The sequence below is a fragment of the Herbaspirillum sp. Her2 genome, assembly GCF_057961375.1.
This window is the reverse complement of record NZ_CM176331.1, coordinates 854,572-1,315,944: the sequence shown is the minus strand read 5'-3', so window position 1 is coordinate 1,315,944 and position 461,373 is coordinate 854,572. Positions and strand designations below refer to the sequence as shown.

General features: G+C 61.8%; 394 protein-coding genes, 12 tRNA genes, 9 pseudogenes and 1 riboswitch (2 of these 416 cut by a window edge). Of the genes and pseudogenes, 162 read left to right on the top strand and 253 right to left on the bottom strand.

Going from position 1 to position 461,373, the window contains the following annotated elements; all coding sequences use genetic code 11:
• Nucleotides 1-17: the start of a hypothetical protein gene (locus ACWHXP_RS06015; RefSeq protein WP_489634239.1), read on the bottom strand. Its footprint begins 592 nt before the window's first position; 17 of the gene's 609 nt are visible here — the first part of the coding sequence; it begins with the start codon at nt 15-17; its stop codon lies beyond the left edge, outside the window.
• A gap of 382 nt (nt 18-399) precedes the next feature.
• Nucleotides 400-2,355 (bottom strand): PhoX family protein, encoded by a 1,956-nt coding sequence (locus tag ACWHXP_RS06010; protein WP_489634240.1) that lies wholly within the window; start codon nt 2,353-2,355, stop codon nt 400-402.
• A gap of 177 nt (nt 2,356-2,532) precedes the next feature.
• Between ACWHXP_RS06010 and prfB the strand changes: the two genes are divergently transcribed.
• The 6 genes from prfB (at nt 2,533) to ACWHXP_RS05980 (ending at nt 8,785) form a co-directional block, all read left to right on the top strand.
• A protein-coding gene (gene prfB / locus ACWHXP_RS06005) for a peptide chain release factor 2 (protein WP_121041699.1) occupies nt 2,533-3,637 on the top strand; the annotation gives its coding sequence in 2 pieces (ribosomal slippage) (nt 2,533-2,613 and nt 2,615-3,637; 1,104 coding nt in all).
• Between the two features lie 75 nt (nt 3,638-3,712).
• The gene (gene lysS / locus ACWHXP_RS06000; RefSeq protein ID WP_489634241.1) at nt 3,713-5,254 is read left to right on the top strand and encodes a lysine--tRNA ligase; all 1,542 of its coding nucleotides are present in this window, start codon (nt 3,713-3,715) and stop codon (nt 5,252-5,254) included.
• A gap of 298 nt (nt 5,255-5,552) precedes the next feature.
• Entirely contained in the window at nt 5,553-6,251 is a 699-nt protein-coding gene (locus ACWHXP_RS05995; protein ID WP_489634242.1) for a glycine zipper 2TM domain-containing protein, read from the top strand.
• Between the two features lie 429 nt (nt 6,252-6,680).
• Nucleotides 6,681-7,613 (top strand): alpha/beta hydrolase, encoded by a 933-nt coding sequence (locus ACWHXP_RS05990; RefSeq protein ID WP_489623093.1) that lies wholly within the window; start codon nt 6,681-6,683, stop codon nt 7,611-7,613.
• A gap of 108 nt (nt 7,614-7,721) precedes the next feature.
• Nucleotides 7,722-8,237 carry a DUF4118 domain-containing protein gene (locus tag ACWHXP_RS05985; RefSeq protein WP_209566801.1) on the top strand — a complete coding sequence of 172 codons (516 nt, stop codon included), beginning with the start codon at nt 7,722-7,724 and terminating at the stop codon, nt 8,235-8,237.
• Between the two features lie 113 nt (nt 8,238-8,350).
• Nucleotides 8,351-8,785, top strand: a complete 435-nt coding sequence (locus ACWHXP_RS05980; protein ID WP_489623094.1) for a response regulator — start codon at nt 8,351-8,353, stop codon at nt 8,783-8,785.
• Here the strand turns inward: ACWHXP_RS05980 and pdxR are convergent.
• Nucleotides 8,767-10,242 carry a MocR-like pyridoxine biosynthesis transcription factor PdxR gene (pdxR, locus tag ACWHXP_RS05975; protein WP_489634243.1) on the bottom strand — a complete coding sequence of 492 codons (1,476 nt, stop codon included), beginning with the start codon at nt 10,240-10,242 and terminating at the stop codon, nt 8,767-8,769. The genes ACWHXP_RS05980 and pdxR overlap by 19 nt on opposite strands.
• A 104-nt stretch (nt 10,243-10,346) precedes the next feature.
• Between pdxR and ACWHXP_RS05970 the strand changes: the two genes are divergently transcribed.
• The gene (locus tag ACWHXP_RS05970) at nt 10,347-11,090 is read left to right on the top strand and encodes a GNAT family N-acetyltransferase (protein ID WP_489623096.1); all 744 of its coding nucleotides are present in this window, start codon (nt 10,347-10,349) and stop codon (nt 11,088-11,090) included.
• Here the strand turns inward: ACWHXP_RS05970 and ACWHXP_RS05965 are convergent.
• Nucleotides 11,065-11,982: a LysR family transcriptional regulator gene (locus ACWHXP_RS05965; protein ID WP_489634244.1), complete on the bottom strand. Its 918-nt coding sequence runs from the start codon at nt 11,980-11,982 to the stop codon at nt 11,065-11,067. The two genes, ACWHXP_RS05970 and ACWHXP_RS05965, sit on opposite strands and share 26 nt — an antisense overlap.
• A gap of 164 nt (nt 11,983-12,146) precedes the next feature.
• Here ACWHXP_RS05965 and argC point away from each other — a divergent pair, with 164 nt between their 5' ends.
• Complete coding sequence (gene argC, locus ACWHXP_RS05960; RefSeq protein WP_489634245.1) at nt 12,147-13,079, top strand: N-acetyl-gamma-glutamyl-phosphate reductase; 933 nt, start codon at nt 12,147-12,149, stop codon at nt 13,077-13,079.
• Between the two features lie 227 nt (nt 13,080-13,306).
• A complete protein-coding gene (locus ACWHXP_RS05955) occupies nt 13,307-13,534 on the top strand; it encodes a hypothetical protein (protein ID WP_039785514.1) in 228 nt (75 codons plus the stop codon).
• Between the two features lie 82 nt (nt 13,535-13,616).
• Here ACWHXP_RS05955 and ACWHXP_RS05950 read toward each other — a convergent pair whose 3' ends face one another.
• The 6 genes from ACWHXP_RS05950 to ACWHXP_RS05925 form a co-directional block, all read right to left on the bottom strand.
• Nucleotides 13,617-14,642 (bottom strand): TRAP transporter substrate-binding protein, encoded by a 1,026-nt coding sequence (locus ACWHXP_RS05950; protein WP_489634246.1) that lies wholly within the window; start codon nt 14,640-14,642, stop codon nt 13,617-13,619.
• Between the two features lie 54 nt (nt 14,643-14,696).
• The gene (locus ACWHXP_RS05945) at nt 14,697-15,821 is read right to left on the bottom strand and encodes a zinc-dependent alcohol dehydrogenase family protein (RefSeq protein WP_489634247.1); all 1,125 of its coding nucleotides are present in this window, start codon (nt 15,819-15,821) and stop codon (nt 14,697-14,699) included.
• 76 nt (nt 15,822-15,897) lie between these two features.
• Complete coding sequence (locus ACWHXP_RS05940) at nt 15,898-16,737, bottom strand: HpcH/HpaI aldolase/citrate lyase family protein (protein ID WP_489634248.1); 840 nt, start codon at nt 16,735-16,737, stop codon at nt 15,898-15,900.
• A complete protein-coding gene (locus tag ACWHXP_RS05935; RefSeq protein WP_489634249.1) occupies nt 16,737-17,927 on the bottom strand; it encodes a CaiB/BaiF CoA transferase family protein in 1,191 nt (396 codons plus the stop codon). Before ACWHXP_RS05935 ends, ACWHXP_RS05940 begins: the two co-directional genes overlap by 1 nt.
• 24 nt (nt 17,928-17,951) lie before the next feature.
• Entirely contained in the window at nt 17,952-19,118 is a 1,167-nt protein-coding gene (locus ACWHXP_RS05930; protein ID WP_121041726.1) for an acyl-CoA dehydrogenase family protein, read from the bottom strand.
• A 43-nt stretch (nt 19,119-19,161) separates the two neighbouring features.
• A complete protein-coding gene (locus ACWHXP_RS05925) occupies nt 19,162-20,022 on the bottom strand; it encodes an HTD2 family dehydratase (protein ID WP_489634250.1) in 861 nt (286 codons plus the stop codon).
• Between the two features lie 295 nt (nt 20,023-20,317).
• On the opposite strand from ACWHXP_RS05925, the gene ACWHXP_RS05920 reads away from it, so the two are divergent.
• Nucleotides 20,318-21,256 (top strand): LysR family transcriptional regulator, encoded by a 939-nt coding sequence (locus tag ACWHXP_RS05920; RefSeq protein ID WP_489634251.1) that lies wholly within the window; start codon nt 20,318-20,320, stop codon nt 21,254-21,256.
• Nucleotides 21,257-21,276: 20 nt separating this feature from the next.
• Here the strand turns inward: ACWHXP_RS05920 and ACWHXP_RS05915 are convergent, their stop codons facing one another.
• Nucleotides 21,277-22,041 (bottom strand): sulfite exporter TauE/SafE family protein, encoded by a 765-nt coding sequence (locus tag ACWHXP_RS05915; RefSeq protein ID WP_121041732.1) that lies wholly within the window; start codon nt 22,039-22,041, stop codon nt 21,277-21,279.
• 12 nt (nt 22,042-22,053) lie between these two features.
• On the opposite strand from ACWHXP_RS05915, the gene ACWHXP_RS05910 reads away from it, so the two are divergent.
• From ACWHXP_RS05910 to ACWHXP_RS05900, 3 genes are all read left to right on the top strand, one after another.
• Nucleotides 22,054-22,200 carry a hypothetical protein gene (locus ACWHXP_RS05910; RefSeq protein ID WP_157845819.1) on the top strand — a complete coding sequence of 49 codons (147 nt, stop codon included), beginning with the start codon at nt 22,054-22,056 and terminating at the stop codon, nt 22,198-22,200.
• Nucleotides 22,201-22,296: 96 nt separating this feature from the next.
• Nucleotides 22,297-23,085, top strand: a complete 789-nt coding sequence (locus ACWHXP_RS05905) for an SDR family oxidoreductase (RefSeq protein ID WP_134135905.1) — start codon at nt 22,297-22,299, stop codon at nt 23,083-23,085.
• 123 nt (nt 23,086-23,208) lie between these two features.
• Nucleotides 23,209-23,298 (top strand) — tRNA-Ser (locus ACWHXP_RS05900).
• A 408-nt stretch (nt 23,299-23,706) separates the two neighbouring features.
• On the opposite strand, the gene ACWHXP_RS05895 is transcribed toward ACWHXP_RS05900, so the two are convergent.
• Nucleotides 23,707-24,817, bottom strand: a protein-coding gene (locus ACWHXP_RS05895; protein WP_489634252.1) for an IS3 family transposase whose coding sequence is annotated in 2 segments (ribosomal slippage) — nt 23,707-24,556 and nt 24,555-24,817 — 1,113 coding nt in all. Because the reading frame shifts where the segments join, the coding sequence is not laid out codon by codon here.
• Between the two features lie 129 nt (nt 24,818-24,946).
• A complete protein-coding gene (locus ACWHXP_RS05890; protein WP_489634253.1) occupies nt 24,947-25,471 on the bottom strand; it encodes a hypothetical protein in 525 nt (174 codons plus the stop codon).
• A 326-nt stretch (nt 25,472-25,797) separates the two neighbouring features.
• Between ACWHXP_RS05890 and ACWHXP_RS05885 the strand changes: the two genes are divergently transcribed.
• The gene (locus tag ACWHXP_RS05885) at nt 25,798-26,703 is read left to right on the top strand and encodes a toxin-antitoxin system YwqK family antitoxin (RefSeq protein ID WP_489634254.1); all 906 of its coding nucleotides are present in this window, start codon (nt 25,798-25,800) and stop codon (nt 26,701-26,703) included.
• 388 nt (nt 26,704-27,091) lie between these two features.
• Here the strand turns inward: ACWHXP_RS05885 and ACWHXP_RS05880 are convergent, their stop codons facing one another.
• On the bottom strand, nt 27,092-27,223 hold the full coding sequence (locus ACWHXP_RS05880; protein WP_489634255.1) for a hypothetical protein: 132 nt from the start codon (nt 27,221-27,223) through the stop codon (nt 27,092-27,094).
• A gap of 151 nt (nt 27,224-27,374) precedes the next feature.
• Between ACWHXP_RS05880 and ACWHXP_RS05875 the strand changes: the two genes are divergently transcribed.
• Nucleotides 27,375-27,752 (top strand): AraC family ligand binding domain-containing protein, encoded by a 378-nt coding sequence (locus ACWHXP_RS05875; protein ID WP_489634256.1) that lies wholly within the window; start codon nt 27,375-27,377, stop codon nt 27,750-27,752.
• On the opposite strand, the gene ACWHXP_RS05870 is transcribed toward ACWHXP_RS05875, so the two are convergent.
• From ACWHXP_RS05870 to ACWHXP_RS05860, 3 genes are read right to left on the bottom strand one after another with little or no spacing between them, the layout of a single operon-like run.
• Complete coding sequence (locus ACWHXP_RS05870) at nt 27,749-28,189, bottom strand: 4'-phosphopantetheinyl transferase family protein (protein WP_489634257.1); 441 nt, start codon at nt 28,187-28,189, stop codon at nt 27,749-27,751. The two genes, ACWHXP_RS05875 and ACWHXP_RS05870, sit on opposite strands and share 4 nt — an antisense overlap.
• Nucleotides 28,164-28,601 (bottom strand): 4'-phosphopantetheinyl transferase family protein, encoded by a 438-nt coding sequence (locus ACWHXP_RS05865; protein ID WP_489634258.1) that lies wholly within the window; start codon nt 28,599-28,601, stop codon nt 28,164-28,166. Before ACWHXP_RS05865 ends, ACWHXP_RS05870 begins: the two co-directional genes overlap by 26 nt.
• Nucleotides 28,598-29,527: a PepSY-associated TM helix domain-containing protein gene (locus ACWHXP_RS05860; RefSeq protein WP_489634259.1), complete on the bottom strand. Its 930-nt coding sequence runs from the start codon at nt 29,525-29,527 to the stop codon at nt 28,598-28,600. The genes ACWHXP_RS05865 and ACWHXP_RS05860 overlap by 4 nt, the downstream gene beginning before the upstream one ends.
• A 120-nt stretch (nt 29,528-29,647) precedes the next feature.
• On the opposite strand from ACWHXP_RS05860, the gene ACWHXP_RS05855 reads away from it, so the two are divergent.
• Nucleotides 29,648-29,773 carry a hypothetical protein gene (locus tag ACWHXP_RS05855; RefSeq protein ID WP_489634260.1) on the top strand — a complete coding sequence of 42 codons (126 nt, stop codon included), beginning with the start codon at nt 29,648-29,650 and terminating at the stop codon, nt 29,771-29,773.
• Between the two features lie 23 nt (nt 29,774-29,796).
• On the opposite strand, the gene ACWHXP_RS05850 is transcribed toward ACWHXP_RS05855, so the two are convergent.
• From ACWHXP_RS05850 to ACWHXP_RS05825, 6 genes are all read right to left on the bottom strand, one after another.
• Nucleotides 29,797-31,410 carry a PepSY-associated TM helix domain-containing protein gene (locus ACWHXP_RS05850; RefSeq protein ID WP_489634261.1) on the bottom strand — a complete coding sequence of 538 codons (1,614 nt, stop codon included), beginning with the start codon at nt 31,408-31,410 and terminating at the stop codon, nt 29,797-29,799.
• Between the two features lie 9 nt (nt 31,411-31,419).
• Nucleotides 31,420-31,698, bottom strand: a complete 279-nt coding sequence (locus tag ACWHXP_RS05845; protein WP_489634262.1) for a hypothetical protein — start codon at nt 31,696-31,698, stop codon at nt 31,420-31,422.
• A gap of 13 nt (nt 31,699-31,711) precedes the next feature.
• Nucleotides 31,712-31,984 (bottom strand): hypothetical protein, encoded by a 273-nt coding sequence (locus ACWHXP_RS05840; protein ID WP_489634263.1) that lies wholly within the window; start codon nt 31,982-31,984, stop codon nt 31,712-31,714.
• Between the two features lie 14 nt (nt 31,985-31,998).
• Nucleotides 31,999-32,934: an alpha/beta hydrolase gene (locus ACWHXP_RS05835; RefSeq protein ID WP_489634264.1), complete on the bottom strand. Its 936-nt coding sequence runs from the start codon at nt 32,932-32,934 to the stop codon at nt 31,999-32,001.
• Between the two features lie 14 nt (nt 32,935-32,948).
• Nucleotides 32,949-35,054, bottom strand: a complete 2,106-nt coding sequence (locus ACWHXP_RS05830) for a TonB-dependent receptor (RefSeq protein WP_489634265.1) — start codon at nt 35,052-35,054, stop codon at nt 32,949-32,951.
• A gap of 802 nt (nt 35,055-35,856) precedes the next feature.
• Complete coding sequence (locus ACWHXP_RS05825; RefSeq protein ID WP_489634266.1) at nt 35,857-36,069, bottom strand: hypothetical protein; 213 nt, start codon at nt 36,067-36,069, stop codon at nt 35,857-35,859.
• A 23-nt stretch (nt 36,070-36,092) separates the two neighbouring features.
• Between ACWHXP_RS05825 and ACWHXP_RS05820 the strand changes: the two are divergent.
• Nucleotides 36,093-38,828 (top strand): annotated as a pseudogene (locus ACWHXP_RS05820) (Tn3 family transposase); the annotation flags it as partial.
• 71 nt (nt 38,829-38,899) lie between these two features.
• Here the strand turns inward: ACWHXP_RS05820 and ACWHXP_RS05815 are convergent.
• Entirely contained in the window at nt 38,900-39,805 is a 906-nt protein-coding gene (locus ACWHXP_RS05815; RefSeq protein WP_489634267.1) for a group II intron reverse transcriptase, read from the bottom strand.
• 614 nt (nt 39,806-40,419) lie between these two features.
• Between ACWHXP_RS05815 and ACWHXP_RS05810 the strand changes: the two genes are divergently transcribed.
• On the top strand, nt 40,420-42,648 hold the full coding sequence (locus tag ACWHXP_RS05810; protein WP_489634268.1) for a TonB-dependent receptor: 2,229 nt from the start codon (nt 40,420-40,422) through the stop codon (nt 42,646-42,648).
• On the opposite strand, the gene ACWHXP_RS05805 is transcribed toward ACWHXP_RS05810, so the two are convergent.
• Nucleotides 42,645-42,938 (bottom strand): hypothetical protein, encoded by a 294-nt coding sequence (locus tag ACWHXP_RS05805; RefSeq protein ID WP_489634269.1) that lies wholly within the window; start codon nt 42,936-42,938, stop codon nt 42,645-42,647. The two genes, ACWHXP_RS05810 and ACWHXP_RS05805, sit on opposite strands and share 4 nt — an antisense overlap.
• Nucleotides 42,939-42,978: 40 nt before the next feature.
• Nucleotides 42,979-43,760, bottom strand: a pseudogene (locus ACWHXP_RS05800) (transposase family protein); the annotation flags it as partial.
• On the opposite strand from ACWHXP_RS05800, the gene ACWHXP_RS05795 reads away from it, so the two are divergent.
• From ACWHXP_RS05795 to ACWHXP_RS05785, 3 genes are all read left to right on the top strand, one after another.
• Nucleotides 43,652-44,056, top strand: coding sequence for a tyrosine-type recombinase/integrase (locus ACWHXP_RS05795; RefSeq protein ID WP_489622802.1), 405 nt, complete (start codon nt 43,652-43,654; stop codon nt 44,054-44,056). The pseudogene ACWHXP_RS05800 and the gene ACWHXP_RS05795 sit on opposite strands and share 109 nt — an antisense overlap.
• Before the next feature lie 427 nt (nt 44,057-44,483).
• Nucleotides 44,484-45,968 carry a SulP family inorganic anion transporter gene (locus ACWHXP_RS05790; RefSeq protein ID WP_489622801.1) on the top strand — a complete coding sequence of 495 codons (1,485 nt, stop codon included), beginning with the start codon at nt 44,484-44,486 and terminating at the stop codon, nt 45,966-45,968.
• A 131-nt stretch (nt 45,969-46,099) separates the two neighbouring features.
• A complete protein-coding gene (locus ACWHXP_RS05785) occupies nt 46,100-46,540 on the top strand; it encodes a sulfatase-like hydrolase/transferase (protein ID WP_489637764.1) in 441 nt (146 codons plus the stop codon).
• Nucleotides 46,541-46,618: 78 nt separating this feature from the next.
• On the opposite strand, the pseudogene ACWHXP_RS05780 reads toward ACWHXP_RS05785, so the two are convergent.
• Both ACWHXP_RS05780 and ACWHXP_RS05775 read right to left on the bottom strand, forming a co-directional pair.
• Nucleotides 46,619-46,954: pseudogene (locus ACWHXP_RS05780) on the bottom strand (NAD(P)H-dependent oxidoreductase); the annotation flags it as partial.
• Nucleotides 46,955-48,045: 1,091 nt separating this feature from the next.
• The gene (locus ACWHXP_RS05775) at nt 48,046-48,798 is read right to left on the bottom strand and encodes an EAL domain-containing protein (RefSeq protein WP_489622799.1); all 753 of its coding nucleotides are present in this window, start codon (nt 48,796-48,798) and stop codon (nt 48,046-48,048) included.
• 313 nt (nt 48,799-49,111) lie between these two features.
• Here ACWHXP_RS05775 and ACWHXP_RS05770 point away from each other — a divergent pair, with 313 nt between their 5' ends.
• Nucleotides 49,112-49,714: a recombinase family protein gene (locus tag ACWHXP_RS05770; protein WP_489622798.1), complete on the top strand. Its 603-nt coding sequence runs from the start codon at nt 49,112-49,114 to the stop codon at nt 49,712-49,714.
• 356 nt (nt 49,715-50,070) lie between these two features.
• Here the strand turns inward: ACWHXP_RS05770 and ACWHXP_RS05765 are convergent, their stop codons facing one another.
• A complete protein-coding gene (locus tag ACWHXP_RS05765; RefSeq protein ID WP_489622797.1) occupies nt 50,071-51,696 on the bottom strand; it encodes a methyl-accepting chemotaxis protein in 1,626 nt (541 codons plus the stop codon).
• 267 nt (nt 51,697-51,963) lie between these two features.
• Between ACWHXP_RS05765 and ACWHXP_RS05760 the strand changes: the two genes are divergently transcribed.
• Nucleotides 51,964-52,155 (top strand): hypothetical protein, encoded by a 192-nt coding sequence (locus tag ACWHXP_RS05760; RefSeq protein WP_489622796.1) that lies wholly within the window; start codon nt 51,964-51,966, stop codon nt 52,153-52,155.
• A 189-nt stretch (nt 52,156-52,344) separates the two neighbouring features.
• Nucleotides 52,345-52,821, top strand: coding sequence for a bacterioferritin (gene bfr, locus ACWHXP_RS05755; protein WP_489622795.1), 477 nt, complete (start codon nt 52,345-52,347; stop codon nt 52,819-52,821).
• A gap of 314 nt (nt 52,822-53,135) precedes the next feature.
• Here bfr and ACWHXP_RS05750 read toward each other — a convergent pair whose 3' ends face one another.
• The 4 genes from ACWHXP_RS05750 to ACWHXP_RS05735 all read right to left on the bottom strand — a co-directional run bounded on the left by ACWHXP_RS05750 (nt 53,136) and on the right by ACWHXP_RS05735 (nt 55,357).
• Complete coding sequence (locus ACWHXP_RS05750) at nt 53,136-53,513, bottom strand: hypothetical protein (RefSeq protein WP_489622793.1); 378 nt, start codon at nt 53,511-53,513, stop codon at nt 53,136-53,138.
• A gap of 419 nt (nt 53,514-53,932) precedes the next feature.
• Entirely contained in the window at nt 53,933-54,415 is a 483-nt protein-coding gene (locus ACWHXP_RS05745) for a 3'-5' exonuclease family protein (RefSeq protein WP_489622792.1), read from the bottom strand.
• Nucleotides 54,416-54,429: 14 nt separating this feature from the next.
• Nucleotides 54,430-55,038, bottom strand: a complete 609-nt coding sequence (locus ACWHXP_RS05740; RefSeq protein WP_489634271.1) for a 3'-5' exonuclease — start codon at nt 55,036-55,038, stop codon at nt 54,430-54,432.
• 100 nt (nt 55,039-55,138) lie between these two features.
• On the bottom strand, nt 55,139-55,357 hold the full coding sequence (locus ACWHXP_RS05735; RefSeq protein ID WP_489622790.1) for a hypothetical protein: 219 nt from the start codon (nt 55,355-55,357) through the stop codon (nt 55,139-55,141).
• Nucleotides 55,358-55,615: 258 nt separating this feature from the next.
• Here ACWHXP_RS05735 and ACWHXP_RS05730 point away from each other — a divergent pair.
• The 3 genes and pseudogenes from ACWHXP_RS05730 to ACWHXP_RS05720 form a co-directional block, all read left to right on the top strand.
• Nucleotides 55,616-55,951: pseudogene (locus ACWHXP_RS05730) on the top strand (DUF4158 domain-containing protein); the annotation flags it as partial.
• A 12-nt stretch (nt 55,952-55,963) separates the two neighbouring features.
• Nucleotides 55,964-56,880, top strand: a pseudogene (locus ACWHXP_RS05725) (IS3 family transposase); the annotation flags it as partial.
• On the top strand, nt 56,870-57,181 hold the full coding sequence (locus ACWHXP_RS05720; protein WP_489622789.1) for a Tn3 family transposase post-transcriptional regulator TnpC: 312 nt from the start codon (nt 56,870-56,872) through the stop codon (nt 57,179-57,181). The pseudogene ACWHXP_RS05725 and the gene ACWHXP_RS05720, both read left to right, overlap by 11 nt.
• Nucleotides 57,182-57,543: 362 nt before the next feature.
• Here ACWHXP_RS05720 and ACWHXP_RS05715 read toward each other — a convergent pair whose 3' ends face one another.
• The 3 genes from ACWHXP_RS05715 to ACWHXP_RS05705 are packed head-to-tail and all read right to left on the bottom strand — an operon-like array spanning nt 57,544 to nt 59,848.
• Nucleotides 57,544-57,909 (bottom strand): DUF3325 domain-containing protein, encoded by a 366-nt coding sequence (locus ACWHXP_RS05715; protein ID WP_489634273.1) that lies wholly within the window; start codon nt 57,907-57,909, stop codon nt 57,544-57,546.
• Nucleotides 57,906-59,555 (bottom strand): PepSY-associated TM helix domain-containing protein, encoded by a 1,650-nt coding sequence (locus tag ACWHXP_RS05710; protein WP_489634274.1) that lies wholly within the window; start codon nt 59,553-59,555, stop codon nt 57,906-57,908. Before ACWHXP_RS05710 ends, ACWHXP_RS05715 begins: the two co-directional genes overlap by 4 nt.
• Nucleotides 59,552-59,848 carry a DUF3649 domain-containing protein gene (locus ACWHXP_RS05705; protein ID WP_229297084.1) on the bottom strand — a complete coding sequence of 99 codons (297 nt, stop codon included), beginning with the start codon at nt 59,846-59,848 and terminating at the stop codon, nt 59,552-59,554. The genes ACWHXP_RS05710 and ACWHXP_RS05705 overlap by 4 nt, the downstream gene beginning before the upstream one ends.
• A gap of 232 nt (nt 59,849-60,080) precedes the next feature.
• On the opposite strand from ACWHXP_RS05705, the gene ACWHXP_RS05700 reads away from it, so the two are divergent.
• The gene (locus ACWHXP_RS05700; RefSeq protein WP_489634275.1) at nt 60,081-60,299 is read left to right on the top strand and encodes a glutaminase; all 219 of its coding nucleotides are present in this window, start codon (nt 60,081-60,083) and stop codon (nt 60,297-60,299) included.
• 267 nt (nt 60,300-60,566) lie between these two features.
• On the opposite strand, the gene ACWHXP_RS05695 is transcribed toward ACWHXP_RS05700, so the two are convergent.
• The gene (locus ACWHXP_RS05695) at nt 60,567-61,988 is read right to left on the bottom strand and encodes a tyrosine-type recombinase/integrase (RefSeq protein WP_489634276.1); all 1,422 of its coding nucleotides are present in this window, start codon (nt 61,986-61,988) and stop codon (nt 60,567-60,569) included.
• Between the two features lie 68 nt (nt 61,989-62,056).
• Entirely contained in the window at nt 62,057-63,010 is a 954-nt protein-coding gene (locus ACWHXP_RS05690; protein ID WP_489634277.1) for a DNA-binding protein, read from the bottom strand.
• A gap of 332 nt (nt 63,011-63,342) precedes the next feature.
• On the opposite strand from ACWHXP_RS05690, the gene ACWHXP_RS05685 reads away from it, so the two are divergent.
• The 5 genes from ACWHXP_RS05685 to ACWHXP_RS05665 all read left to right on the top strand — a co-directional run bounded on the left by ACWHXP_RS05685 (nt 63,343) and on the right by ACWHXP_RS05665 (nt 70,233).
• Complete coding sequence (locus tag ACWHXP_RS05685) at nt 63,343-63,582, top strand: hypothetical protein (RefSeq protein WP_489634278.1); 240 nt, start codon at nt 63,343-63,345, stop codon at nt 63,580-63,582.
• A gap of 253 nt (nt 63,583-63,835) precedes the next feature.
• On the top strand, nt 63,836-65,041 hold the full coding sequence (locus ACWHXP_RS05680) for a GIY-YIG nuclease family protein (protein ID WP_489634279.1): 1,206 nt from the start codon (nt 63,836-63,838) through the stop codon (nt 65,039-65,041).
• Between the two features lie 425 nt (nt 65,042-65,466).
• A complete protein-coding gene (locus ACWHXP_RS05675) occupies nt 65,467-67,137 on the top strand; it encodes a methyl-accepting chemotaxis protein (protein ID WP_489634280.1) in 1,671 nt (556 codons plus the stop codon).
• Between the two features lie 31 nt (nt 67,138-67,168).
• Nucleotides 67,169-68,794 carry a putative bifunctional diguanylate cyclase/phosphodiesterase gene (locus ACWHXP_RS05670; protein ID WP_489634281.1) on the top strand — a complete coding sequence of 542 codons (1,626 nt, stop codon included), beginning with the start codon at nt 67,169-67,171 and terminating at the stop codon, nt 68,792-68,794.
• Nucleotides 68,795-69,342: 548 nt separating this feature from the next.
• Nucleotides 69,343-70,233, top strand: coding sequence for a GIY-YIG nuclease family protein (locus tag ACWHXP_RS05665; RefSeq protein ID WP_489634282.1), 891 nt, complete (start codon nt 69,343-69,345; stop codon nt 70,231-70,233).
• Nucleotides 70,234-70,240: 7 nt separating this feature from the next.
• Here ACWHXP_RS05665 and ACWHXP_RS05660 read toward each other — a convergent pair whose 3' ends face one another.
• The gene (locus ACWHXP_RS05660; protein WP_489634283.1) at nt 70,241-71,224 is read right to left on the bottom strand and encodes a DNA-binding protein; all 984 of its coding nucleotides are present in this window, start codon (nt 71,222-71,224) and stop codon (nt 70,241-70,243) included.
• Between the two features lie 126 nt (nt 71,225-71,350).
• Here ACWHXP_RS05660 and ACWHXP_RS05655 point away from each other — a divergent pair, with 126 nt between their 5' ends.
• Nucleotides 71,351-72,400, top strand: coding sequence for a site-specific integrase (locus tag ACWHXP_RS05655; RefSeq protein ID WP_489634284.1), 1,050 nt, complete (start codon nt 71,351-71,353; stop codon nt 72,398-72,400).
• Between the two features lie 223 nt (nt 72,401-72,623).
• Here the strand turns inward: ACWHXP_RS05655 and ACWHXP_RS05650 are convergent, their stop codons facing one another.
• The 11 genes and pseudogenes from ACWHXP_RS05650 to ACWHXP_RS05600 form a co-directional block, all read right to left on the bottom strand.
• Complete coding sequence (locus ACWHXP_RS05650; RefSeq protein ID WP_489634285.1) at nt 72,624-73,832, bottom strand: GGDEF domain-containing protein; 1,209 nt, start codon at nt 73,830-73,832, stop codon at nt 72,624-72,626.
• A 55-nt stretch (nt 73,833-73,887) separates the two neighbouring features.
• On the bottom strand, nt 73,888-74,187 hold the full coding sequence (locus tag ACWHXP_RS05645; RefSeq protein WP_489634286.1) for a hypothetical protein: 300 nt from the start codon (nt 74,185-74,187) through the stop codon (nt 73,888-73,890).
• Nucleotides 74,188-74,224: 37 nt separating this feature from the next.
• Nucleotides 74,225-74,407, bottom strand: a complete 183-nt coding sequence (locus tag ACWHXP_RS05640) for a CopG family transcriptional regulator (RefSeq protein ID WP_489635874.1) — start codon at nt 74,405-74,407, stop codon at nt 74,225-74,227.
• Nucleotides 74,408-74,433: 26 nt separating this feature from the next.
• On the bottom strand, nt 74,434-75,207 hold the full coding sequence (locus tag ACWHXP_RS05635) for a fused MFS/spermidine synthase (RefSeq protein WP_489634287.1): 774 nt from the start codon (nt 75,205-75,207) through the stop codon (nt 74,434-74,436).
• A gap of 109 nt (nt 75,208-75,316) precedes the next feature.
• Entirely contained in the window at nt 75,317-76,063 is a 747-nt protein-coding gene (locus ACWHXP_RS05630; protein ID WP_489634288.1) for a YoaK family protein, read from the bottom strand.
• A 28-nt stretch (nt 76,064-76,091) separates the two neighbouring features.
• A pseudogene (locus tag ACWHXP_RS05625) lies at nt 76,092-76,371 on the bottom strand (PhnA domain-containing protein).
• Between the two features lie 237 nt (nt 76,372-76,608).
• A protein-coding gene (locus tag ACWHXP_RS05620) for an IS3 family transposase (RefSeq protein WP_489634019.1) occupies nt 76,609-77,708 on the bottom strand; the annotation gives its coding sequence in 2 pieces (ribosomal slippage) (nt 76,609-77,456 and nt 77,456-77,708; 1,101 coding nt in all).
• Between the two features lie 64 nt (nt 77,709-77,772).
• Nucleotides 77,773-78,789 (bottom strand): YagK/YfjJ domain-containing protein, encoded by a 1,017-nt coding sequence (locus tag ACWHXP_RS05615; RefSeq protein ID WP_489634289.1) that lies wholly within the window; start codon nt 78,787-78,789, stop codon nt 77,773-77,775.
• A 788-nt stretch (nt 78,790-79,577) separates the two neighbouring features.
• A complete protein-coding gene (locus ACWHXP_RS05610; RefSeq protein ID WP_489634290.1) occupies nt 79,578-79,808 on the bottom strand; it encodes an AlpA family phage regulatory protein in 231 nt (76 codons plus the stop codon).
• Between the two features lie 111 nt (nt 79,809-79,919).
• Entirely contained in the window at nt 79,920-80,987 is a 1,068-nt protein-coding gene (locus ACWHXP_RS05605; RefSeq protein WP_489634291.1) for a hypothetical protein, read from the bottom strand.
• A 158-nt stretch (nt 80,988-81,145) separates the two neighbouring features.
• Entirely contained in the window at nt 81,146-82,369 is a 1,224-nt protein-coding gene (locus tag ACWHXP_RS05600; protein WP_489634292.1) for a tyrosine-type recombinase/integrase, read from the bottom strand.
• A gap of 543 nt (nt 82,370-82,912) precedes the next feature.
• On the opposite strand from ACWHXP_RS05600, the gene ACWHXP_RS05595 reads away from it, so the two are divergent.
• Entirely contained in the window at nt 82,913-83,218 is a 306-nt protein-coding gene (locus ACWHXP_RS05595) for a hypothetical protein (RefSeq protein ID WP_489634293.1), read from the top strand.
• Here the strand turns inward: ACWHXP_RS05595 and ACWHXP_RS05590 are convergent.
• On the bottom strand, nt 83,213-83,488 hold the full coding sequence (locus tag ACWHXP_RS05590; RefSeq protein WP_489634294.1) for a hypothetical protein: 276 nt from the start codon (nt 83,486-83,488) through the stop codon (nt 83,213-83,215). The genes ACWHXP_RS05595 and ACWHXP_RS05590 overlap by 6 nt on opposite strands.
• A gap of 27 nt (nt 83,489-83,515) precedes the next feature.
• On the opposite strand from ACWHXP_RS05590, the gene ACWHXP_RS05585 reads away from it, so the two are divergent.
• The gene (locus tag ACWHXP_RS05585; RefSeq protein WP_489634295.1) at nt 83,516-84,088 is read left to right on the top strand and encodes a hypothetical protein; all 573 of its coding nucleotides are present in this window, start codon (nt 83,516-83,518) and stop codon (nt 84,086-84,088) included.
• 50 nt (nt 84,089-84,138) lie between these two features.
• On the opposite strand, the pseudogene ACWHXP_RS05580 reads toward ACWHXP_RS05585, so the two are convergent.
• Nucleotides 84,139-84,249, bottom strand: a pseudogene (locus ACWHXP_RS05580) (VOC family protein); the annotation flags it as partial.
• 123 nt (nt 84,250-84,372) lie between these two features.
• Nucleotides 84,373-86,946 carry an EAL domain-containing protein gene (locus ACWHXP_RS05575; RefSeq protein ID WP_489634296.1) on the bottom strand — a complete coding sequence of 858 codons (2,574 nt, stop codon included), beginning with the start codon at nt 86,944-86,946 and terminating at the stop codon, nt 84,373-84,375.
• A gap of 319 nt (nt 86,947-87,265) precedes the next feature.
• On the opposite strand from ACWHXP_RS05575, the gene ACWHXP_RS05570 reads away from it, so the two are divergent.
• Nucleotides 87,266-88,336: an MFS transporter gene (locus ACWHXP_RS05570; RefSeq protein ID WP_489634297.1), complete on the top strand. Its 1,071-nt coding sequence runs from the start codon at nt 87,266-87,268 to the stop codon at nt 88,334-88,336.
• Entirely contained in the window at nt 88,321-88,455 is a 135-nt protein-coding gene (locus ACWHXP_RS05565; RefSeq protein ID WP_489634298.1) for a hypothetical protein, read from the top strand. The genes ACWHXP_RS05570 and ACWHXP_RS05565 overlap by 16 nt, the downstream gene beginning before the upstream one ends.
• 27 nt (nt 88,456-88,482) lie before the next feature.
• Here ACWHXP_RS05565 and ACWHXP_RS05560 read toward each other — a convergent pair whose 3' ends face one another.
• From ACWHXP_RS05560 to ACWHXP_RS05540, 5 genes are all read right to left on the bottom strand, one after another.
• Entirely contained in the window at nt 88,483-89,937 is a 1,455-nt protein-coding gene (locus tag ACWHXP_RS05560) for a TolC family protein (RefSeq protein WP_489634299.1), read from the bottom strand.
• Complete coding sequence (locus ACWHXP_RS05555) at nt 89,927-91,270, bottom strand: HlyD family type I secretion periplasmic adaptor subunit (RefSeq protein ID WP_489634300.1); 1,344 nt, start codon at nt 91,268-91,270, stop codon at nt 89,927-89,929. Before ACWHXP_RS05555 ends, ACWHXP_RS05560 begins: the two co-directional genes overlap by 11 nt.
• Complete coding sequence (locus ACWHXP_RS05550; RefSeq protein WP_489634301.1) at nt 91,267-93,444, bottom strand: type I secretion system permease/ATPase; 2,178 nt, start codon at nt 93,442-93,444, stop codon at nt 91,267-91,269. The genes ACWHXP_RS05555 and ACWHXP_RS05550 overlap by 4 nt, the downstream gene beginning before the upstream one ends.
• A gap of 90 nt (nt 93,445-93,534) precedes the next feature.
• The gene (locus tag ACWHXP_RS05545; protein ID WP_489634302.1) at nt 93,535-97,146 is read right to left on the bottom strand and encodes a calcium-binding protein; all 3,612 of its coding nucleotides are present in this window, start codon (nt 97,144-97,146) and stop codon (nt 93,535-93,537) included.
• A 578-nt stretch (nt 97,147-97,724) separates the two neighbouring features.
• On the bottom strand, nt 97,725-98,846 hold the full coding sequence (locus ACWHXP_RS05540) for a porin (protein ID WP_489634303.1): 1,122 nt from the start codon (nt 98,844-98,846) through the stop codon (nt 97,725-97,727).
• Nucleotides 98,847-99,140: 294 nt separating this feature from the next.
• Here ACWHXP_RS05540 and ACWHXP_RS05535 point away from each other — a divergent pair, with 294 nt between their 5' ends.
• From ACWHXP_RS05535 to ACWHXP_RS05515, 5 genes are all read left to right on the top strand, one after another.
• Nucleotides 99,141-100,274, top strand: coding sequence for an MlaE family ABC transporter permease (locus tag ACWHXP_RS05535; protein ID WP_121041767.1), 1,134 nt, complete (start codon nt 99,141-99,143; stop codon nt 100,272-100,274).
• Nucleotides 100,268-101,098 carry an ABC transporter ATP-binding protein gene (locus ACWHXP_RS05530; RefSeq protein WP_034339621.1) on the top strand — a complete coding sequence of 277 codons (831 nt, stop codon included), beginning with the start codon at nt 100,268-100,270 and terminating at the stop codon, nt 101,096-101,098. The genes ACWHXP_RS05535 and ACWHXP_RS05530 overlap by 7 nt, the downstream gene beginning before the upstream one ends.
• Nucleotides 101,098-102,015, top strand: a complete 918-nt coding sequence (locus ACWHXP_RS05525) for an MlaD family protein (protein ID WP_039785481.1) — start codon at nt 101,098-101,100, stop codon at nt 102,013-102,015. The genes ACWHXP_RS05530 and ACWHXP_RS05525 overlap by 1 nt, the downstream gene beginning before the upstream one ends.
• Nucleotides 102,012-102,614: an ABC-type transport auxiliary lipoprotein family protein gene (locus ACWHXP_RS05520; RefSeq protein ID WP_489623116.1), complete on the top strand. Its 603-nt coding sequence runs from the start codon at nt 102,012-102,014 to the stop codon at nt 102,612-102,614. The genes ACWHXP_RS05525 and ACWHXP_RS05520 overlap by 4 nt, the downstream gene beginning before the upstream one ends.
• Nucleotides 102,615-102,714: 100 nt before the next feature.
• Nucleotides 102,715-103,632 carry a LysR family transcriptional regulator gene (locus tag ACWHXP_RS05515; RefSeq protein ID WP_121041773.1) on the top strand — a complete coding sequence of 306 codons (918 nt, stop codon included), beginning with the start codon at nt 102,715-102,717 and terminating at the stop codon, nt 103,630-103,632.
• Between the two features lie 22 nt (nt 103,633-103,654).
• Here ACWHXP_RS05515 and ACWHXP_RS05510 read toward each other — a convergent pair whose 3' ends face one another.
• The 4 genes from ACWHXP_RS05510 to ACWHXP_RS05495 all read right to left on the bottom strand — a co-directional run bounded on the left by ACWHXP_RS05510 (nt 103,655) and on the right by ACWHXP_RS05495 (nt 106,334).
• Nucleotides 103,655-104,395: an LrgB family protein gene (locus ACWHXP_RS05510; protein ID WP_121041775.1), complete on the bottom strand. Its 741-nt coding sequence runs from the start codon at nt 104,393-104,395 to the stop codon at nt 103,655-103,657.
• Complete coding sequence (locus tag ACWHXP_RS05505) at nt 104,395-104,775, bottom strand: CidA/LrgA family protein (RefSeq protein ID WP_489634304.1); 381 nt, start codon at nt 104,773-104,775, stop codon at nt 104,395-104,397. Before ACWHXP_RS05505 ends, ACWHXP_RS05510 begins: the two co-directional genes overlap by 1 nt.
• A 147-nt stretch (nt 104,776-104,922) precedes the next feature.
• A complete protein-coding gene (locus ACWHXP_RS05500) occupies nt 104,923-105,336 on the bottom strand; it encodes a hypothetical protein (RefSeq protein WP_209581385.1) in 414 nt (137 codons plus the stop codon).
• Between the two features lie 140 nt (nt 105,337-105,476).
• Entirely contained in the window at nt 105,477-106,334 is an 858-nt protein-coding gene (locus tag ACWHXP_RS05495) for a hypothetical protein (RefSeq protein WP_489634305.1), read from the bottom strand.
• 664 nt (nt 106,335-106,998) lie between these two features.
• Here ACWHXP_RS05495 and wecB point away from each other — a divergent pair.
• The 17 genes from wecB (at nt 106,999) to ACWHXP_RS05410 (ending at nt 129,644) form a co-directional block, all read left to right on the top strand.
• A complete protein-coding gene (gene wecB / locus ACWHXP_RS05490; protein WP_489623120.1) occupies nt 106,999-108,159 on the top strand; it encodes a non-hydrolyzing UDP-N-acetylglucosamine 2-epimerase in 1,161 nt (386 codons plus the stop codon).
• 503 nt (nt 108,160-108,662) lie between these two features.
• Complete coding sequence (locus ACWHXP_RS05485; RefSeq protein ID WP_489634306.1) at nt 108,663-110,963, top strand: hypothetical protein; 2,301 nt, start codon at nt 108,663-108,665, stop codon at nt 110,961-110,963.
• A gap of 9 nt (nt 110,964-110,972) precedes the next feature.
• The gene (locus ACWHXP_RS05480) at nt 110,973-113,141 is read left to right on the top strand and encodes a glycosyl transferase family protein (RefSeq protein ID WP_489634307.1); all 2,169 of its coding nucleotides are present in this window, start codon (nt 110,973-110,975) and stop codon (nt 113,139-113,141) included.
• 33 nt (nt 113,142-113,174) lie between these two features.
• Entirely contained in the window at nt 113,175-115,754 is a 2,580-nt protein-coding gene (locus tag ACWHXP_RS05475; protein ID WP_489634308.1) for an NfrA family protein, read from the top strand.
• Between the two features lie 25 nt (nt 115,755-115,779).
• Nucleotides 115,780-116,652, top strand: a complete 873-nt coding sequence (locus ACWHXP_RS05470) for an alpha-amylase family protein (protein ID WP_489634309.1) — start codon at nt 115,780-115,782, stop codon at nt 116,650-116,652.
• A gap of 51 nt (nt 116,653-116,703) precedes the next feature.
• Nucleotides 116,704-117,753, top strand: coding sequence for a hypothetical protein (locus ACWHXP_RS05465; RefSeq protein WP_489634310.1), 1,050 nt, complete (start codon nt 116,704-116,706; stop codon nt 117,751-117,753).
• A gap of 125 nt (nt 117,754-117,878) precedes the next feature.
• Nucleotides 117,879-118,433 (top strand): YbhB/YbcL family Raf kinase inhibitor-like protein, encoded by a 555-nt coding sequence (locus tag ACWHXP_RS05460; RefSeq protein WP_489634311.1) that lies wholly within the window; start codon nt 117,879-117,881, stop codon nt 118,431-118,433.
• Nucleotides 118,434-118,440: 7 nt separating this feature from the next.
• Nucleotides 118,441-119,262 carry a helix-turn-helix transcriptional regulator gene (locus tag ACWHXP_RS05455; protein WP_039785463.1) on the top strand — a complete coding sequence of 274 codons (822 nt, stop codon included), beginning with the start codon at nt 118,441-118,443 and terminating at the stop codon, nt 119,260-119,262.
• Nucleotides 119,263-119,461: 199 nt separating this feature from the next.
• Nucleotides 119,462-119,842: a hypothetical protein gene (locus tag ACWHXP_RS05450; protein ID WP_121041804.1), complete on the top strand. Its 381-nt coding sequence runs from the start codon at nt 119,462-119,464 to the stop codon at nt 119,840-119,842.
• Nucleotides 119,843-120,137: 295 nt separating this feature from the next.
• Complete coding sequence (locus tag ACWHXP_RS05445) at nt 120,138-120,629, top strand: MgtC/SapB family protein (RefSeq protein ID WP_039785458.1); 492 nt, start codon at nt 120,138-120,140, stop codon at nt 120,627-120,629.
• Nucleotides 120,630-121,002: 373 nt separating this feature from the next.
• On the top strand, nt 121,003-122,310 hold the full coding sequence (locus ACWHXP_RS05440) for an MFS transporter (RefSeq protein ID WP_121041806.1): 1,308 nt from the start codon (nt 121,003-121,005) through the stop codon (nt 122,308-122,310).
• Between the two features lie 11 nt (nt 122,311-122,321).
• Complete coding sequence (nirB, locus tag ACWHXP_RS05435) at nt 122,322-124,895, top strand: nitrite reductase large subunit NirB (protein WP_489634312.1); 2,574 nt, start codon at nt 122,322-122,324, stop codon at nt 124,893-124,895.
• A gap of 26 nt (nt 124,896-124,921) precedes the next feature.
• Nucleotides 124,922-125,284, top strand: a complete 363-nt coding sequence (nirD, locus tag ACWHXP_RS05430) for a nitrite reductase small subunit NirD (protein WP_489634313.1) — start codon at nt 124,922-124,924, stop codon at nt 125,282-125,284.
• Nucleotide 125,285: 1 nt separating this feature from the next.
• Complete coding sequence (locus ACWHXP_RS05425; protein WP_343743301.1) at nt 125,286-126,509, top strand: NAD(P)/FAD-dependent oxidoreductase; 1,224 nt, start codon at nt 125,286-125,288, stop codon at nt 126,507-126,509.
• A 40-nt stretch (nt 126,510-126,549) separates the two neighbouring features.
• Complete coding sequence (locus tag ACWHXP_RS05420; protein ID WP_489634314.1) at nt 126,550-129,327, top strand: molybdopterin-dependent oxidoreductase; 2,778 nt, start codon at nt 126,550-126,552, stop codon at nt 129,325-129,327.
• 68 nt (nt 129,328-129,395) lie between these two features.
• Nucleotides 129,396-129,472 (top strand) — tRNA-Pro (locus ACWHXP_RS05415).
• Between the two features lie 95 nt (nt 129,473-129,567).
• A tRNA-Arg gene (locus ACWHXP_RS05410) sits at nt 129,568-129,644 on the top strand.
• A gap of 201 nt (nt 129,645-129,845) precedes the next feature.
• Here the strand turns inward: ACWHXP_RS05410 and ACWHXP_RS05405 are convergent.
• Nucleotides 129,846-130,850 (bottom strand): hypothetical protein, encoded by a 1,005-nt coding sequence (locus tag ACWHXP_RS05405; RefSeq protein ID WP_489634315.1) that lies wholly within the window; start codon nt 130,848-130,850, stop codon nt 129,846-129,848.
• A 591-nt stretch (nt 130,851-131,441) separates the two neighbouring features.
• On the opposite strand from ACWHXP_RS05405, the gene ACWHXP_RS05400 reads away from it, so the two are divergent.
• Nucleotides 131,442-131,939 (top strand): SgcJ/EcaC family oxidoreductase, encoded by a 498-nt coding sequence (locus ACWHXP_RS05400; RefSeq protein ID WP_489634316.1) that lies wholly within the window; start codon nt 131,442-131,444, stop codon nt 131,937-131,939.
• Nucleotides 131,940-132,053: 114 nt separating this feature from the next.
• Here the strand turns inward: ACWHXP_RS05400 and ACWHXP_RS05395 are convergent, their stop codons facing one another.
• Nucleotides 132,054-133,673: a methyl-accepting chemotaxis protein gene (locus ACWHXP_RS05395; protein WP_489634317.1), complete on the bottom strand. Its 1,620-nt coding sequence runs from the start codon at nt 133,671-133,673 to the stop codon at nt 132,054-132,056.
• 226 nt (nt 133,674-133,899) lie between these two features.
• On the opposite strand from ACWHXP_RS05395, the gene yjjJ reads away from it, so the two are divergent.
• A complete protein-coding gene (gene yjjJ, locus ACWHXP_RS05390) occupies nt 133,900-135,264 on the top strand; it encodes a type II toxin-antitoxin system HipA family toxin YjjJ (protein ID WP_489634318.1) in 1,365 nt (454 codons plus the stop codon).
• A gap of 119 nt (nt 135,265-135,383) precedes the next feature.
• On the opposite strand, the gene ACWHXP_RS05385 is transcribed toward yjjJ, so the two are convergent.
• On the bottom strand, nt 135,384-137,003 hold the full coding sequence (locus tag ACWHXP_RS05385) for a methyl-accepting chemotaxis protein (protein ID WP_489634319.1): 1,620 nt from the start codon (nt 137,001-137,003) through the stop codon (nt 135,384-135,386).
• A gap of 417 nt (nt 137,004-137,420) precedes the next feature.
• Nucleotides 137,421-137,879, bottom strand: coding sequence for a GNAT family N-acetyltransferase (locus tag ACWHXP_RS05380; protein WP_034333342.1), 459 nt, complete (start codon nt 137,877-137,879; stop codon nt 137,421-137,423).
• 433 nt (nt 137,880-138,312) lie between these two features.
• Between ACWHXP_RS05380 and ACWHXP_RS05375 the strand changes: the two genes are divergently transcribed.
• From ACWHXP_RS05375 to ACWHXP_RS05365, 3 genes are all read left to right on the top strand, one after another.
• The gene (locus tag ACWHXP_RS05375) at nt 138,313-139,719 is read left to right on the top strand and encodes a DUF3300 domain-containing protein (RefSeq protein ID WP_489634320.1); all 1,407 of its coding nucleotides are present in this window, start codon (nt 138,313-138,315) and stop codon (nt 139,717-139,719) included.
• 15 nt (nt 139,720-139,734) lie between these two features.
• Complete coding sequence (locus ACWHXP_RS05370) at nt 139,735-139,896, top strand: hypothetical protein (RefSeq protein WP_489634321.1); 162 nt, start codon at nt 139,735-139,737, stop codon at nt 139,894-139,896.
• 248 nt (nt 139,897-140,144) lie between these two features.
• Complete coding sequence (locus ACWHXP_RS05365) at nt 140,145-141,845, top strand: peptide chain release factor 3 (protein WP_034333328.1); 1,701 nt, start codon at nt 140,145-140,147, stop codon at nt 141,843-141,845.
• A gap of 222 nt (nt 141,846-142,067) precedes the next feature.
• On the opposite strand, the gene ppa is transcribed toward ACWHXP_RS05365, so the two are convergent.
• The 5 genes from ppa to hemC form a co-directional block, all read right to left on the bottom strand.
• Nucleotides 142,068-142,601: an inorganic diphosphatase gene (gene ppa, locus ACWHXP_RS05360; RefSeq protein ID WP_006463345.1), complete on the bottom strand. Its 534-nt coding sequence runs from the start codon at nt 142,599-142,601 to the stop codon at nt 142,068-142,070.
• 277 nt (nt 142,602-142,878) lie between these two features.
• Nucleotides 142,879-144,078, bottom strand: coding sequence for a heme biosynthesis protein HemY (locus ACWHXP_RS05355; RefSeq protein ID WP_121041830.1), 1,200 nt, complete (start codon nt 144,076-144,078; stop codon nt 142,879-142,881).
• Nucleotides 144,079-144,098: 20 nt separating this feature from the next.
• Nucleotides 144,099-145,307 (bottom strand): uroporphyrinogen-III C-methyltransferase, encoded by a 1,209-nt coding sequence (locus tag ACWHXP_RS05350; protein ID WP_489623136.1) that lies wholly within the window; start codon nt 145,305-145,307, stop codon nt 144,099-144,101.
• A gap of 35 nt (nt 145,308-145,342) precedes the next feature.
• Complete coding sequence (locus ACWHXP_RS05345) at nt 145,343-146,140, bottom strand: uroporphyrinogen-III synthase (RefSeq protein WP_204726622.1); 798 nt, start codon at nt 146,138-146,140, stop codon at nt 145,343-145,345.
• Nucleotides 146,124-147,080 (bottom strand): hydroxymethylbilane synthase, encoded by a 957-nt coding sequence (hemC, locus tag ACWHXP_RS05340; RefSeq protein ID WP_489634322.1) that lies wholly within the window; start codon nt 147,078-147,080, stop codon nt 146,124-146,126. The genes ACWHXP_RS05345 and hemC overlap by 17 nt, the downstream gene beginning before the upstream one ends.
• Nucleotides 147,081-147,324: 244 nt before the next feature.
• Here hemC and ppc point away from each other — a divergent pair, with 244 nt between their 5' ends.
• On the top strand, nt 147,325-150,240 hold the full coding sequence (ppc, locus tag ACWHXP_RS05335) for a phosphoenolpyruvate carboxylase (RefSeq protein ID WP_489634323.1): 2,916 nt from the start codon (nt 147,325-147,327) through the stop codon (nt 150,238-150,240).
• A 125-nt stretch (nt 150,241-150,365) separates the two neighbouring features.
• Here the strand turns inward: ppc and ACWHXP_RS05330 are convergent, their stop codons facing one another.
• The gene (locus ACWHXP_RS05330) at nt 150,366-150,803 is read right to left on the bottom strand and encodes a YbaN family protein (protein ID WP_489634324.1); all 438 of its coding nucleotides are present in this window, start codon (nt 150,801-150,803) and stop codon (nt 150,366-150,368) included.
• Complete coding sequence (locus ACWHXP_RS05325; RefSeq protein ID WP_489634325.1) at nt 150,800-151,474, bottom strand: biliverdin-producing heme oxygenase; 675 nt, start codon at nt 151,472-151,474, stop codon at nt 150,800-150,802. Before ACWHXP_RS05325 ends, ACWHXP_RS05330 begins: the two co-directional genes overlap by 4 nt.
• Before the next feature lie 275 nt (nt 151,475-151,749).
• Here ACWHXP_RS05325 and ACWHXP_RS05320 point away from each other — a divergent pair, with 275 nt between their 5' ends.
• On the top strand, nt 151,750-154,026 hold the full coding sequence (locus ACWHXP_RS05320; RefSeq protein WP_489634326.1) for a TonB-dependent receptor domain-containing protein: 2,277 nt from the start codon (nt 151,750-151,752) through the stop codon (nt 154,024-154,026).
• Between the two features lie 438 nt (nt 154,027-154,464).
• Nucleotides 154,465-155,403, top strand: coding sequence for a dienelactone hydrolase family protein (locus ACWHXP_RS05315; RefSeq protein ID WP_489634327.1), 939 nt, complete (start codon nt 154,465-154,467; stop codon nt 155,401-155,403).
• 186 nt (nt 155,404-155,589) lie between these two features.
• Here ACWHXP_RS05315 and ACWHXP_RS05310 read toward each other — a convergent pair whose 3' ends face one another.
• Complete coding sequence (locus ACWHXP_RS05310) at nt 155,590-156,420, bottom strand: HDOD domain-containing protein (RefSeq protein ID WP_121041844.1); 831 nt, start codon at nt 156,418-156,420, stop codon at nt 155,590-155,592.
• Between the two features lie 473 nt (nt 156,421-156,893).
• Between ACWHXP_RS05310 and argH the strand changes: the two genes are divergently transcribed.
• The 8 genes from argH to ACWHXP_RS05270 all read left to right on the top strand — a co-directional run bounded on the left by argH (nt 156,894) and on the right by ACWHXP_RS05270 (nt 163,852).
• The gene (argH, locus tag ACWHXP_RS05305) at nt 156,894-158,288 is read left to right on the top strand and encodes an argininosuccinate lyase (RefSeq protein ID WP_489634328.1); all 1,395 of its coding nucleotides are present in this window, start codon (nt 156,894-156,896) and stop codon (nt 158,286-158,288) included.
• 311 nt (nt 158,289-158,599) lie between these two features.
• Nucleotides 158,600-159,757: an ABC transporter substrate-binding protein gene (locus ACWHXP_RS05300; protein WP_034335504.1), complete on the top strand. Its 1,158-nt coding sequence runs from the start codon at nt 158,600-158,602 to the stop codon at nt 159,755-159,757.
• A 281-nt stretch (nt 159,758-160,038) separates the two neighbouring features.
• Nucleotides 160,039-160,920, top strand: coding sequence for a branched-chain amino acid ABC transporter permease (locus ACWHXP_RS05295; protein ID WP_134222750.1), 882 nt, complete (start codon nt 160,039-160,041; stop codon nt 160,918-160,920).
• A gap of 1 nt (nt 160,921) precedes the next feature.
• Complete coding sequence (locus ACWHXP_RS05290) at nt 160,922-161,797, top strand: branched-chain amino acid ABC transporter permease (protein ID WP_034335500.1); 876 nt, start codon at nt 160,922-160,924, stop codon at nt 161,795-161,797.
• On the top strand, nt 161,797-162,558 hold the full coding sequence (locus tag ACWHXP_RS05285; protein WP_121041850.1) for an ABC transporter ATP-binding protein: 762 nt from the start codon (nt 161,797-161,799) through the stop codon (nt 162,556-162,558). Before ACWHXP_RS05290 ends, ACWHXP_RS05285 begins: the two co-directional genes overlap by 1 nt.
• The gene (locus ACWHXP_RS05280; RefSeq protein WP_088753394.1) at nt 162,555-163,286 is read left to right on the top strand and encodes an ABC transporter ATP-binding protein; all 732 of its coding nucleotides are present in this window, start codon (nt 162,555-162,557) and stop codon (nt 163,284-163,286) included. Before ACWHXP_RS05285 ends, ACWHXP_RS05280 begins: the two co-directional genes overlap by 4 nt.
• A 137-nt stretch (nt 163,287-163,423) precedes the next feature.
• Nucleotides 163,424-163,508 (top strand) — tRNA-Leu (locus tag ACWHXP_RS05275).
• Between the two features lie 259 nt (nt 163,509-163,767).
• Nucleotides 163,768-163,852 (top strand) — tRNA-Leu (locus ACWHXP_RS05270).
• A 211-nt stretch (nt 163,853-164,063) separates the two neighbouring features.
• Here the strand turns inward: ACWHXP_RS05270 and ACWHXP_RS05265 are convergent.
• The 8 genes and pseudogenes from ACWHXP_RS05265 to ACWHXP_RS05230 all read right to left on the bottom strand — a co-directional run bounded on the left by ACWHXP_RS05265 (nt 164,064) and on the right by ACWHXP_RS05230 (nt 171,669).
• On the bottom strand, nt 164,064-164,813 hold the full coding sequence (locus tag ACWHXP_RS05265; protein WP_489634329.1) for a putative type VI secretion system effector: 750 nt from the start codon (nt 164,811-164,813) through the stop codon (nt 164,064-164,066).
• Between the two features lie 20 nt (nt 164,814-164,833).
• Nucleotides 164,834-165,583 carry a putative type VI secretion system effector gene (locus ACWHXP_RS05260; RefSeq protein ID WP_489634330.1) on the bottom strand — a complete coding sequence of 250 codons (750 nt, stop codon included), beginning with the start codon at nt 165,581-165,583 and terminating at the stop codon, nt 164,834-164,836.
• Between the two features lie 20 nt (nt 165,584-165,603).
• Entirely contained in the window at nt 165,604-166,362 is a 759-nt protein-coding gene (locus ACWHXP_RS05255; RefSeq protein ID WP_489634331.1) for a putative type VI secretion system effector, read from the bottom strand.
• 11 nt (nt 166,363-166,373) lie between these two features.
• A pseudogene (locus ACWHXP_RS05250) lies at nt 166,374-166,823 on the bottom strand (putative type VI secretion system effector); the annotation flags it as partial.
• Nucleotides 166,824-166,838: 15 nt separating this feature from the next.
• A complete protein-coding gene (locus tag ACWHXP_RS05245; protein WP_489634332.1) occupies nt 166,839-167,132 on the bottom strand; it encodes a hypothetical protein in 294 nt (97 codons plus the stop codon).
• An 11-nt stretch (nt 167,133-167,143) separates the two neighbouring features.
• Nucleotides 167,144-167,881: a putative type VI secretion system effector gene (locus tag ACWHXP_RS05240; RefSeq protein WP_489637763.1), complete on the bottom strand. Its 738-nt coding sequence runs from the start codon at nt 167,879-167,881 to the stop codon at nt 167,144-167,146.
• Nucleotides 167,878-170,685: a T6SS effector BTH_I2691 family protein gene (locus ACWHXP_RS05235; protein WP_489634334.1), complete on the bottom strand. Its 2,808-nt coding sequence runs from the start codon at nt 170,683-170,685 to the stop codon at nt 167,878-167,880. Before ACWHXP_RS05235 ends, ACWHXP_RS05240 begins: the two co-directional genes overlap by 4 nt.
• Nucleotides 170,686-170,694: 9 nt before the next feature.
• Nucleotides 170,695-171,669, bottom strand: coding sequence for a DUF4123 domain-containing protein (locus ACWHXP_RS05230; protein ID WP_489623153.1), 975 nt, complete (start codon nt 171,667-171,669; stop codon nt 170,695-170,697).
• Nucleotides 171,670-172,198: 529 nt separating this feature from the next.
• On the opposite strand from ACWHXP_RS05230, the gene ACWHXP_RS05225 reads away from it, so the two are divergent.
• Complete coding sequence (locus tag ACWHXP_RS05225) at nt 172,199-174,418, top strand: alpha/beta hydrolase domain-containing protein (protein ID WP_489634335.1); 2,220 nt, start codon at nt 172,199-172,201, stop codon at nt 174,416-174,418.
• A gap of 83 nt (nt 174,419-174,501) precedes the next feature.
• Here ACWHXP_RS05225 and ACWHXP_RS05220 read toward each other — a convergent pair whose 3' ends face one another.
• Genes ACWHXP_RS05220 through speB form a run of 7 tightly spaced genes read right to left on the bottom strand, consistent with a single transcriptional unit; the run spans nt 174,502 to nt 181,559 of the window.
• Nucleotides 174,502-175,446 carry a 2-hydroxyacid dehydrogenase gene (locus ACWHXP_RS05220; protein WP_489634336.1) on the bottom strand — a complete coding sequence of 315 codons (945 nt, stop codon included), beginning with the start codon at nt 175,444-175,446 and terminating at the stop codon, nt 174,502-174,504.
• Between the two features lie 10 nt (nt 175,447-175,456).
• Nucleotides 175,457-176,206, bottom strand: a complete 750-nt coding sequence (locus tag ACWHXP_RS05215) for a class II aldolase/adducin family protein (protein ID WP_489634337.1) — start codon at nt 176,204-176,206, stop codon at nt 175,457-175,459.
• Nucleotides 176,207-176,213: 7 nt separating this feature from the next.
• Nucleotides 176,214-177,743: an amino acid ABC transporter permease/ATP-binding protein gene (locus ACWHXP_RS05210; protein WP_489634338.1), complete on the bottom strand. Its 1,530-nt coding sequence runs from the start codon at nt 177,741-177,743 to the stop codon at nt 176,214-176,216.
• Nucleotides 177,744-177,773: 30 nt separating this feature from the next.
• Entirely contained in the window at nt 177,774-178,586 is an 813-nt protein-coding gene (locus ACWHXP_RS05205; protein WP_489634339.1) for a transporter substrate-binding domain-containing protein, read from the bottom strand.
• 51 nt (nt 178,587-178,637) lie between these two features.
• A complete protein-coding gene (locus tag ACWHXP_RS05200; protein WP_489634340.1) occupies nt 178,638-179,702 on the bottom strand; it encodes an isopenicillin N synthase family dioxygenase in 1,065 nt (354 codons plus the stop codon).
• Nucleotides 179,703-179,704: 2 nt separating this feature from the next.
• The gene (locus ACWHXP_RS05195) at nt 179,705-180,598 is read right to left on the bottom strand and encodes a sugar phosphate isomerase/epimerase family protein (protein ID WP_489634341.1); all 894 of its coding nucleotides are present in this window, start codon (nt 180,596-180,598) and stop codon (nt 179,705-179,707) included.
• 10 nt (nt 180,599-180,608) lie between these two features.
• Nucleotides 180,609-181,559 carry an agmatinase gene (speB, locus tag ACWHXP_RS05190; RefSeq protein ID WP_489634342.1) on the bottom strand — a complete coding sequence of 317 codons (951 nt, stop codon included), beginning with the start codon at nt 181,557-181,559 and terminating at the stop codon, nt 180,609-180,611.
• Nucleotides 181,560-181,725: 166 nt separating this feature from the next.
• Between speB and ACWHXP_RS05185 the strand changes: the two genes are divergently transcribed.
• Nucleotides 181,726-182,622, top strand: coding sequence for a LysR family transcriptional regulator (locus ACWHXP_RS05185; RefSeq protein ID WP_489634343.1), 897 nt, complete (start codon nt 181,726-181,728; stop codon nt 182,620-182,622).
• Nucleotides 182,623-182,664: 42 nt separating this feature from the next.
• Here ACWHXP_RS05185 and pbpC read toward each other — a convergent pair whose 3' ends face one another.
• From pbpC to ACWHXP_RS05170, 3 genes are all read right to left on the bottom strand, one after another.
• On the bottom strand, nt 182,665-184,953 hold the full coding sequence (gene pbpC, locus ACWHXP_RS05180) for a penicillin-binding protein 1C (protein ID WP_489634344.1): 2,289 nt from the start codon (nt 184,951-184,953) through the stop codon (nt 182,665-182,667).
• Complete coding sequence (locus ACWHXP_RS05175) at nt 184,953-190,844, bottom strand: alpha-2-macroglobulin family protein (protein ID WP_489634345.1); 5,892 nt, start codon at nt 190,842-190,844, stop codon at nt 184,953-184,955. Before ACWHXP_RS05175 ends, pbpC begins: the two co-directional genes overlap by 1 nt.
• Before the next feature lie 104 nt (nt 190,845-190,948).
• Nucleotides 190,949-191,830, bottom strand: coding sequence for a LysR substrate-binding domain-containing protein (locus ACWHXP_RS05170; RefSeq protein WP_489634346.1), 882 nt, complete (start codon nt 191,828-191,830; stop codon nt 190,949-190,951).
• Between the two features lie 144 nt (nt 191,831-191,974).
• On the opposite strand from ACWHXP_RS05170, the gene ACWHXP_RS05165 reads away from it, so the two are divergent.
• Both ACWHXP_RS05165 and ACWHXP_RS05160 read left to right on the top strand, forming a co-directional pair.
• Nucleotides 191,975-193,156, top strand: coding sequence for an MFS transporter (locus tag ACWHXP_RS05165; protein WP_489634347.1), 1,182 nt, complete (start codon nt 191,975-191,977; stop codon nt 193,154-193,156).
• 15 nt (nt 193,157-193,171) lie between these two features.
• Nucleotides 193,172-194,269: an SDR family oxidoreductase gene (locus ACWHXP_RS05160; RefSeq protein WP_489634348.1), complete on the top strand. Its 1,098-nt coding sequence runs from the start codon at nt 193,172-193,174 to the stop codon at nt 194,267-194,269.
• Nucleotides 194,270-194,365: 96 nt separating this feature from the next.
• On the opposite strand, the gene ACWHXP_RS05155 is transcribed toward ACWHXP_RS05160, so the two are convergent.
• The 15 genes from ACWHXP_RS05155 to ndk all read right to left on the bottom strand — a co-directional run bounded on the left by ACWHXP_RS05155 (nt 194,366) and on the right by ndk (nt 210,834).
• A complete protein-coding gene (locus tag ACWHXP_RS05155; RefSeq protein WP_034332511.1) occupies nt 194,366-194,896 on the bottom strand; it encodes a phosphoribosyltransferase in 531 nt (176 codons plus the stop codon).
• A gap of 53 nt (nt 194,897-194,949) precedes the next feature.
• Nucleotides 194,950-196,263: an adenylosuccinate synthase gene (locus ACWHXP_RS05150; RefSeq protein ID WP_088753376.1), complete on the bottom strand. Its 1,314-nt coding sequence runs from the start codon at nt 196,261-196,263 to the stop codon at nt 194,950-194,952.
• 3 nt (nt 196,264-196,266) lie between these two features.
• Entirely contained in the window at nt 196,267-197,427 is a 1,161-nt protein-coding gene (locus ACWHXP_RS05145) for an ATP phosphoribosyltransferase regulatory subunit (RefSeq protein ID WP_489634349.1), read from the bottom strand.
• A gap of 271 nt (nt 197,428-197,698) precedes the next feature.
• A complete protein-coding gene (gene hflC / locus ACWHXP_RS05140; RefSeq protein ID WP_134222767.1) occupies nt 197,699-198,592 on the bottom strand; it encodes a protease modulator HflC in 894 nt (297 codons plus the stop codon).
• Nucleotides 198,592-199,950, bottom strand: a complete 1,359-nt coding sequence (gene hflK, locus ACWHXP_RS05135) for an FtsH protease activity modulator HflK (RefSeq protein WP_121041885.1) — start codon at nt 199,948-199,950, stop codon at nt 198,592-198,594. The genes hflC and hflK overlap by 1 nt, the downstream gene beginning before the upstream one ends.
• 89 nt (nt 199,951-200,039) lie before the next feature.
• Nucleotides 200,040-201,164, bottom strand: coding sequence for a GTPase HflX (gene hflX / locus ACWHXP_RS05130; protein WP_121041887.1), 1,125 nt, complete (start codon nt 201,162-201,164; stop codon nt 200,040-200,042).
• Between the two features lie 39 nt (nt 201,165-201,203).
• A complete protein-coding gene (hfq, locus tag ACWHXP_RS05125; RefSeq protein ID WP_006463311.1) occupies nt 201,204-201,443 on the bottom strand; it encodes an RNA chaperone Hfq in 240 nt (79 codons plus the stop codon).
• 139 nt (nt 201,444-201,582) lie between these two features.
• On the bottom strand, nt 201,583-202,926 hold the full coding sequence (gene der / locus ACWHXP_RS05120) for a ribosome biogenesis GTPase Der (protein WP_039785362.1): 1,344 nt from the start codon (nt 202,924-202,926) through the stop codon (nt 201,583-201,585).
• A 26-nt stretch (nt 202,927-202,952) separates the two neighbouring features.
• A complete protein-coding gene (gene bamB, locus ACWHXP_RS05115; RefSeq protein ID WP_489634350.1) occupies nt 202,953-204,152 on the bottom strand; it encodes an outer membrane protein assembly factor BamB in 1,200 nt (399 codons plus the stop codon).
• Nucleotides 204,153-204,292: 140 nt separating this feature from the next.
• On the bottom strand, nt 204,293-204,937 hold the full coding sequence (locus ACWHXP_RS05110) for a YfgM family protein (RefSeq protein WP_489623165.1): 645 nt from the start codon (nt 204,935-204,937) through the stop codon (nt 204,293-204,295).
• A gap of 45 nt (nt 204,938-204,982) precedes the next feature.
• Nucleotides 204,983-206,338, bottom strand: coding sequence for a histidine--tRNA ligase (gene hisS / locus ACWHXP_RS05105; RefSeq protein ID WP_039785359.1), 1,356 nt, complete (start codon nt 206,336-206,338; stop codon nt 204,983-204,985).
• A gap of 130 nt (nt 206,339-206,468) precedes the next feature.
• Nucleotides 206,469-207,731 (bottom strand): flavodoxin-dependent (E)-4-hydroxy-3-methylbut-2-enyl-diphosphate synthase, encoded by a 1,263-nt coding sequence (gene ispG, locus ACWHXP_RS05100; protein ID WP_204726644.1) that lies wholly within the window; start codon nt 207,729-207,731, stop codon nt 206,469-206,471.
• 13 nt (nt 207,732-207,744) lie between these two features.
• Nucleotides 207,745-208,839, bottom strand: a complete 1,095-nt coding sequence (locus ACWHXP_RS05095) for a RodZ domain-containing protein (RefSeq protein WP_489623166.1) — start codon at nt 208,837-208,839, stop codon at nt 207,745-207,747.
• Nucleotides 208,840-209,139: 300 nt separating this feature from the next.
• Nucleotides 209,140-210,312 (bottom strand): dual-specificity RNA methyltransferase RlmN, encoded by a 1,173-nt coding sequence (gene rlmN, locus ACWHXP_RS05090; RefSeq protein WP_121041897.1) that lies wholly within the window; start codon nt 210,310-210,312, stop codon nt 209,140-209,142.
• Between the two features lie 96 nt (nt 210,313-210,408).
• The gene (gene ndk, locus ACWHXP_RS05085) at nt 210,409-210,834 is read right to left on the bottom strand and encodes a nucleoside-diphosphate kinase (protein WP_034333977.1); all 426 of its coding nucleotides are present in this window, start codon (nt 210,832-210,834) and stop codon (nt 210,409-210,411) included.
• 268 nt (nt 210,835-211,102) lie between these two features.
• On the opposite strand from ndk, the gene ACWHXP_RS05080 reads away from it, so the two are divergent.
• Entirely contained in the window at nt 211,103-211,792 is a 690-nt protein-coding gene (locus ACWHXP_RS05080) for a Bax inhibitor-1/YccA family protein (protein WP_039785351.1), read from the top strand.
• 75 nt (nt 211,793-211,867) lie between these two features.
• On the opposite strand, the gene rlmD is transcribed toward ACWHXP_RS05080, so the two are convergent.
• The 20 genes from rlmD to ACWHXP_RS04980 all read right to left on the bottom strand — a co-directional run bounded on the left by rlmD (nt 211,868) and on the right by ACWHXP_RS04980 (nt 235,396).
• Entirely contained in the window at nt 211,868-213,229 is a 1,362-nt protein-coding gene (gene rlmD, locus ACWHXP_RS05075) for a 23S rRNA (uracil(1939)-C(5))-methyltransferase RlmD (RefSeq protein ID WP_489634351.1), read from the bottom strand.
• A gap of 141 nt (nt 213,230-213,370) precedes the next feature.
• Nucleotides 213,371-214,384: an RNA polymerase sigma factor RpoS gene (rpoS, locus tag ACWHXP_RS05070; protein WP_489634352.1), complete on the bottom strand. Its 1,014-nt coding sequence runs from the start codon at nt 214,382-214,384 to the stop codon at nt 213,371-213,373.
• A 3-nt stretch (nt 214,385-214,387) separates the two neighbouring features.
• Nucleotides 214,388-215,371, bottom strand: a complete 984-nt coding sequence (locus ACWHXP_RS05065; RefSeq protein ID WP_489634353.1) for a peptidoglycan DD-metalloendopeptidase family protein — start codon at nt 215,369-215,371, stop codon at nt 214,388-214,390.
• A 221-nt stretch (nt 215,372-215,592) separates the two neighbouring features.
• On the bottom strand, nt 215,593-216,558 hold the full coding sequence (locus tag ACWHXP_RS05060) for a protein-L-isoaspartate(D-aspartate) O-methyltransferase (RefSeq protein WP_134222775.1): 966 nt from the start codon (nt 216,556-216,558) through the stop codon (nt 215,593-215,595).
• A complete protein-coding gene (gene surE / locus ACWHXP_RS05055) occupies nt 216,555-217,292 on the bottom strand; it encodes a 5'/3'-nucleotidase SurE (protein WP_489634354.1) in 738 nt (245 codons plus the stop codon). The genes ACWHXP_RS05060 and surE overlap by 4 nt, the downstream gene beginning before the upstream one ends.
• A gap of 72 nt (nt 217,293-217,364) precedes the next feature.
• Nucleotides 217,365-218,312 carry a flagellar brake protein gene (locus tag ACWHXP_RS05050; RefSeq protein ID WP_489634355.1) on the bottom strand — a complete coding sequence of 316 codons (948 nt, stop codon included), beginning with the start codon at nt 218,310-218,312 and terminating at the stop codon, nt 217,365-217,367.
• Nucleotide 218,313: 1 nt separating this feature from the next.
• Complete coding sequence (gene yoaA, locus ACWHXP_RS05045; protein WP_489634356.1) at nt 218,314-220,527, bottom strand: DNA repair helicase YoaA; 2,214 nt, start codon at nt 220,525-220,527, stop codon at nt 218,314-218,316.
• Between the two features lie 150 nt (nt 220,528-220,677).
• Nucleotides 220,678-220,884, bottom strand: coding sequence for a YdcH family protein (locus ACWHXP_RS05040; RefSeq protein WP_006463294.1), 207 nt, complete (start codon nt 220,882-220,884; stop codon nt 220,678-220,680).
• Nucleotides 220,885-220,985: 101 nt separating this feature from the next.
• Complete coding sequence (locus tag ACWHXP_RS05035) at nt 220,986-221,918, bottom strand: hypothetical protein (protein WP_134222778.1); 933 nt, start codon at nt 221,916-221,918, stop codon at nt 220,986-220,988.
• Between the two features lie 11 nt (nt 221,919-221,929).
• Complete coding sequence (gene zapE / locus ACWHXP_RS05030) at nt 221,930-223,027, bottom strand: cell division protein ZapE (RefSeq protein WP_034333984.1); 1,098 nt, start codon at nt 223,025-223,027, stop codon at nt 221,930-221,932.
• A 146-nt stretch (nt 223,028-223,173) separates the two neighbouring features.
• Nucleotides 223,174-224,601 (bottom strand): dihydrolipoyl dehydrogenase, encoded by a 1,428-nt coding sequence (gene lpdA, locus ACWHXP_RS05025; RefSeq protein WP_489634357.1) that lies wholly within the window; start codon nt 224,599-224,601, stop codon nt 223,174-223,176.
• A gap of 121 nt (nt 224,602-224,722) precedes the next feature.
• Nucleotides 224,723-225,964 carry a 2-oxoglutarate dehydrogenase complex dihydrolipoyllysine-residue succinyltransferase gene (gene odhB / locus ACWHXP_RS05020; RefSeq protein WP_088753356.1) on the bottom strand — a complete coding sequence of 414 codons (1,242 nt, stop codon included), beginning with the start codon at nt 225,962-225,964 and terminating at the stop codon, nt 224,723-224,725.
• A gap of 88 nt (nt 225,965-226,052) precedes the next feature.
• Nucleotides 226,053-228,917 (bottom strand): 2-oxoglutarate dehydrogenase E1 component, encoded by a 2,865-nt coding sequence (locus tag ACWHXP_RS05015; protein ID WP_058896045.1) that lies wholly within the window; start codon nt 228,915-228,917, stop codon nt 226,053-226,055.
• A gap of 367 nt (nt 228,918-229,284) precedes the next feature.
• Nucleotides 229,285-230,586 (bottom strand): citrate synthase, encoded by a 1,302-nt coding sequence (gene gltA, locus ACWHXP_RS05010; protein WP_034333988.1) that lies wholly within the window; start codon nt 230,584-230,586, stop codon nt 229,285-229,287.
• Between the two features lie 159 nt (nt 230,587-230,745).
• Complete coding sequence (locus tag ACWHXP_RS05005) at nt 230,746-231,030, bottom strand: FAD assembly factor SdhE (protein ID WP_489634358.1); 285 nt, start codon at nt 231,028-231,030, stop codon at nt 230,746-230,748.
• Nucleotides 231,031-231,162: 132 nt separating this feature from the next.
• Complete coding sequence (locus ACWHXP_RS05000) at nt 231,163-231,873, bottom strand: succinate dehydrogenase iron-sulfur subunit (RefSeq protein WP_006463281.1); 711 nt, start codon at nt 231,871-231,873, stop codon at nt 231,163-231,165.
• Nucleotides 231,874-231,884: 11 nt separating this feature from the next.
• The gene (gene sdhA / locus ACWHXP_RS04995; RefSeq protein WP_034333989.1) at nt 231,885-233,663 is read right to left on the bottom strand and encodes a succinate dehydrogenase flavoprotein subunit; all 1,779 of its coding nucleotides are present in this window, start codon (nt 233,661-233,663) and stop codon (nt 231,885-231,887) included.
• 2 nt (nt 233,664-233,665) lie between these two features.
• A complete protein-coding gene (gene sdhD / locus ACWHXP_RS04990) occupies nt 233,666-234,031 on the bottom strand; it encodes a succinate dehydrogenase, hydrophobic membrane anchor protein (RefSeq protein ID WP_088753354.1) in 366 nt (121 codons plus the stop codon).
• Between the two features lie 2 nt (nt 234,032-234,033).
• A complete protein-coding gene (gene sdhC / locus ACWHXP_RS04985) occupies nt 234,034-234,444 on the bottom strand; it encodes a succinate dehydrogenase, cytochrome b556 subunit (protein ID WP_039785325.1) in 411 nt (136 codons plus the stop codon).
• Between the two features lie 166 nt (nt 234,445-234,610).
• Entirely contained in the window at nt 234,611-235,396 is a 786-nt protein-coding gene (locus ACWHXP_RS04980; protein ID WP_034333992.1) for a GntR family transcriptional regulator, read from the bottom strand.
• A gap of 466 nt (nt 235,397-235,862) precedes the next feature.
• Between ACWHXP_RS04980 and ACWHXP_RS04975 the strand changes: the two genes are divergently transcribed.
• From ACWHXP_RS04975 to ACWHXP_RS04955, 5 genes are all read left to right on the top strand, one after another.
• On the top strand, nt 235,863-236,852 hold the full coding sequence (locus ACWHXP_RS04975; RefSeq protein ID WP_034350453.1) for a malate dehydrogenase: 990 nt from the start codon (nt 235,863-235,865) through the stop codon (nt 236,850-236,852).
• A 117-nt stretch (nt 236,853-236,969) separates the two neighbouring features.
• Entirely contained in the window at nt 236,970-237,971 is a 1,002-nt protein-coding gene (locus tag ACWHXP_RS04970) for an HpcH/HpaI aldolase/citrate lyase family protein (RefSeq protein WP_489634359.1), read from the top strand.
• A gap of 20 nt (nt 237,972-237,991) precedes the next feature.
• Nucleotides 237,992-238,531, top strand: coding sequence for a hypothetical protein (locus ACWHXP_RS04965; protein ID WP_034333994.1), 540 nt, complete (start codon nt 237,992-237,994; stop codon nt 238,529-238,531).
• 142 nt (nt 238,532-238,673) lie between these two features.
• Nucleotides 238,674-241,385: an aconitate hydratase AcnA gene (gene acnA, locus ACWHXP_RS04960; protein WP_134136004.1), complete on the top strand. Its 2,712-nt coding sequence runs from the start codon at nt 238,674-238,676 to the stop codon at nt 241,383-241,385.
• A gap of 152 nt (nt 241,386-241,537) precedes the next feature.
• On the top strand, nt 241,538-242,785 hold the full coding sequence (locus ACWHXP_RS04955; protein WP_489634360.1) for a DUF2863 family protein: 1,248 nt from the start codon (nt 241,538-241,540) through the stop codon (nt 242,783-242,785).
• Between the two features lie 245 nt (nt 242,786-243,030).
• Here ACWHXP_RS04955 and ACWHXP_RS04950 read toward each other — a convergent pair whose 3' ends face one another.
• The 15 genes from ACWHXP_RS04950 to ACWHXP_RS04880 all read right to left on the bottom strand — a co-directional run bounded on the left by ACWHXP_RS04950 (nt 243,031) and on the right by ACWHXP_RS04880 (nt 258,773).
• The gene (locus tag ACWHXP_RS04950; protein ID WP_006463271.1) at nt 243,031-243,537 is read right to left on the bottom strand and encodes a chemotaxis protein CheW; all 507 of its coding nucleotides are present in this window, start codon (nt 243,535-243,537) and stop codon (nt 243,031-243,033) included.
• Nucleotides 243,538-243,555: 18 nt separating this feature from the next.
• Nucleotides 243,556-245,760 carry a chemotaxis protein CheA gene (cheA, locus tag ACWHXP_RS04945; protein ID WP_489634361.1) on the bottom strand — a complete coding sequence of 735 codons (2,205 nt, stop codon included), beginning with the start codon at nt 245,758-245,760 and terminating at the stop codon, nt 243,556-243,558.
• 54 nt (nt 245,761-245,814) lie between these two features.
• Entirely contained in the window at nt 245,815-246,180 is a 366-nt protein-coding gene (locus ACWHXP_RS04940) for a response regulator (RefSeq protein ID WP_006463269.1), read from the bottom strand.
• Between the two features lie 129 nt (nt 246,181-246,309).
• On the bottom strand, nt 246,310-246,864 hold the full coding sequence (locus tag ACWHXP_RS04935) for a hypothetical protein (RefSeq protein ID WP_039785309.1): 555 nt from the start codon (nt 246,862-246,864) through the stop codon (nt 246,310-246,312).
• Nucleotides 246,865-246,948: 84 nt separating this feature from the next.
• Nucleotides 246,949-247,887, bottom strand: a complete 939-nt coding sequence (gene motB / locus ACWHXP_RS04930) for a flagellar motor protein MotB (RefSeq protein ID WP_039785307.1) — start codon at nt 247,885-247,887, stop codon at nt 246,949-246,951.
• A gap of 79 nt (nt 247,888-247,966) precedes the next feature.
• On the bottom strand, nt 247,967-248,827 hold the full coding sequence (motA, locus tag ACWHXP_RS04925; RefSeq protein WP_088753345.1) for a flagellar motor stator protein MotA: 861 nt from the start codon (nt 248,825-248,827) through the stop codon (nt 247,967-247,969).
• A gap of 189 nt (nt 248,828-249,016) precedes the next feature.
• Entirely contained in the window at nt 249,017-249,811 is a 795-nt protein-coding gene (locus tag ACWHXP_RS04920; RefSeq protein ID WP_134136008.1) for a class I SAM-dependent methyltransferase, read from the bottom strand.
• Nucleotides 249,812-249,909: 98 nt separating this feature from the next.
• On the bottom strand, nt 249,910-250,524 hold the full coding sequence (flhC, locus tag ACWHXP_RS04915; protein ID WP_489634362.1) for a flagellar transcriptional regulator FlhC: 615 nt from the start codon (nt 250,522-250,524) through the stop codon (nt 249,910-249,912).
• Between the two features lie 177 nt (nt 250,525-250,701).
• Entirely contained in the window at nt 250,702-251,019 is a 318-nt protein-coding gene (gene flhD / locus ACWHXP_RS04910; RefSeq protein WP_034334003.1) for a flagellar transcriptional regulator FlhD, read from the bottom strand.
• Between the two features lie 672 nt (nt 251,020-251,691).
• The gene (locus tag ACWHXP_RS04905) at nt 251,692-252,888 is read right to left on the bottom strand and encodes a cystathionine beta-lyase (protein WP_489623176.1); all 1,197 of its coding nucleotides are present in this window, start codon (nt 252,886-252,888) and stop codon (nt 251,692-251,694) included.
• 193 nt (nt 252,889-253,081) lie between these two features.
• Complete coding sequence (locus ACWHXP_RS04900) at nt 253,082-253,492, bottom strand: hypothetical protein (RefSeq protein WP_489634363.1); 411 nt, start codon at nt 253,490-253,492, stop codon at nt 253,082-253,084.
• Nucleotides 253,492-254,868, bottom strand: a complete 1,377-nt coding sequence (rimO, locus tag ACWHXP_RS04895; RefSeq protein ID WP_121041935.1) for a 30S ribosomal protein S12 methylthiotransferase RimO — start codon at nt 254,866-254,868, stop codon at nt 253,492-253,494. The genes ACWHXP_RS04900 and rimO overlap by 1 nt, the downstream gene beginning before the upstream one ends.
• 194 nt (nt 254,869-255,062) lie before the next feature.
• A complete protein-coding gene (gene phaR / locus ACWHXP_RS04890; RefSeq protein ID WP_008329998.1) occupies nt 255,063-255,629 on the bottom strand; it encodes a polyhydroxyalkanoate synthesis repressor PhaR in 567 nt (188 codons plus the stop codon).
• Nucleotides 255,630-255,932: 303 nt separating this feature from the next.
• On the bottom strand, nt 255,933-256,673 hold the full coding sequence (locus ACWHXP_RS04885) for a 3-ketoacyl-ACP reductase (RefSeq protein WP_121041937.1): 741 nt from the start codon (nt 256,671-256,673) through the stop codon (nt 255,933-255,935).
• Nucleotides 256,674-256,922: 249 nt separating this feature from the next.
• Nucleotides 256,923-258,773: a PHA/PHB synthase family protein gene (locus ACWHXP_RS04880; RefSeq protein ID WP_489634364.1), complete on the bottom strand. Its 1,851-nt coding sequence runs from the start codon at nt 258,771-258,773 to the stop codon at nt 256,923-256,925.
• Between the two features lie 56 nt (nt 258,774-258,829).
• Here ACWHXP_RS04880 and ACWHXP_RS04875 point away from each other — a divergent pair, with 56 nt between their 5' ends.
• Nucleotides 258,830-259,099 (top strand): hypothetical protein, encoded by a 270-nt coding sequence (locus ACWHXP_RS04875; RefSeq protein WP_034329356.1) that lies wholly within the window; start codon nt 258,830-258,832, stop codon nt 259,097-259,099.
• A 155-nt stretch (nt 259,100-259,254) separates the two neighbouring features.
• On the opposite strand, the gene ACWHXP_RS04870 is transcribed toward ACWHXP_RS04875, so the two are convergent.
• Nucleotides 259,255-259,518, bottom strand: coding sequence for a hypothetical protein (locus tag ACWHXP_RS04870; RefSeq protein WP_039785286.1), 264 nt, complete (start codon nt 259,516-259,518; stop codon nt 259,255-259,257).
• A complete protein-coding gene (locus tag ACWHXP_RS04865; RefSeq protein WP_276838370.1) occupies nt 259,515-260,300 on the bottom strand; it encodes a sulfite exporter TauE/SafE family protein in 786 nt (261 codons plus the stop codon). Before ACWHXP_RS04865 ends, ACWHXP_RS04870 begins: the two co-directional genes overlap by 4 nt.
• 158 nt (nt 260,301-260,458) lie before the next feature.
• Here ACWHXP_RS04865 and ACWHXP_RS04860 point away from each other — a divergent pair, with 158 nt between their 5' ends.
• Complete coding sequence (locus ACWHXP_RS04860; RefSeq protein ID WP_121041943.1) at nt 260,459-261,352, top strand: LysR substrate-binding domain-containing protein; 894 nt, start codon at nt 260,459-260,461, stop codon at nt 261,350-261,352.
• A 39-nt stretch (nt 261,353-261,391) separates the two neighbouring features.
• Here ACWHXP_RS04860 and pgeF read toward each other — a convergent pair whose 3' ends face one another.
• Together pgeF and ACWHXP_RS04850 are read right to left on the bottom strand one after the other, a co-directional pair.
• Entirely contained in the window at nt 261,392-262,138 is a 747-nt protein-coding gene (pgeF, locus tag ACWHXP_RS04855; RefSeq protein WP_489634365.1) for a peptidoglycan editing factor PgeF, read from the bottom strand.
• Between the two features lie 12 nt (nt 262,139-262,150).
• The gene (locus ACWHXP_RS04850) at nt 262,151-263,269 is read right to left on the bottom strand and encodes an RluA family pseudouridine synthase (RefSeq protein WP_489634366.1); all 1,119 of its coding nucleotides are present in this window, start codon (nt 263,267-263,269) and stop codon (nt 262,151-262,153) included.
• 112 nt (nt 263,270-263,381) lie between these two features.
• Here ACWHXP_RS04850 and ACWHXP_RS04845 point away from each other — a divergent pair, with 112 nt between their 5' ends.
• The gene (locus tag ACWHXP_RS04845; RefSeq protein ID WP_039785278.1) at nt 263,382-264,182 is read left to right on the top strand and encodes an outer membrane protein assembly factor BamD; all 801 of its coding nucleotides are present in this window, start codon (nt 263,382-263,384) and stop codon (nt 264,180-264,182) included.
• 109 nt (nt 264,183-264,291) lie between these two features.
• Here ACWHXP_RS04845 and yaaA read toward each other — a convergent pair whose 3' ends face one another.
• Nucleotides 264,292-265,068 (bottom strand): peroxide stress protein YaaA, encoded by a 777-nt coding sequence (gene yaaA / locus ACWHXP_RS04840; RefSeq protein ID WP_121041951.1) that lies wholly within the window; start codon nt 265,066-265,068, stop codon nt 264,292-264,294.
• Nucleotides 265,069-265,335: 267 nt separating this feature from the next.
• Here yaaA and ACWHXP_RS04835 point away from each other — a divergent pair, with 267 nt between their 5' ends.
• The 5 genes from ACWHXP_RS04835 (at nt 265,336) to ACWHXP_RS04815 (ending at nt 270,121) form a co-directional block, all read left to right on the top strand.
• Entirely contained in the window at nt 265,336-267,081 is a 1,746-nt protein-coding gene (locus ACWHXP_RS04835) for a methyl-accepting chemotaxis protein (RefSeq protein ID WP_489634367.1), read from the top strand.
• A gap of 227 nt (nt 267,082-267,308) precedes the next feature.
• A complete protein-coding gene (locus ACWHXP_RS04830; RefSeq protein ID WP_034331521.1) occupies nt 267,309-267,593 on the top strand; it encodes a hypothetical protein in 285 nt (94 codons plus the stop codon).
• A gap of 11 nt (nt 267,594-267,604) precedes the next feature.
• Nucleotides 267,605-268,126 carry a putative toxin-antitoxin system toxin component, PIN family gene (locus ACWHXP_RS04825; RefSeq protein ID WP_252695168.1) on the top strand — a complete coding sequence of 174 codons (522 nt, stop codon included), beginning with the start codon at nt 267,605-267,607 and terminating at the stop codon, nt 268,124-268,126.
• Between the two features lie 63 nt (nt 268,127-268,189).
• Nucleotides 268,190-269,347 (top strand): pyridoxal phosphate-dependent aminotransferase, encoded by a 1,158-nt coding sequence (locus ACWHXP_RS04820; RefSeq protein WP_489623185.1) that lies wholly within the window; start codon nt 268,190-268,192, stop codon nt 269,345-269,347.
• 81 nt (nt 269,348-269,428) lie between these two features.
• The gene (locus ACWHXP_RS04815) at nt 269,429-270,121 is read left to right on the top strand and encodes a glutathione binding-like protein (protein ID WP_121041962.1); all 693 of its coding nucleotides are present in this window, start codon (nt 269,429-269,431) and stop codon (nt 270,119-270,121) included.
• 47 nt (nt 270,122-270,168) lie between these two features.
• On the opposite strand, the gene ACWHXP_RS04810 is transcribed toward ACWHXP_RS04815, so the two are convergent.
• The 12 genes and pseudogenes from ACWHXP_RS04810 to mfd all read right to left on the bottom strand — a co-directional run bounded on the left by ACWHXP_RS04810 (nt 270,169) and on the right by mfd (nt 286,203).
• Complete coding sequence (locus ACWHXP_RS04810; protein WP_489623186.1) at nt 270,169-272,007, bottom strand: sensor domain-containing diguanylate cyclase; 1,839 nt, start codon at nt 272,005-272,007, stop codon at nt 270,169-270,171.
• Nucleotides 272,008-272,208: 201 nt separating this feature from the next.
• Nucleotides 272,209-272,664 carry a MaoC family dehydratase gene (locus tag ACWHXP_RS04805; protein ID WP_034331529.1) on the bottom strand — a complete coding sequence of 152 codons (456 nt, stop codon included), beginning with the start codon at nt 272,662-272,664 and terminating at the stop codon, nt 272,209-272,211.
• A 75-nt stretch (nt 272,665-272,739) separates the two neighbouring features.
• Nucleotides 272,740-273,768 carry a GGDEF domain-containing response regulator gene (locus ACWHXP_RS04800; RefSeq protein ID WP_134224122.1) on the bottom strand — a complete coding sequence of 343 codons (1,029 nt, stop codon included), beginning with the start codon at nt 273,766-273,768 and terminating at the stop codon, nt 272,740-272,742.
• Nucleotides 273,769-273,793: 25 nt separating this feature from the next.
• Nucleotides 273,794-274,816: a chemotaxis response regulator protein-glutamate methylesterase gene (locus tag ACWHXP_RS04795; protein WP_489634368.1), complete on the bottom strand. Its 1,023-nt coding sequence runs from the start codon at nt 274,814-274,816 to the stop codon at nt 273,794-273,796.
• Entirely contained in the window at nt 274,813-277,125 is a 2,313-nt protein-coding gene (locus tag ACWHXP_RS04790; RefSeq protein ID WP_489634369.1) for a hybrid sensor histidine kinase/response regulator, read from the bottom strand. Before ACWHXP_RS04790 ends, ACWHXP_RS04795 begins: the two co-directional genes overlap by 4 nt.
• On the bottom strand, nt 277,122-277,790 hold the full coding sequence (locus ACWHXP_RS04785) for a chemotaxis protein CheW (protein ID WP_489634370.1): 669 nt from the start codon (nt 277,788-277,790) through the stop codon (nt 277,122-277,124). The genes ACWHXP_RS04790 and ACWHXP_RS04785 overlap by 4 nt, the downstream gene beginning before the upstream one ends.
• Nucleotides 277,783-279,064 (bottom strand): annotated as a pseudogene (locus ACWHXP_RS04780) (CheR family methyltransferase). Before ACWHXP_RS04780 ends, ACWHXP_RS04785 begins: the two are co-directional and overlap by 8 nt.
• On the bottom strand, nt 279,061-279,528 hold the full coding sequence (locus tag ACWHXP_RS04775) for a chemotaxis protein CheW (protein WP_489634372.1): 468 nt from the start codon (nt 279,526-279,528) through the stop codon (nt 279,061-279,063). Before ACWHXP_RS04775 ends, ACWHXP_RS04780 begins: the two are co-directional and overlap by 4 nt.
• Nucleotides 279,529-279,557: 29 nt before the next feature.
• On the bottom strand, nt 279,558-281,183 hold the full coding sequence (locus ACWHXP_RS04770; protein ID WP_121041977.1) for a methyl-accepting chemotaxis protein: 1,626 nt from the start codon (nt 281,181-281,183) through the stop codon (nt 279,558-279,560).
• Between the two features lie 257 nt (nt 281,184-281,440).
• The gene (locus ACWHXP_RS04765; RefSeq protein WP_034337781.1) at nt 281,441-281,803 is read right to left on the bottom strand and encodes a DUF4870 family protein; all 363 of its coding nucleotides are present in this window, start codon (nt 281,801-281,803) and stop codon (nt 281,441-281,443) included.
• A gap of 37 nt (nt 281,804-281,840) precedes the next feature.
• Complete coding sequence (gene serB, locus ACWHXP_RS04760) at nt 281,841-282,725, bottom strand: phosphoserine phosphatase SerB (protein ID WP_489634373.1); 885 nt, start codon at nt 282,723-282,725, stop codon at nt 281,841-281,843.
• 40 nt (nt 282,726-282,765) lie between these two features.
• Entirely contained in the window at nt 282,766-286,203 is a 3,438-nt protein-coding gene (gene mfd, locus ACWHXP_RS04755; protein ID WP_489634374.1) for a transcription-repair coupling factor, read from the bottom strand.
• A 197-nt stretch (nt 286,204-286,400) separates the two neighbouring features.
• Between mfd and ispD the strand changes: the two genes are divergently transcribed.
• The 3 genes from ispD (at nt 286,401) to ACWHXP_RS04740 (ending at nt 288,164) form a co-directional block, all read left to right on the top strand.
• On the top strand, nt 286,401-287,141 hold the full coding sequence (ispD, locus tag ACWHXP_RS04750) for a 2-C-methyl-D-erythritol 4-phosphate cytidylyltransferase (RefSeq protein WP_489634375.1): 741 nt from the start codon (nt 286,401-286,403) through the stop codon (nt 287,139-287,141).
• Entirely contained in the window at nt 287,138-287,641 is a 504-nt protein-coding gene (ispF, locus tag ACWHXP_RS04745; protein ID WP_489634376.1) for a 2-C-methyl-D-erythritol 2,4-cyclodiphosphate synthase, read from the top strand. Before ispD ends, ispF begins: the two co-directional genes overlap by 4 nt.
• A 316-nt stretch (nt 287,642-287,957) precedes the next feature.
• A complete protein-coding gene (locus tag ACWHXP_RS04740) occupies nt 287,958-288,164 on the top strand; it encodes a cold-shock protein (protein ID WP_006464465.1) in 207 nt (68 codons plus the stop codon).
• Nucleotides 288,165-288,307: 143 nt separating this feature from the next.
• Here ACWHXP_RS04740 and aceB read toward each other — a convergent pair whose 3' ends face one another.
• Nucleotides 288,308-289,894 carry a malate synthase A gene (gene aceB / locus ACWHXP_RS04735; protein ID WP_134222805.1) on the bottom strand — a complete coding sequence of 529 codons (1,587 nt, stop codon included), beginning with the start codon at nt 289,892-289,894 and terminating at the stop codon, nt 288,308-288,310.
• Between the two features lie 252 nt (nt 289,895-290,146).
• On the opposite strand from aceB, the gene ACWHXP_RS04730 reads away from it, so the two are divergent.
• Entirely contained in the window at nt 290,147-291,055 is a 909-nt protein-coding gene (locus ACWHXP_RS04730) for a LysR family transcriptional regulator (protein WP_121041985.1), read from the top strand.
• 11 nt (nt 291,056-291,066) lie between these two features.
• On the opposite strand, the gene ACWHXP_RS04725 is transcribed toward ACWHXP_RS04730, so the two are convergent.
• The 6 genes from ACWHXP_RS04725 to ACWHXP_RS04700 all read right to left on the bottom strand — a co-directional run bounded on the left by ACWHXP_RS04725 (nt 291,067) and on the right by ACWHXP_RS04700 (nt 295,744).
• The gene (locus ACWHXP_RS04725) at nt 291,067-292,068 is read right to left on the bottom strand and encodes a hypothetical protein (protein ID WP_489623193.1); all 1,002 of its coding nucleotides are present in this window, start codon (nt 292,066-292,068) and stop codon (nt 291,067-291,069) included.
• A 151-nt stretch (nt 292,069-292,219) separates the two neighbouring features.
• Nucleotides 292,220-292,606: an adenosylmethionine decarboxylase gene (gene speD, locus ACWHXP_RS04720; RefSeq protein WP_121041987.1), complete on the bottom strand. Its 387-nt coding sequence runs from the start codon at nt 292,604-292,606 to the stop codon at nt 292,220-292,222.
• Nucleotides 292,603-292,764, bottom strand: coding sequence for a hypothetical protein (locus ACWHXP_RS04715; protein ID WP_157845714.1), 162 nt, complete (start codon nt 292,762-292,764; stop codon nt 292,603-292,605). Before ACWHXP_RS04715 ends, speD begins: the two co-directional genes overlap by 4 nt.
• Complete coding sequence (locus ACWHXP_RS04710; protein WP_489634377.1) at nt 292,764-294,203, bottom strand: DUF4178 domain-containing protein; 1,440 nt, start codon at nt 294,201-294,203, stop codon at nt 292,764-292,766. Before ACWHXP_RS04710 ends, ACWHXP_RS04715 begins: the two co-directional genes overlap by 1 nt.
• A gap of 77 nt (nt 294,204-294,280) precedes the next feature.
• On the bottom strand, nt 294,281-295,318 hold the full coding sequence (locus tag ACWHXP_RS04705; protein WP_034335119.1) for an SPFH domain-containing protein: 1,038 nt from the start codon (nt 295,316-295,318) through the stop codon (nt 294,281-294,283).
• Between the two features lie 39 nt (nt 295,319-295,357).
• Entirely contained in the window at nt 295,358-295,744 is a 387-nt protein-coding gene (locus ACWHXP_RS04700) for a DUF350 domain-containing protein (protein WP_039785084.1), read from the bottom strand.
• Between the two features lie 54 nt (nt 295,745-295,798).
• Here ACWHXP_RS04700 and ACWHXP_RS04695 point away from each other — a divergent pair, with 54 nt between their 5' ends.
• Nucleotides 295,799-297,310 carry a polyamine aminopropyltransferase gene (locus ACWHXP_RS04695; protein WP_286869464.1) on the top strand — a complete coding sequence of 504 codons (1,512 nt, stop codon included), beginning with the start codon at nt 295,799-295,801 and terminating at the stop codon, nt 297,308-297,310.
• On the top strand, nt 297,310-298,941 hold the full coding sequence (locus ACWHXP_RS04690; RefSeq protein ID WP_489634378.1) for an FAD-dependent oxidoreductase: 1,632 nt from the start codon (nt 297,310-297,312) through the stop codon (nt 298,939-298,941). Before ACWHXP_RS04695 ends, ACWHXP_RS04690 begins: the two co-directional genes overlap by 1 nt.
• Before the next feature lie 66 nt (nt 298,942-299,007).
• Here the strand turns inward: ACWHXP_RS04690 and ACWHXP_RS04685 are convergent, their stop codons facing one another.
• Both ACWHXP_RS04685 and ACWHXP_RS04680 read right to left on the bottom strand, forming a co-directional pair.
• Entirely contained in the window at nt 299,008-300,618 is a 1,611-nt protein-coding gene (locus ACWHXP_RS04685) for a methyl-accepting chemotaxis protein (protein ID WP_489623196.1), read from the bottom strand.
• 215 nt (nt 300,619-300,833) lie between these two features.
• On the bottom strand, nt 300,834-302,225 hold the full coding sequence (locus ACWHXP_RS04680) for an aminotransferase-like domain-containing protein (protein WP_489634379.1): 1,392 nt from the start codon (nt 302,223-302,225) through the stop codon (nt 300,834-300,836).
• Between the two features lie 226 nt (nt 302,226-302,451).
• Between ACWHXP_RS04680 and ACWHXP_RS04675 the strand changes: the two genes are divergently transcribed.
• The gene (locus ACWHXP_RS04675) at nt 302,452-303,753 is read left to right on the top strand and encodes a hydroxymethylglutaryl-CoA reductase, degradative (RefSeq protein WP_489634380.1); all 1,302 of its coding nucleotides are present in this window, start codon (nt 302,452-302,454) and stop codon (nt 303,751-303,753) included.
• A gap of 40 nt (nt 303,754-303,793) precedes the next feature.
• Here ACWHXP_RS04675 and ACWHXP_RS04670 read toward each other — a convergent pair whose 3' ends face one another.
• The 10 genes from ACWHXP_RS04670 to msrP form a co-directional block, all read right to left on the bottom strand.
• Nucleotides 303,794-306,574: a hypothetical protein gene (locus ACWHXP_RS04670; protein ID WP_489634381.1), complete on the bottom strand. Its 2,781-nt coding sequence runs from the start codon at nt 306,572-306,574 to the stop codon at nt 303,794-303,796.
• Nucleotides 306,575-306,688: 114 nt separating this feature from the next.
• Nucleotides 306,689-308,320: a centriolin protein gene (locus tag ACWHXP_RS04665; protein WP_489634382.1), complete on the bottom strand. Its 1,632-nt coding sequence runs from the start codon at nt 308,318-308,320 to the stop codon at nt 306,689-306,691.
• Nucleotides 308,321-308,362: 42 nt separating this feature from the next.
• Entirely contained in the window at nt 308,363-309,523 is a 1,161-nt protein-coding gene (locus tag ACWHXP_RS04660) for a beta-barrel domain-containing protein (protein ID WP_489634383.1), read from the bottom strand.
• A gap of 26 nt (nt 309,524-309,549) precedes the next feature.
• Nucleotides 309,550-311,649, bottom strand: coding sequence for an ATP-binding cassette domain-containing protein (locus tag ACWHXP_RS04655; protein WP_489634384.1), 2,100 nt, complete (start codon nt 311,647-311,649; stop codon nt 309,550-309,552).
• 929 nt (nt 311,650-312,578) lie between these two features.
• On the bottom strand, nt 312,579-313,454 hold the full coding sequence (locus ACWHXP_RS04650; protein WP_489634385.1) for an EAL domain-containing protein: 876 nt from the start codon (nt 313,452-313,454) through the stop codon (nt 312,579-312,581).
• Between the two features lie 69 nt (nt 313,455-313,523).
• Nucleotides 313,524-314,849, bottom strand: a complete 1,326-nt coding sequence (locus ACWHXP_RS04645; protein ID WP_489634386.1) for a TolC family protein — start codon at nt 314,847-314,849, stop codon at nt 313,524-313,526.
• Between the two features lie 329 nt (nt 314,850-315,178).
• Complete coding sequence (locus ACWHXP_RS04640; protein WP_489634387.1) at nt 315,179-316,891, bottom strand: tetratricopeptide repeat protein; 1,713 nt, start codon at nt 316,889-316,891, stop codon at nt 315,179-315,181.
• Between the two features lie 55 nt (nt 316,892-316,946).
• Complete coding sequence (gene msrA / locus ACWHXP_RS04635) at nt 316,947-317,645, bottom strand: peptide-methionine (S)-S-oxide reductase MsrA (protein ID WP_121042007.1); 699 nt, start codon at nt 317,643-317,645, stop codon at nt 316,947-316,949.
• Nucleotides 317,646-317,722: 77 nt separating this feature from the next.
• Nucleotides 317,723-318,379, bottom strand: a complete 657-nt coding sequence (gene msrQ, locus ACWHXP_RS04630; RefSeq protein ID WP_209535345.1) for a protein-methionine-sulfoxide reductase heme-binding subunit MsrQ — start codon at nt 318,377-318,379, stop codon at nt 317,723-317,725.
• Between the two features lie 14 nt (nt 318,380-318,393).
• Nucleotides 318,394-319,362 (bottom strand): protein-methionine-sulfoxide reductase catalytic subunit MsrP, encoded by a 969-nt coding sequence (msrP, locus tag ACWHXP_RS04625; protein ID WP_209583801.1) that lies wholly within the window; start codon nt 319,360-319,362, stop codon nt 318,394-318,396.
• A 242-nt stretch (nt 319,363-319,604) separates the two neighbouring features.
• Here msrP and ACWHXP_RS04620 point away from each other — a divergent pair, with 242 nt between their 5' ends.
• Together ACWHXP_RS04620 and ACWHXP_RS04615 are read left to right on the top strand one after the other, a co-directional pair.
• Nucleotides 319,605-320,276 carry a heavy metal response regulator transcription factor gene (locus ACWHXP_RS04620; RefSeq protein ID WP_121042020.1) on the top strand — a complete coding sequence of 224 codons (672 nt, stop codon included), beginning with the start codon at nt 319,605-319,607 and terminating at the stop codon, nt 320,274-320,276.
• Entirely contained in the window at nt 320,273-321,739 is a 1,467-nt protein-coding gene (locus tag ACWHXP_RS04615; RefSeq protein ID WP_489634388.1) for a heavy metal sensor histidine kinase, read from the top strand. The genes ACWHXP_RS04620 and ACWHXP_RS04615 overlap by 4 nt, the downstream gene beginning before the upstream one ends.
• Here the strand turns inward: ACWHXP_RS04615 and ACWHXP_RS04610 are convergent.
• Nucleotides 321,669-322,832: an AI-2E family transporter gene (locus tag ACWHXP_RS04610; protein WP_134222818.1), complete on the bottom strand. Its 1,164-nt coding sequence runs from the start codon at nt 322,830-322,832 to the stop codon at nt 321,669-321,671. The two genes, ACWHXP_RS04615 and ACWHXP_RS04610, sit on opposite strands and share 71 nt — an antisense overlap.
• Nucleotides 322,833-323,383: 551 nt before the next feature.
• Between ACWHXP_RS04610 and ACWHXP_RS04605 the strand changes: the two genes are divergently transcribed.
• From ACWHXP_RS04605 to ACWHXP_RS04580, 6 genes are all read left to right on the top strand, one after another.
• Nucleotides 323,384-323,956: a GbsR/MarR family transcriptional regulator gene (locus ACWHXP_RS04605; RefSeq protein WP_489634389.1), complete on the top strand. Its 573-nt coding sequence runs from the start codon at nt 323,384-323,386 to the stop codon at nt 323,954-323,956.
• 5 nt (nt 323,957-323,961) lie between these two features.
• Complete coding sequence (gene cydP, locus ACWHXP_RS04600) at nt 323,962-324,237, top strand: cytochrome oxidase putative small subunit CydP (protein WP_121042026.1); 276 nt, start codon at nt 323,962-323,964, stop codon at nt 324,235-324,237.
• Nucleotides 324,238-324,243: 6 nt separating this feature from the next.
• Nucleotides 324,244-325,866 carry a cytochrome ubiquinol oxidase subunit I gene (locus ACWHXP_RS04595; protein WP_489634390.1) on the top strand — a complete coding sequence of 541 codons (1,623 nt, stop codon included), beginning with the start codon at nt 324,244-324,246 and terminating at the stop codon, nt 325,864-325,866.
• Between the two features lie 27 nt (nt 325,867-325,893).
• Nucleotides 325,894-327,033 (top strand): cytochrome d ubiquinol oxidase subunit II, encoded by a 1,140-nt coding sequence (gene cydB / locus ACWHXP_RS04590; RefSeq protein ID WP_121042030.1) that lies wholly within the window; start codon nt 325,894-325,896, stop codon nt 327,031-327,033.
• Nucleotides 327,034-327,069: 36 nt separating this feature from the next.
• Nucleotides 327,070-327,240 (top strand): cytochrome bd-I oxidase subunit CydX, encoded by a 171-nt coding sequence (gene cydX, locus ACWHXP_RS04585; RefSeq protein ID WP_008330178.1) that lies wholly within the window; start codon nt 327,070-327,072, stop codon nt 327,238-327,240.
• 104 nt (nt 327,241-327,344) lie between these two features.
• Nucleotides 327,345-327,866 carry a DUF2867 domain-containing protein gene (locus ACWHXP_RS04580; RefSeq protein WP_489634391.1) on the top strand — a complete coding sequence of 174 codons (522 nt, stop codon included), beginning with the start codon at nt 327,345-327,347 and terminating at the stop codon, nt 327,864-327,866.
• A 112-nt stretch (nt 327,867-327,978) separates the two neighbouring features.
• Here ACWHXP_RS04580 and ACWHXP_RS04575 read toward each other — a convergent pair whose 3' ends face one another.
• Complete coding sequence (locus tag ACWHXP_RS04575) at nt 327,979-328,413, bottom strand: organic hydroperoxide resistance protein (protein ID WP_489634392.1); 435 nt, start codon at nt 328,411-328,413, stop codon at nt 327,979-327,981.
• A gap of 239 nt (nt 328,414-328,652) precedes the next feature.
• Nucleotides 328,653-329,138: a MarR family winged helix-turn-helix transcriptional regulator gene (locus ACWHXP_RS04570; protein ID WP_034331832.1), complete on the bottom strand. Its 486-nt coding sequence runs from the start codon at nt 329,136-329,138 to the stop codon at nt 328,653-328,655.
• Between the two features lie 131 nt (nt 329,139-329,269).
• On the opposite strand from ACWHXP_RS04570, the gene earP reads away from it, so the two are divergent.
• Together earP and ACWHXP_RS04560 are read left to right on the top strand one after the other, a co-directional pair.
• Nucleotides 329,270-330,463 (top strand): elongation factor P maturation arginine rhamnosyltransferase EarP, encoded by a 1,194-nt coding sequence (earP, locus tag ACWHXP_RS04565; RefSeq protein ID WP_489634393.1) that lies wholly within the window; start codon nt 329,270-329,272, stop codon nt 330,461-330,463.
• 121 nt (nt 330,464-330,584) lie between these two features.
• A complete protein-coding gene (locus tag ACWHXP_RS04560) occupies nt 330,585-331,160 on the top strand; it encodes an elongation factor P (protein WP_017451702.1) in 576 nt (191 codons plus the stop codon).
• Between the two features lie 230 nt (nt 331,161-331,390).
• Here the strand turns inward: ACWHXP_RS04560 and ACWHXP_RS04555 are convergent, their stop codons facing one another.
• A complete protein-coding gene (locus ACWHXP_RS04555; protein ID WP_489634394.1) occupies nt 331,391-332,227 on the bottom strand; it encodes a FadR/GntR family transcriptional regulator in 837 nt (278 codons plus the stop codon).
• Nucleotides 332,228-332,368: 141 nt separating this feature from the next.
• Between ACWHXP_RS04555 and denD the strand changes: the two genes are divergently transcribed.
• Nucleotides 332,369-333,343, top strand: coding sequence for a D-erythronate dehydrogenase (gene denD, locus ACWHXP_RS04550; RefSeq protein ID WP_489634395.1), 975 nt, complete (start codon nt 332,369-332,371; stop codon nt 333,341-333,343).
• 78 nt (nt 333,344-333,421) lie between these two features.
• Here denD and mmsB read toward each other — a convergent pair whose 3' ends face one another.
• The 3 genes from mmsB to ACWHXP_RS04535 all read right to left on the bottom strand — a co-directional run bounded on the left by mmsB (nt 333,422) and on the right by ACWHXP_RS04535 (nt 337,147).
• A complete protein-coding gene (gene mmsB, locus ACWHXP_RS04545; RefSeq protein WP_489623214.1) occupies nt 333,422-334,315 on the bottom strand; it encodes a 3-hydroxyisobutyrate dehydrogenase in 894 nt (297 codons plus the stop codon).
• Between the two features lie 10 nt (nt 334,316-334,325).
• A complete protein-coding gene (locus ACWHXP_RS04540; protein WP_489634396.1) occupies nt 334,326-335,834 on the bottom strand; it encodes a CoA-acylating methylmalonate-semialdehyde dehydrogenase in 1,509 nt (502 codons plus the stop codon).
• Nucleotides 335,835-335,905: 71 nt separating this feature from the next.
• Nucleotides 335,906-337,147 carry an ABC transporter substrate-binding protein gene (locus tag ACWHXP_RS04535; protein ID WP_489634397.1) on the bottom strand — a complete coding sequence of 414 codons (1,242 nt, stop codon included), beginning with the start codon at nt 337,145-337,147 and terminating at the stop codon, nt 335,906-335,908.
• A gap of 213 nt (nt 337,148-337,360) precedes the next feature.
• Here ACWHXP_RS04535 and ACWHXP_RS04530 point away from each other — a divergent pair, with 213 nt between their 5' ends.
• The 4 genes from ACWHXP_RS04530 to ACWHXP_RS04515 all read left to right on the top strand — a co-directional run bounded on the left by ACWHXP_RS04530 (nt 337,361) and on the right by ACWHXP_RS04515 (nt 340,072).
• The gene (locus ACWHXP_RS04530) at nt 337,361-338,278 is read left to right on the top strand and encodes a LysR family transcriptional regulator (RefSeq protein WP_489634398.1); all 918 of its coding nucleotides are present in this window, start codon (nt 337,361-337,363) and stop codon (nt 338,276-338,278) included.
• A 91-nt stretch (nt 338,279-338,369) separates the two neighbouring features.
• Nucleotides 338,370-338,951 (top strand): DJ-1/PfpI family protein, encoded by a 582-nt coding sequence (locus ACWHXP_RS04525; protein ID WP_034329926.1) that lies wholly within the window; start codon nt 338,370-338,372, stop codon nt 338,949-338,951.
• 153 nt (nt 338,952-339,104) lie between these two features.
• A complete protein-coding gene (locus tag ACWHXP_RS04520) occupies nt 339,105-339,692 on the top strand; it encodes an RNA polymerase sigma factor (RefSeq protein ID WP_034329923.1) in 588 nt (195 codons plus the stop codon).
• Entirely contained in the window at nt 339,692-340,072 is a 381-nt protein-coding gene (locus tag ACWHXP_RS04515) for a hypothetical protein (protein ID WP_287027658.1), read from the top strand. Before ACWHXP_RS04520 ends, ACWHXP_RS04515 begins: the two co-directional genes overlap by 1 nt.
• Before the next feature lie 29 nt (nt 340,073-340,101).
• Here ACWHXP_RS04515 and ACWHXP_RS04510 read toward each other — a convergent pair whose 3' ends face one another.
• On the bottom strand, nt 340,102-341,355 hold the full coding sequence (locus ACWHXP_RS04510) for an FAD-dependent oxidoreductase (protein WP_489634399.1): 1,254 nt from the start codon (nt 341,353-341,355) through the stop codon (nt 340,102-340,104).
• Between the two features lie 2 nt (nt 341,356-341,357).
• Nucleotides 341,358-342,161 carry an enoyl-CoA hydratase-related protein gene (locus tag ACWHXP_RS04505; protein WP_489634400.1) on the bottom strand — a complete coding sequence of 268 codons (804 nt, stop codon included), beginning with the start codon at nt 342,159-342,161 and terminating at the stop codon, nt 341,358-341,360.
• A 240-nt stretch (nt 342,162-342,401) separates the two neighbouring features.
• Between ACWHXP_RS04505 and ACWHXP_RS04500 the strand changes: the two genes are divergently transcribed.
• Together ACWHXP_RS04500 and ACWHXP_RS04495 are read left to right on the top strand one after the other, a co-directional pair.
• Nucleotides 342,402-342,635 (top strand): hypothetical protein, encoded by a 234-nt coding sequence (locus ACWHXP_RS04500; RefSeq protein WP_489634401.1) that lies wholly within the window; start codon nt 342,402-342,404, stop codon nt 342,633-342,635.
• A gap of 16 nt (nt 342,636-342,651) precedes the next feature.
• Nucleotides 342,652-343,107, top strand: a complete 456-nt coding sequence (locus tag ACWHXP_RS04495; protein WP_489634402.1) for a hypothetical protein — start codon at nt 342,652-342,654, stop codon at nt 343,105-343,107.
• A gap of 343 nt (nt 343,108-343,450) precedes the next feature.
• On the opposite strand, the gene ACWHXP_RS04490 is transcribed toward ACWHXP_RS04495, so the two are convergent.
• The 7 genes from ACWHXP_RS04490 to apbC all read right to left on the bottom strand — a co-directional run bounded on the left by ACWHXP_RS04490 (nt 343,451) and on the right by apbC (nt 346,847).
• A tRNA-Glu gene (locus tag ACWHXP_RS04490) sits at nt 343,451-343,526 on the bottom strand.
• Between the two features lie 73 nt (nt 343,527-343,599).
• A tRNA-Ala gene (locus ACWHXP_RS04485) sits at nt 343,600-343,675 on the bottom strand.
• Between the two features lie 110 nt (nt 343,676-343,785).
• A tRNA-Glu gene (locus ACWHXP_RS04480) sits at nt 343,786-343,861 on the bottom strand.
• A gap of 56 nt (nt 343,862-343,917) precedes the next feature.
• Nucleotides 343,918-343,993: transfer RNA gene (locus ACWHXP_RS04475), tRNA-Glu, on the bottom strand.
• Nucleotides 343,994-344,073: 80 nt separating this feature from the next.
• Nucleotides 344,074-344,149 (bottom strand) — tRNA-Ala (locus ACWHXP_RS04470).
• A gap of 73 nt (nt 344,150-344,222) precedes the next feature.
• Nucleotides 344,223-345,623 carry a glutamate--tRNA ligase gene (gltX, locus tag ACWHXP_RS04465; RefSeq protein WP_489634403.1) on the bottom strand — a complete coding sequence of 467 codons (1,401 nt, stop codon included), beginning with the start codon at nt 345,621-345,623 and terminating at the stop codon, nt 344,223-344,225.
• 135 nt (nt 345,624-345,758) lie between these two features.
• On the bottom strand, nt 345,759-346,847 hold the full coding sequence (apbC, locus tag ACWHXP_RS04460; RefSeq protein WP_134136079.1) for an iron-sulfur cluster carrier protein ApbC: 1,089 nt from the start codon (nt 346,845-346,847) through the stop codon (nt 345,759-345,761).
• Nucleotides 346,848-347,077: 230 nt separating this feature from the next.
• Between apbC and metG the strand changes: the two genes are divergently transcribed.
• From metG to ACWHXP_RS04425, 7 genes are all read left to right on the top strand, one after another.
• Nucleotides 347,078-349,141: a methionine--tRNA ligase gene (gene metG, locus ACWHXP_RS04455; protein ID WP_489634404.1), complete on the top strand. Its 2,064-nt coding sequence runs from the start codon at nt 347,078-347,080 to the stop codon at nt 349,139-349,141.
• Nucleotides 349,142-349,182: 41 nt separating this feature from the next.
• Entirely contained in the window at nt 349,183-349,662 is a 480-nt protein-coding gene (locus tag ACWHXP_RS04450) for a GNAT family N-acetyltransferase (RefSeq protein ID WP_489634405.1), read from the top strand.
• Nucleotides 349,663-349,885: 223 nt separating this feature from the next.
• Nucleotides 349,886-350,866 (top strand): sugar-binding transcriptional regulator, encoded by a 981-nt coding sequence (locus tag ACWHXP_RS04445; RefSeq protein ID WP_489634406.1) that lies wholly within the window; start codon nt 349,886-349,888, stop codon nt 350,864-350,866.
• 24 nt (nt 350,867-350,890) lie between these two features.
• Complete coding sequence (locus tag ACWHXP_RS04440; RefSeq protein ID WP_121042062.1) at nt 350,891-351,940, top strand: ABC transporter ATP-binding protein; 1,050 nt, start codon at nt 350,891-350,893, stop codon at nt 351,938-351,940.
• Between the two features lie 54 nt (nt 351,941-351,994).
• Nucleotides 351,995-353,287 carry an ABC transporter substrate-binding protein gene (locus ACWHXP_RS04435; RefSeq protein ID WP_489634407.1) on the top strand — a complete coding sequence of 431 codons (1,293 nt, stop codon included), beginning with the start codon at nt 351,995-351,997 and terminating at the stop codon, nt 353,285-353,287.
• 27 nt (nt 353,288-353,314) lie between these two features.
• The gene (locus tag ACWHXP_RS04430; RefSeq protein ID WP_489623225.1) at nt 353,315-354,190 is read left to right on the top strand and encodes a carbohydrate ABC transporter permease; all 876 of its coding nucleotides are present in this window, start codon (nt 353,315-353,317) and stop codon (nt 354,188-354,190) included.
• Nucleotides 354,187-355,017: a carbohydrate ABC transporter permease gene (locus ACWHXP_RS04425; protein ID WP_209535709.1), complete on the top strand. Its 831-nt coding sequence runs from the start codon at nt 354,187-354,189 to the stop codon at nt 355,015-355,017. The genes ACWHXP_RS04430 and ACWHXP_RS04425 overlap by 4 nt, the downstream gene beginning before the upstream one ends.
• A gap of 12 nt (nt 355,018-355,029) precedes the next feature.
• Here ACWHXP_RS04425 and ACWHXP_RS04420 read toward each other — a convergent pair whose 3' ends face one another.
• Nucleotides 355,030-355,557 (bottom strand): outer membrane protein assembly factor BamE, encoded by a 528-nt coding sequence (locus tag ACWHXP_RS04420; protein ID WP_034337183.1) that lies wholly within the window; start codon nt 355,555-355,557, stop codon nt 355,030-355,032.
• A 71-nt stretch (nt 355,558-355,628) separates the two neighbouring features.
• Between ACWHXP_RS04420 and ACWHXP_RS04415 the strand changes: the two genes are divergently transcribed.
• The 4 genes from ACWHXP_RS04415 (at nt 355,629) to ACWHXP_RS04400 (ending at nt 358,561) form a co-directional block, all read left to right on the top strand.
• Nucleotides 355,629-355,832: a DUF3460 family protein gene (locus tag ACWHXP_RS04415; protein WP_034337181.1), complete on the top strand. Its 204-nt coding sequence runs from the start codon at nt 355,629-355,631 to the stop codon at nt 355,830-355,832.
• Between the two features lie 9 nt (nt 355,833-355,841).
• The gene (locus ACWHXP_RS04410) at nt 355,842-356,738 is read left to right on the top strand and encodes a segregation and condensation protein A (RefSeq protein WP_134222841.1); all 897 of its coding nucleotides are present in this window, start codon (nt 355,842-355,844) and stop codon (nt 356,736-356,738) included.
• 89 nt (nt 356,739-356,827) lie between these two features.
• Nucleotides 356,828-357,667, top strand: coding sequence for a pantoate--beta-alanine ligase (gene panC / locus ACWHXP_RS04405; protein ID WP_276842502.1), 840 nt, complete (start codon nt 356,828-356,830; stop codon nt 357,665-357,667).
• Between the two features lie 3 nt (nt 357,668-357,670).
• Nucleotides 357,671-358,561 (top strand): cobalamin-binding protein, encoded by an 891-nt coding sequence (locus tag ACWHXP_RS04400; protein ID WP_489634408.1) that lies wholly within the window; start codon nt 357,671-357,673, stop codon nt 358,559-358,561.
• A 46-nt stretch (nt 358,562-358,607) separates the two neighbouring features.
• On the opposite strand, the gene ACWHXP_RS04395 is transcribed toward ACWHXP_RS04400, so the two are convergent.
• From ACWHXP_RS04395 to ACWHXP_RS04375, 5 genes are all read right to left on the bottom strand, one after another.
• Nucleotides 358,608-359,237: an outer membrane protein gene (locus ACWHXP_RS04395; RefSeq protein WP_489634409.1), complete on the bottom strand. Its 630-nt coding sequence runs from the start codon at nt 359,235-359,237 to the stop codon at nt 358,608-358,610.
• 327 nt (nt 359,238-359,564) lie between these two features.
• A complete protein-coding gene (locus ACWHXP_RS04390) occupies nt 359,565-360,122 on the bottom strand; it encodes an outer membrane beta-barrel protein (RefSeq protein ID WP_489623229.1) in 558 nt (185 codons plus the stop codon).
• A gap of 208 nt (nt 360,123-360,330) precedes the next feature.
• Entirely contained in the window at nt 360,331-361,131 is an 801-nt protein-coding gene (locus ACWHXP_RS04385) for an ABC transporter ATP-binding protein (protein WP_489635875.1), read from the bottom strand.
• 5 nt (nt 361,132-361,136) lie between these two features.
• A complete protein-coding gene (locus ACWHXP_RS04380; protein ID WP_489634410.1) occupies nt 361,137-362,120 on the bottom strand; it encodes a FecCD family ABC transporter permease in 984 nt (327 codons plus the stop codon).
• Nucleotides 362,121-362,142: 22 nt separating this feature from the next.
• Nucleotides 362,143-364,119, bottom strand: coding sequence for a TonB-dependent receptor family protein (locus ACWHXP_RS04375; protein ID WP_489634411.1), 1,977 nt, complete (start codon nt 364,117-364,119; stop codon nt 362,143-362,145).
• A gap of 80 nt (nt 364,120-364,199) precedes the next feature.
• Nucleotides 364,200-364,476, bottom strand: a riboswitch (cobalamin riboswitch).
• Between the two features lie 499 nt (nt 364,477-364,975).
• Between ACWHXP_RS04375 and ACWHXP_RS04370 the strand changes: the two genes are divergently transcribed.
• Together ACWHXP_RS04370 and ACWHXP_RS04365 are read left to right on the top strand one after the other, a co-directional pair.
• Nucleotides 364,976-365,725 carry a protein phosphatase CheZ gene (locus tag ACWHXP_RS04370; protein WP_489623231.1) on the top strand — a complete coding sequence of 250 codons (750 nt, stop codon included), beginning with the start codon at nt 364,976-364,978 and terminating at the stop codon, nt 365,723-365,725.
• Entirely contained in the window at nt 365,725-367,647 is a 1,923-nt protein-coding gene (locus tag ACWHXP_RS04365; protein ID WP_489634412.1) for a chemotaxis protein CheA, read from the top strand. The genes ACWHXP_RS04370 and ACWHXP_RS04365 overlap by 1 nt, the downstream gene beginning before the upstream one ends.
• A gap of 99 nt (nt 367,648-367,746) precedes the next feature.
• On the opposite strand, the gene ACWHXP_RS04360 is transcribed toward ACWHXP_RS04365, so the two are convergent.
• Nucleotides 367,747-368,688: a CysB family HTH-type transcriptional regulator gene (locus tag ACWHXP_RS04360; RefSeq protein ID WP_034333711.1), complete on the bottom strand. Its 942-nt coding sequence runs from the start codon at nt 368,686-368,688 to the stop codon at nt 367,747-367,749.
• Nucleotides 368,689-368,874: 186 nt separating this feature from the next.
• Here ACWHXP_RS04360 and ACWHXP_RS04355 point away from each other — a divergent pair, with 186 nt between their 5' ends.
• The 8 genes from ACWHXP_RS04355 (at nt 368,875) to ACWHXP_RS04320 (ending at nt 376,183) form a co-directional block, all read left to right on the top strand.
• Nucleotides 368,875-369,648: a sulfite exporter TauE/SafE family protein gene (locus tag ACWHXP_RS04355; RefSeq protein WP_489634413.1), complete on the top strand. Its 774-nt coding sequence runs from the start codon at nt 368,875-368,877 to the stop codon at nt 369,646-369,648.
• 63 nt (nt 369,649-369,711) lie between these two features.
• A complete protein-coding gene (locus tag ACWHXP_RS04350) occupies nt 369,712-371,409 on the top strand; it encodes a nitrite/sulfite reductase (protein ID WP_489623233.1) in 1,698 nt (565 codons plus the stop codon).
• Nucleotides 371,402-371,929, top strand: a complete 528-nt coding sequence (locus ACWHXP_RS04345) for a DUF934 domain-containing protein (protein ID WP_489634414.1) — start codon at nt 371,402-371,404, stop codon at nt 371,927-371,929. The genes ACWHXP_RS04350 and ACWHXP_RS04345 overlap by 8 nt, the downstream gene beginning before the upstream one ends.
• A gap of 30 nt (nt 371,930-371,959) precedes the next feature.
• Nucleotides 371,960-372,691, top strand: a complete 732-nt coding sequence (locus ACWHXP_RS04340) for a phosphoadenylyl-sulfate reductase (RefSeq protein WP_489634415.1) — start codon at nt 371,960-371,962, stop codon at nt 372,689-372,691.
• 49 nt (nt 372,692-372,740) lie between these two features.
• A complete protein-coding gene (gene cysD / locus ACWHXP_RS04335) occupies nt 372,741-373,676 on the top strand; it encodes a sulfate adenylyltransferase subunit CysD (protein WP_034335061.1) in 936 nt (311 codons plus the stop codon).
• Nucleotides 373,676-375,007, top strand: a complete 1,332-nt coding sequence (locus tag ACWHXP_RS04330) for a sulfate adenylyltransferase subunit 1 (RefSeq protein ID WP_489634416.1) — start codon at nt 373,676-373,678, stop codon at nt 375,005-375,007. Before cysD ends, ACWHXP_RS04330 begins: the two co-directional genes overlap by 1 nt.
• A gap of 37 nt (nt 375,008-375,044) precedes the next feature.
• Nucleotides 375,045-375,806: a uroporphyrinogen-III C-methyltransferase gene (gene cobA, locus ACWHXP_RS04325; protein WP_121042094.1), complete on the top strand. Its 762-nt coding sequence runs from the start codon at nt 375,045-375,047 to the stop codon at nt 375,804-375,806.
• Between the two features lie 5 nt (nt 375,807-375,811).
• Nucleotides 375,812-376,183 carry a tRNA-binding protein gene (locus tag ACWHXP_RS04320; protein WP_121042096.1) on the top strand — a complete coding sequence of 124 codons (372 nt, stop codon included), beginning with the start codon at nt 375,812-375,814 and terminating at the stop codon, nt 376,181-376,183.
• 74 nt (nt 376,184-376,257) lie between these two features.
• Here ACWHXP_RS04320 and ACWHXP_RS04315 read toward each other — a convergent pair whose 3' ends face one another.
• Genes ACWHXP_RS04315 through lptF form a run of 3 tightly spaced genes read right to left on the bottom strand, consistent with a single transcriptional unit; the run spans nt 376,258 to nt 378,952 of the window.
• On the bottom strand, nt 376,258-376,641 hold the full coding sequence (locus ACWHXP_RS04315; RefSeq protein WP_034335076.1) for a sirohydrochlorin chelatase: 384 nt from the start codon (nt 376,639-376,641) through the stop codon (nt 376,258-376,260).
• 48 nt (nt 376,642-376,689) lie between these two features.
• Nucleotides 376,690-377,820: an LPS export ABC transporter permease LptG gene (gene lptG, locus ACWHXP_RS04310; RefSeq protein ID WP_489623237.1), complete on the bottom strand. Its 1,131-nt coding sequence runs from the start codon at nt 377,818-377,820 to the stop codon at nt 376,690-376,692.
• A gap of 1 nt (nt 377,821) precedes the next feature.
• The gene (gene lptF / locus ACWHXP_RS04305) at nt 377,822-378,952 is read right to left on the bottom strand and encodes an LPS export ABC transporter permease LptF (protein ID WP_489623238.1); all 1,131 of its coding nucleotides are present in this window, start codon (nt 378,950-378,952) and stop codon (nt 377,822-377,824) included.
• Between the two features lie 154 nt (nt 378,953-379,106).
• Here lptF and ACWHXP_RS04300 point away from each other — a divergent pair, with 154 nt between their 5' ends.
• The 6 genes from ACWHXP_RS04300 (at nt 379,107) to xth (ending at nt 386,117) form a co-directional block, all read left to right on the top strand.
• Nucleotides 379,107-380,627, top strand: a complete 1,521-nt coding sequence (locus ACWHXP_RS04300; protein WP_489634417.1) for a leucyl aminopeptidase — start codon at nt 379,107-379,109, stop codon at nt 380,625-380,627.
• 35 nt (nt 380,628-380,662) lie between these two features.
• A complete protein-coding gene (locus tag ACWHXP_RS04295) occupies nt 380,663-381,643 on the top strand; it encodes a dienelactone hydrolase family protein (protein WP_489634418.1) in 981 nt (326 codons plus the stop codon).
• 154 nt (nt 381,644-381,797) lie between these two features.
• A complete protein-coding gene (locus tag ACWHXP_RS04290; protein ID WP_489634419.1) occupies nt 381,798-382,910 on the top strand; it encodes an alkene reductase in 1,113 nt (370 codons plus the stop codon).
• A gap of 152 nt (nt 382,911-383,062) precedes the next feature.
• A complete protein-coding gene (locus ACWHXP_RS04285) occupies nt 383,063-383,830 on the top strand; it encodes a MipA/OmpV family protein (RefSeq protein WP_489634420.1) in 768 nt (255 codons plus the stop codon).
• A gap of 722 nt (nt 383,831-384,552) precedes the next feature.
• On the top strand, nt 384,553-385,125 hold the full coding sequence (locus ACWHXP_RS04280; protein WP_252695230.1) for an FxDxF family PEP-CTERM protein: 573 nt from the start codon (nt 384,553-384,555) through the stop codon (nt 385,123-385,125).
• A 224-nt stretch (nt 385,126-385,349) separates the two neighbouring features.
• Nucleotides 385,350-386,117 (top strand): exodeoxyribonuclease III, encoded by a 768-nt coding sequence (gene xth / locus ACWHXP_RS04275; protein WP_489634421.1) that lies wholly within the window; start codon nt 385,350-385,352, stop codon nt 386,115-386,117.
• An 82-nt stretch (nt 386,118-386,199) separates the two neighbouring features.
• Here xth and ACWHXP_RS04270 read toward each other — a convergent pair whose 3' ends face one another.
• From ACWHXP_RS04270 to prpB, 6 genes are all read right to left on the bottom strand, one after another.
• Nucleotides 386,200-386,487 carry a hypothetical protein gene (locus ACWHXP_RS04270; RefSeq protein ID WP_134224130.1) on the bottom strand — a complete coding sequence of 96 codons (288 nt, stop codon included), beginning with the start codon at nt 386,485-386,487 and terminating at the stop codon, nt 386,200-386,202.
• Nucleotides 386,487-386,990 carry an arsinothricin resistance N-acetyltransferase ArsN1 family B gene (locus ACWHXP_RS04265; protein ID WP_034330172.1) on the bottom strand — a complete coding sequence of 168 codons (504 nt, stop codon included), beginning with the start codon at nt 386,988-386,990 and terminating at the stop codon, nt 386,487-386,489. The genes ACWHXP_RS04270 and ACWHXP_RS04265 overlap by 1 nt, the downstream gene beginning before the upstream one ends.
• A 112-nt stretch (nt 386,991-387,102) precedes the next feature.
• Entirely contained in the window at nt 387,103-388,989 is a 1,887-nt protein-coding gene (locus ACWHXP_RS04260; protein ID WP_252695232.1) for a propionate--CoA ligase, read from the bottom strand.
• 320 nt (nt 388,990-389,309) lie between these two features.
• Complete coding sequence (locus tag ACWHXP_RS04255; RefSeq protein WP_489634422.1) at nt 389,310-389,747, bottom strand: hypothetical protein; 438 nt, start codon at nt 389,745-389,747, stop codon at nt 389,310-389,312.
• A gap of 263 nt (nt 389,748-390,010) precedes the next feature.
• The gene (prpC, locus tag ACWHXP_RS04250; RefSeq protein ID WP_039784877.1) at nt 390,011-391,165 is read right to left on the bottom strand and encodes a bifunctional 2-methylcitrate synthase/citrate synthase; all 1,155 of its coding nucleotides are present in this window, start codon (nt 391,163-391,165) and stop codon (nt 390,011-390,013) included.
• A 73-nt stretch (nt 391,166-391,238) separates the two neighbouring features.
• A complete protein-coding gene (prpB, locus tag ACWHXP_RS04245; RefSeq protein WP_134224131.1) occupies nt 391,239-392,129 on the bottom strand; it encodes a methylisocitrate lyase in 891 nt (296 codons plus the stop codon).
• Nucleotides 392,130-392,447: 318 nt separating this feature from the next.
• Here prpB and prpR point away from each other — a divergent pair, with 318 nt between their 5' ends.
• Nucleotides 392,448-394,121, top strand: coding sequence for a propionate catabolism operon regulatory protein PrpR (prpR, locus tag ACWHXP_RS04240; RefSeq protein WP_489634423.1), 1,674 nt, complete (start codon nt 392,448-392,450; stop codon nt 394,119-394,121).
• 242 nt (nt 394,122-394,363) lie between these two features.
• On the top strand, nt 394,364-395,647 hold the full coding sequence (locus tag ACWHXP_RS04235; RefSeq protein ID WP_121042112.1) for an MFS transporter: 1,284 nt from the start codon (nt 394,364-394,366) through the stop codon (nt 395,645-395,647).
• Nucleotides 395,648-395,870: 223 nt separating this feature from the next.
• Here ACWHXP_RS04235 and ACWHXP_RS04230 read toward each other — a convergent pair whose 3' ends face one another.
• Nucleotides 395,871-396,161: a hypothetical protein gene (locus tag ACWHXP_RS04230; protein ID WP_166675014.1), complete on the bottom strand. Its 291-nt coding sequence runs from the start codon at nt 396,159-396,161 to the stop codon at nt 395,871-395,873.
• Between ACWHXP_RS04230 and ACWHXP_RS04225 the strand changes: the two genes are divergently transcribed.
• Nucleotides 396,160-397,725, top strand: coding sequence for a methyl-accepting chemotaxis protein (locus ACWHXP_RS04225; protein ID WP_489634425.1), 1,566 nt, complete (start codon nt 396,160-396,162; stop codon nt 397,723-397,725). The two genes, ACWHXP_RS04230 and ACWHXP_RS04225, sit on opposite strands and share 2 nt — an antisense overlap.
• A 194-nt stretch (nt 397,726-397,919) precedes the next feature.
• Here the strand turns inward: ACWHXP_RS04225 and ntrC are convergent, their stop codons facing one another.
• The 3 genes from ntrC to glnA form a co-directional block, all read right to left on the bottom strand.
• Complete coding sequence (gene ntrC / locus ACWHXP_RS04220; RefSeq protein WP_121042117.1) at nt 397,920-399,419, bottom strand: nitrogen regulation protein NR(I); 1,500 nt, start codon at nt 399,417-399,419, stop codon at nt 397,920-397,922.
• Between the two features lie 137 nt (nt 399,420-399,556).
• The gene (gene glnL, locus ACWHXP_RS04215) at nt 399,557-400,630 is read right to left on the bottom strand and encodes a nitrogen regulation protein NR(II) (protein ID WP_034331333.1); all 1,074 of its coding nucleotides are present in this window, start codon (nt 400,628-400,630) and stop codon (nt 399,557-399,559) included.
• A gap of 196 nt (nt 400,631-400,826) precedes the next feature.
• Nucleotides 400,827-402,242 carry a type I glutamate--ammonia ligase gene (gene glnA / locus ACWHXP_RS04210; protein ID WP_034331334.1) on the bottom strand — a complete coding sequence of 472 codons (1,416 nt, stop codon included), beginning with the start codon at nt 402,240-402,242 and terminating at the stop codon, nt 400,827-400,829.
• A 508-nt stretch (nt 402,243-402,750) separates the two neighbouring features.
• On the opposite strand from glnA, the gene ACWHXP_RS04205 reads away from it, so the two are divergent.
• Nucleotides 402,751-403,212 carry a rhodanese-like domain-containing protein gene (locus ACWHXP_RS04205; RefSeq protein WP_489634426.1) on the top strand — a complete coding sequence of 154 codons (462 nt, stop codon included), beginning with the start codon at nt 402,751-402,753 and terminating at the stop codon, nt 403,210-403,212.
• A 15-nt stretch (nt 403,213-403,227) separates the two neighbouring features.
• Here ACWHXP_RS04205 and ACWHXP_RS04200 read toward each other — a convergent pair whose 3' ends face one another.
• On the bottom strand, nt 403,228-403,956 hold the full coding sequence (locus tag ACWHXP_RS04200) for a response regulator (protein WP_121042121.1): 729 nt from the start codon (nt 403,954-403,956) through the stop codon (nt 403,228-403,230).
• The gene (locus tag ACWHXP_RS04195; RefSeq protein WP_134136105.1) at nt 403,957-404,682 is read right to left on the bottom strand and encodes a response regulator transcription factor; all 726 of its coding nucleotides are present in this window, start codon (nt 404,680-404,682) and stop codon (nt 403,957-403,959) included.
• 378 nt (nt 404,683-405,060) lie between these two features.
• On the opposite strand from ACWHXP_RS04195, the gene ACWHXP_RS04190 reads away from it, so the two are divergent.
• Complete coding sequence (locus ACWHXP_RS04190) at nt 405,061-406,602, top strand: DUF1800 domain-containing protein (protein WP_489634427.1); 1,542 nt, start codon at nt 405,061-405,063, stop codon at nt 406,600-406,602.
• Nucleotides 406,603-406,617: 15 nt separating this feature from the next.
• Nucleotides 406,618-407,937 carry a DUF1501 domain-containing protein gene (locus tag ACWHXP_RS04185; RefSeq protein WP_489634428.1) on the top strand — a complete coding sequence of 440 codons (1,320 nt, stop codon included), beginning with the start codon at nt 406,618-406,620 and terminating at the stop codon, nt 407,935-407,937.
• A gap of 86 nt (nt 407,938-408,023) precedes the next feature.
• Here the strand turns inward: ACWHXP_RS04185 and iscX are convergent, their stop codons facing one another.
• From iscX to iscR, 9 genes are all read right to left on the bottom strand, one after another.
• Entirely contained in the window at nt 408,024-408,218 is a 195-nt protein-coding gene (gene iscX, locus ACWHXP_RS04180) for a Fe-S cluster assembly protein IscX (RefSeq protein WP_034331339.1), read from the bottom strand.
• 45 nt (nt 408,219-408,263) lie between these two features.
• Entirely contained in the window at nt 408,264-408,602 is a 339-nt protein-coding gene (gene fdx, locus ACWHXP_RS04175; protein WP_088756995.1) for an ISC system 2Fe-2S type ferredoxin, read from the bottom strand.
• 55 nt (nt 408,603-408,657) lie between these two features.
• The gene (hscA, locus tag ACWHXP_RS04170) at nt 408,658-410,523 is read right to left on the bottom strand and encodes a Fe-S protein assembly chaperone HscA (protein ID WP_489634429.1); all 1,866 of its coding nucleotides are present in this window, start codon (nt 410,521-410,523) and stop codon (nt 408,658-408,660) included.
• A 45-nt stretch (nt 410,524-410,568) separates the two neighbouring features.
• Nucleotides 410,569-411,195 (bottom strand): LysE family translocator, encoded by a 627-nt coding sequence (locus ACWHXP_RS04165; protein WP_489635876.1) that lies wholly within the window; start codon nt 411,193-411,195, stop codon nt 410,569-410,571.
• Nucleotides 411,196-411,208: 13 nt separating this feature from the next.
• A complete protein-coding gene (hscB, locus tag ACWHXP_RS04160) occupies nt 411,209-411,724 on the bottom strand; it encodes a Fe-S protein assembly co-chaperone HscB (protein WP_134136110.1) in 516 nt (171 codons plus the stop codon).
• A gap of 190 nt (nt 411,725-411,914) precedes the next feature.
• Entirely contained in the window at nt 411,915-412,238 is a 324-nt protein-coding gene (gene iscA, locus ACWHXP_RS04155) for an iron-sulfur cluster assembly protein IscA (protein WP_006712826.1), read from the bottom strand.
• A gap of 54 nt (nt 412,239-412,292) precedes the next feature.
• Nucleotides 412,293-412,691: a Fe-S cluster assembly scaffold IscU gene (gene iscU / locus ACWHXP_RS04150; protein WP_489634430.1), complete on the bottom strand. Its 399-nt coding sequence runs from the start codon at nt 412,689-412,691 to the stop codon at nt 412,293-412,295.
• 81 nt (nt 412,692-412,772) lie between these two features.
• Nucleotides 412,773-414,026: an IscS subfamily cysteine desulfurase gene (locus tag ACWHXP_RS04145; RefSeq protein WP_034331343.1), complete on the bottom strand. Its 1,254-nt coding sequence runs from the start codon at nt 414,024-414,026 to the stop codon at nt 412,773-412,775.
• A 17-nt stretch (nt 414,027-414,043) separates the two neighbouring features.
• Complete coding sequence (iscR, locus tag ACWHXP_RS04140) at nt 414,044-414,538, bottom strand: Fe-S cluster assembly transcriptional regulator IscR (protein ID WP_034331344.1); 495 nt, start codon at nt 414,536-414,538, stop codon at nt 414,044-414,046.
• A gap of 338 nt (nt 414,539-414,876) precedes the next feature.
• Between iscR and ACWHXP_RS04135 the strand changes: the two genes are divergently transcribed.
• Nucleotides 414,877-415,644, top strand: coding sequence for a FadR/GntR family transcriptional regulator (locus ACWHXP_RS04135; protein WP_121042135.1), 768 nt, complete (start codon nt 414,877-414,879; stop codon nt 415,642-415,644).
• A gap of 276 nt (nt 415,645-415,920) precedes the next feature.
• Complete coding sequence (kdgD, locus tag ACWHXP_RS04130) at nt 415,921-416,841, top strand: 5-dehydro-4-deoxyglucarate dehydratase (protein WP_088757000.1); 921 nt, start codon at nt 415,921-415,923, stop codon at nt 416,839-416,841.
• 157 nt (nt 416,842-416,998) lie between these two features.
• Here kdgD and ACWHXP_RS04125 read toward each other — a convergent pair whose 3' ends face one another.
• The 4 genes from ACWHXP_RS04125 to ACWHXP_RS04110 all read right to left on the bottom strand — a co-directional run bounded on the left by ACWHXP_RS04125 (nt 416,999) and on the right by ACWHXP_RS04110 (nt 423,248).
• Nucleotides 416,999-418,768 carry a methyl-accepting chemotaxis protein gene (locus tag ACWHXP_RS04125; protein ID WP_489634431.1) on the bottom strand — a complete coding sequence of 590 codons (1,770 nt, stop codon included), beginning with the start codon at nt 418,766-418,768 and terminating at the stop codon, nt 416,999-417,001.
• 304 nt (nt 418,769-419,072) lie between these two features.
• Nucleotides 419,073-420,182, bottom strand: coding sequence for a lactonase family protein (locus ACWHXP_RS04120; RefSeq protein WP_489634432.1), 1,110 nt, complete (start codon nt 420,180-420,182; stop codon nt 419,073-419,075).
• Nucleotides 420,183-420,262: 80 nt separating this feature from the next.
• On the bottom strand, nt 420,263-421,831 hold the full coding sequence (gene garD, locus ACWHXP_RS04115) for a galactarate dehydratase (protein ID WP_121042141.1): 1,569 nt from the start codon (nt 421,829-421,831) through the stop codon (nt 420,263-420,265).
• Nucleotides 421,832-421,907: 76 nt separating this feature from the next.
• The gene (locus ACWHXP_RS04110; protein ID WP_489634433.1) at nt 421,908-423,248 is read right to left on the bottom strand and encodes an MFS transporter; all 1,341 of its coding nucleotides are present in this window, start codon (nt 423,246-423,248) and stop codon (nt 421,908-421,910) included.
• 344 nt (nt 423,249-423,592) lie between these two features.
• Here ACWHXP_RS04110 and ACWHXP_RS04105 point away from each other — a divergent pair, with 344 nt between their 5' ends.
• Complete coding sequence (locus tag ACWHXP_RS04105) at nt 423,593-424,651, top strand: permease (RefSeq protein ID WP_489634434.1); 1,059 nt, start codon at nt 423,593-423,595, stop codon at nt 424,649-424,651.
• Nucleotides 424,652-424,657: 6 nt separating this feature from the next.
• Here ACWHXP_RS04105 and mnmH read toward each other — a convergent pair whose 3' ends face one another.
• The 6 genes from mnmH to ACWHXP_RS04075 form a co-directional block, all read right to left on the bottom strand.
• The gene (mnmH, locus tag ACWHXP_RS04100) at nt 424,658-425,749 is read right to left on the bottom strand and encodes a tRNA 2-selenouridine(34) synthase MnmH (RefSeq protein WP_489634435.1); all 1,092 of its coding nucleotides are present in this window, start codon (nt 425,747-425,749) and stop codon (nt 424,658-424,660) included.
• Nucleotides 425,749-426,783, bottom strand: a complete 1,035-nt coding sequence (selD, locus tag ACWHXP_RS04095; protein WP_420105454.1) for a selenide, water dikinase SelD — start codon at nt 426,781-426,783, stop codon at nt 425,749-425,751. The genes mnmH and selD overlap by 1 nt, the downstream gene beginning before the upstream one ends.
• A gap of 223 nt (nt 426,784-427,006) precedes the next feature.
• A complete protein-coding gene (locus ACWHXP_RS04090; RefSeq protein WP_489634436.1) occupies nt 427,007-427,567 on the bottom strand; it encodes a nucleotidyltransferase domain-containing protein in 561 nt (186 codons plus the stop codon).
• A 115-nt stretch (nt 427,568-427,682) separates the two neighbouring features.
• Nucleotides 427,683-427,758 (bottom strand) — tRNA-Asn (locus ACWHXP_RS04085).
• A 180-nt stretch (nt 427,759-427,938) separates the two neighbouring features.
• Nucleotides 427,939-428,014 (bottom strand) — tRNA-Asn (locus ACWHXP_RS04080).
• A gap of 128 nt (nt 428,015-428,142) precedes the next feature.
• Complete coding sequence (locus ACWHXP_RS04075) at nt 428,143-429,360, bottom strand: amino acid aminotransferase (protein WP_489623257.1); 1,218 nt, start codon at nt 429,358-429,360, stop codon at nt 428,143-428,145.
• A 433-nt stretch (nt 429,361-429,793) separates the two neighbouring features.
• Here ACWHXP_RS04075 and uvrB point away from each other — a divergent pair, with 433 nt between their 5' ends.
• Both uvrB and ACWHXP_RS04065 read left to right on the top strand, forming a co-directional pair.
• Nucleotides 429,794-431,875 carry an excinuclease ABC subunit UvrB gene (gene uvrB / locus ACWHXP_RS04070; protein WP_489623258.1) on the top strand — a complete coding sequence of 694 codons (2,082 nt, stop codon included), beginning with the start codon at nt 429,794-429,796 and terminating at the stop codon, nt 431,873-431,875.
• Between the two features lie 76 nt (nt 431,876-431,951).
• A complete protein-coding gene (locus ACWHXP_RS04065) occupies nt 431,952-432,749 on the top strand; it encodes a uracil-DNA glycosylase family protein (RefSeq protein WP_489634437.1) in 798 nt (265 codons plus the stop codon).
• Nucleotides 432,750-432,773: 24 nt separating this feature from the next.
• On the opposite strand, the gene ACWHXP_RS04060 is transcribed toward ACWHXP_RS04065, so the two are convergent.
• Together ACWHXP_RS04060 and ACWHXP_RS04055 are read right to left on the bottom strand one after the other, a co-directional pair.
• Complete coding sequence (locus ACWHXP_RS04060; protein ID WP_489634438.1) at nt 432,774-434,789, bottom strand: methyl-accepting chemotaxis protein; 2,016 nt, start codon at nt 434,787-434,789, stop codon at nt 432,774-432,776.
• Between the two features lie 462 nt (nt 434,790-435,251).
• The gene (locus ACWHXP_RS04055; RefSeq protein WP_039785006.1) at nt 435,252-435,506 is read right to left on the bottom strand and encodes a hypothetical protein; all 255 of its coding nucleotides are present in this window, start codon (nt 435,504-435,506) and stop codon (nt 435,252-435,254) included.
• 103 nt (nt 435,507-435,609) lie between these two features.
• On the opposite strand from ACWHXP_RS04055, the gene ACWHXP_RS04050 reads away from it, so the two are divergent.
• Nucleotides 435,610-436,548: a LysR substrate-binding domain-containing protein gene (locus ACWHXP_RS04050; protein WP_034335739.1), complete on the top strand. Its 939-nt coding sequence runs from the start codon at nt 435,610-435,612 to the stop codon at nt 436,546-436,548.
• Nucleotides 436,549-436,593: 45 nt separating this feature from the next.
• On the opposite strand, the gene ACWHXP_RS04045 is transcribed toward ACWHXP_RS04050, so the two are convergent.
• The 5 genes from ACWHXP_RS04045 to ACWHXP_RS04025 form a co-directional block, all read right to left on the bottom strand.
• A complete protein-coding gene (locus ACWHXP_RS04045) occupies nt 436,594-436,911 on the bottom strand; it encodes a putative quinol monooxygenase (protein WP_039784852.1) in 318 nt (105 codons plus the stop codon).
• Between the two features lie 80 nt (nt 436,912-436,991).
• Nucleotides 436,992-437,924 (bottom strand): metal ABC transporter substrate-binding protein, encoded by a 933-nt coding sequence (locus ACWHXP_RS04040; protein WP_288067317.1) that lies wholly within the window; start codon nt 437,922-437,924, stop codon nt 436,992-436,994.
• Nucleotides 437,925-437,983: 59 nt separating this feature from the next.
• The gene (locus ACWHXP_RS04035; protein ID WP_039784850.1) at nt 437,984-438,871 is read right to left on the bottom strand and encodes a metal ABC transporter permease; all 888 of its coding nucleotides are present in this window, start codon (nt 438,869-438,871) and stop codon (nt 437,984-437,986) included.
• Nucleotides 438,868-439,704 (bottom strand): zinc ABC transporter ATP-binding protein AztA, encoded by an 837-nt coding sequence (aztA, locus tag ACWHXP_RS04030; protein ID WP_489634439.1) that lies wholly within the window; start codon nt 439,702-439,704, stop codon nt 438,868-438,870. Before aztA ends, ACWHXP_RS04035 begins: the two co-directional genes overlap by 4 nt.
• Before the next feature lies 1 nt (nt 439,705).
• Nucleotides 439,706-439,837 (bottom strand): hypothetical protein, encoded by a 132-nt coding sequence (locus tag ACWHXP_RS04025; RefSeq protein ID WP_256497406.1) that lies wholly within the window; start codon nt 439,835-439,837, stop codon nt 439,706-439,708.
• A 290-nt stretch (nt 439,838-440,127) separates the two neighbouring features.
• Here ACWHXP_RS04025 and ACWHXP_RS04020 point away from each other — a divergent pair, with 290 nt between their 5' ends.
• From ACWHXP_RS04020 to ACWHXP_RS04005, 4 genes are all read left to right on the top strand, one after another.
• A complete protein-coding gene (locus tag ACWHXP_RS04020; RefSeq protein WP_134222888.1) occupies nt 440,128-440,721 on the top strand; it encodes a DUF2796 domain-containing protein in 594 nt (197 codons plus the stop codon).
• A 119-nt stretch (nt 440,722-440,840) separates the two neighbouring features.
• Nucleotides 440,841-441,575, top strand: a complete 735-nt coding sequence (locus tag ACWHXP_RS04015; RefSeq protein ID WP_489634440.1) for an ABC transporter ATP-binding protein — start codon at nt 440,841-440,843, stop codon at nt 441,573-441,575.
• Nucleotides 441,572-442,840 carry an ABC transporter permease gene (locus ACWHXP_RS04010; protein WP_489634441.1) on the top strand — a complete coding sequence of 423 codons (1,269 nt, stop codon included), beginning with the start codon at nt 441,572-441,574 and terminating at the stop codon, nt 442,838-442,840. Before ACWHXP_RS04015 ends, ACWHXP_RS04010 begins: the two co-directional genes overlap by 4 nt.
• Nucleotides 442,841-442,855: 15 nt before the next feature.
• Entirely contained in the window at nt 442,856-443,629 is a 774-nt protein-coding gene (locus tag ACWHXP_RS04005; RefSeq protein WP_489634442.1) for a DUF3299 domain-containing protein, read from the top strand.
• Nucleotides 443,630-445,165: 1,536 nt separating this feature from the next.
• Here ACWHXP_RS04005 and ACWHXP_RS04000 read toward each other — a convergent pair.
• The 9 genes from ACWHXP_RS04000 to ACWHXP_RS03960 all read right to left on the bottom strand — a co-directional run bounded on the left by ACWHXP_RS04000 (nt 445,166) and on the right by ACWHXP_RS03960 (nt 454,961).
• A complete protein-coding gene (locus ACWHXP_RS04000) occupies nt 445,166-445,834 on the bottom strand; it encodes a DUF2026 family protein (RefSeq protein WP_134222890.1) in 669 nt (222 codons plus the stop codon).
• A 384-nt stretch (nt 445,835-446,218) separates the two neighbouring features.
• Nucleotides 446,219-446,530 (bottom strand): hypothetical protein, encoded by a 312-nt coding sequence (locus ACWHXP_RS03995; protein ID WP_121042171.1) that lies wholly within the window; start codon nt 446,528-446,530, stop codon nt 446,219-446,221.
• Between the two features lie 435 nt (nt 446,531-446,965).
• Complete coding sequence (locus ACWHXP_RS03990) at nt 446,966-448,165, bottom strand: M20 aminoacylase family protein (RefSeq protein ID WP_489634443.1); 1,200 nt, start codon at nt 448,163-448,165, stop codon at nt 446,966-446,968.
• On the bottom strand, nt 448,162-449,583 hold the full coding sequence (locus ACWHXP_RS03985; RefSeq protein ID WP_209583719.1) for a M20 family metallopeptidase: 1,422 nt from the start codon (nt 449,581-449,583) through the stop codon (nt 448,162-448,164). The genes ACWHXP_RS03990 and ACWHXP_RS03985 overlap by 4 nt, the downstream gene beginning before the upstream one ends.
• 39 nt (nt 449,584-449,622) lie before the next feature.
• Complete coding sequence (locus ACWHXP_RS03980; RefSeq protein WP_489634444.1) at nt 449,623-450,468, bottom strand: ATP-binding cassette domain-containing protein; 846 nt, start codon at nt 450,466-450,468, stop codon at nt 449,623-449,625.
• Nucleotides 450,465-451,469, bottom strand: coding sequence for an ABC transporter ATP-binding protein (locus ACWHXP_RS03975; protein WP_489634445.1), 1,005 nt, complete (start codon nt 451,467-451,469; stop codon nt 450,465-450,467). The genes ACWHXP_RS03980 and ACWHXP_RS03975 overlap by 4 nt, the downstream gene beginning before the upstream one ends.
• A 26-nt stretch (nt 451,470-451,495) precedes the next feature.
• On the bottom strand, nt 451,496-452,416 hold the full coding sequence (locus ACWHXP_RS03970) for an ABC transporter permease (RefSeq protein ID WP_489634446.1): 921 nt from the start codon (nt 452,414-452,416) through the stop codon (nt 451,496-451,498).
• A 17-nt stretch (nt 452,417-452,433) separates the two neighbouring features.
• Nucleotides 452,434-453,351, bottom strand: coding sequence for an ABC transporter permease (locus tag ACWHXP_RS03965; RefSeq protein WP_121042182.1), 918 nt, complete (start codon nt 453,349-453,351; stop codon nt 452,434-452,436).
• Between the two features lie 71 nt (nt 453,352-453,422).
• On the bottom strand, nt 453,423-454,961 hold the full coding sequence (locus ACWHXP_RS03960) for an ABC transporter substrate-binding protein (RefSeq protein ID WP_489634447.1): 1,539 nt from the start codon (nt 454,959-454,961) through the stop codon (nt 453,423-453,425).
• Nucleotides 454,962-455,296: 335 nt separating this feature from the next.
• On the opposite strand from ACWHXP_RS03960, the gene ACWHXP_RS03955 reads away from it, so the two are divergent.
• Nucleotides 455,297-456,208 carry a LysR family transcriptional regulator gene (locus ACWHXP_RS03955; RefSeq protein WP_489623273.1) on the top strand — a complete coding sequence of 304 codons (912 nt, stop codon included), beginning with the start codon at nt 455,297-455,299 and terminating at the stop codon, nt 456,206-456,208.
• 80 nt (nt 456,209-456,288) lie between these two features.
• Here the strand turns inward: ACWHXP_RS03955 and ACWHXP_RS03950 are convergent, their stop codons facing one another.
• Both ACWHXP_RS03950 and ACWHXP_RS03945 read right to left on the bottom strand, forming a co-directional pair.
• A complete protein-coding gene (locus ACWHXP_RS03950) occupies nt 456,289-460,506 on the bottom strand; it encodes a S8 family serine peptidase (protein ID WP_489634448.1) in 4,218 nt (1,405 codons plus the stop codon).
• Nucleotides 460,507-460,973: 467 nt separating this feature from the next.
• On the bottom strand, nt 460,974-461,373 hold the final stretch of the coding sequence (locus ACWHXP_RS03945) for an efflux transporter outer membrane subunit (RefSeq protein WP_489634449.1). The gene runs 1,079 nt beyond the window's last position; 400 of the gene's 1,479 nt are visible here — the last part of the coding sequence; the start codon falls outside the window, past its right edge; it ends in the stop codon at nt 460,974-460,976.

The window sequence follows — 461,373 nt, the reverse complement described above, 5'->3', positions numbered from 1 at the left end:
CTGTCGGATTGTCCCATCTCGCGTGAACTGGCCTCGGCGCCCTTGACTTCACCATGCGGCGCGGGGGGGCGAGGCGCAGCCGCCCAACAGGGTGGCGCACAGCAAGGACAGAGGCAGAAGGGAGAACAGCTTTCTGGTCATCGGCGGGCGGGACGAAACGAGCGAAGGGCCTGTTCACACTTAATCTGCGACCTCTCCCGGAGGGTTGCCCCCCAGAAGGCGCGCTGGCCGCGTTGCACGTCAGGGCTGGTGGCACCACCACCAGCCCTGACGCGCGCCTTGCCACCCCGCCTTCTGGGGGCAACGCATCTCGCAGATTAAGTGTGAACAGGCCCTAAGACTGATCCTAGCAGAATGCGTTCCGTCCGCCCCCTTCAGACTGAAGCCTTTTACTTCACCTCAGGCCTTGCCGGTCTGCGGCAAACCGGTCAGGTAGCCTACCGTGGCACCGAAGCGGTCCTTGAAGTTGGCGCGCACGAGAGGATCGAGGGTGTCCTTGACCTTGTCGTGCAAGCCTTTCTCCCAATCGCCGGCGTGCTGGAAGTTGCTCATCACGTAGGTCCAGCCGTTGATCTCGTCCACCGCATGCAGGCCGGTCGATTCAGCGCCCGCCGGGCAGGACAGCACGCGGGTGAGCGCCTTGGTATCGACGTTGTAGGCCCACAGGAAGTTGTTGACGTGCATGCCGCTGTCTTCACCGATGAACAAGGTGCGCAGCTTTTCGGAGAACTTGATGTTGTCCGGATTGGCGATGTGTTCCTGGTCGGCCAGGTTGCCCAAGGCATCCGGGGTCTTCAGGTCCACGCCCACCAGGGCGGCCGGCGGGGCCATGTCGATGGCCACCCATTCACTGTCGATGGCATTGCCACCGGCATCGCGCTGGCCACCGCGCAGGTTCAGGGCATACACGGCGCCAGCCTTGGGGCCTTCGACCTTGATGTGGCCGGAGCCGTTGAGCATCGAGGTCTGCACATAGGACATGGCCGAATAGGCGATCTTGTCGCGAGCATTGACGGTGGTGCCTTCCATCTTGGTGAAGCCCAGGCTGCCACCGGCCAGTGCCGCGTAGCGGTGGGTTTCCAGGAAGGCGGCGGCCTTCTGCATGCCGGGCTTGACGCGCACCCAGTTGAACTTGCCGTTGAACGGGATCTTGGAGAAGGAACCGTCAGCCGGATCGGTAGTGCGGATGTCCATGATGTCGGAGGACTTGTAGCGGTCCGCCATGGCCTTGATTTCGGCACTGGTGGCGCTGCCCAGGCGTACCCAGGACAGCTTGCCGGCCCCCGGACCAACGCCCGAGACCTGCTCCCAGCGCGCCACATAGAGCGTGCCCGCGGACAGGTCAGCGGCGCGGTCGGCGATGAACATGAACAGGCCGCCGTTGGTGGCATCGTCGCCCATCAGCACGGTACGCTGGTCCGGCATGACCTGTACCAGCTCGTGCGAGATGCGGCCCAGGCAATAGTGCTTCTTGATGGAACCGGTGCCGTCCGGGTTGACGGTCACTTCCGGCAGGTGGCCGTAGTGATAGGGATTGGCGCGGTTCTCGTCGCCATACAGGTTCTTGCTGAAGGCCTTGAATTGCGGATTGGAGGCGATGGCAGAGGCGTCCGGTTCATATTCTTCCGACGACAGGTGCGTATTCCAGGGCGACAGGCTGGCACCGCAAGTGATCCACAGGCCGTTGACCTGGGAGGTATCAACATTGTGGTACTGCACCAGCGAGAGCTTGCCCGACGAAGGATCCTGGTCCAGGGTCAGCACGGCGATGGGCGACGGCAGCTGGCCGTACATGGCCGCCTGCTTCTGGTCGCGCGTGGTGTATTCGAATTGCACCACGGCAAATACCGCATTGCCCTTCACGCCCGGCACCTTGGCACCGGCCACGGTCAGCAGCGAAGAGCCGTCCGGGCAGTCGGAATAGAACTGGCGCTCCCGGCCCGCAACCGAGCGGTCGATGATGGGCTGGTTGTTGATGTCCAGGTAGCCGCCGGCGAGGATGCTGCCGCCCTTGCCGTTCGGGACCATGTCGCCGGTCATGAAGAAAGGCTGATAGGCCAGCTTGTAGCTCTGCTTGCTGCCATCTGCAAAAGTCACTTCCAGGGCCGAGCCGACGGTGGTGGCGGCCATGGCGGCCGGGTTGTCCAGGGTCGGGGCCGGCATGCCGGTGAAACGCGCCGAGGCGAAGGGCTTGCCCGCACCCGGGGTGGCGCAGGCGGCCAGCAGGGCCGAGGCCGACAGGCCGCCCGCCAGCGGCAGCAGGGGCGCAGCGCCCAGGGCCTTGAGCAGGTTGCGGCGGCCGGCTTGCGGCTGGTCGGCGACGGCGGGAGTGGCGGTGGGGGCAGGCTGTCTCATCGAGGATTCTCCGGTAGTGGCTAGCAGATGTCGGGCAGCGGCGGACGCACCCGTCAGTATTTTGTCAGTCAAACAAGCGCGCCGATGGTAGCGGCGGAAAATGACAGGCGCGTGACGGGGGTGAAACTGCCCTCCTCCTCTTGTATAATTCGAGGTTTGATCGCAAAAGAAACCATCATGGAAGCAGAACGCCTCAATTCCCTCCAATCCTTGCTCGATGATCTGGCCACCCGTGCCACCGAGCTTCGGAGGTATCTTTGACTTCGATGTGAAGTCGGAGAAACTCGAACAAGTCAACGCCGAACTGGAAGACCCCAACGTCTGGAACGACCAGAAGCGGGCCCAGGACCTCGGCAAGGAAAAGAAATCGCTGGAAGCGATCGTCCACACCCTCATCAAGATCGACAGCGAGTTGGCGGATGCGCGCGACCTCTTCGAGATGGCCCGCGAGGAAAAGGACGAGGACACCATCGTCGCCATCGAAGCCGATGCCGAGACCCTGAAGAAGCTGGTCGAAGACATGGAATTCCGCCGCATGTTCAGCGGCCCCATGGACGCCAACAACTGCTTCATCGACATCCAGGCCGGTGCCGGCGGTACCGAAGCCCAGGACTGGGCTTCCATGCTGCTGCGCCAATACCTGCGCTACTGCGAGCGCAAGGGCTTCAAGGCCGAAATCCTGGAACAGTCCGACGGTGAAGTGGCCGGCATCAAGACCGCCACCATCAAGGTCGAGGGCGAATACGCCTATGGCTTCCTGCGCACCGAAACGGGTGTGCACCGCCTGGTGCGCAAGTCGCCGTTCGACTCGTCCAATGGCCGCCATACGTCCTTCTCGAGCCTGTTCGTCTACCCCGAAGTGGATGAATCCTTCGAGATCGAGATCAACCCGGCTGATGTGCGGGTGGACACCTACCGTGCCTCCGGCGCGGGTGGCCAGCACATCAACAAGACCGACTCCGCCGTGCGCCTGACGCACGCCCCGACGGGCATCGTCGTGCAATGCCAGAACGACCGCAGCCAGCACCGCAACCGGGCCGAGGCCTGGGACATGCTGCGCGCCAAGCTGTTCGAACTGGAACTGCGCAAGCGCATGAGCGAGCAGCAGAAGCTGGAAGACTCCAAGACCGACGTCGGCTGGGGCCACCAGATCCGCTCCTACGTGCTGGACCAGTCCCGCATCAAGGACCTGCGCACCAACTTCGAAACCGGCAATACCAAGGCCGTCCTCGATGGCGACATCGACGATTTCATCGCGGCCTCGCTGAAACAGGGCGTCTGATCCCGGTGGCCGCGCGGCCTTGCTGCGCGGCCTGCTCTGGCTGATCCGACCGTTCAACCTTCAAGAATTCCAACCATGACCACGCAAAACACCCCCGCCGCCCAGCCGGCAGCCGACGAGAACAGCATCATCGCCGAGCGCCGCGCCAAGCTGGCCGCCATCCGCGAGCAGGGCGTCGCCTTCCCCAACGATTTCCGCCCGGCCAACAATGCCGCCGACCTGCACGCCAAGTACGATGGCCTGGAGAATGAAGTGCTGGAAGCCGAACCGGTCCAGGTGACCGTGGCGGGCCGCATGATGTTGAAGCGTGTCATGGGCAAGGCGGCCTTCGCCACCCTGCAGGACGCCTCGGGCGCGCGCGCCGATGGCCGCATCCAGCTCTACGTGACCCGCGACGTCACCGGCGAAGAAGCCATGGCCGCCTTCAAGCACTATGACCTGGGCGATATCCTGGGCGCTGAAGGCACCCTCTTCAAGACCAAGACCGGCGAGCTGTCCATCAAGGTCACCAAGTTAAAGCTGATCACCAAGTCGCTGCGCCCTCTGCCGGACAAGTTCCACGGCCTGGCCGACCAGGAAATGAAGTACCGCCAGCGCTATGTCGACCTGATCATGAGCGAAGAGACGCGCCGCACCTTCAAGGCGCGTACTACAGCGATGTCGTCGATCCGCCGCTTCATGGAAACCAACGGTTTCATGGAAGTGGAAACCCCGATGCTGCACCCGATCCCGGGCGGCGCGGCGGCCAAGCCCTTCATCACCCACCACAATGCGCTGGACATGCAGATGTTCATGCGCATCGCCCCCGAGCTGTACCTGAAGCGCCTGGTGGTGGGCGGTTTCGAGCGCGTCTTCGAGGTCAACCGCAACTTCCGCAACGAAGGTGTCTCGCCGCGTCACAATCCCGAATTCACGATGATGGAGTTCTACGCTGCCTACGTGGATTACCAGTGGCTGATGGGCTTCACCGAACAGGTGATCCGCCAGGCCGCCATCGACGCCCACGGCACCGCCGTGCTGACCTATCAGGGCCGCGAGCTGGACCTGTCCAAGCCCTTCGACCGCCTGACCATCACCGGCGCGATCCTGAAGTACGCTCCGAACTACACCGAAGCGCAACTGGCCGACATCGACTTCCTGCGCACTGAACTCAAGAAGTTCGGCGTCAAGACCGACCAAGCCCCGCTGGCCGGTGCCGGCATCGGCGCGCTGCAACTGGCGCTGTTCGAAGAAACGGCCGAATCGCAGCTGTGGAACCCGACCTACATCATCGATTACCCGGTCGAGGTCTCGCCGCTGGCGCGCGCTTCCGACACGGTCGCCGGCATCACCGAGCGCTTCGAGCTGTTCATCACCGGCCGCGAGATCGCCAACGGCTTCTCCGAGTTGAATGATGCAGAGGACCAGGCCGCCCGCTTCCAGGCGCAAGTGGCCGCCAAGGACGCTGGCGATGAGGAAGCCATGTACTACGACGCCGACTACATCCGTGCCCTGGAATACGGCATGCCGCCGGCCGGTGGCTGCGGCATCGGCATCGACCGTCTCATGATGCTGATCACCGACTCGCCCAACATCCGCGACGTGATCCTGTTCCCGCACCTGCGCCGCGAAGACTGATCGTCGTACGCGGGACGGCGCTGCCGCTCCCGTGTTGGCGCATCCAGCCTTGCTGCCTCCGCATCCCGCCCGGGATGCGGAACCCCATCCTCCCTGCACGACCTTCCCTTCCCGCCTGACACGCCCTTCGATTGCTGCAGAGCAGCGTTGTCTTGCCGCAAACCCGTGTCCAGCCCGTCTGTTGCAGGATTACAAGTCCTTACAACTGACACAGAATCGGGATTTTTTTTGGCCCATGACCACTCCATAATCCAGTCATCCACTCATCAACGACAACAGAACAACTAGAGAGGTCATCATGGAAACCAATGCCAATACCAATACCCCGCAAAACCTGAACGCAAGCAACAACGCCGTGAGCCAGCCTTCCGCACCTGCTTCGTCGGGCCGGATTCATCCGCTGGTCGCCGGTGCCTCGGTGGCCGTGATTCTGGTCAGCCTGATCGGCGTGGCCGCGATGACGGGTCTGCTGCCCAGCTCCAAGAGCGCCAATTCGCCGCAGCAGGTCGCGGCCATGGAGCAAGCCGGCCAGCCGGGCCAAGCCGCCCAGGGCCAGCAACCGCTGGTGCAGCAACAAGCTCCGCAATCCACCTCTTACCAGCCGCAACAGGGCGCCTACCCGGCCCAGGCAGCAGCACCCGTGGCCCAGCGCGCCTCGGCCGTCTGCAGCAGCTGCGGTGAAGTGATCGGCGTGCGTACCGTGCGCCACAGCGTCCCGACCAGCGGTGTGGGTATTGCTGGCGGCGCGGTGGTCGGCGGCCTGCTGGGCAACCAGATCGGTGGTGGTACCGGCCGTACACTGGCCACCATTGCCGGTGCCGTCGGCGGCGGTTACGCCGGCAACGAAGTGGAAAAGAACGTGCGCTCCACCACCAGCTACGTCGTCGACGTGCGCATGGACAACGGCAAGACCCGCAGCTTCCCGCAAACCAGCGAAAACTGGCGTGTCGGCGACCAGGTGCGCGTGGTCAATGGCCGCCTGGAAGGCCGCGGCTAAGTCCGACAGCCCCTTCGCCCGGTCTCCGGGCGCGGATATCAAGCCCTTCGAGCCGCCTCGAAGGGCTTTTTCTTTGTTGTCGTCTTTGTTGTCGTTTAACCGCCCGGTATTTGTCTTTTGGTGCTGGATATGAAGATTTGTGCACCAATTGCGTCTTTACAACGTTATCCTGACATCAGATTGTCATTTTCCTGCCGGATGGCATGCCAGGCCACCGTCACCCGGCGTTTCCGGGAAGGCAATTGATAAACGCTGGCAACATTTCAACGAGGCAGTTAGACTTTCGCGAAAAGTCATCCGCCTGGACGGCAGCGGAGTTGGTAGTCGGGAAACAGAACGCTGAAGCGTCGACCCGCTTACTCGTACTGAACGGGGGGCGAAGAATTCGCCGGGCGGCGCCCACGGGGCGCGAAAAGCGTTTGAAGATTTATGGACTCACTGTCATCCACCGATACCAGCAGCCCGGCCAGCACAGCGGCCGAGCCTGTCGAGCAACCTCAGCCTGAAGAGCGACACGGCGGCCCGCACAAGGAGCATGCGGTCATCCTCCTGCACGGCCTGTGCGGTTCGCAGCTGGAAATGGGGTCCATCCCCAAGCAGCTGAAGAAGGCTGGCTGTACCGTCATCCCGCTCAACATCGACAACTATTCCGCTGCCCTGACCAATCCGCGCGTCTCGCCCAATTGGGAAGACTGGTGCGCCGTGGTCGAAAGCCGGGTGGCGCGCCTGAAGGAAGAATTCCGTACCGTCTCGTTGTGCGGCCTGTCCATGGGCGCGACGCTGGCGCTGGCCGTGGCGGCGCGCAGCAAGGAACTGCTGTCGGTGGTGCTGCTCTCGCCGGTGCTGCAATACGATGGCTGGTCAGTGCCCTGGTACTGGAAAATGCTGACCGTGGTCTATGACATGGGCGTGCGCAACTGGTCCTACAAGGAAAGCGAACCCTACGGCATCAAGAATTACGAGATGCGCCGCCGTGTGGCCGCCGCACTGGAAAAGGATGGCGTGGCCGCCGTCGGTGCCGCTGCCATCCCGGCACGCCACCTGCGCGCCGCCCTGCGCATGATCGCTTTCGTGCGCAAATCCCTGCCCCTGGTCCGCACCGATACCCTGATCATTCACTCCATCGACGATGAAACCGCATCGCCGCGCAATGCCGAGCTGATCCTGCAACAGATCAACGCCGAGGTACGCAAGGTGATCTGGCTGGGCGACTGTTATCACATCATCACCGTCGACAATGAACGTGAAATCGTCACCAACGAAACCGTGATGTTCATCAAGCGCAGCATCGAGATCCACGGCAACGAGATGAAGCGCAAGTATCTCGCCCATGCCTCGCCGCTGAAGGACAGACGGCACTGACTTGATGTGAAGATACAACGCAGCCCGGCAATTTGGCCGCCAGTAAGTCTTTTGACAGACAGCATTCTTAACATGAGCCCATTGCACCACCGTGCAATGTGAACCAAGATGGATACGACGCGCCCCCACTCCAAGACCATCATGAGCCTGATCCGACTCAAGAACGCCAAAAGCTGGCGCCCGCAGGGCTTCAGGCCGTTGTACGTCAGTACGTTCGGCTTCGTCGCCGCCTTCGGGCTGCGCTATGCGCTGGCGCCTTTTGTCGAGGAATCGCTGTCGATGCTGTTTTTTGCCGTCAATTGCATCGTGATGAGCTATCTGTTCGGCTATCTGTATTCCCTGGGCCTGCTGGCCATCAGCATCCCCACGGCCATGTTCTTCTTCCGCAAGCCGTATTACACGATGGACGGGCTCAACGACAAGGACATCTTCCTGATCCTGGTCTACATGGTCATCGTCGCCACCGCCTCGATCATCATTGAGTGGCTGCAGCGCGAGCGCTATGCCGCGGTGCTGCAGCAGCGCGTATCGGAAACCCGCTATCGCCTGCTGATCGAATCGGACCAGGCGCGCCGTGCCGAATACGCCAGGCAATTCGAAAGCAGCGCCCGCGAAAGCGCCTGATTTCGATCCGCACCGGGGCTGCCGGCAACACCTGCGCAGCCCATCAGGAAGCCCCTGATACCCTGCCCGCAGCCTCTCCCCTAAGATGCCTCCATACCAGCAAGGAGGCTGCCATGTCCCTGACCCATCACCTGCCCAGCGTACTCGTCGTCGATGCCGACCTGGACGCCATCGAAACCGCCCGCTTCGCCGTCTGGCGCAGCCAGTTGCCCTGCCAGTTCGAATGGTTCGACGATGCCGAACTGGCCAATTCTTCGCTGCTGACCAAGGCGCTGTGCCGCAGCAAGGAGCTGCCGGCCCTGATCCTGCTGGATCCGCGCAGCTTTACCGGCACCGAAGGGTATGAATTGCTGCGCACCCTGTGCATCTACCAGCAACTGGCGCATATCCCGCTGGTGCTGTTCACGGCCGCGCCGATGTCCGCCGATTTCGCCCAGGAACAAGACAGCCGCATCTGGTATGCCGCCAAGCCGGCCCGCGCGGCCGATTACATGGACCTGGTCACGCGCTGCGTGAAGCAGCGCCTGCATCAGCCGGCCACGCTCTGATCACGCCGCACGCGCCTGACGATGCCCGCCAGGCGCCTGATCAGCGCTGCATATTGCTCGTGTGACGTATTGCCGTAACCGATCACCAGCCCGTTGTTGCCAGCCTGCGCCGGCCCAGCCGAAAACGACGACAGCGCCCCGACGTTCATGCCCGCCGCCCGCGCCGCCGTACTCACGGCGGTATCCGGACAATCCGGCGGCAGCCGCAAGGTCAAATGCAAGCCGCTGTCGCCCCCTGAAACGCCGAACTCCGGCAACTGCGCCTGCAAGGCCGCCCGCAGAGCCTGCTGGCGCTCCCGATAGAGCCGTTTCATCCGTCCCAGATGGCGCGCGAACTGGCCGCCGGCCATGAACTCCGCCAACGCCAGTTGCTCCAGCCGGTGCCCGCCGCGCAACAACTCGGACAGCGCGCGCCCCGCCCCCTCTCCCACGGAAGACGGCAGTACCAGAAAACCGATGCGCAAGCCCGGGAACAGGGTCTTGCTGAAGGTGCCCACGTACAGCACCGGCGCATCCGGCACCAGTCCCTGCATGGCCGGGATGGGATGGCCGTGATGGCGGAAGTCGCTGTCGTAATCGTCCTCGATGATCCAGCAGCCGTGTTCACGGGCCCGCGCGATGAGCGCCAGCCGCCGCGCCAGCGACAGTACCGCGCCGGTCGGATATTGGTGCGAAGGCGTCACATGGATCAGCCGGGGCGGCGAGCGCCAGGCCCGCTCGGCAATCAGGATGCCCTCCTCGTCGACCGGCATGGAACGAATCTTCATATCGCCTGCATGGAAGGCGGCACGCACCCCGCCATAGCCGGGATCCTCCAGCCAGGCGCGCTCGCCCGGATTGGCAAAGAGCCGCACGCACAGCGACAGCGCCCCTTGTGAGCCCTCGGTCACCACCACCTGTCCCGCTTCGCAACGCACGCCGCGAGCCACCCGCAGATATTGCGCGATGGCCTCGCGCAAGGCTGGCTCGCCCAGCGGATCGCCATAGGCCAGCGCCATCGGGCCGGCCCGTTTCAGCGCGCGCTCCTGCGCGCGCAGCCAGGCATTGAGCGGAAAGCGATTGAGCGCCGGCATCCCCGGCGTGAGGGCCAGCCCGCGGTCACCGGCATCGCGCGTGGGCTGCATGGTGCTGACCCGGCGCGATGGGCGTGCGTGGCCGGTGCGTGACGGAGAGGACACGGCATGCAGCCTTGCCGGCGCTGCCAGCAGGGTCGCCACGCGCGTCCCCTGCCGATCCGCTACGGCATAGCCCTCGGCCACCAGTTGTTCATAGACAGCCAGCACGGTATTGCGCGCTACCTGCAACTGCTCGCACAGGCTGCGGGTGGAAGGCAGGCGACTGCCGGGCGGCAACTGGCCACCGAGGATGGCGCGCTTGAAGCGCGCCAGCAATTGCTGCTGGCGCGAAGCAGCGCCGGGCCGTACATCGAGCGGGGAAGACAGCAAGGAAAGTGGCATGGCAAGCAGGTTTTCGTGGCTCCATCAAATCATCGTCTTGTGGCACTTTTGATGATGCCACGAAAACGCTATCGTGCCAGCTCTCCCTCGCCATGAAAGCCACCATGACCGATCTCGTCCGCAGCAACGATTACCAGCAACCCATCGGCCCTGCCCTGCCGGACTGGCAGCCGCGTGCGCGTCCCGATGGACGCACCCTGCAAGGCCGCAGCTGCCGGCTGGAGCGGCTGGATGCCGATCGCCACGCCGCGCAACTGCACGCCGCCTTCGCCACCGCCCCGGATGGACGCGACTGGACCTACATGATGAGCGGCCCCTTCCCCGACGCCGCCAGCTACCGTCAGCAGGCCATGCAGATGCAGGCCACGCAGGATCCGCTGCACCATGCCGTGATCGACCTGCGCACGGGGGACGCCATCGGCACCCTGGCCCTCATGCGCATCGAACCGGCGCACGGCGTGATCGAGGTCGGGCACATCGCACTCTCGCCGCTGCTCAAGCGCAGCCGCATGGCCACCGAAGCGCACTACCTGCTGATGCGCCACGTCTTCGAGGATCTCGGCTATCGCCGCTACGAATGGAAGTGCGACAGCCTCAATGCGCCCTCGCGCGCTGCCGCGCAGCGCCTGGGGTTCAGCTTCGAGGGCATCTTCCGCCAGGCCATCGTCTATCGTGGCCGCAGCCGGGATACGGCGTGGTTCTCCATCATCGACAGCGAATGGCCGGCACTACGCGCAGCCTTTGAACGATGGCTGGACGACGGCAATTTCGATGCAGCGGGCCAACAGCGCCAGTCACTTTCCGTCCTGACACGCGCCGCGCTTACGCAGGCGAACGCGGTGTCTTGAGCTGCTTGAGTTCCCACAGCGCTTCCAGCACATGGCGCGTCGCCGGTTCCAGCTGGCTGGCGCGATGGGCGATACCGAGGGGCCGCCACAGCGCTGGCCGCAAGGGCCGCATGACGATGCGCGGATCCAGCGGCACCGGCCGCCCTTGCGCGCTGGCCTCATGCGGCAGCAGCGTGGCACCGTAACCGGCGGCCACCAGACTCTTGATGGCATCGTTGAAATTGAGCTGGATGCGCGCCTCCGGTTGTTCACCGGCCCCCGCGAACCATTCGCTGGTGAGACGCGAGAGCCGCGTCTCGGGCGCATTGAGGATCAGCGGCTGCGCGGCCAGCCAGCCCGGCGTGACCAGCCGGGGCGCGTGCCAGGCCGCCGGCAGGAAGGCCATCACCGGATCACGCCGCCACGGCCGGACCGTCAGGCCGCTCACGGGAGACTGTGGCAAGGCGACCAGGCCGATGTCCAGCAGCCCTTCGTTCAACTGCGACAGTGTCTCCTGCGAGGTCAGGATGTGGATCTGCACGTCGATATCGGGATGGCGCTGCCCCAGCCGTTCGAGCACCTGCGGCAGCAACGTGGCAATGGCCCCGGTGGAGGCACCCAGCCTGACGCGCCCGGCCAGCCCCAGCACTTGCCGGCCGACTTCTTCCAGTGCCTGGTCGGCCGCCGCCAGCAATTGCCGTGCGCGGGCGATCAGGGTGGCACCGATGCCGGAAGGCCGCACCTGGCTGCGCTGGCGCAACAGCAGCGGCTCACCGATGCGCTCTTCCAGTTCGCTGATGTGCAGGCTCACCGTGGGTGGAGCCAGGTGCAGTTCGCGCGCGGCGGCGGCAAAGGAACCCAGGTCGGCAATGGCCACCAGGGTACGCAGACGGTCCAGGCTCAATTCACGCATTGCATGACTCCCATGGAAAAGACCACGTTCAGGAAAACTGAACGAACTCTTTGTGATATTCAACTTTTCCAATTATACGATCCGGTTCACCATGCAGGTCTTCGGCAAGCGCCAGCCGACCTGTTTCGGCGCACATCCCTGTCTTCCCTGCATTGGAGCAACCCGTGAGCACACTTCCCCTGATCTTCATCGATGGCGACCAAGGCACCACCGGCCTGCAGATCCATGAGCGTCTGCGCGACCGCAAGGACCTGCGCATCCTGACCCTGCCGGCCGCCGAACGCAAGGACGCAGCCCGCCGCGCCGAGGCCATCAACAGCGCCGACATCGCCCTGCTGTGCCTGCCGGATGCCGCTGCCCGCGAAGCCATCACGCTGATCGAGAATCCCAAGGTGCGCGTGATCGATGCCAGCTCGGCCCATCGCACCAGCCCCGGCTGGGTCTATGGCTTCCCCGAACTGTCGGCGCAACAGCCGCAGGCGATTGCCCATGCACAGCGCGTGACCAATCCCGGCTGCTATCCAACCGGTGCCATTGCCCTGCTGCGTCCACTGGTCCAGGCCGGCCTGGTGCCCGCCGATTATCCGCTGACCATCCATGCGGTCTCCGGCTATTCCGGTGGCGGCCGCGCCCAGGTCGAGCAATACGAAGGGGCGGAGGCCGCGCAAGCCGCGCCCTTCGTGCTATACGGACTGGGACTGGCGCACAAGCATCCGCCGGAGATGCAGTTGCACGCCGGCTTGTCGCAGCGCCCGGTATTCGTGCCCAGCTATGGCGCCTTCCGCCAGGGCATCGTGCTGTCCATCGCCTTGCAGGCCCGCCTGCTGCCGCCGAACGCCACGCTGGAGAGCCTGCGGGCCGCCCTGCAGGCGCATTACGCCGGTGCGCGCCACGTCACCGTGCTGGATGCGGAACAAAGCGCGGCCACGGCCCAGCTCGATCCGACCCGCCACAACAACAGCAACGACATGACGCTGGGCGTCTTCGGCAATGCCGCCGAAGGACACCTCCTGCTGTGCGCCGTGTTCGACAACCTGGGCAAGGGCGCCTCCGGTGCCGCCGTGCAGAACCTGGACCTGATGCTGGGCGCCCACTGACTCGTGTATCAGGGTCAAGCTCATCAGCATGCATCCATTGACTGGCGGGCGAGACCCACAAGGCCGCGTCCGCCGTCAAGCGTCTTGCTCGTAAATTGTGGTAAAGGACTGAAATAGCGCAAGGCAGGAAAGCGCAGGCTGTGGCATGATGGCACCTCGATTTGCCACCCAACCTGCAGGTGCCGGCCCTCCCCCTCAGCAGTGACCGCCGCCCGCTTCGAAGCAAGATGTCCACCACCTTAGGCGCTATCGCGTGCAAGTATTTTGACGCGACCATCAAATTGACTCCCGTATTGCGTACCGATGGCAAGTGGACGGCGTTCGTCCATATCGACTTCCCGGACCGCACCACGCATGAATTCGGCGATTTCAAGCCGGGCAATTCCAAGATGGAAGCCCTGCAGAATGCCGTCACGGCGGCCGAGCAATACGTCCGCGAGCGCAAGAAAAAGTAAGTTTTTTCTTCCCTCCTCTGCCGCATGAAAAAACGGCCTGCATCGCTGCAGGCCGCGCTTTCGGCTGTTGCGGGCTGTGCGCTCAATTCATCTTCACGCCTGCCGCCTCGCTTTCCTTATAGATTGCATCGATGAGATCCTGCCCCACACGTGAGGCCATGCTCTTGTGCACCGGCAGCAGTGCGCGCCGCCATTCGGCTTTCTCTTCCTCGCTCAAGGTATAGACCTTGGTCTTGCCGCTGGCCTTGATGGCGGCCAAGGCATCATCATTTTCCTTCTGGGCGATGGTATTGGCATACACCGTCGCCTCCTTCATGGCCCCTTCCAGCTGGCTGCGCACGTCCGCCGGCAGGGCTTCCCAGAACTTCTTGTTCACGATCACCGCATAGCCGATGTAGCCGTGGTCCGACACCGTCAGGTTGGACTGCACCTCGTGCATCTTCTGCGTATAGACATTGGACGGGGTGTTCTCGCTGCCATCCACCACGCCGGTCTGCATGGCCTGATACACCTCGGAAAACGCCAGCACCTGCGGATTGGCCTTGAGCGCGCGGAACTGTTCATCGAGTACCTTGGAGGACTGGATGCGCATCTTCAGTGCCCGGAAGTCCGCCACCTTGTGCAGCGGTCGGTTGGCCGTCATCACCTTCATGCCGTTATCCCAGTAGGCCAGGCCCTTGATGCCCTTGCTCTCCAGCTTCTGGAACAGCCCCTGCCCGATCGGCCCTTCGGTCACGCGTTTCAGCACGGTCTTGTTGGGGAAGATGTAGGGCAGATCGAAGACCTCGAACTCCTTGGCGCCCAGCGGGCCGAACTTGGCCAGCGAAGGAGCGAGCATCTGCACCGAGCCCAGTTGCAGGGCTTCCAGTTCTTCCTTGTCCTTGTAGAGCGTGCTGTTGGGATAGACCTCGACCTTGACGCGGCCATGAGTGGCCTTCTCGGCCAGCTCCTTGAAACGTTCCGCGCCCTTGCCCTTGGGCGTGTCATTGGCCACCACGTGGCTGAACTTGATGACGATGGTCTGCTGGGCCAGCGCTGCCGTGGCCGACAGGCTCAGCGTGGCGAAGGCGCAGGCGATCAGTGCCGCCCGCTTTGTGATGATGGTCATGGATGTCTCCTCCGGGGGTGAAGCCGGCAGGCCGATGACCTCGGCCTTCCGGCGTTAGAACACGATCAGGTCACGCAGGCCCTCCCCGCTGTGCAGGCGGTCGAAGCCGCGATTGATATCGGCCAGCGCCAGGCGCTTACCCATGAGCTTGTCCACCGGCAGCTTGCCGGCCTGGTACAGGCCGATGTAACGCGGGATATCGCGCACCGGCACGCAGGAGCCGATGTAGCTGCCCTTGACGGTCCGTTCCTCGGCCACCAGGCTGACCTGCTGCAAGGGCCAGTTCTGGTTCGGTGCCGGCAGGCCGGCGGTGACCGTCATGCCACCGCGCCGGGTCATGCGATAGGCGGCCTCCATGGCCTGCACGGACCCCGCCATCTCGAAGGCGTAATCGACGCCGCCCTTGGTCAGCGCCTTGACCTTCTCCACCGCATCCGGATCACGGGCATTGACGGTGGCCGTAGCGCCCAAGGCGCGCGCCACTTCCAGCTTGCTGTCATGCAGATCGACGGCAATCACTTCGCGGGCACCGGAGGCCAGCGCGCCCAGCATGGTGCACAGGCCCACGCCGCCCAATCCCAGCACGGCCGCCGTGGTCCCGGCCTTGACCTCGGCCGTATTGACCGCCGCACCCACACCGGTCAGCACGGCGCAGCCGAACAGGGCCGCCTGTACCGGATCGATGTCCGCCTCGATCTTCACGCAGGAGCGGCGCGACACCACCGCATGATCGGCAAAGGCCGATACGCCCAGGTGATGGTGTACATGCTGCGCGCGGTCATGCAGCCGGCGCTGGCCGGAGAGCAATTCCCCTACCGCGTTGGTTGCCGCACCCGGCTCGCACAGCGCAGGACGTCCTTCCATGCACGGCAGGCAATGACCGCAGCTCGGCACGAAGACCAGCACCACCAGGTCACCCGCACGCAGATCGCTCACGCCGCTGCCGACCTCGACCACTTCGGCCGATGCCTCGTGCCCCAGCGCCATGGGCACCGGACGCGGACGCACACCGGTGATGACCGACAGGTCCGAGTGGCACAGGCCCGCTGCCTTCATCTTGACCAGCACTTCACCGGGGCCCGGCGGATCGAGATCGAGTTCCTCGATCTTCAGCGGCTGGCTCACCGCAAAGGGGTAAGCCTCGGTCATTTCACGCAATACGGCGGCCTGGATTTTCATGGTGTCGTCTCCCTGCTAGTTGGAAAACGCCTAGATTACACGAGCGCTGCCCGGCGCAACGCGGGTCAAGCTGCGCTCAGTCCACCAGACGTCCGGCCTGATGCAGGAATTTCTCCGCCTGCAGGATCACCGGTTTGTCGATCATTTTTCCCTTGAGCGAAATCGCACCGCCATCGCTGGCACGCACGGCCGCCATCACTTCCTCGGCCCACGCCAGCTCCTGCTCGCCGGGCATGAAGCCACGCCGCACGCCCTCCACCTGCTTCGGATGGATGCACAGCTTCGCGCCAAAGCCCATGCGCCTGGCCCGCTGCACCATGCGGGCGAGGAAGGCATCGTCATTGAAGTCCGTGGTCACGCCATCGATGGGCGGCGCGATGCCCGCCAGGCGCGATGCCATCACCATTTCCATGCGGAAGTGCATCAGCTCTTCTTCCTCCGGGCCGCATTGCATGCCCAGATCGACCTGCGCATCGATGGACCCGAAGGCCAGCCGCTGCACCCCCGGCACGGCGGCGATCTCGCGCATCGCGGCCAGACCGGCGGCACTTTCGATCAGCGCAATCAGACCACGCCCAGGCCCCAGCCGACGCGCGATGGAAGACAGGGTCTTGGCCTCCTCTGCCTTCGGCAGAACAATGCCCGCCATCGATAGTGCAGAAAACGTCAACAGGTCATCACCGTGCCAGACGCTGTCGGCCGCGTTGATGCGCACCCACAGGCGCGGCTGCGGACCATTGCCGCGCAGCCAGCGGGCCAATGTGGCGCGCGCTTCCTCCTTCTGCGGCAGGGCGACTGCATCTTCCAGGTCAACGATGACGGCGTCCGCCCCGCTCTCCAGCGCCTTGACGTAGCGCTCGGGACGATTGGCCGGCACGAACAGGTAGCTGCTGGCCGTGGTGATGTGCGGTGCCATTACACGGCCCCCCGTTCGCGCAGCGCAGTGATGGCAGCTGCGTCATAGCCCAGTCTGGCGAGGATGGCCTCGGTGTGCTGACCCAAGGCAGGAATGGCTTCCATGCGGTAATCGAAACTGTCATTGGCACCCGGCGGCAGCAGCGCCGCCACCTTGCCGGCCGGCGTATCCACTTCGGTCCAGCGTTCGCGCGCGGCCAGTTGCGGGTGCTGCCACAGTTCCTGCATGGTATTCACGCGCGCATTGGCGATCTGCGCCTGGTCCAGGCGCGCCACCACCTGCTCCGCACTCATGTCGGCGAACATGCCCAGGATCAGCTGGCGCAGCGCTTCGCGATGTTCATGGCGGCGCGCATTGCTGGAAAAGCGTTCATCGGTGGCCAGCGCGGCGTCCTGCAAGACCACTTCGCAGAAGACTCTCCATTCGCGCTCGTTCTGCAAGCCCAGCATGACAGTCTTGCCATCACCGGCCTTGAATGGTCCATAGGGATAGATGGTGGCGTGCTCCGCGCCCGAACGGCCCGGCGCGCTGGCCCCCTGGTAGGCGTAATACAGCGGAAAGCTCATCCACTCCGTCAATGCCTCCAGCATCGACAGATCGATATGGCTGCCGCGTCCATCACGTCCGCGCTTGATGAGGGCGGCCAGAATGTTGGAATACGCGTACATGCCGGCGGCGATATCGGCAATTGAGCATCCGGCCTTGACCACTTCATCCGGCGTCCCGGTGACCGACAGAAAACCGGCTTCACTCTGGATCAGCAGGTCATAGGCTTTCTTGTCGCGATAGGGACCATCCTCGCCATAGCCGGAGATGTCACACACGATCAGTCCCGGATGCTTCTCGTGCAGCGCCTTGGCCGACAGGCCGAGCCCGGCGGCGGCACCCGGTGCGAGGTTCTGCACCAGCACATCGGCCTCGCCCAGAAGCTGGTCGATGATGCGCTTGCCCTCTTCATCCTTGAGGTTGAGGGTCAGACTTTCCTTGGAACGATTGGTCCAGACGAAGTGCGAGGACAAGCCGTTGACGCGCGTATCGTAGCCGCGCGCAAAATCCCCGACACCGGGCCGCTCGATCTTGATGACACGGGCCCCCAGGTCTGCCAGCTGGCGCGTACAGAACGGCGCGGCGATGGCGTGTTCCAGACTGATGACGGTGATGCCCTCCAGCGGGCGATTGGCGTGCGACATGGAGACTCCCTTGGGCGGCCTGATTCAGAAGGAACGGGGCAGACCGAGAATGTGCTCGGCCACGTAGGAAAAAATCAGGTTGGTCGAAATCGGCGCCACCTGATACAGCCGTGTCTCGCGGAACTTGCGCTCGACGTCGTATTCGCAGGCAAAGCCAAACCCGCCATGCGTCTGCAGGCAGACATTGGCCGCCTCCCAAGAGGCCTTGGCCGCCAGATACTTGGCCATGTTGGCCTGGGCACCGCAGTTCTGATGGGCATCAAAGAGCGCACAGGCCTGGTAGCGCATCAGGTTGGCGGCCTCGATCTCGATGTAGGCATCGGCAATCGGGAACTGCACGCCCTGGTTCATGCCGATGGGGCGATCGAACACCACGCGTTCTTTGGCATAAGCGCTCGCCTTGTCGATGAACCAGTAGCCATCGCCGATGCACTCGGCGGCGATCAGGGTGCGCTCGGCGTTGAGGCCGTCGAGGATGTACCTGAAGCCGCGCCCCTCCTCGCCGATCAGGTTCTCGGCGGGGATTTCCAGATTGTCGAAGAAAAGTTCATTGGTCTCATGATTGACCATATTCAGAATGGGCCGCACCTCCAGCCCCTTGCCGATGGCTTCCCTCAGATCGACCAGGAAGATCGACATGCCCTCGGACTTTTTCTTCACTTGATCCAAAGGCGTGGTCCTGGCGAGCAGGATCATCAGGTCGGAATGCTGTACCCGCGAGATCCAGACCTTCTGGCCATTGACCACGTAACGATCGCCCTTCTTCACCGCCACCGTCTTGATGCGCGTGGTATCGGTACCGGTCGTGGGCTCGGTCACGCCCATCGATTGCAGGCGCAGTTCACCGCTGGCGATCTTGGGCAGGTATTGCTGCTTCTGCCGTTCCGAGCCGTGGCGCAGCAGCGTACCCATGTTGTACATCTGGCCGTGACAGGCCCCGGAATTCCCGCCGGTGCGATTGATCTCTTCCATGATGACCGAAGCTTCGGTCAGCCCCAGTCCCGAGCCGCCGTATTCCTGCGGAATCAGGGCCGCCATCCAGCCGGCTTTGGTAAGCGCATCGACGAATTGCTCGGGATAGCCGCGCGCTTCGTCGACCTTGCGCCAGTACTCCGGCGGGAAGGTCTGGCACAGGTCACGCACGGCGTCGCGCAGGTCGGTGTAGGCATCAGGGACGGCTTGATACGACATGAGGGGGCTCCGGCTCTATATTCTTTAAATGATTTATTTCGTTTCAGTCCAGCAGGGCTTCGGCCTGCATCGCCAGCTCGCCACGTTCGTTCTGCGCCCACAGCGCCACGCTCTTGCCATCGGCAGCAGGATTGCCGCACAGCGTGAAGGGCTCGGTATCGAACAAGGTTCCCACCGAGCGGAAGTTGAACTCGCGCATCACCGCCTGCGGCATTTCACGCGCTACCAGGTCGGCCAGCAAGGTGGCGATCAGGGGGCCGTGGACGATGAGGCCGGGATAGCCCTCCACCTCGGTGACATAGCTGCGGTCGTAATGGATGCGATGACCGTTGAAGGTCAGCGCCGAATAACGGAACAGCAGCACCGGGTCCGGCTCCACGCGCCGCGACCAGCGCGCATCGGTGGGCGCGCTCTTCGGCACCACCACCGGGGCGCCCGGCTGCGGCAGATCGCGATAGACGATGTCATGCTCTTCGGTCAGGCACAGCTGGCCCTGATGATGGATGGTGTGCTGCACGGTCACGAAAGCGAGCGCGCCGGTGCGGCCCTGCTTCACGTCCACGCTGGCGATGCGCGAGACCTTCTCGGCCTCTTCGCCGACGGGCAGCGGAGCCGCAAACCGCAGTCTTCCCCCAGCCCACATGCGGCGCGGCAGCGGCACCGGCGGCAGGAAACCACCGCGCTGCGGATGGCCATCCGCGCCCACTTCGGACTGGCGGCACACGCTCCAGAAATAGATCCAGTGCCACAGCGGCGGCAGCGCGTCGCCGACCTGCGGCTGGCGCGGACCGTCCAGCGTGGCCGCCAGCGCTGCCGCGAAGGCCGGGCTGATCTGGTCGTGGCGCGTTTCGGTCTTGTCCAGCCACTGCCGCAGCAGGGCGAGATCGAGGTCGGGGTGCGACATGGCTCCTCGCATCGTGGTTGTTGGTTGGGCATGAGTCTGCGGTGTCCACCCGCCGGGGACAATCTGTATTTTTGGAAGGGGGGCTTACGCAGAATTGAAGTCACGCGCAGCACAGGGATGCGGCATCGCGTCACAACTCGTCCGTATTTCACGCCATGCAGCGACGCGATTCGGCGTACCATGGGCAGCCACCGAGAACACGCGTGCACCGATGGCGGAAGCGTGCCGCAATACAGGATGGCCAGGCTTGCCGCAGTGCAGGCGCCATCCTCACCGACTCTTTCCGGGAGACATCATGCTTTTCGATCTGACCGACCTGCGCCTCTTCATCCTCATCGCCGAACTCAACAGCCTCACCCGCAGCGCCGAACGCATGAATCTCTCGCTGGCCGCCACCAGCAATCGCATCAAGGAACTGGAAACGCGCTTCGGTACCCGCCTGCTCTATCGCGAGAGCAAGGGCGTGCAGCTCACGCCAGCCGGGCATACCCTGCTGCATCACGCACAGCTCTTCATGCAGCAGGTGGAACACCTCAAGAGCGACATGCAGCAGTACAACAACGGCATCAAGGGCTATATCCGCATTTTCGCCAACACCACGGCGGTGACCGAATTCATGCCCGAGATCCTGGGCAAGTTCCTGGCCAGACATCCGCAGGTCAACGTCTCACTGGAAGAGCGCCTGAACCATGACATCCTGCGCGGCATCCAGGAAGGCACGGCCGATATCGGCATCGTGGCCGGTCCGGTGCAGGGGGATGGACTGCAGGTACTCAACTTCTCGACCGACAGGCTGGTGCTGGCCACTGCGCTGGAACACCCGCTGGCGGGCGCCGGCAGCGTTCCCTTCCAGGACACGCTGGAGTACGAACACATCGGCCTGCACGAAGGCAGCACCCTGCACCACTTCCTCAACAAGATCGTTTCCGAACAGGGGCAGCGTCTCAAGCTGCGGATTCAGGTGCGCAGCTTCGAAGCCATGTGCCGCATGATCGAGACCAATGTCGGCATCGGTATCGTGCCGCGTTCAGCGGCGCAGCGGCATCAGCAGACCATGCAGTTGGCGGTGGTGGAGTTGAACGATCCGTGGAGCGTGCGCGAGCGCAGCTTGGTGTTCCAGAACATGGATACGCTGTCGCCGCATGCACGCAATCTGGTGGATTTCATCCGCGAGCAGATGGCGCGGGAGAGCGACGAAGACAAGCTCGCCGCACGAGCAAGAAAGACCGCCTGAGCGGCGGAGATGGCCGGCCCTCAGCCGGCGATCATCATCCAGACCGACAGCAACAGCAATGCGGCGCAGAAGAGAATGCGCAGGCGTCGCTCCGGCAGATGGTGTGCCAGCGCCACGCCCCAGGAGATGCTGAGCACGCCGCCCAGCGCCATCGGAATCCCCACTGACCAGTCCACGTGCCCCGCCTGGGCGTAGGTCCACAGCGCCACCAGCGTACCGGGCGTGACCATGGCCAGCCCCAGTCCTTGCGCGGCGGTCTGCGTCACACCGAACAAGGCCGTCAGCAAGGGCACGGCGACGATGGCGCCGCCCACGCTGAAGAAACCGGCCGAGGCGCCGGCAGCCATCCCCACCAGCGGAATGTAGCGACGCGAGAGGATCACGGACGATTCCACGCTGCGTTTGTTGCGCATCAGCGTCCACAGGTAGTACAGCGCCAGCAGGCCCATGAAGGCGGCGAAGCAGACATGCAGGCTGCGCGCCGCCATGGCCGTGGCGATGCGGGCCGAGACATAGGTGGTGAAGACAGCCGGCACGCACATCATGGCGGCGGTACTCCATTGGATGTGATTGCGCTGCTTGTAGCGCCAGAAGGCGATGACGACGTTGGGCACGATCATCACGAGTGCCGTGCCTTGGGCCAGTTGCTGGTCCATGCCGTAGAGGTAGCCCAGCACGGGGATGGCGATGAGACCGCCGCCGATCCCGAAGAGACCGCCCATGGCGCCCAGCAGGCCGCCGAGCAGGAAGTTGACTACGCCGGAGAAAAACAAGGAAGCCGTCATCGGTGTACAGTGATGCCTCTGCTGGCCGGCTGCAAGGTGCAGTGGCCGCATCGAAGGATAAAAAAGGAGACTGACATGAGCGGCGTCATCGTGTTTGCGCTGGAGATGGGCGTGGTCGCCCTCATTGCGCTGGCCATCTACATGGTGATGAAGAAATAGCGCCGCCGATCAGGCCCGACAGTGTAGCGCAGGCGGACCGGGCTGTCCCGGCGGCTGTGCTTTCCCGCCATCCCCCCTCAAGCAAAGGAAGACAGAATGGATCTCGGCATCAAAGGTAAAACCGCCCTCGTCTGCGCATCGAGCAAGGGCCTCGGCCGCGCGTGCGCACTCTCGCTGGCGCGCGAAGGCGTGCACGTCACTCTGCTGGCGCGCGGTGCGGAGGCACTGGAAGCAACGGCCCAGGCCATCCGCACGGAGACCGCCGCCACCGGTGCCATCATCACCACGGTTGCGTGCGACATCACCACCCCGGAAGGACGCGCCCTGGCGCTGGCTGCCTGCCCTGCCCCGGACATTCTGGTGACCAATGCCGGCGGACCCAAGCCGGGCGATTTTCGTGAGTGGACGCGGGATGACTGGATCGCGGCGGTCGACGCCAACATGCTGACGCCCATTGAGCTCATCAAGGCGACGGTGGATGGGATGATCGCGCGCGGCTTCGGGCGCATCGTCAACATCACGTCGAGTGCGGTGCGGGCACCGATTGATATCCTGGGGCTCTCCAATGGCGCGCGCTCGGGGCTGACGGGTTTTGTGGCGGGGCTGGCGCGCAAGACGGTGGCGCACAACGTGACCATCAACAATCTCCTGCCGGGGCCGTTCGAGACGGATCGCCTGCGTTCCACTGCGACGGGGGCGGCAAAGGAGAGCGGGCGCACGGTGGACGAGGTGCTGGCGGACCGGCGCAAGCTCAATCCGGCGGGACGCTTTGGCGATCCGGCCGAGTTCGGGGATGCCTGCGCTTATCTGTGCAGTGCGCAGGCGGGGTTCATCACGGGGCAGAATCTGCTGATGGATGGGGGGGCTTATCCGGGGACATTCTGAGCGGGATGCCGGGTCGTCTGGTGGGCGGATGCCTTGCATGCCGGAAAGGGTGGATGCAAAGCAAGTGATGTGATGTATAATGCGGCCCTCGTGCGACGGGCAACATGCCCGGCTGCCACGCAAGGAGGTTTGGGTGAGCGGTTTAAACCAGCAGTCTTGAAAACTGCCGACGGGGTGACCCGTCCGTGAGTTCGAATCTCACAGCCTCCGCCAAAAATTTCAAAGAAGCCCTTGATTCTAAAGGGATTTTTCTTTTTCCGCTCAAAACAGTATGCCATTGGGTATGCCATGGCGATTTGGCTCTGATGGGCTTGCGTTGGCCGCATGTGGGACCTCGACTGGTTCACAACAGTCGTCAACCAACTCAAAGGCTTCCCACTAGGGTAAAACGAAGAATTTACATTTTTTCAACACATACTCCTCATGTGTGAGATTGGCTGGATAAGCAGCCAAGACTCTCGTTCTCACTCACAAAAGGAACCGGAATGTTTATTCTTCGAGCTGTCTGTTGAATTGCACTGAAAACTGACCCACTTTTGGAGTGAACCCCTCGGGCTGGACCAAGGTTGATCGAGAAACTAAGCCGCTTTGACCTGCCCTCGGAAGTTGGACAGTTTAGAACTAGAAAGGAGCTGCTTCTTTGGGTTTCACTGACCACTTTTGGACGAACTCACTTGGGGTCAGATGGCCAAGCGAGCCGTGGTGACGATGATGGTTGTAGTCGTACTGCCAAGCCTGCATCTTTTCTCGAAGGTCATAGAGTGTGATGAATTCGTGCTCGTTAAGGAATTCATCACGCAGCCGGTCATTGAATGACTCGATGAGGCCATTATCGGTCGGTTTACCAGGTCGCGTGTAGTCGAGTTTCACGCCGTGCCGGTATGCCCAGTCGTCCAAGGCGCGGGAGGTGAACTCGGTCCCATTATCCACGGTGATGGATTTGGGCCATCCGCGAAGGGCCGCAGAACGGTCCAACGCCTGGCCAACTGCACGGCCGCTCTGCTGGAAGTTGGCCTCTAGGCATACACTCTCGCGACTCCATTGATCGATGACGGTCAGGATGCGAAAGCGGCGGCCATCAAGCATTTGATCATGAACGAAATCCATGCTCCAGTGCTGATTCGGTCCGGTGGGTACTGGCGGCTTTCCGCGCAGCAGGGCGATGCGTTTGCGGCGTTTGACCTTCATCCGTAGCTGCAGTCCCTCCAGGCTATAGAGTCGATAGACGCGTTTCTTACCCACTTCCCAGCCTTCGCGACGCAGCATGACCAGCACTCGTCGGTAGCCAAATCGCGGACGGCTCATGGCAATATCTCGGATGCGCTGGCGTAGCGCGCTTTGATCTCGTGCGTGGCTCTTCTCGTACCATGTTGAACGCTGCAGCAACGCCAGCGCGCAGGAACGCCGTACACTTATCTGGAAACGCTCTTGCATCCAGGCCGCCAGCTCGCGCCGTTTGGCAGCCTTCAGACTTTTTTCGCACCACTTCTTGCAGGATCTGCTTATCCAGCGTCAAGTCGGCGACGATACGTCGCAGGCGCGCATTCTCGTCTTCGAGTTGCTTGAGCTTGCGCAGCTCGCTTACGCCAAAATCGGCGTACTTCTTCTTCCATGTGTAGAAGGTTGCTTCCGACACCCCAAGCTGCCGACTGACATCGACCACCGGCGTGCCACTCTCAGCTAATCGCAACGCATAGGCAATTTGCTCTTCGCTAAATCTCGATCGTTTCATGGCTACTCCTTGCCCGCTTCGGGGCGCTGAGAAGCAACCTTACCTCTAGTTTTGACCTGTACGGATATTCCGGGGGCAGGTCAAAGCCGGAAATTTCTACTTTAGACCGGTACTAATTCTGGGGTACGGTCAAACATCGCTCAGCGATTCAATGGTGCCGGCATTGCCGCCACCGCCATTGAACGTAGCGTTTCTTTCGGCGTGTATCGTCGCTCCGGCCAGATTGCTGATTGCGCCGTTCACCACCACATCCCTACCGGCCACGATCGCACCCGCGTTGGCGATGACGCCAGTCGAAGCCAGGGAAAGATCTCCCGATGTCCGGATGACTCCCAGGTTGCCGATGCCGTTGCGACCGGATAGAGAAACGGAGGAGCCGCTCGCCAACCAGGAACCGGTATTAATAAGCGTTCCTGCACTGATGGACAGGCGACTTTCTCGTTCGGCATCATGCGCTTGTGTGATATCGGCGGAGAAGATTCCTGGGAGGTCACCACATTGTCCAACGGAAGCGTAGTCAAAGATCATCGCAAACAGCCTTTTGGCACCCAAGGGTATGTCATTCATCGCGATGCGGCTCGCATCTTGGTCGCCCACGCACGGAAGATTGTCTATGCGGTCGACGATCTGCTCAACCGCAATTGGGAGCATCACGTGAGAACGCTATCGGTGACGCCTGCTGTTCTCGTTCATCGCCACGACATCCTCGGCACAACCATTGGTCGGAAGAAAACGAAGCGCACCCTACTCCAAAAGCTCAAACGAGAGCTTTACATGGGGCGGGATAGCTTGAACCGTCGGCTATATGCCTGGACCCGACGACGAAATGATTTCAGAAATTCGTAGGCATCGCGGACCTATCTCATTGCATAGGCCAGTTCTTCAACCATCTTTTTTGTGATTCCATCATGCTTACAAAACACCTTTCCCTATTTCTTTTGCCTCTCTTGCTTAGCTTGGCTGGGTGCCAGCCAAGCACGTTGGACTTCCGTAACGCCCAGATCTCCAATGGCAAGATCTATTCAGGTTCGTCCAATTCACCATTCAGTGGCCTGGTAACCAACGTCCCTGCTGAGAAGTTCATGGGATCGCATGCCGGTTTTGGTAAGGTACTCAGCACATTCAACCAAGTCACCGGCGGCTACACCTCGTATTTTGGCCGTCTCTGTGATATCCACGTCTCCGATGGTGTTCTGGATGGGACTGTCGTCTGCAAACGTCCAGGAGAGGAAAATGCAGAGATCGAAGCGGCCTTCAAGAACAATCACCTTGCCTACCAATTGAAACTGGTCGGACAAAGTCAACGCGGAGAACGTTTCAGAACGGAAGTCAACATGGAGGATGGACAACCGGATGGTACCCAGCGTAGTTATAGCGTTGACAGCGACATACTGGTCCATACGGCACAGTGGCAACACGGCACCTTGTTTGGACCTGAAGAGATATTTGACCAGAAGACCGGCAAACGTCTGCGTGAAGCCAACATCATGGGTGGCAAGTACGATGGAGAGATGACCAGTTATGATCTAGACGGGAAAGTGATTCGTCGCACTACTTTTAGCAACGGAGTACAGCAACGGGATGAGTCATTTGATCCAGATACGGGGAAAATGACCGGACAAGTTCCCTATCACTACGACAACGAGCATGGTCTCGTCGTGCACGGTATAGTCAAAGGGTGGGATGCGAACGGCACGCTAATTTCAGAAAAGACCTACAAATTTGGCAAGGAGGTCACTTCCGCGCCAACCACTGGTGATCCGAATCAATGTGTGGACGACTGGATCATTGCGTTCCGCCAGGACCAAGGTGCCGATGCCATCGTCTCCCATGATCAGCTCGCCGAGTGGGAGTCTTGGTGCAAGTCGGGGAAACACCCTAATTGACCTGAAATGCCCCGCAGGAATACTTCTTGCGGGGCAAGGTGCCACTAAGCGATATATCTCGAAGTATTACCACGAGACTGGTGAGTTCTTTTTCGTCCCCCCTAAAGGTCACTAGGTGGCACAGGAATTTGATAAGTGTCCTTTGCGAGCAGCCCCTGCCCAGAGCGCGCCCGAACTGGGCGTCGAGTTTCCCGCTTTTAAATCTGCAGATCACGAGGAGAAACAGACCTCGGCCGCTTGCGTGAGTATTCTCCGCAAAGGTGCCACCCTGGCGATTTAAGCGGTGCCAGCAATTTTCCGAGTATGGTGCCACCTTGCCGATGTAACTGGTGCAACCAAATGTCTTTAAATGGCACCACCCGTTATTTATAAGTGGAGTTAGCCTTACTCACGGCGTTTCAATATCTCTTTGCTGCATCAGCGCCTTTTGTTCTGTGGGCGGCTCCACGTCCAGATCCGGAATCATCATCTGCACGGTGCCTTTGCCTCCACGCTCCAGCGTTGCGTCGACCGCAGCCATGATGTAATACTCGGCGGATCACTCGTAGCCAGTCGCCAGTGCTTTTACGAAGCAGGAATTTTTGCTGTCTAATGCCAAGGTTTGCTAAAGTCCTCAATGGAGAACTAAAATAAATTTTCTCTTTCCACTTTGATGCACATGAGAGGCCTTCTTGCAGGAAGCTCCATTCAGAATTCTGACGTACGCCAGACCAGGTATGCAGGTGGTGTTTGCGGACACTGATCAACATTTTGGCAAGCACACCCATGAGCAGTTCGGTGTAGGGCTCATCTTGCGGGGTGCACAGAAATCGGCAAGCCAGTGTGGAATGGTGAAAGCTATCGCTGGCGATATCATCACGGTCAACCCCGAAGAGGTGCATGACGGTACTCCCCTGGGGAATGAGGGGCGCTCATGGCAGATGCTTTATCTTTTAAATAATCAATTAAATCAATTGCTTAGATCAACTTCTGCAAAAATTTCCAGAATCCCGGCCAACCCTCATTTGATGCTTGGCCGATGGTGGGCTTACGGCAGCACACGGCGCTAGTAAGTTTCGGCAAAGTACCAATCAGACCGCATCAGATCCCCAACGCACACCTGCCCCACCCTCCCAACATGCTGTCCCACGTCCAACGCCACTGCCAATTCATGGCCTTGTTCGCCATCGCCGCGCAATTGCTGATGATGTAACCACCAGTTCCGTGCGACGAGTTGTGTGAGTTGCTGATGTTCCGGGATGCTGGCGGCGATACCCTTCCTCAACTGCAACGCAAGTTGCTGGTCGACATTAAAGCACAAGGCAATGTGAGCGGGGCTGATAGACAAGCCGGCACCAGTAGCCTTGAGCCAGGCCTCCTTGAGAGCCCAGGTGCGCAGAAAGGCGCTGGCCGCTTCCCCGGGAAATTCCCGTTCGTAGTGTTCGACATGACGGCGCTCCTGCGGTGCTAGCACCAGATCGCTACAGTTCGCGGCTTTGCTGCGCACTGAGCTTGCCCTGTAACTCGACGTCGACACCGACCGCACAATCTGCGTGGCTGAAGGCCAGCGCAATCATACCTTCCGTGTGGGATACATTGAATTGCAGCAGCGGCACGGTCAGAGCCGGTTTGCCATAGGCATTGTGTGTGAACTGCCAGACACCGGGGGCGATCTGCGGGTGATAGGCACTCAGCACTCTGCGCAGCAGGCCACGCGCGGCTAACGTCCGGCATTGGTCGTCGCGACGCTGCAAGGCATGCACGCGGCGGGTTTCCTCGGGAGCAAGAAAGACCGCCAGCGCGGCGGCCAATGGCGGGGCAATAGCCTCGGCCCCGGTAAACAGGAACAGGTCAACAGTGCCCGGTACCGGCATGCTTAGGCACTGGCCTCGGTAAAGCGTCTGGCCATTGTCGTTCAATCGCGCTGACCCGGCACCGCCTTGACGGACAGAGGCGGCTGCCCCGGCGGCGCCACGGCCTTACGTCGCAATATCCATAACACTAGGCCACTGACCAGCACAGCGATGGTGACCAGATCCAGCAACGCCCAGATAATCTTCAAGGGAATGCCGCCAAAGTCGCCGAAGTGCAATGGCCGTGAACTCAGCAAGACCGTCAGATACCAAGGCATCGGCAAGGTAGCGCTGAGCTGGCCGCTCTGGGCATCGACCAGAACCGGCGTGGCCAGTCGCGACGTCAGCGCCGTATCGCCCTTGGTCCAGATCAGGTAGTGGTGCGGACTGCCGAACTGGTCATCGGGGAATCGGATGCTGCGCACGCTCTTGCCCGGGGTGGCGCGCAAGGCGGTGTCATAGGCGGCCTGCAGCGAACTGAGCTGGTGCGGCATCGCATGGCCCTGATAAGGCTTCAGCAAAGTCTGCATCGCGGTGGCGCGCCAGATGTCGTAGAGCGGCGTAGACAACTGATTGATGATCCCGGTCACGCCAATCAGCAGCACCCAGACGAACGTGACGATGCCGAGCAGGTTGTGTAGGTCCAGCCAGTATAGCCGTGCAGCCCTGCCCCTACGCACCGTGCCGAAGGCCTGATTCTTGGTGTAGGGCGCGTACAGCACGACGCCTGACACCGTGGCGACCACGAACAGCAAGCCCATGACCGCCAGAAACATCTCACCGGGCAACCCGGCGAACCAATCCGTATGCAGTTTGAACATCAGCCCCACCCATAAGGGCGAGGTGTGTTCGCCCGACCGGGCCGCATGAATCAGTGTGCCGCTGCGGGCATCGAAGCGCACCACGTGGTCCTGGTTGCGCGGGGCGTCGTAGGAGGGACCCAGTCCCAGCCAGATTTGGCCGCTGTCTTCTTCAATAGAAAGCCAGCGCACCGTCCATAAGCTCCACAGCCACCCACCGCCATCAATTGACCAGAACTAAAGGCTCAGGTCCTATTGGGGCGACATGTGTTCTGACACGGGGGGAGGAGCCGAGGCAAGCAAGGACAGAACATGCCAAAAAAATCGAGCAAGCCCTTGACGCCGGAACAGCGCATCAAGGAACTGGAACGCCAGCTCAAGGAAGAGAAGCCGCAGTCAGCGCTGTTCGAGACGCATGATCAACATCATGCGCGATGAACACGGGCCACGGTACCCGCGCCTCACATCTGTACACTCCATACGCTGTCGGTCGGTGCCGCATTCAAGCGCCGTGCAGCACCGCGTGCCATCAGTATGAAGCCTCCTGCCATCAGAAACGCCGTCAGGTCGACCGCCCATTGGGCGGTACTGTCGTGATGCCAGAGACCCAGTGTCGGCACCAGCATGGCTAGTAGACTGGTGAGTGGCAGGGCTGCTGTCAGCGCTGCAGCGGCCCAGCATAGATGCACACCTGCACGCGCTGCTCCCTTGAGGAAGCCCCACGCCAGTGCGACAAAGAACATTGCATAGTAAAGTCCCAGCAGCCACGCCCCTAATTCTTCTACACGTCCGTAGAGCCACTTCGCACCCAGCATGCTAAGAGAAATGCCACATACGCATCCCAGGCAGACCCCGACGGTGGCGGCCGCCATGAGCCGCGTATCCATTCGCTGGACAGGTGGTTGATCGCTGCCTTTGGCGGCGCGGCGACGGCGCGATTCAATCCAGAGCAGGTTGCCGCTGTAGAACAGCCAGGCTCCCGCTAGACCCAGCAGGAAGTACATCCATTGCACCAAGCTGCCGCCGAATGCTGCCATGTGCAGAGCGAAGATACTGCTAATGATCAGGTTTGCTCCGCTCTGTTTGCCAGGCAGATAGTCGGTGTTGATTACCTTGCCATTGTAGGGATCGACTGCCATGAAGCCCCCTCTCGCCCTTGGCTGCACGGCGCGATCGTCCTTGCCCCAGATCCGTACCACCGCGCGCGGTGTGGTGACATGTTGGTACTGGAGCTGGTAAGGAACGAAATCTGGTGCTGTCTGGCGTGCGATGGCAAGCAACTCGGCTGGTGTGCGCATCTGTGCTGGGTCGCGCGTCATCTTAGCCTGTGGTGGCTGCTTAGGACGTTGGAATGCAGTAGCCCATTTTCCTCCGTGGATCAGCTTATCCTGTGCGTCATAGATCTGGTCATGAAAGGCAAATACCACCGCGGTGACCGCCATTATGATATGGAAGGGCAAGCTCACGATGCCCACCACGTTGTGTGCATCAAGCCACATGCGCTTGATGTTGCGTCCGATGCGCAGCGCGAAGAAGTCCTTGAGCAACGAAGGCAGCAATACCACGACGCCGGAGAACAGTGCCACTGCATATAGTGCTGAGACCACTCCCATGAACCAACGGTTGGGGTCAGTATCGAAAGGCAGGCCGACCACACGATGCAGGGTGTCGATGAGCCTACCCAGTGTGGAGGGGGTAATCTGTTCAACCACCGAACTACCCTGGGCATCTAGACTGGCGACGTAGTGGCGCGAGCCGGTATCGTCGTGATCGTCGGCCTGGGGGGCACGCACCTGCCACTGCAGATGAGAGGTAAGATCGGGAGCCTGTTCCAGACGGAGTGTAAATTCCGCCGCCACTGAAGGATGCTTCTCCAGTGTACGGGCAATCAATGTCGGTGCCTGTTCCAGTGCAATACGCTGCAACTGCGCCGGGGGCGATGCCCAAGCGACAATTGGGTCTTTGAAGACGGTCAGCGCGCCAGCATAGAAGGCAATGAACAAGGCCATGCCGCAGAGGATGCCGGTCCAGGTATGGACCGACTTGTAGATCCGGATGTAGTCACTTTTGATCATGGATAGGACTCACGCAATGCACAGGGCCAGGGCGGTAGCGCTGGTGCCCACAGTAGCCGCGCCCAGCCAAAGCCAGGCACGCATGCCGCTGGTGAAAAAGTAGACGCCACCTTGCGCGCTCAGCCAGACAGGTGCGACGATCCACATCGCTAATTGACCACGTATGGGAAGAGCGCGGCTGCTATCGATGGCGTTGTAGAGCGCGCTCAGTGCCATGCCTAGTGCCAGGCCTAGAATCAGGCCCGCAAGTGATTTACTGATCCAGTCGCGGTGAATCGGAGTACTCATATGCCTGTCCATTTCATTTCCCGTGGTTGTTCGCGCGCAAGGTGCCGAGGTAAGGGAACAGTGCAAGTGCCAGCATCACTAGCGTCAGCAGGACAAATATGGCAGTGAGCTTCTGCATGTCGCTGGCCAGCACCAATCCACTGGCCATCAACAGTACCAGTGCAGCTGTGCGTGCCGGGATTGCGGGCCACGGACGGGCGCACCAGCGCTGGTTGGCGGAGGATAGGTAGAGGCAGGCGCAGCCTAGCAGGCCCAGCGCTGCGCCAATCAGAGTGGAGAGATGCATGGTGTTTTTTCGTGTTACTGGGGTTCTTTGGTCAGGTTGTGCTTAGGTGCTTCACGTGGCGCCAGATCAGGTTGCTGCATAAACCAGTCCATGCCACGTGCCAGTGCGCTCAGCCACGCGGTACCGTGGTCTTCTCCCGCCATCTCGTGATAGCTCAAATTTTTATCCCACCCTGGCAGGGCAGCTAGGCGCGCTTTAAGTGAGCGTGCCTCGGGGATCATCGTTCGGGTGGCCAGTAGAGCGCGCAGGTGTTCGGGATAATTTGCCGGTGGAGGGTCGTCCTCGCGTGCTCCGACGCTAATCTGTACCCAAGGTAGCTGCGTCGATGTTCGGGCCGCCAGGCCTTCCACATTATCGAGAACCAGTCGGTTCTGCCACCAGATAGACGGACTGGAGGCGAGGTAAGTGGTGTAGTCCAGCGGTCGCGTCAGCAGCGCCCTCACCACCAGCAGGCCGCCGAAGGAGTGGCCGAACACCGCCTGTCTGCCTCTATCAAGCCGAAATTGGCTGGCCACTAGCGGCTTGACCTGGCGTTCGATGAAATCGAGGAAGGCATCAGCCTGTCCTGCATCGGCCAGCTTTTCACCCGGTGCGGCAATGGTGTAGTCGCGTGCGCGTGCCGACTGGTCATAGTCGGAATCACTAGGATAGCCGATGCCGACCACCACGGGCGCCACATGTCCTGTGACTTCGCTGCGAGCAGCCTGCCCTCGGGCCAGGAGGGCTGCTAGTGCGAAGCTGGCATTGCCATCCAGGACATAGAGCACCGGATAACCGCGCGCCGGAGCCGGCGTAGCCGCTTGCGAGAGGAATATACGATAGCTGTGGCCGCGCAGACTATCGCGGAAATCGATTTGACGCACCGCCGGTAGTTGCACCGACTCCCACTTCTCCTCTGCTAGCGCAAGCGGTGACTTGACGCTTGCAGCCAGTGCCAGCGCCATCAGCATCGTGCGCGTCATCGTTAGAACGACACGCTGACCGAGGCACTCACGGTGCGTGCCTGGCCAAGGGTGGCGATCGGAGTACTGTCGCTGAAGCTGCCAGAGTAGTAGTAGCGATTGAAGATGTTGGCTACGTTCAGGCGCCACACGGTGTTATGCGACGCGACCTTGGTAGTGTAGCGAGCCCCGACGTCGAATTGGGCCCAGCCCGGGATCTCTTGGGTATTGGCCGCGTTCAGGTACTGGCTAGAGGTGGCCTGCACGCGGCTCGAAAGCGTCAGGCCGGTCATCCAGGGCGCATCCCATTCCACACCGAGATTGCCCTGTAAGCGCGGTGCGCCGACGGCAGTGTTGCCGTTGTACTGGTTATATGCGGTTTTTGTCATCACACCATCGGCCAGTGTAGCACCACCCAGCAGGCGCACGCCGCGGGTTAGTTCGCCGAAGGTTTCCCATTCCAGTCCCCGTACGCGCTTCTCTCCCTCATCGCTGTAGGTCGGCGAGGTCGAGCTGCCAAGGGCGACCAGAGTCGGCTTGTCGATCTGGAACATACTCAAGGTATGGGCAAAGCTGCCGGCATTCCATTTCACTCCGACTTCGCGCTGTTCGGTCTTGTACGGAGCGAAGACCTTGCCGTAGTTGGAGGCCAGGGTATCGGTGACGCTATCACCCTTGCTCAAGCCCTGGACGTAGTTGGCATAGAAGGACAGTGAATCACTCCAGGGCTTGATCACGATGCCCACGGAGGGTGTGATCGCGCTTTTGTCGTAATTTGACGTCACTGCGCCTGCGGTAGAGAAATTCTTTGTCTTGATTTGTTGGTTGCGCAGACCTGCGATGACGTGCAGTCTGTCATCGAGCAGTGAGGTCGAATCCACCAGCGCCAAGCTGGAGAGAGTGGTTTCGCTGGTCTTGTAAGCTTTTGACGGCAACGCCGGCATGGTGGCGGTAACCGGGTTGTAGATGTTGGAGCTGAACGACGACATATTGGAGGCAGAGCCTTCCTCTAGTTCCAGATTGGTCGCCTGCAGGGTCAGCTCATGTCCCACTGAGCCCGTTTTGAAATTGCTACGTAGGCCGGCTTCGGCTGAGACCGTGGTTGTGTAGGCACGTTGCCCCACCATGTAGCCGGTGTAATTGCCAGACGCACTGATGCTGCGCGCATGAGTGCCATTGAGGAAGCCGAAGCTATCCGAGTGCAGCGTGCCAACTCCGGCGAATACGCTCAGATGGTCGTTGATGCGGTATTCTCCTTTGAGCTGCGCCGCATTATTCTCCATGGTGCCGTAGGCATTGCGGAATTGGTTTAGGCTGGGGCTGGGTGCTGCCAGTATTTTTGTGGTGGCGAACCAGTACATTGCGGCGGTACCGCCGGAAAATGATTCCTTGCTGTGATAGGCATCCAACGACAATTTGAGTCCGCCGTTGCGGTAATCCAGGCCGGTGGAAACGAATTCGCGTTTCTTCGTTTGGCCGTCCAGCTCGGTTCCACCATCGTTGAAGACACCGTTGATCCTGATGCCCCATTCCTTGTTCGCCCCGAAGCGGCGGCCGATATCCACTGCGGCACCTAGCTGTGATCCAGACTGGTAGCTCAGGTTGGCATCCGACACGGCGTCATTCCCAGCATGCTTGGTCACAAGGTTGATGGTACCTCCGACTGCGCCACTGGGCGCCATCCCACTGAAGAGGGCATTTGGACCCTTTAGCACTTCGACGCGGTCCAAGAATTCGACTGGTACATGACCCAACGGCGCCAGTCCATACATGCCATTTAAACCGATGTCGTTCTGGTTGACGTCGAAGCCACGGATCCGGAAGTTCTCGTACATGTGGCCGCTGGAAGTGGTGAAACGCACCGAAGGATCGTTGGCCAGCACATCTGCCAGCGTACGTGCTTGCTGGTTCCCGATCAGCTCGGATGTATAGCTAACAACGTTGAAAGGGATATCCATGATGTCCAGATTGCCCAGCAGGCCCAACTGTGCACCTTTGGCGACCTGACCACCCGCATAGCTTTCTGGAATATCGCCTTCACTGGTGACGACCACGATCGGGAGTGTAGATTGTGCGTTTGCCTGTTGGGCATTGGCGACCACCGGAGGAATGAACGCGCTGACGGTCATGCCAACCAAAACGCGCTGGATGGCGGCACTAAGGATGCGTAAGCGTAAGGCACGGCGGCTGTGCTTAGGAGTGGATGAGGTGGATCGGACTAACAAGATAACCCCTTTAAGTTTTATAAAAATAAATAAGAATTGTTATCATTATTATTCTATTTATTATTTGTTGCAACGGAAGGGGGGCGTATGGAAAACGGCTAGTTTTAAGTTTGTATCTCTAAGTAATTGATATAAAGGTCGAAATATTATTTTTGACTTGGTGAAAAAATGAGTAAATTCGGCAATTGAGGGAGCTTACCGCCGATAGGTAGTTTTTGATGTTGGTAATCAGAAATTATTCAAAGACGTGCAAGCGAGTCAAAATGCGTCGGTTTTGACTCCAATTGCGTCAAGCGCCAAGGCGGACCAGCCTTGCCCCGCGCCCCGTTCAATAGCCGTCAAATCTGACCTATTTAGCGGGCTGGCGCGCTAGGGCGAGAAGGATAGACAATGCATTTTTGGCAACATTTTCAAGATTACTTTTATTCCCTCAATCAAACCAATAAATCATTGGAGCGGCCAAAGCGACGTTCTCGTTAATTGAAAATGATTTTGTTGTCTCTCTTCAAAACGAGGACAACGGCGCATTCACCGTGCAGCATCGCTCACACTGTCCAGGAGATCATGAATCACCATTTCATTTTAGTTTGAGACAAGACAGCAATGACAACCACGTCATCAGGGTGAGTATTCTCTGCCAAGGAACCACTTCGGCGATTTAAGAGGCACGTACAGCATCGCTGACTTGAGTGCTCATCACTTCGTTTCATACGTCGATGACCTGATTCAGCTGCAGACCGTCCGCTGGCTGGAAGAGGCGATCAAGAATCCGGTAGTAGGGGTCTCTTTGATCTACGTGCAATGACCGACGGTAGATCGTTCCACTGTTTACGCGGGCTTCAGCGGTGTGCACTGCAACAATTCCTTTAAAATCAGGCACTTGCTGTTTGCCTTTTCCACCGCGTATGATGGTGCGCATTGTTCTCTTCAGAGAGTCAAACAATGGACCACTGGCACGCTCCCTACCTCGGCTTGCGCCATATCCCGCCCGAACTCACCGAGTTTGAGCTAAACACGTTCTTCACGTTTTCCCCCAAAGAACGCGCATTGATTGAAGCGAGGCGCAGCCTTCTTTATCGCCTGGCGCTCTCCCTCCACATTGGCTTTATTCGGATGACCGGCCGCACGCTTGATGCCTACAAGCAAATTCCGAAGGTTCTGTGGAGCCATCTCGGGGAGCAATTATCTATCGACCCGCCCGAGATCGGAACATTGCGCTCCCTGTATGAGACGCGGCCACGGACCTTAATCGACCACCAGCAGCTGGCACAACAGGCGCTGGGCTTTTCCTCGATGACCGAGCACCAGCGACGTTACCTGGTCCGCTGGCTTAAGGAGACCCTGGTCGGCCGACCGGATGCCTCTAGCCTGCTCATGCAAGTCAAGGTATGGCTATACCAGCATCAAATATTGGTTCCGCACGATAGGCTTCTCAGGCGCGTGATCGCCGAAGCGATACGCAGCCATGAGGCTGCCTTGGAGACTGCCCTGGTACGCTACCTCGGGGAGGCCAATATCCAGGGGTGGAGCCGGGACCTACCGGCACCGTATGAGGACAGGGGAAGCCTGCAACAGTGGCTATGGGCGGTCCCTGTGAAGCACTCGACAGTTCAGATGTCTGAATTGTTCGCAAAAATCGATCACCTCAAGGAGCTGCGTGTTCCCACGGACTGGCCTGCCGAAGTCAATGAGACGCTCGTGCGACATTACGCGCGTCGTTGCGCTAATCGCCCACCTTCCGTCAGCAAGCGTATTCAATCGCAGTCCCGCCGACTAGAGACAGCTTGCTTCATGCGCTACGCACTGTGCTCAGCTACAGACCAGCTGCTTGCGATGTTTCGACGGTGGGCGATTGACGTCACGACCGAAGCAGGTCGACAGGTCGATGCCGGGCGACCTGACCTCAAGAAGCAGCTTTGCGGCTTCGCAGAGGCAGTCAAGCTTCTTGCTCTGGAGACTGCTTCTCCAGCTGCGGAAACGCTGCTCAAGATCGTGGAACTGGCTGACCAGGTGCTGCAACAGCACGCCCCGAGTCGACGGAGCTTGATTCGTCTGCAGCTGATGGCAAAGAGTGCGCAGGCCCGCGCTTTGTTACACAAGCTGGTCGACTTGCCCTTTGAGTCGGAGTCGCAACATCCGGTTGTTGACGCCATTCACGTGCTTCGCGGTCTGTACGGCCCAGACGGTGGCAACGAATTACCATTTCACACCAATATCAAGATCGGCCGAGTCTGGCGTGAGATCATCCAGGGCGAGGATCGCGTTGCGGCACTGCGTGCGTTTGAGTGGGCCACTATTTCCGCTCTGAGAATGGCGTTGCGCAATGGATCGGTTTTCGTGAATCACAGCTTTTCATTCCGCAGCCGGGAAACCATGCTTATTTCCCGCGAGGAATGGAAGGCAAAGCGGCACCATCACTACGGCGACCTTGGAGTATCGGAAGACCCCAAAGTTTTCCTGAATAATGTCATTGAGCACCTGGACGAAGGCCTAGAACGGCTGAAGGATGCCTACCTGTCCGGTGACGTGCGCATCGAGGCTGGAAGCATTCGCAACGAGGCCTTGGTGGCCGAAGAGCGAGATCCCCACCTCGATGCGCTACGGCGGGCCATCTTCGAAGACCGCCCAGTCGGGCAACTTCCGACGATCATTCTCGACATCGATAGTGAAGTGCGATTTTCTTGGCTGCTGTTGGGGAGGGAACCGCGCTCACGCAGCGAACTGCTTCTCGTCTATGCCGCGGTGCTGGCCCACGGCACATCCCTGTCAGCAGCGGACATTTCACGCATGATCCCGGAGCTCAAAGCTTCGTCGATCCGGCAGATGATGAAACTGGTGGCAGACGAGCGCAAATTGCGAGAGGCTGCAGATGCAGTCCTGGCGTACATGCACCGACATCCCATCGCCGCGCATTGGGGAATTGGCGATCTGGCGTCGTCCGACATGATGAGCTTGGAGACCACACGCACGGTCTGGCAAGCGCGCGCCGACCCGCGTCGCCGCACGGCCTCAATCGGCATCTACACCCATGTGCGCGATCGCTGGGGTATTTTTTACGATCAGCCCATCCTCCTGAAGGAACGCCAGGTAGGTGCAGCCATCGAGGGCGTGGTTCGTCAAACCGCTACGGAAGATGTCGCTCAGCTCGCAGTAGATACCCACGGTTACACCGACTTCGGGATAGCCGTGGCAAAGGGTCTCAAGTTTGACCTTTGCCCTGTGCTTCAACACATGCGTGATCGATACCTCCATGTCCCCCGTGGCCACATGGTGCCGGATGAAATCCTGCCAGTGGTGGTCGGCGACGTTGACCTGGACGGGATCGAAGCAATTTACGATGAATTCGTCCGAGTGGTGGCATCCATCAAGAGCGGGCGCTGCACCGCTGTCCAAGCGCTGCAGCGTTTTGGATCGTCTGCCCGTGGCCAGGACGTGTACGACGGCGGCACGCAGCTTGGTAGGCTGCTCCGGTCGATCTTCTTGATCGACTACTTTACCAATTCGACCTTCCGCCGTGAACTTCGCCATGTGCTCAATCGCGGCGAGGCTGTGCATGCAATTCAGCGCGCTGTCCACACCGGCAAAATCCCCACCGAGTTGGCCAAGCGTCCGGATTCGTTGGCGGCAGTTTCGTCAAGTCTTTCCTTGCTGACCAATGTGCTCATGGCCTGGAATAGTCGGGTAGCAAAGGCACGTCGCCGTGCCTCCGCCCCCTAAGAACCGTACGTGCCAGTTTCCCGGCATACGGCTCAAGCCTCTTGAAGGCCCGTGAACCACGGACCCGGTTTCTGTAACTTGATACCTTGGCTGTGGACCTGCTTGTGGCAGGTGTCATGCAGAAGTACCTCATTGGATGCGATCTCCTTTCCACCATGGCACCGTTCGATGAGATGGTGGATATGAAGGTCGCCAATCTCCAGAAGTTGATCGCAGACCAGGCACTTGCCTTGCTGAGACATCCATAGATTGGCTAATTTCTTGCGACCTTGGGTCGAACCCTTCATTCGCCAGACAGAGCGATGTTCGAAGTATTCTTCCCAAGCCGGATCGTAAGGATTGGCATCGGATTTGATCTTCTGATGGCGCTTGATAGGGAGTTGTGCAGCGTATCGGAGGACGTAGTATCTGTCCTCGTCGGGCTGCGCCGAGGGTTCCGTCTTGACGGCGAATACCCAGCTACGGTCGCCAATTCGATGGAAGTACCGAGGTGCTATCCATTTGGCCACGCGCTTGGGGTGTCGCCGCTTGGCCCACCGCCATAAACACTCCCAGATCTGGCTGTCCACGTAAGAGAAGGTTTCCTTGGATACGACATGGTGGTGATATCGTGCCCATCCGCTGATCATCGGGTTGAGTTTCTCAATGACCCTTTGTTGCGGCACGGCAGCCAAACGTCGCACCATGGCGCGAATCTTCTGGAGAAACGCGTGCACGTTCTTTTTCGAGGGCTTGATCAACAATTTCTTGTTGTACCGTCGAACGTTCTGTCCCAAGAAGTCGTAGCCTTCTTCGATGTGGGTGATCTTCGTCTTCTCCGGCGAGAGGGATAGCCCTCGGACCGCGAGGAATGCCTCCACTGCTGGCTTGATTTTTTCATCCAACAGTTCTTTGCTAATGCCGGTGATAACGAAGTCGTCTGCGTAGCGGACTTCCATTCGAGCCAAGCCCAGCCATCCGCGCTATGCTCGCCGATGTCACCCGCCTCACGGCATGGCTTAGGTCTTACGACCGCGGTACTTTATCCTCAGAGCTCCGCACCCAGCCGTTACCAGCTACGCACGTCTAAGTAGGCTACTGCTGGCAGAACAGCAGGTTCCATCACCGATGTTTTGGTGTGGAACGGTTGAATCCGCGACTTTCAGGTCGCACCCCGTCATATACAGCGTACCGTTGACCGTTTTGAGGAATTCGGCGGCGAGCCTATCGCTCCAGAACTTCTGAGGCGGATCGCTCCTACTCACCTGGAAGGACTGAATCTGCGCGGCACCCTTGAGTTTCCCTTGGCGGAATACGCGATACGTATTCTGCCTAGCAGTGCGGTCACGAGTTTACCGGCCAGTCAGAAACAGATCCGATAGCATGGCGAGATTGGTGTCGACAAATTCAGGCCGCTAAGACCGCTGCAACCAGCTTAGCGCGCTTTCTTTCCCGTTTCTGAGACGATCCTCCATTACGGAAGTAAAGTTTTCATTAATTAATGTAAATGCGAACGATAATTACTTATAATCCGATAATTCGTTTTCCTGCCGCAACTTTTGAAAGTTTCTTCATGTCACTCTCGCACTTCCACCGCCTCACGCCGCTGGCCGCCGCGCTGGCACTGGCTTTCCTCAGCCCCCTGCCGGCCCTGGCGCAGAGCAGCGCCACCAGCACCAGCGACAGCACCGCCAGCAGCGACCAGAAAGACCAGCAACTGCCCACCATCACCGTCAATGCCTCGGCTGACGCCTCCGCCGATGGCCTGACCAAGGAATTCGCCGGTGGCCAGGTCGCGCGCGGCAGCCGCCTGGGCGTGCTGGGCAATGTCGACAATCTGGACAGCCCGGTGCGCTCGGTGGCCTACACCCAGCAACTGATTGCCGACCAGCAGGCGCATGGCGTGGGCGACGTACTCAAGAACGATCCGGTGGTGCGCACCACGCGCGGCTATGGCAACTTCCAGGAGTCGTACATGATCCGCGGCTTCATCGCCAACTCCGACGACCTGATGTACAACGGCCTGTTCGGCATCCTGCCGCGCCAGTATGTGGCCGCCGAAATGATCGAGCGCGTCGAGGTGCTGTACGGCGCCAGCGCCTTCCTCAACGGCGCCACACCGGGCGATGCCGGCCTGGGCGGCACCATCAACATCGTCCCCAAGCGCGCCGCCAATGAGCCGCTGACCGAGGTGACGATGGGCTACGAATCGGGCAACAGCAAATATGCCGCCATCGATTTCTCGCGCCGCCTCGGGCCGGAAGATCGCCTGGGCGTGCGCATCAACGCCGCCCGCCATGCCGGCGGCACCGGCGTGTCCAATGAAAAGCGCGAAACCAACCTGTTCTCGCTGGGTGTGGATTATCGCGGTAATGATTTCCGCCTCTCAGCCGATCTGGGCGTGCAGGAAAACAATCTCAACAACATGCGCTCCAGCGTCACGCTGGGCAGCGGGCTGACTTCGATGCCGGCGGCGCCGAGCGGCTCGGCCAACTATTCCCAGCCGTGGTCGTATTCCAATGAACGCGACATCTTCGGCACCGTCCGTGGCGAATGGGATCTGTCCGATCACACCACCGCCTGGGCGGCCTTCGGCGCCCGCCAGGGTACCGAAAACAATTCGCTGTCCGGCATCCGCGTCAACAACGCCAGCACCGGCGCCGCCTCCACCTACCGCTTCGACAATGCGCGCCAGGATGATGTGGCCACCGGGGAAGTGGGCATCCGCACCCAGATCAAGACCGGCGCGGTCTCACACAAGCTGGTGGCCGCCGCTTCGATGTACTCGCTGAACTCGCGCAATGCCTATGGCTATTCGTCCTTCTACGCGCTGGGCACCAATCTGTACAACCCGACGATGTACAGCCAGCCGGCACTGACCACGCTGGGCAACAGCCTCAGCGACCCGCAGACCACCACCCGCACCAACCTGGCCAGCGCGGTGGTCTCCGACACGCTGGGCTTCTATAACGATCGCCTGCTGGTTACCGTGGGCGTGCGTCAGCAGCAGCTCAAGTCCGACACCTATGCCTACAACACCCACCTCAACAGCGCGCACTACGACCAGAGCGCCACTTCGCCGATGGCCGGCGTGGTCTTCAAGGTGCAGAAGAACCTGTCCCTCTTTGCCAACTACATCGAGGGTCTGCAGCAAGGCAAGCAGATTACCGACACCACGGCGGCGAACTATGGCCAGGTGCTTGCCCCGTACAAGTCCAAGCAGAAGGAAGTGGGCGTGAAGTATGAACTGGGCGGCCTGGGTCTGGGGGCGGCCTTCTTCACCACCGACCGTCCGCTGTCCTACAAGGATGCGGTCACCAACATCGAAGCCACCAACGGTCTGCAGCGTAACCGCGGCGTCGAACTGACCGCCTATGGCGAGCTGAGCAAGAACCTGCGCCTGCTCTCGGGCATCACCTTCCTCGATGCCAAACAGCAGCAGACCAACGGCGGCACCAACAATGGGAACTACGCGATCGGCGTGCCCAGGCTGCAAGCCAATGCCGGTCTGGAGTACGACATCCCCGGCGTGCGCGGCCTGAGCATCAATGGCCGCGCCACCTACACCTCGACTCAGTACGTGGATGCCGCCAACAAGCTGGAAGTGCCGTCGTGGGTGCGCTATGACATCGGCGCGCGCTACCTGACAGACATCGGCGGACACGCCGTGACCTTCCGCGCCGCCATCGAGAATCTGGCCAACCGCAACTACTGGGAATCGGCCGGTGGCGCCTCCAACTCGGGCTATCTGGTCCTGGCCAACCCGCGCACCTTCAGCACCTCGGTGTCGGTGGCTTTCTAAGCCGCATCGCCAACCGGCCTGCGCGCTGCAGGCCGACAGCAAAACGCCTGCTGTGTCGACGAGGACAGCAGGCGTTGTCGCATGGGCGCCGGCACCGGGCGGCGCTGCCTCAGTCGAAGCGCGGCGTAGGCGATCAGCATTTCCTCGATGAACAGCTTTGGCGAGAGCGGATGGTCGGCAATGGCGGGACGTTCCCCCATGCCGCGGATGGCCGCCGAAATCTCTAGCGCATCGAGGCACTGGGCCAGACGCAGCAGTTCCTTGGCATGCCGCCGGTAGTAGCGCACCACGCCGGCCTAACGGTGTAACGCTTGTTACAGCGTTACGCCGGAAGTACCAGCGCCCGGCGACTTGGGTGGGCAGGAACTTCATGTCCCAGCACCACACCTGGCGCTGCGCGGTGGCGATGTGCGTGGTGGGCCGGCGACTCTTGCGCGGGGCCTTGGCGCGTCCGCGGTGACGCGCCTGTCCCTGGGTGCGCAGCACGCGCTGGAAGCTCGACTCACTGGCGATGTACACCCCCTGGTCGGCCAGCATGGGCACGATGCGTGCTGGCGGCATGTCCGCAAAGCGCGGCTCGTTGGCCACGCGCAGCAACTGCGCGCGCTCAACTTCGGTCAGTGCGTGGGCGGGCATGGGGCGCACAGCTTGCGGTCTCCTATCGCCCGTGTCGAGGCCCTGATGGGCTCTCCAGCGCTGCAGGGTACGAGCAGTGATGCCCGCGATCTCGCAGGCCTGGTGCAAACGCGCTCCCGCCTTGCAGGCGGCCTCGATGTTGCGGGCATGTTCCTGGCGATCTTGCAGGTCGATCATTCGTCCTCGTCCCGCAGGTTTCTTTGCAAGATCGCCTCGCATTTTTTTGAGAGTACCAGCAGCGCCGCCGTCTCCGTCAGGGCCTTGTCCTTGCGCCGGACCTCGCGTTCTAGTTCCTTGATGCGTCGCTGATCCTGTCTCGTCTGCGACGGGCTCGCGCGCGCCTCCTCGGGAACGGCCAGCGCCTGCGTTGCGTTTGACTTCCACTGCTGCAACTGCTGGGGATACCGGAACGTGCTGCCCTGCCACAGCGCTACGCACTTGGCTGGACGCGGCCAGCATTGAGGGCGGCGCGGTTTTCCGCTCGGTCAATAAGTGGGAAATGGTCGGTGAGCGGCCAATTCACCCCGCGAGCATCAATACGATCCTGGCAGATTGTGCAGCATTGACCGCTCTAGACTACATCCCCGATCTTTCAAGTCACAGCCTGCGGCGAGGCATGGCAACTAGCGCCTATCGCGCTGGCGCGGACTTCCGACAAATCAAGCGGCAAGGCGGCTGGCGACATGACGGCACCGTGCAGGGGTACATCGAGGAGGCTGGCCGTTTTGAGGAAAATGCCGCGCGACATTTACTCCGAAAGCCTCCTGCCTGATCCTATTATCTTTGAGTGTTGTGAGTGAGGTCCGTGGCAACTGCCGGGTGACTTTTAGCGCTATAAATGTTCAAGTAGACCGGCTATTTCGGAGAGCGAGACGCATTAGCTTCGAACAAACTTTTGCACATCTTTGTCGCATCGCTTAAACTCTCAACTCTAAATTCATCAATTAATCTCATCTCTCCACCCATGTAGTCCATTCGAACCTCCACTCTGTTAATAAAACAGCTTCCGCTGGGGGTTCGTTCGCGTGGGTTTTGCCTGAGCGTTCGTTTAGAACGTCATTTTTCCCATTCAAAATCTAAATGTATGCTTGGTTCGAAGCCGGCGTGTGTAACGCTTGCGGGCTCTCTGCGCGTGGCGTGTTGCCATGTGACGTAGATGCGTACAGCCATCTGCGTATCGCTCATTGAATTTGGAAACTATGAAGACTCGTACCTTTAAAGAAGAATGGTTATCTAACGTCCGGGGGGACGTCTTGGCAGGAATCGTAGTGGCATTAGCCCTCATTCCTGAAGCACTTGCTTTTTCAATCATCGCTGGAGTTGACCCAAAAGTTGGTCTCTATGCAGCTTTTATCATTGCAGTGGTGTCGGCAATTGCTGGGGGGAGGCCAGGCATGGTCTCGGCAGCGACAGGCGCAATTGCGTTGCTGGTAGTGTCTCTAGTAAAAAATCATGGTGTCGAATACCTATTCGCAGCGGGAATCATGGCAGGGATCCTACAAATAGCAGCGGGCTATTTGAAGCTGGGCGCTTTGATGCGGTTTGTCTCTCGATCTGTCATCACAGGATTTGTGAATGCACTCGCCATTCTCATCTTCCTTGCGCAACTGCCGGAGCTGCGCCATGGAGGAATGACTGTCTATGCCTTAGTTGCTGCGGGTCTCGCTATTATTTATCTGCTGCCAAGAGTGACGAAGGTTGTTCCCTCCCCCCTCATTTGCATAGTAGTTCTCACAGTCATATCGATCGTTATGGGCTTGCCTGTGCGCACGGTTGGCGACATGGGGGCCTTTCCGGACAGCCTGCCGTCGTTCCTTATTCCCAACATCCCGTTCAATATCGAGACACTGAAAATCATCTTGCCATATTCCTTGGCGATTGCCGTAGTGGCTCTGCTTGAGTCGCTGATGACTGCAGCGATCATTGATGATTTCACCGATACTCCCAGCGATAAAAATCGAGAATGCCGTGGGCAAGGACTGGCAAATATTGTTGCTGGTTTCATCGGAGGGATGCCTGGCTGCGCTATGATTGGCCAGTCGGTGATCAACGTGAAATCTGGTGGTAGCGGCCGGTTATCGACGTTTGTTGCTGGTATCGGTTTGCTTGTTCTCGTTGTTTTTCTGGGGCCTTGGGTAAAGCAGATCCCAATGGCTGCATTGGTGGCAGTAATGATCATGGTATCGATCAGCACCTTTAGCTGGCGTTCAGTTAAGAATCTCGCCAGACATCCAACGATGTCCTCAATCGTCATGGTTGCCACCGTTGTCGCAGTAGTCGCAACAGACAATTTGGCTATTGGTGTTGGCGTGGGCGTTTTATTGAGCGCGGTCTTTTTTGCATCCAAAGTGCAAAAAGTGACACTGGTTGAATCAATCGTTATCGAGACCGGAAAACAGAGGAAATACACCGTACGTGGGCAGATATTTTTTGCTTCTTCCGACGCATTGATTGGCGAATTTGACTTCAAAGAAGAAATTGAAAGCGTCGTGCTTGATTTAACCCATGCGCATTTCTGGGATATCACAGCAGTCGATGCTTTGGATCGTATCGTCCATAAATTCCGACGCAATGGTATCAACGTGACAGTCACGGGCTTGAACCGAGCGAGTGCCACCATGATCGAGAAATTTGCGACCCACGACAAAGCCGGCCATTCCAATCAAGCCAATATGGGTCACTAATCTCTTTCGCAGAGATTGACTGACTTTGCGCAGAGCACCGCACCACCAGGCGGTGGTGCATTACCCACGCCAAGACGATCACGGTCGTATGGCGTAGATAAAATCGCACCAAGAATTAAGGAGAACCTCGAGTGAGGCAAGTAGTTCACCGGCTCTGTATTGGGATCAGTGGCCTTGGCATTTTCTGGTTACTTGGCTTGATCAGCGCCAACGAATTGGAAGCGGGCCGCTCTTCGTGGGTAGTCGAGTCCAGAGGCGAATATGACAACGCGGTGGCTTACAGTGATTTCGTAGTTGCAAGCCTGATCAAAGAGGCAATGGCTGCGGGTGGTAACAATGCAAGCGTCATCTATAGCTCTGACCATGCACAAGAAGTTGGTCATACAAGAAACCACACTGGGCAATCATTATCAGATCGATCCGGTTATGAGATTCCACTTCTGGTATGGACGCGAGGCGAGAGCAACAACAAAAACAGTTCCGACCTGAACTTGCAAACCGATCCTATCAAACTGATCATTTGGACCATACTCTTGCCGGCTTGCTCAAGATCCGATCGATCTACTACGTAGAGTCAAAGGATCTTTTAAGTGAGAATTTCGTTAGACGCGCTCGTTTTATAAACGGAAGCCTATATTCACCTTGAGTTATCAGAGTGATGCCTGATTCAGCCGCAGGGACAACTTCTCGGCAGTTTCTCGGCGCTCGCTGTAGCGGTCAGTCAAAAATGGGGAAATATCGCGCGTCAACAACGTGAACTTGAATAATTCCTCCATCACGTCGACCACGCGTTCGTAGTATGGCGACGGCTTCATCCTGCCGACATCATCAAACTCCTGATAGGCTTTGGCCACCGACGACTGATTAGGAATGGTCAGCATACGCATCCAGCGGCCGACGATCCGCATTTGGTTCACGGCGTTGAAGGACTGCGAACCTCCAGATACCTCCATGACGGCCAACGTCTTGCCTTGAGAGGGACGAATGAACCATTCGTGAGAAAATGCGACCAGGCCCAGTCATTCAACGCTTTCGTTTCAAAATACCCAGGCGAGTTTTTTTAGCTTGTTCCTGTTTCAATCGTTTTCGTCTGCTACCGAGCGACGATAGGATAAGCAGTGCAACACCAAAACTAATGGCAGAAAATAAGACGATGATTTGCGATGCTAAGCGTGACATGACAATGCAGATGTTTTGAGCTCGGAAGAATTATTTGGATGGGAGCTGGTTGATAGGCGCATATCGCCTATAGCAACGTTGCTATTTCTCCGAAATGCTATTGTCGCATAAGAACTTAGGGCTTCTCTGCGGCCTTTCTTCAATTCCTAATTCGGCCAAATATTTAACTACTTCCACCTCACTCAACTCAACCGACGACACGCCAGTATGTTCTCTGAAGTCTCCACTTAGATGGCGGAGCGCTTTTAATGGAATTTTGGTTTTCTCGTGAACAGCAAGAAGAATCCATGACGCGACTTGTCGGCCATGCCTGATTCGACTCAGCGTAGGAGGAGCAATACTAAAACGTCGAGCGAGGTCCGCATCAGAGCTGTCCCGAAAGTGACTTCGCAAAAAGTCCAATAGCGAATGCTTGACTACATAGGCTCTTAAATTAGGCATCCTGGTGCTTTCATTGTCCGTGCAAAGGTCATTTTTTTACTCACGCCATTTACGTTCGTCATTATTGATCAGAATTACTCACCGAAGTATTTAACGTAGACTGACCATAGACAGAATGTTATCCATAGCTGAGCGCAGTGGCGACTGTGGCATTCATCGTTGCGGAATCGTAGCTTCGCTGGAAGCTGCTGTTTGTGAATATTTTTATTTTTTAGGATGTTCATAGCATTTTCTTTATCGAAACCAAATCAACACAAGCCTCTGATTTAACTTTCCAAATGATGAGATTCAGCGGGACGGGATTTTTCATAAAAAAAGACCACCAGTTTTTTTGCCGGGGGAAGCAGACTGGTGGCCAAACTGTGTCATGCCAGGGGGGGCTGGCAGTTACAGAGCCCAACTCAAAACGAGGGATTTTGAGTGCGCTTTGATTGTTGTCGTAATCTATGTCTCCACCTTATGCTCCTCGAAGGCGAATGGGAGGCGACTTACTCGCAGGACGGCTAATACCAAATCCCTGAAGCCATTTGATATCCAGTTGCTGGGCAATTTGAACATCGACCTCGTTTTCTACCCCCTCAATGACAACGGTAGGCGCAAGCGACTTGCTGAGTGTAGTTAGACACCACAGCTTTTCCATCCCCTTCTCCGATGCACGAGCTGCCCATAAGAAACTGGCATCAATCTTGACTACATCTGGACACAGTTTTCTTGCAAATTGCAGTCGACTCTTACTTGCATCAAAATCATCGATTGCAACTTGGCAGCCCATATCTTGAAGGACTCTTCCGCATCGCACAGCCGCCTCAACATCCAAAAATGAGGCGCTTTCTGTTATCTCTAGCGTCAATCTCGAGGCAATATCTGGGCGCTTTCTTAAAGGAAGAATCAACGCTTCCCAGTGTTTGTCTTCCCACAGACTGCATGCTGAAAGATTGCATCCTATGCGTAGATTTTGGTGATGCATCAACACCTCTAATGCCGCACCAACGACCAGATGATCCAACTCACGGATCATGCCACTCTGCTCCAAGGCACCAATGACAGCCCCAGTACTTGATGCCTCTAATCCCGATATGCGCATCAGACACTCTTCATATAGGACACGCTCGGCGCAGAGTCGATCAATAATTGTCTGAAAAAAGAGGATCACCCGCCCATCATTCAGGCCGCACTGAAAATCCGAAATCAACTTTTCGCGGGTGCACATCACGGTAGGGCCTCACGCCCGAACGCGGCTGGTTGTTTGCGAAATCCCATAGTCATCTCTTTACCCGATTTCGCCTCGCCGCATACCCATTCTCCCCACGTGCCGCGTAGCATATAAACGTTCCTTTATGTAACGATGCTTTTCATCGTTGTACATAGCCGCAAAGACGGCTCTAGATGCTTACCTTGGACAATAGTTCTTAATGGTCAAAAAGGAACTTTTTTGTCAATCGAAGGCGATAGAGAAAATTGGTGCTTCGACTGAATTTCTCACTCCGCATCGCCTTCTCGCTATCAAGTAGAAAGGTAGAACTATGATTATTGGATACGCACGAGTGTCAACAGAGGACCAGTGTCTTGATTTGCAGATTCAGGCGCTTACCCAGATAGGATGCGAGAGAATTTATAGAGACCATGGAATGTCTGGGGGAACGCAATCGCGTCCAGGATTAAATCGAGCCTTAAAATCTCTAAAAAAAGGAGATACATTGGTAGTGTGGCGCTTGGATCGCCTTGGCCGCTCTTTGGCCCATATGATTCGAATTTTGGAGCAGCTTGGAAAGAATCAGATTGCATTTCGCTCGATTACGGAATGTATAGACACTGATTCATCGGGCGGTCGGCTGATTTTTCATGTGATGGCTGCGCTCGCCGAATTCGAAAGAACATTAATTAGCGAGCGAACACGTGCTGGAATTGCGGCTGCCAAAGTCAGGGGAGCACGTTTTGGACGTCGGCCACTGCTAAGTGATGAACAGATTCGTACAGCCGGTGGAATGATGGCGAAAGAGAATTCCAGCCTGAAGGAACTGGCCGCATCTTTGGGTGTTCATCCGCGGACCTTACAAAGAGGTCTAACTCGTTTGACTGAAACTTCAGGAAGGAGTCGAGTTTTCGAAGAAGCCAAATTGACCTGACCTTAAAAAATGGTCCGGCTTGAAATTTCATATTGGCTGCGAAGAATATTCGTGTCTTATCGAACCGAATTTCCCCCACGACATTTTGCGTACCGTATTGCTTACTGGAGCCTGTCCGACGGAATACATTTCGAACATCGGAACTTTTCTGGATGAAACGCTCCTTGAGCTCGCTATCATGGCCGTAGAGGAGGCGGCTGATGATCCACAAACACACGCGCACAACTGAATTTGCAAGAAATTTTGTGTAACCAAATAAAAAAGCGCCAGCATAAGAGCTGGCGTTTTCCATTATTAAACGAATGTGATTCGTTCTCGCGATGAAGCATAGCATAAGGCGCGCTCGAACTTGCGGTTCAATTCCCCAGTAACGGCATCATAGGTCGTAACGTGAGATCGCTCTCCACGACATGGGGCAACGCCGCGGACTTGGTCTTGAAAACCGAGGCCGCATCACGTAGCCGGTCGGCCTGATGCGCCATCGATTGAGCTGCACTGGTAGCCTGTTCAACTAGGGCTGCATTCTGCTGAGTAACTTCATCCATCTGAGAAATGGCAATATTTATTTGGCCAATACCCGAACTCTGCTCGCTAGACGCCGCCGTAATTTCGCTCATCAAATCATTGACCTGTTTAATGGAGGCTACTAGCTGATCCATTGTGCTACCTGCCTCAATGACCAGCTTCTGTCCTGTCTCTACATGTTGTACCGAAGATTCGATGAGTGTGCGAATCTCCTTCGCTGCAACTGCGCTACGCTGTGCCAGCGAGCGCACTTCGGTGGCCACCACCGCAAAACCTCGGCCCTGTTCACCGGCACGGGCTGCTTCCACGGCTGCATTCAGAGCCAGAATGTTGGTCTGAAAAGCAATCCCTTCGACGGTGGCAATGATCTCGGTGATCTTGTAAGAGCTTGCGGAGATATCCTTCATTGTCGCCACTACACGTTCGACCACTTCACCGCCACGCTGCGCATTGAGCGCTGCTGATTGCGTAAGCTGGTTGCCTTGTGAGGCGTTCTGGGTATTTTGCTCTACGGTCGATGTGATCTCCTCCATGCTAGACGCAGTCTCTTCCAGAGACGCTGCTTGCTCTTCAGTACGACGAGAGAGATCGAGATTGCCCACAGCGATTTCATTGGCCGCAGTGGAAATCGATTCCGCCGATTGCTTAATGCCATCGACGATACCCATCAGTTGCGCGCGCATCGCTTCCAACGAAGCCATAAGACTGCTGCGATCGTGCTCCACCAGCGGAATGCTCACAGCCAAGTTGCCCTGTGCAATTTCCGCAGCCAATTCCTGCGCTTTCGCCGGTTCCCCACCGAGCTGGCGTAGCACACTGCGCACGATTATCAGAGCTGCAATTACCGACAGCATTACTGAGACGACGACTAGCGCTAGGATCGCAGTCAGGATGCCCTGCGCAGTGGTATTGGCTTCATCCCCCGCTTGCGCATTGAGCTCGTCCTCAAAGCTCCCCAATTCGTCGAGACGGTCGAGCCACTGGCTCTGCAACGGACGAATCTTTTCCACCAGCATAGTGACAAGTTCAGCCGTCTTATTTTCCTGCCCCAGCGCCACTGCCTGGTTCAGTAGCGGCTGGGTCTCGCCGGCATTCTTTGCAATCAGAGCGAAGAGTTCATTTTCCTTGTTCGTGGTACCCGGTAGTTCGAACAATTTGGCCAACTTGCTCTGCGCATCCTGATAGGCAACGTCCTGACGTTTGATGCGGTCAACTTCGCGGCTGATCAACGTCGGGTCCTGAAACAGCGCTATGTTGCGAATTGAAAGAGCACGGATGCGCACACTGTCGTTCATCACGTTGGCCAGCATGCCCTGTTGGTTGTTGACCAGGATATCCGACAAATTGCTACGGATCTTCAGAAGACCCCATATCCCGGCCGAGGAGATTGCCAATAGCAAAATTATGACGCCACCAAAACCTAATATAAGACGAGTAGATACTTTAATATTTTTCACGAATAGCCCTTTGGATCGAGGTAAACAGCGCTGAAGGTGGTAATGAAATGCCAGAAATACTCTTTGCAACTGAATAGCCAACAGCTAGCGAGCAAGATGCTGAGCTATCGCCAAAAAGACTCCGTTATGCGCATAGATTTCTCTCTCGCACTAAGGATATTTATAACGCCCCTCTATAGGCGGGCTCGCAACAAAAAAAGGGAGTATAGAGCGATGAGGACAAGTACCTCTGGCTCGCGCGCAGATCAAACTTTTTAAGTTGCCGACTTGACCAAACAAGTTGGCTTTATTTCGCTGATGGCGCGCAAGTTGCTGATTTTCCAATTCCACGCTGGCTTTGGACTCAACATTATTTTTACCGCATCATATCACAACCTCGCAAGGCGAATTGGCCCCTCATCCCTTAATAGTCAAGTTGCAAAAGCCAGGCAATGGGGCTTTAATCTTTTAGCGGCGTAAAGATCCCTCACAATTTCACTTTAAATAACTATTAAAGGGAAACATATTAATGTTAGGAATGATTCGTGCTAATTAATAATGAAGATATTTCTCACCTGCGCTATGATGCGCCCGCACAAAGTAAGCTAGGAGGACGCGCCCCATAGGTGCCTCCTACCTCGTTCCACTAACATTTTTAGAGAGGCCCATATGAAAGGCGATCCAGCAGTTATCAAACTCCTCAATGCACAGCTGACGAATGAACTTACGGCCATCAACCAATATTTTCTGCATGCCCGCATGTACAAACATTGGGGCTTAGAAAAAATCGGGCAAAAGGAGTATGCAGAATCCATTGGTGAAATGAAACATGCGGACAAACTGATTGATCGCATTCTGATGTTGGATGGTCTCCCAAACCTTCAGTCCCTACATAAACTGATGATTGGGGAAAATACGAAGGAAATGATTGAATGCGATTTGAAACTGGAAAAGGCGGCTCACCAGACTGTCAAAGAAGGCATCACCACTTCTGAAAAACATGGCGATTATGTATCACGCGATCTCTTCTTGCTAATCCAAGAGGACACCGAAGAACATATTGACTGGTTGGAAACGCAGCTGGATCTAATCGAGAAAGTCGGCATGCAAAACTACCTGCAAAGTCAGATGGTGCCTGGAGAATAGTTGTATTCCCCGATCATACTTCTGCAAAAGTCTCGATGGACAGCACTGCAATCTGGATAGACAAGCTAGACAATACCCCAGGTAGGTGCAGGTCACAGGAACATATGTTTCAGGTTTAGTACGTTCCGCCTGCATCTCGGAGATTACCTCTGCGCGTGTATTACTTTTTAACTGGCTGGGTTGGGCATTCGCATCGGCAAATGCTCGATGGTCTAGCCTGTATAGGACGTTGGAAGCTCACGAAAAGCGTAGCAGTTAGCCTTGGCATCATTGAGTGCGTGGTGCTCGGGTAGCTTATTCTTTCGGTGAAATTCTTACCGCAATAGCTCATTTATGCGATCGGCGACCAGTTGACGTCTGCACCAGGGCGGCACCCGTCCATCCAAGGCATCGTAGAAAAGATCCCAGTCCGTCTGATAGTCGTAGCAAGTAAAGACTTCTTGGCCCGTCGGCCGTACTAGCCTGAGCCAATTGGTCATCTGCAGGTAAAGGTCGTCCTTATTCATTTCCGCATGCGGTGCGTATTCCAAAAGCGGAAGGACCGCGGCCTTAACGAATTCGCTGCATTCACGCACCTCGTAGGGTAGCTCGGCATAAAACTCTTCGCCGGTTTGTGCTACCAGGCCGATGCTGATCAACTGCGGATCGAGAAAGTCGGTGAATTCGGTGTCGATGAAAACGTTGAATGACATCGTGTGGTCCTTCGTTAAACAACTGCACTCGCTTGGCCTGGAAGCATGGCATGTCCTAATACCCATGGTATCAGCTTGGCAATATTGACTGCATCGTCCAGCCCGCGATGATGCAGCCCCTCCAGGCTGATCCCGGCTAGCGCGCATGGCCCGAACCATGCCGACTCCCTTACCAATGCGCTGAGCCTTCGCAAACAGTCGCTTGGCATTCTTATGGGGCATCATCAAGGGCATATCAATGCCGTGGCGCTGGGCGGCGTAGCCTATGATTGTTGCTCTTAGTCCGGGGGAATTAGGGCGAGCAATCTGGGAAGTTTTTTGGCCACAGTTTCGTGCGCATCGCTCTCGATCTCCTGATAGATAGTCAGAACCTGTTCGCCCATCAACGCCAGTTTGGCTAAGGACCATACGGCAGTTAGCTAGTTAGCTTGCTGCTCGAGAGGGGGCTCTCGAAATGCATAGCAATTTGCACGAGCGTCGTTCAGTGCATGATGTTCCGGCAATTTGTTTTTCTTGTGGTATTCGTATCTCAGGAGCTCGTTGATGCGGTCTGCCACGAGCCGACGCTTGCACCAAGGGGGAACCCTGCCATCCAACGCGTCATAAAGTAGATCCCAGTCTGTCTGGTAGTCGTAGCAAATGAAGACGTCTTCGTTAGTGGGCCGAACGATACGAAGCCATTGCGTTATCTTCCCGTACAAATCTTCCATTGCCACTTCCGCATGCGGGGCGTATCCAAGCAACGGAAGTACGGCATCTTTCACAAATGCGCTACACGCCCTGATGTCGTAGGGGAGTTCAGCGTAGAACTCTTCCCCGGTCTCCGCCACGAGGCCGATGCTGATGAGCTGCGGATCGAGAAAATCGGTGAATTCGGTATCGATGAAAACATTGAACGCCATAGCAAAGTCCTAGCTTATAAAACCGGACCATTGGGAACGCCAAGATGGGCGCTTCCTAGGATCCAAGGCATCAATTTGGCGATGTTTACGGCATCGTCGAGTCCTCGGTGATGCTGCCCCTCCATTTCGATCTTAGCGAGCGCGCAGGCCTTTGCCATGCCCACCTCTTTCCCAATGCGCTGAGCCTTGGCAAACAATCGCTTGGCATTTTGGTGCGGCATGGTCAGCGGTGAAACAATACCATACCGCTCCGAGTCCCTTTGCATCTGCTTGAAGTCGTAAGCTCCCCAGCTAATCCAGACTGTATCTCTCGACACAGCCTCGCTGACAAAAGTCTGAAGCGCCTGCGCAGCAACAGGAAACAGCGGTGCCTGATCAACCTCGTCTTGGGTGATACCGATCAATTGCTTGCAAAATGGGGTAAGCACCGGCCGTACCAGCGGTTTCACCAGCTGCTGAAATCGCTCAAGCACCACGCCACCTTCGGCGACCCAGCAAGCACCGATTTCAATGATTTCCATCTCTTCCGGCGGGATGCTACCGTCGTCCGAACAGGTCGCTTCGAGGTCGACAACGAGAATTCTTGCCACATGATCCTCTTGATAATGGGGTTGGTCCGGCATGGAGGGTAATTTCGCATGCGAAATTACTGCCTTTAGTCACTAAAGGATCTGTTGCTTTCGCAACTTGAGCCGGCTCAACTTATAGGCTAGCCGGTAGCTATCAGCTAGCTGAGAAATGTTTGCTACTGAATTTGCGGCTGACGCGAGTGGAAAATATTCGCCCGTCCATTGAGCGCATCGGCCGGGTAGTCACTGCAATGGCACCATCCTTAATGGACAGGAAAACACGTTGGCCTATCTTCCAGTCGGTCAATGCCTTCGGCCACGAGACTTTGCCGCCGCGTTCGAGAATGGTGGAGTAGGTTTGACGTTTCTTCATGCAAGCTTGATTGTGCAGTTTTGATCAGAGACGATCACGTTTTGGGGCATTTCATTCCACAGTTTATAGCATCTCGTGGTCACAATTTAGTCATGTCGTGACTTGAGTCCGCACAACATACAAAGAATATCTGAGAGCGTGAAAACTTGCCATTGACAACGAACCTTCGGCTGATGCAATGTCCGTGGAGCCTGTTGATGTCACTCCGATTTCTCAACGATTTCGCCTTTGAGCGACCCTGCCAAGGATCCCATTACCATGGCCAGTATCGAACGGACTGCGTATCCTAGATTTCCACGTACGCTGACACTTAAAGATCTTCATGCGACCTTCACCCCGCGGCCTGAAGAAATAGAATGGGCCGCCGGGTTCGCCCGTTCCGCGCCGAGGTGCCTCGGATTACTGGTGAATCTGAAATGCTTTCAGTTTTTACGCTACTTTCCTGCCATTGAGGCAATTCCCCCGGAAGTTGTGGAGCATATTTCTGCGAGTCTTGGAATGCAGCCTGTCCACGCAATTTCGTACCCTGACTCGAACATATCCCCATATCGCCATCACAAGGCAATTCGCACGCTACTCGGGGTAACGCCATATGAGCACGTGAAGCTTTCGGATGCTGTCATCGATAACCAGATACTGCGCGAGGTCAGCCGGGGAAACTTCTGAGCCCGGCACGTCGCCGCCAGGCTGTGGCCCATGTCAGAATGAGCTTGGGTCACGCTGAACGGCGTATCTGCCGGGCGCTCCATCTCTCCCGTTCCTCGGTTCGTTATGCTGCCCAGCCGCGCGCGGATGAGGCGCCATTAACCGAAGCCATCATCGAACTGGCCAGCCAGTATGGCCGTTACGGCTATCGACGCATTCACGCCATGCTAGAAGCTCAAGGCTGGGAGCTGAGTCGCTCTCGGGTGGAGCGTATCTGGAAACTAGAGGGCTTGAAGGTGCCAGTGAAACAGCCAAAGAGAGGAAGGCTGTGGCTAGCCGACGGTAGCTGCATCCGAATGCGGCCGGAATATGCCAATCATGTCTGGAGCTGGGACTTCGTCATGGAGAGAACGCATGATGGACGTGTTCTGAAAATCCTGGTGCTCATCGATGAGTTCACCCGCCGCTGTCTCGCGCTGCACGTGGCCAGGCAAATTCGCAGTAATGACGTCATCGATATCCTGGCTGAGGCCATGGTGACCTACGGTGTTCCGGCCTATCTACGCTCTGACAATGGGCCGGAAATGGTCGCCAAGAATCTTCGGCGCTGGCTTGCATCGGTCGGTTCAAAGACGCTGTATATCGAGCCAGGAAGTCCATGGGAGAACGGATACTGCGAATCCTTCAACGGCAAATTCCGGGATGAACTGCTCAACGGAGAAATCTTCTACACCCTCCGAGAAGCTCAGGTCATCATTGAGCGATGGCGTCATCAGTACAATACCGTTCGACCGCACAGCTCACTGAAATACCGGCCGCCGGCACCGCAGGCTACACTGCCGGCAACAACCCCAGCACCACTGCGGCTTGCCGCTTAGACTAACTTTAAGTCTGGACCAGTTGTTTCAGGCCGGTCAGGCGTTACTAACCATCGTCGACGAACTTGATAGGGTCATAGATTTGCTGCGCGCAGAAGATGGATTGCGCGACGAATTGCTTCGCCTGCATGGAATGGCGCACACCGTCTTAAACGGCGCGGGTCTCTCTGTGCCGACAGGGGAGGACTCTTTACCAGAGACAGTATTTGACACAATCAGCTGTGTTCAACGCGTCGTAGGGATTATGCGCGGTTGGCAGCGCTCAATAGAGCCCCTTGAAGCACTCACACCAAAAGATTGATTCTATTATAAAGCCGCCGGTCTTTATTACTTTTAAGCTTATGTATGAACATTGGCCTTATCTCGGTTGCCCCCCCCTATTGGGGCGATAAGTATTCTGACACGGGGGGGGATGGGGACAATGCATCACCAACATAAGCTTGTCAACGGGAAAAAATCACTGCAAGATTTCGAGCGCCGAACCTGCGTCAGCTCGACGTGCAGCATGAAAAAAAGGGCTGCGACATATTGCCGCAGCCCGCAAATACAACAGAGAGGAAGTGTGATTGGCCCTGATTTCAGCGCTGCGCTTCTTAATCCAAATCAAACCGACGGCGCAGATCCGCTCGCTTTCTGCATGCCCGCACAACACATCGCCGGACATCAGAAAGGAGTGACTGCGCTCACCCACCACACCATCAGGGGCAGCGCGCCGAGCAGCAGCGCACGCCTTATCGCAGGCAGGCGAGCAGGCCAGTAGCTCACGGCCAGTACCAGCAACAGCGCAGCCAGCGTCAACATGCCCAGCCCAGCCACCAGGCCGACGCCCCAGCCCTGCATGTGTACGTTGAGGGCCAGGCTGGCCAGCAAGCCCAGCACGGCTGCGCCGCGCAAGCGCATGCGCAGCGGCGGCGCGGGTTCGACGCCGCGTCCGTGGATATCGGTGTAGTGGCGATCCATCGCCATGGCCAGCGCGCTCCATGCGCCGCCAGCCAGCACCAGCGCCAGCAGGAAGCCCGGGGCGCTCATGCGATTTTCTTCGCGACTGCAGGATGCGCTGCGCGCCGCACCGGCACCGATCGTTCCTGCGATGCACGCTGACGCCGTGCAAGCAGGTGTGCGGCCAGCGCCAATGCCGATCCCAGCGCCAGCAGCGTGAGATCGCATCCGGCTACCGCCCACGGCCCACGCCCCTGCAGCAGCGTCACGCCCAGGTGCGAATGTGTAGTGAACACATTAAGCACCGGCAAACCCAGGAACAGCGCTGCCCCTGCACCCAGCTGCAAGCGCCACATGCCCAGGCTGGGGCGGATCTGCGCCAGCACCGCCGCGATCGCCCAGGCGGCAAAAAATAGGTGGATCTCCATCTGCGCGCGCTCCGCCAGTTCCACCGGCAGCAGGCGATTGGCCCAGAAGTAGCTGGCGAAGGCGATCGGCAATCCGGCAATGGCACCGAGGTTGAGCGCCTCTACCAGCCGCGGGCCGAACCCGGCGCGGGCATCAGCGGCGATGGCCTTGGCTTGTTTCTGGCGCGTCTTGACGGCCCACAGCAAGGCACCGGTGGCCACCATCAGGTAGCCACACAGCCCGCACAGGAAGAACAGCATACGCAGCCAGGGATCGGCGAAATGTGCCAGGTGCAGTCCGACCAAAGCGCCGCGCGTGACCGCCGTGGCGCTGACTGCCTCACCGAGCGCCGCCACTTGACGTCCGCTGACGCCCTCGAAGAACAGCGCCGGTTGCAGTGACGAAAGTGTGGCCAGTTTCTGGCGCGTGACGACCACTGTCGCCTTGGCATCACCCGGGTTGTTGACCACCACCAGCGCCAGCGGTGCGCCTTGCCAGTGCTGCCGCGCGCGTTCGGCCAGGGCCTGCAGCGCGGTCAGCGGCGCCGCCACGCCCGCCGCCTTGACGCGTCCGGCGCCGCCCGGAAACACTTCCTCGAAGAAGGCCTTCTCGCCGCCCTGGTCGCGATAAGCGCTTTGCACGCCCCACGGCATGATCATGAACATCAGCGTGATCAGCCCGGTGTAGGTGATCATCAGGTGGAAAGGCAGCGCCAGCACTGCCGTGGCGTTGTGCGCATCAAGCCAGGAGCGCTGGCCCTTGTTGCGGCGGAAAGTGAAAAAATCGGCAAAGATGCGCCGGTGCGTAATCACGCCGCTGACGATGGCCACCAGCATGAAGAGCGCACACACGCTCACGATCCAGCGTGCCCACTGCACCGGCAGGTAATGCAGGTCGAAATGCAGGCGATAGAGGAACTCGCCGCCCCGCGTATCACGTACCCGCGCCAAGGGCTGGCCGGTGGCGGCATCGATACGCTCGCTCTTGAAGCGGCTGCGCGGGGAACTCGCTGCTTCCTTGCCGGCAGCAGCAGGCGGCGCGATCCAGCCGACCCGCATGGCCACGCTGCGTTCGTCCGGCAAGGTGATGAACCAACGCTCGGCCTGCGGCGCGCGTTGCTGCAGATAAGCGGCTGCACGTTCGATCGCTTGGGCCTGCGTTACCGGCGCGGCGGCGCTGGCGTGCAGCTCGGGCATCATCCACAGGCTGATCTCTTCCTTGAAGTAACTGGCACTGCCGCCGGCAAACACCAGCAGCAATACCCAGCACACCAGCAGCCCGCACCAGGTGTGCAACCAGGCCATGGACTGCCGCAATCCCTCCTTCATGGCAGCACCCGTCCGAACCAGGCCAGCAACGCCAGCGCCAGGGCCGGCAAGGCCAGCCCGCACCAGGCGCGCCAGGCACTGCGGGCCGCAAAGACCCAGATCACGGCACACGTGAAGACCGCAAAGGACAACATGGTCGCCGTCATCACAGCATCGGCCCGCCCCATGGGCAGGAAGCGCGCCGCCACCATCGTCGCCAGCGTGGTCAGCACGTAGCCGCCGCCCACGGCAGCCAGCGTGCGAGAGAGCACGGCCAACCGGTAGCGCAAGCCGGACGGGGCCGCAGAAGTCATTTTGTCAGGCACCATGAAAGTGAAAGCCGGAAGGCGGAGCCACGCTGCAGCCGGACTCGGGAGCAGGCAAGCCTCCAATTTATTTGATAATGATTATCAATTATATGGAGTCTACGGCGGCTGGACAAGTCCGCTTGCTGCACAAAGCGCTCTACCCGCATCACCAGGAGAACGCCGGTCATGCCTGGCCGCACTCATCTGGCCACCATCGCGCGCATGACGGTGTGCGCTCATGCTCACTACCGGCACCAATGAGTATTCCGGCATGACCGCCTTCGCCATTGGCCTGCCCACCAAGAGCGGCGTGGGTGGCGGCGTGCTGTCGGTGATCCCAGGGCGCGGCTGCATCTGCGCCTGGTCGCCGCGACTGGACCCGCGAGGTAATTCGGTGCGCGCAATGAAGGCGCTGGAACTGATGTCGAACACGGCCGGGCTATCGGTATTCGCCTGAAGTAAGGGCGCAAAAAAGTAGAAATCTCGCAGCATTGAAATACGTTGTGCTCTATCTCTCGCACCATCAGCGCAATCGACTACTAATTCAGCGAAGCCTTAATGAGTTATTGCGCTACGAGTTTCACAAGAAAAACAATATGCCCGAACACCATGCGCTCAATGATGCAAGAGCCAATTGCTACGCATTCCGGGAGCTGCCTGCTGAATCCAGTGGAGCTTCGTTTGCATAGAGCTAAAGGTGTAGGCAATAGAGCTGTTAGAAGTCTTACTTGCCACCGTTAGTAAAACTGGTCTCAACGAAATTACGCAACTGGGCCAAATCTGTCTTGGAATAGCCGGCAGTCGTTTGCACAGACGCATGGCCGAGTAAAGCTTGCGCAACTGGAAGTGGCACCTGGTGATCGACCACCAGTGCCTTTGCATACGCATGGCGTAACCAATGCGGTGAAGCGGCCTCTAGTAACGACGCCAGAGCGCCATCGTTCGGTCGAAGAGTGGTGGCGACTTCCTCAAAAATCGCCTTCACCTCACTGTACAAGCCGCTCTCCTGCAATGCGCCGCCTTTGAATCCATGGATTAGCGGTGCCACCTCGTGGGCGGCAGGCTGCGCAGTCAATCCGCGCGCAATGCGATAGGTCGTGAGGGCGTTTGCCGCGACATCCGGTAATGGAATGGCCCGATCCTTATTGCCTTTGCCATGGACGTAGAGCGTCCATTTGCCGTCATCCTCTACAGCGACACGCGGCAAGTTGGTGTCGACATGCCACGCCAGTTCTGCAAGGCGAATTCCGCCATAACGGTACAGAACCCAGATTGCACGCCTGCGCAGGAGTGCCAACTCAGTCTTTCCTTCGATTGGCGTATCTAGCCAGGCGTCGCAGGCATTGAGTGCGGTCGGGGAAAGAAATCGTTTTGGAGAAAACTCATTCCTGGCCTGCGTGCCGGTGACCAAGCCAGAGGCCGGGTTGGCGATGAGATAACCGGTATCGAACCAATATTGATAGAGACTAGCGACGACGGCCAGTGCTCGCGCCTGCGTGCGCTCACTAGGCACCACAACACGTTGCTGACCTTGGTCGGAGATGCTGATGCGGGCCACGCGTAACGAATCGCGGTAAGCCAGCAAATCGTTACGAGTAAGGTTGGAAAGCGGTCCTATCTGCCGATCCCGGCACCAGCTGATGAGGCGTCGTAGATCGGCGGCATATGCACGCAAAGTATGCCGGGAGCGACTTGCCCGGTCACGCAAAAACAGGGAGAGCGCTTGGCAGTCGTCAAAGGTCGCCAGCGTATTCGTGGAAGCTTCTTGGTTAACAAAGCGCCCGCTACGCGAAAGCCAGGCCACGAGCGTTCGGACATGCTGGGGATCGATAGCCGCGACCCATCTCTGGTGATCGCCAGAGTCTGATGCCTGCACCTGTATGGGTTCCCAATGCCGGAATCGTCGACGATACGTGCGAAGAAGTCGGTTCAATGTATCTTGCGGACTGGGTGCGTTATCCGTTGCAGCAGTGCGAAGGCGACCACTTTCCCACCACTCAACGACCTCGGTATGATCGAGCAATAGATCAAATACTGATCGCATCTCGACCTTCGCCGTCCCCAGCGAAGAAAAAGCACGCTTTATCTTGGCCAGCGTCCAGCGTTCATAGCAGGTGTGCCCGAGCACATGGGTGAGATATGCCAACGCCTCATCGGTGTCTTAAGGCAGTGGCGCTGGTGGAGCTACGCCGTGATCGAGCCAGCGTGCCATGATCAGCCGCCTTTGCGGCGGGGTGCTGGCTGCTTGCTGCCTGGGGGCTCGGCAGGTGCTGGCGAGCGCCGGTGCCGCGTTGTTGCAGCGTTGGCCAGAGTGGAGCGCATGATTTCTTCCAGTTGGGAACGCTGACTTGCGTTTACAGCCTTCAGTGCGGTGGCTTCACCCACGGCGGCCTGTCGCTTATCGCGTTCTGAAGCAGCGTCCGCTTCGGCATGAGAAATAGCTTCTTCTAGCGTCGAAATCCGTCGCTCTGCAAATTTTAGCTGTGAGCTCAGCCGGCTCTGTTCCTGTTGAAACTGCTGCCGCTGCAATGCCGTTTCTTGGAGCAGTTGCTTGGACAAGCCTTCATATCGCTGCTGTGCTGCCACCAGGCTTTCTTGATGAATCTGTGCGGCAGCGGCACTTTGCTCACGTGACTCATGCAGTGCGGCCTGGGTTGACTTCAAATCTAGCTGCATCGATGCCACGCTCGCATGTGCTGCCACCAACTCGGCGCGTGCTTGGGCCACCTCTTGGTCCCGCATAGAAAGAAGCGCGCGTATCGCATCCAATTCTTCACGCAACATATCCACCCGCATATTTGCCTCGGCCACGGTCTCTTGGGCGGTCTCGACCGATTGCTGGGCTTCGAGCTTGAGCTTTACGACATCATCGAGCTGCGAAGACACCGCCGCCTGCCAAAGCTGGCGCATGAGATCGGAAATATCTGCCGGTATATCTGGGAGAGCCATGTCGGCCAAGCCGGCGCTGATAATTTCCGATTCAATCGCGTTTATGGTCCGGCCGAGCGTCGCCGGATCGCCGCCGCCAAGCCGATCCTTCAACTTGCGTACCGAGACGATGCGGCGAAAGCGCTCGCGGGTCGGCGGGGATGAGTCATGGGCCTCGGCCAGCATCGACAGGATGGTCGAACGGATCTGATCGGGGGAGGCAATGGCGGGGCGGGACATAGAGAGGCTCCGTTGGCGGACGAATATCCTTATATTACATACATTCCTAACGTTATGTACGGTTAAAACGTTAGTTTTAATTTTTAAAATAAAAGATAACTCCTATTATCGTCTTAAAACAGGCCAATGAGGAGGCTAAATGCCAGCCTGCGGCCGGTCGCGCATGGGGAGTAGGTTGGATATGAGGGGAAAGGCACCAGTCAGCAAGCAACTGATTTAAAAGGGAAATTTCATTTTGGTCGCCCGGAAAGCCTCGTCAGTACTGGGGCCGCCTACCGTCGCAAAATGCACCGGAATCAAAGAGACCCCTAGTAACTTTTCATTCATCTAGCATGATCGCGCAGATGTTCGCTGCGACCGAGGGGGGCGGCATCGTTATGCTGCCGGCTTTCTCGGACGCCGAACGCTTTGGTCTACGGCCTATTCTCATGGATGCCATTGACGTCAAACGCACCGTCTGGATGACCGTGCACCGTGACCGCTGCTACATGCCGCGTATCAAGGCGGTGCAACGCTTTCTGAAAGAGACATTGCACCATGACTTCCCGCGGCCACCGGGGATTCGCAGCTAAACATGTTGCGCCATTGACCATGTAATAAATCCCGCTCTCGCTCGTCCATCACTTTCCTCCGCAAGTTTTTCAGCGGATGAGAGGTCTTTCGGCATCGCTCTTCTTTGCTGTCTTGCTTTGCATAGCAAGACTTTCCTATCTCATTCCACTCTGATGCGGAAGATATGATAACGAACGACAAGACGCCGGCCATCACATTCCCCCCTAAAATCGGATAGACTCAGCCCCCAATTATTTTTGTAGAGCTAATATCTTGCCGCCCAAGCGCACACTTTCCGAGTCCTTGCTGAGTAAGGTCACGCTCGCCCGCTTCCTAGAGCTCTCCAGTAAAACCTTCCTGCAGCAGGTTGCCGAACTGGAAGCATCCGAGGAATTCCTGGCCTTGCGCCCTTCGCTAGGCGTCGGGACGCTTCTCGGCAGCGAATGTGTTGACACTAATGCCCCAGTCCGCGCAACCTGCCAACTGCGTTGGATGTCGAACGCCGAGGATGCCGGTCTGCAATACCAGTCGCAATACTTCACCCGCCAATATGCCCTTTTGCCGGAAAGCCGCGCTAACGCGCTGCCACTGGAATGGTGGCCTGCTTCACAGCGCAAAATGTGGCAGCAGTTGCGCATGGTTAATACCCGCAACATCCTTAGCAACGCCCTCATCCGAGTGGTCGTGCGAGCCCAGCGTAACTATCTGCACAGCAACGATATCGCCGAGCTAGTGCAATATTCGCAACAGACGGCCGCCAGCGAGATGAGCCGACTAAACGAAACGCAAGGAATAGTCTGCGATGCCAGCCGCATCTCGCGGCTGGCCGGTCATCTTTGTCTACTCACTAGCGGGGGACGTGTGCTGTCGCTATCGCGCCTTTTCGTCAATTCACGACAGCGCAGCCAGTACCTGCTGGAAAGCCTGATCAAAGCCGAGGCCCTGAGCCTTTTCCAGGGTTACCGAGGCAAGCTGCTCACCGATGACGACCTAGCTGTGATACTTAACAGCGTGCACCAATTGGGTATCTCCCGTCGCTCCGTCACACATGCAAGGCATTCACTAGCCATTCCCGATCACCGAGAACGTCATAAGCACATGCCCTATGTAGCTGCCACGTCAGGATTCTCGCGACTCCGACCGCTACGTCTGGAAATGCTGGACTGTGACATTCCCGCTCGCGCCGGCGTCTATGAGATACGACTCAGCGAGACAACGCCAGGCAGCCAGTTGCTCTCGGCGCTACGTTCGCACAATCATATTATCTATATCGGCTCATCAACGAATCTGAAAAAGCGCCTGCGCGAACATCTCAGCGGCAACAGCAACAACAGTGAACTTCATGCGCAACTAGCCCTGGGCAACGCCGAGGTACGTTACAAGCTTTTCGAAATACCGCGCGTGGTAGAACGTACGCTCTACCGAACCTTCGTAGAAACTTTTGGAGCTAGTCCATCCTGCAACAGGATCAGCCCTTGAATGCAGGGGGCTGAATTCAGTTAAAATGCAATTACTTCACTTAACCGATGGTTAAATAACAATATTAGGTGAGTCACTCAAATGCCGCTGCTCTTTCGTACGGCACTCGTAAATGATCTTGGGGCGCAATACGAGGTTGAACGCGATGATCCTTCTACAAATGGAAAACTCCTTGCGCAAGCAAGCAAGCAAGCAAGCCGCGCGTCAATCGGCACCCTCTCGACCGTCTAAAAACCTCCATAAAAGTGGATGGCGTCGTTTACTCGCCATTCTCTGTCAATTCTCTCGGCCTCCTTAGCTGGGTGTCTTTGCGGCCTTGAGTCGCACCTGATCACAAGCAAGTCAATCCGGCTGGCACGACTTCGTGGGCGTCGCTGGTCCAGCTACATTTGATGCAAAGTAGTGCTTTCGTCTGAGGAAAAATAATGAATTGGTTCACGAATCTGAAAGTGAGCAGCAAGCTGGTGGGCGGGTTTCTAATTGTCGCTTTCATCGGTGCCGTAATCGGAGCCATAGGAGTACTTAAGGCTGGTCAAATCAATGACATGGCCACTCAGATGTATGAAAAGGAAGTGCTCGGCCTGCGACACTCCGCACAAGCCAGTATCGAATTATCCGCCGCCAGTCGTGCCATCCGCAGTGCCATTTTGTCGGAGAACATGAACGACCGAGAAGCCAGCCTACAGGATCTCGATATACGCCTGGCGAGGGCCGCGTCCTCTTTGGACGCCGCCGAAAAACTGTTTTATACCAGCGACGGTCAGCAATTGATCACTGCCACCCGCAAGGCCTTTCTCGACTACCAAACGGCTATCAAGGATACCGCCAGACAGCTTTACGCAGAACCGATCGGCGAGAAGCGAGAATCCACCGCGCAACTGTTCGGCACGGTGCGTCCGCTTGCCAATCTGTTGGATAAGCTTATGACGCAGATGATGGAAGTCAAAAAAAGCAACGCCGACGCCCTCAATGACGAAACCGATGCCATTTACGCAAACATCCGGCTTCTGCTCGTTGCCATGACGCTAGGGGGCGTGCTCATGGGGGTCCTGATCGGCCTGTTCATCTCACGCAACCTGACACGCCAGCTCGGTGGCGAACCGAAAGATGTCGCCGCCGTCGCAGTAGCCGTCTCCTCCGGCGACCTGAGCACCCATATCGATACTCGCAAGGCACGGAGCGGCAGCATCGTAAGCGCTATGCAACTGATGCAAACTTCCCTACGCAAGGTGGTGCAGACGGTCCGTACCAGCAGCGAGAGCATCGCCACGGGCTCGCGCCAGATCGCCACTGGAAATTTAGATCTGTCCTCGCGTACCGAGGAGCAGGCCAGTTCACTAGAAGAAACCGCTTCCTCGATGGAAGAACTGACCTCGACCGTCAAGCAGAATGTAGCGAATGCCCGACAGGCCAATGAGATGGCATCAGTCTCTTCCGCAGTGGCGCAGAAAGGTGGCGTTGTCGTAGCCGAAGTAGTCACTACGATGGGGGCCATCAATGAATCATCCCGCAAGATCGTCGAAATCATCAGCGTCATTGATGGCATTGCATTTCAGACGAACATCCTAGCACTGAACGCCGCCGTAGAAGCCGCCCGCGCAGGTGAGCAGGGACGCGGCTTCGCGGTGGTAGCCTCGGAAGTGCGCAGCCTCGCTCAGCGTTCGGCCGCTGCTGCCAAGGAAATCAAACTGCTCATCGAGGATTCTGTGGGCAAGGTCGAGGTTGGCACCCGCCTGGCCGATCAGGCGGGCGTGACGATGAGCGAGATCGTGCACAATGTCAGCGAGGTCACCAACATCATCGGAGAAATCAGCCTGGCCAGCCAGGAGCAGTCCTCTGGTATCGAGCAGATTAACCAGGCCATAATTCAAATGGATGATGTCACCCAGCAGAACGCAGCCCTCGTCGAGGAGGCAGCCGCTGCCTCGCGCTCGCTACAAGAGCAGGCGAGTGCATTGGCGCAGATTGTGAGCATTTTCAAGCTTGACGCAAATGACAGCCGAACTCGCATGGATGATGTGCTGCAGCCAGCCGCACTAGTGTCGGCCGTCCTCCCGGTTACTGCCACACACACACTACTTGTGAATAAGGAGTAGGAATGGGCAACGCTCTAGGCTTAGCTAAACCGTGCTGAAACGCAATGATACTGCTACCTGGCGGCACTGCTACCGCCACAAAGTCTATGCCGTCTTGGTTCTATTGATCGGCTCTGCCATCGTACTTTCACATGTAGTGTCTGATACAGCCGCAGCTATTCACCGGGCGATTCGACCGGTAGTCTCCTATGCACGTGCCGACGGAGCGTTGAAGGATGAGTCTGCGCTCGTCGAGCGGAACGTGCTGATCGGTCGCAACCTCGATCGCATTGTACGGCTGGTATACCTGTTCGATCTGCTGGCACTGGTAACGGCAGTTTTCCTGATATATCACGTACGAGCCCGATTTCGTGTCGAAGATACGCTGATAAAGCAGGCCGCCTGTGAACCACTAACTGGCCTGCCAAATCGACAAGCCCTTGAGCAGCGTCTAGCAAGTTTGGCTAGCGCCCCTCACTCGCTGCTGCTGATAGGCATGGAACGCGTCGAGCGGATTTCATCGGCCTATGGACATGATTTCCTCGACCATCTGATCTTAGTAATCGCTCAACGCTTGGTGGCAGTGGCTAAGCGATTCGAGGGTGAACTGTTTCGCTTGGAAAGCGGTGGATTCTTACTTTTATATCACCATGCACTCGATTCGGTGGGCTTCGAGGAAGTGGTGCATGCATTGCGTGAGAAAATGAGGGCTCCCTTTGTTTATCGAGCTCATGAAGTATTTCCACAACTGAGTCTCGGAGCCGCTGAGTATCCACGCCACGGCGCTACGCCAGCAGCGGTATTACGCAATACAGCGGCGGCTTCGCAGGTGGCGCGACGACTGGGTAATGGCCTGCTGGTGATCTATTCAAATGAGATCAATGCCGATGACGAGCGTCGCCTTGATCTAGAAACACAGATTGTGCATGCGCTAGAGCGTGATGAACTACTGCTGTATTTTCAGCCACAGCAGCGGCTCTCGGATGGCCAGTTGAACGGTTTCGAAGCACTGCTGCGCTGGCGCCGCGAAGGAAAACTGATTCCACCGCTAGAATTCATTCCGGCCGCCGAACATTCCGGGCAAATCGTCGCCATCGGGCACTGGGTATTGGAGGAAGCCTGCCGGCAGATTTTGCGCCTCCAAGAGGGCGGAACGCCGATACCCGTGGCAGTCAATATCTCGCCACGCCAGTTCCTGCACCCCGGCTTTGCCGCTAAAATCGAAGACTTACTGGCCAGGACCGGCATTGATCCTGGCATGTTGGAGCTGGAAATCACCGAGAGTGCCGTGATGGAACAGACAGGGAGCGCCATTGAATTGCTCAAGCACCTGCGCGGACTGGGACTGAAGCTGGCCATAGACGATTTCGGTACGGGATATTCTAGTCTCGGCTACCTGAAGTGCTTTCCAATCGACAAGCTCAAGATCGATCAATCCTTCATCCGTATGTTGGGGCATGGCACTCAGGATGCCGCCATCGTGCGTACCATGATCGAACTCGGACGCAACCTGCAGTTGTGCGTCACCGCCGAGGGCGTAGAGTCTTCAGCTCAGCGAGAGTGGCTGCAGCGGGCTGGATGTCACCAGATTCAGGGCTACCTTTACGGAAAACCGATGACGGCCGAGCAGGCTCTAATCTTTGTGCATACCCAGTCTATCGACTGCCTGGGCTCATAGCATTGAAAGATGCGAAGCCAGAGAAAGATAATATCCAGCTTCATAGCTAACCCGCCAGGTTCACTTTGAACAACGAAGATCATGCCGCTGTCAAAGCGGGAGTCTCACGCATACTGTTTCGAACTGAATGCTAAGGCGGTGCAGCACTAGTGGAAAAAGGAAATATCGTTCAGTTTAGCAATACACTTTTAGAAAGCTTTCCCGCAGAATTTATTCAAGTTAGTCCTCCTCCCTACGAAACCGACACGCCGTTTTCGAAGATCATCCAAGCATCGGCTGGATGATGCGTTTTTTGAGATTTTGGCATCAGCACAGGTACCTGAAACTCCGAAGCTGGCTGATTTATACCAACCCCAAAAAATGTAAAGTTAGCTCTCTCGTGAGTCTGCCAGGCAACCGCTACGCGCTAGATAATCGCTGTTTTACGCCTTCTCATTTGAATTAACACACTCTATTTTTACATTTTTGGGGTGTTGTTAAGCTTAGCCCGGCGCCTCTGTCCTAATCTGGGGTCGCCACAGAATTCGGAAAAATCGTACGCTAAGGCTTTGAGTGCAGATGAAGTCACTTTTAGTGTCATGTACGGAACGTCTGCGGCGCGATTTGTTGGAGAGAATATGCTTCGGCTTATTGAAATTGGATTTGAGCAAGTAGGTAGTTGGCGGCTGATCGATCAGCAATTGGCGCTAGAGCTAAACAGAATGAATGCTCAACGGAACGTCCTCTACGCCTTCATTCATACTGATTCAGTCTTGTATGTCGGCAAAACCACTGACTCGCTGGAGAATAGAATGGGCGGATATCTCCGTCCACATGCTTCGCAGCGGACAAACGTGCGCAATAACGCTGCATTGGTTCAATTGCTTCGACAAGGAAACGCAGTCGACATTTATGCTTGGGCGGACACGGGCCTACATCGTATCGGTGAATTCCATTTGAACTATGCTGCGGGATTGGAAGACAGCATTATCAGAACTGTCAGGCCACCATGGAACGGTGCCCGCTCGGCACCGCGGCGCGAAATCGAAGAACAGGGACTATCCGAGTTATCGGCAGACGAACAAAATTTTCCCGCAACAGATCAAGAATCCGAAGCGGCATCAGTGGCGGAGATAGAGGCGTTGGAGTCTGCCGGTATGCTTAAAGCTTCGCCAGTGTTTCAAGTTACGCTAGGTAAAACATATTTTCATAACGGTTTCTTTAACGTTCCGGTGAAGTTCTCCGAGCAGTTCCCAGCTCATGGTACGGAAATTTCGATCTACTGCGGAAATTCACGGACCTTGATCCACGCAATTGTTGACCGTAAAGCGAACCAGACAAATCACACTCCTCGCATTTATGGCAAGGGATCATTGGCCAACTGGTTTAGTCGCCACAAGCACCTTGATGCAGTTGCGACTATTCGCGTTGTAAGCTCCAATGAAATCGAGTTGATTTAACCTGGGCTTATGAGCGCCTTTTACCATTGACTGGTGGTTTGACCAACGCCGCTGCGCCCAAACGGTCTCGCAGCCTGGCCAGGTCCTGCTCCAGCGCGTGAATTCTGGCATCCCGCTGAACAAGCTCTTGTCCCGCGTCCTTGAAGCGTGCCTCCGCCACCTCAGCATTCATGTGTTCGGCGCTGGCCATCTCATTGGCGGACGCCAGCTGCTCTGCAAGGAGGGACGCCTGGGCCGCGCGGGCAGCGCCGGCGGCGATCGCCGCCTCATCGAGCCGCGCCTGCAGATGGACCTTCTCGGTCCGCAGCGAGGCCAGCGCCTCGCGTTGCTCCCCGAGGTAGCCCCGCGCCTCTGCCAGCTCACGCTCCAGGCTAGCGGTGCGAGCGTCGCTAGCCTGTTTGTCGCTCTCCCGCTGCTCGGCCGCCTTGTCCTGGAAGTGCTCGAATTGCTGCCGGGCGTGGGCCAACTGGTCGGCTAGCAGTTTTACTTCCGCCACACGGTCGGTCAGGCGCTGAGATAACCCATCCTGCTCGGCTCGCAACGCCGCGATGGTCACGGCCGCGTGCTGCCGCTCGTCGCGTTCCTGCGTCAGCGCCGCCTTCACCCGGGTCAGTTCGGCTGTCAGGGCGTCGCGCTCGGCGCGCAACTGGCGCCCTGCCACTCGTTCTGCCTCCAGTTGCTGGACGGCCGCCTGACGAACCTGTTCCTGCTCGGCGCGCAGTTGCTCGACCTGAACCTGGGCAGCGGCTTCCAGCCGCTGATGGACGGCCTGCACCGCCTCCAGAAGGTCGGCAGGCAGGCCGGTACTGGCGACCACCGCCTGGCTCTCATGCTCGGCCTTCCAGCGTTTTAATAGCGGTGCGATGGTGCTCTTGCTACCGGTGTCACCCAGCGCGGCGCGCACGGTGTCCACGGTGGGGTTGGTGCCGGCGGCGGCCAGTGCGGTGGCGGCCTTGGCCACATGGGAGTAGAGAATGCCTGCGCGTGCCATGGTGGGGTCTCCGTGAAATAAAGTAACATATTCCGTACTACGTAATGTAACGATATATTACATATTTGGTTCTGCCCGCCCAATCTAGATTTTATGTTTCGATAACATCACTTATCACGTGTTATATTGAAATCCTCGCTCTTTTCTCTTTCCTGCGCCGGTACATTAACCAAAATGCCCGATAAATTGCTTCGCCTTGATAATGACTCAACGGCGCTCGCTCTTGATCGCACTTCGATGGGCAGTACGCTTCCTGCGGCTGATTTGGAGTCCGCCCACCGTGACTTCCTTGCCGCAGCCACCTCGGAAAATACCCGCCGAACCTATCGCTCGGCCATTCGCCATTTTCTGGGATGGGGTGGTGTATTGCCCGCCGACGAAAAAGGGATCATTCGGTATTTGCTGGCGCATGCTGGAAGCCACAACGCCCGCACTCTCGCCTTGCGGTTGACTGCGCTGTCTCAGTGGCACATGTATCAAGGGTTCACTGATCCAGCCGGCACCGCCACCGTGCGAAAGACGCTCAAAGGTATCGGTCGGACTTATGGTCGCCCCAAAAAACAGGCCAAGGCCCTGCCTATCGAAGATCTTGAAAAAATCGTCTGTAAGCTGGCCAGCCTGAAAACCATCAAGGCAAAACGCGATAGCGCCTTGCTGCAACTGGGCTTTTTTGGCGGATATCGCCGCAGCGAGCTCGCCGCGCTGCGGTTCGCTGATCTAGCATGGGAGTCAGACGGTTTGCTCATCACTCTGCGGCGATCCAAGACAGATCAACAAGGACTAGGCATCATCAAGGCTATTCCTTACGGTGCTGGCACATGCTGCCCAGTCACGGCACTACGCACCTGGCTGGACGCGGCTGGCATTGACGGCGGAGCGGTTTCCGGCCGATCAATAAATGGGAAATGGTCGGCGAGCGAGCAATTCACCCGGCGAGCATCAATACGATCTTGGCCGACTGTGCAGTATTGGCCGGACTTCACTATGCTCCAGATCTTTCGAGTCACAGCCTGCGCCGAGGCATGGCTACTAGCGCCTATCGCGCTGGAGCTGACTTCAGAGACATTAAGCGGCAAGGCGGTTGGCGACATGACAGCACCGTGCAGGGGTACATTGAGGAGGCCGGCCTTTTTGAAGAGAATGCTGCGCGACACCTACTTCGATGAACATATCTGACTCGGTGCTTCGCTACCAAGCCAAAGGCGATAGCAATGAGGCGCAGACTGAGCGAATCACTGTGCTCGCTGACCAGCGCCGACGCTTTGACTATCGGTAGATGTATGTTCTTCGCTGCGGGAGGGCGCCTGAGCTATCCGCTGAAGCAGTCAACGATCGATGATGGGTGTGCGACCATGTGACTGCCCTTGGAAGGGAGCGGAGGGCGGGGCATTAGAGAGAGTCAATCCCGCGAGCAAATCAACAGCCTAGAAGATATGGATGCTGAAAGATCGCATGGTCTACAATTTAATTTCTCGTCTCCTCCTGCCGTTACTCTGTTTCGACCAGCCCCTTTCGCTTGGTATAGCAAAACATCGGCTTTTCCAAGAACTTCCATATAAGCTTGACCTGGACAGAATTCAATTAACCCAATACTGACCGTTCTCCCCGTTTTATATTTATTAAATGACCATTTAACGTCGGCGAATGACTGCCTCAATTGCTCACACCACAACGTCGCCCCTGTCCTATCGAGACCGGTCAAAATAACCGCGAATTCTTCTCCCCCTAATCGGCCCACCCTCCCTGTAAAAGTTATCGAATTCCTCAGCAGTCGCGCAAACTCAACTAGCACAAGATCACCCACATCATGTCCATGAGTATCATTTATCTGTTTGAAGTGATCCAGATCCATGAGCGCCAAAAAAAATGGAGCTGAGGCGCAATTTCTATGCAACTGAGCGTAGGCATCCTCGAATCCTCTTCGATTAAGCAAACCTGTCAGATGGTCTGTGTTCGCAATCCAATTTAGCCGATCTATCACATCCAGACAGATGCTCAATAAAATGGCAATCGTCAGGCCCAGCGCCACAGCGACTCCCGTAAGCTCAAAAACGAATCCCCAATTAGATCTTCGCCATGCGCCGACAATGGCTGGGGTATCATCTGCGATGAGATAGCCGATACACTGCACCGCCAACAAAAATATGACGCAGGTAAAAGTGAATCGAAGAACCCTATCTCCCCTGCCTAATGTTTGCTTTAAATAGACTTGGTGGAGACTGGTGCATAGCAAGAATACACATCCCATCTGGATCACAAAGGTCTCCAGGCGAACACTATGTTTGACGCACACGGCCCACCAAGCTCCAATAAGAGTCACCAGTATTACGAGAGCCTTCAGCTTCCAACGACGCCCCTCCGCGAAACGTCTGGAAAACGCATTTGCCATTGCTACCGCCCCCATCAAGAAAAATATATCCTCAATCAGCGCCTTGATTATCGAGTGTTCTTTGAACTGAAACGTAGTGATGGCGTATCCAGTTCCCAAGAGAAGAAACGCGAGCGCCCAACTTCGTGAATGGAAGCCCTTCCCGCTCAAAAAAAAGAAAAAACAACTGGCACCGTAAAAGCACAGGGGAATACTCCACGCTAATATAAGTGCTCTCATTTTTTTCTCACGTCACTCAATCCGAATCACGATTTACACATCAAATCGCTGCGTATCACTTCTTCTTTGAAATGGCGGCTGCCAAGGAGAGTCCCTTCTCAGTCAAATAGTATCCACTACCAAAATTCGTAATAATCCTCTCGTCGCGAAGCCTACGTACGATTCTTTCGACCGAAATCGAGGCCGACTCCCTCGTACGAAACTCATGACCAGGAAAAGCCAGGTTGGCGAGAAAATCAAGCTGGACGCCTGCTCGCGGATTTACCAGCATTCCTTGAGATGACAATCCCTTCAATATCGCATCTTTAATTGCTGCCCAATTGGGAATCGTGCTGCCATCCTTGTTCGCATTCATTGTTGCAGCACTCTCCTACTACGCCAGATCGCGTGGATCATTTTTTTGTTTTTGAATGGTTTCTTGCACCATATTCAACGCCGCGATGCGCCAGATAGTCCCGAATCAATTGGCGGACTACCTGCGACGGAGTGAGATCCTGCGTTGCACAAAGGTTCTCAAATTCGGCTTTCTTACCAGGGTCAATCAATACGGTCAGACGTGCTGTTTTATTTTCCACAAACGTGCTCTTCACTACGATTTTCGTCATTCAATAAATGGCAACTCACTACCGGCGACCAATTGAAAATCACCCAAGCTCTTGTCATATGCAGTATGGATGTTACGCATAGTCTCTTGCAGGCCGAGATCATAATTCAAGTCTATTCCCGCCCCAAGTTGCGTCAGCTCATATTGCTTGAGTACTGGCGCACCCTTCATCGAAAAAACCACCCGATTAAAATCAGTTGGCATATTTATCCACCACATTTTCTTTCCAAATACCGCATAGAGCGCCTGCATCTGCTGTAGCAGATCAGGCGTATCGGTCCAAAAGTTGGAGGCAATTAATCCATTCTCTGTCATTGCCGAATAGCACTGGCGATAGAAGGATTGAGTGACCAAAGACGTCGCTATGCCATCCATTCCAAATCCATCATGCAAAATGACATCGACGGGCTGGTCGAGAATCTTCATATGCTCGGTCGCATCCACATGAATTATCTGAAAGCGCTCGTCATCTTCTGGAATCTGAAACAGGGACCGCAGGCCGATTACATCGGCATCAATTTCCAAGACCGTGATACGCGCTTTTGGTAATCTTCGATAGCAAAACTTGGCTAATGAGCCGCCGCCCAAACCGATCATCACGATGTGACGAGGATCTCGGTTAAACATCAAGAATCCCATCATGCAACGGGTATAACTCAACAGCAGCCGATCAGGCTCCGAAATGCTCATTGCACTCTGAATATACCGACCATCAAAATGCAATGTCCGCATGTCCCCGTGGTCAAATGCAAATGGGCGACCGTTACTCATCCTCAGGATTTCCCCAAAATCTCCCGGGAGACTTACTCTCTCTTCCATGCCCTGCATTTATTCCCTCAACCTTATGACCCTCACGAGAACGTTACCAAACACAAAAAGCTCAGTTAATTCGATTCCGAGAAAAATTCGGCCTCATTGATTTCCACACCAGCATAAACAGCAATACAGCTAGCGGAGCCACAAACACAAAGCCAATTGACTTGAAGCCAGCTGCCCCGACTATTCCACCAATAATGAAGGCGACTAATAAGCCACCAGTTCGACGGACACGCCCCCAGTCAGCTCGCACTTTGGCATACCCAGAAACGACATGGTGATTCCAATAGAGCATCTTCCCGAACTCAATCCCAAGATCGGTCACGTTTCCCGTCATGTGCGTAGTACGAATACTGCCTCCAGACGACTTGGATCCCACGGCGTTTTGCAAGCCCATCATGTAACCCAAGAGAAATACGGTAGTCGGAATTGCCACCTGAGTATGCCAAGAGAGGATAAATTTCCCCATCATGCCGAACGGAAAAAGCAACAATGCCTCCAACAGCAACGGTAATGCGTAAATGCTGCGGAGGCGAACCCTTCGGGAATAATTCACAAGAATTGCAGTGGTCGCTGCACCACCCATGAAGGCAACGATAGCGCCAATCGCAACAAACACCATATAAACATCACCCAGCGCAATCCCATCCGCCACTTGTGAAGCAAAACCACTCATGTGCGATGTATAACGTTGCAGCACCAAAAATCCTCCGGCATTGACAGCGCCGGCGTTCAGCGCTAGCAATAAGCCCAGCATGTGGTTCGCGGAGGGAGTCCGGTGGCGAAGAGTTAAATAGCGAAATTGTCGCATTCTCAATTACTCTGAGTAAATCAGCCCTTTACCACCATTTGATCGGATAGCGCAAGTATCGTAAGGCCAACTCTATTTTCCGCGAACAAACGCACGGGCAACTGGTGCCGACAACCATCTTGCAATCGATGGCATGATCACGATCCACAAGCCTAATATCTTTTACCTTCGCCCCCCCATTTTCACGACGCCGCCAGATCCTTTTAATTTCAGATCTTTGACTACTGTAAGGTATCCTTATCGTTGAGTAAGTAGTCCGCAGCATCTCTGTAAACCCGCCGCACTTCACTGACAAAATGAGCCTCGATATTGGACGACCATTGCCGAGAATGGCTGACAGTCGCTCCACATCTAATCTATCAACGATAGCGTCGCAAGAAACGCCCCCCTAACTCTCCCTACCAAGATATGCAGTCACAGGGCGATCTGATGGGCCACTCAAATATGTTCATTGTATTATAATGTTATTATCTTTTAATTAAAATACAGTTAGTATTATGAATTACTCAATGCGGAGCTGACCTGCGTCGGTAATTTGTAGCCAGTCAGGCAGTGAGTCGGTTGTCGATCATATTCGATTCCAGCCAGGCTCGACGGACCGTAGCTGGAGGTTGGTACTGATGTGCGCTATGCGGCCTGCGCTCGTTGTAGAACTGACGCCATCTTTCAATCAGCACTTTTGCCTCTGCCCGGCTGCGGAACCACTCCCGGTTAAGCAGTTCGTCACGCAGTTTGCCATTGAAGCTTTCTACAAATCCGTTCTGCCATGGACTGCCTGGCGCAATGAAGGCTGGGCCAACGGAGGCATCCCGCAGCCAGCGCATGACCTTGGCCGCTGTGAACTCGGCTCCATTGTCCGACCGAACGTAGGCTGGCTTTCCATGTAACCGCATCAGTCGCGAGAGCGTCAGGATGACATCCTGGGAGCGCAAACTGGCAGCAACTTCGATGGCCAGGCATTCCCTGGTGTATTCATCGATCACGCACAGCATCTTCAATGAGCGTCCATCCACCATCTGGTCATGAACAAAGTCGTAGCTCCAGACCGAATTGGGCTTGGTTGCTCCAGGTAGCCGAATGTCGTTGCCGCATCGACGCCTGCGAGGGCGCTTTCGTGGAATGCCCAGTTTTAGCGCACTCCAGAGCCGTCGCACTCGGGACTCGCCCAATGCCAGCCAGGCAGACATACGCCGATAGCCGAATCGAGGGACCTCTTGCGATGCCGCGATCAGCTGCTGCGTCAGGCTCCGATCCTTTTCAGGTTGTAGCAACTGATAACCCGCTACCCGCCGGCTCAGTTCCAGATAACGACATGCCTTGCGTTGCGACAGCCCCCGACGAGTAAGGACTTCCAGCGCTTCGCGCCGGCCCGCGGAGGTCATCATTTTTTTCGGCTTAACTCCTTCAAGCCATCAATCACCAGCAACTGTTCCGCCACCATGCGTTTGAGCTTGTCATTCTCGGATTCAAGATCTCTGAGCCGCCGCGCGTCCGAGACATCCATACCGCCAAACTTGTTTCTCCAGCGGTAAAAGGTCTGCTCAGTAATGTTGTGGCGCTTGCACAGATCTACCGTCGCAATCTCCTTGCTCTCTGCTTCTCGCAAGATGCTGATGATCTGTTCGTCCGTAAATCGCTTCTTCATTGAGTTCTCCTTGGCGTTAGCATAAAGAACTCACTTAGCCGGTGGCTACAAAATTCGTCTCAGGTCAGTGGTCCACACGACCGATCCCCCAGTTACGATACTTACGAGGATCCTGGTTGCAGTTATGCGCAAACCCACGCCCTTCCGTTACGGCCACCCAGTGCTCACCGACGCCTTTGGCTAGCATGTAGTCGCTTTGCACTTCAGAGCCATCAAAGAAGAAGACGCAGTGATAGTGGTAACCTCCCCAGCGAGACCACTCCAGCTTCCAGATGTACCCCACCATCTCATCGAATACGGTGTTGCTGCGCATCTGGCGCAGAAACTGCTCCATATCAGCCTTTGCAGCCCCCACATCCACACGCGCTACCGTCTCCACAGGCGCGGCCATCTGGATGCCATGCAAGAAGTCCATCGCAGGGACATCAGCCTCTCTCACCAAGGCCACATGCGCCGCTTCCACAGCCGTCTCATCTGCAAGGGATGCTTCCCTATACAAACAATCCACCCGCACCACCACGAGCCTGCTATAGCGCTCAAACAAGGCGCTCAGATAGCTACGCAAGCGAGCCAGATTCTTGTTCGGATTACGAGACCAATCCGCCATCTTCTTGCGAGTCCCCTCCAGCTTGGCGTCCTTGCGCAGGCATTCGATGAAGTTGTTGAAGATATCGGCATCTAACTGGTCATCGCCGTACGACAAGCCAGGCCTATCAAAGCAACAGTCACGCACCGGATGAATAGCCAGACGCCTGAAGAACAAGGCCACATCCGGGCTGTATTCAACGTCCTCACAGTAGAGATCAAAGAAACTATGAAAGCCCCTGTAAAAGTCAGCGAGATTGGAGATCTTCCTGGCACTACATCGCCAAGTACGACGTCCAGTGATTTCAAATGCCAAGTCCTTGGTCTTCAAGACGAGCTCCATGAACTGCACGAGTCGCCATAACGACTCAGTGCGCTGACCTAACAGGGTGACCTTCCCGTATTCAGAGACGGCCGAGTTCAATTCCTGGTCCAGGGCGGTGGAACAGATGTCGGACATCGTCAATGGTTTGAACTGCTTGAACTCATCAGCCATGTGTTTCTCCTAATCGAAAATCGCAGGATGCAGCTCTCCCTGCCGGAAGACGCTCGTCCAGCTTTAATGCAAGATAAATGTGAAAGGGGCTAGCTGGCAGGCTAGCCCTGCGTGATCTGCGCATCTGCCGTGCGCAGTCATAGAGCTTTTTAAGTACAAAGCTCCGTCTACTTGGTTGTGCTGCTTAACGCGCCGTGTAGATACGGTGCTGATGCCATCGATAGCCAAGATAGCTACCAAGCTGGATACTCTGGTCCAAAGGATGCTTGTGATCTCCTCTCTGGTTCAAAGGTGAATTAGTCTTGGTAATAATTTTACAAAGGGTCCTTATTGGTGTGATGAATAGGTTGGCTATACACCGAATGGGTTAATAGTTATCTTTACTCTCTAATAACTTTATCCTTTAAATTCCTTTAAATCTCATTAAAAACCAGAATTACCCAAGAGTACAAAGTGCTCTCTACACGGGATTTAGAAAATCAAACCCTTCGGGAGATCGAGGGATTTCTGATCCATATAGGCATGCAAAGTTATGCCGACATTTGGACGTCCCCAATAGAGGAAAATCCACCCGTTGAAAGTGACGACGCACATGCGGAAGGCGTCAACAGGGGGCAGCCAACACCGGTCTAGTGCTCACCAGCAGGAGCCACAGCGCCAAGCTGGAAGCCCCGAAATAAGGGGTGAAGAACTAACTTCCAAGATCTGATGCACCAACTTCCAAGAGCCTGATGCACCAAGGTCCTGCACCTGCAGCACTCCTATGCACATCCGTGAACGACATATATTTAGGCGCGGCCCTGGCGCTCGTTGACACGAGCCAAGAGCCAGTCATTAATCTCAGATTCGAGCCAGCCGACGGCACCCGTGCCCAGGCCTACCTGGACCGGAAACGTTGCGTCATAACGGGGGGATTTTGGATTGAGCTTGTCGTAGATAGCCGAACGGGACAGACCCGTACGGGCTTCGACTTGCTTGCGGCGCAGGATGGTAAGAAGAAGTGAGACTGTTGTAGCCATGATTTGCCTCCTTTAGGCGGGTTGAGAACAGGAGGCGGATATTGACTTTTTTCGGGACAGGAAAACACCTGGGATGGTCGGATATAAAACTATCCGATAGTTCCGAAAGCCTTATTCAGACTGGGTTTTCTTATCCGACTTGCGAGATTTTGGACGACCACCTTTAGGAGCAAAATGCAGGCGCATGATGGACGCCGCCGTCTTCGCATGCTCCAAAGACATACCGTGAACTTCCTGCAACCAAGCACTGACTGTCGGATTTTTCGGGAACGTCGTCTTATCTGAGGGATCAATTCTCTCTCCCCAGAATTTGGCGGCTCCCTGAATCATCCAGCGCAACTCATCGGAAATATGATCGTGGGCAAAGCGGCGCGAAGTCAGCGCTTTCGGCTGTAGATTTACTTGTGCGGCGCCATTCTGCTCGCTGGACGGGGCTACCGCCTTATCGTCGGAACCCGCATTAGCCAAATAAGGCCAGGAATACTGTCCTTTGAGCAACGCGTCAAGGTCAAATGACAGCACGAAGACGGCCGCCGGCCCAATCTGTATAGAAGTCAGGCCCCCTGACGAAAAACAGCCCCATGCCGCCCCCATCCCACCGGCACCTGGATCCTGATGCTGAGGTATCCGTGAAACGGCATGTCCCGAGAAATCAATGGACCAACCATTAAAAAATCGGTCTTCCCAGGTACTGCCGTGCATTTCAATTCTGCGACAAGCCTGCGGACTCAATTGCAACAACTCGACATACATGTCGCGCTGCCCCCAGTAGTTCGTCCAAGAATCCCCAGCATGCAAAGCAATGCCCTGCGGCACCGACGTATGCAATCTGAGCTTACCTATGCCTGCATAATGCAATAAATCCGCTTCCGTGCATTTGGCAATGCGCGCTGCTTCCGAGAGGTTGTAAAACAATTTCGACGGCAGCGAACCTTCTACCAGCTTTGGAATTTCGGGCGAGCTAAAAAGACTGCGCTTACTCTCCCACAACGGCCAGCTCACATCGAGTTTCGTGTCACCCCAAGTAGGAGTGATGACCTCGGTCTCAGTGGAACCGTCAGAAGTCGCTTTACCCCTCTCATTCACCATCGCAAATAGCCCCCAATAATTATCAAATAAATAAAATGACTCATCCCAGCCAAAAGAGGCGCGTTCGGCATCGATCCTGGAATTATGCAAAATGGAAATTTTAATGGAGGCGCAAAATCCAGACTAGGCCTCTGCAAGTATGCCGAAGCACTACTAAGCTAAAAGGCTCACAACGTCAGGACGGGGATGGCTTCATCACGCAGCCCAACTGAACTCTTCGGCTTAGCAGATTTCATCATCGGTATTATTTACGACGCGGCAGGCTTATCCGCAGCTGTTTCTGGCATTGGGACGATGAAATTTGCCCACGCTTGCATCAGAGCACGTCGCTGTTCCAATAAATCTGTGCGGTGATAAGCGGCTTCTACCTTGTTTTTGACCAAGTGAGCTAAAGAGCGCTCGGCAAGATCGTGAGAGTAGCCTTGTTCACTACACCAATCTCTGAAACTGGAGCGAAAGCCATGAGCTGTAGCGACGCGGTCGGCAACGTCGCTTTTTGCCTTGATTCGGCGTAGTAAGCTAGTTAGCACCATATCTGACAGTTCAACCTGATCGCGAGACGATGGGAAGACCAACTCTGCGTGTTTCCCTTCTTGTTTCTTTAGGATCTCGATTGCCTGCTTAGAAAGGGGCACACGGTGCTGCATTTTGGCTTTCATACGGGTAGCCGGGATAGTCCAAGTCTTACTCGTGAAATCAACCTCAGACCAAACCATGCCGCGTACTTCGCCGGAGCGGCAAGCCGTCAGAATCAAAAACTCCAACATGGCCCGTGAGACATCCGGTCGATGACCATGAATATGCTCAGAAACAAAGGCAGGAATCTCCTTCCAGGGCATTGCCGGATGGTGTTTTGTGCGTAGCGCCTTATTGGCTTGTGTTGGCAACAGGTGATGGACTACATCGACTGGATTGGATTGGCAGTATTCATGTGCCCAGCCCCACGCCATTACCGCATGGATACGTTGTTTTAAGCGATCAGCAGTTTCTGATTTGTCGAGCCAAATGGGGCGTAAGACATCTGCAATGTGCCGAGGTTGAATTTGATTGAGGGGGAAGTCGCCAATATGCTCAAACGCATATTGAGACACGGTGTTAATCCATTGCTGCCCGTGTTTTGCATTTTTCCAGCTTGGCAGCAGTTCAGCGTGAAGTAGCTTGGCTGCTTGCTGAAAAGTCGGGATGGATACAGAGGCGCTGCTAGCCTTTTCAATAAGAGGGTCGACGCCGTTGCTGATTTGCTCGCGCATTTGCAGCCCCTTCTTGGCGGCTTCTGCCAGGCCGACTTCCGGGTAGCTACCCAATCCGGCGTTGCGGCGTTTGCCGGTAACAGGACTCACAAAACGCAGAACCCATTTACCTTGACCAGCTGACTGAGAGGGATGAAGGGTTAGACCAGTGACAGTTCCGTGTGGCAGCGCAGGGGAGTCAGGCTTGATGCTGCGAGCTTTTAATTCAGTTAGTTTGGCCATGGCGCATTACTTTTGCGTAAAATTTAGTATGCCATACAGTATGCCATCAACTCGGTGATTGGGGTGGTATGCATAGGCTTTATCAGGACAGTGAATAGCGCAATTCAGTGCCATCATTGATTATTTTGGCATTTAGAGGATTGTACAGGAATTATTTTTGGCGGACACAGCCTCCGCCAGGACATGATGGAAACGGGCCCGAATGGGCCCGTTTCCATTTATGCCGGCAAATTCATCCGAATTTCAAGACGTCTTAGTACTTAATACCGCGTTCATATCTCTAGAGCTCATTTCATATGCAGACGTGGGATGGGTCGCCTGCCGTTGTTGGAGATCGTCGCCGCAACAGCGCTACGACGCGTGGCCGCGCCTAGTCAGACCATGCCTGACCAGCTCTCGCTTTCGGAGACTGAATGTGAAAAGGCCATAGTTTTGATGCCACTCCCGATCCTGATATCGGGTAACGACAAGTGAACATCGGACTGCTACAGTTCAACCTGTCACCCACCGATCAGCGTCATCACACCCCCTTCTGCGCCCCCGATGTCACCAGCGAATTCATTAACAAGAAAAATCATCTGCCTGCTCTTCCTGTTGGCGTGTGCTGTGCCAGCATGGGCCGCATCGGCAGACAATCTTTGCGCGGCACTCACCCCGTATCTCAAAGACCCCCGGCATCCCACGCTGCCGAACCCGGCACGTGAACCCAATGCCGTGGAAAAAGCCCTCATCGATCGCTCTGACATTGATCTGCTCTCCTGGACCGACTATGACAACGGCGCTGCCCTTGTGGACGCGGACAATGACGGGGTTGATGAGTTGTACGTCTGGAACGTGAATGGATCATGACGCTTTGCCCTCATCCAGTTTTTTGAGCTCGGCAAGCAGGAGGACGGTCAATCGCAGCGCCTGATCGACAAGGGCAGCGTCAACAATGGCGTTCTGCTCTCGCCCTATTTCGTGCGCTTCGAAGGAATCAATTACCTCGTCTCCACCGTCAACGGTGACCACGAGGGGCTCAATATCCACCAGTTCGAGAAAGAGGCGAATGGCCGATATCGGATGCGTACCGTCTGCTCCATGAAGACCGTGATCACGACTGATCAGCGTTGTCGGCATCCCGCCTGCAAGGCCTTGCAAAAGCGGATGAGCAGCGAGGAGACAAATGACGCATTCGTCACGGCGGAATGGCCGCACAAGTATTTCTGGCCGGCCGGTCTGGCCGCATTTTTTGCCGACGCCGAGGGCGATATTGATAACACGGGAGAGTCGGCCTCGATATGGCGTCTCGGCAGGGAGGGCTATTACTTCGGATACATCTACTGGCATTTTCTGGCTATGGGCGACGAGCCACCCGCGCTGGACGCGTCGCTGCGCGGCGAAGCTGAATCGGGCGAAAATGGAAGGGCGGCACGACGTGTTCTGCCCGGACCGGCGCATGCGCGCCTGAGCAGGGTGCTGCGCAGCCAGAGTGCGCTGCTGACCAGAACGCTGCGTCAACCTGTGGAGCTTCCGAAGACCGGGCAGTTCTTCCTCTTCCAGGCGGAGAACGGCAAGACTTACTGGGCTTGGGATCTCGAGCCCAGGCCGTATGGCGAGGCCATTCACATCGTCTACACGAGGAACAAACGCTCGGATTACATCGGCCTGGTCAAGTCGGTGCGCACCTCTTTTCTGGAGCCTTGCCGGGCGGACTGTGTGTATCCGCTTGAACGATGATGCCGCATCAGCGTTGCCGGGCAAGATCGTTTCGAACTTCATCCATGCATCGCCCCCGTCCGCAACACCGGCCCCTCAATGATCGGCCAGCCCTTCTCCTGCAAACGCGCGATCACCTGCGCCAGCGGCACCGACGCCATGAAGCACAGATCCAGATCCCCCAGGAAGACATGACGAACCTTTGCCTGCCAAAAAAGCGGCCGCGTGTCATACGTCAGCCGCTACCCCCTGCCGCCAAAGATCGCTGAAATACTCCGGCAATCGATTCAACCGGATAACGGCGTTCACGCCCGGTCCCGACTACCTATCCACACCACCAGCGCCTGCGCCGCCATCGGCCGCGCAAACAGATAACCCTGCACGAACGCACAGCCCATGCCTCGCAGCAGCTCGGCCTGCTCCTCGGTCTCCACGCCTTCGGCCACGCACTCCATCTGCTGCGAGCGCGCGATGCCGATGATGGCCGGCAGCAGCGACGAGGCGCGCCCCTCTTCGCTCACGCGCAGGATGAAGGAGCGATCCAGTTTCACGCAGTTGAAATCAAAATTGTGCAGCGTCGACAAGGAGGAATAGCCAGTGCCGAAATCATCCAGGCACAGTCCGAACCCATACGTGCTCAACTGACGGAACTGCGCCTGCAGATGATGCGAGTCATCGATGAGCAGACTCTCGGTAAGCTCCAGCGTGATCATCGGCGGAGCCACGCCGGCATTGAGAACGATGTCGCGCACCTGCTCAAAGAAGTGCACGTTCATCGCCTGCCGCACCGAAACATTCACGTGCGCCGTGAATCCTTCCGGCAGGATGCCCAGCGCCTGCCACTGCGCCACATCGGCCGCCACCTTGCGGAAGGCCAGCGCACCCAGCTGCGAAATACGCTCGCTGCGTTCGGCCAGCGGAATGAATTCGGCTGGCGAGACCGCGCCGAAGGCCGGCGAGTGCCAGCGCATCAGTGCCTCCACGCCGTGCAGCGCACCGCTGCGCAGATCGCAGATGGGCTGGTAGACCATGCTGAACTCAGCCTCCAGCGTGGCGGCATCCATGGCCGCCAACAGCGCCTGCACCCGTTCTTCGCGCGCCAGCATGGCCGGCTGGAACACGCAGTAACCGCCACCGCCCGGCTGCTGCGCCTGGCGCAATGCAATGGCGGCATTGGCCAGGCTCTTTTCCATGGCGGCCTTGCTGCGCTGCTCGCAAACACTCACGCCAAAACTCAGGAACACGCGCACCTCTTCCGTCCCACCGGTCGACAGCACCAGTTCGGACTTGCTGCGCAGGCGCATGAGCATGTCTTCATGGTCGACAGGCGCACCCAGCATCACCACGGCGATGCGGCTTTCGCTGTAACGGCAGCGGACCAGCCGCTGGGCAGCAAAGTCACCCCACACAGGCGCCACCTGCTGGCACAGGCTCTGCCACAGGTGACGCAGCGCGACCTTGTTGAGCGTATCGGCCAGGACCACATAGTTGTTGATCTCCACCATGCAGACCGTGGCCTGTTCCCACGCGCTCTGCTCCAGCCGCTCGGCTGCGCCGATCAGGCTCAGGAGGCCGCTTTCCTGATCGCGGTCGACCTTGTCGCGCAGTTCGTGATACAGCCTGTAGAGATTGCCGGCCATGCGCTCGACGGCATCCTGCACCGAGACGATTTCCTCGATGGCCCAGCCTTTGGGATAGAGCAGATCGAAGCGATGCGTTCCACTGGCCTCGCGAAAAGCCACCTGCTCGGCCTGATGGCGCAGACGCATCAGCGGCGAAGTGATGCTGCCGCGATACAGGCGGATCAGGACCAGGCCGCCGACCAGCATGACCGCGAGTGCGACCCAACTGATCCAGAAGATGCCATCGAACACCGACAGCAGTTCGGAGCGGGACGAAATCACCAGCACCCGGTAACCGGCCAGTTCAGCGGGTGCGCCGTCGATCTTCGACAGCGGCTGCTGGTAAATCAGGAACTTGCCGTTGGCATCGGTCTTGAGATTGACCATGCGCGAACGGTCCGCCAGGCGCGCAATGGCCAGTTCGGTAAAACGCGCGCGGCTGCCAGGCGGCTGGTCGATCAGGAAGCGCTTGTCGGCGGCACTGAGGCGGTCCGATTGCAGCAGTACGCGTTCATTGTCATCGACGATGAAGACCCCCGCCACCAGCGACTGCTGGACTGCCGCATCCAGCAGATGCTGCAGCCGCGCCTGCGAGAGATCGACGGCAATCACGCCTTGATCTTCCGGCGAGCGATTGACGGGACAAGTCATGGACGCATTCCACTGCGCATCGGCTCCCATGCTGAAGTAGATCGCGGAGACCTGCGGACATTCGGCGGTGGCATTCACATACCAGGGACGCTGGCGGGCGTCGTAGTCGGGCGTGACGGACAACGGCGCAAGGTGCTCGCCGTCGGGGCGCTGGTCGAAGTGTTGCAGGCCGGGATGGGCGTCATCCTGCAGGTAGTAGTCGAGGCTGCCGTAGCCCTTGAGATTGACGGCAATCAGCTGGCCACGGTTGTTGCCGAACTGGATGTAGGAAAAGCGCGGCTCCTCGGCATTCTCGCGGCGCGCCAAGGACTCGATGAAGCGGGCCAGCGAACGCAGATCGCCATGCAGGGGGATTGACGATTCCAGCATGAGGCCCTGCATCTGCTTGATGAACACCCCGCCCGCCAGGTACTCGGAGCGGAAGCCCTCCAGCACGCGATTGAGTTCGCGCTCCAGCAGCGGCTGCACGATCTTCTCTTCCAGGTCATGCTGCAGCCAGAAAAAACCGGCCGCGCCGAACGCCGCCAGGCAGCCCAGGAAACAGATCAGCGCGCCCGCGATGAGCTGCCCGATCTTCCACTGGTGATGTTTGTTGAGAAATCGCATTTCCCCTTCCCCGCCGCTGTTGCGCGTGCTGTGGTGAGCCAAGCTCTCTGGCTGGTGCGCCCCGTCTTGCTTGATATCGCCTGATATTGCGTGGTGATGCGTGGCGATGGGGGTCCTCGCGCTCCGCTGCGGCCCTCTGCTGTCACTGCGTCCCGGCTTCAGGCTATCAGGCTTCCGCTATCCGACGCTATCAGGAAAAGCATGAACGCGTGTCTTTTCCTACAATCATGGTCTTGATGCCTGGCCGCAACGGATTTGCCGTGCGGGAAAGCGCAGGCATCCTTATTTTTCCGGCCAGTCCGGTAACGCGATTTTGTCCATGCATCCCTTCACCGCCCTGCTCCTGCTGACCGCCATCCAGATCGCCACCTCCTTTGCCGCGACCGCCGTGCTGACCATCTCGCCCCTGCTGGCCGAGACGCTGGGCATTTCCGTCCGCTGGGTCGGGGTCTACACGGCGGTGCTCTACGCGGCGGCGGCCTGCTCGTCGATCTGGTTCGGCAACCGCGTCCATCGGCTCGGCGCATTCCAGGTCAGCCGCTGGTGCCTGGCGCTCTGCGCCCTGGGGATGCTGCTCATCGCGACCACCCACGTGGCAGGGGTGCTGGCCGGCAGCGTACTCATGGGCATGGGCTACGGCGGCATCACGCCCGCCAGTTCCTACTTCCTCAGCCAGAGCGGCCCGCTGAAAAACCGCAGCCTGCTGTTCTCGATCCGGCAAAGCGGCGTCCCCGCCGGCGCTGCACTGGCGGCCTTGCTGGTGCCGGTCATGACGCAGCACGTCGGACTGCTGTGGGCCTTCGTGGCGCCGGGCCTGATCGGCCTGCTCGGTGCGATCGCCTTCAACAGCAAGTCGGCGCAAGACCTCGACCCGGCCCCGGCAGCCAGCAAAGGCGCGGCATCCGCAGAGAGCGTCTGGTCGCTGCTGCGCAGCCATCCGCCACTGCGCATCCTGACGCTGGTGGCCTTCCTGTTCTCGGGCTTGCAGGTCACTGCCATCGCCATGCTGCTGCCCTTCCTGCACGGCTTCCAGCAGATGTCGATCGAGCAGGCCGCCATGCTGCTGACGCTGTTCAATCTCGTGGGCGTGGTGTTCCGGCTGATCTGGGGCCGCTGCGTTGACCGCGGCGTGCCGGCGCTGCGCATGCTGGCCGTCTCCGGCCTGCTGGGCACGCTGGGCTTTGCCATTCTCGCATGGTCGGCCTTTGCGCCCACACCGGTGCTGATGTTCCATGCGGCCGCCGCCGCGCTCGGGGTGGCCGTGGTGGCCTGGAATGGCGTGCTGTTCTCGGAGATCGCCATCCTCGTGCCGCGCGCCCAAGTGGGCCGGGCCACCGGGCTGGCGTGTTTGCCGGATTCATCGGCGTGGTGCTCATGCCCACCGTACTGACCCTGGCCATCGAGCAGCGCACCGCCTCCGGATTGGTGTTCGCGCTGGGCGCAGCGCTGTCGATGCTGGTCGGCTGGCAGACCTGGCGCCGCGCAGCGCGCCCAGGCCAGGCAACCTGATTCGCCTGCGCCACCGGTCGCGCGCGCTCACCGGCGTGCGGCCTTGGTGAAGCTGACCCGCCCCATCTCGCCGGCATTGGCCAGCAGGCGCAATCGCGCCGAGCGCCACTCTCCCAGCGCACGGATGCGTTCCAATTCGGCATCGGCCAGGGCCGTCTGGGCGTTGAGCATCTCCACGATATCGGCCGCACCCGTGTCGTACTTGCGCCGCACCGACTCTACCGAGCGCTGCGCCGCTTCCAGCAGGCCGCGTGCAGAGGCCATGCTGCGCAAGGCGGTGGTCGCCTCTGCATAGGTAGTGGCGATGTCGCCCAGCACCTGCGCCTGTACTTCACGCAGCTCGGCCTCGCGCATCTCCAGTTGGGCCTGCGCGCCATCGACCTTGTAGCCGTTGGCAAAGCCATCGAAGATCGGGATGGTCAGGTTCAGTCCGACCACCGTATCGCGATCGCCGCGACTGCCGGGCTGGTTCGGACGGCCGTTGATGTAACGGCTGGCCGTCATGTCCAGCGTCGGCAGGCCGTCGGCCACGGCGACTCTCACCTTCTCGCGGGCGGCCTCCACCTGCCCGCGTGCAGCCAGGATCGCCGGGTGATACTGCCGGGCCGATTGCAGCCAGCCCGGCAGGTTCTGCTCCAGCCCGAGCGGATCCTCCTCCGTCTCCGAGGACAACGTGATGACCGGTACGTCGCCCGCCTCGTCCAGCAAACCCAGCCCCACGGCCAGCATCACCACGCTGCGCTTGTACTGGCCGATGGCGCGCGCCAGTTCCAGCTCGGCCCTGGCCACGAAGGTGCGTGCCTGCAAGGTCTCAGGCAGGGCACCCACGCCGCGCTGCTCGCGCTTGATGGCGGCCTCCAGGATCTGGCGTGCCAGCGCCAGGCTGCGCTCGCGCGACTGCTGTGCGGCGCGCGCGCTGTGGGCGTCGTAATACAGGCTGACGGCATTGCCCATGGCTTTCTGCAGGGTGGCGTCCTGGCTGGCCGAGGCCGCCTGCAGCAGCACATCGGCCGCGCGCTGGTTGGCACTGCGCCCGCCGAAGTCGAGCAGGCGCCAGGTCAGCGTCGCATACAGCGTGCCGATCGAGCGCTTGCTGCTGCCCTGGTCCGACGTGGCGCTCTCGCGGTACTGGCCGACACCCGCCCCGAGGGTGGGCAGGTAGGCTGCACGCGCCTCGCCCAGTTGCGACGACTGCAGCTTGATCGCGGCCCATGAGGCTTGTACCTGGGGCTGATGGCACAGCGCCAGGTCCACCGCATCGACCAGCGTGAGCACCTTGCCCGGCGTGAAGGGGCTGGTTGCGCAGCCCGTTGCCCGGTCGTCGCCGGGCAGTATTTTTCCCTTGTCCAGTTCGGGCGGGCGTGCCAGCAAGGGATCGAAGCGCGCAGGCGGGGCCGCACCAGCCGGTGCCGCAAGCAGCGAGACCATCAGGATCAGGGCCGTTACCGCATGGCGCGGTCGCAAAGAGTCATCAACGCTCATGCAAAGCCTCCTTCTGATGCCGCATCAACGGCGACAGCACATACTCGATCACGCGCCGGCTGCCGGTCCGGATACCCACATTGACGGCCAGCCCGGCCGACAGCGGCAAACTGCGACCATCGACATTCAAGCTGTTGCGGGCAAGCAGGATACGCGCGGAATAGACCAGGCCCTTCTTCTCATCCTGAATGGCATCGCGCGAGACATGCACCACACGCGCCGGGACGGTACCGTACTTGGTGTAGTCGAAGGCATCGATCTTGACCTCGACCTCCTGCCCGATGCGCACGAAGCCGACGTCCTTGTTCTCCAGCCAGGCCTCGATCTCGATGTCGCCCTCCTCCGGCACGATCTGCATCAGGGGCTGGGCCGCCGCCACCACACCGCCCACGGTATGCACGGCCAGTTGCTGTACGGTGCCGCTGACGGGGGCCATGAGCGTGAGCAGGCGGCTGCGCTCTTCGGCGCGGCGCTGGTCCTGCTGCGCGGACTCGATGATCTTTTCGGCCTCGATGCGGCTGTCGTGGGCTTCCTTCTGCGTCTGCGCCAGCAGCGCGGTGCGCTGGTTGCGGGCCTCGCTCAACTGGCCTTGCAGATCCACCCTCGCTTGCTCCTTCTCCAGCCATGCATGACGCGAGACAGTGTTGTCGGCCATCAGCTCCTTGTAATCAGCGGCTCGCGCGCTGGCCAACTGCAAGGCCGCTGCATAGCGCGTGATCTCGTCATCGATCCGGGCCAGCCGCGCCCGGAAGTCCTGGTACTGCCCCTGCAACTGGCGCTCGGCCGACTCCCGCTGCGCACGGCCTGCGCCGCCAACCTCCGTCAGCTGCGGCGCCTGCAGCTCCTGCACCGCCTGCATCATGGCCGCCGCGCGCGCCACCTGCAACCGCGCCTGGGCCACGGCATCGGCGGCCTTGTCGCGTTCGGCATCACTGCTGGTGGCATCCAGTTCCATGAGGATCTGGCCGACCCGCACGCGCTGTCCTTCCCTGACCAGGATGTCGCGCACGCTGGCCACCTCGATGGACGCGATGGTCTTGATCCGGGCCGAGGGAATGACCTTGCCGGTAGCGTTGACCACGATGTCGATGTGGCCCACCAGCGACCACAGCAGCGTGAGCAAGACCATCGCCATCAGCAGCCGCGCAGTCCAGCGCAGGCTGGCCGAATCGGGCGATTCCTGCAGCGACAGCGCGGCCGGCAGGAACTCGGCTTCCTGCTCGTTGTAGAAGCCGCTTTTGCGCGGATCGCGCTGGCGCCAGGCATGCCGCAGTACGCGCCCATAGCGCTGCCACAGCGCCAGCCAGGCCCGGGAACGATGATGCAGACTCATGGTGTCTCCCCTTGCAATGGCTTGCCGGCCTGCAGCGCACACAGATGCGCATAGATGCCGTCGGGCAGCATGAGCAATTCCTCATGGCTGCCGCTCTCGACGACGCTGCCGCGCTCCATGACCACGATGCGGTCGGCATCGCGCACGGCCGACAGGCGGTGCGCGATGATGAGCACAGTGCGCCCGGCACAGATCTGGCGCATGTTGTCCTGGATGATTTTTTCGGATTCGTAGTCCAGCGCGCTGGTGGCCTCGTCAAAGATGAGGATGCCGGGATTGCTGATGAGTGCGCGCGCAATGGCGATGCGCTGGCGCTGTCCGCCGGACAGTCCGCTGCCCTGCTCGCCGACCAGCGTGTCATAGCCCTCGGGCAGTTCGCAGATGAAGTCATGCGCTCCGGCCAGCTTGGCGGCGGCGATCACCTGCTCGATCGGCGCGGAAGAATCGACCAGGGCGATGTTGTCGCGGATGGAGCGCGAGAACAGCGTGTTCTCCTGCAGCACCACGCCGATCTGCTGGCGCAGCGAGGCGGTGTCGATGATGGCGATGTCCTGCCCATCGACGGTCACGCGTCCGCTCTCGCAGACGTAGAGCCGCTGCACCAGCTTGGCCAGCGTGCTCTTGCCGGACCCGGAGCGGCCGACGATGCCGATCACCTCGCCCGGCTGTATCTGCAGCGTCAGCCCGCGAATGACCTCCGGCGTCTCGGGGCGATAGCGAAAACTCACGCGCTCAAACGCAATCGCACCGGTCACGCGCGGCAGGCGGGTGCGCTGGCCCGCCACCTCGCTGCGCGCATCGAGCACATCGGCCAGCCGGCTCATGGAAATGCCGATCTGCTGGAAGTCGTTCCACAGCTGTGCCAGCCGCAAGATGGGCGCCGCCACCTGCCCGGCCAGCATGTTGAAGGCCACCAGCTCGCCCACGGTCAGGGTGTTGTCCACCACCTGCAGCGCGCCCATCCACATGATGCCCACGCTGACCAGCTTGCTCACCAGGTTCACGCCGCCATTGGCTACAAGACTGATATTGGTGGTGGTGAGACCGGCGGCGACATAACCGGCCAGCTGCTGGTCCCACTTGCGTTGCCAGTGCGGCTCCACGGCCAGGGCCTTGACGGTGTCCATGCCGGTCAGGGTCTCCACCAGGAAGGACTGGTTCTCGGCGCTCTTGTTGAACTTGTCGTTCAGGCGTGCGCGCAGCACCGGTGTGAAGATCAGGGACAACAGCAGGTAGACCGGGATGGAAGCCAGCACGATCAGCGTCAGCGGCACGCTGTACCAGAGCATCACCGCCAGGAAGATGAAGGAGAACATCAGGTCCAGCACCAGCGTCATGGCATTGCCGGTGAGGAAGCTGCGGATGTTTTCCAGCTCGCGCACGCGGGCAATCGAGTCACCCGCGCGGCGTACCTGGAAGTAGGCCAGCGGCAGGCTCAGCAGATGGGCGAACAGGCGCGCGCCCAGTTCCACGTCGATCTTGCTGCTGGCCTTGGCGAAGATGGCGGTACGAATCCCGGTCAACAGGGCTTCGAAAATGGTGGCGGCGATCAGGCCGACCGCAATCACGTTGAGCGTCATCATGGCGTGGTTGACCAGCACCTTGTCCATCACCACTTGGAAGAACAGGGGCGTCACCAGGCCGATGATCTGCAGCACCAGCGAGATCAGCAGCACCTCGGCCAGCACCTTGCGATACTTGACCACGGCCGGGATGAACCAGGTGAAATCGAAGCGCGAGGACTCGCCCGCATAGCTGGCCTGGCTGGTCATGAGGATCACCTGACCGGCCCAGAGCGCCATGAATTCGCTGCGCGTGAGCACCTGCGGTGCTTGGCCCGGCCGCTGGATCAGGATGCGCAGTGGCGCGCCCGCTGCCTCCTGCGGCGCGGCGTCGATCTTGGCCAGCACGAAGAAGTGTCCGGCGTGATCGACGCAAATGGCTGGTACCGGCGTGCGCTCCAGCCTGGCCGCTTGCTGGCGGATGGCGCGCGCCTTCATGCCCAGTGCGCGCGCGCCCAGCAGGATGGTCTGCACGTTGAAGGGCTGGCGGCCGAATCGGTGCTGCAATTGCCGGGCATCGGCTGCGATGCCGTGCAGCTTGGCCAGCATGATCAGGCACAGCAAGCCGCTGTCCGTCCCCGCCTGGCCGGGGTCGTGGTCCGTCTGGTTCATAGGATTTCCGAGAGGGTTGCTTCGAGGAGGGTGGGTCAAGGGCGGCCGCTGCCCTGCTGCAGGCCGCCTTGAAAGACCGTGGGTCCGGGCTCAGTGGGTCACGGTCAACAGCACCTGGTCCGCACTGGAATCGCCGCTGCGCCACTCGGTCTGGGTCGCCGCCGGCGGTGCGAAGCTGGCCATGGCTTGCACCAGTTTTTCCACATCGCTGTCGTAGAGGGTGTAACCCTCGGCGGTCCTGATGCGCTCGATGTGGTGGTCGCTGCCGCTTGCACCGCCGACGTACCAGTCCTTGACGGTGATCTGGTCCTGTCCGCCCAGGACGTCGATCTGCAAGTCATTGCCCACGTGCCGGAACCACAGGCTGGTCTGCCTGATGTCGGTGAACTGCAGCGTATCCAGGTTGCCCTTGGTGGCATCGTTGTCGGCCACCAGGTCCTGGCCATCCCCGCGGCTGAAGACGTAGGTGTCGTTGCCGGCCTGGCCTGCCAGCGTATCGTCGCCACGGCCGCCGGTGAGGATGTTGTTGCCGCGATTGCCGACCAGCTGGTTGTCCAGCGCATTGCCGCTGCCGTTGAGGCTGGCGTCGGTCATCTTGATCGGTGCCACCGTGATGAGCGCATTCGCGCCGTCGACATTGGCCGCGTAACGCAGCTGCTCCATGGTCAGGAAACGGCACATGTCGCTGGCATTGCCCTGGCCGGAATCGGTGATGTAGACGCCTTGCGCAACACCCGTGGCCTCATCGCAAACCATGCCGGTCAGCGTGATCACGTGATCGCTGCGTACCGGGCTGCCGTTGTCGCCATGCCCCCACAGCCGTGACGAGCACACGCCGATGATGGCACCTCGGCCTGCCTGCAGGGCATCCAGCAGCTTCTGCTCCTCATAGCTGGTGAACATCTGGTGGGCCATGTGATAGCTGTCCAGAATCTTGCTGCGTTCGTAAACATTCGTCCCGCCACCCATGCCGCTGGCATTCTTGGGCGTGCACCAGCCCATCTGGATCGCGCGGCGTACTACATCGGGCTCGCTGACGGACTGTCCGGCGATGGTCAGCAGGTTGGCGATGCTGGCCTCGCCACAGGTGCCGTCGTAACCCGCGATATCGCCGCCCTGGTCGTAGTCGAGGTGGTAGTCATGCGGCGCGCCATAGACCAGCACGGGCTTGCCGTCCATGCTGGCGCGCTGCGGTGTGCCCGCATCCAGCAGCACCAGATTCTCGACGTTCTCGCCGAGGGTAGTGCTGATGCGGGAGTAGACGGTATCGATGCCCTCGCCAGCCTGTTCCACCACCTTGTCGCCGGGGTTGTCGATGAAATAGCGGTCATTGCCCTTGCCCCCGATCATGGTATCGGCACCAGTAGCGCCGTCGATGACGTTGTCCTGGCTGTTGCCCACGATGAGGTTGTCCAGGCCATTGCCACCGGCGTTGTAGTTGCCACCGTCGAGCAGATGCAGTTCTTCCACGAACTCGGTCAGCGCATAGCTGCTGCCGGCCAGCACCGTATCGTAGCCGCCGTTGTCGCGCTCCAGCACCACATCGCCGGGACTGCTGACGACGTAGGTATCGTTGCCGCTGCCGCCTTCCATGTGATCGTTGCCGGCCCCGCCATCGAGATAGTCATCGCCTCCGGCGGTGATGAGGGTATCGTCGCCGCCGCCGCCATGGAGTTTGTCATTGCCCACCACGCTGGCCGGCAATGGTTCCAGCCAGTTGGCGCGGATGTCGCTGCCAACCAGGTAATCATTGCCGTCACCGCCGTAGAGGATGTCGTCACCATTGCCCCCGGTCAGCTGGTCGTTACCTTCTTCGCCATGGAGCTGGTCATTGCCGTCGCCGCCATAGAGCTTGTCGTTGCCGGTGCCGCCCCGGAGCTGGTCGTTGCCCGCATTGCCCATCAGGCTGTCATTGCCCGCTCCGCCGAAGATCACATCGTCGTCCGAGGGAAGGACCGTCAATCCGAACAGGGACGCGCTGCCGATATCGTTGCCCATGAGGGTGTCATCGCCATCGCCTCCATACAGCCGGTCATTGCCCCAGCCTCCGAACATGCTGTCATTGCCCGCACCGCCATCGATGAGATCGTCACCTTCGCCGCCGGAAAGCTGGTCATCGCCGTCTTCGCCATAGATCCGATCATTGCCGCCGAAGCCGTTGACGCTGTCGTTGCCATTGCCTGCCCAGAGGATGTCGGCCCCGTTGCGGCCAAAGACCTTGTCGTCGCCGTCACCGGCCAGCAGGGTGGTCAGCCGTGCCGGATCGATGCCCAGCGCGTAGTCCAGTCCGTTGTTGCCGGCGCTGAGCAGGTCGGCACCATCGGTGCCGATGAGAGTACCCGGCGCACTGCTGACGATCTTGAACTGGTTGACCCGGAAATTGATCACCCCGCCGCCGGGCAAAGACATGCTGTTGTCGTTGTCGCGCAGGGTGCGGTAGTTGCTGGGCGGGACTGGCGGATTCTCCTCGGGCGCACTGGCCTGCAAGCGCGCATTGCCGGCAGTGAAGATGCCGTAATCAGTGGCCCGCAGTGCATCGCGTTGCACTCGCTGCAGGGCATCGGCCAGCGCGCTGATCTCGCCGGGCTGGCCGATGCCGTCCTGGTTGGCATCGGACCAGGCCATGAGGCCGGAAAATTCCGCGCCACTGAGTTCTCCATCCCGGTTGCCGTCCAACGCTGCGAGCTGAGCCGCAGTCACGCCTTGCAGACGCGCATCGAGAATGCGCCAGCTGCGATCGCTCACCTCATTCCTGGAATCGGCCTCGCTCACGTGGCCTTCGGTGAAGGCCTGCTGCGGCAGGAAGCTGCCCGGATCGAAGCGGCCCGCCTTGCGATAAACGGCGGGCGCATTGGAAGAATCCTCCGGTGCGGACGCGGCGGCAGACGTTGAGGCCGATGCGCTGGCGGGTGCTGTCGTTCCGTCACGTGTGACGGTTGCGGGCAAGCTCGCCAGCGGCATCAGCACGGGGCAGTAGAGATCGATGGGACAGAGCATCACCTGGCCATCCAACAGAACCGGCACATACACCGGAACCGGCTGACCCGTCTGCACCGACACCGGGGCCGGCGCGACCGGACAGGCGGGTGCCAGCACCGCAGGGGACATGGCCGGGGGCCGCACGCTCCTGGGCGCAGGGGCTGCCGGCGACAGCGCCACCAGCGCCGCAAGGGATGGCGTGGAAGTGGCCGTGGCAGCGGCGGTGGCGGCCGGTGCGCCGGCCATCCCGGCAGCCGTGCCGCCGGCCGTCTGGGTAGATGCGACAGAGATCGCACCCGCTGTGAGCGCCGTCTTCTCGGGCAGCCCATGCGCCACTGCAGCCTCAGTGACCTCCACCGACGCAAGAGATGAAGGCGGCGGCGGCAGCGGTCTGGACTCGCCAGGCATCGGGCCAGGGCTCCTGCCCGCAGCCTTGCTCGCAGCAAGCGGCGCGGAAGTGCTGCCCGTGCTCGTCGTGGAAGATGCCTCCCACAGCAAGCTGCGCGATGGCAGGCCGGCGTTGTCCGAGCCCCTGACGGCAAACTCGGCCGGGCTCATCGCCACGGCTTCCGCCTTCTTCGGCACAGGCGTGCCGCCAGCTGCAACGCGGACCGCTGGCGCTGCCGCCCGCGTCTTGCCGGACAGGTGCGCCAGCAGCTTCTCGGGCGTCACCAGCGTGATGACAGGCAGGATATCCTTGCGGTGTTCGTTTATTGTTTTCATGTTGTTTTCCCTGAACGGAGTGCAGCCGATGCGTGGAGGCGGGGCAAAACGTCCGTCTTTCCTCCCTTCGTGGTCCGGGGTGCGCAGCGACCGGCGCGGCGACATGCCGCTGCTCTGTTGTCACTGCAAGCTTGCCCTCCCCAGGGCAGCTTCCGTCGGCGGACGACACATGGTGTCAACCCGGCCACTTTTGCTGAAAGACAAAACAGTTTTGCCCCGTGGCAATTCAACCCCGGCACAGCTTCCCCGTAAATCGCACCAAAGGGCCGCCATGCCGCTGAAAATGGCGGTCCCCGCCCCATGCGGCTTGCAGGCCAAATGAAAGTTTTTTCCGCGCCGCAGCGCGCAAAGCGCCACCCCATGCGACATGCAGCGCCGATCAAATAGATCAAGCGGAAACGATATGAAGATTTCTGTCCATGGACGGCTCGCACGAAACTTCACCTAGGTACAAAACGAAGCGAGCATATTTTCATTTTTGAGACATATCGCCGCGACCGCTCAAAAGCACAACAGCCCCCGCACTGCGGAGGCTGTTGTGCCGTTTCAGCCATCATCGGCCATGTTTTTCGGCGCTCTCAGAACTTGTGCCGCAGCCCGATACGCAGGACATTCTGGCTGCTGTCGTCCGCCGGTGCCGACGAATAGGCCGCGCTGATGACGCCGGGATTGAGCACGTCGCTGGCCGACTGGCGGCTGGCCATGGCATAGAGATCGGTGCGCTTGCTGAAGAAATAGTCGATGCCGACATTGAGCTGCGTGGTGTGTCCGCGCGTAGCACCACCGCTGGCACGGGACAGATCGGCACGATCATGGATGACGCTGCCCAGCAGGTGCAGCCTGGCATTCATTGCGTAATCCACGCCGACGTCGAACACATTGGCGCGGGTAGCGCTGGTGATGGCCACCAGTCCGCTCGCCGCCAGCGGCTGCTGGGTCGGGCGGCGCACCTGTGACCAGGCTGCGAACAGCTTGGCCGGACCGGCCTGATAGCTGGCCCCCAGGGTGAAGGTCTTGAGGTCGGTATCACCGGCACTGGACGGCGGCGTATCCGCCGCCAGCTTGCTTTGGTAGTAAGCGGCACCGATGCCCGCATTGCCCCGCCGATAGTTGGCCCCGACGCCGAAGGCTTGTCCCGCCGGCGTCTTGCCGGCGACCTCGCCGAAGCCGTAGAACAGGCTGCCGGTAAAGCCATCGATGTCGGCCGTATCGAAACGCAGCGAATTGCTGGTCCGCGCCCCGGTCAGGCGATCGAGGCTGTTGAAGTGACCGGCACGCACACCGCCACCACCGAAGATCTGGAAGGAACTGTATTGCAGGCCGATCTCTTCCAGATAGTCGGTCTGGCGGCCAATGGTCAGCGTACCGATAAGGCCACTCAGGCCGACCACCGACTTGCGGTCGAACAGGCTGCCCGGCGTGGCCATGGCACCGTCGTCAGCGGAGAATCCGTTTTCCAGCTGGAAGATGGCCGCCAGTCCGCCGCCCAGTTCCTCGCGGCCGCGAAAGCCGATGCGCGAAGCCATGGCGTCACCGGAGTCGACACTGACGCGGCTGTTGTTGCCGACACCGACCTTGCTGGCATAGACCAGGCTCATGTCGATGACGCCATAGACGGTGACGCCGGAAGTCTGGGCATGGGCACATTGGCTGGCGTTGAGCAGCCCCAGGGCGGAAAGAGTGAAGACGAGTTTTTTCATGAGAAGCGTGCCGCACGCGGCATGGTGCAGAAAACGTCAAATCATCCCGGGTGCTTTCTGCCGGGTGGAGGGAGGAGAATGGCACTGGCCGGGTCCAGGGAATGCACATGGTAGGAGCCCCTTCCCCCCCGCAGCAATTACCTCTTGGGATAGTGCCCGCGCGGGTCATTGCGGCTGGCGCGAAGCTGGTGCCCATGCCATACTTGCGGCGGCCCGCTGACGCTTTTTGCGCAGTGGCGCGCAAGTTCGGTACACTGCCCTCTTCCAACCTTGCCCTCGCTGGCCTGACCTGATTTGAACAACGCCGCCACCTTCCGCCTCGAACCGTCCAGCCCGCCTGTGCTGCACGTGGAAGGCGACTGGACCTTGCGCAACTACCGCGCGCTGTCGCACCAGATCGCACAGCAGCGGCCGGCGGTAGACGATCAGCTGGTGCTGACGTTTTCTGCACTGACCGCCTTTGACACCGTGGGCGCCAAGCTGCTGGTGGATCTGCTGGGCGTGCCCGCAGCCTTGCGCCAGACCGGCGAGGACAGCAATCTGCCGCGCGCCTGGCGCGGCCTGCTGGCCGCAGTTGCCGAGGCCAAGGCGATCGCCATGCCCAAGGCCGCCCCGCCGCCGCAGGCCTGGATTACCGACATGCTGGAACGGGCCGGCGTGGCCACCCTCAACCTGCGCGCCTGTTCGCGCGGCCTGCTGGGTTTTGCCGGACTGTGCCTGCAGACCTTGGCGGCCTCGTTCTGGCGTCCTTCGCGCTGGCGCTTTACGGGCGTAGTGGCCCAGGTGGAACAGACCGGGCTGGACGCGGTCCCCATCGTCTCCCTGCTGACCTTCATGGTGGGTGCCGTGGTCGCCTTCCTGGGGGCGACCGTGCTGGCCGATTTCGGCGCCAGCCTTTATACGGTGGACCTGGTGGCCTTCTCCTTCCTGCGCGAATTCGCGGTGCTGCTGACGGCCATCCTGATGGCCGGGCGCACCGCCAGTTCCTTTACGGCGCAGATCGGCTCAATGAAGGCCAACGAGGAAATCGATGCCATCCGCGCCCTTGGACTGGACCCGATCAACCTGCTGGTCCTGCCGCGCATCATCGCGCTGCTGATCTCCATGCCCCTGCTCACCTTCATCGCCATGATGTCGGGCCTCTTCGGCGGGGCCATGGTGTGTGCGCTGTCGCTGGACATCAGCCCGACCATGTTCCTCTCGCTGCTGCAGCAGGATGTGGGCATCCGCCACTTCGTGCTGGGCATGGTCAAGGCACCGCTGTTTGCCTTCGTGATTGCCATCATCGGTTGCAACGAAGGCTTCAAGGTCAGCGGCAGCGCCCAGTCGGTGGGCCAGCACACCACCTCCAGCGTGGTGCAGTCGATCTTCGTGGTGATTTTGCTGGATGCACTGGCGGCCCTGTTCTTCATGGAGATGGGATGGTGACCCCGGCGCACGACGATCAGGCCGTCGAAGCGATCATCGACGTGCGCGGTCTGCGCAACCAGTTCGGACCGCAAGTGGTCCATGACCAGCTGGACCTGCAGGTGCGGCGCGGTGAAATCCTGGGCGTAGTGGGCGGTTCCGGTACCGGCAAATCGGTCCTGCTGCGCAGTATCGTCGGCTTGCAACGTCCTGCGGCCGGACAGGTGAAAGTGTTCGGACAGGATCTGTCTGCACTGTCCACCGAAGCTCGTTCGCAGTATGAGCGTCGCTTCGGCGTGCTGTTCCAGCAGGGCGCATTGTTCTCTTCGCTGACCGTGCTGGAAAACATCGCCCTGCCCCTGACCGAATACGGCGGACTCGATGCCGATGAGGCGCGTGGGGTCTCGGCGATGAAGCTGGCGCTGGCCGGTCTGCCCATTGCCGCCGGTGACAAAACTCCGGCAGAACTCTCGGGCGGCATGATCAAGCGCGCCGCGCTGGCCCGAGCGCTGGCGCTGGATCCGGACATCCTGTTCCTGGACGAACCGACCGCCGGCCTCGACCCCATCAGCGCCGCCGCCTTCGACCGCCTGATCCTGACCCTGCGCGATGCGCTGGGTCTGACCGTGTTCCTGGTCACCCATGACCTGGACACCCTTTATGCCATCTGCGACCGTGTTGCCGTGCTCTCGGCCAAGCGCGTGCTGGTGGCCGACCGCATCGAGGCCGTGGCGGCCTTCGATGATCCGTGGATACGGCAATACTTCCAGGGCCCGCGCGGACGGGCCGCCAGCCAGGCCGCACTGCGTGCTTCGGCCACCCCAACGCATCAAGGAAACGCCTAATGGAAACGCGTGCCCATCACGTCCTCATCGGACTCTTCACCATCCTGGTCGCCCTGGCGGCACTGGTGTTCTGCCTGTGGCTGACCAAGGTCGGCCAGGACCGCGACGTCGACTACTACACGGTCATCTTCAACGAGGCGGTCAGCGGGCTCTCGCGCGGCAGCCCCGTGCAGTACAGTGGCATCAAGGTGGGCGACGTGGTCGGCCTGAGCCTGGACCCGGCCGACCCGCGCAAGGTGCGCGCCCGCATCCGTGTGACCGGCAAGGCGCCCATCAAGGAAGACACCGGCGCCAAGCTGGCCCTGGCCGGCATCACCGGCACCGCACTGATCCAGCTGACCAATGGCTCGCCCGAGAGTCCTCGGCTGGAGTCCAAGGATGGCAATGACCCGATCATCATCGCCTCGCCCTCGCCGCTGTCGGCGCTGCTCTCCAACGGCGAGGACCTGCTCTCCAACGTCAATGAAGTGCTGCTCAACGCCAAACAGTTCCTGGCGCCGGAAAACGCCCGCCGCCTGAACCAGACCCTGGCGCACCTGGAACAGCTGACCGATACCCTGGCCAACCAGCGCGGCAACGTCGGCACCGCCATGCAGGAACTGGCGGCAGCGGCGCGCCAGGCCAATCTGGCCATGCAGTCGGCCAACCAGTTGCTGGCCACACGCGGCAATGACGCCATGGGCAACCTGCAGCAAGCCATGCGTTCGCTGGCGGCCAGCAGCCAGCAGATCGAAAAGCTGATCCAGCAGAACCAGGCCGCCCTCAACAACGGTGCCCAGGGCGTGGCGGAGATCGGGCCGGCCATTACCGAACTGCGCAGTACCCTGGCCTCGGTGCGGGCCATCAGCCGCAAGCTGGAAAGCAATCCCGGTGCCTACCTGCTGGGCCAAGACAATCTTCAGGAATTCCAACCATGATGACCCCGCTCCTGCGCACCGCCCTGGTGACCGCCAGCCTGGCCCTGACCGCGTGTTCGATTCTTCCCAAGTCCGATCCGCTGGCGGTCTATCGCCTGCCGCCACTGGCTTCGACCCATGCGGCGAGCACCGGCACGCCCTATCGCGCGCTGCGCATCGCCACTCCGGCGGCCAGTCGCAGCATCGACAGCGAACGCATCCTGGTGCTGCCTGAAGGCGACGTGGTCAAGTCCTATGCCGGCGTGCGCTGGAGTGATCCGGCACCGCAGTTGCTGCGCGACCGCCTGCTGGATGCCTTCCAGGCCGACGGACGTTTCCCGCGCCTGTCCGGCGACAATGCCAACATCGCGGCCGAGGTCGAACTCGATGGCGCACTCAACGCCTTCCAGACGGAATATCGCAACGGCGCGCCCAGCGTGGTGATCGTCTATGACGCGCGACTGGTCGACACCGCCACGCGCCAGCAACTGGCGGCGCGGCGCTTTGCGGTGGTGGAAGCGGTGGCCGGCAGCAAGGTGCCGGAGGTGGTCAGCGCCTTTGGCAGCGCCTCGGCGCGGTTGGCGGGCGAAGTGGTGGCGTGGGCCGCCACGGTGCGATGAACGAATTTTCCGGACGCGCCATTATCCGAACGTAGCATGGGCAGGCGCACGCTGCTGTGGCAATCTGACCGGTATTTTTCTTGCGGATCGGAAGGCAGCCATGGACAAGTTGCAAGCGATGGAAACCTTTGTCGCCGTGGTCGAGAGCGGCAGCTTCGTGGCCGCCGTGGAGGTGACCGGCCAGTCCAAACCGGCGGTCTCGCGGCAGGTTTCGGAGCTGGAACAGTTCCTCGGCATCCGCCTGCTCCACCGCACCACGCGGCGACTCTCGCTGACCGATGAGGGCCGCGTCTACTTCTCGCGCTGCAAGGAATTGCTGGAATCCATCCAGGATGTGGAGAGCGAAGTCGGGCTCAATTCCGACCAGGCCTGCGGACGGCTGCGCATCGGCGCTCCGCAGGATTTCGGCGTGGAGCAACTGGCTCCGCTATGGGGCAAGTTCACCGAGCAAAATCCGCTGATCACGCTCAACATCACCTTGTCTGACCGCACCATCGACCTGCTTGAGGAAGGTTTCGACATGGCCATCCGCATCAGTACCCTCGGTGACAGCCGCATGGTGGCGCGGCCGCTGGCACCGGTGCGCATGATTGCCTGCGCCTCGCCGGCCTTCCTGCAGCGGCACGGTACGCCGGTGAGTCCGGCGGAACTGCGCGACTATCCCTTCATCTCCTACAGCTACCGCAACGGCGGCGATGAGTGGCATTTCAAGCATGAGCACGGCGACACCTGCACGGTGCGCGTGCGCTCCACCGTCTACGTCAACAATGGCGCTACCTGCCGTGCCATGGCCATGGCCGGCCAAGGAATCGCGATCCAGCCGGACTTCATCGTCAACGCGGCAATCCAGTCCGGTGAACTGGTGGAATTGTTTGAAGGCTGGAGCACCGGCGAGCAGCTGGTGGTGCATACGCTCTACCCGACCCGCACGCATCTGCCGCCCAAGGTGCAGCGCATGCGTGATTTTCTGGTGGAGCAGTTCAAGGTACCGCCATGGTGCCCGAAGCAAGTAACTTAAATTTAAATTATTTAGTTCATTCTCAATTTCCGGTCCAGCGCAGGAACAGCGGCATGAGCACCGGCACCAGCACGGCGGTGAAGACGCCATTGAGTCCCATGCCCAATCCGGCAAAGGCCCCCATCTCCGCACTGACCTGCAAAGCGCGCGCGGTACCGATGCCATGCGAGGCCACGCCCAGCGCGAAGCCGCGTACCGGATGGCTCTCGATGCGCAGGAAGTTGAGGACGTAGCGTGCCAGGACCGCGCCCAGGATGCCGGTGCAGATCACCAGCACGGCGGTCAGCGACGGCAGGCCGCCGAAACGTTCCGAGATGGCCATGGCAATCGGCGTGGTGGCCGACTTGGGTGCCATGGAAATGACGATGTCGCGCGAGGCCCCCATGGCGTAGGCGATCCCGACCGCCGAGACCACGGCCGTCACGGAACCAGCGGCCAGCCCCAGCATCAGCGGCAGCACTGCGCGGCGGAAATTGTGCCACTGCTTGTAGAGCGGCATGGCCAGCGCAACCGTGGCCGGTCCGAGCATGAAATGCACGAATTGCGCGCCTTCGAAATATGTCTTGTAGGGCGTATGCGTGATGCCCAGGATGCTGACCACGATGACGATGGCGATCAGCACGGGATTGGCCAGCGGGTGGTAACCCAGCCGCCGGTAGATCCACAGTGCCACGAGATAGGCCACCAGCGTGGTCGTCAGCCCCAGCAGCGGCGAGGCCGCCAGGTAGACCCAGACATCGGTCAGACGGGCCAGGCCGTGCATCAGTGCGGCTCCTCATCGTGATCCGGCTGGCGAGCCGCAGAGAAGCGCTTCATCGCCGCATTGGTCACCAGCGCGCCGACGCCGATGGCCAGGACCGTGCTCACCACCAGCGCCACCGCGATGGCCGGCAGATCGCCTTTGAGCTGGCCGGCAGCGGCAATCACGCCGACGCCGGCCGGCACGAACAGCAGCGACAGGTGCTGCAGGATGCCCCATGAGGTCGGCTCCATCAGCTGCGCCAGGCGTGAAGAAGAGAGAAAGGCGATCAGCAACAGCAGCATACCGATCACCGGACCGGGAATGGGCAGGCCCAGCAATTGCGCGGTGCCTTCGCCCAGGCATTGGAAGATCAGGAGGATGGCGAGGGGGGTGAGGTTCATGATGACTCGCTGAGAGTATGGAGGCGAGATCATTATAAAAGCTCGACTGCAAATCTTGCCCTTGCGGCAAAGTCCGAGGTCTTCGCCATCCCACCGATCGACAATCCTGCTCAACAAAGATCAGACAACTATTGGTCTGTAGCCGCCTCAAGCGGTTCCCACCTGATGACCTTGGCGGCGCTTGGAGACATTGGGGCCAACTATTGTCCCGGCCACGGGATCTTGGCCCCGCTTCAACAGGCTTTCCCAATATTTTTGGGCAGCGGCTGGGCCGCCACTTTTTTCGATGATCGAAAGTGGGGTATCGAGAGTCCATGTTGAGGGTAGCAAACCATTCTTTTCAAAGACGAAATTATGGAATTTCCACGCTTCTTTGTAACTTATCTCAGCATTGACCATACCGGCTGTTTTTGCCTTGTCTGCCAACAAGTCAAGATATGCATTGGCCATATGCTGCTTAATGCGACCTTCCTGCTCAGACGAAAGAGCACGCTCCTGCTTTGCTGCCTGCTTATCCATAAAGGTCAACGCAGCAACACCTGACAAGGTATCGCTATTCACGACGCCGCGAGCCAGTAAGGGATATAGATACCCCTTTCCGGCCAACCAAGTGTAGACCTCACTGGTCTTCCCTATGGAAACCAAATCCTTTAGTCGCGCTATCTGCGCTGAGTTTATAGGCTGCGGCATGATCTTTTGAGTTAATTATTTATCTTGCGTGACATTGGACAAGCCGGAGCCGTCTCTGAACATCCGACCACGAAGCGAAGAAGTAAACGCCTAGCTTCCTGCTCCAGACTTTCCCAATCTTTAAGCTTGGATGGCGAATAACTGATATCCCCCTCTATCAATGCATCCGGCCACATGGAAAAATAGTGTTGACAAAAAAATCTTCCAGTTGGCACCGGTGGCTTCCCTGCCCGGCAAACAATGAAAGTAACGATCCGAGAATCAATTCGCCGAGAATAATAGTGATAGTTGTTGGGGTCATATTGCGTTTCGTCGACCGGATACGTCTTCTCCATCGTGAGCCCGTAAACCTCATGTTCCTGCTTCTGAAATTGAATTCCCCGGCCAACGATGTATTTTCGGTTGACTGCGTGCCTGTTCAACATGCCCTCGCCGCCCCAGTCATACAACAACTCCGTATTACCTTCATACGAAAAATCAATCCATTCACTCTTATCCGACATGCGATCCCGCAGATCAAACTTCCAGCTTTTGAAATTTGCTTCCGTCAGCGGTTCGACATCAGGCAACCGAACATGAAAAGTCAAACTGATGATGGGCGATGCCAACGTACGCGGCTTTTCTGGCCCCTCACTTTCCTTCGGTGCCCAAGGACTATCGTCCTCGTACTGCACCATATACGGCCGACCACCTCTCATGAAGTTTGCCGGCACCCGTACTTGCACTCCGCTCAGGTGCCCTTCCACATAAGGGAATGGCGTCGTCAAATGCGCTGGCGCACTTTCCTCTACCACAGGCTGAGTCCAGCGCTTGGCGAACTGCACCAACTGCACAACCGCCAACAGCAGCATCGACAGAACGACAAGCACCAGATATATCCGCGTTTTATTCATCGTTTGAAAGATGGTTTCTCATACACCAAAGCAGGAAACGCCTTGCAGAGATTCATCTGGAGCACCCCAAGGGAAATATTGAATTCACTGGATGAGCAAATAGTCTTTCAAGTAATCAGAAAATCGACGTATTCGAGGATTTATTCCGACAGCTCTGCCACACCGCCAAGCTTGCGATACTCGTTGATTTACCCAGATTGAGGGAAGCCTTTTCGCGGCCAAATCCGAACTAAAGAAATTTCCTGCGATTTATTCGAAATTGGAATCGTCCGATTTCTATCGCGATGTCGAACATATCTTGTGCGGCATCAAAAGCCACGAAATTTCCCGAGATCACCGGCGGTCAATGGGGCTAAAGACTTTCTGCAATCTGCCGAACCGATTCGGATCCAGATCAGCGCGTGGAATGAAAGTCTTCCTCTGGACCGTAACAAGCGGGTTGGCAAAAGCTTGCCTCTGCAACGAACCAAATCCAGGGCAACCTTGTCTCAGCTCGCAGGCTGCCCGTCGCAACTCCGCAGCTTGCCGCAGCCCCTGCGCGGCGCTGACGCCAACAACAATTCAAACATGGCGCGTCGCCAGCGAGGACCTCCATCACGATTTGATACAGGCGCGCTCACGCAGCCTTTACTGGAGCATCATGGACCACGCCACGCCCAGCCGCCCTCTGCGGGTACTGTCGATTTTCGGTACCCGCCCCGAAGCCATCAAGATGGCACCGCTGGTCAAGGCCCTCGATGCCGAGCCCGCCATCGACTCCATCGTCTGCGCCACCGGCCAGCACAAGCAGATGCTGGCGCAGGTACTGGAGCTGTTCGCCATCGAGGCCGATCACAGCCTCGATGTGATGGTGCCGGACCAGACGCTCAACGGCCTCTCCGCGCGCCTCTTCGCCGGCATCGACCAGCTGCTGGAGCAGACCCGGCCCGACCGCGTGCTGGTCCACGGCGATACCACCACCGCCATGGTGGCGGCCATGGCGGCCTTTCACCGGCGCATCCCGGTCGGCCACGTGGAGGCCGGCCTGCGCACCCATGACATGCACCAGCCCTGGCCGGAAGAGATGAACCGGCGCACCATCGACGTGGTCAGCGACCTGATGTTCGCCCCCACCGCGCAGTCGCGCCGCAACCTCGAAGCAGAAAACCTGCAGGGAAAAATCGTGGTCACCGGCAACACCGTCATCGATGCCCTGCAGATGACAGTGGCCCGCATCGATGCCGATGCCGGGCTTCGCGCCCAGCTCGATGCCGCCCTGCCATCGCTGCTGCCCGAACGCCGCCTGCTGCTGGTCACCGGCCACCGGCGCGAGAACTTCGGTACCGGATTCCTGCAGATCTGCCGCGCACTGGCCCAGTTGGCGCAACGCGATGACCTGCAGATCGTCTACCCGGTGCACCTCAATCCCAACGTGCGCGGCCCCGTCATGCAGGAGCTGTCCGGCCTGCCTCACCTGCATCTGATCGAGCCGCTGGACTATCTGCAGTTCGTGCGGCTGATGCAGCGCACCCACGTGATCCTCACCGATTCCGGCGGCGTCCAGGAAGAAGCGCCGGCATTGGGCAAGCCAGTTCTGGTCATGCGCGACGTCACCGAACGCCCCGAGGCCGTGGCCGCAGGCACCGTGCAACTGGTCGGCACCGATACCGGCCGCATCATCGATACCGTGGCCACCCTGCTGAGCGAAGACCGGCTCTGGCGCAGCTTCGCACGCAAACAAAATCCCTATGGCGACGGACAGGCCTGTGCCCGCATCGTCGATGCCATTCTCGGACGCAACTTCCAGCCCTTCTCCGCCTGACTCATCCATTCGCAAGCCATGGGCGGCGAGACGTTGCGATTTGTGTCGTCGCCCCGTTTACTTAGTTTTTTATGGAAAGTTTTCCCGGCCAGAACCGAGTGAAATCAAACAATATAAAATATTTTTTACGTCCCCTGATGTAGGGAATTCTCACAAACATCCTTGTCAGTGTTGCGTTACCCCGCCTTTTCTCCTCAGGCGAAATCAGCCAGCAGCGCCCCTTTTCCCATGCGCCCCTCCGGGCGATGCCAGACGGCAATCGCCCTGAATACTTAGTTTTTCTGCCTCGCCATTTCAAGCAAAAAATCACGGAAAAATGGACACAAGGAAAGTGTCCGCGTGCTGCAAGGTGTAAAGAGTGATATCGAACATGCAACCAAATTGACCTCCCTCCGCTCCTACCGCACGCAACCGAGCCACGCAACCGAACAACAAACAATTCAACGAAACGCCACAAGGTCCGGACTACGCGGACCGATGGTCCCTCTTGCGACAGGAATCTGATGATTGCACGCCACCACCCCCAGCCAGCGGCTGCGCGCCGCCTGCGCTTGGCCGCGGGAACGCCGATGTTCATGACGCTGGCCGTCGCCGTGCTTGCCGCCGGCTTTTCGCCGGTCCTGCTGGCCGCCCCCACAGGCAACAACGCCGCCGCTGACGCTTTCCGCACCTTGACTGACGACACCTGGATCGAGCGCCGCGAGACCCTGGCCTCACTGGGCATTACCTCGCCGCTGGTGCTGGCGTCCAATGACAGCAGCCGCGAACTCTATCTGCCGGTGCCGTCCAATGTGCCGCTGGCGGATGCCAATCTGAAACTGGACGCAAAGTATCTGCGCGCCGACGGCGGCCGCACCACCATGGTCGTGGCCATCGATACCTATCCGGTCGCGGCGCGTGCGATGACGGCCGATCAGGGCGATGCCAGCCTGGCGCTGGGCATCGACGGCGCGCCTCGCGCCAATGGATTCGTGCGCATGGGCGTGAACTGGACCACCATGCTCTCCGGCCTGTCGCAATGCGCCGACCCGCGTACGCCCGGCAACGTGCTGCAGGTGAATCCCGATTCCTCCTTCAGCTACCGCTACGACAGCCGCGCCATCGGCGACCTGCGCACCGCCTGGGGGGCGCTGCCGGCCCTGACCTCCATCATGGTGGCGGGACGCCAGCTGGATGCACAGAGCTACGACAGCGCCTGGCGCATCGGTGTGGCGCTGGAACGCGCGGGCAAGCACAGTACGGTGACGGTGCTGCCGCGCGTGGGTGACGTGATCGACCTGAGCCGCCTCAACGTACCCGATGGGCTGCGCGGCATTGCCGCGTTTGCCGCGCTCAAGGGCAGCGGCCAACATGCCCTGAAGGATCCCGCCGAAGTCGGCGCCTTGCTGGCCCTGGGTCGCAACCAGGTGCGGGCCGACATCGTGGTGGCCGATGCAGCGCTGCTCTCCGGTATCGACAGCGCCATGAACGCCCTGCAGCAGCAGGTGCAGGCCAGCGCGCCCGAAGCCATGCCGGCCTTCAGCGCCTGGCGCGCCCGCGTGCAGCCGCAGTCCGCCAGCCTGCAGGCAGGTGAACTGCGGCTGTCGTCAGCCTTCGGCCATCCGGTGATCCTGGCGGGTGCGCAGTCCGGCCCCGCCTTTGCACAGATGTTCGACCGCTACTGGCGCAACATCAGCGGTGCCGCCTCGCTGGTGGCGCGCACGGCGCACAAGCCGGTGACGGGTGAAGACTTCATCCTGCTGAAAAACCTGGGCGGTGCGCCGGGTAGCATCGATGTGCTCAGCCGCGCCGACTGGAGTGCGTCCTTCGATATCGCCGAAGTCGCCAGCGACGGCCGCCTGCCGTCCGAACTGGTACTGGATGTCTCGGCCGCGCCGGGTGCCACGCGCACGCCGCCGGTGGCCTCGGTGTTCCTCAACGATGTGCTGCTGGGAGCGCGCAGCCTGCAGGCCGACGGCCAGCGCGAGCGCATCATCGCGCGCATCCCGCCGGGTGCGCTGGCTGCACAGAACCAGCTGCGCGTGTCCTTCGTGCGCCAGCCCTCCAGCGACAACTGCCGTGAAACGCCCCAGGCCTTCCCGGTGGCAGTGCTGGGATCCAGCCACCTGAAACTGGACAAGGCCCAGGACGAAGCCAACTTCACCGGCATGGTCCGCCGCTTCGCCGCCGGTGCGCAGTTGCTGGTGCCGCACAGCTATCTGGACGACGTGCCGGCCAGCCTGCAGCGCGTCATCATGGTCGCCTCCAGCGCCGGCCTGCCCGCCGACCGCACCCAAATGACCGTGGTGGACGACGGCAAGGAGGCCGCTCCTTCGGGCAGCTTCCTGGCGTTTGACCTGCCCTTCAAGGATGCCCAGGGCATCGTGCAGGTCAAGGGCAATACGCTGGTGATGAATGACAGCAGCGCCAAGCCCATGCTCGACGTCACCGGCTTCGACCGCCTCGGCATCCTGGAGGTCGCCAAGACCAACGGCCAGCAAGGCGTGGTCTGGCACAGCGTCGGCAAGGAACGGCCGCTGGTGGCCAAACCGTTTGCGCTGTCGTCCGGCAATGTGGCAGCCGTGTCCTCGACCGGCCTGCTGGCGGAGATCGACACCAATGACGCCAGTGGCCGCGATGCGGTGCAGGACTCCCCCTCGCTGACCATTCCGGACATCCTGTGGTGGGTGGTGCCGCTGACCATCATCGGCCTGTTCATTCTCCTGCTGATCCTGGCCAGCCGCACGCGCCGCCGTCGCATGGCCGAGCAGGAAGCCCAGCGCAAGCAAGCCCAGGCGACGCCGCGCGACGCCGGCCAGGACTGAGGACGGCGCATGTTCACCACAGCCAATGCCACGGCCCAGCTCAACTTCCTGTTCGCCAACTACTACGCGGCGCTGGAAATTGCGGCGGCCGTGGTGGCCCTGCTGATCCTGCTGTCGGCGCTGGACGACCTGTTCTTCGACCTCTGGTACTGGTCACGCCGCCTGTGGCGCCGATTCACCATCGAGCGCGTACGCACGCCATTGACGGTGGAACAGTTGCGGCAGCGCGATGAGCAGCCCATTGCCATCATGGTGCCGGCCTGGATGGAAGCGGACGTCATCGCGCAGATGATCGAGGACATGGTGGCCGTGCTGGACTACAGGCGCTATCACATCTTCGTCGGCACCTACGTCAACGACCGCGAGACCATCGACGAAGTGGAGCGCATGCGGGTGCGCTACAAGCAGCTGCACCGGGTGGAAGTGCCGCATGCCGGTCCGACCTGCAAGGCCGATTGCCTGAACTGGGTGGTCAAGACCATCTTTGCCAGCGAAGCCGGACTGGGCATGCAGTTCGCCGGTGTGGTCCTGCACGACAGCGAAGACGTGCTGCATCCGATGGAGCTGAAATTCTTCAACTACCTGCTGCCACGCAAGGACATGATCCAGCTGCCGGTCGCCTCGCTGGAGCGCGAATGGTTTGAACTGGTGGCCGGTACCTACATGGACGAATTCGCCGAAAGCCATGCCAAGGACATGATGGTGCGCGAAAGCGTGGCCGGACTGGTGCCCTCGGCGGGGGTCGGCACCTGCTTCTCGCGCAAGGCGCTGCATGGCCTGATGCAGGCCTCCGATGGGGAGCCCTTCAACGTGTCCAGCCTGACGGAAGACTACGAGGTCGGCACCAAGCTCTCGCAGATGGGCATGCAGACCATCTTTGCGCGCTTCCCCGTGAAGTTCAAGGTACGCCGCAAACCCTGGTTCTTCGGCAAGCGCGAGCAGGTGGCCGAGAGCACGCTGGAAATGCCGCTGGCGGTGCGCGAATATTTCCCCGACACCTTCACACAGGCCTATCGCCAGAAGGCACGCTGGGTCATCGGCATCGGCCTGCAGAGCTGGGAGCAGATGGAGTGGCGCGGCTCGCTGGCGGCACGCTATCTGCTGCTGCATGACCGCAAGGGCGTCGTCACGGCCTTCGTCAGCATGCTGGGCTATGTGCTGGCCTTGCAGTTCATCCTGTTTTCGGCGGCCACCACCTTCCAGTGGTGGGATGTGTTCTACCCTCCCCTGCTGGCCGGTGACGGCTGGTGGCGCACCGTGCTCACGCTCAATGCGTTGGCGATGCTCAATCGCGCCGTGCACCGTTTCTATTTCACCACCGAGCTGTACGGCTGGCGTCACGGCCTGATGGCCCTGCCGCGCATGGTGGTGGCCAACTTCGTCAACTTCATGGCCGTGGCGCGCGCGTGGCGGCTGTTCCTGCTGTACCTGTTCGCGGGCCGCGCACTGGCCTGGGACAAGACCATGCACGACTTCCCCACGGATGGCATCGCCAGCCGCGTGCGCCTGCGCCTGGGTGACCTGCTGCGGACCTGGCAGGCAGTCGACGAGGCCACGCTGTCGATGGCACTGGAGGAACAGCGCCGCACGCAATTGCCGCTGGGGACCGTCATGGTCAGCCATGGCTGGCTGGATGAAGAAACCCTGGCCGAAGCACTGGCCTATCAAGAAGGCCTGCCGCGCGTGAGCCTCACGCGGGAACGCGTGCAACGCCATGCGGGCGAACTGCCGGTGGAAATCTGCGCCCGCCTGCGCACGCTCTACCTCGGCCCCGGCAAGGAAGGCCGGCCCGACCAGGGCATGGCGCGGGTGGCCGTGGCCAGTGCGCTGACCGATGCCGCTCGGGCCGAGCTGGAAGCGGTCCTGGGCCGCGCCCCCTTCGCCATGGTGGCGCGCGAGTCCGAGATCGCTGCCGGCTTGCGCCTGCTGCGCGGGCAGGACAATGCCTTCGACCCGGCCCGCACCGAAGCACGCGTCCCGCTGCTGGGCGACCTGCTGATCGCCAGCGGCCTGCTGTCGCGCCCGATCTTCGATGCGGCCATGCAGCGCTATCGTCCCGACCTGCATGGCCGTATCGGCGACTACCTGGTCAATGAAGCCGTGATCTCGCGCGAGGCCATCGAAGAGGCGGTACGGCGTCAGCGCGACTGGCTGGCACAAGGCGGCCAGCCTGCCTGAGCCCCGCCCTCATCACCAAAACAAGAAGACACGATGAAGAACAAGACCTTGTCCCTGCTGCTCCTGCTGCTGGTCAGCGGTGCTGCTGCCACCACCGGCACGGCGCTGGCACAAACGGCGGTGGTGGAACTGCCGCTGTCCGGCCCGGCCTATCGCCTGGCCCAGCAGGCCTATGCCTCGGCGGCGCGCGGTGCGTTCGGGCAGGCGCAGGCGCAACTGCAGGAAGCGATACGCCTGCGCCCGGATTCCATGGCCTTGCGCCGTCAATTGCGCGAACTGCGCCAACAGCAGCACGCCGGAATGAGCGCCAGGCGTGGCACGGCGCGCGACCCCGGCTATGCGGCCGCAGCAGCTGCTTATCGCGCCTATGATGGCAAGCGCTACGAGCAGGCCGTCACGCTGGCACGCCAGGCTGTGGCAGCCGCCCCGCACAATACCGCCTACTGGCTGCTGCTGGGCAATGCGCTGATCGAGACCCATGACTACGACCGCGCCAGCGAAGTACTGGCCCAAGGCGCAGACAAGGTCACGGACCAACGCCCGCTGCTGCGCCGCCAGCTGGAACTGCAACGCGAACGGGCCGCCATGGCTGCGGCCGAAGTCTTCCGCGCACAGGCCGACAACCACGCAGAGGCCGAGCTGGACGCTGCCCGCCGGGCCGTGGCACTGGCACCGCAGGAAATGGAATATCGCCTGATGCTGGTGATAGCCCTGCTGCACAACGAGCAGATCGCGCAGGCCGATCGCTCCGCCGACGAAGCCCATGCCATGGACGAACGCCAGCCCGGCCCGCTGCTGCTGCGCGCCTATGCCCGCGTGCGTCTGGGCCAGGCCGATGCCGCCCGCGCCGACTTCGCGCAGGCACGCCGGTTGGCAACCAGCGACAGCAGCGCCGCTGAACAACTGGATGCAGGGATTCTGCAGGCCGATGCCGAACTGGCCATGCAACAACCGCAGGCGGCATTGGATGTGCTGAACGATCTTGATCCCGACACGCTCGCCCCCGCAATCGATGCACGCCAAGCTGCGCGCTTGCGCCTGACGCGCCAGCAGGCCACCCAGGCACTGGGACGCTATCGGCTGGCGGCGCTCGGTGCCGAACAGCGCAACCCGTCGGTATCGTCGCGCCAGTACCCCGTGCCGGCGCTGGATTGCAGCCGCGATGGTGCCGAAAACGTCAATCCCTGCCACGTGACGTTTGGCGCGCAAGCGCGCGATGCCGGCTTCGATGCCGCCACACGCGGCTACCAGGCGATGCAGCAGCAACAGTACGCGCAGGCGGCGCAAGCAGCTAACGAGGCCGTAGCCCTGTCACCGCAGAATGCCGAATACCGCCTGCTGCTGATCGATGCCTTGCAGGCTGGTGGACAGGATCAGCAAGCCGAGCAGGCCATCAGCGCCACCCTGCAGGCACAGGGTGCAGACGGCCCCTTGCTGGCAAGGCGCGCAGCCTTGCGCGCGCAACTGGGCGATGCGACGGCTGCCCGCGCCGACGATGAGGCGGCCTTGGCGCAAGGCGGCTTGCCGGTCGAGACCGAGATCGCGCTGCTGGCCCGCACCGGTCATCCACGCGAAGCCCGTGAACGCTTCCTCGCCGCACGCGACGGCGGCGCGCTGGATGGACTGGATGATCTGCAACTGGCCTACCTGGCCGCCCAGGCCGGGGATGCCGGCGCTGCGCGGGACGCTTTCGGTCGCGCCGATGCAGGCGGCACCCTGCCCGCCCGCGCGCTTTCCGATGCGGGGTATGCCGCCATCGATGCCGGTGACGATGACGCCGCGCTGGGCTGGTTCAAGCGCAGCGTAGACCGTGCCGACGATGGCAGCCTGCCGCAGACGCCGCAGCAGCGCTTCGATACCCGCCGCAGCATCTCCACCATCGATCGCAGCGGCGGCTTCATCGCCTCGCTCACGCACAACGGCGGCGGCCCCAGCGCCGGCAATGGCGGACGTCCCGGTGCCTCCGCCACCGACAGCACCCTGCAGGCCGGAGCAGAAGCCTACTGGCGGCCCTTCGGCTATCAGGGCGGCCGTCCGGTCGAACTGTTCGCACGCGTGTTCCAGACTCTGCAAGACCAGTCCGGCGGTGCGACTGGCACGCAGACTGCGCAAGCCACCGTAGGCGCGCGCTGGAAGCCGCTGGCCAGCCAGAACCTGGTGCTGTCGCTGGGACGGCTGATCCCGCTGGGAAGCCAGTCCGCCGCCGACTGGCTGGTGCAGCTGGCCTATTCCGATGGCATCGGTACCGACCTGCGAGTGGATCGTCCCGACTGGTGGACCACGCAATGGTATGGCGAGGTCGGCCGCTACCTGCGCAATCCGCAGACCTATGGTCTGGCCTCGGTCCAGACCGGACGCAGTTTCCGGCTCGACAGCGTGAGCGATCAGCTGGTGCTGTTCCCGCATCTGAGCCTGAACGCCGACTTCAATTCGCTCAATACCCATCGCACCGCCATCGGCATGGGTCCGGGGGTGAACCTGCGTTACTGGTTCCGGGGCGATCGCTATCATGCACCGCGCTCCTATGTGGACCTGTCGCTGCAATATCGCTGGCGCGTCGGCGGCGATGAACGGGCGCAGGGATTCTTCTTCAGTACCACGCTGTCCTACTGAGTCCTCGTGAACCGCAGGTCCTCCCATGAAGTACATGCCACCGGCACCCTTGCCCTCCCCGCTGCGCCGTAGCGCCCTGCTGGCCGCTGCCTCGGCGTGGCTGCTGGCCGCCTGCGCCGGCTGTGACCTGCGCGCGCAAGCGCAGGGCGAGATCGAGGGCATCGTCTGGCAGCCCGACAATGCCACCGTCGAACCACGCGGCCAGTGGCAAAAACTGGGAGCGCGAACGCTGCTGGTGCAATGGAGCGCAGTCGATGGCCAGGCCTTTGTTGCAGGCAGTGATTTGCCGACCGTGCCACGCCTGCCCGACTGGCAGCGCATTGCGCGCGAACCATGGGCACAGGAGGTGATCCTCGGACTGGCCGGCCGCTTCGATGAAGCAGCCGCCCGCACCGACCTGCCGCAGCTGATCGCGCAATCGGCCAGGCTGGCAAGATTGTCCACGCCGCTCAAGGTCAGCGGCTGGTACTTCCCGGTGGAGATCGATCCGACCTGGACCGAGGCAGCCCGCTTGGGTGAGCTGCTCGGGCAGTTGCCGCGACCGCTGTGGATCAGCGTCTACGACAGCGCCAATGTGGGGCCGGAAGCACTGGCCGCAGGTCTGCTGTCATGGCTGCCGCCCGATGTGGGCGTGTTCTTCCAGGATGGCGTCGGCGTCTATGCCCACGAGCCGCAGGTGGCGCTGCACTACGTACAGGTGCTGTCGCAGCGGCTGGGGCCGGCGCGGGTGCGGATCATCGCCGAGGCCTTCCGCCCGCAACCCGGAGGCGGATTTCGCAGTGCCACCGTGGAGGAGCTGACGCCGCAATTGCAGCACTATCGCGGGTATCGGGTCTGGCTCTTCGACGGGCCGCATTACGTGAACGATGCGCTGGTAGAGGCGCTGCGTCCACGCTGAAACCGAGCGCGCCTCTCGTTACATCCCGTTACGTTTGTGAAGCATCTTCCCATGGTGCAGCCAGGCCGAGGCGGCCATCATCCCGCCCTGGCCTCATCAGGCGCGCATTTCCGGCCGCGCCATTGCTCTTCCATGGACGTCGTCTACCTGCACAGCCCCATCACCTATTCCATCGCACGGCAATTGCAGCGCGAGGGAGAAGTGCGCGCGCCGCTGGTGGTCTGCGGACGTGGCATGCAATGGGAGGGGCCCTACGTCAGCGTCATCGACGACGGCATCTGGGATCCGGCACGCACCGTGGCGTTTCTGGAGGAGATGGTGGCGGCCCTGCCTGCCACCTTCACGCCCTTGCGCATCTTCGTGCCGCACACCGGCTTCCTGCTGGGCAAGCTGCTCAAGCTGGCGGCAGCGGTGCAGACCGTGTGCTACCTGGAAGAAGGCAACACCTCCTGCAATCCCCAGCTGGCCGCACCGGCGCAAAATACCGCCGTCGATGCCACCGCACTGCTGCACATGCTGCAAGCCAGGCCGATGCTGATGCAGCGCCTGGGGCTGACGCTGCAAGCCATCCTGCAGATCAATGCGATGGCCCCCATCTGGTTCGATGCCCGCAGTCCGAAGTATGGCGGCGCCTACCGGGTCTCGCCGCAAGCCTTTCCGGGCCTGCCGGGCGTACGCACGGTCAGCCTGGCACCGCAGGGCGGCTTGCGCGAGACGCAGCGCCACTGGCTGTGCTTCCTGCCCAACATCATCAACATGGTGGCGCGCTGCGGCCAGCACAGCGAAGAGGCCCAGCGCAACCTGCATGGCCTGATGAGTTCGCTGCGCACCATGCAGGCGCTGGTGGCCAGCCAGCATGCGCGGCTGGTCATGAAATTCCACCCGGTCGACGAGGCCAATCTCAATCCGCAGTTCAAGCAGCAGTTCTACAGCTTCGGCCTCAGCTACGCCAGCTTCGCGGCGCAGCAAGCCATCGACGCGCAGCTGGAACCGGCGCTGTTCGATTTCACCCGCTTCATCGTGATCAATGAATCGGCGGCCAGCCGCTATGTCGAACTGTTCCAGGGACTGGACTTCCTGATTTCGCTGAACCTGTTCTGACAAGGCGGCACGCAGGGCTCTGGGCGGGTTGACGCTTTCTGCACCGAGGCTGACGTTTTCTGCACCATGTCGCCGCTGCCGGCCCTCTACCATGGGCGCTCCTCAACCTTGACCGGAGCGCATTCATGTCCTTTTTCCGCTTTTCCGTGGCCACGCTGGCCCTGACGTTTTCTGCACTGTCGGCCCATGCTGCCGATTTCACCGTGACCAGCCGCGACATCCAGGATGGCAAGGCGCTGTCGAACGCGGAAGTCTTCAACGGCTTCGGCTGCAGCGGCCTGAACCGCTCGCCGCAGTTGTCCTGGTCCAACGCCCCGGCCGGCACCAAGAGCTTCGCCGTGACCGTGTATGACCCGGATGCCCCGACCGGCAGTGGCTGGTGGCACTGGACCGTGTTCAACCTGCCGGCCTCCACCACCAGCCTGCCGGCCGGCATCGATGCCCAGGGCCGCGGCCTGCCCGCGGGTGCCATCCAGGGCCGTACCGATTTCGGCAGCAGCGGCTACGGTGGTGCCTGCCCGCCAGCGGGTGTCAAGCCGCACCGCTATCAATTCGTGATTTGGGCACTGAACACCGAAAAATTGCCACTGGATGCGCAAGCCAGCGGTGCTATGCTCGGCTTCTTCCTCAACGGCGCGGCCCTCGGCCAGGCCCGCTTGACCGCCACCTACGGACGCTGATTCCCGCATGCAAAGTGACATCGCCATCCTGCCCTTCGCCCATGGCACCCGCCCCACGCTGACACGCATCCGCGCCCGGCACGAACAGCAGTTGCGCCAGGTCTTCATCGGCCTGGCCAGCATCTGCCACGTCCGCCAGGGCAAGAAGCGCATGCAATGGGGCCATCGCCATCTGCTGTGCGGGCAGGATGTGCTGGTGCTCATCGCCGCCGGTACCCAGGTCAATGTCGCCAACCTGCCCAAGGGTGGCGAATATGCGGCCGACATGGTGTCCCTGCCGCCGGCACTGATCGAGCGCTTTCGCCTGCACTATCCCGGCCAGGGCGTACAGGCGCGCGATGCCAGCGCGGTCAGCAGCGTGGCGCAGGATGCCGACATCCTGCGCGCCTGGCGCCATCTGCAAGACTGCATCCGCGAAGAAGCCGCCAGCGAACTGCAATGCCAGGCAGCCGAAGGCCTGCTGCTGGCCCTGAGCCTGCGCGGCGCCATCGGCGGCCTGCTGCGTGAACGTGGCGACGCCATCAGTCATCACATCGAACAGCACCTGCTGATGCTGGCCCCGGAAGAACGCAGCCTGGAACGCGTGGCCGAGGCTTTTCACTGCAGCGTGTCGACCCTGCGGCGGCGGCTGGCGCGCGAGCAGACCGGCTTCCGCGAATTGCTGGACAAGGTGCAGCTGGGACTGGCGCTGGACCAGTTGCAGGCCTCGTCCTTGCCCATCGCCGACATTGCCTCGGCCTGCGGATATGACTCGCCCTCGCGCTTTGCGATGCGCTTTCGGCAGCATTACGGGATCAGCCCCAGCGAGTTGCGGCAGACCCTGCCCTGAGGTCAAAGCCTCCCGAACCTTACCCCCAAACGGCGCGTTGACCTGCGTGGCTCAACAACAAGCGCCGTCATCCGGGTACGAAAGCACCGACACGCGATTGAAACAGCGTCCGACTGCCCGCATTCGGCGCAGGACCTAGTATGGCTCCAACGGCTCGCGATGGCGGGACGCCCCCCCACAACAACCTTAGGAGATCTCCATGTCCAAACCGACCCTGAAATTCCTCGGCACTGCCTTGGTAGTGGCTGCCTTCAGCACCGGCGCCTTCGCACAGAATGCCGGCGGTGCCAGCGGTGGTGCAGCCGGTTCCGGCGCGGCTGGCTCGGGCGCAGCAGGTGCCACCGGCGCACAGACCACGCCCAACAACAGCGCCACTGAGTCGGGCAGCTCCTCTTCCGGCAAGAGCATGCGCAGCCACAACAAGTCGGACAAGTCGATGGACAAGTCGATGAAGAGCGGCAGCCAGAATTCCCGCTCGGGCAACAACGCCAATACCACTGACTCGAAGAACGGCCCGCTGGGCACCTCGCCGGGCGGCAATGGCGGCGGCACCGGTGGCGCCGGCGGCTCGGGCTCCTGATCGCTTGCGCAGCAATGCGCAGATGACTCAGATACTCTGATGACCTTTTCCAGCTTTTGTTGTCTCCGTAGTTCCTGTTGTTTCGTTGTGTAGTTGTTTCTGTTGTCTCCGTAGTTTCCTGTTGTTTGATGCTTGAGCGCAGCATGGCGAAGTCTTCATGCCTCCCGCCATGCATGATTTGCCCCGCCGAAGCTGACGGGGCTTTTTTATGGCTGCAGCCAGCAGTCGTTCGACGGTGAAAACGCGCGTGGCGGGAGGGTACAATGTCGCCTTCGCTTACTGCCCGCGCCTGTCCATGACCGATCATCTGGAAATTTTTTACCGGCTCCTGTTCGCCATGCTCATCGGCTGCGTCATCGGCATCGACCGCAACCTGCGCGGCAAGCCGACCGGCATGAAGACCCTGGGCCTGGTGGCGCTGGGATCGGCATTGGTCACGATGGCCGCCATGGACTTCTCGCTGGAGTCCGATGTGCATAGCCGCGATGCGGTCAGCCGTGCCATCCAGGGTGTCATCACCGGCATTGGTTTCCTTGGCGCGGGCGTGATCATCCATGAACAGCGCAGCGAGAAGGTACGCGGCCTGACCACGGCGGCATCGATCTGGGTGACCGCTGCGGTGGGCATCGTCTGCGGCGCCGGCTGGTGGCGCGTGGCGCTGATGGCGACGGGTCTGATCCTGACCTTGTTCGTCGTAGGCCGTCCGCTGGAACACTTCCTGCACCGCCGATGGCTGCGCAAGACCGACGACGAACGCGCCGACATCAGCGCGCGCGAAGAAGACTGATGCCTTTCGGCAAGAGGGGAAAACCCAGGCCCCCAGTCACCCCTCATGCACTGCAACGATGCACTGCACCACGAACGCGCAGACTGCACTCGAATACATCATGCAATGATATATATCGGTGATCGGGCCCCGCGCCACTACCGCGCTTCATTTCCGCCTTCCTCTCCGCAAAACCGCGCCCGTGCTGCCTCCGTGCCAAATCCCTGCGGCTGGCACGGCCTTTGCTCAATGTCCATCAGGATCAAGGACGATCCACCACTTTGATGCCGATCTAACGATGGATCTGCAATGCATACGGACAATGGCGTCCGCTTGAAACGAGGCAAGGCCTCGGATTCGAGCGGGCGCCTTTTTGTTTTTACGGGACCCCGACATGAGCAAATCCAATCGTATCGCGCTGTTCTCCCTGGGCACGCCCCAGATGCGCGCCTTCCATCTCACCTGGATGGCCTTCTTCGTCTGCTTCTTCGCCTGGTTCGCCTGCGCGCCGCTGATGCCGGTCATCAAGGGGGAATTCCACCTCACCCCCGGCCAGATCGCCAACATCAACATCGCCGCCGTGGCCGTGACCATCCTGGTGCGCCTCATCATCGGCCCCATGTGCGACCGCTTCGGTCCGCGCAAGGCCTATACCGGGCTGCTGCTGGCCGGTGCCGTGCCGGTCATCGGCGTGGCCTTCGCGCAGAGCTACGAGAGCTTCCTGTTCTTCCGCCTGCTCATCGGTGCCGTCGGTGCCAGCTTCGTCATCACGCAGTACCACACCTCGGTCATGTTCGCTCCCAACGTGGTCGGCACGGCCAATGCGGCCACGGCCGGCTGGGGCAATGCGGGCGGCGGCGTGGCACAGGGCGTGATGCCCCTGCTGATGGCCGCCATGCTGATGCTGGGCGTCTCGCAAGGCTGGGGCTGGCGTGCGGCGCTGCTGGTGCCGGGCGTGCTGATGCTGGTGATGGCCGCGCTCTACTGGCGCTTTACCCAGGACTGCCCGGAAGGCAACTATGACGAACTGCGCGCCGCCGGCGTGACCATCGAAAGCGGCAAGCGCGGCGGCTGGGCCAGCTTTCGTGCAGCGGCCGCCAACTATCGCGTTTGGATGCTCTTCATCACCTACGGTGCCTGCTTCGGCGTGGAAATCTTCATCCACAACATCGCTGCCATCTACTACGTGGACCACTTCCAGCTCTCGCTGGAGTCGGCCGGTATCGCTGCTGCCAGCTTCGGCCTGCTGGCGCTGTTTGCTCGCGCCCTGGGCGGCTACATCTCGGACAAGGTGGCCCTGCGTGGCGGCCTGAACCGCCGCGCCACCCTGCTCTTCGTGATGATGCTGGGCGAAGGCCTGGGCCTGCTGTGGTTCGCCCATGCCGGCAGCGTGGTGGCCGCCGTCATCGCCATGCTGTGCTTCGGCCTGTTCACCCACATGGCCTGCGGCGCGACCTATGCGCTGGTGCCCTTCATCGACCGCAAGGCACTCGGCGGCGTGGCCGGCATCATCGGTGCCGGTGGCAACGTCGGTGCAGTGGCCGCGGGCTTCCTGATGAAGGGCCTGGGCAACACCCAGCAGACGCTGTCGATGCTGGGCGTGCTGGTGACCATTTCGGCACTGTGCGCAGTGGCCATCCGTTTCACCGCGTCGGACAAGAGCGGCGATGCCGCCCTGGCCGACAGCAAAGTTGCAGCCTGAGGAGAGCACCCATGAACATCATCGTCATCGGCCACGGCATGGTCGGCCACAAATTCCTGGAATGCCTGGCCGAGAGCGGCGCAGGCGACCTCAAGGTCACCATCCTCTGTGAAGAACCGCGTCCGGCCTACGACCGCGTGCACCTCTCCGAATTCTTTGCAGGCAAGAGCGCGGAAGATCTGTCGCTGGTGGCACCCGGTTTCTTCGACGCCGGCCGCAGCCCGGTGCAGTTCGATCTCAAACTGAACGCCAAGGCGCGGCACATCGACCTGGAACGCAAGCAGGTGGTGGTCAACGTGGCCGGCGCAGAAGAGACCTTGTCCTATGACAAACTGGTACTGGCCACCGGCTCCTATCCCTTCGTGCCGACGGTGGCGGGCAACCAGCGCAAGGATTGCTTCGTCTATCGCACCATCGAAGACCTGGAAGCGATGCTGGAATGCGGCAGCCGTTCCAAGAGCGGCGTGGTCATCGGCGGCGGCCTGCTGGGCCTGGAATGCGCCAAGGCCCTGCGTGACCTGAAGCTGGAAACCCACGTGGTCGAATTTGCGCCGCGCCTGATGGCGGTGCAGGTCGATGAAAGCGGTGGCCGCATCCTGCGCCAGAAAATCGAGGAACTGGGCGTGACCGCCCATACGCAAAAGAACACGGTCGAGATCGTCGATGGCAAGCAGCACACCCATCGCATGAATTTCGAAGATGGCTCGCACCTGGAAACCGACATGATCGTGTTCTCCGCCGGCATCCGCCCGCGTGACGAACTGGCGCGCCAGGCTGGCCTGAAGGTCGGTGACCGTGGCGGCATCGTCATCGACAACAGCTGCCTCACCTCGGACGCGGCCGTCTATGCCATCGGTGAATGCGCCCTGTGGAACGGCAAGATCTTTGGTCTGGTCGCTCCCGGCTACGACATGGCCCGCACTGCGGCCAAGCACCTGCTCTCGCACCGCGATGACGCCATCGAAGTGCCGGCCTTCAACGGCGCCGACATGAGCACCAAGTTGAAGCTCATGGGCGTGGACGTGGCCAGCATCGGCGATGCGCACGGCAAGGAAGCCGGCAGCCGCTCCTACCAGTTCACCGACGAACGCAAGCAGATCTACAAGAAGATCGTGGTCTCCGAATCGGGCAAGCATCTGCTGGGCGCAGTGATGGTGGGCGATGCTGCCGAATACGGCACCCTGCTGCAAATGATGCTCAACAAGATCGAGCTGCCGGAGTCGCCCGAATTCCTGATCCTGCCGCAATCCGACGGCAAGGCCAAACCCGGCCTGGGCGTGGATGCCCTGCCGGAATCGGCGCAGATCTGCTCCTGCAACAACGTCTCCAAGGGCCAGCTGTGTGCAGCGGTCGCCTCGGGTGTCACGACGATTGGCGACCTGAAGGCTTGCACCAAGGCCGGCACCGCCTGCGGCGGCTGCGTGCCGCTGGTCACGCAGGTGATGAAGGCGGAGATGAAGAAGCAGGGCCTGGCCGTCAACAACCATGTCTGCGAACACTTCCCCTACTCCCGCCAGGAAATCCACCATCTGGTGCGCGTGGGCCAGATCAAGAGTTTCGATGAACTGCTGGCCAAGCATGGCAAGGGTCTGGGCTGCGATGTCTGCAAGCCGATGGTGGCCAATGTGCTGGCCTCGCTGTGGAACGACTTCGTGCTCAAGAAGGAACACGCAGGCCTGCAGGATTCCAACGACTACTTCCTCGGCAACATCCAGAAGGATGGCACCTACTCGGTGGTGCCGCGCATGGCCGGTGGCGAAGTCACGCCCGATGGCCTGATCGCGGTCGGCCAGATCGCAAAGAAATACGGCCTCTACACCAAGATCACCGGCGGCCAGCGGGTGGACCTCTTCGGTGCCCGCGTGGACCAGCTGCCGGATATCTGGGAAGAACTGATCGCCGCCGGTTTCGAGACTGGCCACGCCTACGGCAAGTCGCTGCGCACCGTCAAATCCTGCGTCGGTTCCACTTGGTGCCGTTACGGCGTGGGTGACAGCGTGGGCTTCGCCGTGCGCCTGGAAAACCGCTACAAGGGCTTGCGTTCGCCGCACAAGATCAAGTTCGGCGTCTCCGGCTGCACCCGTGAATGCGCCGAGGCGCAAGGCAAGGACGTGGGCATCATCGCCACCGACAAGGGCTGGAACCTGTACGTCTGCGGCAATGGCGGCATGAAGCCGCGCCATGCCGAACTGATCGCCTCCGACCTGGATGAAGAAACCCTGACCCGCTACGTCGACCGCTTCCTGATGTTCTACGTGCGCACGGCCGACCGCCTGCAACGCACCAGCACCTGGCGCGAGAATCTGGAAGGCGGACTGGACTACCTCAAGAGCGTGGTCATCGAGGACAAGCTGGGCATCGCCGCCGAGCTGGAAACCGAGATGCAGCGCGTGGTCGACACCTACCAGTGCGAATGGAAGAAGGCCGTCACCGATCCGGAAACGCGCAAGCGCTTCCGTCACTTCGTCAACAGCAAGGCGGCCGATGGCAACATCAAATTCGTCGAGGAACGCGGCCAGATCCGTCCGGCCACGGTGGCCGAGAAGAAGCTGCTCGATATTCCGGTCGTCGTCGAGACCGTGTGAACATCAGGAAAAATCAGGAGCCCGGCATGCACAGCGACCAACAAATCAAGCACTGGACCCCCGTCTGCGAACTGGCCGAGATCGTCCCCAACACGGGCGTGGCCGCGCTGATCGGCGACCAGCAGGTAGCCATCTTCCACGTGATCGACCGCAGCCAGGGCGAGCCGCAGCCGCGCGTCTTCGCCATCGGCAATTACGATCCCAACGCCCAGGCCGCCGTGCTTTCGCGCGGCCTGGTGGGCAACCTGGGCGAACGCATCGTGGTGGCCTCACCGATCTACAAGCATCACTTTGATCTCACCACCGGGCAATGCCTGGAACAACCTGCCAATTCGGTCCCCGCCTGGCCGGCGCGCATCGACGAAGGCAAAGTCTGGATCGGTGGCTGAGATGACGACCGCCAAGCCCTCGCTGGTGGTGGTCGGCAATGGCATGGCCGGCATGCGCACGGTGGAGGAATTGCTCAAGCTCGCACCGGATCTCTACGACATCACCGTCTTCGGTGCCGAGCCGCATGGCAACTACAACCGCATCATGCTCTCGCCGGTACTGGCCGGTGACAAGAGCATCGATGACATCATGCTCAACCCGCGCGCATGGTATGACGAACACGGCATCACGCTGCATGCGGGCGACCCGGTGGTGCAGATCGACCGCCGCCAGCGCACCGTCCACGCGCAATCCGGCCTCGCGGTGAAATACGACCGCCTGCTGCTGGCCACCGGCTCCACGCCCTTCATCATCCCGGTGCCGGGCCATCAACTGCCGGGCGTGATCGCCTTCCGCGACATCCAGGACGTGGACACCATGCTGCAAGCCGCGCGCACGCATCGCCATGCCGTGGTGATCGGCGGCGGCCTGCTCGGGCTGGAAGCGGCCAATGGATTGATGCGCCAAGGCATGGACGTGACCGTGGTGCACGTCACGGATGCGCTGATGAACCAGCAGCTCGACAAGCCCGCCGCCGCCCTGCTCAAAAAAGCGCTGGAAGACAAGGGCCTGCGCTTCCTCCTCAACGCCCATACGGACGAGATCGTCGGCCCGGATCGCGTGACCGCCGTGCGCTTCAAGGATGGCAGCAGCATTCCCGCCGACCTGGTGGTGATGACGGCGGGCGTGCGCCCCAACATCGCGCTGGCCAAGTCGGCAGGGCTGCATTGCGAGCGCGCCATCATCGTCGACGACACCCTGCAGACCTATGACCCGCGCATCTATGCCGTGGGCGAATGCGTGCAGCACCGCAAGGCCACCTTCGGACTGGTGGCCCCGATCTGGGATCAGGCGCGCGTGTGCGGTGCGCACCTGGCCGGTGCCGGCCATCGCCGCTATGTGCAGCAGGCCACGGCGACCAAGCTCAAGGTCACCGGTGTGGACCTGTATTCGGCCGGCGATTTCATCGGCGGTGAAGATACCGAAGACCTGGTGGTACGCGACCCACGACGCGGCATCTACAAGCGCCTGGTATTGCGCGGCTCGCGCCTCGTCGGCGCGGTGCTGTATGGTGATGTCAAAGACGGACCGTGGTACTTCGACCTGATCCAGAGCGGCCGCGACATCAGCGCCTTCCGGCGCGAACTGCCGTTTGGACAGGCCATGTGCCAGCATGCTGCCTAGCCATTGCGGCGACCACGGCAATTAGTAACAGAGGATACCAATGAATCTTGCACAGACCCCGCTGGCCCTGGCCGTGGCCACCACCTCGACTACCTGCCCGTACTGCGGCGTGGGCTGCGGCGTGACGGCTTCGCTCAAGGACGATGGCCGCATCGGCGTGCAGGGCGACGTGCAGCATCCCGCCAACTTCGGCCGCCTGTGCGTGAAAGGCTCGGCCCTCGCCGAAACGGTGGATCTGGATGGCCGTCTGCTGCATCCGCAAGTGCGCGATGCGCAGGGCGCATTGCAACAGGTATCGTGGGATCAGGCGCTGGACCAGGTGGCGAGCAAGTTCTCTGCCGTCATCGCCGAACATGGTCCGGATGCCGTGGCCCTGTATGTCTCGGGACAATTGCTGACCGAGGACTACTACATCGCCAACAAGCTCATGAAGGGCTACATCGGCAGCGCCAACATCGATACCAATTCGCGGCTGTGCATGTCCTCGGCGGTGGCCGGCCACAAGCGCGCCTTCGGTGAAGACCTGGTGCCGGTCTGCTATGAAGACCTGGAGCTGGCCGACCTGATCGTGCTGGTCGGGTCCAATGCCGCGTGGTGCCACCCCATCCTCTTCCAGCGCATCGCCAAACTGAAGGAGACCCGCCCAGCCCTGCGCCTGATCGTGATCGATCCGCGCCGCACCGCGACCTGCGAACTGGCGGACTTGCACCTGCCCGTCAAGGCGGGCACGGATGTGTGGCTCTTCAACGGCTTGATGAGTTACCTCGCCCATCGCGGCCTGCGGGACAACGCCTTCATCGCCGCGCACACCAATGGCTTCGACGAGGCATTGGCAGTGGCCGATGCCGAGTGCGCCGATCCCGCCACGGTAGCGCGCATCTGCAAGGTGGATCTGCAGGACTTGCTGGACTTTTACGAAGCCTTTGCCGAGACCGAGAAGGTCGTCACCGGTTTTTCCATGGGCGTGAACCAATCCTCGGTTGGCACCGACAAGGTCAACAGCATCATCAACTGCCATCTGGCCACCGGCCGCATCGGCAAGCCCGGCATGGGCCCCTTCTCCATCACCGGCCAGCCCAATGCGATGGGCGGACGCGAGGTCGGCGGACTGGCCAACATGCTGGCCGCGCACATGGACCTCGACCAGCCATTGCATCGCGAGATCGTGCAGGAGTTCTGGCAATCCCCGCGTATCGCGGACAAGCCGGGCCTCAAGGCGGTGGACATGTTCCGCGCCATCGAGGAAGGCCGCATCAAGGCGGTGTGGATCATGGCCACCAATCCGCTGGTGAGCCTGCCTGATGCCGACCTGGTGCAGCGGGCGCTGCAGAAGTGCGAGCTGGTGGTGTCTTCCGACGTCATCACGCAAACCGATACCAATGCACTGGCCCATGTGCTGCTGCCGGCGCTGGCCTGGGGCGAGAAGGATGGGACGGTGACCAATTCCGAACGCCGCATTTCGCGGCAACGGGCTTTCCTCACGGCACCGGGCGAGGCACGCGGTGACTGGCAGATCATCTGCGAGGTCGCGCAGCGCATGGGCTTTGCGGGATTTGATTTCGCGGGCCCGCATGCGATCTTTGACGAACACGCGCGCCTGTCCGCACATCGCAATGGCGAGGCCGATGCAGGAGGTGAACACCGTGCACGCCGCGTCTTCAATCTCTCCGGCCTGACCGGGATGGACAAGGCCGCTTATGACGCAATGGCACCGATCCAGTGGCCCGTGCAGCGCTTGTCTGATGGCAGCATCAGCGGCACGGCACGCGTCCTGGAAGATCATCGTTTCACCCACGCCGATGGGCGCGCGCGTTTTGTGCCGACCGCACCGCGCACGCCGGGCCACGCCGTTTGCGAGGATTACCCGCTGATCCTCAACACCGGCCGCGTGCGCGATCACTGGCACACCATGACGCGCACCGGCAAGTCGGCCACGCTGGCCAGCCATATTCCGGAATCCTTCATTGACCTGCACCCGCAGGATGCGCTGCTGTATGGCGTGCGCGAAGGCGGTCTGGCGCGCATCAGCAGCCGCTGGGGCGCGATGGTGGCGCGCGTGCAGCATGGTGGCGGCATTCCGCGCGGCAATGTGTTCGTGCCGATCCACTGGAACGGACAGTCCGCCTCCGATGCGCGTGTGGGGGCGGTGGTCAATCCGGTGGTCGATCCGGTCTCGGGCGAGCCGGAGTTCAAGCACACGCCGGTGGCGATCGAAGAATTCCGCGTGGGCTGGCATGGCTTCATCCTCACGCGCCATGCGCTGGATCTGGATGACATCACTCACTGGACACGCGTGCAGGGCCGGGATTTTGTGCGATATGAACTGGCCGGCCGCAATCACATCAGCGACCACACCGCGTGGGCAAGGGCGCTCTTGGGCGTGCAGGCCGATGATGCGGACTGGCTGGAGTATGAAGACCTGAGCGATGGCAGCTATCGCGCGGTGCATGTGGTGGATGATCGCATCGACATGTGCCTGTTCATGTCGGCGCGCCCTGACCTGCCCTCGCGCTCGTGGCTGGCGGGACTGTTTGCCAAGGAGAAGCTGGAAGAAGCTGACCGCGTCGGCCTGCTCGTGGGTCAGCCGATTGAGAAAGGTGCTGACGCCGGGCCGACGGTGTGTTCGTGTTTTGGTGTGGGACGCAACACCATCTGCAATGCGATCCGTGCGCAGGGATTGACGGAGGTGAGCCAGGTGACGGCGTGTGTGAAAGCGGGCGGCAATTGCGGCTCGTGCGTGCCGGAGATCAAGAAGCTGATGGTGGAGATCAGGGTGCAGGGCGAGGCCGAAGCACGGGAGCGGGAGACGGCGGCTTAGGGTCTTGTTTGAAGAATTTGCATTCTTTGTTGACCATTTGAAAGAGATGCTGCTATTATCTCGCTTCTCGGAGTGTAGCGCAGCCCGGTAGCGCACCTGGTTTGGGACCAGGGGGTCCAAGGTTCGAATCCTTGTACTCCGACCACTCATCAAAAACGGGCTGTCTGTGACAGCCCGTTTTCTTTTTCTGGATCGTTGGCGGTAGCGCATCGGCGCAGCATCACCGCCAGCCACGCCGAACTGCCCTTAGCTCAACTGGATAGAGCAATGGCCTTCTAAGCCATAGGTCGGGGGTTCGAGTCCCTCAGGGCAGGCCAAATTCTCTCAGAAAACTTAAGCGCTCGCGGAATCTTTAGTGGACGGCAATCATCATGGCGGCGCACATATTTTGCGTTGTGGGTGCGCTCCAGATATGCTCGCCGCCCTCATTAATACCTCCATCATATTGTGCATGCGCAAGCACATAGGCTCTCAAACAAGGTGAGCCTCCCTCCGGTAAGAGAAAGGCTCACGCCTCATTAAATCAATTTTTCCAGTTTGGACGAGGCGATACCGACCGCAATTTGTAAGGCTATACCGATTGCGAATTTAACGCCAACTGACCACCTTTGAGCGCTAAATTTCTCAACCAGCTTTACATCTCCCTTATTCAGCTTCAGGTAAGAGAGGATAGGATATGTATCGATTGCGTACTCTATTGCCTCGCCTGCCAACTTACCTAACAACATTCCGACGCATGCTCCAGCGCCATAGAGAACAAAGAACCGAGCCGTATTTTCAAGATGGATCGGACTGGCAAACGCCGCAGGGATAGCAGCAAGAGCAAAATAGGCTAACGACATTACGGTTATGATCGGGGTCACGACAGGAATTATGTGCGACCATCTTCTTGCAAATCTCAGCCATTGCTTGCGAGGAACAACATCACACCCCTCGACCCACTCATCAAAAGCCTCGACAAATCCACGAGCGATTACGTAATCAGCATACTCGACCGTTACCTCCGCGGTCATTTCTGCGACCATCCCTATTATGTGGCCCCTGATGAACGGAGGCGTTTCTCTTTCAATCTGAATCAATAGAGCAACCCGCGACACAAGGCGGACGGTAACTACATACTCTTGGGGCTTCTGTATCCCTGCGGGAATAATCGAGAAGTTATATCGCAACACCACGCTTACCGTAGGACTAGTTGCATTCGAGTTGTAGGCAGAAAAGCGTTCAAATGAAGTGAACTGTTCTTTGCGCTCTTTGTCATGAAAGACCGAAATCACTTCATTCCTGGCGACAATATTATGCACGTCGCAAAGCTGCATGATTTTATAGTGGAGCTGCTGAATGTTCGAAAATTCCAATAACAGATTTTCCGTATATCTCTTCCGAATTTGTTCGGTACGCCCAGTAACTTGATGGTAAATGTCCTGGTACATCTTAAGAGATACAGGCGTACCACCTCTTCCAACATGCACCTCCCTCGCCGCATCCCCATTCCCAGCGTCACGATGCTCAATTACGTCGCTCATTGCTTCCCCTATTCTTTAGATTTAGCTGCAGATGCCAGTAACTCATGGACTCCCGATATCTTCGGAGGAGATTTGTCGCTATCCTGCTCGCGTAATGAATTAACTGCAGCGCAAATTTTATCTCGAATTTTGTGGACACTACCGCGCCCCGCTTCAACGTAACTGCGCCACATCCCATCCTCTAAAATCAACAAAAAACTTTGATCGTCAGGGCCGGGGGGGCTGTTAAAAGCGATAACGCGGATAAGGAATGATCTGCTCTTAGCGCAGATACGCGACACCGTCTGAGAAAACGGTCTCCAGTCTTCAAATGAAAGGAAATAAGAACGCGAGCGCTGTTTAGTGGCCGAATTTCTGGAATTGCTCCGATTAACCTTTAATGAGGTGGAGATCAAGTCCAAACCATAAGCCAGCGGGGGAGATATACATTCCCCGATGCCCGCTTTCAAATTAACGAATTAGCTGATTGAAACTTTACGACTTCTCAGCAAAAACCAATCCCACCACTTAAAATAGCCAGCGCTGAAGACGCCAACTCCGGTCAGCGATCTTCAGCGAAACACCTGAACATAAAAATTAACAGGGGGAAAAATGAAAACAGTCCTTTCCGCATCAGCCTTGGCACTCATCCTCACCGGCTGCGCCTCGACCCCGTCGAGCAAACCCGCTCCCGACCTGCCCTTTGCGGGCCCCGGCACCGGCGTGGTCTGCAAGTCAACCACAGGCAAGGAAATCGCCGCCCTCTTCGACCGCTGGAATGCGTCATTGCAAACCCTCGATCCCGAAGCCGTCGCCGAAAACTACGCCCCGCGCTCCCTGCTCTTGCCCACCGTGTCCAACAAGCCCCGGTTCACCAACGAAGAGCGCATTGATTATTTCGAACACTTCCTCCACAACAAGCCGGTAGGCAAGATCGACCAGCGCTGGCTCTGGATAGGCTGCAACACCGCGATCGATGCCGGCCTCTACAGCTTCACCTTCGGCACTACCGGCCAGGTCGTGCATGCGCGCTACAGCTTTACCTATGAATGGAATGGCAGGGAGTGGCTGATCACCAGCCATCATTCTTCAGGCATGCCGGAGAAGTAAGAACGCTTCGATTCAGTACGACATTGCCGTCGCCCTGAAGAAAAGAAAAAAGAGACAGGGGGAGAAACAAAAGAGGGACGCAGCGATGCGTCCCTCAATGCGTACCGATCTTCCTCAAGCCTGCACGCGCCCACCCACCAGCAGCAGATCGGCAGCCCGCTCCGGGATAGTCTCCCCGGACACCAGGTCAATGGCCAGCTCCCGTTCACGATCCAGCTTGAAGACCTGCACCGCACCCGCCAGCTGCACCGCCTGCTCCTGCAGCGATTGCGAAGCCGCAGCCGCCTGCTCCACCAGCGCCGCATTCTGTTGCGTGACTTCATCCATGGCCCCGATGGCCTGGTTGATCTGCTCCAGGCCCTGGCTCTGTTCAGTGCTGGCCGCGCTGATCTCGCTGACGATATCGGTGACCCGCCCCACGCTCCTCACCACCTGTGCCATCGTGCTGCCCGCCTCCGTGACCAGGCGGCCACCGGCACCGATCTTGTCGACCGAATCCTGGATCAATTCCTTGATCTCCTTGGCAGCCGTGGCCGAACGCTGGGCCAGCGAACGAACCTCCGAAGCCACCACCGCAAAGCCGCGCCCCTGCTCGCCCGCACGCGCTGCCTCCACCGCTGCATTCAAGGCCAGGATATTGGTCTGAAAAGCGATGCCGTCAATCACACTGATGATGTCCACGATCTTCAGCGACGAGGCATTGATGGCCTCCATGGTCAGCACCACTTCATCCACCACCTTGCCACCCTGGGCCGCAACGGCCGAGGCCGAGATCGCCAGTTCGCTGGCCTGGCGCGCGTTCTCCGCATTCTGGCGGACGGTGGCGGTCAGTTGCTCCATGGCGGTGGCCGTCTCTTCCAGCGAGCCCGCCTGGGACTCGGTGCGGGAAGACAGGTCGAGATTGCCAGTGGCGATTTCACGCGCGGCCACCTGGATCGTGCCGGTGCTGTCACCCACGCCACCCATGATCTTGCGCAGACTGTCGTTCATGCGGCCCAGCGCCTGCATCAGATGGCCGATTTCATCACGGGCAGCGTGTTCGATCTTGCTGGTCAGGTCGTAGCGGGAAATGGCTTCGGCCACATGCGTAGCGTGGCGTAGCGAAGTCGCGATCATGCGCACCAGCAGCAGGCTCAAGCCCACCACCAGCGTTCCGATCAAAAGGCTGACGCCAACGATGATGACGATGGACGATTCCAGAATGGAAGCAGCATTCTCCATCCCCTGGCGGCCCAGTTGAGCGTTGTACTGCTTGTGCTCGATCAGGGCTTTCATCAATCGGTTGCCGGCGGGGACCAGCAGCTCTTCCCGCGCGCGCTGCAGTTCGGACGGCTGCCCGGTCTCGACCAGGGCCAAGGTCTGGTGTCGTGCCTTCTCGTAATCGGCAAAGGCAGCACGGTCCTGCTCCAGCATCGTTGCGTCAGTCGCGTCGGAGATGCATTCTTTCTCGAACTTGAGAAAGGCGGCCTGCACCTTTTCATGCAGTGACTCAAGGACGGGGAAAATCTTGTCCCGGGTCGTGGGCTCGATGAAGTAGCGCGCCACATTCAGCCGTATCGCGTAAACCGCCTCGATCGCTTCATCCAGAGCGAGGATGCTGGGGACCGTATTGTGCGTCGAATAACCGGCTGCCGCCGACACCCGGTAGCTCTGGTAGATGCTCAATGCCGCCAGCGCACACAGGCCCGCAATGACGGCGATGATGAGAAGGTACAGCTTCTTGGCAATGGTCATGTTCGGCTCTCCTGGGCGCATGAGTGGGTCACTGCAGAATGCTTGCCCAACCGGGCAGCACGAACCTTAGCCCAACTAAGGATCACCAACGCTCACATCTCATGACCACTGCTGACCGTCGGCAGAAGACGGGCGTCAGGCACAGACGCTTGCGCTGACGAAGGTTGAGGCGGCACAGGGCTACCCTCTTTGTGCTACCATTTATTTATTCAATTATCTATTCATTATGGCAAACGCTGCTGCTGAGCTTGGAGATCGCGCCCGCGTCCATCTGAGGCGAGGGGTGCGAACAGCCCGTGAATTGATGACTGAGCTTGGCGTGAGCCAACCGACCTTGTCGAGAGCCCTGCGGACATTGGAGGGTGATTTGATTCCATTTGGCGCTGCTCGATCTATTCAATATGCATTGCGCGATACCACGCGCCAAGATTTGGAAGCCTCCGTCTATCGGGTATCGCCCGGTGGACAGCTGCGAGAGCTCGGCACGCTCATTCCAGTACACCCCGAAGGTTTCGTGATGGCGCAATCGGACGGGACGCATTTGCATACCGATGGCCTGCCATGGTGGCTCTTTGACATGCGGCCGCAGGGCTACCTGGGGCGCGCCTATAACTTGCAACATGGGGTTCAGATGGGCCTGCCTGCCCGATTGACCGACTGGAACGATAGCCATGTCATGCGCGCTTTGCTGCTGCACGGTGAAGACCTGCCGGGCAATCTTTTGCTGGGTCAGGCTGCCCGCGACCATTTCGTCAACGCCCCGGATCCGCAACCGGTCTCTCAGGAGGGGAAGGCGCAGACCTATGCTGAATTGGCCGCCGCTGCAACGCGTGGTGAGCATTACGGTTCGTCGGCCGGCGGCGAACAACCCAAGTTCACGACGTACGCCGAGTGCGATGCAGGTCCGGCGCATGTCATTGTCAAGTTCACGGCACTTACCGAGACACTGATCAGCGAGCGCTGGCGAGATTTGCTTTTGGCTGAGCATCTTGCTCTCGAAGTCTTGCACGATCATGGGATCGCTGCGGCGCGTTCGGCTGTGCTTGATCACGGGACTCAACGCTTTTTGGAAGTGCGCCGTTTCGATCGGGTGGGGCCTTTTGGCCGTCGAGCACTGTTCTCACTGCAAGCACTGGATGCTGAGTTCGTCGGCAGCGCAGGTAACTGGCCTCAGGTAGTGCGTGCGCTGGCGCGAGAAGGCGTCGTCGAGCACCAAGCGGTGACACAATCGGAAGTGCTGTGGGCGTTCGGGACGCTGATCGCGAACACCGACATGCATGGCGGGAATTTGTCGTTCATGGCCGAGCACGGGCGTCCTTATCAGATTGCCCCAGCGTACGACATGACCTGCATGGCCTTTGCGCCGACCTCGGGAGGTGGTTTGCCTGTGCGCGAACTCACGTTGAACATCAACAATGATGTCTCGAACGCAGCGTGGCAAACGGCCTTGCCAATGGCGAAGGACTTTGTTGAGAGAATGCGAAATTCCGATGCCTTGAGTGCGGGCTTCGCAGATTGTCTGGCCAAGTTGGTATCTCGCATTGACCTGGCTGGATCGCGCATTGCGCGGCTAGATGATTTCGCATCCTAGGGCCTGTTCACATCAAATCTGCGAGATACGTTGGAGAATATTGGGCATCCTGACTCTCCAGGATGCCCTCATCAGATTGGGGCTTCGGTCAGAACACATTTCTCTTTTCATTCGCCTGATCAGCGAGGCAACGCGAGCAACTCGCTAGGCAAGGACTTGCTGGTACGACTACGGTCCGCTTCAGATTCTCCAAGCATCTGCACCTCATGCGCCAGCTTGAACACCGCCACCGCTTCCGCCAGACCCGCAGCCTGCTCCCGCATCGACTGCGAGGCCGCAGCCGCCTGCTCCACCAGCGCCGCATTCTGTTGCGTCGCCTGATCCATCAAACCGATGGCCTGATTGACCTGCACGATGCCATCGCTCTGCTCGGCGCTGGCGGCCGTGATGTCGGCAACGATGTCAGTCACGCGGCGCACGCTGTCGACCACGTGCTGCATCGTCTCGCCTGCCTGTGCGACCAGCCGGCTGCCGCTCTCCACCTTGCCGACCGAATCATCGATCAGTTCCTTGATCTCGCGCGCAGCCGCAGCCGAACGCTGGGCCAGTGAACGCACTTCGGCCGCCACTACCGCAAACCCGCGTCCCTGCTCGCCCGCACGCGCCGCCTCAACGGCAGCATTGAGCGCGAGGATATTGGTCTGGAACGCGATGCCGTCGATCACGCTGATGATGTCCACGATCCTCAGCGAGGAGGCATTGATCTCGTCCATCGTCTGCACCACCTGCTGCACCGCCTGGCCACCCTCGGTAGCGACGCTGGAGGCGGATGTCGCCAGCACATTGGCTTGCTGGGCGTTGTCCGCATTCTGGCGCACGGTGGCGGTCAGTTGCTCCATGGCCGACGCGGTCTCTTCGATGGAACCGGCCTGGGCTTCGGTACGCGCCGACAGGTCAAGATTGCCGGCGGCGATTTCCGCCGTGGCGGTGGCGATGGTGTTGGCACTGTTGCGCACGTTGCTGACGATGCGCACCAGGCTGTCGCTCATTTGCTGGATGGCCTGCATCAACTGGCCGACTTCATCATTGGCGCGGCGGCGGATGCGGGTGCTGAGGTCGCCCGTGGCAATGGCGCGGGCCGTCATGATGGCCTCCCCCAGTGCCGTGGAAATGGTGCGCGAAATCAGCAGGCTCACCACCGCTACCACTGCACACACGGCCAGGCTCATCAGCACCGCCTGAACCACCGCCGAGCGCAGGCTGGACTGCGCCGCCTGCACGCCTTGCTGGCCGAGCTGCTCGTTGTAGCGGCGATGGGCCGCCAGGGCGTTGATGAGTTTGTCACCGGGCGGGACCACCTGGTGCTCGACCGCATGCAAGGCTTCCTCGGTCTTGCCTTCAGCGCCCAGGGCGATGACGGCCTGGCGGCTCTTCTCGTAATCGGCGAAGGCTTCACGGTCCGCCTGCAGCAACTGGCGGTCGGTGGCGTCGGAGAGATCTTCCTTCTCGTAGCGGTCGAAGGCGGCGATGACCTTGTCGCGGTTGGTGTTCATGGACTTCTCCAGCTTGGCGCGCGTGGCGGCATCCGTGGCAGCGGCATAGCGCCAGATGCCAACCCGGATGCGGAAGACCGCTTCACCCGCCTCCCCCAGCACCAGCAGGCTGGGGACCGTGTTGAACGACGAATAGCTGGCAGCATCGGCAATGCGGTTGCTGTGATAGATGCTCAAGCCGGTGAGGCTGGCCAGGCCGAGGACGACGGCGAGCAGAAGCAGACGGAGTTTGTTGGCAATGGTCATGGTCAGGATTCGTGGGTGCGCAGCATGGCGCAGCGGGTCGATGAGCTGAAATGAATGAGTGCCAAAATTATAAGTCTGCAAAAATGATGAAAATTCGCATCTGGCCGCTTCTTGATGCGGATCATCTTTGGGTCATTGCGACCGGAACTGGATCAAGTGTTCATCAAAACTAAGTTGCATGCTCCGTACACGCCGGTTTTACGGGGCGAATGGAAGAGAAATACTTAGGAGTGAAAACGGAAGAAGGAGGCGAGAGAAGCCATTGCATCGCACCCCGCGGGAATCTTCAGCCGCGACACGAGAGAGGAGCAAGGAAGGGAAAGCGCTGAAAAACTAAGTTTCCTGACTACGTCAGCAAGGACGCCTCAGGAAAATCAGCGGAGCCACACTGCGCTCCGCCGGTCAGGAAATGCCGATCTACTGCTGCACGCCCTGCTTGTAGATATCCGGACGCGAGATATGCCACACGAAGTCACCGCGATTGATGGCCTCGAAGCCACAGCTGGCATACAGCCACGGCGCGGTAGATGTGGTCAGCATGACGCGCCGCAGTTTCTGCAGCGTGGGATGCTGGTTGACTGATTCGATCATCCAGCGGCCCAGGCCCTGGCCGCGCAGGTCGCCGACGACGAAGACGTCGCACAGGTAGCCGAAGGTGGCGTGATCGGTCACCACGCGGGCAAAGCCGATCTGCTGCTTGCCGCGATAGAGGCCGAAGCACAGGCTGTTGGCCAGCGCCGTGCGCACGGTGTTGAGGTCGATGCCGGGGGACCAGCTCGAATGGGTCAGTACGTCGTGGATGAGGGGGATGTCCAGCCGGTCGGGATCGGTGTCGATGAGGAAATCATCGCGCCGCCAGATCAGGTGATGGCTCATGGTCGTTCCTTGCTTGATGGCTTGTTGTCGTAAAAAATTTGCCTTGGTACGTACTGCGGGTACTGCGAAAACTGTTTAGAACGTTTCTCTTCAACAAGAAAAGGCACGCCGGCCCTGGTTGTCCGGCCGCTGCAGCGCGTGCAAGGAAGCGTGGCGATTGATCTGCGCGAAGCATGAAAACCGCTCGATTGATCGATTCCGTTGATGAGATTTGTTCCGTGGCCATTCATGATGCCACAGGCTCCCCTGCCTTGCGCAAGGCTTTCCCCTCGGCAACCACGCAGGCTCAGCCTATCCGGCGCTGAAACATCGCTTGCAATTCCGTTACACCTCGCCTCTCCGAGCTGGCAGACCATAGGCTCACCTCAGTGCGCCGGACCTGGCAATTTGTTTTTCCTCTTCCGGCTGCACGCCATCGCGCAAGGAGAACAACGTGAACAAGACATCCCTGGCCTGGGCCACCTGCCTGGTCTTCTCTCTGGTCTCAGGCCTGCCCGTGCAGGCGCAGACCGCTTATGCACCGCCGCCCGCGCCCGTCTATACCCAGCAACAGCTGGACCAGATGCTGGCCCCGGTGGCGCTCTATCCCGATTCGCTGCTGGCCCAGGTGCTGATGGCCTCGACCTATCCGCTGGAAGTGGTGCAGGCCCAGCGCTTCGTCGAAGCGCGGCCCGGTCTGCAGGGCGATGGCCTGGCGCGCGCCGTGGCCCCCATGCCGTGGGATCCCAGCGTGAAGGCGCTGGTGCAGTTCCCCTCGGTGCTGGCCATGCTCAATGATCGCCTCGACTGGACGCAGCAGCTCGGACAGGCCTTCCTCGCCCAGCAGCCGTCGGTGATGGATACGGTACAGAACCTGCGCGAACGCGCCCGCATCGCCGGCACGCTCGAATCCAGCCCGCAGCAGCGCGTGGTGGTGCAGGATGAAGTGATCGAGATCGTGCCGGTCAATCCGCAGGTGGTCTACGTGCCGTATTACAACCCGACCGTGGTGTATGGCAGCTGGTGGTGGCCGTCCGCTCCGCCGGTGGTGTGGGCGCCACCGCCGCGTTATCGTCCGCCCAGCTATGAGCCGGGCTTCTCGGCCAGCATCAGCTTCGGGGTGGGCATTGGCGTCATGAGTGCGGTGTTTGGCGATGCGCGTCCCGACTGGCGCCAGCGCCAGGTGATGGTGACGCAGACACGCATCAACAACGTCACCAATGTGACCAACGTGAACAACGTCAACAACACCAACGTCATCAACAATCGCTACGTCAACAACAACAACAACATCAACGTGAACCGCAACGTGAGCATGAACCAGCGGCCGGTGGTGTGGCATCACGACCCGCGTTACGCCGGCGGCCGTTATGCGCAGCAACCGGCCCCTGCGCTGGCCCCGCCGCCGGGACAGCGTCCGCTGGCCGGTCCGCAGGCACAGAACCTGGTCCAGGCGCAGCACGTGCCGCAGTGGAATGGACATGGTCCGCAACCGCAAGCGGGCCAGCCCTTCCCGGCCAATACGCCGCGTCCGCTGCCGGTGGCCGACAACGTGCAGCAGCGACTGGCCCAGCAGGATCAGTTCCGCCAGCGCCAGGCCATCGATCAGCAACGCCAGCGTGAACAGCAGGCCAATGACCAGCAGCGCCAGCGTGAGCAGATGATCCGCGACCAGCAACACCAGCGCGATCAGCAAGCGCAGCAGCAGCGCCAACAGCAGCAGGCCCAGGAACGCCAGTGGCAGCAGCGCCAGCAACAGGTGCAACAGCAGCAACAACGCCAGCAGCAGATGCAGCAACAGCAATTGCAGCAGCAACAGCGTGAGCAGCAGATGCGCCAGCATCAACAACAGGAGCAGTAACGCCAGCAGCAGATGATGAACCAGCAGCGCGAGCAGCAGCATCGCCAGATGGAGCAAGTCCGTCAGCAACAGCAGCAACATCAGGCCGCGCAGCATGAACAGCAGGCGCGCCAGCAGCAGGCCCAGCAGCGCGACGCCCATCAGCGGCGCGAGGATCGCCGTGATGAACGCTCCTGATCCTGCAGCGCCTCTGACCCGCCAGTGATCGCCTGAGCGGCCCGCCGCGCGTACGTTGCCTCCCGGCAAACATGCGGGCAAGCGGGCCGCTTCAGTTATAATCTCGGGTTTTCCAGAGCTGTCGGAACAGGGCGTGCGCCGCCTCCTTGTCAAAGGAACAGTGCGCGCCGCTCAAGGCCAAGCGGGTTGGATCGTCCAGCCGCGCCAGGGGCCGCGTTCCGCCGGGCTCCCACCCCGACCGATCCGCCATGCAAGAACCCAGCAACGAACTCCCCGAAGTCGCCGCCACCGCTCCTGAGGCCGCTGATGCAGACAACGCCAGCGCGTCCGGCGCCGCCACCAAGGTCTCGTCCGACCTGATCGCGCGCGAAGTCAAGCGCCGCCGCACCTTCGGCATCATCTCCCACCCCGACGCCGGTAAAACCACGCTGACCGAAAAGCTGCTGCTGTTCTCGGGCGCGATCCAGCTGGCCGGTACCGTGAAGGCCCGCAAGAGCGGCCGCCACGCGACCTCGGACTGGATGGAAATCGAAAAGCAGCGCGGCATTTCCGTGGCCAGTTCGGTGATGCAGTTCGAGTACCGCGACCACGTGGTCAACCTGCTCGACACCCCGGGCCACCAGGACTTCTCGGAAGATACCTATCGCGTGCTCACCGCCGTGGACTCGGCGCTGATGGTGATCGATGCCGCCAAGGGCGTGGAAGAACAGACCATCAAGCTGTTGAACGTCTGCCGCATGCGCAATACGCCCATCATCACCTTCATGAACAAGCTGGACCGCGAGACCCGCGATTCGCTGGAGCTGCTGGATGAGCTGGAGTCGGTGCTGAAGATTCAGTGCGCACCGGTGACCTGGCCGATCGGCATGGGCAAGAATTTCCGTGGCGTGTATCACCTGCTGCGTGACGAGATCATGCTCTTCAAGGCCGGTGAAGAACGCGCCAACGGCAACGTGGAAATCATCAAGGGCATCGACAACCCCAAGCTGGCCGAAATGTTCCCGCTGGAAATCGAACAGCTCAAAATGGAAGTGGAACTGGTGCATGGCGCCTCCCACCCCTTCAACTTGGAAGACTTCCTGGCCGGTGTGCAGACGCCGGTCTTCTTCGGTTCGGCCATCAACAACTTCGGCGTGCGCGAGATCCTCGATGCGCTGCTGGACTGGGCACCGGGTCCGGGCGGACGCGACGCCACCGTGCGCGAGGTCAAGCCGACCGAAGAGCCCTTCTCCGGTTTCGTGTTCAAGATCCAGGCCAACATGGACCCGGCGCACCGCGACCGCATCGCCTTCCTGCGCGTGTGCTCGGGCCGCTTCGAACGCGGCATGAAGTTGAAGCACCTGCGCCTGAACCGCGACATCAAGGTGTCCTCGGTGGTGACCTTCATGGCCTCCAGCCGCGAACAGGTGGAAGAAGCCTATGCCGGCGACATCATCGGCCTGCCCAACCACGGCAACATGCAGATCGGCGACAGCTTCTCCGAAGGCGAGATGCTGCAGTTCACCGGCATTCCCTACTTCGCCCCGGACTTCTTCCGCGTGGCACGCATCCGCAATCCGCTCAAGATCAAGCAGTTGCACAAGGGCCTGCAGCAGCTGGGCGAAGAAGGCGCGGTGCAGGTCTTCAAGCCCGTCACCGGCAGCGACCTGATCCTGGGCGCAGTGGGCGTGCTGCAGTTCGAAGTGGTGGCCAGCCGCCTGCTCAACGAATATGGCGTGGATGCGGTGTTTGAAGGCACCAGCATCAGCAGCGCGCGCTGGATCAGTTGCGATGACAAGAAGAAACTGGCCGACTTCGAGAAGTCCTCGGCCGGTGCCAACCTGGCCATCGATGCAGCCGGCAACCTGGCTTACCTGGCCAGCTCGGGCGTGAACCTGCGCCTGACCCAGGAACGCTGGCCGGAGATCACTTTCCACGCTACCCGCGAGCACGCGGCCAAACTGGACTAAGTTTTTGCTCTTGCACTGCGCACGCCCCCCACCGTTCGGACTGAGTAGACGCGCAGCGTCGTATCGAAGACGAGACTGCGGCGGACATCCGCTGACGGAGCGCCTTCGATACGGCCCGTTCGGGCCTGCTCAGTCCGAACGGTGGTCTTGGTAATCGACGTAAAAAATCGCCCGACAGGCGCAAACCTGTCGGGCGATTTTTTATGTCTTGCTGACGGGGAATTACTTGGCGTTCTTGAACGCTTCCACACCGGCGAGGATTTCAGCGCGGGCAGCGTCCGGGCCTTCCCAGCCTTCGACCTTGACCCACTTGCCCTTTTCCAGGTCCTTGTAGTGTTCGAAGAAGTGCTTGATCTGGTTCAGGCGCAGTTCGTTGAGGTCTTCCGGCTTTTGCCAGTGGGTGTAGATCGGCAGGATCTTGTCGACTGGCACGGCCAGCAGCTTGGCGTCGATGCCAGATTCATCGGCCATCTTCAGCACGCCGATGGGACGGCAGCGCACCACCACGCCCGGGATCAGCGGGAACGGGGTGATCACCAGCACGTCGACCGGGTCGCCGTCTTGCGACAGGGTCTGGGGAATGTAGCCGTAGTTGCACGGATAGTGCATGGCAGTGCCCATGAAACGGTCGACGAAGATGGCGCCGGTGTCCTTGTCCACTTCGTACTTGATCGGATCGGCGTTCATCGGGATTTCGATGATCACGTTGAAGTCATTGGGCAGGTCGCGGCCAGCGGGGACGTTGTTCAGGCTCATGGGATTCTCACTAGGGAAAGAAACGAAAAGCGGTTTTCGGGCCGGCAGCGCCAGGGGCATCTTGTTTAATGCTCGATGCAATGAGCATTAAACGGGGCTTAATGCTCAGTTCTGGCATGCCAAACACCGGAAAGCGGCAATTATAGCGGCATTCAGGCTCAGACCGGCATCTTGGCCGGTGCAACTTACGCCAACATGACAGTGCCCGGCAGCGCACATGAAAAAGGCGGAAGGGCTTGCGCCGCTTCCGCCTTGGTCATTCACCAGCGCAACAAGTTCAGCGGATGGCCGTGGCCAGGGCGCATTGCTTGTAGTGGCCGGCGGCCTGGTCCGGCTGATCCAGCGCCTCGTGCAGTTGGGCCAGGGCCAGGTGCGATTCGCGTACGGTGCGCGGTTCGATGGCGTCCGACAGGGCTTGTTCCAGATGGCGCTGGGCCTTGCCCCACAGCTTCTGGCGCAGGCAGAACATGCCCAGGGTCAGCGCCAGTTCGGCATCGGTCGGATTCTTGGACAACCAGGATTCGCAATGCTCGATCTGCGACAGCAGGGCCGGCGAGCCGGCTTCGGCGGTCGATTCGCGATAGGCACGCAGCAGGCGGATATCCCAGTCGGCGGCCAGCGCGCGTTCCAGCAGGCTGCGCGCTTCGTCATGCAGGCCACGGCTGGAGAAGGCGTGGGCGGCCCGTGCGGCGATGTAGGGCTTGAGCTTGTCCACGCCGGGCACGCCATTCCACAAGAGGCGAATCGATTCGGCATCGTGCGAACGGTCCGACAGCAAGGCATCGTAAGACAGCTCGCGCAGGCGGTTCGACAAGGCCGGATGCAGGGCATTGCGCTTGTCCAGGGTCTGCACCAGGCGCAGCACTTCGGGCCAGTTCTTGGCTTGCTGGTTGGCCTTCAGCGCCCATTGCAGGGCCTGGATGTGGCGCGTGCCGTTGGCGTTCAACTCTTCCACCGTTTCCAGCGCCTGCTTGAAATGGTGTTCGTCCACTTGCAGTTCCAGCGCCGTCATCAGGCGCGCAGCCTTCAAGGTCGGATCGACTTCGGTGCTGGCCAGCCAGATGTCGCGGCGGTCACCCTGGCGCATGCGATGCGCGGCACGGGCGGCGATCAGGGCGGCGATGCCGGCGTTGTCGGGCAGGTCGGCTGCGCGCGTGGCGGACTTCTCGGCCTGGCCGAAGCGGCCTTCGAAGTAGGCCTTCAGGGCATCGCGCAGGGCCTTGTTGCTTTCATTCTCGCGCTTGGCACGGCGATAGGCGATCACGCGGCCGGGCAGCTTCTGCGTCAGGCGGATGGCGCGGATGACCACGTAGATGGTCAGGAACACCGCCAGCACGGCGAAGATGAAGAAGTTCAGGGACAGGTCAATCCGGTACGGCGGATAGAACAGCACCACATTGCCGGGGTTGAAGCGCGCCAGCACGGCCAGGCCGATGGCGGAGGCAAACAGGGTCAGAAGCCAGAGCAGTATTTTCATATCAGGTTCCCGTCAGCGGCTCACGGACGGGCCTTGTAGTTGCGCACCGCATTCAGGCTTTCGGCCAGCGTGGGCAACTGGATGGAGACATTGCTGCCCTGCACCTGCTTCAACAGCGCCTGCGTGGTCTGGACCTGCTTGGCGCGGGTATCGAAATACTTGGCGATAGTGTCCTGGGCCGAGGACAGGTCATTGCGGAAGGCGAACTCGTTGCGCGACAGCAGCGCCAGGCGTGCATTCAACAAACGCAGCTTGAGGTTCTCGCGCACGAAGTAAGCCTGGCCCGGCGAGAGCAGGATCGCTTCCGGCGTCTGCACTTCGCGGATGCGCACCAGCTGGCGCAGCTCGGACCACATTTCAGTGCTCATGCTTCGCCAGGTTTCGCGGGCACCGGCCAGCCATTGCGACCAGGCAGACGCTTCGGCAGGCGCAGCTTCGGCCTTGGTCTTGGCATGGGCGGCATCGCCCTTGGCGGCAGGCTTCTCGGCGGCAGCGATTTTCACCGGCTGCGGCTTGGGCTCGCTGGCCGACTCCACCGGACGCTCATCGACCAGCAGCGGCAGGTTGTCGACCTGGCCGATGGCACTGTCCAGACGCACGGCGATGCCGGCGATGTCCACTGTCGGCAGGGCCTTCAGGCGTTCGATGTCACGCGCGATGGCGCGGCGGATGGCGATGAACTGCGCCTTGTCCGAACGCGACAGGCTTTTATCGGCATTCTGCAGGGCGATCAGCGCGCCTTGCACGTTGCCGGCCAGCTCCAGCTGCTGGTCAGCGGTGGAAAGGACTTCCTCGATTTCGGAGAGGGCCCAGTCGTCGCGGTTCTTGTTGAGGTCCTGGTACATCTGTTCCAGCGCCAGTTGCTGGCTCTGGGACTCGGCCTGCTTGCTGTCGAGCACGCTGACCTTGGACTGCAGTTCCTTGGTGCTCTCCTGCACGGCCTTGAGCACGCCCTTCAGTTCATTGCTGCTGTTGTCGCCATTCTGCAGGCGCTGCGCCACTTCGCTGCGCAGGTCGCGCAGTTCGGCATGCGAGACCCACCACTGTGCGCCCAGGCCGGCGATGACCAGCAGCAGCACGATGGTCTGCGCACGCTGGCGGCGGCGCAGCACGGCCGTGCCATCCGGAGGAGTGAAGGTATAGGACGCCTGCGGGGCCGCAGCACCAGCGCTGTGGCTGGCTTGCGGTTGAGGCTCCGGCAATTGGGGAGTGGGTTGCTGTTCGTTCATGGGCTGGATTGTAACGCGGCAAATTACGCGGCCACTCAGGGAGCGGGTGGAACAAGGGCGGCAAGCAGGCGTTCATCTCCCGAGCCGGTCAGGACCACCTGCACGAAACCCTGCTCCCGCGCGGTCTCGGCGATCCTGTGGTGAGAGACGACGATGCGTTGTCGTTGCAGTTTTACCACACGTTCCTCGCCCCCGGCTAGTCTTGCCAAGTGAAGCAAATTGCGCAAGGCCTCGGAACTGGTGATGACCCAGTCGGCACCACCGTCCAGCAAATCCAGCAGTTGCAGGCGGCTTTGCGGGTTCAGTTCGGGGGCCAGGCGACGGTAGGCGGTAAGGAATTCGACTTCCACGCCCTGTTGTTGCAAAGCTTCACTCAGGAAATCGCGGCCGGCCTGGCCGCGCACGATCAGAGCACGCCTGCCGCGCAATTGTTCCAACGGGAGGGATTTGAACAATTCCTCGGAATCCATCTTGTCGGCGCGCTGCGGGCCGTAGATGGTGGCATTGGCGCCATCGACGCCATGCCCGCGCAAGGCCACCCTGCTGCCCTCCCCAACGATGCCGATGGGCACATCACGCGGCCAGCCCTGCAGATGGGCAAAGGCGGCATCGATGGCATTGGGGCTGACGAAGACCACCAGCGCGAAGTCGTGCAGGCGTGCCAGCGTGGCCTTGAGTTCGCTGTCATCGTCGACCGGGCCGATGGCCAGCAGCGGAAATACCACGGCACGCCGGCCCAGCTGCTGCACGCGCTCGGCAAAGCCGCCGGCCTGTTGCAGTGGCCGCGTCACGACCACCGGCAACGGTGCAGCTGTCTCAGGCCGAAGCGGCATCAGCCTGGGCCTTGCAGGCCGCCAGAATCGAATCGGCACCGCGCGACTTGAGCAGCTCGGCCACTTGCGCACCGAGCGCCTCGGGCGCATCCGGCGAACCTTCGGCTTCAGCGGCAGCGGCTTGTGCGCCATCGGGGGTGGCGATCATGGCGCGCAGGTGCAGGCGCTCACCGTCCAGCGTGGCGTAGGCCGCCAGCGGGATCTGGCAGCTGGCACCGAAGATGCGCGAGACCGAACGCTCGGCTGCCGACACCACGGCGGCCGGCACATCATGCAAGGGGGCCAGCAGGCGTTTGATGTCGTCGCGGCCTTCGGGGATCTCGATGGCCAGCGTGCCCTGGCCGGGCGAGGGCAGGCTTTGTTCGGGATCGAGGAAGGAGCGGATGCGCGCGTTCAGGCCCAGGCGGTTCAGGCCGGCCACGGCCAGGATGATGGCGGCGTAGTCGCCACGATCCAGCTTGGCCAGGCGGGTATCGAGATTGCCGCGCAGCGGCTTGACCACCAGTTGCGGATAGCGCGCAGCGATCATGGCCTGGCGGCGCAGGCTGCTGGTGCCGACAATGGCGCCATCGGGCAGCGCGTCCAGCGAGGCATGGTCATTGGAGACGAAAGCGTCGCGCGCGTCTTCGCGCTCCAGGATGGCGGCCAGCTCGAAGCCTTCGGGCAAATCCATCGGCATGTCCTTCAGGCAGTGCACGGCGAGGTCGGCGCGGCCTTCGGCCATGGCCACTTCCAGTTCCTTGACGAACAGGCCCTTGCCGCCGACCTTGGAAAGCGCGCGATCAAGAATCTGGTCGCCACGGGTGGTGGTTCCGAGGATATTGATGCTGCACTGCGGATATAATGCGGCCAGACGGTCCCGCACGTACTCGGCCTGCCACATGGCGAGGCGGCTTTCACGCGAGACGATGACGATGTTGGAAGGAGGAAATTCTTTCAAGACGGGCTTTCCGATTCAGTCGTGGCACCCGCGGCCGAGGAGACAAGGAAAGCAGGAGACCGGCGCATCCAGACTGAACAATACGATTAAAAAAGCGATCGAGGGCAAGCAGCAACGCACATCGATCACAGCGACCAGAAGCGAGACGCACACCAAAAACGAGGCAAATTCTAGCACGCACACCCACGGCAATCCGATCCACAAGCACGACTTTCTCCTCCGAAAACCGCAGCAACCGTTGATCATGGCGACTAAAAATCCAACACCACGCAGTGCCCGTTCCACTCCTTCCACGCCCCGCGCCACCACTGCCGCCAAGCGCAGCCCGGCCAGCAAGACCGTCACCAAACCCGCCCGCAGCACCGACAAGGATGCGCCCCTGAAGGAAGACATCCGCCTGCTCGGACGCCTGCTGGGCGAAGTCGTGCGGGAACAGGAAGGCGATGAAGTCTTCGAGGTGGTGGAAACCATCCGCCAGACCGCCGTGCGTTTTCGCCGCGAATCCGATGCCAAGGCCGGTGCCGAGCTCGACAAGCTGCTCAAGAAACTGACCCGCGACCAGACCAATTCGGTGGTGCGCGCGTTTTCCTATTTCTCGCACCTGGCCAACATCGCCGAAGACCAGCACCACAACCGCCGCCGTCGCGCGCACCTGCTGGCCGGTTCCGAAGCCCAGCCCGGCAGCGTGGCCTATGCACTGTCGCGCCTGGATGATGCCGGCGTCTCGGGCGCACAAGTGCGCAGCTTCCTGAAGGAAGCCCTGGTGTCTCCGGTGCTGACCGCCCACCCGACCGAAGTGCAGCGCAAGTCCATCCTGGATGCCGAGCGCGAGATTGCCCGCCTGGTGGCCGAACGCGACCTGCCGCTCACCCCGCGCGAGCTGCGCCACAACACCGAACTGCTGCGCGCACGCATCGCCACGCTGTGGCAGACGCGCATGCTGCGCTATACCAAGCTGACGGTGGCCGACGAGATCGAGAACGCCCTCTCCTACTACCGCATCACCTTCCTGCGCGAACTGCCGGCGCTGTATGACGACATCGAAGCCGAGATCGACAGCCAGTTCCCCTCGCGCGCCAAGACCCGCGCCGTGGAGCTGCCGCCCTACCTGCAGATGGGCAGCTGGATCGGCGGCGACCGCGACGGCAACCCCAACGTCAATGCCGCCACCATGCAGCATGCGCTGAAGCGCCAGTCCACCACCATCTTCGATTACTACCTCGACGAAGTGCACACGCTGGGGGCCGAGATGTCCATCTCCACCCTGATGGTCGCGGCCAGCCCGGAACTGCTGGCCCTGGCCGATGCCTCGCCGGACCACTCCGAGCACCGCGCCGACGAACCCTACCGCCGTGCCCTCATCGGCATCTACGCGCGCCTGGCCGCCACGGCCCGTTCGCTGGGCGTGGTCAACATCCTGCGCCAGGAAATCGGCGCCGCTGCGCCCTACGCCAGCCCGGCCGAATGCGTGGCCGAACTGGAGGTGCTGGTGGCCTCGCTGCAGGCCCACCACGGTGCCGCGCTGGTCAAGCCGCGCCTGGCCGGATTGAAGCGTGCCGTGGAAATCTTCGGCTTCCACCTGGCCACGCTGGACATGCGCCAGAGCTCCGACGTGCACGAGCGCGTGCTGGCAGAGCTGTTCGCCAAGTCCCAGGTAGAGGCCGACTATGCGGGCCTGACCGAAGAACGCAAGATCGCCCTGCTGCTGGGTGAACTGTCCAAGCCGCGCCTGCTGTATTCGCCCTACCTGCAGTACGCCGACGAAACCAATTCGGAGCTGACCATCCTGCGCGCCGCGCGCGAAATCCGCCGCCGCTATGGCGAACGTGCGATCCGCAACTACATCATCTCGCACACCGAGACCTTGTCCGACCTGCTGGAAGTCTTGCTGCTGCAGAAGGAAACGGGGCTGCTGCACATCGAAGGCAACCAGCTGCACGAGCTGGAGCTGATGGTCATTCCACTGTTCGAGACCATCCCCGACTTGCGCTGTGCGGCCGAGATCATGCGCGGCTGGCTGACCCTCCCGCAGGTCAAGGGCTTGATCGCCAAGCACGGCAAGCTGCAGGAAGTGATGCTGGGCTATTCGGATTCCAACAAGGATGGCGGCTTCCTGACCTCCAACTGGGAACTCTACAAGGCCGAGAACCAGCTGGTGGAACTGTTCAATGAAGCCGGCGTGAAGCTGCGCCTGTTCCACGGCCGTGGCGGCACCGTCGGCCGTGGCGGCGGTCCGAGCTACCAGGCCATCCTGGCGCAGCCGCCGGGCACGGTCAACGGCCAGATCCGCCTGACCGAGCAAGGTGAAATCATCGCCTCCAAGTTCTCCAATCCGGAAATCGGCCGCCGCAACCTGGAGCTGCTGGTCGCCGCCACCCTGGAAGCGAGCCTGATGCCCGCCGCCACCGATGGCAAGGAAGCCAGGAAGCTGGCCGAATTCGAGCGCGTCATGGAAGAACTGTCGGAGCGTGCCTATCGCGCTTATCGCAACCTGGTGTACGAGACCCCGGGCTTCACCGATTACTTCTTCGCGGCCACGCCCATCGCCGAGATCGCGCAACTGAACATCGGTTCGCGCCCGGCCTCGCGCAAGGCGACTCAGCGCATCGAGGATCTGCGCGCCATTCCCTGGGGCTTCTCGTGGGGCCAGTGCCGCCTGCTCTTGCCGGGGTGGTATGGCTTCGGCAGCGCGGTCTCGGGCTGGCTGGAAGAAGCCGGCAACGCCAAGGAGAGCGCAAAACGCCTGGCCACCTTGCGCGCCATGTGCAAGGAATGGCCGTTCTTCGCCGCCCTGCTGTCGAACATGGACATGGTGCTCTCCAAGACCGACCTCGCCGTGGCCTCGCGCTATGCCGGGCTGGTGGCGGACCGCAAGCTGCGTACCACGATCTTCGGCCGCATCACCGGCGAGCATGAACGTACCAGCAGCGTGCTCTCGGCCATCACCGGCACCAAGGAACGCCTGTCCGGCAATCCGCTGCTGGCGCGCTCGATTAAGAACCGCTTCGCCTATCTCGATCCGCTGAACCACCTGCAGGTCGAGCTGATCAAGCGCCACCGCGCTACGGCTGCAGCGAAGCGTGCGCCGGAAGAACGCGTGCAGCGGGGCATCCACCTCACCATCAACGGGGTGGCCGCCGGCTTGCGCAATACTGGCTAAACTGCAACGCCTGCCGGCGAAGCCTCACGCTGCGCAACGGGACCGACCTGCCATCATCAGGGACGGGCCCCGATCCCCCGGATACCTTCGCGTAACGGGGGATTTTTTTATGATTCAACGCATTGTCAGTCTCTGGACCCGTCGGTGCTCGCACCACCGGGCTCGGGACGCGACCACATCCAGGCGGCCCCCACTGCCATGCCCAGCGCCGCCAACAGGAGGATCCAGCGGCGCTGGATGGTCAACGCCATGATGATCAGGCAGAGCGTCATCGTCAGTGAGGCAGTCGCCTTGGCACGTATCGTCACGGCACGGCCATGGCGCCAGTTGTGGATCATCGGACCAAACAGGCGATGCTGCTCCAGCCAGCGCTGCAGACGCGGCGAACCACGGCTGGCAGCCCATGCCGAGAGCAGGATGAATTCCGTAGTAGGCAAGCCCGGGATGAAAATGGCGATGACACCCACCGCCAGGCTCGCATGGGCCAACAGCAGCCAGGCCCACGCCACCAGTCTGTGACGAGTCAGGCGCTTCGGTTCAGCCTCGGTCGTGCCCCCGGTCACGCCGCATTTTCCGTCAGTGGCGCGCGGCAGAACCGACCGACATACGAGGTCACCTGCGCAAACGCAGCGCTCGCCCCTTGGATCACCTGCTGTTCCGCGACCGCGTCAAGCTCAATGGCGTTGAGCTGGGCCACGAAACCGCGCCAGCTCGGGGCCCTGCCTTCCGGGTGCGGCGCCAGGTGGCGCGCTCCGCGGTTGCCATCCAGGCCCAGCCCGGCCGCCATCTTGTAGAGGAACGCCGCACCGAGGTTGGATCCTTCCTCGACATACAACCAGCCGATGGCCACAGGCAGGGAGAAACGATCCGCGCAAAACACCGGCGCCGACAGCACCGGAAGCGGCAAGCCCAGGTCCTGCAGGTCGGCCGCTACCTGTGCCAGCCGCGAGCGTGCCTGCAGATCTGGAAACAGACGGTTCAAGGCAGCATCCTCGAACAAGGCTGCTACATCGCGATGAAACGCGTATTGCATCTGCAGGAAGCCGCCATAGCGCTGCAGCGATGCGAAGGGGTTGAAACGCATGATGCTCCCATCCAGCGCTTCGTGGGCCGCGCGGGTAGCCTCTTTCAACGCCGCGGCGCGATCCAGCTCCGGGGCGGCAGCAGGAACGGGAACGGTTTCGGTTGAGGTGGACGGGGAAGCAGGGATGGCAAGTGAAGTGGAAGTAGTCATGACGTGGACGATTGATCAAAAACAAACCGACGTGGACACACCCGACTCGGACCAGCAGATTCTAATTGCAAATGATTATCAATTGCGTTGCCTTTGCAAAAACTTAATTTTAAAATCGCGACCTCTCTGCGAGAGATGAATTGATTTAGATTTAGCCAGCCACTTGTTCTAGTCCACCCGCCGGTATCGATGAAGACAGCGTCAGCCAGTCGACGACCCATCACGCCGCCGCACCGCCAATACCGACGGCGCACACAAGACTAGAAGAGGAAGCAATGATTGCAGCAATCGCGCGCAGCACGACCGCGCAAAACCTGGCGCGTCCCGTTCCGCGGGTCCTGACCATCTCCATCCACCTGGCACTGGCCGGGCTCATGATCAGCCCGGCTCACGCCGCAGAGGACGCCAGCCGCGACAGCGCCCTGCCACAGATCAGCGTGACAGCAGACAGGGCCTCCCGCAGCACATCCCTGAGCGCCGATGACCTGCAGAATGCGGGGGTCACCGACATGGCGGGCGTGATCCGCTACCAGCCTCTCGTGAGCGCGCCTTCGGCACTGAGCGGAGCCGCCAACCTGTGGGACGGCAGCGGCACCTCGGGCTACAACATCCGTGGCGTCGAGGGCAACCGGGTCGGACTGGATATCGACGGTATCGAGCTGCCAGCGGCCGTCCCCTTGCCGGATGGGCTCAAGGCCACAGGGGTGGGTATCGGTCGCGACTATATCGACCCCGAGGTCTTCCGTCGCGTCGACATCATCTCGGGGACCACGTCTTCCGGCGAAAATGGCGCCACCGGCCTGGGCGGACGCGTCTCCTTCCAGACCAGATCGCCGGACGACTATCTGAGCGACGGCAAGAACAGCTATCTCGGTGCCAAACTCGGCTACACCTCCGCTGACCAGGCCTGGGCAGAATCCCTGACCACGGCACAGAAGATGGGCGACTGGAAACTGCTGGCCCTGTATTCGAATCGCGATGGCGCACTGACCCGGTCCAAGGACGTGAGCGATGCGAACCGTGACGACTGGCATTCCGACGCAGTGCTGTTCAAGGCGTTTTATGAAGGGCTGGCGCACCACAAGCTGGGCGTGACACTGGACCTCTATGATCGTGCCGACAACCGCTATCTTGACGGCAGCACCTATAGCGCCTATCCGGCCGGTGCAACGCAGTACTCCACGACCCGTCGTCATCGCCTGCAAGTGGAGGATGAATACACCCCGGCGGCTGGCAGCATCGCCGCCTTTGACAAGCTGCGCGTACATGCCTTCTATCAGGACAGCAAGAAAGAGGACTACACCATCGCTGCCAATTCCACCAACAGCTATACCCGCTACATCGACACCTATCTGGCCACCACCAGCGTCGGACTGGGCGCGGACGCCAGCAAGCGCATGGGAACGCACGAACTGTTCTATGGCCTGTCCTTCACCAGCACGGACGAGCAGCGTCCCTGGACCGAAGCGCGCATCACCAACGCCACCGGCAATTCGGTCAGCGGCTATCCCTACAGCAAGGACCGCATGGCACAGACGCGCACGAACAAGCTGGTGGCTTACGTCCGCGACGAATGGCACCTCTCTCCGCGCGCCACGCTCACGCCGGGCCTGCGGGCTGAATACTGGCAAACCCGGCCGGGCGACCTGAGCCATTACCTGGCCAACGTCGGCAGTGCCGCCAGCGAGGTCAGCGCAGACCATACGGCCTTGCTTGCCCCCAGCCTGCGCTTTGCCTATGCGCTCACACCGAGCTATGACTTCTTTGCCCAATACAGCCGCGGGGTACGCGTGGCCACTGCCGCAGAAAAAACCGGAACCTATGATTCCTCGACCTACGCCAGCTCGGCCTTCCTGTACGCCATCCTCGGCAATCCCGACCTGAAGAACGAGACCAGCGACGCCTTTGAACTCGGGACCAAGGGCGAGCTGATCGATGGCCTGACCCTCAACAGCTCGCTGTTCTACACACGATACAAGAACTTCATCGACTACCAGACCACCACCTACAGCGGCACGTCGCTGGCATATCGCCTGCAGAACATCGCCAACGTCGATATCTACGGCGCAGAAGTCTCCGCACAACTGCGCCTGGGGACCTATGCCAGTGCGCTGAGAGGCTACAGCCTGGGGGGCAGCGCCGGAGTATCAGCCGGCCGTTCGCGCAATGACGCCGGTGTCAGTGGCTCGGTCAACTCGGTGGGACCCGCCAAGGGCACCGTGCGTGTGGCCTATGATGATCCCGGCGCCCGCTACGGCGGCAGCCTGATCATGACGGCCGTGAAATCCAAGCGTGCCAGCGCCGACGACGTCTCGGTCTATTCCACCAGCGGCGCTTACGTCAACGTACCTGGCTATGCGCTGCTGGATCTGTCGACCTACTGGAAGCTGAACCAGCATGTGACACTGCACGCCGGCATCTACAACCTGACCGATCGCAAATACTGGGACTACGCCACGGTACGCGGCCTGACCACTTCGCAATCCGTCTTGTTCCAGCGCGCCGCGCAACCAGGCCGCAACGCCGCCATCACCCTCAATATCGATCTTTGAGATCGTCCGGCACGATGCCGCCACGGATGAAAGTTCCCGGCAGCATCGTGCGACCGGCCGGCGCGCCCGATGCTGACTCGGGCGCACCAGCCTCCCCTCCTCCTGCACTGACAAGCATGACGTATCAGAGACGCCCCGTCTCAAGTTCAGCGTTTGCATGCCGATAACAGATGGCTCATATGACATTTGACGAAGCGACAAGCTGTTGCGGGCGACGCACAGGTGCAGGCGCGCTCTTGTGATGGATCAGATTTTTGCACCGCAAAAACGCATCTTCCCTGCCGCATGACGCTTCGCTTTTGTAAAATACAAGCTGAAGAATTCAAATACATACAGTCGTTGCAATCCGTGAAGCTTATTGCTTCAGCGACCATTTTCCCCGTTGACGGGAAAGGCCGTCGGGCAACGATTGGGCATCACTACGGGGAATCAGACATCATGCGACATTGGAGAAAACCGCTGGCTGCGTTCTGCGTTGCAGCATCGCTGGCCGTGATCGGCTCCTGGGCGCAGGCCGCGCCCAATTCGGCACCGCCGCCACCACTGGAAGCACGCCGCGTCTCGCTCACCAGCGTGGACAGCAAGGGCGGCAAGGCCACCGCGCTCTATGGCGTCTGGATCAAGGCACGCAAGTCGCTTACCACCAAGGGCCCGGCACCGACCGTGATCGCCCTGCATGGCTGCGGCGGCTTGTACAGCATGGTCAAGGATGGCAAGGGGGAATTCACGCCGCGCCACCTGGCGATGGCACGCGTGCTCAGCGACGCCGGCTACAACGTGCTGTTCCCGGACAGCTTCACCCCGCGCGGCCGCCGCTCCACCTGCCAGGACACCGTAGCCCAGCGCGAAGTCAGCGCGATGAACCGCCGCTATGACGTGCAGGCCGCCCTGCACTGGGTGACTTCGCAGCCGGATGTGGATGTGAAGCGCATCGCCCTGCTGGGTTGGTCGCATGGCGCGTCGACCCTGCTGGCCTCGATCAACCTGGCCGAAACCGACGTCGCCGTGCGCAAGATCCAGCCGCGCGCCGCCGTGGCCTTCTATCCGGATTGCCGCCCGTACGCCAAGACCAGCGAGCCCTTCAAACCGGCCGCACCGCTCCTGATCCTGATGGGCGAGAACGATGACTGGACGCCGCCCCAGGCCTGCGAAGCCATCGAAGAGAAGATGAAGGGCAGCGACACGGAGATCGCTCTGCGCCTCTATCCCGATACCTATCACGACTTCGACGCGCCCGGCCTGCCGGTGCACGTGCGCATGGATGTGGCCGGCGTGGGCAAGCGCGGCGAAGGCGTCACCAGCGGCGGCAACCCGGATGCGCGCAGCCAGGCGTATCGCTCCATGCTCAACTTCCTGGACGCCAAGCTGAATTACTGAGGAAACACCGAGACTCCGGGCCGGCCACGCGCCTCCCGGGTTTTGACAGTACCCTTCACCAACGACAATGCCGGCCCCTTGCGGGAGCCGGCATTGTCGTTTTTTACGTCCTTTTGCTTCACATCGGCCGGAAACCACCGTATTTCGGCGCTCTCCGGCCTGCGCTGTTGGGGCGGATCAGGCCGATCAGGAGATCAGGTCCTGCATGCCCTCGCCCAGTTCGGCCAGCGGCGGCATGTCCTCGGTGAAGGTGGCCAGGCTCAGCCCGAGCTTGGCGGCGACCTCCGTCGGGAAGGTCGATTCCAGTTCGTCGGCCGAGTACTTGTTTTCCTCGGCGCGGGCGCGCCAGGCGGCCAGGTGGACGACCGCGGCGAAGGGATCGAACTCGCCCTTGAGCGGCTGCGGGAAGGCCTTGATGACCTTGGCGAACTCGTCCGGGAAACGCCAGCGGCGTGCCAGTTCGGCACCCACATCGGCAAAGTCGTAGCCGAAGGACTGGCGCTCCACATCCAGGCGGCGCGCATCCAGGGGACCGGCGACCTTGTCCACCTCCAACGCCTGCTCGGGCATGCCGGCGTGCATCACCAGCTGGCCGATGGCATGCATCAGGCCGACCGTGAAGGCGAAATCGGAATTGAGCTTGACCTGCTTCTGCTTGGCCAGCCACTTGGCGACGATGGCCGTATCGAGGCTGTAGCGCCAGAACAGCTTCAGGTCCACGCCGGGCAGCTTCTTGAAACTGCCAGCCATGCCGGTGCTTACCACCAGCGTACGAACCGTCATGAACCCCAGCATCAGCACCGCATCATCGACGGTGCCGATGGTGCGCGAGACGTGGTAATAGGATGAATTGGCCAGGCGCAGGATCTTCGCGCTCAGGACCTGATCTGCGGCCAGCTTTTTGGCGATCTCTTCAATCGAGACCGATTCGTTGTTGAAACTTTCGATGACTTCCTGCACCACCTTGGGAATGCTCGGCAAGGCAGTTTGCTGCTGAAACAGTGCTTCCAAATTCATGCTTCTCTCCTGTAAGACGACCCCCATACATCTCGCTTGAGCGTTTGACAGGACCACCCCCTTGGCATTGTGCAGCTGGACGATGCCCCCACGACACCGGCCGGTGCCGGCATCATCCTGGCTGCGCCGTGGCTGGCAGCCCTGATCTTCTCCGGAAACCTGCAGAACTTCCCCCGGATCAGTCATCGCACCCTGAGTATAGCGTCAGCAAATGTCAGTAGCCCACGGCTTTTTAGGGTCTCAGCAGAGCTTGCGCAAAAACAACAAGCAAAAATGATGCCATCCGGAAACTTCGCCTGCTTTGATGTCGAGAAAAGCTTTTCCAAACCACCCGCTGGGAACGGATGAAAAAAGCGTGCGACAGGCTGGTGATGAAATGCGAAAAATCCGCGTGCCGCAGCATTTCCGGCTGCATGGCCGTGGCCTGGCGCAGTTGTGCTTGCTATAATCGCCCATTCTCCGGAATTCCCTATATGACAGACCAATTTGCTAAAAAGGGCGAAGCCTGGTCGGCTCGCTTTTCTGAACCCGTCTCCGATCTCGTCAAGCGCTATACCGCATCGGTGTTCTTCGACAACCGCATGGCCCAGGTCGACATCCAGGGCTCGCTGGCGCATGCAGAGATGCTGGCCCACCAGGGCATCATCAGCGCGGCCGATTACGCCGAGATCCAGCGTGGCATGGCCCAGATCAAGGGTGAAATCGAGTCCGGCCAGTTCGAATGGCTGCTGGACCTGGAAGACGTCCACCTGAACATCGAAAAGCGCCTGACCGAACTGGTCGGCGACGCCGGCAAGCGCCTGCACACCGGCCGTTCGCGCAACGACCAGGTGGCCACCGACATCCGCCTCTACATGCGCGGTGCGGTCGACGACATCATCGGCCTGCTGCGCGAGTTGCGCCTGGCCCTGCTGGACCTGGCCGAGCAGCACGCCGACACCATCCTGCCGGGCTTCACCCACATGCAGGTGGCGCAGCCGATCACCTTCGGCCACCACGTGCTGGCGTATGTCGAGATGTTCGGCCGCGATGCCGAACGCATGATCGACGCCCGCAAGCGCATCAACCGCCTGCCGCTGGGCGCAGCCGCCCTGGCCGGCACCACCTTCCCGATCGACCGCCTGCGCGTGGCCAAGACCTTGGGCTTCGACGACGTGTGCCGCAACTCGCTGGACGCCGTCTCGGACCGTGACTTCGCCATCGAATTCTGCGCCGCCGCTGCACTGGTGATGACGCACATCTCGCGCATGTCCGAAGAGCTGGTGATCTGGATGAGCCCGCGCGTGGGCTTCATCGACATCGCGGATCGCTTCTGCACCGGCTCGTCCATCATGCCGCAGAAGAAGAACCCGGACGTGCCCGAACTGGCGCGCGGCAAGACCGGCCGCGTCAACGGCCACCTGATCGCCCTGCTGACCCTGATGAAGGGCCAGCCCCTGGCCTACAACAAGGACAACCAGGAAGACAAGGAACCGCTGTTCGACACCGTCGACACGCTCACCGATACCCTGCGCATCTTCGCCGACATGGCGCGCGGCATCAGCGTCAAGCCCGAAGCCATGCGCGCGGCCGCCCTGCAGGGCTACGCCACGGCGACCGACCTGGCCGACTACCTGGTCAAGAAGGGCCTGCCCTTCCGCGACGCCCACGAAGCCGTGGCGCACGCCGTGCGGACCTGCGTGGACAAGGGCTGCGACCTGGCCGACCTGTCGCTGGACGACCTGCGCGCCTTCTCCGGGCTGATCGGTGACGACGTGTTTGCCGTGTTGACGCTCGAAGGCTCGGTGGCCGCACGTGACCACATCGGCGGCACCGCACCCAACCAGGTGCGTGCAGCCATTGCGCAACTGCGCAAGGAACTGAACTAAGTACCATCTCGCACCACCCTCGTCCGCCGGCCGGACGACATTCGCATGCCGCTGTGGCGCGCCCTACCCGGGCGCGTTGCAGCGGGTTGTAATCGCTGGCGCAGCCTGCCTTTTCGGGTATGCTGTGGCAGCTGTATCGAAAGAGACCACACAACGGTCTTCAGAGGATGGAGCACAAGTCCCGGCCATCCCGGGCGTCTTTTGCATCATCCTCGATGAAGGAATCGCCACATGACGTCGCGTCGCGCTGTTGCGCACGGCGCTCCGTGATGCGGACGATTTCTACAATATCTAACTGAGGAGAGAACTCGATGCAATTCAATACCATGCTCAAGACCATTCCGGCCCTGCTGATCGGTGCCACCCTGTCCTCGGCCGCCCTGGCCGCCGACATCAAGCTGGGCGTGGCCGAAGCCCTGACCGGCCCGGCCGCCAAATATGGCGTGGCCATCAAGAACGGCTTCACGCTGGCTTCCGAAGAAATCAATGCCAAGGGCGGCGTCAACGGCGACAAGCTGGCCCTGGTGATCGAAGACGAACAAGGCAAGAAGGAAGAAGCCATCAACGTCTTCAAGAAGCTGATTTTCCAGGACAAGGTACTGGCCGTCTTCGGCCCCACCCTGTCGAACTCGGCCTTCGCTGCCGACCCGATCGCCAACGCCGCCAAGGTCGTGGTGTTCGGCACCAGCAATACCGCTGACGGCATCACTGCCATGGGTCCCTTCACCTTCCGCAATTCCGTGATGGAAGCCGACGTGCTGCCCGTCACCGTCAAGGCGGCCGTGAAGCACTTCGGCATCAAGAAGGTTGCCGTGATCTACGGCAACGACGACGCCTTCACCAAGTCCGGCTATGACGTCTTCAAGGCCACCCTGGAACAGCAGAAGATCCCCGTCACCACCACCGAGGCCTATGCCAAGGGCGACGTCGACTTCAAGGCCCAGCTGACCAAGATCAAGGCCGGCAACCCGGACGCCATCGTCTGCTCCTGCCTGGCTGAAGAAGCCGCCAACATCATCCTGCAGACCCGCGCGCTGGGCATGAAGCAGCCCTTCATCGGCGGAAACGGCCTGAACTCGCCCAAGCTGTTCGAGATCGCCAAGGATGCCGGCGACAACACCCTGATGGGCAGCCCCTGGTCGGCCGAGAACCAGACCCCGGCCAACAAGGCGTTCATTGCCGCCTACAAGGCCAAGTTCGGTTCCGACCCTGACCAGTTCGCCGCGCAAGCCTATGACGCCATGTACATCATGGCCGATGCGATCAAGAGCGTGAAGCTCTCCGGCAACCTGGCCAAGGACCGTGACGCCGTGCGCGCCGCACTGCCGGCAGTCAAGATCGACGGCGCCACCGGCAAGTTCGCCTTCCGCGCAGCACCGGCGGTGGCAGGCAAGCAGGTCGGCTTCGATGCGGACCAGGAAGCCATCGTCAACATCGCCAAGGGCGGCAAGTTCGTCCTGCTGAAGTAAGCACGCCGTGTGACGCAGGCTGGGTGGCCTGCCGGGCAACCGGCAAGCCACCCGCAAGCGACGCTCACCCGGGCGCAGCCGGCAACAGCCGCCGGCTGCCCGCCTGGGAGGGGATATGAAGCAAATCGCCAGGCCGGAACGGGGAACCACCAACTGCCGCATGACGCGGGCGAGTTGAACCCGGCACTACGACGCAACGAGGGAGGGCCCCGCGCAGCATGCACGGTCGTGCAAATTTGCTGGCGCGGCGCATGGTCTCCCATCACCTATCGCAGGTTCCAATGTTAGAACAACAGCTCATCAATGCCCTTTCGCTGGGCAGCGTGTACGCGCTCTTCGCGCTCGGATTCACGCTGGTCTTCGGCGTACTGGGCGTGATCAATCTTTCGCACGGCGCCATCTTCATGCTGGGCAGCTATGCCGCCCTGCTGCTGGTGGAGCAGATGGCCCTGCCCCTGTGGGTGGCGCTGCTGCTGGCCATGGTGGCCACCGGCACCCTCGGCCTCATCATCGACGTGCTGGTCCTGAAGCCACTGCGCAAACGAAATGCACCCCACCTGATCCCGATGATCGCCACCATTGGCGTGGCCATCATGATCACCAACATCTCGCAGGGCCTCTTCGGTGCCGAGAACAAGCGCTTTCCCCAGGGCACCATCCCTGAAGACAGCGTCAGCCTGGGCAACCTGCACATCACCGCCGTGCAGGTGGCGATCATCGTGATCGCCTTCGTGCTGATGGTGGTGCTGCTGGGCGTGATGCGCAAGACCCAGCTCGGCCGCGCGCTGCGCGCCATCGCCGAGTCGCCCAAGGCGGCTTACCTGCTGGGCATCAACGTCGAAGGCCTGTTCCTGCTGACCTCCTTTGCCGCTGCGGCCCTGGGTGGTGCGGCCGGCGTGCTGGTGGGCGTGTCCTTCAATGCGATCTCGCCCTTCATGGGGCAGCCGATGCTGCACAAGGGCATCGCCGTCATCATCCTGGGCGGCATGGGCGATATCCGTGGCGCCATGATCGGCGGCCTCTTCCTCGGCTTTGCCGAGGTGCTGACGGTGGCCTATATCTCCAGCGACTTCCGCGATGCGGTGGCGTTCGGCCTCCTGTTCCTGATCCTGCTGGTAAAACCCTCCGGCATGTTCGGCAAAGTGCTGGAAAGGAAGGCATAAGATGGGCTTCATGGAATGGTGGGATGGCTTCTGGGCCACCTACAACACAGTCATTTTCAGCATCGGCGTCAACGCCATGCTGGCACTCTCGATCTACGTCACCCTGTCCTGCGGCCTGCTGTCGCTGGCCAATGCGGCCTTCATGGGCATCGGTGCTTACACTGCGTCACTGTTGACAATGCAGTTCGACATGCCCTTCCCTATCGCCCTGGCGGCAGGCGGCGTACTGCCCTCGCTGGTGGCGCTGGTGATCGGCATCCCGACGCTGCGCCTCTCGGGCGTCTATCTGGCCATGGCCACGCTGGGCTTTGGCGAAGTGGTCCGCGTGATCGTCCTCAACCTGGAGATCACCGGTGGCCCGATGGGCCTGAACGGCGTGCCGCCGATCACCGAGTGGTGGCACATCGTGCTGCTGCTGGGTGTGACGATCTATGCGCTGGCCCGCCTGCGCCGCTCCAAGACCGGGCGCGCCTTCGAGGCCATCAAGGAAGATGAAGTCGCAGCGCGTCTGATGGGCGTGAACGTGGCCGGCTACAAGCTGCTGGCCTTCGTCATCGGTGCTGCCATTGCGGGTGTCGCTGGTGGCCTCAACGCGCACTTCACCTTCACCATCGGCCCCAACAACTATGGTTTCGAGAACGCGGTCGACATCCTGACCATGGCCGTCTTCGGTGGCACCAGCAACCTGATCGGTCCGATGATCGGCTCGACCATTCTTTCGCTGCTGCCGGAAGTGCTGCGTCATTTCAAGGACTTCCGCCTGGCCATCAATGGCCTGATCCTGATCCTGGTGGTGCTGTACCTGCCCAAGGGCATCTGGGACCCGCGCCGCATCCGCGCCTTCCTGGGCCGCAACGCTGAGAAGAAGGTGAAGTAATGCTTTTACAACTGAACGACATCAGCAAGAACTTCGGCGGCCTGCAAGTGCTGCAGGGTGTGAACTTCAACGTCAAGGAAGGCGAGATCTTCGGCCTGATCGGCCCCAATGGTGCCGGCAAGACCACGGTCTTCAACCTCATCACGGGCCTGCTGCGCGCCTCCTCCGGCAGCATCCGCTTCAATGACGACGACATCGGTGCCGTCGCCCCGCACAAGATCACCGAGCGCGGCATTGCCCGCACCTTCCAGAACATCCGCGTGTTCAAGGAAATGACACTGCTGGAGAACGTGGTGGTCGGCATGCACGAGCACCTGAACTATGGTGTGGCCAGCATGCTCTTCAACCTCGGCGGTTTCCGCAAGGCCGAGCAGGAAGCGCGCGAACGTGCGCTGGAACTGCTGTCCTGGGTGCGCCTGGATCATAAGGCGCACATGCTGGCCGACAGTCTGTCCTATGGCGAGCAGCGCAAGCTGGAGTTCGCGCGTGCGCTGGCGACCAAGCCCAAGCTGCTGTTGCTGGACGAGCCGGTCGCTGGCATGAACCCGGCCGAGAAGACCGAGCTGATGAGCGAGATCGTCAACATCAAGGCGCGCGGTTTCACCATCTTCATGATCGAGCATGACATGCGTTTCGTCATGGGCCTGTGCGAGCGCATCGCGGTGCTGAACTTCGGCAAGATCATCGCCGAGGGCACCCCGGACCAGATCAAGAACAACCAGGAAGTGATCGAGGCCTATCTCGGCAAGGAAGAAGCATGAGCGCCAGCGGCAACAAGCAACCCATTCTGCAGGTCGAGGACCTGGCGGTGGCCTATGGCCACATTGAAGCGGTCAAGGGCATCAGCCTGTCCCTGAACGAAGGCGAGATCACCGCGCTGGTCGGTGCCAATGGTGCCGGCAAGAGCACGTCGCTGCTGGCCATCTCCGGCCTGGTGAAGGCGCAGCGTGGCCGTGTGCTGCTCAACGGGCAGGACCTGCTGCAGATGTCGCCGCACCGCATCGTCGAATCCGGCGTGGTGCAGGTGGCCGAAGGCCGTGCGACGCTGACCACGCTGACCGTCGAAGAGAACCTGGCCTTGGGCGCTTATACGCGCAAGGACAAGGACGGCGTGGCGCGTGACCTGGAGTGGGTGTATTCCCTCTTCCCGGTCTTGAAGAACCGTGCGGCCGGACTGGCGGGCAATCTCTCGGGTGGTGAGCAGCAGATGCTGGCCATTGGCCGTGCGCTGATGGCCAAGCCCAAGGTCCTGTTGCTGGATGAACCGTCGATGGGGCTGGCCCCGTTGATCATCCAGGAAATCTTCCGCATCGTGCAGGAGATCAACAAGACCGGCATGACGGTCCTGCTGGTAGAACAGAACGTGCGCCAGGCGCTGCGCATTGCGCAACGCGGCTATGTGCTGGAGACGGGCAAGATCGTGCTGGAGGATAGCGGTGCGAATCTGCTGGGCAATCCCAAGGTGGTGGAGGCTTATCTGGGGGGCTGATGCGCTTGATCTGTTGCATGTGACGGGGCTGGAGAAAAAATAATAAAAAATTTCTCAATTAGGTGTTGACCATCAGCCTGATAGGCCTTAATATGCAGCCTCTTTCAAGCACAGCAAGTCACCGCTGATTGCAGAAGGCCCACGTGGCGGAATTGGTAGACGCGCATGGTTCAGGTCCATGTGCCGCGAGGTGTGGGGGTTCGAGTCCCTCCGTGGGCACCAGACATAAAAGGTCGGTTGATGAAAATCAACCGGCCTTTTGCGTTTCTTCGGTCAGAAAATAGTTTAATTTTTTGGTGGTTTTCTTCAAAAGTCACTTTTTCAATTTGTTAGGTTTCAGGGGTCTTCTTCTCTCTTGAGCGTCGATTTTTTTATTAGTTTTTTTGGAATAAAAAACTTTAAAAAATAGGTGACAACTTAAAAGTTGTCGCTTAGAATGCAGCCTCTTTCAAGCAATGCAGTTTGAACGCATTTGCAGAAGGCCCACGTGGCGGAATTGGTAGACGCGCATGGTTCAGGTCCATGTGCCGCGAGGTGTGGGGGTTCGAGTCCCTCCGTGGGCACCAAAATGGAAAAGGTCGATTGACGAAAGTCAGTCGGCCTTTTGTATTTTGGGGTCCACGAGCAAGGCGCCTGCGCGCCTTGCGGGAGGGACGAGAAAGTCCGGCCTTGCAAGGCCGGACGGGGTCGCGGGACGTGACTGAGGTCCTCCGTGGGCAGCAACCCAGAAAAGGTCGATTGACGAAAGTCAGTCGGCCTTTTGTGTTTTGGGCGCATTCAATACCGGAAGAAGAATGCACCCATCTCTGGCGGATCGCCCGGATTGCGTTGTACCTTGGTGGTTCTTTTGAGATCCACGCCTGATGGATCATTTAATCCCAGAACGGAAAATACGCGTTGTGCTGCCTTTCCGAATGGAGTCCACTGAAGCGTCAGCATAAATATGACGAAGGTGAAACCTGCCGCAGATCCGCCCCAAGATATCCAGAACGGAAGCTTGAAAAGAGCTCTTGTCATTCCGCCGAACCACAGCAAAAGAAAAGTGAATACTGGAGGATATATTCCCGCAAAAATAAACCACCATCGAAATACCAATCCGTAAAAAGCACGCCGACCTCGCACGCAGTGCGGATATAAAGCAATTAACCGATCCGCTGGTTTTGCAACGGCAATCAGTTCAAAGTACTCACCCTGCCAAGCAACCACCGCATCTACGATATCGCCCTCTTTGAATGGGCTACGCCATAGCCAGCCTTTCACTTTATTGCCATCCAGATCGAATTCCACGTAGTCGGCTTCTTCCTGCAGACTAGCCGCATTCGAAGCAGTCGCTATCGCCTGTCCTCCCATGCCTGCCGCAGCCAAGGCAACGGAGACCATGCCCATCCTGGCTTTGTCTTTGCGCGTGAGAACAAAGCTCGCCTCGCCGCGCTCGCAGGTGTAATGCCGGATCGTGCCGCTCATCTTGATCAGCTCGCCGGTTTCAACCTGGCCAAGCGTTACCTGACATGGGGCGTTTGTTTCCATAGAAGGCATTTCAAATTGATTTAATAACGGAAGAAGAATGCGCCCATCTCTGGCGGATCGCCCTGCTTGCGTTGCTCCTTGGTCGTCTTCTTGAGATCCACGCCTGATGGATCTTTTAATCCCAGTACTGAAAATACGCGTTGTGAAGCTTTACCAAAGGGCATCCATTGCCGCATCAGCATGAAGATAATAAAAGTCCAACCTGCCGAAAAACCGGCCCAGGTTGCCCAGAACGGAAACTCAAAAAAGAAATCATTAAATCCTGACGCCCAGATGATCAAAGACGTGCAAGCAGGTGGAAATATTCCTGCAAAAACTATCCACCAACGGAATACAAGCGTGTAAAAAGCACGCCTCCCTCGTACACAATGTGGATACAGTGCAATCATTCGGTCAGATGGCTTTGCGAGTGCGACTAATTCAAAATAGTCCCCCTGCCAAGCAACCGCAGCATCGACGACATCGCCCTCTTTGAATGGGCTACGCCATAGCCAGCCTTTGACTTCCTTTCCATTCAGATCGAATTCCACGTAGTCGGCTTCTTCCTGCAGACTGGCCGCATTTGAGGCAGTCGCAATGGCCTGTCCTCCCATGCCTGCCACTGCCAGGGCAACGGAGACCATGCCCATCCTGGCCTTATCTCTGCGCGTGAGAACAAAGCTCGCCTCGCCGCGCTCGCAGGTGTAGTGCCGAATCGTGCCGCTGATCTTGATCAGCTCGCCGGTCACAACCTGACCGAGCATTATCTGGCATGGGGCATTTGTTTCCATAGAGGGGATTTCAAATTCATTTAATAGCGGAAGAAAAATGCGCCCATCTCTGGCGGATCGCCTTGCTTACGTCGTGCCTTGGTAGTCTTTTTTAGATCCACGCCTGATGGGTCGTTTAACCCCAGCACGGAAAATACACGTTGCGCCGCTTTACCGAACGGCGTCCATTGCAGCATCAGCATGAAAATAACAAAGCTTATACCTACAACAAGACCGCCCCAACAAAGCCAAAAAGGAAGCTGAAAAAAATGCCGACTCAAACGTCCGAAAGAAAATGCAAGACAGGTGAAAACTGTAGGATATACACCAGCAAAAATAAGCCACCAGCGAAAAACCAACGTATAGAAGGCGCGCCGCCCTCGCACGCAGTGCGGATATAGCGCAATCGTTCGATCAGCAGGATTGGCCAGTGCGACCAGCTCGAAATACTCTCCTTGCCAAACAACAGCAGCATCAAAGATGTCGCCCTCTTTGAATGGGCTCCGCCATAGCCAGCCTCTGACTTTCTTGCCATCCAGATCGAATTCAACGTGATCGGCTTCTTCCTGCAGACTGGCCGCGTTTGATGCAGTCGCGACTGCCTGCGCTCCCATGCCTGCCGCAGCCAAGGCAATGGAGACCATGCCCATCCTGGCTTTGTCTTTGCGCGTGAGAACAAAGCTCGCCTCGCCTCGCTCGCAGGTGTAGTGCCGGATCGTGCCGCTGATCTTGATCAGCTCGCCGGTTTCAACCTGGGCAAGCGTTACCTGGCATTGGGCGTGCGTTTCCATAGAGGGCATTTCAAATTCATTTAATAACGAAAGAAGAATGCGCCCATCTCTGGTGGATCGCCCGGCTTACGTTGTGCCTTGGTAGTCTTTTTTAGATCCACGCCTGATGGATCTCTTAATCCCAGTACTGAAAATACGCGTTGCGCCGCTTTACCGAATGGCGTCCATTGCAGCATCAGCATGAAAATAACGAAGGTCCAACCTAACGCTATTACAGCCCACCCTCCCCAGAAAGGCAGCTCAAAAAAATATCTGTAAGAACCGGTCAACCAGATAAAAAGAGATGTGCTGACTGGCGTGATTAGCCCAGCAAAAATAAACCACCAGCGAAAAACCAGCGTATAGAAGGCACGCCGTCCTCGAACGCAATGCGGATATAACGCTATCGTCCGATCACCCGGATTGGCAAGTGCGACCAGTTCGAAATACTCTCCTTGCCAAACAACGGCTGCGTCGACGACATCGCCTTCTTTGAACGGGCTCCGTTATAGCCAGCCTTTGACTTTCTTGCCGCCCAGATCGAATTCGACGTAGTCGGCTTCTTCCTGCAGCGTGGCCGCATTTGAGGCAGTCGCAATCGCCTGTCCTCCCATGCCTGCCACAGCGAGAGCAACGGAGACCATGCCCATCCTGGCTTTGTCTTTGCGCGTGAGAACAAAGCTCGCTTCGCCTCGCTCGGAGCTGTAATGCCGGATCGTTCCGCTGATCTTGATCAGCTCGCCGGTTTCAACCTGGCCAAGCGTTACCTGACATGCAGCGTTTTTTTCCATAGAGGGCATTTCAAATTCATTTAATAACGGAAGAAGAATGCCCCCATCTCTGGCGGATCGCCCGGCTTACGTTGTGCCTTCGTAGTCTTTTTTAGATCCACGCCTGATGGATCTTTTAATCCCAGCACGGAAAATACACGTTGCGCCGCTTTACCGAATGGAGTCCATTGCAGCATCAGCATGAAGATAACAAAGCTTGCACTTGCCACAAGACCGCCCCACAAAATCCAAAAAGCAAGGTGAAAAAGATGTCGACTAAAGGGACCGAAAGAAAGTAAAAGAAAGGCGACAACTGTGGGAAATATGACAGCGAAAATAAGCCACCAACGAAAAACCAACGTATAGAAGGCGCGCCGCCCTCGCACGCAGTGCGGATATAAGGCAATCGTCCTGTCAGCAGGATTGGCCAGTGCGACCAGCTCGAGATACTCTCCTTGCCGAACAACAGCAGCATCAACGATGTCGCCCTCTTTGAATGGACTCCGCCATAGCCAGCCTTTCACTTTATTGCCGTCCAGATCGAATTCCACGTAGTCGGCTTCTTCCTGCAGACTGGCCGCATTCGAAGCAGTCGCGATCGCCTGTCCTCCCATGCCTGCCGCAGCCAGGGCAACGGAGACCATGCCCATTCCTGCCTTGTCTTTCTTGGTCAGGACAAAACTGGCTTCCTCTCTCTTACTGACGTAATTTTTTATTTCGCCACTGATCTTTATCAGGCCATTTGCTTGGCCTGGTGTTTCCAAGTAATGATCCATCATCCGACTCCTACCGCGATCAACGCTTTGCCCAGTTCTTCACGCTGCTTAGCCGCATCCTTGTACGCGGCCTTAGCGCCCTTTTTCGTACCAAAAACGCAGAGCGTGCACCAAGTTTCCAAGTCATCATCGCTAAACGTCCAAATAGCCACCTGCACAATAAATACCAGCACGCCAATCCACATCCCTGCTGACATAAAGAGAATCCGGCACGCAATAGCCGACGCAACTCGGGTTCCCACCAAATCCAATGCCTGCGCTGCTGCAACACGTCCAGTCAATCGTAGGAGGATAGGGGCAGCATATGTAAACGTGGAAGCACCAGTCGCCAGAATATTTACCACGCCAAGAACCATTTTCAGCAAATAGAGCCCGAAAATGCCGTTCTGGTTTCTACTATCTGCCTTTAACGCATCCTGAACGTCAAACACAACACCTATAATGCCAGCCGCGACACTCAAAGCAGCCCCGCCCAATTTCATCACTTGATAGGACGTCGCATTCGCCGTCTGCATTTCCTTGACCGCCACCCCCCAGATATCAATGACGCCGCTAGCGATCGTCATCGCAGAAGCTGCCAGTCCAGCCCGACTCTTGCTATCTCCTTTCTCAATGCAGTCATGCATCATCTTCGCGAAATTCCCGCTCTCGATCAGCAACACCACCAGTGCCATGCGGGCATCACGCATGGCACTGGCGCTCTTCTCTGAATCGCCGAAGGCGGCCCAGTCACGCTTGAGCGTCCTGGACGACACCGTTTCCTTTTCAGGAACCTCCGGCGAGAGCGGGTTCTTGGATGCCCGCACGCGCTCCAGTATGTCGAGCCGACCGCTCATGGCATAACGGGCCTGCGCATCGGCCAGCGCACCCGCCGCAGCCACTTCCACACCCGCACGCAAACCAAACCAGCTCTGGATGATCTTCTCGCAGGCCATGTCGGCCATCTTGCCGTCGAGTCTGAATTTCTTGAAGATGAAATCACCGAAGGTGGAGGCCGTCTTGTCGATGCCGAACTGCCGGTAGGGCTCAAGCTTCACGTTGAAAGCCACGTTGGTACCGGCCTTTGCCTTTTCGTTGGCGTTATAGACGCCTGCCGCTTTCTTGTATAAATCCGCGATGGCCTTCATCGACTTCTGGATATACGCATACCAGTTCCATACCGTGGCTGCCGTCTGCTCGCTCCTGAACGTCTCGGCCTGGGTCAGGAATTGCGAGACTTCGGTTCGCGCCGCATCCTGGTTCATGCTCAACAGACGGTACATCAGGTTGGATTCCGCGATCTGCAGATCATTGACCCATTCTTCGATCTTGCCGCGACCGCTCTTGGTCGTATTCAACAGGAATGTGACTTCGCTGACATGCGATTCGAAAGCGACGGCATCCTGGATATCGTCGCCGTGGTACTCCCGCAGCCCATCCAGGAAATGCCGGGACTGCATCCACGCGAGCATGTCGGCGGTGCGCTTTTCGATCAGGGCCGTGGCTTCATCCTGCAAGCTTTCGAAATTCTTCTTGAAGGTCTCGTAGGCCTTCATGTCGAGTTTCTCCGCATACGGCGGCCAGGCTTTTTCAACGCGGCCTTTCCTGTAGGCGGCACGCGACGTCACCACCGTATCGGCATCGGCCTTGATCTGGGCATACTCCTTGTCGCGCGCGGCGTCGGGCAGCATGGTGGCGTGCATGATGCGGTTCTCGTAGACGTTGTCCACTTCGACGCCTTTGGACTGCACGTACTCCTGTACCTCGATTGCCTTGAGACGCTTTGCCCTGGCCTCGGCGGGCAGCTTTTGGGCATCGGCCCGTTCCTTGGCAAAGTCATGCTGCTGCGCGCGCTGCCTGGCCAGATCCGCATTGCGATCGACGACGGCACCTGCGTGATTTTCCAGGAGATCCTTCAGACTGCTGATGGTCAGCATGCCATCGATCTGAAACGGAAGCTCGGTGTTGTAGCGATGCATCCACCCCGCTGGTTCATTGCGGAAGTTGTTGAGTTCGACACCAATGCCCAGCGCGTCCCACACGCCCATGATCATGGGCTTGTATTTCTCGCCCTTGCCGTGGGTGCAGATTTCTTCCATCTTGGCCACCAGGGGCTTGGCCTGGTCTTTGCGGCTGAAGGATCGATGGATCGTCGTATTGGCCTGAAGTTTTGCGTGGTCATAGGTGCCGTTCTTACGACCGAATACACCGGTGGCGGTCTTCTCATTGAGCAGGTCGGGCGAATAGGCCGGGTTGTATTCGAGCACCTTCTGCACGTTGCCTTCGGTGGCGACCATGCCGTGACGATAGCCACCCTGACTGACCCACAGCTTGGGGATAAAGGTCTGCATGCGCTGATCGCGCAGTTTGATGTCGTTGGCAAAAGCCTTGAAGGTGGCCTCACTCCATGCATGCTGTGAAAACGCTATCCAGACGCGGCCACACTTGGCAGGTTTCTCGATGTGAATCACTGATGCGGGAATATTGTCACCACTTCGGGAGCACACTGGTTCCGTGGCGACCGGCTCCGGGTAAAGGTGAGAGGGCCGCTTCCACAACGTCCCCTCGGGGGAGACAGCATAGGCCTCCCATTTGATGGTGATGTTGGAGGGGTGGCGCTCATAGAACAAGTAGACGAAACCCGCGCGCAACGTGCGCAACACATACTTGTAGTTCGTCAGCGCGGTGCTGGTGACCTTGTTGCCCAGCGGTGCCGGGATGTCGCCCGGGATGTTGAGCGGGACGACAGCATAACGGACCGGAAGAATCGCCAGTCCATCCTTGTTGCAGTTTCGACAGTCGGGATGTTGAGGGTTGGTGCAAGCCATGACGATCACTCAATCAATTAGATAGCTGGACAGTTGCTCGAAGGGGCGGCCGGACACGGCTTCAATGGCATCGACCAGCGACTCGCCGCTGGCGGTGCGCCGCCAGACCTCGGCCATGCGCACGTGATTGTGAAAGCCGATGCCATAGCGCAAGCCACAGACCAGAAACAGCATCCGGTCGTCCGCCGACGTCACGCCATAAGAAGAAGCAGCGCCCAGGCTATGTCGCAAGGCTTCGGTAACCGGGGTATCACGGCCGACCAGGTTTTCGCCCAGCAGATAGGTCCAAGCGGCGTGCACGGTGGCATAGTCATTCACCTTTTGCCATTGCTGCTCGCTGAGCTGCAACTGTTCATCAGGGCGGTTGGATGCATCCGCACCCAGCCCTGCGACCGGCGTCGAGGCTGCACTGAAGGACTCCAATGCCTGATGCCGGTTCAATGAGAAGACCGCGTTTACCGGGCGCAGCAGCAAGGCGCGCTGCCGGGCGTCGAGGTCCTGCCATAGCATCTCGCGCACGCCGGGATCATGGAAACGCAAAAGGTGCGTCCGTCCATGCACGAAATGCAGATAGCAGTGTCTTCCCCAATACGCGGCAACCTCGCGCGCACCCAGGTCACTGACGATCCAGCCACTGATGGGCATTCCTCTGCGGGCCATCAGAAATGGCGTGCTCCATGCCGTCCAAGCGAGTTCGATGCTGGCTGCGAAAACACAATCGTCGCCGAAGCGGTTCAGATTCAATGGCACCAGATAGGGGGCGAAGCGCTGATCGTAATGCGGATGCACGATCGGTACGCTAACGCGCAGGCCGGGGTCGACCTCTCCCAGTTCGGGCTCGCCCTGGGCCGGGTCAACCCAGACGAAACACCGGCCGTCGCCACGCTGATCAATCTCGCGATGCAGTTGCTGCAACACGCCGTCCCATGGCGCTGCCAGTGCGGCGTGGCCATTCATCGGCTCAGTTGAGAGTTGGTCGTTCAAGCTTATCTCCAATACGACATCGGCACACGAGCACGGCGCTTGATGACGGGGCTGGCATGCTGATTACGCGCAGAATATCCATGCAGCAACACTATCGACTTACAGGAACGAAGATATGCCAATGGATGCTTCGGCAAACGTGCCATCCCTGCGAAGGCCGCAGGATTGCGACTGAGTTATCCGACGTGAGGCTTCTTAATTATTTGTTACGTGCCATGGGGAAATGGCGCGTGCGTCTTTGAGAGACACGGAGGGAACTAGTTCCCGCTTTGCAATAACAGGCGGGGCTGCCTATTTCCGCTTCGAGGGAATCCAACCGGGAGGCGATGGCAGGGGAGGTATATGCGATCCGGCAGGCATCAGCGGTTTGCCGGGACCAACTTCGTGAAATGGCTGAAGCAACTTTGTATTCCCAGCTCATCCATAAATCGCTTCCTCATTGGATTGACGTTGGCGTTAGCGATAAAAACCCGTCATCCCAGTTTGCGGTAGGCTTGGTCTTCCTCGTTCCCACAAAATCACGGAGACCATGAAAACCACCCTCACCTTGCTGGCCCTCGTCGCTGGCGCGGCAGCCACGGGACAGACGCTCGCCGCCAACTCACCTGCCAGGCCGTCCGGCTACATCGACCAGCTTGAAATCACCCAGACCGCCGATGCCTTCGGTGGCGCAACGCCAGCCGGTGCGGCCGGCCCCTACCAGTTGATCTCGGGCGTCGTGCACGGCAAGCTCAATCCGCTTCACCCGGACAATGCCAGCATCACCGATCTCGACAAGGCCCCCAGAGACGCCCATGGCTACGTTTCCTACACGACCGACTTCGTGATCCTGCGTCCGAAGTCGGCGACCCAGGCACGTCGCGTGCTCTTCTATGACGTGGCCAATCGTGGCCGCAAGCTGGCCGAGGAATTCTTCATCGGCGGCAAATCCCTGCGCAACGGCCCGGCTCCCGGCGACACCTACCCTTCCCTGCTGCGCGCCGGCTACACCATCGTCTGGAGTGGATGGCAGGGTGATCTGAAGCAATCCGGCGCGGCCATCGACGGCGCACTGGGCACACAATTCCCGGTGGTCACGAACAAGGATGGTTCCGCCATCACCGGTCTGAGCCGCGAAGAATACATCCCCGACTTTCATCAGGGACACAACGAATTCAAACTCTCGTACGCACCTGCCTCCCTGCGTGACAAATCGCAAGTGAGTTTCACCGTGCGCCAGACCTGGCGCAATGCGCAGGGCCAGCAGGACTACCAGGCTCCTTCTGCGCCGGTGACCGACTGGCATTACGAACCCAAGGCGGACGGCAGCGTGAACGTGGTCTTCACTCCGCCCGCTGCAGTCCCCGGCCCCGCAGGCGGGGCCGTGCCCGCCGACCAGGGCAGCATCTACAGCTTCGTCTATCCCGCCACCCATCCCAAGGTGATGGCGATCGGCTTTGCCGCGGTCCGCGACCTGGTGAGCTTCCTGCGCGATGCGCCTGCCGATGCCAGCGGCACGGCTAATCCCCTCAACGATATGAAGAACGCCGCCTGCGTCGACCAACAGTCCTGCACGGCGCGCGACAAGCGCAATGTTGACTTGACTATCGGTGAAGGTATTTCACAGTCGGGCCGCTTCATGCGCGACTTCCTCTACATGGGATTCAACAAGAATGCGCAGGGCAACAAGGTCTTCGACGGCATGATGGCCATCATCCCGGGCGGACGCCGCACCTGGATCAATGAACGCTTTTCCCAGCCAGGCCGCTGGTCCAAGGGCCATGAAGAACACTGGATGCCGGGCGACCAGTTTCCCTTCGCCTACAACGTGATGAAAGATCCCGTCAGTGGCGCGACCGACGGCTTGCTCAAGCGATGCACTGCCAGCGCGACTTGCCCGAAGATCATGCAGATCGATGGCAGTTTTGAATGGTGGGGAGGACGCGGTGCACTGGTGGTGACCGACGGCGCGGGCAAGGATCTGGTCTTGCCGGACAACGTGCGCTACTACCTGATCTCAGGCACCCAGCACGCGGGCGGAGCCGGCATCAGGAATGGCGTGGTGAAGCGGAACGGCAAGGACAGCATGTGCCAGTTCCCGGCCAGCCCCGTAACGCAGGCTCCCGTGCTGCGCGCCATGATTCCGGCGATGGAAAACTGGCTGGCGAAAGACCGGTTGCCGCCACCCTCGCGCTACCCCACGGTGGCCAACGGCACGGCGGTCACGCCGGACCAGGCCTCGATCGGTTTCCCTGCACTGGACAACGTACTGGTACCACTGGCCGACTCCTCAGGGACAGTCACGCCAACCCCACTGCAGTTGGCCTACAGCGGCATCCACAATCCGCTGGCCGTCACCGATTATCGCAACGCCATCCCGGTCGTGGATGTCACGCGGCCCTACCGCATTCTGGTGCCCAAGGTTGATGCCGATGGCAATGAGCTGGGCGGCATCGCCCAGCCGGAAGTGGCAGTACCACTGGCTACTTACACGGGATGGAACCTGCGCGCCGGCGGCCACGCGCAAGGGGAAACCTGTTCTTCGCTGGGCAGCGCAATTCCTTTCGCCGTGAGTGGTGCGAGCAGGAGCAGCGGTGATCCCCGGCCTGCACTCGACCAGCGCTACCATGGCCGGGCAGACTATGCCGCGCAGATCAAGGCCGCTGGCGACAAGTTGGTGCAGGAAGGCTATCTGCTACCACTGGATGCCGAACACCTGTTTGCGGCTCATGCGCAACAGGTGTCGCCGCAATTGATTCCGCAACCCTGAGTGATGTTGCCGGGCCCATGGGCGCAGGCCGGCCCATGGACTGCATGTTCACGTATTCAGGTGAGGCAGCTTTCCGGTGGGCCCTAATACCCCAGACCGCGATCAACACCATTCAGCACAGGCTGCCCGCTGCGTACCCGCTGCACATTGTCCAGAATCTGTCCGACAATCACCGCAGGCTGCGCACTCGACGCCATATGCGGCGTGACCACCACGCGCGGGTGCGACCACAACGCGTTTGATGCGGGCAACGGTTCCTGCGCAAAGACATCCAGCACCGCCCCGCGCAAATGCTGCCGTTCCAGTGCCATCAACAGGTCCTCCTCCACCAGATGCTCTCCCCGGCCGCAATGCACCAGCGCTGCACCCGGCTTCATCGCCGCAAATACGTCGCGCCCCAGCAGCTTGCGGGTGGCATCGGTCAGCGGCAGGAGGCAGACCACGATATCGGGTGCCTGCAGGAATGCATGAAGCGCATCGTCACCGGCATAGGTGCTTACCCCATCGATGTGATGCACGGAGCGTGACCAGCCACTGACAGTGAAACCCTGGCCTCGCAACACCCCGGCCAGATGGCTCCCCAGAGCACCCAGCCCCATCAGGCCGACATGGGTCTGATGCGCCGGCTTTTGCGGCGGGATCTTCCACACACGCTGTACCTGCTGCTGCAGCGCCTGGTCCAGCGCGCGGTGGTAATACAGCACGGCCCACAAGACGTACTCGGCCATTCCTGCCGCCAGCGCGGGATCAACGATGCGGCACACCGGCACAAGAGGGTGAGCCCGCGCAGCGCCGAGCACATGATCGACTCCGGCTGCAATGGAAGAAATCAGGCGCAGATTGGGCAAGCGCTCGATGACCCCGGCCGGCGGATACCAGCCGGCGACCGCCTCCACATCGCCCGCATCGGGCAGGTCCGGCCACAGCCGCACTTGCAGCTCCGGCATGCGGCGCGCGGCCTCTTCACGAAACACCGCGTGCAGGTCGCTGAGGTCATCGGTCGCGCTGCAAATCAACAAGGTCGGCATGGCGTGGGCCTCAGTCGCGGTAGGAAGGATCCAGTCGATCCAGGCGCCGCAGCCAGGCTTGCCACAGGATCTGGCGCTCATGCTCGACGCTTTGCAACTGCTCGCAGGCGTGCTGGCTCAAGTGCGTCGCAATCTCGGTGACCGGTCCGGCGACTGTCGCCATTTGCGCAGCCGCCATCTGGATCTCGCACGCGCGATTGAGGTAGAACATGATCGCGAACGCATCGGCCACCGTGGCTCCCACCGAGAGGAGGCCATGATGGCGCAACAGCAAGGCGATGTTGTTGCCCAGCGATTGTTGAATGCGCGTGCGTTCATCCAGATCGAAGGCCACGCCCTCATAGGCATGTACGCCGACCCGCTGATGGAACTCGGTACTGATCTGGTTGAGCTGCAGCAGCCCCTGCTCGCAGGCCGCCACGGCCATGCCGGGCAGCGTGTGGGTATGCAGCACGCAATGGGCATCCTCGCGCGCCATGTGTACGGCGCTGTGGATGGTGAAGCCGGCGACGTTGTAATCAGCCTTGCCCGATACCACGCGACCCTGCAGATCTACCACCAGCAGGTCGCTGGCACGCACTTCATCGAACATCAGCCCGAAGGGATTGATGAGGAAGCGGTCATCCTCCGGTGCGGCATGGGCTGCACGCGGCAACCGTACCGAGAAATGCGTGTAGAGCGTGTCGTCCCAGCCGAACAGCGCGGCCAGCCGATAAGCGGCGGCGAGGTCGCGGCGCAGGATGAGTTCGTCAGTAGTCATCGTCATCTCAAGCGTCCAATCCCATGAAGCGGCGCACGCGCAGCGTCGCGGCGTCGGTAGTCGTTGCCTGGCGGATGTGCTGGGGCGATGCATCCAGCTGGACCAGGCCGTTTTCCATGAACAGCACGCGGTCCGAGATGGTCAGCGCAAAGTCCATCTCATGCGTGACGATCACCATGGTCATGCCCTCCTGGGCCAGATCCTGAATCACCCTCAGGACCTCGCCGACCAGTTCGGGGTCCAGTGCCGAGGTCGGTTCGTCAAACAGCATCACGTCAGGCGACATGGCCAGCGCCCGGGCAATGGCCACCCGTTGCTGCTGGCCGCCGGAGAGCTGGTGCGGGTATTTGTGCTGGTGCGCCAGCAGGCCCACCTTGTCCAGCAGTTGCAGGGCCCGGGTCTGGCGCAGCGCCGGATCGGCCGCCTCGTGATGGTAACGCGGTGCCAGCAATACGTTCTCCAGCACGCTCAGATGAGGGAACAGGTTGAATCCCTGGAACACCATCCCGATGCGGCCGATGCCATGGCGCACCAGCCTGCTGTCGAGCGAGGCATTGGCGCTGATATAGCCTTCACCGAAGAGAATGATCTCGCCCTGGTCGATCTTTTCCAGCGCATTGATGGTGCGGATCAGCGAGGTCTTGCCAGAACCCGAGGGGCCGATGATGGAAATCACCTCGCCCTTGCGTACGCTCAGGTTCACTCCTTTGAGCACCTGATGCGGTCCGTACGCTTTGTGGATGTTGACCAGCTCCAATGCGCTCGGCTGGCCTGCAGCATGACTGGCCGCCGGCGCGACCGGCGAGCTGCCGAGCTGCTTGCGCAAGGCCGCGCAGTCGGCCTCGACCAGGGTTGCGGGACGGCGCTTCTGCAGAACCAGCCGGCGTTCGAACCAAGCCAGCAGCGTGCTGAAGAGCGTCACCAGCAACACGTAATACACGGCCACGCCAAGCAGGGTTTCCATCACCAGGAAATTCTGCGAATACAGCCGCAGGCCCGTCATCAGCAGCTCGGGCAGGGAAATCACCGATACCAGCGAGGTGAGCTTGATGATGGTGACATATTCGTTGATGAGCGTGGGCAAGGCGATCCGGAACGCCTGCGGAATGACGATCAGCCGCATCGTGCCGAACAGGCTCAAGGCCAGCGCACGTCCGGCCTCGCGCTGGCCACGGGCGACCGACTGCAGGCCGCCGCGGTGAATCTCGGCCATGTAGGCGGCCTCAGTGAGCACCATGGCCACCAGCCCGGCAAAGAAGGGATCACCGACAACGGCGCGGGTCAGCGGAAAAATTTGCGGCAGGTTGAAGACCACCACCACCACGACCAACAGCGGCAGGCTGCGAAAGAGCCAGATATACAGCCCGGCGGCCCAGTTGATCCAGCGCGTGCCGGAGGTGCGGGCGCAGGCCAGCAAGAAGCCCAGCACCATGCCCAGTACCCACACCAGCGAACCCAGTTCGACCACCGTGAGACACGCGCGCCAGAAGATCCCCATTGAAAAGAGGGACCAGAAATACGACCAATCCAATGCCATGCGAGAGCTCCCGGTGGTTCAAGGTCGACGTTACTTGGCTACCGCCACGGGCTCAAGATCGTATTTCTTGATGAGGGCTGCGTATTCCCCGCTGGCATGGCCTGCTGCCAACGCTTTCTGCAAGGCGTGGTACAGGACGGTATTGCCCTTCTTGACGTAGATGCCCAGCGTCTGCGGATACACCAGTGCCGGCGAACTGATGACGATGCGGCCCTTGCTGCGCTCGGCCAGCATCTTGGCGGCACCGGCGATTTCCATCTGGGCCTGGATGTTCTTCGACAGCAGGGCCTGCGAGGCTTCCGGCGCGGTCGGGAATTCGCTCACGGCCACGGCGGGCTTGCCCCGGGGCACACAGTATTCGGCCGAGAGTTTCTTCAAGGCGTTGACCCAGCTGGTCCCTGCTTGCAGGCCGACCTTGAGACCGCACAGGTCGTTTTCGCTCTTGGGCATGACGCCGCCGTCCTTGGCCACCATGATGGCCGCACCGGTCTTGCCGTAGGCAATGGCATCAGCCTGAGCAGTGCGCTCGGGCGTGATGTACATGCCGGAAATGATCGCATCGAACTGACCACCGCCCAGGCCCAGGATCAGGCTGGGGAACTTGGTATCGATGAAGGAAGGCTTGAGCTTCAATTCCCGGCCCAGCATCTCGGCGATGTCCGGATCGAAACCGACAACCTTGTCGCCCTGCCAGGATTCAAAAGGGGGGTAGGTGATTTCCATGCCGACCTTGAGCTGGCCGGGGACCATGGTCTGCGCGGACGCTGCTACCGGCAGCAAGGCTGACAGGGCCAGCGTGAGCAGGTTGCGCTTGAACGAAATGCGGCGGGCGGTGTGGGTCATGGCGCGGAACTCCTTCTGTAAGCGGGCTAAAAAAGAAATGTGGACGAGATCTCAATGACCGGCCGTCGTCCGGGGCCGGGTATAACCAAAACTGCCGGGCTTCAATGCGTCCGCAGACATCGCCAACTCGCCTGCTTCCACCTTGCGCTTGAGGTAGGTATAGGTCTGCTGAGCCTGCGAATACATGTGTTCTCCGATGGACAGCTCACCGTAACGGGTCGCGTCTTCAGATCCGCTGGCAAACTGCGGCAAGGGCCGGATACGCGTGTGATAGTCGCAGGCGAAAAACAGCGGGAAGGAATAGCGTTCCTGCTGCACCTTGCGCACGCGGTGCGAAGTGGCGGGGAAGGCGCCCGCGGTCATCACTTCGAGCATGTCGCCGATATTGATGACGAAAGCTTCCTCGCCGGCCACCGAACAGGGTGGCGCGTCGATCCAGGCGCCCTGGTCGTTCATCACTTCCAGGCCGGGCTGATCGGCCAGCAGCAGGGTGAAGCATTCGTAATCCGTGTGGGCACCGATGCCGGGCGCATCGACCGCTTCCAGGTCGACCGGATAATGAATCAGCCGCAGCTTCGAGGGCGGACAGGTCACCAGGGACTCGAAGGCATCCTCGGGCTGGCCCAGCGCCAGCGCAAAGCCACGGAACAAGGTGCGGCCAAGCGCGAACACCGCCTCGTAATATCGGGAGACGGCCTCCTTGAAACCCGGCAGCTCGGGCCATTTGTTGTTGCCGATCAGGGGCGTGCCGGCCAGTACCAGCGGATGATCATCCGGCACCTCGAAACCGATGTCGAAGGCTTCCTTGTGATCGGGCCGGCCCTTGGAATAGACCTCTTCGCCCTCGGGCACATAGCCCTTGTGGCCCCAGGCATCGCCGATGTAATAGCGCATCTTCCACGGCATCGGCTGCGCAAACAGCGCGCGGCTGGCCTCGCGCAGGCCGGCGATCAACTGCGGATCGATCCTGTGGCCGGTGATGTAGAAAAATCCGACCTCGCGCGCCGCCGCACCCAGCTGGTCGGCAACCGCTTGGCGCAGTGCCGGCTCGTCGCGATAAAGGCCGCTGATATCGATCACGGGCAAGGCCGTGAAATTGCGCTGTCCGGTATGCATGTTCAAACTCCTGCGGTAGAAGACGACTGCGTTGATGACGAAGAACCGATGCCATGCTGTTGTGACCAGCGTGCAAAATGCGCGCGCTCCTGCTGCGCCATCCAACGATTGAGTTGCCACAGGTCAGCCACGGGGCTGCGGGTATAGGGCAGCAGATGCAGGTAGCCGTCCGGACCGAACTCCGGCGTGAGCGTGCTGGTGGCATAGCCGCTGGCGTGCTGGAAAGACCAGATCGTCTCCCAGATGCGCTGATGAAACGCCAGCTCGGGCGCATATTCGGGCGCGGCCGGATCCGGGACCTGCGGCCCCTGCGCATAGCCCACGCGCGCCTGTACATGTTGTACACGCTCAAGGAAGGGCGTGAGGTCATCCAGCGGGTCATCCAGCAAGCGCTCGCAGACCACGACCCAGTGGCTGATGTCGGCGGTGTAGCGCAGCCGGGGCAGCTGGCGCACGATGTCCAGTGTGATCCAGGGACTGTAGAACGAACTGGCGCGATGGGTTTCGAAGCTGCAAGGCACGCCCGCATCATCGGCCAGGGCCTGCGCCCGTCCCAGGAAATCGACTTGTTCCGTCAGGGGCCAGCGGTCGTTGCCGGCCAGCAGGTTCACGAAACGGGGCTGCAGTTCCGCCGCCGCATCGAAGGCGCGCGCCAGGTGCTGCAAATGCACCTCCGGCCGGTCGGCCTGGCGCGGAACGACGTCCACGCCACTGAAGACGATGGCGATGTAATCCAGCGCCTCGGCCTGCAGGCGGTCGCGCAATGCGCGCCGCTCCTGCAGCGCCATCGGCAGGCGCGCTTCCAGGCCGCTGCAGCCGGCCTCGCGCAGTTCGGCCACGCAGCGGCTCCAGGGTTCTTGCATGCCCCAGCCGCTGCGAAAGATCTTCAGCTCCATGGCCGGCCTCTCAGCGGTAGGTCACGCCGGGCAGCACACACAGCATTTCGTAGAGCAGGTTCGCGCCCAGCTGCGAGGTATTGCCGCTCAAGTCATAGGGAGGCGAGACCTCCACCAGATCACAGCCCACGAGGTTCATGCCACGGCAGCCACGCACGATTTCCAGGGCCTGGATGGAAGTCAGCCCGCCCACTTCGGGGGTACCGGTGCCGGGTGCCCAGGCCGGGTCGATGCCGTCGATGTCGAAGCTCAGGTAGACCGGGCCGGCGCCGATCTGGGCGCGTACTTCTTCCATCAGCGGCGCCAGCGAACGATGCCAGCATTGCTCGGCCTGCACCAGGCGGAAACCCTGGTCCACGCCCCACTGGAAGTCGCCGCTGGCGTAGCCCTGCGCACGCTGTCCGATCTGCACCACCCGCTTGCAGTCGAGCAAGCCCTCTTCTACGGCGCGGCGGAAGGTGGTGCCATGGGCGATCTTCTCGCCGAACATGTCGTCATTGGTATCGGTATGGGCATCGACGTGCACCAGGCCCACCGGGCCGTGCTTGCGTGCAATGGCGCGCAGGATAGGCAAGGTGATGGTGTGGTCGCCGCCGAGCGTGAGCGGAATGACCGGATACGCCATCAACTCCTCATACGCTTCTTCGATGACGCGCACCGATTCGAGCAGGTTGTAGGTATTGATGGCGACATCGCCGATGTCAGCCACCGACAGGGAATCGAAGGGCGCGGCACCGGTGGCCATGTTGTAGGGGCGGATCATCACCGATTCCGCGCGGATCTGGCGCGGACCGAAGCGGGTCCCGGCGCGCAGGGAGGTGCCGATATCGAGCGGCACGCCGATGAAGGCCGCATCCAGTCCCTCGGCGCTGTCCATCGCGGGCAGGCGCATCATGGTCGAACGGCCGGCAAAGCGCGGCATGTCGTTGCCGCTTTGGGGCTGGTGGAAGACTTTGGACATTGCGTATCACCCTTGTTCTGGCAGCAACAGCAGGCTGCGACGAAGCGAATATACAATGGCCGATAGTTCTCAAAAGATAGCTGTAATCAAATAATAAGTTGTTAGAATTCGAAACTGATTTCGGGCACTGAACGCGCGCCCTCCTCCATGCAAAGACGATTTATCCATGACCCCAGGCATCGATTTCAAGTTGCTGCGCATATTCGCCGCAGTGGTCCGCCACCAGGGATTCGCCCGGGCCCAGCAGGAGCTGAACCTGACGACCTCGGCCATCAGCACCTACATGGCCCAGTTGGAGAGTGATGTCGGCTTTACCGTCTGCCGGCGTGGACGGGGTGGTTTCGCGCTCACGGACAAGGGAGAACTGCTGCTCTCGGAAACGCTGCGTGTGCTGGGGGAGGTGGACAGTTTCGAACGCTATGCCCAGTCGCTCAAGGGCGAACTGGGCGGCACGCTGACGATAGGGGTGCTCGATACGACGGTGACCGATCCCTCCCTGCCGATGGCGGAGGCGATCGGAATGTTTTCCAGCAAGTTTCCGGGCATGCACCTGAACCTGCTCATCCGCAGCCCCTACGAACTGCAGAAGGGCTTGCTGGACAATGAACTCGACATCGCGGTGGGCTTTTTCCCCGCCAAGGCCAATGGCCTGATCTATCAGCCGCTCTACCGCGAGCAGCAGTGGCTGTATTGCAGCGACCGGCACCCCTGCTTCCAGCAGCGCAACCTGCGCGCCTCGGCCGTCTCGGAAATGAGCGTGGTCAGCCGCAGTTACTGGAGCCAGACCGAGCTGAGCCGGCACGGTTTCAAGCGCAGCGTGGCCACGGTGGAAAGCATGGAAGCGCAGTTGATCCTGATCCTCTCGGGCCGCTACATCGGCTATCTGCCGGAGCACTATGCGCAGTCTTGGGTGGAGCAAGGACGATTGAAAGTCTTGCTGCCGTCCGAGTTTGGCTACCAGTCGCAGTTTTCCCTGGTGCTACGCCGAGGCCGCAGCCGCGAACTGCCTTTGCAGGCAATGCGCGAACTGCTGCAGACCGGCAAGCGCGGCAGCAAGCGCTAGCAATGCGCCTGCTGCCATCTGTGCAGGGTGCCGCCGTGCGCTTTATTTGCGTGCCGTCCCGCCTGTCTTGGGTTCATTGCGCACTACCGCTCCCCGCACCTCGAAGCGCACGCTATCGAGCGCCTTGCCCTGCTTGTCCTGCAGCACCAGCACATGCTTGCCGGGCCAGGGCATCCAGTCGAAGTCCAAGGCTTCTTCCCCAGCGGCCGTAAAGTTGGCCGCCACCTTCTGCGCCTGTACCCTGCCCGCCCGCATGACCTCCTGCGGCATCAGCTTGCCATCGAGCATCCAGCGGCTGCCCGCAGGCGCGCCCTGCGCGCGGAAGCGGATGCGCTGACGCGCCGGCGGGATATCGGGGTCCAGCGCAGCGAGCATGCCTGTGGTGGGATAAGTGATGGCGGGACGAATATCGCGCGCATGCGCCAGGCGGATCTCGGCCTGGCCGGTGCCCGGTAAAAAATATTCGGTGCGCGCCGCTTCCACATCCTGCTCGTAACGGATCATCTGCGCCTGCACGCCGGCCGGTTTTGCGGGCGGGCCGTTGCCCGCATCGCGTCCGCCGCTGCGGCCTCGTTCATGCAGATATTGCATGACCTCCTGCCACACCGGTGCCGCACCGGTCACGCCGGACACGTCCCACATCGGCGCGCCAGAAGCGTTTCCGACCCATACCCCTACGGTATAACGCGAGGAATAGCCGACACACCAGTTGTCGCGCATGTCCTTTGAAGTACCGGTCTTGACCGCCGTCCAGATACGGGTGGACAGCGCATTCTCCAGGCCGAAGGTGCGCGCGCGCGCACTGCGGTCGGAGAGGATGTCGCCGACGATGTAGGCGGCATCGGCGTCCATCACCTGCGTGGTACGCGCTGGCGTGCGCGCTTCATCGAGCCGGGTGCGCAAGGGTGTGTAGCGGCCTTGATTGGCCAGCACGCGATAGGCATTGGCCAGATTGGCCAGCGTGACGTCGGCGCTGCCCAGCGCGAGGCTGTAGCCGTAATAATCACCGCTCTCGCGCAGGTTGAAACCCAGCGCCTGCAAGCGACGGAAGAAGCGCTCGGGCGTGACCATCACCAGCGTGCGCACGGCAGGGATATTGAGCGAGGAACCCAGCGACGTGCGCAGGCTGACCAGTCCCTTGTATTGCTTGTCGTAGTTCTGCGGAATGTAGAGCCCGGCCGAGGTGGCGAGGTTGACGGGTGAGTCATCCAGCAGGGACGCGGCCGTCAGCCATTTCTTTTCGATGGCCAGTTCGTAGAGGAAAGGCTTGAGCGTCGAGCCCGCCTGTCGCTGCGCCACCACCCCATCCACATTGGCGGCTGCCGACAGCGGGCCGCTGGAACCGACCCAGGCCAGTACCTCGCCGGTGGCATTGTCGATGACGATGACGGCACCATCCTCGATGTTGCGCTCGGCCAGTCCGGCCAGTTGATGACGCAGGGCTTGCGTGGCAAAGCGCTGCAAGGGCGCATCCAGCGTGGACCGCAATTGCTGTCCGGGCGCATTCAACAGCTTGCGGGCCAGATGCGGCGCCAGCTGCGGTGAATCACTCGTCCCCGGCAAATCACGCTTGGCCGACACGCGCGCCAACGCCAGCTCGGTGCGGCCATCCATGCCGCTGCACTGCTCGCCTGCGCCCTCTTCCTTGAGAATGGCGCAGGCGCGTTCGGTCACGCGGCGCGGCGTCGCATTGGGCGCACGGATCAACGCGACCGCGATGGCCGCCTCGCCCTGGTCGAGTCCGCTCGGATGCTTGCCGAACATCACGCGCGACAGCGCATGCACGCCTACCAGCTCGCCCCGGAAGGCTACCAGGTTGAGATAGGCTTCCAGGATCTGGTCCTTGCGCCAGTTGCGCTCCAGCGATTGTGCAATCCACGCCTGCGATACTTTCTGCGTGAGCGAACGCACGCCGGACTTGCGGCGCAGATCGTCATAGATCAAACCCGCCAGTTGCATCGTGATGGTGGAGGCACCGCGTGTCTTCGTATTCCACAGGTTGCCCCAGGCCGAGGCAGCTACAGCGCTCCAGTCGATGCCGCTGTGCTGGTAGAAACGCCGGTCCTCGGAGGCCACCAGGGCATGCCGCAGCGCCGGGGATACGTCTTCCAGTTTGACCCAGGACAATTTGCGCTCGTCCATGTTCACGCGCATGCGCTGCAACAGCTCACCGTTGCGGTCCAGCAGGCTGGCTTCCGAGGGCAGGAAGTTGCGCTGTACTTCGTTGAACGATGGCACGGCATTGGCTGCGGTGGGCATCAGCAGAGCCAGCACCAGCGCGCTGATCGAAACCAGCGCGCCGGGCCGGAGGGGGCCTGCGGTCATGCGCATCACTGCGCCGCCTTCACGACCAGCTTGCCATTGGGGACTTCACCGAACATTTCCGGCGCATACATCGCTTCCACGCGTGTGGGCGGCAGATTGAATTCACCCGCATTGTTCAGGCGCACCGTGTAGTTGATGCTGGTGCGGCCCTTGGGCATGGCCTCGTAATACGCGCGATAGGCTTCGAAGCTGCGCTCTTCATAGGCCAGCGAGCCCATGCCACGGTCACGCGGGGCCTCCTGCTTGCCCTGCGCAATGGCCGAGTCGCGGCCCAGGCCGGAGCCCAGCAGGGTCGCACCGCCCGGCACCGGATCACTGACCACGACCCAGGTCATCTCGGCTTGCGCGTCGATGTCCAGCGTCACCCGCAGCACGTCGCCGCGTGTATATACACCGGCCTGCTTCTGCTCGATGGCCTCGACCTTGCGGGTGATGCGATAGCCGGCCGCAAAAGGCTGCTTCAAGGGGACCGCTGCCAGGCTCTGCAAGGTCACCCAGGGCTTGCCGTTGCCCTCTTGCGTCAGGCGCACGCTGCCACCCTGCGCACTGCCTTCCGGCCAGGGCAGCTGCAGCTTGCCGCCGTTGGCGGCACCGCTCCAGGCCAGGCTCTGGGTGGCGGTGCTGGTGCCGTTCTGCTCCAGCGTGGCACGGGTGGTGCCGGTAACAGGTTCGGATTCGAACTTGCGAGCGAATTTCTCCAGCGCCAGGCTGCCCCAGACGTTGGCCGTGGTGGTACTCCAGTGACCGCGCTGCTGGCGGCCGATGGCACCGGCGATCAGGCGCGGCATGTCCTCGCGCCAGGCCGGGTTGTTCAGCTCCAGCAGGATCAGGCGGTTGGCATTGGCATCGGCGCTGCTCATGAGCCACCACCAGTAATCGCCCTCTTCATTGGAGAAGCCCATGCGCGTGCCCTGGAAGTTCAGGCGGGCGCGCAGGATCTGGTCGGCTTGCTCCAGCTTCTTGTCGCGCTCGGGGATGGCAGAGACGCGCTGCAGGATGCCGATCCAGTCCAGCAGGCCCGAGGTGGGCCAGACGTTGGGATTGATCTGGATCGAACCCAGCATCGCGGGTTGCACACGGTTGTAGCGCGACAGCGCTTCCAGGGCGGCCAGCTTGCGCACGTCCAGATCCTTTTGCGGCGACCAGAAATCGCGCATCACCTTGCCCTCCACGAAGGCCGCGAGGCCATCCAGCATCTTGTCGCGGCTGGCTTGCGGGATGGCATAGCCGGCTTCGTTGGTGGCCGCCAGCAGATAGGCCGTCAGCGTATCGCTGCCGCGGCGCGCGCCACTGTCGCCAGGCGGGAAGTAATACGCCAGGCCATCGCCATCCAGATAGGTCGGCAGGTCGGCCACGATCTTCTGCCATGCCGCTTCATCGCGCAGGCCGATGGCCTTGGACGTCTTCTGCTCCAGGCAGGCGAAGGGATAGTTGACGAAGTAACGCGTGAGCGCATCGCTGCCACCGGCCAGGCTGGGCTTGAGCGAGAGCGCCAGGCCGCCGCGTCCCGGCAGGCTGTCGGCGGGTCGCGCGACATTGATGGCGGCACTCTTGTCCAGCTGGAACAGCGTGGCCTGCTGCACCGTGACCGGCACGGCCGGCACGACGCGCTGGGTGAACTTCATGGCGTCTCGCGCTTTCTGTCCGCCCTGCTCCTGGGCGCTGATTTCCCAGGCCAGCTGGTTGATGCCTTCCGGCGTCTGCACCGGCCACATGACTTCGGCAGACTGTCCGGCTGCAATCTTCACCTCACGTTCCGGCAGAGTCAGCGTGCTCGCCGTAGTACCACCTTGCGCACGCGCGGCGACCTTGATCGTCATATCGTGCGTGGTGGTATTGCGTACGGTGACGCTGCCGTTGAAGTTGTCGCCCTCGCGCACCAGCGGCGGCAGGCCGGAGATGACCTGCACATCCTGCGTGGAGCGGATGCTGATGCTGCCGGTGCCGAAATCGCTGATGCCATTCTCGGCGATGGCGACGATACGGAAGGAAGTCAGCGCATCATTGAGCGGCACATCCAGCTGTGCCCTGCCGTCTGCATCCAGCGTGACATTGGGCTTCCATACCAGCAAGGTATCGAACAGTTCACGCGTGGGCGCACGGCCACCGCCCCCGCCAGCAGGCGTGGCCTTCTTGCCGTAGTGGCGCTTGCCGACCACCTGCATCTGGGCCGTTGATGTTTCGACGCCGTAGCTGCGACGTTGCAGCATGGCGCGCAGCACATCCCAGCTGCCATTGGGTTGCAGTTCCAGCAGTGCTTCATCGACGGCGGCCAGGGCGAATTCACCACCGGCGGCGGGCTTGCCGTTGGGCAGTTTCACTTGCACTTGGACCTTGGCCGTGGCGCGGATGGGATAAGCCGGCTTGTCGGTGCTGACGGCCACTTGCAGGCGATGGCCCGCATCACCCACGTTGACTTCGGCGATGCCGAATTTCCAGGCCGGCTTGGAAAGATCGACGATGGGGCCCGGTCCCTGGTATTCGCGGAATTCATGCCACCAGTTGATCGGTTCCTTCCAGCCCCAGATGAAGAAGGAATACCACGGCACCGCGCGCATGCGGCCGCGCACGGCCAACACCGACACATACACGTTGGGACCATACTCGGCCTTCATCGGTACGCTGATGGTGGGGTCCTGGCCGGACAGCTGCACCACGCGCGTATCGATCACGCCTTCACGCTCCACCGCGACCAGCGCGGTAGCGTAGCGGAACGGCATGCGGACCTGGAAGTTGGCGGTCTCGCCGGGCTGGTAATTCTTTTTCTCGGGCAGGATGTCGATGCGGTCCTGGTTCTCGCCATCGAACCAGACTTCGCCGCGTCCGGTGACCCACACCGAGGAACGGGCGGCAGCCGCATTGCCATTGCCATCCTTGGCGCTGGCAATCAGCTCTACATTGCCCGCTTCGGACAATTCGGTATCGCAGTTGAACATGCCGTGCTGGTCGCTCTTGCCAGAGCAAAGCTTGCCGAGGTCCTGCTTGCTCTCGTCGTTTTCATAAGCGTAGAAGCCGCCGACCATGCGCTTGCGGTGCGAATTGGTCTTGCGGGCCAGGCCACGGATTTCCACCGGCACACCGGCCTGCGGCTGGCCTGCAGTATTGAGCGTGACGGCGGTCAGCGTGAGCTTCTTCTTCACCGAAACCCAGTTGCCGGTGCGCAGGCCCACCACCACCGCCGACGGCCACAAGGGCGTGACGTTGGAGATGGTCTGCACTTCGCCATTGGGATCGCTGTAGGTCATCTCGGTGAGCAGTTCCTGCGGGCGCTGCAGCGCGGGCAGCTTGCCGATGACGGCGCGGCCGGCACCGTTCTTGTCGAGCGTGACGGCGAGCTTGTCGGCGACGATCTTCTGGTCATCAGCATTGCTGTCATCGTCATTACGCGGCGCATCGAAGGAGAATCCGTCGTAGCCAGCGATGTTGACCGAACGTGACCGCAACAGCGACGACACCTGCACCGCCTGGTTGGCGGCGGCACCGCCATTGATGTAGTTCAGTTGAAGATCCAGCGGCAGTTCCTTGATGGCCACTTGCGCACCCTTGGGCGGCGTAATGCGTCCCTGCATCAGGGGCAGGCGGAATTCCTCGACGCGGAAGCTGCCGGTCACATAGGTGCCTCGGCCATAGCCTGCTTCATTGTCGCCGTCATCGGATTGGCCATTGGCATTGCTGCTGGCAGCGGGATCGACCGTGCCCTGGTCGAGCACGACCTCGTAGCTGCCCAGCTTGGCTTCCTTGGGCAGGGTGAAACTGGTCTCAGCGCTCTTGTTGCCGCGCCAGTTCAGCGCGAACTGGTATTGCTGGCCGCTACCGAGATGGCTGATGCGCACCCGCGTAGGCAGGTCTTCCTTGCGCATGAGGCCGAAGCCCTGCATGGTCTCGGTGCGGATCACGTGCTTCATCGAGACCGTCTCGCCGGCACGGAACAGGGTGCGGTCGAAGATGGTAGTGGCGCGGGTGGTGGCCGACTTGTCCATGTCGGTCGGCAAATTGAAGCGCCAGGATTCGATGCCTTCATTCCACGAGGTCAGCGCAAAGGCCATGTCCTGGCGGCCCTTCTCGTCGGTCTTGCGCGCGCTCACGAAGAGGCCGCTGATCTTGTCGGCGTTCTCCGCGCTGTAGCCGCGGTTCACGCAGGCATCTTCCAGCACCGGCATCATGGCCACGCCGCTGGCGTTGGTCTTGCCCTGCCAGAGCTGGGTGCCGTCGCAATTGGAGACGCGGATCTCGGCATCTGCTACCGGTTTGGCATCGTCCAGCCGGGTTACCCAGACGGCGCCATTGGCGCGGCCCAGCTTGACGTGCACCGACAGGTTGGTCACCAGCGCGCTGGTGCGCACATACATCGGCCGCGGCTTGCCCAGCAGCGACGCGCCCAGCTTCTGGGATTCCAGTTCTACCACGTAGAAGCCCGGATCCTTCAGGGGAATGCCGATCACTTCAAAGGGCCATTCGCCCTCCTTCGCGTCCTTCTGTGCGGGAAGATCGAGTTTCTTCGCACCGGGTTCCTTGGCCAGCAGGCTGACGCTGCGCGTATCCACCTTCTTCGGATCGCCCCACTTCTCGTGATACTTGTTCAGGCGCGTGAGCCAGGCGATGACGGCCTTGTCGCCATCGACCTTCAGGTCGGCGACCTGGCCTGGCATGGCGCGGCCGTCCTTGCCACGCACCAGCAGCCCGGCTTCCACGCGGCGCAGTGTGACCGGCAGTGTGGGATCAGCGTTGAGCTCGATGATGCCAAAGGGGGCGGCCGGGAATTTGGCCAGCGGCGGGAAATCCGCCAGCGCCGATTTCAGCGGGAAGGCCCCTGCATTGGCCAGGGTGCGCCCATCTTCATCCTTGAAGCCGGAAGGCAGGCTGATGGTGAAGTCGGATTTCTCCGGGAACGGCGGCTTGAAGCGCAGCTCTCGCACGGCTTCGTCCTTGTCTCCTTCCAGCGTGGGCTTGATCTTGCCGGTGGTGGCATTCATCACCACCTGCTCTGCCAGCTTGCGCGGCACCGGGGCCGAGAACGACAAGATGACCGGCAGGATGGGCGAGCAGGCAGCGTTGGCATTCTCGCGCTGGCACGAGAGGCTGGCGGCGAATTCGCTGCGCACCTGGAAATTGAAGACCTGCGGCTTGGAGGTCACGATGGAAGGCGCATTGGCAGCGGCAATGCCACGATCCCAGACCAGCTTCACGTGCGCCTCGTTGGGCAGGCGCTGCTGGCACTGCACGATGGTGACCGACGCCGGGTCGGAGCCCTTGGCGAACTGCTGCAGCAAGGCCTTGCGATCAGCGTCGCCGACGGCCTTGGTGGGAATGCGCTCATTGATGCCTTCGGCTTCGCAATACAGGTGGTCGCGAACCGTAGCCTCGGTGGCCGGCCCGTTCTGGAACAGGATGAAGGCCTGGTCTTCCGCAATCTGTGCGCCGCTGTAGGGTTCGACGCGGCTCACCGCCGGGCCGCCGGTACTGAACTGGAAGCGCGTCTTGCCGCTGACCGTGTTGCCGGCGACGGAACGGGCATCCGCGCGCAAATTGAAACTGCAGCGGGTACCGGGTGGCAAGTCGCGTTCGAAGTCGTAGACCCAGTTCTTGTCATCGGCCCAGCGTGCCGTGCCGCTGATGGCGCAATCGGCATCAAAGGGCGAGGCCGCCTTGGGGTCGCCGAACTTGACCATCGATTCCGAGAAGCGCGCGCGCACCTGGCGGATGCGCTGCACTTCGCCCTGCGGCGAAAAGGACAGCACGCTGGCATTGGCCGCATGCGCAGCCGGTGCGGTGAGCACCGTGGCCGTGCCGAGGCTGAGCAAGGCCGCTCCGGCCAGCAGCAGCCCTTGCAGCGGTGCGCGGCACATCGCCGCGATCGATGGACGGCCTGTGGCCATGCCGTTTTCCGTGTGCTTCATCTTGTTCTCTCCGGATCAATCTTGTCGTGATGACAGCCACAGGATCCTTCCCCCTTGCGGCAGTGCTGGCGCTCAGACTGGAATAACGGCAAAACGTTTCCGATTTACAGCTTGCATTGCAAAAAATCCAGAAAACAGCTGATCCGGCGCGATAGCTGGGTGTTGTGGTAGTACACCGCCGAGATCTTTTGGCGGAAGCCGCTATCGTAATGATCCAGCAGGCGCACCAGGCGGCCTGCCGCCAGGTCGGCCGCGGTCATGAAGTCGGACAGGCAGGCAATGCCCTGCCCCTGCAGCGCCAGGTGACGAATGGTCTCGCCGCTCGAGGCGCGAATCGCCGGACGCACCTGATAGCGGTCTCCCGCAGTGTGGCGCAGCGGCCAGTGATTGAGGCTGTCGGGCTGAGAAAAACCGATCAGCTGATGCTGCTCCAGCGCTTCTACCGACTCCGGCGCGCCGGAGCGGGCCAGGTAATCGGGACTGGCGACGATGTTCAGGCGCGCTGAACTCAGCGGCCGCGCATGCAGGGTGGAATCCTGCAGCTCGCCGATGCGGATGGCGATGTCGGCGCGCTGCTCCACCAGGTCGATGAAGCGGTCATTGGTGGTCAGCTCCAGTTCGATCTCCGGATAGGCGGCGCGGAAAGCGCCCACATGCGGCACCACACAGTGCAGCATGAAAGGCACGGCCGCATCCACGCGCAACTTCCCGACCGGCTTGCGCGTGCGCATGCGCACCGTGTCTTCGGCCTGCTCCATGGCGGCCAGAATGGCGCGCGCCTGCTCGAGGAAGGCTTCGCCCTCTTCGGTCAGCTCCATACGGCGCGTGGTGCGGGTCAGCAGGCTCGCGCCCAGCTTCTCCTCCAGCCGCGACAGCGCGCGGCTCACCCCGGACGTGGTCTGCTCCAGCACTTCGGCCGCAGCCGAGAGCGTGCCGGCCTCCACGACCGCGACGAAGTTGCGCAATTCCTCGGACTGAATGCTCATTGTTGACTCCGGATCAAATATTCTTTGATTGTAACGGCATTTTTCTCAACAAAGACTGCGCGCACAATCCTTCACATCGCTGCGACTCTATTTCGGGTTCGGCAGCCGGAAACCCTCATTACTCCTCATTCTGGAAGGATTGCCATGCCAATTGCACTTTGGGCGCTGACCATCAGCGCATTCGCCATCGGGACTACCGAGTTCGTCATCATGGGCCTGCTGCCGGAAGTAGCGACCAACCTGAGCGTGAGCCTCTCTTCGACCGGTCTGCTGGTGACCGGTTATGCGCTGGGCGTGTTCGTGGGCGCCCCGCTGGTCACGGCCACCACCGGACGCCTGCCGCGCAAGACCTTGCTGATCGCCTTGATGGTGGTTTTCGTCATCGGCAACCTGGCCTGTGCCATCGCGCCGGGCTATGCCACGCTGATGATCGGGCGCGTGGTGGCCTCCTTCGCCCATGGCGCCTTCTTCGGTGTCGGCTCGGTGGTGGCCACCAGCCTGGTCCCCAAGGAGAAGCAGGCCTCGGCCATCGCCCTGATGTTTACCGGCCTGACGGTGGCCAACGTGCTGGGCGTGCCCTTCGGCACCTGGCTGGGTCAGATCTATGGCTGGCGCGCCACCTTCTGGGCCGTCACCGTCATCGGCGTGATCGCGCTGGCTGCGACCGCCGTGCTGGTGCCGCGCTCGCAAGGCGGTGAAGAAGCTGACTTCGGCAAGGAAGTGCGCGTGCTCATGCGTCCGCAGGTCATGCTGGGGCTGTTGATGACGGTGTTGGGCTTTGGCGGCGTGTTCGCGGCCTTCACCTACATCGCCCCGATCCTGACTGACATCAGCGGTTTCCCGGCCTCGGCGGTCTCGCCCATCCTGCTGCTGTTCGGCCTGGGACTGGTGATCGGCAACCTGGCCGGCGGCAAGCTGGCCGACCGCAAGCTCATGGCCACCCTGCTGGGCAGCCTGGTGCTGCTGGCGGTGGTATTGGTGCTGTTCGGGCTCACCAATGAAAACAAGATCGCCGCCATCATCGGCGTGGGCCTGATGGGCATGGCGGCCTTCGCCACCGTGCCGCCACTGCAAATGCGCGTGCTGGAAAAGGCGACCGGTGCGCCCAACCTGGCCTCCTCGGCCAATATCGCGGCCTTCAACCTGGGCAATGCTGCGGGTGCCTGGCTGGGTGGCGTGACCATCGATCATGGGCCGGGCCTGCATGCGGTGCCTTACGTGGCGGCGCTGCTGCCGCTGGCAGGGATTGCCGTGGCCCTGGTGAGCTGGAAGATGGATGCACGACCGGCCGCGCTGACCCGTACCGAACGGACTACCCCCATCTGATTGACGGAGCCCGCCATGACCCAGACCCCAAGCACTTCCCCGCCGCAGCGCCAGACCGCCCTGGTAGTGGGCGCCCACGGCGTGATCGGCAGCCAGCTGATCGAACACCTGCTGTCCCTGCCGCAGTGGGAGGTGATCGGCCTGTCGCGCCGGGGTGGCGAGCACCGCAAGCAGGAACGACTGCGCCACGTTTCCGTGGATCTGCTCGATGCCAGCGATGCCAGACGCCAGCTGGCCCCGCTGGAACAGGTCACCCACGTGTTCTATGCAGCCTATCAGCATCGCCCCAGCTGGAGCGAACTGGTGGCCCCCAACCTGGCCATGCTGCAGAACACGGTGCAGACGGTGGAAGCCCACGCGCCCGGCTTGCGCCATATCAGCCTGATGCAGGGCTACAAAGTCTATGGCGGTCATCTTGGCCCCTTCAAGACGCCGGCGCGTGAAAGCGATGCGCAGTTCATGCCGCCCGAGTTCATGTTCGACCAGCAGCGCTGGCTGGAACAGCGGCGCGTCGAGTCAGGCCGCTGCTGGAGCTGGTCGGCACCGCGTCCGGCGGTCGTGGGCGGCGCGGCCCTGGGCAACCCGATGAACCTGGCGCTGGCCATCGCGCTGTATGCCTGCATGAGCAAGGCGCTGGGGCTGCCGCTGCGCTTTCCCGCCAAACCGGGGGCTTACGACAAGCTGGTCGAAATGACCGATGCCCGCCTGCTGGCCAAGGGCACCGTTTGGGCCGCCACCACCGAAGCGGCTGCCAACCAGGCCTTCAACATCGGCAATGGCGACCTGTTCCGCTGGAGCGAGATGTGGCCGAAGATCGCCCGTTATTTCGGCATGGAAGTGGGCACGCCGCTGCCGCTGAAACTGGCCGAGGTAATGGCGGACAAGGCGCCGTTGTGGGAAAGGATCGTCACAGCACATGGCTTGAAGCAGCATCCTTATGCTTCACTGTCGGCATGGGAATTTGCCGACTTCGTGTTCTCGTGGGACTACGACATGTTCGGCGATGGCAGCAAGGCCCGGCGCCTGGGCTTTCACGAGTATGTGGAGACGGAGCAGATGTTCTATCAACTCTTCGATACCTTCAAGGAACGCAAGATCATTCCGTGGTCCTGAAGCGTTGCACCGGTCATCAACAGACGAAAAAAAGAGCTTGCCGCGGCAAGCTCTTTTCACGTCTGACATCAGCTTCAATCAAACCAAAGCGAACGATCAGGCACCCTTCTTGATCCAGGCCGCCAGCTGATGCGGGCCCAGGCCGTCATATTCTTCGAACGGCTGGTGAATCCAGGGATTGGTCGGCAGGTAGTCGATGTGGAAATCGGGTTCCACGACCGAGCAGGCCTTCCACCAAAGGACGGCACTCTTGATCTCGGTGACGGACGGGTAATGCTCCTTCAGGTGGACCATCACCTTCTGCAGGGTGACGCCGGAATCAACCAGGTCGTCCACCAGCAGGATGCGGCCACCCAGGGTTCCCTTGGTGATGGTGATGTACTTGGCGATGTCCAGGGAGCTGCGGATGGTGCCGGCCGCTTCCCGGTAGGAGCTGGTCGAGAGAATGGCCAGCGGGACATCGAAAATGCGCGACATCACGTCACCCGGGCGCAGGCCGCCGCGCGCCAGGCACAGCACCTGGTCGAACTGGTAGCCGGATTCGTAGACCTTCAATGCCAGTCGTTCGATCAGGCGGTTGTAGTCGTCCCAGGAGACCCAGAGGTCTTTGTCGTCAGAGATCTTCATATTGTTGATTGCTTCGTAGTGCCTTGTGCCCTTGCGGGCGATTGCGTGGTGAATTACTTGAACGGATGGCGCAGGACGATGGTCTCTTCGCGGTCCGGGCCGGTGGAGATCATGTCGATGGGCACGCCCACCAGTTCCTCGATGCGCTTGATGTAAGCGCGGGCGTTGGCCGGCAGAGCGTCCAGCGTCTTGGCGCCGACGGTGGTCTCGGACCAGCCGGGCATTTCTTCGTAGATCGGCTCGCAGGCAGCGGCTTCTTCAGCGCCGACCGGGAAGATGTCCACGGTCTTGCCGTTGAGCTTGTAGCCGGTGCACAGCTTCAGCGACTCCAGGCCATCGAGCACGTCCAGCTTGGTCAGGCACATGCCGGAGACGCCATTGATCTGCACCGAGCGCTTCAGCAGCGCAGCATCGAACCAGCCGCAACGGCGCGCACGGCCGGTCACGGTACCGAATTCATGACCGACCGACGCCAGGTGCTTGCCGGTGCCGGCGTCCGTCGGCAGTTCAGCCGGGAACGGGCCCGAACCGACGCGGGTGGTGTAGGCCTTGGTGATGCCCATGATGTAGTGCAGCATGCCCGGACCCACGCCCGCACCGGCGGCGGCATTGCCGGCCACGCAGTTGCTGGAGGTGACGAACGGATAGGTGCCATGGTCCACGTCCAGCAGGCTGCCTTGCGCGCCTTCGAACAGGATCTTGCCGCCGGCCTTGTGGATGGCGTACAGGTCGCTGGAGACGTCGGTGACCATGGGCTTGATGCGCGGCACGTTGGCCAGGGCATCGTCCAGGGTCTTCTGGTAGTCCACCGGCTGGGTCTTCAGGTAGTGGGTCAGCACGAAGTTGTGGTAGTCCAGGTTGGCCAGCAGCTTTTCGGCAAAGCGCTTTTCGTTCAGCAGGTCAGCCACGCGGATGGCGCGACGGGCCACCTTGTCTTCGTAGGCCGGGCCGATGCCCTTGCCGGTGGTGCCGATCTTGTCCACGCCACGGGCCGCTTCACGCGCCACGTCCAGCGCCACGTGATACGGCAGGATCAGCGGACAGGCGTCCGACACCTTCAGGCGCGAGCAGACTTCCACGCCGGCGGCTTCGAGCTTGTCGATTTCGCGCAGCAGGTCGGGCACCGACAGCACCACGCCGTTACCGATGTAGCAAGCCACGCCTTCGCGCATGATGCCCGAGGGAATCAGTTGCAGCGCAGTCTTCTTGCCGCCGATGACCAGCGTGTGGCCGGCATTGTGGCCGCCCTGGAAACGCACCACGCCCTGGGCGTGATCGGTCAGCCAATCGACGATCTTGCCCTTACCTTCGTCGCCCCATTGCGTACCGATGACGACGACATTCTTTGCATTGCTGTTCTGTAACATGACTCAACCCAAGTTTTTGATAATCCAGTTTCCATTGCTGAAATCGAGTGCGCGATCGCAATCGAATTCGTCCTGATCGTGTTCGTGGCCGGGAAGGCTTTGGATCACGATCTCTCCCGCTTGCCGCAATTGCGCTATTTTCTCACGCAGACCGGCGTCCCTGCCCCAAGGGGCGAGGATGGCGCGTTTTCGTTCTGCGCCCGGCATCAGTCGTGCCAGTTCACGCAGGTCCAGGGAGAAGCCGGTGGCCGGCCGCGCACGGCCAAAAGCTTCACCCACATGGTCGTAGCGGCCGCCGCGCACCACCGCATTGGGCAGGCCCGGCACATAGGCTGAGAACATCACGCCGCTGTGGTAATGATAGCCGCGCAGGTCGGCCAGATCGATGGTGACAGCCGCCCCTTCATGGCCGGCCGCCAGTTCCACCAGGGCCTGCAGCTCGTCGAGCGCCTGGCCGATGCCCGGCAGCGCCGGCAAGGTGATGCGCGCGCGCGCGATGACGGAAATGTCGCCGTACAGGTTGGGGAGCGCCAGCAAGGCTGCGCGCGTGCCTTCCTGATAGGAGGCGGTGATTTCCTTCAAGCCCGGCACATCCTTGGCCTGCAGCAGGCCGAAGAGCTGGGCTTCATCACGCTTGGCACCGGCATCGTTGGCAATGATGGCGCGCAGCACGCCGACGTGGCACAGGTCCAGGCGGATGGTGCGCATGCCGGCCAGGGCCAGCGAATTGAGGGCCAGTTCCTGGATCTCGGCGTCGGCTTCGATACCGGCGTGGCCATAGATCTCGGCACCGATCTGGATCGGTTCGCGGGTAGCGTGCAAGCCCGTCGGGCGCGTATGCAGGACGCTGCCGGCATAGCACAGGCGCGTGACCGAGGCGCGATTGAGCAGGTGGGCGTCGATGCGCGCCACTTGCGTGGTCATGTCGGCGCGTACGCCCAGGGTGCGGCCGGAGAGCTGGTCGACCAGCTTGAAGGTGCGCAGGTCGGTATCCTGGCCGGCACCGGTGAGCAGCGATTCGAGGTATTCCAGCAGCGGCGGCATGACCATTTCATAGCCATAGAGGCGGAAATTGTCGAGCAGGCGCCGGCGCAGTTCCTCGATCTTGCGCGCTTCGGAGGGCAAGACATCGGCGATGTTTTCGGGAAGAAGCCAGTTAGGCATAAACAAAAGTCAAAGCAGAAAAAAACGGTTTGCGTACTTGCGTGGTTCGGACAGCCAGATCAGAAGCAGCCGCCCAGACGAACAATCGGGGCGGTCCGGGAATGCCTGCCGCCCCTCTTCTTGCACACCGGGAAAATTGCACCCTGGCACATTGTGTCCGACCAAAAAAGGAAAGATGCCCTTTACCAGCGGCATCCATCCGGTTTGCCCTGCCCGCCGGAAATACGCAGCGGCGCAGAACTGTTCACATTATCGCCTGATAAGCAGATTTTTACTTCTTCGCAGCGCTGGTATTGCCGCCGCCGACTCCCTTGAAGTACTTGAAGAACTCCGAGCTCGGATCCACCACCATCACATCATGACGGTTCTTGAAGCTGGCACGGTAGGCTTCGAGGCTGCGATAGAACTTGTAGAAGTCCGGGTTCTGGCCGAAGGCCTGTGCGTAGATCTGGGATGCCTTGGCGTCGCCGGCACCACGGATCTTTTCGGATTCGCGATAGGCTTCGGCCAGGATCACCACGCGCTGGCGATCGGCGTCGGCGCGGATCTTTTCGGATTCGGCAGCACCGGTGGAGCGCAGCTCATTGGCAACCCGCACGCGCTCAGACTTCATGCGTTCGAACACCGAGTTGTTGATCTGGTCCACGTAGTCCACACGGCGCAGGCGCACATCGATGACTTCCACGCCGATCTGCTTGGCTTCATTGGCCACGCGGGCCTGGATGGCATCCATGACGTTGTTGCGCTGGCTGGAAATCACTTCGCGCACGGTGCGCTTGGTAATTTCATCATTCAGCGCCGCCTTGACGATCTGCGACAGGCGATCTTGCGTGCGGCGCTCATCGGCACCAAAGCTGACGAAATACAGGCGCGGATCGACGATGCGCCACTTGACGTAGGCATCCACCAGCACGTTCATCTTTTCGGCGGTGATGAAGCGGTCGGCGTCAGGGGTATCCAGGGTCTGGATGCGCTTGTCCAGGTACATCACATTCTGGAACGGCGGCGGCAGCTTGAAGTGCAGGCCGGGTTCGCTGATGACCTGCTTGACTTCACCCAGGGCAAAGACGATGGCCGAGGAACGCTGGTCGACCACGAAGATGGTGGACGAAGCCAGCCAGATCGCCACGACGGCGACGATGACGGAAGTGACGAGGCGGCCCATCAGCGCACCTCCCTATCACGCGCATCACGGGGATCGCGGTTTCTCGAATCTCGCATCAGCTCGGAAGAATACACAGTGTCGTTTCCTGCAGTCGAAGTGGTGGACGCCGCGCCCGCCGAGGGCTGTACGGTCGACGATGCCGGGGCCTTGCCGCTGGCCGGGGCCGCGTCGCCGGCACTTTGCTGGATCAGCTTGTCCAGCGGCAGGTACAGCAGGTTGCTACCATTCTTGGCATCGACCATGACCTTGGTGGTATTGGCGAAGATCTGCTGCATGGTTTCCAGGTACATGCGGTCGCGGGTGACGGCCGGGGCCTTGGCATAGGCTTCCTGCACCTGGGTGAAGCGCGAGGCATCACCTTCGGCGTTGGCGGTCACGCGGGAGCGGTAGGCTTCGGCTTCTTCCAGCAGGCGCGAGGCGGCACCGGAGGCGCGCGGAATCACGTCGTTGGCATAGGCCTGGCCTTCGTTCTTGAGGCGCTCACGGTCCTGGCCGGCCTTGACGGCGTCGTCGAAGGCGGCTTGCACCTGTTCAGGCGGTTGCACGCCCTGCATGGTGACGTTGGTGATCTGCACGCCGGACTTGTAGCGATCCAGGATCTGCTGCATGCGCTGGCTCACGTCGAGCGCCACCTTTTCACGGCCTTCGTAGAGGACGAAGTCCATCTTGCTGCGGCCGACGATTTCACGGATGGCCGTTTCGGCAACCTGGCGCACGGAATCATCCGGGTCACGGTTGTTGAACAGCCATTCGGCGGCATTCTTGAGCTTGTACTGGACGGCAAACTGGATGTCGATGATGTTTTCATCATCGGTCAGCATCAGGGATTCCTTGAGCTGCTTGTTGCGCACGTTGCCGCGGTAGCCGATTTCGGCGGTACGGACCTGCGACATGTTGACGATCTCGTGGCCCTGGATGGGATACGGCCAGCGCCAGTTGAAGCCTGGCAGCGTGGTGTGGCTGTAGCGGCCGAAGGTGGTGACCACGGCAGTCTGGCCTTCCTGCACGATGAAGAAGCCGCTGGCCAGCCAGAGGAAAGCCACGATCACGGCGATCACGCCCACGCCGATGCCGGCGCCCTTGACGTCGCCACGATTGAAGCCGCCGCCACCGTTGCCGCCGTCGGAACCGCCACCGCCCTTGCGGCCCAACAGGCCGGCGATGCGCTGGTTGAAGTCGCGCCAGAGCTGGTCGAGGTCGGGCGGGCCGTCGTTGTTGCCGGACGGTTTTTCGGGCCGTTTGTCGCCGTTACTTCCGTTATTCTGATTCTCGCGGTTGTCGTTTTGCGAACCACGTCCCCATTGGGGGTCGTTCAACGAAAACTTGACACCGATTTTCCTGAATAAAGACACAAGCATGCGTTTGCGTTCCGGCTGAAGTGATGGATTAAGAGAATCTAGGAGGAATGCGCGCCAGGAACGTGCAACGAACCGTCCCCTCGAACGGCTCAAGCGTGCATGTCTTCGGAATCGACTGGCTGGGAACGGCTGCGACCCCTGGCCTCCAAGGCGGCCTTGAGCGAAGCGGCGATCGCTTCGCGCAGCAGATCCAGGCCAGCACCAGACTTGGCACTGACGAAAACCCGCTGGATTTTACCATACTCGTCATACTCGACCGTCGGTTCCAGACCGGCGGCGTCGATCTTGTTCCAGACCAGGATCTGCGGCACGTGGTCGGCACCGATTTCCTTCAAGACCAGGTTGACCTGCTCGATCTGTTCCATGCGCACCGGGCTGGCAGCATCCACCACATGCAGCAGCAAGTCGGCGTGGATGGTCTCTTCCAGGGTGGCCCGGAATGCCTCGACCAGCTGGTGAGGCAGTTCGCGGATGAAACCCACGGTGTCCGAGATCACCACATGCCCGACCTCGCCCAGGTAGACGCGACGGGAAGTCGTGTCCAGTGTGGCGAAAAGCTGGTTGGCGGCATACACGCCGGCCTTGGCCAGCGAGTTGAAGATGGTCGACTTGCCGGCGTTGGTATAACCCACCAGCGAGACCGAGAAGGTTTCACTGCGTCCGCGCGCTCGGCGCTGCGTGGCGTGCTGCCGGCGCAGCTTGGCCAGCACCGCGCGCAAGGCCTTGACGCGCTCGCCCAGCAGGCGGCGGTCGGTTTCCAGCTGGGTTTCACCGGGACCGCGCAGGCCGATACCGCCCTTTTGCCGCTCCAGGTGGGTCCAACCGCGAATGAGGCGGGTAGCCAGGTGCTGCAGCTGGGCCAGTTCGACCTGCACCTTGCCCTCGTGACTCTTGGCCCGTTGGGCGAAGATGTCGAGGATCAGGCTGGTACGGTCGAGCACACGCACCTTCAGCACCCGCTCCAGGTTACGTTGCTGGGCCGGTGAAAGAGCGTGATTGAAAATGACCAGTTCGAGCTGGAGGTCGGCGACGGCGTCAGCGACTTCTTGTGCCTTGCCGGTACCAACGAAGAGAGCGGCATCCGGACTGGCACGGCGGCCGGTGATGGTGATCACCGGTTCCGCACCAGCCGATTTTGCCAAGAGGAAGAGCTCATCCAGACTAGCGGCGAAATCGTTCTTGCCGAAGTCCAAGCCGACTAACGCGGCACGCATGTCAAAATGCCCACGGCGTCAAGCCGGCCAGGTAGACCATTATTCGTCGGACGAGGATTCGAGACTGAGGTTGACCGCACGTGCAGGCACGACGGTAGAGATGGCGTGTTTGTAAACCATTTGCGTAACGGTGTTGCGCAGCAGGACCACGTATTGATCGAAAGACTCCACATGGCCTTGCAGCTTGATGCCGTTGACCAGATAGATAGAGACGGGAACGTGCTCTTTTCTCAATGCGTTCAGGAATGGGTCTTGTAACAATTGCCCTTTGTTGCTCATGGCAGCTCCACGGTGTTGTTGTGATTAGGACTTGGAGGCACTTCAAGGAAAATCAAGTGCTTGACCAACTTTATGCTATTCAATTTAAACGATTTTGGCTCCAACGCCAAAAACATTGATCGAATAGCAGGATTTACGATTATTTTTCCTGCCGGATGAAAGGATTCTTGCCCGACCTGAACTCGATACGCAGTGGAGTGCCCACCAGAGAGAAAGTTTCCCTGAAGTGCTTTTCCAGATAACGTTTGTAGTTGTCGTCGATGGCTTCCAGTGCATTGCCGTGGATCACCACCACCGGCGGATTCTGGCCACCCTGGTGAGCATAGCGCAGCTTGGGGCGGATCGAACCCTTGCGGCGCGGTTGCTGGTGTTCCAGTGCCTCTTCCAGTGCGCGCGTGAGGCGCGGGGTGCTCAGCTTGGCCATGGCGGCAGCATAGGCCGAGTCGATGGACTTCATCAGCGGACCGATGCCGGTCGACTTCAGGGCTGAAATGAAGTGGAACTTGGCGAAGGAAAGGAAATTCAGTTTGCGCTCCAGATCCATCTTGATCTGGTTGCGCTGGTCGCTTTCCATGCCATCCCATTTGTTCACACCGACCACCAGCGCCCTGCCAGACTCCAGCACGAAACCGGCGATGTGGGCATCCTGCTCGGAAATATCCTGCTGCGCATCCAGCAGCAGCAGCACGACGTTGGCGTCCGAAATCGATTTCAGGGTCTTGACCACGGAAAACTTCTCGATGGCCTCGAAGACCTTGCCACGGCGGCGAATACCGGCGGTGTCGATCAGGGTGTAATGACGCCCTTCGCGTTCGAAGGGAATCTCGATGGAATCACGGGTCGTGCCCGGCATGTCGAAGGCGATCACGCGCTCTTCGCCCAGCAGGGTATTGACCAAAGTCGACTTGCCCACGTTGGGACGGCCGACGATGGCGATCTTGGTGCCGCGCACGGCCGGTTCCTCGGCTTCGGGCTCCTGGGCGCGCTGGGCGTCGACCTGATCCAGGGCTTCTTCCACCAGGTCGGCCACGCCATCACCGTGGGCAGCGGAGATCACGTAAGGATCGCCCATGCCCAGCTCATAGAAGTCGGCGGTGACCGAGGTGTACTTCATGCCTTCGGACTTGTTGACCACCAGCAGCACGGAACGGCCGCACTTGCGCAGGAAGTCGGTGATGGTCTTGTCGTGCGGCGTCAATCCCTGGCGGCCGTCGACGATGAACACCACGATGTCGGCCTCGACCACCGCCTGCTTGGTCTGCTTGGCCATCTCATACATGATCCCGTCCTTGGCGACGGGTTCGAAGCCACCGGTATCGATCACCAGGAACGGACGTTCGCCGACCCGGCCTTCGCCGTAGTGACGATCGCGCGTCAGGCCGGGCAGGTCCGCCACCAGCGCATCGCGGCTGCGGGTGAGCCTGTTGAACAACGTCGATTTGCCGACGTTGGGACGGCCTACAAGTGCAATTACCGGTTTCATTTCTTTTCTTGGGGGTCGTTCGTCACTTATTCAGCGACGACGGAGACCACGGTTCCTGATTTGGTTTGGAAAACGACAGACGAGCCGGTCGAAACCGGAGGCGCCTGGACAGCACTGCCGTCGGTAGCCAGACGGGCCACGAAGGCACCATCTTCCCGCGACAGGAAGTGAATATAACCCTGGAAGTCAGCCACCGCCACCGCCTTGCCCACTGCGATCGGGCTGGACAGCTGGCGATTCTTCAGGCGGTCGTTGCGCCAGATGACGGCACCGGTATCGCGTGCGAACTCGGTGACGGCACCATTGACATCGGCCGCATAGACGTAGGCGTCATCCAGATTGACGCCGACATCGCTGGAAAACTCCTTGATCCAGCGCACATTGCCGTTGAGCAAATCGAAGCAACCGATACGCCCCTGGTACGACACCGCACAGATATCACGCGAACCCAGCGCCGGCACGCCCGACACGTCGGAGATGCGTTCCAGTTCGGTGGTACCGCGCGGATCGCCCACCGGCACTTCCCAGCGCGGACCGCCGTTGTTCAGTGCCAGGGCCGACAGACGGCCACCCGGCAGGGCCACGAAGGCGGTCTGCGAACCGATCACGATGCCCGGCGCATTGCGCAGGGTCAGCGACGGCACGTTGCGCTGGACCATCCAGCGCTGGCTGCCATTGTCGGCATCATACGCGGTCACGCGGTTGTCGATGCTGCGAATGACCACCAGGCCCTCGCCCACGGCCGGAGCCGACAGTACTTCGCTGGGTGCCTGAGCGCTCCAGGTCGGCTTGCCGGAGGCGGCATCGAAGGCCTGGATACGGCCCTTCTCGGCCACCACCACCACGGTGCTGCCATCGCTGCCGACACCAGCCGTCAGGTTGCCTTCGGCACGGCTGCGCCACAGGGTCTGGCCATTCTGGGCGTTGATGCGCACCACGGTGCCATCATTGGCGGCGGCAAACACGCTGCCGGCGGCGAAAGCCGGGCTGAACTGGTAGCTGCTGGCCTTGCCGACCGATACCGTCCACGCAGCCTGGGCGCGCATCTTCTGGGTGAATTCGACCAGCGGGGCCGGCGGATTCGGATCTTTCTTGCTGGAGAACAGCGAGCAGCCGGACAAGGCCACCACAGCCGCCATGGCGGCCACATTCAGCGCCAGCTTGCAGGCGCTACGGGATCGAGCAAAGGATGTTGCCTTGGCAGCAGTGGCTGTCACACTACGCATATTCTGTTTCCTCTAAGCGATGGATGGATTCGCGGTGGGATTGCGATTCAATTCGGGGTTGCATCTGCAACCCGCCAGGCCACCGGTGCGCCACAGCGAACCGGGACCCGGAGCATTCTTCAGTGGCGCGAGCGCCGGCCTCAGGCCTTGGGCGCTTCGCCTCCGATGGCGTCGAGCTTGATCTGGATCAGTTGACGACCCGGATCCTTGGCGTCGCTCTTTTCCAGCGCCAGCTTGTAGGCGCTGCGGGCTTCGTCGCGCTTGCCCTGGGCGGCCAGCACATCGCCCTTGCGGTCGGCAATGGCACCGGCGAACTGCGCGGGATAGTCACCCGACAGCACCTTCAGCGCCTCCTCATACGCCTTGGCATCGAGCAGCACGCCCGCCAGGCGGACGGCAGCGATGGCCTTGTATTCCTTGCCACGGCCGTGGTCGATCACCCATTGCAGCTGCTTCTTGGCCGCTTCCAGGTCATTGGCATCGAAGGCCGACTTGGCTGCCACCAGGGCGCTCATCTCGGCGTAGGCGGTGCCGCTGAACTTGTCCTGGATGTCGGCGGCGGCGCGTTGCACCTTGGCATTGTCCTTGGCTGCCAGCGACTTCTGCTGTTCTTCGTAGAGCACCGAGGCTTGCGCCGACTGGCGGCCCTGCCAGGTGTTCCAGCCGGTCCAGCCGGCGTAGGCGGCCAGCGCGATGATCAGCGCCCAGGTCACCAGGTTGCCGTATTTCGCCCACCAGGCCTTGATGGAATCAAGCTGTTCTTGTTCTTCGAGATCGTATGCCATGTAACTCTGCGTTTAGATAAGTTGACGGTCGAGGTGGACGGGTCTTCAGGGGTGATAGTGCACGTGGTCGTGATCATGGTCGTGATCGCCGACGATCTGTTCCACGATGTAGTCGACCACGCCGTCGAAGGCCATGTTGCTCTGGTTGGCACGCCCTTCCTCGGCATTGCCTTCGCGCATGTGCTTGACGGTGGCAGTCCCGGCCTTGAGCTCGTCTTCACCGATGATCACGGCAAAGGCAGCACCGCTGGCGTCGGCGCGCTTCATCTGCGCCTTGAACGAACCACCACCATTGGACGATGCGCAATGTAGCACAACATCGAGCCCGGCAGTCCGCAAACGTTCAGCCAGAACGAAAGATTGCAACTGTGCTTCTTCGCCTTGATGGACCAGATAGACGTCGCACTGGTTCGGTGCATACTGCTCGCCATTGGCCTTCATCAGCTCCAGCAGGCGTTCCACGCCCATGGCGAAGCCACAGGCCGGGGTCGGCTTGCCGCCGAACATTTCGATCAGTGGATCGTAGCGTCCACCGCCGCAGACCGTGCCCTGCGAGCCCAGCTGGTCGGTGACCCACTCGAACACGGTACGGTTGTAGTAGTCCATGCCGCGCACCAGGCGCGGGTTGATGGTGAAGGGAATGTTGTTGTGGCGCAGGATCTTCTGCACGCCCTCGAAGTGCGCGCGCGATTCTTCACCCAGGTAATCCAGCAGCTTGGGGGCGGCGTTCACCATCTCCTGCATGGCAGGATTCTTCGTATCCAGGATGCGCAGCGGGTTGGCGTGCAGGCGGCGCTGGGCGTCGGTGTCCAGCAGGTCCTTGTGCTGTTCGAAGTAGGCAATCAGGTCGGCACGGTGCTTGTTGCGCTCTTCGGCGTTGCCGATGGAGTTCAGTTCCAGGCGGATGTCGGACAGGCCCAGGTCATCCCACAGGCGCTGGCACATCATGATCAGTTCGGCATCGATGTCCGGGCCGCTGAAACCCACGGCTTCGGCGCCGACCTGGTGGAACTGGCGATAACGGCCGCGCTGCGGACGCTCATGGCGGAACATGGGGCCGACATACCACAGGCGCTTGGGACCGTCATAGGTCAGGTTGTGTTCCAGGGCAGCGCGCACCACGCCGGCGGTGTTTTCCGGGCGCAAAGTCAGGTTGTCGCCGTTCATGGAATCGGTGAAGGAATACATTTCCTTCTCGACGATGTCGGTCACCTCGCCCAGGCCGCGCGCGAACAGCGCGGTCGGCTCGACGATGGGGGTGCGGATCTGCTGGAAACCGTAGCTCTTGAGTACCGATTGCACCGTGTTCTCGAACAGCTCCCACAACGGGGCGTCCGCCGGCAGGATGTCATTCATGCCTTTGACGCCAACGATTTTTTCGACTTTCTTTTGTTCTGACATACCGAAACCCGGAGTTTTTACTTTTTACTTCATTTCTGGAAACTGGTATCTGACGCATCTTTCGTGCGACGCACCAGCGCAAGTGTACTGCATGGCCCGCAACGCCCTATGGTGGCGGGCTCCACGGTGGTCAGGAATGGCTGCCCTGACCGTAATGCGATTCGACATACTCCAGCACCACCTTCTGGAATTCCTCGGCGATGCGTTCGCCGCGCAGGGTCATCTTCTTTTCGCCATCGATGAACACCGGTGCCGCCGGCGACTCGCCGGTGCCCGGCAGGCTGATGCCGATGTTGGCGTGCTTGGATTCACCGGGACCATTGACGATGCAGCCCATGACGGCCACGTTCATGGCTTCCACGCCGGGATACTTGCCCTTCCAGACCGGCATCTGCTCGCGCAGGAAGGTCTGGATCTTGTCGGCCAGGTCCTGGAACACGGTCGAGGTGGTGCGGCCACAACCCGGGCAGGCGATCACCATCGGGGTGAACTTGCGCAAGCCCATGGTCTGCAGGATTTCCTGGCCGACCACCACTTCCTTGGTCCGGTCGCCGCCCGGCTCGGGGGTCAGCGAGATGCGGATGGTGTCGCCGATGCCTTCCTGCAGCAGCACCGACAGCGCCGCCGTGGAGGCCACGATGCCCTTGCTGCCCATACCGGCCTCGGTCAGGCCCAGGTGCAGGGGGTAGTCGCAGCGGCGCGCCAGCTCACGATAAACCGCGATCAGATCCTGCACGCCGGAAACCTTGCAGGACAGAATGATCTTGTCACCCGACATGCCCAGCTCCTCGGCGCGCTGGGCGTTCTCGATGGCCGAGGTGACCAAGGCTTCATACATCACCGCCTGGGCCGACCACGGCTCGGCACGACCGGCGTTTTCGTCCATGATGCGCGCCAGCAGCGCCTGGTCCAGGCTGCCCCAGTTCACGCCGATGCGCACCGGCTTGTCGTACTTGCAGGCCACTTCGATCATCTGGGCGAACTGGGTATCGCGCTTGGCGCCCTTGCCCACGTTGCCGGGATTGATACGGTATTTGGAGAGCGCCTGGGCGCACTCCGGATAGTCGGTCAGCAGGGTGTGGCCGTTGTAGTGGAAATCGCCCACCAGCGGCACATCCACGCCCATGCGGTCGAGCTGCTCGCGAATGGCCGGCACGGCTGCGGCGGCCTCGGGCGTATTGACGGTCAGGCGCACGATCTCGGAGCCGGCCCGGGCCAGTTCCTTGATCTGGATGGCCGTCCCGATGGCATCCGCAGTGTCGGTGTTGGTCATGGATTGCACCATGACCGGGGCACCACCACCCACGATGATCTCGCGCGCCCCATGGCTGATGACCACGCGGCGGCTGTTGCGGCGGGCCAGCGGCCCGGAGGCGATCGGGAAGGAAGACATGATGGCAGTCGACTCAGTTCAGGTTCAGGCGTGCAACATTGCTGCCGCCCGGGGTTTTCAGGTCCAGCGGCTGGCCGCGCAGGCTGGCGTCAACACCGGCGGCGTTGCCGATGATCAGGGTCGTGGCGTCCGAGACATCAAAGGTCTCGGTGGTGCCGGCCTTGAGCAGGCGCGAAATCACGGTGCTCTTGTCGGCACGCCGGATTTCCACCCAGGAATCCTCGCGGAAGGTCAGGCGCAGCAAATCCTTGCTGTTGACGATGTTCAGGCCACTGGGGACAGTGGTCGAGGCCATCTGGGCGGGCGCAGCCGATGCGGCAGACACAGCCGCCGGGGCCGGCGTGGATGCCGGCTGGCTGGCTGCCGGCGTGGCGGCCTGGACCGGTTCCGGCTTGGCCGCCACCGGGGCCTGAACTAGCGGTGCAGGTGCCTCCGCAACGGGAGCAGCAGGCTTGGCGGGCTCCTCGGCGGGTGCGGACGTGATTGTTTCAACGCGGGCATTCACCGGTGTCTCGGTGGAAGAAGCGGTCTCGGCCGACTGCACATTCTGCGCATCCGGAGAGGTGCCCGACGCTGCTGCTGCCTCCTCGTGATGCGATTTGAGGAAGGCCAACTGCGGCACATTGGCACCGAGTTCAGTCCAGCGCACGGCTGCCGCGCCTGCCAACAGGGCGACCACCACCACACCGGCGACGATGGGCAAGGCCGAGCTGTTGCCGCGCGTGCTCATCATCATGGCCGGCAGCGGACCTTCCGAGAACGGCGTGGAGAGCTGGTGCTGCGGCACGATGTGGTCGCGCTGCTGCACGGCCGACTCCTGCGGCAAGGAAGCCGTCACGGCATTCACATCCAGCCCCAGCACCTTGGCATAGCTGCGCACGAAACCGCGCGCGACGGCCAGGCCGGGCAAGGCTGCGTAGTTATCCGCTTCGATCGCCAGGATCTGGCGCGGGGCCAGCTTCACCAGGCTGGCTGCCTGCTCGATGGTCCAGCCCTTCTTCTGACGCGCTGCCGCCAGCGCGGCGCCGGGCAAGACCTGGGCCGGGGACGATGGACCAGGATCTTGCGGTTGCTGCGACGACATTTCGTTCATTTGTTGATCACTCATCAAATGCTCCACATGGAAAAGCTTTTTTTAGCCGGCCCTGGCCGGATTCTTCTGGAGCGTCCCTGCGCGGCTCCTGCCGCGTCCCTCCGGGGAAATTCGACAACTTCAGCCCATCCTGAACCATAACGGCAGAACGGACGATCATTTCAGCAAAAACACAAAAAGGACGTGCGATGCCTGCGCCCCAGCGCAACATCGACGCCCCCGTTACCCATTCTGTAAAAAGCGGCAGCTGATCCCTCGCCGTGGCGGCGAAGGCTGGTACCGCAGGACCAGCAAGGACATGGGACCACCCTGCCGTCACCCGGAGATCTCCACGATGCGGCCAAAGTCCTTGCCGAACTTGGCCTGGTATTCGGCCATTTTCTGCATGCGTTCCTGCACCCGTGTACGATCCTTCACTTCGCCGGCCAACTGGCCGCAGGCGGCATCGATGTCGTCGCCACGGGTCTTGCGGATGGTGGTCACGATGCCGGCATCCATCAGGATCTGCGCAAACGCCTTGATGCGCGGATTGTGCGAGCGCTTCAAGCCCGACTCGGGGAAGGGATTGAAGGGAATCAGGTTGAACTTGCAGGGGATGGCGGTCTCGCCTTCCTTCACCAGCGCGACCAGTTCGCGCGCATGGGTGTCGGTGTCATTGACGCCATCGAGCATGCAGTACTCGAAGGTGATGAAGTCGCGCGGCGCGAATTCCAGATAGCGTTTGCAGGCCAGCATCAGCTCGCGCAGCGGGTGCTTGCGATTGAGCGGAATGAGCGAATCGCGCAGCACATCGTTGGACGCGTGCAGCGAGACAGCCAGCGCCACCGGGCACTCCTGCGACAGCTTGTCGATCATCGGCACCACGCCGCTGGTGGAGAGCGTGACGCGGCGGCGCGACAGGCCATAGGCATTGTCGTCCAGCATCAGGCGCAAGGCGGTCACGGTCGGCTCGAAGTTGAGCAGCGGCTCGCCCATGCCCATCATGACCACGTTGGTGATCTGGCGCTCACCCTTGGGGCCGCCTTCGATGCCCTTGGTCTTGCGCAATTCGAATTCCGCCATCCACAGCTGGCCGATGATTTCGGCCACGGTGAGATTGCGGTTGAAGCCCTGCTTGCCGGTGGAGCAGAAGCGGCAATTCACTGCACAGCCCGCCTGCGTCGAAACGCACAGCGTGCCGCGGTTTTCTTCAGGAATGAACACGGTTTCCACCGCGTTGCCCTGGCCCACGTCGACCAGCCACTTGCGTGTGCCATCGGTGGAGGTATGGTCGCTGATGATGGCCGGCGCACGGACTTCGGCGCGGGTCTTCAGCTTGTCGCGCAGCGATTTGGCCAGGTCGGTCATCTGATCGAAATCAGACACGCCGAACTGGTGTATCCATCGCTGCAACTGCTTTGCACGAAACGGCTTCTCACCCAACTCGCCGCAGTAGGCGACGAGTTGCGCGGGATCCATATCCAGCAGATTGGTGAGAGCTGTAGTCATGATGCTTGCGGTCGGGACCAAGGCAGAAAGACGCGACAGGGATTGCAGCGCCGGTTTCCGCCCCGGCCCGGAAGACCGATGAAAAACAGGAACAGATTAACGCGAATAAACGTTCAGCGCCGGGAAGAAGTAGGCAATTTCGCCCTTGGCGGTTTCTTCAGCGTCCGAACCGTGCACGGCGTTGGCGTCGATGGAGTCGGCGAAGTCGGCGCGGATGGTGCCCTTCTCAGCCTTCTTCGGATCGGTTGCGCCCATCAGGTCGCGGTTCTTCAGGATGGCGCCTTCGCCTTCCAGCACCTGGATCATCACCGGGCCGGAGATCATGAAGTCCACCAGGTCCTTGAAGAAAGGACGCTCACGGTGCACAGCGTAGAAACCTTCAGCTTCAGCGCGCGACAGTTGGGCCATGCGAGCAGCGACGACCTTCAGGCCGGCGTTTTCGAAACGGCTGTAGATCTGACCGATCACGTTCTTGGCGACGGCGTCAGGCTTGATAATCGACAGGGTGCGTTCAATTGCCATGAGAAAAACTCCAATAAAAATAAAGGCTTAAAGCCAATAATTGTTAATTCAATGAACCTTGTATTTTAGCATGAAACCATCAGATATCATGTCAATTCACCTGCTTTGACACGGCATACGGGCAGTAGCGCATTGAAACCAGCCAGGATGCGCGAGATAACGGCCCCACATAAAGTGCCCGCATCTCGAACCAGAGCGAGGGAAGACTTGTCTTAGCAGTGAGCCATCGTGCTATTCTCTGGCTCGCATTCAACGCTTCGGAGGACATATGAATCAACTGGACACGACCTTCGGCCACTCGACCACGAGTCTGGCCACCCGCAACCGCGTTCTGCGCAACACCTACTGGCTGCTGGCGCTGTCGATGATCCCGACCGTGCTGGGCGCCTGGCTGGGTGTGCAGATGCATTTCAGCCTGTTTGCCGCCAGCCCGATGATCGGCTTCGTGCTGTTCCTGGCGATCGCCTTCGGCTTCTTCTACGCGATCGAGAAGACCAAGAATACCGGCTGGGGTGTAGCTTTCCTGCTGGGCTTCACCTTCTTCATGGGCCTGATGCTGTCGCGCCTGATCGAGTACACGCTGGGCTTCTCCAACGGCGCCGGACTGATCATGACGGCCTTTGGCGGCACCGCCATCATCTTCTGCGGCATGGCCACCATCGCCACCGTCTCCAAGCGTGACTTCTCGGGCATGGGCAAGTGGCTCTTCGCAGGCGTGCTGGTGATCCTGGTGGCTTCGCTGGCCAACATCTTCCTGCACCTGCCGGCGCTGCAACTGACCATCTCGGTGGTGGCCATCGCCATCTTCTCGGCTTACATCCTGTATGACGTGCAACAGGTGGTCAACGGCGGCGAAACCAACTACATTTCGGCCACGCTGGCGATCTACCTGGACGTCTACAACGTCTTTGCCAACCTGCTGTCCATCCTGGGCATCGTTGGCGGCAACCGAGACTGATCTCGCGAATATTGCTTCAAATGAAATAAAAATGCCGGCGCAAGCCGGCATTTTTTTCGTCTGCCGCCCTCGACCTCACTCGGGCAGATCGAACACGGCGATGGATTCCACGTGGGCCGTATGCGGGAACATGTTCACTACGCCAGCATACTTGAGCGCATAACCGCCGAGATGCACCAGCATGCCGGCGTCACGCGCCAGCGTGGCCGGGTTGCAGGAGACGTAGACGATACGCTTGGGCTTCAGGTGCTGCTGTTCCGATGGCAATTCCACGAGGGCCTTGCAGACTTCCATGGCACCTTCGCGTGGCGGGTCGATCAGCATGCGATCGAACTTGCCCAGCGCCACGAAATCCTCTGGCTTGGCTTCGAACAGGTTGCGACAATAGAAACTGGTCTTGGCATCGACGCCATTGACCTTGGCATTGTCCAGTGCGCGCTCGGTCAGGGCCGTGCTGCCTTCGATCCCGACCACTTCGCGTGCCAAGGTAGCGATGGGCAGCGTGAAGTTACCCAAGCCGCAAAACAGGTCAGCCACGCGATCCTGCGGCTGCACATCCAGCAGGCGCAGCGCACGGGCCACCAGAACGCGGTTGATCTGGTGATTCACCTGGGTAAAATCGGTCGGCTTGAACGGCATGCGGATACCGAATTCAGGCAAGGTGTACTGCAGGCGCGATTCGGTGGGATAGTATGGCGCTGCCGTATCCGGTCCCTTGGTCTGCAGCCACCATTCGATCTTGTGCTCGTCGGCAAAGGTCTTGAGCAGGGTTTCATCGGCCGGGCTCAGCGCCTCCATGATGCGCAACACCAGTACGGTAACCTTGTTGCCATCGTCGCCCTCACCTACGGCCAGCTCGATCTGCGGCATGCGATCACGAATCGACAGCGCTGCCACCAGTTCACGCAGCGGCACCAGCATGGCCGACACATTGGGCGGCAGGATTTCACAAGTCTTCATATCGGCGATGAAGGACGAGCGCTTTTCATGGAAGCCCACCAGCACCCCACCCTTCTTGGCCACGTGGCGCACCGAGATGCGGGCGCGATAGCGATAACCCCAGGTGGGACCATAGATGGGACGCAGCATGACCTCGGCCTTGGTCTTGCCCAGGTGCCAGAGGTTGTCTTCCAGCACGCGCTGCTTCATGGCGACCTGGGCCGACGGCTCCAGATGCTGCATGGCACAGCCGCCGCAGGTGCCGAAATATTCACACCTGGGCTTCACCCGCAGCGAGGACTCGCTATGCAGCGTGGTCATCACGCCCGCTTCCCACTTGGGTTTCTTGCGATAGGACTGGAAACTGACCCGCTCGCCCGGCAGCGCGCCTTCGACGAAGATGACCTTGCCTTGCGTGCCATCCTCGTTTTGGAGATGACCAACGCCGCGCCCGTCCATGTCGAGCGACTTGATTTCAATGATGATGTCTTGTTGCATGAGGGAAACCACAGGGTAGGACCGAAGCCCGCTGCCGAAAACAAAAGCGGTATTGTCCGCGATCCGGGACCGCGAGGGAAGCAGCAAGCGCATCCGGACCGCGCCGGCCCGCGAAAACCACTGCAATATAGAGGAAGCGCCCTAGAACAACGCGTCGCGGCTCACGCCGCGCGAGGTCAGCAGCCGCTTGAGCTTGACCAAAGCCTCCTGCTGCACTTGGCGCACACGCTCACGAGTGATGCCCATCTCGCCCGCCAGTTGCTCCAGCGTCGAGGGATCGTCGTTGTCCAAGCCGAAGCGGCGGGCCACCACTACACGTTGTTTTTCGGACAAGCTCTTGAGCCATTCCCGGATCAGCAAGGCCATTTCCTGGCTTTCGGCACGGGTGTCCGGATGCTCTTCGACGGCACTGGGCAAGAGATCCATCAGGCTGGCCTGCGGGTCGTTATCGAGCGGGGTGTCCAGCGAGGCTGCATGTTCGGACAGGGCCAGCACATCCTGCACCTCTTCCACCGGGCGGTCGACCAGGTGCGCGATGTCTTCGGCGCTGGCGTCTCTTCCGTCACGTTGCTGCGCTTCGAGGTGATATTTTGCGCGGAGAATCTGGTTCAGCTCGCGCACCATATGCACGGGAAGCCGCACGGTACGGGCCTGATTCATGATGGCGCGCTCGATGCTCTGGCGGATCCACCAGGTGGCGTAGGTAGAGAAGCGGAAACCGCGCTCAGGCTCGAACTTGTCGATGGCGCGCATCAGGCCGAGGTTGCCCTCTTCGATCAGGTCCAGCAGGGCCACGCCCCGGTTGATGTAGTGCTTGGCGATTGACACTACCAGCCGCAGGTTGTGCTCGATCATCTTCTGGCGCGCCTCGAATTCGCCGGCCTTGGCCTGGGTGGCGAAATGCAGCTCTTCGGCCGCCGTCAACAGCGGCTTGGCACCGATCTTGTTGAGGTAATGCTGGGTGGTGTCGGTGGAGAGTTCGGCGGCGAGCACCTTCTTGAGCTCGTCCACGCCTTCGGCCGGGGCAGCCTCCTGGGGCTGCTCGGCAGCATCGCCGTCAATCACTTCCGGTTCATCGATCTCCTCGATGGAATCGTCCATATCCTCTTCACGAGGGTCCTGGTCTGGCAAGTGATCGCGGCGATTGCTTGTCATACGCTAGCGTGGCGGTAAGTATTTTGAAGGATCAACAGGTTTACCCTGCTGGCGGATCTCGAAATGCAGTTTGACGCTGTCGCTGTCGGACTTGCCCATTTCAGCGATCTTCTGTCCCTTGGTCACCGCCTGGCCTTCCTTGACCAGGATGGTCTTGTTGTGGGCATAGGCCGACAACAAGTTGTTGGTGTGCTTGATGATCACCAGGTTGCCATAGCCACGAATGCCGCTACCGGCATACATGACCTTGCCACCGGCTGCTGCCAGCACGGCCTGGCCATCCTTGCCTGCAATGTCCACACCCTTCTTGCCGCCTTCGAAGGTGCCGATCACCTTGCCGTCGGCCGGCCACATCCAGGTCACGCCTTCATCATCGCTGGCGACCGGCGCCTGGCTGGCTGCCGCCGGCTTGTCCGCTGCATGCGGCGCTTCCGGCTTGGCGACAGCCGCAGGGGCTGCAGCAGGTGCGGCTGCCGGTGCAGCATCAGGCTTTTCCAGTTCAGCCAGGGCGCTTTCCGAGTAGGCCCGCTTGTCACCGCGCGGACCAGTCTTGTTGCTGCCCGAGGCCATCGGTGCTGCAGCCGGTGCGGCGGCACCTGGTGCACCCAGCGGCTTCACGTCCAGGCCTGCGCCCGGCGCGGCAGCCACGGTCGCCGTCTGGGCCGGACCGGCACGATCGTGCGGCGCCACGCGCAGCACCTGGTCGACCTTGATGTCGTTCGGGTTGGTCAGATTGTTCCAGGCGACGATGTCGCGCCAGTTCTGCCCGACGTCCAGGGCGATGCGATACAGGGTATCGCCCTTCTTGACCGTGTAATAGCCACGTCCCGACGGGGCCGGCACCACCGGAGCGGCAGCAGCATCGGCCGGCTTGGCGGTGCTCGACGTGCGCTCGACGACGGGCGCCGGCTGCTGATTCGGTGTCGAGCCGCAGGCGGCCAGCAAACTGACGACACTGCCCAATACAGCCAAACGAATTTTCTTCATGCTCTTACGTTAGATTTTGTACGACGCTAGTTGACACGCAGCCAGCGCCAGAAGTTCATCAGGGAAATGCGGCCCCCTCGCCTGCCCATCCGCTCTTTTCATCGACCCGCGGCTTGGATGCTTGTGCTTGTTGCCGCCCGCTCCCTGTTCGATGATGCGTGGCGGACCTGATATCCGCCGGTTTTGCTCATTGCGTCCTGCTCATGCCGGACTTTGCCGACCTACACCGTTCCCGGCCGCAGCGGCACGAAATGGCACTGTTCCAGGGTGGTACGGCGCCAGTCGCGCTGGCCCACACGTTCAATCAGTTCCAGCACCTGCTGGCGTTCGCCCACGGGCGCTACCAGCCTGCCGCCAATGGCGAGCTGTTCCAGCAGGGCCTGCGGCACTTCGAGACCTGCCGCCGCGAGGATGATGCCATCAAACGGCGCAACTTGCGGCAGGCCAAGCATACCATCTCCGTAATGCAAGCGGATGTTCGCCACGCGCAAGGGACGCAGATTGGTCTTGGCCAGTTCATGCAAGGGCTTGATGCGCTCGATGGAATACACCTCGCCTGCTACCCGCGACAGTACGGCGGCCTGGTAGCCGCAGCCGGTGCCGATCTCCAATACCCGGTCCAGGCGGCCGCCATGGCGATTCTGGCGCATCAGTTCGATCATGCGCGCCACGATGTAGGGCTGCGAAATGGTCTGGTGATGGCCGATCGGCAGCGACGCATCGATATAGGCCTGGCTGGCCAGGCCGGGTTCCACAAACATGTGGCGCGGCACTGCCTCCAGCGCGGCCAGCACCTTGGCATCGGCCACACCCTGCTTGGCCACGCGCGCCACCATGGCCTTGCGCACCGCTTCCGAGGCCAGCGGCGAGGCATGATGGGAAGCATTGGTCTGGGTCACCGTCATGACGTTCCTGACGGCCGTGCGCGGCACCGGCGCGGCGCTCAGCAGCGGCTGGGCCGGCGCTACCGGCGCGCGCGGTGGTGCCGGCGGCGGACGCAGCGCCTGGGCCAGGCCCTGCTGCACCGGCTTCAGGGCCGCGCGCTGCGATGACTGGGCGGCATTCTTGGCCGCCGTCTGGGTCGTGGCCTGGGGCCGGCCAGCCGCATCCCGCCCGGCGTTGGCGGTCTTTTTCTTGTCGACCACCGAGGACAGGCTCAGCGGAAAGCGGCTGGGCTTGTCGCTCATGCAAGCGCTTTCTTGAGATTGTCCAGTTGCGCGGTGTGCGTCAGGTCGATCTGCAGCGGCGTGATGGAGACGTAGCCATTGGCCGTCGCATGGAAATCGGTGCCCTCGCCACCATCCTTGGCGGCCCCGGCCGGGCCGATCCAGTACAGGTCCCGGCCATGCGGGTCAGTCAGCTTGTGCACCGGCTCGGACATGTGGCGTTTGCCCAGACGGGTTGCCACGCAGCCCTTGATCTGCGCATACGGCAGGTTGGGAATGTTGACGTTGAGCAGGTAAGGCTTGGGCAGGCTGTCGAAGCGGCGCTCAACGATCTCGCGGGCGATGCGTGCGGCCGACTCCAGCTCGCCCCAGCCCTTGTGCAGTTGCGAAAACGCAATGGAAGGAATGCCGAACAGAAAACCCTCGGTCGCCGCCGCCACCGTGCCGGAATAGAGCGTATCGTCGCCCATGTTCTGGCCTTGGTTGATGCCGGAGACGATCAGGTCAGGACGCTCCTTGAGCAAGCCGGTCAGCGCCACGTGGACACAGTCCGACGGCGTGCCATTGAGATAGTAGAAGCCGTTGGCGGCCTGCTCCACCCACAGCGGGCGATCCAGCGTCAGGGAATTGGAGCTGCCCGAGCGATTGCTGTCGGGGGCCACCACGGTGATGTCGGCGATCGCTGCGAGAGCTTCGGCCAGGGCATTGATGCCGGGTGCCAGGTAGCCGTCGTCGTTGCTGATGAGGATTTTCATGGCCTGAATTTTAACCGAAGCCGAGCTTTGGACAGCCCCTCCTCCTGACATTCTCCTGCCCTGTTGCGTTGTCTATTCCTGCAGCGTCAGTTCCTGATAGACATAGGCTGACAGCACCAGTTTGTCGCGCACCGTCAGTTGCGCAAATTCCACCCCGTACTGATGGAAATCGGCCTCCCCCAAAGACTCCACCGTCCGCAGGACCACCGGCAGTTCCAGCGGCAACTGCTGGTCCGCCACCGAGGCCACGAAACGCAGCTGGCCCGTCACGCCCTTCTTTGCCGCCACCTTGCCGGAAAGCGAGGTCGCCACCAGCGAAGCCCCAGCCAAACTGAGGTCGATCACGCTGGCGGCCAGCGGCTGGCTGCCATCCACCGCGAGATAGCCTTCCGCCCCGACAGGCACGCGGGTGGCCTGGCGGATGACGGTGGAACGTACCTCTTTGGGCAGGGAGACATGAAGGTAAACGAAAGGAGTTTGCTGGTACTTCAGCAGTTGCGCCGCAAAAGCATAGGCGCGGCGACCGGTCAGGGCGCGCACCACGAAGCCCTGGCCTTCCCGCACGAAGAGCTGCTTGCCCTCCTTTTGTGGCGCTGTCACCAGGATACTGCGGTTGGGCAAGCAGCCCACCAATGACACCGCATAGCGCTGCGCGGCATCGTTGGCAAATTGCAGCCACAAGGTATCGCCGATCTGCCAGCGCACCTCGTCAAGCGTGATCACGGTTTCCTGGCCGCGCACTGCCGCAGAGGGCTTCAAAGGTTTTTTGCCACCCTGCTTCTTGCGCAAGACGTCGCGTGCCTGCGGCAACGGTACGGATTCGGTATCCGGCTCGGCAATCCAGTTGGCATTGCGGTAGAGACCGTTTTCGATCAGCCCGGCCAGTTGATCCGGTGTGTCGATCAAGGTACCGCGTGCCAGCAGGAGCTTGCCGGCATCGTTGTAGATCGGCCAGGGCGCGGGGCGGCCCAGGGCGAGTTCGGAGGCGCGCACCGGCACCAGCGAGGTGTGATCTGCCATCTCAACCCTCCGCCGCAGCGTCCTCGTCGGCGGCGGCAGCGGCGCGGCGTGCATCCTGCTCGCGGAAGAAGGCTTGTACCACCTCCAGCTCGCGGGTGCGCTTGAAGGGCGGCAGGCTCTGCCAGATACGGCGACCGTAATTCTTGGTGATGATGCGCGGATCGCAGATCATCAGCACGCCGCGGTCGCCCTCGTCACGGATCAGGCGACCCGCGCCCTGCTTCAGGTTGATGATGGCCGCCGGCAACTGGTGGTGCACGAAGCCGTTCAGGCCCTGCTTTTCCATTTCGCTGATACGGGCCGCCAGCACCGGATCATCCGGTGGAGAAAACGGCAGCTTGTCGATGATGACCAGGGACAGTGCGTCGCCACGCACGTCCACGCCTTCCCAGAAGCTCTGGCTACCGATCAGCACGCCATTGCCCGCAGCGCGGAAACGGTCCAGCAACTCCGTACGTCCCGCCTCGCCCTGCACGAACAGCGGGAAATCATGGCCGCGCGCGTCGAACTCGGCGCGCAGCCGCTCCGCTGCACGATTGACTGCACGCAGCGTAGTGCACAGGAAGAAGCAGCGGCCGCCGGCGGCCTCGATGGTCGGCAGTGCGGCATCGATGACGGCATCGGTGTATTCAAACGAATTTGGCTGTGGCAGGTTCTGCGGTACGTACAGCAGCCCCTGCTCGGCATAATTGAAAGGGCTCGGCCACGATTGCGCCGGGGCATTCCACAGGCCCATCTGGGCTGCGTAGTGATTGAAATCCTTCTTCACTGCCAGCGTCGCCGACGTGAAGATCCATGAACGCGGCGTACCCTCGCGCTGCTTGTTGAAGATGGGCGCGATCGACAGCGGCGTGCGGTGCAACTGCAGCGAGGACTGGAAGGCTTCCACCCAGAGCACGTAGAAGGGTTTCTGCGCGGGCGAATCTTCCTGCTCCTCACCCTCGCCTGCTCGCTTGTTGTCGGCGGGCTTGGCCGCTGCCTTGGCGGCGGCTTCGGCCTGGATCTTGGCCAGTTCGTCGGGCGTGCCCCAGTTTTCCAGCTGCCGCAGCAATTCATTGGCACGGTCGCGGCACTGCTCGATGGTCTCGGCACGTTCGGCCTGTTTTTCGAGCACGGCGATCATGTCGTCCATGCAGTCCTTCAGCGTGTCGAGCGACGGGAAGAAGGCGCTGGAAGGCGCAATCTGGTTCAGCGCCAGGCGTACCGATTCTTCCGGGAAAGCCAGCCGCAGATCGCGCGCCGCACGTTCCACCGGTGCCACCAGACGCGCCCAGTCAGCACCGTCACGGGCATGCGACAGGCCTTCGGCCAGCACGTCGCGGCAGAGTTCGAGAATCTGCGAGGTGGAGATGGTCTCGCCAAAGAACAGCGTGGCCGTATCCGGCAACTGGTGCGCTTCGTCGAAGATGACGGTATTGGCCGAGGGCAGCAGTTCGGCGATGCCGGTGTCCTTCAGGGCCACATCAGCGAAGAACAGGTGGTGATTGACCACCACCACATCAGCCTGCTGCGCTTCCTTGCGCGCCTTCATGACGAAGCAATCCTGGTAGTACTGGCATTCAGCCCCGAAACAGGTATCGCGGGTGGAGGTCACCAGATTCCATACCGAAGCCGTCTCCGGCACCTTGGTCAGCTCGGCCTTGTCGCCGGAGGAAGTGGATTTGACGAAGCGCGAGATCTCGCGCAGGTAGCCCACATCCTCGCGCGCGGTCAGGCGGCCGTTCTGCAGGGTGCGCTCCAGGTGGAAGTGGCAGACATAATTGCTGCGCCCCTTGAGCAGCGCCACCGAGACGGGCGCATGCAAGGCCTTGCGCACGGTGGGGATATCACGATTGAAGAGCTGGTCCTGCAGCGTCTTGGTGCCGGTGGAGACGATGGTCTTGCCGCCCCACAGCAAGGCCGGGACGAGGTAGGCAAAGGTCTTGCCGGTACCGGTACCGGCCTCGGCGATCAGCGTACCCTGATTGGCGATGGCGTCGGCGATGGCCTTGGCCATCTCGGTCTGGGCATGACGCGGGCGATAGCTGCCAACGGCACCGCCCAAGGGACCGCCTTCACCGAACAGGCGCTCGACCTCGGCATCATGGAGACCTGGTTCTTCGGGGGCAGCGCCCTCCGTCCCGGCGGGAGCGGTGCGACTGTCGGCGTTGTGGGCGGGGGCTTCGGGAGCTGTCACTGCGGCAAACCTGTAGAAGAACACGTGTGGCGCAGGCATCGGCGATACCGGCGCATCTTGCACGTCATTGGGAACAAGGCGCTATTTTACGCGGAGTCGGCAGCCTACCCCCGACTCGCATGAAGGACACAGGAACGTGGACCGCGGATTTCGAGAAGCTCGCCAGCAGGAGCAGGCGCGCAGCGGGGCTCAGGCGGGGATATCGGGGACCAGCTGCATCTTCAGCAGCGCAATGTGGTCCTTCAGTTGCAGCTTGCGCTTCTTGAGGCGGCGCAGTTGCAGGTCCTCCGAACGGGCATCGCGGATGAGCATGTCGATCACGCTATCGAGATCACGGTGCTCGACTTCGAGTTCGATGATGCGGCGCTGGATGTCTTCGCGATGCGTACTGGTCATGATGGCGGCTGGTTGCTGATGTGCTTGCTAGTGTAATGCACCCGCAGGCCCACGCCAAATCGGCATGGGCCTGCGGACGGAGGGGCCAGCGTCAGAACGCCTTACTTGGCGGCGGGCTGCTGCGATTGCTGCTGTTGCTGGTCCTGCTGTTGCTTCTGCTTGCGCTCTGCACGTTCGCGCTCGTTTTCGGCCTTCTTGCGCTCCACTTCCAGGCGATGCTCCTCGGCTTCCTGGATGCGGCGCTGACGTTCGGCGGCGTTGGCGGCGCGCGACGGTGCGCGCGCGGCTTCCTCAGCCTGCTGGCGCTGGACTTCCGCCTCGTGCTGACGCACACGGTAATCGGCCGGCACGTTCTTGTTCTGGTCGATACGTTGCTGGACTTCGCTGTTCTTGGTGCGGCTTTCCTGGACCTTGCGGGCGGAATCGGCTTCTTTCTGCTTCTGGTCGGCCAGGCGGCGGGCGGAATCTTCCTCGTCCTTGGCGCGCTGCTCGGCCAGTGAACGATCACGGTCGTCCACGGTGGCCTGGCGCTGGAACACCTTGGCCTCGTACTCCACCGCCTTGATGCCCTTGTCGGTCAGACGCTTGCGGTCGCGCGCGGCTTCCAGGCAGTCCGAGACCAGGAATTTGGGATAGCAGGCACGCTGATCAAGGATGTAGCGCAGTTCGGCCACCTGCCGGTCTTCGGCGGCTTCATCCAGCGCCTTTTGTGCCGCTTCGTCGGACTTGATGGAGCCGGCAGGATAACGCTGCGCAATCGGCGCACGCGCTTCCAGTTCGTCGAAGCGTTCACGGCTCATGACGGGCGCGGGGGCAACAGGAGCAGCCTGTGGTGTCGCACCGGCATCGGCCGGGCTGACTTGTCCCTGGGCTTGCGCCTGGATCCGTCCCGGCTGTGCGCCGGACGTGGCGCTGGCCGATGCCTGCCCTTGCGCCATGCTGGCACCGGCGGCCAAGGCCAGCATCAGGCCGCACAGGGAAGAAGTGACGCCTTTGGCATCGGCAAAAAGACCTTGCATGGATTTCTTGTTCATCAGGTGGTTGTTCAGGAGAGGCTGTCGGCAATCGAGCGGCGATCCGCATCCAGGTATTCCTTCGACTGCATCTCAATGATACGTGAAACAGTACGGTGGAATTCGTTGGAAAGGGTACCGACGGTGTAAAGCTCGTCCGGCTCCACCGCGGCGGACATGATGAGCTTGACCTTGTGGTCGTAGAAGACATCGATCAGCCAGGTGAAGCGGCGCGCTTCCGAAGACATGGCCGCGGACATCCGCGGAATGCCAGACAGGATCACGGTCTGGAACCGGCTGGCCAGTTCCAGGTAGTCATTCTGCGATCGCGGGCCTCCGCACAGCGTAGCGAAGTCGAACCAGATCGCACTGCCCGCACGGCGCAGGGCGCGGATCTCGCGAGCCTCAATGTGTACGCGTGGATCTTCATCAGCCGCCTCGGCCACGGAGGCGAAGGCGGTGCGCAATTCTTCATCGGTCTTGGCGTTGAGGGGCGTGTGGTACACCTTCACCTGCTCCAGCACCCGCTTGCGGTAGTCGATGCCGGCATCGATGTTCATGACGTCCAGCTTTTCCTTCAGCAGCGCAATGGTCGGCAGCATGCGGTCGCGGTGCAGGCCGTCCGGATAGAGCGTGCTGGGCTCATAGTTGGAGGTCATCACAAAGGACACGCCGTGATCGAACAGCCCCTTCAGGAGGTTGTAGAGGATCATCGCATCGGCGATGTCGGAGACGTGGAATTCGTCGAAACAGATCAGGCGGTACTTCTTGGCGATGCGCTTGGCGACTTCATCGAGGGGGTCGGAAATTCCCTTCAGTTCATCAAGCTGGCGATGCACATCGCGCATGAATTCGTGGAAGTGCAGGCGCGTCTTGCGCACCACCGGCACCACGGAATAGAAGCTGTCCATCAGGAACGACTTGCCGCGCCCTACCCCGCCCCACATGTAGACGCCGCGCGGCACGGCCGGGCGGCTGATCAGGCGCTTGAAGGCGGAGGCACGCTGGGCTTTGTAAGCGACCCATTCCTCATAGGCGCGCTGCAGGCGCTCGATGGCACGCAGCTGCGCTTCATCAGGTTGATAACCGCGCTGGGACAGCGACTGTTCGTAGAATTGACGGACATCCATGGTGTGGTCTTGTAAAACGACAATGGGCGAGCCAGGCTCGCCCATTGGGTTGGCATCTCAATGCGCACTATGCGGGCAACTCGGACGCTGCCAGCCCCAAGGGCTGGCCAGGCGTCGGCGACCCGTATTGTCGCACTGATCGCGCATCAGAAGTTCAATGCGCGCTTGTCCACGGCCAGAGCCGCTTCCTTGGTCGCTTCGGACAGCGAGGGGTGAGCGTGGCAGATACGGGCGATGTCTTCCGACGACGCACGGAATTCCATCGCCACCACGGCTTCGGAGATCAGCTCGGAAGCCATCGGGCCGACGATATGCACGCCCAGGATCTCATCGGTCTTGGCATCGGCCAGGAACTTCACCATGCCCGAGGTATCGCCCAGCGCACGGGCGCGGCCGTTGGCCAGGAACGGGAAGGTACCGGCCTTGTACTGCACGCCTTCGGCCTTGAGCTGCTGCTCGGTCTTGCCGACCCAGGCGATTTCCGGCGAGGTGTAGATGACCCAGGGAATGGTGTTGAAGTTGACGTGACCGTGTTGGCCAGCGATACGCTCGGCCACGGCAACGCCTTCTTCTTCGGCCTTGTGCGCCAGCATCGGGCCGCGCACCACGTCACCCACCGCCCACACGTTGGGCAGGTTGGTCTTGCAGTCGCCATCCACGGCGATGAAGCCGCGCTCGTCCAGCTTCAGGCCCACGCCTTCGGCGTTCAGGCCGATGGTGTTGGGGGTGCGGCCAATCGAGATGATCAGCTTGTCGAATTCGCCGGTGTGGGCTTCGCCCTTGGCATCGGTGTATTCCACGGAGACGCTGTTCTTGCCAGCCTTGATGGTACCGATCTTCACACCCAGGTTCACCGCCAGGCCTTGCTTGGTCAGCAGCTTGTGGGCTTCCTTGGCGATTTGTTCATCGACGGCACCCAAGAAGGTCGGCAGGGCTTCCAGCACGGTCACTTCCGCGCCCAGGCGACGCCAGACCGAACCCATTTCCAGGCCGATCACGCCGGCACCGATCACGCCCAGCTTCTTCGGCACTTCGGAAATGGCCAGTGCGCCGGTGTTGGAGAGGATCAGCTTTTCATCGAACTCGGCACCCGGCAATGCGCGGGCGTTCGAACCGGTCGCCACGATGACGTGCTTGGCGGTGATGGTTTCTTCGGCAGCGCCGACGACCTTGATCTCGTAACCATTGGCATCGCCCTTGACGAAGGAGCCACGGCCGTGGAAGAAGGTGACCTTGTTCTTCTTGAACAGGTACAGGATGCCGTCGTTGTTCTGCTTGACCACGGTATTCTTGCGGCCCAGCATCTTTTCCAGGTTCAGGCCCAGGCCCTTGACTTCGATGCCGTGCTCGGCGAAGCCGTGGCTGGCGTGTTCGTAGTGTTCGGACGATTGCAGCAGCGCCTTGGAGGGGATGCAACCGACGTTGGTGCAGGTGCCGCCCGGTGCGGGGCCGCCCTTTTCGTTCTTCCATTCGTCGATGCAGGCGGTGTTGAAGCCCAGTTGCGCTGCGCGAATGGCGGCGATGTAACCGCCGGGGCCGCCACCGATGACGACTACGTCAAAATTCTTGCTCATGTGTGTATTCCTGATTCGTTGTGCGCATCCGCTTTGATCTCTTGGTCCAAAGCGGATGCAAAAAGGCGCTGAATGCCTGGGGGCCGTTCAGCGCCTCGCTCACGCCGTGATGGCCGGTTGCTTACAGATCCAGCAGCAGACGGGCCGGATCTTCCAGGGCTTCCTTGATCGCGACCAGCGACAGGACGGCTTCGCGGCCGTCGATGATGCGGTGGTCATAGGACAGCGCGAAGTAGTTGATCGGACGGACCACGACCTGGCCGTTTTCAACCACTGCACGTTCCTTGGTGGCGTGGATGCCCAGGATCGCCGATTGCGGCGGGTTGATGATCGGGGTCGACAGCATGGAACCGAAGGTACCGCCGTTTGAGACGGTGAAGGTACCGCCCGACAGTTCTTCGATGGACAGCTTGCCGTCCTTGGCCTTCTGGCCGAATTCACCGATCTTCTTCTCGATGTCAGCGATGGACATCTGGTCCGCATCACGCAGGATGGGCACCACCAGGCCACGCGGCGAACCGACGGCCACGCCGATGTCGAAGTAGCCGTGGTAGACGATGTCATTGCCATCGACCGAAGCGTTGACGATCGGGTACTTCTTCAGGGCGTGCACGACTGCCTTGACGAAGAAGGACATGAAGCCCAGCTTGACGCCGTGTTCCTTCTCGAACTTGTCCTTGTACTTGTTGCGCAGGTCGATGACCGGCTGCATGTTGATTTCGTTGAAGGTGGTCAGGATGGCGTTGGTCGATTGCGATTGCACCAGACGCTCGGCCACGCGGGCACGCAGGCGGCTCATCGGCACGCGCTGTTCCGGACGGCTTTCCAGGCCAGCCTTGACCGGGGCAGCAACTTGCGCCAGGGCCGGCTTGGCAGCGGCAGCAGGTGCAGCGGCGGGAGCCGACAGGGCACCCAGCACATCACCCTTGGTCACGCGGCCATCCTTGCCGGTGCCGGTGACTTGCGAGGTCGACAGGTTGTTGTCGGCCAGCAGCTTGGCAGCGGCAGGCATGGCGACGTCGCCCTTGGAGGCCAGCTCGGGAGCGGCAACCGGGGTCGGTTCGTTGGTCGATTGCGGTGCCGGGGCAGCCTTGACTTCGGTCGGGGCCACTTGCGCGGAAGCGTCGGTGTCCAGGATGGCGATCACTTCACCAGCCACGACGGTGGCGCCGTCAGCTTTGATGATCTGGGTGATCACGCCGGCGTCCGGCGAGGGCAGTTCCAGCACGACCTTGTCGGTCTCGATGTCGATCAGGTTTTCGTCACGGGCCACCGGTTCGCCAACCTTCTTGTGCCATTGCAGCAGGGTTGCTTCGGCAACGGATTCCGACAACTGCGGGACTTTTACTTCGATTTGAGCCATTTTCAGGATTCTCCGATTTTCGGGTGATTTCGTTCTTATGGAAACAGGGACGCACTGCCCTCGCAGCGCGTCCCGTTTGCATCGATGATTACTTGGTCAGCACAAAGCCCTTGAGCTTGGCGAAGGCGGTTTCGATCAGCGCCTTTTGCTGTGCGTAGTGCTTGTCGTAGTAACCGACGGCCGGCGAGGCGCTGGCCGGGCGGCCTGCATAGGCCAGCTTCTGACCTTCGGAGAGATTCTCGAAGATGTTGTGCTGGATCTGCAGCCATGCGCCCTGATTCTGCGGCTCGTCCTGTGCCCACACCAGTTCGTTGAAGTTGGGGAACTGCTTCAACGCGGCCGCGAAGGCCTTGTGCGGGAACGGATACAGCTGCTCGACGCGGATGATGGCGGTATCGGTCTGGCCACGTTCCTTGCGGGCATTGACCAGGTCGTAGTACACCTTGCCCGAGCAGGCGACGATGCGCTTGACCTTCTTGGCGTCGATGGTTTCATCGACTTCCGGAATCACGGTCTGGAACGAACCCTTGGCCAGGTCGGACAGCGGCGAACCGGCGTCCTTGTTACGCAGCAGCGACTTCGGGGTCATGATGATCAGCGGCTTGCGGAACAGGCGGATCATCTGGCGACGCAGCAGGTGGAAGATCTGCGCAGCGGTAGTGGGCTGCACGACCTGCATGTTGTTGTCGGCGCACAGCTGGAGGTAACGCTCGATACGTGCCGAGGAGTGTTCCGGACCCTGGCCTTCGTAGCCGTGGGGCAGCATCTGCACCAGGCCCGAAGCACGGCCCCACTTCACTTCGCCGGAGCTGATGAACTGGTCCATGACGACCTGGGCACCGTTGGCGAAGTCGCCGAACTGGGCTTCCCAGATGGTCAGGGTGTTCGGTTCCGCGGTCGAGTAGCCGTATTCGAAGGCCAGCACGGCTTCTTCGGACAGCACCGAGTCGATCACGGTGAAGGTGGACTGGTTTTCAGCCACGTTCTGCAGCGGGATGAAGGTACCGGCATCCCAACGTTCGCGGTTCTGGTCGTGCAGCACGGCGTGACGGTGGGTGAAGGTGCCACGGCCGGCATCCTGGCCGGTCAGGCGCACGGCATAGCCGGAAGAAACCAGGCTGGCGTAGGCCAGGTGTTCACCCATGCCCCAGTCCAGGTTCATTTCGCCGCGGCCCATGGCGGCGCGGTCGTTCAAGACCTTCTCGACCAGCGAGTGCACCTTGAAGCCTTCCGGCACCGAGGTGATCTTGGTGGCCAGGCGCTTCAGCTCAGCCAGCGGCACGGCGGTTTCGGCCGCATCGGTCCACTTGCGATTCAGGAACGGCAGCCAGTCGACGGCGTACTTGCTCTTGAAGTTGGTCAGTACCGGATCAATGGCGTGCTTGCCGGCATCCATCGCAGCGCGGTAAGCCTTGACCAGCTCTTCGCCGCCATCGGCGGGGATGGTCTGCTGGGTCACCAGCTTGTCGGCGTACAGCTTGCGGGTACCAGGGTGCTGGGCGATCTTCTTGTACATCAGCGGCTGGGTCAGAGCAGGGGTATCTTGCTCGTTGTGGCCCAGCTTGCGGAAGCAGATGATGTCGACCACGATGTCCTTCTTGAACTTCATGCGGTAGTCGACAGCGATCTGGGTGGCGAACACGACGGCTTCCGGATCATCACCGTTGACGTGCAGCACCGGGGCTTCGATCATCTTGACCACGTCCGAGCAGTACAGGGTCGAACGGGAGTCGCGCGGATCGGAAGTGGTGAAACCGATCTGGTTGTTGATGACGATGTGAACGGTACCGCCGGTGCCGTAGCCACGGGTCTGTGCCAGGTTCAGGGTTTCCATCACCACGCCTTGGCCGGCGAAGGCGGCATCGCCGTGCACCAGGATCGGCAGCACTTGCGAACCATCCTTGTCGCCGCGGCGATCCATACGCGCCTTGACCGAACCCTCGACCACCGGGTTGACGATTTCCAGGTGGGACGGGTTGAAGGCCAGCGACAGGTGGACCGGGCCGCCAGGGGTCGACACGTCCGAGGAGAAGCCTTGGTGGTACTTGACGTCACCGGCCGGCAGGTCGTCAGCGTGACGGCCTTCGAATTCGGAGAACAGTTCCTGCGGAGTCTTGCCCAGGATGTTGACCAGCACGTTCAGACGGCCACGGTGGGCCATGCCGATCACGATTTCCTGCACACCCTTTTCACCGGCGCGCTGGATGGTTTCATCCAGGGACGCGATGAAGGACTCGCCGCCTTCCAGCGAGAAGCGCTTCTGGCCGACGTACTTGGTGTGGAGGTAGCGCTCCAGGCCTTCAGCAGCGGTCAGGCGCTCCAGGATGTGCTTCTTCTTCTCGGAGGAGAAGCTGGGCACGGCACGGGTCGGCTCCAGACGCTCTTCCAGCCAGCGCACTTCCGACATGTCGGAAATGTAGGTGAACTCGGCACCGATGGAGCGCGTGTAGGTGTCGCGCAGCATCTGCAGCAGGTCGCGCAGGGAAGCGGTTTCCGGGCCGAAGTAGGTGTTGTTGATGTTGAACACGATGTCCATGTCGGCATCGGTGAAGCCGTAGAAGGAGGGATCGAGTTCGGGGATGTTGGGGCGTTCCTGGCGTTGCAGCGGGTCCAGGTTGGCGAAACGGGAACCGAGGTCACGGTAGCCGGCGATCAGCTGGGTGACAGCGACGCGCTTGCGGCCCATGTCGGAGTCGGCAGAAGCGATGACGGTGCGGATCGGGCCTTGCTTGGCACGTTCGGCGAAGGAAGCGATCACCGGAGCGTGGGCCACATCGGGACGGGTGGAGCCGTCGGTGGCGGGAACGTGTTGCACGGCGTCGAAGTAAGCACGCCAGTTGTCAGGGACGGAGCCGGGATTGTTCAGGTAGGCTTCGTACAGTTCTTCGATGTACGGAGCATTCCCACCGAACAGGTAGGAGTTGATGTTGTATTGCTCGTAGAGCTTTGTCATTTGCTCACCTTTCTTCGCGCTTCGCGAGATTAGCGGGTTTCTACACCTTCCGCGACACGGCCTGACCGGTTAGCGGATTGCATCAAGTTGTGGGGGAAGGACCTTGTCTACCTGAACTTCTGTACGTCATCCAGTCAGCGCATCGGAATTATATCTCCTAATATCAAATAAAAAAGCGAATCCTAAGGGATTCGCTTTTTTATTTGAAACATGAAGCAACGGGCGTTTCCGCCTGCCAACGCCCGCCCGCAAAGCCTTGCTGCGCGGGCCTCGCTGCCCCCCTCCACACACTCCCGGGAGACGGGAAACGCGGCGTTGCGATGCCTTAGTTGTCCGCCCGACAAGGCAGACGGACAACATCCGCCAATCAGCGCTTGTCGATCGGGGTCACGTCGCGACGCGGCGAGCCCACGAACAGCTGACGCGGACGGCCGATCTTCTGTTCCGGATCCGAGATCATTTCGTTCCACTGGGCGATCCAGCCGATGGTACGGGCCATGGCGAAGATGCAGGTGAACATCGAAGTCGGGATACCCAGGGCGCGCTGCACGATGCCGGAGTAGAAGTCGACGTTCGGGTACAGCTTGCGGGAGACGAAGTAGTCATCTTCCAGCGCGATCTTTTCCAGCTCCATGGCCAGCTTGAACAGCGGGTCGTCGTGCAGGCCCAGTTCGTTCAGGACTTCGTAGCAGGTTTCGCGCATCAGCTTGGCACGCGGGTCGTAGTTCTTGTAGACGCGGTGACCGAAGCCCATCAGCTTCACGCCGGAGTTCTTGTCCTTCACTTGCTTGATGAACTCGGGGATGTTTTCGACGGAGCCGATCTGTTCCAGCATGTTCAGGGCGGCTTCGTTGGCACCACCGTGGGCAGGACCCCACAGGCAGGCGATGCCGGCAGCGATACATGCGAACGGGTTGGCACCGGAGGAGCCGGCCAGGCGCACGGTCGAGGTCGAAGCGTTCTGTTCGTGGTCGGCGTGCAGGATCAGGATGCGGTCCAGTGCGCGCACCAGGACTTCGTTGACCTGATACTCTTCGCACGGGTTGGCGAACATCATGCGCATGAAGTTGGCCGTGTAGGACAGGTCATTGCGCGGGTACACGAAGGGCTGGCCGATGCTGTACTTGTAGGCCATCGCCACCAGGGTCGGCAGCTTGGCGATCATGCGGATCGCCGAGACTTCGCGGTGGTTGGCGTTGGAGATGTCCAGCGAATCGTGGTAGAAGGCCGACAGTGCGCCCACCGAGCCGGTCAGCACCGCCATCGGGTGCGCATCGCGGCGGAAGCCACGGAAGAAGAAGTTCATCTGCTCGTGCACCATGGTGTGCTGGGTCACGGTCTTGACGAATTCTTCCTTCTGGGTGGCGTTGGGCAGTTCACCGTGCAGCAGCAGGTAGCAGGATTCCAGGAAGTCGCAGTTCACCGCCAGCTGTTCGATCGGGTAGCCGCGGTACAGCAGTTCGCCCTTGTCGCCATCGATGTAGGTGATGGACGAGTTGCAGGAAGCGGTGGACATGAAGCCCGGGTCATAGGTGAACTTGCCGGTAGCGCCGTAGAGCTTGCGGATATCGATCACATCAGGGCCGATGCTGCCCTTGTAGATAGGAAAATCTACGGACGGAGAGCCGTCGGAGAACGACAGGGTAGCTTTGATATCGGTATTGGACATAGCTTTTCCTTTTGCTGGGATGGTGAAACCGTTAATCAAACGCCGCGACCGCAAGCCGGGCGTCATCGTGGTTCAGATGCGCCGGGTGGCGAGTGTGAACAGGCCGCGATCGGGCAAAATCGGTCTGGCTTGTGGCCAGGCGCAATATTCGTGCAACAGTCAGGCAATACGCAGTTTCTTCAGCAACGCATGCACTTGGGGCAGGTCAACTGCCGCTTCCGGCTCCTTGCGGGCCAGCAGCAAGTCCATCAGGTCGTTGTCGGTCAGGTCCATCAGGCGCGAGAAGGCATCCACCTCGTCGTCGCTCATCTGCGCCTCGTTGGCGTCCAGATAGCGGGTGAGGATCAGATCGTTCTCCAGCAGCCCGCGGCGCGCACGCCAGCGCAGGCGCGCCCGCTTGGCCGGATCATCCTGGTGACGCTGTTCAGTCATGAACTCGCTCATTTCTAGTCTTTCCATTCACTTCAACCGGACCAAAACCGAAGGAACCGGTCGGGGAAGCCGCTTCCAGCCCTGCTCCCCCTTGCTGCCGCCCGCCATGGACGGCGGGTCTGGCAGGCAACACGCCGATCCGGCTTACACCGAACGGCGCACCATCAGTTCCTTGATCTTGCCGATGGCCTTGTTGGGGTTCAGACCCTTGGGGCAGACATCGACGCAGTTCATGATGGAACGGCAACGGAACAGGCGATACGGGTCTTCCAGGTTGTCCAGGCGCGCACCGGTGGCTTCGTCGCGGCTGTCGGCGATGAAGCGGTAGGCTTGCAGCAGGCCGGCCGGGCCGACGAACTTGTCCGGGTTCCACCAGAACGACGGGCAGGAGGTCGAGCAGCAGGCGCACAGGATGCACTCGTAGACGCCATCGAGCTCTTCACGCTGTTCGGGCGACTGCAGGCGCTCCTTCTCGGGCGGGATGCTGTCGTTGATCAGGTAGGGCTTGATCGAGTCGTATTGCTTGAAGAAGTTCGTCATGTCCACGATCAGGTCGCGGATCACCGGCAGGCCGGGCAACGGCTTCAGAACGATGGGTTCGGTCAGTTCGTTCAGGTTGGTGATGCAGGCCAAGCCATTCTTGCCATTGATGTTCATGGCGTCGGAACCGCACACGCCTTCGCGGCAGGAGCGGCGCAGCGCCAGGGAATCGTCAACGTCGGACTTGATGCGCTGCAGGGCATCGAGCAGCATCTTGTCGGTGGGCTTCAGCTCCACCGTCAGGTCTTGCATGTACGGCTTGTCGTCCTTGTCCGGATCGTAACGGTAGATCTTGAATTTCAGGGTGCGAGTCATGTTGCGACCTCTTAGAAAGTACGTGCTTTAGGTTTGAAAGTCTCGACGGTCAGCGGCTGCATGTTGACCGGCTTGTAGTCGAGACGATTCCCCTCGGAGAACCACAGCGTATGCTTGAGCCAGTTCACGTCGTCGCGCTGCTCGTGGTCGCTTTGCGCGTGGGCGCCGCGCGATTCCTTGCGGGCTTCGGCCGAGGTGATGGTGGCCTTGGCGGTTTCGATCAGGTTGTCCAGTTCCAGCGCTTCCACGCGGGCGGTGTTGAAGACCTTGGACTTGTCCTTGAAGGAGACGTGCTTGCGACGCTCATCCAGTTCCATGATCTTTTGAACGCCTTCCTTCAACAGGGCATCGGTACGGAACACGCCGCAGTACTTCTGCATGGTGGCACGGATGTCGTTGGCCACGTCCTGCACGCGCTCGGAACCGGTGCTGCTTTCCAGGTGCGCGATGCGTTCCAGCGAGCGGTCCAGGGCACCGGCCGGGATCGGCTTGTGGCTCTGGTCCTGCAGGCGGCTGCCGACGATGTGGTTGCCAGCTGCGCGGCCGAAGACCACCAGGTCCAGCAGCGAGTTGGTACCCAGGCGGTTGGCGCCGTGCACCGAGACGCAGGCGCATTCGCCGATGGCGTACATGCCCTGCACCACTTCCTTCATCGAACCGCCCTTGGGCGCGACCACCTGACCGTGGATGTTGGTGGGGATGCCACCCATCTGGTAGTGGATGGTCGGCACGACAGGGATAGGCTCCTTGGTCGCATCGACGTTGGCGAACTTGTGGGCGATTTCCAGGATCGAGGGCAGGCGCTTCTTGATGGTGTCGGCACCGATGTGGCGCAGATCCAGCAGCACGTGATCCTTGTGGGGACCAACGCCGCGGCCTTCCTTGATTTCCTGGTCCATCGAACGCGAGACGAAGTCACGCGGTGCCAGGTCCTTCAGGGTCGGCGCATAGCGCTCCATGAAGCGTTCACCGTTGCTGTTGATCAGGATGCCGCCTTCACCGCGCACGCCTTCGGTAATCAGCACGCCCGCACCGGCCACGCCGGTCGGGTGGAACTGCCAGAACTCCATGTCCTGCAGCGGCAGGCCGGCACGTGCGGCCATGCCCATGCCGTCACCGGTGTTGATGAAGGCATTGGTCGATGCCGCCCAGATACGGCCTGCACCGCCGGTGGCGAACAGGGTGGTCTTGGCGTGCAGCATCATGATTTCGCCGGTTTCCATTTCCAGCGCCACCACGCCGAGGACATCGCCCTCTTCGTTGCGGATCACGTCCAGTGCCATCCACTCCACGAAGAAGTGGGTCTTGGCGCGCACGTTGCGCTGGTACAGGGTGTGCAGCAGCGCGTGACCGGTACGGTCAGCGGCCGCACAGGCACGCTGCACCGGCTTTTCGCCCAGGTTGGCGGTGTGGCCGCCGAAGGGACGCTGGTAGATGGTGCCGTCCGGGTTGCGGTCGAAGGGCATGCCGAAGTGTTCCAGCTCGTAGACGGCCTTCGGTGCTTCGCGGCACATGAACTCGATGGCATCCTGGTCGCCCAGGTAGTCCGAACCCTTGACGGTATCGAACATGTGCCAGTACCAGTTGTCTTCGGACATGTTGCCCAGCGAAGCGCCGATGCCGCCTTGGGCAGCCACGGTGTGCGAGCGAGTCGGGAAGACCTTGGACAGGACAGCGACGTTCAGGCCGGCTTCGGCCAGTTGCAGCGAGGCGCGCATGCCGGAGCCACCGGCGCCGACGATGACCGCGTCAAAGCGGCGGGTAGTGATGGCGGATTTGATAGCAGCCACGATTAGTTTCTCCAGAGAATCTGCGCAGCGTAGCCAGCGCAACCGATCAGCCACACGATAGTGGCAACTTGCAGGACCAGACGGGTGCCAACCGGCTTGACGTAGTCCATCAGCGCGTCACGCACGCCAATCCAGGCGTGGAAGAACAGCGCCATGAACACGGCAAAGGTGGCCACCTTGAACCATTGATGCGAGAACAGCGCCGCCCAGCCCTGGTAGCTGAAGTTGGTCGAGGTGAAGAAGCACACCAGCAGGATGACGGTGTAGACGGCCATCACGACGGCGGTCGCGCGTTGCGCCAGCCAGTCACGCAGGCCATAGTGGGCGCCAACGACCAGGCGCTTGGGTCCGATGTTGTTATCAGCCATTTTCAGAACACTCCGAACAGTTTCAATGCGACCAGGATCATCAGCGCGATGCTGACCACCAGGACAGTTGCCGAGGACTTGCGTGCGCTGTCCTTGTCCAGGCCAACGTGGTTGTCCATGATCAGGTGGCGGATGCCGGCGCAGAAGTGATGCAGGTAGGCCCAGGAAAGTGCCAGGATGACGAGCTTGACGAACCAGCCCGAGACGAAGCCCTTGAGATAGGCGAAAGTACCTTCCGAGAGCAGGCTGCTGTCCAGCAGGAACAGGATGAAAGGCAGCATCAGGAACAGGAACAGACCGCTGATGCGGTGCATGATCGAGACGATGGCTGCCAGAGGCATGCGATAGCCGGCAATTTGGGTTAGGTGTATGTTACGAAATTGCGGCCGTTGTGGTTTAGCGGCTTCAGACATACAAGGTTCTCCTCAGTTTAAAACAATCATGCAATTTTCGCCGATTTTCGAAATCACCATCAACTTTTATTGCGCTTCGCAGCATGCCGAAAAGGCTTGACACCAGCCCTTCTGCGCTGGGCAGGCAGGACCCGCCAGCACCCGATCATGACCGGTTTCGGTTTGCTCAGCTCAACTCGCTTTGGTAATGATGATTCGTCGTCAGGTACAGACCGCGCCGCATTTCCACCGGCTTGTCGCCATAGGTAAATGAAGCCCGCTCCACACTCAGCAACGGCGTTTGGGGCGTTACGCCCAGAAACTCTGCGGCATCCGGATCCGCCCCGACGGCACGGATGCGTTCTTCGGCACGGATCATGCGCGTGCCGAACTCGGACTCGAACAGGCCATACAAGGGCCCGCGGTATTCCATGAGGCGCTCGGCCGTCAACCCCTTGAAAATGGCACCAGGCAGCCAGATGTCTTCGAGGATGATGGGAGTGCCGTTGAAGGACTTGACACGGCGAATGAAAATGACGGAGTCACCCGACTTCATGTCGAGCTGACGGGCCACTTCGGCCGAGGCGCGAACGCGCTTGACTTCGATGATCTTGTTTTCGGGACGCTGTGGCTCGTCGCTGTCGGCCATCAGCCGCAGGAAGCGGAACTGCGCCTGGGTCTCGTGGTGGGTGGCAACGAAGGTTCCCTTGCCCTGGCGGCGCACCACCAGGTTTTCGGCTGCCAGTTCGTCGATGGCCTTGCGCACCGTGCCCTGGCTGACCTTGAAACGACTGCCCAGTTCGACTTCACTGGGAATGAGCTCACCGGGTTTCCACTCACCGGCTTCGAGGCGCTGCATGATGAGCGCCTTGATCTGCTGGTACAACGGACTGAAGGTGGGCGCCGGACTGGCAACACCCGCCCCCGCGGCGTGCGCGTCGACGTTGTTTGAATTGGGCAGGATCGAGCTCATAACCTCGAATTTCACCACAAAACTCCTTCCGGCGTCCAGCAAAAACTAGGCAATAATATGTCTTATATAAGACATAAGATATTGATTGACAGCAGTCTTTCGCAAGCCTACACTCGCGAGCAACCTGAAGAGCCGCAAGGCAGGCAGGAAGCGATGTACCGGCCAGTAGACGATAACGAGAATCGCTCTCATCAAGATCATTCCGATGCGGTGGTTTTCTGCAGGCAGAACACAAGTTTGACAGGTTTTTGATTTGTCGGCAGAGCCCGGTCCGAAACCAACTGACTCGCTGCGTTTTCGACGGTATCATGGCGGCCTAACAAGAATTCGAGGAAGTCGCGCATTTTCATGCGCAAACCAGAAGCCACCGCTACACGGCCCTGCCGCGCCTTGCGCGACGCGACCGCAAGCTGCGCTTCGCTGCAGTCTGAATGCTTTTTTTCATCACCTCTTTTGGAGATTCAACATGGCTAAAGCCCCCATGCGTGTTGCCGTCACCGGCGCCGCCGGTCAGATCGGTTACTCCCTGCTGTTCCGCATCGCCAACGGCGACCTGCTGGGCAAAGACCAGCCGGTCATCCTGCAACTGCTGGAAATCCCTGATGAGAAGGCTCAGAAGGCGCTCAAGGGCGTCATCATGGAAATCGACGACTGCGCCTTCCCCCTGCTGGCTGGCGTGACCGCCCACAGCGATCCGATGACCGCCTTCAAGGATGCCGACATCGCCCTGCTGGTGGGTGCCCGTCCCCGTGGCCCCGGCATGGAGCGCAAGGACCTGCTGGAAGCCAATGCCCAGATCTTCACCGTGCAAGGCAAGGCACTGGACGCCGTGGCTTCGCGCAACGTCAAGGTGCTGGTGGTCGGCAACCCGGCCAACACCAACGCCTACATCGCCATGAAGTCGGCCCCGAACCTGCCGGCCAAGAACTTCACCGCCATGCTGCGCCTGGACCACAACCGCGCCCTGTCGCAAGTGGCTGCCAAGATCGGCAAGCCGGTCTCGGCCATCGAAAAGCTGTGCGTGTGGGGCAACCACTCGCCGACCATGTACGCCGACTACCGCTTCGCGACCGCCGATGGCGCTTCCGTCAAGGACACCATCAACGACCAGGAATGGAACAAGAACGTGTTCCTGCCCACCGTCGGCAAGCGCGGCGCCGCCATCATCGAGGCTCGTGGCCTGTCCTCGGCCGCTTCGGCTGCCAACGCCGCCATCGACCACGTGCGTGACTGGGTGCTGGGCACCAACGGCAAGTGGACCACCATGGGTATCCCCTCCGACGGTTCCTACGGTATCCCCGAAGGCACCATGTTCGGCTTCCCGGTGACCACCGAAAACGGCGAGTACAAGATCGTCCAGGGCCTGGAGATCGATGAGTTCTCGCAAGAGCGCATCAACATCACGCTCAAGGAACTGCTGGAAGAACGCGAAGGCGTCAAGCATCTGGTCGGCTAATTGACCACGGCGCGGCGGCCCTTGCCGGCTGCCGCGCCGATCGTTTTGCAGCATCGCCGTATTGCGGTACGTGACATCACCCTTTCCGACAACCTTACCCCGCTCTCAATCGCAGCAATGCATCCTTCCCAGGTCTTGTTCCCAGGTGCCCAGCAACCGGTTTCGCTTCCGGTGTGCGATCACTACGCCGGCTCTGAAAAGCTGATGCGCAAGTCGATGGCCCTGCAGCAGGAGCTCGGTCCCTTGTTCGACATCACCTTCGACTGTGAAGATGGCGCTGCCGCCGGCAATGAAGCCGCGCATGCCGAACTGGTCGCCTCGCTCATCACCGGCCCCGGCAATGTCCACCGCCGCATCGGCGCGCGCCTGCATGACGTGGGCCATGCGCATTTCGAGCAGGACGTGGCCATCATCTGCGGCGCCGCTGCGCGCGAGCTGGCTTACGTGATGTTGCCCAAGCCTGAAGGCATCGAGGACGTGCTGCGTGCCCTGGAGAGCATCAACCGTGCCGCCAATGCGGCCGGCCGTGCGCAGTTGCCGGTGCAGGTCTTGATCGAGACCCATGCTGCCCTGGCTGATGCCGGCAAGATCGCCGCCCTGCCCCAGGTGCAGTCGCTGTCGTTCGGGGTGATGGATTTTGTGTCGGCCCATTATGGCGCCATTCCCGGCAGCGCGATGCGCTCGCCCGGACAGTTCGACCATCCGCTGGTGCGCCGCGCCAAGCTGGAGATTGCTGCCGCCTGCCATGCGCATGGCAAGGTGCCGTCGCACAACGTGACCACCGACATCAAGAATCCCGCCGCCGTGGCTGACGATGCGCGCCGCGCGGCACAGGAGTTTGGCTATACCCGGATGTGGAGCATCCATCCGGACCAGATTCGCCCGATCGTGCAGGCCATGTCCCCGGCCACGGAAGAAGCCGACCTGGCGGCACAGATCTTGCTCAAGGCGCAGGCGGTGCAGTGGGGCCCGATCCAGCATCAGGGCAACCTGCACGACCGCGCCAGTTATCGCTATTACTGGAGTATCCTGCAACGCGCGCACGCCACCGGCACCGCGCTGCCGCCGGAGACTGCACCCTGGTTCGCCCGCGGCGACTCCCCCTCAACCACGCAGTAAACTTGTTTCGACCGACGTCCATGAAAAAGCACCTGACTCTCATCGCCCTGCTGGGCGCCCTCTTCGCCACCGCCGGCATCACTGCGGCGCACGCTGAAACCGATACCAAACCGGCGGCCAAGAAAAAGGTCGTCAAGAAGGCGCCGGCCAAGAAGGCCGCGGCTGCAGCTGCAGCAGCCCCCGCCGCCAAGATGCCGTTCTCTTCCGACGCCGAAGATGACGACAGCGAACCCGAACTGGGCGGCACCCTGTCGGCCGACTTCCAGTGCGAAATGGGGCACAAGCTGACCATCTGGAAGAACGAAGCCGACGACAAGCACATCGCCATCCGCTGGGACAAGCGCATCCACCGCCTGACCCGCGTGGAAACCACCACCGGCGCCAACCGCTTCGAAAACCGCAAGATGGGCCTGGTCTGGATCGGTATCCCGGCCAAGGGCCTGCTGCTGGACTCCAAGAAGGGCCAGCAACTGGCCAATGAATGCAAGAACGCCGAGCAGATCAAGGCCGCCGAAGCAGCACCGGCAGCCACCGTCGCCGCGGCACCCCAGAAGAACTGAGCCGGCAGGCAACCGCCAGCTCATCGCGTATCAAGCAACACAGAATCACAGAATCAGGCAGCACCCCGCAGTTCACCATTGCAGCGCAAACCGGATTCGACTAGCTAGCATCACTAAATTGCCAAATTAAGGAGAAGAGGCCATGTCTCGCAACACATTGAACACCCTGAAGGAATTCCCGATTTCCGGTTCCAAGAAGGGCAAGTTCTACTCCCTGCCCGCCCTGCAAAAGTCGCTGGGCGTGAATATCTCGCGTCTGCCGGTGTCGATCCGCATCGTGCTGGAATCGGTGCTGCGCAACTGCGATGGCCAGAAGGTCACCGAAGAACACGTCAAGCAACTGGCCAACTGGGGTGCCAAGGCCGCCCGCGTGGATGAGATCCCCTTCGTGGTGGCCCGCGTGGTGCTGCAGGACTTCACCGGCGTGCCGCTGCTGGCCGACCTGGCCGCCATGCGCAACGTCGCCAGCAAGCTGGGCAAGAACCCCAAGAACATCGAACCGCTGGTCCCGGTGGATCTGGTGGTGGACCACTCGGTGCAGATCGACCACTTCCGCGAGAAGAAGGCACTGGACCTGAACATGAAGCTGGAATTCTCGCGCAACAACGAGCGCTACCAGTTCATGAAGTGGGGCATGCAAGCCTTCGACACCTTCGGCGTGGTGCCCCCGGGCTTCGGCATCGTGCACCAGGTCAACCTGGAATACCTGGCACGCGGCGTGCACAACAAGACCGGTGTCTACTACCCTGACACCCTGGTCGGCACCGACTCCCACACCACCATGATCAACGGCATCGGCGTGGTCGGCTGGGGCGTGGGCGGTATCGAAGCCGAAGCCGGCATGCTGGGCCAGCCGGTCTACTTCCTGACCCCGGACGTGGTCGGCGTGAACCTGACCGGTGCGCTGCGCGAAGGCGTCACCGCCACCGACCTGGTGCTGACCATCACCGAACTGCTGCGCCAGACCAAGGTCGTGGGCAAGTTCGTCGAATTCTTCGGTGAAGGTACCGAATCGCTGTCGCTGACCGACCGCGCCACCATCGCCAACATGGCCCCGGAATACGGCGCCACCATGGGCTTCTTCCCGGTTGACGACGCCACCATCGACTACTTCAAGGGCACCGGCCGCACCAAGGCCGAGATCGACGCCTTCGAAGCCTACTTCAAGGCGCAAGGCCTGTACGGCGTGCCCAAGGCCGGCCAGATCGACTACACCCAGGAAGTCTCGCTGGACCTGGGCACCGTTGCCCCATCGCTGGCAGGTCCGAAGCGTCCGCAAGACCGCATCGAGATCGGCAACGTCAAGTCGACCTTCTCCGACCTCTTCACCAAGCCGACCGCTGAAAACGGCTTCAACAAGAAGGCCGAAGACCTGACCGCGTCCTACAAGAACGCCGACGGCGTGGATGTGCACAACGGTGACGTGCTGATCGCCGCCATCACCTCCTGCACCAACACCTCCAACCCGAGCGTGCTGCTGGCAGCCGGCCTGCTGGCCAAGAAGGCCGTGGAAGCCGGTCTGAAGGTGGCCCCGCACATCAAGACCTCGCTGGCGCCTGGCTCGCGCGTGGTGACCAAGTACCTGGAAGCGGCTGGTCTGCTGCCTTACCTGGAAAAGCTGGGCTTTGGCGTGACCGCCTACGGTTGCACCACTTGCATCGGCAACGCCGGCGACCTGACCCCGGCCATGAACGAAGCCATCGTCAAGAACGACGTGGTGGCGGCCGCCGTGCTGTCGGGCAACCGCAACTTCGAAGCCCGTATCCACCCGAACATCCGCGCCAACTTCCTGGCCTCGCCTCCGCTGGTCGTGGCTTACGCCATCGCCGGCAATGTCACCCGTGACCTGATGACCGAACCGGTCGGCAAGGGCAAGGGCGGCAAGAACGTCTACCTGGGCGACATCTGGCCGACCTCGCAAGAGATCGAAAAGCTGCTGAAGTTCGCCATGAACGCCAAGACCTTCAAGGAAAACTACGCCGATGTGAAGGGCGCTCCCGGCAAGCTGTGGGAAGCCATCAAGGGCGTCGCCAAGGGCGAAGTCTACAACTGGCCGAGCTCGACCTACATCGCCGAGCCGCCGTTCTTCGAGAACTTCAGCGAAGAGCCCAAGGCTGCTGCCACCGGCATCAGCGGTGCCCGCGCCCTGGGCGTGTTCGGCGACTCGATCACCACCGACCACATCTCCCCGGCCGGTTCCATCAAGGAATCCAGCCCGGCCGGCAAGTGGCTGCAAGCCAATGGCGTGCTGAAGGCGGACTTCAACTCCTACGGCTCGCGCCGCGGCAACCACGAGATCATGATGCGCGGCACCTTCGCCAACGTGCGTATCAAGAACCTCATGATTCCGGCCAAGGAAGACGGCTCGCGCGTTGAAGGCGGCATCACCATTCACCAGCCTTCCGGTGAAGAAATGTCGATCTACGACGCCGCCATGAAGTACGTGGCTGAAGGTACCCCGACCATGGTCTTCGGTGGCGAAGAGTACGGTACCGGCTCCTCCCGTGACTGGGCTGCCAAGGGCACCCAGCTGCTGGGCGTGAAGGCCGTGATCGCACGTTCCTTCGAGCGTATCCACCGTTCCAACCTGGTCGGCATGGGCGTGCTGCCGCTGCAGTTCCTGGGCAACGACAGCGTGCAGTCGCTGGGCATCACCGGTGAAGAAAGCTTCGACCTGAAGGGCCTGGAAGGCGAGATCAAGCCGCAACAGGAAGCCACCCTGGTGATCCATCGCAAGAACGGCGAGACTCAGGAAGTCAAGCTGCTGCTGCGCATCGACACCCCGATCGAAGTGGACTACTACAAGCATGGCGGCATCCTGCCGTTCGTGCTGCGTCAGCTGCTCGCAGCCTAAGCAGCGTCCGTAGTCCCCTGCAGTACAGAAACGCCGGATTCGTCCGGCGTTTTTTATTGCCCCTTGGCGCTGTGCAATGGCCGCGGCGGCTGACAGGACTGACAAATCATCTACAATAGGCGGTTTCGTTTCCACAGATACAGATAGCCTACATGCGTCGTCCCGCCAAACGTTCCTCCTCCAAGCTTTCTGCCGACAGCCAGCATCTGGTGACTTTTGCGCAAGCCATCGCGCAGGCCTCCAGCCGGCTCGAAGAGCGCGCCTGGCTGAAACCCCTGGACGCCCTGCTCAACAAGCTGCTGCGGGCCGGCCAGCAGGGCCTCATCGATGCTGCCCTGGATCATCTCTTCAAGGCCGACCTGGATGCCTACGACATCCTGATCGAAGCCGTCGAGGCCGGCAGCGAAGCCACCTCGCTGGAACACGAAGGCCAGGACTATGACGTGCAGCTGCTGGTGCTGCCGGTGCTGGCCTGGACCCGCTTTGCCATCGCCTCCGGCCCCATCGGCGGCGAGCTGCTTACCGCCATCGGCGCGCACCTGCATGCCCACGTACTGGCCAAGGAGGCCCGCCTGGCACTGGCACCGAGCCTGTTCTCGATCGAGCAGCTGCCGCGCGTACACGCCGACGTCTTCGCCCTGACCCGCCAGATGGGCCAGACCGCCCTCAAGACCGGCCCGGTGCAGCTGCGCGGTGAACAGCCGCCCACTGCCGCCTTCCTGGCCGATACCCGCTACGTCATCGCCGCCGTGGTGGTGCCGGCCGGCGAAGCCCTGTTCCACTGGCAGGAAAGCGAACAGCAGAGCCACTTCTCGGCCCGGAAAGAGGCCGCCTTCGAAGCCTGGACCCAGCAGGCCACCCCGCTCTTCACGCGCCTGCTGCCGGGCTGCAGCGTCGAACTGCTGCTGCCGCAAGCCTATTTCTTCGGCTGCCGCGAGGCCGACAAGCGCATTCGCCCGGCCTCCATCCGCGCCGCCGATTACTTCCTGACGCAGACCCTGGACATTTCCTCCTCCGAACTGCACGCCAGCATCGGCGGCTTCTCCGAGGACATCAATGGCCAGATCGATGAATGCCGCATCGGTTTTTCCATCGGCGGCGATCCGACCGTGGTCTATGGCACGGTCTGGCCGCTGTATGAACAGGAAAGTGGCGAAGATCTGCCCATGATGATCCCGACCGGTGCCGGTCTGCTGGAAGGCATCCCCACCAGCCCGCTGCAGCAGATCCTGACGGTGCTGCGCGAATGCGGCATCGTGCACATCAAGCATCATGCAGAACGCTTCACCATGGAGTTTTGCGACGACTGTGGCGCACCGCTCTTCCCTGACCGCGAAGGTGAACTGGTGCACGCGGAAATGCCGGAAGATACGCCTCCTCCGGTCGAGCATTTCCACTGAGAGATGAAGAAACGTCCTGCCGGGAGGCAGGACGCGCGATTCCGGGCATGGCCGGCGCGCCTAAAGCTTCACAGGCGCTGAAAAGCACCCATAAAAAAGGCATCCACCACACGGCGGATGCCTTTTTCTCTTCTGTATCGGGCTATGATGCCCGCTTTTCCTGCGGTACCGAATGACGATGGACGCCAGATCCGGACTGCGTCTCCTCCGGATCCCGTACTGCCGGCCTGCAGAGCCTCAAAGACTCAGGCAGCCAGCTTTTCGATCAGGCCCATTTCGGCGCTGGACATCAGCTTGTCGATGTCCACCAGGATCAGCATGCGCTGTTCCAGGGTACCCAGGCCGATCAGGTAGTCGGAGTCGAAGGTGGTGCCCATCTCCGGTGCCGGCTTGATCTGTTCCTGGGTCAGGGTGATGACGTCGGACACGCTGTCGACCACCATGCCCACGACGCGGCCGCCGATGTTCAGGATGATGACGACGGTGAACTGGTCATAGGTCGGCTCGCCGAGCTGGAACTTGATGCGCATGTCCACGATGGGGACGATGATGCCGCGCAGGTTCACGACGCCCTTGATGAAGTCGGGCGAATTGGCGATGCGGGTCACGGCTTCGTAGCCGCGGATTTCCTGAACCTTCAGAATATCGATGCCGTATTCTTCCTTGCCCAGGGTGAAGGCGAGAAATTCGTTTCCGTTGCTGTCGGTCTTTTCGCCGAAGCCGGAAAGATTCTTGGTTGCAGTGTCAGACATGTTGAGGCCCTTTAAAAATCAGGAAAATACAGATTCGTCATTCAATTGGCGGCTGGATCGCAGCAAGGCTGCCACATCGACAATCAGGGCAACGCCGCCGTCGCCCAGAATGGTAGCTCCGGAAATGCCGGCGACCTTTCGGTAGTTGGATTCCAGGTTCTTCACAACGATTTGCTGTTGTCCGATCAGGTCATCCACGAAAAGTGCCGCCTTTTTACCATCTGACTCCAAAATGACCACCAATCCTTGCGAAGGATCGGTAAATGAAGGCTCGATGTTGAAAATCTGATAAAGCGGGATCAGTGGCAGATATTCACCGCGCACACGCAGCACCTGGCCCTGACCGGAAATCTCTTTGATATCTTGCGGCAAAGGCTGCAAAGATTCAACCACATATCCTAGCGGCAATATGTAAACTTCTTCACCGATGCGAATCGACATGCCGTCCAGGATCGCCAGCGTCAGCGGCAGCGAGATCGAAATGGTGGTGCCGAAGCCCTTGCTGGAGCGGATATCCACCGCGCCACCCATGGCCAGGATGTTGCGCTTGACCACATCCATGCCCACGCCACGCCCGGAGACATCGGTCACCTGCTCGGCGGTGGAGAAGCCGGGCTCGAAAATCAGCTGCCACACTTCAGCATCGGTCAGGCTGTCGGTGACCGGCATGCCCTGCTGCTTGGCCTTGGCCAGGATCTTGTCGCGGTTCAGGCCGCCACCGTCGTCGGTGACTTCGATGATGATGTTGCCGCCCTGGTGCTCGGCCGACAAGGCCAGCACACCTGCCTCGCCCTTGCCCGCTGCGCGGCGCGCGTCAGGCAGTTCGATGCCGTGGTCGATGCTGTTGCGCACCAGGTGGGTGAGCGGATCGACGATACGCTCGATCAAGCCCTTGTCCAGCTCGGTGGCTGCGCCGTGGGTGACGAACTCGACCTGCTTGCCCAGCTTGTGCGCGAGGTCGCGCACCATGCGCGGGAAGCGCGAGAAGACGTAATCCATCGGCATCATGCGGATCGACATCACCGATTCCTGCAGATCGCGGGTATTGCGGCTCAACTGGCTGACGCTGTTGAGCAGATGTTCGTGATGCATGGGATCGAGCTTGCCAACACGTTGCTCGATCATGGCCTGGGTAATCACCAGTTCGCCGACCAGGTTGATGAGCTGATCGACCTTTTCGATGCTGACCCGGATCGACGACGATTCCTGTCCGCCGCCACCCTTGGCCGCTTTCTTTTCACCGCCGTGGTCACCCTGCAGATGGCCGTCGTCGTGATGGCCGTTGCCGTTACCGTTACCGTTGCCATTGCCATTGCCGTGACCGCCAGTGCCGGCGGTGCCATTCGCATGGGCGTCGCCCTCGCTTTTCTTGGCGCTGATGTCCAGCGGCACGAAGGGAGCGAAGAAGCCGTAACCCTGCTCGCGTTCCTTGTCTTCGATGGCGGTGTGGTTGTCGAAGAAACCATAACCCTGGGCGCGTTCACGCTCTTCCTGGGTCACGAAATTGTCGAAGAAACCATAACCGCGCTCTTCGTCACTGCCCTGGGCAGGATCGACGGCCTGCGACACCTTCAGATCGGCCACGTTGACGATGAAGGCGCAGATGGCGACCACGTCATCGATCGGTTCAGCCGTATCAAGGATGAAGATCCACTTCCCCTCGGGTGACTTGGACTTCTCCAGCTTGCCCAACATGGCCAGCTCGTCGGCCAGGGCCTCGGCATCCTTGTCGCTGATTTCCGGCATGTCCAGCCGGTAGCGGCTAACGCCACCGGGTCCGACCACGGCACCGGCGGGCGCCGCCGCGTCCGTCTTCGGCGCAGCCGAGGCACGCCGGCCCTGGGACAATTCCTCCAGCAGCATGCGGACATTGCCGACCGCGTCCTGATCCACCTCGGCACCATGCTTGTGGCCGTCCAGCATGGACTTGAGCACATCCTTGGCGGCCAGGAAGGCATCCACGTGCTCCGAAGTCAGCTTCATCTGGCCCTGGCGGATGCGATCCAGCAGCGACTCCAGAACGTGTGTGACTTCGGCAATATCGGTCAGGCCGAAGGTGGACGAACCACCCTTGATCGAATGGGCGGCACGAAACACCGCGTTGAGGTCCTCCGGATCGGGAGACGCCACATTGACGGCCAACAACAGCTTTTCCATTTCCGCGAGGCCTTCCTCGGCCTCGTCGAAAAAGACCTGGAAAAACTGGCTCATATCAATGCTCATGCCTGGGCTCCATGCTGGATGCAGTACGTATCTTCTTCTTGTCCCGGCAAACGATCAGCCGATCACCTTGCGCACCACCTCGGTCAGGCGCTGCGGATCGAAGGGCTTGACCAGCCAGCCATTGGCACCGGCGGCCTTGCCCTTGGCCTTCATCTCGTCGCTGAACTCGGTAGTCAGCATCAGGATGGGCACACGTGCGTAACTGGTCAGCTCGCGCAGGGAGCGGATCAGCGTCAGGCCGTCCATGCGCGGCATGTTCTGGTCGGTCAGGACCAGGTCGAAGGTATGCGTCTTGGCCTTTTCCAGCGCGTCCACCCCGTCGACCGCCTCGGTCACGTTGTAACCCGCAGCTTTCAGACTGAATACCACCATCTGACGCAGTGACCCGGAATCATCTACTGCGAGAATCGTTTTGGACATCGTTACTCCCTGTTTCTTCAATAAGGCTCATGCGCGTATGCATTATGCCGCACCCTTGGCCACCGACCTACCGCCCAGCCAAGGCCGGAATGACCTAGTTCAATCTTGTACCACTCAGCCAGCCACCGATCAGAACAGCTCGATGTCGCCACTTTCCATGCGGGTCTGGCGCACTGCTTTCCAGAGCCCGGTATCGAGCATGTTGAGGCGCTCTTCAATCGCCTGCACCGTGCTGGCCAGCAATTCCTTGACCTCTTCGTCGGTCTGGCCCTGCTCGGGGACGATCTCGAAGCTGTTCGCACTCAGGACCCCCAGCGCTTCACGCAGGCCGATCACGCGGCGCACGATGCGTTCCAGCAGCTGGCTGGTCATGTCCTGGAACTGCAAGCCGGTCACGGCCGCGTTGACGTAGTGGCTGACTTCGCCCTGGGTGGCCTTGAGCTGATCGATGCTCGCGCTGTCGAACTGACCGCTGCCGTTCATCAGGCCTTCCAGGATGGATTGCTGTATCTGTACCGCGCGATGCAGCTCCATGAAACTGTTGCCCAGCTTGCCGATGGCTTCGCCCAGCAGGATGTTGGTCTGGACCAGGTCCGACTCCACTTCCGTCAATTGGCGGCTGCCGCCGCTGGCAGTATCGAGCAACAAGCGCTTGAGCTCCTGCAGCATGGTCTTGGTCGGCATATCCGGCTCTCTTCCCCTGTTCAATTGGAACACTTCTGCTTCATTGGCAAACCGCGCGCACCCGCGCCGGCGTGGCATCTGTTATCAGTTCTTGGCCGGCGCACTCAGCCCTTGCTGCACATCTTCATCGCTGGCATCGGTGGGGACGTTCAACGAGCCGCTATCCTTTTCCACCAGTTCTTCCGCCTTCTTGTTCATGACGATGATGCTGATGCGGCGGTTGATCGGGTTGAACGGATCTTCCTTGTCCAGCAGCACCGCCGAGGACAAGCCCACCACCCGCAGCACCTTCGATTCGTCCATGCCGCCGGTAATGAGTTCGCGGCGCGAAGCATTGGCGCGGTCAGCCGACAGTTCCCAGTTGCTGTAGCCCTTCTCGCCGCGCGAATAAGGCGTGGCATCGGTGTGGCCGGACAGGCTGATCTTGTTGGGCACGTCGTTCAATGTGCGGCCGATCTCATGCAGGATCTCCTTGGTATAGGGCTGCAGTTGCGCACTGGCCAGGGCAAACATGGGACGGTTCTTCTCGTCCACGATCTGGATGCGCAGGCCTTCCGAGGTGATGTCGATCAACAGCTGGTTCTTGAACTGCTTCAAGGTAGGATTGGAATCGATGGCCTTTTCCAGGCGCGACTTCAGTTCTTCCAGCCGGGTGCGCTCGGCGCGTTCCAGCTCCTGCTGTGCCTGTTTCAGGTTCTGCTTGCGCGAGACCACATCGTTCTCGCCCTTGCGCAGCTGGCCGTCCTGGCGGGTCAGATCCTTGCCGCCGCCGGGCAGCACCGTGTTGGCATCACCACTGCCGGAACCGCCGGCCATGGCCACCTTCAGCGGCGTCTTGAAGTATTCGGCGATCCCGTTCAGGTCGCCCTTGGCGGTCGATCCCAGCAGCCACATCAGCAGGAAGAAGGCCATCATCGCGGTCACGAAGTCGGCGTACGCAATCTTCCAGGCGCCACCATGGTGACCCCCGCCGCCTTTCTTGATCCGCTTGACGATAATGGGACGTAGACCTTCGTCGGCCATGCCTGTGCTCCTGCTTCAATACTGATGTCTGTGTGAATCGCCCTGCCTGCCGGCCTCCCCTGGCCGGCCTGCCGACCGCTTACTTGCCCTTGGCCTGCTTGACGTGCTCTTCCAGTTCGAGGAAGGTCGGACGTTCGGTCGAGAACAGGACCTTGCGGCCGAATTCGATCGACAGTGCCGGCGCATAGCCATTCAGGCTCGCCAGCAACGTCACCTTCACGCACTGGTAGATCTTGGTCGATTCGTGCAGCTTCTGTTCCAGCAAGCTGGAGAGCGGGCCCACGAAACCGTAGGCCAGCAGAATACCGAGGAAGGTACCGACCAGCGCGTGCGCGATCAGCATGCCCAGCTCGGAGGGAGGGATACCCACCGACTCCATGGTGTGCACCACGCCCATCACCGCCGCCACGATACCGAAGGCCGGCATGCCGTCGCCCAGCTTGGCGATGCAGTGCACCGGAATCTCGCCCTCGTGATGGTGGGTCTCGATTTCGTTGTCCATCAGGTTTTCGATCTGGAACGCATCCATGTTGCCCGACACCATCAGGCGCAGGTAATCGGTCATGAACTCGATCAGGTGATGGTCCGCCAGCACGCCAGGGTACTTGCTGAAGATGGGGCTGCTTTCCGGCTCTTCGATGTCGCCTTCGATCGACATCAAACCCTCTTTACGGGATTTGGTGAGGATCTCGAAGAGTAGCGCCATCAGTTCCATGTACAGCGCCTTGGTGTAGGTGCTGCCCTTGAAGACCGTCGGCAAAGCCTTCATGGTGGCCTTGATGGCCTTGTTGTTGTTACCGACCAGGAAAGCGCCCAGCGCGGCGCCGCCGATCATGAGCAGTTCGAGTGGCTGGAACAGTGCCCCCAGGTGGCCGCCCGACAGGGCAAAGCCGCCGAAGACGGACCCCATGACCACGATATATCCAATGATGACTAGCAAGTGCCTACTCCCGTCCCTGTGGCGTTGAGTGTATTTTCACGTTCGTCAGATTACAGGTATTCCAGTCAAGCAAATGGGGGAATACATATCCGAAAAACGCCCTTCCTTTTCGATTTACGGCTGAATTGGCGCAAACTTGATACGTCGCGTCTCGCAGCCCCTGTAAAGGGTTTCTTTACCTGTGTCGCCTCACATGCGCCATCCGTGCAGCACCCTGCCCCCGTGCTCCGGTTCGACCACCACATCCGGAGTGGTACCGGGGATATGAAATTCGTAGCTCAGAAGCAGTGTCCCCGGCTTCATCTCAGCGCGCGCCTTGTGCCACAGCGCCTCCATCGCCGCCGGTGACAGATAGGCAAACACCACGTCATAGTCACCAAAATCCAGCAGCAGGTAGTCGCCGCGCACGAAGCGGCAGCGATTGCCCGCCAGTGCCGCCCGCAGCCGGCTCACCAGCCACGGCAAGGGCGCAATCTCGATGCCGGTGAATTCACTCTCGGGCCGGCGGCGCGACAGGTCCAGGACGGCACCGCCCAGGCCACTGCCGATATCCATGAAACGGATCGGCCGCCCCTCGGGCAAGAGACCCGCCACGGCATCCCAGGCACTCTGCCCGGAAGGGTAGAACGGCACCTGACTGCGAAAGGTCGACCAGAACAGCACCAGCATGAACAGGAACACCGCCAGGAACACCCACGACGGCAGGTGCAACTGACCCACGCCCAACGCCGCCAGCGGGAACACCAGCAGGATCAGCCACCACCACGCGGCCATGCGGCGCAGTCGTGCCAGAAGCGCAGCGATCACGCCATGCAGCAGGGAAGTCTGGAGGGGGGAAAGAGGAGCGAGACCGGCGCGCTGGAACAGCACGTCCAGCACGTTGGCACCAATCAGGCCCAGCACGAACAGCAGCAAGGCCTGGATGGCCGGCGCCTGCCACAGGGGCCTGCGCCCGGCACCGGGGTGATTCTCAGGTTCGGACATCGAGGCAATCGGCCTTATTCTTTTTTGGTTGAACACCCTGGCCCATTACCACCCTGCTGCTCGCCAGCAGCAAGGCATCGGTACATCCCTGTTCCGGCTCAGGCCACGGCGGCCAGCACCGGCTCGGTGCCCAGGGGCGCGGAAGCAGCAACAGGCATGGCGCCTTCGACCAGACCCATGATGACCGCATCCTTGGCCTTCTTGGTCTTGCCGGCGCGCGAGGGCATGTGGCACAGGCCGCACAGGTAGTCCTGATGCAGGTCCAGGCGATGCACCACGAAGTGGCCGTGGCACTTGCAGCAGGGCGTGGTCATGAGCATCTTGCTTTCGAAGAAGCGCACCAGCGTCCAGGCACGGGTCAGCGACAGCACCGGCTCGCCGGCATCGTTGTAGCCGACCTGCTCCAGGTAGAGCTTGTAGGCCTTCATGACGGCCTCGATGCCACTGATGCGGGCATGCTCGATCAGGTAGCGGTGAATGTTGATGAACAGCGAAGAATGGATATTGGGCTGCCAGGTGATGAACCAGTCCGTCGAGAACGGCAGCATGCCCTTGGGCGGCGAGACACCCTTCAATTCCTTGTACAGCTTCAGCAGTCGCTCGCGCGACAGCGAGGTTTCCGATTCCAGCAACTGGAGGCGTGCCCCCAGTTTGATCAGTTCAATGGCCAACTGAATTTCCTGCGCCTCTGTCACAACGCTCTTTTTAGCCATGGTGCAACCCCCCGGTGATTTCGTAATAAAACTGCCTGACCCCAATTCGCCGGCCCCGGGCGGGCGAACTTTCAGGCATGAATGCAAGACTGAAACTGAATAACTCTGTAGAACGTCTTCCCCTCCGGCGCGTTGACTGTCTCTGGCCGCGCCGGCCATGCTTTTTGTCTTGTTGTTTTACGAAATTTGCTCGCCGGGCTGGCAGGCCATCAGGATGGCTGCGTGTGACTGCGCCAGGCTCTTGTCCTTGTTGTAGTTTGTCAGCATGCCGAGGATGGCGCCGTCGTCGAAACGGAAACGGGTCAACATCATGTTGGTCGCCGCCAGCTTCATGATCTGCACGTTGGACAAGCCTTCGATCAGATCGGCAATCTCGGCGCTGATACCCAAACGGAAGATTGCGGTCGGTTTGTCCGAACGGATCATTTGCTGCGCCAGCATGAGATAGCTCAGGTTGGCATCGCGGATCTCCGCCATCATGTCGTTGGTATTCATTTGCACCCCACCTCGGTAAGTACTTCCTACGGCTCACGCGGCTGAACGCTGCATCGAGCTGCTTACAATCGCTTACATTTACTTGACTGCAAGCCAATTCTGAGGGGGGCAGGACAGGCGGGAAATTAGACTTGGTCGGTATTTTTAGACGGAGAGAAGCCCGAGCATCTTGTAGGCGTCCGTCTTACACGACTGCGGGATATTGGTGAAGATTTCCATTCTGGCAGCCAAAGAGCGAGGAGGCTCGTGACTTTGCGCGCCAATCAGGAATTTCCTGATCAAAAGGTTTCCTGGTTGAAATGACAAAAGAAAATTGTCTTCCAGGCAACAAAATAAGTTGTAAATATTCGATGCCAAACGCCGTCTTGTTGCTTGGGGACGACTAGCTCATCCAGTTTTTTGGGCAGTTCACTGTAGATGGCTTCAGCAAGAACACCCAGAAAACTTGCATATATTTACCCGCTTTGATGATTTTTGCGCAACGTCAAAGACCGTCGAGAAGCCACCGTATCAAGAATTGCTACCATTTTATGACGCTGCCAAGTGCGGCAAAACGATAAACAGATGCAGCATTTACCTTTATTCAATTTCTTTTGTGCAAACTGAACCTTGTCGGCCATCAGACGCGCCCTGCCCCGCTGCCGACACCGGCAGCCGAGCAGGGCTGGCCACTCAGAGCTTGCTCAAGGCCTGCTCGATATCGGCAATGAGATCGGCGGGGGCTTCCAGCCCGATGTTGAAGCGCACCAGCACGCCTTCTCGCTGCCACTGGTGGCGCATGCCGCGCATACGGTAGGGCACGCAGAGGCTGTGGGCACCGCCCCAGCTGTAGCCGATCTTGAAGAGCTGCAGGCTGTCGACGAAGCGGTCAGTCTGCTCTTCGCTGTAACGGGAATCGAAGATCACCGAGAACAGACCGCCCGCCCCTGTGAAGTCGCGCTTCCAGTGGGCGTGTCCTGGGCAATCTTCAAAGGCCGGGTGCAGCACCGCCACGATTTCCGGGCGTTGCTTGAGCCAGGCCGCGACCTTGCGCGCGGCCGCATCGTGGGCCTCGAAACGCAGGCGCATCGAGGACAGGCTGCGCAGGACCAGGTAGACGTCGTCCATGCCCACGCCGAAGCCCAGGCGCATGTGGGCCAGTTCCAGTTTCTCGTTGAGCGCCTGGTCGCGCACGATGACCGCGCCCATGAGGACATCCGAGCCGCCGGACTGGTACTTGGTGACCGCTTGCATGACGATGTCCACGCCGTGCTCGAAGGCCTTGAAGGCGATGCCGGCCGCCCAGGTATTGTCGATGGCCACCAGCACGCCCTTTTCATGCGCGGCACGGCACAGGGCCGGGATGTCAGGCACTTCCATCGAGACCGAACCGGGTGCTTCGGTCCACACCAGGCGTGTATTGGGCTGGATCAACTCGGCCAGGCCGGCGCCGACCATGGGGTCGTAGAAGCGTGCGGTGATCCCGAAATCACGCTCCAGCCACTGCCCCAGGTCCTTGCTGGGGCCGTAGACGTTATCCGGCAGCAGCACGTCATCTCCCGTTTTCAGGAAGGCGAAGTTGACCATCGCGATGGCCGCCAGGCCGCTGGGGGTGACACGGCAATAGGTGCCGCCCTCGATCTCGGCCAGCCGCGCTTCCAGCACGAAGCTGGTCGGGGTGCCGTGCAGGCCGTAGGTATAGCCCAGCTTTTCGCGCCAGTCGCGCGAACGCATGGCGGCCACGTTGGGGAACAGCACGGTGGAAGCGTGATGGATGCCGACCGGGAAGGCTTCAAAGCCGTCCGGAGCGCGGTAGCTGCTGTGGACCAGGGCGGTCTGGGGATCAAGCGGAAGAGAAGATGCGGGGGACGTAGCGTTGGAATCGGACACGGGTCTGCCTCTGGAAACGATCGCGCCCCAGGAACGGGGCGCAAAGGTCTCACTATACGCGCAGCTTGTTCACATCGAAAGCAACAGAAGCGGCCGGAAAGCCCGAGAAATGGCGGGCATGGCAGAACAGCGTGAACACAGCTTCATATCGCCCGTACAGCGCCGCAGTCTGGCCTTCGCTGCCGGGCAAGCGTCAGGGCAACTGCAAGGCGAAGGGCTTGCTGATGCTGCCATCGGCGCTGGACCAGGTCCCGGTAATGGACTGGCCCTGGCGGTGCCCTTCCCATTGACCGGACACATCCTTGCCGTTGACCGATTCCTCCATCAGCAGGTCATCGCCATCGACCTCTCCGGCCACCAGAATCTCGGGCGAACCGCCAAAGAAGAAATAGCGCCCTTCCAGGCCATCTTCGTTCTTCTTGGGCTGCAGCGAGAGCTGGATGTCGCGCCCGTCGATCTGGCCGTGCAGCACAAGGGCGTGCGTCATCAGGGTCTGCTGCAGCGAACCTTCAGGCGCATTGGCAGCGGGGCCGGATGCTGCGGCCCGCGCCGGCATGAGTCCGCTGGCACTGCACAGCACCAGCGCCATCAGGAGCGCTCGCATCACTCAGCTGCGCCCCACAGGTCGTGGGCGTCGGCGGCGGTGATGCGCACGTCGACGAACTGGCCCACTTCCAGCTTGCGGTGCGGTTCGAAAGGCGGTTTCACATAGACCACGCCGTCGATCTCGGGCGCATCCGAATAGGTACGGCCGGTACCGCCATTGCGGTCCACTTCATCGATGAGCACGCGCAGGGTCTTGCCGACCTTGGCTTGCAGGCGCTTCTTGGAAATCTCTTCCTGCAGCTGCATGACACGGCCACGGCGTTCTTCGCGCACTTCTTCCGGCACCGGGTTGGCGATGTCGTTGGCGGTCGCGCCTTCCACCGGGGAATAGGCAAAACAGCCCAGACGATCGATCTCGGCTTCCTTCAAGAAGTCCAGCAGGTACTCGAATTCGGCCTCGGTCTCGCCGGGGAAGCCGGCGATGAAGGTGGAGCGGATCGTGATGTCCGGGCACAGCGCGCGCCAGGCCTGGATGCGCTCGATGTTCTTCTCGCCATTGGCGGGGCGCTTCATGCGCTTGAGCACATCCGGGTGGGCATGCTGCAGCGGCACGTCCAGGTAGGGCAGGATCTTGCCTTCGGCCATCAGCGGGATGATCTGGTCCACGTGCGGGTACGGATACACATAGTGCAGGCGCACCCAAGCGCCGTACTGCTGGGCCAGTTCGCCCAGGGCACCGACCAGCTGGGTCATGTGGGTCTTGATCGGCTTGCCGTTCCAGAAACCGGTACGGAACTTCACATCCACACCATAGGCGCTGGTGTCCTGGGAGATCACCAGCAATTCCTTCACACCGGCCTTGAAGAGGTTCTCGGCTTCCAGCATGACATCGGCGATGGGACGCGAGACCAGGTCGCCGCGCATGGAGGGGATGATGCAGAAGCTGCAGCGATGGTTGCAGCCTTCCGAAATCTTCAGATAGGCAAAATGCTTGGGGGTCAGCTTGACGCCCTGCGGCGGCACCAGGTCGATGAAGGGCGCATGCGGCTTGGGCAGGTGCTTGTGCACGGCCTGCATGACTTCGCCCACGGCGTGGGGGCCGGTGACTTCGAGGACCTTGGGGTGGATCTTCTGGATGATGTCGTCGCCGTCGGCATCCTTCTTGGCACCCAGGCAGCCGGTGACGATGACCTTGCCGTTTTCGTTCAGGGCTTCGCCGATGGCGTCCAGCGACTCCTGCACGGCGGCATCGATGAAGCCGCAGGTATTGACGATCACCAGGTCGGCACCGTCATAGGACTTGGCGGTATCGTAGCCTTCGGCACGCAGCTGGGTCAGGATCTGTTCGGAATCGACCAGTGCCTTGGGGCAGCCGAGGGAGACGAAGCCGACCTTGGGCAGGGCCGGGGTGGCGGGAGAAGACGGGTTGGACATGGCAGAAGGCTCAGTGAGACGGGCCGCAAACGGCCGAAAATACGGGAAACAGCGAAAATTGCTTTAAAAATCAGGGCGCTATTGTACATCGTCCGCCCGCTTGCGCCCGATTTTGGCTGGTCCAGACGGGCGGCGGCGCCACAAAAGCAAAACGGCCCGCGCGGGGCCGTTTGCTGAAAGGGCCGAGAGGCCGCTTACTTCTTCTGATCCGGCGGCGTGCCGGGCGCGCCAAAGGGGAAGGTGCCGAACATGTTCTTGGTCTGGCTCTGCATCTGCTCCTGCATCTGGATGAACAGGTTCTTGCTCTGTTCGATGTAGTTGCTCATCATGCCCTGCATCATCGGACCTTGCACGTTCATGAACTGGGTCCACATCTCGGGACTGAAAGGCTTGCCTTCGTAGAAGCCCTTGGAATTTTCGGCCAGCTTGTTCTGGATGTCGATGAAGGTCTGGATGTTCTTTTCCAGGTAGTTGCCCATCATGCCCTGCATGGCATGGCCGTAGTAGCGGATGATCTGCGACAGCGCGCCACTGGAGAACATCGGCACACCGTGCGACTCTTCTTCCAGAATGATCTGCAGCAGGATGCTGCGGGTCAGGTCATCGCCGCTCTTGGCGTCGACCACGGTGAATTCTTCATTGTCCAGCACCAGTTGCTTGACGTCGGTCAGCGTGATGTAGGAACTGGTCTGGGTATCGTAAAGACGGCGGTTGGGGTATTTCTTGATCAAGCGATCTGCCGAATTTTTTGCAGTAGTCATCTGAAGTCCAGTCTCTCTCTCATTGCAGCCGTCTTGCCGGCCTTGGTTTGCAGCGGTGCGGGAGGCTTCGATGCAGTCCTCACCCGCGGGCGTCCGGGACATTGCGCTGTCCTCTCCTTGCTTCTTCACTCTTCTGCCGTCTGCCGCCTGCGTTTTGCAGGGCAGCAACGCAAGCCATTATAGGGGTGAAGAGCGGCAAAAGGGGAGCTCTGACGTGCCAGACTGACAAAATCCCAGCCTGCGGCACACGTAAAAACGGCCACGCTTGCGGCACTCCCGCGTGCGTGGCCGTCGAGGACGGCATCAGCCCATGTACAGGCCGCCGTTGAGCGAGAAGTCCGAACCGGTGGCGTAACCGCCTTCAGCCGAAGCGATCCAGGCGACGATGGAGGCGATTTCCTCCGGCTCGCCCAGGCGCTTGACGGGGATGCCGGAGACGATCTTCTCCAGCACTTCCGGGCGGATCGCGCGCACCATGTCGGTACCGATGTAGCCCGGCGAGACGGTGTTGACGGTCACGCCCTTGGTCGCCACTTCCTGCGCCAGCGCCATGGTGAAGCCGTGGATGCCGGCCTTGGCGGTGGAGTAGTTGGTCTGGCCGAACTGCCCCTTCTGGCCGTTGACCGAGGAGATGTTGATGATGCGGCCGAAACCACGCTCGCACATGCCCTCGATGACCTGCTTGGTCACGTTGAACAGCGAGTTCAGGTTGGTGTCGATGACGGCGTCCCAGTCACCCTTGCTCATCTTGCGGAACTGGCCGTCGCGGGTGATGCCGGCGTTGTTGACCAGCACGTCCACTTCGCCGATCTCGGCGCGCACCTTCTCGAAGGCGGCCTTGGTGGACTCCCAGTCCGAGACGTTGCCTTCGGATGCGTGGATGTCATAGCCGTGGGCGCGCATGGTCGCCAGCCAGGTGTCCTTGCGGGTGGAATTGGGGCCGCAGCCGGCCACTACGGTGTAGCCGTCCTTGCACAGACGGGTGCAGATGGCGGTTCCGATGCCGCCCATGCCGCCGGTCACATATGCGATACGCTTGCTCATTATGTTGCCTCCTATAGGGATGGTGATTTATTGGGGTAAGCCCTGCCCCCCCTCTTTCGCGTCTGCTGTGCGCCGCATTGGTGGAAGTCCTTCCTGCGAAGAACGCTCCTTTGTCTTGTCAGGCCCGGCAACGCCGCGGATGCGCTGCTGGCCGTCTCTCTCTGTCGGCGGGCCCGTCAGGGTCCCCGCCCTCTTTTCATCAATGCCGCCGGCTTCTCTGGACCTTCCTGGCCGGCTGGCAGATTCACGTCAGCCCACCAACTGGTCAGCCTTGGCCTTCACATAGCGGCCCGGTGCCGGTTCGATGGCCTTGTAGCGCGTCGAACCCGGCGCCTTGGGTGCGGCCACCTTGCGCCCGCCCTGCTTGGCCAGGAACGCCGCCCACTCGCCCCACCAGCTGCCGGGATGCTCGGTCGCGCCAGCCATCCAGGCATCGGCATCGCTGCCGGCCTTGGCCTTGTCGTTGACCCAGTAATTGCGCTTGTTCTTGGACGCCGGATTGATGACGCCGGCAATGTGGCCCGAGGCGCCCAGCACGAAGCGGTTGTTGCTGCGCTTGCCGGCATTGATCAGGTCCAACGAGGCGTAGGCCGATTTCCAGGGCACGATGTGGTCATCGCGCGAGGCGTAGATGAAGGCCGGCGCGCTGATCTTGCGCAGGTCGATCTTCTCGCCGCCGACCGTCAGGCGACCCGGCTCCTTGAGCGCATTTTCCAGGTACATGTGCCGCAGGTAGTAGCAGAACATCGGACCCGGCAGGTTGGTGCTGTCGGCATTCCAGTACAGCAGGTCGAAGGCACTGGGCTTCTCGCCCTTCAGGTAATTCGATTCGACGTAGTTCCACAGCAGGTCGTTGGGACGCAGGCTGGAGAAGGCGCTGGCGAAATCGCGCCCGGCCATCAGGCCGCGCTTGCCAATCATCTGCTCACGCAGGGCCAGCTGCATGTCGTCGATGTAGACATCGATGGCACCGGTATCGGAAAAATCGAGGAAGGTCGTCAGCAAGGTGAGGCTGGCGACCGGGTCTTCACCACGCGCAGCCAGCAGCGCCAGCGCGCAGGACAGGATGGTGCCGCCCACGCAGAAGCCGAGGGCATTGATCTGCGGTTGCTTGCTGATCTCCTGGACGATGTGGATGGCGCGCACCACGGCGTCGTCCACGTAGTTTTCCCAGGTGGCGGTCTCGACGGCGGCATCGGCATTGCGCCAGGAAATCAGGAACACCGTGTGACCCTGCTCTACCGTATAGCGCACCAGCGAATTCTGCGGCTGCAGGTCGAGGATGTAGAACTTGTTGATGCAGGGCGGGACGATCAGCAGCGGTACCGCGTGCACGGTCTTGGTCAACGGCGCGTATTGGATCAGCTGGAACAATTCGTTCTCGAAGATCACCGAACCGGCGCTGGCGCCGACGTCGCGCCCCACTTCGAACGCGGTCTCATCGGTCTGCGAGATATGGCCCTTCTGCAGGTCGGCCAGCAACTGGGCGATGCCTTGCGTCAGGCTCTCGCCGCGCGTTTCCAGGATCTTCTGCTGGGCCACCGGGTTGGTGGCGAGGAAGTTCGCAGGCGACATCGCATCGATCATCTGCTGCACCGCAAAACGCAGTTTGTGGCGCACCTTCTCGGTGCCCTTGACCGCATCGGCGAGCGCCAGCAGGAAGCGCGAATTCAATTGGTAGGCTGCCGCCTGGAACGCGAAGTAAGGATGTTCCTGCCAGGCCGGCGCGGAAAGACGGCGATCAGTGATGGCGGGCGTCTTCGCAGCCAGCACGGATTGCCACAGCTCGCCGAATTCGCGGGTGTAGTCCTGCTGCAGGCGGACCAGATCGGCAGGATCGAGCGTCGCGCCGTGCTCGCCGAGCTGCTTGAGCAGAACCGTTGGATCGATCTGTCCCGCACCGGGCGGCATGGCGCCGCCGGGGAAGCCCGGCATCTGCGGCATCCCCGCCATCGCGGGCATGGGCGGCAAATGCGACTTGAACTGCTCGAACTGGGATTGGAATCGGGACTGCAGCGAGGTCCAGAACTTCGGATCGGACATCTGTGCCAGCCACGCGGATACATCGGGAGAAGGTTGCTGCGGATTCTGCTTGTTCATGCTCGGATCTGCAATTTTCGCGTATCGTTACGGTTTGTCTCGACGCGCATTTCACCATGGTCATCGTCGCTATCGCATGGCTCTACGTCGTCTTCATGATGTCGATCACCGAACAGTCGGCGGTCGCTGGCGTCGCCACTTTCCTGCTGTACGGGATAATTCCCCTGACCATCGTTTTATACCTGATGGGTACGCCGCAACGCAAGCGGAATCGTCAAAAGATGAAGAAATTGACAGCTGAGCGCAAGGAAGAAATCAAAGATGACAGTTCCGTTAAACGCGAGTCTGTCATCAAGGACGAGGCGCCGCGCGATCCCGCTGCATGAGCCGGCGCACATCCAGGGTCTCTTCCAAAAACTTAGAAAACGGGATCATCGCGCACCATCATCGTGAGTCCGCAGCCCGCGCAGCGTGCCGGTTTGCGCACTGCATCATGCCGGGGGAGCGTTCAGCAAAACTCAGCAAAACGTCCACCATCCCCTCAGTGCCGCGCCACTCGTCGCAGGGCAATCTGGCGATAGCGGGGTTTCAGTACGGCAAGCATGTCGCGCAAGACGGCCGATCCGCGCCAGGGGGGCGAGACATAGGCCATCCGTAACTTCAGCCCGCCACTGTCACGTAACTCACAATCAAGCATGGCGATCATGCTGCCATCGAGCCAGGCATAGACATGGACCTCGTTGGCCTGGCGTTGCTTGGGGCCTTCGATCTGCCAGCCGCAGGGATGGAGGGGGCCGAGGCTCATCGCGCTGCTCCCGTCAGATCGACCAGATGCCAGGCCAGGTGCACTCCCAGCAGCAGCAAGCCGATGAAGAAGCAGCGACGGAAGGTAGCGGGACGCACCCAGGTCCGCACGCGGGTACCGATGGCCATGCCCAACAAGGCTGGCACCAGCACGATCAGCGAGGCCCAGCCTACGCCTGCACTGAAGGCTCCACCCTGCCCGAGGTTGACGGCCAGGGCCAGCGTGGAGACCGTAAAGGACAAGCCCAGCGCCTGAATCAACTGGTCACGCGGCAAACCCAGCGCCTGCAAATAGGGCACGACCGGAATCACGAACACGCCGGTGGCCGCCGTGACCAAGCCGGTGGCCAGACCGATCACGGGCGACCACCAGCGTTCCCGCTGCGGCAGCACCGTGGGCGTCCACGCCGCCAGACCGGCCAGCGCGTAAAGCATCAGTGCTACGCCCAGCACCACGATGGCATGCCGCCCACCATCGCCGCGCATGAAGCCGGCACCGGCCAGCGTGCCGGTCACTACGCCGGCGAGCAGCGTCCACAGGCGTTTTGCCAGCATCAGGAACGCGCCCCCGGTGGCCAGCTGCCAGCCATTGGTGACCATCGACGGCAGGATCAGCAAGGCCGCCGCTTGTACCGGCGGCATCACCAGGCTCAGCAATCCGACCGCCACCGTCGGCAAGCCCAGACCGATCACGCCCTTGACGAAACCGGCCAGCAGGAATACCGCCAGGCTCATGGCAAGCATGGTGGCATTCATGTCGACAAGGGAAAGCAGGCTGGGCATGACAGGAAAATGGCCGGGAATGGCAGGCAGCGGAAGATCAGGGATTCCAGTCTGCCAGTCCTCGCCCGCGCTGGAAATGTGGAATACACTTAGCCAGCCTTCGGCCTGGCCGAAGGCACAATATCTCGCGACCACTCCTTTCCGGACCCCGTACGCCGATGAGCCATCGCTTCGAACTCTCCGACCTGCGTCTTTTCCTGCACATCGTGGAAAGCGGCAGCATCACTGGCGGGGCCGAACGCGCCCACATGGCGCTGGCCTCGGCCAGCGCGCGCATCCGCAACATGGAAGATGCTCTGGGCACCGCCTTGCTGGAGCGCGGCCGGCGCGGCGTCCAGACCACCGATGCCGGCCGCGCGCTGGCCCACCACGCGCGCATGATGGCGCAGCAGATGGAACAGCTGCGCGATGAACTGGGCCAGTATGCGCAAGGCCTGAAGGGCCATATCCGCCTGCTGTGCAATACCTCGGCCATGACCGAGTTCCTGCCGGAGGTGTTGGCGCGCTTCCTGGCACGACATCCGCACACGGATATCGAACTGGAAGAAAAACTGAGCTATGAAGTGGTGCAGGCCGTGGTGGATGGGGTAGCCGATGTCGGCATCATCGCCGACTCCACCGATAGCGGGCCGCTGCAGACCTATCCCTTCCGCCAGGATCATCTGGTGGCGGTGCTATCGAAGAAGCATGCGCTGGCGCGCCGCAAGTCACTGGCCTTCAGCGAATTGCTGGGAGAGGATTTCGTCGGGCTGTCGGGCGACAGCGCCCTGCAGCAGCATCTCTCCGGCCATGCCACGCGTGCCGGGCGGCGTCTGCAATACCGCGTGCGGCTGCGCAGCTTCGACGGCATCTGCCGCATGGTGGAGCATCAGGTCGGCGTGGCCGTGATTCCGGCGACGGCGGCCCAGGACTGCGCGGCGCACATGGACATTCGCGCCATCCCGCTCACCGATGGCTGGAGCCGCCGCCAGCTGCTCATCTGCGTGCGCGGATTGGAGGGCTTGCCGGGACCTACGCGCGAACTGATCCATGCCTTGCAGCGCCACCCGTGAGGCATCAAGAAAAATGGCGGCTCCGCAGAGCCGCCATCGTCATTTGAGCCAGACCAGCGAGCCCATGCGCCCGGTCGTCTTGTCACGCCGATAGGAATAGAAACGCGGATCGCTCACGGTACACAGACCGCCACCGCTGACATCATGCACATCCATGCTGGCCAGCCGCTGGCGGGCCAGCTGATAGATGTCGGCCAGGTACTTGCCGGGACGGCCCGGATAAGCGCGGAAGGCATGTTGCGCTGCTGTCTGCTGCGCAATGAAGGCCTCGCGCACTTCGGCACCGACCTCGAACTGTTCCGGCCCGATGGCCGGCCCCAGCCAGGCGATGATGTCCTGCGCGCCGCGCGCGCGCATGGCGGCCACGGTGGCTTCGAGCACGCCGCCAGCCAGTCCGCGCCAACCCGCATGGGCCGCGCCGACCACCGTGCCGGCGCGGTCGCAGAACAGCACCGGCAGGCAATCGGCCGTCATCATCACGCACACCGCGCCGGGCGTGCTGCTGATGCAGGCATCTGCCGTGGGCTGATCGGGCAATGCGGCGGCGTCCAGTACGGCGACGCCATGCACCTGCGTCAGCCAGGCCGGTTCGGACGGCAACAAACGGCGCAGCAGCGCACGATTGCGCGCTACCAGCGCCGGGTCATCGTCGACATGCGTGCCCAGGTTCAGGCCGCCACCGCCCTGCCCGTCGCCATACGGCGCGGGACTGAAGCCCCCTGCACGCAGCGTGGTCAGGGCACCGATGTTGGCAGGCGCAGCCCAGTCGGGGATCAGCAATTCCATGGACGGGCTCGCTCAATAGTCGTCATCGTCTTCGTCATAGTCGCCCAGGACCGAATCGGCTTCCTCGCTCATCTCGGGGATCACCGCCAGGGCCGGATCGATGTTGGCGCTCTTGAGCAGGGCTTCGATATCCGGCGGCAAAGGCGCGGCCCACTGGCGGAACTTGCCCGAAGTCGGATGCACCAGGCCCAGGCGCCCGGCCAGCAGGGCCTGGCGCGGGAAGACCGAGGCCAGGTGCTGCTTGCCATAGAGCGCATCGCCCACCAGCGCGAAACCCAGCGACTGCAGGTGCACGCGGATCTGGTGGGTACGGCCGGTTTCCAGGCGGCAATGCACCAGGCTGACCGGCTTGCGGTCGATCTCGCCGGTGGCCAGGCGCCGGTAATGGGTTACCGCCGGCTTGGCGCGCATGCTTTGCGACACCGCCATCTTGATGCGGTCGCGCGGATGGCGTGCCATCGGCGCGTTGATGGTGCCGGACAGCTGCGGCAGCCCCCACACCAGGGCCAGATACTGGCGCTTCATGCTGCGTGCCTGCAACTGGCGCACCAGGTCGGTCTGCGCGGCCAGGGTCTTGGCCACCACCATCAGGCCGCTGGTTTCCTTGTCCAGCCGGTGCACAATGCCGGCGCGCGGCACGTTGGCCAGGCCCGGGCAATGATGCAGCAGGCCGTTCAACAGCGTGCCGCTCCAGTTGCCGGCCGCCGGATGCACCACCAGGCCAGCAGGCTTGTTGAGGATGATGATGGACTTGTCCTCGTGCAGGATGTCCAGCGCCATGGCTTCAGGGGCATAGGGCTGGTCGGCCGGCACCGATTGCGGCGCCACCTCCACCAGCTCGTCGCCCAGCATGGTCATCTTGCCCTTGGCGGGCGCGCCGTCGACGGTGACGTGGCCGTCTTCGATCCATTGCTGGATGCGGCTGCGCGAGAATTCGGGCATGAGGCCGGACAGAACCTTGTCCAGCCGCTGGCCGATGACCTCGTCATCCAGGCGGAAACTCAGGGGCTCCAGGCCGGAGACGCTTTCGCCGCCGGCTTGCTCGCCGTCATCGAAATCGTCCTCCAGCGGGAGGTCGGTCTTTACAGGCTCATCGCCATTTGTAATCGGAAGGGGTTTCTTACGTGACATCAGCTATAATCGCCGGATCGGGTTGATTGTATTTCGGGTATCGATGCAGCCGGCTCGGGTAGGCGCTCAGCGCCATGCACAACTGATAGTCCCAGACAAGCACACAAGAGTCATGCACAAAATCTTATTGAAGTTCTTCATCATCGGTTTTGCCCTCTCGCTCACCGCCTGCGGCCTCTTGCCGGAACAAAAAGACGAGACGGTCGGCTGGTCTGCCTCGAAATTATACTCGGAAGCCAAGGATGAACTGAATGCCGGCGGCTACGACAAGGCCATCAAGTATTTCGAGAAGCTGGAATCGCGCTACCCGTTCGGCACCTACGCCCAGCAGGCGCAGATGGACATCGCCTACGCCTACTACCGCCAGAACGAGCAGGCACAAGGCCTGGCTGCGGTGGACCGGTTCATCAAGCTGCACCCGAACCACCCCAATGTCGACTACATGTATTACCTGCGTGGCCTGATCAACTTCAATGATCGCACCAGCATCTTCGACACCTTCACCGACCAGGACAACACCGAGCGCGATCCCAAGGCCATGCGTGACGCCTTCGATTCGTTCAAGCTGCTGGCTGAACGTTTCCCGGACAGCAAGTACACCCCGGACGCCATTGCCCGCATGAAATACCTGGTCAATGCCATGTCCCAGTATGACGTCCACGTAGCCAACTACTACTTCCGCCGTGGTGCCTACGTGTCGGCCGCCAACCGTGCGCAGGCAGCCATCAAGCAATATCCGGACTCCCCGGCCAATGAAGAGGCGCTGTTCATCCTGATGCGCTCCTACGAAGCCCTCGGCCAGACCAAGCTGAAGGAAGATACCGAACGCATCATCCAGGCCACCTACCCCAACAGCCCCTGGTACAACGGCGGTCCCAAGCAGAAGGCCAAGCCGTGGTGGAAGGTCTGGTAATCCGGGCAGCCTCAGCGACAAGCTCCAATAAAAAACCCTCGCCATGCAGATGGCGAGGGTTTTTTATTGGCCAAGGCAGGCAGCCTGCCTGCTTTCTGCCACAGCGCGCTCAGCCTTCCAGCTTGCGGCGGAACACCCAGCTGCTCTCGCTGGAGGCTTCCGGCGCGAAGGCATAGCCTTCGACGTCGAAGGCCTTCAGCTTTTCCGGCTGGCTGATGTTCTTCTCGGCGGCATAGCGCGCCATCAGGCCGCGCGCCCGCTTGGCGTAGAAGGAAATGATCTTGTACTTGCCGCCCTTCCAGTCCTCGAACACGGGCGAGATCACCTGCGCCTTGAGCAGCTTGGGCTTGACCACCTTGAAGTATTCCTCCGAAGCCAGGTTCACCAGCACCGGCGTCTTCTGTGCCGCCAGTTCGTCATTGAGCGCTTCGGTAATCTCGTTGCCCCAGAAGGCATAGAGATCCTTGCCGCCCGGATTGGCCAGCTTGGTGCCCATCTCCAGGCGATACGGCTGCATCAGGTCCAGCGGACGCAGCATGCCGTACAGGCCCGACAGGATGCGCACGTGGTTCTGAAGGTAGTCGAGCTGCTTGGCCTTGAGCGAGCCCGCATCCAGCCCCTCGTAGACATCGCCGTTGAAGGCCAGCACCGCCTGTTTGGCGTTCTTGGTGGTGAATTTGCGCGACCAACTGGCATAGCGGTTCACGTTGAGCACCGACAACTGGTCGGAGATGCCCATGAGGCTGCCGATCTCGGCCGGCGACTTGGTCTTGAGGACCTCGATCAGTTCCGCCGAGCGCGGCACGAAGGCCGGTGTGGTGTGGAGGTCCGTGGTGGGCGGTGTGTCGTAGTCCAGCGATTTGGCGGGAGACAAAACAATCAGCATGAGGCGTTCATCCAATGATCAGGTTGGGACAAGGTGGCCGCCATGATACCCAAAGCGCGGCGCTTGCGTGCGGTAGCGTGGTTTGGAGCCGATATGAAAATTTGGACAACAAAACCCCGGCTATTGGGGCTTTGATCCCTGGCACCCGGCTCCTACACTGAAGCATTGGACGTAAATGGCAATCCGCCTCTGCCCGCCATCCATCGCCCGAGCCCCCGCCTGCATTGCCGCGCCGCATCCCATCTGATCCCACACCAAGGAAACGCCATGAACTGGTTCTACGATCTGCGCATCGCCCGCAAGCTGCTCCTGACCTTCGCCACCATCCTGCTGCTGACCGGCGTGCTGGGGGTGTTTTCCATCGTGCAACTCTCGCGCGTCAACGATGCGTCCACCGAGATTGCGACCAATTCCCTGCCCAGCGTGCGCTATCCGCTGGAAGCCAAGGTGGCACTGGCCCGCATCCGCACCGTGCAACTGCAGCACCTGCTGCCCGGCAACGAGGCCAACGTGGAAGCCAATGAAAAGATCATCGGCGACATGCTGGCCGGGCTCAACAAGGCGCTCGACAAGTACGAGCCACTGGTCAACATGCCCGACGAACGTACCTATTTCACGGCCATCAAGAGCGATCTGGCAGTCTTCACCAAACAGCATCAGGAGCTGGCCAAACTGGTCCGCGGGCAACAGACCGATGCCGCACGCGAGCTGCTGATGAAACAGATCACGCCGGTCTACCTGCGCTTGTTCGAGAACATGGACAAGGCCGTGGCCATCAATATCGACGCCAGCGAGAAGACGGACCACGATGCCCAGGTGCGCTATGAAAATTCCCGCCTGCTGATCGGTGTGCTGCTGGCCGCATGCATCGGCCTTGGCCTGCTGTTGGCAACCTGGGTGGCCCGGATCGTCTCGCGCCCCTTGCAGGAAGCCATGCACGTGGCCGAGCGGGTAGCCGAAGGCGACCTGACGGTACATATCCAGCCTGCCGGACGTGACGAAACCGGCCGCCTGATGGGCTCCCTCAAGGCCATGAACGACAGCCTGCTGCGTATCGTGACGCAGGTTCGTGAAGGAACAGACACCATCAATACCGCCTCCCGCGAAATCGCCAGCGGCAACCTCGACCTCTCCAGCCGTACCGAGCAGCAAGCCAGCTCTCTGGAGGAAACCGCCTCGGCCATGGAAGAGATCACCTCCACCGTCAAGCAGAATGCCGATAATGCCCGCCAGGCCAACCAGCTGGCGCATTCGGCTTCCGATGTGGCGACCCAGGGCGGCAGCGTGGTGTCGCAGGTAGTCGATACCATGGGGGCGATCAATGCTTCGTCGCGCAAGATCGTGGACATCATCAGCGTCATCGACGGCATTGCCTTCCAGACCAACATTCTCGCGCTGAACGCCGCCGTGGAAGCGGCCCGCGCGGGCGAACAGGGCCGCGGATTCGCGGTCGTGGCCTCCGAGGTGCGCTCGCTGGCGCAGCGCTCGGCGGCCGCCGCCAAGGAGATCAAGACCCTCATCGATGATTCCGTGGCCAAGGTCGATACCGGCAGCCGCCTGGTGGAGCAAGCCGGCAGCACCATGACCGAAGTGGTCGCCAGCGTGCGCCGCGTCACCGACGTCGTCAGCGAGATCACCGCCGCCAGTTCCGAGCAAAGCAATGGCATCGAGCAGGTCAACCTGGCCATCACCCAGATGGATGAGGTGACCCAGCAGAACGCCGCGCTGGTGGAACAGGCCGCCGCAGCGGCCGGCTCGCTGCAGGAGCAGGCGGGCAGGCTGTCGGAACTGGTGAGCGTGTTCAAGCTGGAGCGCGCCCATGCCGCCGCGCAGGCGGCCCCGGTGGCTGCGCGGTCTGCTGCACTGTCGCCCCAACCGCAGCCCCGGCCGCAACCCAAGCCGGCCGTCCGCACAGCCGCAGCGGCACCGGCACTGCCAGCCGCCCCTGCACCCAAGGCCGGCAAGGCGGCCAAGGCCCCTTCCGCGGAGGAAGGGGACTGGGAACAATTCTGAGCCGGCCGGGGGATGGAGGCCTGTTCAAGTTGGACAGCGGACTTGCCGTTAATCAACAAGACTGGCAGCATGCAAGCTGTCAGGAGCGCACTGTTGCAGTCAACCGGTGCTCTTGCAGGGGCAGTCTGTCGGCACTTTGCCGGCATTTCGCTGTCCATGGTGAACGAGCAAGACGAATTGCACAGGCTGCCCGCCTGATCCCGCCGGCCATCGGCAAGGAGGACATCATGAAACGCGACAAAGCCCTCATGGGCGAAATCCTGAAGCAACTGGCATCCTTCGGTACCCTCTACGGCGACGTGGAAAAGATCCAGAGTGCCCTGCCCGGCCAGGTGGCCCCGGAGGTGATCCTGCATCATCTGCGCCTGCTCTATGATCGCGGCCTGGCGGCGGTCGACATGCACAATTTCTGGCGCGTCACCGATCAGGGGTATGATGCGCTCGAAGCCGGTGGCGAGCTCTTCGGCAAGCAGGAAGCGCCGCTACCCGGACAACGTGGCATCGACAACTAGTTTTCAATTCAATGAGCATCCAGGCAACACCTTCTCTCTCCCCTGCACCGTCCTTTCCCTCCGGCACACCCGCTGACGTCCCCGCCGGACGTCAGCGGGTGGTGTTGGACACCAATGTCTGCCTCGACCTGTTCGTCTTCCGCGATCCGCGCTGGGCGGCGCTGCAGTCCGCGCTGGAACAAGGGACCGTGGAGGCCTACACCCGCGAGGATTGCCGCAGCGAGTGGCTGGCCGTGCTGGATTATCCGCATCTGCCGGTCACTGCCGAGACCAAACCCGCAATCTGCGCTGAATTCGACCGCCTGCTGCGGTGTCTGCCGCTGGCCCAAGTCAACACCTTCGGCCTGCCCATCTGCACCGATCGCGACGACCAGAAATTCCTCGAACTGGCGCTGCAATGCCAGGCCCACGTGCTGGTGAGCAAGGACAAGGCCGTCCTGAAGCTCGGCAAGCGCACCGTCAAGCGCGGCCTGTTTGCCATCGTACCGCCCCAGCTCTGGCGTGCCGACGCCTTCCTTGATGCGGCCACCTGAAGGTCGCCGCGAATGCGGCTAGAATAGCGGGCTTGCGATCATCACAAGAACGAGCCCGCTGCAATGAGCACCCCCAACATCGTCACCAAGCTGCCCAAGGTGGGCACTACCATCTTCACCGTCATGTCTGCATTGGCCAGCGAAAAAGGCGCGGTCAACCTGGGACAGGGCTTCCCCGATTTCCATTGCGACCCGGCCCTGGTGAATGCGGTCACCCGCGCCATGCAGGACGGCCTGAACCAGTACCCGCCCATGGCCGGCGTGCTGCCGCTGCGCGAAGCCATCGCCGACAAGGTGGAGCGGCTCTACGGCCATCGCTATGATCCGGTCTCCGAGATCACCGTCACGGCGGGTGCCACCCAGGGCATCCTGACCTCGGTGCTGTGCGCGGTGCATCCGGGTGACGAAGTGATCGTGATCGAGCCGGTCTATGACTGCTACGTGCCGGCCATCGAGCTGGCCGGTGGCGTGCCGGTGTTCGTGCAGATGGAAGTGGGCGCGGCGGGTTACAGCATCCCCTGGGACAAGGTCCGCGCAGCGGTCACGCCCAAGACCCGCATGATCATGGTCAACACCCCGCACAACCCGACCGGCAGCGTCATGCGCGCATCCGACGTGGCCGCGCTGGCCGACATCGTGCGCGGCACCGATATCCTGATCCTCTCCGACGAAGTCTATGAGCACATGGTCTTCGATGGCCAACCGCATGAATCGCTGGCGCGCCATCCGGAGCTGGCTGAGCGCAGCTTCATCAATTCCAGCTTCGGCAAGACCTATCACGTCACCGGCTGGAAGGTCGGCTATGTGGCGGCCCCCGCTGCGCTGACTGCCGAATTCCGCAAAGTGCACCAGTTCAACGTCTTTACCGTCAACACGCCGGTGCAGTATGGCTTGGCCGAGTATATGAAGAACCCGGCACCGTACCTGGATTTGCCGGCGTTTTACCAGAGGAAGCGTGACCTTTTCCGCGCGGGACTGGCCAACACCCGTTTCGAGCTGCTGCCCTCGCAAGGCACTTATTTCCAGTGCGTGAAGTACGACGCCATCTCGGACCAGTCCGAAGCCGACTTCTGCAAGTGGCTCACCAGTGAAATCGGCGTGGCCGCCATTCCGGTCTCGGCCTTCTACAACACGCCCAGGGAATCGGGCATCGTGCGCTTCTGCTTCGCCAAGAAGGATGAGACGCTGCAACTGGCGCTGGACCGGCTGGCCAAGCTGTAACACGGCTGGTGCGCAAATCGTTTATATATTTTCCGTAACGTGACTTCCCCCCTCAACACGACACGCAAAAAAAGGAACGCCATGATCGACGTCTACAGCTGGGCCACGCCCAACGGCCACAAGGTTCACATCATGCTGGAGGAGTGCGGACTGCCCTACACCGCGCATGCCATCGATATCGGTGCCGGTGACCAGTTCACGCCCGAATTCCTGAAGATCTCGCCCAACAACAAGATCCCCGCCATCGTCGATCCCGATGGTCCGGACGGTGCGCCGATCTCGCTGTTCGAGTCCGGTGCCATCCTGATCTACCTGGCTGGTAAAACCGGACGCTTCCTCGGCGAGACCGTGCGTGAGAAGTATGAAGTGCTGCAATGGGTGATGTTCCAGATGGGTGGCCTGGGGCCGATGCTGGGCCAGGCGCACCACTTCCGCCTGTATGCCCCGGAGCAGATCGAATACGCCGTGAACCGCTACAGCAACGAAGCGCGCCGCCTGTACCAAGTGATGGACAAACAGCTAGGCCAGCACGCCTACCTGGCTGGCGAGAACTACACCATCGCCGATATCGCCTGCTTCCCGTGGACCCGTTCGCACAAGAACCAGGGCATCGATCTGGCGGACTTCCCCAACGTCCAGCGCTGGTTCGATGCCATCAGCGCACGTCCGGCGGTGCAGCGCGGCGTGACCGTGCTGGCCGACAAGCGCAAGCCGCTGCACGATGACAAGGCCAAGGAATTGCTGTTCGGAAAAAGCCAGTACCAGAAACGCTGATCGGACATTGCCGCGGGCGGCTATCTGGCCCGCCTGCGGCAACCGCATCAGGGACAGGCAAAGGGCGCAAACTCGAAACGGTTGCGCCCTTTTTCCTTGGCGCGATAAAGGGCATCGTCGCTCGCGCGCAGGACCTGCTCCTGGCCGGCGCAATCGCTTTGCATGAGCGCGATGCCGATCGACAGCGTCACCTCCACTTCCCTGCCCTCATGCAGCATCGGCTGGCTGGCAAAGCTGGCCTGCAGGCGCATGGCGAATTCGGCCGCGGCGTGCAGATTGGCGCCGGCCAGGATCACCGCGAACTCCTCTCCCCCCAGCCGTCCGGCGGTGTCGGTCTTGCGCAGCTGGCTCCTGAGCACTTGCGCAAAATGCTTCAGGACCTGGTCGCCGACGGCGTGACCGAGGCTGTCGTTGATGCGCTTGAAATGATCCAGGTCGCACATCAGTACCGCGGCCGTGTCGAGCACGCCGCGCTGGAGGCGGTTGTACTCTTCCTGCAGGCGTTGCATGAAGAAACGGCGGTTGGGCAGCTGGGTAAGGTAATCGGTCAGGGCGAATTCCTGCAGTTCCAGTTCGAAGGCCTTGCTTTCGCTGATGTCGCTGATGAAGCCATGCCACAGCGTCGTGCCATCCTCCAGCCGGCGCGGCCGCGCCTGGCCGCGCAGCCAGCGCACACCGTTGCCGGGGGTGATCACGCGGAACTCCAGCATCCAGTGCGAAGCACCGGCCAGCACCGCCTGACGCGCCGCTTCATAGAGCGGCATGTCTTCAGGATGAATGACGGTATCGATGATGACGGGTGTTTCCAGCAACTGCTGGGGGGTGAGCCCGTAGGTTTCGCGCGCGCCTTCGCTGACGTAGGTAAAGTAACCCCGCTCGCCCGGGGGCACGCGGAACTGGAACACCATGCCGGGAATTTCACTGGTCAGGTAATCGAGCATGCGGCTGCTCTTGGCCAGCTTCTCGGTCAGTCGCCGCACCTCGGTGATGTCGGTGGTGGTGCCGATCATGCGCAGCGCATTGCCCTCGGCATCGCGTGCCACCACCTTGCCGCGGCTGCTGATCCATTTGTAGCTGCCATCGCGGCAGCGGATGCGGTGCTCGACCTGGTAAGTATCGGAACGTGAGGCGAAATGCTGGCGAATGGTCTCCTGCACATAAGGCAGGTCATCCGGGTGAATGCGCTGGTAGGCATCCTGCAGATGGCTGGAAAGCTCCCAGTCCTCGTAGCCGAGTATGGCTTTCCAGCCGCGCGAATAATACATCTCGCCGGTGACGGCATTGCGGTCCCAGATGCCGGTACCGCTACCCTCGATGGCCAGCGCCATGCGCTCGTCGGCCTCGCCGGGCGGATCGCTCTTGACCCGCGCATGGACCGGCACCAGGGAGCGCTCGATCGCCAGCATGGCCATCGACACGGCCGCGCCCACGGTGTCGCGGTACGCCTGCTCCAGATGGGAGGCGTCGCCCGGCGCATCGTTGGCGGCGCAGATGGTCAGGATGCCGGCGACCCCGCCGGCGAAGGAACGCAGCGGCAGCATTTCCAGCAGGGAGCGTTCATGGCGTGCCGCCAGGGCCGTCAGGGCATGCCAGAACTGCGGGGTGTCGGGATCGTCCACCGCCAGCGCCGTCAGCTCGGCCAGGAAAACCGGCGCCACGCGCGGGGCGGCACCTACTTGCAGGCGGCGGGCCTGGGGATCGAACAGGAAGATGGCCAGCGCACGTTGCGGATAGCTGCCCGAAAAACCGCTGGCGATGCGGTCCAGCAATTGCTCCAGCGGCGCACCGCGGGCAATGTAGGACAGCGTCAGGTTGTTGAAGGCGAGCGCCTTCCGGTAAAACTCGGCATCGGCGTCAACCTGTACGGGCGGGCGTTCTGACATCATGAGAAACAGGATCGGCAAGGACGCAGCGGCGACACCGGATGCGCCGCTGTATGGATGGACATTAGCACCTTATGACAATGCGTGGCAGTTTCTCCTCCAGCCCCGCATGAATAACCGTGCTGGCAGGCAAGGACGATGCCATCAGGCCACACTCTGCATGAGCTTCTGCGAGGATGCGCGCAGTCAGGTGGAGCGATTCGCCTAGTAACGGCGCACCAGGAATTCCGCCACGCAAACGGGCTTGTCGGACCCTTCACATTCCACGGTAATGCGCCAGGCCAGCTGCACGCCACCGGGGATGTCCTCGGTGGATTCCAAGCGGATGATGCCGCGCACTTTTCGGCCCACCGGCAGGGGTGCCGGGAAGCGTACGCGATTCAGGCCGTAATTGAGCAGCATGCGTACATCCGGCCCCAGGCTGATGGATTCCGACAGCAGGCGCGGCAGCAGCGCCAGTGTCAGGAATCCGTGCGCCACCGTGCCACCGTAGGGCAGCTCGCGGGCCGCGCGTTCAGGGTCGACGTGGATCCATTGATGGTCGCCGGTGGCCTCCGCAAAGCGGTCCACCTGTTCTTGGGTGACGGCAATCCATTCGCTGGTGGCCACTTCCTGGCCTGCCAGCGATTTCAGTTCTTCCAGGCTGGCGATGATGCGCATGCTGGTTTCCTTCCCTTGTCGTTATCGTGTGGCCGGCGCGCAGACGACGCGCGCTGCCTTTTTTGTCTTGTCCGTTCAGCCATCCTGCCAGACCACCCGGTTGCGGCCCTGCTGCTTGGCCAAGTAGAGACGGCGGTCGGCCATCTCGATCAGTTCGCGGATGTCCTGCTCCGGTGCCGGTACCATGGTAGCCGCACCGATGCTTACGGTCAGCCAGGCGCTGACCTTGGAGCGCTCATGCGGGACTTGGTTCGCCTCGATCAGCTGGCACAGCTTCTGGCCCAGGGCCTGCGCTCCTTCCAGCGACGTGCGCGGCAGGATCATGGCAAATTCCTCGCCGCCGAAACGGGCCGACAGGTCGGCCGGACGCTGGATGCTTTCATCGAGCGTTTGCGCGACCCGGCGCAGCACCGCATCGCCGGCGACGTGACCATAGTTGTCGTTGTACAGCTTGAAGAAATCGACGTCGATCAGCAGCAGTGACAGGTGCAGTCCGTCACGCCGGGCGCGGCGCCATTCAGCGCCCAGGTAGTCGTCGAAATAGCGGCGGTTGGCGATGCCGGTCAGGCCATCGGTATTGGTCAGGCGCTGCAGCTCGAAATTGCTCTTCTGCAGCTGCTGCTGGCTCTCGCGCAGCGCGCGGTAGGCCGCATCGCGCTGCAGCAGGTTGATGTAGGAGCGCGAGTGATAGCGCAGCCGCGCCACCAGTTCGATCACATCGGGCAACTTGACCATGTAATCGTTGGCACCGCCGGCGAAGGCATCGCGCTTGATTTCGGCATCGTCGCGCGAGGACAGCACGATGATCGGCACGTTGGCCAGCACCGCGCTGGCACGGTACTGGCGCACCAGGGTCATGCCATCCACGCCCGGCATCACCAGGTCCTGCAGGATCACCGTGGGACGGGTCTTCTCGGCCACGGCCAGGGCTTCATCGGCACGGGTGCAGAAATGGAAGTCGATGTTCTCTTCCTTGGCCAAGGCGCGGCGGATCGCCTCGCCGACCATGGCCTGGTCATCCACCAGCAACACCATGATCTTGTAGTCGTCGGCGGGCAATACGGGGCCGCCACCCGGGGTGTCGGTTGCTTGCACCGAACTCATCATGCTTTCCTTCATTTCAGTTGCGTCACGCCCCGGCCAGCAGCGCCTGCAGCCGTGCCGCCATGGCACTGACCGGCAGCACATCGACGGCGGCGTTGAGCGCTACGGCGGCCTTGGGCATGCCGTAGATGGCGCAGCTCTTCTGATCCTGCGCCAGGGTGTGATAGCCGTTGTCGCGCAGGGCCTTCAGGCCCGCTGCGCCATCGCGGCCCATGCCGGTCAGCAGCACGCCGGTGGCCTTGCCATCCCAATGGCGCACGATGCTATGGAAAAACGCGTCCACCGAGGGCCGGTAGACATCCGTGGGCGCGCCCTCGACATACGCGAGACGGCTGCCCTCCTTGAAGACGAGATGATGATTGCTGCCCGCCAGCAGGACTTCACCACGGCGCGGCAGATCGCCTTCGACCGCCAGGCGCACGCGCAGCACCGACTGCTGCTGCAGCCACTGCGCCATGCCGGGCGCGAAGGCGGCATCGATGTGCTGCACGATCACGATGCTGCCGGGGAATTCACGCGGTACCTGCTTGAGCAGGGTCGACAGCGCGGCCGGTCCGCCGGCCGACGCCCCGATGGCCACCAGCGGAGCCAGGTCGCCCTGGAGATTCGGGGCCAGCGGACGCAGCGGCAGGCGCACCGGGGCGGCCATGTCGTCCGGGCTGAGCAAGCCGAGCTGGTCGATCTTCTCGATCAACGCCGCCGCATCGCGCTTGCCGGCCGCGCCGATGAGCGCCGGGGTCTGGGTGGCATCGAGCGCGCCATAGCCCATGGCTTCATAGATCTTGGCGGCGCTGGTGTCCATGTCGGAGGTCACCACCAGGATCGGGCACGGGGTGTCCTGCATGATGCGGCGGGTGGCTTCCACGCCATCCATCTTGGGCATGAGCAGGTCCATCAGCACCACATCGGGCAACTGCCAGGCGCACATCTGCACCGCCTGTTCGCCATCGCGGGCGATCCAGATCAATTCGTGGCGGCCACTCTCGGCAATCACCCGGCGCAGCACTTCCACCATCATGGGGGTGTCGTTGACAATGCCGATCTTCACGTTGTCGCCTCTCCAATCAAATCCATGACCGCCTGCAACAGGCTTTCATCATGGAAACTGCTCTTGGTGAAATAATGATCGGCCCCGGCTGCCAGGCCACGCTGCCGATCCTCTTCACGGTCCTTGTACGACACGATCATCACCGGCAGCGCCTGCAATTGCGGCGCGCCGCGTATCAGGGTGACAAGCTCGATGCCATCCATGCGCGGCATGTCGATATCGGTGATGACCAGGTCGAAATGCTCGGCACGCACGGCATTCCAGCCATCCATGCCATCCACTGCCACCGTGACCTGATAGCCCCGGTTGGTCAGCAGCTTGCGTTCCAGTTCGCGCACGGTGAGTGAATCGTCCACCACCAGTACTTTCTTGCGCACCGCCACGGCCGCCGCACCGGCAGGATCCGCGTCGACCGTCTGCAGCCGTCCCGAGGCGGTGAGCTTTTCCACCGTGCGCAGCAAGTCGGCCACGTCCAGGATCAGCAAGGGCGCGCCATCTTCCATCAGCGCACCGGCCAGGATGTCGGGAATCTTGCCCAGGCGTGCATCCAGCGGTTGCACCACCAGCATGCGCTCGCCCAGGAAGGCATCGACCGCGATGCCGTAGCTGTGTTCCTCCTCGCCGATCACCACCACGCAGACACTGCCGTCTCGGACGCGCCACTGGCCACGTTGCAGCACCTGGTGCGCACTGACCAGGCCGACCTGACGGCCACCGTGGCTGAAGTGCTGGTAGCCTTCGAGGGTCTGCAGGGCCTCGGCCGGCAAACGCAAGGTCCGATTTACGTAGGCCAGCGGAAACGCATAAGGTTCACCGGCGATCTCCACCAGCAGGCTGCGAATCACCGACAGCGTCAGCGGCAACTGCAGCAGGAAACGACTGCCCTGCCCCGGCCGTGTGGTGATACGGATCGTGCCGCGGACCTGCTTGAGCATGTCCGCCACCACATCAAGACCGACCCCGCGTCCGGAAATCTCGGTGACGGTCTCGCGCAGGCTGAAGCTGGGCAAGAGCAGAAAGTCCAGCAATTCGGCGTCCGACAGGCGCTCGGCAATGTCCTGGGTCGCCAGGCCGCGCATCACCACCGTGCGGCGCAATGCGTCCAGATCGATGCCCGCACCATCATCGGCCACCTCGATCAACAGCATGCCCGCACTGTGCCTTGCCTCCAGCCGCACCACACCCTGCTCCGGCTTGCCGGCCGCACGGCGCGTGCTGCCGTCCTCAATGCCGTGGTCCACCGCGTTGCGCAGCAGGTGGCCGAGCGGTGCTTCCAGCTTTTCAAGAATATCGCGGTCGATCTGGGTGGCGGTGCCGCTGATGTCCAGCCGCACCGATTTGCCCAGCGCATTGCCGACGTCGCGCACCATGCGCGCAAAGCCGGCGGTGCCATCGGCAAAGGGCCGCATGCGGCAGGCCAGCGCCTCGTCATACAGTTGTTGCGAGAGATTGACCGAACGCCGGTCGAAGGCATCCAGCGCAATCAATTGTTCACCCAGCAGTTGCTGGTTGGTTTGCATCAGCGCGCGCAATTCGGCCAGCGTAGTCTGGGCGAATTCGTCGAACTGGCTGGCGGCCAGCTTCTGTTGCAGCAGGTCCAGTGCCTGCACGGCCTCGCGCTGCACGCGCTTCATGCGCAGCATGCTGGCCGAGAAGGGTTTCAGGCGGCGCGATTCCACCAGCGATTCGCCGGTCAGGCTCAGGAGCCGGTCCAGGCTGTCCGCACTGACGCGCACGGCGCGCGCGGCAGCAGTCTGGTTGACGATGGATGCGCTCGCGGCGGGCTGTGGCGGCTCCATCGCTGCGGCCGACGGTGCCGGCGCTGGTGGCTGCGGGGCCGCCTCGGCGGCGAAGGCCTCCTGCAGTGCGGCCGAGGGCGCAGGCCAGGGATCGGCATCCGCACCACTCATCACGGCCGGCAAGGCTTGCAGGAAAGCCTGTACCTCGGCGCTGCCGGCGTGGTCGACCCAGGTTTCGTCGCCGTCCGGTGGCGAGGCGATCCGTCCCAGCAGATCGGCCCCGCGCAGCAGCACATCGATATGTCTTTTCTCCAGCCGCAGCTTGCCCTGCTGCGCCAGGACGAAGCAGTCCTCCAGCACGTGGGCTACCTTGACGGCGGTTTCCAGGCCGACGATGCGGGCTGCGCCCTTGAGCGAATGGCCGGCACGCATGCAGGCTTCCAGATGCTCGGCCGCCGTCGGTTGCTGCTCCAGCGCCAGCAGGCTGGTATTGAGCTGGGCAATCTGGCTTTCCGCCTCGAAGCGGAACAGGTCCAGCATGGACATCTGGCTCAGATCGGGCGTACTCATGTCATGCTCCGGTTGAGTACGTAGAACAGCAATTCGTGGTCGAGCAGGCCGATGGGACGGCCGCGCCACTCCACCATGCCGCGCGTGTACTGGATGGCCGCCTGGGCCAGCGTGGTCGGTACCGGGGCCAGGCTTTCATCTGCATAGCGATGAACCCCGGCCACCTCTTCCACCGGGAACACCAGGATCTGCCCTTCATGCGCCGCCACCAGCAGATGCGGGGCCGGCGTGTCATCGGGCAGCTGGAACACCCGGGCCAGCGAGACGCAGATGCGCAGGCTGCCGCGAATGTTCACAACGCCCGCAATGGCGGTGTTGCGCTGGTGCGGCAAGCTGTGCAGGGGCCGGTTCCCGGCGACTTCCTGCACCACGGACGTGGCAATCGCCAGCCACTCACCGGCAATGCGCACCACCAGGGCCGACGCCAGCACGGTGCGATCTTCCTGATCTTCCTCGGCCGCACCGGCGCGCGCCCACTGCTGCGCCACCTCGCGGGATGCCTCCACCCGATCGAGCTGCTGCAAGGCGGCACGCGCGAAAGTCGGGCAGTTCAGGCAGCGGATGTGATGCGCCAGTTCGGGGCAGCTGCCGTCGCCCTTGGTGCCGATGCGGTTCCAGCAATCCTCGAGGGGCGCGTGCGGCGGGGTCAGCGTCGGCTCAGCCATGATGCGGCTCCTCGGTCGTCGTCACACGGCTGGCGCGCTGGCGCAGGCGCTCGGCTCCGGCGGTATCACCTTGCGCCTGCAGCAGGGCGGCCAGTTGCAGCAAAGCCGCCTGGTGCTGCGGTGCCAGATACAGCACCTTGCGGTAGCAACGCTGGGCCTGCCCGGCGTCACCGCCGGCATCGTGAATCAGTCCCTGCAGATAGAAAGCGTCGGCGCTCGGCCCCTGCTCTTCGATGGCTTGTTCGCACAAGACCGCGGCTTGCGTGAATTGTCCTGCATCGGCCAGCGAGCGGGCACGCTGCAGCAAGGGCTGGCTGCTAGCTGACAGCGGTGCTGGCACGGGCGCAGCGAAGGCGTTGATTCCTGAGTCAGCGGCCAACGCCGACGCGGCCGGACGCGCCCGGCGTGCCGGAACAGGCGCAGCCAACAGCGGCTGCGCTGCTGCCAATACCGTCTCGCGCCAGGCCGGTTTCTCCACCGCCACGCGCTTGCGGAAACCGAAGGCCAGTGCAATGCCGGCCGACTCCAGACGCGGACTGAGCATCAGTCCGCCTTCGGCGGGGCCGACGAAGATCACGGCATCCGGTTTCATGAGGCTTTCCAGCAGGCTCACCACCTGGCGCTGCACCTCGCGCTCGAAGTAGATCAGCACGTTGCGACAAAAGATGAAATCGTAAGGCGCAGCCTGCCGCAGCAAATCCGGTGCCAGCAGATTGCCGGGCGCAAAGCGCACCTGGCGCCGGATCGCTTCCTGCAGTTGCCAGCCCTGCTCCACCGTCATGAAATGGCGATCCCGGAAACCCAGGGCCTGTCCCCCGGAAGGAATTGCGGCCATAGACACCGGCCGCCGCGATCTCCAGCGAGCGGGTACGAATATCGTAAGCGTCGATGACGAACTGCGACGGCATGACGCCCGCCTCCAGCAGGGCCATCGCGACCGAATACGGTTCTTCGCCAGTGGAGCATGGCAGGCTCAGGATACGCACCGGCACATCGGGCTGCGAAAGCAGCCGCTCCCGCGCAAGCCGCGCCACGGCGAAAATGGCTTCACGGTCGCGGAAGAACCAGGTCTCCGGCACCACGGCCAGTTCGATCAGGGCCTGCAACTCGGCGGCCGACCCCTGCAGCCGTGCCAGATAGTGGCCATCGTCCGCGATGCCCAGCGCCGCCATGCGCTCGCGCACCACCCGTTCGATGAGGCTGCTGCCGACGGTGGCCATGTCCAGGCCCATGACGGCCTTGAGCTTGTCGGCGATCAGCGGCAGGCTCTTCATGCCGGCACCTCCGGGTAGAGCAAGGCGCGCGTAGCCGGGTCGAGCAGGTCGCCCACTTGCACCCGCTGCAGCAGTCCGCCCTGATACGGCATGACAGGCCCGAGGTAGGGCGCCCCCTCATTGCGGACGGCGGCCGGCGTGAAGTGGGCCGCATCAAGGCGCAGCGTATCGGTGGCTTGTGGCAGGATCAGGCCCAGCAGCACCGGCAGCGCCTGCGCGTGGCGGTAATGCACCAGCACCAGGCGCGTACTCACGCGCGCCGGAGCGGGATGACCGAGCGCCAGCATGGACAGGTCGATCACCGGCACGTGGCCGCTGCCATACGGCAGCAGCCCGGCTACCCATGCGGGTGCGCCGGGCAGCGATTTGCAGGGGGAAAGCGGCAATACCATTGCCACCTCGGCGGTGGGCAAGGCATAGCGCTCTTCCCCCAGGGAAAACAGCAGATGCAGGGACTGGCTCATGAGCACGCTGGGCGGGACCGGTGCGGCGCTCAGTCCGTCACCTTGAAGCGCGAGACGCCATTGCGCAATTCATTGGAGACCACGTTCAGTTCGTCGATGGCCTGGCTCGATTGCTGCAGCGACTCCACGGTCTGCTGGGCCGCTTCGGAGAGCTGCACCAGCGCCTGGTTGATCTGCTCGGCGCTGCTGGCCTGGGCCTGCATGCCTTCGTTGACGATCTGGAAACGCGGTGCCAGTGCCTGCACCTGGGCAATGATCTGCGACAGCTGGCTGCCGGCGGTCTGCACATCCTGCATGCCGCGCCGCACCTGGTCGGAGAACTTGTCCATGCCCATCACGCCGGCTGCCACGGCCGACTGAATTTCCTTGACCATGACTTCGATGTCGTAGGTCGCCACGGCAGTCTGGTCGGCCAGGCGGCGGATTTCGGTGGCCACCACCGAGAAGCCGCGGCCATGTTCGCCGGCCTTCTCGGCCTCGATGGCGGCGTTCAGCGACAGCAGGTTGGTCTGGTCGGCCACCTTGGTGATGGTGGTCACGACCTGGTTGATGTTGCCCGCCTTCTCGTTGAGGATGGCCAGCTTGGCGCTGACCGAACCGGCCGCATCCATCACGTTCTGCATGGTGTCGCCCATGCGGGTCAGGCCCGCCTGGCCGCTACCGGCCAGCGCGGAGGTCTGTTCCGAGACGACCGAGACTTCATTCATGGTGCGCACCAGGTCACGTGAGGTTGCGTGAATCTCGCGCGAGGTGGCGCCGATCTCGGTGGTGGTGGCGGCCGTTTCGGCGGCGGTGGCCTGTTGCTGGCGGGCCGTGGCGGCGATCTCGGTGACCGACGTCGCCACGCGTGCCGAGGACTTCTGCGCCTGCGAAACCAGCGCGGTCAGCTCATCGGTCATGCGGTCGAAGCCGTTGCCCAGCACGCCAAACTCATCCTTGCGGTCCAGCGCCACGCGGCGCGAGAAATCGCCCGAGCGCATGATGTCGAGCAGGCCCATGAGCTTCTGCAGCGGCTCGTTGATGGCGCGCATCAGGAAGAAGCCGCACACCAGCGCCACCAGCAGCGCTGCCATCAGCGCGCTCATCAGGGTGAACTGGGCCGAGTTGACGGCATCGCCGATGCGCTGGGCGGCGTCGTCGGCGATGCCCTTGTTGGTCTCGACCATGCGCTGCGTCAGTTGATAGCCGGTACGCCATTGCGGACGAATCTGCTCGTTGACGATCTTGTCGATCGGGGCGCGCTGGCTGAAGTCCATCTTCAGCACCTCGCTGACGACGGCACGGTACTTCTGCCGCGTCTCCTTGAATTGCTCGAAGAGCTTGCGGTCAGCATCGCTGAAGATGGTCTTGTCGTAATCTTCCTGCAAGCGGTCGAGGCGTTCGGCGTTGCGGCGCAGCAGTGCCAGGTCAGCCTGGCGCTCGGCATCATTGGCATCGATCTGAATGATCTGCTGGGTCATCAGCAGGTTTTCGTACCACGCAGCGTTGATCTGGGTGCTGTAGTAGAGACCGGGGGTGGAGTCGTTGCGCAGCGCCGTCGCCCCCTTCTCGATGTGGCCAAGGTTGACCGCCGAAATCCCGGCCATCAGTGCCATCAGCAGCAGGATGAGCCCGAAGCTCCCGAGGATGCGTTGCTTGATCGTCCAGTTCTTCATGCGCAGTTTTCCCCCTTTGGAATGAGCACCCCGCCCTGGCGCGCCTTCGTGAGGTGCGCATGAACGAAAGTTCGCCTGTGGCTAACCCGGGCCATCTAGTGCGATCGGTTGCGGATTAGTGCGGCCTAGTAATACTTCGAGATTATCATTGAAATCTTTCAATATCACTATTATCCCTTGCGCAATGATTCTTTGCCCGAAGGAAATAAAAACGGCACCCGAAGGTGCCGTTTGAGTGCGTCAGCCGATCGGCGGGATCACACCGGCATGGGCTTGTTGTCCTGCAGGTCGAGGAAGCCCTTGATGAGGCGGTAGGCTTTCCAGATCCAGGCCAGCGAGAACACCAGAATCGCCACCGGGATTCCGATCACCGTCGCCCACAGCACGCCGCCGGCGAACAGCCAGAACAGGTACCACCAGAAGGAACGGATCTGCCAGCGATGGTGGGTGTAAAGGAAGGTATCGCGCACGTCGCCGCGCTTGAGGTAATTGACGATCAGGGGCAGCCACGACAGCATGCCCAGCGAAAACACCAGGCAGGCGGCATGCGCCAGGTAGAGCCACCAGACCAGGTCACGGCCGGTCTGGGTCTGTGGGTCGAATACCAGTTCCTGGTTCATCGCGTCTCCTGAAATGAGGGGGAAGCCGGCCCCGACGTCAGGCCAGCAGGTTCAAGATGCCGTCCAAGCCCACAAAATTCAAGCCCACGCTGGCCTGGGCACGCACCACCGGCTTGGCGCGGAAGGCCACCGACAGGCCCGAGATGCCCATCATGCGCAGGTCATTGGCGCCATCGCCCATGACGATGGCCTGGCTTGGTTCGGCACCGATCTCGCGGCAGATGCGTTCCACTGTCGCCCGTTTCTCGTCGGCATTGACGATGCCGCCGACCACCTTGCCGGTGAGCTTGCCGTCGGCCACTTCCAGCGTGTTGGCGTGGGTGTAGTCCAGGTTCAGGCGTGCCTTCATGCGGTCGGTGAAGAAGGTGAATCCGCCTGAGACCAGCAGCGTCTTGAGGCCGGCGGCCTGCACTGCCTTGAGCATGTTTTCCGCGCCCAACGACAATTGCAGGCGCTCATCATAGACACGCTGCAACGCGCCTGCGTCCAGCCCCTTGAGCAATGCCACACGGCGGGTCAGGCTTTCGTTGAACTCGATCTCGCCGCGCATGGCCGCTTCGGTGATCTCGGCCACCTGCGGTTTCAAGCCCTGCATGTCGGCGATCTCGTCGATGCATTCGATGGTGATGAGGGTGGAATCCATGTCCATGGCCACCAGGCGGAAATCGGACAGCTTGCGGCCCTCTTCGATGAAGGCATAGTCCAGGCGCGCCTGCAGGCAAGCCGCATCGATGCTGGCCTTGAGCGCATCGCTCTGGCTCACGCCCGCCACACGCCAGGCATCGGCATCCGGTACGCGGTCATCTGCAATGCGCTCGGCGCGGCCACCGGCCAGGGCAGCGATGGACTCGATGGCGGAAGACGGCACGGCGTGTTGCTTGGGGGCTTGCAGGATCAGGTTCATGTTGTTCTGTTGATTCATGGGTGCGATGGGATTCGTTGTGGCGCGGCCAGAAAAGCACTCAACCGGTGAGTGCTTTCATGGTCGCCTTGACCTGCTGCACGCGGGCATTCAGGTCCGGCATGTTGGCCGTGATGCGCAGCTTGTCGGGGCCATTCAGTTTGACCTGGCGATTCTTCTGCACCAGCTCGATGATGCGCATGGCGTCGATCGGCGGGTTGGGAACGAACTGCAGCAGCGCCGCTTCGGAATGGGCATCGATCTTGATGATGCCCAGCGGCTTGGCGGCAATGCGCAGGCGGTGCGTTTCGATCAGGGCCTTGGCGGCATCGGGCAGCTTGCCGAAGCGATCGATCAGTTCTTCCTGCAATGCGTCGATGGCGTCGGCCTTCTCGCAGTTGGCGAAGCGCTTGTAGAGCGACAGGCGCTCATGCACATCGCCGCAAAAGTCGTTGGGCAGCAATGCGGGCGCATGCAGGTTGATCTCGGTGGTGGTCGACAGCGGTGCGGCAAGGTCGGGTTCGCGTCCATCCTTCAGGGCGCGCACGGCTTCGTTCAACATGTCCGAATACATCTGGAAACCGATCTCATGGATCTCGCCCGACTGATGGTCGCCCAGCACCTCGCCGGCACCACGAATTTCCAAATCGTGCATGGCGAGATAGAAGCCGCTGCCCAGTTCCTCCATCTGCTGGATCGCCTCCAACCGGCGCTGCGCCTGCTTGGACAAGCCCTGCACATCCTGCAGCAGCAGGTAGGCATAAGCCTGGTGGTGCGAACGGCCGACGCGGCCGCGCAATTGGTGCAGCTGCGCCAGGCCGAACTTGTCGGCGCGATGCATGATGATGGTGTTGGCAGTCGGCACGTCAATGCCGGTCTCGATGATGGTGGTACAGAGCAGGATGTTGAAGCGCTGCGCCACGAAGTCGCGCATCACCTTCTCCAGGTCGCGTTCGTGCATCTGACCGTGCGCCACGCCGATGCGCGCTTCCGGCAAAAGCTGCTCCAGCGCGGCCTTGCGGTTGGCGATGGTTTCCACTTCGTTGTGCAGGAAGTAGACCTGGCCGCCGCGTTTCAATTCGCGCAGGCAGGCTTCGCGGATAGTCGATTCTTGTTCGGCGCGCACGAAGGTCTTGATGGCCAGGCGCTTCTGCGGCGCGGTGGCGATCACCGAGAAATCGCGCAGGCCTTCCAGCGCCATGCCCAGCGTACGCGGGATCGGCGTGGCGGTCAGCGTGAGCACATCGACCTCGGCGCGCAGCGATTTCAGGGCTTCCTTCTGGCGTACACCAAACCGGTGTTCTTCATCGATGATGACCAGGCCCAGGCGCGAGAACTTCACTTCATCGGACAGCAGCTTGTGAGTACCGATGACGATATCGATGGTGCCATCGCCCAGGCCCTTGATGGCTTGCGTGACTTCCTTGCCGGTGCGGAAGCGCGACAGTTCGGCAATCTTGACCGGCCAGTTGGCGAAGCGGTCGGCGAAGGTGGCGGCATGCTGTTCGGCCAGCAGCGTGGTCGGCGCGAGAATGGCGACCTGCTTGCCGCCCATCACCGCCACGAAGGCGGCGCGCAGGGCCACTTCGGTCTTGCCGAAGCCGACGTCGCCGCAGATGAGGCGGTCCATGGGCTTGCCGCCGGTCATGTCCTTGATGACGGCATTGATGGCGGCGGCCTGGTCGGCGGTTTCCTCAAAACCGAAACTGTCGGCGAAGGCTTCATAGTCATGCGCCGAATACTGGAAGGCATGGCCCTGGCGCAGCGCGCGGCGGGCGTACAGGTTCAGCAGTTCGGCGGCCGTATCGCGCACCTGCTGGGCGGCCTTGCGCTTGGCCTTTTCCCACTGGCCGGAGCCCAGTGCGTGCAGCGGTGCATCTTCCGGCGATGCACCGGAGTAGCGCGAAATCACGTGCAGTTGCGACACCGGAACGTAGAGCTTGGTCTCCTTGGCGTATTCCAGATGCAGGAACTCGGTCTCGCCCTCCCCCAGGTCCATGCTGACCAGGCCCATGTAGCGGCCGATGCCGTGGCTGCTGTGGACCACCGGGTCGCCGATCTTCAACTCCGACAGGTCGCGCACCATGTATTCCACATCGGTGGCGGCCTGCTGTTTGCGGCTACCGACGCGGCGGCCGCTGCCGGCGTACAGCTCGGTCTCGGTGATGAGCGCCAGGCCGCCGGCAGTGACGAAGCCGGCATGCAATGGGGCCACGCCCAGCATCAGCGGCTCATTGCCGGAGAGGAAATCATTCCAGTCATCGCACAGCGCCGGATGCAGGTCGTATTCGGCAAAGTACTGCTGCAGGGTTTCACGCCGGCCATTGCTTTCGGCACAGATCAGCACACGCTCGGCCCCCTTGAGCAGGAAGCTGCGCAGGTTGACCAGCGGGTCTTCCGCACGGCGGTTCACGGCGATATTGGGCAGCGGCGCCGAGATGGCCGAAGGCGCATCATCGGTCTTGAGCACCCAGCGGGCGTGGGGTTTCAGCAGGGTGAAGAAATCTTCGTCGTCCAGGTAGAGGGCGCGCGGCTCCAGCACCGGGCGCTCGCGGTCGGCGTGAAGGAAAGTCCAACGCGAGCGGGTATCGCTCCAAAAGCGCTTGATGGCTTGTTCGATGTCGCCGACGGTGGCGAACATGGCATTGGCTGGCAGGTACTGGAACAGCGTGGCCGTCTCTTCGAAGAACAGCGGCAGGTAGTATTCGATGCCCGCCGAGGCGATGCCGTTGCCGATGTCCTTGTAGATGGCCGAGCGCGACGGATCGCCCTCGAACACCTCGCGCCAGCGATTGCGGAAGGCCAAGCGCGAGGCCTCGTCCATGGGGAATTCGCGGCCCGGCAGCAGGCGGACTTCGGGCACCGGATAGAGCGAGCGCTGGGTATCGGCGTCGAAGGTGCGGATGGTCTCGATGGTGTCGCCGAACAGGTCCAGGCGATAGGGCAGCACCGAGCCCATGGGGAAGATGTCGATCAGCCCGCCGCGCACTGAATATTCGCCCGGCGACATGACCTGGCCCACGTGGGTGTAACCGGCCAGGGTGAGCTGGGACTTGAGCTTGCCCTCATCGAGCTTTTCGCCCTGCTTGAAGAAGAAGGTATAGGCCGCCAGGAACTGCGGCGGCGCCATGCGCAGCAAGGCTGTGGTGGCCGGCACGATCAGCAGGTCGCACTGGCCGGACTGCACTTCATAGAGCGTGGCCAGGCGTTCGGAGACCAGGTCCTGGTGCGGCGAGAAGGCGTCATAGGGCAGCGTTTCCCAGTCCGGCAGCAGGTGGCAACGCAGGCGCTCGCCTTCCTTGGGCTGGAACCAGGGGATTTCAGCCAGCAGGCGCTGGGCATCGGTGGCCCCGGCCACCACCACGGCCAGCATGCGGCCTTCGGCCTTGAGGGCCAGCGCGGCTTGGGCCAGCAGATAGGCATCGGCAGAACCGTGCACGGCGGGAGGCTGGAAACGCACACCTGCTTTGGGCAGGCTTTTTTTCGGGTCAAAAGACATCAGGATCGGGAGGATCGGCTTGGTTTGGACTTGATTCGAGCAAGGCAACGGCGCAGGCCCGGCCGCGGTGGCCATGCTGGCAGCGCCGCAAAATGCCGGTCGCTTGCAAGGGATTGGCATTAGAATTCAGCCTCTCATTATAAACGAAGGCCCCATCGCAAGCCGCCGCCAGGCGGGCGTCGGGCCAGGTGCATGGCATGAACCCTTCGCAGTCCGCTTCTTCCCCGCCCCGCCACTTTGCGCTCATTCCCGCCGCAGGCGTGGGCGCGCGTATGGGCGTCCAGATCCCCAAGCAATATATGCCGCTGGCAGGCAAACCCATGCTGCTGCATGCGCTGCAGACCTTCGCGGACCACCCACGGATCGCCCATACCTTCGTGGTGGTCAGTGCCGAGGATGGCTGGATTGACTCCGTGATGACGCCAGATTTGTTGCAACGCGTGAGCATCCTGCGGGTAGGCGGGCCGACGCGCCAGGACAGCGTCTTCAATGGCCTCAACGCCATCCGTGACCGGGTGGCCGATGCCGACCGGGTACTGGTTCATGATGCCGCCCGCCCCGGTTTGGACGCGCCGCTGCTGGATCGCCTGCTGGATGCCCTGGCATACGACGAAATCGGTGGCTTGCTGGCGGTGCCGGTCGTCGACACCTTGAAGCGCGGCGATGGCGGCGCCCCTGCCCGCTCGCAGGAGACCGTGCCGCGCGCCGGTCTGTGGGCGGCACAGACCCCGCAGATGTTTCCCTATGCCCTGCTGCAGCGCGCCTTGCACCAGGCGCAAGAACAAGGCCGCCTGGGCGAGATCACCGACGACGCCAGCGCCATCGAGATGCTGGGCTTGCGTCCGCGCCTGGTGGAGGGCAGCCCCCGCAATCTGAAGGTCACGCTGGCGCAGGACGCCGCGCTGGCTGAATTCTTCCTGAAAGGTCCGCACGCATGAACGCTTCTTCCCCCTTCCCTTTCCGCATCGGCCAGGGCTATGACTGCCACGCGCTGGTGGAAGGCCGCCCGCTGATCCTGGGCGGCGTCACCATCCCGCACAAAAAGGGCCTGCTGGGCCATTCGGATGCCGACGCCCTGCTGCACGCCATCACCGACGCGCTCTTCGGTGCAGCCGCGCTGGGTGACATCGGCCGCCATTTCCCCGATACCGATCCGCAATTCAAGGGAGCCGACTCGCGCGTGCTGCTGCGCGAAGCCGCCAAGCGCCTGGCCGCCGCCGGCTACGCCGTGGGCAACGTGGATGCCACCATCATCGCCCAGGCGCCCAAGATGGCACCGCACATCCCGTCCATGGTGGCCAACGTCGCCGCCGACCTCGAGATTTCTGAAGGGCAAGTGAATATCAAGGCCAAAACCAATGAAAAAATGGGCTTTTTGGGGCGTGAAGAAGGGATTGCGACCGAAGCGGTTGTGCTGATCCACCGGCAAAACGGCTGAAAAGCGGCGTCAGAAAGTTCCCGACAGGCGCACGTAGGACATTCACTGACACGCTAAAACCCGCACCAGACAAGGGATTGAAGCCGGTTCTGCGCACCATTTCCCGGCACTGAAAGAAATCTAAAGCACCAGAATCAGCCATTAAAACTTTTAATGGAAGTTTCGTACCGAAAATGGCTTGCATTCTCGATTTAATGAGTATAATCGTCGCGTCGTTAGGATTCGAGCTGGTAGTGCGGTTCTTCGCTGTCATTCCTCCCGAGTAACGATAAAGAGCCGGGCGCAAGCCCCAATCAATTAAATTTAGGAGTCCGTAATGGCAACTGGTACCGTCAAGTGGTTCAACGATGCAAAGGGTTTTGGTTTCATCACTCCCGATGAAGGTGGCGAAGATCTGTTCGCTCACTTCTCGGCTATTCAGTCGAATGGCTTCAAGTCCCTGAAGGAAAACCAACGCGTTTCCTTCGAAGTGACCACCGGCCCGAAGGGCAAGCAAGCTTCGAACATCGTTCCGGCTGCTTAAGCTTTCAAGCTGAAAAAAAATCCCCGACTCGTCGGGGATTTTTTTCGTCCTTCGCTTTGATGAAGTGAAGCGATGCGCATCAAAAAAATCCCCGCCCTCTTGCGAGTGGCGGGGATTTTCATTTGCGCTGAAGCGGATCTGAATCAGATTTCTTCGTACAGCGGCAGCGTCAGGAACTCGGCGAAGGTCTCGGAAGTGGACATTTCTTCAAAGATCTTGGCGGCGCGGTCATAGGTCGGGCCATCGCCTGCCACTTGCTTCACCTTGGCCAGCTCTTCCGGAATCATCGCGCGCACCATGTCGGCGGTGACCTTGCGGCCGTCTTCCAGGTTGCCCTTGGCGCTGCGGATCCACTGCCACACCTGGGCACGGCTGATTTCGGCGGTGGCGGCATCTTCCATCAGGTTGTGGATGGGCACGCAACCGTTGCCGGCCAGCCAGGCACCCAGGTAGTGGATACCGACGTTGATGTTGTAGCGCAGGCCGGCTTCGGTGATCGGGGTTTCGGGCTGGAAGTTCAGCAGGTCGGCCGCCTTGACCTCGACGTCCGGACGCTGCTTTTCGAACTGGTTGGGCTTATCGCCCAGCACGGCCACGAATTCCTTCATGGAAGCTTCGACCAGGCCCGGGTGAGCCACCCAGCCGCCGTCGTAACCGTCGGTGGCGTCGCGGCGCTTGTCGTTGATGATGCCTTGCATGGCGATGGCGTTCTTTTCCGGATCGTTCTTGATCGGGATCAGCGCGCTCATGCCGCCGATGGCCGGGGCACCGCGCTTGTGGCAGGTCTTCAGCAGCAGCAGGGCGTAGGCGCGCATGAAGGGCGAAGTCATGGTGACCTTGGCGCGATCGGCCAGGCAGAAGTCCTTGTCGTTCTTGAACTTCTTGATGCAGGAGAAGATGTAGTCCCAACGGCCGGCATTCAAGCCCGCGCTGTGCTCGCGCAGCTCGTACAGGATTTCTTCCATCTCGAAGGCGGCAGTGATGGTCTCGATCAGCACGGTGGCCTTGATGGTGCCTTGCGGCAGGCCGATTTCATTCTGGGCCATCACAAAGATGTCGTTCCACAGACGCGCTTCCAGGTGCGATTCCATCTTGGGCAGGTAGAAGTACGGACCGGCGCCGCGTGCCAGCTGCTCCTTGGCGTTGTGGAACAGGAACAGGGCGAAGTCGAAGATGCCGCCGGAGATGCGCTTGCCGTCCAGGGTGACGTGCTTTTCATCCAGGTGCCAGCCGCGCGGACGCACCACCAGGGTGGCGATCTTGTCGTTGAGCTTGTAGCTCTTGCCGTTCGATTCCAGCGAGATGGTGCGGCGGATCGCATCGTACAGGTTGATCTGGCCGCTGATCTGGTTGTCCCACACCGGGGAGTTGGAATCCTCGAAGTCGGTCATGTAGCTGTCCGCGCCCGAGTTGAAGGCGTTGATGACCATCTTGCGCTCGACCGGGCCGGTGATTTCCACACGGCGGCACTTCAGGGCTTCGGGGATGGGAGCGATCTTCCAGTCGCCGCTGCGGATGGATTCGGTTTCCTTCAGGAAGTCGGGGCGCTCGCCGGCGTCCAGGCGCTTGACGCGCTCGGCACGGGCGGCCAGCAGTTCCTGGCGGCGGCCTTCGAAGGCGCGCGAGAGCTTGGCGACCAGCGACAGGGCTTCAAAGGTCAGGACGTTCTCGTAACCCGGCTTGATCTCGCCGGAGATTTCCATGCCGGTGGGCAGCTTCAGTTGCGTCATGCTGGACTCCTCAAAAAGAAAAATGGACTGGGTGATCTTGTTTTCATGATTGTGCCTGAGACCGTGCAGCTTTTTGCATCGCATCAGACACTTTATGTACGCAGTATATTTAAACCAAATCGATATGAGTGAAAGCTTTTATCAATTTATCTTTGCGTTTTAGTCACAAGTGAGCCGATAATGGCTGCAACCCGCCGCACCAGTTCCGGCGCGGCTTTGCCGCCTGTTTTCAGGCGTTTGGAGAGTGCAGGCATGGACCAGTTCAAGCAGATTTCGACCTTTGCAGAGGTAGCCGCCCGGGGCAGCCTGTCGGCGGCCGCCCGCGCCGAGGGCATCGCCCCGGCCATGATAGGCCGGCGGCTGGATGCGCTGGAGGAGCGCCTGGGCGTGAAACTGCTGCAGCGGACCACGCGCAAGATCGTGCTGACCAACGAAGGCGCGGCCTTCCTGGAAGACTGCCAGCGTATCCTGGCCGACCTGGAAGATGCCGAATCGGCGGTGTCCGAACGCAGCGCGCGCGCCAGCGGGCAACTGCTGATCTCGGCCCCGGCCGGATTCGGTCGCCAGCACGTGGCACCGCTGGTCCCCTCCTTCCTGGCCGAGCACCGCGATGTCACCCTCACGCTGAACCTGAACGACCGCATCGCCGACGTCATCGGGGAAGGCATCGACGTCGCCATCCGCATCGCCACCCTGACCGACTCCAACCTGGTGAGCGTGAAGCTGGCCGAGAACCATCGGGTGATCGTCGCTGCGCCCTCCTACCTGCGCCGTCACGGCACGCCGGCCAGTCCTGATGAGCTGGTGCGCCACAACTGCCTGGCCATGAGCAGCGAAGGCAGCCAGCGCGGCTGGACGCTCAAGCAATCGGGCAAGGTCAGCGTCTACAAGGTCGGCGGCAACATGGTCTGCAATGATGGCGAGGTGCTGCACAACTGGGCGCTGGCCGGGCGTGGCCTGGCCTGGCGCTCGATGTGGGAGGTGGGTGCGGCGATCGAGGCCGGCGAACTGGTGACCGTGCTGGACAAATTCGCTGCCCCGGCCCCTTCCATCTATGCGGTCTTCGCGCAGCGTCGGCACCTGCCGCTGCGCATTCGCGCCTTCGTGGATTTTCTGCGGCACGCCTATGCGCAGCCGGACTACTGGAAGCAGCGCCTCTGATCCCTGACGGCTCACTTGTGTCCCGCGCTGCCGCCCCAGCTACTGCCTGAGGAGACTGAGTAGTCCTCTTCCTCTGCCTGAATCATTTGATGGACGAGGGCCACGCACGTGACGATGACCGCATAGATCGCGTAGCCTCGCAGCACGGATTGGGCCTGCCCTTTTTCTCCCATCGCCTTGAGCAAGCGCGCAGGCAGATACACCGCGGCCAAGGTCAGGAGGAACACCCAGGTCTGGCGCATGCTCCAGATGAAGTCGCTGGCCCAGTAAAATCCCAGGGTCATCACCAGGTAGCACACCACCGACGTATGCGCCGATCCCATCGGACTCAGTTCGATGTCCTCGCTCGACGGATGTGTGGCCACACCGTGCGAGGGAACGGAATCCTGTTGTGCGGCGCGCTCAGGCAGACTGATCAGCGCCTCCAGCGCCATCCGCTTTCCCAGATAAAGCACGGGCGTATCGCCGAGCGAATAGTCCAGCATCAGGACGCCATCGCCCGCCTCAAGATCGACCATGCGCGCGCGCTGCCGAGCAGACCGGGTCATGGCCCATTCGCCCTCGCCACCGCTGCAAGCTACATCGCGCACCGCACTGACCACCCAGCTTCGGTCGAATAACTTCACGCGCATGCGTGGCTTGAGTTGATCGAATCGCGGCAAGGCTTGCTCAAGATCGACCCGGGAGACGATGGCGTAGCGTCCCCCGGATTCCAGCAAGCGCCATTCCAGCGAGTCGCCCTGCATCTTCAGCCACCACTGGTTCCAGACACGCGCGCCAGCTCGCCACTGGCGTTGTCCCACGATGCTGAAGGCGCGCCCTTCGAAGCAGCCCGTTCGGCCGATCGGCAGCGGACCGGCGCCCTTTGCCAGGGCCGGCACCCTGGAGGCGCCACGGGTCTTCTGATTGCGCCTGTCGACCACGGCGCGGCAGTACACGCACACCGCCATGGTCGAGGCCAGGCTGTGGAATTCGACGAACTTCTCGCAGGACGGGCAAGTGACAGTCCACATGATTCACGCTTGGCAGAATGAAAAGCGCGCATCTTAAGACAAAGAAAATGGCCTGACCAACGAAATTCCGGCCTTGTCGATCATCGCCGGAACCGCGCCCAGCCTGGTTTGCAGGGTGACTACTGCAACCCTGATCAATACCCGTGATATGTCAGGCGCACGTCGCCATCGGCAGCAGGCGTACCTGACGCTCGATCAGCTGGCGATGCAGCTGTTCAGGTTGAAGCCCCGCCACGATGATCTCCAGCGCCTGTTCCACCTGCAATGCGCCGCACAGGAAAATGTCGAGCGCAGCAAAGCGCGCTTCCGGCCAGGTATGAATGGAAAGGTGGGATTCGGCCAGCAACAGCACGCCGGTGACGCCCTGCTGCGGCCCGAAGTGATGAAAATGGCCCTGCAGCACGGTCGCCCCGGCATGAGCCGCCGCCTGCCGCAAGAGGGATTCGATCGCCACGGGATCGCACAGACGCGCAGCGTCGATGCCATCCAGATCGGCCAGCAGATGCTGGCCACGGGCGGGGAAGGCGTTGGCGCTCACTTGTGCCCGCCTCCGCCGCCCCAGGATCCGCCCGAACTGGAAGACGACCAGCTGCTGCCGGAGGACGAGCGCGAACTGGAGAAGCTGGTCGAGCCCCAGTTGTACAGCGTCGAGATCGCGATGATGAACAAGGCGTAGAGCACGAAGAGGATCTTCATCAGAAATCATTCCCGTCGACCTTGTAGGCCGGGGCGTAGATCAGGGTCAAGGTAATGAGGCCACTCCAGAAATGATCGTAGCCAAGGATAGGAATGCAATTCAGGATCACGAAGAGGACCGCCATCACGTGCGCCAGGGTCATGAAGGACATGCCCGGTGCAGCGCGCGCAGTCTCGGACGCGACTTCCTTGCCCAGCCAGGCCTTGAGCTGGTCGGGCGAGACCGGCTTGGCTTCGGACCAGGTGGCTTCCTCTGCCGTCACTTCCAGCGTCATGCTCTTGCTCCCTTTGCCGTACTGGAGCACGCGCGTGACGTCGTCCACGGATACCTTCCAGTTGAAGGCACCGACCGCATAAGTGACCCGTGCCTCGAATTCGTATTGCAAGGGCAGGCGCAAGCGGCCCTGCGTGACACCATCCGCACCCGACATGTCCGGCCAGGTCTGGAGCACCGACGCGGTACTCCAGCCCTCGTCGGCTTCGACCAGCCAGAGAAAGCCGCGCCGCTCGTTGTGCAGCAGGTATTCGGTCCACTGCTCGTCATCATCGGTACGCCGCATGGCACCGATGACTTCGAACCTGGCACCGGCAATGGTGGCCTGCGTACCCAGTTCCAGCGTCAGCGCGGCCGCCGCGATCTTCTCTTGTGCGGCCACCACCTCGGCCTTGACGCCGGTCAGTGCGATCTGGCTGTGACAGGACTGGCACACCAGGTGTTCGGTCTGGCGCGGCAGGAAGCGAATGGCGGTGCCGCATGAGGGGCAGGTCATCGACCCCAGCTTGCCCTGATAGCGATAGCTCCCGGCGCGCACGGTATCGTCGTCGCGCAGGAATTCACATTTGAGCGATTCCAGCGTGACGCTCTTGCCCTGGTACAGCACCGGCACTTCTTCATCGGAGAAATCCAGCGTGACGAAGCGATCCGCCACATGCAGGTCCGCTACGCGCGCCTGCCATCCGTCACGCAGCCCCAGCGGCAGTTCGCCCTGGCCGCCGGTACAACGGGCGGTCCGCACATCGCCCACCACATGGGGGATGCCGCCGATCTCCACGCGGGTCAGCGGCTTGAGTTCGTCGAAACGCGGCCAGGTTTGCGTGGCGGCGGTGCGCCGGGTCACGGTATAGAGCCCTGAGGCATCCGAGAGCCACCATTCCTGCTGGCCATCGCCGACCTGCAGGGCCCATTCGTTCCACAAGCCGCCGTCATATTGCAGCTGGATGCGTCCGACCACGGTGAACGCCTGGCCCTCGATGAATCCGCTGGTGCCGATCTGGATGGGCGAATAATCGTCGAGCACCTCGGAGACCTGCCCCAGCGTGTGGGCAGCCGAGCCGTCCTTGTAGACGGTGGTGCGGCAATAGCTGCACACCGCCATGACCGAGGCCAGCGACTTGAATTCAGTGGGTGCCCCGCAATTGGGGCAGCTTGCTGTCTGCATGAGTCAACCAGAGAAGCGCCGGCAGGCGCAGGCCCGCCTGCCGGCGGGAAGCATGTGGGGAAAATGCAGGCGCACCTTCAGCCGATCAGTTTCTTCAGGACCTCGGCTTTGGCGGCATCGTAATCGGCGGCGCTGATCAGGCCTTGATCCAGCAACTGCTTCAACTGGCCCAGCCGCTCCGCGGGTGTCGGGCCGGCGGCGGCCGCAGGAGCGGCGGCGGCGTGGCCCTGAGCACCCGCTGCGCCAGTCCCCAGGGCATCGGCCATGACCTGCCCCATCGAGACGCCCGTGGCCAATCCAGCCCCCAGTCCTGCCAGGCCACCTTCGTTGCCGGCCGCAATCGGAATTGCCTCGGCCGCCTGGACGCGCGCATAACCGGCGGCCTTGGCGGCATCCAGCCCGCCCTTCATGCCGGCCGCGATGCGCTGGTCCAGCGCCACTTGCAGGTCATCCGGCAGATTGAAGCTGGCGATGTTGAACTGGTCCAGCGTCAGGCCGTATTGCGCAAAACTCAGGGCCATGGCATCGCGCACGGTGTTGGCCATGAGGGTCTGGTTGGCCGCCAGATCAAGGAAGGCGCTCTGCGCATTGCCCAGGGAATTGGCCAGCGTGGAGAGCAGGATGCCCTGCAGCTGATCTTCAAAGTCCTCCCGGGTGTACACCTCGCGGGTGCCACTGATGCGCGAGAAGAACACGCGCGGATCCGACAGTGCATACGAGTACATGCCAAAGGCACGCACGCGGATCATGTCGAAATCCTTGTCGCGGATCGTGATCGGCTGCGGCGTGCCCCACTTGCGACCGGTCTGCAGGCGGGTACTGAAGAAATAGACATCCGACTTGAAGGGAGACTCGAACAGCTTGTCCCAATTCTTCAGGTTGGTCAGCACCGGCAGGGTGCGGGTGGTGAGCGTGTAATTGCCGGGGGTGAAGATATCGGCCACCTGGCCTTCGTTGACGAAGACAGCGAGCTGCGATTCGCGCACCGTCAGGGTGGCACCATTCTGGATTTCAAAATCCTGCATCGGATAGCGCCAGGCCAGCACGCCTTCCTGGTCCTCATTCCATTGCAGGACATCGATGAATTGCTTCTTGATGAATGATCCGAGATTCATGCGGTACTCCGGGGGGATGAAGGATGAACAACGAAGAGGTCAGGAAATGCAGGCCGCATTGATGGCCCCGATGCACAGTGAGATCGTGCCCATCAGGCCACCGAAGGCGACATTGTCGGTTTCGATATGTTCGCGTGAAATGCGCAGTCCGCGCGTGGTCACCAGATAAGCCAGCAGTTGCACCACCAGCGCACCGGCTGCCCAGGCAAAGAATTGCTGGTAATCGTTGGTATGCAGGATGGAGGAGGCGATGGTGAGCGAGAAGCCGCCCATGGCGCCTCCCAGCGACATCGCCGCAGCACGGTTGCCTTGTCGGATCAACAAGACTTCATCATAAGGAGTGACCCAGGTATATACCTTGAAAAAGACCGCCAATAGAATAGCGGCCAGCAAGAGATGAAGCGCGTAGTTGAGGATGGCAGGCAAAACGATTCTCGCGTGGTGGCATCAAGACCTGCATATTAAGCCATAAAAAAATTCATGATCAACAGAATACTGGTGTTGTCGATTTTCGTGGTCGCCTCGTGCGGCCTCGCCTACGAACTGATTGCAGGCGCACTGTCGAGCTACCTGCTGGGGGACTCGGTGCTGCAGTTCTCCACCATCATCGGCTGCTATCTGTTTGCCATGGGGGTGGGCGCGCATGTCTCCAAATACGTCAAGGATGAAGACGTGCTGGCGCGCTTCGTGGACATCGAGATCATGGTGGGACTGATCGGCGGCCTCTCGGCGGCGCTGCTGTTTCTCTCCTTCTCGTGGTCGGCAGCGCCTTTTCGCATCCTGCTCTACAGCGTGGTGTTCCTGATCGGCGCACTGGTGGGCATGGAAGTGCCGCTGGTCATGCGCGCCCTCAATGCCCGCCAGACCGCCTTCCGCGAGCTGGTGAGCACGGTGCTGACCTTCGACTATCTGGGTGCACTGGCCGTCTCGTTGCTGTTTCCGCTGGTACTGGCGCCGCATCTGGGCCTCACGCGCACCGGCTTCCTGTTCGGGATGAGCAACGTGGCCGTGGGCTTGTGGACCATCTACGTCTTCCGCGCCGAACTGCAGCAGGCACAGCGGCAGTTGCTGCGGGCCTGCCTGGTGCTGTTCCTGCTGGGGACCGGCTTTGCCGCCTCGGACCGGCTGGTGCAATGGGGCGAGCACGGCATGTACGGCGATGAAGTCATCTATTCCACCAGCACCCCCTACCAGCGCCTGGTGATCACCCGCTGGAAGGATGATCTGCGGCTCTACATCAATGGCAATCTGCAGTTTTCTTCACGTGACGAATACCGCTATCACGAAGCCCTGGTGCATCCGGCCCTGGCCACCCTGCCCTGGGCGCGGTCGGTGCTGGTGCTGGGCGGCGGCGACGGACTGGCCCTCCGGGAGATCCTGCGCCATCCCGGTATCCGTGAGGTGACGCTGGTGGATCTCGATCCGGCGATGACGCAAGCCTTCCGCCAACGTCCGGAACTGGTGGCGCTGAACAAGGGCGCGTTGTCCGATCCGCGCGTGAAGGTCATCAATGCCGATGCGGCCGTGTGGTTGCAGAACAGTACGCAGACCTTCGACCTGGCCATCGTCGACTTCCCCGATCCTTCCAGCTTTGCGCTGGGCAAACTGTTCTCGGTGCCGTTCTACGGCGTGCTCAAGAAGCACATCTCGGCCAATGGCCTGATCGTGGTGCAGGCGACTTCGCCCTATTTCGCCCCGCATGCCTACTGGTCCATCGACGCCACGCTGCGCGAGGCGCAATGGAAGACCTATCCCTATCACCTCTACGTACCATCCTTCGGTGAATGGGGCTTCATCCTGGCCTCGCCGCAGCGAGATTACGTTCCACCCACCACCTATGCGCAGCCGATGCGCTATCTCAACGGGGCCACCACGGCCGAGATGTTCCGCTTCCCGCCCGACATGCCGCGTGTGGAGGTCGAGCCCAACCGGCTCAACAACCAGTCGCTGGTACGCTACTTCGAGCAGGACTGGCATCAGGTGGTGCGCTGATGCAGCGGCGCAGCTTCGTCCTGGGCGCAGCCGTTGCGGCGGGCGCGGCCACGCTGGGCGCGGGCGGCGTCCTGCAGAAATGGCGGGAAGTCGATCCCGGCATCCGCGCACCGGGCCGCGCGGAAGGCCACTTCCTGCGCGATCTGGCCAAGCATCCCGGCCGCCTGCCGGTCCCTTCGGAGATCATCGAGACCGACATCGCCATCCTCGGCTCGGGAGTGGCCGGCCTGACCGCAGCCTGGAAGCTGGAACGCTCGGGCCATCAGGATTTTCTCGTGATCGACGGCCCGGAAGCCGACGGTAATGCCGCCGGAGCACGCTACGGCCAGGCCGGTGAATACGCCTGCCCGACCGGGGCCCACTATCTGCCGCTGCCCTCGCAGGAATGCCTGCACGTGCGCGAAATTCTCGCCGACCTGGGCGTGATCCTGCGCGACGCCCAGGCCGAGCGCCCCTATTACGACGAACGCTATCTGCTGCACGCACCGGATGAACGGCTGCTGGTCGAGGGGCACTGGTACGAAGGCCTGCTGCCGCCCTTGCAGCCGGGCGAACAGGAAGAGCTGGATCGTTTCAATCGCAGCATGGACAGCCTGCGCGCCAGCCGAGATGCCCGGGGCCGGCGCGCGTTCATGCTGCCGTCCGCGCAGGCCTCGGACGACCCGCGCTGGCTGGCGCTGGACCGCATCACCATGCGGCAATGGCTGGAGCAGGAAGGCTATCGCTCCCCTGCCCTGCACTGGCTGGCCAACTACGGTTGCCGTGACGACTACGGCGCACGCTACGACCAAGTCTCGGCCTGGGCCGGCCTGCATTATTTCTGCAGCCGCAGCGGCCAGGCGGCCAATGCCGCCGACGGCGCCTGGCTGACCTGGCCGGGGGGCTTGCAGCCGCTGGCCGAGGGACTGGCGCGCCGCATCGGCCCGCGCCGCCGCCCCGGCACGGTGCTGCAGCTGCAAGAAACTTCGCGTGGAATCGAAGCGCTTTGCATGGTCCTGCGCGATGGCCAGGCCACCAGCTTCCTGCTGCGCGCGCGCAAGGCCGTCTGCGCCATGCCGCTGTTCGTCGCGGCGCGCATCACACCGGCCATGGCCACGCTGGGCTTCGATCCCGCGCAGCACCTGCCGGCCCGCGCGCCGTGGCTGGTGGCCAACTTCCTGCTCAAGCGCTTCCCCAAGGAAAAACCCGAGGCACCGCTGTCCTGGGATAACGTGGTCCAGCGTGAACCGGGCCTGGGCTATGTCGTTTCGACCCATCAGGATATCCGCGTCCATCCGCCGCAACAGACGGTATTCACCTCCTATGTGGCGCTGACGCATCTGGCCCCGGATCAGGCCCGGCGCTGGATGGACCAGGCCACGCCGGCCCAGTTGCTGGCACTGGCCATGGAAGACTTGCAGCAGGCGTATGGCTGGCAATTCGGTGCTGCGGTGGAGCGCGTGGATATCACGCTGCGGGCACATGCGATGGCGATCCCCACGCCCGGTTCCCGCAGCAATGCGGGACTGAAAAAATTGCAGCAGGCAGACGGCAAGATCCTCTTCGCGCATGCCGACCTGTCCGGTTTTTCGCTGTTTGAAGAAGCCAGCTGGTGGGGCTATCAGGCCGCGCTCAAAGCGCTGAAGACCTGACGCTGCAGCCGTCGCTGGAATGACAAACGGCCCGCGAGGGGCCGTTTGTCATGGGTCCGCAGCCACTCAGTGCGGCAGCGTCGGCCCGGCCGGCGTGACGTCGATCTCGCGGCGCACCAGCGTCTCGCCCTCATTGATCCGGAACACGCTGACCATCTGCGCCAGCCGTCCCGCCTGGTTCTGCATCGAGGCCGCTGCGGCCGCAGCCTGCTCGACCAGCGCTGCATTCTGCTGGGTCACCTGGTCCATCTGCGTGATGGCCAGGTTGATCTGCTCGATGCCACTGGTCTGCTCGGCGCTGGCGGCGCTGATCTCGGCCACGATGTCGGTCACGTGGCGCACGCTGCTGACCACTTCCTGCATGGTGACGCCGGCCTGCTCGACCAGGCGGCTGCCGTCGCCGACCTTCTCCACCGAATCGTTGATCAGTTCCTTGATCTCCTTGGCCGCCGAGGCCGAACGCTGGGCCAGCGAGCGCACTTCGGACGCCACCACCGCAAAGCCGCGTCCCTGTTCCCCGGCGCGCGCCGCTTCCACGGCAGCGTTGAGTGCCAGGATATTGGTCTGGAAGGCGATGCCGTCGATCACGCTGATGATGTCCACGATCTTGCGCGAGGAGGCATTGATGGCCCCCATGGTATCGACCACCTGGCTGACCACGCCGCCGCCCTGTTCGGCCACGCTGGAGGCCGATTGCGCCAGCTGGCTGGCCTGGCGCGCATTGTCGGCGTTCTGGCGCACGGTGGAGATCAGTTCTTCCATGGCAGAGGCAGTTTCTTCCAGTGAACTGGCCTGCTGTTCGGTGCGCCCGGACAGGTCGAGGTTGCCGGCCGCGATCTCGGCCGAGGCCGTGCTGATGGTATCGGTGCCGGTGCGCACATTGGCGACGATGCCGCGCAGGCTGTCATTCATGTCCTTGAGCGATTGCAGCAGCTGGCCGGTCTCGTCGCGCGAGGTCACCTGCACCTGGGTCGCCAGGTCGCCCTCGGCCACCTTGCGCGACACCACCACCGCCGTCTGCAGCGGCTTGGTGATACCCAGCGTCAGGGTGCGCGCCAGCACGATGCCCAGCAACAGGATCAGGCCCTCCAGCACCACAATCAGGATCCGGCTCTGGGCCGCAATGTTGTCGATTTCCTTGGCGGTATCGTCGATATCCTTGCGCTGGATGTCGACCATCTCGCGCATCAGTTTCTGGTAGGTCGCGGCGGCGGGCACGAAGACGGTGTCCAGCAGGCGCATGGCCTCTTCCACGTTGCCTGCCGCCTTCAGTTTGACGATCTGGTCACGCGACGACAGGTACACCTTGCGCTGCTCGCCGATCTTCTGGAACAGCGCCTTTTCTTCGGGGGTGACCAGCAAGCCCTCGACCTGCTTCTGGTACTCCGAGGAACTCTTGGTGGAGGCCGCCGCTTCCTCCGCGAAATACGCTGCCAGGGACGGATCACTGCTCTTGGCGATGGCCAGGGTGCGGCGAATGCCGGCGGTCAGGTTGGTATACCAGTCGCCCATGAGGCGTTCAGTCTTGAGCGGATCGTTCATCATCTCGCGCGTGGCCGTCGACACCTGCTCCAGTCGCCACAGGCTGATACCCGCCACGATGGCGGAAAACGCGAGGATCACGGCAAAGCCCAAGGTCAGGCGCTTGCCGATATTCATGTTGCCAAGGATATTCATGTCTTTTCCGTCCCTAGCGAAGCCTCCGGGCGAGGACTTCGCAATGTCATCTTGATTATTGTTGTCACCACGACAGTCGGCGACTGTCGTGGTTCGTCACTATGGCACGCGAGGGCAAGTGGAACAAGACAAATAAGCCCGGAACAGATGGGCAATGGCGGCTCTCTTCGTACCTGCACGGAAACCCCGCTTCCATTACCTCAACATGCGGGAATTCAGGCCTGCTGATCCAGCAAAGCTGCCATGGCGGCGGCAAATCGCGGGTCCGACAGCTGTCCGACATTGAAGCGGGACCATGGCACGCTGTGTTCCGGGTCGACATGGAAGATGCTGCCCGGAGCCAGCACCACGTGATGCGCCATTAGGGCCTGCGCCAGTGGCCGGGCATCCGTAAAAGCGGGAAATCTCGCCCACAGGTACATGGATTGCTGTGGCGCGCAGAACAACTCTGCCTCCAGTTGCTGCAGCTGGTGGCAGGCGGCGTCGGTGGCGTGCGCCAGACGCTCGCGCAGGCGCGCCGTGTGGCGGCTGAAGTGGCCGTCGGACAAGATCACGTCCAGCGTGCGCTCGCAGTATTCGGAACTGCTCATGTGGACCAGCATCTTGATGTCGGCCAGGTCACTGGCCAGATCACGGTGGCAGGCAATGAAGCCCACGCGCAGCGCGGCGGACACCGACTTGGAAAAGCTGCCGATGTAGAGCGTGCGGCGCAACTGGTCCAGCGTGGCGATACGCGGCGCGGTAGCCGGCTTGAAGTCGGCGAAGGCATCGTTCTCCACGATCAGGGCATCGTGGCGATCGGCCAGTTGCAGGATCTTGTGCGCCTTGTGCGGAGAGGTGTCCGAGGCCGTGGGATTGTGCGCCAGCGACTGGGTGAAAAACAGCGGCGGCTTGCCGGGCAGCTTCAGTTCGCGTTCCAGGATCTCGACATCCGGCCCGTCCGCATGGCGCGGGATGCCGATGATGCGCGCACCGGACAGCTTGAGCTTTCCGTACAACATGTAGTAGCCCGGTTCATCGACCAGCACGCGATCGCCGGGGCGGATGAAATTGCGGATCACGATATCGAGCGCCTGGTTGGCCCCGTGGGTCAGCACGATCTGGCTGGTGGCGGCCTCGATGCCATGCTGCGCCAGCTTCTGCACCAGGTGCTGGCGCAGCGGCAGGTAGCCGAAGCGGCTGCCGTAGCCGAACAGCGCACCCATGCCGGTGCGCACCACCTTCTGGTGGAATTTGTCCAGCCGCACATCGTGCAGCCATTCCACCGGCGGGAAGCCATCGCCCAGGCGCAGATGGCCGGGGTCGTGCTTCAACTGCTCGCGCATGAGCCAGACCACGTCCATGGCGCGGCTCAGGCTGCCCTCCTCTTCTTCCTTCGGGCGCGGCGGCGTGGCGCAGACGAAGAAGCCGGAGCCGCGCCGGGGCTCGACCACGCCTTGCGCCGTCAATTCCTCGAACACGTTGACGATGGTGTTTTTGGCACAGCCATGCCGGGCGGCCAGCTCGCGGATCGACGGCAGGCGGCTGCCGGGAGCATGCGCACCCTCGGCGATCTGGCGACGGATCAGTTGAACCAGGGTCTGGGTGAGTGTCTGGGGGATGGTCACGGATAAGACTCTCCAAAAAGCAGGCAGGTACTCGCTCGCCCGGCCCGCGTCGTCGGGACTTGCTGCAATGCAAAGGGATTGTCCTGGGTACAGTTGCCCTGCTGTTGGCAGCAACTGTACCCATGCGCAATGGTACACCCTTGCTATTCTGCCAGCGCTGGACGGCGGCGCGCAGCCTGCCGCCCATTCCAGAACTTCATATAACGACGAAAAGAGAGACCAGCGCATGCACAGTGACAAGCACTCCGCGACCGATTCGCGCCTGCCCGGATTCCGCAGCCTGACCCCGCCGCAACGCCTGGCGGAGGTCGCACGCCTGGCCGGGCTGGGCGAGCCCGAGCAGATCCTGCTGGGCCAGCCCGGAGGCCTGCCGCTGGCCACGGCCGACGGCATGATTGAAAACGTGGTCGGCACCTTCCAGCTGCCGCTGGGTGTGGCCGGGTATTTTCAGCTCAATGGCCGCGATGTACTGGTACCGATGGCGGTCGAAGAGCCCTCGGTGGTGGCGGCAGCGTCCTTCATGGCCAAGCTGGTGCGCGCCTGCGGCGGCTTCCAGACTTCCAGCAGCACGCCGCTCATGCGGGCGCAGATCCAGCTGCTCGGGGTGACCGATCCGCACGGCGCGCGGCTGGCCATCCTCAAGGACCGCCAGGCCATCATCGACATCGCCAACAGCCGCGACCACCTGCTCAACCAGCTGGGCGGCGGCTGCCGCGACATCGAAGTGCATGTCTTCCCGGACACCCGGCGCGGTGCCATGGTGGTCACGCACCTGATCGTCGACGTGCGCGATGCAATGGGTGCCAATACCGTCAACACCATGGCCGAAGCCGTAGCCGGACATATCGAGGAAATCACCGGCGGCAAGGTGCGGCTGCGCATCCTCTCCAATCTGGCCGATCTGCGGCTGGCGCGGGCCAGGGTGAAGGTTTCTGCCGATGTACTGGCCACCAGCGCTTACAGTGGCGAGGAAGTCATCGATGGCATCGTCGATGCGTATGAATTTGCCGCCGTCGATCCCTACCGCGCCGCCACCCACAACAAGGGCATCATGAACGGCATCGATCCGGTCATCGTCGCCACCGGCAATGACTGGCGCGCGGTGGAGGCCGGGGCTCACGCCTACGCCTGCCGCCATGGCCGCTACACTTCGCTGACGCACTGGGAAATTGCCGCCGATGGCGACCTCGTCGGTACGCTGGAAATCCCCATGCCGGTGGGCCTGGTGGGTGGTGCCACCAAGACCCATCCGGCGGCACGGGCGGCCTTGAAGATCCTGGGCGTGCAATCGGCACAGGAGCTGGCCGAGGTCGCCGTGGCGGTGGGGCTGGCGCAGAACATGGCCGCCCTGCGCGCGCTGGCGACTGAAGGCATACAACGCGGCCACATGGCCCTGCACGCGCGCAACATCGCATTGGCCGCCGGGGCCGAACCGCATGAGATGGACTGGCTGGTGCAGCAGATGGTGGCTGGCCACGACGTCCGGGTGGACTACGCCAGATCGCTGCTGGCCGAACGCCGCCGCTGAAGCACGGAAAACAGAACGACCCGAGCCGCCCAGCGGCCGATCACAACGAGGAGACAAGCACATGAACGTTGCCTCCCCCCTTTGCATCAAGCCTTTCTTCGGCAAGAATCGCTTCGGCAAAGTTTTCGCCGGGACCGCCCGTACCGGTGAACGAGACCATCAACCTCACAATGGCGTCCTTGTCCATGGGGTCAAAGGACTGCCCCGTAACGACCGAGATTAGGAATTTCTGCTTGATGTTGCTGGTCCAGACGGAAAAGCCGTCGTCAAGATTACTGCTGACAATGGCATTGAGCTTGTTCAGCATCGGCACGCCCCCACCTGATGCGTCCAGCGCCGGACGGAAGCCGTTGACAAACACGGGAGGCTCGGCCATCTCCAGCTTGGGATCGACCGGTGGTTTGGTATCCACCTTGAAGGTGGTGGCCAATTGTGTGTCCACGCCAATGGCTTTGGCGATGTCGTTGCCGGGGAACGCATGGCCGTCCCGGTCGCTCCAGTTTCCGGCACCGTCCGGCGTGAACAGCAGATTGCCACCGTCGGTATAGACGTAGCTGTCAGGGTGAAACTTCAGTGCATTCGCCGGAATTCTGATATCGCCATCAAGGCCTTTGGTGGACGCATCTCCTGCCGCCCCCAGCCTGAGTATGAAGTGCAGTACATCACCACCGTTGGTGTTGTCCGAAGTCTCACAATCAGCATCGAAATTGCTCCCCGCCAGTGTGACTGTCAGCTTGGGAGCATTACCGCTCCAGGAGATCTTGTAGGGCAAGGCCAGTGCAATGCGCAGCGTGCTGGCTCCCGAATCGGCCATGCCGTTGAAGATGTTGCCCGGCGGCGCCGATTCCAGTGCGATCTGCGCCATGTTCAGGCTGATTTTGGCCCCGGCGGCGACATAGCCCAGTGCGCTGCCAGTAGCACGCAGCTGGAAGGTGGCGTCGACATTCGGGGCCGGGTCGTAGTAGCTGTCCTGCCCATCGTCAGGGCGGGTGACCGGCAGCAGGAAGATGGTCGCATCGGACGAGGAAGGCTTGGCTGGCCGGGTTCCTCTATTGCCTGCTCTGGCCGGATCGTCGATATGCGTGGGCACGGTCAGTTTGAAGAAGCCGCCCCCCTTGTTGCTGGCGTCATTGATGCTGTTGCGGACGGCATCGACATCCTTCTGGGTCAGGACATAGTCATAAGTGAAGATTTTTGCATTTTCGACGGGCTTGCCATCTGCGCCCAGGCGGATGAATTCGATGCGCAGGCTATCTCCCGCCTTGACCGAATCGGCGGTATTGACCCTCAGCGTCAATCCGTCAGAAAAACTGACGGCGCTGATGCTGGCCGCCACCCCTGGCGCGGGGGTTTTACCCGCGGCCGGCTTTTCTGTCCCCGTATCGATATTGATGTAGGGCACCTGAGCGCCGTTGGCACCCGCACCATCTGCACTGGCGGCGTTATAGAGCCGGAGGGCAGCTTCATCCAGGCCGACCGGCATCAGGGTCTGGCCATCCGCACCACGGACCGTGGCCGAACGGATCTTTTCCAGATTCAATACCCACTTGCCCGCTTGCTCTTCAAAGGCACTGGCCAAAAGCTTGAGCGCAGCCCCCAGCGCATCCTCGCTGGCCACACCGGCGTCGCGGTGCGCCTGCGCCATACCGGCCAGCAGGCCCAGTGCCAGACCGTAGTTCTGGCTGTCCGGCGTGAGGATAGGATTGCCGCCGCCACCCAGGAAGGTCGGCAGCAGATGCGCCAGGTCGCCCGCATTGATGCCGAAGGCCTTGGCCACGGCAGCATGGATGGCGTCGATGTTGGCGGCCGACAGATCCTGGCCGATGCGTCCCGCGGCCAGCGTGGTCAGCGGGTTCACGGTGAGCTGCTGGTCTGAGGTGAGATTGCCGATGATGGCCACCATGTCGGTAGAGCCCAGGGTCATCGGGCCGGCGACCTCATCACGCTGGTCAGCACTGCTGCCGGTATCGCGGATCACCACCCGCACAATGTCCTGCGCCGTGACCTGGCTCTTCTCGACCTTGATGCTCATGCGGCCATTGCGATCCACGGTGGTCGCGCTGCCGATGTCCTGCCACTCCCCGCCCGTCCACTTCTGGGCAATGGCGCGCACCGAGGCCCCGGAGATGAAGATGCCCGCGGCCGGGGTCACGGTCAGTGTCCAGGTGTTGCTGGGGACGGCCGGCGTACTGCCGGCATCCGGCTGGGCATCGGTATTGCCGCTGCTACCACCACCACCACCGCCAGCGGCGGCCAGGCCCAGCAGTGCCAGCGCGCCACCGCCGATGGCCAGCGGCAGCTTCCAGTCCTTGCCGAACCAGCTCTCCATCCAGTCGGCGCCGGATTTCTCGCGCGCGCCGGGCAAGGGGGCGGCCTGGCGCAACAGTTCCTCGCCCACACTGACGGGAGCATCGGCGCTGATCTGACCGGCACCGGTCTTGCTGCCGGATGAAGCGCTGCTGGCCTGGGCCAGCAGCAGGCGCTCATCGTCCTGTCGTGCGTTGCCGGAAAGTTCCTCCGTCCTCTCCTCCTCGTCTTCGTCTGCCTCGCCACGGCGTACCGACATGGCGGCGTCGGCGCTTTCCTGCGCGCGCGCAGCGGCCTCGGCTTCGGTCAGCGGGTCCATGTCGGCGTGCGGATCGTCTGGTGCCACATCCGTATGCTCCTTGCCGGGCTGGGCCGCCTTGCTAGATTTTCCGGACTTGCTGGCTGCTGCCACGGTGGTGCGCCGGGCCGACGGCATGATCAACGGGAGCGGGGCAGTGCCCAATTGCTTGTTGCTGATCGGGTTGATTCCAGCCTTGTTTTGATCATTGGACATACGAAGCGCTCTTTCTCTGGTCTATGGAGTGAGTAATGAATGAAATAAGTGACGAAACTGCTGCACCAGACAGGCAAAGGCCAACATCACGTTGGCCCTTGCCGGGACAGCAGGTCAGGAATGGCTTTCCGGATCGTCACCTGAGGGTGGCAAGCGGTCCTGCGGGTCTTGCCGTTCTTGCTGTTCTTGATGTTCTTCCGAGAGCCGCGGGGCCGGACTGCCGGTCGCCGAGAGTGCGGCTTGCGCCCTCGCGGCGGCATTCATGTCGACCTTGTCGATGCGGGCGATGATCTCGAGCAGGTGCGGCTGCAGTTGCTGGCCTTGCTGCAGCAGTTGCGCACCGACGGTCTCGACGGCCACCTGCGTACTGCGAGAGCTGGTCTGCATGCTGCTGAGGGCCTGCCCTTGTTCGCGCTGTTCTCGCAGATTCGATTCGATCAGTTCGCTGAGCTGGCGCAGGTCTTGCCCCACGGCGGAGCGCAGGGTGTCCGCATGCTCGCGCATGGCCTGGCGCGCCAGTTCGGCCTCCTGGGTGGCGGCGGCGATCAGGTCGCTCAGCTTGCGCGAGACGCTGCGCTGGTCGTCGCTGGCTTCGGTCTGCCCCATGGCGATGCCGGCCAGGTGCACTTCCATGGCCCGTACGCTGGTCAGCAGGCCCTGATGCGCTTGCTGGGTGTCTTCGAACTTGTGGACCAGCGCACCGAGACGCTGCTCCATGGTGGCGGCAATCTGCTCCAGTTGCGGGCGATCCTGGGCCTGGGCGGCGGTGCGCTTTTCCAGTCCTTCCAGGCACTTCACCAGGGGTTCGCTGGCCTGGCGCATGCGGGACGAGGCCAGCAGGACGGCTTCGGTCTGCTGGTGCATCTCGTTGCGGATGCTGCGGATTTCCTGCAGCTGAGCTTGGGCCACGGAGAAATCGTTGCGCATCTGCTGTTCGTCCGGCTGACCGTTGGCAGGCACGCAAACGGCATCGGCCACGCTCATGTACGCCGCTTCGGCACGGTTGCACAGCACGCGCTGCAGCTTGCGGGTAGCCAGCAACTGCACGTTGTTGACGATGGATCCGCCCAGGCCCAGCAGCGAGGCGACGAAGGCGTCACCCATGCCGGCCAGCGGCGCGCTCATCTTCTGGAAGAACTGCGCCATCATGTCGCTGCCGCCCGAACCGGCCACGCCGAACAGGCCGATCAGGGCTGCCACCTCCTTCAGGGTCACGATCAGGCCGAGGAAGGTGCCGAACAGGCCCAGGCCGATCAGGGTGTTGGCGATGTACTGGGTCAGCGTGGTACGGCGCTGGATTTCCAGCGCGAAGCTGTCGGCCTGGTGCTGCAGGCGCGCCGGATCATGGACCGGGGCCGTGCCATCCTTGCTTAGCAGGTTCTGGAACAAGGTCCGCACTTCCAGGCCGGCGGGCACACCGGCCAGCGTATCATTCAGGTTGGCCAGCTTGACACGGCGGTCCTGGGTCTCGGAGGACTTGAACCGGCGGACCAGCAGACCGAGGTACTTGCCTTCACCCAGCAGACGCCAGGTTTGCCACAGGGTGAGCAGTTGGCCGATGATGGTCACGACCACCAGCAAGATGACGAAGTAGGGATTGGCCACGTGCTCCATCAGCTCTTTCACGCGTCCGTAAAGCAGGCCGTTGACCAGCATGTACATGGCAAATACGGACAGCGTACCGATCATCGGCAGAAGATAAGCCGGATCGGGAGCAGATTGCTTGGGTAGTGAGACAGGTTTCATGGAATTTTCCTTGTAGTGGTAGTAGTGGGCAATCGATGGTGCTTACCGCTCCCCCATCGATTCCTGAAGAGTCTTGGCGATAGGCTTGACCAAGAAGGACAGGACGGTACGGGTATTGGCCTTGATCTCGACGGTGGCGGTCATGCCGGGCTTGACATGGATGGCACTGGCCTTCTGGCCCTTGAAGACGGCCTCCTCCAGTGCGATGTGGACGCGGTAATAGGGCACGGCTCCCTGGCGCGTTTCGTCCAGCAAGGTATCGGGGCTGACGTAGACGACCTGGCCCTTGAGGGTGCCGTAGATCGAATAGTCATAGGCATCAAGTTTGACGTTGGCCTCCTGACCGGCTTTGACATAGGCGGAGTCGGTGGTCGATACCTTCACCTCGACAATCAGGTTGTCCACCGGCAGGATTTCCATCACCACGTCACCCGGGCGCACCACGCCGCCAATGGTGGTGAGCTTGATGTTCTTGACCACGCCGTCAGCCGGTGCCCGCAACTCGGTGTGTTCCAGCACCTGGCTGCGGTCTTCCAGCTGTTCACGCTGGGTGTTGAGGTCTTCCTGCACCTTGGTCATGTCGACCAGGGCTTCCTGGAAATACTTGTTGCGCTTGTTGTTGATCTGGGCGCGGATGTCGGCCACGTTGCGCTGCAGCCGCAGGACGTCGGCGCGGCCGACGTCGCCGGTCTGCTCCAGGTTGCGGTTCATCTGCAGTTCCTGCGAGGCCAGGCCGAGCATGTCATGCAGGGCCTGCAGATCCTGGTCGATAAGGGCCTTGCGCTTGATGTAGAGGTCCTTCTGATTGGCGATGTACTCCTTGTACTCCAGCAAGTCCGGTTCGAACACCAGCGGCTGGCCGTATACCTCGGCACGCAGGCGCGCCAGGCTGATGCGCAGCGCTGCGACCTTGGCGCGGCTGTCGTTGAGGGAGGTCTGGATACGGTCCTGCTCCAGCACCATCAGCAATTGCCCCTGCTTGACGGCCTCCCCCTCCTTCACCAGGATCTGCTTGACGGGTCCGCCATCAGGGGCCTGCACCGACTGCGTACGGGAGACCGCAATCACCTGCCCTTGCGCGCGGGTGACCTGATCGATGTGGCTCAGGCCGGCCCAGACCAGCAGCAGCAAGACACTGAGCATGGACAGGCGCAACATCCAGCGCGCCGAGACCAGGGAGTGATGGGGATCGGGTTTATTCATTTTCAAGCTCATGGTCATGGCGAACCTCAGGCGACGACGGCATTCCCCGCACTGGCGGTATCACCGCGCAGTCGGGCCAGGACGGCATCGCGCGGGCCGTCGAGCACGATCCGGTTGCCCACCACCACGATCACGCGTTCGACCATGGGCAGGAAGGCAGGCTTGTGGGTAACCACCACCAGCGTGCGGCCACCGCTGATTTCTTCATTGAGCACGCCCAGGCAGTGACGCTCCAGGTCTTCATCCATGGAGGCCGTGGGTTCATCGAGCAGGAAGATGTCAGGCCGGCACAGCAGCAGCCGGGTGAAGGCCACCAGCTGGCGCTGGCCACCGGACAGGCCGCGTCCGCCCTCCTGGATCGGCAGGTCCAGTCCCTTGGGATGGGCTGAGACCAGGCGCAGCAGGCCGGTGCGCTCCATCACCTGGCGCAGCACTTCGTCGCCGGGATCGGGCAGGCCGATCAGCAGGTTCTCGCGCAGGGTGCCGACGAAGAGACGGTGGTCTTGCTGGAGATAGCCGATGTGCTGATTCAGCGTCAGGCGGTTGATGTTGGCCATGTCCAGGCCATCGATCAGGATGCGGCCCTGCTGGGGCCGGTACAGCCCGGACAGCAGGCGCAGGATGGTGGACTTGCCGGCACCGATCGGTCCCAGGATGGCGACGCGCTCCCCGGCACGGATACTCAGCTGGTCAATGCTCATGGCATTGAGCAGGCTGCCGGCATAGGTGAATTTCACTTCTTCCACACGGAACTCGCCGCGCAGGGTGTCCGGGGTCAGCTGGCGCTCGTTGCCCTGATCAGTCTGCAGGGCATAGATCTTTTCCAGTCCGGCCAGGGTGGCCTTGGTATGCGCACGCTGCACCATCAGGCCGGGAATCATGGCCACCGGGGCCAGGATGCGGCCACCCAGGATGGAGCAGGCGATCAACGCACCCATGGTGATCTGGCCGTTGATGACCAGGAAGGAGCCGACGATGACGGTGGTCGAGTAGCTCAGTTGCTGCAGCATGGCAGCGATATAGCCGGCATGGTCGCCGATGGCGCGCATGGCCATGTCGCTGCGGATGGACTCGGCACTGACGTCGATCCAGCGCGAGAGGAATTTCCAGCCGCCGGAACCGGACTTGATGGTCTCCACCCCCTCCACCGTCTCCACCAGCAGGCCGGTCTTGAGGTTGGAGGCCGCCGCGCTCTTGTCGGCCAGCCGTACCACCTTGCGATTGGAGAGGTAGCCGATGCCGATGGCCGCCAGCCCGAACACGGTCGGCACCAGCGCCATCCAGGGGCTGGCGATGAAGGCGATCACCAGTACGAACAGCAGGCCCAGCGGCAGGTCGACCAGGGTGAACAGCGTCTGCGAGGTATAGAAGGAGCGAATTTGTTCATATCCGCGCAGTTGCCCGGCCAGGCTGCCGACGGAACCTGGCAACTGGTCCACCCGGACCGACAGCAAGCGTTCGAAGAGCGCCTGCGAGAGCTTGGCATCGAGGCCGGAGACCACGCTGTCCATGATGTGAGAGCGCGCGAACTTCATGCCCAGCTCGAAGACGATGGCCAGCGAGACGCCGATGGCCAGCACGATCAGCGTAGCCACGCCGTGCGTAGGAATGACCCGGTCATAGACCTGCATCGAGAAGACCGAGGCCCCCAGCGCGATGACGCTCATCACCACCGAGGCAATCACCACTTCCAGGATGATGGGACGGTATTCGCCAAGCGCTTCCTTGAAGACGCGTTCAAAACCGTGCTGGTCCGGCTTGTTGCCGAGCGGGGCGAAATCGAGCTTGTAGGCGCCTTCGCTCAGATCACTGTCGCTGACCAAAGCATGGCCCTCTTCACTGATGAAAATCCAGCGGCCATCGGGACGCTGGTCGGCGATGACACCCCAGCCGCGCTCGCGCACCACGCCCAGCATGGGAAGCTGCGCGCGGTCCGGCTTGGCCAGATGCTGCGACTTGGACAGGCTCAGGGCAGCGCAGAGGCTGTTGATGTCGATGGCCGCTGCGCCGCTTTTCACCATCGATTGGGTGATGGCGGCATTGAGCCGGACGCTGTCGATCACCACACCGTGGCGTCGCGCTGCCGTCATCACGGCCCATGACAAGGAAGACGCCAGTTCACTCATGACAGGCCTCCCGGGAAACCAGCAAGGCAGCTGGATACGGGCCCGTGCAGCCTGCGCCGGACATCTTGCTGGCCGCAGCGCGGCGCACCGCACCGGCAACGGGGGGCGAACTGGGACAGGAATGAATATTCTTTCTCATGGCGATTCGTTTGGTTTGATATCAGTCGCGACGATCGGCCTTCCTTCAGGGGAAGGACTGTCGACGGCGCGTATTCGGACGATGCGGACGATGCGGACGTACTCGGCTTGATCGACAGTGAGAGCGAAAAACGGGAGAGAACCCCTCGGACGATGTGTCGCGCGATGCCAGAAATGACCGGGATGCGTCATCGTTGCTGCTTTGCCATCTCAGCAACAGCGGGCAAAACCGAGGGAGATCTCATCCGGAATCAGGCGCTGCGGCAGATCGTCAATGGGGCTAATGATCTGTGAAAATATATAAAGATTTAATTGTCCTTTAGTTCATTTCAGACATATTTGTAGTCTCGAAAAAACTAAGTAAATGACGATTTCAGTCGATCAGAGAACAAACCTCACTCTGGAACGATGGACGCCCTTCCTGTCGACGAGTGAAGAGAAAATCCAGGACCACTTTCGCGAGGATCAAAGAAATACGGAAGATCCTGGAAAGCCTCTTCATATCTGGATACACAAAAGAGAACTCCCCTCGAATCATGTTGAACCCGAGGGGAGCTTGGTGCCATTCGCCACCTGATCACCGACAATCAGTCAGCACTGGTGACAGCGTCTCCGCCAGACCATTAACATCGACGCCGTACTAACTTTATCTAACATTTTGCGCTTAACAAATTGTCTGATGGTGCAGACGGAATGAACTATCGAAGGCAACGTCGAGTGGACGACATCAACAGCAACGGAGAGGAAAGACCAGACAGGAAAGGACGCCTGTGCGCACAGCCCGCGCAAGCTCAGTGCGAGGACTGAAGCTCCGGCGCCACCACGGCCTCTGCGGAGCCGCCAGCCGCGAGAGAAGACAACGGCGATTCCGGGGCGTGCAACGACAGCGGCGACAGTGGCGAACCCGCCGGGCTCGCTGCCCGATCGCAATAGCGCGCAAATTCAGCGGCCAGCATCGGCCGTGCGTAATGCCAGCCCTGGGCATAGTCGACGCAGGCCTGCTCCAGATAGCGCGCCTGCACCGGCGTTTCCACGCCTTCCGCGACGATCTTCAGCTTGAGCTTGCGGGCCAGGTCGATGATGCAGGCCAGCACCGGATGCTCGTGATCCGTGCCGATGCCGATGACGAAGGAACGATCCAGTTTGAGCACATCACATGGAAGTTCGTGCAGATAGCGCAGGCAGGAATAGCCGGTCCCGAAATCATCCAGCGCAATGAGATGCCCCCGCTCCCGCGCCCGGGACAGCGTCTCGCGGCTCGGCAGGGTTTCCATGCTGCTGCTCTCGGTGATTTCCAGCCAGAGTTGGGCCGGCACGATACCGGTGCCGTCCAGCGCGGCATCCAGCACCTCCAGGATGCGGCCGCTGTTGACATCCTGGGCCGGGATATTGACGGCCGCATGCAAGCAGCGATGAGCGCGCAGCGTGGGGGCCAGGTCGCTGACGGTCTGTTGCAGTACCCGGTCGGTGATGGCATTGAGGTAGCCGTGCCGCTGCGCCGCAACCAGGAAACGGTCCGGCGGCAACAGTGCACCGTCCTCGCGCTGCCAGCGCACCAGGACTTCCGCGCCAGCACAGCGGCCGTCGGCCAGTACCACGATGGGCTGATAGACGACTCTGAATTCCTCGCGCTCGATGGCGCGCTTGAACTGCGCTTTGGTGATCATGCTCCCCCCTGCCGCAGTTCCCCTTGCGGTCGCCGTGCGCACCGCACCGGATGCGCACGGCATTGATGGTCAGCGTACCTGGTCCAGGCCATACGCCCACAATTGCAGCTTGCGGCCATCCGCGATGATCATGGCCGTGACGTCGGCCTTCTGCAGATCGGTCTGCACCACTTCGCGGGCGGCATTCATCACGTCCAGCCAGGAGCGCCGGCCCGACAGATATTGGCGGGTATAGGAAGCCAGCACCTCCTCGGACGATACGCCGACGTCTTCCAGATTGCGTGCACGCGCCTCGGCTTGCTGATACTCGGTGTAGGTGGCGGCCATCTGCGAGATCAGTTCCAGCCGTGCCGCATCCACGGCCAGCAGCGCCGACTGATAGCGGCCCTGCGCGGCGGCCACTTCCGAACCCAGCGACAGGCCGGCCCCCAGCTGCATCTGCATGCCGATGAAAGCACGGTTGGCATTGGGGGTGTGAGGCACGCTGAAGTTGCCGCGCTGGTGCTCCAGGCGGGCATAGACTTCGGGCCAGTAGGAGGCACTGCGGATCCGGATGGCCGACTCCTGGACCTTGGCATCAGCGCGCAGGCGCTTGAGCAGCGGGCTGCTCTCCAGCATGCTCTCGGTCAGTGCGGGCAGATCCTCGCTGACGGACATCTTCGCCACATCGGCACGCAGCTCTTCATCGCTCAGCGGCAGGCCGACCAGTTGTTCCAGTTGCAGGCGCGCCGATTGGCGGCTGGCCTTGGCTCCCAGCAGGTCGGTCAGTGCCTGGTCGCGGCGGCCGCGCACCAGCGTCACGTCGACGCGCGCAGCGGCGCCTTCCTTCTCGCGGCGCTGGCTCTGTGCGAGGAAATCTTCCAGCGCTTTCAGATTCTTCTGATTGGCCTCGGTGGCCAGATCCGAACGCACCCACAGGCTGTATTGCGAAATGACCTGCTCGGCCAGGCGGAAGCGCTGTTCACGCAGGGCTTCGCCAGCAGATTCATGATTGTGCCCGGCCTGTTCCAGCTGGGCCGTCAGGCGGCCGCCGGACCACAGGGTCTGCTGCAGGCGCAGGGTCACCACGGTATCGTCGCCGTTGTACGAAATGTCGCGCGAACTGGTCACGCCGGCGCGTTCGACCGACATGGACGGTGTCGGGAAGAATTGCCACTTGGCCGACGAGATACCTTCGGCAGCGGCGTCGACGGCACGTTGCCGAGCGACCGCGGCGGGATTGTTGAAAGCGGCTTGCTTGACCAGATCACCCAGGCTGACAGCGCCCGCCGGCAGGCTCAACAAGCCCAGTGACATCGCGATCACGGCAGCCAGCCGGTTGGGCCAGCGCGGGCGCGGCAAGGTGGAGGAAGACTGCGGGCCGCACGCGCCGCCAAGGGGGAGGATGTCGTTCATCTGCGCTCATTTCAGGTTGATCTCGTCCAGGGAGGAAGGTCTCGCGGCAGGCGGGAAGACGGCGCCGGGCGCCGTACTTCACGCACCTGCACACTGGCCGGGCAGCAGCCGCAAAGGCGGCAGGGCAGCCGGCCGGCTGCGATGACGGGTGACGAGAATTGGCTTGGATGATCGCGGAAAGGACGGGGGGGAACGAATTGTCCGATGGTGCAGAAATCTTCATACGACCTCGAAATAATTCGAGAAACACTACAAAGATTAATGAAGAACAGCTGCAGACCCTGCCAAGAACGTCTGCAGCCGGAAGCGCTGCACGGGTTCCGGCACGCTCAGGAAGAAAACGACGCTACCGCCAAGGCGGCACGCAAGGTGGTGATGACCTCATCCCAGTCGCCCGCACGCTGCTGGCGGAACAGCCGTGCCGTCGGATACCAGGGCGAGTCATGGCGCTGCAGGAACCAGCGCCAGTCCGGTGAATAGGGCAAGGCGATCCAGACCGGCACGCCGAGCGCGCCGGCCAGGTGGGCGGCTGCCGTATCGACGCTGATGACCAGGTCCATGCAGGAAAGCGCAGCGGCCGTATCGGCGAAATCGCGAATGCCCTCCCCTACCGCATGCCACTGCGGCCCGGCCTGCTGCAGCCATTGCGCATCGGCGGTGCGCGGATCGGGCTGGATGATGAAGAAGGACACCCCGTCACGCGCCTTGGCCAGAGCCGCAAAGCGCTCCAGCGCAATGGACCGGCGCGCATCGTTGGCATTGCCGGGGTTGCCGGAGCAGATGATGCCTGCGCGCACCTGCCCCGGCGCACGCGGTGCCAGCGCGTCGAGTTGCTGCTCCCACTGCCGCTTGAGGTCGATATGAACGTTCAGGTAAGGCACCGGTGCCGGGATGTTGTCCATCGCCGTATTGCACACCAGCGGCAGGCTCATCAGCGGCAACTGATAATCGATCGCGGGCAAGGCGCCTGCGGTCGGCACCAGCTGAATGCGCGAGGCCACCGGCAAGCCCTGCATCAGGGTGAACAAACTTTCCGGAACCTCGAACACCACCTCGGCCCCGGCCTCGACGATCTGCTGCACGTAGCGGCTGAACTGGATGGTATCGCCCTGCCCCTGCTCGGCCCACAGCAGGATGCGCTTGCCGGCCAGCGAGCTGCCGCCGTTCCAGGGCGGGATGGCGGCGTGGCGATAAGGATCGGCACCGCGTCCTTCCCAACGCCATTCGTAGAGCGGCAAAGCCTCTTCCAGCCGGCCAAGCACCAGCAGCGACAAGGCCAGGTTGACGTGGGCATCGGCGTCCTTGCCATCCATGCGCAGGGCGCGGCGGAAGCTGTCGATGGCTTCCTCGTGGTCACGCAGGCGCGCCAGCGTGGTGCCACGGCTGACGTGGGCATCCACCAGGTCAGGGTCGAGAATGAGGGCGCGGTCGTAATAACGCAGCGCTTCCTCGTAGTCACCCAAGGCATGTTCGATCAGGCCTGCATCCAGCCAGTATTGGGCGCGATCATCGAAGCGCAGCAGCACCTGGCGCAGGCATTCGCGTGCGGCTTCCCACTGGCCGGCGCGCTCATGCAGGCGCGCCTTGCGGTGCCAGGTATCGGGAACATCGGGATTGCGCCGCAGTGCCTCTTCCAGCAAGGCCAGCGCCTGGCCATCGTTCTTGCCGGAGGGCGACATGCCCTGCAAGGCGGCCGAGGCGGCGACGAAGAACTCGGGACGTTCATGCCCCGCCTCGATCAGGTCGCGATAGAGCAGGAAGCTGTCTTCATATCGCCCCTGCTCGTAGAAGGCGCGCCCCAGGCGATAGCGCAGGGCCAGCGCTTCCTCGCTGTCGGGGTCGACCAGCGGCAAGGCCTGCTGCCAGGCCAGGGCGGCTTCTTCGAAACGTCCTTGCGCGGCCACCACGCTGCCCAGCAGCTGCAGCGCATCCTTGTGCCGGGGATGGGTCTCCAGCAAGCCGAACAGCACTTGTTCGGCGGCGGCGTAATCATCCTGGTGGAAATGGTCGAGGGCGAGGCGCAGGGATTGAGTGGCGTTCATGGCAGGCGGGATGAGACAAACCCGCGTATTGTCTCATCCCTGCCGCAGTACTGCGTCAGCGCTTGAACACCAGTACCGGATCGGCACGATAGATGGCCGGGTACATCTTCTGCAGGTTGCTGATCTTGGGCAGGTCGTTGTAGGCGATGTAGGGCTGGTTCGGATGCAGCGTGGCGTAATCCTGATGGTAATCCTCGGCCCGGTAGAAACCTTGCAGCGGCGTCACCTGGGTCACGATGGGAGCGCTGAAGACCTTGGCGGCATTGATCTGGGCGATGTAGGCCTGGGTGGCCCGGGCCTGTTCGTCGCTGGCGGTGAAGATGGCTGAACGGTATTGCGTGCCATGGTCCGGGCCCTGGCGGTTGAGCTGGGTCGGGTCATGCGCCACCGAAAAATAGATCTGCAGGATCTGGCCATAGGAAATCTTGCGCGGATCGTAGGTCACCTGTACCGCTTCGGCGTGCCCGGTGGTCCCGGAACTGACCATGGAATACGTGGCCGAATCGGCCTTGCCGCCGGCATAACCGGACACCGCCTGCAACACGCCCTGGGTATGCTGGAACACCCCCTGCACACCCCAGAAGCAGCCACCCGCGAGGACCACGGTGGCCGTGTTGGCGGTGGAAGCCAGCACCGCCTTGCCACTGGGAGCGGGCACCGCCACCGCCGCTTCGGCAGCAAAAGTGGAAGCACAGGCCAGCGCCAGGCAAAGGCTGGCCGCAGAGGCCAGGACGGCAGGTTTGAACAGGGACATGGCAGGCTCCGACAGGGCAGGGAAAAATCAGAAAATCGGCTAGGACGATCAGGTCAAACGCACAAGATATGAAGCATTCAGCGCCGCACGGGCTTTCCCGGCGTGCCCGATGCGCCGCTGCGCCGCCACAGCAGGCGCAAAGCGAGCATCACCCCGACCAGCACCGCAAACAACAGCGGCTGGGCGATCAGGTTCTTGCCGGCCTTGTCCCACCAGTAGTGCAGCACGCCCAGCGGCACGATCACATAGACCAGCCGGTGCAGGGCCTGCCAGCGCTTGCCGCCCAGGCGTCGCACCATGCCGTTGGTACTGGTGATGGCCAGCGGGATCGACAGCAGCAGCGCCAGCACGCCCACGGTGATGAAGGGCCGCTTGACGATGTCCTTCCAGATCTCGCCCAGGTCGAAGAAGTGATCGAACCAGACGAAGGTCGTGAAGTGCAGGCACAGATACAGAAACGCCATCAGCCCCAGCATGCGGCGCATGCGCACCAGCCAGTTCAGCCCGGTGATCTTGCGCAGGGGCGTCACTGCCAGGGTGATGCAGAACAGATACAAGGTCCAGTCGCCGGTGCTGTGGGTGATGAATTCCAGCGGGTTGGCCCCCAGGCCGCCGGTGAAACCCAGCACCACCAGCCGCACCAGCGGAACGAAGGCCAGGGCCAGGAACAGCCACCACAGCCCCGTCACGGCGCGTGGTTTGAGATTGCGCAAGGCGGCCGGAGCGAGCTGCATGCCTGATCCGATCCTCAGAAGAACTTGCGCAGGTCCATGCCGGTGTACAGGCTGGCCACGTCGTTGTATCCGTTGAACATCAGCGTCTTGCGCTTGGGAGCAAAGAAGCCGTCTTCGCCGATGCGGCGCTCGGTGGCCTGCGACCAGCGCGGGTGGTCCACGTTGGGGTTGACGTTGGAGTAGAAGCCATATTCCTGCGGAGCGTAGAGATTCCATGCGGTCTTGGGTTCATCCTTGACGAAGCGGATCTTGACGATGGACTTGGCCGACTTGAAGCCATACTTCCAAGGCACGATGATGCGCACCGGTGCGCCGTTCTGGTTGGGCAGCACTTCGCCGTACATGCCCAGCGTCAGCAGGGTGAGCGGGTGATTGGCTTCGTCCAGGCGCAAACCTTCACGATAGGGCCAGTTCAGGATGGGGGTGGACAGGCCCGGCATCTGCTTCTTGTCGGCCAGGGTGACGAATTCGACATACTTGGCATTGCCGGTGGGTTCGGCCTTCTTGATGAGGGCCGAGAGCGAATAGCCGATCCACGGGATCACCATCGACCAGCCTTCCACACAGCGCATGCGGTAGATGCGCTCTTCCAGCGGGGCCAGCTTGGTCAGGGCATCCAGGTCCAGGGTCATGGGCTTCTTGACCTCGCCTTCGATGTCGATGGTCCACGGGCTGGTTTTCAGGCTGCCGGCATTCTTGGCCGGATCGGCCTTGTCGGTACCGAACTCGTAGTAGTTGTTGTAGCTGGTGGCGTCCTTGTAGGCGGTCTGCTTGTCCATGACCGCGAAGGCGTTATTGAGCTGGGCCGGCAGCTTCCTGCCCTGCTGGGCGAAGGCCTGCGGCAGCGCGCCCATGCCGCCGGCCAGGGCGGCACCGGCCGCCACGCGCGCCATGAAGCTGCGGCGCGACAGGTAGAGATCACGCGGGGTGATCTCGGAGGCGGTCGGGATGTCAATCTGGTCGGGACGAATCTTGATCAGCATGGTGCGCTCCGGCAAAAAAGGGTGTGAATGCAAAGCGGAGGCAAGGCCTGGACCTCGCCGATGAGATGCCATGGTAAAAGCGGCGCGGTGACGCGCGGGTGGCATTTTGATGACAATTTTGTCATGAAGAAAAATCCCTCCATTGCTAGAATCGAGTGCATTTTCCGGTTCATTCTCTCCGATCCGGGCCGCCTTTGCAGCGGCGCTTCCCGTCCATTCCACCAAACACGGTTTCCCACAGCATGGCCATCCTGGTAATCGAAGACGACCCCAAGACCGGTGACTACCTGCGCAAAGGCTTGCGCGAATCCGGCTACGCCGTCGACCTCGCCCGCACCGGCAGTGACGGCCTGCACATGGCACTGGAACAGGACTACGACCTGGTGGTGCTGGACGTGATGCTGCCCGGCCTGGATGGCTGGCAGGTCATGAGCGCACTGCGCAGCAAGCGCGACCTGCCGGTGCTGTTCCTGACCGCCAAGGACCAGGTGGAAGACCGCATCCGCGGCCTGCAGCTGGGGGCCGACGACTACCTGGTGAAACCCTTTTCCTTCACTGAACTGGTGCTGCGCATCCGCACCCTGCTGCGCCGGGGCGTCACGCGCGAAGCCGAGGTCTATGAGATCGCCGACCTGCAGCTGGACCATGTGCGCCACAAGGTCACGCGCCAGGGCATTCATATCGCCCTGACCAACAAGGAATTCATGCTGCTGCACCTGCTCATCAAGCGCCGGGACGAGGCACTGTCACGGTCCGTGATCGCCTCGCAGATCTGGGATATGAACTTTGACAGCGACACCAATGTGGTCGACGTCGCCATCAAGCGCCTGCGCGCCAAGATCGATGCGCCCTTCGAGAAAAAACTGATCCACACCGTGCGCAGCGTCGGCTACATGTTTTCGGAAAACCCATGAACGCCGCTGCCACACCCGTGCGCGGCTGGACACTCACTTCCCGCGTCACCGCCCTGTTCGCATTGATGACTGCGCTGGTGGTCACCGGCCTGGGCTTTTACCTGGATCGCGCGGCCGGGGTCGCCCTGTCGCAGCGGGCCGACCAGGCCCTGATCGGGCGCGTGGAACACTTCCGCAACCTGATGCACGACCTCTACAACGTCGAGCAGATGGAGCAGCGCCCGGCCCTCTTCGAAAGCATGATGGGCAATGAGCAGGATGTGCGCATCTTTCGCCGTCAGGGTGAAGCGCCCTTCATCCAAAGCAATCCCGATCATCTGCAGCCGCCTGAGATGACCCCGCTTCCGGTGGGCCGCCCGGTCAGTTCGGCCAGCCTGCAGACCAGCTTCCGCCCCGATGGCGTGAAGGTACGCTGGGTCTCGGCACTGGCCGATGTGGGCAAGGGTGGTGCAGGCGGAGACCGCGTGGAGATCGTGGCCGCCTATGTGATGGTGCAGGAAAGCCGCATGATGCACAGCTACCGCTGGCGCATTGCCGGTGCGGCGGGCGCTGCCATCTTGCTGACCTCGCTCTTGGGATTCCTGCTGCTGCGGCGCGGGCTGCAGCCGCTGGAAGCGATGAGCCAGCGCGCCGCCCAGATCACGCCCGACCGCCTTTCCACCCGCCTGGAGCAGGACGGCATGCCCTCCGAACTGCGGCGCGTGGCGCTCTCCTTCAATGCCATGCTGGACCGGCTGGAGGCTGGCTACGACCACCTGGCGCAATTCTCCGGCGACCTGGCCCACGAGATCCGCACGCCCATCAACGTGCTCATGGGCCAGAGCCAGGTTGCACTGGGCCAACGGCGTAGCCTGGAAGAATATGAACAATTGCTCGAATCGAATGTGGAGGAATTGCAGCGGCTCTCGCGCATCGTCGAGAACATCCTGTTCCTGGCGCAAGCCGACCATGCGACGCTGGCCGTGGAATGCAGCGCGCTGGACCTGCATGAAGAATTGGGCAAGGTGACCGATTACTTCGAAGGCATCGCCGACGAACGCGGCCTGCGCTTCGAGCTGCAGGCCCAGGGCACTTGCCATGCCAACCGCGACATGTGGCGGCGGGCAGTGAACAACCTGGTCATCAATGCGGTACGCTACGGTGAGGCCGACAGCGTCATCCGCATCCAGGCCGAGAACGACGCCAGCGGCAGCCGCATCCTGGTGGACAACCGCTGCGAAGGCGTCACGCCCCATGCGATGGCGCGCATGTTCGACCGTTTCTATCGCGGCGACCGTTCGCGCAGCGCCTTCACCGAATCCAACGGCCTGGGGTTGGCCATCGTCAAGGCCATCATGGCCTTGCATCGCGGCACGGCTGCGGTCGAATGTCCGCAGCCGGGCTGGATTCGCTTCAGCTTGTTCTTCCCGTCGGCGGCAGCGCAGGCGGCGCAGGTGCAGGTTCCGCCACCTCTGCTGACCTGAGCGCTTCCTGCGCGGCCTGGGCCGCCAGTTCAGCCTCGCGGGCTTCGGCCGCACGTCTTGCTTTCTGGGCCGCCGAGGCACGCGTGAAGATGATCTTCAAGGCTGCCATCACCGGCACCGACAGGAAGATGCCCGCCACCCCGCCCAGCTGGTCACCGGCCAGCAGGCCCAAGATCACCATGAGCGGGCTCACTTCCACGCCCTCGCTCATCAGGTAAGGATTCAGTACGTAATCCTGGAACACCCGATACGCCACGATGAAGCCCACCAGCCACAGCAAGTGGTCATAGCCGCTGAAGCCGGCCACCACCAGGGCAGCCGCACTGGCGGCGAGCGGACCGGCAAAGGGAATGAATTCCAGCACCGCCGCCAGGCCCGCCAGCAGCATGGCGTAGGGCACGCCCATGAGCGAGAAGGCGATGCTGTAGGCCACGAAGGTGGCAATGGAGAGGAACAGCAGCGCGCGCACGTAGCGCGAGAGCAGCACGTCGAGATCCTTGATGATGCCATCCCACAGCTTGCGGTTGGAACGGTTCATCCAGGACAGGATTTCATCGCGCATGGCCGGCGCTTCCTTGATGAGCAGGAAGCTGATCACCGGCACCAGCACCAGGTAGATCAGGTTGCTGGCCGCATGCATCACGCCCACCCCGAACTGCTTGGCCAGCGGCATGGCCTGGTCGGTGCCGTTGGCGAGCTGGTCGCGGATGAAGCCAAGGATGCGTGCGCGCAGCGGTTCGGCGAAGCCCGGCAGCGGAATCTTGGACACCGCATCATTGGAGCGCAGCAGCGCCGGCAGTTGCTCGGACAGGCGCAAGGCTTCCTCCTGGATGCGCGCGCCGAAGATGGTCGCCACGGCTGCCACGATACCGATGGCCAGCACGAACACCACCGCAATGGAGACCGCACGCGGCACCTTGGCCGGGCGCACGCGCTCGACCTGCTCCACCAGCGGATAGACCAGGTAACTGAAGAAGACGGCAAACACCAGCACCAGCACGGTGGCCGAAATGGTATAGGTGACATAAAGCAGCAAGGCCACCAGGAAGACGGTCCAGACGATCCTGGCCACGCGGAAATCGAAACCCAGCATAAATATTCATCCTTGGAAAAAGAGGACGCAGCAGGCGTGCGCCACGGGCAACCCCAGCCCGCCAGCCCCTCGCCACCGAGGTGAAGAAACCCGGTGGACGCTTGCACTCAGTCGTACTCAGTTGCACTCAGTACTTCACCTGTAGCGTGGCGGAGATGTCGTTTTCCAACCCCTTTCCACGCTACGGCTGAGCTGCAAATGCACCTTATTTGATCCGCATCAGGTTTCCTATCAGCCAAATCCTTCTGGCTTTGTAGGAAAGCGTGAAAATACGTTCATGCAGCGCAACATGATGCTGAACAGGGCTGCGTCCTTGTGAAACCGGGAAGTTCACAAGACGCGATGTCGTCATGAAGAGACGTTAATAAGCGCCTTCACCCCTGTCAGTCTCTGAGCCTGCAGACGGCCCTCGCCCGCGCCTTGCGCGCCGGGCGCGCGTCATTCTCATCCGTGATAACTGTTATCAGCAAATACACAGGTGCGTGACATTGCGATGGGTCAAGCAATTGCCTTAAATTTCAGTAATTACTGAAATTTCGAAAGACTTCGACATGGAAAACAACGTACTCAGCCCGCTCATGCAGCGCTTCATCAGCCACTTCGGCGAGATGGGCAGCCGCTGGGGCATCAATCGCACCGTAGGGCAGATTTATGCCCTGCTCTACATCTGCGGGCGCGCGCTCAATGCTGACGAGATCGCCGAGTACCTCAGTTTTTCGCGCTCCAACGTGAGCATGGGATTGAAAGAATTGCAGTCCTGGCGGCTGGTGAAGCTGCTGCACAAACCCGGTGACCGCCGTGAATATTTTGAACCGCCGGGCGACATCTGGGACATCTTCAAGGTGCTGCTGGAAGAACGCCGCCGCCGCGAAATCGAGCCGACCCTCTCCATGCTGCGCGACGCCCTGCTGGAAGCGCCCGGCAGCAAGGACGACAAGGAAGTGCAAAAGCGCATGCGCGACATGTATGAACTGATCGAACTCTCCAGTTCCTGGTTCGACGATGTGCAGCGCCTCTCGCCGGAGACGCTGGTGTCGTTGATGAAGATGGGTTCCAAGGTCAAGAAGCTGCTGGACGTGCGTGAGAAGTTCCGCGTCGGCGGCAGCAGCAACGAAAAGGAGTAATCCGCATGCAACTCGCCTCATCCTTGCGCAAACGCCCGTGGCGCTGGCCACGCCTGACCCAGCTGCCGCTGGGGGTGGAGATCACCCTGCTGCTGGTGGTCAAGATTGCCCTCATTACGGTGCTGGCCAAGACCTTCTTCGCCCATCCCGAAGCCAAGCACATGCAGATGCCGGTACAGCGCGTGGAGCAGCGCATGCTGTCTTTCACCACGCCGCAGCCAGCCACCGCACAACAGCAGTACCCGTCCCAAGACCTGTCCGCCAAACAACAAACGGAGTAACACAACATGGTTCCCATCGATGAAGTCGTCTCGCTGTCACGGCTGCAGTTTGCCGTCACGGCGCTCTATCACTTCCTGTTCGTCCCCCTCACCCTGGGCTTGTCCTGGATCCTGGTCATCATGGAGTCGGTCTATGTCATGACCGGCAACCAGATCTACAAGGACATGACCCGCTTCTGGGGCAAGCTCTTCGGCATCAACTTCGCCATGGGCGTGGCCACCGGCATCACCCTGGAATTCCAGTTCGGCACCAACTGGTCCTATTACTCGCACTATGTGGGCGACATCTTCGGGACTCCGCTGGCCATCGAAGGCCTGATGGCCTTCTTCATGGAATCGACCTTCGTCGGCCTGTTCTTCTTCGGCTGGGACAAGCTCTCGCGCAAGCAGCACCTGATCGTCACCGTGCTGGTGGCGCTGGGCTCGAACCTGTCGGCGCTGTGGATCCTGATCGCCAATGGCTGGATGAACAATCCGGTCGGCGCGGAATTCAACTTCGAGACCATGCGCATGGAACTGGTCAGCATGACCGACGTGATCTTCAATCCGGTGGCGCAGGTGAAGTTCGTGCACACCGTGGCCGCTGGTTACGTGACGGCTTCCATGTTCGTGCTGGGCGTGTCGGCCTGGTATCTGCTGAAGGCCCGCGATACCGCCTTCGCGCTGCGCTCCTTCGCGGTGGCGGCCGGTTTCGGCCTGGCCGCGACCTTGTCGGTGATCGTGCTGGGCGACGAATCGGGCTATACCGCCGGTGAAGTCAACAAGGTCAAGCTGGCCGCCATCGAAGCCGAGTGGGATACCCACCCTGCCCCCGCCGGCCTGACCCTGTTCGGCCTGCCCAATGACAAGGAAGAGCGCACCGATTACGCCGTCAAGATCCCCTATGCGCTGGGCCTGATCGCCACCCGTTCGGCCGATACCCAGGTGCTGGGCATCAAGGATCTGAAGAAGGAACACGAAGCGCGCATCCGCAACGGCATGCTGGCCTATGCGGCGCTGGCCAAGCTGAAGGCGGGCGACAAGTCCCCCGAAGCCCGCGCGGAATTCGACAAGCTCAAGAAGGACCTGGGCTATGGTCTGCTGTTGAAGAAGTACACCAACAACGTCGTCGATGCGACGCCCGAACAGATCAGCCTGGCCGTCAATGACACCATCCCCAAGGTCGCACCGCTGTTCTGGTCCTTCCGTGGCATGGTGGCGCTGGGCTTCCTGTTCCTGTTCATCTTCTCGGCGTCGTTCTGGTTCCTGGCCAAGAAGCAGCTGGCGCCGCAACGCTGGCTGCTGCGCCTGGCCGTGATCTCGATCCCGCTGCCGTGGATCGCTGCTGAACTCGGCTGGATCGTGGCCGAATATGGCCGCCAGCCCTGGACCATTGCCGGCATCCTGCCGACCCACCTGTCGGCCTCCTCGCTGCAGCCGGGCAGCCTCTACTTCAGCCTGGCCGGTTTCATCCTGTTCTATACCTTCCTGCTGGTGGTGGAGATGATCCTGATGGTGAAGTACGCGCGCCTCGGCCCCAGCAGCCTGCATACCGGCCAGTACTACTGGGAAACCAAGGGTCATGAAAAGAGCCCCGGCGATGTCCTGCCGCCGCCCCTGAATCCGTCGGCCAATGCCGGCAGCCACTAAGCCACCAGAAGAAATGAGGAAAGCAGAATGATCTTCGATTACGAAACACTCAAGCTGATCTGGTGGGCCTTCGTGGGCGTACTCATCATCGGCTTCGCCCTGACCGACGGCTTCGACTTCGGCGTGGGCATGATGCTGCCCTTCGCCGGCAAGAACGACACCGAGCGCCGCATCCTGATCAACTCCATCGGCCCCACCTGGGAAGGCAATCAGACCTGGTTCATCACCGCCGGCGGCGCCACCTTCGCGGCCTGGCCGCTGGTGTATGCGACGGCGTTCTCGGGCTTCTACATTGCCCTGATGATCTTGCTGTTTTCGCTGTTCTTCCGTCCGGTGGGATTCGACTACCGCAGCAAGGTGGCCGATCCGCGCTGGCGCAATGCCTGGGACTGGGGCCTGTTCATCGGTGGCTTCGTGCCGCCCCTGATCTGCGGCGTGGCCTTCGGCAACCTGCTGCTGGGTGTGCCCTTCCACTATGACGACACCATGCGGGTCGAATACACCGGCAGCTTCTTCGCCCTGTTGAACCCCTTCGGCCTGCTGGCTGGTCTGCTGTCGGTGGCCATGCTGCTGATGCACGGCGCGGCCTTCGCCTTCGTCAAGACCGAGGCCGCCGTGGGGGAGCGTTCGCGCAAGACCGTCATCGGTGCGGCGCTGGTGACGGTGCTGCTGTTCGTGGCCGGCGGCTTCTGGGTAGCCCAGATGCCTGGTTATCGCATCACCTCCATGCCGGACGCCAACAGCGCCTTCACTCCCCTGGCCAAGACGGTGGAAGTGGTCGCCGGTGCCTGGTTCGACAACTACGCCAAGTGGCCCGTGACCAAGCTGTTCCCGGCGCTGGGCGTGGCCGGTGCGGTACTGGCAGCCTTGCTGGCGCTGGTGCGCAGTGCGCGCCTGGCCTTCATCGCCAGCGGGCTGTCGGTGACCGGCATCATCCTCACCGCCGGCATGTCGCTGTTCCCCTTCGTCATGCCCTCTTCGCTGGACGCCAAGAGCAGCCTGACCCTGTGGGATTCGGTCTCCAGCCACAAGACCCTGGGCCTGATGTTCTGGATGGTGCTGATCTTCCTGCCGCTCATCATCGTCTATACCGGCTGGGTCTATCGCGTGGTCAAGGGCAAGGTTACCGCCCGCGACATCCACGAGAACGAACACACGGCGTATTGATTACGCGCAATCGCAAACTGCAACGAGGAGAACATCATGTGGTATTTCGCCTGGATACTCGGTATCGGCCTGGCACTGGCCTTCGGCATCATCAATGTCATGTGGCTGGAAGCCAACTATGCCTTCGGCCGCCGCAAGGCCGAGGAAACCCACGAGCGCTTCGCCAGCGCCCGTGCAGCGGAAAAGCAGCGGCGCAACGGCAGATAGGCTCGGGGGATCGCATCCTCACGTGATCACATGATCGAGTGATCGCATGAGCAAGGCCGGCAGCGTCGCTGCCGGCCTTTTTTTCAACTTGCCTGGAGACCATCATGCCTGCCTCCCCTGCCACGCACACCGAAGAAGTTGCGCCCGCGCCGCGCCACTGGGCCTTGTTGCCAGGTGCCGGTTTTGCCGACAGTTACCGCATCCGCCTCACGCCACAACTGGCGAAATTGAATTCGACCGAGATCGCAGCCCGCATGATGGCGACCCAGCCTGCCTGGGTCAGCGCATTGATCCGTTTGCGCGATCGCCTGATGGCACCGCTGGGCCTCAAGCAGGCCGGCGACCACGGCGGCGGGCCGGCCGGGTTTCCCCTGCTGCTGGCGGAACCGGCCAGGGTCGTGATGGGACTGGACGACCGCCACCTGGATTTCCGGCTGTGCGTCGAAAAGTCGCCGGCCGCGACCGGCCAGGCGGCAGATGAAGACCAGTGGCTCACCGTGACCACCGTGGTCCGAACCAAACGCCTGCTGGGCAAGGCCTACCTGGCAGCGATCATGCCCTTCCATCGCTGCATCGCTCGCAGTTTGCTGCTGGGGGTACTGCGGGAGGAACGTCCGGCGCTCTGATCCGCGTTCAATGAAAGAAAACGCCGCTGCGTCCATCCGGTCGCAGCGGCGTTTTCCTTCATGCTGACGGCGCAGGCAGGAAGCACAGCGGCTCCCGCCCGGCCTGCAGGCATTACACCAGGTTCAGGGTGACGTTGATGTTGTCACGGGTGGCGTTGGAGTACGGGCACACCTGGTGGGCCTTGTTCACCAGATCTTGCGCCACGGCCTGGTCGATGCCCGGCAGCGAGATGTCCAGCTCGGCTTCGATGCCGAAACCGCCCGGGATCTGGCCGATGCCGACCTTGCCGGTGATGCTGGCATCCGCAGGCAGGGCCACCTTGGCCTGGCCGGCGACGAACTTCAGCGCGCCCAGGAAGCAAGCCGAGTAACCGGCCGCGAACAGCTGTTCCGGGTTGGTGCCGTTACCACCGGCGCCGCCCAGTTCCTTGGGGGTCGACAGCTTGACGTCCAGCACGCCGTCGGAGGACTTGGCCGAACCTTCACGGCCGCCAGTGGCGGTAGCGGTGGCGGTGTACAGGGCTTTTTCAATCTTGTTCGAAGGCATGGTATTTCCTTTCAAAGTTCAGGTTGTCGTCACCCTTGACGGGTTTCGTTCGAGGGATGTGATGCCTAAAGATTCACTTTTGGTCATCACTGGCTTGCCAATCTCTTGCTGCTTCACTTGCGGTCTTGCCGATGTTTCTGGTGCTGCTGATGTTGCGATGTTCAGTTCGGCTGCATCAACGATATAAATAATTACCTATATTATTGCGCACAATATAAAACACAAAGCTTGTTACATTTTCATTCATCTTCGGCATCGATCAAGCCCTTGCGGACCTGCTTCAGCTCCACCACCAGCGCCTTGATCTGGTCCAGCGCCGGCAGCATGCAACTCATCTGCTGCGGTACGGCCTTGGCCTTCTCACGCAACGCGCGGCCGCCATCGCTCAGGCTCACGACCACCCGGCGCTCATCGCCCGCATCCCGGTTGCGGTGAAGCAAACCCATGCTTTCCATGCGCTTGAGCAGCGGTGTCAGCGTACCAGAATCCAGGAACAGGCGCGTGCCCAGTTCCGAGACCGTGACGCCATCCTTTTCCCACAGCACCAGCATCACCAGGTATTGCGGATAGGTGATCTCCAGCGGGGCCAGGATCTTCTTGTAGGCCTTGGTCATGGCCAGCGACGCCGAATACATCGCAAAACACAACTGGTTGTCGAGAAGCAGGGCTTCGTCGATCAGTGCGTCCGGGAGATTCGTGGTGTGCGTCTTGTCCATGTGTTGCATATTAAACCGCTCAAAATTGAATTGCAAGCTATTTAATTTGAAAAAATTTGTCTGTGTTGTTCATTTCGCTTCGTCGGTCCCTGCGCCAAGCCGGTATCATGCGGCCTGCATCCGCATTTTCCTGCATATCGATGAATTCCCACCCCAATCCCCTGCGCTCCCTGGAGCTGTTCTGCAAGGTCGTCGACAACTATGGCGATATCGGCATCTGCTGGCGCCTGGCGCGGCAGCTGGCGCATGAGCACGGGCTCGCGGTGCGGCTGTGGGTGGATGACCTGGTGAGCTTCCGGCGCATCTGGCCGACGGTGGACACGCAAGCCGATACCCAAGAGCTCAGCGGTGTGACGATCCAGCACTGGCGCGACCAGGACGGTCAGTTCACGGCGGACGATGTGGCCGATATCGTCATTGAATTCTTCGGCTGCGAGATCCCGCCCGGCTATGTGGAAGCCATGGCGCAGCGCTCGCCCAAGCCCGTCTGGTTCAACCTGGAAGGCTTGTCCGCCGAAGCCTGGGTCGAGGGCTGCCACACCCTGCCCTCGCCGCATCGCTCGCTGAAACTGACCAAGTATTTCTTCTTCCCCGGCTTCAATGAACGAACCGGCGGGCTCAGCTTCGAAGCCGACCTGCAAGCCCGGCGACAGGCCTTCCTGGCCCACAATGAAGGCCCGGCTTTCCTGGCCGGGCTGGGCGTGACCGCGGCCGAAGCGCAGGCCTGCAAGGTCTCTCTGTTCTGCTACGACTACGCCCCGATTGCCGAATTGTTTGCAGCCTGGCAAGCCTCGCCCCACGCGGTCACCTGCCTCGTGCCGGAAGGCGTAGGCCGCGCGGAGGTCGAGGCTTTCCTGAACGCACCGATGCGCGCCGGTACGGTGGCCACGCAGGGCGCACTGACGGTACGTGTGCTGCCCTTCGTGGCACAGACCGATTACGACCGCTTGCTGTGGAGCTGCGACCTCAATTTCGTGCGAGGTGAAGATTCCTTCGCACGCGCCCAATGGGCCGGCCGCCCCTTCGTCTGGAACATCTATCACCAGGACAAGAACCTGCACCACACCAAGCTCAACGCCTTCCTGAAGATTTACGACCCGGCCACGCCCGCCGTGACCGATCTCAACCGGGCCTGGAATGGCGCTTATCCGGGCGACCTCGACTGGCGGGCAACGTGGCAGACGCTGCAGGCCGAGCTGCCGGCATTGTCGGGCCAGGCTGAACAATGGGTAAAGAAGCTGTTGGCAAATGGCGACTGGATGGACAATTTGCTCGGCTTCGCCCGCCGGCTCGCCCTGGAAGAGTGGAAGAGCACGGAAAATGGGTTAAAATAGCGGGCTACCGTTTTAACGCAGTTTGGAATTCAATCGTACGTGGGCTTGCGGTGAAGTTTTAGAAGTTTTACCAGTGGGCTACTGACAGTTTGAAAAAACCTACTTTTCACGACACATCGCTATGAAATTTGCAAAAGAAATCCGCGTCGGCAACATCATTATGGTCGACAGCAAGCCCATGATCGTCCTGCGCTCGGACGTCAACGGTTCTTCCCGTACCGGCTTCACCTACAAGTGGAAGATGAAGAACCTGCTGACCAACAGCCCGCAGGAAAGCGTCTTCCGTGGCGACGACAAGTTCGACGTCGTGGTGCTGGACAAGAAGCCGGTGACCTATTCGTACTTCGCTGACCCGCTGTTCGTCTTCATGGACGAAGAGTACAACCAGTACGAAATCGAAGGCGAGAACATGGGCGACGCCATCGGCTACCTGAAGGACGGCATGCAGTGCGAAGCTGTCTTCTACGACGGCAAGGCCATCTCGGTCGAAATGCCGACCACCATCGTGCGCAAGGTTGCCTACTCGGAACCGGCCGTCAAGGGCAACACTTCGGGCAACGTCCTGAAGGAAGCCAAGATCGAAAACGCCATCGAAGCCAACCAGATCACCGTGATGGTGCCGCTGTTCGTGAGCCAGGATGACGACATCGAAATCGACACCCGCACCAACGAGTACAAGAAGGTCGTGCGCGGCTGATCGTCTGCCGATGCCAATAAAAAAACGCTGCCTGGTGCAGCGTTTTTTTATGCCTGTTTAATACCTGTTTGCCGGGCAATCCACTGACCGTTCGTCCTGAGTAGCGGCATCGCCGCGTATCGAAGGCGCGCCGACGGGGCGCAGCGCAGTTTCACGGCCAGTGAACCCTTCGATACGACGCTGCGCATCTACTCAGGGCGAACGGGTAGACAGTTTGCCCGCTGTCCCGCTCAACCTCCACTCCTCACCCGCGCCAGGTCCCGCGCCGCCGCCTGTCCTTCCGCGCTGGCCCAGAAGGCCCTGTCGGCCGCCTGCAGGCGGAGGGCCGACTGCTCCATATGGCGCAAGGCCGCTGCCCGCGCGGCCTCGGCATTGCCGTCGTTGATCGCTTGCGCCAGTGCCGCGTGCTCGGCGCGTACCTGCTGCACGAACTCATTGCTGCGCGCTTCGTTCATGCGCGACACGCGGATGGCGGCATGCAGGAACTGGCTCAGGAACTGCACCAGCGAGGTGTAGAGCGGATTGTGCGAGGCATTGGAAATGGCAGCATGGAAGGCGAAATCCTCCTGCACGCCATCGCGCCCCGCCGCAGCCGCTGCATCGATGGCCTGCAAGGCCTGCTGGATCGCCAGGTTCTGCACGCGCGTGCGGCGCTGCGCCGCCAGGGCAGCCATCTCCCCTTCCACCCCGCGCCGCAGTTCGATCACCCGCAGCACCGCCTGGATGGAGTCGCGCCCATCATCCACATTCAGGTCCAGCCGGAAGGGCGTGGCCTGCGTCACCGGCAGCACCACCGTGCCACTGCCCCGGCGCGAACCGACCAGCCCCTCGGACTTCAAGCGTGAAATGGCTTCGCGGATCACCGTGCGGCTCACCGAAAATCGTTCGGTCAACTCCATCTCCGAAGGCAAGCGTGCATCCGGGGCGAATTCCCCGCTGCGGATCTGCTGTGCCAGTACGCTGGTGACATGGTCTGCCAGCGTGGTCTTGCCGCGCGCGGCAGCGGCCATGGAGGCGAGCGCCGACGCTTGCGGCCTGGAGGAGGAGGATGTCTTCATGGCGCGCATGATACCGCGCAGGCATCGGCTTTTGTGACTTCCGCTTCATATTCTCAAAGTTGTATTACAACTTCCGCTATAATGCGCTGCACGGGTTTCGCTCAAGCGTTCATATCCCCCTATTCCGACGACAGATCACGAGGAGAACACATGCATATCGTCATTACCGGCGGCGCCGGCTTCCTGGGCAGCCGACTGGCGCGCCAGCTGCTGCAACGCGGCACCCTGACCGGCCGCGACGGCCAGCCGCAAGAGATCAAGCGCATCACCCTGCTGGACGTGGTTCCGGCCCAGGGTTTCACTGATCCGCGCATCGAAGCTGTCACCGGCGACATCGCCGACGCCGCCGTGATCGAGCGCGTCATCACGCCCGAGACGCAGTCCATCTTCCACCTGGCCGCCATCGTCAGCGGCCACGCCGAGGCCGATTTCGACCTGGGCATGAAGATCAACTTCGACGCCACCCGCGTCATCCTGGAACGCGCCCGTGCCCTGGGCACCAAGCCGCGCGTGGTTTTCACCAGTTCGGTGGCGGTGTTCGGCGGCGAACTGCCGGCCGTGGTCCCCGACAACACCCTGCTGATGCCGCAAAGCTCCTACGGTGCGCAAAAGGTCATGGGTGAACTGCTGGTGCAGGATTATTCGCGCAAGGGCTTCATTGACGGCCGTGCGCTGCGCATGCCGACCATTTCGGTGCGTCCGGGCGCGCCCAACAAGGCGGCCTCCAGCTTCGCCTCGGGCATCATCCGCGAGCCACTCAATGGCCAGCCTTCGGTCTGCCCGGTCACGCCCGATACCCGCATGTGGCTGATGTCGCCGCGCCAGGCCATCGCCAACCTGATCCACGGCCATGAAATCAATGGCGCTGACCTGGGCCTGGCCCGCTTCCTCTCCATCGACGGCCTGTGCGTGACCGTCAAGGACATGGTCGAGGCCCTGGAACAGGTCGCCGGCAAGGAAGTGGTGCAACTGATCGAATGGAAGGAAGACGAAGCCATCAAACGCATCGTCAATTCCTGGCCCGGTGCCTTCGAAGCCAAGCGCGCCAAAACGCTGGGCTTTACGGCCGATGCCAACTTCGCCGATATCATCCGGGCCCACATCGAGGATGAAGTGAAGAAATAAGCTGCACATCAGCACGCAGAAAAACGAAGGGACAGCCCGCAAGAGGCTGTCCCTTTTTACTGCCTGAGTGATACGGATTTACTGTGCCTTGCCCAGCATGTTGAAAATGCTGGAGAAGTCCAGCTTGCCTGCCCCGTTCATGCTGTGGATGTCGTACAGATTGCGTGCCGTCGATCCCAGCGGAATGGCGCAGTTGGTGGCCAGCGCATTCTCCACGGCCAGCCCCAGGTCCTTGAGCATCAGGTCCACGCCGAATCCGCCCGCATAGCCCTTGGAGGCCGGCGCCGTGTCCATCACGCCGGGGCAAGGGTTGTAGACTTCCAGCGTCCAGTTGCGCCCCGAGCTCTTGGACATGATTTCCGACAGCACCTTGGGATCCATGCCATTGGCCATGCCCAGGCGGATCGCTTCCGACGTCCCGATCATGAGGATGCCCAGCAGCATGTTGTTGCACACCTTGACGGTCTGGCCGCTGCCGCTTTCACCGGCATGGTAGATGGCCTTGCCCATCTTCTGCAGATAAGGCTGGGCGGCTTCGAAAGCCTCCTTGCTGCCGCCCACCATGAAGGTCAGCGTGCCTGCCGTCGCCCCGTTGGTGCCCCCGGAGACCGGCGCATCCAGCATCTCGAAGCCGCGCGCCTTGGCCGCTGCCGCCACCTTGCGCGCCGCTTCCGGAGCGATGGTGGAACAGTCGATCAAGAGCGCGCCCGGCTTGGCCGAGGCCAGCACCCCGGCATCGCCCAGGTAGAGCGATTCCACGTGACGGCTGGCCGGCAGCATGGTGATGACCACGTCGGCCTTGGCCACGGCCGCCATGGAGTCGGCCTCGGTCTTGCCGCCGACCTCCACCAGCTTGTCCACGCTGGCCTTGACCAGGTCGTGTCCGCTGACCGAAAAACCGGCCTTGACCAGATTCTGCGCCATCGGCAAACCCATATTGCCCAGGCCGATGAAGACGATGTTGGCGCTCATGCTGCTCTCCTTACTTCAGGGTGATGGTGGTGTTGACCTGGCCGGCTTCTTCATCGGGCGCGTACCAGCGTGCGGTGACGGTCTTGGTCTGGGTCCAGAAAGTGACGGCCTGCTTGCCGTTGGGGCCGAGGTCGCCCAGCTTGGACGCACGCGAACCGGTGAAGCTGAAGTAGGCCACCGGCACGGGGATGGGCACGTTGATGCCGACCTGGCCGACGTCGATCTCGTTCTGGAACTTGCGCGCCGCATAGCCCGAGCTGGTGAAGATGGAAGTCCCGTTGCCGTTGGGGTTGGCGTTGATGAAGGCAATGGCTTCATCGAGGGTTTCCAGTTCGACGATGCACATGGCCGGGCCAAAGATTTCCTGGGCGTAGATGTCCATCTCGGGCTTGACGCCGGTGAAGACGGTCGGTCCCACGAAGTTGCCGTTCTCGCTGCCGGCCACCTTGCAATTGCGGCCATCGAGCAGCAGCTTGGCGCCCTGCTCCACGCCGCTGGCGATGAGGCGTTCGACCCGTTCCTTGGCCGCCTTCGAGACCAGCGGGCCGACATCGGCCTTGCGGTCGGTACCCGGTCCGACCTTCATGGCCTTGGAGCGTTCGACGATCTCGGGAATCCATTCGCGTGTCTGACCCACCAGCACCACCACCGAATTGGCCATGCAGCGCTGGCCAGCCGCACCGAAAGCCGCGCCCAGCAGGTTGTTGATGGCCTGGTCCTTGGGGGCATCGGGCAAGACGATGCAATGGTTCTTGGCGCCCATCATGCACTGGGCGCGCTTGCCGGCTTCGCTGGCGCGGCGATAGATGTGAGTGCCGACATGGGTGGAACCGATGAAGGACACCGCCTTGATATCGGGATGGTCGCAGATCATGTTGGCCACGTCCGGACCGCCATGCACCACGTTCAACACGCCCGGCGGCAGACCAGCCTGGTTGGCCAGCTCGACCAGGAACAGCGAGGAAGTCGGGTCCTGCTCGGAGGGCTTCAACACGAAGGTATTGCCGCAGGCCACGGCGATGGGGAACATGAAGCAAGGCAGCATCACCGGGAAGTTGAAGGCGGTGATGCCCGCCCCCACGCCCAGCGGCTGGTAGAGCGTATAAACGTCCACGCCGCCGGCGACGTTCTCGGCCAGTTCGCCCAGTTGCAGCGAGGTGATCGAGCAGGCGTGCTCCACCACTTCCAGGCCGCGCATGACTTCGCCTTCGGCGTCCGGCAGGGTCTTGCCGTGTTCACGGGTGATCATTTCGGCCAGCGAGGCGATGTTCTCGCGCAGCAGTTGCTGGAACTTCAGCATGATGCGCATGCGCTGCGCCAGTGAAGTATTGCGCCAGGTCTTGAAGGTTTCCTTGGCGTTGGCCACGGCCCGGTCGACTTCTTCCTTGGTGGCGAAGGGCACGCGCGCCACCACTTCCTGGGTGGCCGGGTTCAGCACGTCGCGCCACTCCTTGGAAGTGGACTGCACCTTTTCACCGTTGAGGTACAGGGGAACGTTGGGGATGTTGGCTTGGCTCATTGCAATTTCCATTGTGAAGAGGTGAACAGGATGGGGAGAGCAACGCCGGGAGCAGCTCCCGGCCACAGGCATTACTGCTTGACCAGCGGGCAGGCCGCGTCCATCGGACGGAAGGCCTGCTGGGCCGGGATCACCGACAGCAGCTTCAGGTAATCCCACGGGGCCTTGGACTCGGCCGGGGTCTTTACCTGGTACAGGTACATGTCGTGGATCACGCGGCCATCCGGACGGATGGAGGCGTTGCGCATGACGGCGTCGGAGATCGGAATTTCTCGCATCTTCTGCGCCACCACTTTCCAGTCCGAGGTCTTGGCGGCCGCGCGCGCCTTCAGGAACTGGTAGACGCTGGAATAGACACCGGCCTGCACCATGGTTGGTTTGATGTTCTTGAACTGCGCTTCGAAGCGCTTGGAGAAGGCGCGGGTCTGCTCGTCGTAATCCCAGTAGAAGCCATCGGTATAGACCAGGCCTTGCGCGGCCTCCAGCCCGAGCGCATGCACGTCCGACAGGAACACCAGCAGCGCCACCAGGCGCTGGTCCTTGCCGCCGATGGCAAAGGAACGGGCCTGCTTGATGGCGTTGACCACATCGGTGCCGCCATTGGCCAGCCCGATCACCTGGGCCTTGGAGGCCTGCGCCTGCAGCAGGAAGGAGGAGAAGTCCGAGGCATTGAGCGGATGGCGCACCGAACCCACCACCGTACCGCCATTGGCCTTGACCACATCGGAGGCATCCTTCTCCAGCGAATGGCCGAAGGCATAGTCCACCGTCACGAAGTACCAGGACTTGTTGCCCAGCTTGGTCAGCGCCGCTGCCGCACCGGCCGCTTGCGAGTAGGTGTCGAACATCCAGTGGAAACCGTTGGTGGCGCATTCGGCCGTGGTCAGTGCGCCGGTGGCCGGGCCGCTGTACATGGCGATGCCGCCCTTTTCCTTGATCAGCTTCTGCACCGCCAGCGCTACCGAGGAATTGGTGAGATCGGCGATGGCCTCGACCTTGTCGCGGTCGAGCCATTCGCGGGCACGGGTCACGCCCACGTCGGGCTTGTTCTGGTTGTCGGCCGAGAGGATCTCGATCTTCATGCCTTTGCATTCATTCTTGAGGCAGTCTTCCACCGCCATTTTGGCGGCCACCACCGAACCCTGGCCGCCCATGGCCGAGTAGGGGCCGGACATGTCGGTGAGCACGCCGATCTTGACCGTATTGGCATCCTGGGCGCGAGCGGGCATGGCCGTCATGGCCGTGGTGGCCAGCGACACCGTGCAGGCCACGGCCGCAGCCGTGAGGGAACGGCTGAAAGCGTTCTTGGACATCTTGTCTCCTTGATCTTGTGATTGTTGTCGGACCTGCCCGCGTTCATGGACGCCGGGTCTTGCCGTTGTCTCCTGCCGTCTGTCTCCTCTGTCTTCCCGGGCGGCATCACGGCCCCGCTATTCTGCATGTGCGTATTTATCGATACAATAACCACAAAGACAAAACGCTTTTGCATTGATGCACATCGGCGGCGATGCAACCATGGAGACCACATGCTGGACTGGGACAACCTCAGGATCTTTCTCGAACTCACCCGCAGCCAGGGCCTGGTGGATGCCGCCAAGAAGCTGGGCATCGACCATTCCACCGTCTCGCGGCGCATGAAGCGCTTCGAGGAGCAGGTCGGCAGCCAGCTGTTCGACCGCAACAACCACGGCTACAAGCTCACTGCCGACGGCTACCGGCTGGTGGAATATGCCGAGCAGGTCGAAAGCACCCTCTATGCCGCCACTGAAGAACTGGGCGGACACAACAGCAAGCTCTCCGGCCAGGTGCGGCTGGGCGCGACCGAAGGCTTCGGCACCTTCGTGCTGGCGCCGCACATCGCGCATTTCTGCGCCCGCAATCCCCACATCACGGTGGACATGCTGCCGATGCCGCGTTTCGTGAATCTGTCCAAGCATGAGGCCGACATCAGCGTGTCGATCGAACGGCCGCTGTCGGGTAATTACGTGGTCACAAAACTGTCCGACTATGTCCTGAAGCTTTATGCTTCACGTGACTACCTGGCCAGACACGCGCCGATTCACACCATGGATGACCTGGCGCAACATAACTTCATCGGCTACATCGATGACCTGGTCTTCAGTGAAGAATTGCGCTACAAGGATACGGTGGCACCGGACGCTTTCCGGGCCTTCCGCAGCACCAGCGTGGTAGCGCAATACACGGCGGCCTGCGCCGGCCGCGCGCTGGCGATCCTGCCCTGCTTCCTGGCGCAGCAGTCCGACGAGCTGGTGCCGGTACTGCCCGAACAGATCGCCATCACCCGCACCTTCTGGCTGGTGGCTTCCAGCGAGCAGCGCCATGTGGCGCGGGTATCAGCCCTGTGGAGCTACCTGCGCGACTGCGTGGAGCTCAACCGCGACTTCCTGATGGGACAGTCGCGCCGGATGCACTGGCTGGAGTGAATCCTGCCCAAGCGAGCCCGCAACAAGATGTGTTTCAACCCGGCCGCCCGGTCCCTCCACGCGCCGGCGGCCTTATCCCAAGGAGATGACGATGGCTGCAAAGAAAATCCTGCTCTTGACCGGTGATTTCGCCGAGGATTATGAAACCATGGTGCCCTTCCAGGCCCTGCAGATGGTCGGCCACACGGTGCACGCGGTCTGTCCCGGCAAGAAAGCAGGCGACAAGATCAAAACCGCCATCCACGACTTCGAAGGCGACCAGACCTATACCGAGAAGCCCGGCCACCAGTTCGCCCTCAACGCCAGCTTCGACGATGTCAGCGCGGCAGGCTATGACGCGCTGGTAGTGGCCGGTGGCCGCGCACCGGAATACCTGCGCCTGAACCCCAAGGTGATCGAGCTGGTGCAAGCCTTCGCCAAGGCTGACAAGCCGATCGCCGCCGTTTGCCACGGTCCGCAGGTGCTGGCTGCGGCGGGCGTGCTGGAAGGCAAGAAGGTCTCGGCCTATCCGGCTTGCGCGCCGGAGGTGAAGCTGGCCGGCGGGCAATTCGCCGATATCGCCGTGGATGCCGCCATCACCGACGGCAAACTGGTCACGGCTCCGGCCTGGCCCGCGCATCCGGCATGGCTGGCGCAGTTCCTGCAAGTGCTGGGCACGCGCATCGAACTGTAAGGGCTGGACCCTCAGGCGGGGAGCGGCTTGCAGGGCCATGGCTCCCCGCGCAAACGCGCTGGTTTTGCTTGTTTCTTCATTTCCCCTTCGCAGTTTCCCCCCATTTTTTCCTGCCGAGCCACAATATGCCCTGAGAACAACCGTCTTCAGGGCATGCAGCCCATTTCCACCCTCTCCCCGATGAGCGACCAGGACCGCGAGATCACCGCCACCGTCATGCGCGAACGCAGCCGGCTGGGCGGCTTCATCCGCCGCCGGGTGGCGGACGCCGGCGAGGCCGAAGACATCCTGCAGGAAGTGTTCTACGAGTTCGTCCAGGCCTACCGCCTGCCGGAGCCCATCGAGCAGGTCAGCGCCTGGCTGTTCCGGGTGGCACGCAACCGCATCATCGACCGCTTCCGCAAGAAGAAGGAAGAGCCCTTGCCCGAGGCGCACGACATCGAGCAAGTCGAGGGTGGCGAAGACAGCTGGCGGCTGGACCTAGTGCTGCCGGCCAGCGATGGCGGTCCGGAAGCGGCCTATGCGCGTGCGGCGCTGATCGAGGCCCTGCAGGCGGCACTGGACGAATTGCCGCCAGCGCAGCGCGAGGTCTTCATTGCCCACGAACTCGATGGCCTCAGTTTCAAGGAAATGGCTGCTGCCAGTGGCACCAGCCTCAATACCCTGCTGGCGCGCAAGCGCTATGCAGTCCTGCATCTGCGCGAGCGCTTGCAGGCGGTTTATGACGAATTGGAGATGTAATGGAACAGAACGACATGCCTCAAAATCCCCCCACCCCGGCGCGCCGCGATCGTGGCTTCCGTGGCGGGCGTGATCCGCGCCGCTGGGGCGTGAAACTCCTGCTGTGCCTGCTGTGCGTGCCGGTGCTGGGCGTGGTGGTGATGCTGCTGTGGAACTGGGTGATGCCGCCGATCTTCCCGGGCGTAGCCGAGATCGGCTTCTGGCGGGCGCTGGGATTGCTGGTGCTGTGCCGGGTGCTGTTCGGCGGTTTCCGCGGGCGGCATGGCGGCTGGCATGAGAAGCGCCGCTTCATGCAGGCACGCTGGGAAGCGATGACGCCCGAGGAACGCGAACGCTGCCAGCGCCGCGGCCGCCTGTTCTGCCGCGAAGAGCGCAAGTGAAGGAAAACGTCTTCCCGGGCTGAACGCGATCAGCCCAGGGCCGAGGGCTGGGGTGCCATGTTCCAGTCGCGCTCCTGCAAGCCAATCGAGGTGAAGGGATCGACCAAAGTGCCGGCCACCATCCGCGCCAACATTTGCGGTGCGGGCGGCACTACCGACAAGCGCGCCGCCAATTGGTCGCGCACCCAGGGCAACCACACCGAATCGGACTGGTAGAACGGCGTGAACATCGCCGACATCGCCTGGAAGGTCCGCACGTGGCGGCGTCGCGAGGCGGCATAGCGCGGCAGCGCTTGTTGCAGCGTATCGGACTGCTGCAGGGCATGAATCAGCGCTCGTGCATCGAGCAAGGCCATGTTGGCACCCTGCCCCAGCTGCGGGCTGGTGGAGTGGGCAGCGTCACCGATGATGGCCAGCCGCTGGCCATACGGCGAAGGCAGGGTGTGATGGCCGTAGCGCGCCAGCGTCATCTGTTCGAAACCATCGATCTGGGCCAGATAGGGTTCACATTCCGGCCACAGCGCGTGAACTCCCTCCTTCCATGCTTGCAGCCCCCGTTGCTTGATCTGCTCCACCTGGTCCGGCTTGGTACTCCAGAAGAAGGCCACCATGGGATCATCCTGCAGCCTCGGGCGACCGATGGGCAGCACCCCGATCATGGTGCTGGCGCGGCGATAGCGCTGCACCAGCGAATTCACACCGAACGACAGGCCTGGCCGGGCGCGCAAGGAAACCCAGAAGGCTCCATAGGGCAGGCGCTTCGGCTCGCAGGTATTGAGCGCGTGGCGGCGCAGCAGCGAACGGGCACCACTGGCATCGATGACGAGATCGAAGGGACCGATGCGGCGGCCATCCGCAGTGCTCAGGCTGGCACCTGCGCTGCCCTGTTCCAGGCCGTTGATCTCATGGCCGGTTTCAGCTTCGATCCCTTCCCGTTGCGCCGCTTCCTGCAGGACGCCGAACAGGGCCGCACGATGGACCGCAATGCCATAGCGTCCTCCGCGCACCGCGTCATACCGCACATCCAGCACCGTCTTGCCGCTGCGGGCATCAGCTCCGTAGAGGCGGTCGATGCGCTGGCCCAGCGCGGCGATGCGCGAGAACAAGCCCAGGTCTTCCAGTACCGTCAGTCCCGTGGGCTGCAGGATAAGGCCGGAACCGACTGGCGCGGCCGTAACGAAGCGCTCCAGCAAGGTGACGCGATGGCCGGCGCGCTTGAGGTAGAGCGCCATGGCCAATCCGGCCGGACCGGCGCCGGCGATGGCTACATGCATGGATTTCATGTTTATCCTGCTGAAGATGAAGCGCGTGTCCAGGCCGGGGCGTCTTTTTCGAGGAAGGCGCGCAGGCCCTCCCGCCCTTCCGGGGAGGCGCGCAGGTCGGCGATGACGCCGGCCGTATATTCCGCCAGTTCAGGCGTGACCTGCAGCGGATTGGCGACCTGTACCAGTTGCTTGGCGGCGCGCATGGCCTGTGGTCCGTTGGCCAGCAAGGTATCGATCACTTGAAGGACCTTGGCATCCAGTTCCTGGGCCAGCACCACTTCATGCACCAGGCCGATAGCGGCGGCGCGGACGGCAGAGAAACGCTCGCCCGAGACGAAGAAGCGGCGCGCCTGCGATATGCCCATCTTGGCGATCACGTACGGGCTGATGGCCGCCGGAGCCAGGCCCAGTTTGACTTCGGAAAGCGCAAAGAAGGCCGCCTCGGAAGCCACCACGATGTCGCAGCAGGAGACCAGGCCGACACCACCACCCATGACCGCGCCCTGCACTTTGGCCACCGTCGGTGCCGGGAAGCTGTTGAGGGTTTCCATCAACAGTGCCAGCTTGCGGGCATCGCGCAGATTGTCCTCGCGCGAGGCGTCGGCCATGCGGCGCATCCAGGCCAGGTCGGCACCGGCGGAGAAGGACTTGCCGGTGGAGGCCAGCAGCAGGACGCGAGTACGCTTGTCGTCACGCGCCTCGTTGATGAGGTCGATCAGGTGGGCGATCAGTTGATCGTCGAAGGCATTGTGGACATCAGGGCGGTTGAGGGTCAGCGTGGCCAGGCCACGAGGGTCGATGTCGAGATGGGCGGCTGCGGTCATGAAGGCTCCTGCGGTGAGGTTTGCCGGGAGGATAGCGCAAAATGCCGGGGGAAAATGTTACTGGAGAGACAAATGCACTTTGGGCCAATTTGAGTCAAAACGACCTGGTTAGTGGGAGGGCCAGATGGGACAACCGCGCACGGGGCTGAAAAAGACAAAATAATTGCAATTTAAAACTTCCTGGCGTGTCCGCCCTAACAACTCCGCCACGAGGCCTCCGAGGGCACACTCAAGACGCCATTGACGAACCGGCAGATCGACATTCTTAAACCCGATGAAATGTATGCTGGACAACTTAAGACTGGCCCTGTCAGCCTGACCAAAGAAAATGTCATCGCTATTCAAAAAGATGCCGAACTTGTCAAACAAGGCTGGCAGGTTGAACATATTCTAGAAAAAGGCGCATCAAAACCTTATCTGGACGCGCTGGAAAAAGCTGGCATTGATGTGCATATCGGACCCAAAATTCCATAATGAGTGAGAAGTGAACATGACGCGAGACGAAGCGGAAGCAAGATTTGATGGTTTTTTGATGGACATGGATGAGCAGCTGGAGTGGCTGGAAGGCGAAGCCGAACAATACGGCATCGAGTTCGACGCGACGGCCGATGACCTCGAGAAACTGGAGCAGTTATTTGATGTGATGTCTGCGAATCAGAACAAAGAGTTCGTCTCAAAATTGACGACTACATTTGCCCGTCAATTAGGAGAAATCGTTCGCTTGAACTATGGCGGCAAGTGGGTTCTTTCGCTGGAAGACCCACAAAGCCCGCATTTCAATATGCCGGTCCTGGTCGGCCATGCACCAGTTGAAGGAGTGGAGTTTGCCCCTATTCTGGTGATGCGTTCGTATGCGCTGCGCAGGAAAAAAGGGACCTTGAAGCGGGCGGTCGATGCGCAGGTGAGCCCCGAACCTTTGGATTTGAGCGGTATGACCGAAGAATAATAAGTCAAGAGAAAAATCAGCAGAAATTCGCATGATGAGTCAGTCTGCGGATTCTGCTGCAACCTCTGCTGTTTGCAATTCAACCTTACACTTGGCATCGCTAGGGGCTACCAAACAAAAAAGCCCGCTTACGCGGGCTTTCGGCTGGCTGGGGTGGCTTGGATTGCGTTCAGTGCGCGCTCAATCGTAGGCTAACGCTCGCTGCGCGAGCGAGGGATTCGCCCACGTGCCGCGGGCCCGGTTTCGCTTGCAAGCGAAACCTTTCGAATCCCCCCGCGATGTGCTCAAGCACATCGCTAGGCGCCGCCAAACAAAAAAGCCCGCTTGCGCGGGCTTTTTTATTTGGCGTCCCCTGGGGGATTCGAACCCCCGTACTCACCGTGAAAGGGTGATGTCCTAGGCCTCTAGACGAAGGGGACAAAACGGTCACAACTACAACATTCCTCGAATCAGCTCTTCCGCCAATTCACCCCACATTTCCATGCGGGTCGCTGGTGGAGGTAAGCGGGATCGAACCGCTGACCTCTTGCATGCCATGCAAGCGCTCTCCCAGCTGAGCTATACCCCCTGCGAAAGGAACAGTCCCAAACTCCGGACTATCCAACCTCAAGGTAGCCTGATCAATCAGACTACTTCAACTTTCCAACAATCCGGCGGCAACCGGACTGCCTCACAACTTGGCGTCCCCTGGGGGATTCGAACCCCCGTACTCACCGTGAAAGGGTGATGTCCTAGGCCTCTAGACGAAGGGGACACTGTACCGCTACATACCTGCGCTGCCTGCTGGGTGACAGCGCAGATATCAAAATCTGGCGTCCCCTGGGGGATTCGAACCCCCGTACTCACCGTGAAAGGGTGATGTCCTAGGCCTCTAGACGAAGGGGACAAGCAGGTACTTCACATTACTTCTTACTTCTACACTTCAAGCTTCGCCTGAAATATCACCGCCAAACATCTGCGGGTCGCTGGTGGAGGTAAGCGGGATCGAACCGCTGACCTCTTGCATGCCATGCAAGCGCTCTCCCAGCTGAGCTATACCCCCGTTGCGAAGAAGCGAGATTATGCAATACCTCTTTTCAAAAGACAACAGCTTTTTGAAAAATAATTTCTTTTTTTCAAAGATATGCCGCCAAGCGTGCCTCTACAGCCTCACGGCCAAACAATTGCAGCACGGCGTCAATGGCCGGCGTCTGCAATTGCCCCGCCACGATCAAACGCAACGGCATCGCCAGCTGTGGCATCTTGATGCCGTGCGCAGCCAGCACTTCCTTGATCATCGGCGCAATCGCTTCCTTGCTCCACTCCACCGTCGCCACGCGCTGGGCAAAGTCAGCCAGCGCCGGCTTGATCGCCTCGGTAATGTGCTGGGCCACCAGGGCCGCATCCGGGGCCGGCTGGCGATAGAACATCAGCGCCGCAGCCGCAATCTCGTTGACGGTATTGGCGCGATCCTTCAGCAGAGCAATCACGGCCGCCAGATCAGGCGCACCTTCGAATACCGCACCCTGTGCCTGCAGCAGCGGGCGGACCAGATCCGCCAAACGAGCGTTGTCAGCCAGCTTGATGTAGTGGTTGTTGAGCCAGTTCAGCTTTTCCGGATTGAATTGCGCCGGCGCCTTGGTCAGGTGATCCAGGTCGAACCATTCGCAGAACTGCTGCATCGAGAAAATCTCGTCGTCCCCATGGCTCCAGCCCAGGCGCGCCAGATAGTTCAGCATGGCCTCAGGCAGATAGCCCTGGGCCGGGTAATCCATCACGCTCACCGCACCGTGGCGCTTGGACAGCTTCTCGCCATCCGCACCCAGGATCATCGGCACGTGGCCATACTCGGGCAGCGTGCCGCCCAGAGCCTTCAGGATATTGATCTGGCGCGGCGTATTGTTCACATGGTCGTCGCCACGGATGACGTGGGTGATCTTCATGTCCCAATCATCCACCACAACACAGAAGTTGTAGGTCGGCGTGCCGTCCGGACGGGCGATCACCAAGTCATCCAGCTCACGGTTGGAGATGGTGATGGGGCCCTTGACCACGTCATTCCAGCTCACCTCGCCGTCTTGCGGATTCTTGAAACGCACCACCGGCTTGCGCCCTTCAGGGATCGCCGGCAAGGTCTTGCCCGGCTCGGGACGCCAGGTGCCGTCGTAGCGCGGCTTCTCGCCGGCCGCACGCTGGCGCTCGCGCATGGCTTCCACTTCTTCCGGGGTGCAGTAGCAGTAGTAGGCCGTACCCTGCTCCAGCATCTGGGCGATCACTTCGCGATAGCGATCCATGCGCTTCATCTGGTAGAACGGACCTTCGTCATGCTCCAGCCCCAGCCACTGCATGCCCTCGATGATGGCCTGCACCGCTTCCGGGGTGGAACGCTCAACGTCGGTATCTTCGATGCGCAACACGAAAGTGCCGCCGAAGCGACGGGCATAGGCCCAGGAGAACAGCGCCGTGCGGGCACCGCCCAGGTGCAGGTAGCCGGTGGGGCTGGGAGCGAAACGGGTACGAACTTGAGTGGCAGTCATGATAGCGAGTAAAAATCAGGCCGGTCCTGGAATGCCAGGGCCGGCCATCGGTCAAGCAAAGGAATTCGGAAAGGCGTCATTTTAACGCCTTTGCAGGGCGGCACGCCATGCCGGCTGGCCGCCCCGGGGCGGACATCAGTCGTTCTGCACCACGATGCTGGGGAACTTGCTGGTCATGTCGCGCGCCTTCTCGGCCACCTTCACGGCCACCTTGCGGGCGATGGCCTTGTAGATCTCGGCGACCTTGCCATCCGGATCGGCCACTACGGTAGGCTTGCCGGAATCGGTCTGCTGGCGGATCTCCATGGTCAGCGGCAAGGCCCCCAGGAAGTCCACGCCGAAGTCCGCACACATCTTCTCCCCACCGCCCACGCCAAAGATGGGCTCGGCATGGCCGCAGTTGGAACAGACGTGCATGCTCATGTTTTCCACGATGCCCAGGATGGGAATGCCGACCTTCTCGAACATGCGCAAACCCTTGCGCGCATCCAGCAGGGCGATGTCCTGCGGGGTGGTGACGATGACCGCACCGGTGACCGGCACCTTCTGCGACAAGGTCAGTTGCACATCGCCTGTACCCGGCGGCATGTCGACGATCAGGTAATCCAGGTCGCGCCAGTTGGTCTGGTCCAGCAATTGCTGCAGGGCTTGCGTGACGATGGGGCCGCGCCAGACCATGGGCTCGTCCGGATCGATCATGAAACCGATGGAAGAGACCTGCAGGCCGTGGTTTTCCAGCGGCTCCATGGTCTTGCCATCCTTGGTCTCGGGCTGGCCGGAGATGCCCATCATCATGGGCTGCGAAGGACCGTAGATATCGGCATCGAGGATGCCCACGCGCGCGCCCTCGGCCGACAGCGCCAGCGCCAGGTTGACCGCCGTGGTGGATTTGCCTACCCCGCCCTTGCCCGACGCCACGGCGATGATGTTCTTGACGTTGCTCTTGAGCTTGATGCCGCGCTGCACCGCGTGCGCCACGATCTTGAAGTAGACGTTGGCCTCGACTGCGGTCACGCCCGGCAGCTTGCCCAGCGCCTCTTCAACCAGCTGGCGAATAGGCGCAATCTGGCTGGCCGCCGGATAGCCCAGCTCCACATCCAGCAGCACGCGGCCAGCCTCGACGCGGATGTTGCGGGCTTCCTTGCCACGGATCATGTCCTTGCCGGTATTGGGGTCGATCACCTGCAACAGGGCCGCCTTGATCTCTTCCACGGTAATGCTCATTGGTTCTCCTTGCTCAGAACCCGCAAGTCTAAACCAATCGCGCCAGGGCCGCCCTGTGCGGCAATCAAACCACCCTTGCACAAAGCTTCACTTTGATTGCAATGGAGCAACTACTGCGCCCAAGGCCCTGTGGCTGATAGAATGCCCCTCTTTCATGGCAGTTTTCTTGCAGCTTTCTTGCTTTTTCGGCGCGCACGCGCCTTAACCTACTTGCATCGTCCGTATCGCCAATGAGCACTTCCGCACCTCGCCAACTCTTCGTCACGACCGCACTCCCCTACGCCAACGGCGCTTTCCACATCGGCCACATCATGGAATACATCCAGGCCGATATCTGGGTCCGGTTCCAGCGAATGCAGGGCAATGAGGTGCACTTCGTCGGTGCCGACGACGCCCACGGCGCGCCCATCATGATCGCCGCCGAAAAGGCCAACATCACGCCACAGCAGTTCGTGGCCAACATCGCCGCCGGCCGCAAGCAGTACCTGGATGGCTTCCACATCGCCTTCGACAACTGGAGCTCCACCGACAGCCCCGAGAACCACGAACTGTCCCAGGAGATCTACCGCGCCCTGCGCGACGAGGCCAAGCTGATCTCCACCAAGACCATCGACCAGTTCTACGATCCGGTGAAGAACATGTTCCTGCCGGACCGTTACATCAAGGGCGAATGCCCCAAGTGCGGCACCAAGGACCAGTACGGCGACTCCTGCGAGAACTGCAGCGCGGTCTATTCGCCGACCGACCTGAAGAATCCTTACTCGACCCTCTCGGGCGCAACCCCGGTGATGAAGTCGTCTGAACATTTCTTCTTCAAGCTCTCGGATCCGAAGTGCGTGGCCTTCCTGCGCGAATGGGCACTGGACAGCAACCGCCTGCAACCGGAAGTGGCCAACAAGGCCCGCGAATGGCTGGACGGCGAAGGCGGCCTGGGCGACTGGGACATCAGCCGCGACGCGCCCTACTTCGGCATCGAGATCCCGGACGCACCGGGCAAGTACTTCTACGTCTGGCTGGACGCGCCCATCGGCTACCTGGCTTCGCTGAAGAATTACTTCGTCAAGACCGGCCGCGACTTCGATGCCTTCATGGCCAATGACAAGACCGAGCAATATCACTTCATCGGCAAGGACATCACCTACTTCCACACCCTGTTCTGGCCCGCCATGCTGAAGTTCGCCGGCCGCAAGACGCCGACCAACGTGTTCGCGCACGGCTTCATCACGGTCAGCGGCGAGAAGATGTCCAAGTCGCGCGGCACCGGCATCTCGCCGCTGCGCTACCTGGATATCGGCATGAATCCGGAATGGCTGCGCTACTACATCGCCGCCAAGTTGAACGCCAAGGTGGAAGACGTGGACTTCAACCCGGACGACTTCGTCGCCCGCGTCAACGCCGACCTGATCGGCAAGTACGTCAACATCGCCAGCCGCGCTGCCGGTTTCATCGCCAAGCGCTTCGAAGGCCGTGTGTCCACCCGGTGGGCCACTGCTGACGATGCCTTCCTGGTCAAGCTGCGCGGCGTGGCTGAAGAGATCCGCAGCCTCTACGAGCAGCGCGAATACGGCAAGGCCCTGCGCCTGGTGATGGAGCAAGCTGACGCCATCAACGCCTACGTGGACGCCAACAAGCCCTGGGAACTGGCCAAGGACAGCAGCAAGGATGCGCAATTGCACGAAGTCTGCAGCCGCCTGCTGGAAGCCTTCCGCATCCTGACCGTCTACCTCAAGCCGGTGCTGCCGCAACTGGCCGCCCAGGTGGAAGCCTTCCTGCAGGTCCAGCCCTTCCAGTGGAGCGATGTGGCCGTGCCGCTGGCCGATGGCCACGTCATCAATGCCTATTCGCACCTGATGCAGCGCGTCGATCCCAAGATGCTGGATGCCCTGTTCGAAGCGCCGGAAGCGCCTGCAGCCGCACCCGCAGCAGCGGAAAGCGCCATCGAAGAGCTGGCGCCGGAAATCTCCATCGATGACTTCGCCAAGGTCGACCTGCGCATCGCCAAGATCGTCAACTGCGAAGCGGTGGAAGGCTCCACCAAGCTGCTGCGCCTGACCCTGGATGCCGGTGAAGGCCGCACCCGCAATGTCTTCTCGGGCATCGCCTCGGCCTACAAGCCGGAAGAGCTGGTCGGCAAGCTGACCGTGATGGTGGCCAACCTGGCGCCGCGCAAGATGAAGTTCGGTGTCTCCGAGGGCATGGTGCTGGCCGCCTCCGCCAAGGACGAGAAAGCCAATCCGGGCATCTATGTGCTCAACCCCTGGCCGGGTGCCGAGCCGGGCATGCGCGTGCGCTGAGGCATTCGCCGCCGATTGCCTGTGCAGGAGGAAAGAACGTCATGAACCTGGTGATACGTGAAGCCACCTCGGAAGATGCCAGTCTGATCGCCGAACTGACCCGTCACAGCTGGGCCAACAAGGTTGCGCCCAGTTCTTCGGGCCACCGCGAAGCCCCCGACCATGTGCAGGAAGACCTGCAGCATGGCGGCGCCTTCATCCTGCTCAGTGGCGAGACGCCTGCCGGTTCGGTGCGCTGGCTGCCTCTGGACACCGAAAGCGATGTCTGGGAAATCCGCCGCATGGGCATCACCCCGGCGTTCCGGGGTGAACGCCTGTCCCAGCACCTGATGGAAGCCCTGATCCATCGTGCCCAGTCAGCCGATGTGCGCGAATTGCGGCTGGCGGTACGCACCGATCAGGTGCAGTTGGTAGACCTGTATGCCGCCTTCGGCTTCGAGATCGCGCCGGAACTGGAATACACCCGCGCCAATCCGCAGGAAGCCCCGCCCATCGTGATGCGGCGCGTGATGCGGCACTGATGTTTCTCGTCCTGTGATCCCTCTTGAAAGCGACGCCTGGTGCGTCGCTTTTCTTTTGCCTCCCCGCCATCCCGGCAAATTGGAACGTTTGTTCATCAAGCGGTAACAATCGCTCGCTACCATCGTGAAAACGTTGTCAGGAGGCCCAGTCCGCCTGGACTGCCGGGGGGGCAGTCCGAGGGCATGCGCCAAAAGTTCACATTCACTGGTAAGCACAACAACAATGGCCCAAGGGGATAGACAGGAAACTGCCTACATGGCGGTCCGCGTAGCGCGGCTCTACTACTTCCAGAACATGACCACCGCCGCGATTGCCGGCGAAATCGGTACTTCGCGCGCGACCGTCTCACGCCTGCTGTCCTTCGCACTGGACCGTGGCCTGGTGGAAATCCGCGTACACGATCCGCAGCAGGTCTCCGGCAGCCTGGAAGCGGCCATCGCCCATCACTATCGGCTGCGGTCGATCCAGGTGGTGCCGGTGGCGGCGGCAGCCACCGACAAGGAAACCCTGCAGCGGGTCACCTGCCACGCTGCTGCCTACGTCAATTCCCTGGTCACGCCGGGCACCGTCATCGGCCTGGCCTGGGGCACGACCGTGGCACAGATCGCCGACCAGTTGCTGCCGCGCCATGTGCATGACGTGGACGTGGTCGCCTTGAATGGCTCCGGCAGCGGTGCCAGCTTCATCAACAGCTTCAGCGAATCCATCGTCTCGCGCTTTGCGCAGAACTATGGTGCGCGCGCCCATCACCTGCCGGTGCCGGCCTTTTTCGACTATCCCGAAACGCGCACGGCTTTATGGCGAGAAAAGAGCATCAAGGCCATCCGCGACCTGCAGGAACGCGCCTCCATCCTGCTGTTCTCCATCGGGGCGGAGGCCACCGGCAGCTATATCCATACCGCCGGCTATCTGGGTGAAGAAGAACGCCAGATCCTGCGCGACGAAGGCCTGGTCGGCGACATCGCCACGGTTTTCTTCCGCGCCGATGGTTCCTGGCGCGATGTGGCCTTCAATGCCCGCAACAGCGGCCCGGACATGGAATGCTTTGCGCGCGCCGCGCATTCGCTGTGCGTGGTCTCCGGCACCGGCAAGCTGCCGGGCCTCAAAGCTGCATTGCGCGGCGGCTTCATCAACGAACTGATCATCGACGAACCGAGCGCGCGCCTGCTGGTGGAGCAGATCCGTAGCGGCGCGGCGGCGTGATCACATCTCCACGAGGAAACCAGCATGGCAGCCATCTCCTTGCAGGGCGTCTGCAAGCACTGGGGTCAAGCCCAGGCGGTGAGCAACATCGATTTCGAGGTCAAATCGGGACAATTCACCGTCCTGCTGGGGCCTTCCGGCTGCGGCAAGTCGACCACCCTGCGCCTGATCGCAGGACTGGACAAACCCACTTCCGGCAGCATCCACATCGGCGGCCGCGATGTCACGCAACTGCCCCCGGCGCAGCGCAAGATTTCCATGGTGTTCCAGTCGTATGCGCTGTTCCCGCACCTGAGCGTGCGCGACAACATTCTCTTCGGCGTGCGCGTGCGCAAGGAGCCGCGTGCAGGCCATGCGTCGCGCCTGCAGCGCGTGGCCGACATTCTCGGCCTGTCGCACCTGCTGGAGCGCCGCCCGGCGCAGCTCTCCGGCGGCCAGCAGCAGCGCGTGGCGCTGGGCCGCGCCATCATTGCCGATGCACCGGTGTGCCTGATGGATGAGCCGCTCTCCAACCTCGATGCGCAGCTGCGCCAGGAAATGCGCCGCGAGATCCGCGCCCTGCAGCAGCAGCTGAACATGACCATGGTCTACGTCACCCATGACCAGACCGAAGCCATGAGCATGGCCGACCAGGTGATCCTGCTGCGCGAAGGCCGCATCGAACAGGACGCAGCGCCCGCCGATCTCTACGCCCAGCCGGCCACGGCCTTTGCCGCCCGCTTCATCGGCACGCCGCCGATGAACCTGCTGCCCCTGCAAGCGCATGCGCAAGGCCTGGCCATTGTCGGCAGCGACGTGGTGCTGCACGAGCTCGGCCAAATACCCCTGCAACTCGGGCTGCGCCCTGAACACATCCGCCTGGCAGCGGCCAGCGAGGCCACTGCGTCCGCCCAGGTGGAAACGGTCGAATACTTCGGTGCCGACACCATCATCGGCGCGCGCATCGGCAGCGCCTCGCTGCTGGTGCGCGCGCCCGGACAACACCGGTTCAACGCGGGCGAAACGGTTCACCTGGCCTGGGATGCCCGCGACCAGTATTTCTTCGAACAGGAGAGCGGCCTGCGCCGGTCCTGATCCGTAAAACGATTTCCGCAGCAAGCCAACCCATCCACCTCATGGAGATGCATCATGCGTAGAACCTTCCTCAAGTCCCTGGCCGCCCTGGCTGTCTCAGCCGCTTTCTGTGCGCCGGTGCTGGCCGCCAATCCGGTCGAGATCAGCTTCTATTACCCGGTCGCCGTGGGCGGTGCGGTCACCAAGACCATCGACAGCATGGTGGCCGATTTCGAGAAGGCCAATCCCGACATCAAGGTCAAGGCCATCTATGCCGGCACCTACCAGGAAAGCATCGTCAAGGCACTGACCGCCTTCAAGGGGGGCACCCCGCCGACCCTGGCCGTGCTGCTCTCGACCGATCTCTTCACCCTGATCGACGAGAACGCCATCGTCCCCATCGACAGCCTGGCCAGCAGCGCCGAAGACAAGAAGTGGATCGACGGCTTCTACAAGGGCTTCATGGAAAACAGCCAGACCGAAGGCAAGACCTGGGGCATTCCCTTCCAGCGCTCGACCATCGTGATGTACTACAACAAGAACCTGTTCAAGGAAGCCGGCCTGAACCCCGACAAGGCCCCGGCCAACTGGAACGAGATGGTGGAAGCCGCCAAGAAGCTGACCAAGCGCGATGCCGCCGGCAACGTCAGCCAGTGGGGTGTGAAGATTCCTTCCACCGGCTTCGGCTACTGGATGTTCCAGGCCATGACCGCTTCCAATGACACGATCCTCATGAACAGCGCCGGCACCAAGACCTACTTCGACAAGCCGGGCGCCGTGCAGGCCCTGCAGCACTGGGTCGACCTGACCACAAAAGACAAGGTGATGCCGGCCGGTTCCATCGAATGGGGCACCACGCCCAAGGACTTCCTGGAGCAGAAGGCTGCCATGGTCTGGACCACCACCGGCAACCTGACCAACATCCGCACCAACGCCAGCTTCCCCTTCGGCGTGGCCATGCTGCCCGGCATCAAGCATCCGGGCAGCCCCACCGGCGGCGGCAACTTCTACGTCTTCAACAAGACTTCGCCGGTCGAGCAGCAGGCCGCCATGAAGTTCATCCGCTTCGCCACCGAGCCGGCACGCGCGGCACAGTGGTCCATTGCCACCGGCTATGTGGCCCCGCGCCAGGATGCCTGGGATACCCCGGAAATGAAGAAATATTTGCAGGACGTCCCGGCCGCCGACGTGGCGCGCGAGCAGATGAAGTATGGCGTGGCTGAACTGTCCACCCACGACAACCAGCGCGTGACCAAGGCCTTGAACGACAACCTGCAGGCAGCGCTGTCCGGCACCAAGACCCCGGAGGCTGCCCTGAAGGATGCCCAGCGCGAAGCCGAGCGCATCCTGCGCGCCTACGGCCGCTAAGCGCGGTCCGTTGCACAAGGCCTGCCGATGAAACGCCTGCCCTCCTCCGTGCTGCCCTGGCTGCTGCTGTCACCGGCCATGGTGCTGCTGATCGCCTTCACGCACTATCCGGCGCTGGCCACGCTCTGGCACAGCTTCTTCTCCACGCCCAAGGGAGCCCGCCCGTCGGTCTTCGTCGGGCTGGAGAATTACCGGCTGATGGCGGAGGATCCGGTGTTCTGGCAGGCCCTGTGCAACAACCTCTGGTTCGCCCTCGGCACCATTCCGCTGGCCATCGCCCTGGCCATCCTGATGGCGTTGTGGGTCAACGAGAAACTGGCCGGGCGCGGCATACTGCGCCTGGCCTATTTCACCCCGACGGTGCTGCCGATGATCGCGGTGGCCAATATCTGGCTGTTCTTCTATACGCCGCAATATGGCTTGCTGGAGCAGATCACCGGCGCGCTGGGCCTGCCCTCGCACAACTGGCTGGGCAATCCGCAGACCGTGCTGGGTGCGCTGATGGTGGTGGCAGTGTGGAAGGAGGCGGGATTCTTCATGATCTTCTACCTGGCCGCCCTGCAGCAGATTTCGCCGGTGCTGGCCGAAGCCGCCGCACTCGAAGGGGCGTCGCGCTGGCAATACTTCTGGCGCGTGCAGTTCCCGCTGCTCATGCCCACCACGCTGTTCGTGCTGATCAATGCGCTCATCAACGCCTTCCGCCTGGTGGACCACATCGTGGTGATGACCAAGGGCGGGCCGGACAATGCCAGCTCCCTGCTGCTGTACTACATCTATGAAGTTGGCTTCGCCTTCTGGGATTCTTCCTACGCCGCAGCCCTGACGGTAGTGCTGCTGGCCCTGCTGGGACTGATTGCGCTGGTGAAGTTTCGTGTACTTGACCGCAGGACCCACTATCAATGATCGCGCCTACCTCACCCTTCGCTGAGCGCCATCGCGCGCTGGAAACCGTCTCTGCCTGGGTGCTGGCGCTGCTGTGGCTGCTGCCGCTGCTGTATGCGCTGTGGACGGCCTTCCATCCGGCCGCCTACGCCACCCGCTTCGTGCCGGATGCACCGCTGACGCTGCAGAATTTTGCCAACGCCTGGCATGCCGCGCCGTTTCCGCGTTATTTCCTCAACACCTTCCTGCTGGTGACGATGATCCTGGCGGCGCAGCTGGTGCTGGCCACGCTGGCGGCCTATGCGTTTGCCCGCTTCACGTTTCGGGGCAGCAATGTGATGTTCATGCTGGTACTACTGCAACTGATGGTGATGCCCGACATCCTGATCGTGGAGAACTACCAGACCATGAACCTGCTGGGCCTGCGCGACACCATCCTTTCGATTGGCCTGCCTTACTTCGCCTCGGCGTTCGGCATCTTCCTGCTGCGCCAGACCTTCAAGACGGTGCCGCGCGAGCTGGATGAAGCGGCAACCGTGGAAGGCGCCTCGGCCTGGCAGATCCTGATGCAGGTCTATGTGCCGCTGGCCAAACCGATCTATATCGCCTTCGGGCTGGTCTCGGTCAGTACCCACTGGAACAACTTCCTGTGGCCGCTGATCGTGACCAATTCAGTGGAATCGCGCCCGCTGACGGTGGGGCTGCAGGTGTTCTCCTCCACCGACCAGGGGGTGGACTGGTCCATCATCACGGCGGCCACACTGATGACTTCTGCGCCTTTGCTCCTGGCGTTCCTGCTGTTCCAGCGGCAGTTCGTGCAGTCGTTCATGCGGGCGGGGATACGCTGAACCCGCAGCGCTTCAGTGGCCCGAGATTTCAGAAATCGAGGTGCGCACGACCTGCTTGGTGGTGATGTCGAAATGCACGTTGAAGAGCCGGTCCTCGTGCACGTAGTGATACTTCCAGTCCCACACTTCCTCATTCTTGCGGGCGAACTGCACCACGCTGCGCGGCCGGCCGAATTCGCGCCGGATCTGCTCGGTGCTCATGCCGGGACGAATGGTGTCGAAATGATCCTGCGTCAGCACCTGCGTGTAGTCGATCAGCGTACCGGAGGCCCCGATACGGAACATCCAGGTCCGGATGCCTTCCGGTCCCTTGGGGTATTCCAGGGTCTTGGCCCCGCCCCCGTCTTCCCAGACGGTATCGGGCTGGCCCATTACGCCGCGCACGTCGGCTTCGCTGGAAACACCCTTTTGCAGCTTGTCCAAACCGAACTCCTCGATGGGATTGCCATTGCGGTCGCAGCCAAACATGGCCAGAGCGACAAGCAAAGCGCCGAAATGACCGGCGTGGCGACGCAGGCGGGTGAAGATGGGTTCACGCATAGGTAGTTGATTATCCCTGATGAAGACAAGGTAAAATACGGCTTCTGTGTAACATTTGGCCTGAAAATATCATGCTCTTCGGAAAAAAGACCACCTACGTATCTGAAATCACCCAGTTCATCGACGAACTGAAGACGAAGAACCCGAAGCTGGAAGAGTCCCAACGCGCCGGCCGCGCCCTGCTGTGGGACAAGGAACCGCTGGACCTGGACAAGTCCGCCCGTGACAAGGCTTCGCGCGTGGCCCAGCAGCCCTACGTCTACCAGAGCCACTAAGCTGTTCGCATGACGGTTCAAGCAGGTGGCCTGGACCCCGCCGGCCAGCCCGGCGCGGAACCCAGCGCCGACGCCATCGACATCACCCCCGCAGGCCAGCAGGACACCACGCCCGACGTGATCGACGGCGTGGCATTGGCACGCCTGTACGGAGAACCGCTGTTCCAGCTGCCCAATGACCTCTACATCCCGCCGGATGCGCTGGAAGTCTTCCTGGAAGCCTTCCAGGGTCCGCTGGACCTGCTGCTGTACCTGATTCGCAAGCAGAACTTCAACATCCTCGACATTCCGCTGGCGCAAGTCACCGCGCAATACCTGGAATACGTCGAGCAGATCCGCAAGCAGAACCTGGAACTGGCCGCCGAGTACCTGCTGATGGCCGCCATGCTCATCGAGATCAAGTCGCGCATGCTGCTGCCGGCCAAGAAGGCCGAGCCCGGCGAGGAGCCGGAAGATCCGCGCGCCGAGCTGGTGCGCCGCCTGCTGGAATATGAACAGATCAAGCTGGCCGCCCAGGAGCTGGACCAGCTGCCGCAAGTCGGCCGCGACTACGTGCGCACCCAGGTCCACATCGAGCAGACCGTGGTCACGCGCTGGCCCGAGGTCGACATCGACGACCTCAAGGCGGTCTGGGCCGATATCCTCAAGCGCGCCAAGCTGACCCAGCATCACCACATCAGCCGCGAAGAACTGTCGGTGCGCGAGCACATGACGGGCATCTTGCGGCGTTTGCAGTCGGCGCGTTTCGTCGAGTTCTCGGACCTCTTCGATCCCTCGCGCGGGGTGCCGGTGGTGGTGGTCAACTTCATCGCCCTGCTCGAACTGGCCAAGGAAACGCTCATCGAAATCACCCAGGCCGAAGCCTTCGCGCCCATCTATGTCAGACTGTCGTACTCGCCCAGCTGAGCGGGCGCAGCCGACCGGCAACCGGGGCCGGGCTGCGCAGGCTTGAGCGACAAGCCACGCGACGGTCCGCCCGCAACCAGAGAATCCGCATGAAAATCATTTCCTCCATCGAAGAACTCCGCGACCATCTGCGCGGTCAGTTGCGCACCGCCTTCGTGGCGACCATGGGCAACCTGCACGAAGGCCATCTGTCCCTGATGCGCCTGGCGCGCACCCACGGCGACCCGGTGGTGGCCTCGATCTTCGTGAACCGCCTGCAGTTCGGCCCCAACGAGGACTTCGACAAATATCCCCGCACCTTCCAGGCCGACGTCGAGAAGCTCGAAAAGGAAGGCGTCTACGTCCTCTTCGCCCCCACCGAAAAGGATATGTACCCGGAACCGCAGGAATACCGCGTGCAGCCGCCCAATGACCTGGGCAACATCCTGGAAGGTGAATTCCGTCCCGGCTTCTTCACCGGGGTCTCCACCGTGGTGATGAAATTGTTTTCCTGCGTGCAGCCGCGCGTCGCCGTCTTCGGCAAGAAGGATTACCAGCAGTTGATGATCGTGCGCAACATGGCGCGCCAGTTCGCCCTGCCGACCGAAATCGTGGGCGCCGAAACCTACCGCGCCGAAGACGGCCTGGCCCTGTCCTCGCGCAACGGCTACCTGTCGGCCGAAGAACGCGCCGAAGCACCGCTGCTCTACAAGGTGCTCAACGACGTCGCCAACGAAGTGCGCGGCGGCCAGCACAACGTCGCCCTGGTCGAGCAACTGGCCATGGAACGCCTGGCCGGCCGTGGCTGGAAGCCGGACTACGTGGCCGTGCGCAAGCGCATCGACCTGCAGCCGCCTTCAGCAGCCGACATGGAACAAGGCGCGCCGCTGGTCGTGCTGTCTGCCGCCAAGCTGGGTGCCACGCGCCTGATCGACAACCTGGAAATCTGATCCATGCGTGCGCTGGCGGCCTGGCTGCTGTCCCTCACCGGATTGCTGGCGGCCGGCGCAGCCCACGCCAGCATCACCGTCCAGGATGACCTGGGCCAGAACGTCACCCTGCTAAAGCCGGCGCGCCGCATCGTCAGCCTGGCCCCACATGTTACCGAACTGCTGTACGCGGCCGGCGCCGGCGAGCAGATCGTCGGTGTCAGCAATCACAGCGACTATCCCCCGCAAGCTGCCCGGCTGCCCAACCTGGGCGGCTACAACGCGCTCGACCTGGAGCGCATCGCCAGCCTCAAACCCGATCTGGTCGTGGCCTGGCACAGCGGCAACAAACCCCTGCAACTGGCGCGCCTGCGCAGCCTGGACATTCCCGTCTTCGAGAGCCAGCCGGCCGATTTCGGCATGATCGCTACTTCGCTGGAACGACTGGGCCAGTTGGCCGGTTCCGAGGCCACCGCCCAAGCGGCGGCGACTGCCTTCCGTGCGCGTTGGCAGCAGCTGGAAGCGCAATATCGCGGCCGTACGCCGGTGAGCGTGTTCTATCAGATCTGGAGCCAGCCTCTGATGACGCTCAACGGCCAGCACATGGTGTCGTCGGTGCTGCGCCTGTGCGGCGGGCGCAACATCTTCGCCGATCTGCCGCAACTGGCGCCTACGGTCAGTGTGGAAGCGGTACTGGCAGCAGATCCTCAAGTGATTCTCACGGCAGGCGATGCGCGCGACCAGCCGCTGGAGCGCTGGAAGGCCTTTCCCCGCCTGCGAGCCGTGCGCGACAGGCAGCTCCATACCGTCAATGCGGATTGGCTGAACCGCGCCGGGCCACGGGTGCTGGAGGCGGCGCAGGAAGTGTGCGGGAAGCTGGATCAGGCACGGCAAGCAACAACAAGCGCTCAATAAAAACATCCCTCACGAGGAGGGATGTGCGGCTTCAGACTGAAGGTATTCAGAAGCGATATTTCAGGCCAGCGCTCAGGAGATTGGCATTGACTGAAACACCATCCTCCCAGGAACCGCCCACACGCTGCAGACGGGTGTAAGCGCCATTGATGCTGAAGCGGGAAGTCAGGTCATATTCGTAGCCGATCCCCAACTGGTAACCAATACCGGACTGCGCGTGGGAAGTGGATCTGCGGTACGCATAGGGCCCTTCCTCTGCGGCCTCCAGAGAGACCTGGGAATGCATCAGGCCTCCTTTCAGATACAGCCCGGGAATGAACCCGGTCAATTTGTAGATCGCAAGCAGGTCGAAACCATGGGTGTTGGCCGTCAGATGCCAGCGATAGGGGCCAGCGTTGCGTTCTTCTCGCTTGAAATCACCCAGATGGAAATATCCCGATTCCAGGGAAAAATTGGGAGTGAACTGATAGCCGACGGACAGCCGCACGGCACCGGCCCGGGCGCTTTCGACATATTCGTCTCGTGACGGGCCGTCATTGCCGTCGTTGACGGCATAGCTGACCGAGCCGCCTTCCAGACCGACATAGATGCCGGTCGCCGGCCTGGACTCCTGCGCAAAGCCCACGGTCGACATAGCCAATGCCGCAGTGGCGGCGATTAAATGGATTACCTTCATCTGCATATCTCCCACGAAGTTGATCGAATCGTTGCAATCCCGAAGGCGTGTGCTGCTGCCCTCGGGAGCGAGCTCCTGACGTAGCACGGAGGTGCTGTGCCAAGCCGGGCGCGATCATAGGAGCTGATAGGGAGAAGTCATCCGAATGCGAGAAAAATGTGTATTTTCCTCAATGAATAGCGAAGGCCCGCTCGAAATCGAATGAAATGCAAGCGAAAAATACAAGTCGCCACGGGGGCTGGCATGGGTGCCTGCACGCTGCATGCGAACGAAAAAAATCCCTCCACCAGGGAGGGATTTCAAGACCCGCAAAACTGCAGGTAAAACTTAGAACTTGTACTTCACGCCAGCCGAGTACAGATTCATCTTGTTGTCGCTTTCGCCACCCAGCTTTTCGAAGCGGGTGTAGCCAACGTTGATGCCAACGTTCTTCGCCACGGCGAACTCATAGCCCAGGCCGTACAGGTAACCGGTACCGGTTTGCGAGAAGGAGCTCGTGCCGGACGGCTGGCTCAGTTCCAGGGAAACCTTGGAGCGGGTCGCACCCGCCTTCAGGTACAGGCCCGGCACGAATTCGGTGAACTTGTAGATCACGGACAGATCGGCGCCCTTGACGTCAGCCTTGACGTTGTAACGCACGGTACCGGTGCGGTTGGTACCGTCTTGCTTGAAGTCGTCGGTGGCGAAGTAACCCAGTTCGATCGCGAAGTTCTTGTTGATCTGATAACCAACCAGGGCGCGCAGGGCACCGGTTTCGTTGGTTTCGGAGGTCTTCACGCCGTTGGTCGGGGTAGCGATGCTGCTGATGGTGGCGACGCCGCCTTCCAGGCCGATGTACACGCCGCTGTCAACGGTCTGCGCTGCCACCGAACCGGCGGCCATCATTGCTGCGATTGCTGTAACTGCTGATGCGATATTCTTTTTCATTCCTGATATCCCTAAATAATTGTCAGTACTTCGTCAGGGTTTTTCCCCGGCGGCAATTATATCGGGAGGCGAGAATTCGTAAATATTGGTAAAGAGTTTTCTGTTGATTTTTTGAGCTCTTTTGTTGAAAAACAACATATCAGCAGATGAGAATACGAAGCTTCCTTCAAACCCTGCGCTTCTCCTGCTCACCCTGGCTCGCCACGAACACCACACCGTCCGGGCTCGCGACCGGGAAGAAGCGGCATCCATACGCCGCCTCCAGCGCTGCAGGCTGCAGGATGGCTTCCGCGGTGCCGCCGTGCGCGGTGCTGCCGTCGAGCAGCAGGATATGCGAGGCAAAGCGCCGCGCCAGATTGATATCGTGACAACTGGCTACCACGGCCCTGCCCTCCTGCGCCCATTCCTGCAGCAATTGCATTACCTGCAATTGGGCCGCGATATCCTGATGCGAGGTCGGCTCATCCAGCAGACAGAGCGCGGGAGCCTGCACCAGCAAGGTCGCCAGCGCCACGCGCTGGCGCTCCCCGCCGGACAGCCGCAACAGATCCTGCCCCGCCAAGCCGGACAGGCCGACCTGTCCGAGGGCGGACAAGGCCAGCGCGCTGTCCTTCTCAGGCCCGCCCCAGCCATCGCCATGGGCAAAGCGGCCCGCCATGACGGCATCCAGCACCGGCAGCGAAAACGCATCCTGTTGATGTTGCAACAGCAGGCCGCGCTGCAAGGCCAGTTGCGACGGCGAAAAGGACGACAGCGCCCTTCCCTGCAGCAGAACCTCGCCGGCATGCGCCGCCTGCAAGCCGGCCAGTACATGCAGCAGGCTGCTTTTGCCGACCCCGTTGCGCCCCAGCACGCACCAGAATTCACCCGCGCGCACCTGCCAGTCCAGCGCCTGCAGCAGGACACGCTCACCCGCGCACACCGCCAGCTGGCGGGTCTGCAGAACGGGCACTGAAGAATGCGTCATATTCGTCATGGGCGGCTCCGCGCCAGCAGCCACAGGAACATTGGCACGCCCACCAGTGCCGTGATCACTCCCACCGGCAGTTGCACCGGTGCGGCCACGGTACGCGCCAGCAAATCCGCCAGCGTCAGCATGGCCCCGCCGCCCAGGACACAGGCCGGCAGCAGCAGGCGCTGGTCATTGCCAACCAGCAGGCGCAAGCCATGCGGCACCACCAGTCCGACGAAGCCGATGGTCCCTGCCATCGCCACGGCGTTGGCCGTGCACGCGGCCGCCACACACAGCAGCATCACCCGCAGGCGCATCACCGGCACGCCCAGCAACTGCGCAAAGGCATCGCCGCGTGCCAGCAGATTGAGCGAGGGCGCATGACGCCAGCTCCACAGCAATGCCAGCAGCAACACCGGTGCCATCAACGGCAGCAGGCGCGCATCGTCGAGGTCGCCGATCAGCCAGAACACCATGCCGCGCAACTGCGCATCCGGCGCAATCGACAGCGCCAGCGAAATCAGCGCGCCGAAACCCGCTGCCAGCATCACACCCGTCAGCAACAGGTGCTGGCTGGACAACAAGGGAGACACCGCCAGATGCCGCAGCGAGGGGCGCACCAGCCCGAACAGCAGCAGCATCGCCAGCCCCGCGCCCAGCAAGGCGCCGGGTGCGGTGACGGCCTGTACCGGCCAGCCCAGCCGCAGGGCTGCCAGCATGGCCAGCAAGGCCCCGGCCGCCGAACCGCCCGACAAGCCCAATACATAGGGATCGGCCAGCGGATTGCGCAACAGTACCTGCATCAGCGCCCCCGACAGGGCCAGCGCGCCGCCCACGGCAAAGGCGGTCAGCGCGCGTGGCACGCGCAGCGACAACAGCATCGCCACCTGGTCGGCGGAGGCCGAAGGACGCAAACAGCCAGTACTGCCGCACAGCACCGCCGCCGACAAGGCCAGCAGGGACAGCAGCAGCAAGGTGCACAGCACAGGCAGGTAACGTCGCATCGGGGCCAGGATCAGGTCAGCATCAGAAGTCGTAGCGGGCGGTGAATTTCAGGGCCCGTCCGTCCTCCGGATAGATGCCCGAGACCGCCCCGCCACTGCAGTCATAGGCCTGCGAGTAATACTTGCGATCAGCCAGATTGGTCCCCGTGACGGCAAATTCCCAGGCGCTGACACGCACCGCATACCGCGCATCGAAGGTAGTGAACGAAGGCATGCGCGCGCAGGTGTTGGCGAAGTCGTTGCCCATGCGCTGGCGGTCCACCCAGCGTGCACCGACGTCGGCGCTTTGCTGTCCGGACTTCCAGTTCAGGCGGGTCGACAGCGTATTGGCCGGCACCAGCGCCAGTTGCTTGCCACTATTGTCGCCTTCCTCGAAACGCGCATTGATGTGCTGGTAGGTGGCACTCCAGCCCAGGGTCTCGGTCAGCTGCACACGGCCTTCCAGTTCCACGCCCTGATGGCGGGTCGGTGCCAGGTTGCTGTTGGCTCCGAAGCCACCGTTGGCGGTCGGGTCATAATACAGCTCGTCGCGCACGCGATGGCGGAACCAGCGCAGCGTCACCTGGCGCGCCGTATGGCCCAGGGTCGCGCCCAGTTCCAGGTCATGCGAGACCTGCGGTTTCAGGACCGCGCCGCTGGGCAAGGCCGTGAAGCCGTTCTCGTCGGCAGTTGCCAGGCGATAGCTCTGGCCGGTCTTGACGAAGCCGCGCAGCAGCGGCAGCGGCGCATAGCTGGCTTGCAGATCCCAGGCATTGACGGCGCTGGTGCGGCCATAGGCGCCGGAATCGCTCTGCTGGGTGAACTGCTCGCGGCGCACGCCGGCAGCGAGGCGAGCGTTGCGGTCAAACTCGATTTCATCGCGCAGGTACAGCGCCTTCGAATGCTGGGAGGCATCGCTGTTGCCATAGCTGGCATTGGTGGCCGAACTCCATTCGGCCAGGTCCACACCGGCAATGGCTTCGTTCTTCCACAGGCCGCTGTCGAGCACGTGACGCAGGCGCGGCGAGAACTGGGTGGTCCGGATGTTGGCTTGCGCGGTGGAGCCGCTGCTGACATAGGTGGAGCGCGAAATCTTCTCCCGATGCGACAGCTCGGCCGCCACGTCGAAGGCACCGAAGCGGCGCTCCAGAAAGGCGGTGATGCTGTCATTGTCATAGGAGCCGTGATCCAGCGGCTTGCTGGTCTGGCGCGCATTGGCGTCATATTGCGCCTGGCTCAGGCTGCCCGGCAGGCCGAAATCGGCGCGCGACAAGTTGGCGCGCAGGCCGAAGCGCCAGTCGCTGGCGAACCACTGCACCGTGGTACTGAAATTTTCCTGATCGGACTTGCTGTTGTCGCGCCAGTTGTCGGCATGCGACTTGGCATAGCTGGCGTCGATGGACATGTTGTCCCAGCCGCGCGAAACCGCTGCCCGGCCGGCGCGCTGACCGTTGCTGCCGACTTCGCCGATCACGGTTCCGCGCACGGTATTGGCCTGCGGGCGGCGCGTGATGATCTGGATGGTGCCGCCGGTAGCGCCGCTGCCATACAGCACGCTGCTGCCGCCGCGCACGATCTCGATGCGCTCGATGGTCTCGATGGGGATCGCCGACAGCAGCGGCGTGGCCAGTTCATTCTCGGAAATGCGCACGCCATCGACCAGCACCACCATGTTCTGGTCGCCATTGGTGCCGAAGCCGCGCAGGTCCAGCGGGAAGTCGCGCGGGCCGGACAGGCTCTGGCGCCCGTAGACGCCGCCCAGCTTGCGGATGGCTTCGTTGGCGTTGTCGATGCCGGCTTCGCGGATCTGCTCGGCGGTGATGACGGTGGCAGCGACCGGCGGGAATGCCGGATCATTGGGGAAGCGCGAGGCCGAGACCACTACCGCCGACAGCGGCTGGCTGGTATCGGCGGCGTGGGTCGACGCAGCGAAAGCCGAAAGAATCAGCGCACTGGCAGTGCGCAGGGCAATACGGGGGCGAGGACCGCCACAGCGGGCCTGGAAATAAGCGATATGCATGAAAAATCAGGTCAAGAATCTGTGCAGCCTGCCTCCCCGCGGGCCGCAATCAACGGAAAACCGCACCAGTATTGGTTGTGCGGGCTCCTCCTGTTCTGGCCGGTCTCCGGACTGCAGGCATGACCATCGGCCTTCCCATGTGGCGAAGTGAACGTTCGCGCAAAAACACAGTGGCGTGGAAGAGGTCTCGCCGGCGAGACGTGACGCATCGTCACATCGTCGCCGGCACCTGGTTACCGTTGCGGGGGCAGTACACCTTGGCTGACCGCCCTGCTGGCTGCAGGCGGCCTGGCGCGTGTTTCCCGTTTAACTGCCGGCGAGGACACGCCGGCGGGCACCAAAACCGCGCCATTGTAGGCGTGCGGCGTACACGCCACAAGCCGCAGCACCCAGATGATGTAAATCAGCACAAGCGGGACAGCCGCAATTGCTTTCAGGAAAAAGCCGGATAAAATCCATCCTCAGCAGTGATATATAGAAAAAATTCGATTTTTCTATCAAAAAACATTTGAATCGCGGTTCTTGCCAATTTTTTGTGGTGGGGCCGAAAAATTGAAACAAATGGGGGATTTCACTCGCTGTTTGGCCGATGAGATCACGCCAAGCGGTCCTATACTCGGCGCCATGGCATCGTCGACCGGCGGACCCTTGCGTGGTCGGCCGGCCTCACTGTCATCCTGAACGTTGTCGTGGTCTGCGGGCCTTCAGAGACTGCCTCTGGCTGCCGATATCTGTCTGATATCGGGGCGGTGGTAGTGGCTGTGCCTCCCGGAACGACGCATTAGATCCGCCTACGGGCAACTTTGCACAGCAGTGCGCCGACGAGCGCACACCTTTGTTGGGAGAATCAGTAATCATGAGCGACGACGTTGATCTGGAAGCATTGTTTGACGAAATTTCCTCGCAGACGCTACCGGGCATGACTGCCGAACCGGCTGCCGCTGCCGCCGCCCCCGCCGCCGCCGGCACCGAAGAAGCGGCTGCAGGCGAACAGGAGGACCAGAGCGACAAGCCCATGTACGAACGCCTGGGCGGTATCGTGCGCCTGCTGCACGACTCCATGCGCGAACTCGGCTACGACCGCTCGCTGACCGACGTGGCCGAGCAGATCGGCGACGCCCAGAGCCGTCTGGAACACATCGCCACCCTCACCGAGCAGGCCGCCAACAAGGTGCTCAATGCATTGGACTCCGGCATGCCGGCCCAAGACCGCCTGCAGGAGCAAGCCAAGGACATCAACGCGCGCTGGACCAAGCTGTATGCCGGCCAGATGAACATCGAGGAATTCAAGGCACTGGCGGGCGACTCGCAGAAGTTCTCCAATTCGGTGATGGAATCGACCGAGGCGGAAAAGGCGCGCATGCTGGAAATCATGATGGCCCAGGACTTCCAGGACATCACCGGCCAGTTGATCAAGAAGATCGTGGCCATCACCGCTTCCGCCGAGCGCGAGCTGGCGCAACTGCTGCGCGACAATGCACCGCCGGAAGTCAAGGCGCAGATCGATGCGGAAAAACCGGTAACCCTGATGAATGGCCCCTCCGTGGGCGGCACCGCCATGGGTCAGGACGATGTGGACGACTTACTCGATAGCCTGGGGTTCTAATGGATGACGAAATGCTCAAGGATTTTGTCGTTGAAGCGTTGGATCTCGCCACCAACGTGGAAGAGCACCTGCTGACGCTGGAACGACATCCTGATGACCTTGAAATCCTCAACGCGGTCTTCCGCGCATTCCACACCATCAAGGGTGGCGCCGGGTTCGTGAACCTGCCGGCCATGGTGTCGGCCTGCCACCTGACCGAAAACCTGTTCGATGCGCTGCGCACCGGCAAGGCCCCGGTCACGCCGCTGGCCATCGAAGCGGCGCTGCAGGCCAGCGGCTTCGTGGCCGACCAGTTGACCGAATTGTCCAACGGTGCCGCACCCGACAGCCTGGCCTCCATGCCGGCCGAACTGAAGGACATCCTGACCCAGGCCATCGAAGGCAAGAGCGAATCCACGCCGGCCCCTGCCCCAGCGGCAGCAGCGGCAGCAGCGCCTGCCCCGGCAGCCGCAGCACCGGTGGCCGCGCCCGCAGCCGCCGCTGCAGTGGCCGCCGTCAGCGTCGATGGCAGTGCCAGCGTGATGAAGAATGGCGAACTGGACTGGCCCGCCCTCTACCAGGCCCTGGTGCCCGGTGCGGCTGCCGCGCCGGTCGCGGAGGGTAGCGCCGAGGCGGCCCCGGTGGCTGCCGCCGCAGCGGCACCCGCTGCTGCCGCGCCTGCCGCGCCCGCAGCCGATGGCGAGCCCAAGGCCGCCGCGCCGGTACAGCAGAATCGCCGCGCCACCGATTCCCCTGGCGGCGCCAAGGAAGAAAGCATCCGTATCGATGCCGTCAAGCTGGACGCCCTGCTGGAAGTGGCCGGCGAATCGGTGCAGGCCGCCAACCAGGCTGCCGTGCTGCTGGAAAAGCTGCAGCAGTTCAAGTTCGAAGGGACCGCTGCGGCCCTGATGTCGACCCTGGCCGAAACCCTGGGCCGCGCCTCGCGCTACTCCAGCGAACTGCAACGCGCCACGCTGTCCACGCGCATGCAGCCGGTCGGCCGCCTGTTCCAGAAATTCCCCCGACTGGTGCGCGAACTGGCCAAGGACCTCGGCAAGGACGTCGACCTGGTCATCACCGGTGCCGAAACCGAAGTCGACCGCGTGGTGGTGGACAGCCTCTACGACCCGCTGGTGCACATGCTGCGCAACTCGCTGGACCACGGTATCGAAGTGGACCGCGCCGCCGCCGGCAAGCCCAACAAGGCGACCATTTCGCTCAACGCCTGGCAGGCCGGCAGCAGCGTCATGATCGAAGTCTTCGATGACGGCAAGGGCATGGACCCGGACATGCTGCGCAACAAGGCGCTGGCCAAGGGCCTGATCAACGAACACCAGGCGCTGACCTCCGACGAAGCCTTGCAGCTGGTGTTCCTGCCCGGTTTCTCCACCAAGGAAGTGGCCTCCAGCGTCTCCGGACGCGGCGTGGGCATGGACGTGGTCAAGACGGCGGTGGAAAAGCATCGCGGCACCATCCGCATCGAATCCACCATCGGCAAGGGCACCAAGTTCTCGATCCGCCTGCCCATCGAACTGTCGATCATCCCGACCATGCTGGTGCGCTGCGCCGGTGCTCCGCTGGCCCTGCCGATGGCGGTGGTGGAGCGCGTGGTCGAGCTGCCGGAAACCTTCGACGAAGTCGGTGGCGCACCGGTGCTGCGCGACCAGGGCCGTCCGCTGCCGGTCAATTCGCTGGCCGGCGTGCTGGGCTACGAGCCGGGCAATGAGCGAGTGGGTATCGTCATGGCGGTTCCCCACCCCTACATCCTGGGCGTGGAATCGGTGGAAGGCACGGCCGATCTCGTGATCAAGCCGCTGACCGCGATCCACACTGCCGGCATCACCGGTACGGCCCGTTCGGCCGAAGGTGAACTGGTGCTCGTGGTGGGCCTGTCCTTCCTGCTGGATGGCTGCCGCGACCTGGAACGCACGGCGGTGGCATAAGATTGCCGCCCAGCGCTGCAAACGCAAACGGCCGGATCTGCAAGGATCCGGCCGTTTTGTTTCAGGCCTGGCGCACTGCTCGGCGCCGGGCCTTACGCCTTAAAGTTCATACATGTCCTTCTCGCCTTCCATGACCTGCGCAATCAGCTTGCGATTGAGGGTCGGTGCCAGCAATTCAATGAAGGTATAGACATATCCCCGCAAATACGCCCCTTGCTTCAAGGCCACCCGCGAGACATTGGTGCCGAACAGGTGGCCGGCCGGAATGGCCCGCAAGCCACGGTCACGCTCGGCATCGAAGGCGATGCCGGCGATGATGCCCACGCCCATGCCCAGCTCCACGTAGGTCTTGATGACGTCGGCATCGATGGCTTCCAGCACCACGTCAGGCTTCAACTGGCGCAGCGAGAAGGCATGGTCGATCTTGCTGCGGCCGCTGAAAGCGGAATCGTAGGTAATCAGGGGATTGCCGGCAATCTCTTCCAGCGTCAGGCTTCTGGACTGCAGCAAGGGGTGATCCGGCGGCACCACCACCACATGCTCCCACTGATAACAAGGCAGCGAGACCAATCCCTCGCCTGAGGCCAGCGCCTCGGTGGCGATGGCGATGTCTGCCTGGTCGTTGCGCACCATCTCGGTGATTTGCTTGGGATTGCCCTGCAGCAATGAAAGATGCACTTTCGGATACTTCTGGGTGAAGGCCTGCACCACCTTGGGCAGCGCATAGCGCGCCTGGGTGTGGGTGGTGGCGATGGTGAAACTGCCGCTGTCATGGGCGGCGAATTCCTTGCCGATACGTTTGAGGCCATCCACTTCCTGCATGATCAGCTCGACCGAGCGCAGCACCGCGCGGCCCGGCTCGGTCAGGCCGCGAATACGCTTGCCGTGGCGCGTGAAGATGTCCACGCCCAGCTCCTCCTCCAGCTCGATGATGGCCTTGGAGACCCCGGGCTGCGAGGTATACAGAGCCTTGGCGGCCTCCGTGAGGTTGAAGTTCTGCCTTACCGCTTCACGAACGAAACGGAATTGATGAAGATTCATGAGGGAATTCCTTCGCTTCTACCTGGTATGGCGGCGCACCGCGCCTGCCTTGCCGGCCTCACCGGCCTTACCTGCCTCGTTTGGCGCATTTCCATATGCCAAAGGCGTATATAAGCAAATAAATACTATGTAGTTTGGTTTGAAACATAAGTTTATTACGATTCGCAGACTAATGGGCGAGGTGTTATGACTGTTTCTTATGTAGTAAGCGGATTTGCCGTTGGACTGCTGGTCGGACTGACCGGGGTCGGTGGCGGCTCGCTCATGACACCGCTGTTGACCTTGCTGTTCGGCATTCATCCCTCGGTGGCGGTGGGCACCGACCTGGCGTTCGCCTCCGCCACCAAGACCGCCGGCACCCTGGCCCATCGTTTCAAGGGTACAGTGCGCTGGGAGGTGGTGCGCCGCCTGTCCTATGGCGCCCTGCCCGCTGCGCTCGTGACCACCCTGCTGCTCAAGCACTTCGGTGCCGTCAGCGACGGCATTGCGCTGACCATCCGCTATTCGATTGCGATCTCGGTGTTCCTGACCGTGGTGGCCCTGCTGTTCCGCGCACGCATGCAAGCCTGGCTCAATGCCCATCCGCAACGCCAGCTGCAGGGTGCCACGCTCGCCAACGCCACCATCGCCGCCGGTGCCCTGCTGGGCACGCTGGTGACGATTTCTTCCATCGGTGCCGGTGCCGTCGGCGCCACCTTACTCGTGTTGCTGTATCCTCGCCTGTCTCCGGCGGAGATTGCCGGCACCGACATTGCCTATGCCGTGCCGCTGACCGCGATTGCGGCGCTGGGCCACTGGTGGCTGGGTTCGATCAACTGGGAACTGCTGGCGACCTTGTTGCTGGGATCGGTGCCGGGCATCACCATCGGATCGCTCGCTGCGCGAGCGGTGCCGGAGAAATTCTTGCGCGGCCTGCTGGCCATTACGCTGACGAGCGTTGCAGTCAAGCTGATTTGGTAGGCTCATTTTCAATCGGGCGCACCCTGATCCGGTCGCCCATAAGACGTTAACAGGGAAGACAAGATGTACCGCTATGACCAATACGATCACCTGATCGTCAAAGAGCGAGTCGCACAATACCGGGACCAGGTGCGTCGGCGCCTGTCCGATGAGCTGGCCGAAGACGAATTCCGCATCCTGCGTCTGCAGAACGGGCTCTACCTGCAACGCCATGCCTACATGCTGCGCATCGCCATTCCCTACGGCATGCTGGCCTCCAATCAACTGCGCAAGTTCGCCGAGATCGCCGTCAAGTACGACCGCGGCTATGGTCACTTCACCACCCGCCAGAACATCCAGTTCAACTGGATCAAGCTGGAAGAGTCGCCTGAAATCCTGGAACAGCTGGCCAGCGTGGAAATGCACGCCATCCAGACTTCCGGCAACTGCATTCGCAACACCACCTCGGACGAACTGGCCGGCGTGGCCGCCGACGAAATCGTCGATCCGCGCCCCTACGCCGAACTGATCCGCGAGTGGAGCACCTTCCACCCCGAGTTCGCCTACCTGCCGCGCAAGTTCAAGATCGCCATCAGCGGCGCTGCCGAAGACCGCGCCGCGACCGCAGTACATGACATCGGCCTGCACGTCATCAAGAACGAAGCCGGCGAAGTCGGCTTCCGCGTGCTGGTGGGCGGCGGCATGGGCCGCACCCCCATCCTGGGCAGCGTGATCCGTGACTTCCTGCCCTGGAAGCACGCCATGTCCTATCTGGAAGCGATCCTGCGCGTCTACAACCAGTACGGCCGCCGCGACAACATGTACAAGGCGCGCATCAAGATCCTGGTCAAGGCCATCGGCCCCGAGGAGTTCGCGCGCCAGGTGGAAGAAGAATGGGCCGAGATCAAGGATGGCCCTTCCACCCTGACCGAAGAAGAACTGCAGCGCGTGGCCAAGTTCTTCACCGATCCGGCCTACGAAACGCTGCCGGCCATGGATGCGGAATACGAACGCCTGAAGGCCGAAGACCGTGGCTTCGCCAACTGGATCAAGCGCAACGTCAAGGCGCACAAGCAGGCCGGCTATGCCGCCGTGATCCTGTCGCTGAAAAAGCCGGGCGTGCCCCCGGGCGACATCACTGCCGACCAGATGAACTTCGTGGCCGACCTGGCTGATCAATACAGCTTCGGCGAACTGCGCGTGACCCACGAACAGAACCTGGTGCTGGCCGACGTCAAGCAATCCGACCTGTATGCCCTGTGGAAGGCCGCCAAGTCGCATGGACTGGCGACGCCCAACATCGGCCTGCTGACCGACATCATCTGCTGCCCCGGCGGCGATTTCTGCTCGCTGGCCAATGCCAAGTCGATCCCGATCGCCCAGGCCATTGCCGAGAAGTTCGAGAACATCGACTTCCAGCATGACATCGGCGACATCGAACTGAACATCTCCGGTTGCATCAACGCCTGCGGCCACCACCACGTGGGCAACATCGGCATCTTGGGCGTGGACAAGGATGGTTCCGAGTGGTACCAGGTGTCGCTGGGCGGCGCCCAGGGCAACGAGTCCTCGATCGGCAAGATCATCGGCCCCTCGTTCTCGGCCACCCAGATGCCGACCGTGATCGACCGCCTGCTGCAGGTGTACGTCAAGCAGCGCACCGAGGAAGAACGCTTCATCGACACCGTGCGCCGCATCGGTGTGACCCCGTTCAAGGAATTCGTTTACGCAACGCCGATCCGTTCGGCCGAGTATGTCGCAGGAGAAGACGCAAATGCCTGAAATCATCAAGAACAAGACCGTCGTCAGCGACGACTGGACCGTCCTGCGCCTGGCTGAAGGTGAGACCGCAGACACCGTGACCGTGCCGCAAGGCCGCGTGATCGTGCCGCTGAAGGTATGGCAGGCCCAGGGCGAGGCCCTGAAGTCGCGCGCCGAGATCGGCGTCTGGCTGGCCAGCGATGAACGTCCGGAAGAACTGAAGGGCCAGCTGGACAGCTTCAAGGTCGTCGCCGTGGACTTCCCCAAGTTCGCCGATGGCCGTGGCTATTCCATCGCTTACAACCTGCGTGCCCGCCTGGGCTACACCGGCGAGCTGCGCGCCATCGGCGACGTGCTGCGCGACCAGCTGTTCTACATGCAGCGCGTGGGCTTCGACGCCTTCGCCGTGCGTGCCGACAAGAACATCCACGACGCCGTCAAGGGCCTGACCGACTTCTCCGAAAAGTACCAAACCTCCTGGGACGAGAAGAACCCGCTGTTCCGCCGCGTCAAGCGCGAAACCGTGCAAACCGCCGACTGAGGCGCGATCGTGAAGAAGGAAGGACAGCCCATGGCTACCCCAGGCTTGCAAGAACTCATCGCCAAGACCCAGGCCAGGCTGGAACGCATCGCCGCCGAGTACGCCCCGGCGGCGCTGGCCTCCAGCCTGGCGGCCGAAGACATGGTGCTGACCGACCTGATCCTGCGCGGCCAGCTGCAGGATCGCATCAGCATCTTCACCCTGGAAACCGGCCGCCTGCACAAGGAAACCGTAGGCATGCTGGACCGCATCCGCGAGACCTACGATTACGAGGTCGCGCCCTATCGTCCCCAGCCTGAGGCGGTGGAAGCCTACGTGCAGAAGCACGGCGCCAACGCCTTCTACGACAGCGTGGAACTGCGCAAGGAGTGCTGCCACATCCGCAAGATGGAGCCGCTCAATCGCGCCCTGCAGGGCAAGGCCTCGTGGGTCACCGGCCAGCGCCGCGCGCAATCGGTTACGCGGGCCGAGCTGCACGTGCAGGAACGGGACGAAGCCCACGGCATGGAGAAGTTCAACCCCCTGGCCGACTGGTCGGAACAGGACGTGTGGGACTACATCCGCACCAACGACGTGCCCTACAACCCGCTGCACGACCAGGGTTACCCGTCCATTGGCTGCGAGCCCTGTACCCGCGCCATCCAGCCCGGTGAAGATATCCGCGCCGGCCGCTGGTGGTGGGAGAACCCCGACTCCAAGGAATGCGGCCTGCACGTGGTCGACGGCAAGCTGGTGCGCATCAAGGCGCATGCGGCGAGCTGAACCAGAATTCAATCAAAGCAACAACAAGCAACGCATCGGAAGGTCCGGCATGAACACTGCGGTAGACACCCTCTTTTTGGACAACGCCAGCAACCGTCACCTCGACTGGCTGGAATCGGAAGCCATCCACATCATGCGCGAGGTCGCGGCCGAGTGCAGCAACCCGGCGCTGCTGTTCTCCGGCGGCAAGGACTCGGTGGTGCTGCTGCGCATCGCCGAGAAAGCCTTCCGTCCCGGCAAGTTCCCCTTCCCGCTGGTGCACATCGACACCGGCCACAACTTCCCGGAAGTCATCGAATTCCGTGACCGCCGCGCCGCTGAACTGGGCGAGCGCCTGGTGGTGCGTTCGGTGGAAGATTCGATCAAGCGCGGCACCGTGCGCCTGCGCAACCCGCAAACCGATTCGCGCAACGCCGCGCAAGCCGTGACGCTGCTGGAAACCATCGAAGAATTCAAGTTCGACGCCTGTATCGGCGGCGCGCGCCGTGATGAAGAAAAGGCCCGCGCCAAGGAACGCATCTTTTCCTTCCGCGACGAATTCGGCCAATGGAACCCCAAGGCCCAGCGCCCCGAGCTGTGGGACCTGTATAACACCCGCGTGCATCCGGGTGAGAACATGCGCGTCTTCCCCATCTCGAACTGGACCGAACTGGACGTGTGGCAGTACATCGCCCGCGAAAAGCTGGCCCTGCCCTCGATCTACTTTGCCCATGAGCGCGAGGTGATTCCGCGCAATGGCCTCTTGGTGCCGCTCACCGACCTCACCCCGGCGCGCGAAGGCGAGACCGTGGAGAAGCAGGTCGTGCGCTTCCGCACCGTGGGCGACATCTCCTGCACCTGCCCGGTGTCTTCCGATGCCGCTTCCGTGGAAGCCATCATCGCCGAGACCGCAGTGACCCAGATTACCGAGCGCGGCGCGACCCGCATGGACGACCAGACGTCCGAAGCCTCGATGGAAAAACGCAAGAAGGAAGGATATTTCTGATGAACGCCGCCGCAACCCAAGCACAACTGGCCCAGGCCTCCGCGCAACCGCACGAACGCGGCCTGCTGCGCTTCATCACCGCCGGTTCCGTGGACGATGGCAAGAGCACCCTGATCGGCCGCCTGCTGTTCGACAGCAAGGGCATTTTCGCCGACCAGCTCGATGCCATTTCGCGCGCCAAGCACAAGCGTACCGTGGGCGACACGGTCGACCTGTCGCTGCTCACCGATGGCCTGGAAGCCGAGCGCGAGCAAGGCATCACCATCGACGTGGCCTATCGCTACTTTGCCACTCCCAAGCGCAAGTTCATCATCGCCGACACCCCGGGCCATGAGCAGTACACCCGCAACATGGTGACCGGTGCCTCGACTGCCGACGCCGTGATCATCCTGGTGGACGTGTCCAAGGTGAAGCTGGGCGACGATGGCAGCGTGGAACTGCTGACCCAGACCAAGCGCCACTCCACCATCGCCCACCTGCTGCAGATCCAGCACGTGATCGTGGCCGTCAACAAGATGGACCTGGTGGACTACGACCAGACCGTCTATGAACGCATCGTCGGTGCTTACCAGCAATTCGCGCAGCAACTGGGCTTGAAGGATGTGCACGCCATCCCGCTGTCGGCGCTGGCCGGCGACAACGTGGTGGAGGCCAGCGCGCGCATGCCCTGGTACCAGGGTCCGACGCTGATCACCCTGCTGGAGTCGCTGTCGGTGTATGAAGATGCGCACGAGGAAGCCTTCCGCTTCCCGGTGCAGCTGGTGGCGCGCCACAACGGCCATGAAGCCAATGACTTCCGTGGCTACATGGGCCGCATCGAAGCCGGCAAGGTGGCCAAGGGTGACAAGCTGGTAGTGCTGCCCAGCGGCCAGAGCGCCACCGTCAAGGACATCCAGACCCTGGACGGTTCACTGGAATCGGCCACGGCCGGCCAGTCAGTGACCCTCCTGCTGGACGAATATCTGGACATCTCGCGCGGCGACCTGCTGGCCGCCGAGGCACAGCCCTCCACCATCCTGAAGACTGTCAACGCGGATGTGTGCTGGCTCTCCGAAGAACCGCTGGACCTGCGCCGCAAGTACTGGCTCAAGCACACCACCAAGCAGGTGGCGGCGCGCGTGGCCAAGGTCGATACGCTGCTGGACATCAACACCCAGGAACGCCGTCCCGCCGATACGCTCAAGCTCAATGACATCGCCCGCATCAGCGTGAACGTGCAGCAGCCCATCGCGGCCGATGCCTACCAGGACATCCGTGCCACCGGTGCCTTCATCCTGATCGACGAAGTGAGCCACCAGACGGTGGCCGCTGGTATGATTCGGATCGACTGAATTTCCTTCGATCCGCAATCGTCTCTTCGACCAGGCCATGGCCACCCAACAGGCAGCGACTTCACCTTCTTCCGATTCACCCGCCCCCAGCCCGGAGCATCCGGGCATGGTGTGGCTGATCGGCTCCGGCCCCGGGGCCGCTGACCTGTTGACGGTACGCGCCGCACGCCTGCTGGCGCAAGCCGACATCGTGCTGCACGATGCCCTGGTCACAGAAGAGATCCTGGCCCTGTGCCCGCAAGCCGTGCAGGTGTCGGTCGGCAAGCGCAGCGGCCAGCGCTCCACGGCCCAGCCGGTGATCAACCAGAAGCTGGTCGAAGCCGCGCAGCAGTACCGCCGCGTGGTGCGCCTCAAAGGCGGCGACCCCATGCTCTTCGGCCGTGCCGATGAAGAGATGCGGGCGCTTGAAGCCAACCACATCCCTTACGAAATCGTCCCCGGCATTACTGCCGCACTGGCAGCCGCCTCCGCCGCCAAGCGTCCGCTCACGCGGCGCGGGATTGCGCGCAGCGTCTCGCTGTTCACTTCCAGCACGGGCGTGGATGAGCCGGATGAAGTGCGCATGCCCAATGGCGATACGCTGGTGCAGTACATGGGCGGACGCGAAGCCACGGCCACTGCGCAGCGCTTGCTGGCTTTGGGCCATGCGCCCGATACGCCGGTCGTGGTGGTGGAGAACTGCAGCCGTCCTGACGAGCACATCTACCATCTGCAACTGGCCGGCCTGGAAGCCGGACTGCAGGCCTGCAGCGGGCCGGTGCTGGTGATGATCGGGCCGGCGCTGGCGGATCGGGACTGAAGCTCATGCACCTGCTCCACGACCCTGCCGCCCCTGCAGCTGCTGCCATCGATTTCGAGGCCTTCCTCAAGGTCGATATCCGCATCGGCACCATCATCGCCGCAGACGCCTTCCCTGAAGCACGCAAGCCTGCGTTCAAACTGAAGATCGATTTCGGCCCGGGCATCGGCGTGCGCCAGAGCAGTGCCCAGATCACCACCCACTACACGCTGGAGCAACTGGTCGGCCGCCAAGTGGCGGCGGTAGTGAATTTCCCGCCGCGTCAGATCGGCAAGTTCATGTCGGAAGTCCTGACGCTGGGCTTTCCTGACGCCCAGGGCGAGGTAGTGTTGTTCAAGCCCGACCAGGCCGTGCCCAACGGCGCTCGCCTGTTCTGAAGCGCTCACGCCCCGGCAAAAAAAGATGGCCCGTTTCCGGGCCATCGTCGCATCCAGGAGTGCTGACCGCCGGATCAGCTATTGACCGTCCCCACGCAATACGCCGCAATCGCCTGCAACACCGCCTCATCCTCGCCAACTGCAGCGACGGTGCGCACGTCCACACCCGGATGCGCCTGGCGCAATTGCTCCAGCAGTTCCGGCAGATCACGGCGCACGTGGCCGCCCTGCCCCAGGAATACCGGAATGACAGTCACGCGCCGGCTGCCGGCGGCAATCTGCCGCGCCGCCACGGTCGGCAGGTCCGGCTGCATCAGTTCCAGAAAGGCCAGCTCCACGCTGGTCCCCGGCATGGCCGCCTGCGTCAGCGCGCGCAGGCGCTCGAAAGGCGCAGCCCAGGCAGGGTCGCGAGCGCCGTGGGCGAACAGGATCAGGCTTTGGGAGGTGGCTTGGCTCATGATGTGCAGCAGTCTTTCAGGCTAAATAAACGAAATCGCAGGACGGACTCAGGTCCGTTCCACCCACCACAGCGCGCCAATGGCCAGCACCATGAACAGCAGGCTGGGCAAGGCTGCGGTCATGAAGGCCGGCCAGGTATTGAGCAGACCCAGATGGGAGAACAGGCTGTTGATGAGCTGGAAGCAGACGCCGATCATGATGCCGGTGAAGATCTTCAGGCTCACGCCACCGGCACGGAAATGCAGGTAGGCAAACGGCAAGGCCAGCGCCAGCATCACGAAGATCGACAGCGGATAAACGATCTTCTTCCAGAACGCGATTTCGTAACGGTCGGTGCGCTGATTGTTGGCTTCCAAATGCTTGGTGTAGGCCAGCAGGTCATAAGCCGACATGCGGTCCGGATCGGCGAAGAGCACCGAGAGAATTTCCGGCGTCACTTCCGACACCAGCTTCAGCTGCGGCAGCTTCACGGTCTTGACCGGCTCGGTGATCTTGCGGTCCTTGCCGCCGACGAAGTCCGATTGCACCACGTCGTTGAGCAGCCACTGATGATTGCCCTCATAGATGCCATCCTTGGCCACGACCATGCGCGCCATGTGGAAGTCGGTATCGAGCTCGTACAGCTTGACACCTTCGATGCGGCCATCCGGTTGCACGGTCTGGATGTTGATGAAGCGGCTGCCGGTGACGTTGCCTTCCAGGCCGTTGTCCTTGATGACGTCCTTGGCCCACATGCCCGAGCGGAACTGCGAAGACATCGATGCCCCCTGCGCCTGCAGCTTGAGCTTCTCGGCCCACTCGGACGCCTTGGGCGCGATCAGTTCGCCGAACACGATGGTCAGCACCGCAAAGCCCACACCGATGCGCAGCAGCACCTTGGCCGCCATGCCGGTGGACATGCTGGAGACACGCATGATGGTGAATTCCGAGCGCGCCGCCAGTTGCGAGAGCGTGTAGATGGTACCGATCAGCACCGCCGTCGGCATCAGTTCATAGACATTGCCGGGCAAGCCCATGAGCACATAGAACACCGCCTGCTGCAGCTTGTAGCCATTGCGGCCGACCTGCTCCAGCTGGCCCATCATCTCGAAAAAGGCGAACAGCGCCAGGAAGGCCGCCAGTGCGAACAGCACCGAGCGGGTGATCTCGGCAGTGAAATAACGTTGGATGACTCTCATCTCAGGCCTCGCGCTTGAACGTCAGGGCGCGGCGCACTCGGCTCCACATCCGGGATGGGTGATAGGGATGATTGATGTTCAGGCGCAGGACGAACATGCCCACGATCAGCGCCACCACGAACAGGTGGACCGGCCACCAGGCCATCACGAAACTCATGCGCTGCTGCGCCACCGAAGCCTGGAACACGCTGACCGTATTGGAGTAGACGACGAACAGCAGCAAGGCCACCAGCAGCCCCAGCGAACGGCCGGCACGCGGGTTCACGAAGGACAGCGGAATGGCCAGCAGCATCAGCGCCAGCGCCATCAGCGGCAGGGCGATGCGCCACAGCAGTTCGCCGCGCGCATAGCCGTCCTGCTTGGCCAGCAGTTCCTTCATCTGCAAGGCGCGCGCCGAGCGTTCGCCGGCGGCGCTCTGCGACTGGTTGCCGATCAGCAGGCCATAGCGTTCAAAATCGACGATCTGGAAATCCGGCAGGCTGGGCGAGCCATCGTAACGGCGGCCCTTGTTCATGACCACGAACTTCTCGCCATCAGGATCGATCTGGGTCTCGCCTTCCTTGGCGACGACCACGCTGTTCTTGCCGTCGGCGTTGATGGTATTGACGAAGATGTTACGCACCTTGGAGGCATCGCCGGAAATACCCTCGACGAAGAAGATCCGGTTGGCCGCCGCCGACTCCTGGAACTTGCCGGGAGAGACGCGGGCGATGTCCTCGCGCTGTTCGAAGCGGCTGCGGTATTCGCTGCTCTGTTCGTTGGCCCAGGGCGTCACCACGAAGGACAGCGCCGCCACCAGGGCCACGATGGGCCAGCCGAAGCGAATCACCGGCCCGATCCAGCGCGTGAGCGACATGCCGCAGGCGAACCAGACCACGATCTCGGAATCCTGGTAACTGCGCGTCATCACCAGCAGCACCGAGATGAAACCGGTGAGGATCAGGATGATGGGCATGTAGTTCAGCGACTGGAAGCCGATCAGGGCCAGCACGTCTTGCGACGCAACCTGGCCGCCTGCGGCCTGGCCGAGGATCTTGATCAGCATCACCGTCAGCGTGATGGTGAACAGCGTAGTGAAGACCCCACCTGCGGTGCTGGTCAGTTCGCGTCGTAGGGCGCGTTGGAAAATCATGGGAATGCTGGCTTGGTTTCTGGTGTCGGGATCGTTGTAGGGATGGCCGGTGCCCGGCATCGTGTGCGAGGCTGGCTCACCTGACAGAACTCATGCGCGCGTCGCGACGAAATGGGCTCTATAATCGCCAAGTAATTCATATAAAGGACGAACGATGGACTTTAGCACAAAAACATTGGACGCAAAAAACGCCTTGACGGGCGTAAAGACCGGCGCACTGGTCGTTGGCATCTATGAAAACCGCAAGCTGTCCAAGGCCGCCGGTGCCCTCGACAAGCTGGGCGCCATCAGCGCCGCGCTGAAGTCGGGCGACATTTCCGGCAAGCCGGGCTCGACCCTGCTGCTGCGCGGCGTGACCGGCATCGCCGCCGAACGCATCGTGCTGCTGGGACTGGGCAACGAAGACGAGGCCGCGGACAAGAACTTCGCCGCCGCCAGCGGCGCCCTGGTGCGCGCACTGGCCACCCTGGGCTGTGACGACGCCGCCCTGGCCCTGCCCTTCGACGCCATCAAGGGCCGTGGCCTGAACTGGGCCATCCGCACCGTGGTGCTGGCCGGCCGTGACGCCGTCTATCGTTCCGACACGATGAAGAGCAAGAAGGATCCGGCCCCCACCGGCGTCAGGAAGATCACCCTGCTGGTCGCCGCCGAGCAAGGCGCTGCCGCCAAGGCCGCCCTGGGCGAGGCCGTGGCGCTGGCCAACGGCATGGCACTGACCAAGGAACTGGGCAACCTGCCCGGCAACGTCTGTACCCCGACCTACCTGGCCACGACCGCCAAGAAGCTGGCCAAGGAATTCAAGCTGGGTGTGGAAGTGCTGGAGCGCAAGCAGCTCGAAGCGCTCAAGATGGGCAGCTTCCTGTCGGTCACCAACGGCAGCGACCAGCCGCCCAAGTTCATCGTCCTGAAGCACCTGGGCGGCAAGGCCAAGGATGCACCCGTGGTGCTGGTCGGCAAGGGCATCACCTTCGACACCGGCGGCATCTCCCTCAAGCCGGGTCTGAACATGGACGAGATGAAGTACGACATGTGCGGTGCCGCCTCGGTGCTGGGTACCTTCCGCACTATCGCCGAACTGGGCCTGAAACTGAACGTCATCGGCGTCATCCCGACCTGCGAAAACATGCCCTCGGGCCGCGCCACCAAGCCGGGCGACATCGTCACCTCGATGTCCGGCCAGACCATCGAAGTCCTGAACACCGACGCCGAAGGCCGCCTGATCCTGTGCGACGCGCTGACCTATGTGGAACGCTTCAAGCCGGCTGCCGTGGTCGACATCGCCACCCTGACCGGTGCCTGCGTGGTGGCCCTGGGCCATCACAACACGGGCCTGTTCACCCGCGAGGATGACACCCACGACCAGCTGGCCAACGCCCTGCTGGCGGCCGGCAAGGAAAGCGGCGATACCGCCTGGCGCATGCCGATCCAGGACGCCTACCAGGAGCAGTTGAAGTCCAACTTCGCCGACATCGCCAACATCGGCGGCCAGCCCGGCGGCAGCGTGACGGCAGCCTGCTTCCTGGAGCGTTTCACCCGCAAGTACACCTGGGCCCACCTGGACATCGCCGGCACCGCCTGGAAGAGCGGCGCGGCCAAGGGCGCCACCGGCCGCCCGGTACCGCTGCTGACGACCTGGCTGCTCAACCAGGCACGCGCCAAGTCGGCACGCGCCTGATGGGCCTGCGGCACGGAGACGGAACCGGCCACGCCATGACCACTCTCCTGTCGCGGACCGCCCCGGACGCCGCCCTGGCAAGACCACCGCAGCACGCCGTGTTGCGGTGGTTTTTTTTCATCTTTTTACTGCTGGTTGCCAGCCCTGAACTGATCCTGCCGGGACCGGCCATGGCGCAAGACGCGCCGATGCCGCCCGCACAGACCGTGCGTTTTCCTTCATCTGACGGCAAAACCACCCTCACCGGCTATCTCTACGATCCCTTCGGTGCCGGCCCGCATCCGGCCATCGTGCTGCTGCATGGACGCGCCGGCCTGTATTCCTCCCGCGTCAATGCGGCCTGCACGCAGATCGGCCCGGCCATCCCCTCGCCCTGCGATGCCAGCACGCTGACGGCACGCCATCTGGACTGGACGCGCTATTGGCTGGCACGCGGCTACGTGGTCCTGCTGGTGGACAGTTTCGGGCCGCGCGGCGTGGCCCACGGCTTTGGCCGCCATACGCACGGTGCGCCCGAACGCGCCGCCGTCAATGAACTCACCGTTCGGCCGCTGGACGCGGAAGGAGCGCTGCAATGGCTGGCCACGCGCAGCGAAGTCGATGTCCGCCGCATCATGCTGCAAGGCTGGTCCAATGGCGGCAGCACGGCACTGAACGTGATGCAGCGCCAGGCTGCGCGGCCGGCGGCCGATGCGCCCTCCTTCGCCGCCGCGCTGGTGTTCTATCCGGGATGCGGCAAGCAGGCCCTGCTGTCGTCCCACCCCGAGTTCGACAAACCGATGCAGGTGCTGCTGGGCAGCGCCGACGAGGAAGTCTCGCCGCTGACCTGCGAGCGCGTCCTGCGCCAGTCCATCCGCCTGCGCCAGGCACCGCCGCCGGTGGTGACGCTCTATGCGGGGGCCACACATGACTTCGACGACCCGGGCCGTGCACGCCAGTCGGTCGAGGCCAACCGCGCTGCGCGCCAGGATGCGCAGACCCGCCTGGGGCCCTGGCTGGACCAGATTTCACGCTGAACATTGCTGGCCAGCAAAGCCGCAGCGACCGCCTGCAAGGCTGCGGGTTCCCCTCTAGACTGTGAACTTTTTCCGGAACACTGCCGCCCCCGCCGTGGTCGGTAGCAAGGTCGACGCAGTTCATTCCAACGAATGCCAACAAGAAAGGATCAGCATGACCAACGCCAATACCAATGCCCATCTTCACAGTGACCTCTTCAAGCCCATGCAACTGGGTGCGGTGCAATTGCAGAACCGCATCGTCATGGCGCCGCTCACCCGCAGCCGTGCCAAGGCGGGCGACGTGCCCACCGAACTGGCAGCCGAATACTATGCGCAGCGCGCCGGTGCCGGCCTGATCATCGCCGAGGCCACCCAGATCTCGCCACAGGGCAAGGGTTACGCCTGGACCCCGGGCATCTACAACGAATCGCACGTGGCCGGCTGGAAGAAAATCACCGACGCCGTCCACGCCAAGGGCGGCCGCATCTTCCTGCAGCTGTGGCACGTGGGCCGCATCTCGCACCCTGACCTGCAGCCGGGCAACGCGCTGCCGGTCGCGCCCTCGGCCATCAAGCCGGAAGGCAATGCCTTCACCGAGAGCGGTTTCAAGCCCTTCGTGGAACCGCGCGCACTGGATGCCTCTGAACTGCCCGCCATCGTCGAGCAATACAAGGTCGCTGCGCAACTCTCCCTGCAGGCCGGCTTCGATGGTGTGGAAATCCACGCCGCCAACGGCTACCTGCTGGACCAGTTCCTGCGTGACAAGACCAACCAGCGCACCGACAACTACGGCGGCAGCATCGAGAACCGTACCCGCCTGCTGCTGGAAGTGGTGGAAGCGGTGACCTCGGTGATCCCCAGCGAGCGCGTGGGCATCCGCCTGTCGCCCATCAGCCCGGCCAATGACATCGCCGACAGCGATCCCAAGGCCCTCTTCAGCTATGTGGTGGAGCAGCTGAACCGCTACAAGCTGGTCTACCTGCACGTGGTGGAGGGTGCCACCGGCGGCCCGCGCGAAGTCGAAGGTGGCTTCGACCTGCAGATCCTGCGCGATCTCTTCAAGGGCATCTACATCGCCAACAATGGCTATGACCTGGAGATGGCGGTGAAGGCACGCGACCGCAATCTGGCCGACCTGGTCGCCTTCGGCCGCCCGTGGATCGCCAATCCGGATCTGGTGGAACGCTTCAAGGCCGGCGCACCGCTGGCCGAGATCAACCAGGCCACGCTCTATGGCGGCGGTGCGGAAGGCTATACCGACTACCCGACCCTGCAGCAGTCCTGATGCACTGAACCGTGCCGGGCCGCCTGCGTCCGGCGCCAATTGCCCATGACAGCCATGGCCTGCCTGCGCGGCAGGCCATTTTCGTGAGCGGATGCCGCAGCGCCCCGCTGACCGCTACAATGCCGCTTGCTCCCCCCACTCCACTGCCCATCATGAAAAACATACTCGCCATGCTCACGCTGGCCTGCTGCGCCCTCCCCGTTCTGGCTCAGCAAGCCGCTCCAGCAACCACCACGCCCGATCCCCTGCAACTGCAGGACCGTCTCACCGGTGACATCGGCGCAGGCGTCTACCGCGTCGACCGCAACGGCCCCGATGCCGACCGCCGCAACCACGTCCTGCCCTATGCCTATGCCGACTACGGGCGCTTCTTTGCCCGGCTCGACACCTTCGGCGTCAAGACGGTGCGCATGGGCTACGGCTATCTGGAACTGGCCGGGCGCGTGAGTCTGGACGGTTTCGATGCCCAGCGGGGCCTGCAGCGCCGTTCGGATCCGATTCCGCTCGGCATCGGTACCTATCAGGAAACGCCCATCGGCGGTTTCTTCCTCAACGTCTTCCGTGATTTCAACAAGTCGCACGGCACCCTGGCCGAGGCCATCTACGCGGCCCAGATCGACCTGGGTCCGGTGACCCTCTATCCGCAGCTCGGCGTCGAATACCGCAGCGGCAGCTACAACGATTACTTCGTCGGCGTCACTTCCAGCGAAGCGGCTGCCAGCGGCCTGCGCCAGTACAGCGCCGGTGCCTCCACCAGCCCGACCCTGGGCCTGGCTGCCGATGTCCCGTTGACCGGCGACTGGCACCTCAACCTGCACCTGCGCCGCAAATGGCTGGACAACGCGGTGGCCGACAGTCCGCTGGTGCGCCGTCACACCGATGACACCGCCATCGTGGCGGTCAGCTATCGCTTCAAGTAAGCCACTTCTCCTCCCTGCCCGAAGCCGGCGCGTTGCCCGGCTTCAGGTAGCGGCGCTGCCGTACCTGCTCTCCCGATTTTTCTTCTTCTCTTCTTCTCTTGTTCTCTTCTTCTCTTCTTCTCTTCTTCTCTTCGTTGTCTTCTGATGTCCTCGCTTGCCGCTACTGCACCCGCGCTGTGGTGTAGTCAAGGGCCGTCAAGTTCCGCTTAAGCGCGCTCTGCGCACAGCGCACTTTTTCTCTACGGATGAGCTGGACTTCCTTGCGAATTTTTTTCGCGTGATCCTGAGCATTACGGCCGCGCTTCCCTTGCGTAAATAGTTCCCGAATATGTTCATGCGTAACTTTTTCTGACGCAAATTTCGTCCTGTTTTTCAGCTCATGAGAAGGAGTTCATGTTTCCCTAAAAACTTAGTTTCCGCATCCAAATTAATTGCCTCAAGAGAATCCATACTTCGTCGGAAACCCTTTACCGGCGCCGCTTCATGGATTCCTACATCACAACAGGAGAGACAGGAAAAGCGTAATAATTTATTGCTAACGTTAGCATTTTTCCATTATTCTCACTCCGTCTCGATGAACAAATATCACAAACAGAGACAGGATTCCGGCCTCGCCAACACCAATAAAAAAACCTGTCGGATCGCTATCCCCCTTGCAGTGCTTTCGCAATCAAATACCAATCGAATACCCACCAATCAATCGAACTGGAAAGAGGTCTTTTATGAAAAAACTGTTGAGCAGTTTCCTTGTCGCGTCCGCATTCGTCGCCATGGCATCCTCGGCTGGCGCCGCGGATCTGGAGCGTACGCGCACGCTGGTGTGGACCGACGCCACGTCGACCTTCAACGCCCGCTTCGGCGATGGCACCACTGGCCAGACCTTCCTGGAGAACTTCACCTTCAACATCGGCGGTGCCGGCGCGTCGGTTTCCTCGGCCCTGGTGTCGATCGCCCTGGACGGCCTCTCGCGCGTGGGCATCAACAGCTTCACCCTGAGCGGCAACGGCCAGACCTACACCGGCACCCAACTGTCCGGCGGTGACCTGCAGATCTTCAGCCTGCGCACCAATGGCCTGACTTCCGGCCTGTACACCCTGTCGGTGGCCGGCACCGTGCTGGGCTCGGCAGGCGGCAGCTTCGCCGGCAACATCAGCGTGGCACCGGTCCCGGAAGCCTCGACCACCGCCATGATGATCGGCGGCCTGGGCCTGATCGGCTTCGCGGCCTATCGTCGTCGCAAGGCGGGTGACAAGGGTGACAAGGCGCAGATGAATGCGCAGATGATGCCGGCGTAATGCTCGGGATCTGATTGCTTGGCCCGGATTGCGGGCCGGCAATGGCACAACGAAGGGGAATGTCTGCGAGGGCCTTCCCCTTCTGTTTTGGGGGAAGTCTTCGGTCTCGGCCGACCTCGTCCAACCTGCCGCCTTGGTGAATGCGGTAAGATGTCGCCCGTTGTCCACGACGCATCGGCCATGATGCGCACGGCCCGCCTCCGATTCACCACTGCATTGTCCCCATGAAAATCGCCACCTGGAACGTCAACTCCCTCAAGGTCCGCCTGCCGCAAGTGCTGAAATGGCTGGAAGAAAACCCGGTCGACGTCCTCTGCCTGCAGGAAACCAAACTGACCGACGACAAGTTCCCCGCGACCGAGATTGCCGCCGCCGGCTACCTGGTCGAGTTCTCAGGCCAGAAGACCTACAACGGCGTGGCCATCCTCTCGCGCCATCCGATGAACGACGTGGTCAAGAACAACCCGCTCTTCCCCGACGAACAGCAGCGCATCATCGCCGCCACCATCGAAGGCGTGCGCTATGTCTGTGCCTACATTCCCAACGGCCAGTCGCTGGAATCCGAAAAGTATCCCTACAAGCTCAGCTGGCTGGCCGCCCTGCACGAATGGCTGGCCCAGGAAAAGGCGAAGAACCCGCGCCTGGCCCTGCTGGGCGACTACAACATCGCCCCCGAAGACCGCGACGTGCACGACCCGGTGGCCTGGCAAGGGCAGGTGCTGGTCTCCGAACCGGAACGTGAAGCCTTCCGCAAGCTGCAGGCCCTGGGCCTGACGGATTCCTATCGTCTTTTCGAACAACCGGAAAAGATGTACAGCTGGTGGGACTACCGCCAGATGGGCTTCCGCCTCAACCGCGGCCTGCGCATCGACCACATCCTGCTGTCCGAAGAACTGGTGCCGCGCTGCACCGCCTGCGTGATCGACAAGGTCCCGCGCAAGTGGGAACAACCCTCGGATCACGCACCGGTGATCGCCACCCTCGCAGACTGAAGCGCCCACGCCGCCAGACATAAAAAAAAACGGCAAATGATTTATATCATTTGCCGTTTTTCATTGAAGCGCGTACCAGAGACTATTCAACGCCACCTTCAGGTGGCGTTTGTTCCTTCTTGTTGCGCATGTTCTTCTCGAACTGCACATCCAGCTTGCTCACGCGCTTGGCCTTCTGCGGTCCCTGGGCGTTGACGAAGCGCACGAAATCATCCAGCTCCATGGCCTCGTTGAGCTTCTCCAGCGGCTGCCCGGCCACGCGCCGGGTCAGGATGAAACGTTCATCGGAGGTGCGCAGCATGGAGTACTCGCGCGATTCGGTACGTTCGTTCAGGCGCTCGATGGCGCTGGCGGCTCGGGTCGATCTCATCATTGGGCCTCTTGCAGTTTGAGTTGCCAGTATCCCACGTCGATCCAGCGTCCCATCTTGTAACCCACTTCCGTAAAGACGCCACAGGCCACGAAGCCCACGCTCTCATGCAGCGCCACGCTGGCCGGGTTGGGCTGGGCAATGCCCCCGATGACCAGATGCACGCCCAGGGGCTTCAACTGCGCAATCAGTTCGCGATAAAGCTGCTTGCCGATGCCGCGCCCACCGGCATCGTGGCGCAGGTAGACCGAGCTCTCCACCGAGTGCCGGTAAGCCGCACGCGGCTTCCACTTGCTGGCATAGGCATAGCCCAGCACCTCGCCCTGCTCTTCAAAGACCAGCCAGGGGAAATCAGCCTGCACATCGGCAATGCGCGCGGCCATGGTCTCGACGCTGACCGCTTCGGTCTCGAAGCTGATCACGGTGGTCTGCACGTAATGGTTGTAGATGCCGCAGAGGGCGGGAGCATCGGCAGCGGTGGCCGGGCGGATGGAGGGCGACATGGGCGGGACGCAATCGTGGAAAAGCGAAAGCCGTCAGTGTAACCAAATTACGCCAGGCACGGCGTCCCTGCTCCGCTGCAGGGACGCCGTGCCTTCATGAGGGAATTGCGAGTCAGTCCTTGATGACCGCCCGCACCTGCTCCAGCGCCGCCGGATCCTCGATGGTGGGCAGGTCGCCCGGATCGCGTCCTTCGCAGATGGACTGGATGGCCCGGCGCAGGAGCTTGCCCGAGCGCGTCTTGGGCAAGCCGCTGACGAAAAACACCCTCGCCGGGCGGCCCACTGCGCCGATCTGCTTGTCCACCACGCCCATGATTTCCGCTTCCAGCGCACGGCGCCCCTCGGGCGTGGCAATCGCATCGGCCTGCTTGGGAATGGCGAAGGCAATCGCGACTTGTCCCTTGAGCTTGTCTTCCACGCCGACCACGGCCACTTCGGACACGTTGGGATGGCTGGAGATGCTCTCCTCGATTTCGCGCGTGCCCAGCCGATGGCCAGCCACGTTGATGACGTCATCGGTGCGGCCCAGGATGAAGTAGTAACCGTCCTGGTCCCTGATGCCCCAGTCGAAGGTCGAGTAGACCTCGCGCGGCAGGCTGCGCCAGTAGGTGTTGACGAAGCGCTCATCGTCGCCATAGACGGTCTGCATGCAGCCCGGCGGCAGCGGGCCTTCAATGGCCACCACGCCCTTCTCGTCAGCCGCGCAAGGCTCGCCGGTCGCTTCGTTCAGGATGGCCAGCCGATAGCCCGGCATCGGCACCCCGGGACTGCCCAGGCGCGTGGGCTTGTCGCTGATGCCCTTGGCAATCGAGATGATGGGCCAGCCCGATTCGGTCTGCCAGTAGTTGTCGATGACCGGCACCTTCAGCGCGCCCGAGATCCAGCTCGACGTCGTTTCATCCAGCGGCTCGCCGGCCAGATAAAGGGCCTTGAGCGAAGACGTGTCGTAGCGCTCCATGCATTCGGCCGGCTGTTTCTTCAGCACGCGGATGGCCGTCGGTGCGGAGAACATGCGCGTGACCTTGTATTTCTCGACGATGCTCCACCAGATGCCCGCATCGGGCCGGATCGGCAAGCCTTCATAAAGCACCGTCGCCATGCCCGCAATGAGCGGCCCGTAGACGATGTAGGAATGGCCCACTACCCAGCCAATATCGGAGGTGCAGAAATAAGTCTCGCCCGGCTTGCCGCAGAAGATGTGCTGCATGGACGAGGCCAGCGCTACGGCATAGCCGCCCACGTCACGCTGCACGCCCTTGGGCTTGCCGGTGGTGCCGGAGGTATAGAGCACGTAACTGGTTTCATTCGATTCCAGCCAGGCCACCGGCACCGGCTGGTCCAGGTGTTGTTCACGCAAGGGCGCGTAGTCGACGTCGCGTTGCGCCGTGCGCGCCATCTCCGCCAGACCGCGATCCACCAGCAAGACCTTCTGCGGCTTGTGCTGCGCCAGGTTGATTGCTTCGTCGAGCAAACCCTTGTACGGAATCACCTTGCCGCCACGCGAACCGGCATCTGCCGAGACGATCAGGGTCGGCTGCGCATCATCGATGCGCGAGGCCAGGCTGTTGGAGGCAAAGCCGCCGAACACCACCGAATGCACCGCGCCAATACGGGCGCAGGCCAGCATGGCGAAGACCGCCTCGGCGATCATCGGCATGTAGATCAGCACGCGGTCGCCGCGCCGCACGCCCAGCGACAGCATGGTGGCGGCCATGGCCTGCACTTCGCGATGCAGCTCGGCGAAGTCGTAGACGCGTTCGGTGTTGGTCTCGGTGGAGATGGCGATCAGCGCCGCCTGATGCGGCCGCTCGCCCAGATGGCGATCCACCGCGTTGTGACAAAGATTGGTGGTGCCGCCGATGAACCAGCGCGCAAACGGTGCGCGGGAATAATCGAGGGTGCGGGTGAACGGTTTGTCCCAATGAATGCGCTGCGCTTCTTCTGCCCAATAGGCTTCAGGCTGCTCGATGGAACGGCGATAGAAATCCTCGTATTGCATGACGTCTCCTCATGTCTCTCGAATTGAAAACCGCTGTCGGCCTTGCGCAGCGTGGCTTGCAGGCCGATGGTCGCGTGGCTCTGGTGCATGGGCAAAAACCTGTTTGCCATGCGTGGCCCTCATGCGACGATGAAACCAGTCTTGCACCTGAATCTTACGAGGGGCTGAATCCGCCGCTTGCATCAGCGGTCTTCGATGATTCAAATCAAGCAGGAGCGATGCCGACAGCAAGACGCCATCGGCACGACAAGGGAGGAGGAAATGCGAGGTGGAAAGAACGCGCCGACGTCAGACCTGCACGACGGCGCGGCGCTGCGTTGTCAGCGCGTGCGGCAGTCGTTGGCCAGCTGCTGCCCGATCTTGGAATTGAGCAGCATGGACTTCGACGGGATCTGGATCCACACCAGGCCTTCGCCCTTGTTCTCCAGACGCACTGCACCGGTCGAGGTGCTGACCGGGTTCATCATGTAGCTGCTGCCCTTCCACACCAGCGTGACGCCATCGGTCACGCGGCCATCCATGCGGATTTCCACCTTGTTGCCCATCTCGCAGCTGAAGGCACCGGTCTTCAATTGCGTGGCCCAGCTCGGCTGTGTGGCAGCGGGCGACTGCAGCAGCTGCGGCAGCACCGGCTTGGTCTCGGTGACCGGCACGGGCGTGGAAGAACAGGCGGACAGGGCAACAGCCACAACACCGGCCAGCACGAAGGAAGTCAGGGGCAATGCAGAAAGACGGCGGGAAACGATGGCAGCAATCATCGGATGATCCATGGAGAGTCAGGGGTGGACGCGGGGGCGAAAAAGATCCGACCGCATCTTAGCAAGTTATTGCATCTGACTCGACCACATGTAACGCTTGTTACAAATCTGCCTGCGCACTGCCACTGTCCCGGGGAATGTGGCGGCCGACACGCGCCAGCCGCCGCTTCCTTCTTCTTGCTGCTCCCTCTCCCTCTCTTGCCCCTCATGCCCGCGCCATCCGCTGATGACTCAACTGCGCGGGCACTTCGTCTTGCTTGGTCTTACTTGCGCTTGCTGATCGGCACGAACTTCAGGTCTTCCGGTCCCACGTAGTTGGCCGAGGGGCGGATGATCTTGTTGTCGATGCGCTGTTCGATGATGTGCGCCGCCCAGCCCGAGGTGCGGGCAATGACGAACAGCGGCGTGAACATCGCGGTCGGTACGCCCATCATGTGGTAGGACACGGCCGAGAACCAGTCCAGGTTGGGGAACATCTTCTTGATGTCCCACATGACCGTTTCCAGGCGTTCGGCGATGTCGAACATCTTGGTCGAACCAGCTTCCTTGGAGAGCTTGCGCGCCACTTCCTTGATGACCTTGTTGCGCGGGTCGGAGATGGTGTAGACCGGGTGGCCGAAACCGATCACCACTTCCTTGTTCTCGACGCGGCGGCGGATGTCGGCCTCGGCTTCGTCGGGGTTGTCGTAGCGCTTCTGGATCTCGAAGGCCACTTCATTGGCGCCGCCGTGCTTGGGGCCGCGCAGTGCGCCGATGGCACCGGTGATGGCCGAATACATGTCCGAACCGGTGCCGGCGATGACGCGGCCGGTGAAGGTGGAGGCGTTGAATTCGTGTTCCGCGTACAGGATCAGCGAGGTGTGCATGGCCTTCTCCCAGGCGTCGGAAGGCTTCTCGCCGTGCAGCAGGTGCAGGAAGTGCGCGCCGATGGAATCGTCATCGGTCTCGACTTCGATGCGGTTGCCATTGTGGCTGTAGTGGTACCAGTACAGCAGCATGGAACCGAGCGACGCCATCAGGCGGTCGGCGATGTCGCGCGCGCCGGGGGTGTTGTGGTCATCCTTCTCGGGCAATACGCAACCCAGTGCCGAGACGCCGGTGCGCATCACGTCCATCGGGTGCGACGCGGCAGGCAGCCATTCCAGTGCCGCCTTGACGTTGGCCGGCAGGCCGCGCAGGGCCTTGAGCTTGGCCTTGTAGGCGCGCAGTTCGGCCGCTGTCGGCAGCTTGCCGTGCACCAGCAGGTGAGCGATTTCCTCGAACTCGCAGCTGTCGGCCACGTCCAGGATGTCGTAGCCGCGATAGTGCAGGTCATTGCCGGTCTTGCCGACGGTACACAGGGCGGTGTTGCCAGCGGTCACGCCAGAGAGGGCAACGGATTTCTTGGGCTTGAAACCGGGGGCTTGCTGATCGCTCATCGTGTTCTCCTCGTAGTCTGTATTAGGTCGAAACTGATTATCGGAAGGGGGTATTCGGTCTTGCGGTAATGTTTTACTTGTTCTTCTGCTGGGCAAACAGCGCATCCAGACGCTGCTCGTAGCTGTGGTAATCGATGCGGTCATAGAGCTCCATGCGGGTCTGCATGGTATCGACCACGTTCTTCTGGGTGCCGTCGCGGCGAATCGCCTGGTAGACGTTTTCGGCGGCCTTGTTCATGGCGCGGAAGGCCGAGAGCGGATAGAGCACCAGGCCCACATCGGCCTCCTTCAATTCGTCGACCGTGAACAGCGGCGTCGAGCCGAATTCTGTGATGTTGGCCAGGATCGGCACCTTCACCGCATTGGCGAACTGCTTGTACATGGCGAGGTCGGTGATGGCTTCCGGGAAGATCATGTCGGCACCTGCTTCGACGCAGGCCACGGCGCGCTCGATGGCGGCGTCCAGCCCTTCGACCGCCAGCGCATCGGTGCGCGCCATGATGACGAAGTTCTCATCGGTACGGGCATCGACGGCGGCCTTGATGCGGTCCACCATTTCCTGTTTGGTGACGATTTCCTTGTTGGGACGATGGCCGCAGCGCTTGGCGCCGACCTGGTCTTCGATGTGCATGGCGGCCGCGCCGAACTTGATCATGGACTTCACGGTGCGCGCCACGTTGAAGGCCGAGGCACCGAAGCCGGTATCGACGTCCACCAGCAGCGGCAGGTCGCACACGTCAGTGATGCGGCGCACGTCGGTGAGCACGTCATCCAGGTTGGAGATGCCCAGGTCAGGCAGGCCCAGCGAACCCGCAGCCACGCCGCCGCCGGACAGGTAGATCGCGCGGAAGCCGGCACGCTTGGCCAGCAGGGCGTGATTGGCGTTGATCGCGCCGATGACTTGCAAGGGGGATTCTTCCTGGACGGCCTGGCGGAACGCTGCGCCTGCGGAGTGGAGAGCCATGGTGGACACCTTCTCGATGAGGTTGGAATACGGAAAGTCGGGATTGCCTGACTGCGGCGGGCGGGGCTGCATCACACCCGTCCTGCGACATGTGCGTTCACCATTGCAACGGCCGTGCCATCGCAGTGCAGCATTGCATGGCGCAAGGCATGAAAAAACCTTCATATCGTCTGAAACCAGCGCCGGACAAGGCTGGCAGGCTTCCCTTCCGGTGCGCTCTCCGGGCGTACCCGCCTTCTGTCGCGTTGATGTTCCGCATCCCCGGCCGTTTCATCGGTGTTACATTAACGTTTCACTGAAACGCCCCGAACACTTGCCATGAAACGCCCTGCCCCCGCTGACCGCCTGGCCGACAAGCCCGTGATCTGGACCGTGTCCGTGTCGCGCCTCTCCGAACTCTTCCGCGACATCACGCTGGAATTCGACGGCGTGGCCGACATCGAGCCCATACACCTGGGCTTCGACGAGGCCGTGCGCGCCATCCGCGAGCGCCTGGCCAGCGAGCGCTGCGACGTGGTGATCTCGGCCGGTTCCAACGGTGCCTATCTGAAGAGCCGCCTCCCGGTGCCGGTGGTGGTGGCGCGCGCCAGCGGCTTCGACGTGATGCAGGCACTGGCCCGTGCCCGCCAGATCAGCCCGCGCATCGGGCTGGTCACTTATCAGGAGGCGATGCCGGCCCTGACCGAATTCCAGCAGATGTTCGGACTCGACATTGCCCAGCGCACCTATGCCACCGAAGAAGACGCGCGCGCCGTAGTGCAGGAACTGAAGGCCGGCGGCGTGCAGGCGGTGGTCGGGGCCGGGCTCATCACCGACCTGGCCGAGGAAGCGGGGATGCAGGGGATCTTCCTCTACTCCTCGGCCACGGTGCGGCAGGCCTTTGAAGATGCGCTGGAACTGGCGCGTCTGACGCAACTGGAAAGCACGCGCGGCCCCAGCCTGCCGGTGGCCGACAGCCTGCGCGCACGGCATCACCTCAAGGATCTGCGAGGCGATTCTGAGGTGATGGAAACGGTGCGTCAATCGATCACGCTCTTTGCGCGCTCGCCGGCCAACGTATTGATCCAGGGTGAGACCGGCACCGGCAAGGAACTGGCGGCGCAAGCCATCCATCGTGCTCATCCGCGCATGCAGGGCAAGACCCAGGCAGCCCACCCCTTCGTGGCCATCAATTGCGGCGCGCTGGCCGAATCGCTGCTGGAATCCGAACTGTTCGGTTATGAGGAAGGCGCTTTCACCGGGTCGCGCCGTGGCGGACGGGCCGGTGTCTTTGAAGCGGCCCATCGCGGCACGCTGCTGCTCGATGAAATCGGCGAGATGCCGCTGCCACTGCAGACGCGATTGCTGCGCGTGCTGGAAGAGCGCGAAGTCGTGCGCGTGGGCGGCACGCGGCCCATTGCGGTCCAGGTGCGCATCATCAGCGCCACCCACTGCGATCTGGAAGCGCGGGTGCGTGAAGGACGTTTTCGCGCAGACCTGTATTACCGGCTCAGCGTACTGCGTTTGCAGTTGCCGCCCTTGCGGGCGCGCCGCGAGGATATTGCCGCACTGGCTGAATGGCATCTCAAGCATGCGCTGGCGGCACTGGATGCGCGGCCGCACGCCAACCTGGGGGCCGAGATCCTGCGCTGTGCACCGCTGCTGTGTGCCTACGACTGGCCCGGCAACGTGCGCGAGCTGCGCAACCTGATGGAACGGCTGGCCCTGTTCCTGGCCGCAGAGCCGCTGCAGGCGCTGACACCCGCGCTGATCCAGCGGGTGGCGCCGGAACTGGCGGGGATGGCGCAGCCGCTGCTGTCAAACACGGCGGAAGTGGTGGCCCCCCATGAGCTGACCACGTCCGACATCGTCCCCGACGCTGACGCCATTGAAGCTGCACTGCGCCGCTTCCGTGGCAACCGTGCCGCGGCTGCGCGCCATCTCGGGATCAGCCGTACGACCTTGTGGCGCAAGCTCAAGGAAACGGAAGCGCAGAACAGGGAGCCATCATGAGGCTGCAGGCACTGGAAACGAGAAAATGATTTCGCAAAATCAGGTGTGCGTCCTGCCTCCTGATAATCCCCCGCACTGCGCCTTGACAGTGCCGCATCGCGCCGCCTATCCTCGCCCGCTGTAACGGCCCCGGCCGTCACAGGGAGCCCACAACCATCCATACACAGCCAGGCAGCCTTCTGCTCCGCCAGGGTCAGAACGGCGTGCTGCTCCTCCATCCACGTATCCATCAGGGAGTCTCCATGACCAGCAACACCGCGGCGCCTGGCGCCGGCACCACGCATCCGCAAGCGCGGCGTGCGATCATCTCGTCCTCCATCGGCAATGCGCTCGAATGGTTCGACATCCTCATCTATGGCGCCTTCGCCGTGGTCATCGCCAAGCAGTTCTTCCCGACCGGCGATGACAGTGTCTCGCTGCTGCTGACCTTCGCCACCTTCGGCGTGTCCTTCTTCATGCGCCCGCTGGGTGCGGTGGTGCTGGGTGCCTACTCCGACCGCGCAGGCCGCAAGGCGGCGCTGATGCTGTCCATCATGCTGATGACGGTCGGCACGGCCATGATCGCCTTCATGCCCAGCTACGCCAGCATCGGCCTGCTGGCACCGGCCGGCATCGCTCTGGGCAAGATGATCCAGGGCTTCTCCGCCGGTGGCGAGTTCGGCAGTTCCACCGCCTTCCTGGTGGAACACGCCCCGCATCGCCGTGGCTTCTTCTCCAGCTGGCAGGTGGCCAGCCAGGGCATCAGCCTGCTGCTGGCGGCCATCTTCGGCGCCGTGCTCAACAACATGCTCACACCTGAGCAACTGGCCTCGTGGGGCTGGCGCGTGCCGTTCATCTTCGGCTTGCTGATCGCACCGGCCGGCATCTACATCCGCCGCCATCTGGATGAAGCACCCGAGTTCAAGGAATCCAGCGAAAAGACCGATGCGCCCCTGCGCGATACCTTCGCCCACCAGAAGATGCGCCTCTTGATCGGTGCCGGCAGCGTCATCATGGCGACCGTCTCGGTGTACCTGTCGCTGTATATCCCGACCTATGCGGTCAAGCAGCTGGGCCTGCCGGCCTGGTCCTCGTTTGCCGCCATGTCGGTGGCCGGCCTGATCATGTTCATCGGCTCGCCGCTGGTGGGCGCGATGTCCGACAAGATCGGCCGCACGCCCTTCATGATCACCAGCAGCGCGCTGTACATCGTGCTGACCTATCCGATGTTCGTGTTCCTGACCAACTCGCCGGGCTTCCTGCAACTGCTGTTGCTGCAGACCGTCATCGGCGTGCTCATGACCATGTATTTCGCCTCCATGCCGGCCCTGCTGGCCGACATCTTCCCGGTAGCCACGCGCGGCACCGGCATGTCGCTGGCCTATAACATCGCCGTGACCATCTTCGGCGGCTTCGCCGGCCTGATCATCACCTGGCTGATCGACTTCACCGGCAACAAGCTGTCGGTGAGCTACTTCGTCATCTTCGGCGCAGTGCTGAGTCTGATCGCCACGCTGGCCGCACGTTTCGTGCTGCGCCTGCGCTGACCAAAAACAGATAAATGATATAAATCATTTACCGCCTTTGAACGGATCGGCAGGCGCTGCTGCAGCGACTGCCGATCCGTACATGGCACAGCCGCCCAATGGCCAGGATCCCCCGATCCTGGCCATTTTTCTTGATGGACTGGTCATCGGGTGCGCACTACGCAATTAGTCAATCTTGATCGAGCTGCGGTGGCACTTCGGTCAACTTGTTGCCAATCCATATTTATGCATTGATAAGCATAATTGAAAGAGTGTTTCCGTTTGGCATCACCTCGTCAAATTCATCTTGAATTTGGGCAAGACTGCCATTAAAGTTCAGAGCGCTTCCCCCGGAGCCCATCCTGACGGCACTGCCGCTCTCCCTTGCAGGCCTTGCGCCTGCGCCGGAATCATCATCCACCCTTCGTCTGCCGTCAGTGGCGGCAGGCCAGCCCCTGAGGGATATCGTGAATTTCAGACAGACCAAAGTTGCCACCCAGCTTATGTTGGGTTTTTCCGTTTTGATCCTGTTCATGGCCGTGCTCGGTGCGGCGGCCTGGTACGGACTCAATACCGTCGACGCACAGCTCAACGAAGTGCAGACCAACCTCATGCCCAGCGTCGCCACGGCCAAGACCATGCAGGCCGAGATCCGCGCCTTCAACCTGGCCCAGTATCGTGCGCTCACCGCCAATGATGCGCAGCGCATGCAGGATGCCCGCACGCGCCTGACCGCCTCGCTGGGACGCTACACCAGCGCCGCCGACCAGTATCGTCCGCTCATCCATACGTCTGAGGAACAAGCCGCCTACGACGAGCTGCAGGCCCTGCTGCCCAAGTACCTGGCCGTGAGCCAGCAGATGCTGGCCGCCCTTGAGCAAGGCAAGCAGGAGCAGGCCGTGGACATCATGAAAGACCAGCTCTTCCCGCTGCGCGCGGCGATGGAAGTGCAGATCCAGCGTCTCATCACCGTCAACGAAAAGGGCGTCGCCGAGGCCGCCACCAGCGCGCGCGAAGCCTATGCCGGCAGCCGCATGCTGATCATCGGCCTGACCCTGGCATCGGCGCTGATCGGCCTGCTGATCGCACTGCTGATCAGCCGCCGCCTGACGCGCCAGCTGGGTGGCGAGCCGGCCGAAGCGATGTGGCTGTCGGCCCAGATCGCCGCCGGCAACCTGAGCGCGCAACTGCAACTGCGCAAGGGTGACCGCGCCAGCCTGATGCATTCGCTCATGACCATGCGCGAACAGCTGGCCGGTCTGGTCGGCCAGATCCAGCAGGCCAGCGGTGCCATCCACGTGGCCGCACGCGAAATCGCCCAGGGCAATACAGATCTCTCGCAGCGCACCGAAGAGCAGGCTGCTTCACTGGAGGAAACTGCCTCCAGCATGGAACAGCTGACCAGCACCGTGCAGCAGAATACCGACCACGCCCGCAAGGCCAGCCACGTCGCCAGTGCCGGTGCCGATGTGGCCCGCCGTGGTGAAACGGAAATCGCGCAAGTGGTCAGCACCATGCGCGAGATCGCCGTCAGCTCGCACCAGATGTCGGACATCATCAGCGTCATCGAAGGCATCGCCTTCCAGACCAATATCCTGGCCCTCAATGCCGCCGTGGAAGCGGCACGCGCCGGCGAGAACGGCCGCGGCTTCGCCGTGGTGGCCACCGAAGTGCGCGCGCTGGCCCAGCGCAGCGCCAGTGCCGCCAAGGAAATCAAGGGACTCATCGAAGGCTCTGTGGGGCGCATCCAGAGCGGCACGACGCTGGTGGAAAAGGCCGGCGGCACCATCGCCGAAGTCATGCGCGCCTCGGTCGATACCACCCGCATCATCAGCGACATCGCGCATGCTTCGGAAGAGCAAAGCGCCGGCATCACGCAAATCAATGCAGCCATCTTGCAGATGGACCAGGTCACGCAGCAAAACGCCGCCCTGGTGGAACAGGCCGCTGCTGCCGCCCAGGCCATGATGCAACAGGCCGAACAATTGACGGCGGCGGCATCGGTGTTCAGCATCGATGCGCAGCTCCTGCAGGCTGCACCGCTCACGCCCGCTCTGGCGACCAATGGCCAGCCGCACATGCCGCGCCTGGCCATGTGAACGCGCCCCTCTTGCTGAATTGACCAAATGATTTAAATTTTATAAATCGTTTATCAGCAGCATCAATAAAAATGGCCTGGATCTCGCGATCCAGGCCATTTCCTTTTTTTTGGCCGCCGCCTCTTCCCCTTGCTGATGCTGCCCACGCGGCGGCACGCGGGCAGACCTCCCCTGCTTGATGGTGTCGCTGCGGATCAGTCGTCTTCCGCGCCGCCGATCCCCAGTTCCTGGATCTTGCGGGTGATGGTGTTGCGGCCGATGCCCAGGCGCACGGCAGCATCGTTCTTGCGGCCGTGGGTATGTTTCAGGGCGATCTTGATGAGCGCTGCTTCGAACTGGCGACCGAGGATGTCCATCACCTCGGGCTGTTCGGAGGCCAGCATCTGCGCCGCCTCCACTTCCAGCAGCGAGATCCAGTTGCCGGCCGCCGCATCCGCCGGTGCAGCGGCGGACGCCGGATCGGCATACGCCACCGGTGCGGCCACGGCAGCCGCCGAGGCGGGCGCGGAAACGGTCTGCGCCGGTTGCGGTGCATGGACGCGTTCTTCCACCAGATCCTGCGGCAGGTCCTTGATCTCGACCGTCTGGCCCGGGGCCATCACGGTGATCCAGTTGCACAGGTTTTCCAGCTGGCGCACGTTGCCGGGGAATTCCAGCTGCGACAGGAACTGCATCGCCTGCGGCGACAGGCGCTTGGCTTCCACGCCGAGCTGGCGCGCGCTCTGTGCCAGGAAGTAGCGGGCCAGGATGGGAATGTCTTCGCTGCGTTCGCGCAGGCTGGGCAGGCGCAGGCGGATCACGTTCAGGCGGTGGTACAAGTCTTCCCGGAACAAACCTTCACGTACACGCTGCTCCAGGTTCTGGTGAGTGGCCGCAATGACGCGTACATTGGCCTTGAGCGACTGATGGCCGCCGACACGATAGAAGTGCCCGTCGGACAGCACGCGCAACAGGCGCGTCTGCAGGTCCAGCGGCATGTCGCCGATTTCATCGAGGAACAGCGTGCCGCCTTCGGCCTGCTCGAAACGGCCACGGCGCATGGCTTGCGCGCCGGTGAAGGCACCGCGTTCATGGCCGAACAGTTCGGATTCCAGCAGGTCCTTGGGGATGGCCGCCGTGTTGAGTGCCACGAACGGCTGGCTGGCGCGCGGGCTGTGCTTGTGCAGGGCACGCGCCACCAGCTCCTTGCCGGAACCGGATTCGCCGGTGATGAGCACCGTCACATTGGATTGCGACAGGCGACCGATGGCGCGGAAGACGTCCTGCATCGCCGGTGCCTGGCCGAGGATTTCGGGAGTCTGGGCTGCACCCTGCTCGATGTCGGTTTCGCGCAGACTCTCGTCGAGCGCGCGGCGAATCAGTTCGACCGCCTTGTCGACGTCGAAGGGCTTGGCCAGGTATTCGAAGGCGCCGCCCTGGAAGGCGGAGACCGCCGAATCCAGGTCCGAGAAGGCGGTGATGATGATCACCGGGATGCCGGGGTGCTTGGCCTTGATGGTCTGCAGCAGTTCCAGGCCGGAGGCACCGGGCATGCGGATGTCGGACACCAGCACTTGCGGCGTGCCGTTCTGCAGGGCTGCCATCGCATCGCGTGCGCTGGAAAAACTCTGCGTGGCGAGATTTTCTCGGGCCAGGGCTTTTTCGAGCACCCAGCGTATCGATTCGTCGTCGTCAACAATCCAGATTGGCTTCATAAATAACTTCTTCCTGCGTTGGTCATGCTGTTAATGCTCCCGCGATCCACGGCGCTTCTGACGCCCTGTCCGCAGCCCCCTTGGTGGACCGGATGCTCTGCATCCACTCGGCTTTGGCGCGCCGCCTGCGGCCATGCTCACGGCAGCGGTATAAGTATTCTGAAATCGGTACAACCGGGCCGGCTGTCGCATTCGATGACCCCCATGTGCTGATGCACGAAGGTCTGCGCCAGGGTCAGCCCCAGTCCGCTGCCTCCCTCGCGACCCGACACCAGCGGATAGAAGATTCTTTCCTGGATGTCGGGAGGAATGCCCGGACCGTTATCGATGATATGCAAGTCTAGTGCCAGCCGGTATCTGACCTTGGATAGCGTCACCTGGCGCGAGACGCGCGTGCGCAGAATCAGCTCGCCATCACCGGCACGGATGCGGTCGGCCAGCGCTTGCGCAGCGTTGTGGACGATGTTCAGGACGGCCTGGATCAGTTGCTCCTTGTCGCCCCGGAATTCGGGGATCGACAGGTCATAGTCGCGCTTGATGGTCAGCCCCTGCGGGAATTCGGCCATCACCAGGCTGCGCACGCGTTCGCAGACTTCGTGGATGTTGACGTCGCCCACGATGTGCGGGTGGCGGTGCGGGGCCAGCAGCCGATCCACCAGGGTCTGCAGGCGGTCGGCTTCCTTGATGATGACCTGGGTGTATTCGCGCAATTCCTTGAGGTGGCGCTCGGGCAACTCCAGCTCCAGCAGCTGGGCGGCGCCACGGATACCGCCCAGCGGATTCTTGATCTCGTGGGCCAGGTTGCGGATCAGTTCCTTGTTGGCCTGGCTCTGGTCGAACATGCGCTCTTCGCGGTCCAGCTTGAGTTGCTGGACGTTCTCGCGCAGCTCCAGCAGCACCGGCCAGTCGGTGCTGTCCAGGGGCGTGACGATGGTGTGGACCTGCAGCGGCTCGCGGTTGGCACGCTCCAGCACCAGGTCCAGGCGCTTGTCGGCGAACTGGTGTTCGATGGCCTGGTAGAACAGCGCGGTCAGCTCCTTGCCATTTAGGAAGAGCTCCGAGAGCTTCTGCTGCGAGAGCACCTTGAAGGAGCTCTCCAGCAGGTTCTCGGCGGCGGCATTGGCGTAGACGATGCCGCCATTGGCATCGAGGATGATCACGGCCGAGGCCAGCAGGTCGAGGCCATCGAGGGATGGGAGCGGTGTCTTCATGGGAGGATTCTTGATGCCTGGGGTCATGTCGTCTCGTGCCGGTCTGGCTGCATCTTGCAAAGGCTTGCCGCGGCGGATGTTGTACTGGATCTGTTTTGACTAGCAATTTTCGGGCGCACTGCCCTGCAGCAGGCGGCACGCCGCGCATAAAAAAAGGGGAAGCAAGCTTCCCCTTTTTCTCCGGATGCGGATTCGATTACAGCGAGTAGTACATGTCGAATTCGATCGGGTGCGTGGTCATGCGGAAGCGTTGGACTTCCTGCATCTTCAGCTCGATGTAGGCATCGATCATGCTGTCGGTGAACACGCCGCCACGGGTCAGGAACTCGCGGTCCTTGTCCAGGTGCTCCAGGGCTTCATCCAGCGAAGCACAGACGGTCGGGATCAGCTTGTCTTCTTCCGGCGGCAGGTGGTACAGGTCCTTGGTGGCAGCTTCGCCCGGGTGGATCTTGTTCTGCACGCCATCCAGACCGGCCATCAGCAGAGCCGAGAAGCACAGGTACGGGTTGGCCAGGGGATCCGGGAAACGGGTCTCGATGCGGCGGCCCTTCGGGTTCGCCACGTGCGGGATACGGATCGAAGCGGAACGGTTGCGGGCCGAGTAGGCCAGCTTGACCGGAGCTTCGAAGCCGGGGACCAGACGCTTGTACGAGTTGGTGCCGGGGTTGGTGATGGCGTTCAGGGCCTTGGCGTGCTTGATGATGCCGCCGATGTAGTACAGCGCGAACTCGGACAGGCCGGCATAGCCGTCGCCAGCGAACAGGTTCTTGCCATCCTTCCAGACCGACTGGTGCACGTGCATGCCGGAGCCGTTGTCGCCAACCAGAGGCTTGGGCATGAAGGTCGCGGTCTTGCCGTAGGTGTGAGCGACGTTCCAGATCACGTACTTCAGGGTCTGGGTCCAGTCAGCGCGCTCGACCAGGGTCGAGAACTTGGTGCCCAGTTCGTTCTGGCCAGCGCCAGCAACTTCGTGGTGGTGCACTTCGACGGGGATGCCCAGGGATTCCAGGATCAGGGACATTTCCGAACGCATGTCCTGGAAGCTGTCGACCGGGGGAACCGGGAAGTAGCCGCCCTTGACGGTCGGACGGTGGCCGGAGTTGCCGCCTTCGATCTTGGCGCCGGTGCTCCAGGAAGCTTCTTCGGAGTCGATCTTGACGAAGGAACCGGACATGTCGGCACCCCAACGGACGCCGTCGAAGATGAAGAATTCGGGTTCCGGACCGAAGTAGGCGGTGTCGCCCAGGCCGGAGGACTTCAGGTAGGCTTCAGCGCGCTTGGCGATGGAGCGCGGATCGCGGTCGTAGCCCTTGCCGTCGGACGGCTCGATCACGTCACATTGCATGAAGAGGGTGGTCTCTTCCATGAACGGGTCGATGTTGGCGGTGTTCGGGTCCGGGATCAGCAGCATGTCGGAGGCTTCGATACCCTTCCAGCCGGCGATCGACGAACCGTCGAAGGCGTGACCGGATTCGAACTTGTCGATGTCGAAATGCGAAACAGGCACGGAAACGTGCTGTTCCTTGCCACGGGTGTCAGCGAAACGGAAGTCGACAAACTTGACTTCGTTGTCCTTCACCATCTTCAAAACCTCTGCGGCCGTCCTTGCCATGCGAATCTCCTAAAACGAGGAAGTAGTATAAATTGGGGTGTTGAGCCGTTTTCTGCGACTGGATCTTTGCATTTGATACAACGGTCTTGCGCCGAACTCAGTCGCGGATGATAGCAGATTCCATGCCACCAACCTTTCAGGTGCGCCAATAATGGAAGTTTTTAGGGAGGACGCGCCAGTTGGGGCGCTGCACGCGGTGCAGAGGCACTGCAGATATGCATTATTTTAGTGCGAATTTCACAAAATGCACCGAACAAATGCATATTCGCGTGATTGAATATGAATTGCACCACTTTCGTGCATGCGCCGTGTTGGGGCAGTCGCCTGATGAGCTGCACGGCGTGCACCAGCTTGGGAAAATTGCCTAACTGTTTATATTGTTTAAAATCATCTCCCTTGAGGCGCACTGACTTCATTGGCTTCATTGCCTTCGTTGCGCTTCAGGGGCTTTCACCGGCATTCCTGCGCTTCCTTGTACGCGCTTCCTTCTTCTTCAGAGGCTTTACCCATGAGCAACGATTCGATTCTCGGCACTGCCACCCAACGCGCGACCGACGGGCAACTGCCCTATGCCGGTGCCGTGACCCCGCAGGAAGCCCTGGCCCTGCTGCAGTCCGATCCCGCCATCAAGCTGGTCGACGTGCGCACCCGCGCCGAGCGAGACTGGGTCGGCGTGGTCCAGATCCCGGCGGCGCAGCACCTGGCGGTGCAGTGGAATCTCTACCCCGAGGGCAAGCCCAATCCGCAGTTCCTCGAACAACTGCAGGAAGTCGCCCGGCCCGGTGAAGTGCTGCTGTTCCTGTGCCGCTCGGGCGTGCGTTCCAAGCATGCCGCCAAGCTGGCCACGGAAAACGGCTACACGCAGTGCTTCGATATCCTGGAAGGCTTTGAAGGCAACAAGGACACCAACGGCCACCGCAAGACCATCGAGGGCTGGTGCAAGGCCGGCCTGCCGTGGGTGGGTGCCTGAACGAATCTGACGGAATCAGGCCTGCAGGCTGCGCGCCTGCAGGGCACTGGCCAGCGACTGCAGCAGCAGGCTGATGGCGGCCTGGCCATCGGCCTCGGCGCGCAGCGCTTCTTCCACGCAATCCAGCAGCGCCACCAGTTCCAGCCGTCCCATGGTCAGGGCGGCTCCCTTCATGCGGTGCGCGAGCTGCACCATCCTTCCCCTGTCGCCCTGCAGGCTGGCCTGTTCGAGCGCCGCCAGATCGTTGCGAGTGGTTTGCAGGAAGAGCCGGTCCAGATCCTGCCCATATTCCTGTTCTGGGGTCATGGCCTGGCCATCCTCTTCATTGTCGAGATCGCACCAGAGGGCCAGCAGGCGCCGGATGGCCTGGGTCTGCAGGGGCTTGGGGAGCATGCCGTCCATGCCGCTGTCCAGACAGCGCTGCACATGCAGGGCGTCGGTTTCGGCGGAAATGCCGATCAGCGGCGTATAAGGACGCTGGCGCTGCGTCTGTTCCAGCTGCCGCACCTGGCGGGCGACTTCCTGACCGGGGATGTCGGGCAGGAAGCAATCCAGCAGCACCAGCCCGTAGGGCCGCGCCCGGATGGCGGCCAATGCGCTGCCGCCATCGGCCACGCAATCGACCTGGCAGCCGAGCCGCTGCAGGCGGTTCTGGATGGCGTAACGAATGGTGACGGAATCATCGACCAGCAGCACGGCCGGTTCACGTTGCCCGGTAGTGGCGCTTTCCCTCTGGTGCGGCATTTACAGCTCCTTGATCTGGTATTCGATCTTGAACAGTTCGTTGTCACTGCGCACGCCCAGCTTGCGGAAGGCCGATTGCTTCTGCCCGCTGATGGTCTTGACGCTGCGTGCGAATTTTTCCGCGATGTCGGTGACCGACATGCCGTCCAGGCAGCAGCGCAGGACTTCCCGTTCGCGCGGCGACAGGCTGGGCATGTCCGACAGCGAGTCCGGCGAGACGTCGGTGCCGCGCGGTCGCCGGCGCGGCGGGCGCACTTCGGGCTGGCTGCGCGTGGCCGCTTCGGCGGCCTGCATGATGGCCAGCTCGCGGGTCATGGTGCTGTTGAGATATTCGCGTCCCCGGCTGATGGTGCGGATGGCGAGGATCAGTTCGGCCAGCTCCTGCGATTTGCTGACGAAACCGCGTGCCCCCGCCTTCATCGCCATGGCCACCGTCGCCGGGCTGCTGTGGGCCGAGGTCACCAGGATCTTGGAACGCGGAAAGCGCACGCGCAAGGCGCGGATCAGGTTGAGACCGTCGATGTCATTGCTGCCCAGCGAATAATCGATCAGCAGCAGATCGGCCGGCGAGGCGCGCAGCGCTGCCATGAGCTCCTTGCTCGTGGCGAAAGCGCCGACCACGGTGAAATCCGGCTCCTCGGCCAGACGCTTGGCCAGGCCGTAACGCACCACGGCGTGGTCGTCCAGCAGCGCGATGCGCAACGCCGATGCCAAGGTCCATGTCATGCGCTATCCCCTCGTATTCTGATCATGTGAAGCCGCTGCGGTGCATCATCAGCCCCCCTTCTGATGCAGCCGCTGACGAAGGCGTTATTGTGGTCGAGCGCCGCCTTCCGGCGCATAAGAATCGTCTGAAAAACAGTGACAAATCGCAGAATTTTTATACTTTACCGCGCTTGCGGGAAGCTGACGAAGGCGTCAGCTTTGTAACGCCCTGTATGAAGAACAATGCTTGCTGCGCTACAGTGGCGCTCGGTCGCCGCAGTATGGGATCGCGGTACGGCCTGACCCGCGCATTACACTTTATTACAGCCCGCGTGCAAGTCCATCACCATACTGGCCTGCAGCTGTTCTCCCCAATTTTCGACCTCGCGAGGCTCGTCGATGCAAGCGCCCTTCAAGCAGCTTTTTCCTTCACGTTCAGCCTGGCTGATGCTGGCACTGGTTGCCTGCACCTTGGGGCAGGCCCAGGCGGCTGGGCCGACTTCCGCCAGTGCCCCGCTGTCGGAACAGGAGCGCGCCCTGCACGTACTCAACCGGCTCGCCTATGGCCCGCGTCCCGGCGATCTGGAGCAGGTGGAGCGCATGGGCGTGAAGCGCTACATCGACCAGCAACTGCATCCCGAGCGCATCCCCCTGCCCGATGACTTGCAGGCGCGCCTGGCGGCGCTGCCGGGCCTGCAGATGACGCCGGCACAGTTGTTCGTCGACTATGGCCCGCCCTCCTTCGACCGCAGCGCCAGCAAGGAAGACCAGCAGGCCGCGCGCCAGCGTGCGCCGCGCGAACTGACGCCGCAGTTCCACATGGCGCGGCTGCTGCAGGCTACCGAAAGCCCGCGCCAGCTGGAAGAAGTCATGACGGAATTCTGGGCCAATCACTTCAACGTCTTCGAAGGCAAGGAGTGGGTGCGCTACTGGGTGGGCGACTATGAAAAGAACGCCATCCGCCCCTATGCCCTGGGCAACTTCCGCGATCTGCTGGGGGCGGTGGCGCATCATCCGGCGATGCTCTACTACCTCGACAACTGGCTCTCCAGCGGTGCCGGCACGCCCGGTGCGCGCGGGCGTTTCAAGGGGCTCAACGAGAACTACGCACGCGAGCTGATGGAGCTGCATACGCTGGGCGTAAATGGTGGCTATCAGCAGGCCGACGTGATCACGCTGGCGCGCATTCTCTCCGGCTGGACCATCGATGTGGACGCCATGAAGGCCGGTGCCTCGCCCTTCCGCTTCGCCGCGCAACGGCATGACAACGGCCCCAAGATCTTCCTCGGCAAACCGCTGCAGGCGAGCGGCTATCAGGAAGGAGAGGCGGCGCTGGACATCCTGGCCAATCATCCGTCGACGGCACGCTTCATCTCGACCCAGTTGGTGGAATACTTCGTCGCCGACCAACCCGATCCGGCGCTGGTGAACAAGCTGGCGCAGAAATTCCTGGCCAGCCATGGCGATATCCGGGCCGTGTTGCAGACCCTGTTCGACAGTCCGCAATTCTGGGCCCGCAGCAATTACCAGACGCAATTCAAGACGCCGTACCAGTTCGTGGTCTCGGCCCTGCGCGCGGGTGATATTCCGGTGCGCAATCCCAAGCCGGTCAATGGCGAACTGGGGCAATTCGGCATGCCGCTGTATGGCTGGCTCACGCCCGAGGGCTACAAGTATTCGCAGGCGGCCTGGCTCAATCCCGGCGCGCTGCTGCGGCGGATCAATCTGGCCGGCAACCTGGCCAGCGGCAAGTCACCGATCGCCCGCGTGGAAGGCGCGCCTGCGCCCTCCAATACGGAGGCGCCGCCGCTGGACGCAGCGGCCTTGCTGCGCACCCTCGGCCCGGCGATCACGCCGGCCACCGCCGCACAGATCAATGCCGCACCTGAGAACCAGCGTGCCGGCCTGGTCCTGGGCAGTCCCGATTTCATGAAACGCTAACCGCTGGAGGCCAGCATGAACCGCCGCCATTTTCTCCGTTATCTGGGCGCTGCCGGCAGCGGCGCCATCCTGGTGCCGATCGGCTTGTCCGGCTGTGCTGTCGTGCCGACCGGTGACCAGACCATCAGCCGCAGCAACCACACACCCGGGAAGGTGGCCTACGGCTCCCCTGCCCCGCGCGCGCATGCCCAGGGTGACGGTGCGCCGCGCATGGTGGTGGTGTTCCTGCGCGGGGCCGTCGATGGCCTCAACGTGGTGGTGCCGCATGGCGATCCGCTGTACTACCAGGCGCGTCCGACCATTGCGGTGGCACGTCCCGGCCAGGCCAACGGCGCGCTGGACCTGACCGGTTACTTCGGTTTGCATCCGGCGCTGCAGCCGCTGATGCCGTACTGGGAAAGCGGGCAGCTGGCCTTCGTGCATGCATCGGGTTCGCCCGATGGCTCGCGCTCGCACTTCGAAGCGCAGGACTATATGGAAACCGGCACACCCGGCCAGCACAGCACGCGCGATGGCTGGCTCAACCGGGTGATGGATTACCTGCCGCCGGCCGAGTCGCCACTGCAGGCCTTCAACGTCGGCAGCGCCACGCCGCGCATCCTGAGCGGCCACAACGTGGCGGCCAATCTGCAGACCGGGCGCGATGCCACGCGTCCGAGCATGATTGACCAGCCGCGCTGGAGCCAGGTCTTCGATCCGCTGTATGGCGGTGATGATGCGCTGGGCAAGGCCTATCGCGATGGCATGGCCGCGCGCAAGCAGCTCATGGCCGAGATCAACAGCCAGGAGCAGCAGATGGCCAACAACGGCGCGCCGCTGCCCAATGGCCTCTCCATGGATACGGCACGCTTGGGCCGGCTGATGCGGCATGATCCGCGCATCCGCCTGGCCTTCCTGGCCGTGGGGGGCTGGGATACGCACATCGGACAAGGCAACGGGACCGGCCAACTGGCTGGACGTCTGTCGCCGCTGGCCACGGGCCTGGCCACGCTGGCGCGTGAACTGGGGCCAGCCTTCAATGACACGGTGATCGTGGTGATGTCCGAATTCGGCCGCACCTTCAAGGAGAACGGCAACGGCGGGACCGATCATGGCCACGGCAATGCGATGTGGCTGATGGGGGGCAATCTGCGCGGCGGCAAGATTTATGGTCAGTGGCCGGGGCTGAATCAGACGGCCTTGAACGAAGGGCGCGATCTGGCGATCACGACCGATTTTCGCGCGGTCTTGTGTGCGCTGTCAGAGCGGCATATGCGCATCCCGGATCAGGCATTGGAGAAAATTTTTCCACAATACGCTACGGGGGCAAGAGGGATTCCTGATCTCTTCATCTGATATTTTGCAGAGATCGCAGATACGTCAAACGTGAAAAAACCGCATCGAATCGATGCGGTTTTTCGCTTTTACAGCAGCTGTCCGAGTCATTCAGCCTCGGCAATCCACGCCGCCTGAATGGCTTCCAGAATGCGCTCGCCAGAGCGATTGGGATCATCCTCAAACCCCTCCAGCTCCATCACCCAACGATGCAGGTCGGTAAAGCGGATGGTCTTGGGATCGACCTCGGGAAACTTGTCGTAGAGTTCCTCGGCGATCTGCTGGGTATCAGTCCATTTCATGTCAGTCTCCCCGGTGCCATGGCACCGAACGAAAACCTCGGAAGATCAGTGATTCTCCGAAGCGTGGTTGATGGTGTACTTGGGGATTTCGACGGTCAGGTCGTCTTCGCCCAGCACCACCTGGCAAGACAGGCGGGACGTCGCTTCCAGGCCCCAGGCCATGTCCAGCAGGTCTTCTTCCTTGTCGGTCGGATCACCGAGGGTCTCGAAACCTTCGCGGATGACCACGTGGCAGGTGGTACAGGCGCAGGACTTTTCGCAGGCGTGCTCGATGTCGATGTCGCTGTCCAGCAGTGCATCGCACAGGGTCTTGCCGGCGGGGGCATCGATCACCGAGCCTTCAGGGCAAAGGACCGGATGGGGGAGGATGACGATCTGGGGCATGGTGGCTCTCGTGTCTTGTCTATCGTGTCTACAGTATTCGGGGGGGCGCAATCGCTTACGCGACTTCGTCCAGTTTCTTGCCGGCCAGCGCGGCGTGCACGCTGCGGTCCATGCGCCGTGCGGCGAATTCTTCAGTGCAATGCGCCAGCGCATCCACCGCCGCCTTGATGGCGAGGTGATCCGCACCTTGCGCGGCGGCCGTCACGGCGTCGATCTGCGCTTCGATGGCCACGCGCTCGGCTTCCGACAGCAGCGCGGCATCGGCCTGCAGGGCCGAGCGGGTGGCCAGGACGATGCGCTCGGCTTCGACCTGTTCTTCGCGCAGGGCGCGGCGTTGCATGTCTTCATCGGCCGAGCTGAAGGATTCCTGCAGCATGCGGGCGATTTCATCGTCACCCAGGCCATACGAAGGCTTGACGGTGATGGAGGCTTCCACCCCCGAAGTCATCTCGCGCGCCGACACCGCCAGCAAGCCATCGGCATCGACCTGGTAGGTCACGCGGATGCGCGCCGCACCGGCGGCCATCGGCGGAATGCCGCGCAGCTCGAAGCGGGCCAGTGAACGGCAGTCGGCCACCAGCTCGCGCTCGCCCTGCACCACGTGGATCGCCATGGCGGTCTGGCCATCCTTGAAGGTGGTGAATTCCTGGGCGCGGGCACAGGGGATGGTGGAATTGCGCGGGATGACCTTCTCGGCCAGGCCACCCATGGTCTCGATGCCCAGCGACAGCGGGATCACGTCCAGCAGCAGCCAGTCGTCACCCGGCGCACGGTTGCCGGCCAGCAGATTGGCCTGCACGGCCGCACCCAGCGCCACCACCTTGTCGGGGTCGATGTTGGACAGCGGATTGGTCTTGAAGAACTCGCCCACCGCGCGGCGGATGTGCGGCATGCGGGTAGCACCGCCGACCAGCACCACGCCATCCACGTCTTCCACCGTCAGGCTGGCATCGCGCAGGGCCTTGCGGACCGGGGCCATGGTCTTGGCGACCAGGTGCTGGGTGATCTCGTTGAATTGTGCGGCGGTAATCGACAGGTGCACTTCTTCGCCGGACTTGAGCACGGCATCGATCTGCACTTCATCCTTGGTGGAGAGCAGCTCCTTGACTTCGCGCGCCTTGACCATCAGGAGGCGCGTGTCTTCATCCGACAGCGGCTGCAGTTGCGCCTCGTGGCTGATCCAGCAGAACAGGCGATGATCGAAATCATCCCCGCCCAAGGCCGAATCGCCGCCTGTCGCCAGCACTTCGAAGACGCCGCGCGTGAGCTTGAGGATGGAAATATCGAAGGTACCGCCACCCAGGTCATAGACCGCGAAGATCCCTTCGGAGGCATTGTCCAGGCCGTAGGCGATCGCGGCCGCCGTCGGTTCATTGAGCAGGCGCAGGACATTGAGACCGGCCAGTTGCGCCGCGTCCTTGGTGGCCTGGCGCTGGGCATCGTCGAAGTAGGCGGGCACGGTGATGACGGCACCCACCAGGTCGTCGCCCAGGGCATCTTCAGCGGTCTGGCGCAGTGTGGCCAGGATCTGGGCCGAGACTTCCACCGGGCTCTTCACGCCGGCCACGGTCTTGATCTGCACCATGCCGGGCTGGTCCTGGAAGTCATAGGGCATGTTCTCGGCGTGGGCGATGTCCTTGAGGCCACGGCCCATGAAGCGCTTGACCGAGACGATGGTATTGCGCGGATCAATGGTCTGCGCGGCCTGGGCCTTGTAGCCGATGTTGGCATGGCCGTTGGGCAGGTAGCGCACGATCGAGGGCAGCAGCACGCGGCCGTCATCATCGGCCAGGACTTCGGGAATGCTGTTGCGTACGGTCGCCACCAGCGAATTGGTGGTGCCCAGGTCGATGCCGACGGCCAGACGACGCTGGTGTGGCGCGGTGGACATGCCCGGTTCGGAAATCTGCAGTAAAGCCATAAGGTGTGGACTCGTCGTGGAGCGTTGGGGCGAAGTGACTCGCCGTTATTCGGGTAAGGCCATCCGGATGCCCAGGCCGATGAAGGCACAGCCTGCCAGGCGATTCAGATGAACGGAAGCGGAAGCGCGACGGCGGAAGACCGCACCGACGGCACCGGAAAAGAGCGCGATGGCGCTGAAGATGACGAAGGCCTGAACAATGAACACCAGCGCCAATATCAGCATCTGCAGGGCTTCATGGCCAGCCTCGCGCTGCACGAACTGCGGCAGGAAAGCGATGAAGAACAGCGTCACCTTCGGGTTGAGCATATTGGCCAGCACGCTCTGCCAATAGATGCGGCGCAGCGGGACCGCCGCAGCGCCCTGCCCGTCTGCCGACAGCGCGATGCCGCTGGAAGCCGAGCGCAACGTGCGCACGCCGAGATAAGTTAGATAGGCCGCACCCGCATATTGCAGCGCGTGGTAGGCCGGCGGGTAGGCCTTGATGAGGGCGGCAAAGCCCAGCACGGCCAGCAGGGTATGGAAGATGAGGCCCGAACAGAACCCGGCAGCAGCCACCAGCCCGGCCTTGCGCCCTTGGGCGATGCCGCGCGTGAGCACGTAGATGTTGTCCGGACCCGGTGCCAGGGTCAGCGTCATCGCGGCCAGCAGGAACAGGAACAGATCGGGCATCATGCGTCTCCGGTCAGCCTTCGATCAGGGCGAAGGCATCGCCGATCTCGGCCCCGAACTTGTCGAGGAACATCAGTTGGCGCACCAGCTTGCCGGCACCGGCGTAGTCACCCGCATCCAGCAGCGCTTCGATGCGCGCGATCTCGGCTTTCTTCTCGGTCAGCAGTTCGGTGTTGAGCTGTTCCAGGGCATCGATGTCCTTGCCGGCCTTGGCGTCGTCGAGCGTCTCGCGCCATTCCATCTGCTGCATCAGGAAAGCGGGGGCCATGGCGGTGTTGGATTCGGTCTGCAGGTCTACGCCGTGCAGTTCGCACAGGTAGCGGGCGCGCTTCAACGGGTTCTTCAGCGTCTGGTAAGCCTCGTTGGCACGTGTGGCCCACTGCATGGCCACGCGCTTTTCGGCATCGCTGGCGTGTGCGAACTTGTCAGGATGCGCCTGGCCCTGCACGCTGTGGAAAGCCTGCTCCAGCGCCTTCTGGTCGATGGCGAAACGTTGCGGCAGCTGGAACAGATCGAAGTGGTTTTGCATGACTGAAAAATAAAAAGCCTGTCGGACTGCAACAGGCTTGGCACATCAGGGACGGCGGACGGTGACCAGGTCGGCCCCGCAGGGAGCAATCACGAGGCTGTCACAGGGCTATCACGGTCCGGCTAAGCACTGGGGCCGCCTGCACCACAAAGCCGGTACGACGGCATCGACAAGAAACTGAAAATGCAGGTCAGATGCGGAAGCTTTCGCCGCAGCCACATTCATCCTTGACGTTCGGATTCTGGAACTTGAATCCTTCGTTCAGTCCCTCCCGGGCGAAGTCCAGCTCGGTACCATCGATGTAGGGCAAGCTCTTGGGATCGACGAAGACGCGCACGCCATGCGACTCGAAGACGGTGTCTTCGGACGATTGTTCATCCACATACTCCAGCTTGTAGGCCAGGCCGGAGCAGCCGGTGGTGCGCACACCCAGGCGCAGGCCGATGCCCTTACCACGGCGCTCCATGTAGCGGCTGATGTGTTTTGCTGCCTTCTCTGTCAACGTGATTGCCATGATGCTTGCCTTACGAAATCGAAAACGGCCTTGCTGTCCTGCCCGTCAAGCCGCTCAGGCGGCTTGCTGCTGTTCGCCGTGCTTGGCCTTGTAGTCCTGCACGGCAGCCTTGATGGCGTCTTCGGCCAGGATCGAGCAGTGGATCTTCACCGGCGGCAGGGCCAGTTCTTCAGCGATCTGGGTGTTCTTGATGGACAGGGCTTCGTCCAGAGTCTTGCCCTTGACCCATTCGGTCACCAGCGACGACGAAGCGATGGCCGAACCGCAGCCGTAGGTCTTGAACTTGGCATCCTGGATGACGCCATCCGCGCCCACCTTGATCTGCAGCTTCATCACGTCGCCGCAGGCCGGCGCGCCGACCATGCCGGTGCCCACGGTGTCGTCGCCCTTTTCGAAGACGCCGACGTTGCGGGGGTTTTCATAGTGGTCGAGTACTTTTTCGGAATAAGACATGTTCTTTGCTCCCTAGATGATGGTTTCGGCCATCGCCCCTGCCCTGCTGCGGCTGCTGGCGATGGCTGGCAGAATCCTGGTTTAGTGGGCCGCCCACTGGATGGTGGACAGGTCCACGCCGTCCTTGTACATGTCCCACAGCGGGGACAGCTCGCGCAGCTTGCCGACCTTGCTCTTGATCAGCTCGATGGTGAAATCGATATCTTCCTCGGTGGTGAAGCGGCCGATGGTGAAGCGGATCGAGCTGTGCGCCAGTTCGTCGCTGCGGCCCAGGGCGCGCAGCACGTAGGACGGCTCCAGGCTGGCCGAGGTGCAGGCCGAACCGGACGAAACGGCGATGTCCTTGATGGCCATGATCAGCGATTCACCTTCCACGTAGTTGAAGCTCACGTTCAGGTTGTGCGGCACGCGATGATCCATGTCGCCGTTGATGTAGGTCTCTTCGATCTCTTGCAGGCCCTTGGCCAGGCGATCGCGCAGCGCGCGGATGCGGGACAGCTCGCTGTCCATTTCTTCACGCGCCAGGCGGAAGGCTTCACCCATGCCCACGATCTGGTGGGTAGCCAGGGTGCCCGAACGCAGGCCGCGCTCGTGGCCACCGCCGTGCATCTGTGCTTCGATGCGCACGCGCGGCTTGCGGCGCACATACAGCGCACCGATACCCTTGGGGCCGTAGCTCTTGTGAGCCGAGAAGCTCATCAGGTCGACCTTCCAGTTTTCCAGGTCGATCTTGACCTTGCCGGTCGCCTGGGCGGCGTCGCTGTGGAAGATGATGCCCTTGGAGCGGCAGAACTCGCCGATTTCCGGCACCGGCTGGATCACGCCGATTTCATTGTTCACCAGCATGACCGACACCAGGATGGTATCCGGACGCACGGCGGCAGCGATCTGCTCGACCGTGACCAGGCCATTGTCCTGGGGCTGCAGGTAGGTGGCTTCGAAGCCCACGCGCTCCAGCTCGCGGAAGGTATCCAGCACCGCCTTGTGCTCGGTCTTGACGGTGATGATGTGCTTGCCCTTGGACTTGTAGAACTGCGCCGCGCCCTTGATGGCCAGGTTGTTGCTCTCGGTGGCACCGGAGGTCCAGATGATCTCGCGCGAATCCGCATTGACCAGCTTGGCCACTTCTTCACGCGCCTCTTCCACGGCCTTTTCAGCAGTCCAGCCGTACATGTGGCTGCGCGAAGCGGGGTTGCCGAACTGCTCGCGCAGGTAGGGAATCATCTTGTCGGCCACGCGCGGATCGACCGGGGTGGTCGCCGAGTAGTCCATGTAGATCGGGAAGTGCGGAGCCTTGATGGTCTCCAGCAGGCTTTTTTCCAGGGGTGCGTTCATAAGGTCCTTGCTCCAAATCAGGCTGCGGCTTGCGGGCGGTGCATCACCACCACGCTCTGCGAGTCGGCGGCACGGTGTTCGGCCGCCTTGGGTTCTTTTTGCTGGTCCACCAGGTCCTGGAGGGATACCGAATCCAGGTACTCGACCATCTTCTCGTTCAGGGTGGACCACAGCTCATGCGTCATACAGCGTGCGCCGCCCGGATGCGCCGCGCTGTGGCAATTTTCCTTGCCACCGCACTGGGTTGCATCCAGGGGTTCGTCCACCGCGATGATGATGTCGGCGACCGACACGTCAGCCGCCTTGCGGGCGAGATTGTAACCACCGCCGGGCCCCCTCACGGACTCGACGATCTGGTGACGCCGCAACTTGCCGAACAACTGCTCCAGATATGATAAAGAAATTTCCTGGCGCTCGCTGATGGCCGACAGCGTGACGGGGCCCTTGCCCTGGCGCAAAGCCAGGTCAATCATCGCAGTCACGGCAAAACGGCCTTTGGTGGTAAGACGCATGAAGTTCGCTCCAGAAACAAATGCACCGGCGGGGCCGGTTACCCTGAATTCCCGAATATTTGAGTCAAGTATAGCAAACCCGAGTAATTCTGTCAGGTACCCTGCCTTTTCCTTCATATCGGCCAAAACCCGGCCTGGCGCAAGCCGTCGACAAATTCACCTGAAACTTGTCTGACCTCTTGCGCAAAGTGCGCTACTCTCACGGCTACGGCTGGTCCTGGCGTCGTGGCGGCTTATCGATCTGGTAAGATGGCGCGACTATGTTCACCCCGCCTGATGCGGACCGATTACAACCATTCACAATCCGGTCTGCCAGCGCTCCCGAGAAATAAAACGATATGGATGTAAGCGATACCCCCAACCCGCTGCTGCGCCCGCGCCGCAAGCCCCAGAGCCTGTCGCAGGAAGTGGTGGCGGCGCTGACCGCAATGATCTCCAACGGCAGCCTCAAGCCGGGCGACAAGCTGCCCACCGAATCCGAGATCATGCAGACCCAGGGCGTCTCGCGCACCGTGGTGCGTGAAGCCATCTCGCGCCTGCAGGCGGCCGGACTGGTGGAGACGCGGCACGGCATCGGCACCTTCGTGCTGGAGGTCAAGAAGGGTTCCAACATCAACATCGACCCGGCCACCATCACCACCATGCGCGACCTGCTGGCGCTGCTGGAGCTGCGCATCAGCCTGGAGACCGAAACCGCCGGCCTGGCCGCATCGCGCCGCAGCGATGCCCAGCTGCAGGAAATCCGCGAGGCGCTGGACCTGTTCCACGCCAACCAGAAAAGCGGCGGCGACACCGTGGGCCCGGACTTCCGTTTCCACTTCGCCATCGCCAACGCCACCGGCAACCGCTATTTCATCGAGATCATCAGCCATCTCGGCATGGGTGTGATCCCGCGCAAGCGCATCAATACCGCCGAGCTGGCGCATGACCAGCAGGCCAGCTACCTGGAGCGGGTACAGCGCGAGCACGAAGACATCTATGAGGCGATCGCCCGCGGCGATGCTGAAGCCGCCCGCGCCGCCATGCGCAATCACCTCACCAACAGCCGCGAGCGCCTGCGCCGCGCGCAGCAGGAAGCTGAATCGGGCACCGCCGGCAACGCCTGATCCCGCGCAAGTCCGGCCGGCCCGTGCTGCACGGACCGGCCGCTTCCGTTCCCTCCCCCTCTTCAGCAAGCATCCGCCATCCGACGATCTCCTCGGCCCGGCCGGCCGGGAATCCCGCCCTCCACCCTGCGCAAACCATCACAACAAAGTACTGGCTTTCTGAAATCTTATGTTGTACGATGACTGATATCCTAATTGGATACAAGAAGATCAGAGACAACATTCATCCTATTTGCCTCGTTTTCCAACCCATTCCTAACGGCGTCGAGCGAAACCATGTCCCAGTACACACCCCAAGACCTCAAACAGATCCTCTCTTCCGGCCTGCTGTCGTTCCCGCTGACGGACTTCGACGAGCAAGGCGACTTCCGCCCCAAGACCTACATCGAACGTCTGGAATGGCTGGCGCCCTATGGCGCGAGCGCGCTGTTCGCCGCCGGTGGCACGGGTGAGTTCTTCTCGCTGGTCCCGGGTGAATATTCGGACATCATCCGCACCGCCGTCGACACCTGCCGCGGCAAGGTGCCCATCATCGCAGGCGCCGGCGGCTCCACCCGCGCGGCCATCGCCTACGCCCAGGAAGCCGAGCGCCTGGGTGCCCACGGCATCCTGCTGATGCCCCATTACCTGACCGAAGCCAGCCAGGACGGCATCGCCGCCCACGTGGAAGCGGTCTGCAAGTCGGTCAACTTCGGCGTCATCATCTACAACCGTGCGGTCTGCAAGCTCAATGCCGAGACCCTGCAACGCCTGGCTGACCGCTGCCCCAACCTGATCGGTTTCAAGGACGGCATCGGCGAGATCGAACCGATGGTGCATATCCGCCGCAAGCTGGGTGACCGTTTCACCTACCTGGGCGGCCTGCCGACTGCGGAAGTCTATGCTGCCGCCTACAAGGCGCTGGGCGTGCCGGTGTACTCCTCGGCGGTCTTCAACTTCATCCCCAAGACCGCCGTCGAGTTCTATCAAGCCATCGCCAAGGAAGACCACGACACCGTGGGCAAGCTGATCGATGACTTCTTCCTGCCCTACCTGGCCATCCGCAACCGCAAGGCCGGCTATGCCGTCTCCATCGTCAAGGCCGGTGCCAAGATCGTCGGCCACGATGCCGGACCGGTGCGTACGCCCCTGACCGACTGCACGCCGGAAGAGCACGAAGAACTGGCTGCGCTGATCAAGAAGCTGGGGCCGCAATAAAGACTGCCTGATCTGATCGGCAGTACCCGAGGGAGGGGCCGCAGGCAGCTGCGGCCCCTCCCTTTTTGGGCGATATGAAAGAAAGTACAGGCCCTGGCCGAAAAAAAACCTCCGTGGCCTGAGCGACGGAGGTTTTCGTGAAGGGAAGCACCAATAATCAGAACTCTTCCCAATCCTGTGCATCGTCCTTGATGCGGCTGCCCGGCGCAGGCGGCGCGGCCTTGGCCGGCTTGGCAGGCGGCAGCTTGGGAGCAGCCTTCGGTGCCGCTGCTGCGGCAGGCGCAGTCTTCAAGGCAGGTGCAGCAGGTGCAGCAGGGGCCGGCGGCGGTGCCATCGGTGCCGGACGCGGCTTGGCCGCCGGGCTGGCCACCTGATGCGCATCGATCTTGAAGATGCTGACCGCGCCGACCAGATTGGTCGCCTGTGCCTGCAGCGATTGGGCCGCAGCGGCTGCTTGCTCCACCAGCGCAGCGTTCTGCTGGGTCACTTCATCCATCTGGGTAATGGCGCGGTTGACCTGCTCAATGCCGGTGCTCTGCTCACGGCTGGCTTCGGCGATTTCACCGACGATGTCAGTGACGCGCTGTACGCTGGTGACGACTTCGCCCATGGTGGCACCGGCCTGTTCCACCAACTGGCTGCCGGCTTCGACCTTCTCCACCGAAGCATCGATGAGCGACTTGATCTCCTTGGCGGCGGCCGCCGAACGCTGGGCCAGCGAGCGCACTTCCGAAGCCACCACGGCAAAGCCGCGGCCCTGCTCACCGGCACGGGCGGCTTCCACCGCGGCGTTGAGCGCCAGGATGTTGGTCTGGAAGGCGATGCCGTCGATCACGCTGATGATGTCCACGATCCTGCGCGAGGATTCATTGATGGCCTGCATGGTATCGACCACCTGCGATACCACTTCCCCGCCCTTGCTGGCGGTGGAGGACGCCGAATGCGCCAGCTGGTTGGCTTGCAGGGCATTGTCGGCATTCTGCTTGACGGTACCGGTCAATTGCTCCATGGAGGCCGCCGTTTCTTCCAGCGAGCTGGCCTGCTGCTCGGTGCGCGAGGACAGGTCCATGTTGCCGGCGGCGATTTCCTTGGCATTGGTATCGATGCTGTCCGAACTGCTGCGTACGCGCGAGACCGTGGTCAGCAGTGCCTGCTGCATGCTGCGGATGGCCGAGAACAGGCGGCCGATCTCGTTGTTGCTGTGGACGTCAACCTTGGTCGTCAGGTCGCCATTGGCCACCAGGTCCAGCAGATGCACGGCGCGGTTCAGGGGCGTCAAGACGATGTTGCGCAGCAGGAAATGCACGCCGATGACCAGGAACATGGCGCCGATCAGGCCTGCAATCACCATCCAGACCACCATGTTGTATTCACGGGTGCGCTCGCTGGCCGCATTGTCGTTGAGTTCCATGGCGCGTTTCTGGAATGCATCCAGCGCCTTGGAGAAGCGGCCACCGGCCGGATTGATCTGCTTGTCGTTCAGGTCGGAGTAGGCACCGGTGTCACCGGCCTTCAATTGGCTGGACGCCTTGGCCAACAAATCGGACAGGGCACGCGCCGATTCAATCAGCTCCTTCTTGACCGCCGGCTCCTCGCCGGCCAGATCGGGCAACTTGCTGAACTCGTCCACGAATTTGAGGCCGCGCTCGTAGCTCGTCTGGGCACTCTTGAGGGCAGCCTCGGTGACGGCAGGATCGTTCTTTTCCTTCTGGTTGGCATAGGCGCGCGTGAGCGCCGAGCGTGTACGGGTGGTGTCCTTGTAGGCGTCATTGATGACGATGACGTGCTCGGCAATCTCATGCACGTACTCCGTAGCCTCATTGGCGCGGCCCAGCGCAAAGATGCCCACTGCAGCACCCACTACGATCATGCATGAAAACAGCGCAAGCGCGCTCATCAGGCTGAAGCGAACCGTCAGATTTCGCATTCCCTCTCTCCGCTTAATTTTGATACAACAAGTGAAATGAACAACATGGCGCAGACGATACAACACCGCGTCGCGCTTCATATCGGCGGCAAACCCACCAAAACTCCCCCAATTCCCGGTTAGGGCAGTCAGCAAATGTCCGTTTTCGCATTGTGCACCGGCAACACCCGGGGCTGGCTGTCCTGGATCAAGCCTGATTCATATGGCGGGGCACAGATGTGAAAAAGCTTGCCGAAATGACATTCGGCAAGCCCGTAAAACAACATATTGAGGTTTCTGAGGGTGAATCAAAACCCTTCAGGGATCAGCGTACGCCGGGCAAGTCGATGATCTCGACCCAGTTCGGATTGCGTCCGAGGGTGTAGCGGAAGACCGGCGTTAGCGCCCCGCTGTCGCGGTCGATGGCATAGCTGGTCAGCCCGGCCTTCTGGCCGACGGCCAGCAGGTAACGCCCTTGCGGATCGATGTTGAAACCGCGCGGCTGGGTTTCGGTGGGAATGTTGAGGATGCGGGTGAGCTTGCCGCTGGCCGGGTCCACGCGATAAGCGCTGAGCGTGTTGGAGGTGCGCTCGGTGGCATAAAGAAAACGGCCATCCGGCGTCAGGTGCAGGTCGGCGGCCGCCAGCTGTTCACTGGTCTTGAAGCCTTCCGGCAAGGCCGAGTCGCTGGCCAGCAGGGTCAGGGTGCCGGACTGGCGATCGTAGGCGTAGGTGTTGACAGTGGCGTCCAGCTCATTGGTCGAATAGACGAAGCGCTGGTCCGGCGAGAACACGAAATGGCGCGGCCCGGCACCGGCCTTGGTGGCGACCGACGGCGGACTGTTGGGCGTGACGGTGCCGGTGGCCGGGTCGAAACGGTATTGCAGGATCACGTCGCTGCCCAGGTTGCTGGCAAAGACGAAGGCATTGTCAGGAGAAACCTGCACGGAATGCGCGTTCTTCCCGGTCGGGATCACCGCCAGCGGCGGGGCCTGCACGGTACCGTCCGTCCCGATGGCATTGACCGAGATCCTGTTGCCGGAGTAGGACGCAGCCAGCAGGTAGCGCCCGCTGCGGTCGGTGGCGATGTTGGCCATGTTGTCGGCCAGCGGCACCTTGGACAGCACCTTGAGCTTGCCGCTGGCGGGATCGATGGCATAGCTCACCACCGAATACGGCTGGCCGCGCAGCGCGGCGTAAAGGAATTTGTGATCGGGGCTCAGGGCCAGCGGCATCACGGTGCTGCCGGTATCGACCTTGTCGATCAGGTTGACGCTGCCATCGCCATTGAGCCGGAGCACGTAGATGTCCTGGCTGTCCGCATTGGAGACGTAGGCGACAGTGGCCGCACCGGCATGCGCGGCGGCCAGGCTGAGGACGGAAGTGGCAATCAAGGTGGCGAGGCGGGAAGAAGGTGAAGAAAAAGTCTTGCTCATGCGGTCTCCTGGCGAATCATATTGTTGGCATCACGATGGAACAAAAAAAAAGGACCCGCAAGCGGGCCCCCGAGGTAGGATCAGGTCACGGGTGCCGGATTGAACAGGGTCAGTGCATTGTGCAGCTTCCACTGTTCGGCCCAGGTGCGCTTCTTGCCGCTGGCCACGTCCAGCATCAGCTGGAACAGCTCCCAGCCGACCTGTTCGATGGTGGCTTCGCCGCTGGCGATACGCCCGGCGTTGACATCCATCAGGTCATGCCAGCGCCGCGCCAGGTCATTGCGAGTCGCGACCTTGATGACCGGCACAGCCGCCAGGCCATACGGCGTACCCCGGCCAGTAGTGAAGATATGAAGATTCATGCCGGCCGCCAGTTGCAAGGTGCCGCAGATGAAGTCGGAGGCGGGCGTGGCCGCATAGATCAGGCCCTTCTGCTGAAGCTTGTCGCCCGGCGAGAGCACGCCCGAGATCGGGCTGGAGCCGGACTTGACGATGGAGCCCATGGCCTTCTCGACGATGTTGGCCAGGCCGCCCTTCTTGTTGCCGGGGGTGGTGTTGGCGCTGCGGTCGACACCGCCCTGCTTGAGGTAATTGTCGTACCAGTCCATCTCGCGGATCATGGCCTGGGCCACTTCCTCGTTGACCGCGCGCGAGGTCAGCTGGTCGATGCCGTCGCGCACTTCGGTCACTTCCGAGAACATCACCGAGGCGCCTGCGCGCACCAGCAGGTCGGTCGCAAAGCCCACTGCCGGGTTGGCCGTCACGCCCGAGAAGGCATCGCTGCCGCCGCACTGCACGCCCACCACCAGGTCCGAGGCCGGGCAGGTTTCGCGGCGGCGCTTGTCCAGTTCGGTCAGGCGCGCCTCGGCCATCTTCATGATGGAATCGATCATGGAGTTGAAACCGACGTGTTCCGCATCCTGCAGGCAGACCACATAGGGCTCGCCGGCCTTGTGGATGGGGATCATGTTTTCCGGCAGCAGGCGGTTGGGCTGCAGCTTTTCGCAGCCCAGGCTCACCACCATGGCCTGGCCGCCGAAGTTGGGGTTCAGGCTGATGTTGCGCAGCGTACGGATGGGGATGCCGGCGTTGGGCGCATCGATGGCCACGCCGCAGCCATAGGTATGCTCCAGCGCCACCACGTCTTCCACATTGGGATACTTGGGCAGCAGCTCGGCGCGGATGCGCTTGACCGCATGCTCCACCACACCGGCCACGCACTGCACGGTGGTGGTGATGGCCAGCAGGTTGCGGGTGCCCACCGAGCCATCGGCGTTGCGGTAGCCTTCGAAGGTATAGCCTTCCAGCGGCGGCTGCGGGGCCGGTTTCTTGGTGGCGATGGGCAGGTTGTCGAGACCGCGCGCCGGGGGCATCTGCACCAGCGATTCCTCGATCCAGCTGCCCTTGGGGATGTCACGCACGGCGTAGCCGATGGCCACGTCATAACGCACGATGGCCTCGCCCTGCTTGAGATCGCGCAGCGCGATCTTGTGGCCCTGGGGCACGCGGTCGACGAGGGTCAGGCCGTCGGGGAAGACGGTGCCGGCAGGCAGGCCTCCGTCATTGACGACGATGGCGACATTGTCGGTGTCGTTCATCATGATGTAGCGCGGTGTGAATGCCTGGCTGGCGGCGGTATCGGTGCTCATGCTAAGTCCCATGCGACAGAATGCTGCAATTCAAATGAAGGGCGGCCACTGCAACAGCGGCCGCCCGTAAAACGGATCAGGCGTCCTTGAGTTCGACGCGCTTGATTTCCTTGACGATGACAAGATAGCTGATCACGGTCACCAGTGCATTGATGCCCACGAAGACCAGCGCACCGGAGAAGGAACCGGTCTCCTTGACGATATAGCCGATCACGATCGGGGTCGTGATGCCGGCCACATTGCCGAACATGTTGAAGAGGCCACCCGACAGGCCCACGATCTGCTTGGGCGCGGTATCGGCCACCACCGCCCAGCCCAGCGCGCCCACGCCCTTGCCGAAGAAGGCCAGGGCCATGATGCCCACCACCATCCACTGTGCATCGACGTAATTGCACAGGATCATGGTCATCGACAGCAGCATGCCGCCCACGATGGGGATCTTGCGCGACCAGGTGACGGACATGCCGCTCTTGATCAGGCGATCCGAGATCAGGCCGCCGACCACGCCGCCGATAAAGCCGCACACCGCCGGGATCGAGGCCACGAAACCGGCCTTGAGGATGGACATGCCGCGCTCCTGCACCAGGTACACCGGGAACCAGGTCAGGAAGAAGTAAGTAATCACGTTGATGCAGTACTGGCCGATGTAGACGCCCAGGAGCATGCGGTTGGACAGCAACTGGCGAATGTAGCCTTTACCCTTGGTGGAAGGGGCTGCGACCTTCTTGTTGTCCATGTCGACCAGGCCGCCGCCGGATTCGATATGCTGCAGTTCAGCCGGGTTGATGCGCGGATGGTCCTTGGGACTGTAGATGATCTTGCCCCAGACCATGGCCAGCAGGATGCCGACCACGCCCATGACGGTGAAGACGTGATGCCAGCTGTAGGTGTGCACGATCCAGGCCATCAGCGGCGTGAAGATCACGGCCGCGAAATACTGTGCCGAATTGAAGATGGCCGAGGCGGTGCCGCGTTCCTTGGTCGGGAACCAGGCCGCGACGATGCGGCCATTGGCCGGGAAGGACGGCGCTTCGGCCAGGCCCACCATGAAGCGCAGCAGGAACAGCGCGATCACGGCCGCACCCGTGCTCATCCACGTCACACCGGCCTGCAGGAAGGTGAAGAAAGACCACAGGGCAATGCTCCACATGTAGATCTTCTTGGAACCGAAGCGGTCCAGCAGCCAGCCGCCCGGCAGCTGGGCCAGCACGTACGCCCAGCTGAAGGCCGAGAAGATGTAGCCCATGGTGACCGGGTCCAGCGACAGCTCGGTCTTCATGGCCGAACCGGCAATGGAAAGCGTGGCACGGTCAGCGTAGTTGACGGTGGTGACGACGAACAGCAGGAACAGGATCAGGTAGCGGATATGGGTCGGCTTGCCGGCCGCTGCCCCGCTGGGGGTGTTGCTTTGCGCCAATTGGATTCTCCAGGTCTCTCGCCATCCGCTCCGCCTGGCCGGCCCCGAAGCGCCGCCGCAGGAACGCGGGCGGACTGGCATCGGGACTTGCCGGAAGTGTCTCTTGGCGTATTGTTGTGTGTTGGGGTGATTGTTATAAGACGTCATACAACAGCAAGCGCAGTATAACAGGACACGAAACGGACGCAAGCGGTGAATGTGAAGGAATCTGCACTTCAGGCCGGTGACAGGGGGCGCCGCAGTTGTCTGACATGTCCTTCTGGCGCACTGACGAAGTGGCGCGCGGCAGGTATCATGCGCGCACTCTCCTGCTCTCCCACGATTCTTTACCACCAGATCTTCCCATGACCTTCTCATCCTCCGCCTCGCGCGGCTCTTCTGCCTGGCTCAAGCCGCTGCTGTTCATCCTGGTGGCGGCCATCGGCCTCTACTATGTGAAGTGGTCGCCCTACTACCTGAAATCCTTCGTGGCCGCCGACAAGCACAGCATTGGCGCCTCCATCCTGGCCAATGCGCCCGCCGCCCCGTGGTCGGCTGCGCTGGAATATGCCACGGTCTACTTCCTGGCCATCTGGAAAGCCGCCGTGCTGGGTGTGCTGCTGGGTTCGCTGGTGCAGGTGCTGGTGCCGCGCGACTGGCTGCTGCGGGTGTTCGGCCGCGCCGGCCTCGGCTCGACCCTGCGTGGCGGCCTGTTCGCCCTGCCCGGCATGATGTGCAGCTGCTGCGCCGCACCGGTGGTGGCGGGCATGCGCCGCCAGCAGGTGTCGGTCGGGGCCGCGCTGGCCTTCTGGATCGCCAACCCGGTGCTCAATCCGGCCACGCTGGTGTTCATGGGCTTCGTGCTGGGCTGGCATTTTGCCGCGCTGCGTTTGGTGGCCGGCGTGCTGCTGGTAGTGGGTGTGTCGCTGATCGCGCAACGTGTGGCGCAGACCGAGACCCTGCCGCAGGCCGCCCTCGATGCGGTGGCCGCCGCAGAATATGAACCGATGGACGATGGCCGTCATTTCCTGGTCCGCTGGGGCAGCAAGCTGTGGCAACTGTTCTGGACCACGGCACCGGTCTACATCGTGGTGGTGCTGGCGCTGGGTGCGGCCCGGGTGTGGCTGTTCCCGCAGGTCGATGCCGGCATGGGCAACAGTCTGCTGTGGATCGTGGCGCTGGCGGTGGTGGGCACGCTCTTCGTGATTCCGACGGCCGCCGAGATCCCCATCGTGCAATCCATGCTTTCGCTGGGCATGGGCGTGGGGCCGGCCGTGGCGTTGCTGATGACCCTGCCCAGCATCAGCCTGCCGTCGCTGCTGATGCTGCGCAAATCCTTCACGCCGCGCGTACTCACGACCGTCACCCTGCTGACCATGCTCATCGGCGTGGTGAGCGGGCTGGTGGCGGTGGTCCTGCTGTAAATTGATTCAGGGCCGATACTGGCGCAGGAAGCCGACCACCTCGGTCTGCTGCCCTGCGAACAGCAGGCGGGAGCGCTTGGACTCCCGCTGGAAGGCATAGATGGGATCGTAGTATTCCGCCAGCAAGGCATCGATCCAGGCGCGGTGCAGGTCGACCACGCCGTCTTGTTCCTGGCGCGCCAGCGCCGTTTCCATCATCTGCAGCAGGCGGCGGTAGCGCTGGTCGCCGAGGCGCTTGACCAGCTTGCCCAATGCAGCAAGCAGATGCGCGCGATAGCGTTCAAACCCGTGGCGCGGATCCAGCGCCACGTATTCCTCGCACAGGCCACTGACGTAATCGCGCAGGATACGTTCCACGCGCCCTTCCCTGCTGTCTTCCAGCCACACCATGGGCAGGCTCTGCATGCGCTGGTGCAAGGCCAGCGGCAAGGCACAGGCACCGATCAGCCGGCTTTCGTCTTCCAGCGCAAACCAGTGATGGCCCTGCGCTTGCAGTTTGATGAAGGCAATGGCCAGACGGTGCTCGAAATCGATGGGCGCAGGCTGCGGGCTGGCGCGCTTGCCGAAACTGGAGCCACGATGATTGGCGTAAGCCTCCAGGTCCAGCGCGTTGTCGAGCTGCAGCAGCACGTCGGTCTTGCCGCAGCCGGTCATGCCGCCCACCACCACGAAGGAACACTCGGCCAAGGCCTGGTCGATGGCTTCCATCAGAAAATGGCGCAGCGCCTTGTAGCCGCCGGCCACGCGCGGATAGGCGATGCCGGCTTCGCTCTTCAACCACTGCTGGGTAATCTGCGAGCGCAGGCCGCCGCGGAAGCAATACAGGCAGCCTTCCGGATGCGCTTTTGCGAACGCCGCCCAGGCCGCAATCCGTTCGTCCTTCACCGCTCCGCTGACCAGTTGATGACCCAGTTCGATGGCGGACTGCTGGCCCTGCTCCTTGTAGCGCAGGCCAACCTGATGACGCTCGCTGTCATTCATCAGCGGCAGATTTACCGCAGTCGGAAAGGCACCCTTGCCGAACTCCACCGGTGCCCGGGCATCCAGCATGGGCGTATCGGCGAGGAACAGTTCGCGGCTGGGCTGCAGATCGGCCATCAAAGCACCTCTACGGCGTAACGCTGTCGTTCCACCAGTTCGCCGATGGGGGCCAGTTCCAGCCCGAGGGCGGCGGCAGTGGCCAGGAATTCCGGATTGGCTTCGGGCCGCACCGCCACCAGCAGGCCGCCGCTGGTCTGGGGATCGCACAGCAGGTTCTTCTGGGCTTCGCTGAGCGGGCTGATCTTGCTGCCGTAGCTCTCGAAATTACGTCCAGTGCCGCCCGGCACGCAGCCTTCGGCCAGGTAGTAAGGTACGCCCGGCAGGCTGGGCACCAGCGCGTGCTGGATGCGTGCGCTCACGCCGCTGCCTTCACACATTTCCACCAGATGGCCCAGCAGGCCAAAGCCGGTCACATCGGTCATCGCAGCCACGCCCGCCAGCTTGCCGAAGCGGCTGCCGGGCTGGTTGAGCTGGCACATCCAGTCGCGCGCGGTGCCGACGTCTTCAGGGCGCAGCTTGCCCTTCTTTTCTGCGGTGGTGAGGATGCCGATGCCCAGCGGCTTGGTGAGGTAGAGCAGGCAGCCGGCACTGGCGGTGTCGTTGCGCTTCATGTGGCGCTTCTCGACCACGCCGGTCACGGCCAGGCCGAAGATGGGTTCCGGGGCATCGATGGAATGGCCGCCGGCCAGCGGGATGCCGGCCGCGTCGCAGGCGGCGCGGCCACCGCGCACGACTTCGCGTGCCACTTCCGGCGGCAGCACGTTGACCGGCCAGCCGAGGATGGCGATGGCCATGAGCGGATCGCCGCCCATGGCGTAGATGTCACTGATGGCATTGGTGGCGGCGATGCGGCCGAAGTCGAAGGGATCATCGACGATGGGCATGAAGAAATCGGTGGTCGAGACCACGCCACGCTCTTCATCGATGGCATAGACCGCAGCGTCATCGCGCGAGGCATTGCCAACCCAGAGTTTGGGATCGAGATGCTGGGCACCGCTGCCGGCCAGGATGACTTCCAGCACCTGCGGCGAAATCTTGCAGCCGCAACCGGCGCCATGGCTGTATTGGGTCAGACGAATGGGGTCGCTCATGGGAAAGTCCTGGCTGATCGGGGGATGCCGATTCTAGCAGCGTTTGGCCTGCAACTCCTCCTTGGCAACTAGCCCGCAATTCGTCCTGAGCAGGCCCTGTCAAGGCCATATCGAAGCCGGCCCAGAGCCTGGCGAAGGGGCGCAACCATGGAGAACCTTCGATACGCGGCTTTGCCGCTACTCAGGACGAACGGGAGTCTCGACGCAAGCTCGACAAGCAAATTTAGATCAATTCGATTTTCGGACCAGCCATCACGGAAACCAGAAAATGATTCCGTGCCGCGATCTTTTTCCGGAATTCAGCGGGACGATACACCGTCAGCGAAATCTTCCTGCCCAGCCTCGCCTCCAACGCCACCAGCTCAGGGTAGAGATCGGCACTGCCAAGGTCATCGGCCAGCACCAGCAAATCAATGTCACTGGCCGCCGTATCCAAGCCCTTGGCAACCGATCCATACAGAAAGGCGCGTTCGATATGTTCCGAAAAAGGCAGAAGCATAGCCTTGATCGTATCGGCGACGCCAAAGGTCTTGCGAATAATGGCACTCAGTTCCGAAAAGATTGGAGAGTCGGGATTGGGCTTGTAGAGCAAGACGCGCCCCACCTCCTCTCGCAGCAACAGGCCGGCTTCGGTCAACTTGCCCAGTTCGCGCTGAGCCGATGCCGAGCTGATGCCGGTGCTGTTCATCAGTGCGCGCAAGTGCATGCCCTCCGGCCGCAGGAACAGCTGACCGAGAATGGCTTGGGTGGATTTGGAGAACAGGGCGTCGCCGAGGGTGCTCATGCGCTCAATTCTAGCTCAATTGCGCTAAATTTGAGCACAAGCAAGCAGAGGCGACGTCCGCAGGAGCGCCAAAAACAAAAAAGCCCCGCAAGATACTTGCGAGGCTTTCGTATTCTGGCTCCCCGACCTGGACTCGAACCAGGGACCTGCGGATTAACAGTCCGTCGCTCTACCGACTGAGCTATCAGGGATCAATTGAGGGCGCGATTATGAACGATTTTTTTCAGATTTACCAGAGTGTAAAACGAAAATTTTTTACATCGTTCTGCATCGTGGCGGCATAGCCCTGCCGCCCTTCGTACGAGACCAAAACACCAGCCTCACACTAATTGAAAAGGCCCCGCAATTGCTTGCGAGGCCTTCGCATTCTTTGGCTCCCCGACCTGGACTCGAACCAGGGACCTGCGGATTAACAGTCCGTCGCTCTACCGACTGAGCTATCAGGGAACAGCTGAGAAAAAGATTATGACGCGATTTTTACTTCATGTCAAAACTTTTTTCAGGGAAAGGCGCATTTTTTCATAGGAGAAAACGCCCTGCGCGACCCCCTCCGAAAACGGGGCCGCTCCTGCCAATTACAGTACCTTGGCGATGGCGTCGACCACCACGTCGATGTTCTTGGTGTTGAGCGCAGCCACGCAAATGCGGCCGGTGTCGACGGCATAGATGGAGAACTCGTTGCGCAGGCGATCCACCTGGGCCTTGGTCAGACCCGAATAGGAGAACATGCCGCGCTGCTTGATGACGAAGTCGAAGTCATGGCCGGGCGCCTTTTCCTTCAGCTTGGCCACCAGCAGCTGGCGCATTTCGCGGATGCGCACGCGCATCTCGGCCAGTTCGTCTTCCCACAGCTTGCGCAGTTCGGGCGATGCCAGGGCGGTTGCGACCACCTGGCCACCGTGGATCGGCGGGTTGGAGTAGTTGGTACGCACCACGCGCTTGAGTTGCGACAGCACGCGGGCGGCTTCTTCGGCGCTGGCTGCGGCGATGGACAATGCGCCCACGCGTTCGCCATACAGCGAGAAGGACTTGGAGAAGGAGTTCGACACGAACAGCGGGCCGCCAGCTTCGGCGAAGCGGCGCACCACCTGGCCGTCTTCGGCGATGCCGTCGCCAAAGCCCTGGTAGGCCATGTCCAAGAAGGGAACCAGGCCGCGCGAGGTCACCACTTCAATGACTTGCGTCCACTGGTCGTCGGTCAGGTCGGCGCCGGTCGGGTTGTGGCAGCAGGCGTGCAGCAGCACGACCGAGCCGGTCTTCATGGTCTTCAAGGCGTCCAGCATGCCGGCGAAGTTCACGCCACGGGTGGCCGGGTCATAGTACGGATAGGCGTTGACCTTGAAGCCTGCCATCTCGAACAGGGCGCGGTGGTTTTCCCAGCTCGGGTCGCTGATCCAAACTTCGGTACCGGCCGGCGAGAAGTGCTTGAGGAAGTCGGCACCCAGCTTCAGCGCGCCAGTGCCGCCCAAGGCTTGCACGGTGATCGCACGCTTCTCGGTCACCACGGCGCTGCCGGCGCCGAAGACCAGCTCCTGCACCGCGCGGTCATAGGTGGCCAGGCCGTCGATGGGCAGGTAGGTGCGCGGGGCCAGCTTGGCCGCCAGTTCCGCCTCGGCTTTCTTCACGCATTCCAGCAGGGGGACCTTGCCGTTGTCGTCGTAGTACACGCCCACGCCCAGATTGGTCTTGGCCGGGTTCTGGTCGGCGTTGTAGGCTTCGGTCACGCCCAGAATGGGGTCGCGCGGCGCCATTTCGATGGCGGAAAACAGGGAGGCGGAGACAGGTGCGTTCATCGTGATAACATGAAAAGTTAGCTGCAACAAAGCGCTGCAGAAGGAAATGGGTGCACAGGGAGAGATTCGGATGTGCACCTTTTTGCAACACTGCATTCTAACAAATGTGGATGGCCAATCACAGACACAGACAGGCCCAATTGCCTGCTGAATCTGCATGACACCATGTTCTATCGACATAACCCCGATCTGCACCCACCCCGCGCCAGGCCGTCAGGCCCAGTGGATGAGCTGGCTCCTGACGCGCCTTTGCGTCCGGTTTTGCCGGCTGCGGAGGCGCAGATTGTGTCTTGAACTTCAGCATCCCGGCAGCATTTGATGAATATTCACGCCTCCACCTTGCCTGTGTGCAATGCCCCGCTTGCGGACCTTGCCGGTTCTTCCTGCACCGTGGCGGCACACCGGAACCCGCGCGACAAAGGCAACCCAGACCATGGCTGAACTGACCCCCATCAATACCGAGCTGGACGAGAGCAAGTTCGTCACCTTCCCCGACTCGCCCTTCAAGCTCTACCAGGTGTTCCCCCCGGCGGGCGACCAGCCGGCGGCCATCGACAAGCTGGTCGAAGGCGTGCATGACGGCCTGTTCTACCAGACCCTGCTGGGCGTGACCGGCTCGGGCAAGACCTACACCATGGCCAACACGATTGCCCGCCTGGGCCGCCCGGCCATCGTGTTCGCCCCCAACAAGACGCTGGCGGCGCAGCTCTACAGCGAATTCCGCGAATTCTTCCCGCACAATGCGGTGGAATACTTCGTCAGTTACTACGACTACTACCAGCCGGAAGCCTACGTCCCCCAGCGCGACCTGTTCATCGAGAAGGATTCCTCGATCAACGAGCACATCGAGCAGATGCGCCTGTCCTGCACCAAGTCGCTGATGGAACGGCGCGACGTGGTGATCGTGGCGACCGTCTCGGCCATCTACGGTATCGGTAACCCGAACGAATACCACCAGATGATCCTGACCCTGCGCGCCAAGGACAAGGTCTCGCAGCGCGACGTCATCGCCCGCCTGATCCAGATGCAGTACACCCGCAACGAAGTCGATTTCGGCCGCGGCACCTTCCGCGTGCGCGGCGACACCATCGACGTCTTCCCGGCCGAACACGCCGAGCTGGCCGTGCGCATCGAAACCTTCGACGACGAGATCGACAGCCTGCAACTGTTCGATCCGCTGACCGGCCGGGTGCGCCAGAAGATCCCGCGCTTCACCATCTATCCCGGTTCGCACTACGTGACGCCGCGCTCGACCGTGCTGCGCGCCATCGAGACCATCAAGGAAGAACTGGCCGAGCGCCTGGAATTCTTCCGCAAGGAAAACAAGCTCATCGAAGAACAGCGGCTGGAACAGCGCACCCGCTTCGACATCGAGATGATGACCGAGATCGGTTTCACCAAGGGCATCGAGAACTACTCGCGCCACCTGTCCGGGGCCAAGCCGGGCGACCCGCCGCCGACGCTGGTGGATTATCTGCCCAAGGACGCCGTCATGTTCCTGGACGAATCGCACGTGCTGATCGGCCAGTTGAACGGCATGTACAACGGCGACCGTGCGCGCAAGGTGAACCTGGTGGACTACGGTTTCCGCCTGCCCTCGGCGCTGGACAACCGGCCGCTGAAGTTCGACGAATTCGAGAAGAAGATGCGCCAGACCATCTTCGTCTCGGCCACGCCCGCGGACTATGAAAACACCCACGCCGACCAGGTGGTGGAACAGGTGGTGCGCCCGACCGGCCTGGTGGACCCCATCATCGCCGTGCGTCCGGCCACCACGCAGGTGGATGACCTGATGCAGGAGATCAACGACCGCATCGCCAAGGACGAGCGCGTGCTGGTGACTACGCTGACCAAGCGCATGGCCGAGCAGCTGACCGAATTCCTCTCCGACAACGGCATCAAGGTGCGCTACCTGCACAGCGACATCGATACGGTCGAACGGGTGGAAATCATCCGCGACCTGCGCCTGGGTACCTTCGATGTGGTGGTCGGCATCAACCTGCTGCGCGAGGGCCTGGACATTCCCGAAGTCTCGCTGGTGGCGATCCTGGATGCGGACAAGGAAGGCTTCCTGCGTTCCGAGCGCAGCCTGATCCAGACCATCGGCCGCGCGGCCCGCAACCTCAACGGCATGGCGATCCTCTATGGCGACGTGGTGACCGATTCCATGCACAAGGCCATCGGCGAAACCGAGCGCCGCCGCGCCAAGCAGTTGGCCTTCAACGCCGCCAATGGCATCGTGCCGACCGGCATCAAGAAGGAGATCCGCGAACTGATCGACGGCGTCTTCAACCCGGCCCAGGCACGCACCGAAATGATGGTGGCCGAGGAGAAGCGCAACTACGAATCCATGAGCGAGAAGCAGATCAGCAAGGAGATCAAGCGACTGGAGAAGCAGATGCAGGAACACGCCAAGAACCTGGAGTTCGAAAAGGCCGCCGCAGCGCGCGACCAGTTGCAGCTGCTCAAGCAGCAGCTGTTCGGTGCATCGGGCAGCGATTCGGCGGTCGCCTGATCCTGCGGGGAGGCCGGCCGGGCGGTATACAATGCCGCCACTTCATTCATACGGCCGTGCCTCCCTTTCATTTTCCATGTCTTCCGTTTCCGCCCTCCCCGCTCCCCTGCTCGACCTGATCCAAACCGCCCACCCCTCCTGGCATGCCGCCCTGCGCGCCGGCATGGAGGCGATCCAGCAAGCCGATCCCGCTTATCTTCCTACCCTGGCGCAGGACGATTACCTGCCCACCGAAGGCCGCCTGTTCGCGGCCTTCGCGCAGCCCATGGACCAGGTGCGCTACGTGCTGGTGGGCGAAGGCCCCTATCCGCGCGCGGCCAGTGCCACCGGTGTGTGCTTCATGGATGGCGCGGTGGGTTCGCTGTGGTCGGAAAAGGGCTTGTCCAAGCAGGTCAATCGGGCGACCTCGCTGCGCAATTTCATGAAGATGCTGCTGGTGGCCGAAGGCGCACTTCAGGCCGGCCAGACCAGTGGCGATGCGCTGGCCGGCATTGCGGCGCAGGCCCAGGCCGATGTGGAAGGCAGCATCCAGACCCTGGCCGACCTGCAGGACAACCTGACGGCGCAAGGCTTCCTGCTGCTCAATGCCAGCCTGGTGTTCCGCAGCCACATCGCTCCGCTCAAGGATGCCAAGGGCTGGAAGCCCTTCTTTGAAACGGTATTGCGCGCCCTGGCCGAGCATGGCCAGGCACAGGGAAAAAACCTGCCCACGCTGGTGTTGTGGGGGAAGATCGCCGAGCAGCTGAGCGGCCTGCCGCTGGTAGCGCAATTCCCGCGCGCGGTGGCCGAGCATCCCTACAACCTCAGCTTCATCGAGCACAGCGGCATGCAGCAATTGTTTGCGCCCATGCAGCTGCTGAAGAAGCGGGCCTGAGGCGGCCCGCTTCCATTTCCTCGCTCAGAACTCTTCCCAGTCGTCGCCACCACCGCTCTTGGGCGGTGCTTTCGGTGCGGCTTTGGGCGCGGCAGGCGCAGCCGGTTCGGCCGGCAGCGCAGGCTTGCTGGCGGGCTTGGCCTTCAGCGGTGCCGGCTTGGGCGTGATGTTGACCGGTGCCGGACGGGCTGCTGCAGCCGGCGGCGGGGCCGCATGATGAACCGGCGGCGGCGTGATCGGTGCGGCTCCGCCGCTTTCATCCAGCTTGAAGCCCGCCACCACGGCGGCCAGGTGAGCCGCCTGTTCCTGCAGGGACTTGGCCGCTGCCGCTGCTTCCTCCACCAACGCGGCGTTCTGCTGGGTCGCCTCATCCATCAGGGTCACGGCATTGCCCACTTCGGTGATGCCGGCACTCTGCTCCTGGCTGGCTGAACTGATCTCACCCACGATGTCTGTCACGCGGCGCACGCTGGAGACCACTTCATCCATGGTCGAACCGGCCTGGGCCACCAGCTGGCTGCCCGCTTCCACCTTCTGTACCGAATCATCGATGAGCTGCTTGATCTCCTTGGCGGCCGTGGCCGAGCGCTGCGCGAGGGAACGCACTTCCGACGCCACCACCGCAAACCCGCGCCCCTGCTCACCGGCACGCGCCGCTTCCACGGCAGCATTCAAGGCCAGGATATTGGTCTGGAAGGCGATGCCATCGATGACGCTGATGATGTCGACGATCTTGCGGGAAGACTCATTGATGGAACTCATGGTGCTGACCACCTGGCCCACCACGGTGCCACCATGCACCGCCACATCCGAGGCCGACACCGCCAGCTGGTTGGCCTGGCGGGCGTTATCGGCGTTTTGCTTCACGGTGGAGGTGAGTTCTTCCATCGCCGATGCGGTCTCTTCCAGCGAACCTGCCTGCTGCTCGGTGCGGGCGGACAGGTCCATGTTGCCGCTGGCGATTTCGCTGGAAGAAACCTTCACAGACTCGCTGGCGCGCCGGATATCGAGCAAGGTGCGCGAGATCTTGTCGGCAAAGTGATTGAAGGCGCGGGAAATTTGCGCCAGTTCATCCTTGCCGCTGGTATCGAGCCGGCGCGTAAGATCGCCGTCACCTGACGCGATTTCTTCCATCGCATTGCGCACCACGCCCAGGCGGCGCAGCAGGCGCGTGATGGTGTAGCTCAGCAGCAATGCCGCCGCGACGATGGCCACCACGGCCAGAATCACCGCCAGCGCCATCAGCGCCCCAACCGCATGCGTGGCCTCGCGATAATCCAGCGCCACCACCAGCGACCAGTCGGTGTTGTCGATGGGTTGCGTAAAGAGGAGATAGGGTACGCCGCCGATGGTCGCGCTGCCGCCCTGCTTCATCCCGGCCAGCGAGGCGGCGGAGAGATTCTGGTCCAGCGCCGACACCGGCTTCAAGGCCAGCTCCTTGTTGGGGTGGGTGATGATGAGGCCATCCTTGCCGACGATGAAGGCGAAGCTGGATGGCGTGGGCTTGATGCCGGCCACGGTGCGCACCACGTTGTCGAGTTGCACGTCCGAGCCCAGCACGGCCTGCAGGGTCCCCTTGTCGCTGACCGGCTCGGCGAAGGTCACGACCAGCTTGCCGGTGGTGGCGTCCACGTAGGGGGCAGTGAGTACCGGCTTGCCGGCATCGACCGCCTGCTTGTACCAGGGCCGCGCGGTCGGATCGTAGCCGGCCGGCATCGGGTGCAGGGCCAGCATGCGCTTGTCGGGATAGCCGATGTAGGCATCATCGAAGGAACCGGCCTCCTGGGCCGCCGCGACGATGGGCAGGACATCGCTTTGCTTCAAGGCCTGCTTCATGGCCCCGGTGATGATGCGTTTGCTGCGCACCCACTCGGTGATGTTGGCGGCGTAGCTTTCGGTGAGCTGGCGGGTCTGGGTGGAAATGCCCTCCAGCGTATCGCTGCGGACGGTGTAGATGTTGGCACCACTGAGAACGATCATGGCCACCGCCACGATCAGTACGCAAATGACGATCAGCCGGGCACGAAGTGAAGACAACATGGCGAACTCCCCTGTAAGAAGCAATGAAGCGGAACCTGCATGAACAGCAACATATTTCTTTTCCCCGCGATCAATATAGCAGTGGTCGGCTACCGGGCGATGTCATTTTTGTTAAGAGAAAAGTGTCCGGAGCGGGCAAGACGGCATGGCTTTTCAGGAAACACACGCGTAAACGACAAATCCCCGCAGCAGCGGGGATCGGGGGTATTCAACGCAGCGTGCACCTGGCCATGTTGGGGGTGCTGTCGGCCATCAGGCCACCGTTGCGGGTAATACGGGTACTACGGAGATGCGTCGGGCAGGGTCTGCCTCTGTGGGCGACTGCTGGCTGCCTGCTGCGGCTCCGGGCATGCGGAGCCGGTCTCTTCTTCGTCGTTCTTCAGGCGCATCGGGCCTGGTCCTGCCGGGTACTGCGGTACTTCATTGCTGCGGGGGCTGCCATCAAGCTGGCCGCATCGGCATTCAGATCTGCGATTGCAGCTTCCAGACGGCGTGCAGGTGGCTGTGATCCAGCTGGCGCAGGCGTACTTCCATTTCGAAGTGGTCGGTCACGCCTTCGAAGTAGGCGGCGTCATGCAGGTCGGTAGCATCGTTGCGCACGGGCTTCAGGGCGTGGGCGGCGATGACTTGCTGGACAGCAAACTTCACCAGCTCGACCAGGGAGCGCAAATTGTTAGAAAAACCGGCATCTTTTGCCAATATACTGACGTTGTTCACGATGAATTCCTTCTGTTTGACGTTTGGGTGATTGAAGAATAAGGTCGCCCCCGGCTTTTGCAAAGCAACATTTTCCGTCACCACTATAAGTTTTTCTTACAGCATGTCTTCATCCTTACCCCCGCTCAAGGCCCTCAAGGTGTTCGAAGCGGCAGTCCGGACGCGGAGTCTGACGCTGGCGGCCCATGAACTTTTCATCACCCATAGCGCGGTCAGCCAGCAGATCAAAACGCTGGAAGAGTATTTCGAACAACCGTTGTTTTTACGCCAGTCGCGTGGCGTGGAACCCACAGAAGCGGCCCTGGCCTTCTATGCCGAGGTCAAAGCCAGCCTGGACCGCATTGCGCTGGCGGCCGAACAATTGTCCCTGGCCGGCAAGAGCCGCGTGGTGCGCCTGATCGCCGCGCCCTCGGTGGCCATGCGCTGGCTGATTCCGCGCCTGTCGCAGTTCCAGATTGACAACCCGCGGATCGAGGTGCGCGTCACCACGACCATGTCGGAGTATTTCGAGGATGTGAAGGATCCTTTCGACGTCATCATCTGGCGCAGCCCGCTGGAGCGCAGCGGCTACGACTGCGTGCGCTTCCTGGATGACGTGTCGGTGCCGCTGGCCTCGCCGCACTTCCTGGAGACGCACCCGATCCGGGTCCCGCGCGATTTCGTGGAGGTACCGCTGATTCACCTCTCCAGCCGTTCAGCGGCCTGGTCGCAGTGGCTGGGCAAAGCCGGGGTGGCGGTGCGGCGCAAGATGCCGGGGACGGTCTATGAACATTCCTTCCTGAGCCTGCAGGCGGCCGCCACTGACCAAGGCGTGGGCATGGGCACGCTGGCGCTGGTGGATGACGATCTGGCCGCAGGCCGGCTGGTGCGGCTGTTTCCGGAGATCGTGCTGCACGGGGAGGGTTACCACATGCTCTATCGCAGCAGCGCCGACACCAATCCGGCACTGAAGACTTTCATCACGTGGTTGAAGCAGATGGGCCAAGCGTCTTCGTTCGATCCGCAGCAGACCTGGCCGGCGGATTTTCCTGGCGAATACTGAGGGAGTCCGCCCCCGCGCCGGGCGCGGGGACAAACGCGGCGGGGATCAGTCCGCCGACTTGAGCACATGCACCTTGCGATCCGCGATCAGGTCCTTGGACTTCTCGCGATAGTCGGTCATGTGCGGCAGGGTGAAGTGCAGTTTCAGCGCTTCTTCGTCCTTCCACTTCTCGACGAAGGCAAAGGTATCCGGCCCCAGCGGCGCCTGGTTCGGGCCGAAGCCATCCACATCCACCACCAGTCCATATTCGATGCAACCTTCCTCGGCACGCACGGCGGCCAGGTTGGCACGGGCAATGGCCAGCAGCGCTTCGCGCTGGCCGGGCTTGGCGGTGATGATGGCGACGACGGTAACGGTACTCATGCGGGAATTCTCCTATGCAAGGTGACAGGCGCCGCCAGGGCGACGGCGCGGGGCCACCAGCATACGCGATTTGTCGCGCCTCAGTTGAGACGGATCTTTTCCAGCAATTGCGTGATGTTGTAGCGCATCAGCGAGAGGTAGTCCGGTGCCGGACCATCCGGTTTCGACAATGCATCGGCGTACAGCTTGCCGCCCGGTGCCGTACCGGATTCGCGGGCGATCTGCTGCAGCAGCTTGGGGTTGCTCATGTTCTCGAAGAACAGGGCCTTGATCTTCTCGCTGCGGATCTGGCGGATCAGCGAAGCCACCTCGCGGGCGCTGGGTTCGCTGTCGGTAGACACGCCCTGCGCAGCCAGGAAGCGTACCTTGTAGCGCGCACCGAAGTATTCAAAGGCGTCATGCGAGGTGATGACCTTGCGCTTGGCATCCGGGATCTGGCTGAACTGGCGTGCAGCCCAGGCATCGAGGTCCTGCAGCTTGGCGACATAGGCCTCGCCATTCTTGCGGTAGACCTCGGCACCGGCCGGGTCCAGCTTGGCCAGGGCGGTGACGATGTTGCGGGTGTAGACGATCACGTTCTGCGGATCCTGCCAGGCGTGCGGGTCGTCCTTGCCGTGATGTTCATGTCCGGCACCGTGGGCGTGGTCGTCTTCGTCCTCCCCCACGCGTTCGCGCGGCTTGATGCCGGCCGAAGCCACCACGATGGGGCCACGGTAATTGGCCGACTGCGCCAGGCGCTCCATCCAGCCTTCGAAACCGAGGCCATTGACCACGATCAGCTTGGCACGCGAGACCGCCTTGATGTCATCCGGGGCGGGCTGGAAGACGTGCGCATCTTCATCCGGACCGACCAGGGTGGAGACGGCGATGCGCTCGCCGCCGACATTGGCGACCACGTCGCCCAGGATGCTGAAGCTGGCCAGCACCGGGATGCGCTCGGCAGCGGCCGCCGGCAGGCTCGCCGCCACGGCCAGGGCCGCCAGCAGCGCAGAGAGAGGACGAAACAGTTTCATGAATACTCCGGAAAAAGAGAAGCAGAAGAAATCAGCAATAGACAGGAGAAAGTGAAGTCTCAGGCCTGCAGGTGCGGTCGCCGCAACAGGCGCGGCAGCCAGCCGCGCGGGGCCAACAACAGCGAAGCGGCATACAGCACGCCCGCGCAGACGATGATGACGGGGCCGGACGGCACCGAGGCGTAATACGAGATCAGCAGCCCCGCATACCCGGCCAGCGCCGCCTGCAACACGCTGTTGCACAGCTGCGCGGGCAAGGTGTCGTGCCACAACCGGGCCGAGACCGCCGGCAGCATCATCAGGCCGACCGCCATCAAGGTGCCCAGGGTCTGGAAGGAGGCGACCAGGTTCATCACCACGAGCATCAGGAATACCTGCTGGTAGATCGCGCCGCCGCTGCGTCCGCCGCCCACGGCCATATAGGAAGGATCGAAGCTCTCCAGCAGCAGCCCGCGATAGAGCGCGGCGATGCCCAGCACGCTGGCGCTGGCCACACCGGCAATGAGTACCAGGCCCTCGCTGTCCACGCCCAATACGTTGCCGAAGAGGATGTGCAGCAGATCGAGCTGGGTGCCGTGGCGAGAAATCAGGATCACGCCCAGCGCCAGGGCCACCACGTAGATGGCAGCCAGGCTGGCGTCTTCCTTCAGTTCGGTATGGCGGCTGATCCAGCCGGCCACGGCCACCACCAGCACCCCGGCGGCAAACCCGCCGATGGACAGCGCCGGCAACGACAGGCCGAAGAAGATGAAACCCACCGCCACGCCCGGCAGCACGGCGTGGCTCAGGGCCTCGCCGAACAGGCTCATGCGGCGCAGGGTCAGCAGCACGCCCAGCGGGGCGCTGCCCAGCGCCAGGGCAAAAGCAGCCACCAAAGCGCGGCGCATGAAGGAAAATTCCAGGAACGGGGCAATGGCCAGCGTTTGCAACGTCGAAAGTACGCTCATGCCTGGTCTCCCGGGTTGGCGGCATGGTGCGCGTGGGGATGCCCATGTGAATGTTCATGCGCATGGTCATGCACGCGCGACAAGGCCAGCACTTCCGCCTCGCTCACCTCGCAGACGCCGGCATGCTCATCGACCGCCTCGGCCATGGCGCGGGCGCGCTGCAGGTTTTCTTCACACATGACCTCGGCCGTCTCGCCCCAGGCCACCACATTGCGCGCCAGCAGCAAGGTCTGCGGGAAGGCGCGGCGCACCTGGTCGTGGTCGTGCAGCACCGCAATGACGGTACGACGTTCGGCATGCCAGGCCGAGATGATGCGCAGCAGGTCGCCGGTGGTGCGGGCGTCGATGGCATTGAAGGGTTCGTCCAGCAGGATCACCTCGGCATCTTGCAGCAGGATGCGGGCAAACAGCACGCGCTGGAACTGCCCGACTGACAGGCTGGACACCGGGCGGCCGGCAAAGCCGTCCAGCCCGACTGCCGCCAGCGCCTGCACCGCACGCTGGCGCATGGCGGCGTCGATGCCGCCCCAGTTGCCCTTGGCCTGCCAGTAACCCAGTTGCACGCAGTCGATCACCGTGATGGGGAAGCTGCGGTCAATCTCGGCCTGCTGCGGCAGGTAGGCGATGCGGCGTGCATCGACATGGGTATGCACGCGTCCGTCATTGCAGCGCACCAGCCCCAGCATGGTCTTGAGCAGGGTGCTCTTGCCGGCCCCGTTGGGACCGACGATGGCGGTGAGCGAACCACGCGCAAAGGCCCCGTTGACATGGTGCAGGGCCGGATGGCGGCGATAGCTGACGGTGAGGTTGTCCAGCGAGATGGCAGCGTCCATGTCAGCCCTCCCCCAAGGCCCAGTGCACGCCCAGCCACAGCAGCAGGACTACGGGCACAACGGCCAGCACACGCTCCCACCAGGGGCTGGCGAGCACGCCTTGCTTCAACAGGAATCGAGAGAGAAACGACACGGCAGGCAATCTGAGAAGAAGCAACACGGGCACCGGACAAGGCGGCCAGCAAGGCCGGGAAGAGCACACTTGCCCGTTGGCGCAACCGAGTTGCAGAAACAGGAAAAGCAGGCATTATAATGCAACCCTGTTGCAGAATGTAACAACGCTGCAAATCTGCCCGTGGTCCGGGGCACAATGCCGCTCTGAGGGCGGATCTTCTGCCCTGGTTTGCAGTCTGTTTCCTTGCGTTGCCGGTTTGCCGCCCCCCTTAAATTCTCTTTACAACAAGCACAAGAAAGAAGCCGCCCATGTTCCGATCCCGTCCATCGTTGCGCCTGATTCCTCTCGTCCTGCTGTCCCTGGCCAGCCTGCCTGCGCTGGCCGCCGATGAAGGCCATGACCATCATGGCAACCATCCCGCGCACGTGCACGGCGTGGGCAAGCTGGACGTGGCCCTGGAAGGCAACACCCTGACCCTGCACCTGGACAGCCCGCTGATCAACCTGGTCGGCTTCGAACACGCCGCCAGCAGCGGCAAGGACAAGGACACCGTGCGCGCCGCCGTCAAGAACCTGCGCGAGGTCAACCGCATGTTCGCCACCGATGCCGCCGCCCAGTGCAAGCCGGCCGAAGTGCAGCTGGAGTCGGCCGTGCTGACACCGGCCCTGCTGGGTGAGAAGACGCCCGCCAGCAGCGAGCCCGCCCCCAGCGATGGCCATGCCGACCTCGATGGCGATTTCACCCTGGTCTGCGCCACCCCCGGCGCACTCAATACGGTGGATGTGAGCGGCCTGTTTGCCGCCTTCCCCGGCTTCCAGCGCATCGACGTGCAACTGGCCACGCCCAAGAAGCAAGGTGCGGTGCAACTGGTGCCGGGCAGCGCCCTGATCCCCCTGAACTGATGCGACGACCCGCCGGGGCCACCTGCCCCGGCAACCAGTCAGCCCAATGACAGGCAGCGGCGCTATGATCGGCCCTGCCCCTCTGCCTCGGCACTCCTGCGCTTTTCCTTCATGTTGTCATGACTCTCCCTGAACGCCCCTCCCCGGCCGCCGCCATCGCCATGCGCGACCTGCGCTTCACCTGGCCCGGCCAGACGCACCCGGCGCTGGCCTTGCCGCATTTCCAGGTCGCGGCTGGTGAACATGTCTTCGTCAGCGGCCCCAGCGGCAGCGGCAAGAGCACCCTGCTGGCCGCCATCGGCGGCATCATCGTGCCGCAAGCCGGCACCGTGGAAGTCCTGGGCCAGCCCTTGCACAGCCTCTCTGCAGCGCGGCGGGACCGCTTCCGGGTGGATCACATCGGTTTCATCTTCCAGCAGTTCAATTTGCTGCCTTACCTGTCGATCCTCGACAACGTGCTGCTGCCCTGCCAGTTCTCGTCCTACCGCAGGGAGTGCGCCGGCCAGCAAGGGGCCGATCTCAAGGGCGTGGCGCAATCCCTGCTGGCGGCGCTGGATCTGGCACCGGGCCTGTGGACGCGCCCCGTGACCCAACTCTCCATCGGCCAGCAGCAACGCGTGGCCGCCGCGCGCTCGCTGATCGGCCGTCCGGAAATCATCGTCGCCGATGAACCGACCTCGGCCCTGGACAGTGACCGCCAGCAAGCCTTCCTCGACCTGCTGCAGCGCGAATGTGCGCAGAGCGGCGCAGCACTGGTCTTTGTCAGCCACGACCAGCGCCTGGCCGAACGCTTCAACCGCCGCATCGCGCTGGAACAGTTGAACCAGGCCGCCCGTCCCGAGGAGGCCGCATGAAGCTGCTCCTGCGACTGGCCGCGCGCAGTGCCTGGAACCGGCGCTTCACGCTGGGGCTGATGCTGCTGGCCATTGCCCTCTCTACCACCATGCTGCTCGGCATCGAACGGGTACGCCATGAAGTGCGGGCCGGGTTCTCGCAATCGGTGTCCGGCACGGACCTGGTGGTCGGTGCGCGAACCAGTCCGATCCAGCTGATGCTGTACGCCATCTTCCGCATCGGCGGGGCCACCAACAACATGGGCTGGGACAGTGCCCAGACCCTGGCGCGCAATCCGGCGGTGGCCTGGACCATCCCGATCTCGCTGGGCGATTCACATCGCGGCTTCCCGGTGCTGGCCACCAATGGCGATTACTTCGCCCATTTCCGCTATGGCAGCGGCCAGTCGCTCAAGCTGGCCCAAGGCCAGCCCTTTGCCGGCGTCTTCGATGCCGTACTGGGGGCGGACGTGGCCGACAAGTTGCACTATCACCTCGGTGACGTCATCGTGCTGGCCCACGGCATGGGTGGTCTCGGGCTGACCCAGCACGCCGACAAACCCTTCAAGGTGGTCGGCATCCTGGCCCGCACCGGCACCCCGGTGGACCGCACGGTACATATCGGCCTGGATGGCATGCAGGCCATCCACCTTGACTGGGAAGGCGGTGCGCCCTTGCCGGGGGTGCATATCCCGGCCGAATTCGTGAAGAAATTCAACCTGACGCCGACCAGCATCACCGCCGTCCTGGTGGGCCTGAAGAGCCGCGCCCGCGTGTTCGCCGTGCAGCGCGCCATTGCCGATGGCGATGGCTTCAAGGAGCCCTTGATGGCCGTGCTGCCGGGCGTGGCGCTGGACCAGTTATGGGACGTGGTCGGTATCGGCGAGAACGCCTTGCTGGTGGTCTCGGGCATGGTGGTGGTGGTCGGCCTGGCCGGGCTGGTGGCGGCGATCCTGGCCAGCCTGGGCGAGCGGCGGCGCGAGCTGGCCATCCTGCGCTCGGTCGGGGCGCGTCCGCTGGATGTGCTGTGGCTGCTGTGCGTGGAGGGACTGGGCGTGATGCTGTGCGGCGTGCTGGCGGGGCTGTTGCTGCTGAGCGGACTGATCTGGGTGCTGGGGCCGATGCTGGCTGACCAGTTCGGCATTGCCCTGCATCCCGCCTGGCCGGCGGCAGGCGAATTACAATTGCTGCTCTGGACCGTGCTGGCCGGACTGGTGGCCAGCCTGTTGCCGGCCTGGCGCGCGTATCGCCTGAGCCTGTCGGACGGCCTGACACCAAGACTCTGATCTGGAAGCCATGATATGAAGACTCTTTACTGGATAGGCGGCATCGTGGTCGCCGGCCTGTGGGCCGGGCTGGGCGTGCGCCTGCTCTCGCAAGTCAACGCCCACGCGGCCCCGGCGGCCGCGCCTGCAGCGGTCAGCGCAGCCCCGGCGACGTCTGCTGCGCTGGCCGGCGCGGTCCCCGCCGTCACGGCACGCGCAGATGCCGGCAGCACGGTACCGGGCGTGGCGGACGCATCCAACGGCCCCTACAAGGTCGGCGACCAGTTGCAGCAAAGTGCCTCCGTGACCGAAAAGCCTTACCAGGCCTCGGGCAAGATGGTGAACGGCTTCCAGGAGATCGCCTGGGAATCGTTGATCCCCAAGGACTGGGACCCGATGGCCCCCTTCAAGGGCTTGAAACTGGACCAGATGACCGATGACGATCCGCGTGCCGATGCGGCGCTGTGGAAGGCCAAGAAATACTGGAAGGATGCCCCGGTCGACCCGGCCATGGAAGGCAAGCCGGTACGCCTGCCCGGCTTTGTGGTATCCCTGGACCGGGAAGGCGAGGCACTCAAGGAATTCCTGCTGGTCCCCTACTTCGGTGCCTGCATTCACGTGCCGCCACCGCCGGCCAACCAGATCATTCACGTCAAGAGCGCCAAGGCCGTCAAGAATGTGCGCACCATGGATGCGGTGTGGATCAGCGGCGTGCTCAAGGTGGAACGCTCGGATTCTTCCATGGGCGCATCCAACTACAGCATGAAAGCGGTCAGCGTCGAACCCTACAGCGCGCCGGACAAGAGCTGAGTCGCCGCCCGACGGCTTATCCCCAGTTTCTCCTCTGCCTCCTCCAAGGCCTGCCCTGCGCAGGCCTTATCCACATTTTACGGGGGCAAGCTTGTGGACAAGGCTTTGACAAGCCACCCAAGCCCTTGATTATTCAGTACTTTTCCCTCCCGCCTCGGCAGCGCGCAGAAATGGTGCAGTCGCCTTCCGCCCATCTCGCGGCCCTGACTTGTCCCCTTCCCTTGAGCGGATATCCACATTTTTTGGGAGCAAGCCTGTGGAGAAGCGCTGGGCAAGTCAGGCAAGGTCTTGATTGCAAAGGACTTTCCTTAGCCGAGGCAGCAGCAGGCAAAAAACGGGCAGCCCGGCAGACCCGATCAGCGTTGCAGGACCTGCAAGGATATCCACATTTTCTGGGAGCAAGCTTGTGGAGAAGCACTTGACAAGCCACTCAAGCCGTTGATTCCAAACAACTTTTCATTAACGCAACTGCGGCTGGCAAAGACTACCCAAATACGCCCGACCTTGGCTTTTCAGCTTGCTCCGGACTCGAAATACGGCATCGCCAGGCGCTTCCGGCAGGATATCCACACATTTTGGGAGCAAGCCTGTGGACAAGCGCTTGACAAGAGATCCAAGTAATTGATTACAAAGGAAAAACCATTTCAGATGCAAACCCGGGCAGTTTTTTGGCGCACCAGTCCGTCCGCCGCAAAGCCGCGCCCAGACTGGCCGAGCGGGGTGATATCCACACTTTTTGGGAGCAAGCCTGTGGAAAAGCACTGGACAAGCCACTCAAGCCATTGATTGTTAAGGGTTTTATGAAAAATGATACGAGACGGGCAACGCCTGTTGGCCTGCAGCCCTTGCATGGATATCCACATTTTTTGGGAGCAAGCCTGTGGAAAAGCGCTGGGTAAGCGCATCAAGTCGTTGATTGCAAAGGGAATTCACCACCAGGGCAGCGGATGGGCAACCGGCGGGCAACACGGGGAGCAGAAGAGAGGAAAAAGCGATGAGCAGGCCCCGGTGACGGAGCCTGCCCGGAAGGGAGGGACGCACCCCGCGCCGCGCACCGACAAGCTTGCGCCTGACGGGAAGGGAGGACCGCGGCTTCCATTACGTGTGCGACCTGCCGGGTTACAACGCCACTGTCCGGCCTGGGCGTGAAGCATGAAGCTGGGAGAAACTGGCTGACCCGCAGAAAAAAAAGCCTGCGACGCGCTCGCATCGCAGGCAACAACATCTGCACAGCGTCAGAGGAGACGTGTTGAAGTCTAGTGGCCGCGTATGACCGCGCCATGACAGTGCACAGGGGATATGAAGGAAAAAGCGAGAGCGGCAGCGGCCGGGAGAAAAGTGATACCGAAAGTGATACCGAAAATGTCATGAAGCCGTCATAACGACGAACTATAGTGTGAACCCTAGTGCGGTACATGCAACCGATATGCATGATCGCATGGTGTGTTGGACATCTGTCCAGCACACCCTCCTCTCGGAGGCGTCCGCCTCCATGACATTCCCTGAAGAAACTGCTGAAGAAAAACGACGAACGTCTTACCAGACGCCTTCGATGGCCGTGGCCTGCAGTTTGATGCGCGAGACTTCGCCATCGGCGCCTTGCAGGGCCAGGTCGTCCGGCATGGCCTTGGGCGGCTTGCGGAACCATTCCAGGCACAGTTGCGACAGATTGGTCAGCGCCTTCTTGGCCATGAACTGCTGCAACAGCTCTCGCGTCAGTTCCAGGTTGGAAGCCAGGTAGAAGTCGCCCGGCTTGGCCAGTGCCTGCACGTCCGCGCTCATGCGCTGCAAGTCCTTCTGGAACATCTGGCGCGGCACCGGCAGCGGGTGGCCGGCCGAAACCAGCAGTTCCTGGAACAGCGGTGCCATGAAGTCCAGCGCATAGCCGTCGCACTGCACCCAGGCGTGGAAAGCATCCTGGTGGCTGGTGACGCTTTGGCCGTCCTCCCCCAGTGAACCAAAGGACAGCGCGCCGCCGCCATCTTCACGAATCAGGTAGAAGGCCGCACCGGCGACCGGGAAGGCATTGCGCTTGTAGAACTTCTTGAGGATCTGGGCGGCGGTGACGGAAAAGAAGAAACTGGCGGCCGGGATGTCCGCTTCCACGCTGTGCAGCACGGAATGGATGACGCGGAAGATGCGTTGGTAATCGGCCAGGGGGATCAATGGGCGCAGGTTCTGCGCGGAGGAATGTGAGCTTTGCATGGGCGCTATTTTCTCATGGAAAAGAACGGGCAAGCCGCTGGGCCGCTCCACGGGCGTGCCGGACTGCACACTCCCATTGCGTGACGCGCTTTGGAACAAAAGCGGCTGCACGACTTGCCGTTCCACCCTCAAGACATGTTTACTACGCAAAACTCTGCTGCTACTGCTACGGCTACTTCAACTGCTGCTACGCACTGCAACTGCAACTACCACTACAAATCAATTGCAAAACGAAACGACATTGGTTCACTGCTGCTGCGGATGCTTGCTGTTGTTGCAGGCACTACCCCTAGTGCCACGCGACGGTACTGCCTTTGCTGCTTCACTCCCCCTCACTTCACTTCCCCTGCGATCCCTCGCCCCCAGGCATTGCTCCCCTGGAATTCAATCCGGCTTCTTCGGCTCCTGCATGAAGCAGGTGCAATCAACATCGTGATACTGTGCGCAGTGCTGCAGCGACGGCCGGGTCAGGCCATTGTCGAACAGCGAACGGTCTTCGGCATCCACCTTCACGTAGCGCAGGGCCGAGGCCATCACCTGCTGGTCGCGCCGGCCGATGTCGTCGAGCGACACTTCCAGGCTGCCCCACTCCTTGTCGGTCTTGACGAAGAGATACATCAGCACGGTGCAGAAGACCAGATAACTGATGAACATCAGGGTGATTTCACCCGGTACGGATTCGGTAACGAAATGCATGGCTGGCTCCTAAGGCAAGATTCTTGGTCAAGGTCTTGCGTGCCAGTCACGACCCCACTGTGTGGTCGGGGGTCCGGGGCACAGACCGTGTTTCATTGGTTCCCATGGTAGTGGCCCAACGTGACTGCGAACATCGGGGAATTCCTGATCCTGCAACGTGGCTTGTCAGATCGACAGCAAGCTGGCACAAGGCTTTGCCGCATATCAAGCTCTTCCACGAGCTCTGAAAGTTACGTGCATTTCAAGCCGGCCTGCCGCAGGGAAACAGCCGAAAAAAAACCCGCCAGGCTTGCGCATGGCGGGTTCAGGCTCGAATTGTCCAAGTCCAAGGACGTCTGAGGAGACGCCCTCAATGTACCGGGCCACGCAGCGGCTGAAAACGAAGCATTCGTCATGCGCTTATGCCGTTGACGTATAAGCCGCCCGCCGCCCCGCTCAGACCGCGTTGACGGGCAGCCAGCGCTCCACCAGTCGGGTCCAGAAGGCGGCTCCCACCGGGATGTTGGCATCATTGAAATCGTAGCCTGCGTTGTGCAGCATGGGCTGGCCCTGCCCGTTGCCCACCCGCAAGAAGCAGCCAGGGCGCTGTTGCAGGAAGTAGGCAAAATCCTCGCTGCCGGCAATCGGACCGAAGGGCGCGATCACCTTCTCCGCACCCACCAGTTCCTCCGCCACGCTGCGAGCGAATTCGGTTTCGGCATCGCTGTTGACCAGCACCGGATAGCCGCGCAGGTACTCGATGTCTGCGCGCGCGCCGTAGCTCTCGGCATGCAGCGCCACCAGCGCGCGGATACGTTCTTCCAGCAAGGCGCGCACCTCGGGCTTGAAGGAGCGCACGCTCAACTCCAGCGTGGCGAATTCGGGAATCACGTTGGACGCCTTGCCCGCATGCAGGCTGCCGACCGTGACCACTGCCGTTTCCATCGGATCGACATTGCGCGAGACCACCGTCTGCAAGGCCATCACCAGGCTGGCGGCGGCCACCACCGGATCGACCGACAGGTGCGGACGTGCGGCATGGCTGCCGCGCCCGGTGAGGCGGATCTTGACGGTATCGCAGGCGGCCATGAAGGGACCGCTGCGGAACATGAAGGTCCCTGCTTCCACGCCCGGATGATTGTGGATGCCGAAGACGGCATCGCAGGGAAAACGTTCGAAGAGCCCATCGGCCAGCATCTTCTGCGCGCCGCTGTCGAAGCCGGCTTCCTCGGCCGGCTGGAAGATCAGGTGCAGCGTGCCATCAAAACGGCGCGTGCGGGCCAGGTGCTTGGCCGCCCCCAGCAGCATGGCGGTATGGCCATCATGGCCGCAGGCGTGCATGGCACCGGGCTTCACGCTGGCCCAGTCCAGGCCGGTTTCTTCATGGATGGGCAAGGCATCCATGTCGGCGCGCAGGCCAATGCTGCGGGCACTGCTGCCGGCCTTGAGGGTGGCGACCAGCCCGTTGCCGCCGATGTGGCGGGTGACGGCATAGCCCCACTCTTCCAGGCGCGCGGCGACCAGGGCGGCGGTATCGACTTCCTCGAAGGACAGTTCGGGATGCTGATGCAGATGGCGGCGGATGCCGGTGATTTCGTCATGGATATCGTGCAGGTCGGCGACCTCGCACAGGGCGTGTTCATGCGGGTGACTCATTGTTTCTCCGTGGGGGATGGGCGGCGCGCCAGCACATCGCGGCCCTGCTCGGCCAGGTCCCAGAACAGGCCCGCCATCAGCTGCAGCGACTCGCGCGACACGCTGGCCAGTATATGCTCGTTGGGCGCGTGCTGTGAGCACGCCGGATAGGAGTGCGGCACCCACAGCGTCGGCAGGCCGAGGGTCTCGGAGAAGACATCGTTGGGCAGCGAGCCCCCCAGGTTGGGCAGCAAGGTCGGTGTCTTGCCGGTGCTCTCCTGCAGCGAGGCCAGGCCCCAGCGCACCCATTCATCATCCGGATCGAGCCGGGTCGCGGAAAACTGCACGCCCGACAGCGTCACCTGCACATCGTCATAGCCGTGCTCATCCAGATGTGCGCGGATGTGTTCGATGAAATGCGCATCATCGCTGCCCACCACGAAGCGGATCTGGCAATGCGCCGTGGCACGCCCCGGAATGGCATTGACGGGGGCCTCCGGATTGCCGGTCTTGAAGGCCAGCACTTCCAGCGTATTCCAGCCGAAGACGCGCTCGGCGGGCGTGAGGTCGGGCTCGCCCCAATCCGGATCGATCTCGGGATCGGTGAGGCCGCCGCCCAGCTTGACGCTGGCCAGGGCCTTGCGCACGCTCTGCGGCAGGGCATCCGGCAGCAAGGCCGGCACGCGGATGGCACCGCGTTCATCGACCAGGCAGGCGATCGCATTGGCCAGGCGCACGCCAGGATTGCGCAGCAGGCCGCCCCAGTTGCCGGAGTGATGGCCGCCGTCGCGCAGATGGCAGGTCAGATCAAAGTTGCAGCCGCCGCGCGAGCCCAGGAACATGGTCGGCGTGGGAGCGTTCACGCGCGGGCCGTCGGAGGCGATGAAGAGATCAGCCTTCAGGCGCTCTGCATACTGGCGGCAGACTTCGTTCAGGCCGGGTGACCCGGTTTCCTCGCCCATTTCCAGGATCAGCTTGACGTTGTAGCCGAGCTTGCCGCCGCGTACCTTCATGACTTCTTCCAGCGCGGCCAGGTTGATGGTGTGCTGGGCCTTGTTGTCGGCGATGCCGCGTCCGTACCAGCGTTCGCCCTCGACCACGATCTCCCACGGCGAGAGGCCGGCGCGCCATTGATTGTCATAGCCGCGCACCACGTCGCCATGCCCGTAGGTCAGCAAGGTGAAGGCGGCCCCCTCCTCGATGCGCTCGGCGATCAGGAAGGGACTGCCGCCCGGCAACGGATTGTCGATCACTTCGCAGTCAAATCCCAGCGTGACGAGATAAGGCGTGATCTCCTGCCGCAGGTAGTCGTAGAGGATGGGCAGGCTGGCCGCTTCCTGGCTCTCGGTACGGATGGCCACGCGGCGCTTCAGGGTTTCCATGAAACGGCCGTCGTCGAAGTAAGCCTGTACGCCGGCGATGGCTTGTGCTCTGCTCATGCTGCTGCTCCTTGGTTTTTTTCAGTTTGGTTCATGTGTTCAGGCGGCTGCCGCCAGCGCCGGAATACCCAGGCCCGGATCGGGCGTCAGCGCCGAGGCCAGCAGCATGCGGGTATACGGATGCTGGGGATCGCTGAAGAGTTGTTCACGTGAGGCCAACTCCACGATGCTGCCCTTGTTCATCACGGCCACCCGGTCCACCAGGTGCTCCACCACGCCCAGGTCGTGGCTGATGAACAGGTAGGTCAGCCCGAACTCGGCCTTCAAGTCCAGCAGCAGGTTCAGGATCTGCGCCTGCACCGACACATCCAGCGCCGAGGTCGGTTCGTCGCAGATGAGGATGTCGGGCCGCAGGATCAGTGCCCGCGCAATCGCCACCCGCTGCCGCTGGCCGCCGGAGAGCTGGTTGGGATATTGCGTGTGGGTGCGCTCCGGCATGCCCACCAGATCGAGGATCTGGCGCACCTGGCGATTGCGCTCGGTAGCGTTGCCGATGCCATGCAGCTTCAGCGGCAGGCCGACGATCTCGCCCACGGTCTTGCGCGGATTGAGTGACGAATACGGGTCCTGGAAAATCGGCTGGATGTGACGTGCATGCGCGCGGCGCTCGGTCGGATCGACCTCCTGGCCGTTGATGAGCACGTTGCCCGAGGTCGGCGCCAGCAGGCCCAGCAGCATCTTGGCCAGGGTGCTCTTGCCGCAGCCGGACTCGCCGACCAGGCCCAGCGTCTCGCCGCGATAAAGACGCAGCGACACGTCATCGACCGCCTTCAGTTCACCGGGTGCCTGGAACAGCCCGCGCTTGAGCGGATACACCTTCGACAAGGCGCACAGCTCCAGCGCAATATCGTCGAGCGGTGGCCATGGTGTCAGGGAAGTGTTCATGCTGCCACCTCCATCGCCGACACCGGCGCATCGAGCTTGAAACAGCGCGCCTCATGCGGCAAGCCGGGGCTGCCCTGCTGCACCATGGGCGGATCCTGTTCGCAGCCGCTGTCGGCCAGGGTACAGCGATTGCGGAAGGCGCAGCCGCTGACCTGCCCGACCAGGCTGGGCACCACGCCCGGAATGGCTTGCAGCCTGCTGCCCGGCAAGGTCTTGCCGCGCACCGGGATGCAATTGAGCAAGCCGCGCGTATAGGGATGGCGCGGCTGCGCGAAGAGTTGCGCCACGCCGCTGGTTTCGACCACCTGCCCCGCATACATCACGGCCACGCGATCGGCGATGCGCGAGACCACGCCCAGGTCATGCGTGATGAAGATGACCGCAGTCCCGAACTCCTGCTGCAGTTCGCGGATCATGCGCAGGATCTGCGCCTGGATGGTCACGTCCAGTGCGGTAGTGGGTTCGTCGGCGATGATCAGGTCCGGGCTGCACATGAGCGACATGGCGATCATCACGCGCTGGCGCAGGCCGCCGGAGAGCTGGTGCGGATACTGGCGCAGGCGGTCTTCGGCGTTGCTGATGCCGGTCCGGTGCAGCAGGTAGAGCGCACGTTCGCGTGCCTCGCCACGTGTGACGCCCGGCTGCTGCAGCATCGCCTCGCAAAGCTGGTTGCCCAGCGTGTAGGCGGGGTTCAGCGACGTCATCGGCTCCTGGAAAATCATCGACATGCGCTTGCCGCGCAACTGCATGCGCTGCCGTTCGCTCATGGTGTTGAGATCGGCGCCATCGAAGAGGATGTGGTCGGCGCTGCATTGCGCCTTGCGCGGCAGCAGGCCCATCAAGGCCAGCGAAGTCATGGACTTGCCACAGCCGGACTCGCCGACCAGGCACAGCATCTCTCCACGGCGCACCTGGAAATCGATGCCGCGCACGGCATGCAGCATGCCGTTTTCGGTGGGCAAGTCCACCTTCAGATTTTTCACGTCCAGCAATATGCTCATGGTGTGCTCCTTGCGTGAACCCTCAGTTAGTTGCGGCCGTCGGGCGCGTTGACATCGCGCAGGCCATCGCCGACCAGGTTGATCGCCAGCACCAGCAGCGCCAGCGCCACACCTGGAATGACGATCACCCAGGGCTTGAAGAACATGTAGGTCTTGCCCTCGGCCACCATCAGGCCCCACGACGGCGTGGGCGGCTGCACGCCCAGTCCGAGGAAGGACAGCGTGGCTTCCAGCAGAATGGCGTGGGCCATTTCGAGCGTCGCCACGACGATCAGTGCACCCATGATGTTGGGCAGGATCTCGCGCAGCAGGATGTAGGGGGTCGAGGCCCCGATGGCCTTGGCGGCCGCGATGAATTCGGCATCGCGCAATTGCTGCGTGGCCGAGCGCGTGACCACCGCAAAGCGGTCCCACAGCAACAGCCCCAGCAGCACGATCACCACCTTCAGCGAGCCACCGACCAGCGAGGCCATGGCCAGCGCCACCAGCACCACCGGCATGGCCAGGCGCGTGGTGATGAGATAGCTGATGACGGCATCGGTGCGTCCGCCGAAGTAACCGGCCAGTACGCCCAGGGTGGTGCCGATCAGGCCCGAGATCAGCGCGGCGGCAATGCCGATGGTCAGCGAGACGCGCGCACCGAAGATCAGTCGCGAGAGATAGTCGCGGCCCAGCTTGTCGGTACCGAGGATGTGCTCCCAGCTGCCCTGGGCCTGCCACACCGGCGGGATCAGGCGTGCCGTGACATCCTGGTCGAAGGGATCATGCGGCGCCAGCAGCGGTGCGAAGATCGCCGCCAGCACGATGATGGCCAGGAACAGTGCGCCCAGCACCAGGCCGCGATGGCCCAGCAGGCGGCGCAACTTGCGACGCCATGCCGGCAGCGGTGGCAAGGCTGCACTCAAGACGGCCGTGGGCGGCAAAGTGGATGATGAGGTAACGCTCATGTCGTCTCCAGACAAGATCAGCGGGTACGGATGCGCGGGTCCAGCAGCGCATTGATGACATCGGCCAGGAAGGTCAGGCCGATATAGAACATGGCGATGATCAGCACCACGGCTTGCACCACCGGATAGTCGTTGCGCGAAATGGCGTCCCAGGCGAGTTGCCCCAGGCCCTGCATCGAGTAGACCGACTCGATGACCACCGAGCCCCCCAGCATGAACCCCAGCTCAACTGCCGCCAGCGCCACCACCGGGATGACCGCATTGCGCAGGGCATGCTTGAACACCACCCGCGATTTGGAGAGCCCCTTGGCGCGCGCCGTGCGGATGTAGTCCGAGCCCAGCACCTCCAGCATGCCCGAGCGGGTCAGCCGCATCATGGCCGGCATGGCGTAGTAGCCCAGCGCCACGGCCGGCAGGATGAAATGCTGCCAGCTCTCGTTGCCGGCCACCGGCAGCCAGTGCAGGGTGACGGCGAAGAGGAGGATCAGCGTCAGGCCGAACCAGAAGCTGGGCATGGCCTGCCCCACCACGGCGATCAGCAGCGCCGTGCGATCCAGCCAGGTATCGCGATAGAGCGCCGCCAGCACGCCCAATGGAATGGCAGTCAGGATCGCCAGCAGCAAGGCGCTGCCGCCGAGTTTGAAGGTGATGGGCAGGCGTTCGGAAATCATTTCCATCACCGGCCCCTGGAAGTAGAAGGACTTGCCGAAGTCGAGCTGCACGGCGCGGCCCAGCCAGTCCACGTATTGCGTGGTCAGCGGGCGGTCCAGGCCGAACTGGGTACGCACCGATTCGACCTGGGCCGCCGTGGCTTCCGGCCCGGCGATGGAGACCGCCAAATCGCCGGAGAGATGCAGCAAGGTAAAGCTGACGACGGACACCGTCAGCGCCACGCACAAGGCGATGGCGAGGCGGCGCAGGAGGTAGATCAACATGGCGATCCTTCCTTGCAAAAGCTGGGCGGATGACGTCAGGAGCGGCGCACGCAGGGCGTGCGCCACCGGGTTTATTTCCAGGAGGCTTCGTAGAAGCGCGGCAACTCGTCCGGATATCCCTGGAACTTCAACTGCGCATTGAAGGCATAGAAGGTCGAGTAGGAGAACATCGGTGCCACGTAAGCCTGTTTGGAAATGAGTTCCTGCGCCTTGGTGTAATTGGCCTTGCGCACAGCCGGATCGATGGAGGTATCGGCGGTCTGCAGGAACTGCTGCAATTGCGGATCCTTGGTGATGTCATCGGCCCCGCCCTTGAAGTAGACGCCGGCAAAGGCCGAGGTATCGTTCATGGAGAAGGAGCCCCATGAATAAAAGCTCATGGGTGTCTTCCCGCTGCGGTATTCGGTCTGCAGGGCCGCGAACTTCATGTAATGCAGCCGTGCGCGGATGCCGACCTTGCGCAGGTCGCCGATGATGGCTTCGGCGATTTCACGCTCGCGGTAAGCGTAGATGTCGGTATCGAAGCCGTTCGGATAACCGGCCGCCGCCAGCAGCTCCTTGGCCTTGGCCGGGTTGTAGTCAAACTTGATGGCGGCATTGCTGTCGCAGCCGAACTGCGTGCGGAAGCAGGCGGTATAGACCGGCTGGCTGCCGCCGCGCATCAGGTTCTCGGCATAGCCCTTGCGGTTGATGGCGTGATTGACCGCCTGGCGCACGCGCACATCCTTGAAGGGAGAATTGGGCGCGGAGGTGCCGGTCGCATCCAGGGTGATGAAGCCCACGCGCATGGTCTCGCCACTCTGCACGGTCAGCTTGGGATTGGTCTTGAGCGAATCGGCCTGGTCGGGCGGCACGCGCCAGATCCAGTCGATGGCCCCGGTCATCAGCTGCGCGGCACGCGTTTCCGGATCGGGGATCACCACGAACTTGATGTTGCCAATCGAGGGCTGGCCTTGCGGGCTGTCCTTGAAGTAGTTGCCGTTCTTGACCAGGGTCACGCCCTGCCCCGGGATCACGCTGGTGACCTTGTAGGGACCGGTACCGATGGGAGCTTTGGAAAATCCTTCCAGCCCGACCTTCTTGAAGTAGGCCGCCGGATAGATCGGCAGCGGACCGGCCAGATATTCGAGGGCAGCGGGGAATGGTCCCTTCAGGTTGATGCGGACCTGGTAGTCGCCCAGCTTGTCGACGCTCTTGATCCAGTCGGTGTTCTGGCGCGTGACCGCCTTGGATTCCGGCGAGACGGCGTAGTTGAAGGTGAACACCACATCGTCGGCGCTGAACTTGTCGCCGTTCTGGAATTGCACGCCCTGGCGCAGATCCAGCACCAGCGCAGTGGGCGACTCCCACTTCCAGGCGGTGGCCAGTTGCGGCTTGTACTCGTTGGTCTTGGGATCGCGATAGATCAGCGTGTCCCAGATCAGGTGCGCCAGGATCACGCCTTCGCGCAGGTTGTTGTGGTACTGGCTGATGTTCTCGACTTCGCTGTCGGAAGCGTAGATGAGGGTGTCGTTGGCCTTGCCGGCATGGGCTGCCATCGCGCTCATGGCCCCCGCCATGAATACCGCGCAACGTGACCAGCGCATGAGGGATTTCGGTAGTGCGTTCATTCCTGCCCCTTCGTTCGAATAAGACAATTTAGAAAAAATCGCGACGTCGGGGCTGATACTAGGCTAGGATTTATCGATGCCACAATCATCAAATTTCTAAGCCTGCGTTGCCGAATCCAGAACGCAAAAATGCTGCACCACAATGAGACCACCCTGGCAAAAGCCGCATCGCTGCTGGGCTGCGGGGCGTGGAGCAGGTGCAGCATCGCAGTGCGCGCCCAGCCCGCAAGCACTGCACCAAAGCCGTGAAGCACGCACCAAATAAAGCGCGAAATTATTTGCACCGACCGGGTAAAGTGCCGGTCAGCCTTGGTCAGGACGGAAGGAGTCACCGGATGAAATCACAGCAACTGCAAGACACCGCGCTGCGCTACTTTCTCGAAGTAGTCCGCTGCGGTTCCATCAGCGAAGCCTCGCAGCGCCTCAACGTGGCCAGCTCGGCCATCAGCCGCCAGATCAGCAGCCTGGAAGAAACGCTCGATACGGTTCTGTTTGAACGCCGTCCACGCGGCATGGTGCTCTCGGCGGGTGGCGAGATGCTGGCCGCGCATGCGCGCAAGATGGCACTTGAAGCCGACCGCGTGGTGGCCGACCTGCAGGCCTTGAAAGGCTTGCGCAGCGGGCGTGTGCGGCTGTCGGCCTCGGAAGGTTTTGCGATCGATTTCCTGCCGCGCCTGATCAACGCTTTCCAGAAAAAATATCCGGGCTTCGTGTTCCAGCTCTTCGTGGGCGCGCCGGCAGTCGTGTCGCGCCAGGTGCGCGAAGGCAATGCCGACATCGGCTTGACCTTCGCACGACTGCCCGAGCCGGAGATCAAGGTCGTGCACCGCCAGCCCGGCCCGATTGCGCTGGTGATGCGCAACGATCATCCGCTGGCGCGCTTCCGCCATGTGTCGCTGGGCCAGCTCAAACCCTATCCCCTGGCCCTGCCCGACCCGACCACGACGCTGCGGCAATTGTTCGACATCGCCTGCAGCCGCCAGCAAGTGGTGATCGAACCGGTGATGACCAGCAATTACATCCAGTCGCTGCACAACTACGTGCTCGATAACGACGCGCTCTCCATCACCGGCGACGTCACCGTGCGCTACCGCATCGAGCGCGGTGAACTGACCATGCGGCCGATCCGCGACTGTCCGACCGATGGCCGCTTTGTGGAAGTACAGACGCTGGCCGGACGGACCTTGCCGCGCAGTGTCGAGATCTTCCTGGATTATCTGGTCGCGGAATTGAGCAAGGACCTGTAAAACGCAACAACGCAACGCGGCCGCTACAGGAGCGGCCGCGTTGTTTCTTCTTTCAGCTTTTCAGCAGGTCAGTGCATCGCTCAGAAGCGCCAGCTGGCTTTGATCGCCGCCGACTGGTTGATGAAACCGCTGCGGCCTTCGGCATCGAAGCGCAGCAAGATGTCGGCCGCTTCCACCAGCTTGAAGCGATAGCTCACACCCGCCTTCAAAAACCACGGCGAGCGAGCGGGTCCGGGCGTGGTGAAGGACTGGCCCGGCGCACCGGCATAGGTGGCCACCAGGTCATCGCGATCGTTGATGACGTCATAGCTGGCACCGAGGTAGGTACTGATCTGCGAACCTGGCGTCAGCGCGTAATTCAAACGCGCCGCCGTGCCGAGCAACAGGGCCTGGCTGCGCTTGCCCTGCACCGACAGGTTCAGGTCCCCTGCCCCGTTCTCGGCGTAGGACGGGCTTTGCAGGCGGGTGTAGTCGAGCTGCAGGGCCGGTACCAGGCTCATTGCTTCACTCAGCGGCAGCGTGAACGATACATTCGTGCCCAAATGCGCATGCCAGCTCTGGAAGCGGCTGCTGGCGATGCGGTTGAGGCCACCGAACTGCATCTGGCGGTCCAGGCGGTTGCCGTTGCGGCCTAGGTCGGCTTGCCAGCCGAGTGATATCTCTCCCAGCGGGAAGCTGCCGTAGAGGGCCACCATGTTGGACTCGATGCGGCTGCGACTGCCGGTGCCGGTGATGGCGGTATTGCCGCTGGCACTGGTGCTGGCATAGGCGTAGGAAAGGCCGGCGCGTGCGCTGTCGAACTCCATCTCGGCACCGGCGGCCAGGCCCGAAGTGCTGGCGCTGAAGCCGGACTCGCCGCCACGGTCGCCCTGGTTGGTGCGCGACTCGAAGGGCATGATCCACACCTGGCGGTCGCCGCCTGCCTCGCCTGAGGACACGCCGCTGCCTGCAGCTGCGCTGCCCATGTTGCCGCTCTCGGTGCGGGTGGCGATGACGCGGTTCAGGGACGCCATGGTGCCACGGATGGCGCTGGCACTGACGTCCCTGGGCAGGGTCTGGCTGGCGGCACGCAGCAGGCTTTCCGGGTCGGGCATGCGGCCCAGGGCAGTGACCACCTGGGCCATGTCCGCCGTGGAGGGCTGCCGGATCTGGCGGTCCAGTACCGGGGCGACCCGTGCAGCGGCCGTGGCGGCGGCGATGAGTGTGGCCGAGGGGCGCACTGTGGGGGCGGGCGCTGGAGCCGGTGATGCTGCTGCAGGGGTTGCGGGTGCTGCCGATGCTGCAGCCGGTGCCGCCGGTGCTGCTGGTGCTGCTGGTGAGGATGCCGGTGCTGCTGGTGCTGCTGGTGAGGATGCCGGTGCCACTGGCGCTGCCGGTACTGGTTTATTTGCGGCCGGACCAGTTGGAGCTTGCGTGGTGGACGCTTGGGTGGTCGTAGCCTGTACAGCTGGAGCCGGTGCAATGGATGCTTGAGTACTCGTTGCCTGTACAGCTGGTGCAGGTGGAGTGGCCGCCTGAGTGCTCGTGGCCTGTACAGCTGGTGCAGGTGGAGTGGACGCCTGAGTACTCGTGGCCTGTACAGCTGGTGCAGGTGGAGTGGACGCCTGAGTGCTCGTGGCCTGTACAGCTGGCGCTGGCGCAGTGGATGCCGGTGTGCCAGTTGCCTGTACAGCAGGCGCTGGCGTAGTGGATGCCAGTGTGCCAGTTGCCTGTACGGCTGGCGCAGGTGTACTGGACGCCAGCGTGCTGGTCGCCTGTACGGTTGAAGCCGGTGTACTGGACGCATCCGTGTTCGTTGGCTGTACGGGCGGAGCAGGTGTAGCGGCCGGCTGCGTGCCCGTTGCTTGTATGGCAGGGGTCGGTGTCCCCCCCGCATCCGGCGTCAGCACCGCCTGGGCGACCTGCTGAATGCTGGTCGCGTCGACGATGTTCAGGTCAAGCGCAGTAGCGGACACCACAGGCTTGAAGTCGAACAGCAGGGAATTGTCCGTGACATTCAGGCGCGGTGCGGTGAGGCTGCCGGCCGTGACCACGCCGGCCAGTGTCTGGCCGCTTCCCAGACTGGCGGTCTTGTAGACATCCACGGCCAGGTGCGCGTCGGGCGCAAAGCTGGCCGCCCCGGTGACTGCCAGCTTGCCGTATTGGCTGGCACTGGCCACGCCCACGGTCAGGGTCTGGTCCGCCGTCAGGCTGAAGGCCGGTACGCTCAATGTGCCGGCGGCGATGGTGGTGTTGCCGCTGTAGCTGAGCGGACCGAGCACGTGCAATGTCCCTTCCCCCTGCTTGACCAGGCTGCCCCTGCTGCGGCCATCGGCGATGCCGGCATTGAGCGTCAGCGTGAAAGCCTGGGTATCGAAGCGCCCTTCGCCACTGACGCTGACCACATTGCCCAAGGCCAGTTGGTCGGCCGCCGCACGCAAGGTGGTGCCATCGGACATGGCCAGCGGGCCGGTACCCAGCGCGGTGGAAGACGCCACGCCGAGCGTGCCGCCTTCCAGCCGGGTGCCCCCCGAATAGCTGTTGTTGCCCGACAAGGTGAGGCTGCCCTCGCCTGTCTTGACCAGGCTGCCGACGTAATCGGCATCGGTCTTTTTGCGGGCGGCGTCGAGATAGGTGGCCTGGGCGTGATAGTCGCCCAGCGCCACCGTGGCCGGATCTGCGGCGATCAGCCTGGCCATCAACTCCTCCTTGCTCAGCGTGGGACCGCTGCCGGACTGCTTGAGCAGCGCCGCTGCCAGCGGATTGGCGGCGACTGCCTTGTCGGCTTGCTGGAAGGCAGTGTTGTCCTCTTTCTTCTTGCTGGCCTGGAAGGTGGCATTGCGCTGCGCGCGTGTCTGCACCAGTGTCATGGCCTGGCCATAGCCGCTCTCCACATTCGATGCGATCTGGACCGCCGCGCTGGCAGCGGCCGCCTGCAGGGCATCCGGCGAGGCGGCCTCACGGGCTGCCAGCTGGGCACGGTCATCGCTCTTGCGCTGGATCAGCGCGGCTTCGGAGATGTCGTTGCTCCAGGTGTCGCTGCGGCCGGCGGCGATGTTGGCGTTGAACACGCCCAGCAGTTGCCCCGGACCATTCAAGGCCTTGTTGAGGTCCGGCACGCCCCAGCCGAACATGGCATTGGGCACGTCCGCCGGACCGCTGCCCAGATGCTTGGCGGTAGTCAGCAGGATGGTGCGGATGGCCTGGTTGTCGAGGTCGGGATAGCGCTCCATGAGCAGCCCCAGTGCGCCGGTCACGTGCGGGGCGGCCATGGAGGTGCCGGAGGCGTTGACCAGGTCGGTGTCGGAATTGATGTTCAGACTGGTGATGGCCGAGCCGGGGGCGGACACGCACCAGTACCTGGCCAGTCCACACTGGTTGGAGAAGCTGGGCAGCACCGAGCTGGCGTTGATGGCGGCCACCGCGATCCAGTTCTGCTCCAGTTCCGGCCGGAAGTAAGGCAGTGCCGAGCGGATATTGACGTTGGCCTTGGCGGTATTGCCGGCCGCCCAGACCATCAGCGTGTTGGATTCTTTGGCCACATCGGCGGCGGCGTCCAGCCAGCTTTTCTTGTTACCGCCTTGCAGGCGCTCGTAAGCTGCGGCCACGCCGCCGATGCTGCCGAAGTCATCGCGCGAATCCGCACTGCCCCAGCTGCTGTTGATGACCCGCACACCGGCATTGGCGAGGTTGCCGTAGGCTGCCTTGAAGTAGTTGTAGTCCACGTTCACGCCATAGACCGAACTGTCGGTGCCGTTGGTATTGGTGATGTGGTAGTCGCTGGCGAAGGCAACCCCCATGATGCCCGCGCCGTTCTTGGCCGCGGCGATGGTGCCGGAGACGTGGCTGCCGTGCTTGTCGTTGAGTTTGCTCAGTGCGCCGGTGGTGCTGAAGGCGTCCCCTGCTTTCCAGGCCTGGCTGCCGTCCTGATATTGCGAACCGTCATTGGCGTAGGTGCCGGTGACGGCCAGGGCCTTGACGTTGCGGGTGACGAACTCGGCGTGGGACAGCAATAGCCCGGAATCGACCGCGCCCAGCTTGATGCCCAGGCCCGAGAAGCCGGCCGCGTAGGCGTACTGGGCATTCATGGCCCCCAGCCCCCAATCGGTCTGGAATTCCTTGTTGCCTGTCCAGCTGGCCAGGGCGGCGGCAGCGTCGGTGGTGGTACTGCCATCGTAGTTGACGAAACTCTGGGCGCCAGCGGGCAGGCTCAGGGCCGGGCTCAGGGTCAGCAGTACGGCGGTGCAGAGACGGTGTAGGCGCAAGCCGGCGGGCGGCGTGGTGCAGGCGGACTTGTCCTGCTTCTTTTTGTGTTTCATCTTCCCTTCCTCGGTCGATCTTTTGGAATTGGCCGGGTCATCGGGAAGGCAAACCCGTCCCCCGTCCTTCTTGTCGTCGCCCCTTGGTGCCGGTTCGGACCGGCTTTTGTAGGGGCGCATTGTCGGGGGACAAGGTCTTTCTGGACATTGTCTTTTGGTGCTGTTCAGGGCGGAGGGAGGTGAAGCGTCGTACCTCTGGTGAGGGGGCGACGGAAGGAAGGAAGGAAGGAAGGAAGGAAGGAAGGAAGGAAGGAAGGAAGGAAGGAAGGAAGGAAGGATGACGCGCGAAACCCGTCTGCGGGTCACTGCCAAAAGGAAGAAGCGTCAGTGCCGTCCATGCAAAGGCACCGAGCAAAAGAGCGGATAAGAAAATCGCCGCAGGCATTGCAGCCGGCGGCGATGTGAAGAAAACGGAGAAAACGGAGGTGGCTGATACGGGGCTCATCACCCGTATCGGCTGCCGCATGTCAGAGCGCTTCCTCCGACCACCCCAGCCCCAGCGCCTTCTGAATTCCCACAAAACTGCGCGTCAGATTGGCCTCGGCCTGCAACAGATTCTGCTGCGCGGTGATCTGCTGCCGCGTGGTGTCGAGCACTTCGATCAGCGTCCCGGTACCCGCCTGATAACGCTGCCGCGCCAACACCAGCGCACGGTCGGCAGAGACCTTGGAACGCGCGATGGTCGCCACGCTCACCCGGCCATAGCGGAAGCGCGAGAGCGCATCCTCGGCATCGCGCAGGGCTTCCAGCACGGACTGGCGATACTTCATCTCGGCCTCGTCGCGCAAACGCTCTGCTTGCGTGACACGTGCCTTGGCGCGGCCAAAGTCGAGGAAATTCCAGCTCAGCATGGGTGCGCCCAGCGCC

Coding starts and splice junctions, on each gene's coding strand:
- ACWHXP_RS04970 (WP_489634359.1), top strand. CDS start 236,970: ATGCATCCTTCCCAGGTCTTGTTCCCAGGTGCCCAGCAACCGGTTTCG.
- ACWHXP_RS05310 (WP_121041844.1), bottom strand. CDS start 156,420: ATGAATTTGGAAGCACTGTTTCAGCAGCAAACTGCCTTGCCGAGCATT.
- ACWHXP_RS04740 (WP_006464465.1), top strand. CDS start 287,958: ATGGCAACTGGTACCGTCAAGTGGTTCAACGATGCAAAGGGTTTTGGT.
- ACWHXP_RS05660 (WP_489634283.1), bottom strand. CDS start 71,224: ATGGCACGCGCAGGCATTCTCTACTCCCATGTGGCCAAGGCCGCCACC.
- ACWHXP_RS04520 (WP_034329923.1), top strand. CDS start 339,105: ATGCAGCCCATTTCCACCCTCTCCCCGATGAGCGACCAGGACCGCGAG.
- lysS (WP_489634241.1), top strand. CDS start 3,713: ATGACCACGCAAAACACCCCCGCCGCCCAGCCGGCAGCCGACGAGAAC.
- ACWHXP_RS04390 (WP_489623229.1), bottom strand. CDS start 360,122: ATGATGGCCGCCGGTTCGGTGGCAGCGCAGACCGTTGACAGCGGCGTG.
- aztA (WP_489634439.1), bottom strand. CDS start 439,704: ATGGACGCTGCCATCTCGCTGGACAACCTCACCGTCAGCTATCGCCGC.
- iscU (WP_489634430.1), bottom strand. CDS start 412,691: ATGTCTTATTCCGAAAAAGTACTCGACCACTATGAAAACCCCCGCAAC.
- yjjJ (WP_489634318.1), top strand. CDS start 133,900: ATGGCAAACGCTGCTGCTGAGCTTGGAGATCGCGCCCGCGTCCATCTG.
- ACWHXP_RS04670 (WP_489634381.1), bottom strand. CDS start 306,574: ATGTCCAATGATCAAAACAAGGCTGGAATCAACCCGATCAGCAACAAG.
- ACWHXP_RS04330 (WP_489634416.1), top strand. CDS start 373,676: ATGAACGCCGCCGCAACCCAAGCACAACTGGCCCAGGCCTCCGCGCAA.
- wecB (WP_489623120.1), top strand. CDS start 106,999: ATGGACCACGCCACGCCCAGCCGCCCTCTGCGGGTACTGTCGATTTTC.
- mnmH (WP_489634435.1), bottom strand. CDS start 425,749: ATGGCCGATCTGCAGCCCAGCCGCGAACTGTTCCTCGCCGATACGCCC.
- yaaA (WP_121041951.1), bottom strand. CDS start 265,068: ATGCTGATTGTTTTGTCTCCCGCCAAATCGCTGGACTACGACACACCG.
- ACWHXP_RS04845 (WP_039785278.1), top strand. CDS start 263,382: ATGCACAAAATCTTATTGAAGTTCTTCATCATCGGTTTTGCCCTCTCG.
- ACWHXP_RS05060 (WP_134222775.1), bottom strand. CDS start 216,558: ATGAGCGACAAGCCCAGCCGCTTTCCGCTGAGCCTGTCCTCGGTGGTC.
- ACWHXP_RS05635 (WP_489634287.1), bottom strand. CDS start 75,207: ATGAGTAACGGTCGCCCATTTGCATTTGACCACGGGGACATGCGGACA.
- ACWHXP_RS05385 (WP_489634319.1), bottom strand. CDS start 137,003: ATGACCATTGCCAACAAACTCCGTCTGCTTCTGCTCGCCGTCGTCCTC.
- ACWHXP_RS04850 (WP_489634366.1), bottom strand. CDS start 263,269: ATGTCACGTAAGAAACCCCTTCCGATTACAAATGGCGATGAGCCTGTA.
- ACWHXP_RS05455 (WP_039785463.1), top strand. CDS start 118,441: ATGCAAAGTGACATCGCCATCCTGCCCTTCGCCCATGGCACCCGCCCC.
- ACWHXP_RS04870 (WP_039785286.1), bottom strand. CDS start 259,518: ATGAGCCTCGGCCCCCTCCATCCCTGCGGCTGGCAGATCGAAGGCCCC.
- der (WP_039785362.1), bottom strand. CDS start 202,926: ATGAAACCGGTAATTGCACTTGTAGGCCGTCCCAACGTCGGCAAATCG.
- ACWHXP_RS04225 (WP_489634425.1), top strand. CDS start 396,160: ATGGCCGTGCTCGGTGCGGCGGCCTGGTACGGACTCAATACCGTCGAC.
- ACWHXP_RS05690 (WP_489634277.1), bottom strand. CDS start 63,010: ATGTCCCGCCCCGCCATTGCCTCCCCCGATCAGATCCGTTCGACCATC.
- nirB (WP_489634312.1), top strand. CDS start 122,322: ATGAACATCATCGTCATCGGCCACGGCATGGTCGGCCACAAATTCCTG.
- ACWHXP_RS05985 (WP_209566801.1), top strand. CDS start 7,722: ATGGATACGACGCGCCCCCACTCCAAGACCATCATGAGCCTGATCCGA.
- ACWHXP_RS04320 (WP_121042096.1), top strand. CDS start 375,812: ATGCACCTGCTCCACGACCCTGCCGCCCCTGCAGCTGCTGCCATCGAT.
- ACWHXP_RS05855 (WP_489634260.1), top strand. CDS start 29,648: ATGCCAAAAAAATCGAGCAAGCCCTTGACGCCGGAACAGCGCATCAAG.
- ACWHXP_RS05850 (WP_489634261.1), bottom strand. CDS start 31,410: ATGATCAAAAGTGACTACATCCGGATCTACAAGTCGGTCCATACCTGG.
- ACWHXP_RS05925 (WP_489634250.1), bottom strand. CDS start 20,022: ATGTCGCACCCCGACCTCGATCTCGCCCTGCTGCGGCAGTGGCTGGAC.
- ACWHXP_RS05685 (WP_489634278.1), top strand. CDS start 63,343: ATGATCGCGCAGATGTTCGCTGCGACCGAGGGGGGCGGCATCGTTATG.
- ACWHXP_RS04280 (WP_252695230.1), top strand. CDS start 384,553: ATGAAAAAACTGTTGAGCAGTTTCCTTGTCGCGTCCGCATTCGTCGCC.
- garD (WP_121042141.1), bottom strand. CDS start 421,831: ATGAGCACCGATACCGCCGCCAGCCAGGCATTCACACCGCGCTACATC.
- ACWHXP_RS05595 (WP_489634293.1), top strand. CDS start 82,913: ATGTCACCAGCGAATTCATTAACAAGAAAAATCATCTGCCTGCTCTTC.
- ACWHXP_RS05770 (WP_489622798.1), top strand. CDS start 49,112: ATGATTATTGGATACGCACGAGTGTCAACAGAGGACCAGTGTCTTGAT.
- ACWHXP_RS05830 (WP_489634265.1), bottom strand. CDS start 35,054: ATGACCGTCAGCGCGTTCATTCCTCCGGTGGTCGCCAATGCCCAACAG.
- ACWHXP_RS05170 (WP_489634346.1), bottom strand. CDS start 191,830: ATGAGCATTCAGTCCGAGGAATTGCGCAACTTCGTCGCGGTCGTGGAG.
- ACWHXP_RS04575 (WP_489634392.1), bottom strand. CDS start 328,413: ATGCCTTCGAACAAGATTGAAAAAGCCCTGTACACCGCCACCGCTACC.
- xth (WP_489634421.1), top strand. CDS start 385,350: ATGAAAATCGCCACCTGGAACGTCAACTCCCTCAAGGTCCGCCTGCCG.
- ACWHXP_RS04865 (WP_276838370.1), bottom strand. CDS start 260,300: ATGCCCAGCCTGCTTTCCCTTGTCGACATGAATGCCACCATGCTTGCC.
- ACWHXP_RS04510 (WP_489634399.1), bottom strand. CDS start 341,355: ATGAAATCCATGCATGTAGCCATCGCCGGCGCCGGTCCGGCCGGATTG.
- gltX (WP_489634403.1), bottom strand. CDS start 345,623: ATGACTGCCACTCAAGTTCGTACCCGTTTCGCTCCCAGCCCCACCGGC.
- ACWHXP_RS05995 (WP_489634242.1), top strand. CDS start 5,553: ATGGAAACCAATGCCAATACCAATACCCCGCAAAACCTGAACGCAAGC.
- ACWHXP_RS04045 (WP_039784852.1), bottom strand. CDS start 436,911: ATGAGTACCGTTACCGTCGTCGCCATCATCACCGCCAAGCCCGGCCAG.
- ACWHXP_RS05425 (WP_343743301.1), top strand. CDS start 125,286: ATGACGACCGCCAAGCCCTCGCTGGTGGTGGTCGGCAATGGCATGGCC.
- ACWHXP_RS05810 (WP_489634268.1), top strand. CDS start 40,420: ATGTCACTCTCGCACTTCCACCGCCTCACGCCGCTGGCCGCCGCGCTG.
- panC (WP_276842502.1), top strand. CDS start 356,828: ATGAAAATCATTTCCTCCATCGAAGAACTCCGCGACCATCTGCGCGGT.
- ACWHXP_RS05505 (WP_489634304.1), bottom strand. CDS start 104,775: ATGAACCTCACCCCCCTCGCCATCCTCCTGATCTTCCAATGCCTGGGC.
- ACWHXP_RS05940 (WP_489634248.1), bottom strand. CDS start 16,737: ATGGCACCGCACATCACCACGGCCAGCAGCTACCTGTTCGTGCCGGCC.
- ACWHXP_RS05905 (WP_134135905.1), top strand. CDS start 22,297: ATGGATCTCGGCATCAAAGGTAAAACCGCCCTCGTCTGCGCATCGAGC.
- ACWHXP_RS05845 (WP_489634262.1), bottom strand. CDS start 31,698: ATGAGTACTCCGATTCACCGCGACTGGATCAGTAAATCACTTGCGGGC.
- ACWHXP_RS05715 (WP_489634273.1), bottom strand. CDS start 57,909: ATGAGCGCCCCGGGCTTCCTGCTGGCGCTGGTGCTGGCTGGCGGCGCA.
- ACWHXP_RS05110 (WP_489623165.1), bottom strand. CDS start 204,937: ATGGCATACGATCTCGAAGAACAAGAACAGCTTGATTCCATCAAGGCC.
- ACWHXP_RS04315 (WP_034335076.1), bottom strand. CDS start 376,641: ATGAGCCAAGCCACCTCCCAAAGCCTGATCCTGTTCGCCCACGGCGCT.
- ACWHXP_RS05445 (WP_039785458.1), top strand. CDS start 120,138: ATGACCGATCATCTGGAAATTTTTTACCGGCTCCTGTTCGCCATGCTC.
- ACWHXP_RS05420 (WP_489634314.1), top strand. CDS start 126,550: ATGAATCTTGCACAGACCCCGCTGGCCCTGGCCGTGGCCACCACCTCG.
- hflK (WP_121041885.1), bottom strand. CDS start 199,950: ATGCTTGTGTCTTTATTCAGGAAAATCGGTGTCAAGTTTTCGTTGAAC.
- ACWHXP_RS04145 (WP_034331343.1), bottom strand. CDS start 414,026: ATGAACGCACCCCTGGAAAAAAGCCTGCTGGAGACCATCAAGGCTCCG.
- ACWHXP_RS06010 (WP_489634240.1), bottom strand. CDS start 2,355: ATGAGACAGCCTGCCCCCACCGCCACTCCCGCCGTCGCCGACCAGCCG.
- ACWHXP_RS05205 (WP_489634339.1), bottom strand. CDS start 178,586: ATGACCCACACCGCCCGCCGCATTTCGTTCAAGCGCAACCTGCTCACG.
- ACWHXP_RS05965 (WP_489634244.1), bottom strand. CDS start 11,982: ATGCGTGAATTGAGCCTGGACCGTCTGCGTACCCTGGTGGCCATTGCC.
- ACWHXP_RS04920 (WP_134136008.1), bottom strand. CDS start 249,811: ATGTCCGAACCTGAGAATCACCCCGGTGCCGGGCGCAGGCCCCTGTGG.
- ACWHXP_RS05545 (WP_489634302.1), bottom strand. CDS start 97,146: ATGAAAACAATAAACGAACACCGCAAGGATATCCTGCCTGTCATCACG.
- ACWHXP_RS04805 (WP_034331529.1), bottom strand. CDS start 272,664: ATGCGCATCATCGCCAGCCTGGAAGAACTGAAATCGCTGGCAGGCCAG.
- ACWHXP_RS05530 (WP_034339621.1), top strand. CDS start 100,268: ATGGTGACCCCGGCGCACGACGATCAGGCCGTCGAAGCGATCATCGAC.
- ACWHXP_RS03965 (WP_121042182.1), bottom strand. CDS start 453,351: ATGTTGATCTACCTCCTGCGCCGCCTCGCCATCGCCTTGTGCGTGGCG.
- ACWHXP_RS05040 (WP_006463294.1), bottom strand. CDS start 220,884: ATGACCAGTACGCATCGCGAAGACATCCAGCGCCGCATCATCGAACTC.
- bfr (WP_489622795.1), top strand. CDS start 52,345: ATGAAAGGCGATCCAGCAGTTATCAAACTCCTCAATGCACAGCTGACG.
- ACWHXP_RS05550 (WP_489634301.1), bottom strand. CDS start 93,444: ATGAACCAGACGGACCACGACCCCGGCCAGGCGGGGACGGACAGCGGC.
- ACWHXP_RS05835 (WP_489634264.1), bottom strand. CDS start 32,934: ATGCTGATGGCGCTGGCACTGGCTGCAAGCGTCAAGTCACCGCTTGCG.
- ACWHXP_RS05035 (WP_134222778.1), bottom strand. CDS start 221,918: ATGAACAAGAAATCCATGCAAGGTCTTTTTGCCGATGCCAAAGGCGTC.
- nirD (WP_489634313.1), top strand. CDS start 124,922: ATGCACAGCGACCAACAAATCAAGCACTGGACCCCCGTCTGCGAACTG.
- prpR (WP_489634423.1), top strand. CDS start 392,448: ATGAAACGCCCTGCCCCCGCTGACCGCCTGGCCGACAAGCCCGTGATC.
- ACWHXP_RS04120 (WP_489634432.1), bottom strand. CDS start 420,182: ATGAGCAAGACTTTTTCTTCACCTTCTTCCCGCCTCGCCACCTTGATT.
- ACWHXP_RS04050 (WP_034335739.1), top strand. CDS start 435,610: ATGTCTTCATCCTTACCCCCGCTCAAGGCCCTCAAGGTGTTCGAAGCG.
- ACWHXP_RS04695 (WP_286869464.1), top strand. CDS start 295,799: ATGATCAACAGAATACTGGTGTTGTCGATTTTCGTGGTCGCCTCGTGC.
- uvrB (WP_489623258.1), top strand. CDS start 429,794: ATGGCTGAACTGACCCCCATCAATACCGAGCTGGACGAGAGCAAGTTC.
- ACWHXP_RS05065 (WP_489634353.1), bottom strand. CDS start 215,371: ATGAAGAAAATTCGTTTGGCTGTATTGGGCAGTGTCGTCAGTTTGCTG.
- ACWHXP_RS05880 (WP_489634255.1), bottom strand. CDS start 27,223: ATGGCTGCGGTCGACGCAACGCTGGAGCGTGGAGGCAAAGGCACCGTG.
- ACWHXP_RS05600 (WP_489634292.1), bottom strand. CDS start 82,369: ATGGCCAAACTAACTGAATTAAAAGCTCGCAGCATCAAGCCTGACTCC.
- ACWHXP_RS04435 (WP_489634407.1), top strand. CDS start 351,995: ATGCGTAGAACCTTCCTCAAGTCCCTGGCCGCCCTGGCTGTCTCAGCC.
- ACWHXP_RS05280 (WP_088753394.1), top strand. CDS start 162,555: ATGAGCGCCAGCGGCAACAAGCAACCCATTCTGCAGGTCGAGGACCTG.
- ACWHXP_RS05480 (WP_489634307.1), top strand. CDS start 110,973: ATGTTCACCACAGCCAATGCCACGGCCCAGCTCAACTTCCTGTTCGCC.
- ACWHXP_RS05295 (WP_134222750.1), top strand. CDS start 160,039: ATGTTAGAACAACAGCTCATCAATGCCCTTTCGCTGGGCAGCGTGTAC.
- phaR (WP_008329998.1), bottom strand. CDS start 255,629: ATGACTACTGCAAAAAATTCGGCAGATCGCTTGATCAAGAAATACCCC.
- apbC (WP_134136079.1), bottom strand. CDS start 346,847: ATGAGCATTACCGTGGAAGAGATCAAGGCGGCCCTGTTGCAGGTGATC.
- ACWHXP_RS04885 (WP_121041937.1), bottom strand. CDS start 256,673: ATGAGCAAGCGTATCGCATATGTGACCGGCGGCATGGGCGGCATCGGA.
- ACWHXP_RS04035 (WP_039784850.1), bottom strand. CDS start 438,871: ATGAGCGTACTTTCGACGTTGCAAACGCTGGCCATTGCCCCGTTCCTG.
- ACWHXP_RS04410 (WP_134222841.1), top strand. CDS start 355,842: ATGACGGTTCAAGCAGGTGGCCTGGACCCCGCCGGCCAGCCCGGCGCG.
- ACWHXP_RS05650 (WP_489634285.1), bottom strand. CDS start 73,832: ATGAGAGCACTTATATTAGCGTGGAGTATTCCCCTGTGCTTTTACGGT.
- ACWHXP_RS05675 (WP_489634280.1), top strand. CDS start 65,467: ATGAATTGGTTCACGAATCTGAAAGTGAGCAGCAAGCTGGTGGGCGGG.
- ACWHXP_RS05825 (WP_489634266.1), bottom strand. CDS start 36,069: ATGCGCACCATCATACGCGGTGGAAAAGGCAAACAGCAAGTGCCTGAT.
- ACWHXP_RS05520 (WP_489623116.1), top strand. CDS start 102,012: ATGATGACCCCGCTCCTGCGCACCGCCCTGGTGACCGCCAGCCTGGCC.
- sdhD (WP_088753354.1), bottom strand. CDS start 234,031: ATGGCTGATAACAACATCGGACCCAAGCGCCTGGTCGTTGGCGCCCAC.
- ACWHXP_RS04060 (WP_489634438.1), bottom strand. CDS start 434,789: ATGTTGTCTTCACTTCGTGCCCGGCTGATCGTCATTTGCGTACTGATC.
- ACWHXP_RS03970 (WP_489634446.1), bottom strand. CDS start 452,416: ATGAGCGTTACCTCATCATCCACTTTGCCGCCCACGGCCGTCTTGAGT.
- ACWHXP_RS05095 (WP_489623166.1), bottom strand. CDS start 208,839: ATGAGTGATCAACAAATGAACGAAATGTCGTCGCAGCAACCGCAAGAT.
- ACWHXP_RS04535 (WP_489634397.1), bottom strand. CDS start 337,147: ATGTCCAAGAACGCTTTCAGCCGTTCCCTCACGGCTGCGGCCGTGGCC.
- ACWHXP_RS05465 (WP_489634310.1), top strand. CDS start 116,704: ATGGTGCAGCCAGGCCGAGGCGGCCATCATCCCGCCCTGGCCTCATCA.
- ACWHXP_RS04950 (WP_006463271.1), bottom strand. CDS start 243,537: ATGTCTGACACTGCAACCAAGAATCTTTCCGGCTTCGGCGAAAAGACC.
- cydX (WP_008330178.1), top strand. CDS start 327,070: ATGTGGTATTTCGCCTGGATACTCGGTATCGGCCTGGCACTGGCCTTC.
- ACWHXP_RS04075 (WP_489623257.1), bottom strand. CDS start 429,360: ATGAACGCACCTGTCTCCGCCTCCCTGTTTTCCGCCATCGAAATGGCG.
- ACWHXP_RS05285 (WP_121041850.1), top strand. CDS start 161,797: ATGCTTTTACAACTGAACGACATCAGCAAGAACTTCGGCGGCCTGCAA.
- zapE (WP_034333984.1), bottom strand. CDS start 223,027: ATGGATGTCCGTCAATTCTACGAACAGTCGCTGTCCCAGCGCGGTTAT.
- ACWHXP_RS05735 (WP_489622790.1), bottom strand. CDS start 55,357: ATGAAGAAACGTCAAACCTACTCCACCATTCTCGAACGCGGCGGCAAA.
- ACWHXP_RS04730 (WP_121041985.1), top strand. CDS start 290,147: ATGGACCAGTTCAAGCAGATTTCGACCTTTGCAGAGGTAGCCGCCCGG.
- hscB (WP_134136110.1), bottom strand. CDS start 411,724: ATGCAAAACCACTTCGATCTGTTCCAGCTGCCGCAACGTTTCGCCATC.
- ACWHXP_RS04295 (WP_489634418.1), top strand. CDS start 380,663: ATGACCACTCTCCTGTCGCGGACCGCCCCGGACGCCGCCCTGGCAAGA.
- ACWHXP_RS04495 (WP_489634402.1), top strand. CDS start 342,652: ATGACGCGAGACGAAGCGGAAGCAAGATTTGATGGTTTTTTGATGGAC.
- cydB (WP_121042030.1), top strand. CDS start 325,894: ATGATCTTCGATTACGAAACACTCAAGCTGATCTGGTGGGCCTTCGTG.
- fdx (WP_088756995.1), bottom strand. CDS start 408,602: ATGCCCCAGATCGTCATCCTCCCCCATCCGGTCCTTTGCCCTGAAGGC.
- ACWHXP_RS04555 (WP_489634394.1), bottom strand. CDS start 332,227: ATGCGCGCCATGAAGACATCCTCCTCCTCCAGGCCGCAAGCGTCGGCG.
- ACWHXP_RS04965 (WP_034333994.1), top strand. CDS start 237,992: ATGAAAAAGCACCTGACTCTCATCGCCCTGCTGGGCGCCCTCTTCGCC.
- ACWHXP_RS05790 (WP_489622801.1), top strand. CDS start 44,484: ATGAAGACTCGTACCTTTAAAGAAGAATGGTTATCTAACGTCCGGGGG.
- ppc (WP_489634323.1), top strand. CDS start 147,325: ATGGCGACTAAAAATCCAACACCACGCAGTGCCCGTTCCACTCCTTCC.
- ACWHXP_RS04615 (WP_489634388.1), top strand. CDS start 320,273: ATGAACGCCGCTGCCACACCCGTGCGCGGCTGGACACTCACTTCCCGC.
- ACWHXP_RS05345 (WP_204726622.1), bottom strand. CDS start 146,140: ATGCCGCTTCGGCCTGAGACAGCTGCACCGTTGCCGGTGGTCGTGACG.
- ACWHXP_RS05700 (WP_489634275.1), top strand. CDS start 60,081: ATGCTCACTACCGGCACCAATGAGTATTCCGGCATGACCGCCTTCGCC.
- ACWHXP_RS05225 (WP_489634335.1), top strand. CDS start 172,199: ATGAAAACCACCCTCACCTTGCTGGCCCTCGTCGCTGGCGCGGCAGCC.
- ACWHXP_RS04355 (WP_489634413.1), top strand. CDS start 368,875: ATGACTGTTTCTTATGTAGTAAGCGGATTTGCCGTTGGACTGCTGGTC.
- ispF (WP_489634376.1), top strand. CDS start 287,138: ATGAACGCTTCTTCCCCCTTCCCTTTCCGCATCGGCCAGGGCTATGAC.
- ACWHXP_RS05200 (WP_489634340.1), bottom strand. CDS start 179,702: ATGCATACCGGACAGCGCAATTTCACGGCCTTGCCCGTGATCGATATC.
- ACWHXP_RS04725 (WP_489623193.1), bottom strand. CDS start 292,068: ATGTGGACTGTCACTTGCCCGTCCTGCGAGAAGTTCGTCGAATTCCAC.
- ACWHXP_RS04765 (WP_034337781.1), bottom strand. CDS start 281,803: ATGAACCAGGAACTGGTATTCGACCCACAGACCCAGACCGGCCGTGAC.
- ACWHXP_RS05005 (WP_489634358.1), bottom strand. CDS start 231,030: ATGAGCGAGTTCATGACTGAACAGCGTCACCAGGATGATCCGGCCAAG.
- glnL (WP_034331333.1), bottom strand. CDS start 400,630: ATGAAGACACCGCTCCCATCCCTCGATGGCCTCGACCTGCTGGCCTCG.
- surE (WP_489634354.1), bottom strand. CDS start 217,292: ATGAAAATCCTCATCAGCAACGACGACGGCTACCTGGCACCCGGCATC.
- ACWHXP_RS04705 (WP_034335119.1), bottom strand. CDS start 295,318: ATGAATCTCGGATCATTCATCAAGAAGCAATTCATCGATGTCCTGCAA.
- hisS (WP_039785359.1), bottom strand. CDS start 206,338: ATGTCAGAACAAAAGAAAGTCGAAAAAATCGTTGGCGTCAAAGGCATG.
- ACWHXP_RS03995 (WP_121042171.1), bottom strand. CDS start 446,530: ATGCATTTCGTTACCGAATCCGTACCGGGTGAAATCACCCTGATGTTC.
- ACWHXP_RS04420 (WP_034337183.1), bottom strand. CDS start 355,557: ATGCGTGAACCCATCTTCACCCGCCTGCGTCGCCACGCCGGTCATTTC.
- ACWHXP_RS03955 (WP_489623273.1), top strand. CDS start 455,297: ATGAAATCACAGCAACTGCAAGACACCGCGCTGCGCTACTTTCTCGAA.
- ACWHXP_RS05910 (WP_157845819.1), top strand. CDS start 22,054: ATGCCTCTGCTGGCCGGCTGCAAGGTGCAGTGGCCGCATCGAAGGATA.
- ACWHXP_RS05290 (WP_034335500.1), top strand. CDS start 160,922: ATGGGCTTCATGGAATGGTGGGATGGCTTCTGGGCCACCTACAACACA.
- ACWHXP_RS05815 (WP_489634267.1), bottom strand. CDS start 39,805: ATGGAAGTCCGCTACGCAGACGACTTCGTTATCACCGGCATTAGCAAA.
- ACWHXP_RS05915 (WP_121041732.1), bottom strand. CDS start 22,041: ATGACGGCTTCCTTGTTTTTCTCCGGCGTAGTCAACTTCCTGCTCGGC.
- ACWHXP_RS04815 (WP_121041962.1), top strand. CDS start 269,429: ATGATCGACGTCTACAGCTGGGCCACGCCCAACGGCCACAAGGTTCAC.
- ACWHXP_RS05320 (WP_489634326.1), top strand. CDS start 151,750: ATGATTGCAGCAATCGCGCGCAGCACGACCGCGCAAAACCTGGCGCGT.
- ACWHXP_RS04530 (WP_489634398.1), top strand. CDS start 337,361: ATGCTGGACTGGGACAACCTCAGGATCTTTCTCGAACTCACCCGCAGC.
- hflX (WP_121041887.1), bottom strand. CDS start 201,164: ATGCGTGCCGCGTTAGTCGGCTTGGACTTCGGCAAGAACGATTTCGCC.
- ACWHXP_RS04385 (WP_489635875.1), bottom strand. CDS start 361,131: ATGACGCATTCTTCAGTGCCCGTTCTGCAGACCCGCCAGCTGGCGGTG.
- ACWHXP_RS04340 (WP_489634415.1), top strand. CDS start 371,960: ATGGCTACCCCAGGCTTGCAAGAACTCATCGCCAAGACCCAGGCCAGG.
- ACWHXP_RS05395 (WP_489634317.1), bottom strand. CDS start 133,673: ATGACCATTGCCAAGAAGCTGTACCTTCTCATCATCGCCGTCATTGCG.
- pgeF (WP_489634365.1), bottom strand. CDS start 262,138: ATGGAATTGCTGATCCCCGACTGGGCTGCGCCTGCCAACATCGGTGCC.
- ACWHXP_RS04610 (WP_134222818.1), bottom strand. CDS start 322,832: ATGCTGGGTTTCGATTTCCGCGTGGCCAGGATCGTCTGGACCGTCTTC.
- ACWHXP_RS04525 (WP_034329926.1), top strand. CDS start 338,370: ATGGCTGCAAAGAAAATCCTGCTCTTGACCGGTGATTTCGCCGAGGAT.
- ACWHXP_RS03960 (WP_489634447.1), bottom strand. CDS start 454,961: ATGAACGCACTACCGAAATCCCTCATGCGCTGGTCACGTTGCGCGGTA.
- ACWHXP_RS05540 (WP_489634303.1), bottom strand. CDS start 98,846: ATGAAAAAACTCGTCTTCACTCTTTCCGCCCTGGGGCTGCTCAACGCC.
- ACWHXP_RS04810 (WP_489623186.1), bottom strand. CDS start 272,007: ATGATGTCAGAACGCCCGCCCGTACAGGTTGACGCCGATGCCGAGTTT.
- ACWHXP_RS04675 (WP_489634380.1), top strand. CDS start 302,452: ATGCACAGTGACAAGCACTCCGCGACCGATTCGCGCCTGCCCGGATTC.
- ACWHXP_RS05350 (WP_489623136.1), bottom strand. CDS start 145,307: ATGAACGAACAGCAACCCACTCCCCAATTGCCGGAGCCTCAACCGCAA.
- ACWHXP_RS04640 (WP_489634387.1), bottom strand. CDS start 316,891: ATGAACGCCACTCAATCCCTGCGCCTCGCCCTCGACCATTTCCACCAG.
- ACWHXP_RS05705 (WP_229297084.1), bottom strand. CDS start 59,848: ATGACTTCTGCGGCCCCGTCCGGCTTGCGCTACCGGTTGGCCGTGCTC.
- aceB (WP_134222805.1), bottom strand. CDS start 289,894: ATGACGCAACTGAAGCTGCCCACCGGCATGGAAATCTCCGGCGAGATC.
- gltA (WP_034333988.1), bottom strand. CDS start 230,586: ATGTCCAATACCGATATCAAAGCTACCCTGTCGTTCTCCGACGGCTCT.
- ACWHXP_RS04185 (WP_489634428.1), top strand. CDS start 406,618: ATGAACCGCCGCCATTTTCTCCGTTATCTGGGCGCTGCCGGCAGCGGC.
- ACWHXP_RS04395 (WP_489634409.1), bottom strand. CDS start 359,237: ATGAAGGTAATCCATTTAATCGCCGCCACTGCGGCATTGGCTATGTCG.
- ACWHXP_RS04265 (WP_034330172.1), bottom strand. CDS start 386,990: ATGTCGCCCTCCATCCGCCCGGCCACCGCTGCCGATGCTCCCGCCCTC.
- ACWHXP_RS05475 (WP_489634308.1), top strand. CDS start 113,175: ATGAAGAACAAGACCTTGTCCCTGCTGCTCCTGCTGCTGGTCAGCGGT.
- ispD (WP_489634375.1), top strand. CDS start 286,401: ATGAACCCTTCGCAGTCCGCTTCTTCCCCGCCCCGCCACTTTGCGCTC.
- ACWHXP_RS04660 (WP_489634383.1), bottom strand. CDS start 309,523: ATGAATAAACCCGATCCCCATCACTCCCTGGTCTCGGCGCGCTGGATG.
- ACWHXP_RS04440 (WP_121042062.1), top strand. CDS start 350,891: ATGGCAGCCATCTCCTTGCAGGGCGTCTGCAAGCACTGGGGTCAAGCC.
- ACWHXP_RS04540 (WP_489634396.1), bottom strand. CDS start 335,834: ATGAGCCAAGCCAACATCCCCAACGTTCCCCTGTACCTCAACGGTGAA.
- mmsB (WP_489623214.1), bottom strand. CDS start 334,315: ATGAGCGCCAACATCGTCTTCATCGGCCTGGGCAATATGGGTTTGCCG.
- ACWHXP_RS04350 (WP_489623233.1), top strand. CDS start 369,712: ATGTACCGCTATGACCAATACGATCACCTGATCGTCAAAGAGCGAGTC.
- ACWHXP_RS05560 (WP_489634299.1), bottom strand. CDS start 89,937: ATGAGCGTTGATGACTCTTTGCGACCGCGCCATGCGGTAACGGCCCTG.
- ACWHXP_RS05990 (WP_489623093.1), top strand. CDS start 6,681: ATGGACTCACTGTCATCCACCGATACCAGCAGCCCGGCCAGCACAGCG.
- ACWHXP_RS05235 (WP_489634334.1), bottom strand. CDS start 170,685: ATGGCTTGCACCAACCCTCAACATCCCGACTGTCGAAACTGCAACAAG.
- cheA (WP_489634361.1), bottom strand. CDS start 245,760: ATGAGCATTGATATGAGCCAGTTTTTCCAGGTCTTTTTCGACGAGGCC.
- ACWHXP_RS04270 (WP_134224130.1), bottom strand. CDS start 386,487: ATGAGATCGACCCGAGCCGCCAGCGCCATCGAGCGCCTGAACGAACGT.
- ACWHXP_RS04825 (WP_252695168.1), top strand. CDS start 267,605: ATGAGCATCCAGGCAACACCTTCTCTCTCCCCTGCACCGTCCTTTCCC.
- ACWHXP_RS03985 (WP_209583719.1), bottom strand. CDS start 449,583: ATGAGCAGAGCACAAGCCATCGCCGGCGTACAGGCTTACTTCGACGAC.
- denD (WP_489634395.1), top strand. CDS start 332,369: ATGCATATCGTCATTACCGGCGGCGCCGGCTTCCTGGGCAGCCGACTG.
- ACWHXP_RS05400 (WP_489634316.1), top strand. CDS start 131,442: ATGAAAACAGTCCTTTCCGCATCAGCCTTGGCACTCATCCTCACCGGC.
- glnA (WP_034331334.1), bottom strand. CDS start 402,242: ATGGCAAGGACGGCCGCAGAGGTTTTGAAGATGGTGAAGGACAACGAA.
- ACWHXP_RS05610 (WP_489634290.1), bottom strand. CDS start 79,808: ATGGCTACAACAGTCTCACTTCTTCTTACCATCCTGCGCCGCAAGCAA.
- rlmD (WP_489634351.1), bottom strand. CDS start 213,229: ATGCAACAAGACATCATCATTGAAATCAAGTCGCTCGACATGGACGGG.
- ACWHXP_RS04595 (WP_489634390.1), top strand. CDS start 324,244: ATGGTTCCCATCGATGAAGTCGTCTCGCTGTCACGGCTGCAGTTTGCC.
- msrA (WP_121042007.1), bottom strand. CDS start 317,645: ATGTCCCTGTTCAAACCTGCCGTCCTGGCCTCTGCGGCCAGCCTTTGC.
- ACWHXP_RS05365 (WP_034333328.1), top strand. CDS start 140,145: ATGCAAGAACCCAGCAACGAACTCCCCGAAGTCGCCGCCACCGCTCCT.
- hfq (WP_006463311.1), bottom strand. CDS start 201,443: ATGAGCAACAAAGGGCAATTGTTACAAGACCCATTCCTGAACGCATTG.
- metG (WP_489634404.1), top strand. CDS start 347,078: ATGAGCACTTCCGCACCTCGCCAACTCTTCGTCACGACCGCACTCCCC.
- ACWHXP_RS04655 (WP_489634384.1), bottom strand. CDS start 311,649: ATGAGTGAACTGGCGTCTTCCTTGTCATGGGCCGTGATGACGGCAGCG.
- ACWHXP_RS04415 (WP_034337181.1), top strand. CDS start 355,629: ATGCTCTTCGGAAAAAAGACCACCTACGTATCTGAAATCACCCAGTTC.
- ACWHXP_RS05570 (WP_489634297.1), top strand. CDS start 87,266: ATGCATCCCTTCACCGCCCTGCTCCTGCTGACCGCCATCCAGATCGCC.
- sdhC (WP_039785325.1), bottom strand. CDS start 234,444: ATGTCTGAAGCCGCTAAACCACAACGGCCGCAATTTCGTAACATACAC.
- ACWHXP_RS05145 (WP_489634349.1), bottom strand. CDS start 197,427: ATGCCTAACTGGCTTCTTCCCGAAAACATCGCCGATGTCTTGCCCTCC.
- ACWHXP_RS04370 (WP_489623231.1), top strand. CDS start 364,976: ATGAGCGACGACGTTGATCTGGAAGCATTGTTTGACGAAATTTCCTCG.
- ACWHXP_RS04135 (WP_121042135.1), top strand. CDS start 414,877: ATGGATGTAAGCGATACCCCCAACCCGCTGCTGCGCCCGCGCCGCAAG.
- ACWHXP_RS05160 (WP_489634348.1), top strand. CDS start 193,172: ATGACCCAGACCCCAAGCACTTCCCCGCCGCAGCGCCAGACCGCCCTG.
- ACWHXP_RS05950 (WP_489634246.1), bottom strand. CDS start 14,642: ATGACCATCATCACAAAGCGGGCGGCACTGATCGCCTGCGCCTTCGCC.
- ACWHXP_RS04015 (WP_489634440.1), top strand. CDS start 440,841: ATGACTCTCCCTGAACGCCCCTCCCCGGCCGCCGCCATCGCCATGCGC.
- ACWHXP_RS05050 (WP_489634355.1), bottom strand. CDS start 218,312: ATGGCAGATCACACCTCGCTGGTGCCGGTGCGCGCCTCCGAACTCGCC.
- ACWHXP_RS04690 (WP_489634378.1), top strand. CDS start 297,310: ATGCAGCGGCGCAGCTTCGTCCTGGGCGCAGCCGTTGCGGCGGGCGCG.
- kdgD (WP_088757000.1), top strand. CDS start 415,921: ATGTCCCAGTACACACCCCAAGACCTCAAACAGATCCTCTCTTCCGGC.
- ACWHXP_RS05740 (WP_489634271.1), bottom strand. CDS start 55,038: ATGCCGGACCAACCCCATTATCAAGAGGATCATGTGGCAAGAATTCTC.
- ACWHXP_RS05470 (WP_489634309.1), top strand. CDS start 115,780: ATGAAGTACATGCCACCGGCACCCTTGCCCTCCCCGCTGCGCCGTAGC.
- ACWHXP_RS04605 (WP_489634389.1), top strand. CDS start 323,384: ATGGAAAACAACGTACTCAGCCCGCTCATGCAGCGCTTCATCAGCCAC.
- pdxR (WP_489634243.1), bottom strand. CDS start 10,242: ATGCCACTTTCCTTGCTGTCTTCCCCGCTCGATGTACGGCCCGGCGCT.
- ACWHXP_RS05155 (WP_034332511.1), bottom strand. CDS start 194,896: ATGAAGATCTCTGACGACAAAGACCTCTGGGTCTCCTGGGACGACTAC.
- ACWHXP_RS05380 (WP_034333342.1), bottom strand. CDS start 137,879: ATGAGCCATCACCTGATCTGGCGGCGCGATGATTTCCTCATCGACACC.
- ACWHXP_RS05525 (WP_039785481.1), top strand. CDS start 101,098: ATGGAAACGCGTGCCCATCACGTCCTCATCGGACTCTTCACCATCCTG.
- earP (WP_489634393.1), top strand. CDS start 329,270: ATGAATTCCCACCCCAATCCCCTGCGCTCCCTGGAGCTGTTCTGCAAG.
- ACWHXP_RS04000 (WP_134222890.1), bottom strand. CDS start 445,834: ATGCAAAGCTCACATTCCTCCGCGCAGAACCTGCGCCCATTGATCCCC.
- hscA (WP_489634429.1), bottom strand. CDS start 410,523: ATGGCTTTACTGCAGATTTCCGAACCGGGCATGTCCACCGCGCCACAC.
- ACWHXP_RS04195 (WP_134136105.1), bottom strand. CDS start 404,682: ATGACATGGACCTTGGCATCGGCGTTGCGCATCGCGCTGCTGGACGAC.
- ACWHXP_RS05215 (WP_489634337.1), bottom strand. CDS start 176,206: ATGACTACTGACGAACTCATCCTGCGCCGCGACCTCGCCGCCGCTTAT.
- ACWHXP_RS05355 (WP_121041830.1), bottom strand. CDS start 144,078: ATGAAAATACTGCTCTGGCTTCTGACCCTGTTTGCCTCCGCCATCGGC.
- prpB (WP_134224131.1), bottom strand. CDS start 392,129: ATGGCTCTCCACTCCGCAGGCGCAGCGTTCCGCCAGGCCGTCCAGGAA.
- ACWHXP_RS05405 (WP_489634315.1), bottom strand. CDS start 130,850: ATGAGCGACGTAATTGAGCATCGTGACGCTGGGAATGGGGATGCGGCG.
- ACWHXP_RS04955 (WP_489634360.1), top strand. CDS start 241,538: ATGCGTCGTCCCGCCAAACGTTCCTCCTCCAAGCTTTCTGCCGACAGC.
- ppa (WP_006463345.1), bottom strand. CDS start 142,601: ATGAGCCTGAACAACGTCCCCGCTGGCCGCGACCTGCCCAATGACTTC.
- flhC (WP_489634362.1), bottom strand. CDS start 250,524: ATGGCTAAAAAGAGCGTTGTGACAGAGGCGCAGGAAATTCAGTTGGCC.
- odhB (WP_088753356.1), bottom strand. CDS start 225,964: ATGGCTCAAATCGAAGTAAAAGTCCCGCAGTTGTCGGAATCCGTTGCC.
- acnA (WP_134136004.1), top strand. CDS start 238,674: ATGTCTCGCAACACATTGAACACCCTGAAGGAATTCCCGATTTCCGGT.
- ACWHXP_RS04300 (WP_489634417.1), top strand. CDS start 379,107: ATGGACTTTAGCACAAAAACATTGGACGCAAAAAACGCCTTGACGGGC.
- ACWHXP_RS04285 (WP_489634420.1), top strand. CDS start 383,063: ATGAAAAACATACTCGCCATGCTCACGCTGGCCTGCTGCGCCCTCCCC.
- ACWHXP_RS05745 (WP_489622792.1), bottom strand. CDS start 54,415: ATGGCGTTCAATGTTTTCATCGATACCGAATTCACCGATTTTCTCGAT.
- ACWHXP_RS04065 (WP_489634437.1), top strand. CDS start 431,952: ATGTCTTCCGTTTCCGCCCTCCCCGCTCCCCTGCTCGACCTGATCCAA.
- ACWHXP_RS05710 (WP_489634274.1), bottom strand. CDS start 59,555: ATGAAGGAGGGATTGCGGCAGTCCATGGCCTGGTTGCACACCTGGTGC.
- ACWHXP_RS04380 (WP_489634410.1), bottom strand. CDS start 362,120: ATGCGACGTTACCTGCCTGTGCTGTGCACCTTGCTGCTGCTGTCCCTG.
- ACWHXP_RS05015 (WP_058896045.1), bottom strand. CDS start 228,917: ATGACAAAGCTCTACGAGCAATACAACATCAACTCCTACCTGTTCGGT.
- ACWHXP_RS05185 (WP_489634343.1), top strand. CDS start 181,726: ATGACCCCAGGCATCGATTTCAAGTTGCTGCGCATATTCGCCGCAGTG.
- ACWHXP_RS04235 (WP_121042112.1), top strand. CDS start 394,364: ATGACCAGCAACACCGCGGCGCCTGGCGCCGGCACCACGCATCCGCAA.
- bamB (WP_489634350.1), bottom strand. CDS start 204,152: ATGCGTAGTGTGACAGCCACTGCTGCCAAGGCAACATCCTTTGCTCGA.
- ACWHXP_RS04900 (WP_489634363.1), bottom strand. CDS start 253,492: ATGCGAGCGCTCCTGATGGCGCTGGTGCTGTGCAGTGCCAGCGGACTC.
- ACWHXP_RS05240 (WP_489637763.1), bottom strand. CDS start 167,881: ATGATGGATCATTACTTGGAAACACCAGGCCAAGCAAATGGCCTGATA.
- ACWHXP_RS04190 (WP_489634427.1), top strand. CDS start 405,061: ATGCAAGCGCCCTTCAAGCAGCTTTTTCCTTCACGTTCAGCCTGGCTG.
- ACWHXP_RS04775 (WP_489634372.1), bottom strand. CDS start 279,528: ATGAGCCAGTCCCTGCATCTGCTGTTTTCCCTGGGGGAAGAGCGCTAT.
- iscX (WP_034331339.1), bottom strand. CDS start 408,218: ATGAAATGGACTGATACCCAGCAGATCGCCGAGGAACTCTACGACAAG.
- rimO (WP_121041935.1), bottom strand. CDS start 254,868: ATGTCCAACCCGTCTTCTCCCGCCACCCCGGCCCTGCCCAAGGTCGGC.
- ACWHXP_RS04105 (WP_489634434.1), top strand. CDS start 423,593: ATGACCTTCTCATCCTCCGCCTCGCGCGGCTCTTCTGCCTGGCTCAAG.
- ACWHXP_RS04010 (WP_489634441.1), top strand. CDS start 441,572: ATGAAGCTGCTCCTGCGACTGGCCGCGCGCAGTGCCTGGAACCGGCGC.
- ACWHXP_RS04255 (WP_489634422.1), bottom strand. CDS start 389,747: ATGATTGCTGCCATCGTTTCCCGCCGTCTTTCTGCATTGCCCCTGACT.
- ACWHXP_RS03980 (WP_489634444.1), bottom strand. CDS start 450,468: ATGAACACTTCCCTGACACCATGGCCACCGCTCGACGATATTGCGCTG.
- cobA (WP_121042094.1), top strand. CDS start 375,045: ATGGCCACCCAACAGGCAGCGACTTCACCTTCTTCCGATTCACCCGCC.
- ACWHXP_RS05210 (WP_489634338.1), bottom strand. CDS start 177,743: ATGGCATTGGATTGGTCGTATTTCTGGTCCCTCTTTTCAATGGGGATC.
- msrP (WP_209583801.1), bottom strand. CDS start 319,362: ATGCTGATCAAGATTCGTCCCGACCAGATTGACATCCCGACCGCCTCC.
- ACWHXP_RS04980 (WP_034333992.1), bottom strand. CDS start 235,396: ATGAGCTCGATCCTGCCCAATTCAAACAACGTCGACGCGCACGCCGCG.
- ndk (WP_034333977.1), bottom strand. CDS start 210,834: ATGGCAATTGAACGCACCCTGTCGATTATCAAGCCTGACGCCGTCGCC.
- ACWHXP_RS04515 (WP_287027658.1), top strand. CDS start 339,692: ATGGAACAGAACGACATGCCTCAAAATCCCCCCACCCCGGCGCGCCGC.
- lptG (WP_489623237.1), bottom strand. CDS start 377,820: ATGAGAGTCATCCAACGTTATTTCACTGCCGAGATCACCCGCTCGGTG.
- ispG (WP_204726644.1), bottom strand. CDS start 207,731: ATGTCTTCCTTCCCGATCGCCTCCGGGCCGCTGGCCCGCCGCAACAGC.
- ACWHXP_RS04860 (WP_121041943.1), top strand. CDS start 260,459: ATGAGCCATCGCTTCGAACTCTCCGACCTGCGTCTTTTCCTGCACATC.
- ACWHXP_RS05980 (WP_489623094.1), top strand. CDS start 8,351: ATGTCCCTGACCCATCACCTGCCCAGCGTACTCGTCGTCGATGCCGAC.
- ACWHXP_RS05775 (WP_489622799.1), bottom strand. CDS start 48,798: ATGTGCACCCGCGAAAAGTTGATTTCGGATTTTCAGTGCGGCCTGAAT.
- ACWHXP_RS05565 (WP_489634298.1), top strand. CDS start 88,321: ATGCCCACCGTACTGACCCTGGCCATCGAGCAGCGCACCGCCTCCGGA.
- selD (WP_420105454.1), bottom strand. CDS start 426,783: ATGAGCGACCCCATTCGTCTGACCCAATACAGCCATGGCGCCGGTTGC.
- ACWHXP_RS04005 (WP_489634442.1), top strand. CDS start 442,856: ATGAAGACTCTTTACTGGATAGGCGGCATCGTGGTCGCCGGCCTGTGG.
- ACWHXP_RS04835 (WP_489634367.1), top strand. CDS start 265,336: ATGAACTGGTTCTACGATCTGCGCATCGCCCGCAAGCTGCTCCTGACC.
- ACWHXP_RS05440 (WP_121041806.1), top strand. CDS start 121,003: ATGAGCAAATCCAATCGTATCGCGCTGTTCTCCCTGGGCACGCCCCAG.
- ACWHXP_RS04620 (WP_121042020.1), top strand. CDS start 319,605: ATGGCCATCCTGGTAATCGAAGACGACCCCAAGACCGGTGACTACCTG.
- ACWHXP_RS04650 (WP_489634385.1), bottom strand. CDS start 313,454: ATGATCACCAAAGCGCAGTTCAAGCGCGCCATCGAGCGCGAGGAATTC.
- ACWHXP_RS04445 (WP_489634406.1), top strand. CDS start 349,886: ATGGCCCAAGGGGATAGACAGGAAACTGCCTACATGGCGGTCCGCGTA.
- ACWHXP_RS04425 (WP_209535709.1), top strand. CDS start 354,187: ATGATCGCGCCTACCTCACCCTTCGCTGAGCGCCATCGCGCGCTGGAA.
- ACWHXP_RS04450 (WP_489634405.1), top strand. CDS start 349,183: ATGAACCTGGTGATACGTGAAGCCACCTCGGAAGATGCCAGTCTGATC.
- ACWHXP_RS05945 (WP_489634247.1), bottom strand. CDS start 15,821: ATGAAAATCCAGGCCGCCGTATTGCGTGAAATGACCGAGGCTTACCCC.
- ACWHXP_RS05630 (WP_489634288.1), bottom strand. CDS start 76,063: ATGCGACAATTTCGCTATTTAACTCTTCGCCACCGGACTCCCTCCGCG.
- ACWHXP_RS04230 (WP_166675014.1), bottom strand. CDS start 396,161: ATGAACAGGATCAAAACGGAAAAACCCAACATAAGCTGGGTGGCAACT.
- iscR (WP_034331344.1), bottom strand. CDS start 414,538: ATGCGTCTTACCACCAAAGGCCGTTTTGCCGTGACTGCGATGATTGAC.
- ACWHXP_RS04090 (WP_489634436.1), bottom strand. CDS start 427,567: ATGAGCACCCTCGGCGACGCCCTGTTCTCCAAATCCACCCAAGCCATT.
- ACWHXP_RS05920 (WP_489634251.1), top strand. CDS start 20,318: ATGCTTTTCGATCTGACCGACCTGCGCCTCTTCATCCTCATCGCCGAA.
- ACWHXP_RS04645 (WP_489634386.1), bottom strand. CDS start 314,849: ATGAACGACATCCTCCCCCTTGGCGGCGCGTGCGGCCCGCAGTCTTCC.
- ACWHXP_RS04935 (WP_039785309.1), bottom strand. CDS start 246,864: ATGCCGACCAAGACCATGCTGCAGGAGCTCAAGCGCTTGTTGCTCGAT.
- ACWHXP_RS04830 (WP_034331521.1), top strand. CDS start 267,309: ATGAAACGCGACAAAGCCCTCATGGGCGAAATCCTGAAGCAACTGGCA.
- cydP (WP_121042026.1), top strand. CDS start 323,962: ATGCAACTCGCCTCATCCTTGCGCAAACGCCCGTGGCGCTGGCCACGC.
- ACWHXP_RS05955 (WP_039785514.1), top strand. CDS start 13,307: ATGTCCACCACCTTAGGCGCTATCGCGTGCAAGTATTTTGACGCGACC.
- ACWHXP_RS05000 (WP_006463281.1), bottom strand. CDS start 231,873: ATGACTCGCACCCTGAAATTCAAGATCTACCGTTACGATCCGGACAAG.
- ACWHXP_RS05255 (WP_489634331.1), bottom strand. CDS start 166,362: ATGCCCTCTATGGAAACGCACGCCCAATGCCAGGTAACGCTTGCCCAG.
- ACWHXP_RS05460 (WP_489634311.1), top strand. CDS start 117,879: ATGTCCTTTTTCCGCTTTTCCGTGGCCACGCTGGCCCTGACGTTTTCT.
- ACWHXP_RS05245 (WP_489634332.1), bottom strand. CDS start 167,132: ATGCCCTCTATGGAAAAAAACGCTGCATGTCAGGTAACGCTTGGCCAG.
- ACWHXP_RS05510 (WP_121041775.1), bottom strand. CDS start 104,395: ATGCACGGCCTGGCCCGTCTGACCGATGTCTGGGTCTACCTGGCGGCC.
- prpC (WP_039784877.1), bottom strand. CDS start 391,165: ATGAGCGATCAGCAAGCCCCCGGTTTCAAGCCCAAGAAATCCGTTGCC.
- iscA (WP_006712826.1), bottom strand. CDS start 412,238: ATGGCAATCACGTTGACAGAGAAGGCAGCAAAACACATCAGCCGCTAC.
- ACWHXP_RS04290 (WP_489634419.1), top strand. CDS start 381,798: ATGACCAACGCCAATACCAATGCCCATCTTCACAGTGACCTCTTCAAG.
- ACWHXP_RS04165 (WP_489635876.1), bottom strand. CDS start 411,195: ATGCCCGATCTGTTCCTGTTCCTGCTGGCCGCGATGACGCTGACCCTG.
- ACWHXP_RS04260 (WP_252695232.1), bottom strand. CDS start 388,989: ATGCAATACGAGGATTTCTATCGCCGTTCCATCGAGCAGCCTGAAGCC.
- ACWHXP_RS05300 (WP_034335504.1), top strand. CDS start 158,600: ATGCAATTCAATACCATGCTCAAGACCATTCCGGCCCTGCTGATCGGT.
- ACWHXP_RS04020 (WP_134222888.1), top strand. CDS start 440,128: ATGTTCCGATCCCGTCCATCGTTGCGCCTGATTCCTCTCGTCCTGCTG.
- ACWHXP_RS04875 (WP_034329356.1), top strand. CDS start 258,830: ATGGTCATCGTCGCTATCGCATGGCTCTACGTCGTCTTCATGATGTCG.
- ACWHXP_RS04125 (WP_489634431.1), bottom strand. CDS start 418,768: ATGCGAAATCTGACGGTTCGCTTCAGCCTGATGAGCGCGCTTGCGCTG.
- ACWHXP_RS05750 (WP_489622793.1), bottom strand. CDS start 53,513: ATGTCATTCAACGTTTTCATCGACACCGAATTCACCGACTTTCTCGAT.
- ACWHXP_RS05450 (WP_121041804.1), top strand. CDS start 119,462: ATGTCCAAACCGACCCTGAAATTCCTCGGCACTGCCTTGGTAGTGGCT.
- flhD (WP_034334003.1), bottom strand. CDS start 251,019: ATGAATACCAACGACATGATGGCGGAGATCCGCGATGCCAACCTGAGC.
- ACWHXP_RS04800 (WP_134224122.1), bottom strand. CDS start 273,768: ATGAGTTCGGTGCAAGCAACCGACACCCCGGGTGGCGGCCCCGTATTG.
- ACWHXP_RS04430 (WP_489623225.1), top strand. CDS start 353,315: ATGAAACGCCTGCCCTCCTCCGTGCTGCCCTGGCTGCTGCTGTCACCG.
- ACWHXP_RS04570 (WP_034331832.1), bottom strand. CDS start 329,138: ATGCAACACATGGACAAGACGCACACCACGAATCTCCCGGACGCACTG.
- cysD (WP_034335061.1), top strand. CDS start 372,741: ATGAACACTGCGGTAGACACCCTCTTTTTGGACAACGCCAGCAACCGT.
- ACWHXP_RS04365 (WP_489634412.1), top strand. CDS start 365,725: ATGGATGACGAAATGCTCAAGGATTTTGTCGTTGAAGCGTTGGATCTC.
- lptF (WP_489623238.1), bottom strand. CDS start 378,952: ATGATTTTCCAACGCGCCCTACGACGCGAACTGACCAGCACCGCAGGT.
- motB (WP_039785307.1), bottom strand. CDS start 247,887: ATGGCCGACGAAGGTCTACGTCCCATTATCGTCAAGCGGATCAAGAAA.
- ACWHXP_RS05370 (WP_489634321.1), top strand. CDS start 139,735: ATGAACCAGCAGCGCGAGCAGCAGCATCGCCAGATGGAGCAAGTCCGT.
- hflC (WP_134222767.1), bottom strand. CDS start 198,592: ATGGGCCGCCTCGTCACTTCCGTCATCGTCGCCGTCGTGGCGATCTGG.
- rpoS (WP_489634352.1), bottom strand. CDS start 214,384: ATGACAAGCAATCGCCGCGATCACTTGCCAGACCAGGACCCTCGTGAA.
- ACWHXP_RS03975 (WP_489634445.1), bottom strand. CDS start 451,469: ATGAGCATATTGCTGGACGTGAAAAATCTGAAGGTGGACTTGCCCACC.
- ACWHXP_RS04770 (WP_121041977.1), bottom strand. CDS start 281,183: ATGAAGAACTGGACGATCAAGCAACGCATCCTCGGGAGCTTCGGGCTC.
- ACWHXP_RS05935 (WP_489634249.1), bottom strand. CDS start 17,927: ATGTCGCACGCCAATCGCCCGCTGGAGGGCATCACCGTCATCAGTCTG.
- ACWHXP_RS04040 (WP_288067317.1), bottom strand. CDS start 437,924: ATGAAACTGTTTCGTCCTCTCTCTGCGCTGCTGGCGGCCCTGGCCGTG.
- pbpC (WP_489634344.1), bottom strand. CDS start 184,953: ATGCGCATGACCGCAGGCCCCCTCCGGCCCGGCGCGCTGGTTTCGATC.
- ACWHXP_RS04685 (WP_489623196.1), bottom strand. CDS start 300,618: ATGAATATCCTTGGCAACATGAATATCGGCAAGCGCCTGACCTTGGGC.
- ACWHXP_RS04200 (WP_121042121.1), bottom strand. CDS start 403,956: ATGCCGCACCAGAGGGAAAGCGCCACTACCGGGCAACGTGAACCGGCC.
- ACWHXP_RS04785 (WP_489634370.1), bottom strand. CDS start 277,790: ATGGCTGAGCCGACGCTGACCCCGCCGCACGCGCCCCTCGAGGATTGC.
- ACWHXP_RS05260 (WP_489634330.1), bottom strand. CDS start 165,583: ATGGAAACAAATGCCCCATGCCAGATAATGCTCGGTCAGGTTGTGACC.
- ACWHXP_RS05615 (WP_489634289.1), bottom strand. CDS start 78,789: ATGGCTGATGAGTTCAAGCAGTTCAAACCATTGACGATGTCCGACATC.
- lpdA (WP_489634357.1), bottom strand. CDS start 224,601: ATGAGCAAGAATTTTGACGTAGTCGTCATCGGTGGCGGCCCCGGCGGT.
- yoaA (WP_489634356.1), bottom strand. CDS start 220,527: ATGCCTGCGCCACACGTGTTCTTCTACAGGTTTGCCGCAGTGACAGCT.
- ACWHXP_RS05585 (WP_489634295.1), top strand. CDS start 83,516: ATGAGCAGCGAGGAGACAAATGACGCATTCGTCACGGCGGAATGGCCG.
- ACWHXP_RS04880 (WP_489634364.1), bottom strand. CDS start 258,773: ATGAACAAGCAGAATCCGCAGCAACCTTCTCCCGATGTATCCGCGTGG.
- ACWHXP_RS04375 (WP_489634411.1), bottom strand. CDS start 364,119: ATGCATATCGCTTATTTCCAGGCCCGCTGTGGCGGTCCTCGCCCCCGT.
- ACWHXP_RS05315 (WP_489634327.1), top strand. CDS start 154,465: ATGCGACATTGGAGAAAACCGCTGGCTGCGTTCTGCGTTGCAGCATCG.
- speB (WP_489634342.1), bottom strand. CDS start 181,559: ATGTCCAAAGTCTTCCACCAGCCCCAAAGCGGCAACGACATGCCGCGC.
- ACWHXP_RS05080 (WP_039785351.1), top strand. CDS start 211,103: ATGAATCAACTGGACACGACCTTCGGCCACTCGACCACGAGTCTGGCC.
- ACWHXP_RS05970 (WP_489623096.1), top strand. CDS start 10,347: ATGACCGATCTCGTCCGCAGCAACGATTACCAGCAACCCATCGGCCCT.
- ACWHXP_RS05840 (WP_489634263.1), bottom strand. CDS start 31,984: ATGCATCTCTCCACTCTGATTGGCGCAGCGCTGGGCCTGCTAGGCTGC.
- ACWHXP_RS04360 (WP_034333711.1), bottom strand. CDS start 368,688: ATGAATCTTCATCAATTCCGTTTCGTTCGTGAAGCGGTAAGGCAGAAC.
- ACWHXP_RS04820 (WP_489623185.1), top strand. CDS start 268,190: ATGAGCACCCCCAACATCGTCACCAAGCTGCCCAAGGTGGGCACTACC.
- ACWHXP_RS04400 (WP_489634408.1), top strand. CDS start 357,671: ATGCGTGCGCTGGCGGCCTGGCTGCTGTCCCTCACCGGATTGCTGGCG.
- ACWHXP_RS04205 (WP_489634426.1), top strand. CDS start 402,751: ATGAGCAACGATTCGATTCTCGGCACTGCCACCCAACGCGCGACCGAC.
- ntrC (WP_121042117.1), bottom strand. CDS start 399,419: ATGAAGCCAATCTGGATTGTTGACGACGACGAATCGATACGCTGGGTG.
- ACWHXP_RS05485 (WP_489634306.1), top strand. CDS start 108,663: ATGATTGCACGCCACCACCCCCAGCCAGCGGCTGCGCGCCGCCTGCGC.
- ACWHXP_RS03950 (WP_489634448.1), bottom strand. CDS start 460,506: ATGAAACACAAAAAGAAGCAGGACAAGTCCGCCTGCACCACGCCGCCC.
- ACWHXP_RS04710 (WP_489634377.1), bottom strand. CDS start 294,203: ATGCAGACAGCAAGCTGCCCCAATTGCGGGGCACCCACTGAATTCAAG.
- ACWHXP_RS04560 (WP_017451702.1), top strand. CDS start 330,585: ATGAAATTTGCAAAAGAAATCCGCGTCGGCAACATCATTATGGTCGAC.
- ACWHXP_RS03990 (WP_489634443.1), bottom strand. CDS start 448,165: ATGAGTCACCCGCATGAACACGCCCTGTGCGAGGTCGCCGACCTGCAC.
- ACWHXP_RS05575 (WP_489634296.1), bottom strand. CDS start 86,946: ATGCGATTTCTCAACAAACATCACCAGTGGAAGATCGGGCAGCTCATC.
- ACWHXP_RS04975 (WP_034350453.1), top strand. CDS start 235,863: ATGGCTAAAGCCCCCATGCGTGTTGCCGTCACCGGCGCCGCCGGTCAG.
- ACWHXP_RS05195 (WP_489634341.1), bottom strand. CDS start 180,598: ATGGAGCTGAAGATCTTTCGCAGCGGCTGGGGCATGCAAGAACCCTGG.
- ACWHXP_RS05515 (WP_121041773.1), top strand. CDS start 102,715: ATGGACAAGTTGCAAGCGATGGAAACCTTTGTCGCCGTGGTCGAGAGC.
- msrQ (WP_209535345.1), bottom strand. CDS start 318,379: ATGCAGCTCGCTCCGGCCGCCTTGCGCAATCTCAAACCACGCGCCGTG.
- ACWHXP_RS05645 (WP_489634286.1), bottom strand. CDS start 74,187: ATGAATGCGAACAAGGATGGCAGCACGATTCCCAATTGGGCAGCAATT.
- ACWHXP_RS05165 (WP_489634347.1), top strand. CDS start 191,975: ATGCCAATTGCACTTTGGGCGCTGACCATCAGCGCATTCGCCATCGGG.
- ACWHXP_RS04505 (WP_489634400.1), bottom strand. CDS start 342,161: ATGACCGCAGCCGCCCATCTCGACATCGACCCTCGTGGCCTGGCCACG.
- ACWHXP_RS05220 (WP_489634336.1), bottom strand. CDS start 175,446: ATGCCGACCTTGTTGATTTGCAGCGCGACCGATGACCTCAGCGACCTG.
- ACWHXP_RS04715 (WP_157845714.1), bottom strand. CDS start 292,764: ATGAAGATCCTCTTCGTGCTCTACGCCTTGTTCATCATCGCGATCTCG.
- ACWHXP_RS04665 (WP_489634382.1), bottom strand. CDS start 308,320: ATGAAACCTGTCTCACTACCCAAGCAATCTGCTCCCGATCCGGCTTAT.
- serB (WP_489634373.1), bottom strand. CDS start 282,725: ATGAATCAACAGAACAACATGAACCTGATCCTGCAAGCCCCCAAGCAA.
- ACWHXP_RS05325 (WP_489634325.1), bottom strand. CDS start 151,474: ATGACTACTTCCACTTCACTTGCCATCCCTGCTTCCCCGTCCACCTCA.
- ACWHXP_RS05590 (WP_489634294.1), bottom strand. CDS start 83,488: ATGCCGACAACGCTGATCAGTCGTGATCACGGTCTTCATGGAGCAGAC.
- ACWHXP_RS04790 (WP_489634369.1), bottom strand. CDS start 277,125: ATGAGTACGCCCGATCTGAGCCAGATGTCCATGCTGGACCTGTTCCGC.
- ACWHXP_RS04940 (WP_006463269.1), bottom strand. CDS start 246,180: ATGTCCAAAACGATTCTCGCAGTAGATGATTCCGGGTCACTGCGTCAG.
- ACWHXP_RS05555 (WP_489634300.1), bottom strand. CDS start 91,270: ATGAGTCTGCATCATCGTTCCCGGGCCTGGCTGGCGCTGTGGCAGCGC.
- rlmN (WP_121041897.1), bottom strand. CDS start 210,312: ATGACTACAGCTCTCACCAATCTGCTGGATATGGATCCCGCGCAACTC.
- ACWHXP_RS05930 (WP_121041726.1), bottom strand. CDS start 19,118: ATGTCGTATCAAGCCGTCCCTGATGCCTACACCGACCTGCGCGACGCC.
- ACWHXP_RS05175 (WP_489634345.1), bottom strand. CDS start 190,844: ATGAAGCACACGGAAAACGGCATGGCCACAGGCCGTCCATCGATCGCG.
- mfd (WP_489634374.1), bottom strand. CDS start 286,203: ATGTCTTTTGACCCGAAAAAAAGCCTGCCCAAAGCAGGTGTGCGTTTC.
- ACWHXP_RS04345 (WP_489634414.1), top strand. CDS start 371,402: ATGCCTGAAATCATCAAGAACAAGACCGTCGTCAGCGACGACTGGACC.
- ACWHXP_RS05265 (WP_489634329.1), bottom strand. CDS start 164,813: ATGGAAACAAACGCCCCATGTCAGGTAACGCTTGGCCAGGTTGAAACC.
- ACWHXP_RS04580 (WP_489634391.1), top strand. CDS start 327,345: ATGCCTGCCTCCCCTGCCACGCACACCGAAGAAGTTGCGCCCGCGCCG.
- ACWHXP_RS05150 (WP_088753376.1), bottom strand. CDS start 196,263: ATGTTACAGAACAGCAATGCAAAGAATGTCGTCGTCATCGGTACGCAA.
- argH (WP_489634328.1), top strand. CDS start 156,894: ATGACAGACCAATTTGCTAAAAAGGGCGAAGCCTGGTCGGCTCGCTTT.